We start from the raw sequence: 454152 nt of genomic DNA, 5'->3' as shown, positions 1-454152 counted from the left end.
CCCTTGACACGGTCCATTGCGGGGCTTATGTTTCCGAAAAATTGCCGGTGAGTTTTGAAACTTTAGGCCCATCGAAGGGGCAGCGTGAGCAACGAACGGGTTGAGTCCCTCATCCGCCTGATGACCCTGGAGGAGAAAGTCGCCCAGCTGGTGGGCATCTGGGTGGGCGCTGACGCCTCGGGCGGCGGGGTCGCGCCGCACCAGGCCGACCTCACCCACGAGATCGACTGGCCGTCGGCGATCCAGCACGGCCTGGGCCAGCTGACCCGCCCGTACGGCAGCGCCCCGGTGTACCCGGAGGCCGGGGCACGCTCGCTGGCCAGGGCGCAGGAGCAGATCACCGAGGCGAGCAGGTTCGGGATCGCGGCCCAGGTGCACGAGGAGTGCCTGACCGGCTTCGCCGCCTGGGGCGCCACCGTCCATCCCGCGCCCCTGTGCTGGGGAGCGGCCTTCGACCCCGGCCTCGTCGAGGAGATGGCCGCCCTCATCGGCGCGTCGATGCGCGCCGCCGGCGTGCACCAGGGCCTGGCTCCGGTGCTCGACGTCACCCGTGACTACCGGTGGGGGCGCACCGAGGAGACCATCGGCGAGGACCCCTACCTGGTGGGCACGATCGGCACGGCCTACGTGCGCGGGCTGGAGGGCGCGGGCGTCGTGGCGACGCTCAAGCACTTCGCGGGATACTCCGCCTCGCGCGGCGGGCGCAACCTCGCCCCGGTCTCCATCGGCCCCCGCGAACTGGCCGATGTGCTGCTGCCGCCGTTCGAGATGGCGCTGCGCCTGGGCGGGGCGCGCTCGGTGATGCACTCCTACACCGAGCTCGACGGCATGCCGGTGGCCGCCGACGAGGCGCTGCTGACGGGTCTGCTGCGCGACGAGTGGGGCTTCGAGGGCACGGTGGTGGCCGACTACTTCGCCGTCCGCTTCCTGGAGAAGCTGCACGGCGTGGCCGGCGACGGCGCCGAGGCCGCCGCGCTGGCGCTGCGGGCGGGGATCGACGTGGAGCTGCCGACGGTCGACTGCTACGGCTCGCCGCTGATCGACGCGGTCAAGGCGGGGCTGGTCGACGAGTCGCTGGTGGACCGCGCGCTGCGCCGGGTGCTGCGCCAGAAGGACCAGCTCGGTCTTCTCGACCCCGTTGGGCAAGCGCTTACCAAGCCGGAGGAGCTCTCCTTCGACGACGACGCCTCCCGCGACGTCGCCCTGCGCCTGGCGCGCCAGTCGATCGTGGTGGCCGCCAACGACGGCGTGCTTCCGCTCGCCGGGACGCGGGTGGCGCTGGTCGGTCCCGTCTCCGACGACCACCTGGCGCTGATGGGCTGCTACTCCTTCCCCGTGCACGTGGGCGAGCACCGCGGGCGTCGCGAGCTCGGCCTGGGACTGGAGATCCCCACCCTGCGCGACCTGCTCCCGCACGCGGCGCACGTCAGGGGCTGCGAGGTCACCGGGGACGACACCTCCGGCTTCGCCGAGGCCGTCGCGGCCGCCGCGGAGGCCGACGTGTGCGTGCTGGCCGTCGGCGACCGCTCGGGCCTGTTCGGCCGGGGCACCTCGGGCGAGGGCTGCGACGCCGCCGACCTGAACCTGCCCGGCGTGCAGGCCGAGCTGGTGCGGGCGGTGCTGGCCACCGGCACACCGGTCGTGCTCGTCGTGATCGCCGGGCGACCGTACGCCGTGCCGTCCGGCGCCGCGGCCGTCGTCTACGCCTTCCTCCCGGGGCAGCTCGGCGCCCGCGCTCTCGCCGAGGTGCTCACCGGCGCGGCCGAACCGTCGGGGCGGCTGCCCGTCTCGGTCCCGCGCGACTCCGGCGCCCTGCCCTCCACCTATCTCAGCCCTCAGCTCGGCCTGGCCTCCGCCGTCTCGTCGGTCGATCCCACGCCCGCCTACCCCTTCGGCCACGGCCTGTCGTACACCGCGTTCGAGTGGAGCGACGCGCAGGCGCCGGCGGAGTGGGACTCGGGCGGCGAGGCGAACGTCGGCGTCACCATCCGCAACACCGGCGAGCGGCCCGGCACCGAGGTCGTCCAACTCTACCTGCACGACCCGGTCGCCCAGGTCACGCGGCCCGTCTCCCGCCTGATCGGCTATCAGCGTGTCACCCTCGAGCCCGGCCGCGCCGCCCGGGTGAGCTTCACCCTGCACGCGGACCTGACCTCCTTCACCGGCCGCGACGGCAGGCGGATCGTCGAGCCGGGCGAGCTGGAGCTGCGCCTGGCGCGCTCCAGCTCGGACGTGGCACATGCCGTACGGCTCAGCCTGACGGGCCCGGAGCGCGAGGTCGGCCACCACCGGCGCCTGGTCCCCCAGATCGACCTCGTCCCCCTGGAGGCCTGAGGATGACCCTCTCCACGGCGGCGCCGCCCGCCGGACCGGCCGAGAAGGCGCCGGCCCGCGGGCGCCCCGGCCGGCGCCCGATCCGGCGGGCGTTCCTGCGGGACTGGCAGCTGTACACGCTGGCGATCGTCCCGCTGGCCTTCTTCGTGATCTTCCGCTACGCCCCGATGATCGGCAACATCATCGCCTTCCGCCGGTTCCAGCCGGGCGGGAGCATGTTCGGCGGGACCTGGGTGGGGCTGCGCTACTTCGAGATGTTCCTGGCCGACCCGACGTTCTGGCGGGTCTTCACCAACACGGTGATCATCGGCCTGCTCAGCACGGTCGTCTGCTTCCCGCTGCCGATCGTCCTGGCGCTGATGCTCAACGAGGTGCGCAACCACGCGTTCAAACGCTTCGTGCAGTCGGTCTCCTACCTGCCGCACTTCCTGTCGACCGTGGTGGTGGCGGCCATCGTCATGCAGCTGCTGACCGTCGACGGGCCGGTCAACCAGCTGCTGTCGTTCACCGGCGGCCCGCCCGTGGCCTTCCTGCAGGAGGCGGATCTGTTCCGCACGATCTACGTCTCCTCCGAGGTCTGGCAGACGGTCGGCTGGGGCACGATCATCTACCTGGCCGCGCTGACCACGATCGACGAGCAGCTGTACGAGTCGGCCAAGATCGACGGGGCCGGACGGCTCAGGCAGATCTGGCACGTGACGCTGCCCGGCATCCGGCCGACGATCATCACGCTGCTGGTGCTCAACATCGGCACCTTCATGGCGGTGGGCTTCGAGAAGATCCTGCTGCTCTACAACCCGGCGACCTACCCGACCGCCGACGTGATCTCGACCTACCTGTACCGGCTGGGCGTGGTGTCGGGCAACTTCAGCTACGCGACCGCGATCGGCCTGTTCGAGGCCGTGATCGGGCTGGTCATGGTCTTCGGGGCGAACCTGCTGTCCCGGCGCACGGTGGGAGCGAGCCTGTGGTGAGCCGCGTGCGCTGGGTGAACGCCACTCTCCTGATCGGCGTGGTGGTCGTCACCCTCTACCCGTTCTTCAACATCGTCGCCCGCTCCTTCAGCGCCGAGAAGTACATCGTCAGCGGCCAGGTCAACCTCTGGCCCAAGGGCTTCAACCTGACGACGTACCAGATCGTCATGTCGGACCCGGTCTTCTGGATCAACTACAGGAACACCGTCGTCTACACCGTCGTCGCCACCGCGATCTCGATGGTGGTGACCACCTGCTACGCCTACGTGCTGTCCAAGCCGCACCTGCGCGGGCGCAAGGTGCTGATCGGCGTCGCGGTGTTCACCATGTTCTTCTCCGGCGGCCTGATCCCGCAGTACGTGCTGATCAGCAACCTGGGACTGACCAACACCATCTGGTCGATCGTGCTGCCCAACGCGATCAGCGTCTTCAACCTCCTGGTGATGAAGACCTTCTTCGAGGGCCTGCCGCGGGAGCTGGAGGAGGCCGCGGCGATCGACGGCATGAACACCTACGGCATCCTGGCCAAGATCGTGCTGCCGCTGTCGAAGGCGGTGCTGGCCACGATGGTGCTCTTCTACGCGGTCTCGTTCTGGAACTCGTGGTTCCCGGCGTTCCTCTACCTGGACAAGATCGAGATGTTCCCCGTCACGATCTACCTGCGCAACCTGATCGCCGGCGCCACCGGCGCGGAGAGCGCCGGGGCCAATCCCGACGTTCACTCGGAGATCATGCAGGTCGCCTCCAACATCCAGGCGGTGACGATCATCCTCACGATCCTGCCGATCCTGATGATCTACCCGTTCGTCCAGCGTTTCTTCGTGTCGGGCGTGATGCTCGGCGCGGTCAAGGGCTAACCCATGGAAAGGACACCCCCCATGCGACAGGTCACCCGCAGGCACGCCCTTCTGACCTTCGGCGCGCTCACCCTGGCGGCCGCCTGCTCGACAGCCGAGGAGAAGCCCACGGCCGCCGCCAAGGGCGCCGCGATGGAAGGGTACGGCGTGGGCAAGACCTTCAAGGCGCCCCAGCAGCTGACCTTTCCGATCCTGCACAACATCCACCCGGCCTACCCGGTCAAGGACGACTGGCTGTTCTGGTCGGAGCTGGCCAAGCGCACCAACGTCAAGCTGCAGACCACGCTGATCCCCTTCAGCGACTACGACCAGAAGAAGGGCCTGCTGATCAGCGCGGGCCAGGCGCCCCTGATCGTGCCGAAGATGTATCCCGGCCAGGAGGTGCCCTACATCGCCTCAGGCGTGCTGCTTCCGGTCAGCGACTACGTCGAGCAGATGCCGCACTTCATGGACAAGGTCACCAAGTGGCAGCTGCAGGGCGACCTCGACACCCTGCGGCAGAACGACGGCAAGTACTACGTCCTGCCCGGCCTGCACGAGAAGGTCTGGTCCGACTACTCCTTCGCGGTGCGCACCGACATCCTGCAGGAGCTGGGCCTGCAGGCGCCCAAGACCTGGGACGACTTCCACGCCATGCTCAAGGCGATGAAGGAGAAGTACCCGGATGAGTATCCCTTCTCCGACCGCTGGGGCATCCCCACGCCCGGCGGCGCGTTCCTGCAGCAGCTGGGCAACGCCTACGGCACCAACGCGGGCTGGAACTTCGCCAACGGCCGCCCGGTCTTCTGGGACGACGCCGCCCAGAAGTTCATCTTCACCGGCACGATGCCGCAGTACAAGCAGGTGGTGGAGTACGCCGCGGCCCTGGTGAAGGAAGGGCTGATGGACCCGGAGAGCTTCACCCAGAAGGACGACGCCGCCAACGCCAAGTTCACCTCGGGCAAGTCCTTCGTCATCAGTTCCAACGCCCAGTCGCTGGTCAACGACTACCGCAAGGGCCTGGCCGAGAACAATCCGAAGGCCACCGTGGTCAAGATCCCGGTGCCGGTCGGCCCCATGGGCGAGACCCGCACGGGCCTGCGCACCGAGAACGGCATCGTGCTCATGGCCAAGGCCAAGGACGACCCCAACTTCGCGGCGCTGCTGCAGTTCGTCGACTGGCTGTTCTACTCCGACGAGGGCCAGCTGTTCGCCAAGTGGGGCGTCGAGGGCGTCACCTACACCAAGGACGCCTCCGGCAAGATCACGCCCGCCAAGGACGTCGACATGGTCGGCCTCAACCCCGGCGCGCCCAAGCACCTGCAGAAGGACTTCGGCTTCGGCAACGGCGTCTTCGCCTACGGCGGCACCACGGCGCTGCTCCAGTCGACCTTCTCCGAGGAGGAGCTGGAGTTCCAGAACGTGATGAACGCCCGGCAGAACCGGCCGCTCCCCCCGCCCGCGCCCCTCGACGAGCTGGAGCAGGAGCAGGCCACCCTCTGGGAGACCCCGCTGAAGGACCACGTGCAGCAGAACACCCTCAACTTCATCCTGGGCAAGCGCGACCTGGCCGAGTGGGACGCCTACGCCAAGGAGCTGGAGGGCAAGAACCTCGCCGCCTACGTCGACCTCATCAACAAGGCCCACGTGCGCTTCAAGGAAAAGCATGGCTGACCTGCTGCCCGGTGCCTGGCGCGCGTGCGTCGGCACCGGGCGTTTCAACCTGTCCCTGCGCCGCGACCACCAGGAGTCGCTGGCGCTCGTGCAGCGTGAGATCGGCTTCACCCACATCCGCGGCCACGGCCTGTTCGGCGACGACGTCGGCGTGCACCGGCCCTACACGCACGGCGGCGAGCACCGGGTACGGCACGCGTTCACCTACGTCGACCAGGTGATCGACGCCTACCTGGAACTGGGCGTGCGGCCCTTCCTGGAGCTCGGCTTCATGCCCCACGAGCTCGCCTCGGGAGAGCAGACGATCTTCTGGTGGAAGGGCAACGTCACCCCGCCGCGCGACCACGACGAATGGGCGGCGCTGGTGCGGGCCACCATCGGGCACCTCGTCGACCGCTACGGGATCGAGGAGGTGCGCACCTGGCCGATCGAGGTGTGGAACGAGCCGAACCTCAAGGACTTCTGGCAGGACGCCGACCAGGCGGCCTACCACCGGCTCTACGAGGTGACGGCCAAGACGATCAAGGAAATCGACGCCTCGCTGCAGGTCGGCGGCCCGGCGATCTCCCCGGGGTCGGACGAGTGGATGACGGACTTCGCCGACTTCGTGGCCACCCGCGGCGTGCCCGTCGACTTCGTCAGCCGCCACGCCTACAGCTCGCACCCGGCGCGCCACGTGCCCTTCGCCACCCTCCAGGACCTGGCCCCGGCCGAGACGCTGCTGGAGCAGTTCGCCACGCCGCGCAGGCAGCTCGCGGGCGGCCCGCTGGAGGGGCTGCCGGTGCACATCACCGAGTTCAACACCTCCTACCGGCCCGACAACGCCGTGCACGACACCGCCCGCAACGCCGCCTACCTGGCGCCCGTGCTCGCGGGCGGCGGCGACGTGTGCGACTCCTTCTCCTACTGGACCTTCTGCGACGTCTTCGAGGAGGTCGGCATCCCCACCTCGATCCTGCACGGCGGCTTCGGCCTGCTGACCCACCGGCAGCTGAAGAAGCCGACCTACCACCTGTACGCGTTCATGGCGCGCATGGGCTCCCGCATCGTCAGCCGGGGCGAGGACCACCTGGTCACGCGCGACGAACGGGGCAGGGTCACGGCCCTGGCCTGGGCGCTGCAGCCGCGCCGGATCAGGCTGCCGCTGCCGTCCGGCGAGCACTTCGTCGTGCGCTCCACGGTGAACGAGGAGTACGGCAACCTGCGCCGCGCCTGGCTGGAGATGGGCTCGCCGCACTCCCCCACCGCACGGCAGCTCGACGCCCTGCGCGAGCTCGCCGAGCCGTACCGGACCCATCAGCGCGCCGCCGGCGGCGTGCTGGAGCTGAGCCTGGCCGAGAACGAGATCACCCTCGTGGAGGCGTCGCCCGTGATCGAGGAGGCGCCCCCGTGGCCTCTCCTGTGAGCGAACGCGGCACGTTCGGTTCCGGCCCGCTCTCGCGGGCCGGCGCGCTGATCTACTCGCTGATCGTCACCGAGCTGCTGTTCCTGGCCACGGGGGCGCCCGCCCTGGTCCTGCTGACGCTGCTGGAGCGCGACGCGGGCAACGCGCCGCTGGCGGCGCTCTGCGTGGCGCCGCTCGGACCGGCCGCGTCGGCGGCGCTCTACGCCGTACGGCACCGCGGGCGCGACCTGGCCGACCTGCATCCCGCGCGCGTGTTCTGGCGCGGCTACCGCGCCAACGCCGCCGGGGCGCTGAAGGTGTGGCTGCCGTGGCTGGCCGTCCTGGCGATCATCGCGATCAACCTGGCGCACTTCGACGCCGCCGGGGTGCCCGGCTGGTGGGCGGTGCTGATGGTGGTCGTGGCGGCCGGGTCGCTGCTGTGGATGAGCGCCGCGCTGGTGATCACCTCGCTGTTCGCCTTCCGCGCCCGCGACGTGGCGCGCCTGGCGGCCTGGTCGCTGACCCGCTTCCCCGGCCTGACCCTCACCTCGGTGTGCCTGGTGGTACTGGCCGGCGCGCTCGCGGTGTTCGTGGCCGAACCACTGACGCTGCTGCCCGCCCCCGTGTTCGCCATGGCGCTGCTGTACCACGCCCGGCCGATGATCGCCGAGATCGAGGAGAGATTCACCGCATGAAGCTGCCGTTCGGCGGAGACTACAACCCGGAGCAGTGGCCGGAGGCGGTGTGGGACGACGACCACCGCCTGTTCGACTCCGCCCGCATCGACACCCTGACGGTGGGCGTGTTCACCTGGGCGCTCACGCAGTCCTCGCTGGAGGCCTACGACTTCTCCACGCTCGACCGCATCGTCGGGCGTGCCGCGGCCGAGGGCCGGCAGGTGTGCCTGGCCACCGGCACCGGTGCGATGCCGCCCTGGCTGGTGCGCGAGTTCCCCGAGGTGACGCGGGTCGACTTCGAGGGACGCGAGAAACGCTACGGCGGGCGGCACAACCACTGTCCGAGCTCGCCGGTCTTCCGCCGCCTGTCGGCGCGGGTGGCCGGGCGGATCGCCGAACGCTACGCCGGCAACCCCGCGGTGATCGCCTGGCACGTGAACAACGAGTACGGCGGCTCCTGCTACTGCGACCTGTGCGCGGCGGCCTTCCGCGACTGGCTGCGCAAACGCTACGACGACCTGGAATCGCTCAACGCCGCGTGGAACACGACGTTCTGGTCGCACACGTTCACCGGCTGGGAGCAGATCGAGCCGCCGTCGGCGCTGACCGAGCACTGGAAGGGGCCGGACTTCACCGCCTTCCAGGGCATCACGCTCGACTACCACCGGTTCATGTCCGACGCGCTGCTGTCGGGCTACCTGGCGGAGAAGGAGGCGATCAGGAGGTTCTCCGCCAAGCCGGTGACGACCAACTTCATGGGCCTGTTCCGGCCGATCGACTACCACCGCTGGGCCGAGCACCTCGACTTCGTCTCCTGGGACAACTACCCGCCCGACGACGACCCCGCGACCGCCGCGCGCATGGCGCTGGCCCACGACCTGATGCGCGGGCTGAAGGGGGGCGCCCCGTTCTGGCTGATGGAGCAGACTCCGTCGACGACGGCCTGCCGTGACGTCAACCCGCTCAAGCGGCCCGGCGTGATGCGGCTGTGGAGCTGGCAGGCGGTCGCCCACGGCGCCGACGCGGTGCTGTTCTTCCAGATGCGGGCCTCGCGCGGCGCGTGCGAGAAGTACCACGGCGCGGTCATCGGCCACGCCGGGCGCGACGACACCCGGGTCTTCCGCGAGGTGGCCGCCCTCGGCGCGGAGCTGGAACGGCTGGGCGAGGCCACGCTCGGCGCGCGCACGCCCGCCCGGGTGGCGCTGCTGTTCGACTGGGACAGCTGGTGGGCGCTGGAGATCTCCGACGGCCCGTCGCGGCTGGTGAAGTACCTGGACGTGGTGCTGGCCCACTACCGGGCGTTGTGGCGGATGGGCGCCGACGTGGACGTGGTCGCGGTCACGGCCGACCTGTCCGGGTACGACGTGGTCGTCGCCCCCGCGCTCCACATGGTCAAGGGCGACCTGGCCGGCCGGCTGGAGCAGGTGGCGGCCAGGGGCGGGTCGGTGGTGACGACGTTCCTGTCGGGGCGCGTCGACGTCGACGACAACGCCTTCCTCATGGACGTGCCCGGCCCGCTCGGTCCGCTCATGGGCGTACGGGTGGACGAGTGGGACTCGCGCGAGCGCGGGGTGGTCAATCCGGTACGGCTGGCCGACGGCACGCTCGTGGACTCCAGCCTGCTGTTCGAGCTGGTCATCCCCACGACGGCCGAGCCGGTGGGCCGCTACGAGAACGACTTCTACGCGGGCACCCCCGCCGTCACCAGGAACACCTTCGGCGAGGGCCATGGCTGGTACGTGGGCGCCGGGCTGGAGCAGGCGGGCGTCGACTGGGTGATGCGCCAGGTGCTCGACCGCCACGGCCTGGCGCTGCCGTACCCGGAGCACGTGGAGGCCACGCTCAGGGTCGCGCCCGACGGCTCGCGGCTGCGGTTCCTGCTCAACCACGGCGCCGAGCCGGTCGAGGTGGCCGTGGAGGCGGGCCTCGACCTGCTCGGCGGCCAGGAGCTTCAGCAGGGCCGCGTGCTGCTGGAGCCGTACGGCGTGAAGGTCATCCGGCTCCGAGGGTAGCCAGGCCGGGCAGGGCCCGGTCGGCGAAGTCGAACAGCGCCTGGTTCTCCCAGGCGTTGCCGGAGGCCGGGTCCTCGGGGTCCCAGCCGTTGCCGGGCACGCCCGTCCAGGTGGCCTCCCAGTAGACGAGGCCGAGCGCGCCGGGCACCTCGCGCAGCACGTCGTACAGCTTGGCGATCATCGCCTGCTGGCCCTGCGGGGTCGCCTGGTAGCCGGGGTAGGGCTCGGGCGACAGGATGATGTTCTCCCAGCCGTCCTTGTCGGCGGTGGTGAACGGGTAGGCCGTCTCGGCCAGCAGCACCGGCTTGCCGTACCTGGTGGCGACGTCGGTGATGTTGGCCTGGAAGGCCTCGATCGTGCCGTGCCAGTACGGGTAGTACGACAGGCCGATCACGTCGTAGCGGATGCCGTGGGTGGCGGCGTTGTCGAACCACCAGCGGTACAGGCCGTTGTCGGCGCCGTTGGCCAGGTGGATGACGACCTTGGTGCGATGCGAGACCTGCTTGACCGCGTCGTGTCCGGCGTTGAGCAGGGCGGCGATGCCGGGCCAGTTGTCCCACCGGCCGTCCGGCCACAGCAGGCCGCCGTTGAGCTCGTTGCCGATCTGGACCATGTCGGCCGGGGTGCCCTGGCGCCTGAGCGCGGAGAGCACGTCGTAGGTGTGGTCGCGCACGGCCTGGACGAGCCGGTCGAACGGCAGGTCCGCCCAGGCGGCGGGCTTGGTCTGGTGGGCGGGGTCGGCCCATCGGTCGGAGTAGTGGAAGTCGATCAGGGTCTTCAGGCCCAGCTTGTGGGCGCGCCTGGCGATCTCCAGGACGTGGGCCTTGTCGTTGTAGCCGTCGGCGGGGTCGACCCAGACCTTGAGCCTGACGTGGGTGAGCCCGGCCCGCTTGAGGATGCGCAGGGCGTCGCCCCGGCGGCCGTCGGCCTGGCGGTAGACGCCCCCGAGGTCCTCGGACTTGGCCAGGCTGGAGATGTCGGCCCCGCGCACGGGCAGTCTGTCCCCGGCCTGGGCGGGCGCCCCGAGGAGCGCCATGACCCATAAGGCGGCGCAGATCGCTCTCACCATCATTCCTCCAGGAGGATGTCCACACCGCCCGCGGGGACGGTGACACTCGCCGCGGTGACGGGGCTGTCGCCGTGGTTGATCAGGAAGGTGTGCCGGCCGCGCCGGACGACCTCGAGGTCGTCGGGCAGGCCGCGCGGGCGCTCCACGCCCGCGTGGTCGAGCAGGTCGCGCAGGAGCGGGCGCACGTCGGCGGGGGCGGTGGCGACGTACCAGGCGCTGCCCCGGCCCAGGTCGTGGCGGGTCAGGGCGGGGTGCCCCGCGTCGGGGCCGCTCGCGAAAGCGCGTACGGCCAGCGCCCCCGCGAGCCTGACCCGCTCGGACCACATGGTGGCCGGCTGCCCGCCGTCCAGGGAGATCTCGGCGTGCGCGCCGAGCGGGTGGAACTCCTCCACGCTCAGCCCGAGCACCTCGCGCAGCGCGCCGGGATGGCTGCCCGGGTGCACGGTGTCGTTGCCGTCGACGATGCCGGAGAAGAACGAGACGAGCAGGTGGCCGCCGGATTCCACGTAGCGCTGCAGGTTCTTGCCCGCCTCCTGGCTCAGCGCGTAGGAGCTGGGAGCCACGACGAGCTTGTAGCGTGACAGGTCGTGGCTCGGGTGCACGAAGTCGACCGTGACGTGCTCGCGCCACATCGCCGCGTAGTAGGTCTCGATCCGCTCGCGGAACTCCAGCTCGGACGAGGGCCGCCAGGGCAGCTCCAGGGCCCACCACGACTCCCAGTCCCACACGATGGCCACCTCGGCCTCGACCCGGCCCTCGACGGCCAGCCGCGCGACCTCCTGCCCGAGCGCGACCACCTCGCGCCACAGTCCGGAGTCGGTGCCCGCGTGCGGCACCATCGCCGAGTGGAACTTCTCCGCGCCGAAGCGGGAGGCGCGCCACTGGAAGAACAGCACCGAGTCCGAGCCGCGCGCGACGTGGGCGAGGCTGTTGCGGCGCATCTCGCCGGGACGCTTGGCGAGGTTGCGCGGCTGCCAGTTGACGGCGCCCGTGGAGTGCTCCATGAGCAGCCACGGCCTGCCCCCGGCGACGCTGCGTGTCAGGTCGGCGCACATGGCCAGCTCGATGTGGTTGCCGGGGTTCTCCGCCTGCAGGTAGTGGTCGTTGGAGACCACGTCGACCTCGGCCGCCCACTTCCAGTAGTCCATCGGCTTGCAGTTGGCGATCATGAAGTTGGTGGTGACCGGCTTGGCCGAGTGGCGCTTGATGATGTCGCGCTCGGCCCTGAACAGCGCGATGTGGGCGTCGACGCTGAAGCGCCGGAAGTCGAGCTCCAGGGCGGGGATCAGGCCGGGCGGGGGGTTGCGCGGCACCTCGATCTCGTCCCAGGCGCGGTAGGTCAGGCCCCAGAACAGGGTGCCCCAGGCGGCGTTGAGCGCCTCCAGCGTGCCGTACCTGTCGCGCAGCCAGCGGCGGAAGTGCTCCTGGGAGGCGTCGCAGTAGCAGGAGGCGTTGGCCCAGCCGTACTCGTTGTGCACGTGCCACATCGCGACGGCGGGGTGGCCGGCGTAGCGCTGGGCGAGCTGCTCGGTGATGCGCGCGGCGGCCCTGGCGTACTCCGGCGAGCTGGGGCAGAAGCCGTGGCGCGAGCCGCCGGAGACCACCTGGCCGTCCTGGCCGACCAGGCGCGAGGCGGGGTGGCTGCGGCGGAACCACGAGGGCGGCGAGCTGGTGGGGGTGGCCAGGTCGACCTGGATGCCGTTGTCGTGCAGCAGGTCCATGACGCGGTCGAGCCAGCCGAAGTCGTAGCGGCCCTCGGCGGGCTCCAGCAGGCCCCAGGCGAAGATGCCGAGGCTGACCAGGTTGACGCCGGACTCGCGCATGAGGCGCATGTCCTCCAGCCAGACCTCTTCCGGCCACTGCTCAGGGTTGTAGTCGCCGCCGAAGTACACCGGACCCCCATCGAGAACTCATTCTGTGAACGTGCACGGTAGCACGGATGAAATTAACGACCACGTAACGCCTTCTTGACAAGGACTTGGGGGTGCAATTCACTCTGTGCACGTTCACAGAACGAGCTTGCCTTGGAACCAACTACTCTCAGGCAATCCCGACGCGGAGGCATTAATGCGTACAAACCGACTCGCAGCGGCTGCGGTGCTGGCCACTGCCCTGGCAGCGGCGGGGTGCGGCGCGTCCGAGCCCACCCAGCCCGCACCCGCCGCCCAGCCGCAGTCCAGCGCGCCCGCCGCCCCCGCCGCGCCGGTGAAGCTGACCTACTGGACCTGGGCCCCCAACATGGACAAGATCGTCAAGGTCTGGAACGACAAGAACCCGGACATCCAGGTGACGGTCAGCAAGCAGGCCGGCGGCGACGACGCGGCCGCCAAGTTCCTCACCGCGGCCAAGGCCGGCAACCCTCCCCAGCTGGTGCAGGCTGAGTACCAGCACCTGCCGTCGTTCGTCGCCGCCGACGCCGTGGCCGACCTGTCCGCGCAGGCCGCCCCCGTCAAGGGCGAGTTCAGCGAGGGCCTGTGGCGCCTGGTCACCCTCGGCACCGAGGGCGTCTACGGCGTGCCGCAGGACTCCGGGCCCATGATGCTCTACTACCGCAAGGACCTGTTCGAGAAGTACGGCATCGAGGTGCCCAAGACCTGGGACGACTACGCCGCCGCCGCCCGCAAGGTGCGCGAGCAGGACAAGAACGTCTTCCTCGGCACCTTCTCCAGCAAGGACCCCGGCTCCTTCGCGGGCCTGTCCCAGCAGGCCGGCGGCCAGTGGTGGTCCATCGCCGGAGAGGCGTGGAAGGTCGCCATCAACGACCAGGCCACCACCAAGGTCGCCGACTACTGGGGCAAGCTCGTCGACGAGGGCGCCATCGACGACATGCCCTACTTCACCCCCGAGTGGAACAAGGCGCTCAACGACGGCAAGCTCCTGACCTGGCCGTCCGCCGTATGGGCACCGGGCGTGCTGGAGGCCAACGCGCCCAAGGCCAAGGGCAAGTGGGCCGCCGCGCCGCTCCCGCAGTGGAGCGCGGGCGAGAACGCCAGCGGCTTCTGGGGCGGCTCGGCCGTCGCCGTCTCCGCCAAGGCCACCCCCGACGAGAAAGCCGGGGCCGCCGCGTTCATCAGCTGGCTCAACACCGACCCCGAAGCCGTGCAGCTGCTGGTCAAGGAGGCCTTCATCTACCCGGCCAGCACCAAGGGCACCCAGTCGCTGACCACCCCGCCCGCCTACTTCGACACCCAGGCCGACTTCTGGCAGCAGGCCGCGCAGGCCGCCGCCACCGCCCGCGGCTTCACCTTCGGCCCGAACGTCAACGCCGCCTACACCGCCTACAAGGACGCCTTCGACAAGGCGCTGGCGAACAAGTCGTCCTTCACCGGCGCGCTGAAGACGATGCAGGACGCCACCGTCGCCGACATGCAGAAGTCCGGATTCACCGTTGCCCAGTAAGCACGCGCGCAGGACGGGCGGCGGCATCGCCGCCCCGTACCTCTTCCTCGCTCCCGCGCTGGTGCTCTTCGTGGTCTTCCTGGCCCTGCCGATCGCCTACACGATCTACCTGAGCACCCGCCGGGTTCAGCGCTCCGGCCTCGGCCTGGGCAAGGGCTCGGTCCGCGAGGTCAACGCCGGCCTGGACAACTACGCGGCCGCCCTGTCCGACGCCTCCCTGTGGACGAGCTGGCTGCGGGTGCTGCTGTACGGCCTGATCGTGCTGGTGCTCATGCTCGGCCTGGCACTGCTGTTCGCGCTCATGCTGGACACCGCGCGGGTGCGACTGGCGCGCTTCTCCCGCACCTCGATCTTCCTGCCGTTCGCGGTGCCCGGCGTGGCCGCCGGCCTCATGTGGGGCTTCCTCTACCTGCCCGGCACCACCCCGCTCAAGGGCGTCGACTTCCTGTCGGCCAGCACGGTCCTGTACTCCATGGCCAACGTGGCGATCTGGGGCGGCACCGGCTTCAACATGCTCGTCCTCTACACCGCGCTGCGGGCCATCCCGCAGGAGCTGTACGAGGCCGCGCGCATGGACGGAGCCTCCGAGGTGAGGATCGCGCTCCAGGTCAAGATCCCGATCCTGATGCCGGCGATCATCCTGACGACGGTCTTCTCCATCATCGCCACCGTCCAGGTCTTCACCGAGCCGACCGTCCTGCGGCCGCTGACCAACACCATCCCCTCCGACTTCAGCCCCCTGACGAAGATCTACACCGACGCGTTCGTCCGCGGCGACCTCTACTCCGCCGCCGCCACCGCGATCGTCGTGGCCGGGATCTCCCTCGTCCTGTCGTTCGGATTCCTGCGCGTCGTCAAGCGGCAGGCCTTCGGAGAGAGCTCATGAAGCGCATCGGCCTGGTGCCCACCACGATCCTGGTGCTGGGCGCGCTGTACTGCCTGTTCCCCGTCAGCTGGGTCGTCGTGGCCGCCACCAAGACACCCGGCGAGCTGTTCTCCACCGCCACCTTCTCCTTCGGCAGCGGCCTGTTCTCCAACCTCGCCGACCTGTTCGCCTACCGCGACGGCGTCTTCTGGCTGTGGATGGTCAACACCCTCCTGTACGCCGGAGGCGGCGCGCTCCTGTCCACCCTCGTCTCGGCCGCCGCCGGGTTCGCCCTGGCCAAGTACCGCTTCCCCGGACGCAACGCCATCTTCAACGTGCTCATCGGCGGCATCCTGGTGCCGGGCGTGGTGCTGGCCATGCCGCAGTACCTGCTGTTCTCCAAGATCGGGCTGGCCGACACCTACTGGTCGGTCCTGCTGCCGCAGATCCTGCACCCGTACTCCATCTACCTGGCGCGGGTCTACTCCCAGGCCGCCATCCCCGACTCCCTCCTGGAGGCCGGACGGCTCGACGGCGCCTCGGAATGGCTGCTGCTGCGCCGGGTCGCGCTGCCGATGATGGTGCCGGGACTGGTGACCATCTTCCTGTTCCAGTTCGTGGCCATCTGGAACAACTTCCTGCTGCCCTTCATCATGCTCGGCGACGACGGCAAGTTCCCGCTCACCGTCGGCCTCTACACGATGCTGGCCGCCGGAGCCAACCAGCCCTCCCTCTACAACCTGATCATCACGGGCACGCTCGTGGCGCTCGTCCCCCTCATCGCCCTGTTCCTCACGATGCAGCGGTACTGGCGCACCGATCTGTCGTCCGGAGCTGTGAAATCGTAGTGCGTGTGAAGAGACCGACCATCCACGACGTCGCGGCCAAGGCGGGCGTCTCCCGCGGCACCGTCTCCCGGGTACTGAACGGCGACCGCTACGTCTCCACGGCCTCCCAGCTGGCCGTGGAACGGGCCATCGCCGAGACCGGGTACGTGGTCAACCGCAACGCCCGGAGCCTGGTCACCCAGCGCTCCGGGTCGGTCCTGCTGGTGCTGTCCGACCCGCACGAGAGGCTGTTCGAGGACCCGAACTACTCCGTGCTGTTCCGTACGGCCGCGCAGCGACTGGGCGAGCGCGACATCTCCCTCGTGCTCATGATGGTCGCCGACGACGCAGAACGGCAGCGCGTCATGCGCTACGTGCAGGGCGGCCACGCCGACGGCGTCTTCCTCGTCTCCACCCACGCCGGCGACCCCCTGGCCAGCGCCCTCGGCGACCAGGTGCCCGTCGTCGCCCAGGGCGAGGTGCTCGGGCTCAAGATCCCCTACGCCGCCACCGACGAGCGCATGGGCGGGCGGCAGATGACCGAGTACCTCGTCTCGCGGGGGCGCAAGAAGATCGCCACGATCACCGGCCCCATGGACACCGCCGCCGGCAGCCAGCGCCTCGAAGGCTACACCGACGTGCTCGGGCGGCGGGCCTCCAAGAAGCTCATCGCCCACGGGGACTGGTCGCGTTCCAGCGGGCACCGGGCGATGACGGAGCTGCTGTCGCGGGCGCCCGACCTCGACGCGGTCTTCGTCGCCTCCGACCTCATGGCCGCCGGCGCGCTGGCGGCGCTGCGGGAGGCGGGGCGGCGGGTGCCGGAGGACGTGGCGGTGGGCGGGTTCGACGACTCGTCGGTGGCCCTGTCCACGCACCCGCCGCTGACGACGATCCGGCAGCCGCTGGCCGACATCGCGCAGGAGACGGTGCGGTTGCTGCTGGCGCTGATCGACGGGGCGGGGTCGGTGGAGCCGGTGATACTGCCGACGGAGCTGATCGTCCGCGAGTCCACCTGACCGCCTTACCCGCCGGCCCCACGATCCCGCCGTCGGTGACCGCGGCCCGCGACGGCCCGTCTCGAGGCGTCTGATGCGTCACCAGCCGGTCGGGAGGCGGCGACGGCTCGGGCGGCAGGTCGTCCGGGCCTCACCTCCGCGAAGACGACAGGCCGTCACCTTCCCTAAGGCGCCGTCATCTTCCCTAAGGCGCCGTCACCTTGCCGAAGGCGTCAGGCCGTTACGGCTCGGAAGGCCTCGCCGAGCACGTCGGCGACCTCCTTGGGCCGCGAGACCGCCACCGCGTGCGAGGCGCCCGCGACCTCCACGCCGCCGGCCCCTGCCCGTGCGGCGCCGAAGCGCTGGACGTCGGGGTTGATGGCCTGGTCGGCGTCCGCGATCACTGCCCACGCGGGCTTGGTCCGCCAGGCGGCGGTGCTCGCCGGCTCGGTGAAGGCGGCGGCCGCCAGCGGGCGCTGCGCCACCGCCAGGACCCGCGTCGTCTCCTCGGGCAGGTCCGCGGCGAACACCTGCGGGAACGCCTCGCGAGCGATGGTGAACTCGGCGGCGCCGCTCCCGTCCTCGCCCGGGTAGGCGGACTGGCGCAGGTTCGAGGCGAGCGCCGGCTCGGGGAAGCGGCCCTGCAGGTCGGCCAGGCTCTCGCCCTGGTCGGGGACGTAGGCGGCCACGTAGACGAGGCCGACGACGTTCGGGGCCGCCCCGGCCACGGTGATGACGGCACCGCCGTACGAGTGACCGGCCAGGATGACCGGGCCGTCGATCTGGGACGTCACGGAGGCGATGTAGGCCGCGTCGGCCGCCAGGCCGCGCAGGGGGTTGGGCGGGGCCAGCACGGGGATGCCCTGCTGCTGCAGCTCGGTGATCACGCCCGACCAGGCGGCGGCGTCGGCGAACGCCCCATGGACGAGGACGACGGTCGGGATGGTGCTGTGCGTCATGCGAATACTCCTGATCGGCGGGTTCGTTCTGCGCCGATCCAAACAGCCCGCGAGTGGCCGGTTCGAGGCGGAAACGTACTTCTGCCTGCGGTTCTGCCTCGTCCTGCCGCGAAGGCCCTTGCTTGGATGCCAGATGTACGGGGCTCCCCGCGAAGGATCCCGCCTTCCACCTCTTGGAGAGATCATGAACAAGCCTGTGCTCGAACCTGCCGCGCGAGCTTTCGCCGAGGCGACGGCGCAGCCGCCGTACCTGTTCCAGCTTCCGGTGGAGGAGGCCCGCAAGGCCGTGGACGAGGTCCAGTCAGGACCGGTCGGCAAGCCGGACGTGGACGAGGAGTGGATCACGGTGCCCGGCGGTCCCACGGGCCAGGTCAGGGTCCGCATCGTCAGGCCCGCCGGCAGCACCGGCGCACTCCCCGTGATCATCTACATCCACGGAGCCGGATGGGTGTTCGGCAACGCCCACACCCACGACCGGCTGGTGCGCGAGCTCGCGGTCGGCGCCGCAGCCGCCGTGGTCTTCCCCGAGTACGACCTGTCGCCCGAGCACCGCTACCCGGTCGCGATCGAGCAGAACTGGACCGTCGCCCAGTGGATCGTCGCCGAGGGCGCCTTCAAGGGCCTGGATCCGACGCGCATCGCGGTCGCCGGCGACTCCGTCGGCGGCAACATGAGCGCCGCGCTGACCTTGATGGCCAAGCAGCGCGGCGGGCTGACGCTGCGCCAGCAGGTGCTGTTCTACCCGGTGACGGACGCCTCCTTCGACACCGGCTCCTACCACGAGTTCGCCGAGGGCTACTTCCTGCGCCGCGACGGCATGCAGTGGTTCTGGGACCAGTACACCACCGACGATGCCCAGCGCTCCGAGATCACCGCCTCCCCGCTGCGGGCCACGACCGAGGAGCTGACCGGGCTGCCCCCGGCGCTGGTCATCACCGGTGAGGCCGACGTGCTGCGCGACGAGGGCGAGGCGTACGCGAACAAGCTGCGGCAGGCGGGCGTGCCGGTGACGGCCGTGCGTTACCAGGGGATCATCCACGACTTCGTCATGCTCGACGCCCTGCGCGAGACGCAGGCCGCCGGCGCGGCGATCGAGCTGGCCGTCGGCACGTTGCGCCGGGTGCTCAGCGCGGGCTGAGCCCTTCCGCCGGGGCGTCGGCGGAAGGGTCGGGCCTTCTGAGCGGCGCGGCATCCCGAGCGTGATGGTCGGCGGAGTGGTCAAGCGCTGTGAGCGGCGTCGCCACGCGCTTGGTGGTCGGCGGAGCGGTCGAGCGCTGTGAGCGGCGCGGGCGCCTGCGCGTGGTGGTCGGCGAGGCGGTCGAGCTCTCCGAGCACCACCGCCGCCCGCGCGTGATCGTCGGCCGACTCGTACAACTCGACGGCCTCGCGGAAGGCGGCCCCAGCCTCCTCCGCCTGATCCAGGTGGACCAGCGCCCTGCCCAGGTGGGTCAGCGACAGCGCCATGGCCCGGGTGATCGGGTGGCCGCGCAGCTCAGACAACGCCTGGCGGTAGTGGTCGGCGGCCTCCTGCCAGCGCCCCAGACCGAGGTAGGACTCGCCGACCACGTCCAGCGCGGCGCCGACGGCGTGACCGGTGATGGCCGGCGAACCGCCGAAGGACGGGTCGCGCAGCCGTCCGATCACGGCGAGGCTGTGCTCCAGGGCCTCCTCGAGCCGGCCGAGCCTGCGCAGGCAGTTGCCGATGCCGGCCAGGGCCTGGGCGAGCCCGTCGGCGTCGCCGGCCCGCTGGAAGCACTCGGCCGCCATGCGCGTGTGCTCCAGGGCGGTCACCTTGCTCTGCTGGTCCTGGCGCCCCCACAGCGCCCAGGTCGCGTAGGTCAGTGACCAGCCCTGCTGGCGCACGTCGCCGCTCTGGCGGGCCAGTTCCAGGGCTCGCAGAGCGGTCTGCTCCGCCTCGCCGAACCGGGCCTGGCAGAAGGTCTGCGCCCACGACAGGTAGTTGAGGTGCACGGCCTCCAGCGCCCTGTCGCCCATCATGCGGGCGGACCCGGCCGACAGGCCGAACACCTCGGGCCAGTGCCCCCAGTGCATCCACAGGTCGGAGAACCAGTGCATCGCCTCGGCCACCTCGACCACGCGGGCGTGCTCGCCGAGGCGGGCGGCCTCCCGGAGGGCCGCCAGCCACGCCTCGCCCTCCGCCGTGAGCCACTCCCGGGCCTTGCGCTGTGTGTCCAGCTCGACGAGCGAGCTCCAGTCCGGCGGGGGCGCGCCGTAGTCCGGCTCGAACCAGCGTCCGGCGACCGTGGCGGTCTCCAGCAGCCAGGCGTCCATACGCGTGCGGGCCCGCCGCTGCCGGGCGCCGGGCTCCTCCTCGGACAACCGGGAACGGGCGAACAGCCGTACGAGGTCGTGGAAGCGGTAGCGGCCAGGGTACGGCGACTGCAGCAGCCCGAGGTCAACCAGCTCTTCCAGGGTGTCCTCGGCACCGGCCGGATCCAGCTCGGCCAGGACGGCCGTCACGGGCACCCCGAAGTCGGGCGCCTCGACGAGGGCGAGCCGCCGGAAGCTGCGCCGCGCAGGCACGGACAGCTGCCGGTACGACAGCGCGAAGGCCGTGGCCACCGACAGGTCGCCGGCTGACAACGACTCCACCCGCCGCCCTTCGTCGCTGAGCAGGTCCGCGAGCTGGCGGGGCGTCCAGCCTGGCCTGCTCTGCAGCCGGTTGCCGGCGATGCGCAGCGCCAGCGGAAGGTTCCCGCACAGGCTCGCCACCCGCGCCACGCCTTCGGGGTCGGCCTGCGCGCGCTCGGCTCCGACGATCCCGCCCAGCAGCTCGGCCGACTCCTCGAGGGCCAGGTGAGTGAGCGGGATCTGGCGCACGCCCTCCAGCCCGGCCAGCGGACGCCTGCTGGTGACCACCGTCATCGCGGGGCCTCCCGACGGCAGCAGCGGGCGGACCTGGCCCTCGTGCGCCGCGTTGTCCAGGATGATCAGGCACCGCCGTTCGCGCAGCAGCGCCCGGTAGTGGCCGGCGCGCTCCTCCTCGTGGGCGGGGATGCGCCGCTCGGCCACGCCGAGTGCCTTGAGCAGCCGTGACAGTGCGGCGGCCGGGTCAGGCGGGGCTTCGTCCATGCCGCGCAGGTCGAGGTAGAAGCAGCCGTCGGGGAACAGGCCGGCCAGGTGCGCGGCCGCTCGCACGGCCAGGGCCGTCTTGCCGATGCCGGCCGTTCCCTGGATGGCGGCCACGGCGGCGTCCTGGCCCGCGAGCTCACGCAGCAGGCCGAGCTCGCGGGTCCGTCCGGTGAAGTCGCCGACCCCGCGGGGCAGCTCGCAGGCGCCGGGGGTGACGGCCTCCTGGCGCGGCCGCCCGGCCCTGGCCGCCTCCGCCAGCCTGGCCCGCCGCGTCTCGTCGAGCCGCAGCGCCTCGGCCAGTGCCTGAACGGTGCGCCGCTGCGGGCCTCTGCTGGCGCCGCGCTCCATGTCGCCGATGGCGCGCACGCTGACGCCGGAGGCATGGGAGAGCTCCTCGATCGTCAGCCCGGCCGCATGCCGCATGCCCCGAAGGACCTCGCCGAACGCCTCCGCCACCCGTCTCCCCGTTCGCCTCCTCGCACCCGCAGCATCGAACCTTATCCGCCTGGCCGGAGTGGGTGTCGCCGCAGGCGGCCGGCGACCGCCCTCCCGGGTCTCATGGGCGCAGGGCGCCGACGGCCTCGGAGATCTCTTTCCTGAGGTAGCCGCCGGTGGGCAGGGTCGCGCCGTGGGCGTGGCGGACGACGCCGCCGGTGTCGACGAGCACCGTGCCCGACTGCTGCAGGGAGCCGAGCATCTTCCTGTCCAGCCCGAACAGCTCGTGCGGCGTGCCGTCGCGGCCGACGACCACGGGGAACGGGATGCTCCGCCTGGCCTTCCACGCGGCCGCCGTCCGGCGATCCTCGGGGACCGCGACGAGCACCTTCACGTTGCCGGCGGCGAGCTCGTCGCGACGCCGTACGAGGTCCTGGACGTGCCGGTTGCAGATCGGGCACGCCGTCGATCGCATGAAGTAGACGAGCACGGCATGACGCCCCCGGTAGTCGGACAGGCGTACGGCCTGGCCGTCGGTGTCCTCCAGGACGACGTCGGGTGCGGGTGATCCGTTTTCGAGCATGGCGAAACTCCACTCCTGTAGGGGAAAGAAGGTCGGGCGCCGTTCTAGGGGCGGTGCCGCGGCTCGGCCAGGCCCTGCCGTACGGCGTTGCGGGCCCGGTGAAGCTGGGACTTCATCGCCGCGTCACTCAGCCCGAGCCGCTGGGCGACCACACGTCCCGGATACCCGAGGACATCGCGCATGATCAGCACCCTGCGCTGCACGTCCGGCAGCTCCTTGATCGCCTGGGCGACGAGCTCGGCCTCCAGGCGCTGGATGACCTCGTCCTCCGCCGAGGTCATCAGGCCGGGGCCGATCTCGGTGTGGCGGTCGAGCAGCAGCCGGGCCCGGCGCAGGCATTCGTTCCTGACGATGCGGAACAGCCAGGAGGCCAGCGCTCCGGTGGCGCGCAGCGAGCCGATCTTCCGGTAGAGGATGATCAGCGCCTCCTGGGCCGCGTCCTCCGCGTCCTGCGGCGAGGCGCACAGGTGCTGGGCGAAGCGCCGGACGTGGGGGTGGGCGCCGTGTACCACCGCGGTGATCGACTCCTGATCGCCCGCCTGGGCGGCCTCGATGAGGCGGGTGCTCGCCCAGGCGCGCCCGGCCGTGTCCCCGCCGCCCTTGCCACTCATCCGTTGAGCTCCTCTCAGCATGACCTTCACCTCATAAGAGGGCACCGCTCGGGAAAAGGATTCACCCTTCCTGGACCGGCCGGGTCACGGCGACCCACCCGGCGCGGGGCAACCCCGGGTCCGCGAGCGTGACGGAACCCCGCCGAGGTCGCCGGGTGCGGTGGCGCCACCGCCCTGCTCGCGGCGGCACCACCCGGGGGCTACCCTCGTAACCCCCGACGTGTGAAGGCGGCGAGATGACCTCGGAAGTGCTGCAGGCGAACGGGCGTGAGGTGGCCGCCTACGACGCCTATCGCGCGCTGGCCCTGCAGCTCGCCACCCGTGCCGTCACCTCCCGCGAGCAGATCGCGGAGGCGATCGGCAGGATGGCCGCCCAGGTGGCGGGCGCCCGCGCCTGGCTCGGCCCCGAGCTGCGCCTGGTCGTCCTGCCCGAGTACTTCCTGACCGGCTTCCCCATGGGCCACGACGTGCCCACCTGGCAGAAGCTGGCGTGCCTGGCGCCGGACGGGCCGGAGTACGAGGCGATGGGCGAGGTGGCGCGGCGCCACGGGCTGTTCCTGTCGGGCAACGCCTACGAGAGCGACCCGCACTTCCCCGGCCTCTACTTCCAGGCGTCCTTCATCATCGCCCCGTCGGGCGAGGTGGTGCTGCGCTACCGGCGCCTGCACTCCATGTTCTCCCCCACGCCCTACGACGTGTGGGACGCCTACCTGGAGGTCTACGGCATCGAGGCGGTTTTCCCCGTGGTGCGGACCGAGCTGGGGGCGCTGGCCTGCGTCGCCTCCGAGGAGATCCTCTACCCCGAGCTCGTGCGGGTGCTGGCCCTGCGCGGCGCGGAGGTGCTGTGCCACTCGACCTCGGAGGTGTCGGCGCCCGCCCTCACGCCCAAGGCGGTGGCCCGCCGCGCGCGGGCGCTGGAGAACCTCGCCTACGTGGTCAGCGCCAACTCCGGCGGCCTCGACGGCATCCCGATCTCCCGCGACTCGACCAACGGCGGCTCCGAGGTCGTCGACTTCGAGGCCAGGCAGCTGGCCGTCGCCGGCCCCGGCGAGTCGCTGGTCGCCTCGGCGGAGCTCGACCTGGCGGCGCTGCGCCGTACCCGGGGCAGGCCCGGCATGACGAATCTGCCCGCCCGGCTCAAGCCCGCCCTGTGGGCTGAGGAGTACGGCAGGCACGAGGTGGAGCGGCCCAACGCGCTCCTCGACGGCCAGGTGCCCGATCGGGCCTGGTTCGTGCGCCGCCAGCAGGAGATCATCGCCTCCCGGACGCCAGGTACGCCCTCCAGCCACCGTGAGCCGTGATCTCCGCGGCGCCGCCGAGCCCTTCCGGCGTGCACACGAATCCGGTCACCGATCCTCCGTCCGACAGTTCGACCTCGCCCAGGGCGAGGGGCCGGGGCACCTGGGCGAGCAGGCGGCCCAGGCCTTGCGCGGGCAGCTCCCAGACCTCCACCTCGATCGCCGCCCCGCCGTCCGCCGCCCTGACCAGGCCGGGTTTGGGCGGATCGGTGGCCAGGGCGTACAGGCGGTAGTGCGGCGCGGTGGCCGTCGTGGCGGCCAGGCGCGCGCCGTGGGAGGTGAGCTGGTGGTTGAGCGGCTGGCCGCTCAGGTGCGCGCCCACCACGGCGAGCAGGAGCGGCGGGCTGAGCCGTTCGGCGATCGCGGCCAGCAGGTCGTCGGCGTGCGCGCGGCCCAGCAGCATCACGCCGAAGGGCCGCCCGCCCACCTCGCCCGCGGGTACGGCCAGGGCGGACAGGCCGAACAGGTTCGTGGAGTTGGTGAAGCGCCCCAGCCTCGTGTTGGCGGCCAGAGGCTGCTCGGCCACCTCGGCGATGGTGGGGTGGCCGGGTGTGGTCGGCAGCAGGAGGGCGTCGGCGTCGCCGAGTCGGGCCATGGCCTGGGCGCGCAGGAGGGCCAGGCGCTCCTGGTCGGCGAACAGGCGGTGGGCGGGCAGGGTGGCGGCGGCCGTGATGATGCCCGCGACGGTGGGGTCGAGGCCGGGGCCGCCCTTGGCGACGAACTCCCCGACCGCCGTGTGCCGCTCGGCGACGAACGCGCCCTGGTAGAGCAGGTCGGCGGCCTCCAGGAAGGGGGCGGGGTCGATGGGGACGAGTTCCACGTCGCGCAGCGACCGGGCGGCGCGCTCGAAGGCCTCGCCCCAGCCGGGGTCGAGCTCGCCCAGCGCGCCGGCGGGCGGCACGGCCACCCGCCACGGGCCCGGCCTGCGGCTCCCCCACGGCCCGGCGCCCGGTGACACCGACGACCCGGCCGACACCCCGGACGGGGGCTCGGACGTCATGACGGCGAAGGCTCGGCGGGCTTCGGCCAGGGTGCGCGCGAAGACGGTCACGCAGTCGAGGCTCCGGCACGCGGGCACCACCCCGTCGGTCGGCACCAGGCCGTAGGTGGGCTTCACCCCGACGATGCCGTTGAAGGCCGCCGGGACCCGTCCGGAGCCCGCGGTGTCGGTGCCCAGGGCGAAGTCGGCGATCCCGAGCGCGACCGCCACGGCCGAGCCCGAGCTGGAGCCGCCCGAGACGTAGGCCGGGTCCACGGCGTTGCGGACCGCGCCGTAGGGGCTGCGGGTGCCGACCAGGCCGGTGGCGAACTGGTCGAGGTTGGTCGTCCCGAGGACCACGGCGCCCGCCGCCCGCAACCGCGCCACCACCTCGGCATCGCGGCCGGGATGGTAGGCGTACGAGGGGCAGCCGGCCGTGGTGGGCAGCCCGGCGACGTCGATGTTGCCCTTGACCGCGAAGACCGTCCCGGCCAGCGGCGAGGCCGGATCCACTGCGGCGGCCTCGGCCTCCACGTCCTCCCGGGGGCGCAGGCCGATCCAGATCTCGGGCCTGTTCACCTCGGCGATGCGCGCGTACGCCCGCCGTACCCTGTCGACCGCGCTCACGCCGCCTCTCCCTTCAGCACCACCAGGGCGGAGCCCGCCTCGACCTGGTCGCCGGGTTTGACGAGGATCCGCTCCACGATCCCGCCCTCCCGCGCCACGACGGCGGACTCCATCTTCATCGCCTCCAGCACCACCAGCCGGTCACCGGCCTCGACCCGCTGCCCCTCGGTCACCGTCACCTGCCAGACGCTCGCCGCGAACTCGGCCTCGGCCACCACGCCGCCCGCGGGCGCCTCGAAGCCTGCGGGGGCGGGAGCGGCGCTGTCGCTCTCGGCGCGCGAGAACTCCCCCGCCTCCTCCCACGCGGCCCGCTCGGCGGCGAAGGCCGCGGCCTGCCGGGCGCGGAAGGCGGCGATCGACTCGTCGTTGGCCGCCAGGAAGCGCCGGTACCCGGCCAGGGAGAACTCCCCCTCCTCGACCTTCGGCTCCAGGCGTCCCGCCGCCATGTCGGCGCGCAGGTCGAGCAGTTCGCGCGCGCTCACCGGATACCAGCGGATGCGGTCGAAGAAGCGCAGCGACCACGGCCGCTCCCGGCCGTAGGTGGACCACACCTGCACGGTGCGCCCCACGAACTGGTAGCCGCCGGGGCCCTCCATGCCGTAGACGCACAGGTAGGCGCCGCCGATGCCGACGGAGTTCTCGGCCGTCCACGTCCTGGCCGGGTTGTACTTGGTGGTGATCAGCCGGTGCCGTGGGTCGAGCGGCGTGGCCACCGGCGCGCCCAGGTAGACGTCGCCGAGCCCGAGCACGAGGTATTCGGCGTCGAAGACGACGTCGTGGACGTCCTGGACGCTGCCGAGCCCGTTGACGCGCCGGATGAACTCGATGTTGTCGGGGCACCAGGGTGCGTCGTCGCGCACGCCCGCCATGTAGCGCTGGATCGCCTCCCGCGTCGCAGGGTCGTCCCACGACAGGGGCAGGTGGACCGTGCGCGAGGGCACCACCAGGTCCTCGACGGGCGGCAGGCCCGCCTCCAGCTCCATGAGGACGGCCAGCAGGCGTTCCTGCGCGAGCGACGCGGGGTCGAGGTGGACCTGGAGGGAGCGGATGCCGGGGGTGACGTCCACGACGCCGGGCAGCCGCGCCGCCTCGACCGCCTCGGCCAGGGCGTGCACGCGCATGCGCAGGGCCAGGTCCAGCTCCATGGGGCCGAACTCGACGAGGATGTTGTCGTCGCCGCTGCGCCGGTAGGTGACGTCGCCTCGCCGTACGAGAACGCCGCCGTCGCCGCGGCGGCCGACCGCGGAGGGCAGCGGGACGAACCGCACGCTGTCGCCGGGTCGCAGCTGGCCGAGCTTCCACCGCTCGGCGGTGACGACCGTCGCCGGGCAGACGAACCCGCCGAGGGAGGGGCCGTCGGGTCCGAGGATGACGGGCATGTCGCCGGTGAAGTCGACGGCGCCGACGGAGTAGGGGGTGTCGTGGATGTTCGACGGGTGCAGCCCCGCCTCGCCGCCGTCGGGGCGGGCCCAGCGGGGTTTGGGTCCGACGAGCCGGACGCCGGTCCTGGCGGAGTTGTGGTGGACCTTCCAGGTGGCGGCGTAGAACTCGGCGATGTCGTCGCCGGTGAAGAACTCGGGCGCGGCGTGCGGGCCTTCGACGACGCCGATCTCCCACGTCCCGGTCATGGGCGGGGGTACGGCGGAGCCCGCCGGCAGGTGCGGGCCGCCCGGTACGGCACGCAGCACGTCGCCCGCCCGCAGCGCCCGGCCGCCGTGGCCGCCGAAGTTGCCGAGGGTGAAGGTGGAGGCGCTGCCCAGGTAGGCGGGCACGTCCAGCCCTCCGGACACCAGCACGTAGGTGCGCATGCCGGTGGCGGGCGTCCCGACGTCCAGCGTCGCCCCCGCCGGGATCTCGAAGGGCTCCCCGAGCGTGACCGGCTCGCCGTCGACGGTCACGGGAGCCGGGGCGCCGGTGACGCACACCGTGGTCGCGTGGGTGAAGCGCAGCGCGGGCCCCTGCAGCGTGCACTCGATGCCCGCCGCGCCCTCGGCGTTGCCCAGCGCGAGGTTGCCCGCGCGGAAGGAGTGCCAGTCCATGGGGCCGGACGGCGGCACGCCCACCTGCCAGTAGCCGATCCGGCCCGGCCAGTCCTGCACGGTGGTCTGCATCCCGGCCCTGACGACTTCGATGCGCGGCGTGGTGTCGGCGATCCCGGCGAGGGTGGCGGTGCTGTGCCGTACGGCGCGCACGTCCGCGTCGTCGACGACGGCCCGCAACAGCCCCAGGTTGGTCTCGATCCCGTCGATGCGGCACTCGCCGAGGGCGGCGCCGAGCCGCGCCAGGGCGCTGTCCCTGTCGGGTGCGTGGGCGATCACCTTGGCCAGCATCGGGTCGTAGGAGGCCGTCACCTCGGTCCCGGTCTCGACCCACGTGTCCACCCGCACGTCGTCGGGGAACTCGACGCGGGTGAGCCGCCCGGCGCTGGGCCGGTACTCCTTGCTCGGGTTCTCCGCGTACACGCGGGCTTCCACCGCGTGCCCGCGCGGCTCGGGCAGCTCGTCCAGCGGCGAGGTGTCCCCCTGGGCCAGGCGCAGCATCCACCCGACCAGGTCAACGCCGTAGCGGGCCTCGGTCACGGGGTGCTCCACCTGCAGGCGGGTGTTCACCTCCAGGAAGTACGGCCGGCGGCGGACCGGGTCGTAGATGAACTCCACCGTCCCGGCCGAGCGGTAGGAGACCGATTCGCACAACCGCACGGCGCTGCCGGCGAGCAGGTCGCGCACCGCGTCGGGCAGGCCGGGGGCGGGCGCCTCCTCCAGCACCTTCTGGTGGCGCCGCTGCAGCGAGCAGTCGCGGTCGCCGAGCGCCACGACCCGGCCGCGGCCGTCGCCGAACACCTGCACCTCGACGTGACGGGCCCCTTCGACGAAGGCTTCCAGGAACATCCCCGCGGTGCCGAATCCGGCCGAGGCCACGTGCTGCACGCTCAGCCACGCCTGGCCCAGTTCCGCCGCGTCCCGGCAGGCGCGCATGCCGATCCCGCCGCCGCCCCCGGTGGCCTTGAGCATCACCGGGTAGCCGATGCGCTCGGCCGCGGCCAGCGCGGCGGGCAGGTCGGCGAGCAGCCCCGTGCCTGGCAGCAGCGGCACTCCCGCCGTCCTGGCCGCGGCGCGGGCGGTGTGCTTGGCGCCGAACAACTCCAGCTGATCGGGCGTGGGACCGGCGAACACGATCCCGGCCTGTTCGACGCGGCGGGCGAAGCCGGCGTTCTCCGACAGGAACCCGTAGCCGGGGTGGAGCACGTCGGCTCCGGACTCGATGGCCGCGCCGAGCACCCGGTCGGCGTCGAGGTAGCTCTCCTTGGCCGGCGCGGGGCCGAGGCGGACGGCGTGGTCGGCCAGGCGCACGTGGGCGGCGCCGCGGTCGGGGTCGGAGTGGACCGCCACGGTCCGCAGGCCCATGAGGCGGGCGGTGCGGATGATCCGGACCGCGATCTCTCCGCGGTTGGCCACCAGCAGCGTCATCGTCACTGGATCGTCATCCTCACCGGCGTGGGGTCGAAGCCGTTGCACGGGTTGTTGATCTGCGGGCAGTTGGAGACGAGCACGAGCACGTCGGTCTCGGCGCGCAGGCTCACCCGCAGGCCGGGGGCGGAGATGCCGTCGACGATGCCGAGGGTGCCGTCGGCCTCGACGGGGACGTTCATGAACCAGTTGACGTTGCTGACCAGGTCGCGCTTGCCCAGGCCGTGGCGCAGTCCCTCGGCCAGGAAGTTCTCCACGCAGGCGTGCTGGGACCAGGTGTGCTGGCCGTACCTCAGGGTGTTGGACTCCTTGGAGCAGGCGCCGCCGACGGTGTCGTGGCGTCCGCAGGTGTCGTCGGCGACGGTCATGAGCGGGGTGTGCTCGTTGGACAGCAGCACGGTGCCGGTGGTCAGGAAGATGCCGCCCTGGGCGTGGACGGTGTCCTGGGCGCTGTAGCGCACGGACGTGTCGTGGGCGTCGTAGAGGAGGCAGTCGACGGCCTGGTTGCCGCCGAGGTCGGTGATGGTGAGCGTCTGACCGGAGCGCACGACGGCCGACCAGGGGGCGCGGGCGGGGACGGTGATGTCCATCAGCGGGTCACCTCGGCGGTGTTCTCGAAGGCGCGGCGTCCTTCGGGGGTGGCGTTCCAGAGGGGGTCGCCGGGTCCGGTGGGCGTCCCCTGGCGGGCTGTCACGTCCAGGAGGCCGCACGTGTAGGAGGGGCGGGGGTCGACGGGGTGGGGGGTGTTGGCGATGAGGACGGTCACCGGCATCTCCATGCGGAGCGTCACCGCGGCGCCGGGGCCGGCCGAGCCGGTGAACTCCAGGCGCCCGTCGGCCGGGTCGACGCGCACCCCCTGGAAGAAGGAGATCGACGGCGGCAGGTCGCGCGGCTCCAGGCCGTGCTTGGCGGCGGCCAGCTTGAACAGCTCACGCCCGGCGGGCGAGGCGCCGTGCGGGGCGCCGTCGCCGTATCGCTCGGTGTTGCGGAGCAGCGTGGAGGCTCCGCACATGGTGTCGGCGGGGGCGCTCGACTCCAGGATCGTGGCCAGGACCCGGCCCTGGTCCGACAGCAGCAGGTGGCCCGCGCCCGGGTAGGCGTTCCAGAGCACCTTGACGGTGTCGGCGACGTTGAGCCGTTCCCAGGGGCGGCCGGTCACGTACAGCAGCAGGTGGGCGCAGGCGTCGCCGGTGACATCGGTCAGGGTCAGCTCCGTGCCCCTGGTCAGGGCGCGATGCGTGTAGCCGCCGCCCGCCACCGTTTCCGACCAGGTCTGGCCCTCGGGGGCGGGGATGTGCGGCATGGCGGGGACGGTCGTGCCCTCCTGGGCGCGGGCGTGCTCGCGCGCGCCGTGCGTCGTGGCTGTCGCCATCGGCTCCTCCTCTATTTCTGTCGCACGACAGAAATTAGGAGGCGGACGTTTCCCCCGGTGCGCGCCCAGGTTTCCGCCGTGTGACCGAAAGCTCACCGTCCGGCCGGGTCCCGGCCCTGTGAAAGGATCGGCTGGTGAGCAGACGAGGGGTCGGACGGCCCAGGGCGGTCGCGCGTCCCGACACCGGGCTGTCGGCCCGCGAGGAGTTGCTGGCCGCCGCCGCCGAGCTGTTCACCGTCAACGGCTACAGCGCCACCACCACGCGCGAGGTCGCGCAACGGGCCGGGATCCGGCAGGCGACGATGTACCACTACTTCGCGGGCAAGGAGGCGCTCCTCGCCGAGCTGCTGGAGAGCACGGTGCGCCCCTCGCTGGAGGCCGCCCGCCTCCTGGCCCCCTCCGAGGCGCCTGCCGGGGCACGGCTGTGGGCGCTGGCCTGCCGCGACGCGGCGCTGCTGTGCTCGGGCGCGCACAATCTGGGGGCGCTGTACCTCCTGCCGGAGGCCGACCGGTTCGAGGAGTTCCAGGCGTTGCGGGCGGCGCTCAAGCAGGCCTACTCCGACCTGCTCGCGCCCATCACCTCCGACCGGCTCCGGGCCGAGCTGGTCTTCTCCGTGGTGGAGAGCGTCATCCTGATCCGCAGGAACACCTCCGCCGTCGCGGTCGAGCCGATGGCGGAGGCGATCGCGGACGCCGCCCTACGCGTTGGCGGCGTCGGTGAGGACGACCTGGCCGACTTCCGGAAGCTGGGCCGCGCGCTTCTTGGCGGCTGACCACCGGTAGAGCAGGCCCGCCCCCACCGCCACCGCGAGGAACAGCACGGTGAACCACTGGAAGTACCACTCGCCGCTGGCCGGCGCGTAGACCTCCGCCCGCGGCCAGGCGAGGTTGACGGCCATGCCGACGCCGTACAGCACGGCCAGCACGTTGACCGGCAGCCCCCAGCGGCCCAGCGAGAACAGCGGCCTGCCGTTCTCGTCGGTCCCGGCCGGGGCGCCGCCCTTCCACGAGCCCTTCAGGCGCTGGAAGAGCAGCGGCCCGGTGACCAGGGCGTAGGCGATGTAGAGGGCGACGATGCAGGTGGTGCCGACGGCCAGGAAGGCGTCGGGCGAGACGAAGTTGATCGCCACGATGACGGCCGCGAGCACGCCGGTGACCAGCGCGGGCCCGGCCGGCATGCCGGTGCGGGGCGAGACCCTGGCCAGGCGCGCGGAGAAGGGCACGACGCCGTCGCGTGCCATCGAGAAGAGCATGCGGGTCGCGGCGGTCTGGATCGCCAGCGTCGCCACACAGATGGCCACCACCACGTCCACCAGCAGGAGCTTGCCGACTCCGTCGCCGAGGGTGCTCGTCAGCACGTACGACAGGCCCTCGGTGGCCAGGCGCCCGTCGGTGAGGCTGGGCGCCGCCAGCAGCGCGGCGAAGACGATCAGGCACGCGAGCAGGCCTGCCGCGCCGAGCGCGGTGAGGATCGTGCGCGGCGCGACCGCGGAGGGCTTGCGGGTCTCCTCGCTGAGCTCGCCCGCGCTGTCGAAGCCGATGAGCACGTAGGCGGCGGCGAACGCGGCGACCAGCAGGGCGGCGAAGGCGCTGCCCGGCATGCCCGTCTCGAAGGTGATCGTGGGCGTGCGGTCGGCATGCGTGAGCAGCAGCACGACGATGAGGACGGCGCCGATGATCTCGGCGGTGACGCCGACGACGTTGATCCTGGCCATGATCCGGTTGTCGAGCATGTTGATCACGGTCGTGGCGGCCAGCAGGATGACCCCGAACAGCGCGGCGTTGGCCGCGCCGTCCGCCGAGACGGGCGAGGGGTCGGTGCCGATCAGCTGGAAGCCCGGCCAGATCGCCGGGAGCACGACCTGCAGGGCCAGAGCGGCCGCCGCGATCACCACGACCTGGCCGAGCACCATGATCCAGCCGGCGAACCAGCCGACGGCCGCGGTGCCCATCCGGGTCGACCACTGGTAGATCGCCCCGGAGATCGGGTAACGCGCCGCCAGCTCCGCGAAGCACAGGGCCACCGTCAGCTGCCCGGCCAGGACCAGCGGCCAGGTCCAGAAGAAGGCGGGACCGCCGAAGGAGTAGCCGAGGGCGAAGAACTGGAAGACCGTGGTCAGGACCGAGATGAAGGAGAAGCCGGCGGCGAAGGAGGCGTAGCGCCCCATGCTGCGGCGCAGCTCCTGCCGGTAGCCGAACTGCTCGAGGACGCTCTGGTCGATGGGGGGTGCGGTCGCCATGGGGTCTCCCCGGGGAGGCAATTTCTGTCGATTGACAGATAAGTAACGCCGCCCCGTTTCCCCCGCGTGTCCCGGGTGTGTGCCGGCCGTAACGGTGCCCTCACATCAGCAGGTGCGCAGCATGTTCAGCAACGCGGTGCGCTCGCCGCGGGTGACGAACAGCTTGTAGTGGTGCTTGACCGTGATCCACGAGATGGCGTACCTGCACCAGTAGGCGCGCCGCGGCGGGCGCCAGCTCTGCGGGCCCTGGCCGCCCTTGGCGATGTTCACCGAGTGGCTGACCGCCTTCAGCTCGGGGCGCCACAGGTCGTTGGCGAAGGCACGCCGCTTGGCCTGGCTCCAGCGTTTGGCCCCGGAACGCCACGCGTAGGCCAGCGGCACCACGTGATCGACGTCGACATGGCGCTCGCTCCTGAGCCACTTGCCGTCGTAGGGGCTGTACCAGCGTCCTCTGACCGGGTGGCAGGAGGAGTTGCGCCTGACCCCCTTGCCGTCCCTGGCCAGCACCACCTCGCGCGTGTCACACCTGCCCTTGTGATGGGCCCAGCGGGGCTGGAACCGCTTGTGGCTGTAGCCGCGAATCGACAGGGCCCTGGCCACCTTCAGCTGCGCCAGCATGCGACGGGCCTGGGTCTCCGACTTCGGCGCCGCCTCGGCCGAGGAGGGTGCGAGGGGGATGACCAGGACGCTGAGTGCGGCGGCTCCTGCCGCCCGGATACGGGGGATCATGGTCCCTAGCTTTACATATCGACGCGATGCCCTTCGGCCTCCAGCGCCGCGACCGCCTCCTTCAGCCGGTGCTCCGGCACCAGGACGAGGTCGGCGTGGAACGTCGAGGCCGCGAAGACCGCGATCTCGGCGTCGGCGAGCGGCGCGACGATGTCGGCCAGGGCGCGCACGTTGTGCTTGGCCGCCTTGCCGTACAGGCCGACCCAGCGCTCGCCCGAACCGGTCGGCCACGTCTCGCGCACCACCGTGAGGCCCTCGGGCGCGCGCACCAGGGCGATCCACTCGTCGTCCTCAGGGAAGGTGGCGTGCGGCAGGTGCTCGACGGCGAACACGGACGGGACGACGCCCAGGTGCTGAGTCATGCGTCGTATCTAAGCGCACGCGGCGACGAGCCGAACTCACGACGGCACGCCTTGTTGAAGGCCTGGAGGTCGGGGATGCCGACCTGGGCGGCGATGGCGGGGATGGCCAGCGTCGACTCGCGCAGCAGGTGCAGGGCGCGCGTCAGCCGTCGGCGGCGCAGGTAGCCGACGACGGTGTCGCCGGTCTGGGCGCGGAACAGGCGGGTGAGGTGGTTGTGCGATACCCCGGCGGCGCGGGCGATGTCGGGGACGGTGAGCGGGGCGGCCAGGTTGGCCTCGATGTGCTCCGTGGCCGCCGCGATCACCGCGTGCGGGCGTTCGGCCTGGGGCAGGTCGGCCACCCGCCACAACACGCTCCACACCTCGGCCGACATGCGGGCGGGGCCGGCGGTGACGGCGGTGCGCAGGGCGGCGGCGATGGCGGGCGCGTGGTCGCCGGTGTCGCGCATGACGGGGACGGTGCGCCGCTCCTGGGCGCCCGGCAGGCGGAAGTGGGCGTACAGGTGCTGCGACCGGCCGGTGTAGTGGTAGTGCACCTCGGCTCCCGGCGGGATGAGGCTGAGCCGTCCCGGCCTGATGAGGTGCTCGGCTCCCCCGACGACCAGGCGGGCCGCGTAGCCGTACAGGTGCAGTTGCCACAGGTCCGGCAGGCGGAAGACGTCGTGGGGCCGGGCGACGCCGTGCACGCCGATCCCGGCGCTGGCGACGTCGGGGGGTTCCGACAGGGGCAGGGTCACCTGGTGAAAATCAACCACCGTCTGATGATTTCATCCCATTTCAGGGGAACCGCAGGGCCGTAGCGTCGGACGCGTGCCAACCACTTCCCTGACTTCAGTCCAGGTGGCGCGCTTCGTGGCGGCAGGCTACCTGCGCCTCGACGCCGTCGTCCCCGACGAGCTCAACGACCGCGCGATCGGCGTGCTGGAGGCGGGCCTGCCCGCCGTCCCGTACGGCACGCCGATCGAGGACGCCTTCCCCACCGGCGGCTTCACCCGCGACCTGCTGGAGGTGCCCGAGGTCGCCGGGGCGCTGCGCGGCCTGGTGGGACCGGGCGCCACCGTCGACCACCACGCCGTGCACGTGCGCCGGCCGCGCGGCGGCGAGGCCCAGCCGCTCCACGGCGACGCGATCATCGACGTCCGGCCCGACGCCTTCGACGTGCAGCTCATGTACTACCCGCGCGCGGTCGAGGCCGACATGGGCGGCACCCTGGTCGTCCCGGGCAGCCACCTGCGCCGCACCAACGAGAGCGACACCGGCCGCTACCAGAACCTGCTCGGCCAGGTACGGCTGACCTGCCCTGCGGGCACCGTGATGCTGCTGCACCACGGCATCTGGCACGGCGGGCGGCGCAACGACAGCGACGTCCAGCGCTACATGTACAAGATCCGGTTCAACCCGACGGTGCCGCAGGTGCTGCTGTGGGACACCGCCGACCTGCGCGACCCCGCCGTGGCGCGGGAACTCGACCGGCGCTTCCCCTGGTACGAGCACGCCACCGGGCGCCTGGAGGTCCACAACCGGGTGCACCTGTGGCGCACCATGACCGCCGATCCGACCTTCGACATCGACTACTGGGCCACCCGCGTGAGCAACCGCCCCCTTCTCCGGAGCGCCGTATGAAGCAGCAGGTCCTCGTCCTCTACCTGGCCAACTCCTCGCTCGACGCGCCGGTGGTCGGCTGGTCGTCCTACGACGGCACCGGGGCCGCCCGGCCCACCGCGGGCGACGGCGACGAGCCGCCCTACCGGAGCGGGGTGGAGGCTCTGCGCGACGGCTGGCGGTTGTTCCAGGCCTCGCAGCTGATCCCGCCGTACCCGGGGCACGAGTACGACACCTCGTTCCTCAAGCACGAGTTCTTCTTCGAGAAGCTCGCCTAGCCCCACCCCCTCCGGCTGAGGGTCAGCCGGCGTCGGCCGCCTGCGCCTCGAACATCCACGCCTGCTTGTCGAGGTCGCGCGCCACCGCGATGAGCACGTCCTGGCTCACCGGGTCGGCCTCGGACAGCGCCGAGATCCGCTCGCGCAACCGGCCGCCGGATGCCCTCAGGATCCTCACCATGCCCTGGACGACCGCCTTGTCGGCGACCCATCCGGCCGCTCCGGTGCCCGGCCCGTGGACGGAGGCCACTGTCTGGGCGCGGCCGTCGGGGTTGACGCCCACGGCCACCGACCGCTCGGCGACGGTGTCGGCGTGCGCGCGGCTGATCGCCACGATCTCGTCCAGCTGCAGGTGCAGCGAGCGGAACCGCGGCCCGACCAGGTTCCAGTGGTACTGCTTGGCGACCAGCGAGATGTCGATGAGCTCGACCAGCGTGCCCTGCAGGGCCTCGCCGGCGAGCTTGCTCTCCGCCTCACCCAGCGGGCTGCTGATGATCGTCATGATGCTCCCCTCCTCCTCGGTGACGGTCAGCCCTTCCCGCAACCGGCCGGAGCATGCCTGGTCAGGTGGTTTCCGGCAGCCGCCGCACCGCTTCGAGGGCCAGCGCGATGTCGACGATGTCGCGCGGGCGGGCCAGCGAGCGCCCGGTGAGCTGCTCGATCCTGCGCACCCTGTTGATGATCGTGTTGCGGTGGCAGAACAGGCGTCTGGCAGCCCTGGCGGCCGAGCCGTCGCAGGCCATCCAGGTCTCCAGGGTGGTCAGCAGCAGGTCGCGGTCGGCGGCGTCGAGGGAGAGCAGCGGGCCGAGGGTCCCGGAGACCAGGTGCCCGGCCAGGTCGGGCTGGGTGATGACCAGGACGGCGGGGATGCGCGCGTCGAGCCTGGCGAGTTCGGGCCCGCCGTCGAGGCAGGTGCGCATGGCCAGGGTGGCCAGTTCGTGGGCGCCGCCCAGCTCGGCCAGGCCGCCGACGACCGGGCTGACGCCGCCGACGCCGCTGACGATGAGGCTCAGCTCCTGGCACAGCTCGTCGAGGGTGACCTCGCCGAGGGCGGCCACGGCCACCTCGTGACCGGCGCGCATGCGCCACAGCAGCCGGGCGCCGCCGAGCGAGCCGGGAAGGCGCACGTCGTCCTGGTGGCGGTAGCCGGGGAAGCGCACGGTGACGACGGCGTAGCGGCCGCGCTCGGGCAGGTCGAGCGAGGCGGCTGCGGTCCGCACGACTCCGGCGTCAGCGGTGCCGTCGAGCAACGCGTCGAGGATAGCGTCGATCCGCTCCTTGCTGCGGCCCAGGATCTCCTGCTCCCGCCTGCTGTAGGTGTCGCACGTCACCATGCACTGCCTGTCGATCGCGTGCCAGACGTGGCCCGCGGCGCGCACCAGCACGCCGAGCCGGTCGGGGAACTCGCGTTCCGTGTACTCCACCATGGCCGTCCAGGTGACCTGGCCGGCGATGCGGTACATGCGTAACAGCGAGTCCAGCGGCAGTCCCTGCTCGGCCCTGCGTTGCGCCATGGCCGCGGTGAAGACCAGGTCACGGCGCTCGGAGGGTTCCTGCAGGATCGCCGCGAGTCCCTGGCGCACACCCTCGCGGGTGCTGCTCCAGTGGTCCTCGTAGGAGACGTACGCGCAGTACACCTCGTCGGCCTGCCGTACCCGGTCGACCAGGTCGTCGGTCAGCCGGGTCAGGTGGTGGTCGAGCAAGGCGCTGGCGGCGGTTCGCAACGTCTGGCGGACGTCCTCGTCCACGAACGAATGAGGGCGCATTCCCCGAGGTTGCCACCGACCATTTGTCTAGAACAAGGCTCTGTAGCGATTTGTGACCTGGGCCTGTGCGGGTGCACAACGGGCGCGCCGCCCGTTGTGCAACGCGCCCGACTTGCGCCGGGCATCTGGACGACGGCGCACGTCAGAGGTTTGGGTGAGCCCGCATGGGAGGACAGTGAATGGCTGAGCTGACAATCGCGGACCTCGCGGTGGACTACGGTCCCGTGCGGGCGCTGGGCGGGATCACCCTCAGCGTGCCGTCCGGCTCGATCGTGGCGGTGCTGGGCGCCAACGGCGCGGGCAAGACGACGCTGCTGCGCGCGGTCTCGGGAACGCTCCGATTCCACCGCGGGCGGGTCACCGCAGGACGGATCGCCCTCGACGGCGACCGGGTCGACGGGCTGCCCGCCGCGGCGGCGGTCCGGCGCGGTGTGACGCACGTGCCCGAAGGGCGCCGCGTCTTCGCCCGCATGACGGTCGCGGAGAACCTTCGGGCGGGCGGGCTGGGCACGCCGCGCGCCGCGGCGGCCAAGGCCGCCCAATGGGTGCACGAGCTCTTCCCGGTGCTGGCCGAGCGCGCCCACCAGCGCGCGGGCCTGCTGTCGGGCGGCGAGCAGCAGATGCTGGCCATCGGCAGGGCCCTGATGGCCGACCCGAAGGTCCTGCTGCTGGACGAGCCGACGCTGGGCCTGGCCCCGCAGATGGCCGCCCGCATCGCCCAGACCGTCCGCACGATCAACGCCGCGGGCACCTCGGTCCTGCTGGTCGAGCAGAACGTCGCCATGGCGCTCTCGCTGGCCTCCCACGCCTACGTGCTGGAGGTCGGGCAGGTCACGCTGGAGGGCCCGGCGTCCGAGCTCGCGGGCAGCGACGAGGTACGGCGCCGCTACCTGGGCGAGACCGGGGAGCAGGAGGCGCTGGAGGCGCTCGAATCGCGGGCCGGGCTGTCGAGGTGGTCGGCGTGAGCTCTACATACCGACCAGACGGTACGCCGCCGCTGGAGGTCCGCGACGTGACGGTCCGCTTCGCCGGCCTCACCGCGCTCGACGCCGTCAGCTTCACCGTGGAGCCCGGCACCGTGCACGCGGTCATCGGGCCCAACGGCGCCGGCAAGTCCACCTGCTTCAACGTGCTGTCCGGCGTCTACCGGGCGACCACGGGCAGCGTGCGCTTCGGCACGGCCGAGCTGACCTCGCTGCGCCCGCACGAGGTCGCCGCGCTGGGCGTGGCCAGGACCTTCCAGAACATCGCCCTGTCGCCGCGCCTGCCGGTGCGCGACAACCTGCTGCTGGGCCGCCACCGGCTCACCCGCGCCGGATTCGTGGCCTCCGGGCTGCGCCTGCCCGGAGCCCGCCGCGAGGAGCGCGCCCACCTGGCGCGCGTCGCCGAGATCGCCGAATTCGTCGGCCTCGGCGCCCACCTCGCCAGCCCGGTCGGGCTGCTGCCGTACGGCGTGCAGAAGCGCGTCGAGCTGGCCAGGGCCCTGGCGATGGAGCCGAAGCTGCTCCTGCTCGACGAGCCGGTCGCCGGCATGAACAGCGGCGAGCGGGTGGAGATGGCCGAGCTGATCGTCTCGGTGAAACGCAGCCTGGGCATCTCGATCCTCCTGGTCGAGCACGACATGGGCATGGTCATGCGGCTGGCCGACCGGGTCACCGTCCTGGACTTCGGCAAGCGCATCGCCGACGGGCCGCCCGACGAGGTGCGCGCGGACCCCAAGGTCATCGGCGCCTACCTGGGGGAATCGTGATCACCTTCATCGAACTGCTGGTCAACGGCATCTCGATCGGAGCCGTCTACGCGCTGATCGCGCTCGGCTTCGTGATCATCTTCAAGGCCACCGAGGTGGTGAACTTCGCCCACGCCTCGCTGCTGCTGGCCGGCGGCTACGTGGTGGCGCGCCTGCACCCCTACGTGGGCTTCTGGCTCGCCCTGCTGATCGGGATCGCCGCCGCGGCGGTCGTGGGCGCGCTGGTGGAGTTCCTCGTCATCCGCCGCTCCAAGGCCGCCAACCACAGCGTGCTGGCCATCGTGACGATCGGCGTCGACATCGTGCTCACCACCGAGCTGACCCGGCGGATCGGCACCGAGGTGCTGGCCATGGGCGATCCGTGGGAGTCCGGCGTGGTGCACCTGGGGCCGATCACGATCGCGCAGACGCGGATCGCCGCACTGGTGGTGGCCGCCCTGCTGATCACCGCCTTCCTGCTGGCCTTCAAGTTCACCGGCTGGGGCGTGGCGATGCGGGCCACCGCCGAGGATCCGGAGACGGCCGCCCTCATGGGGGTGCGGCTGGGCCGGGTCTCGCTCAGCGCCTGGGCCGTCGCGGGCGGGCTGGCCGCGGTCGCGGCGCTGTTCCTGTGCGTCTTCCCGACGCCGGGACTGGACCGCAGCTCGTCGCTGGCGGCGCTGAAGGCCTTCCCCGCGGCGATACTCGGCGGCCTCGACTCCACCACGGGCGCCCTCGTCGGCGGCCTGGTCGTGGGCGTCACCGAGGCCCTGATGACCGGCTACCAGAACGACCTGGCCTTCCTGGGCCGCGGCATCGGCGACGTCGCCCCCTTCCTCGTCATGATCGTCATCCTGCTGCTGCGGCCCGCCGGGCTGTTCGGAACCAAGGAGCTGGCCCGTGTCTAGGCTCATCACCTGGGCGGCCGTCCTGGTCGCGTTCGTGGCGGTGCCCTTCTACCTCGAAGGCTTCTGGCTGCAGACCGGACTGTTCGCGATGTCGGCGGCCGTCGGCGCGATCGGCATCAACCTGCTGACCGGCGCCACCGGCCAGCTGTCCATGGGGCACGCCTTCTTCCTGGCCGTCGGCGCCTACGCCTACGTGTCGTTCTCCGACGACCTGGGCCTGCCCACCCCGATCGCCGCCGTGCTGGCGGTCCTGCTCGCGGGGGTGGCGGGCGGGCTGTTCAGCCCGATCGCCGGGCGGCTCAGGGGCGCCTACCTGGGCATCGCCACGCTAGCGCTGATCTTCGGCGGGCAGCACCTGCTCTTCAACGTCGAGCACGTCACGGGCGGCTTCAACGGCCGGGCCGTACCTCCTCTGGAGATCTTCGGCTTCGCCTTCGCCGACGCGCCCGAGCTGATCCTGATGAACGTGCCCTTCGGTGCCCTGGAGCGGCTGTGGTTCCTGGGCGGCGCGCTGCTGCTCCTGGCCGCGCTGTTCGCCCGCGGGGTGCTGCGCGGGCGGCCGGGCCGTGCCATGAACACCATCCGCGACCACGAGATCGCCGCCGGGGTCATGGGGGTGCCCGTCACCCGCTACCGCGCGGGCGCGTTCGTGCTGTCGTCCATGTACGGCGGGCTGGCCGGGGTCATGCTCGCCCTGGTCTTCCAGCGCACCGTGCCCGACTACTTCGGCATCCTGCTCTCCCTCGACTACCTCGCCATGATCGTGATCGGCGGGCTCGGCTCGGTGGGCGGCGCGGTGATCGGCGCCGTGTTCGTCTCGCTGCTGCCGCAGTTGCTCACCCGCTACAGCGACGCCCTGCCGCTGGTCAGCGCGCCCGGCTCCGGCGGGGTCTCCCCCGCCGAGGCCGCCCGCCTGCTGTACGGCGCCGCCGTCGTCGGTGTCGTGCTCTTCCTCCCCGGGGGCCTGCTCGGCCTCCTGCGCTCCCTGCGCCTGCGACTTCCCTCGTTGCCCACCCCGTTACCCGACACCAGGAGCTCACATGTCTCGTAATCGCACGGCCGCCCTCAGGGGCGCGGCCGCGCTCCTCTCGCTGGCGCTGGCGGCCACCGCCTGCGCCAGCGAGAAGGCCACCGGCGGCGCCCAGCCCTCCGCGTCGGCGGGCGGCGACGGGGTCAAGACCGGCCCCGGCGTGACCGCCGACACCATCACCCTCAGCCTGCTCACCGACCTGACCGGGCCCTACGCCTCCTTCGGCAAGAGCCTGACCCAGGCGCAGCAGCTCTACTTCGAGCAGATCAACACCGCGGGCGGCATCTGCGGGCGCAAGATCGAGACGATCGTGCGCGACCACGGCTACGACCCGCAGAAGGCGATGGCCTCCTACACCGAGGTCTCGCCGAAGACCGCCGCGATCCCGCAGTTCATCGGCTCGCCCATGGTCACCGCGCTCAAGGCCAAGATCACCGGGGACAAGATCCTCACGATCCCGATGGCGTGGGCGACCGGCCTGCTCGGCAGCGAGGCCATCCAGGTCACCGGCACCACCTACGACATCGACATGATCAACGCCGTCGACTACCTGGTCAAGGAGAAGGGCATCAAGGCCGGGGACAAGATCGGGCACCTGTACTTCGAGGGCGACTATGGCGAGAGCGCCCTGGCGGGCTCGAAGTTCGCCTCCGAGAAGCTGGGCCTGGAGCTCGTCGAGCAGAAGATCAAGGCGACCGACCAGGACATGACCGCGCAGGTGGCCGCCTTCAAGAAGGCGGGCATCAAGGCGGCCCTGGTCTCGGTCGGACCGCGCCAGACCGCCTCGCTGGTCGGCGTGGCCCTGGCCGGCGGCATGGACGTGCCGTTCGTGGGGAGCAACTCGGCCTACAGCCCGCAGCTGCTGGCCACCCCGGCGGCGCCCGCGCTGCTGAAGGACTTCACCTACGTGACCGCGGGCGCGCCCATCAGCGCCCCGCTGCCCGCCTACCAGAAGCTGATCACCGACTACCAGGCCAAGTACGCCGGCCAGACGCTCGACAGCGGCGTCGCTGCGGGCTGGACCGCGGCGATCATCGTCGGCGACGCGCTCCGCAAGGCGTGCGAGGCCAAGGACCTGAGCCGCGAGGGCATCATCGCCGCCCACCGCGGCCAGAAGGCCTGGGAGGCCGGGCTCGGCGGCGAGCCGCAGGACTTCAGCGCCTTCGACCGGCCCGCCTCGCGCGCCTCGTACGTGGTCAAGCCCGACAAGCAGGCGGTCGGCGGCGCCGTCATCCTCAAGGAGGCCGCCGTCTCCGACCTGGCCAAGGAGTACTCCGTGCCAGCGGCGGGCTGAGCCGTGGCCGGGCCGTTGCCCGAGGGGCGGTTCCCGCTGAGCTGGTTCCCTTCTGGCCCCCTGGGAGCGTTGCTGGAGGTCAGGGGACTGACCATGCGCTTCGGCGGCCTCACCGCCCTGGCCGGCGTCGACCTCGACGTCGGCGAGGGCGAGCTGGTCGGCCTCATCGGCCCCAACGGGGCGGGCAAGAGCACCCTGCTCGACTGCCTGACCCGGCGGTGCTCGCCTCAGGAGGGGTCGATGCGGCTGGGCGGCCAGGAGCTGGGCGGGCTGCCCCCGCACCAGGTCGCCGGGTACGGCATCGCCCGCACCTTCCAGAACGCCGCCCTGTTCCCCGGCCTGTCGGTGCGCGAGAACGTGATGGTGGGAGCGCACCGGCACGGCCGGGCGGGGTTCTGGGGCGCGGCGCTCGGCCGGACCGCCGCCGAGGAACGAGGGCTGGGCGAGCAGGCCGACGCGCTGCTGGAGACCTTCGGCCTGAGCGCCTACGCCGACCATCCGCCGACGGCGCTGCCGTACGGGCTGACCAAGCGGATCGAGATCGCCCGCGCCCTGGCGGCCGGTCCGCGCCTGCTGCTGCTCGACGAGCCCGCCGGGGGGCTGGCTCCAGGCGAGGTGCCCGCCTTCGCGCAGCTGATCGCCCGCCTGCACCGCGAGCGCGGACTGACGATCATCGTCGTGGAGCACCACATGGAGTTCGTGCTCGCGCTGTGCCGCAGGATCGTCTGCCTGGAGCTGGGACACAAGATCGCCGACGGCCCGGCGCAGGCCGTCCGGAACGATCCGGCGGTCATCAGCGCCTGCCTGGGAGTGGTGCGATGAGCGGGTTGCGGGTGAGCGGGCTGCGCGCGGAGTACGGCGCGGCCCGCGTGCTGCACGGCGTCGACCTGGAGGTGGGCGAGGCCGAGATCGCGGTGCTCACCGGGCCCAACGGCGCGGGCAAGACCACGCTGCTGCGAGCCCTGTCGGGACTGGTCAGAGCTCGCGGCACGGTGACACTCGACGGCGTGCGGCTGCTGGGACGGCGCCCCGAGGAGATCGCCAGGCTCGGGGTCTGGCACGTCACCCAGGAGGGCGGCACGTTCGCCCCGCTGACCGTCCGGGAGAACCTGCGCGTCGGCGCCAGGTCCGGGCGCCACTTCGCCGCCGACCTGGAGTGGCTGTTCGGCTACTTCCCGGTGCTGCAGGCGCACCTCAGCCAGCCCGCCGGGACATTGAGCGGCGGCGAGCAGCGCCTGCTGGCCATCGGCAGGGCGCTGCTGGCCCGGCCCCGTCTCCTGCTGCTGGACGAGCCGCTGCGAGGGCTGGCTCCACGCGCGGAGGGTGTGCTGTTCCAGGCCATCCACGCGATCAACAGGCACGAGGGAACCATGATGATCATCGTCGAGCACCACGTGGCGACCGCCCTCCGGATCGCGCACCGCTCCTACGTCGTGGAGTCGGGCAAGATCGCCGACCTGCGCACCCGCTGGAGGTGGTGAGCGTGTTCTTCCAGCAACTGGCGGAAGGGCTGGGCGCGGGGGCCGGGTACGCCGCCCTGGCGCTGGCCCTCGTGCTCGCCTACCGCTTCACCGGGATCGTCAACTTCGCCCAGGGCGAGCTGGCGCTGCTGGCCACCTACGTCGCCTGGCAACTGGTCGACTCCGGCCTGCCGTACTGGGCGGCGCTGCCGGTGACCGTGGCCGTCGCCTTCACCGCCGGCATGCTGACCGAGCGGGTCCTGATCAGGCGGGTGGAGTCCGCGCCGGGACCGATCAGTCCCGTCGTGGCCACCATCGGCCTGTACGTGCTGGTCAACGCGCTCGCCGCCCTGGTGTGGAGCTCGGCGTTGCGCGCCTTCCCCAGCCCGTTCCCCGACGCCCCCGCCGGGCTGGCCGCGCTTGCCGCGGCGGGGCTGGCCGGGCTGGTGCTCGGCGCGCTCGCCCTGGTGGTACGTCACACCGGGCTCGGACTGGTGATGCGGGCGGTCGCCGCCGACCCGCGCACCGCCCGGCTGTCCGGCATCAGAGTCGGGCAGGTGGCCGCCCTGGGCTGGGGCGCGGCCTCGGCCGTCGGCGCGTTGTCGGGAGTGCTGCTCGCGCCGTCGCTCTTCCTGGAGCCCGCGATGATGACCGGGGTCCTCGTCTACGCCTTCGCCGCCGCCGTGCTCGGCGGGTTCGACAGCGCGCCAGGCGCGGTGGCCGGCGGCCTGATCGTAGGCGTCACCGAGACGCTCTGCGGAACCTACCTGGCATTCGTCGGCGCCGACCTGAAGATCGCGGTGCCGCTCGTGCTGATCGTCGCGGTGCTGCTGCTGCGACCGCGGGGCCTGTTCGGCACCGCGCCCGTGGAGCGGGCGTGAACGCCGTCGCCGCCGGGCACCGGCGGCTCCCCGTCGGCCACGAGGCGGGCGACCGGCGCCCCGACTGGCCGTGGCGGCGCACCTCCCTGGCGCTGGTGGCATCGGCCGCCGTGGTGCTGCCGTTCACGCTGCCGCCCTACCGGCTCTTCCAGCTCACCCTGGTGCTGGTGTACACGGTCGCGCTGCTCGGCCTCGACCTGGTCGTCGGGCGCAGCGGCAGGCTCTCGCTGGGACACGGCGCCTTCTTCGGGGTGGGCGCCTACACCTCGGCGGTGCTCATCGCCCAGTTCGGCGTGCCGTACCCGCTCACCATGCCCGCCGCCGCCCTGGCCACCTTCGGCCTGGGCTGGGCTGCGGGACGGCCCGCGCTGCGGCTGCGCGGGCTCTACCTGGCCATGGTGACCTTCGCGGTCGCGGTCGTCCTGCCGCCGCTGCTCAAACGCCTGGCCGGGCTGACCGGAGGGGCGATGGGGCTGACCGTGCCGGCCCCGGAAGGCCTGCTCGGGCTCGACGACGACCAGTGGGTCTACTTCCTGGTGCTCATGGTGACGGCCGCGGCGTTCGCGGGCATGCGGGGCCTGGCGGGCTCGCGTCCCGGGCGGGCCCTGACGGCGCTGCGCGAACATCCCGCCGCCGCCGAGACGCTCGGCATCCGGGCGGCGACTCACATGACCGCCGCCTTCGCGTGGAGCGCCATGTACGCGGGCGTGGCGGGGGCGCTCTACACCTGGACGGCGGGCTTCGTCTCCCCGGATTCCTTCACGCTGGCGTTGTCGATCACGCTGCTGGCCGGGGTGGTGATCGGCGGCCTGGGCACGCTGGCCGGGCCGGTGCTCGGCGCGTTCGCCGTGCTGGCCGTACCCGCCGTGGCGCAGGAGTTCGACCCCGCCGCTCCGGGGATCGTGTCGGGGCTGCTGCTCCTGCTGATCGTCTACGTGGCGCCCGCGGGCCTGGCCGGCCTGCTGCGCCGTACCTTGTGGGGCCTGCTTCGGAGGCGCGCGTGAAACGCCTGATCATGGCACTGGTGCTGCTGCTGTCGGGATGCAGGCCCGGCGAGGAGGTGCTGGCCGGGGCGTGCGCCGGGCAGATCGGCACGGGCGTCACCGCGACCTCCGTCAAGGTGGGCGGCATCTACCCGCTGTCCGGGCCGGCCTCCGCCTACGCGGCGGTCGCGCAGGGTGTGCGCGCCTACTTCGCGCACGTCAACGACAGCGGCGGCGTGGCGGGCAGGCGCATCGAGTTCCTGGTGCGCGACGACGCCTACCAGCCCGCCCGCGCGGTGGAGGAGGCGCGCAGGCTCGTGCTGCACGACCGGGTGTTCGCGCTGTTCCAGACGCTGGGCACGCCCTCGACCGCGGCCGTGCGCGAGTACGCGCACGCGCACCGGGTGCCGCAGGTGTTCGTCGCCACCGGGGCCACCCGGTGGGGCACCGACGCCACCCGGCCCTGGACGATCGGCTTCCAGCCCAGCTACGTCGCCGAAGCCCGCGTCTACGCCCACTTCCTGGCCCAGACCCGGCCCGAGGCCCGCGTCGCCGTGCTCTACCAGAACGACGACTTCGGCCACGATCTGCTGGACGGATTCCGCCGGGCGATCGACGGCACCTCGGTGCGGATCGTCGCCACCCGCAGCTACGAGGTGACCGACCCGAGCGTGCAGGGCCAGGTCGCCAACCTCGCCGCCTCCGGCGCCGACGTGCTGCTCGACGTGAGCACGCCCAAGTTCGCCGCCCAGGCGCTGGCCGTCGACGCCGCCATGCCCGGCTGGAACCCGCTGCACATCCTCAACGGCGTGGCCGCCGCGCCGTCGATGCTGAAGGCCGTCGGGCACGCCAGGGTGCAGGGCGTGGTGACCGCCGGATTCCAGAAGGACCCCGGCGCGCCCGAGTCGGCCGACGACCCCGCCGTGGGCACCTACCTGGCGGCCGTGCGGCGGTACGTGCCCGAGGCCGACCCCGCCGGCCAGCAGGTGGTGTACGGCTGGACGGCGGCGCAGGCCTTCGTCAAGGTGCTGGAGGGCATGCGCTGCCCCTCCCGCGAGGCCCTGCGCGCGGCGATGCGCGACCTGCGCAAGGTGGAGCTCGACATGCTGCTGCCGGGCATCACCGTGTCGACCGGGCCGGGCGACGCGTTCCCCATCGAGTCGTTGCAGATGGCCCGGTTCGAGGGGTCGCGCTGGGTGCCGGTGGGCGGCGTCGTCGACACCCGCGCCGAGTTCGGCCCGGTGCGGGCCGATCCCGATCAGGGGGGCTGATCGGGCGCGCTCAGGTCCCCGTCGGCGCCGGGGGCCTGGGCGCGCTCACCTCCCGCGGCCCCAGGACCGGGCGCGCTCACCTCGCCCGGCGCCGGGCGGTCGCCAGGCTCGCGGCGATGCCCGTCAGCAGCAGCGCCGCCGCTCCGGCCAGGGCACGGCGTTGCCACCTCACCCGCCTGCGCACGCGGGCGTAGGGCAGCGTCGAGAACGACACCAGCTCGTACTCCGACACGTACACGCCGGGCAGCAGGTCCTCCAGCCGGTGTTCCAGGGTGCGCACGGCGCGGAAGACCGGCGAGGCCACCTTGTCGCGCATCTCGACGAAGTTGTTCAGCGCCATCGCCGCGATGGCGTCGGTGTTGGGCCGCCTGCGCTCCTCCAGCAGCGGCAGCGCCCGCGCCCAGTCGCCGCCCGTCTCCTCCAGGCACCGGTCGAGCTCGACGACGTCCTCGAAGCCGCAGTTGGCGCCCTGGCCGTAGAAGGGCACGATGGCGTGCGCCGCGTCGCCGATCAGGGCGACCCTGCCCCCGCGCTGCCAGGGCGTGCAGCGCACGGTGCCGAGCGTGCCGACCGGGTTGCGCGGGTAGGCCTCGGCCAGGTCGGGCACGAGCGGGATCACGTCCGGGTAGACGGCGCGGAAGTGCTCCACGACGACCGGCTCCACCTCCGCGAAGGCCCGCTTCGGCCAGAACAGGGTGCAGGTGAAGGTGCGGTCGGGGTTGGGCAGGGCGATCATCATGGAGTCGCCGCGCGGCCAGATGTGCAGCGCGCCCGGATCCAGGGCGAACTCCCCGTCCACGGCCGGGATCGTCAGCTCCTTGTAGCCGTGGTCGAGCAGGTCCACGTGCTCGTCGAGCTTGATGTGCCCGCGCACGACCGAGGCGGCGCCGTCGGCGCCGAGGATGACGTCGGCCTTGGCGGTGCCGGTGTCGAAGGTCAGCTCGCCGGTCTCGGGGTCGAGGCCGGTCAGCCGGTGGCCGAAGAGGATCTTGACGCCTGAAGCGGCCTCGGCGGCGTCGAGCAGGGTGTCGTTGAGCGCCGCCCTGCTGATGGAGTTGATCGCGGCCGTGCCGTCGTGGCTGTAGCTCTGGAAGTCGAGCGGGCCGTCGACGGGATGGATCATCCGGCCGCGCATCGGCAGCGCCCCGGCCATCACCTTCTCCTCCAGACCGATGCGGCGCAGCGCGTCGCGTCCGCGGGCGGAGATCGCCAGGTTGATCGACCTGCCGCGCTCGGCGCCGCCCTGGCGCGGGTCGGGGCGCCGCTCGTAGAGGGTGACCTCGTAGCCGCGCCTGGCCAGGTAACAGGCGAGCAGGCAGCCGGTGAGCCCGGCGCCGACCACTGCCACGTGCATGCTCGCTCCTCTCACATGTGGGTCCGGGCGGACCACAGCTCGGGGAAGACCACCCGGGCCATGCTGCGTTCCAGCCAGGCCAGCCCGTTGGATCCACCGCTGCCCGGCTTGTGGCCCATCGAACGGCGCACCGCGGCCACGTGCTGGCGGCGCCACTCGCCGAAGGCCTCGGCCACGTCGGTCAGCGCCTCGCCGAGCCGGCGCAGGTCGTTGCCGGGCGAGGTGTCGCGGTAGACCTCGACCCAGGCACGCTCGACCGCCTCGTGCGGCTCGTGCTCGATCGAGAAGTCGCGCACCAGCAGCTCCTGCGGCAGGTCGTGGCCGCGCCTGGCGAGCGCCGCGACGGCGTCGTCCCACACGCTCGGCCCGTCGAAGGCCCTCCGCAGCTCGGCCGAGCGGCTCTTGAACGGCCGCAGCAGCGCCGGGTTCTTCAGCCCGAGCAGGAACTCTACCTGGCGGTACATACCCGACTGCAGGCCGGAGGCCTCACCGAGCTGGTCACGGAAGCGGTTGAAGTCGGCGGGGGTCATCCACCGCAGGCCCCGCCAGCTGCCGTTGAGCCCCTCCAGGTGCAGGGCCGTACGGCTCAGCGGGGAGATCGCCTCCCACACCCGGTCGGCGCGCAGCAGCTCCTGGGCGCCGCGCAGCTCGAAGGCGATGAGCTTGAAGTACAGCTCCATCACCTGGGTGATCATCAGGAAGGACATCTCGCCGGGGTCGTCGGTCACGGTCCGCTGCAGGCTGTGCAGGACATCGGTGCGCACGTAGGCGTCGTAGGGGATGCGCTGGTCGAAGTCCGTGATCGGCTGCCCGCCCGTGGCCCTGGCCCGGGCGGTGCGTTCCGCGGCGTTCAGCGGTCGTACCGTTTCCATGCCTTCATGCTCGCGCGGCGATCGGGGCGCGCGGAATGCCATTCCGAAGGCCCTGGGTCGAGTTTTCCGCCCATCGACGGCAAAATGCGTGAGCACGGTTGCCGAACGAAAGGATGCCCAGGTGGACGCCATGGACTGGGAGCTGCTGCGCGAGCTGCAGGCCAACGCCCGCCTGTCCTTCAACGAGCTGTCGCGGCGTGTGCACCTGTCGCCCCCGGCAGTGGCCGAGCGGGTGCGGCGGCTGGAGGACAGCGGTGTCATCGCCGGCTACCACGCCCACGTCGACCCGGCCCGCGCCGGTTGGCCGGTGCGGGCGTTCATCCGGATGACGTGCTACGGCGCGCGCTGCGTGCTGCGCGATCCCGAGGTGGCCCAGTGGCCGGAGATCCGCCAGGTCCACCGGGTGACGGGCGACGTGTGCAGCATCCTGGAGGTGGCGGCGGTGTCGATGACGGGCTTCGAGGCGCTCATCGACCGGCTGGCCGCCTACGGGCCGCCGTCGAGCACCATGATCCTCTCGACGCCGCTCGCCGGGCACCCGATCACCGCGCCGCCCCGCTAGCTTTCCGGTCCGTTAGCTTTGCGCCAGTGTGTCCCGGGCGGCCATGAGGGCGAAGCCGAGCAGGTTGAGCCCCTGCCACGCCGACGGCGTGGTGGCCCGCTCGTCGGAGGCGGCCAGGCCGATGCCCCAGACGCGGTCGAGCGGGCTGGCCTCGACCAGCACCCGATCGCCGGTGCCGAGCAGGAACTCCTTCAGCTCGGGATTCTGGCCGAACTTGGCGAGGTTGCCCCCGACCACGATGTCGAAGCGGCGCTCCCGCCAGAGCGCGTCGTCGAAGCCGCGCACGACCCTGCCCAGCTTCTTGGCCTCGCCGGGATGGCCGGCCGCCAGGATCTCGGCCGCCGTGTCGTCGTCACCGAACAGCCAGGCCTTGTGCGCCATCATGTAGTGCTCGGCCGAGCCGTACGTGTGGCCGTCGTCGGTGAAGGCCGCCTCCCACCACTGCGACAGGCAGCCGGGGCGCAGGCTCTGGTGCCCCCAGAAGCACAGGTACTTCAGTGGCCGTCCCGCCTGCTCGGCGGCGACGGCCTCGGCCACGGTCATCGGCAGGCGCTCGCTCACGCCGTCACGGTGTCACACCCGCGCCGATCACGGCCAACCATTTGCCGCCGAACGCCCTCCAATCATGCGTGAGCGCTGATCCCCAGAGACTGGGCGACTACTGGCTGGCCGGGCGGCTCGGCTCGGGCGGGCAGGGCGTCGTGTACGAGGCCTACGACGCCGCCGCCAACCGCGTGGCGGTCAAGGTCCTGCACGCCTACCTGCCGGGCGACCATCAGCTGCGCCGCCGCTTCCTGCGCGAGGTGCTGGCCGCCCAGCGGGTCGCCTCCTTCTGCACGGCCCGGGTCCTGGACCACGACCTGGACGGCGAGCGGCCCTACATCGTCAGTGAGTTCGTCCCGGGGCCGAGCCTGCGCGCGGCGCTCGCGCCCGCGGGGCCGCTGGGCGGCGACGGGCTGCGCAGGCTGGCCGTGGGGATGGCCACCGCGCTGGCGGCCATCCACCGGGCGGGGGTGGTGCACCGCGACCTGAAGCCGGAGAACGTGCTGCTCGGGCCCGACGGGCCGCGGGTGATCGACTTCGGCATCGCCAGGGCCGCCGGATTGTCGATGACCTCGACGGGTGAGCTGACGGGCACGCCGATGTACATGGCGCCCGAGCTGTTCGCGGGCGGGCGCGCCGAGCCCGCGGCCGACGTGTTCGCGTGGGGCGCGATGGTGTACTTCGCCGCCACCGGGCGCGACGCGTTCGCCGCGCCCACGACGGTGGCGGTCATCCACCGGCTGCTGACCGGGGACATCGACCTGGGGGCGATTCCCCGTGATCTGCGTGCTCTGGTGGCGGCGGCGCTCGCGAAGGAGCCGTCGGAGCGGCCGGCGGCTTCTGAGTTGCTGTACTCGCTGCTCGCGGCGGACAACCTGGAGAAGGGGAGCACAACGGCCGACGGGCGCGTTTCGGGCGGTGCGGCGATGCTGGCCGACGGGGTGAGGGCCGCGGCCGAGGTGCGGCCGCCGCGTGAGCTGGCCGGGCGGCCTCCCCTCGGCGTGCTGGCCGAGCGGGCCTACGCGGCGCTGCCGCCGCACGGCCGCGAGGTGGCCAGGCAGGTCCTGCTGCGCCTGGTGGACGTACGCGACGGCGAGGAGACCCCCCGACGCGCGACCCTGGCCGAACTCCCGGAACCCGACGAGACCGTCCTCGCCGCGCTGACGGAGGCCGAGCTGATCGAGCGCGGCCACGACACGCTCGCCGTCGGCACCCCGGCCCTGCTGCGCGCCTGGCCGCGCCTGCACGAGTGGGTCAGCGCCGACCGCGAGGCGCTGCTCAGGCACCGCAGGCTGGGCGAGGCCGCCCGGCACTGGGCGGCGGGCGGGCGGCACCGCGAGGACCTGCTGCGCGGCACGGCCCTGCGCGAGTCCCTGGCGTGGGCGTCCGGCGCCCCCGCGCACCTGACCATGAACCAGGTCGAGAAACGTTTCCTGGAGGACAGCCGGGCGCAGGCCCTGCGCCAGGGCCGGGTGCGCAAGGGCGTGAGCACCGGCGTGGCCGCCCTGCTGGTGGTCTCGCTCGCCGCGGGACTGTTCGCCTGGCGGCAGTCGGCGCTGAGCGACGAGAACGCCGGGCTGCTGGCCGGGCAGCGGGCCATGGCGACGGCCAGGCAGCTGGCCCTGCAGGCCGACGCGTTGCGCGCCACCGACCCGGTGCGGGCGATGCTGCTGTCGGTGGCCGCCTACCGGATCTCGCCGGTGCCGGAGGCGCGCTCGGCGTTGTTCGGCTCGCTGGCCCGGCCGGAGCGCCGGGTGGTCAGGGATCCGGTGGCGGGCAACCTGGGCAGGGCGCTCACCGCCGACGGCCGTTTCCTGGTCAGCGCGGGCGCGGGCATCGTGTCGGTGTTCGAGGTGGAGACGGGGCGGCTGACACGGCGGTTCGGCGGCGTCGGCGACGGGCCGTTCCGCGCCGCGGTGGCGCCCGACGCCGACACGCTCGCCCTGGCCTCGGAGGGCAGGATCCGCCTGTGGAGCCTCAGGAGCGGCACCATGCTCGGCGAGGGCCGCTACCTCGGCCCCGATCTGCCCTCGGACAACGCCCCCCCGCCGGACGAGATGACCTTCAGCCCCGGCGGGGGCTACATCGTGATGCGCGAGGGCGGCGTCCTGTCCAGGTTCTGGAGGGTCGCCACCCGCTCCCTGGTCCCGCTGCGCTTCCCCGGCCAGATTTTCGTGGCGCCCGGCGACAGGTACGCGATCATCGACGCGGGCCCGGCGAAGGCCCTGTCGGGCCCGGCCCCGAAGCTGGTCATGCCCCCGCGGGACGGCAGGATCCTGGCCTTCACCGGCGCCGGTGACGTCGTGGTCGTGGCCAGGGAGCAGCCCTCGCGGCTGATCCGCTGGGACCTGCGCACCGGACGACAGATCGGGCCCGCCCTGCTCACCGCCGCCGCCACCGAGCCGGCGGTGAGCGCCGACGGCCGGTTCCTGGTCGTCTCCAACGGCCTGGCGCAGTCCGACTCCTCGGTCAGCGCCGCGCCGCCGGTGTCGTTGTGGCGGCTGTCGGACGGCAGGGAGCTGCTGCGCTTCACCGCTCCCTCGCTGCTGCAGCGAGGCGCGCTCCTCAGCCGCGACAACCGGCTGCTCACCCTGCTCGACGATTCAGGGCGGGTCACCTCCTACGACGTCGCCGTGCACACCGCGGCCGCGCCCGGCATCCCCGCCGGGGCGACGGAGCGGCGTTTCGCGGGCGACGCGCTCTTCGCCAGGCGGGGCGACGACGTGGTCAGCTGGAGCGTGCCCGCCTTCACCGGCGGGCGTGCCGCGACGTCGCTGAACTCCGGGAAGTACGAGGACCCGTGGTGGGGGGTGAGCCCGGACGGCAAGCGCGTGATCAAGGGCATCACCAACAACCAGGGCAAGCCGCTGCGCGTCGTGGACACCGCGACCGGGCGGGAGGTGGGCCGCATCCCGCTGGGCGAGTTCGGCAGCGAGCCGAGCCATCTGGCCTTCAGCCCGGACGGGAAGTACATCGCGGCCAGCAGCGGCCAGTCCAACGACACCTACGGCGTGGGCGTGGTGACCCTGTGGGACGCGCGCACCTTCGAGCGGGTCGCCTCCTTCGGGGGCCTGTCGGCCGGGCCGATGGCCTTCAGCGGCGACGGCAGGTTCCTGGTCACCGCCGATCCGGCCGGGGTGAGCGTCATCGACCTGACAACCCGCCAGGCCGTACCGAGAAGTGCCGGTCCCGGCACGCTGGCCAAACGCTGGATGACGCTGTCCGCGGACGGCCGTATCGGCGTCTCGCCGTGGGGCGCGCGGGGCGTGACCCTGTGGAACACCGCCGGCTGGCAGCCCACCGGCCAGTTCCTCCAGGTGGGCGGTACCGTCCACACCGCGCAGTTCTCGCCCGACGCCACGCTCCTGGCGGTCGCCCACGACGACCGGCTGACCCTGTTCGACGTGCCCTCGGGCCGCCAGCTCGGCGCGGCACGGACGATCAGCGCCATGAGGTACGGCACGGCGGACGAGGGCAGGCCCGCCCTCTCCTTCTCCGGGGGCGTGCTGCGGGTGGTCGCCCACGACGGGACCTACCGCGAGCTCGGCCTCGACCCGGAGCGGGTGGCGCGCGAGGTGTGCGAGCGCGCGGGACGCGGCCTGGCCGAGGCGGAGTGGCGGGAGCACGCCGGGCCCGACCTGCCGTTCGTCAGGATCTGCGGCTCGCCGAACCCTTAGCCTTCATGAAGCGCTCGATGCCGCCGTCGGCCAGCCTGGCGGTCCACTGCTCCAGGACCCGGGGGTCCTCCAGGTCGCGGCGCATCTGGACGGTCTCGTTGACCGAGCGGCGCAGCTGGTGCTTGGTGAAGGCGTAGGTGTCGGCGGGGACGGCGGTCGCCATGCGGCGCGCGACGGCGACGGCCGCGGAGACGGGGTCGTCGTCGAGCTCGTCGACCAGGCCGCGTTCCAGCGCCTGGGCGGGCTCGAAGGTGGCGCCGCCCACCACGCAGGCACGCGTCTGAGCGGGGCCGAGCGCGTATTCGAGGATCGTCAGGGCTGTGGTCGGGAAGGGCACGCCGACGAGGAGCTCGGTCACGCCGATGGTGCCGCGCCCGCCCATGACGCGGTGGTCGGCGCAGGCAGCCAGTACGCATCCTCCGGCGATCGCGTGGCCGTTGACCGCCGCGACCAGCGGCTGGGGCAGGTTGAACGCGGCCAGGAAGGCCGCGCTCAGCGCCGGGAGGAATGCCTCGATGTACGCGGGGCCGCCGTCGACGATCCGCCACAGGTCGACGCCCGCGCTGAAGGCGCCGCCGGTCCCGGTCAGGACCACGCCTCTGGGCGGTTGGCCCTGCAGCTCGGTGAGGATCTCGGTGAGCCGTTCGAGCAGCTCCAGGTCCAGGGCGTTGACCTTGCCGTGCGCCAGGCGCAGCACGACGACGTCGTCGATCTCGGTGCGTTCGATCACCTCAGCGGCGCCCCACGCCGCCGAGCCACCAGGCTCCGGCCGCTTCGAGCTCGGGCAGGGTGTCGTCGTCGGGCCGCCAGGCGGTGACGGGGGTGAGGCCGGGCTCGACCAGGTCGAGGCCGTCGAAGTAGCGCAGGATCTCGTCGCGGCCGCGGTAGGAGAAGACGGTGTTGGACCGGGCGAACACCTCCTCCTTGCGGCGCACCAGGTCGGCCGGCTGACCCTCGCGGGTCAGGTGGGACAGGATCAGGTAGCTGCCGGGCGCCAGGCGCTCGCAGAAGGCCCGCACGACGGCCGCCGGGTCCTCGTCGTCGGCGATGCCGTGCAGCACCGAGACGAGCAGGACGGCGACCGGCAGGGTGAAGTCGATCAGCCGGTTGACGTCGGCGTCGCCGAGGATCTTCTCCGAGTCCCTGATGTCGCCCTCGACGACGGCCACGCCGCTGTCGCCGCCCGACAGCAGCGCCCTGGCGTGCACGGCGACCACGGGGTCGTTGTCGACGTAGACCACGCGTGCCCTGGGCCTGGCCTGCTTGGCCACCTCGTGCACGTTGCCCTGGCTGGGCAGGCCCGCGCCGAGGTCGAGGTACTGGTCGATGCCCCGCCTGGCGGCGAAGCGTACGGCCCGGCGCAGGAACTGGCGGTTGACCAGCGGCACGTACCTGTTCTCCGGCGACATGGCGAAGAGCTTGCCGACCGCCTGGCGGTCGGACTCGAAGTTGTCCTTGCCGCCGAGGGCGTAGTCGTACATGCGAGCCATGTTCGGCGTCCGGGCGTCGATGCCCGGGGGCGCCTGCTCGTCGTTGGTCATCGCACCGTCTCCCAGTCAGGAAGCACGATAGTCGTCCGCCGCCCCGCCCGGTGTCAACGGGTGGGCCGGCCCCTTGACGCCACACAGAAACGGGGCTAAAACCAAGGAAAACCAAACGAAACGGCGGTGAATCCACACGATGTACCCCGAAGAGCGCCAGCAGGAGATCCTCCGCAGGGCCCGCGAGGCCGGACGCGTGGACGTGGTGGTGCTGGCCGAGGCGCTCGAGGTGACCACGGAGACCATCCGCCGCGACCTCACCGTGCTGGAGCGGGCGGGAGTGCTGCGCCGGGTGCACGGCGGGGCGATCCCGGTCGAGCGGCTGGGCTTCGAGCCCGGGCTGGCCGTACGCGACGAGGTGATGACCGCCGAGAAGGAGCGGATCGCCAAGGCCGCCCTGGCCGAGCTGCCCGACGACGGATCGGTGATCATCGACGCGGGCAGCACGACCGGCCGGCTGGCGCAGGTCCTGCCCGCCGACCGGGAGCTGACCGTGGTGGTCAACTCGCCGCCGCTGGCCTCGGTGCTGGCGACGAGGGGCAACCTGACCGTCATCATGCTGGGCGGCAGGGTGCGCGGCCGCACGCTCGCCACGGTCGACGACTGGGCGCTGCGGCCGCTGGCCGACCTGCACGTCGACGTGGCGTTCATGGCGACCAACGGCTGCTCGATCGCCAACGGGCTGACCACGCCCGACCCGGCCGAGGCCGCGATCAAGCGCGCGATGATCGCCGCCTCGGAGCGCAGCGTGCTGCTGGCCGACCACACGAAGTTCGGCAACACCTACTTCGCCAGGTTCGCCGCGCTCCAGGAGATCGACATGGTGATCACCGACGCCGGGCTGGACCTCACGCTCGCCGCCGAGCTGAGCGCCGCGGGGCTGGAGGTGGTGCGCGCATGATCCTCACCCTGACCCTCAACCCCAGCCTGGACCGGACCATCGAGATCGGCGAGCTGGCCCGGGGAGCGGTCATCAGGGCGAGCGCGGCCCGGCTCGACCCCGGAGGCAAGGGCGTCAACGTCGCCAGGGCCCTGCTGGCCAACGGCGTCTCCTCGTGCGCGGTCGTGCCGTACGGCGGCGACGAGGGCAGGCAGCTCGTGCACCTGCTGGCCGACGCCGGACTGGAGATGGTCCCCGTCCCCGTCAGGGGCTCCACCCGTTCCAACGTTGCGCTGGCCGAGCCCGACGGCACCGTCACCAAGGTCAACGAGCCCGGCACCGCCCTCGGCCCCGACGAGCTCGACACCGTCGCCGAGGCGGTGCTCGCCGCCGCCCACTCCGCCGACTGGGTGGTCGCCTCCGGCAGCCTGCCGCCCTCGGTCCCGCACGACGTGTACGCCTCGCTCTGCCGCCGCTTCTCCGGCGCGGGCATCCGGGTGGCGGTCGACACCAGCGGCCCCGCCCTGCGCGCCGCGCTGCCCGCCGGTCCCGCCCTGGTCAAGCCGAACAGGGAGGAGCTGGCCGAGGCGACCGGCATGCCGATCACCTGCCTGGGCGACGTCGCCGAGGCCGCGGGGAAGATGCGCGCCGCCGGCGCGCGCACCGTCCTGGCCAGCCTCGGCGCGGAAGGCGCCGTCCTCGTCGGCGAGACCGGGCTCTGGTACGGCAGATGCCCCGTGGACGAGCCGCGCAGCACGGTCGGGGCGGGAGACGCCCTGCTGGCCGGTTACCTGTCGCGGGTGGCCGGCCCCGACCTCGACGACGGCGAGCAAGCCCTTCGCGAGGCGCTGGCCTGGGCCGCCGCCTCCGTCGGGCTTCCCGGCAGCCGCATGCCCGGCCCCGCCGACATCCGCCGCGACCGCGTCCGGTTGTTCCCTCTGGATCCCTCGACCCCCCTGGGAGACTGACCATGGCCGACACCTACACCCCTCCGGTCACCGGGACCGGAGCCAAGGCCACCATCCAGCGCATCGGAGGCTACTTAGCGGGGATGATCATGCCGAACATCGGCGCGTTCATCGCCTTCGGCCTCATCACCGCCCTGTTCATCCCCACCGGCTGGCTGCCGAACGAGGAGTTCGCCAAGCTGGTCGGCCCGATCATCTCCACACTCCTGCCGATCCTCATCGGCTACACCGGCGGCCGCATGGTCCACGGCCAGCGCGGCGCCGTCGCCGGCGCGGTCGCCACCGTCGGCCTGATCGTCGGCGCCACCATCCCCATGTTCCTCGGCGCGATGATCATCGGCCCGCTCGCCGCCTACGTGCTCAAGCTCGTCGACGGCTTCACCCAGGACCGCACCAAGGCCGGCTTCGAGATGCTGGTCGACAACTTCACCGCGGGCATCGTCGGCGGCGGCATGGCCCTGCTCGGCGCCTGGGGCATCGGCCCCGTCGTCAGGGTCGTCACCGAGGCGGCGGGCAGCGCGGTGGGATGGCTGATCGACAACGGCGTGCTGCCTCTCGCCTCGCTGCTGATCGAGCCGGCCAAGGTGCTCTTCCTCAACAACGCCATCAACCACGGCGTGCTCGGCCCGCTGGGCGTCGCCGAGGCGGCGCGGACCGGCAAGTCCATCCTGTTCATGCTGGAGTCGAACCCCGGACCGGGCCTCGGACTGCTGCTGGCCTTCATGTTCTTCGGCCCGATGGCGATGCGGCCCACCACACCGGCGGCGATCATCATCCACTTCTTCGGCGGCATCCACGAGATCTACTTCCCGTACGTGCTGATGAAGCCGCGTCTCATCCTGGCGGTCATCGCGGGCGGCATGGTCGGCGTCTTCACCTTCATGATCACCGGCTCCGGGCTGGTGGCCCCGCCCTCGCCCGGCAGCATCTTCGCCTACCTCGCGGTCACGCCCAGGGGCGGCTGGCTCGGCGTCGGCGCCGGCATCGCGCTGTCGGCGGCGGCCAGCTTCATCGTCGCCGCGATCCTGCTCGGCTTCGGGCGGGGCGAGAAGAAGCAGCAGGAACAAGCGCAGAGCACGGAGGGTGCGACCGCATGAGCATCGACAGCAAGGACATCCGCAAGATCGTGATCGCCTGCGACGCGGGGATGGGCAGCAGCGTCATGCTCGCCACCACCGTGCGCAAGCAGCTCAAGGGCACCGGGGTGGCGGTCGAGCACACGCCCGTCAACGCCATACCCGGCGACGCCGACGTGGTGCTCACCCATGCCGGGCTCGCCGACCGGGCCAGGGCGGCCGCGCCCGGCACGGTCGTCATCCCCTTCCAGATCTTCCTGGGCGACCCGGCCGTCACCAAACTGGTCGAGGCGATCAAGAAGGGCGGGACCGTCGGTGCGTGAGGTGCTGCAGGCGCGTGCCGTACGGCTCGGCGAGAGCGCGGCCACCCGCGAGGAGGCCATCACGCGGTGCGGGCAGGTGCTCGTGGAGATCGGCGCCGTGGCGCAGCCGTACGTGGCGGCGATGCTGGAGCGCGAGCGCTCCGTCTCCACCTACGTTGGCGAGGGCGTGGCCATCCCGCACGGCACCTCCAAGGAGCACGTGACCAGGGACGCCATCTGCGTGCTGCGTTTCCCCGGCGGCATCGACTGGGACGGCGAGAACGTCGTCGTCTGCGTCGGCATCGCCGCGCGCGGCGACGGCCACGTGGCGCTGCTGGCCGAGCTGGCCGAGATCCTGCTCGACCCAGAACGGGCGCGCGCGCTGCGCGAGGCCACCGACGTCGACGCCGTCATGAAGGAGCTCACGTGAAGGTCGCCCGCTTCCACGCCCCCGGCGACATCAGGCTGGAGCAGGCCCCGCGCCCGGAGGGCGGCCTGGTCATCCGGGTGCGCAACTGCTCCACGTGCGGCACCGACGCTAAGATCTACCGGCACGGCCACCACCACATCAGGCCGCCGCGCGTGATGGGCCACGAGATCGCCGGCGAGGTCGTGGGGACCGGCGAGCGGGTGCAGGTGATCGCGGCCATCCCGTGCGGGACGTGCCCCGAGTGCCGGCGCGGGCGCATGACGGTCTGCCCGAACCAGGAGTCGATGGGATACCACTACGACGGCGGCTTCGCCGAGTACATGGCCGTCCCGGAGAAGGTCGTCGCGGTCGGCGGCGTCAATCGCATCCCCGACGGGGTGTCGTTCGCCGAGGCCTCGGTCGCCGAACCCCTCGCCTGCGTGCTCAACGGGCAGGAACTGGCCCGGGTGTCGGAGGGCGACGACGTCGTGATCATGGGCGCGGGCCCGATCGGCTGCCTCCACGTACGGCTGGCACGCGCGCGGGGCGCGGCCAGGGTCTTCCTCGTCGACGTCAACCCCGAGCGGCTGGCGATGGCCGCCGGGCTGGTCGGGCCCGACGCCGCCATCGACGACTCCCCCGTGGAGAACGTGCTGAAGCTGACCGGGTCGCGCGGCGCCGACGTGGTCATCACGGCGGCCGCGTCCAAGCTCGCCCAGGAGCAGGCCGTCCAGATGGCGGCCAGGCAGGGGCGGATCAGCTTCTTCGGAGGGCTGCCCAAGGACGACCCGGTCATCGCGTGCGATTCCAACCTCGTGCACTACCGCGAGCTGACCATCGTCGGGGCCAACGGGTCCAGCCCCGCGCACAACGCCCGCGCCCTCGACCTGATCGCCTCCGGTCAGGTGCCGGTCGCCGACCTGATCACCCACCGGCTCGGGCTGGAGTCGGTGCTGGAGGCGATCGAACTGGTCAGCAGGGGCGAGGCCATCAAGGTCACGATCGAGCCGTGAGGGAGTGAGTCGGATGGTGGAACGCACGGTGGCGGTGGCGTCCAGGACGGGGCTGCACGCCCGACCGGCCAAGCTGTTCGTCCAGGAGGCGCAGCGGCTCGGCGTGCCGGTGAAGGTCCGCGTCGGGTCGGGCAAGGAGGTGCCGGCCACCAGCATGCTGGGGGTGCTGTCGCTGGGAGCGGTGCGCGGGACGGAGGTCACGCTGTCGGCGGCGGGCGGGCCCGAGGGCGAGGCCGCGGTGGAGGCGCTGGCCGCGCTGCTGGCGCGGGACCTGGACGCGTCCGATGGGTGAGCTGCGGGGGCTCGGGGTGAGCCCGGGGCGTACGGCGGGGCCGGTGATCCGCATGGCGGCGGCGCCCACCCTGGAGGGCCTCATCCTTGGGGAGGGCGCGAAGCCGGTGGCGGGTGGCGTCGGGCGGGCGCTCGGGGCCGTCGCGGCCGAGCTTGAGGAGCGGGCGCGGCGGGCTCAGGGCGAGGCGGCCGACATCCTCGAGGCCCAGGCCATGATGGCCGCCGACCCCGCCCTCGCCGAGGCCGCCGAGGAGCACGTCAAGGCGGGCCTGGCCGTACCTCACGCGCTCGACGCCGCCTTCGCCGCGCACCGCGAGGCGCTCCTGGCGGCGGGCGGCTACTTCGCCGAGCGGGCCGCCGATCTCGACGACCTGCGCAACCGAGCGATCGCCGCCGCGCTCGGCCTGCCGATGCCCGGCGTGCCCGACCCCGGCCACCCGTTCGTCCTGGTCGCCGAGGACCTGTCCCCCGCCGACACGGCGGGCCTGAGCGCCGACGTGCTGGCGCTGGTCACCGAGAAGGGCGGGCCGACCGGCCACACGGCGATCCTGGCGCGTGCCAGGGGCCTGCCGGCCGTCGTCGCCTGCCACGGCGTGCTGGACCTGGCCGAGGGCACGCTGGTCTCCGTCGACGGCGGCACCGGCGAGGTGCGCACCGGCCTCGACGAGCCGCGGGCCGCCGCGATCAGGGAGCGGGCTGCCGAGGACAGGGCCAGGCTGGCCGCCGGAAGCGGCCCCGGCAGGACCGCCGACGATCACCCGGTCAAGCTCCTGGCCAACATCGGCTCGGCCGCCGATCTCGCGCCGGGCGCGGAGGGCGTGGGCCTGTTCCGCACCGAGTTCCTCTTCCTGGGCCGCAGGTCCGCGCCCTCGTTCGACGAGCAGGTGTCCGCCTACGCGCGGGTGTTCGAGGCGGTGCCCGACGCGATCGTGCGCACCCTGGACGCCGGCACCGACAAGCCGCTGCCCTTCCTGGGGCTGGACGCCGAACCCAATCCGGCGCTCGGCATCCGCGGCCTGCGGGTCGACCGGCTCATGCCGGAGGTCCTCGACACCCAGTTGGCCGCCATCGCGCGGGCGGCGCGCGCCACGGGCGCCCGGCCGTCGGTGATGGCGCCCATGGTCAGCACGCCCGGCGAGGCGGCGCGCTTCGCCGAGCGCGCGGCCAAGGCGGGCATCCAGCGGGTGGGCGTGATGATCGAGGTGCCCGCGGCGGCGCTGCTGGCCGCGGAGGTGCTGGCCGAGGTGGACTTCCTCAGCATCGGCACCAACGATCTGGGGCAGTACGCCTTCGCCGCCGACCGCCAGCATCCCGGCCTGGCCGACCTGCTCGATCCGCGTCAGCCCGCGCTGCTGCGGCTGGTACGGCTCTGCGCGGAGGCGGGGCTGGCTGCGGGCAAGCCCGTCGGGGTGTGCGGCGAGGCGGCGGGAGATCCGCGGCTGGCGCCGATCCTGGTGGGCCTCGGGGTGAGCAGCCTGTCGATGTCCGCCCTGTCCATCCCCGGGGTGCGCGCGGCGCTCGCGGAGCGCACCCTCGACGACTGCAGGCGGGAGGCACGAGCCGCTGTGACGCGCAAGGAAGGATAATTCATGTATTTCAGGTAGGTATTGACTCTTTCGAGGGGCGATGCTTGCATGAACGGCATGACCAAGCGGCAGGGAAGACTGCATCTCAACGCGTTCCTGATGAGCGTCGGCCACCACGAGGCGGCCTGGCGGCTGCCCTCGGCCGATCCCTTCGCCAACACCGACATCGCCTACTTCCAGAACCTGGCCAGGATCGCCGAGCGCGGCAAGCTCGACTCGCTGTTCCTGGCCGACAGCCCGGTCCTGTGGGGCGAGATCGGCCGCAGGCCGTCAGGGGCGCTGGAACCCACGCTGCTGCTCACCGCCCTGGCGACGGCCACCTCGCACATCGGGCTCATCGCGACCGCCTCCACCAGCTACAACGAGCCCTACAACCTGGCCCGGCGCTTCGCCTCGCTCGACCACATCAGCGGCGGCAGGGCCGGATGGAACATCGTCACCACGGCGGGCGCCGACGCCGCGCGCAACTTCAACCTCGACGACCTGCCCGCCCACCGCCACCGCTACGAGCGGGCCGCCGAGTTCGTGGACGTCTCCATCAAGCTGTGGGACAGCTGGGACGACGAGGCGCCGATCGGCGACAAGGACGCGGGCGTCTGGGGCGACACGGACAAGATCTATCCGGCCGCGCACCGGGGAGAGTTCTTCCAGGTCGCCGGAGCGCTCAACGTGCCCAGGCCGCCGCAGGGCCATCCGCTGCTGGTGCAGGCGGGATCGTCCGAGGACGGCAAGGACCTGGCCGCCCGCTACGCCGAGGCGGTCTTCACCGCCCACCAGACGCTCGACGACGCCCGCGCCTTCTACACCGACCTCAAGGAGCGCACCCGCCAGGCGGGCCGCGACCCGGAGGGCATCAAGATCCTGCCCGGCATCGTGCCGGCGATCGGCTCCACCGAGGCGGAGGCGCTCGCGCTGGAGGAGGAGCTGGACCGGCTGATCAACCCGGAGTACGCCAGGAAGCAGCTCGCCACGCTCCTCGACGTCGACCCCGAGGACCTGCCGCTGGACCGGCAGCTCCCGGACGACCTGCCCGACGAGGACGCCGTCGAGGGCGCCAAGAGCCGCTACACGCTGGTCGTCAACCTGGCCAGGAGGGAGAAGCTGACCGTGCGCCGGCTCATCGGACGGCTCGGCGGCGGGCGCGGGCACCGCACGTTCGCGGGCACGCCCGAGCAGGTCGCCGACGCCATCGAGCACTGGTGGCAGAGCGGGGCGGCCGACGGGTTCAACATCATGCCGCCGGTGCTGCCGAGCGGGCTGGAGGTGTTCGTGGACCAGGTGGTGCCGATCCTGCAGCGGCGCGGGCTGTTCCGCACCGAATACGAGGGGACGACGCTGCGCGACCACTACGGCCTGACCCGCCCCGCCAACCGCAACCCGCAGCTCGCCGCCCTCTAGGAGACCCCATGGAATACCGGCCCTTCGGGCGCACCGGCGTCAAGGTCAGCCCCCTCACGCTGGGGGCGATGAACTTCGGGCGGCGCGGCAACCCCGACCACGACGACTCGATCCGGATCATCCACCGTGCCCTCGACGCGGGCATCAACGTGATCGACACCGCCGACGTCTACTCCCAGGGGGAGTCGGAGGAGATCGTCGGCAAGGCGCTCGCCGCGGGCCGCCGCGACGACGTGTTCCTGGCCACCAAGTTCCACGGCCAGATCGGCGACCATCCCCACCACCGGGGCAACTCCCGCCGCTGGATCATCCAGGAGGTCGACAACAGCCTGCGCCGGCTGCGGACCGACTGGATCGACCTGTACCAGGCGCACAGGCCCGACCCCGACACCGACTTCGACGAGACCCTCGGCGCGCTGAGCGACCTGGTCGGCCAGGGCAAGATCCGCTACATCGGCACGTCGACCTTCCCCGCCGACCAGATCGTCGAGGGCCAGTGGACGGCCGAGCGCCGCGGCCGTGAGCGCGTCGTCAGCGAGCAGCCGCCGTACTCCATCCTGGCCAGGGCCGTCGAGCGCGACGTGCTCCCGGTCGCCCAGCGGTACGGCCTGGCGGTCATCCCCTGGTCGCCCCTGGCCGGAGGGTGGCTGTCGGGCCGCTACCTCGACGGCCGTCCATCCAGGCGCGCCGCGCTCTTCCCCGAGCGCTACGACGCCACCACCGAGGCCAACGCGCCCAAACGCGCGGCGGTCGGCGAGCTGGCCGCGCTGGCGGAGGAGGCGGGGCTGTCGCTGATCCACCTCGCCCTCGCGTTCGTGCTGGAGCACCCCGCGGTCACCTCGGCCATCATCGGACCGCGCACGCTGGAGCACCTGGAGTCGCAGCTCGACGCGGTGAAGGTGACGCTCACGCCGGACGTGCTCGACAGGATCGACACGATCGTGCCGCCCGGCGTCACCCTCAACCCGGCCGATGCGGGCTACCACCCTCCGGCCATCACCTCGCCCGGGGCGCGTCGCCGCTCGGGCTGATCCCGCAGCACCTCCAAGGCCCTCCGCCAGATGGCGGGGGGCCTTCGCCGTACGCCCTTGCGACGTCCGGCTGTCGACATCGCGCGCCTTCCGATGTTATTTTCAGTACGTGTACGAAAAGGCTGACGCGCTAGCGCAGAGGACTGAGTTACGGTGAAGAACGCGGAATCAGCAAGCGCACCATCGGTCATCGCTCCGGCCGCCCGGCCAGGGCTCACCCTTGCCGCGGTGGCCGTCGTGCAGTTCATGGTGTCGGTCGACCTGTCAGTGGTGAATCTCGGACTCCCCCAGATCTCCAGCGGCCTCGGCTTCAGCGCCGTCGGCCTGACCTGGGTCATCCACGCCTACGCGCTCACGTTCGGCGGGCTCCTGCTGCTCGGCGGCAAGATCGCCGACCGGTTCGGGCACCGGCGGGTGCTCCTGATCGGCCTCGCCGTCTTCGGCATCGCCTCCCTCCTGGGCGGATTCGCGCAGGAACCCGGCCACCTCGTCGCCGGGCGCGCCCTGCAGGGCATCGGCGCCGCGGCCCTGTCACCGGCGGCGCTGGCACTCCTCACAGTGACCTTCCCCTCCGGCAAGGAACGGGTGCGCGCCTACGGCATCTGGAGCGCCGTCAACGCCGCCGGCGGCGCCCTCGGCGTGCTGATCGGCGGGGCGCTCACCGAGTACGCGGGCTGGCGCTGGGTGATGTTCATCAGCGTCCCGATGGCCGCCATCGCGCTGGCGCTCGCCTGGCGCGGCGTCGCCCCGGCCCCTCCGCTCGCCCCCAGCGGCCGCCCCGACGTCCTGGGCGCCATCCTGGGCACGGCGGGCATGACGCTGCTGGTGTTCGGGGTCGTACGGACCGAGCAGTACGCGTGGACCTCGCCGGTCACGCTGGGAACCCTCGCCGCGGCGGCCGTCCTGCTGGCGGCGTTCGTCGCCGTCGAGCGGACCACGACCCGCGACCCGCTCGTACGGCCCGGCCTCCTGGCCAACCGCTGGGTCAGCGGCGCCAACTCCTTCAACCTGCTCCTCGGGGCGGCGATGGCGTCGTGCTTCTACTTCGCCTCCCTCTACCTGCAGCAGGTCCTCGGGACCAGCCCGACGCTCGCCGGACTCCAGCTCCTGCCGTTCGCCTTCGGTGTGATCATCGGGGCGGCGGTGGCCATCAAGCTCGGCTACCGGGTGGCGCTGCGCACCCTGCTGATCGCCGGCGGCCTCGTGACCGCGGCCGGATTCGCCTGGTTCGGCCTGATGAGCGCCAACGGATCCTTCCTCGTCGACGTGCTCGGACCGTCGCTCGTCACGAGCATCGGCTTCGGGCTCTGCCTCGGCCCCGTCGTCTCCGCGGCCACCGTGGACGTCCCGCAGCGGGACGCGGGCACCGCGTCGGGGCTGCTGTCGAGCTCGCGGCAGATCGGCGCCTCGCTCGGCCTGGCCGCGCTCGGCACCGCCGCCCATGGCTTCGCCGGGTCGAGCGCCACGCCGCAGGCGCTCGCCGAGGGGTACGGGCTGGGGATGACGCTCGGGGCGGTGCTGCTGGCGGGGGCGGTGCTCATCGCCTTCTTCGTGCTGCCGCGCACGAGCGCGACGGCTACGGCGGAGCACGACGCGCCCGCGCCGGGTGCGCCGCAGCTGGTGCCTGAGGCGGAATGACGGCTCCGCCCCGCCCCGGCGCCCCGCGAACCACGGCACGGCGACCCACGACGCCGTGCCGCTTCGCACGCCCACCACGGCGGCCTACTCGTGGACGCCCCCCTCTACCTCAGGCCGCGCCACCTCACGCCACCACGCTCCCGTCGGGTCATGCCCCCAACCGCAGGTTGTGGGCGCGCATCGCCGGGGAAGCGCGGAGGCGCATCGCCGTCGTCGTGGCGATGCGCCCATGCGGGTGCGGGAAGGCCGGGGAGGTGTGACCGGTGAGTGACAGGGTGGCGGGACGGGCGGGCGCGTCGGAGGGGGCGCGCCCGCCCGCGGGGTCAGTCGAGCAGCAGCTCCGGCGAGTGCCGCTCCATCCACACGTGCAGGTCGAGCACCCGCTCGAGCCCGCCGCGTACGGCGACCGGCATGCTCGCCGGGTCCTGCGCCACGACCTGCTGGGCCCACGCGCGGTCGACCAGGGCGAACACCGGCGCGTCCCGCTCGGCGACGAGCTCCTTGACCTGCTGCTGCAGGAAGGCCGCGTATCCGGGGCTCTGGGGCGATGGGAAGGGGCTCTTGACCCGCTCCACCACCGAGCGCGGCAGGACGGGGGCGGCCGCCTGCCGCAGCAGGCTCTTCTCGCGGCCGTCGCACGTCTTCAGCGCCCAGGGCGTGTTGTAGACGTACTCCACCAGCCGGTGGTCGCAGAACGGCACCCGGACCTCGAGCCCGACGGCCATGGACAGGCGGTCCTTGCGGTCGAGCAGGGCGCGGACGAACCGGGTCAGGTGCAGGTGGCAGGTGGTGCGCATCAGCCGGTCCTGCTCGGACTCGCCGTCGAGGTGCTCCACGTCGGCCAGGGCGGCCGCGTACTGGTCGGCGGTGTAGGCCTCGACGTCGAGGCGTTCGCGCAGGCCGGGCTCGATGTGGTCGGTCCTGGCCGCGAGGCTCAGCGGCGGGATGACCATCATCCAGGGGAAGGTGCCGCCGCGCAGGAGTTGCGGGTGGTGGAACCACGGGTAGCCGCCGAACACCTCGTCGGCCGACTCGCCGGACAGCGCCACCGTGGAGTGCTCTCTGATCGCCCTGAACAGCAGGTACAGGGAACTGTCGAGGTCTCCGAAGCCGTTGGGGATGTCGCGTGCTCCGACGGTCGCCTGCCGTACGGAGGGGTCGGACAGGTCGGCGGGGTCGAGCACCACGTCGCGGTGGGAGGAGCGCACGTGGGCGGCGACGTCGCGGACGAACGGCGAGTCGGGCGTGTCGCGCATCTCGTCGGGGACGAAGTTCTCCTCCTGGCCGACGAAGTCGACCGAGAAGCTGCGCACCCGCTCGCCGCGCAGCGCCAGCCGCTCGGCCGCCAGGGCGGTGATCGCGCTGGAGTCGAGGCCTCCGGACAGGAGCACGCACTGGGGCACGTCGGAGATGAGCTGCCGGTCGACGATGCCGGTGAGCAGGTCGCGCACACGCTCGATGGTGTCGTCGCGGCTGTCGGTGTGCTCGGTCGCGCGCAGGTACCAGTAGGTGCGGTGGCGGGGGCCGCCGCGGTCGACGACGAGCGTCGTGCCCGGCACCAGCTCGTGCATGCCCTTCCACAGGGCCCAACCGGGGGTCTTGGTCTGGGCGAACAGCTCGCGCAGGCCGTCGGTGTCGACGGCCTTGCGCACCAGCGGGTTGGCGAGGATCGCCTTGGGCTCGGAGCCGAACAGCACGCCGTCCGGGGTCGGGTGGTAGAAGAGCGGCTTGATGCCCATGCGGTCGCGGACGAGGAGGAGCTTCTGGTCGCGTTCGTCCCAGATCGCGAAGGCGTACATGCCCTCGAGATGATCGACGACGCTCTCGCCCCACTCCAGGTAGGCGCGGAGCACGACCTCGGTGTCGCTCTCTGTCCTGAACGGGTGGCCGAGCGCCTTGAGCCGGTCGCGCAGGGACCGGAAGTTGTAGACCTCGCCGGAGTAGACCAGGCAGACCTCGCCGGCGGGGGTGCCGGCGGTCATCGGCTGTGCCCCGCCCGGCAGGTCGATGACGGCCAGGCGCCGGTGGCCGAGGGCCGCGTGCGCCCGCACGTACGTGCCGCGGCCGTCGGGGCCGCGGCAGGCCATCGTCCCGGTCATCGCGTCGAGCACGTCGCCCTGGTGCGTCAGGTCGGCGCCGAACGACACCCAGCCTGCGATTCCGCACATCTCACGACCCCATTTCCACTAGGTTTGCGCGCACTTCTCGTCGAGTCATGGGGATCGGCTCTCCCGTTCGCGGGGATGTGCGGGGCGGAGGCTTGTGAAACCTCCGGCTCGCCCGTACGGCACGGCCGCCGGTGTGCCCGGCGGAATCGCGCAGGGCACACCGGCTTTTTCGCGGGAGGCAGATCGTTCCGATGCGAGCGTCAGAGGAATTCGGGCGCCGTGCTCTCGTCCATCGGGGCACCGGTTCGCCGGTACGGCGGCTTTCCCCTTCGATCGCGGAATAAGGCCGCCCCGGCGTGTTCGCGGCAATCCGCTGCCGCACGTGTGCCATTTCCATCAATCGACGCCACCAAGCCCTGGCGCGGCGTCGTCATCAACAATTCAACGCCGGCGCGACATAGTTCGACCCTGCGAACCTCGAAACAGCTTCAACTTGCCCGAATATCTGGTAAGATACCATCGAGGTCAGACCCCAACAATGTTCGTTTCACACCTGCCCATGTGAATAATTCACATCGCGTCGATTGGGTGACATATCCACGCACCCAGTGTTTTGCTAGGATCAGGCGTCAGCACCACTGAGCTCTGGCATGTTGATTTTCCCAACAGTCGATCGTCGTGGCTCGACACGAATGTTCCACCGGTCGTCTCGGAAAGACCCCCGCCTCGCTCGTCGATGAACGCAAGCATCGTGGAGGATTGAGATGCCCACAGAAGAACCCCAGACAAAGGGCGTCGGCCGGCCTCCCCGCTTGTCCCTCGAGGCGATCATCGCCGCCGCCGACCACATCCTGCAGTCGGAAGGTTCCGAGAAGCTGTCGATGCGGCGGCTGGCGACCGAGCTGAACAGCGCGCCCATGGCGCTCTACTACCACGTGCGCGACAAGGACGAGTTGTTGCTGCTCCTGATGGAGATGCAGGCGGCCCGCATACCGCGCCCGGACTTCCCCGACGACCCGCGTGACCGGCTCGTCGCCGTGGCGATCATGCTGTACGAACTGCTCGCGGAGCGATTGTGGATCGTCGAGGTGCTGACGGGCGACGACCTGATCGCCCCGTCGGCGCTGTGGTTCGTCGACGAGATGATCGGATCGGCCGTCGAGTACGGGCACAGCCCTGAGCAGGCGGTCTACATCTACCGCACGATCTGGTACTACATCGTGGGGGATTTGATCGTCCGGGCCAACGGCAAGAGGCGGCGCAGCAGGGCCGCCGGTCCGGTCCACCAGGACCAGGTGATCAGCAGCCTGAACAACGGCACGCACCCCAGGCTGACGGCGGTGGCGGAGCGCTGGGCCGAACTCAACGCCCGCGACACCCATCGGCAGGGGCTGGAGGCGATCGTCGACGGGCTGCTGCGATCGGCGCCGCTGCCGGAGGGCATCACAGCCGACCGGTAGCCGGCCGGGCTGCGGGTCCGCAGGTCGGGGAGGCTGCAGGTCCGCGGGGCTGGCGACGTGGCTGATCGGGGCCCGGGCGACACCGGGCGCTCGGCGCGAGGCCGAGGGACCCGGTAAGCGGCATGATGCGCACCCGGGAGCCGAGGTGCAGGAGCGAGGCTCGCCGGGCGGCACAGAACCAGCACGTGGCCCAGGGCGAGCTCGAGGCAGCAGGCCGAGACCACGCGGCAGCGCGAGCGTGAGTCGACAGGGCGAGCGCACGCCACAAGCCGAGAACATACGGAAGGGCGAGCGCGAGACGACAGCGCCAGAGCGCGCCACAGGCCGAGCATGAGGCGCCAGCGCGAGAGCCTGCCGCAGGGCGTGAGCACACGGCGGGGCGAAGGTCAGGCCGCAGGGGCGAGCGCGGCGGTGAAGCGTGTCGCCGCCGCGCTCCGGGGTGGTGGCGCGAGGGGTGAGAGCCCGGCGTCAGGCCGTGTCCCCGCCCTTCGGGGAGAGGCCGGTCAGGGCATCGACGGCCACGGGTTCGCCGCCTTCGAGGCCGCGATCCGTGCCCGCGACGTCAGCAACGCGATGACCGCGTCCCGGTGTTCGTCGAGATAGAAATGCCCACCCGGAAAAGCCTGGAAATCACATTCCGCCAAAGTCGTCTCCCGCCACCCTTCGGCCTCCGAGACGGAGATCTCCGAATCGCGATCGCCATAAAGAACGGTCACCGGCACGGTCAGCCGCTCCCCCGGCTCCATTCGATAGGTCTCGCTCAGCCGATAATCGCTCCGAATGATCGGGAGAAAAGCCTTGATGAGCGGGTCGTCGTCGAGAATGGAGAGGTGCGTCGCGTCCGTACGGCGCAATTCCTCGACCAATTCGGCGTCGCTGCCACGATGTACGATTCCCGGTCTGGTCATGGCCGGCGCCGGATGTCCCGAAACGACCAGCCGCATCGGCGGGTCGCCTGCCGCGCAAAGGTGGCGGGCGATTTCGTAGGCGACGATCGCGCCCATGCTGTGGCCGAAGAGAATGGTCGGGACAGAAGGTCCGTCAAGTGGTAGGTCGGCTGCCAGTAAGGTGACGAGGCCTTGCATATCCGGCGGCACGGGTTCCGAATAGCGGTCTTCTCGCCCCGGATACTGGACGGCGACGAATTCGACGTCCCAGGGCGCGGCGGAGCTCCACGGTCGGTAGTAGCTGGCGCTGCCGCCGCCGTGCGGGAAGAGCAGGACCCTGGCGCGGGCGTAGGGCCGGGGGTCGAGCCGGCGAAACGCACCGGCCCGGTGGTCAGCGGGCAACAGGTCGGCGGGCAGGGGGCCCGCGGGGAGGGGGTCGGTCAGCATGGTGGCCTCATTCGCTCGCGACCGGCGCCATGGCGATGCTCCAGAAGTCGGCGTAGCGCCCGCCACGCCGGAGCAGCTCGTCGTGGGTGCCCTGTTCGACGAGCCGTCCTTGGTCGAGGAAGACGATGTGGTCGGCGCGCTGCACGGTGCGCAGCCGGTGGGCGACCATCACGACGGTGCGCCCGGCCATGAGCCGTTCGATGCCCTCGTGCACGGCCGCCTCGTTGACGGGGTCGAGCGCGGAGGTGACCTCGTCGAGCAGGACGATGGGCGCGTCCTTGAGCAGCGCCCGCGCGATGGAGACGCGCTGGCGTTCGCCGCCGGACAGCAGTGCGCCGCCTTCGCCGACGTTGGCCGACCAGCCGCCCGGCAGCCGTTCGACGACCTCGTCGAGGCGGGCGGCGCTCGCGGCGGCCCGTACCTCGGCGTCGGTGGCGTCGGGGCGGCCGAGGCGCACGTTCTCCTCGATGGTGCCGTCGAAGAGGTAGACGTTCTGGAAGACGATGGCGATGCGCCGCATGAGCTCTTCGGTGTTCATGGAGCGCACGTCGGCGCCTCCGACGCGCACCGATCCCGACCCGACGTCGTAGAAGCGGGCGAGCAGCTGCAGCAGGGTGCTCTTGCCCGCGCCCGACGGTCCGACGACGGCCAGGCGTTGCCCTTCTGGCAGCGACAGCGTGACGTCGTCGATGACCGTACGGCCGGCGTGCTGGAAGGTGACGGATTCGAAGGTGATGTCGTGGCCGGCGGGCAGGAGCGGTTCGGCGGGTTCGGGCAGCGGCTCGGTGCGCAGCACGGTGTCGAGCCTGTCGAGCTCGGAGCGGGCGCCGCGCAGTTTGCCTCCGATGTCGGACAGCGACAGCAGCGGGTCGGCGCACCGGGCGGCGAGCACCAGGATCGTCAGGATCTCGGCCGCCCCGATGCTCCCGCCGATGACCAGGTAGGCGCCCAGGACCAGCAGGGCGGTGAAGATCGCCTGCACGGTGAGGGTGAGGCCGACGGCGCCCGGCAGGACGGTCAGCACGGTGCGGCGGGAGGCGCGCTGCACCTCGCGCAGGGAGTCGTCGAGCAGGTCGAAGCGCTCGCCGGTCCGGCCGCCCGCGCGCAGCACGGGCTGGGCCTGGAGGAACTCGATGACGCGGCCGGTCGCCTCCTTGTCGCGGGTGTGGCGCTCGTGGTCGGTGGCGGCCATGGAGCGGGCGGTCCACGCCTGGATGGCGGCGACGATGGGCGCGGCGACGAGTGCGGCGAGGCCGAGCTGCCAGTTGAAGGCGGTCATGACGACGACGATGGTCAGCGGCGTGACGCAGGCGGAGACGAAGGGGGCGAGGAGGTGCGCCGACACGCCCATGGCCTGCAGGAGGCCGCGGCTGGCCATGATCGACACTTCGCCGACCCTGCCGGTGTCGTACCAGCCGATGGGCAGGCGGGCCAGGTGCTCGCCGAGGCGGTAGTACATGCCGCGCAGCATCGTGGTGCCCACGCGCATGCCGGACAGGTCGCTGAAGTAGCGCAGCACGGCGTAGACGGCGACCGCGCCGCCGAATCCGGCCAGCCAGGGTACGGCCCGCGCGGGGTCGTCGCCGAGCAGCGCGGCCAGGACGGGCACGAGCAGCGCGTAGGACAGGCCTTCGACGACCGCGGTGACGGTCATGAGGGCCACGGTGCGGCGCATGGCCCGGGCGTAGTCGTCGCCCAGCACCCGCAGCAACATGCGGATCATCGGGGGTCGCCTCCTTGCTCTGCGTGACCCAGGGTGTCGATCTCGTCGTCGAGGACGGTGCGTTGCGCCTGCCAGAAGGCGGCGAATCTGCCGCCGCGTTCGAGCAGCTCGCCCGGGCTGCCGCTCTCGACGATGCGGCCGTCGTCGAGCACGACGACGGTGTCGGCGTCGGCGACGGTCTCCAGGCGGTGGGCGATCACCAGGATGGTGCGGTCGCCGCCGAGGCCGGCCAGCGCGTGCCGTACGGCCTGCTCGGTCTGCGGGTCGGCGAACGCGGTCGCCTCGTCGAGCACCAGGACGGGCGCGTCGGCGAGCAGCGCGCGGGCGATCGCGATGCGTTGCGCCTCGCCGCCGGACAGGCCCGCCTCCTCGCCGAGGACGGTCGCGTAGCCGCGGGGCAGTTGCAGGATGCGTTTGTGGATGTTGGCCAGCTCGGCGGCGCGGACGACGGCTTCGGGATCGGCGTGCGGCACCGCAAGCGCGATGTTGTCGGCGACCGAGGCGCGCAGCAGGCGCACGTCCTGGAAGACGAAGGAGACGCGCTGGTAGAGCTCGCGGCTGCCGATCTCGCGCAGGTCGACCCCGCCGAGGGTGACCGAGCCGTGGGTGGGGTCGAAGAAGCGGGGCAGCAGTTGCACCAGCGTGGATTTGCCGCTGCCCGAGGGTCCGACGACGGCGGTGACGGTGCCGGGTTCGAGGACCAGGTCGATGCCGCGCAGGACCTCGCGGTCGGCTTCGTAGCCGAAGCGCACGCCGCGTAGTTCCACCCGGTGTCCGCTCGGTGTGACGGGCCGCGCGGGCTCCGGCAGCGGGGGCACGCCGAGGACCTCCTTGATGCGGCCGACGGCGCGGCCCGCTGCCTGCAGGTCGTCGAAGCCGTGGCCGAGGGCCGCGACCGGTGCGGTGAGGCCCAGGCCGAGCAGCAGGAACGGCAGCAGGTCGACCGGCGCCAGGCTGCCGGAGGTGATGAGCAGCGTGCCGCCGGCGAGCACCACCAGCAGCACGAACGGCGGCGACAGCACCAGCTGCATGCCCGCGGCGACCAGGGACATGCCGCGCACCCACCGGGAGAAGGTGCCGACGAAGTCGTCGACGGCGGTGAGGAACGTGCGGTGGGAACGTTCTGAGCCGCCGAACGCCTTGACCACGGCGATGCCCTGCACGAACTCGATCACGGAGCTGGCGATGCGTCCCATGGCGCCGTCGAACTCCTCCTGCTCGCGGGTGCGCGCGGGGAGCATGAGCAGCGGCACGTGCGCGATGGCCAGCACCACCGGGATCAGCGTGATCAGCGTCAGCCGCCAGTCGATGGTGAACAGGTAGACCAGCGACACCAGCGGCACGACGAAGGCGGCCACCAGCTCGCCGGGGGCGTGGGCGATCAACGGGTGCACCGCGCTCACGTCCTCCCCCACCACCTTGGCCAGCTCACCGGTGCGTCGCCGCGAGAACCAGCCGATCGGCACCCGCCCCAGATGCGCGGCGAGCTCGCGGCGGAGGGTCAGCTGGACCTTGCCGTCGAGCACGTGGCCAAGGCCGGAGGAGGCCGCGGTGAACGCCAGGCGGACGAACAGGCCCGCTGCGCCCGCGATCACCACGAACCACACGTGGGCCTCGTCGACGGGCCCCGGTGTCAGCAGGGTGCGGCCCAGCTCGACGACGGCCAGCAACGGCGCGAGGCCCGCGAGGGCGCCTATCACCTGGAAGACCACGACGCCGGCGAAGGTGCGGGCGTGGGGCCGCAGCAGCCTTCCCATGCTCGGGCCGGGGGCGGGATCCGCCTCTCTCGGCGCCGTTGCCGTATCAAGTGCGCTCATGGCTCTCCCCTCAGATTCGTACGCGTACGATTATCATCCTCCGTCTGGCCGGGCGGCGCAACCGCACACCTCAGAGATCGGCGGCCGACAGGGGCTCTCCCGGCTCCGGTTTGGCCGCCTCGGGGTAGCCGAGAGCCTCGGTCAGCTCCTTCCAGGCCCGGGCGACGGTCAGGTGCCGTTGCCCGCCGTGCAGCGGGTCCGCGCCGAGCTCGACGCGCTCGCGCAGGGTGTCCAGGGCGCTCACCACACCCTCGCCCCAGACGTCGTTGACGGCGCCCGCCCACGTGGGCGCGGCGGCGGGTCCGACGAAGTCGCTGGTCACGCCAAGCCCGTCGGACGGCAGGACCTGCTCGTCCGGGTTCGACGGCAGCCGCAGCACCGGGCTCCAGATCACCGGGCCGTGCGTGTTGGCCAGCAGGAGATTGCCCGCGTCCGTGCCGACGGTGATCCGGTGCAGCAGCAGGCTGCTGCTGTCGTCGCCCTCCCGCATGCGGTTCTCCACCCGCAGCGTGAGCGGCACTCCGGCGACCTGCGCGTCCACGCTGGTGAACGGACGCCCGCCCGGTACGGCCACGGCCGACAGGCTCCAGGGGCGCAACCCGTCGAAGATCCCGGCCAGGATGTCGAGCAGGTCGAAGGAGACCTGCACGGCGCACAGGGCGTCGACGAAGACGGGTGCGCGCATCGAGACCAGGCGGCGTGCGGCGGCGGTGAAGCGGCGGACCGGTTCGAGATGCGGGTAGAAGGTGTTGAGCACGTACTGGGTCCCGGCCTTGCGGGCCGCGCGCAGGCACGCGGCGAGTTCGTCGGGGTGCACGGGATGCTCCTGCAGGACGTGGATGCCGCGCCCGAGCAGCTCCTGGGCGAGCTGGGCGCCCCTGCCGCCGCCGACCGCGCTGGAGACCACGACGCACGCGGCGTCGACGTCGCCGGGAAGCCGCTCCACCGCGTCGTAGAGCGGCACGTCGTACTGCTCGGCCAGGGCCACGGAGCGGGCGCCGCCTCTGGCCAGGATGCCGGCGAGCTGGTAGCGCCCCGGGTCGCGGGCCAGCGCCGCCAGGTAGATCTGGCCGAAGCGGGTGCCGCAGACGACGACCTTCACCGCTGGTCTCCCTGCGGCGATGTGATGGCGTGGGCGACCCAGGCCACGTGTGGGGGGCGCAGGCAGCCGTCATGGCCGCCCGGCAGGTCGAGAACCGTCAGGTCTCCCAGGCAGATCTCGGCCCACGGTCCGGTGCCGGACGCCGTGAGCAGGGTGATGTCGCCCGCGTAGGGCTCGTCCGGGACCGGGCCGGGAGCGATCAGGGTCAGGCGGCTGACGTTGACGTTCGCGTCGGCGAGTGCCCTGGCCAGGTCGAGGGCGATGGGGGCGCCGGTGCCGTGGCCGATGACCTCGACCGTGCCGAGGCCCGCCTGCCGTACCTCGTGGGCGCGCGTTTCGCCGGTGACTCCCAGCAGCGGGCCTGCGGCGGCGAGTTCGTCGATGAGCGCGCCGTCATCGGTGCCGTCCCGCACGAGCAGCCGCACCGGTCCGGTCCCCGCTGCCGACAGGCGCACGAGCGACGACGAGGGCGCGGCTGCCTCGGGCCGCGGCGGCGGGTCGGCGCGTGCCTGCAGCCAGTGCGCCAGCCCGGCGACGGTGGGCGCGTCCAGCAGGGCGCGCAGGAGCACGTCGAAGGTGACCTGCGCGGCCTCCGGGAGGCGCTCGCGCACCTGGCCGACGAACTGGGCGGCCAGCAGGGAGTTGCCTCCCGCCTCGAAGAAGCCCTGCTCGCGGCTCGGCTGGGCGCCGCCGAGCACCTCGGCCCACAGGTGCGCGATGCTGCTCTCGATTCCCGGCCGGGGCGGTTCCGCCGTGCGTCCCTGACGGGCGCCCGGCGCGGGCGCGGCGGCGAGCAGCCGGTCGCGGTCCACCTTCCCGTTCGCGGTCAGGGGAAGCGTCTCGACGATGCGGACCAGCGCGGGGACCATGTGCGGCGGCAGCCTGTCGGCCACCCATCCGGCGAGCTCGCCCGGCTCGGCCGTGGCGTGCCGCTCCGGGACGACGAAGGCGGCCAGGGCCCGCTCGAACGCGTCGCCGCCGGTCGCGAGCACCACGCAGGCGCCCACGCCCGGGTGCTCCCCGAGCACCGCCTCGATCTCGCCCGGCTCGATCCGGTGCCCGCGGATCTTGACCTGCTGGTCGGCGCGGCCGAGGAACTCGATCTCGCCGTCCGGCAGGTACCGCCCGAGGTCGCCGGTGCGGTAGAGCCGCTCCCCCGTCGCCGGGTGCACGATGAAGCGCTCGGCGGTGCGCTCCGGGTCGCCGAGGTAGCCGTCCGCCAGCCCGGCGCCCGCGATGTGGAGCTCGCCCGTGACGAGGTCGGGGCGGTCGCGCAGGGCGCCGTCGAGCACGTGGAGGCGCTGGTTGGCCAGCGGCACGCCGTACGGGATGCTGCGCCAGTGCGGTTCGACGCGCCGGATGCGGTGGTAGTTCGACCAGATCGCCGCCTCCGTCGCCCCGCCGAGGCTGACCAGCTCGGTCCCCGGCAGGTGGCGTACGGCGTGGCCGGGCAGCGACAGCGGGATCCAGTCGCCCGACAACATGGCCAGCCGCAGCCCCGTGAGGTCGGCGGGTTCGGCGTCGAGGTAGTGCATGAGCATCTGCAGCTGCGCGGGCACCGAGTTCCACACGGTCACCCCGTGGCGGGAGACCATGTCGGCCCAGTGCGAGGGGTCGCCTCGGCGCGCGGGGTCGGGCAGGACGAGGGCGGCGCCCAGGGCCGGGGGCCCGAACAGGTCGTAGACGGACAGGTCGAAGCTCAGCGCCGCGAGCCCCAGGACCCGGTCGTCCTCGCCGACGCCGAAGCGCCGGTTGACGTCGTGCACGGTGTTGGCGGCGGCGCGGTGGCCGATCATCACGCCCTTGGGCACGCCGGTCGAGCCAGAGGTGTGCATGACGTAGGCGAGCCCGGTGTCCGGCGTCGCGGGCGCCGCGGGGAGGTACGGGACCGAGCCCGCCGCGGTCACGTCCACGGCGGTCACGCCGGGCGGGACGGCGGCGCCGCCCGCGACGACCGCGAGCCGGGCGCCGCCGCCGGTGAGGATACGGTCGCGGCGCACGGCGGGCTGGGCCAGGTCGACGGGGACGTACACGCCTGCGGCCAGGAGCACGCCGAGCACGCCGACGGCCTGCTCCCTGCTCTTGTCGATCAGGACGCCGACGAGGTCGCCCGGCTCGCACCCCTCGGCGCGCAGCCGCTCGGCCACAGCGGCGGCGCGGCCGAGCCACTGCCCGTAGGTCAGCGTGCCCGCGGGGTCGATCACCGCGATCCGGTCGGGGAAACGCCGTGCGTACTCCGCCAGCGGCTCGTGCAGGAGGCCGCCGGGCGAGGGCGCGCCGGTCGCGTTCACGGCGAGGCGTACGGCACGCTGGGCCGGGGGCAGCGGCTGCGGGTCGGCCGACGACCATGTCTCGTCCGAGGCGGCCAGGCAGCGCAGGAGCGTCTCGAACGCGGTGAACATCTCCTCGGCCAGGCCGTCGGGGAAGACGCCCTCGCGCACGTCCCAGTTCATCTCCAGCCCGCCGTACTGGTCGCCGACCTGGCAGTCGATCCACACCTGCGGGGTCTGGCTGATGCCGTACGACGGCCGGGCCGCGCGCCCGGCGACCGAGACGGCGGCGCCGCCGACGCCGATGCTGCCGGTGAACACCACCGGCAGCACGCCGGCCTCGCGCCCGCGCCGCCTGGCCAGCTCGCGCAGCACCTCGACGCCGCTGTAGAGCCGGTGGTCGAGGTCGTCGAAGACCCGCTCGCCGAGCGCGCGTGCGCGGCCGGCGAAGCTCGTACGGCCCGCGGGCTCGACGGCGAGCACGCTGAGCGAGGTGAAGTCGCCCAGCAGCCGGTCCACGTGCGGATGCAGCGGCATCCGGTTGAGCACCGGCAGCCCGAGGCAGAAGCGCTCGGTGGCGCTCCAGCGGCCGACGGTCTCGGCGTAGGCGGCGAGAACCGCGTTGGCCGGGGTGATGCCGCGTTCGGCGGCGCGGGCCTTCAGCGCCCGCCACACGCCGTCGCCGAGCGTGGCGGTCAGCCGGCGGAACCGCGGCGGGGTGCGTGCCGGGTCGTGGTCGTCGCGCAGGGGCAGAGCGGGCGCTCCGGGCAGCTCGTCGAGGCGGGCCAGCCAGTACTCCCGGTCGCGGGCGTACGGCTCGCCCTCGCGCAGACGCCGCTCGGCCAGCACGTAGTCGCGGAAGCTGGCCTCCACCGCGGGCAGCTCGCACCCGGGGCGCAGGTAGCGCCGGTCCAGCTCGTCGAGCACCTGCTGGAGGCTGAGCCAGTCGAGCGCCATGAAGTCGACCGACACGTGCAGCACGCTGCGCCCGGGCGCCAGGGTCAGGCGCAGCTCGTACATGGGCCGTCTCCCCGTGGGATGCACCTTGTGCGACAGCTCGTCGCGCACGCCCGCGATCGTCTTCCCGACGGTCTCGGCCGAGGCCTCGCGCAGGTCGGCGACGGCGATGCCGGTGGCGGGCGGGTCGGGTACGACACATTGCGTGCCGTCCTCGCGGATGACCGTGCGCAGGGTCTCGTGGCGGCGCACCAGGCCGTCCCACGCCTGCCGCAGCCGGTCGGGGTCGAGGTCGGCCGGGTAGTCGAACTCCTGGTAGAGGTGGCAGGAGACGCCGCCGTGGTCGAAGGCGGGATTGCGGCCGAACAGGTAGGCCGACTGGATGTCGGTCAGCGGGAAGGGCTGGTCGCGATCCTGCGGCCGGTCCTGCCAGACGGCGGGGCCGGTGGCGTTCACGTCGGTCATGACGGCGAGCAGTTCCGCCTTGCGGCTGCGCAACTGCCGCAGACGCGGCTCCGTCATGGCGCCCTGCGGGGCGCGGAAGCGCAGCCGTTCCCCCTCGCGCCACAGCCGGATGCCGGCGCCGGCGAACTCCTCGAGCAGGTCGTGGGCGTTCACACGGCACCTTCCTCGAAGTCGTCGCCCGCCTGCCCGCCGAGCGTGTCGATGAGCGTGCTCAGCCCGGCGACGGTGGGAGCTCGCATGACCTCGCGCATCGGCAGGTCGACGCCCCAGGCGCCGCGGACCTCGGCGACGAGGCGGGTGGCGAGCAGGCTGTCGCCGCCGAGCCGGAAGAAGTTCTCGTCGCGGCCGACGGAGTCCAGGCCGAGCAGCTTCGTCCAGCGTTCCGCGACGAAACGCTCGGTGGGGCCGCGCGGCGGGTCGCCGACGTCGCGGGGGCGGTCGGCGGACTGGCGCAGGATCTCCTCGATGCGGCGGCGGTCGACCTTGCCGTTGGCGCTGAGCGGGAGCGAGGGCAGGACGGAGTAGTGGGCGGGCGCCATGTGCTCGGGCAGGCGGGCCGCCGCCCGCTGGCGCAGGCGTCCGGTGTCGATGCCCGTCGCCGTCTCGGGGCGGTCGGCGGTGAGCAGGATCTCGCCGGTGTCCTCGGCGCGCAGCACCCGGACGCCCGTCAGCCCCGCCTCCAGGCAGGCGCGGGTCCAGCGGCCGGGGCCGTGCAGCCAGGCGTCATTCGCGCGGCCCAGCTCGAATCTGCCCGCGCGGGCTTCCAGCGGGAGCGCGGTCAGCAGGGCGAGCGGGGTCGGGTGGGCGCGTTCCAGCAGGTAGAGGCGGCCGCCGGGGGCCAGCAGCAGGGCCATGGTGGCCGCGGCGGTCTCGGGGTCGGTCATGCGGTGCAGGGCGTTGACCGCCACGACGGCGTCGAACGTGTGCACGTGCCGGCCGTCGATCGCGGCCGTGCCCTGGACGGCTACCTGGGGCTCGTGGCCTTCCTCGCGCAGGGCCTTCTCGGCCTTGGCCAGGGCGGGGCCCGAGGAACCGAGCAGGGTGTAGTCGACGCGCCTTTCGGTGACCTGCCCGTCATCGCCGTGCCCGTCATCGCCGTGCCCGTCGTCGCCGGGCGCCTCGTCCAGCGCGGCGAGGAGCCGGGCGGCGCTGAGCCAGCCCGTGACGTCCCACTCGGCGACGGTGTGGAACTCGGCGCCACGTGCGCGCAGGTCGCCGGCGATCGCCGCGAGGCAGCGGGCGGTGGCGGGCATCAGGTCGTTGAGCGCCTCGGGCGCGAGGACCGGGTCGTCCAGCAGGGCCGTGGCGTCGGCCTCGCCCGTCAGGATGGCGGCGTAGAGGGGCACGGACCACTCCAGAGCGGTGACGACGTGCTCGAGCCTGGTCCCCTGGGCGGCCTGGCGAACCCGCTCGACCCATGCCGCGCCGGTGACCTCGTCCCAGCGCGGGCCCCGCTCGAACCCGCCGGGCGTGCGGGCGAGCACCGAACGCCGGGCCAGGTAGGCGAGCCAGAGGTCCAGCACGGGCCGCTGCTCGTCGCAGACCCCGGCGTACGGCGCGGCGAGCCGGGGGGCGAGGAGCTCGGCGAGCAGGATCTCCACCAGGTGATGCTCGGCCGGTTCCCCACCGTGGGAGGGCGGCAGGAACAGGTCCCCCGAGGTCACGGGCGGACCCTCAGGCACCGTGGGCATAGGCGACGGCGGGGTCTCGACGACCGCCGCCACCACCTCCTTGCGCCCCTCGCTCACCACCATGGCCACGGCCTGGGCCACGGCCGGATCCGCCTGCAGGCACGACTCGATCTCCCCCAGCTCCACGCGGAAGCCGTTGATCTTCACCTGATGGTCGAGGCGCCCCAGAAACTCCAGATTCCCGTCAGGCCAGTACCGGCCCAGGTCGCCGGTGCGATACCAGCGCTCGCCCTCGTGCACGGGGAACCGGGCGGCGGTCAGCTCGGGGTCCCCCCGGTAGCCGAGGGCGACTCCGCTGCCGCCGATCCAGAGCTCGCCCGGCACCCAGTCCGGGCAGTCGCGCCCCCTGCCGTCGACCACCCTGAAGCGCTGGTTGCGCAGCGGCGTGCCGTACGGGATCGAACGCCAGCCCTCCTCCACCTCGGCGACCTCGAACGCGTTGGACCAGATCGCCGCCTCGGTGGCGCCGCCGAGCGCGATCAGCCGGCAGCGCCCGGCCGTCGCGCGGGCCAGGCGGGCGGGCAGGTCGAGGCCGATCCAGTCGCCGGACAGCAGCGCCAGGCGCAGCGTGCCGGGCAGCGGCGCGTCGGCGGCGGCGGTCAGCGCCATGTCGAGCAGGGCGGGGACGGTGTTCCAGACGGTCACGCCGTGGGCGCGGCACAAGCTCAGCCATGCGGCGGCGTCGCGACGGCCGGACTCGGGCACCAGGACGGCCGCGCCGCCGGCGGCGAGGAGGCCGAAGAGGTCCCAGACGGACAGGTCGAAGTCGAGCGCGGACACGGCGAGCACCCGGTCGGCGGGGCCGATGCCGAACCGTTCGTTGATGTCCTCGACCGTGTTGAGGGCGGCGCGGTGGCTGAGCTCGACGCCCTTGGGCAGGCCGGTGGAGCCGGAGGTGAAGATCACGTAGGCGGGGTCGCCGGGGTCGGCGGGCACGGGGGCGCCGAGGGGACGCGCTCGCAGGGCGTCGCCGATCGGGAGGGTCTCGACGCCGGGCGTGCCGGGGAGCCTGGCGCCGTCGAGGACGACGCGGGCGCCGCTCAGCTCCAGGATGCGGGCGCGCCGTTCGGCGGGCTGGTCCACGCCGATGGGCACGTAGGCGGCTCCGGCGGCCAGCACGCCGAGGACGGCGGCGATCTGGTCCGGGCCCTTGGGCGCGATGACGGCGACGGTCGAGCCGCGCCCGACGCCGCGCCGGGCCAGCGCGCCGCCGACGGCGAGCGCCCGCCGCGCCAGCTCATCATGAGCCATCGCCCCGCCCGTCGAGCCGCCCATCGCCCCGCCCGTCGCCCCGCCCGTCGAGCCGCCCGCAGCCTCGGGCGAAGCGCCGGTCGGGGCCGCTGCCGCACCGTCGGTGCCCCACAGGAGGGCGGGACGGCCCGCCCGTTCGGTGGCGCGCTCGAAGAACGCCGTGTGCAGCAGGCCGCCGCTCATCGCGCGCACCCGCGTGTTGGCCTCCGCCCGCGTCGCGACCTGTACGGCAGGCAGCTCGATCCGCGGCGCGCCCTCCCAGTCCCCGTCGAGCAGCCCGCGCACCACCCCCTGGTAGGCCGCCATCATCGCGTCCAGCATCCCGGCCGGGAACAGCGCCTCGACGGCGTCCCAGACCAGGCGCACCCCGCCGTCGCGGGTGCGGTAGATCTGGTGGTCGAGCCAGATCTGCGGCGTCTGCGACAACATCCACGTCGCGTCGCCGAAGCGGGCCGCGAACTCGTCGGGGATCAGCGGCGCCGACAGGTCGTAGGAGAAGACGACGGGCGCCGTGCGGGGCGCGTCCCTGTCGGTGCGGGCCAGGTCGCGCAGCACCTCGACGCCGGTGTAGGAGGCGTGCCCGATGTCCTCGTGCAGCCGCCGCTGGACGGCGCGCGCACGCTCGGCGAAGCCCTCGCCCGCCAGGTCGACCTCCAGCAGCAGCAGCCCGGTGAAGTCGCCCACGAGGCCGCCGATCTCGGGGTGGGCGTCGAGGTCGCGGTCGAAGAGCGGCAGGTTGAGCAGGAAGCGGTCGTCGCCGCTCCAGCGCGCGAGCACCAGGGAGTAGGCCGTGGCCAGCACCGCGGCGGGCGTCAGCCCCGCCTCGCCCGCGCGCCGTTCCAGGACCTGCCATTCGCCGCCGGTGAGCTCGAAGTATCGGCGCGCGAACCGGGGCACGCCCGCCGCCTCGGGTTCGACGGCCAGCGGGAGCCTGGGGCCTCCCGGCAGCTCCGGGAGGCGCCGCTGCCAGTAGGCGCGCGCCCGCTCGCGTTCCGGGCGGCGCACCTCGGCCATGTCGGCCAGGTAGCGGCCGAAGCTGTAGGTGAGCTCGCCGAGGCTGCCGGGGTCGTCGTAGAGGGCGGCCAGTTCGATGAGCATCAGCCGGAAGCTGGCCAGGTCCGCGACGAGCAGGTCGACGTTGAAGTGCAGCCGGTCGACGCCGCCCGGCAGCCGGGTCAGGTGCACGTCGAGGACCTCGCCGCGGCTGACGTCGAGCACCCGGTGCGCCTGCTGGGCACGCAGGTCGAGCGCCGCCGCCTCGGCCTGCTCGGCGGGCAGGTCGCGCCAGTCGCGCACGGTCATGCCCGGCCACGGCGACTCGGCGAGGATGCGGTGGGTGGCGTCGTCGACGAAGCAGGCCCGCAGCATCGGGTGGCGCTCGATGAGGCGGCGCACGGCCCGATCCAGGCGGTGCGGTTCGACGCGCGCCAGATCGAACTCCAGGTAGTTGTGGCAGCCGACGCCGCCGAGCGGCTGGTGGCCGGCGCGGCCGATGAGGTAGGCCTGCTGGACGGGCGTCAGCGGGAAGACCGAGCTGTCGTGCGGCCCGGGGCCGGTGGCCGCGGGCCGCTCGGCGACCACCGTGCCCGCGAGCAGGTCCGACCACGCGCGCAGGCGCGGGTCGTCGGCGAGCTGCGCGAACGTCACCTCGGCGCCGGCCCGGTTGAGCCGGTTGGCCAGGCGCATCAGCTCGATCGACTGCAGGCCCAGTTCGAAGACGTTGCTGTCGTCGTCGTCCTGGGTCAGCTCGATGCCCATGAGCTCGGAGAGCGTGCGGCGCAGCGTGTCCGGGTCCAGGCCGGCTCCTGCGGCGCGGTCGATAATCTCCGATGACATTTCCAGGCTCCCTTGCGCGAATTCGAGGTCACGTCGAGATCATCCGGACCAGATGATCACCCAGCGCGGTTTCCTTGTCGCCCACGTCGAAGACCAGATCGAAGTGGTTCCTGGACGGCACGACGAGGTCGGTCACCCGGCCGCCCGCGGCGCGTACGGCGGCGACGAACGCGGTCTGCTGCCTGGCGAACTCGCCGGTCTCGTTCTCGCCGCGCGCCACGACGAGCGGCGCGAGCCCGGCGCGCACGCGGTGGATCGGGCTGCACGCGCGGGCGGTCACGGGGTCCAGGCCCAGCGCCCGGTTGACGTAGGTCCCGCACAGCGGTTCCAGGTCGTAGACGCCGCTGAGCAGGATCGCGCCGGACGGCTCGACGCCGCGCGGGTCCCATCCGGCCTCCAGCAGCGCCATCATGACCAGGTGCGCGCCCGCGGACATGCCGCACAGGTAGACGGGCCCGGGTGCGTTCCCGCAGACCCACCGGATCCCGTCGGCGACCATGGCGACGATCTCCGGTAGCCGGTAGGAGGGCGCCAGGCCGTAGCCGAGCGCGGCGACCGAGACGCCCCTGGGCACCAGGTCGAGCGCCAGGAAGGACGACTCGTGCCTGCTCAGCTCCTGCCAGTAGCCGCCGTGGACGAACACCAGCGTCGGCGTGCCGTCCCCGCCCGCCGGGAACAGGTCGAGCCGTTGCTCGGGCCGCGGGCCGTACACGACGCCGAGCCGGCCGCCGAGCCGCTCGCGCGCCCGCGCGCTGCGCGCCGCGTACTCCTCCAGGTAGACGCCGATGTCGGCCACGCGCGAGCTCGGCGAATACTGCAGGTCCAGTTCCCGCTGGTCGCAGGCAAGAGGCATGGTCACGCTGTGACGCCTTCCGGGGATGTCGGGCCGGGCGGGGTCCTGATCGGGGGCGGATCAGGACCCCGGCCCCGGCCCCGCGCGCGTCAGTGGGTGTCGGCGCGCATCTGGGCGAAGTACTCGTTCTGCGTGGGAAGTTCCTGCACGAGCTTGTCGGCCTTGATGCGGATGCGCTGGAACTCCGCCAGTGCCGCCCGCTCGTCGGCCAGGTCGAGCGCCGGCGAGTGCCGCACCTCGATGCCGCCGGCGCCCAGCAGGATGCAGTTGTAGGAGTACGGCGGCAGCCCGTGGTAGTACGGGTAGACCGACTCGGTGTCGGGCACCTTGTGCTTCCAGATCTCGATGCGCTCGGCCAGCGCGTCGGGGATCTTCCGCGTCTTGGTGTCCTTCCAGTACTGGTTGTCGGCGCGCCTGGCGCCCACGTAGTGCAGGCACAGGAACTCGCGCACGCCGTCCATGACGTGCGCGATGGAACGGTTGTACAGCTCGCGCTGCAGCTCGTCGCCGCGCCCCGACGGGAAGTACTTCACCATCTGCTCGATGGCGTGGTGGATGAAGAAGATCCCCGTCGACTCCAGCGGCTCCACGAACCCGCTCGACAGCCCGACGGCGACGCAGTTCTTCACCCACGAGCGGCGGCTGCGGCCGATCCGCATCTTGATGTGGTTGGCGGGCACGTCGGCCGCGGCGGGGCCGACGAAGTCGCGCAGCACCCGCTCGGCCTGCTCGGGCGTGGAGTAGTCGCCCGCGTAGACGTAGCCGGTGCCGATGCGGCTGATCAGCGGGATGGTCCAGATCCAGCCGGCCTCCTGGGCGGTGGCCGTCGTGCAGGGGCGAAGCGGCTCGCGGTCCATGTCGAGCGGCACCTGGAGGGCGACCGCGCTGTCGTTGGGCAGCGTGTCCTGGTAGGAGACGAACGGCTCGCCGAGCGCCTTGTTCAGCAGCAGCGCGCGGAAGCCGGTGCAGTCGACGAACAGGTCGGCGGACAGCTCGCCGTGCTCGGCGGTGGCCACGTGGGTGATGAAGCCGTCCTCGTCGAGCCCGACGTCGACGACGTTGTCGACGATGTGGCGCACGCCGCGCCTGGTGGAGTAGCCGGTCAGGTACGTGGCCAGCAGGTGTGCCTCGAAGTGGTAGGCGTAGGGGATCTGCACGCCCTGGTACTCGGCGATGGTCGAGCGTGCCGCGCTCTCGTCGTGGTCCTGCTCGACGAAGCCCTGGTCGAGCAGGGTGCCGTCGAGATAGCGTGGCGAACGTTCCGCGTCGCAGAGCGAGGCCATCACGAAGCAGTCCTTGTCGAACCTGTTCGTGGCCGGGTGGCGCAGCCACCAGTCGCTGAGCGGGAAGCCGTCGACCGAGCCGAGCTGCTCGAAGGGGTGGTAGAAGTGGTGGCCGGGCTCGCGCCAGTTCTCGAAGCGCACGGCCAGCTTGTAGGTGGCGTTGCAGGCCGGCATCCAGTCCGACTCCGCCAGCCTGAGGAACTCGAAGAAGTGCCGGATGTCGCTGAACGTCGCCTCGCCGACGCCGACGGTGCCGATGTGGGCCGACTCCACCACCGTCAGGTCGATCCGGTCGCCGAAGGCGGCCGCCAGGTAGGACGCCGTCATCCAGCCGGCCGTGCCTCCTCCGACGATGACGACTCTCCTGGACTTTCCCGGGTCACCGAAGTGATCGCCGGCGGCTCCGCGGGCAGTCATCCTTGCACTCTCCTCTGGACCGGTAGCTCGCTGGACGGGATGCGGGCGGCCAGCGCGGGGGCACGGCGGTCCTGCTCCCCGCCGAAGGGCCGCCACTGGTCGGGGAAGACCTCGGGGAACATGGTCCGCGCGGCCGAGCGCCGCAGGTAGGCCGCGCCGGTCGAACCGGCCGTGCCCCGCTGGGCGCCGAGGAACAGCTCCGCCACCTCGGCGTGCCGCTCCTGCCAGACGCGCACGGAGTTGTCGAAGGTCCGCAGGGCGTCGCGGACGCGCCTGGCCGGCAACGAGGCGGGGGGCACGCTGTCGCGGTACTCCACGAACACGCTCGACAACGACTTCTGGGCCAGCCGGTCGAGCAGCCTGTCGCGCTCGGCCTCGGTCAGGCCGCTGATGTTCAGGAAGCGCCTGTCGCGCGCCCCGCACAGGTACTCGATCTCCCGGTACTGCGCCGACTGGAAGCCGCTCGACGTCCCGAGCGTGGCGCGGATCTCGTCGAAGGAGCGCGGCGCCAGCGTGCCGAGGATGTCGATGTGGTTGGTGATCACCTCCATGATGTGCGGCAGCCGCTCCAGGTGCTCGGCCGCCGGGATCCCGTCGCCGTCGAGCAGGGCCTGCCGCGCCTCGTCGAGGTGACGCAGCACCACCGCGAACCAGATCTCGCAGGCCTGGTGGGAGGCGAAGAACAGGGTGCGGTCGGCGTCATCGCGCACGCAGGCGATGTCGAGGAGTTCGTCCAGCCTGAGGATCTCCCCGTACGCCGGATGGCGCTGGGTCTGCGCCGTGTCGGTCATCTCGCAAACTCCTTCGGTGGCTGGGTTCAGCGATGCTGCAGCAACCGGCCCTCACGCAGGGCCTTCTTGTCGATCTTGCCCACCGGGGTGCGCGGGAGGTCGGCGACGACGATCAGCTCGTCGGGCAGCTTGTAGGACGCCAGCCCGCGGTCGCGGATGTGCTCCCTGACCGCGCGCAGCGACAGCGGGCGGCCGGGGGCGTCGGCGCCGAGCACCACGAACACGCACAGGCGCTCGTCGAGCTCGTCGTCCGGCACGCCGACCACGGCCGTGTCACGCACGAGCGGGTGCGTGAGCACGTGCCCCTCGACCTCTTCGGCCGAGACCTTCTCTCCCAGGTGGTGGATGATGTCCTTGATCCGGCCCTCGATGACGACGTTGCCGTCCTCGGTCATGCGGGCCAGATCTCCTGTCCGGTAGAACCCGTCCGCGGTGAACGACCGGCGGTTGTGCTCGGGCGCGGCGAAGTAGCCGCGGATGGTGTACGGCCCGCGGGTGAGCAGTTCGCCCGTCAGGCCGGCCGGCAGGTCGTTGTCGTCGCCGTCGACGATCCTGATCTCGTCGTCGGGCGACAGAGCCCTGCCCTCGGTGCCGTGCACGACCTCCGGAGGGTCGTCCATGCGGGTGTGGGTGATCAGCCCTTCGCCGATGCCGTACACGTTGGCGAGACGGCACCCCAGGCTCCGGCCGACCCGGGCCACCGCGGCGGGACCGAACTTCGAGCTGCCGACCTGGACGGTCACGCGGCTCATGTCGACCGGGGTGAGCTGGGCCGCCTCCGCCCAGAGGAGTGCCAGCGCGGGCACCAGGGTGGTGAGCGTGACGCCTTCGCGCTCGATCAGCGGGAAGACGTGGTCGGGGCTGGGGTTGGCGGCCAGGACGGCCTTGCCGCCGGTGAGGAGCGCGCCCAGCACGCCTGGGCAGCCCAGTGCCGCGTTGTGCGGCACCGGGTTGGCGGCGAGGTAGACGCCGCCGTCGAAGCCGACGACCTTGGCGCATTCCAGGATGTTGTAGGCGTAGTCGTCGTGGGTGCGCGGGATCAGCTTGGGCGTGCCGGTGGTCCCGCCGGACAGCAGCAGGAGCGCCACCTCCGACGCGTCGACGGGCGGCAGCTCGCGGGGCGCGGTCCTGGCCAGGGCGGACAGCGGGGTGAACTCCTCGGCGTGACCGGCGATGACGACGTGCCGCAGCCCCGGCGCCGCCGCGCGCACCTCGCGCGCCAGCACCCGGTGGTCGAAGCCCTGGAACCGGTCGGGGCCGACGTAGGCGACCGCCCCGGAGGAGCGCGCCAGGTGGAGGATCTCGTCGCGGCGGTGGCCCGGCAGCCCCATCACGGGGATGGCGCCGATGCCGAACAGGGCGACGGTGACGGAGAGGAAGTCGATCACGTTGGGCAGGTGGAGCACGACCCTGTCGTGCCTGCCGACGCCGAGGTCGAGCAGCCCCGCGGCGATCCCGGCCGCCTCGTCGGCCAGCTGCGCGTAGGTGACCCTGCGGTGCACGTCGACCGCGGCGATCCTGCCCGGGTGGCGCGCGGCGCCGTCGGCGAGGTACTGCCCGAGGGAGAGACCCTTCCAGTAGCCGGCGCGGCGGTATCGGTCGGCCACATCGGGTGGCCACGGCACGAACCCGTCCAGCATGATGTCCTCCTCGGTTGCGACGACATCAGACTCGGCCACCGGCGCCGTGCCGTACCGAGCCCCGACAGAGCTTTGAAAGTTTTGCCTTGGTAGCTCGTGCATCGGTGACGCTCGGTGGCGTGAACCGAGTACGAACACGTGGCCGGGGTTGGACCCGCGCCCTCACCCCCGTGGAGTGCCCGGCTGACCGGCTGGTCTGCTTTCCCCATTCCGGCGGCACGGCGGCGGCCTACCGTGCCTGGGCGGCGGCGATGCCGCCCGGCACCCAGCTGATGGCCGTCCAGTACCCCGGCCTCGCCGACCGGCTCACCGAGGCTCCGGCGATCAGCATCGCGGCGATGGCGGCGGCGGTCGCCGAGGAGCTGGCACGGCTGGAGCCGGTGCCGTGCGCGCTGTTCGGGCACAGCCTGGGCGCGCTGGTCGCCTACGAGACGGCGAAGATCCTGCAGGACGACGGCCTGCCCGCCCGGTGGTTGTTCGTCTCCGGCGCGCCCGCCCCCTGGCAGCCGCGCGGCGGGCTCGCGCACCGGGCGGGCGACGAGGAGCTGTGGTCGAGGTTGTGCGAGCTGGGCGGGATCGCGCCCGAGGTCGCCGAGGACCGCGAGTTCCGCGACCTGCTGCTGCCGGTGCTGCGCTGCTACATCGGGCTGAACGAGACCTACCGGCCCTCGCCGGGGGGTGAGCCGCTGCGCTGCCGGGTGCGCGGCTACTACAACACCGAGGATCCGCTGGTCGACGGTGCCGCGTTCGGAGCGTGGGCCGGGGTGGCGATGGGCGGTTTCAGCGCGCGTTCATGGCCCGGCGGGCACTTCCAGGTGCTGGCCGACCCGTCGGAGGTGATCGCCGACATCCTGGCCACCCTCGCCGGCCGTACGGCGGAAAGCCCGTCGGGCGGGCCGCCGGACAGCTCACCGGGCGAGTCGGTCACCGGCGCGAAGGGTGTGGTCGCGCGATGGCGCTGACCGGCAGGGCGGTCGTGGTCACCGGCGCGGCCACCGGCATCGGGCGGGGCATCGCCGAGAGCCTGCTGAAGGCGGGGGCGGCCGTGACGGCCGTCGGGCGCCGCGAGGAGCCGCTGCGCGACCTGGCCGACCGGCACGGCGAGGCGGTCACCGTCGTGGCGGCCGACATCTGCGCGCCCGGCGCCCCGGAACGTGTCGTCGCGGCCACGACCGGCGCCTTCGGGCGGCTCGACGCGGTCGTCAACAACGCCGGCCTGGCCAGGTTCGGGCGGCTGGAGACGATCGACCCCGCGCTGTTCGACGCGATGTTCGCCGTGAACGTGCGCGCGCCCGCCGACCTCATCAGGTGCGCCCTGCCCCACCTGCGGGCCCGCCGGGGCGCCGTCGTCAACATCTCGTCGGTCGGCGGCGCGCTGTCCATGCCGGGCCGTTCGTTCTACGGCGCGACCAAGGCCGCGCTCAACAGCCTCACCCGGTCGCTGGCCAGGGAGCTGGCGCCGGACGTGCGGGTGAACGCCATCATGCCCGGCCCGGTGCGGACCCCCATGTGGTCCGAGACCGGCCTGGACGAGGCGGGCATGCGGCACCTGCGTGACGACCTGCTCTCCGCGACGCCGATGGGACGTTTCGGCGACGAGGCGGAGATCGGCGGATGGGTGTGCTCGCTGCTCGACCCGGAGCTGTCGGGCTGGGTGACCGGCGCGCTGATCCCCGTGGACGGCGGCCGTACGGCATGACAGACAACACTCCCAGGGAAGGGCGGTAAGAGCATGCGGTCGGAACTCCAGTCCGTCGCCGGCAGCATCCCCTCATCGTGTCTGCTGCGCATCTTCCGCGCCGCGCAGGCGAGCGCCGCGGGCGGCGCCGAGGTGGTCAAGCTGCACGTCGGCGACCCGTACTTCGACCCAGCGGGCGCGGTGGCGGGCGCGTTCGTCGACGCCGTACGGCGCGGCGACACCAAGTACACCGGCGTGGAGGGGCTGCCGGCGCTGCGTGAGGCGCTGGTCGACAAGCTGCGCACCGACAACGGGATCGACAGCGCCGTCTCCCGCCTCCTCATCACGCCCGGCTCGTGCCAGGGCCTGGCCGCCCTGCTGCAGTCGCTGGCCGAGCCCGGCGCCGAGATCCTCCTGCCGGAGCTGCACTGGCCGGTCCACCTGCAGCAGAGCCTGCTGGCGGGCTTCCGGCCGGTGCTCTACCCGCTGGGGCCCGGCTTCCGCCCCGACCTCGAGCGCATCGAGGCGGCGGCGACACCGGACACCCGGGTCCTGCTGATCAACTCGCCCGCGAACCCGACCGGCGTGGTCCTGACTCCCGGGGAGATCACCGCGCTGCTGGCGCTGGCCCGCAGGCGCGGCTGGCAGGTCATCAGCGACGAGGCGTACGAGCACTTCTGCTACGAGCGCGAGCACGTCTCGGTGGCCTCGTTCGAGCGCGACCTGCCGGTGGGCGAGCGCATCGTGCACAGCGTCTTCACCTTCTCCAAGAGCTTCGCGATGACCGGCTACCGGCTCGGATACGTCGCGCTGGCCGACGACCGCACGGCTGACGTCATGAAGGTCGTGCAGGAGGCCAACATCATCGGCACCTCCACCCCGGTGCAGCACGCCGGGATCGCCGCGGTGGCCGGCAGGTCCGACGCGGCGGCGGCCAACCGCAAGCTGGTGCAGCGCAACAGGGACGTGGCGCTGCCGCCCCTGATCCAGGCGGGCCTGCTGCGCGAGCTGCCCGCCGGCGGGTGGTACGCGATGGTGGACGTCACCCGCTCGGGCCTGGACGCCGAGGAGTTCGCCCTGCGCCTGCTCGAACGCAAAGGCGTCGCGGTCGTGCCGGGCAACGGGTTCGCCATGCGCCCCGACGTCGACGAGCGGGGCAGGATCCGCTCCCACGACTACGCCCCCTGGGCGCGGCATCTGGTCCGGGTGGCGTTCTGCGTGGACCCGGGATGGCTCGAAACCGGGGTGCTCAAGCTCATCGAGTTCGTCGACGAATGCGCCGGAGGAGCCCGATGAGACCCGCTGACCCGTCGTCGCCTTCATCCCACACAAGCGAGGAGACCATGGCCAGGAGTGTTGTCGTCGTCGGAGGCGGGACGGCGGGATGGATGACCGCCTCGTACCTGAAGGCCGCCTTCGGCGAGCGGATCTCCGTGACGCTCGTCGAATCCAGGAACGTCTCCACCATCGGAGTCGGCGAGGCCACCTTCAGCACCATCCGCCACTTCTTCGCCTACCTGGGCCTGGAGGAGACGGACTGGATGGCGGCCTGCCACGGCACCTACAAGCTGGCCATCCGCTACGAGAACTGGCGGGACAAGGGCCACTACTTCTACCACCCCTTCGAACGGTCGCGGGTCGTCGAGGGCGTCTCGCTCGCCGACTGGTGGCTGCACAAGCGGCCCAGCGACGACTACGACCGCGACTGCTCGGTGATCGCCGCGCTCTGCGAGGCGGGACGGGCGCCCAGGTTCCTGGAGGGCAACCTGTTCGAGCGGAGCCTGACCGGCGACGAGATCCGCTCCACGATGGCCGAGCAGACCACCCAGTTCCCCTACGCCTACCAGTTCGACGCGACGTTGCTGGCCGGCTTCCTGACGAGGTACGGCACCGGCCGCGGGGTGCGCCACGTCCTGGACGACGTGGTCGACGTCGCCGCCGACGAGCGCGGCCACCTCACGCACGTGCGCACCAGGGAGAGCGGCGACCTGACCGGCGACCTGTTCATCGACTGCACGGGCTTCCGCGGCGTGCTGCTCAACCAGAAGCTCGGCGTGCCGTTCCTGTCGTACCAGGACAGCCTGCCCAACGACCGGGCGGTCGCGCTGCGCGTACCGCTCGACATGGCCACGCAGCCGTTCGGTCCGTACACGACGGCCAGCGCCCAGGACGCGGGCTGGATCTGGACGATCCCGCTGTTCGGCCGCATCGGCACCGGCTACGTCTACGCCGGCGACTACTGCACGCCCGAGGAGGCGGAACGCACGCTGCGCGCCCACGTCGGCCCCGCCGCCGACGACCTGGAGGCCAGCCACATCAGGATGCGCGTCGGCCGCAGCGCCGACTCGTGGGCGGGCAACTGCGTGGCCATCGGCCTGTCGAGCGGGTTCGTCGAACCGCTGGAGTCGACCGGCATCTTCTTCATCCAGAACGCCATCGAGCAACTGGTCAAGCACTGGCCGGGCGGGCGCGACGACGAGCGGCTGCGCCGGTCCTACAACCGGCAGGTGTCCAACGTCATGGACGGCGTGCGTGAGTTCCTCGTGCTGCACTACGTCGCAGCCAAACGCGCCGACAACGCCTACTGGCGCGACGCCAAGACCCGCCCCATGCCGGACCCGCTCGCCGAGCGCATCGAGCAGTGGCAGGTCAAGCTGCCCGACGAGGACACGATCTTCCCGTACTACCACGGGTTCGAGCCGTACTCCTACATCGCGATGATCCTGGGCCTGGGCGGGCTGCGGCTGCGCGCGCCGCGCAGCCTGGCGATGATGGACGACCTCGCCGCGGACAAGGAGCTGCGCCTGATCCGCGACCAGGCGTCGTCGCTGGCCGAGCGGCTGCCGAGCCACTACGAGTACCTGGCCCGTCTGCACCAGCAAGGAAGCCGTCTGTGAAGGCCCGCGCCGGACAGCGAGGAGGTAGCCGCCCATGCCGGACTCCGTGACCGCCGCGATCGCGCGGGCGCCCGTCGACCCCGCCCAGTTCCGCTCGCTCATGACGACCCATCCGGCCGGGGTCGCCATCGTGACGACCGCGGCCGCCGACGGCCGTCCCTGGGGCATGACCGTCTCGTCGGTCTGCAGCGTCTCCCTGTGCCCGCCGACCCTGCTGGTGTGCCTGCGCTCCGGGAGCCCGACGCTCGCGGCGCTGCTGGAGGCGTCGGCGTTCGCCGTCAACCTCCTGCACGACCGCGCCGCGCCCGCGGCCCGGCTGTTCGCCTCGGGCGCGGCCGACCGGTTCGACCAGGTGGAGTGGATCAGGGAACCCGAGTCGGGGGTGCCGCTGCTGATCGAGGACGCCCACACCATCGCCGACTGCCGGCTCGGCGAGACGATGCCGGTCGGCGACCACGTCGTCGTCTTCGGCGAGGTGGTCGGCGTCGCCGCCCCGTCGATGCGGGCGCCACGGCCGCTGTTGTACGGCATGCGCAGGTACTGGTCGCTGGCGGCCGGACCCGAGGCGCGGCCGGCATGAAGACCCCCGCGGCGACAGCGCGGCCCCCGGGGGCGACCGGCCGGGACGGGACGGAGCCCGCGCACGCCCCGGCGGAGGCGGCCGTCGACGGGACGCGGCCGCGGGTTGCCGACTGCCCGCTGGCCCGCACGGTCGAGGTGGTCGGGGCCTGGTGGACGCTGGAGATCCTGCACGAGGTCTTCGACGGCCGAGGAGGCTTCGAGGAGATCCGCGCGAACCTCGGCACCCCCGCCGGCGTGCTGCTGGAGCGGCTGTCCCAGCTGATGGCCAGGGGGCTGCTCGAACTGGCGGCCGGCGCCCCCGACCCCGAGGGCCGGTCCTACCGCCTGACCGCCCTGGGCCGGTCGTTGCGGCCGCTCATCGTGGTGCTGGCCGCGTGGGGCAACCACCGGCTGCTCCCCGAGGAGCGCAGCCTCGTCCTCGTCGACCGGCGGACCGGCGTGGCGGTGGACCCTGTCGTGGTCGACCGGTCGAGCGGGCTGCCGGTCGACACCGGCGACTACGTCTTCGCCCGCGGCCCGATGGCCGGCGAGGCGATCACCGCCCGCTACCCGGCGATCCCCTGACGTTCCTGCCCCCTGAGGCGCCGGCCTTCGCAGCCGGCGCCTCCGCCTTCTCAGGTGCCGTGGGTGAGTGACCGCGTGAGGAGCCGCCGTGCGAGAGCCCTCCCCACGTCAGTGGCCGTGTCCCGTTCCTGCCGTGTGCGTGCCGTCGAAGGGTGTGGTGACGCCGTCGTAGCGCAGCTGCAGCATCATCCCCTGGTGGGCGTGCGGCAGGTTGTGGCAGTGGTTCATCCACACCCCCGGGTTGGCGGCGCGGAAGGCGACCTCCCACACCTCCCCCGGGCGTACGTCGAAGGTGTCGACCCACAGCGGGCTGCCCGTGGACGGCCTGCCGTCCACGGAGAGGACCAGCACCGGGTGGCCGTGCAGGTGCCACGGGTGGGTCTCCAGGCTCCGGTTGACCACGGTGAACCTGACCACGTCGCCCTCGGCGACCAGCTGGTGCGGGATGGAGGGGTGGCCGCGGCCGTTGACGGTCTGGGCGTAGGCGGGCGCTCCGTCGACCATGGCCAGGCCCCGGTCCAGGACGAGGGTGAAGTGGCGTCCGGCGGGGGCGGTGCGCAGCGGCTCCCTGGTCGCGGTGCCGTACGTCAGCAGGTCGAGCTCGGGCCAGCCCGAGACGTCCTCCGTGGCGGCGGTGGCTCCGGCGGCGGGCCGTACCCACAGGGTGGCTCCGCCGTCGAGCGACAGCGACACAGGGGTGCCGGGCATGACGAACTCGAGGTCGTGGCGGCCTCCGGCGGCCAGGCGGAGCGTCTTCCTGCTGACCTGGCCCGGCTGGTGGAGGTCGCGCCCGTCGACGGCGGCCACGGTGAACGGGGTGCCCGCGAGGGCGAACCTGTGCGGGTCGGAGTCGGTGTTGATGAGGCGCAGCCGGACGAGTGACCCGGCGGGGGCGAGGTGTTCGGCGCCTCCGGACAGGACGACGGCGCCGTCGAAGGTGTGCACGGGCAGCGTCAGGTCCAGGCCGGCGGGGCGGGCCTCCTGGCGCGGCTTGACGACGAGCGTGCCGTACAGGCCGCGGCGCACGCCGAGGTGGGAGGCGTGGTGGGTGTGGTACCAGTAGGTGCCCGCCTGGTCGGCGCGGAAGCGGTAGACGAACCTGCCGCCGCGCGCGACGACCTCCTGGGTGACGCCCGCGGCGCCGTCGTTCGCGCAGGGCACGTCGTAGCCGTGCCAGTGCAGGGTCACGCCCTCGTCGATGTCGTGGTTGGCGAGCTCGACCTCGATGAGGTCGCCCTGGGTGGCGGTGATCGGGGGGCCGGGCAGGGTGCCGCCGAAGGTCCAGGCGTCGACGGACGGGCCGGCCTCCAGGCGTACGGTCGCCTTCCTGGCGACGAGCGTGTGGGTCCTGCGCATGCCGCCCGGCGCGGGGGTGGCGGGGCCGGTCAGGTCGGTCACGGGTACGGCGGAGCGGCTCGTGTGCGCGCGCCCGCCTCCCAGGTCGCCGGCCTCGGCGCCCGTCCAGGCGGACAGTCCGGCGCCGGTCCCCGCGGCGCCCGCCACCACCACGCCTCCTGCGACGCCGCCCGCGACGCCGAGGAAACGGCGGCGCGACACCTCGGCGAGGACGGCCGGGCCGGGCTGCTCTTCTACGGGGCGGGAGAGCACGCGCGCGGTCAGCAGCCCGGCCCCGGCCACGAGGGCGACCGCGATGAGCCCGCCGCCGAGGGTCAGCGGGTAGCCGACGAGGAACGTCAGCACGAAGCCCGCCACGGCGGCGTAGGCGGCGGTGAACAGCGCGACCACCCCGCGCCCTGACGAGGGCGCGCGCGGGCGGGGCCGGGCGAGGAGGGCCGCGGCGGCCGAGGCGGCCACGAGCATGGGCACGCCCAGCAGCACCTTCTCCTGTACGAACCACCACCCGCGCCCGGCCAGGAACGCCACCGAGGCCACCCGCCCCGCCGTCACCAGGAGGGCGGCGACCAGCAGGACGAAGGCCGTCCCCGTGCGCCTGAGCGCCATGGTGACGGCCGCCGCGAACCACGTGACGACCGCGAGCAGCGCGACGCCGTGGTCCAGAATGATCAAGGTTCCTGTCGTCATGACACCGGCTGGCGGGTCTTGGCGGACGTCACCGCGGCGCCCTGCCGCGACCGCCTGACCAAGGTCGCGATCACGCCGGCGATGGCCAGCGCGTTGACCGCGTGCAGGCCGAAGACGAGGTCGCCGGCGGCCGAGCCGTCGCCGAACGCCTTGGCGACCTCCCGGATCAGCGACTGGAGCAGCACCAGCCCGACGACCAGGCCCGCCATCCCGATCAGCCGTCCCGGTACGCGCGCCACGGCTCCGGCGACGACGAGCACGACCGACAGGCCCAGGATGGTGTAGCCGAGCATGCGGTGCGGCTGGAAGGCCTCCTCGATCGGCGCCTTGTCGAAGGCGCCGCTGGCGGCCAGGTAGAACTGCACGATGACGGCGAGCAGCAGCAGGCCCGCCAGGCCGGTGAAGACTCGTTTCATGCCCGTCATGGTCGCCGTGGTGTGGTGGGCGGCGCTTCCTGCGACGGGAGTCACCGCGTACGTAAATACGCGTACGAAAATTCTGACCTGTACGCCGTAGGGAGTAGGGACCGGCGCGGCGCCTTCCCGTACGATCGGCTCATGGATCTGCGAGCCGAGCCGCGGCGACCGTATCCCTGGTTCTCACGGCGGCCGGCCTGGTTCTTCGATGTCCTGCTGGCGCTGTTCGTCACCGTGATCCAGATCGAGAACGTCAACGACCTGGTGACGTTCGCCCCCGCCGCCAGGCCCGTCTCCGACCTGGGCAACGCCGGCTACATCCTGCTGGTGGCGAGCAGCCTGTCGCTGGTCGCCCGGCGCCGCTGGCCCGTCGCGGTGTTCGCCGTCACGGCCGGCACCAGCCTGGTCTACTTCGGGCTCGGCTTCCCCGACCAGCTGTCGTCGATCAGCCTCTTCGTCGCCCTCTACACCCTGGCCGCCTACGGCGACGGGCGCAGATCGCTGATGATCGCGGGCGCCGGGATCACCGTGCTGGCCGCCGGCTGGCTGCTGGCGGCGGCCGACATCGAACCCCGTGTCGCCCTGGGCTGGGTCTTCTTCCGCATCGGCGCCTCGGTGATCAGCACGACGCTCGGCGAGTCGGTGCGCTCGCGACGGGTCATCGCCGCCGACGCCCAGGAGCGGGCCGAGCTGGCCGAGCGCTCGCGTGAGGAGGAGACCAGGGCGCGGGTCGACGCCGAGCGGCTGCGGATCGCCCGCGAGGTCCACGACACGGTCGCCCATGCCATCGCCATCATCAACGTGCAGTCGGGCGTCACCGCCCACGTGCTCGACAAGCGGCCGGAGCAGGCACGCGAGGCCCTGCGCACCATCGAGCAGACCAGCTCACGGGCCCTGCGGGAGATGCGCGCCATCCTGGGGGTGCTGTGCGATGCCGGCGAACGCCAGCCGTACCCCGGCCTCGACCAGATCGGCGAGCTGACCGACAAGGCCCGCCACGCGGGGCTGGAGATCACGGTCGAGCAGAAGGCGCCGGTGACGCCGCTGCCGAGCGCGGTGGGCAGCGCCGCCTACCGCATCGTGCAGGAGTCGATCACCAACGTCGTGCGTCACGCCGGCCCGACACGGGTCAGGGTGGTGCTCGAACCGACCGTCGACGACCTGCGGATCCGGGTCATCGACGCGGGCAGGCGCGGCCCCGTCACGGCCCGCGCCGCCGAGGCGCCGATGTCGGGGCGTGGGATCATCGGCATGCGCGAGCGGTGCAGGCTGCTCGGCGGCGAGCTCGACGCCGGGTCGCGGCCGGGCGGCGGCTTCGAGGTGAGCGCCCGCCTGCCGCTCACGCCGGTAGGGTCACGTTCGTGACCCCCACGCCCCCGATCAAGGTGCTCCTGGCCGACGACGAACGGCTCGTCCGCTCCGGTTTCAAGGTGCTGCTCGACCTCGAAGACGACATCACGGTGGTCGGCGAGGCCACCAACGGCGCCGAGGCCGTGGAGCAGGCCCGCGCCACCCGTCCCGACGTCGTTCTCATGGACATCCGCATGCCGCGCCTCGACGGCATCCGCGCCACCGGCCAGATCGTCGAGACCCCCGGGCTCGAACAGGTCAAGGTGCTGATCCTGAGCACCTACGACACCGACGAGAACGTCTTCGAGGCCCTGCAGGCCGGTGCGAGCGGCTTCATGCTCAAGGACGCCGGACCCGCCGAGCTGCTGCACGCCATCCGCGTCATCGCCGCCGGTGACGCGCTGCTCGCGCCGCGTGTCACCCGGCGCCTCATCAGCCAGTTCACCGCCCAGCGCAGGGCGGCCAAGTCGGGCCAGGACCGGCTGGCGGTGCTGACGGATCGCGAGCGTGAGGTGCTCGCGCTGGTGGGGCAGGGGCTGAGCAACGACGAGATCGGGGCGGCGCTGTTCCTCAGCCCTGCCACGGCGCGCACGCACGTCAGCCGCACCATGGGCAAGCTGGGCGCGCGCGACCGCGCGCAGCTGGTCGTGATCGCCTACCAGACGGGGTTGTGCGACGTCTCCTGACGGCTGAAAGGATCCGGCAAGACTTCCTGGCCCGGCCGGGCGGGGCTGTCACGATCGGAGCATGAGCCGGCCCACTCTTGGTGCGCGCTGCCTGGATCTCACCGATCCGGCCACCTTCGTCGACAACGACGTCCACGCGTTCTGGCGCGAGGTGCGCGCCGAACGCCCGGTCTTCTGGCACGAGCCCACGGGAGACGTCCCGGGCTTCTGGGCGGTCGCCCGTTACGCCGATGTCCAGGCCCTCTACCACCACGAGGCGCTCAGCTCCGAGCGGGGCAACATCCTCGACGTCGTGCTGCGCGGCGACGACTCGGCCGGCGGCAGCATGCTGGCCGTCACCGACGACCCGCGCCACCGGCCGCTGCGCAACCTCATCTGGAGCGCGTTCACCCCGCGGGTGCTCGGCGAGGTGGTCGAGAAGGTACGGCGGCGCGCGGCGGAGCTGGTCGGCGGGGTCACGGGGGCGGGCACGTTCGACTTCGCCGTCGAGGTCGCCGAGCAGATCCCCATGCACACGATCTGCGACCTGCTGTCGATCCCCCACGCCGACCGCGCCGACCTGCTGCGATGGAACAAGATGGCGCTCTCGTCGGTCCACGCCGACAGCGACGAGCTCGACGCGCTCAGCGCCCGCAACGAGATCGTCCTGTACTTCATGGAGCTGGCGCAGGAACGGCGCGACGCTCCCGGCGACGACGTGGTCAGCATGCTCGCGACCGCCCGCGTCGAGGGGCGCCTGCTCACGGTCGAGGAGCTCGCCGTCAACTGCTACAGCCTCATCCTCGGCGGCGACGAGACCTCGCGGGTGTCGGCGATCTGCGCGGTGCTGGCGCTGATCGACAACCCCGGCCAGTGGCGGGCCCTGCGGGCGGGCGAGGTGGCGGTGGAGTCCGCGGTGGAGGAGGTCCTGCGCTGGGCGACGCCCGGCATCCACCTGGCCCGCACCGCCGTACGTGACCTGGAGATCGGCGGGCGGCAGGTGCGCGCGGGCGACATCGTCACGCTCTGGAACGTGTCGGCGAACAACGACGAGAGCGTCTTCGACGAGCCCCGCAGGTTCCTGCTGTCGCGCTCGCCGAACAAGCACCTGTCGTTCGGGCACGGGCCGCACTACTGCCTGGGCGCCTTCCTGGCCAGGGCGGAGCTGAAGGCGCTGCTGTCGGCCCTGGCCGGCGGGGTGGCACGGATGGAGCTGCGCGGCACGCCCCGGCCGATCTACTCGACGTTCCTGAACGGCTTCGAGAGCCTGCCGGTGAGCTTCGGCGGCCGCTGAAGGACGGGGGGCGTGGACCTCCCCGGACAGTCCACGCCCCGGTCGTCGCGTCTCAGACCCGCTCGGCGCGCTCCATGATCTGGGCCAGCTCGGCCAGCGTCCCGGCCGCGAACATCGAGCGCATCGGCACCACGACGCCCAGCTCCTTGCGCAGGCGGCCGGCCAGCTTCGCGGCGAGCACCGAGTGGCCGCCCAGGTCGAAGAAGTTGTCGCCGGGGCTCACCTGGCCGACCTTCAGCGTCTCCCTGACCATGCCGCACAGGATCTGCTCGTAGCTCTCCGTTCCCTCGGCCCCCGTCTCGGCGTCCGGCTCGGGCGTCAAGGCCTGGGAGTGCCTGGCCCGCTCCGCGAGCTCCCTGCGGTCGATCTTGCCGTTGGGGAGGGTCGGGAGGCTGTCGAGCACGATGACGGCGGAGGGTACCATGTGCCCGGGAAGCGCGGCGCGTGTGTGCTCGCGCAACTCGGCCTCGATGGCGGACCCGGTGTCCCGGGTGGCGAGGCTGACGAAGGCGACGATGTGCTGCGTGGGGACGTCGTCGCCGCCGACGGCCGCCACCGCGATGTCGACGGCCGGGTGGCTCTCCAGGCGCGTCTCGATCTCGCCCAGCTCGATGCGGAAGCCCCTGACCTTCACCTGGTTGTCGATGCGGCCGGTGAAGTAGAGCGCGCCGCCCTCGCGCCTGCCCTTGTCGCCCGAGCGGTACATCCTGCTGCCCGGCGGGCCGTACGGGTCGGCGACGAAACGGGAGGCGGTCAGGGCGGGACGGTTCAGGTAGCCGCGCGCCACGCCGGTGCCCGCCAGGTACAGCTCGCCCTCGCCGCCGTCGCGCAGGTCGCGAAGGCCCTGGTCGAGCACGTACACGGCGCCGCCGTCCCAGAGCGTGCCGATCGTGACCTCCTCCTGCACGCCCTCGATCGGACCGCCGATGGAGGCGCCGACCGTCACCTCGGTCGGGCCGTAGGCGTTGTAGAGCCGCCTGTCCTTGGACCAGTCGGCGGCCAGGGAGCGGGTGCACACGTCGCCGGTGGAGGTGATCGTGCCGCCGAGCAGCAGCCCCTCGCTCTCGGTGACGCCCAGCGCGACCGGTGGCAGCACGGCGTGGTTGACGTCGTGCCTGAGCAGCGTCTCGCGCAGGTTCTCGCCCGGCATGAGGGCGTCCTGGTCGGCCATCACGAGGGTCGCGCCGTTCAGCAGGGCCAGGGTGACGTCCCAGAACCAGGCGTCGAAGCTGAAGGACGCCCACTGCAGCACGCGGTCGCCGGGGCCGACGCCGTACAGCCGTTCCTGGGTGGCGACCAGGTCGGCGACCCCCGCGTGGCTGAGCGCCACCCCTTTCGGTACGCCGGTCGAACCCGAGGTGTAGATCACGTACATGAGGTGGCCGGTCAGCAGCGGCGCCAGGCGCTCGTCCTGGGTGACGTCGCCGCCGCTCTCGCGCGCGCACCGCTGCTCGGTTCCCGGGTGGTCGAGCACGATCTCCGGGACGTCGAGGTCCAGCCCGGTGACGCCGGCCGTGCGCAGCAGCAGGAGCGGCCGGGCGTCCGCGGCCATGTGCGCCAGCCGCTCGGCCGGGTAGGCGGGATCCAGCGGCAGGTAGGCGCCGCCGGCCTTCAGGACGGCCAGCACCGCGACGATCAGCCGCTCCGAGCGCGGCACCGCGACGGCGACCAGCGCGTCGGGTCCCACGCCCGCCGCGATCAGCAGCCTGGCCAGCCGGTTGGCGCGGGCGTTGAGCTCCGCGTAGCCGACCACGTTCTCGCCGAACACGACCGCCGGGGCGTCGCCCGCGGCGGCGACCCTGGATTCGAAGAACTCCGGGACCGTCCTCATCGCTGCAAGGTATTCCGTCCGCATGGCGACCCGTCGCATCCTTTCCTGAGTCTTTCGCGCTAGATGGGCTCGACGACGAAACCGCGGCCCCACACGTTGCGCACCGCCAGGCCGACCATCTGCAGCCGGCGGCGCAGGCGCATCACGTGCAGGTCGATCGCGTTGCTGGAGGAGCTGGCGCCCGAACGCTCCAGGATGTCCTTGAGCTCGTTGCGGTAGACCAGCTGGCCGTACCTGGAGATCAGCGGCGCCAGCATCTCGCACTGCGTCAGCGAGAGGGTGACGGACGCTTCCCTGAAGTACAGGATGCCCGCCGGGTCCAGCACGGGTTTCTCGTTGAGCACGGCCCGCGCGGCCAGCTGCCGCACGCGGGCCCGCAGATCCTCGGGAACGATCGGGGGTCGGACCCAGTCCTCGTAGATGCTGACCTGTTCCGGCGGGGGCGCGCCGTGCTCGACGATCAGAAGACACAGGTGCTGAAGCGCCTGGCACTCCTGGCGGACCTCGCTTTCCGCAGGCCAGCGAACGAACTTGACCCGGTTCTTCACATCAACCTTCATTGGGAACTCCCCTGGCTCCTTCGAGATCGAGAAGTAGGCGCCCGGCCCTAGGTCCTCGCGGTGTCGGCGTGCATGACGGTCCGCGGCGCCCGCGTGGCGCCGTCGTCGTGGGTGTGCCGCAGCGACCAGCGCACCAGCGGCCCCGTGGCGGCGGTGGTGATCACCGCGACCAGGACCAGGAGCGTGTAGGCCAGCTGGTTGATCAGGTGCGCCTGGTAGCCGATGGTGAGCACCACCAGTTCGGTCACGCCGCGGCAGTTCATCAGGAACCCCAGCCGCCAGGCCTGCGCGGACGGCAGGCCCGCCAGCCGTACGGCACCGCCCGCGCCGGCCACCTTGGTCACCACGGCGGCCACGAGCACGGCGGCGAGCGCCATCCAGCCGGCCGGGTCGGCGCCCAGCAGCCCGGCCGAGACCTTCAGCCCGACGCCGGCGAAGAACAGCGGCAGCAGGATGGTCAGTGTGAAGCCCTCAAGCCGCCGCCCCACCCGCTCGACGGCGAGCGAGTCGCGCGGCACCGCGACGCCGAACAGGAAGGCGCCGACGACGGGGTGCAGCTGCAGCGACTGCGTCAGCACGGCGTAGCCGATCGCCCCGGCGATGAGCACCACGGCCAGCGACTGGCTGGAGCCCAGCCGTCGCACGAGCGAGGCCAGCGCCGGTCGCACGCACAGCGCCGTGACCATGACCAGGGCCATCGCGAGCAGCAGGACCCGCCAGCCCTGCTCGCCCGACCCCTGACCGGCGAGCAGGAAGGCGAGCGCCAGCCAGGCGACGCCGTCGCCGATCGCCGCGGCGGAGATCGACAGGGCCCCGACTCCGGTCTTGTCCAGCCCGAGGTCCGCCAGGATGCGCGCGAGGACGGGCAGCGCCGTCACCGCCATGGCCAGCCCCACGAAGAGCATGGCCTCAAGCGGCGCCGCCTTCGGTCCTGCCAGCAGGTCCCCGGTGACGAACACGATCGCCGCCCCCGCCGCCCACGGCAGGGCCATGCCGCCGGCCACGGCCGCGGCCACCATGCCCTTGCGCTCGATCCTGTCGGTGCGCAGCTCGCAGCCGAGCAGGAAGACGAAGACGACGAGTCCGAGCTGGGCGGCCTTGTCGAGTCCCTCGATCACCGCGGGCGGGAAGAGGAACGTTCCCGCCTGCGGCCACACCGCGCCGAGCAGGGACGGCCCGAGCACCAGCCCGCCGACCATCTCGCCGAGCACCGGCGGCTGGCCCAGGCGGCAGGCCAGCGCCGCCAGCCCCTGGCTGATGACGAGGATGAGCGCGACCGCGATGAGGAAGTGGGTGAGGGCGTCGACGGGATGCGTTTCGGTCGCGGCCCACAGGGGCACCGCGCATGCGATCACCGCGAGTCCGGCGCCCACCCCGATGGCCGTCCTGACACGGCGCGGGAGGGAGCTCATCGCCTCACGCGCCGGCCTCGCGGGCGGCCATCGCCTCCCGCAGGCTTCTGGGCCGCATGTCCGTCCACGACCGTTCGATGTGGTCGAGGACCTCCTCGCGTACGGCCGGGCCGTACACGGCGCGCCAGCCGCCGGGGACGTCGACGCCGTCCGGCCACAGGGAGTACTGGTCCTCGTCGTTGAGCAGCGCCACAAAGGCGCGACCGGTGTCCTCGAATGGATGGGACATGCGTACAACACCCCTTGATGAACGGAACAGTTCCCGAACGTTTCGAGAATGGACAGCAGACAATCCCCGGTAACGCGGGAATTGAGCTGTGGTTCACCAGGACGCCGCGACGCTGCAGCGTCAGATTCGGCCGACGGCCGCCTTCCGTCATCGACTGCAGCCGGAGCTGCGGCACGGCCAGGCTCTCCGGACGACCTTCTGACCGGGCACTTTCCCCGGCCGGGTAACGATCTAGACGCTACCAGCCGGGGACCGAAATACAACAGTTATTTCCGCATGCATCCCCATGCGTTTCACATCTTGGCGCTGCTGGGAAAATATGCTCGACGCCAATACGCGGCCTTTTTACCAGCCAATGTCAAGAGTCGTTTCGGGAAATCGGTTCTGTCAACTTCCTGTCGGCGCCGCCGGGGCCCGTCCCCGCCCCCGTGTATCACGGGAGGATGCTCAAGGCTCTCCTGAGGAGGATCATGCCGCTGTCGAGCGGCCTCGAGGCGCGACCGGCGCCATGACGACGCACACCGTCGCGAGCGCCGACGCGGTGCTGGTCTACGACGTGGACGTGGCAGGGGGCCGGCCGCTGTTCATGGCCGGGCAGCACATGGACGCGAGCGGCTTCGCGGAGCTGGCGGCGTGCTTCCCCGAACGGACCGTGGTCAGGTACGACCCGCGAGGCCGGGGGCGCAGCGTCTGCGGCCACGCCGGCAGCGCGCCCGCCGCCCAGGCCAGGGACGTGCACGAGGTCGTCCAGGCGCTCGGCGGCGGGCCGGTCGACATGTTCGCCGCCGGGGGCGGGGCCATCACGGCGCTCGCGCTCGTGGCGGCCTTTCCCGGCGACGTGGCGACGCTGGTGGCGCACGAGCCGCCGCTGGCCGCGTTGCTGCCCGACGCCTCGGCGGCCTTCCGGGCGTTCACGGGGTGCATGGAGGTGTACGAGAGGAAGGGGTACGGGGCGGGGATGGCGGCCTTCCTGACGATGGCGGGGTGGCGCGGGGAGTTCACGGAGGAGTACTTCGCGCTGCCGCCGGCCGATCCCGCGCGCTTCGGGCTGCCCGTGGAGGACGACGGGGGGCGCGACGATCCGCTGCTGTCGGATCGTTCGACGGGGGTGGGTGACTTCCGGCCGGACGTGACGGCGCTGCGGGCGGCTCCCACGCGGGTGGTGGTCGCGGTCGGGGAGGACTCGATCGAGACGTTCACGGGGCGCGCCGCCGTGGCCACCGCGGCGGCGCTGGGACAGGAGGCGTTGCGGTTTCCCGGCGGGCACCACGGCTTCCGCGGCGCCGGCGCCCCGGCCTTCGCCACGGCCCTGCGCGCCGCCCTCGACGCGGGCGAGGCGAAGCGACCCACCTGACCCGGCGCGGGCGAGGCGAAGGCCGGGGCGCCGGCGCCGGCGAGGCGAGACGACCCGCCCGACCCGGCGCCGGGTGCGGCCGGCTTCGCCGTACCTCGCCGCCTCGCGGAGGTCAGCGGACGGCGGAGCCGATCGCCAGGGTGGCCCGCATGTAGTCCACGTCCGCCCGAGGCTCGTCGGGCACGCTCAGCCCCACCGACGCCAGCGACGCCAGGCTGTAGGTCCTGGTGAACCTCCCGTGCCCGAAGATGCCGGGGAAGTCGGCGTGCGCCGCCTCCTGTTCCGGCGTGCGCGCCTCCCCCACCCATGCCGGGATCCCGAGGTGCTCGCCCAGCACCCCCACGAAGTCCCCGAACGGCGTGGGCGAGGCGGCGGCGATGTTGCAGCTGTGCACCCCCGCCGACCCGAGCCTGCGCACGTAGGCCACCATCAGCGCCGCCGCGTGCTCGACCGGGATGATGTTGGTGATGGCCTGCGGCGAGGCGGGGAAGGGCAGCCCCTCGCGCAGGCCGGGGTGGTTGGCCAGGACGAACGCGAGCGCGTCCGCCACCGACTCCACGATGTGGCGTGGCCGCCCCGGGTAGCCGGCGCGGTCGGTGGCCAGGCCGCTGGGGCGCAGGATCGTCGCCTCGCGCCCGTGCTCGGCGGCCCACTCGTGCACCAGCAGCTCGGCGTCGTACTTGGCCCGCTCGTAGGTGTTGTTGAAGCCGTGGGAGTCGTCGAGGTCGCCGTCGCCCACGCATCCGTGGGCGCGGCGCCCGGCGACGGCGACCGTGCTGATGTGCCTCAGCGCGGGCCGCCGTTCGCCGGCGGTGAGCAGGTCGAGCACGTGGCGGGTGCCGCGCACGTTGACCCGCCTGACCTTGGGCGCGTCGGTGGCCAGCGAGGTGTCGCCCGCGCTGTGCCACAGTTCGTCGATCTCGTCGGCCAGGCGGCGGAACTCCGTCTGCTCCAGGCCCAGGAGCGGCTGGGCGACGTCGGAGCGGATGACGGTGATCCGCTCCGACAGGCCGGGGCTGAACCTGTCGAGCTCCTCGGCCGCCTGCTCCTGTGTACGGCGGGCCAGGACGATCAGTCGTTCCTCGGTCTTGGCCAGCTCGGCCGCCAGGTGGAGTCCCAGGAAGCCGGTGGCGCCGGTGATGGCGACGGTCATGCGGAGGCCAGCCTCTCGGAGAGGTAGACCGCGAGCTGCGCCACGGTCTCGTGGGTGCGCAGCACCTTGACCGGCACCCGGACGCCCAGGCTGCGCTCGATCCTGCCGCGCAGCTCCAGGCTCATGAGCGAGTCGACGCCCAGGTCGGTCAGGTTGACGTGCGGGTCGACCGTGACGCCCTTGAGGATGCCCTGGAGGAGGGTGAGCAGGTGCCGTTCGAGCTCGGGTGGCGTGGTGCCGACCGGGGCGGCGAGTTCGCCGCCGGCCTCGTCGGCGCCGGCGAGCTCGGACCAGAAGGGGGCGGTCGCGACGGCGGGGATCTCCTTGCGCCACACCTCGGGCTCGCAGGGCAGGTAGGCCACCCTGGCCCGGTCGTGGCGCAGGAGCCGGTCGATCGCGGCGATGCCGTCGGCGGGGTCGATCATGGTGTAGCCGCGGGCGGCCATGCCGGTGCCCGCGCCGACCTCGGCCCAGGCGCCCCAGGCGATGCTGACGGAGGGCACTCCCCTGGCCCGCTGCCAGGTGGTGAAGCCGTCGAGCCAGGCGTTGGCGGCGCCGTACACGCCCTGGCCCGGCATGCCGAGCAGGCCCGCGCCCGAGGAGAAGTTCAGCCACCAGTCGAGCGGTGTGTCGCCGACGGCCTCGTGCAGCCGCCAGCCGCCCTGGACCTTGGGCCGCCAGACCCGTTCGATGAGCTGGATGCCGGCGTTGAGGAGGGTGGCGTCGGCGACGACGGCCGCGGCGTGGGCGACGCCGCCGAGCCGCAGCCCGCCCGCGGTGGCCGCCTCGACCAGCTCGGCGGCCCGGTCGGCGAGGTCGCCGCGCACGACCTGGACGTCGCATCCTGTGGCCCGTGCGCCGGCGATGGCCTGCTCGGCCTGCGGCGTCGGCGCGGACCTGGCGTTCAGCACGACCCGGCCGGCGCCGTTGCCGGCGAGGTAGCCGAGCAGTTCGAGCCCGATGCCGCCCAGGCCGCCGGTGACGATGTACGACGCGTCCCGCGCCACGGGGCTGTCGGCGCGCCAGGCCTCGACGGGGCCGTCGGGCATCGTGATGACGAGCTTGCCGAGGTGGTCGGCGGCGGCCATGGTGCGGAAGACGTCGGCCGCCTGCGCCAGCGGGCGCGCGGTGACCGGCAGGGCGCTCAGCTCCCCGCTGCCGAACCGCTCGGCCAGCTCGGACAGGACACGGCCGAGGTCGGCGGGACGCCGCTGCCCGACCAGTCCGAGGTCGACGCTGGCGAAGGTGATGTTGCGGCGGAACGGGGTCAGCTCGATGCTGTTGTCGGCGTAGATGTCGCGCTTGGTCAGCTCGATGAACCTGCCGCCGACCTTGAGCAGGGCGAGCCCGGCGCGCTGGGCGGCTCCGGTGAGGGTGTTGAGCACGATGTCGACGCCCTCGCCGCCGGTGATCTCGGCGACCTGGCCGGCGAACTCCAGGGTCCGCGAGTCCAGGACGTGTTCGATGCCCTGCTCGCGCAGGTAGGCGCGCTTGAGGTCGCTGCCGGCGGTGGCGATGATCCGGGCGCCGGAGGCTCGGGCGATGCGGATGGCGGCCTGGCCGACGCCGCCGGTGGCCGAGTGGATGAGCACGGTCTCGCCGAAGGCGATCCTGGCGCAGTGCACCAGTCCGTACCAGGCGGTGGCGTAGACGCTCGGCAGCGCGGCGGCGGTGACGTCGTCGAAGTCGTCGGGCACCGGCATGAGCGCCGTTTCCGGCGCGGTCACGTGCGAGCCGAGGGTTCCCGGCGCGAGCAGGGCGACCCGCCGGCCGGGAGTCACCCGGGTGACTCCCGGCCCGACGCGGACGACGACGCCCGCGCCGTCGGAGCCGAGGGGTACGGGGACCCCGTCGACCGTCTTGTACAGCCCCATGGCGTTGAGGACGTCGGCGTAGTTGAGGCTGGCCGCGCGCATGCGCACCTCGACCTCGCCGGGACCGGGCTCGCGGCGCGAGGCGCCGCGGATCTCGAGGCTGGACAGGTCGCCGGGGGTACGGCAGGCCAGCACGTACTCCTCGGTGGCGGCGATGCGCCTGCGCTCGCCGGCCTGGAGCGGCGCGGGGGTGAGCCGGGCGACGAAGCGACGCCCGCCGCGCAGGGCGACCTCGTCCTCCGGCGTGTCGGCGGCCAGTTCCCTGACGATGGCGGCGACGTCGGCTCCGGCGTCCACGTCCAGGTGGGAGACGCGCATCTCGGGGTGCTCGTGCCCGGCCGACCTGATGAGAGCGCGCAGCGCCGACTGCGCGACGGACTGACCGTCGCCGTCGAGGACCGGCTGGGCGTCGCGGGTGACGAACCAGACCCTGGGCGCGTCGTCGGAGAAGCGGGCGATCACCTCGATCGCCTTCTCCACCAGCACGCGCCCGCGCTCGGCCTGGTCGCCGCGCTCGGGCGCCGCCAGGTAGACGACGCCGCCCGGCGTGTCCTCGGCGGCTTCGAGCCTGCTGCGCAGGGCCTCGGCGAGCGGGTCGCCCGGGTCCTCGGCCATGACGGCCCAGCGGCCCGTGCCCGCGCTCTCGGACGGCTCGGGCAGCGGCGCCGTCTCCTGCCAGGTGACGGCCAGCAGCCGCGAGTCGTCGGGGCCAGGCTCGGCGAGCCTGAGTCCTTCTGCTTCGAGCAGGACGGCGCCGTCCGCCGACAGCAGGCGGAAGCCCGTCGGCCTGGCCGCGCACAGGCCCTCGGAGGGCTGGGCGGCGTGCAGGCGGATGCGGTCGATGCCGACGGGCAGCACGGCCGCGTTGCCGTTCGCGGTGACGAGCGGCGCCGCCGAGGCCTGCAGGCAGGAGTCGAACAGCCCGGGATGGATCCGCAGGTCGTGCCCGACCGACCTGGCCACAGGAGGGACCCTCACCTCGGCGAGTACGCCGCCCTCCAGGTCTCGCGCCAGGCCGGTCAGGCCGCTGAAGGCGGGCCCGTGCTCCACTCCCCTGGCCCGCAGTCCCGCGTAGACGGCGTCGGGGTCGAGCGGCTCCGCGTGGGAGGCGCGCAGCCGTACGACCTCGTCGGCCGCCGCGCCTGCCATATCGGCGGTCTGCGGGGTCTCGTCGAGCACGCGCAGCCGGGCGGTGGCGACGGTCTCCCACTCGCTCTCCAGGACACGGACGCGGAAGCCGCCGTCGGCGGAGACGCTGGTGCTGATCCTGGTGTGGGCGTCGAGCTCCAGGGCGCGCGGGATGCGCAGGTCGGTGATCTCGATCCGCTCGGCGGGTACGGCGAAGGCCGTGCTGCCCGCGGTGAAGGCCATCTCGACATATCCGGCCGTCGGGAAGAGCGGGATGCCGTTGACGCGGTGGTCGCCCAGCCACGGCAGGGACTCGATGCCGACGTCGGCGCTCCACCGGTGCCCGTCGGGGGTGTCGGCGTGCGCGCCGAGCAGCGGGTGCCCGCCTCCGGCGCGCCTGCCTCCGCGCGGCACGGGCACCAGGAAGCCGGTGTGGTTCCAGGCGGTCGGCGGCGCGTCGGCCAGGGAGCCCTCGGGGTGCCAGGCGGTAAGGTCCAGTTCGGCTCCGGCGCAGTGGGCGGCGGCGATCTGGGCGGGCACGGTCGTCAGCGGGTCCTCGCCGCGCCGCATCGCGCCCAGGGCCGTGGCATCGGAGCGTCCGGCGTGGGCGCAGATCTCCTCGATGTTCTTGGTGATCAGCGGGTGCGGGGAGAGCTCGACGAACAGCTGGTAGCCGTCGGCCGCGGCGGCCGCCACCCCGTCGGCCAGCTGGACGGGCCTGCGCAGGTTGGCCACCCAGTAGGCGGCGTCGAAGTCCGGTACGGCACGCGGGTCGTCCAGCACGGTGCCGTAGAAGGCGATCCGGGGCCTGCCGGGGTCGAGGTCGGCCAGGTCCGCGGCCAGCTCGTCCAGGACGGGATCCACCTGCGGCGAGTGCGAGGCGACGTCGACGGAGATGCGGCGGACCGGCACGTCGCGCTCCTCCCACAGGTCGACGAGCCTGTCGATCTCGGCGGTGTCGCCGGCCACCACGGTGGTGCCCGGCGAGGAGACGACGGCGACAGTGACGCCGTCGGGCAGGTCGCGCTCGGCCTCTGCGCGGGGCAGCTCGACGGAGGCCATGGCGCCGGCTCCCGCGATCCTGCTCATGAGCCTGGTGCGGCGGCAGATGACCTTGACGCCGTCGGCGGGTGTCAGCGCGCCCGCGACGACGGCGGCGGCGACCTCGCCCATCGACTGACCGATCACGGCGGCGGGCGTGGCTCCGTAGGAGCGCCACATCGCGGCCAGTCCGAGCTGCATGACCAGGAGGGTGGGCTGCACCCTGTCGATCCCGGTGACGACCTCCGCGGCCTGGAGGGTCTCGCGCACGGAGAAGCCCGACTCGGCGGCGATCAGCGGTTCGAGCTCGTCGACGACGGCGGCGAACGCGGGATCGGTCAGCAGGGCCGCGCCCATCCTGGCCCACTGCGCGCCCTGGCCGGAGAACGCCCAGACCATCGGCTTGGCGCGGGTGGCGGTGCCCGCCGCGGTGCCGATGGCCGAGCCGATCTCCTCGCGCGCGGCGGCGCGCAGCCGTTCGGCCAGTTCGGTCCTGGTGCCGGCGACGACCGCCAGGCGGGCGTTGCGGTGGTCGCGCAGGGCGGCCAGGGTGGCGCCCACATCGGCCAGCGGCGTGGTGCCGCCGCCGTTCTCGATCCAGTCGGCGACCCGGCCGGCGGTCTCGGCGGCGGCGGCGGTGGTGCTGCCGGACACGGTGAAGATGCCCCGTGGCCGGGTGCGCGGGCGGCGTACGGCGCGCTCGGGCGCCGACTCGACGATGGCGTGGGCGTTGGTGCCGCCCAGGCCGAAGCTGGAGACGGAGCCCAGCAGCGGCCCTTCCGCCCCGTCGGGCCAGGGGGTGGCGGCGGTGGGGATGAACAGGCCCGTGCCGTCGGGCTCGATCTCGGGGTTCCAGCGGCGGAAGTGCAGGTTGGCGGGGATGGTGCGGGCGCGCATCGCGACCAGGACCTTGAGCAGGCCGGCGACGCCGGAGGCCGACTCGGTGTGGCCGAGGTTGGTCTTGATCGAGCCCAGTGCGCGCGGCACGGGCACGGTGGCGTAGGTGGCGGCCAGGGCGGAGAACTCGATGGGGTCGCCGATCGGCGTGCCGGGACCGTGGGCCTCGATCAGCCGCACGTCCTCCACGTCGATGGAGGCGGCGGTCAGCGCCTGCTCGATGACGTCGCGCTGGGCGACGGGCGAGGGCGCGGTCAGGCCGTTGGAGCGGCCGTCGTGGTTGACGGCCGTGGCGCGGAGCACGCCGAGGATGCGGTCGCCCGCGTCGAGGGCGTCTCCCAGGCGCTTGAGGACGACGACGCCGCAGCCCTCGCTGCGGACGAAGCCGTCGGCGTCGGCGTCGAAGGCCCGGCAGCGCCCGCTGGGCGACAACATGCCCCACTGGGAGAAGGAGACGGCGGTCTTCGGGTCCATGTGCAGGACGGCCGCTCCGGCCAGGGCCACGTCGCACTCGCGGGTGCGCAGGCTCTGCGCGGCCTGGTGCACGGTGACCAGGCCGGTGGAGCAGGCGGTGTCGACGGCCACGACGGGCCCGTGCACGCCGAGCAGGTAGGCGACCCGGCCGGCGCCGACGCTGTGGGTGATGCCGGTGGCCAGGTAGGTGGAGCCGATGTCGCCGGAGTCGGCGAGCCTGACCAGGTAGTCGGCGTGGCAGAAGCCGGCGAACACGCCCGTGCGTCCGCCGCTCAGCCCGCGCGGCCTGATGCCGGCGTGTTCGAGCGCCTCCCAGGCGACCTCGAGGAAGACGCGGTGCTGCGGGTCCATGGCCTCGGCCTCGGACGGGTTGATCCCGAAGTAGCCGGCGTCGAATCCCGCCGGGTCCTCCAGGTAGCCGCCCCAGCGCGACTGGGTGCGGCCGGGCGTGCGCGGCTCCGGGTCGTAGTAGCGGCCGACGTCCCAGCGGGTGGCGGGCACCTCGGTGACCGCGTCGACGCCGTCGAGCAGCAGCTTGGCCAGCGACCCGAACGAGTTCACCCCTCCGGGGAAGCGGCAGCCCGCACCCACGATCGCGATCGGCTCCCCGCGTACGGCTCCCGCGAACGCGGTGAGCTTGCGGTCGAGCTCGGCGCGCCGCTGCTCGCCGAGCTCGGCGATGCGCGTGACCTGGCTCGTGCTCCGTCTCATCACTCCACCCCAGTTCCGATTTCCTTGAGCAGCAGCTCGAACTCGTTGCCGAGGCCGTCCTCGCCGCTGGCGTCACGCCGTCCCGGCACAGGGACGGCGCGGTCCTGCGGCTCGCGCAGGTAGGTGGCGAGCGCCGCCGGAGTGGCGTGCTCGAACAGGGCAGCGGCGGTCAGCCGCGTGCCGGTGGCGGCGCTGAGCCGGCTGGCCAGCCGTACCGCGCCGGCCGAGTCCAGGCCGCACGCCTGGAAGGTGTCGTCGGGGAAGGCGCCGAGGCGCCCGGTGACCGTGGCCAGTTCGGCGAGCACCAGCGCGAGCAGGTCGCCCGACAGCTCGCCCGAGGGGGTGCGCAGGTCGGCTCCGCCCGCGGGGGCGGACTTCCAGTCGACCGCGACGCCCGCGACGTGGGCCTCGGCCAGGCCTCTCAGGAAGCCGGACGAGGTGTCCTCGGGCGCGCCGACGACGGGCACCTCGTCGGCGATGGCCTGCTGCATGCCGTAGGCCACCACCGGGGAGGGGCTGACCTCCACGAAGGCGACCGGCTGGGCGAAGGCGGCCGAGCGCAGGACGGCGGTGAACTGCACCGGGGCGCGCAGGCACTGGAACCAGTGGCCGTCGGACAGGCCGTCGGCGACGAGGGAGCCGCCCTCCGCCGCGGAGTACAGCGGCGTCTCGGGTGTCCTGCGGGGGAAGCGGAGCGCCATCAGGGGCTCGCGCACCTGCTCGACGCCGCTCCAGTGCACGCCGTACCCGCCGGGCATCAGCTTGCAGGCGATCCGCATCTGGCGCAGCAGCATGGCCAGGGCCCGCACCTCGCCGTCGGGACCGGCCACCATGACGACCCTCGGCCCGTTCACGGCCGCCAGCTCCACGCCCTCCACCAGCAGGCCGTTGATCCTCTCCGCGGGCGCGAGCACGGAGAGCATGGCTGAGCCGCCGGTGAGCTCGCCGACGGCCGCGCCCATCGTGCGGGTCACCGTGGCGGCCTCCTCCAGCGTGAGCGCGCCCGCCACGTACGCGGCGGCGATCTCGCCGATGCTGTGCCCGATCACGGCGGCGGGGGGCGCCAGGCAGCGCGCCCACATCGCCGCCAGGCCGACCTGCGTGGTGAACAGGGCGGGCAGGTGGATCTCCGGGCGCTGCATGTCGGGGGCGCCGCGCCGGCCGGCGAGCGCGTCGGCGACACCGCCGCCGAACAGGTCGAGGGCGTCGCTCGCCGCCGCCCGGAAGTCGGCGTCGCCTTCCATCAGTTCGCGGCACATGCCGGGCCGCTGGGCGCCCGCCCCGGAGAAGACCAGGACGGGACGCCGCTCGCCGTCGGCGCGGCCGCGCACCACCAGGGGGTCGGGCCTGCCTTCCGCGAGCGCGGTCAGGCCGGTGAGCCGGGCGGGGCCGCTCGCCAGGATCACCGCGCGTTCGGCGCCCGCGCCGCCTCTGATGTCGAGGCCGGTGCGCAGGACGGCGCGGATCGCGGGAAGGGCGTCGTTCAGTGTCGTGTCGAGTCCTGAGCGCAGGTCGGCGGCGCGGGCGGCCAGGCCCGCGGGGTCCGGAGCGGACAGGACCAGGGGGCCGATCATCCCACCCCCAGGCGCCCGTTGATGAGCCGCAGGGCCTCGTCGACCGTGGTGTCGGCCTGGAAGGCCTCCTCCTCGATCGGGACCGCGAAGGCCTCCTCGGCCTGCATCGACAGCTCGACCAGCGCGAGCGAGTCGAGGTCGAGCTCGCGGAAGGTGCTGGTCTCGGCGATGGTCTCGGGACGCGTCTCGGCGATGACCGCGATCAGGGCGATGAAACGATCTTTGATCTCAGTCATGACAGACCTCCAGTTTGGGCCAGGTGAGCAGGCAGGAACCCCAGGCCAGCCCGCCGCCGAACGCGGTCAGCAGCACCCGGTGGCCCTGCTCGAGCTGTCCGGCGACGGCCGCGTCGGCCAGCGCGATCGGGATGGACGCCGCGGCGGTGTTGCCGACCTCGGCGATGTTGCTGACGCAGCGGTCCGCCGGAATGCCCAGATGGCCCGCGACCGACTCGATGATGCGCAGGTTGGCCTGGTGCGGGACCAGCCGGTCCACCTCCGCGCAGCTCAGCCCGGCCCGGCCGAGCACCCCGCGCGAGGAGGCCGACATGCGCTCGACCGCCTGGCGGTAGACGGAGCGGCCGTCCATGGTGAAGAACTCCTCGCCGGGCGAGGCGGGCCGTCCCGACGAACGTTGCCTGGCGCCGCCGGCCTCGACCTTGATGAGGTCGCCGCCCGCTCCGTCGCTGCCGAGGTCGAAAGGCCCCACGGCACCCGGTTCGCCGGGCTCGCCCGCGCGCAGCACGACCGCGCCCGCGCCGTCGCCGAAGATCGCCGCGTTGGTGCGGTCGCGGGGGTCGACGATGGCCGAGTAGGTCTCGGCGGCCACCAGCAGGACGCGCTCGGCGATCCCGGCGCCGATCAGGCCGGTCGCGGTGGCCAGGCCGTAGACGAAGCCGGCGCACGCCGCCGAGACGTCGAAGGCCGGCACCGTGCCCAGGCCCAGCCTCCGCGCGACCTCGGGGGCCGTGGCGGGGCAGAGCCGGTCGGGCGTGGTCGTGGCCAGGACGACGGCGTCGGCCCCGCCACCATCGATACCGGCCGACCTCAGGGCCGGGGTCGCGGCCGCGACGGCGAGATCCGAGGTGGACTGCCCGGCGGCGACCCGGTGACGCCGCCGGATGCCGGTGCGCCGTTCGATCCATTCGGCGGTGGTCTCCAGGCGCCGCTCCAGCTCGTCGTTGCCGACGACTCGTTCCGGGACGGCGCGGCCCAGCCCGCACAACACAGCCGTTCGACACGATTTCACGCGACCGCCTCGGGTGCGAAAAGAATGGACGCAATCAGATTTTCAGGAGAGTCCTGCACGGCTCCTCCACAAAGCACGCTACCAAGATCGATTATTAGCGTACATATGCGAAATTCATTGATGGAAATGAAAAGTGAATTCGCCTTTTCGCGTCATCGGCGAATGGCCACCGCGAGCGAGAGATCGGGTTCGGAGCGGATCCACACCGGCACCTGGGAGCCGCGGTAGGAGGCGATGAGCACGCCGTCCGCCTCGGCCAGCTCGATCCACCAGAACGGGAACTCCTCCAGCGCGCCGCTGGCGTACAGCGCCTTGAACGCCGCCTCCTTGGCCGCGAAGAGCTCGCGCATGGTGTAGTCGCCCACCGGCGGGAGCAGCGTCTGCGACTCCAGGCCGCGCAGCACGAACCTGGCCATGCGCGCGGTGATGACCGCGCTCTCGATGTCGACGCCGACCGACGAGGCGCCCGGGACCACCAGGGCGATCGCCAGGCGGTCGGTGTGGGCGATCGAGCCCGGGAAGCCGGGCGGGAAGCCAGGACGGCCGTCGGGCTCGCGGGGCACGAAACGTTTGCGCTCGGCCGCCCCCGCCGCGAACAGGGCGGCGCCGGCCGCCCTGCGGCCCGCGTCGAACTGCTCGGGCGGGCCGTAGGGCGGCTGGACCGGGCGCCACACGGTCAGCGTGCCCTCGGCGGCTCCGTCGGGGACCTCAGGTCTGACTGCCATGAGCCGTCACTCCTGAAGGGACAGGACGTGACCGGCCAGCGACTCGATCGAGCGCAACGCCTCCGGCCGCACGTCGTCGTCCCACTCGAATCCGAACTCGTCCTCCATGGCCACCAGCAGGGCGACCAGCGCGTGGGACGACACTCCCGCCTGGCGCAGCGAGATGCCGTCGGACACCGTCTCGACGAAGCTGTCACCGCCGTACAGCTGCGCGAGCAGCCCGCGGATACGCTTGCGGACGGCCGCTTCGCTGTCAGGCACGGGCGTCCACTTCCTCGAAGAACTTGCGCACGATCGCCTGGAACCCCTCGGCGTCGTCGACGAAGGGCACGTGACCGGCCTTCGGCATGATCTCCGCTCGGCCGTGGGGGAACAGCGCGGCCAGCTCCCTGGCGGCCGTCGGGCCCATCAGGAAGTCGTCGTCGCCCACGACCACCAGCGCCGGCCGCTCCACGCCGGCCAGGACGGCCGGGTCGCCGACGTCCTCCATCGCCCGGTTCAGGCCGTTGACCAGGTCGTCGACGGTCGACAGGGCCGAGAACGCCTCGCGGAAGCCGAGGAAGCCGGGCGTGCCGATGGCCTCGTTCATCTCCGCGCTGAACACCTCGGGGTACATGTGCTCGTACAGGCCCGCGATGCCGTGGCTCTCCAGCGTGCGCAGCCACGCGCGCTGGACCTGGCGCTGGCGCCGCATGCCGCGGGGACCGAACACCGGGCCGGCCAGCACCACTCCCCTGACCCTGTCGGGGTGGCGCAGCGCGACGTCCCTGGCCAGGATCGTGGAGGTCGAGGCGGCGATCAGGTGGGTCGACTCGATCTCCAGCCCGTCGAGCAGCGCGATCAGGTCGGCCGCGTGCTCCTCCCAGGTCGGCTCCGGGCCCACGTGCGAGGACTTGCCGTGGTTGCACAGGTCGTAGCCCACGACCCGGTAGCTGCCGGCCAGTTCCTCGGTGAACACCCGCCACGACGGGCTGGGCAGGAAGAAGGCGTTGAGCAGCGTGATGGGGGTGCCCTCGCCGCGGGTCTCGTAATACAGCTCCACGCCGTCCCTGACGCGAATGCGCCGGTCCTCGCGGTAGGCCAGATCCAGCCGCGCCAGATTCGCGTAACCCGACATCGCTTCCTATCCTTTCCCTGATTCGACGATTTCCGCGCCCGGAAGGATGCGCGCGAATTGGGCGACGACATCGGCCGCCGCGAGTTCTCCGAGAATGGCGCCGCACGACAATCCGCAATACAACGCCATTTCCTCGATTTTTCCTGTGGTGGTGTCGGTCGGCACCGCGGCGCTGAACCTCGGCACCAGGAACGTCTGCCCCTCGACCACGGTGCGGCCGATGAAGTTCTTGGGCTGGTGCGGGTTGCGGGTGACGTCGGTGGCCAGCACCCGGTGCCTGCGCCCCGGCCAGCCGATCTCGTAGACGTCGGTGATGACCGTGTCGTCCGCCTCCGCCGCGCACACCGCCCGCTTGAAGTAGGGGTGCGCCCGCGACTCGTAGGTGACCACGAAGGCGGTGCCCAGCATGATGCCGTCGGCTCCGGCGGCCAGGGCCCTGCGCGCCTCGTGCGGCGAGCCGATCCCTCCCGCCGCGACCAGGCAGGCGCCGGGCAGGCGCTCGCGCAGCCCGGCCACCAGCTCGTCGCGCCCCGCGTGCCCGAGCAGGTGGCCGCCCGCCTCGATGCCCTGGGCGACCACGACGGCTCCGTATCCCGCCGCGTGCACGCCGTCGGCCACCGTGCCGACCTGGACGACGAGCTTCCTGCCGGCCGCGGCGACACGTTCGAGCACCGAGTCGTCCGGCATGCCGAACAACGACAGGTACACATGGCCGGGGGTCTCGGCGAGGATCTGGGTCACCTGCCGGTCCAGCTCGTCGGGTCCGACCACCTCGGGGACCAGGTTGAGGCCGACCGGCCGGTCGGTGCCCTCGGCCAGCCGGTCGAGCATCGCCGTCAGCGGCGCGCCGGCCAGCTTGTAGCCGCCCGCGCACCCGGCGCCGCCGGCGTTGGACACCGCGCACGCCAGCTCCGTCCCCGAGACGCCGCCCATCCCCGACTGCAGCAGGCTCACCTCGGTGCCGAGGACCGCTGCCACCGTGGGGCGCATCAGCCGAGGTTCTCTACTGCGGACAGCGCGGCCCGCGCGCTGCCGAAGGCCTGCGTCAGGGTGTGCACCCACCGCTCCAGCCCGAAGCCGAGGCAGCTGGTGTGCGCCGTGGCCTCACCCGCCTGGATGTCCAGCCGGCCGGTGAAGAACTTGCGGTGGTAGTTGGCCGAGCCGATCGCCAGGCCGTTCACGACGAACTCCTCCTTGACGGGGAACTCCCGCTGCGAGGCGTCGTCGTTCTTGAACGCCTCGAAGAACGGGTCGCCCGCCACCTCGAGCCGCATGTCCAGCCCCAGCTCGGCGCCGAAGGCCAGCACGGTCTCCCGGCCGCGCAGGTAGTGCTCCCTGGCCGCCTGGCCGGAGCCCACGCAGACGAACTCGCGCATGGTGAAGCCGAGCACCCGCTGCAGGCCGTCGTACTGTGCCTCGTTGCGGAAGCAGCTCGCCACGGTGGTCCGTACGGTCCCCTCCTCGGGCAGCACCGCGCCCGCGAGGTCGATGTAGACCCAGTAGCAGGCCGCCATCGGCAGGGCGAAGCCGGTGGGTCCCATCACGTCGCCGGGCAGCCGGTCCACCGGCCGCGAGGTCTCGGCCAGCACGGGTCCGAGCCGCTCCGGGTCGAGCTGCGCGACCGACAGCCCGGCCTGCGGGAAGGCGTCGAAGTAGTGGAAGGTGTCGAGGTCGCGGGCCCGCAGCAGGGGCGGGTAGCGGTGCTCGGGGGCGTTCCACATGCCGGCCCAGCGCAGGAAGACGCCTTCGATCGCGCGCAGCAACCGGGTCTGGCTGTCGTCGAGGACTCGCAGGCCGTCATCGGTCAAGGTCGTCATCGGACCACCTCCGTGGTGTCGGTCGTGAGAGATCAGAGCAGCCCGGCCACGGCCGCCTGCGCGGCGGCGGCGGAGCCGAAGTGGTCCGTCAGGGTGTGCACCCAGCGCTCCAGGCCGAAGGCGAGGCAGCCGGTGTGCGCCGTCTCCTCGCCGGCCTGGATGCCGCAGCGCTCGCCGAAGAAGTTGCGGTGGTAGTTGACCGAGCCGATCGCCAGGTCGTTGACGACGAACTCCTCCTTGACGGGGAAGAGCCGCTGCATCTTGGCCTTGCCGCTGTTCTTGTCGAAGAACGGGTCGGTGGCGATCTGCAGCTCCAGGCTGAGCCCGAGCTCGGCGCAGAGCGTGGTCACGGCGTCCTTGGCGCGCAGCAGGTGCGCCTTGGCGCCCTCCTCCGCCCCGATGAAGACGATCTCCCGCATGGTGAAGCCGAGCAGGCGCTGCAGGCCCCGGTAGTGGTCCTCGTTGCGGAAGCAGGTCGCGACGGTGGTGCGCATGACGCCCTCGTCCGGCAGGCGCGACCCGGCCAGGTCGAGGTAGATCGCGTAGCAGGCCGCGGACGGCAGGGCGTACGCGGTGGGCTCCATCACCTCGGCGGGCATGAGCTCCACCGGGCGGCGCGACCGCGCCAGCGTGGCGCCCAGGCGCGGCGGGTCGAGGCGGGTGGCCGCCAGGCCCAGGTGCGGGAAGTTGTCGTAGTAGTCGAAGGTGTCGAGGTCCTGGCAGCGGATCAGGTGCGGGAAGCGGAACTCCGGCGCCTGCCAGCCTTCGGCCAGGCGCAGGAACACCGCGTCGATCGCGCGCAGCAGGCGCAGCTGGCTGCCGTCGAGAACGCTCAGGCCGTTGTCGGTCGCCGTGGTCATAGTGTCGCCTTCTGGGTGAAGAATCGTGCTTCGATCGCCTTGAGGGTGCGGAAGTCGTCCAGGTCGAGCTCTTCCGGGTCGATCGCCTCGCCGGTCAGCTCCTCCAGCAGGAAGATGAACTCGACGAAGGCGAGCGAGTTGATCGCCCGGCTGTCGATCAGGTCCAGGTCGTCGGGGATCTCGTCGAGCTTGGGGTTGCGCTCGAGGATGAACTCCCTGACCTTCTGCAACGGCTCGCTCATCGCTTGATCAGCTCCCTGCCGACGCCCGCCTTGGACAGGAACGCCCTGGTGCGCTTGAGCACCTTGTCGTGCGCCTGCACCCGGGCCGGGTGGGCGAGCGCCCGCCGGCGCAGCGCCAGCGCGTCCGGGATGCCCGCGTCGCGGTAGGCGGCGGGGTTGTACAACGTGCCGATGCTGTACTGCAGGTAGCTCTCCAGGTACTCGGCGACCACCGGCACCTCCTCCGGGTCGCGCCCGGCCACCTGCTTGAGGAGGTTCAAGAAGATCATCCGGCCGAAGGCGACATGCCTGCTCTCGTCCTGGTGGTGCACCCGGTTGATCTCGCGGGCGATGTGCGGCAGCGACTGGTCGGTCGCCATCAGCGCGTTGTAGTGGTCGACGATCTCCTCGAAGATCAGGATGCGCGCGAACACGATCAGCTCGCGGGCGACCTGCGACAGGTGGTCCACCGAGGCGGCCTTCAGCGTCGGCTGCGCCGGGTAGAGCTTGCCGCCGTAGCGCAGGCAGAACTGGGCGAAGAACCACATGTGCTCGTTTTCCTCACCGATGAAGTGGTGCAGGAACTCCGAGACGTTGGAGTAGGTCCGCTCGTGGATGCGCATGACCACTTCGCTCATCAGCTCGCGGATGCCGTGGATGTTGAGGCTGAAGAAGTTGATCGCCTCGTACTTGGTCAGCGCGAGCTGCTGCTCGCGGGTCAGCTCGTCCCACATCGGCGTGCCGGCCAGCGTGGTCAGGCTCTCGCTCATCCACGGCCTGTCAGGCTCGAGGGCGTCGGGCCATTCGAACATCGTGTACGGGTTGTAGTAGCCGGACTCGGCCATCTGCTCCAGCCGGTCCAGCTCCAGCACGATCGGCTCGATCTCACGTACCGCCATTTTCGCTCGTCTTCCTCGTGGAGTGGCTCGAGAGGTCAGCTTCCGCGCGCGGACCGGATGTCCGCGCGCACCTGGATGGGCAGCGGCGACCCGCACTCGTGGTGGCCGAAGGCCGCGTTGCCGGAGGCGGTCGACGGGATGACCTTGTTGTAGATCGATCCCAGGCACAGCTCCTGGAACGGGCCCGTGTCGGGCGAGAGCCTGGCCGCCAGCTGGGCCTTGGCGATGTCGACGGTCTTGGTCGCGCCGTCGTCGTCCTCGACCTCCACGCAGGCGTGCGGCAGGTCGAGCGCACCGCCCAGGACGCCGCAGAACCAGCCGCGCCTGGCCTCCGCCCGGTATCCGGCCACCCGGAACCGCTCGGCCAGGAACAGGCTCGCCGCGATGCAGCTCGTGGCGCCCAGCGCGTGCACCAGCTCGTAGTCGGCCTGCATCGGGACGGGGATCATCTGCCACCGGTAACCGGCGTCCAGGTAGTCGCGGGTCAGGCGCCGCAGCACCGGCGAGACCAGCGGGGTGCGCGCTCCGGTCGTGGTGACCATCGCGGAATACTCCGCCGTTCCGCGGCCGCCGGTGAGCGGCGACAGACCGGCGACGCCTCCCCCGAAGCGCACGACGTCCGGCTCCTCCAGCTTCCACGCCGCGTCCTCGTCGCATCCCGCGCACTCCAGCGTGACCCGGAAGTCCCAGGTCTTCGGCCGCAACAGGTCGTCGACGGGACGGCCGGCGAACCGGAAGAGCATGCGGAAGGCCAGCTCCGGCTGCGTGGTCGACGCTCCGGAGTACATGCCGAGGTTGTAGAGGTCGTTGACGTCGAAGTGCCGCACCCCGGCCCGTTCCTCGTACGGCAGGCCCGCCGCGACGAGCTCGTCGATCTCCGCCCGGCCGGCGCGGAGCATGTCGCGCGCCACGGACTCGGGCTCGACCCTGCTGGAATAAGCGGGCGGGATGAATTCAATGGAATTCGCCACCCGTTCCCATAAGACTTGGTGCGGCACATCTGTCTCCGTTGCTCTATTGTTTCGGATGCCCACAGCACCGACATTGACGGTAGCAGCCGACCGCCAGGAGACAGTAGATTAATTTCACATATCTCGGCGTGCGTTTCACATCTGGGCCTCCACCTGGGGCGGAGCCACAACTCATGAGAAATTCACTCGCGCTGGTGCATTCTTCACAGCCACCTGGAGATGCATTTCTATCTACGATGGAATAACTCTGCCGACTGGAGGGCCGCGATGCCGCTGGACCGCATTCTCCGCAACCTGATCACCTGGCAGCGCGCCGGCGGCGCACCGCTGCCCGCGCGGGAGATGACCGTCGAGGCGGCCAGGGAGAAGTACCGGGCCAACGCCTGGCGGCCGCGCCGCGACGGCGGCCCCCACGCGAGGGTGCGCGCCGCCGACCATGCGATAGGGACGGCCGACGGTGCGTCGATCCTGTGCCGGGTGTACACCCCGGAAGCCGACTCAGGGCGCGTGATCACCTTCCTGCACGGCGGCGGGTGGGTGCTGGGCGACCTCGACAGCCACGACTCGGCGTGCCGCATGATGGCGGCGTCGCTGGGCGCGGTGGTCGTCTCGGCCGACTACCGGCGGGCACCCGAGTTCCCGTACCCCACGCCGCTGCGCGACGCCGCCGACGCGGCCCGCTGGACGAGCCGGACGTTCCCCGGACGCGACCACGTGATCGCCGGAGACAGCGCGGGCGCCCACATGGCACTCGGCCTCGCGATGCAGGCCCGCGAGAGCGGCGACCTGCCCCTCGCCGCGCTGCTGCTGGTGTACCCGCCCGTCGATCCGAGCCTGCGGATCGCCGCCGCCTGCGAGCACCCCGACGGGTACCTCCTGAGCGTCGACGACATGGCCTGGCACTACGAGCTGTACGTCCCCGACCCGCGACGGCGGCGCGAGCCGCTCGTCGACCTGATCAACGCCGACCTGCGCGGGCTGCCGCCGACGGTGCTGGCCACGGCCGAGTTCGACCCGCTCCGCGACGAGGGGGCCGAGCTGGCCGAGCGGCTGTGCGCGGCCGGCGTGCCGGTCCGTTACGTGCCGGGTCCCGGGCTGGTGCACGGCTACTTCCTGATGCAGGAGGTCGTGCCCGCGGCGGCCGCGTGCGCGCGGCGGGTGGTCCAGGAGCTCGACGCGGTCCTCAGGTCGGCGCCGGTGCGGGCCGGACGGGGTGAGCGTTAGTGCGACGGCCCGGCCGCGCCTCCGACGGGCTTGCAGGTCATCACCCTGCGTGCCCGCTGCTGGGCAGCATGCTTGGCCCGCAGGGTGTTGCGGACCACCTCGCCGGACACGGTGACGATCGCCTGCGGCGCGATGCGCTCGGAACGCAGGGTCAGGGGGTACTGCCGCCTGGCCAGGTCACCGATCGGCGGCACGCCGCAGATCTGGTCGTAGCCGGTGGCCCTGATGTCCCAGACCTGGACACGCCACTGGGTGTCGTGCTCGTCCTCGTGCAGGAAGAACTCCGCCGCGCCCGGCGCGCGTTCGACGAGCCGGTTGAGATAGGAGTCGAGAGCCGCCCGCGCGAAGTCCTCGGGGCTGCCCCGCAGCTCGTCGGTGACCCCGCGCCCGACCACGTCGCCGAAGTCGACGATCCACGACCAGCGCCGCTCCTGGCTGTCCTTGGTCTCGATGACGAAGGCGTACGGCCTGGCGCGGGCCTCGCCGCGGGCGCTGCGCACGGCACGGTCCATCAGCTGCCGCACGTCGGAGGGGCCATGGGCTCTGCCGTACAGGCCGTAGGCGCCCTCGGGCAGGCTGATGACGTGCACCACGGCCTGCGGTTCCGGATTGCCCTCCGCCTCGCCCAGTTCGGAGGTGATGCGGGAGATCAGGTAGTCGCTCATCTCGGTGCCCCACATGCCGGCGATCACATTGACGATGTACCGGGGACCCTGCGCCGCGTCGAGCAGGTGACCGCCCGCGTTCCAGACCTCCTCCTCGCGCACCACCACATGGGTGAGCTCGTTGAGCAGTTCGACCACGCCGGGGTCGGCGCTCCCGCCCGCGGCGGCCAGCAGATGCGCTCCGGTCAGCCGCCCTGCCAGCCGGCGGCGTTCCCGTTCATCGAAAACGCCCTTGGGCACCAGCAGCTCAACGAACAGCATCGTCGGTTGGTCCTTTCAAGACGGGCCGATCGGTCAACACGCTCCCCGTGACCACCCCCCGGGGTCGCCGGCTCCTACCTCCGCCCGTTGCCCGCGACCGGCGTCTCCCACGGCCGGGCGGCGACTTCACGCTCCGGCCGCCGTCCTTCGGGTCCAGGTCGCGGCTGTCCACGATCACCATTTCCTCGAGCCGCCCGGTCACTCGGAAAGCGTCCGATTCTCGCCCGCCGAAGCGCCGATACGTTCTCGTAATGGAAATCGACGCTACCATGATCATGGTCGCTCATCCAGCGGCGGCACGGCAGAGGTGAGAATCGCGCATCAAGGCGTTAAGAACTCATTCATTCGTCGTTCGGAAGAAGTCCCGGGAGTCCACGCCGCTGGGGACGCCCGCCCGTATCCGTGCTTTTCATGCACCCCGAAAACCGTGCCGCTCAAATCCAGTGCGAATCGCGGGCGATCCGCAACGCGTCGATGCGGTTGCGCGCCCCCAGCTTCGCCACCACGGAGGAGAGATAGTTGCGCACCGTCCCCTCCGACAGGTGCAGCCGCGCCGCGACCTCCAGCACCGTGTCGCCCTGGGCGACGTACTCCAGCACCGACAACTCCCGCAGCGTCAGCGGGCATCCCCCGTTGGCCAGCGCGGCGACCGTCAACTCCGCGTCGAACACACGCTCACCCAGATGGACGCGGTGGATGGCGTCGAAAAACTGCCGCGGAGGGGCACTGCGCTGCACCATGCCGTCGATCCCGCTGGTGAACGCCTGGCGGACGATGGTGCGGCTGAAAGCCGAGGCCAGGAGCAGGCTCCGGCATCCCGGTAGCGTGGCGATCTTCTCGGCGATGACGATCGCGTCGGTGTCGGCGCCTTCGAAGCTGATGATCGCGACGTCCGGGCGATGCGTCTCCGCGCACTCCAGGGCGTCGAGGCTGGCGTCGGCCGAGCCGACCACGCGGATGTCCTCGCTTCGCTCCAGCAACGCGGTGAGTGCGCAGCGGGATAATTGCAGGTCGTCGGAGACCATGACATCGATGGGCACTTGAAGCCTCCCATTATTCATCTCAGTAGGACCGCACAATGGGTCGCAGTGTGCGACTCGCTGACCATGAAGAAATGATGTGGCGATCACCCTGCTTCCTATGTTGATTTGCGCACCGGCACAAGGGGGGAGCCACTTACTCATACTTACTGACATAGGCGCTTGCATGAATCATACGCGTACGAAAAGCCTTTCTCAAGAGCGGACAACCAGGCCTTCCCCTGGTGGGGGCTAGGGTGGGCGCATGCCGTCGAGCGGCGCCGACGTGCGCCTTGCCGTCGCCCTGAGCGTGAAGGTTCTCACCGGCGTCCCCGCCGACCGGTGGAGCGCGCCCGCGGGCACCCTGGAGTGGACGTGCCGGGAGACCCTCGAACACCTGGCCGACGACCTGCTGACCTACGCCCTGCGCTTCGGCCTCGCACAGCCGATGGCCGTGCCCAGGGTGCCGTTGCGGATCACCCGGGACCGGCCGGACGGGCCGGGCAACGTGGTGTTCGGTGACGCGGCGGCGGGGCCTGAGGGGCTGCTGACCGTCGTCGAGGCGTGCGGCGGGCTGCTGGCGCTGGCCGTCGACGCCGCCGCGCCCGGCACCCTGGCGCCGCACGTGTTCGGCGCGTCCGATCCTGAGGGGTTCGCCGCGATGGGCGTCGTGGAGACGCTCGTGCACACGCACGACATCGCCGAGGGGCTGGGGCTGGAGTGGGAGGGGCCGCAGGATCTGAGCGGGCGGGCCCTGGCACGGCTGTTCCCCGACGTCGCCGTCGTCGAGGCGCCGTGGCCGAGCCTGCTGTGGGCGACCGGCCGCATCGACCAGCCGGGACGGCCCCGCCGTACCGAGTGGCGCTGGTACGGCACGCCCCGCTGAACGCGCCCCCCAGCCGACCAGACCGCCGCAGGGCGGGCGCGCCACGTGGTCCGGTCAGCCAGTGGCGCCTGCCGGTCAGGTTCGCCTGGCGCGGTTCCACCACAGCGACAGCGCCGTGGCCAGGCCCGCGAGCAGGCCGCCGAGCACGGCGAACCAGGCCGACAGGTCGCGTTGCTCGTGCACGACGCTGAAGGTGGCAGGCAGGTCGGCGAGCACGTCGTGGAGCTGGTCGGCGTCCTCGGCGCGGCTGTAGGTGCCGCCCGTGGTCGCCGCGACCTCCTTGAGCGCCGCCTCGTCGATCACGCCCCGGCTGCGCCACCCGCCGCCCCGTCCGCTGTCGAAGCCGCCCCGTCCGCCGAACCCGCCGAACCCGCCGTCGATCTGCGAGCTGTCGCAGACCGCAGGCGCGGGCGTGGTGGTGCCGAAGCCGATCGTGAAGACCCGCACCCGCCGCAGCGCCGCCTGCTCGGCGGCCGTCATCGGGTCGACACCGCGGGTGTTCCGCCCGTCGGTCAGCACGACGATCGCGGCACTCGCGCGCCCCTCCTGGCCGGTTTCGCCGGGATCGGCGCCGGTCGGCGGGATCGACGGGTCCACCTCGGCGAGGGCGTCGAGCGAGGCGAGGATGGCCTGCCCGATCGCGGTGCCCCGGTAGGTGACCAGGCCGTCGAGCGCCTTCAGCAGCTCGTCGGTGTCGCCGGTGGGCGGCACGAGCAGGCCGGCCGTCCCGGCGAAGGTGACGAGCCCGATGCGCGGCCCGCCCCGCTGCGACTCGATGAACTCCTTGGCCGCCTCCCGCGCCGCGGTGATCCGGTTGGGGTCGACGTCGGTGGAGCACATCGAGCCGGAGACGTCGAGGGCGAGCAGGATGGTCGCCGAGGTGAGCGGCACCGGCACGGTGGCCTGCGGCCGGGCGGCGCCGACGCCGAGCGCGACGAGCCCGGCCGCCAGGAGTGCGGCGGGGATGCGCCGCTGCCATCGGGTACGGCCCGGCAGCGCCGTACGGACCAGCGCGATCGAGGTCACCCTGACGGCGGCGCGGCGGCGACGGCGGCGCCACCACCACTGCAGCGCGAAGATCAGCGGCAGGACCAGGAGCGCGGCGAGCGCCCAGGGCCAGGAGAGCGACATTCAGATCACCCGCCCCGATCGCAGGATGGTGAGCGCCGAGCCCGCGCCGAGCAGCGCGAGCGCGCAGCAGATGAGCGCCCCGGCCAGCGGCATCGGCTCGTCGGAGACGGTGAGCCGCAGGTCGATCGCCGAGGCGGCGGAGCCGAGGTCGCCCGCCGTGGAGGCGGGATGGTAGGTGCCGCCGGTCGCCTTGGCGACGGCGGTCAGGGCCTCGGCGTCGAGGGCGGTCTGCAGGCGGTAGCCGTCGACCTTGACCGAGGTTCCCGCCGCGGTGCCGACGCCGACGGTGTCGATGTGGACCCCGGCCCTGGCGGCCAGGTCGGCCGCCTCGTCGGCGCGGGCGCCCAGGTCGTGGCCGTCCGAGATGATCACGATCGTCGCCGACGGCCAGTAGCCGAGGTCGGGAGGGCTGTCCTCCTGGCCGCGCGCCAGCGCGACCGGTTTGCCGGTGATGGCGCTGAGCGAGCCGGTGATGGCGGCGGCCAGCGAGGTGCCGCCGGTCACCTTCAGCCGGTCGATCGCGGCCAGCGCGAGGGAGTGGTCGGCGTCGGGGCGGGCGGTGGTGAGTGCGCCCTCCTCGAAGGCGACGACGCCGATGTCGACGCTGCCCGGCTGGTCCTCGATGAACGACCGGGCGACCTGCTGGGCGGCGGCCAGCCGGGAGGGGGCGATGTCGGTGGCGCCCATGCTGCCCGACACATCGACGGCCAGGATGACGACTCCGGCGGCGCGCGGCACCGGGATGAGGGCGGCGGGTCCTGAGGCGGCGACCGCGAGCAAGGCCAGTCCCGCCAGCGTCAGCCACACCCCGGACCCTGCCGACCCGGCTCCCCGCGCGGCCACGCCCGCCTCGGCCAGCAGCGCCGCCCGCCGCCTGGCGAACCGCACGGCGGCGACGGCCAGCGCGGCCACCAGGAGCAGCCCGGCGACGAGCAGCACGGGCGTGTCGAAGGTCATGCGACCCCCTTCGTCCGCCCCGTCGGCGCGGTCACAACGACCGGTCCCGGACTCGGTCGCGTCGGCACTATCATCGCGGCCGGTCCCAGATGCGGCCGTGTGGACGCGGTCACAACGACCGGTCCCGGGTGCGGGTGACGAGTTCCACGAGCGCCTCCGCCAGGTCCCTGCCGGTGTCGATGCGGTGGAGCGGCACCCCCGCCTGCCGCATGCCGTACTCCAGGCGGTGGTCACGCGCGTCGACCGCCTCGCGGAACCTGACGCGGAACAGCTCGTCGCCCGAGTCGACGACCAGCTGCTCGCCGGTCTCGGTGTCCTCGACCACGATGAGCCCCGCGGCCGGCAGCACGTCGTCGGCGCTGTCGGCGATCCGCAGCGCGACCACCTCGTGCCGTCTGGCCAGGCGCAGCAGCGCCCGCTCCCACGCGCCCTCGCCGATGAAGTCGGACAGCACGAGGACGAGGCTGCGGCGGCGGGCGAGGCGTCCTGCCGCGTCGAGCATGGCGGCCAGGTCCGTGGTGGGCCCGCCGCGTGCGTGCTCGGTGCGCTGCAGCTCGGCTCCGATGCGCAGCACGTGGCGCCGCCCGCCTCCCGGTGGCACCACACGCAGCGGCGTGCTGCCCGCGTTGTCGTAGAGCAGCGCGCCGACCCGGTCGCCTCCCCTGCTGAACAGCCGGGCCAGGACGATCGCGAGCTCGGCCAGCACCTCGTGCTTGCCCCGCCCCGGCCGGCCCGCCGTCATCGACGCCGACCGGTCGAGGACGAGCCAGACCGTCAGCTCGCGGTCCTCGTGGAAGACGCGGATCTGCGGCTCGTCGAGGCGTGCGGTCACGTTCCAGTCGATGTGGCGGGCGTCGTCGCCGTGACCGTAGGCCCGCAGCCCGGCCAGGTCCAGCCCGGATCCGCGGCGCAGGGTCCGGTGCGCGCCCTGGATCTGGCCGTCGAGCCGGCGGATGACCTTCCACTCCAGGTGGAGGAGGAGTTTCTCGGGGGTGGCTGCCATCGGCTCACCGGTTCTGCAGGACGACGTCGGGGGCTCGTACGGCACCGAGCACGCGGGTGATCACGGTGTCGGGGTCGACGTCGTCGGCGAGCGCCTCGTAGGACAGCACGACGCGGTGCCTGAGCACGTCGAGGGCGAGCTCCGACAGGTCCTGCGGGAGCGCGTACTCCCTGCCGCGCAGGAACGCCAGGGCGCGGGCGCCGGTGACCAGGGCGATGGAGGCGCGGGGGCTGGCCCCGTAGGTGACGTACCTGTCCAGCTCGCCCAGTCCCGCGGTGCCCGGCGACCGGGTCGCGGCGACCAGCCGTACGGCGTAGTCCACGATGGCCGGGTCGACGTACACCTCCCGCGCCCGCCCGCGCATGGCCACCAGGTCGTCGGTGCTGAGCATCGGCTGCGTCGGCTCCGGCGGGCGCAGCGCGCGGTCGACGATCGCGTGCTCCTCCTCCCTGCTCGGGTAGTCGACGACGACCTTCATCATGAACCGGTCGACCTGCGCCTCCGGCAGCGGATAGGTGCCCTCGGACTCGATGGGGTTCTCGGTCGCCATGACCAGGAACGGCTCGGGCACCGGGAAGGTCTCGCGGCCGATGGTGACCTGGTGCTCCTGCATCACCTCCAGGAGCGCGCTCTGCACCTTCGCGGGGGCGCGGTTGATCTCGTCGGCCAGCAGCAGGTTGGTGAAGACGGGTCCCAGCTCGGTCTGGAACTCGCCGGTGTGCTGGCGGTAGACGCGCGTGCCGACGAGGTCGGCGGGCACCAGGTCGGGGGTGAACTGGATGCGCTGGAACTGCCCGGCGATGGAGGCGGCCAGCGACTTGACGGCCAGGGTCTTGGCCAGCCCCGGCACACCCTCCACGAGCAGGTGGCCGTCGGCCAGCAGGGCGACGGCCATGCGTTCGAGCAGCACGTCCTGGCCGACGATCGTCCGCTTGACCTCGAACAGCACCTGCTCGAGCGGGTTCGTCATAAGCGTTCCTTCCTTCATATGCGCCCGCTGCTTCCCGGGCCTTCGCCGTCGGTGCCGCCGAGCGCCGCGCCGATCGGCACCGCGAAGGCGATGCCGGCGAACGCCTGGTCCTTGCCCGGGTCGGCGATCGACACGACGATGCCGATGACCAGGCCCTGCTCGTTGAGGAGCGGGCCGCCCGAGCTGCCGGGGTTGACCGAGGCGTCGAACTGGATGAGCCCGGCCACTCCCCTGTTCTTGATGTCGGTGCTGCGGTCCAGGCCGGAGATGACGCCGGTGGAGACGCTGTAGGTCAGTCCGAGGGGGTTGCCGATGGCGACCACGGAGCTGCCCACGTCGGCGCTGCCGCCCAGGACGGCGGGCACCAGGATCTCGGGCAGTTCGGCGGGCAGGAGCGTGGCGATGTCCTGAGCCGGGTTCGAGGCGGTGACCTTGGCGCGGGCCTTGGTGCCGTCGGCGAACGTCACGGTGATGTCCTTCTCGCCGGCGATGACGTGGTCGGCGGTGAGGATCGTGCCGTCGTCGGCGGCGACCACGCCCGCTCCGATGGAGTCGCCCGCGCTGATGACGACCACGGAGGGGCCGACCGCCTGGAAGATCTCCGGCACGGTCGGCGGCGGTGTCTCGGTGGGCGACGGTGACGCGGTCGCGGCGCCGAGCGTGTCGGAGACGGCGCCGAGCCGGTAGGTGAGCATCGCGACCACCACCGCCAGGGCCGCCACGACCACGACGAGTGTCACCAGCAGCGGGCGGGGGACTCCGGCCGCTGCGGCTGATCGCCGGGGCGGCACCGCCTCGGCGGGCACGTCTGGCGCGCGCTCCATCGCCCCAGCGTACGAAGACGGTTCAAAGTTCACCAATAGCCGGTAAATGAGAATTAGTTGAGAATATGGCGCATTCATCCGCCCTCGGAGAGCCCGGGGAGCCGGCGGTTACGCGCCCGAGGCCCCGGCCCAGCCCGGCAACGGCTCGCACGACTCCAGCCAGTGCCGGGGCGGCCCGACCCGGGCGCCGAGGATGCCGCCCACGATGGCGCAGGTGGTGTCGACGTCGCCCCCGGCACTCGCGGTCGCCCAGAAGGCACGCTCGAAGTCGTCCAGATGGCAGGCCGCCGCCCACAGCGTGAACGGCACCGTGTCCTGCGCCGACACCTGCCGGCCGTTGCCCAGCGCGCGGGCGGCCACGACCGGATCGCGCACCGTGAGCAGGCGGCGCGCCTCCTGCCCGCCGTCGCGGACCAGGCTCGCGGGGGTGTGCGCGAGCACCTCGTCCAGGAACGCGCCGGGCGACACCTCGCCCCGCGCGCTCGCCACCGCCGCCGCCACCGCGACGGCCACGGCTCCGGCGACGGCCTCCGGATGGGTGTGCGTCACCAGGGCCGACAACTCGGCCTGCCGTACGGCCAGCGTCACGTCACCCGCGAACCAGGCTCCCAGCGGGGCGACACGCATCGCCGCACCGTTGCCCCACGAGCCGCGCCCGTCGAACAGCTCCGCCGCCAGGACCCGCCAGTCGCCCTCTTCCTGACGGATCTGGCGCAGCATCCGCCCCGTGGCGGGGCCGTACCCCCGGTCGAAGTCGTGATGCGCCGCGAAAGCGGCCGCGAGCGCGTCCTGGTCGACGCCGCCGTGATCCAGCAGGACGCGGTGGACGGAACAGGCCATCTCGGTGTCGTCGGTCCACTGCCACGGGGCGGGCGGCAGGGTGCGTGCGGCCAGGTGCGGGAGGTGGCCGGGGACGAAGAACTGCGACCCCAGGGCATCGCCCACGGCCAGGCCGCGAAGGGAGGCGGTCGCCCGGGTCAGGGAATCGGATGGCATCGCGTCACATTCTGGCATCGCCGGCGAACGCCCTTGTCCAGTGCCGACGCCTCGTGCCATGAAAGGACCATGAAGGAGAACGGCATGACACCACACCCAAGCGACGAGCGGGCAGGTCAGCGGGGTGCGAGCATGCGGTCGATCAGCGTGTGCAGGTGCCGGCGGAACTCCTCCAGCTGGGCGGGCGGCTGCCCGCCGGTGCTGGGCGAGTGGCGGCCGTTGACCGACATGCCGCCGGTGAGGAAGCCGAACACGCACCACACGACCGTCCGCACCAGGTATTCCACGTTCACGTCCGGCGGCACCATCTCGGCGCTCAGCCCGGCGATGACGGCGACCTGGGGTTCCACGTACTCCGCCTCCAGCTCGCCCACGTCGGCCGCGTCCCCCATCCAGCGGTGCATCCACAACGACAGGATGAGGGGGTGTTCGGCGTAGAAGTCGAGGTAGGCGTCGACGGCGGCGTGCGGGTCCAGACCGTCCTCACCGGCCGTGGCGGCGACCCGGGCCACCATGGCCTGCTCGGACTGGAAGGCCTGCCGCATGACCATCCGGTACAGCTCGCGCCGGCCGCCGGTTCTTCGTGTGAGGGTCTGGGTGTCCATCCCGGTGGCGTCGGCCAGGATCTGGGTGCTGGTGGAGTCGTAGCCGAGTTCTGCGAACAGACGGGTCGCCACCTCGACGACAGGACTCAGGTCCGTGTCGTCGGCTGATGGCGCGGGTCCGGCAGCACACATGATCGACCTTTCCACTTCAGGGGTTGTGGCCTTCCAGCCTGGGTCATCGCGGGCCATCTCCAGGTAGCCTCGCCGTTCTTCCTCGTCAAAGCCTCGGTTGCGGAGGTCAAGGAAACATTCACGCGGCGGTGGGGCGGCGCCGGATGCATCCGCCAGGGCCGGCGCCACGAAAGAGCCCAGGAGAGGGATGGTGAGGCGGAGGGGAGAACCGGTGTCCCGGCTAGGCTGGTGGGATGGGCATGTCGGATGAGCGCGTCGGCACCGTCGATCCCAGGGAGGCCGACATCCGATCGTGGCCCACGGGGCGTCTGCTGTCGGTGGCGGCGCGTGTGGTGGAGGCCCGCTATCACGCCTTCCTGGCCACGCACGGGCTGACGCATGCCGGGCTGATCGCGTTGCACCATCTGCGCGAGTGGCCGCGCACGCAGCGCGAGCTTGCCGTGTTGTGCCGGGTCACCGACCAGACCATGAGCCGCACCGTGAGGCATCTGAGCCGCGCGGGCTACGTCGGCAGGCGCCCCGACGAGCAGGACCGGCGGCGGACGCGGGTGGACATCACGCCGGCGGGGGCCGAGGTGCTGGCGATGGTGTGGGAGGCCGAGCGCGGGTCCGACCGGCTGCTGGGCGTGGTCGACGACTACGAGGGCTTCCGGCGGCAGCTCGTCCAGCTGATCACGGTCACATGAGTGGGTACGGCACGCGGCCCGTGTCAGTCGAGCGTCCCCTTCAGGGGATCGTGCCCGTTCCAGGTGCCTTCGACGGCGAGGGGCCGGAAGCGGGCGAACAGTTCCTCGCTGTACCAGCGTTCGGCGCGCACCCGCTCGATGACGCGGGTGTGCTCCCCCTGGGCGTAGGCGAAGCGGCGCACCGCGCCGGCGTCGCGCCACAGCGAGAAGGTGGCCTGCCGGGCGAGCGGCCACTCCCCCACGCCGACGGAGGCGAGGCAGTCGTGCTGGTGGGCCAGGAGCCGGTCGACGTCCGGCACCGCCCGGTAGAAGGCGACCAGCCGCGACGGCCTGATGGAGGCGCGGGTGAGCACGGCGACCGGTCCCCCCGGCTCGCCCGCCGGGTGCGCGTGCGGGCCCGGCAGCGGGTCGACGCCGCCCCAGCCGCCGCGCGACACGATCGGCGCCAGCCGTACGTGCCAGCTCTCCTCGGCCTCGCGGCGCCATCGCGCGCTGACGGGCGAGGAGGCGAGGAAGGACTCCAGGTCGGCCTCGCGTCTCCACACCGCGAACAGCGCCCACCGGCGCAGGTCCGCCCCGAGCGACATGGCCCGGCCGCGGCCGGTGCCCATCAGCCGCCAGAACGCCAGCCCGGCCGTCGCCCGCAGCACCGGGCGGTCGAAGGCCATGTAGCGCATCGCGCGTGCGGTGCCGTACCTGATGAGGTGGAAGGACGCGATGTTCTCCGAAGTCATGCCGGTCGTCGCCTCGGTCATCGTCGGCTACCTCCTCGGTTCCGTGCCGGTCGCGGTGCTGGTGGCGCGGAGCCATGGGTTCGATCCGCGCGGGGTGGGTGATCGCAATCCCGGCTTCTGGAACATGAAGGAGCAGCTGGGGTGGCGGGCCGCCGTACCGGTGTTCGCGGGTGACCTGCTCAAGGGCACCGCGGCGGGCCTGGCCGCGCTGCTGATCTGCGCCCTGACGGACGGGCCGCGCCTGCCGTCCCTGTACGCGGCGGTCGCGGCGGCCATGATCGGGCACGCGTGGCCGGTGTTCGCGCGGTTCAGGGGCGGCAGGTCGGTGCTGACGTTCGCGGGCGGCATGGCGGTGATCAGCCCGGCGGCGTTCGCCCTGGCGCTGGTGGCGCTGGTGCTGGTGGCGCTGGTGACCAGGTCGTTCGCGATCGGGGCGCGGGTGGGCGTGTTCGGACTGCCGGTGCTGGAGTTGCTGTTCGATCCGGCCCTGCAGGTGGCGGCGACGGGTGCGCTCATGTGCCTGATCGGGTTGCGCTTCGGGCAGGCAGCCCTCGCCGACCGGGGCTGAGCCCGGCGGCCGGGTAGGTGCGGCCGCGCCAGGTGCGCGCCGGGCGCACCGTCGCCTGCGTCAGCCGTACGGCGGAGGCCACGTCGAGCAGCGGCGAGAGCGCGAGTCCTGGACCGGGTGTCGCGTAGCTGCGGCGGAAGGCGGCGGTCAGGAGCCAGCGCGGCACCAGCAGGCCGAGGTCGAGCGGGGTGGGCCGGCCCAGGAGCAGCCGGAGCGAGGGCAGGCCCATGGTGAGCCAGACGACGGCCAGGTCGGCCGCCTGCCAGCCGGGCGTGGTGACGTCGGCGAGGGGAAGCGAGCGTCCCCATTCGCGCCACACCTCGGTCACCGAGTCGTGCATGTCGACGGCCAGCAGGTCGCTCGCGTCGAGGAAGGCGACCCGCCAGCCGGTTGCCGCCAGGTGGCGGGCGAGGGCCACGTCGTCGGTCATGGACTCCTTGACGGCGGCGAAGCCGTCGGCGGCGAGCATGCGGTCGCGGTGGAAGGCGGTGCACTGGCCGTTGGCGATCGTCCGGTGCGCCGGGGGGACGACGCGGGTGCTGGAGGGGCCGAAGCGGTAGACGAGGGTCGCCAGCATGGAGGCGTGCAACGCCTGCTCGGCGGGGCTGCCGCAGTCGAAGCGGGGCGCGGCGGTCACCAGGTCGTGGTGGGACAGGGCGGCGGCCATCGCGCCGACGAGGCCGGGCGCGGGGCGGGTGTCGGCGTCGAGGGTCACCACGACGGGGTGGGCGGCGGCGCTGACTCCCTGGCGCAGCGCCCACTGCTTGCCGACCCATCCCGGCGGGAGGGGGCCCGCGGGGACGACCCGGGCGCCGAGGCGGGCGGCGAGCGCGGCCGTGCCGTCGGTGGAGGAGTCGTCGACGACGATCACCTCGGCCGCGGCGGGGTCGGCGAGGACGCCGCGCAGGCAGGGGGCGAGCCTGGCCTCCTCATTCCTGGCCGGGATCACCACGGAGACGCCCCGGATATCCCTCACGGGGCGCAGGGGCGCGGGCCGGTGGCGGCCGCGGGCCAGGCGGGCGGCGACCACGAGCGCGGCGGCGGCCTGGGCGATGGTGAGTGCCTTCACGAGCCGCTCGTCCTTCCCGCCGGGTAGTCCCGCGCGACCATGGAGGCCACGATGCGGGCGCCCAGGGTCACCATGGGCAGCCCGCCGCCCGGGTGCACCGAGCCGCCCACCAGGTACAACCCGCGGCGCGGCCCTCGGTTGCCCGGCCGTCGCAGCGAGCCGAGCCTGCCGTGCGTGACCGTGCCGTAGATCGCCCCGCCCCACGAGCCGTAGCGCTCGCGGATGTCGGCGGGGGTGAACAGGTCCACGAACCGCAACCGTCCCGCCAGGTCGTGACCGCGTGCCGCCAGCCGTTCGAGCACCAGGTCGCGGTAGGACTCGGCGCTCATGGGCCAGCGGCCGGGATCGCGGGCGGGGACGTTGACGAGCATCACCCAGTTCTCCGCGCCCTGCGGCGCCTGGGTGGGGTCGTCGACGGCCGAGCAGCCGATGTAGACGGTCGGGTCCAGCGGCGGCCGCGAGCGCGAGAAGATGTCGCCGAACTCGTTCTCGTAGTCGGCGGAGAAGACCACGGAGTGATGCGCCAGGCCGGGTGTACGGCCCGTCACCCCGGCCAGCAGCAGCAACGCCGAGGAGGAACGCCCGAGCCGCGCGATGCTCCGCAGCCGCCCGCGGTGGGGCAGCAGGTGCCCGTACAGCGCGGCGCTGTCGGCGTTGGCCACCACGATGTCCGCCGCCGGCGCCTCGCCCGACTCCAGGCGCACGCCGGTGACGCGCTCCCCCTCCGACAGCACCCGCTCGACGCCCACGCCGGTGACGACGTCGACGCCGGCCTGCTTCAGCAGCACGGCCAGCTCGTCGGCCAGGCGGGGCAGCCCGCCTGGCACGTACCAGCCGCCCTGCCCGTGCTCCAGCGCGGGGATGCAGCCGAGCGCGGCGGGCGCCAGGTACGGCGAGGATCCGGCGTAGGTGGCGTAACGCCCGACGTACTGCCGCAGCCGGGGATCGGTGAAGAAGTGCCGCGCCAGCCCCGCCAGGGTCCTGCCGGGCGCCACGGCGAGCAGGTCGGAGGGGCGGGCGTCGGCGGGCGGGCGCACCAGCGGCCCGGCGAAGACGGTGCGCTCGGCGGCTCGCAGGCATCCCTCCGCCCAGCGGTGGAAGGCTCGCCAGGCCGTGCCCTGGCCGGGCGAGAAGGCCTCGACGGCGCCGGCCATGCGCTCGGGGTCGCGGTGGGCCGTGAGCTCCGAGCCGTCGGCGAAACGGTAGCGGCACAGCTCGGCCGGCTCGACGAACTCCTGACGCAGCCCGAGGTCGCGGAAGAGCTGCGGCATGGTCAGCAGGGAGGGCCCCAGGGAGAAGGTGAAGCCGTCGCGGCGGTGTTCCGCGAGCTTGCCACCGAGGCGGTCACGGCGCTCGATCAGCCGCACCTCGTGGCCCTGGCGGGCCAGCAGCAGCGCGGCGGCCATGCCGCCCATGCCGCCGCCGATGACGATCACTGCTGCCACGCGGGGCTCCTTCTCGTGGTGCGGGTCCTGATCCAGGCGGTCGCGGCCAGGCCGCCCATGGCCAGCCCGCCGCACGCCGCCACCAGCGGGTCGGTGGGGCGGAAGACCGCGGCGAAGGCGAGGGTCTCCATCACGGCCATGGTCGTGTAGAGGGCCAGCAGCGCCCGTCCCGGCTCCGGAAGCAGGCGCTCGAACAGCACCATGATGAGCGCGGAGACGAGCAGCCAGCCGGCGAAGTTGGTCAGGGGCACGTCCCGGTAGGGGCCGGGATCGTGCCAGACCCACAGGCCCATACGCAGCATCTGCGGGTCGAGGAACAGGTCCCAGGCCGTCATGGCCACCGCCCCGACGGCGATGCGGGCCGGGCCGGGCGCGGTGATCGCGGCCGCCACGGCGTGCGCGGCCAGGCCCATGCCTCCCCAGGCGAGGGCCACCGCGAGGGGCACCCCGGCCGCCTGCGGCTGCAGGAGGCCGGTGTAGTGGTAGGCGCCGAACGGGAAGCCGGTGTTCACGCCGGCCAGTTCGGCGAGGTAGCCGATGACGACCGCGCCGCCCAGGGCGGTCGCCGCCGCGCGCCATCCGGCCCGCGCGGCGGTGAAGCAGGCGGCGCTCGCCGCGAGCACCAGCACGATGGCGGTGGTGTAGGCGGAGGGCCGCTCGCTCAGGCCCGAGGCCACCTGCAGCGCCACCATCGCGGCCAGGAGGAGCGCCCCGGCCACGGTCCACCGCCCGCCGCCGCTCATGCCGCCCGTGCCGCTCGTGCCGCTCGTGCCGCCCGTGCCGCCCGTGCCGCCCGTGTCGCGGTCGGTCATGCGGCCGCCGTCCTGGCCACGACGCAGGCGCGCGCGATGGTGGCCGCCGAGGACGAGCCGTGGGCGACGATCACCGGGCCGCGCAGCCCGAGCAGCGCGGCGCCGCCGTGGGTCTCCGGATCGTAGCGCCGGGCCACCTCGCCAAGCGCCTCCGGCGAGGCGATCCCCGCCTGCGCCGTCATCGCGAGCGTGGTGCGCACGCACCCTTCGATGTTCTTCAGCACCACGTTCCCGGTGAAGCCGTCGGTCACGATCACCTCGACCAGGCCGGAGAGCACGTCGGTGCCCTCGACCGGCCCGGCGAAGCGCACCGGCGCCTGCTCCAGGAGCTGTTCGGCCTGGCGCGCCAGGCGGTTGCCCTTGCCGCGTTCCGACCCGATCGACAGCAGCCCGACGAGTGGCTCGGCGACCGACAGCACGGATCGGGCGTAGCCGGTGCCGAGCTCGGCGAACTGCGCCAGCATGGCGGGCGTCGGATCGGCGGTGGCGCCCGCGTCGACCAGGACGGTGGCTCCCCCGCCCAGCGTGGGCAGGGCCACGGCCAGGGCGGGGCGCAGGACCTGCTCGGCCCGGCCGATGCGGCGTACCGCGCTGGCCACGATCGCGCCGGTCGAACCGGCCGACACCAGGGCCGCGCCGCCCTGCCGTACCAGGTCGCAGCCGATCGCGAGGCTGGAGCGCGGGTTCAGCGCGGCGGCCGGCCCCCGCTCGGTCATGGGGATGGCGTCGGGCGCGTGCACGACCTCCAGCTCGCCGCCCTGCCGGTCGAGTTCCTTGCGCAACTCCGGCTCGCGCCCGACGAGGACGACCGGCACGCCGTGTTCCCGGTGCGCCAGGAGCGCTCCGGCGACGGTCTCGGCGGGACCGTGGTCGCCGCCCATGGCGTCGAGGACGACCTGCCCGCTCATGGCACCTCCACGGTGACGCGCCGCTCGGCCCGACCGGCGGTGGCGGAGGCGGCCAGGTGGCGGGTGAAGATGGCGAGCCTGCGCCGCTTCGGCACGCGGGCGCGGCCGGCCAGCACCTCGTGGCCCGACTGCTCGATCACGGCGAGGATGTCGCCGTACAGCTCGTAGGCGGCCCTGATGCACGGCCTGGACGACGGCACGAGCAGGTCGATCCCGGCCAGCGCGGCCGCGTAGTGCTCGCGGGCGCGGGAGATCTCGAAGGCGACGAGCTCGCGTACGGCCTGGCCCGACCGCGGCTGCCGCAGGTCCTCCTCGCTGACGCCGAACGCGGTCAGGTCCTCCTGCGGCAGGTAGATCCGGCCGCGGTCGAGGTCCTCGGCCACGTCGCGGACGAAGTTGGTGAGCTGGAAGGCCAGGCCGAGCTGGCGGGCGGGCGCGCGGGCCGCGATCTCGGCGCCGGGCTCGGCCTCCAGGACGGGCAGCATCATCGTGCCGATCACGGCGGCCGAGCCCTCCATGTAGCCGAGCAGGTCGTCGTAGGTGGCGTAGCGGGTGACCGTCAGGTCGGCGGTCATGGCGGTGAGGAAGGCGCTGATGTCGGCGTGGTCGATGCCGAAGGAGCGCACGGTGTGGGCGAACGCGGGCAGGACCGGGTCGTCGACGGGCCCGCCAACGAGGGCGCGGGCGGTGTCGTCGGCCAGGGCCCGCAGGGCCTGTGACCGGTCGCCGGTGGCGGTGAAGGAGTCGACGATCTCGTCGGCGTAGCGGGCGAAGCCGTACAGGGCGTGCACGTGCCGGCGTTTCCAGGCGGGCAGCAGGAGGGTGGCCAGGTAGTAGGAGCGCCCGTAGCCGGCGTGCAACCTGCGGCAGCGTTCGTAGCTGGCGGTCAGGGTCATGGCGTCTCTTTCAAGATGCGGTGGGCGGCCAGGCGCCCGGAGACCAGCACGGGCGGCACTCCCACCCCCGGGGCGGTGTGCATGCCGGCGAAGTGCAGTCCGGGCACGCGTGGCGCCGCCCCCGAGGGACGGAACCAGGCGGTCTGGGTGAAGCGGTGGTCGAGCGCGAACGGGGTGCCCGCCGTGTGGCCGAGCCGCTGCCAGGCGGGCGGGTCCAGCACCAGCCTCGGCCGGGAGGACAGGTCGCCGTAGCCGAGCTCCTCCAGCCGTCCCAGCAGCCGCTCCTCCAGGCGGGGCCGCAGCTGCCGCCAGTCGGCGCCGGCCAGGTTGGGGGCGGGTTCGAGCGCGCTCAGCTTGGGCTGGTCGTCGTCGGGGCAGGTGAGCAGGATGCTGGGGTCGGGCTGGGGGCGGCCGCGCTCCAGCGCCTCGAAGGTCGACTCCCAGGCGCGGCCGAAGTGCAGCGTGTGGTGGGCCTGGCCGGGCGGGCGGCGGTCCAGGGCGATGTGCAGGACGAGGCACGACGGGGAGAAGCGCGGCCGCATCAGCCGCCAGTCCGCGGCCGCGCGCGGCAGGATCGAGCGGGCGGTGTAGCGGTCGCCCGCCATGACGGCGTGGGTGGCGGGCAGGTGCTCGCCCGAGTCGAGGCGCACGCCGGTCACTCCCGTTCCGCCGGTCGTCACCTGTACGGCACGCGTGCCGTACAGGATGGGGACCTGCAGTTTCTCCAGCAGCGCGGCCAGGGCGGCGGGGACGGCGTGCATGCCGCCGGAGCGAGGGAAGTAGACGCCGCCGACGGTGTCCATGTGCGCGATGACGGCGTAGATGCCCAGCGCGCGCTGCGGCGACATGCCCGCGTACAGGGCCTGGAAGGTGTGCGCCCTGATCAGCCGCTCGTCGGTCAGGTGGGCGGCGGCGAGCCGGTCGAGGCGGCGGAAGCCTCCCATCGACGCCAGCCTGGCCAGGGCGAGCGGCCTGGCCAGGGAGCGCAGGCGTGTCATGTCGGCGTCGATGAAGGCCGGCCACTCCTCCCGGAACATGCGTTCCAGCAGGTCGCGGTAGCGCAGGTAGCGCGTCGCCTCGGCGGGGCCGCACAGCGCCCGCACGTGCTCGGCCATGGCCTCGCGCTCGGGCACCACGTCGAGGTGGGAGCCGTCGGCGTAGGACAGCCGGTAGGAGGGGTCCAGGCGGCGCAGGGGCAGCCAGCTGTCCATGTCCTCGCCCGCGGCGGCGAAGGTCTCGGCCAGCAGGCCCGGCATGGTGAGCACGGAGGGACCCACGTCGAAGTGGTGGGATCCGAGGCTGGCCACGGCGCAGCAGCCGCCGGGCTCGTCGCGCGCCTCGACCACGACGACCTCGCGGCCGGCGGCGGCCAGGTGCACGGCGGCCGACAGCCCGGCCAGGCCCGCGCCGATGACGACGGTACGGCCCGCCCGGCGCTTCACCGTTCCCTCCTGGTGGCCTTGACGGCCAGGTCGGCCAGCGCGGCGACGGCGTCGGGGGCCGGGCCCCGCGCGTTCTCCAGCGCGCGCACCCCCTGTTCGACCAGCGTGCCGATGCGCGCCTCCACCTCGTCCAGCGCTCCGCAGGAGCGGATGAGCTCGCGGGCGCGCCCGATGTCGGCTCCGGCGGTCTCGAGCAGCAGTTCGCCGTCGGCGCCCGCGCGGGTCCTGGCCAGCTCCAGCAGGAGGCTGTTCTTGCGCAGCCGCAGGTCGCCGCCGGACGGTTTGCCGGTCACCGCGGGGTCGCCGAAGACGTCCAGGACGTCGTCGCGCAGCTGGAAGGCCTCGCCGACGGGCAGGGCGTAGTCCGACAGCAGGCGGCGTGTCCTGTGATCGCCTCCGGCCAGGACGTGGCCCAGGTGGAGTGGCCGTTCGACGGTGTACTTGGCCGACTTGTACCTGGCCACGGTGAGGGGCGGAGCGGTGCCGCTCAGGTCGAGCAGTTGCCCGCCGACCGCCTCGACCCGAAGCTGGTTGAGCACCTCCAGGGCGGGCGCCAGGCGCGGCCCGAGATCGAGCAGGGCCGCGTCCGCCCAGGTCAGGGCGAGCATGCCCACGAGGGTCGCGGCCGACTCGCCGAAGCGGGCGGAGCCTCCGTGCGCCGCCAGCGTCAGGTGGGCCGACGGTTGCCCGCGGCGCAGCTCGGACTGGTCCATGACGTCGTCCAGGACCAGGGCGGCGGTGTGCACCAGCTCGACCGCGCAGCCCGCCGACAACACCGCCTCCAGATCGTCGTCCTGCCCGCCCGCGGCGCGGTGCCCCCAGTAGACGAACAGGGGGCGCAGCCTCTTTCCGGTTCCGCCCAGAAAGGGGGCGAGCGCCTCACGAAGCATCGTCACGTGCGACTCGCCGAGGAAGCCGAGCTCGTCCAGCCGGCGCGCGATGAACGTGCGGAACGTGGCGTCGGCCAGGCTGCGCACGTGGTCGACGGGCGCGGTCGCTATGGTCATGCGCTGACTCCTTCAATGTTCAGCTTGCTTAACGTCCCTTCGCAGCGGCTGTGACAGCGGTTGCACATGGGCGCGAAAGAACACGAAGGAAGCGGGGAGTCAGCGGTCGCTCACGCCCGCCCGCCCCCGCCGCCGCCGCGGCCAGACGACGCGGGCCGCCCAGCCTCCTGCGGCCAGGCCCGCGACCACCGACAGACCGTGGATGACCAGCCGGTGCACGCCCGCGTCCTCGGCGAAGCGCTGACCCCGCGTCAGCAGGATCAGGAGCGACGCCGTGAGGATCGCCGCCCCGGCCGCGCAGATCACGCCCAGCACGACGGCGAGCAGCGTGTGCGGCCAGCGCCGCGCCGAAGGGGCGGGCGCGATGGACGGCAGCCGTCCGGCGATGGCCTCCGGCGCCTCCCCGACACCCCCGAGCACGGTGTGCGACGTGGTGCCGGAAGCACTCTCGCTCAGGCAGACCCATTGCCGCTCGTGGGCGAACACGATCGCCCTGCCGCCCCCGGGATGCCTGAGCACGGCGTAGCGTTTCCCCTCGGGGAAGGCCTTCACCCGGTAGCCGACCTCGGGTCTGAGGGTGTCGAGCGCGTCGAGGATGTTGTCGAGCCGACCGTCCTTCGGGTCCATGCAGAGCGCACCTCCTTCCTCGTTCCTTCGAGGCGAGTGCGTCCGCCGGATGCTTCGAACCCGATCTCACGACGACGGCAGAGGCAGCACGGCCAGCGGCCGGGTCGTGGGCTGCCGCGATCCTCCCCTGGGCTCGATCGTGATGCCGAGGCGGTCACCGGCACGGATCGACGTGGCCAGGACGGGGGCGGGCTCCTCCGGCATGAGGCCCGCGGAACGGATCTCGTCGGCACCGATGAGCCACAGCTGGTAGTCCTGCGACGCGGGCAGTTCCCGCATCCCGGCGGTGACCAGGACGGCGCTGGCCTTCCGTGGAGAGTAGATCGCCGTGGCGGTGGCCTCGCCGACGCGCGCCGAGACCCGGCGGGTGTCGGGGGCGGCCAGCACGGCGGCGATCCGCTCGCCGGTCACCCGCTCCGCGTCGAGCTGATCCTGGGCGCGCAGGAACAACACGCCCGTGAGTACCGCGGCCAGTGCGAGAACGGCGGCGGTGACGCGGGAGGCGGTCAGGCGCCCGCGCGGGCCCGCGCGCCGGTCGGGAGCGGCCGCCACGATCGGCGAAGCCTGCCGCGTCCTGCCGACCTCGGACAGCACCCGCCCCTTCAACGACGGCGGCGGCGCCTGCTGCACGCTCGCCGCCAGGCGCGCCGCGGTCTCGCGCAGGCTCCTGACCTCGCGCTCGCAGTCGGGGCACTGGGTCATGTGCCGCTCGAAGGCCCGCAGTTCGTCCGGGGGCAGAGCGTCGAGCGCGTAGGCGCCCGACAGCGTGTGCACGTTCTCGTTCATGCTTCCACCCCCAGGCAGTCGCGCAGGCGGATCAGGCCGTCACGCATCCGTGTCTTGACCGTGCCGAGGGGGGTGGTGAGCAGGGAGGCGACCTCCGGATACGAGTACCCACCGTAGTACGACATCGTCACGACCTGGCGTTGCAACTCCGTCAGCGTGTCGAGGCAGCGCCGCACTCTCTCACGCTCCAGCTTGCCCGCGACCGTCTCGATCACCACGTCGTAGTCCTGGCCCGCCATCGCCCGATGGCCCGCGGCCACGTCCCGCTCGGAGCTCGCCTGCTCCGAGCGCACCCGGTCCACGGCGCGGCGGTGCGCGATCGTGGTCATCCACGCCATCGCGCTCCCCCGCCCCGCCTCGTAGCGCGGCGCGAGCCGCCAGATCTCCAGCAGGACCTCCTGGAGCACCTCCTCGGCCTGGCTCGGGTCGCGCACGACGCGGAGGACGACGCCGTAGAGGGGGGCGGCGATGTGGTCGTAGAGGCGGGAGAAGGCCTCCTGGTCGCCTCTGCCCACCCTGGCCAGCAGGTCGGGGACCGGTGAGGTCGCGCGCGGTGGCGCTTGCTCCGGTCGTGTCTCGGGGCCGGTCATCGGTTGCTCCGTCCGCTTGTGTCCCTCGTCACCGGTGCATTCGGAGCGGAGGACATCACGGATGGGTGATGCGATCTCACGCTTGGTGAAAGTCCGACCAATCCGGGGGCCGTCCCGCTCCGAACACCTAACGTGAGACGACTTGAACGCCGCGTTATCCGGGCAGGTGGGGCAGGCCTTGCCGCGCTCGCCGCCGCGCTGGGCGTGGCCGAACTCGTCGCGCGGGTCACCGGGGAGCAGGGGTCGCCCGTGGTGGCTGTGGGTGGCGTCGCCATCGACCTGGCGCCGGCGCCCGTGAAGGAGTTCGCCGTACGGACCTTCGGGACGGCGGACAAGGCCGTGCTGGTGGGCGGCATCCTGCTCACGATGGCGCTCCTCGCGGCGGGGCTCGGGGTGCTCGCCGTCCACCGGCGCACGGCGGCGGTGGCGGGCGTGGGCGCCCTCGGGCTGCTCGGGGTGCTCGCGGGGGTGACACGGCCCGCCTGGGTGCCGCTCGACCTGCTGCCCGCCCTCGCGGGGTCGCTCGCGGGGGCCTACACGCTGGCCGCGCTGACCACCCTCGGGGGTGCCACGGGCGCGGCACACTCCACGCACGGGCGGCGGCAGGTGTTGCGGGCCGGGCTGGGCGTCGTGGCGCTGGCGGGCGTCGGCGGGCTGGCCGTACGGCTGAGCCCCGCCGCCCCACCGCGGCGCCTCGCCCTGCCCCGCCCGAGCAGCCCCGCCAGGCCCCTGCCCCGCGGCGCCGACCTGGCCATCCCCGGCCTGTCCCCCTTCACCACCCCCGGCGCCGACTTCTACCGCGTCGACACCGCCCTCTCGGTCCCCCGCCTCGACCCCGCCGCCTGGCGCCTGCGCGTGCGCGGCCTGCGCACCCTCGACCTGGGCATGGACGACCTGCTCCGGCGCGGCCTGATCGAGCGCGACATCACCCTCACCTGCGTCTCCAACGAGGTCGGCGGCCCGTACGCGGGCAACGCCCGATGGCTCGGCGTGCCCCTGGCGGCCCTGCTGCGCGAGGCGGGCGTCCCGGCCGGCGCCGACCAGCTGTTCAGCAGGTCGGCCGACGGTTGGACGTGCAGCACGCCGCTCGCCGCCGTCCTCGACGGGCGCGACGCGATGCTCGCCGTCGGCATGAACGGCGGCCCGCTGCCCGCCGAGCACGGCTTCCCCGCCCGCCTGGTCGTCCCCGGCCTGTACGGCTACGTCTCGGCCACCAAGTGGGTGGTCGACTTGTCCGTCACCCGCTACTCCACCGATCAGGCGTATTGGACCAGGCGCGGCTGGGCGACCGACGCGCCCGTCAAGACGGCCTCGAGGATCGAGGTGCCCGCCCCGCTGTCCACGCTGCGCGCCGGTCCCGTGACGGTGGCCGGCGTCGCCTGGGCCCAGGGCCGCGGCGTCACCGCCGTCGAGGTCCGCGCCGGCCAGGGCGCCTGGCAGCGGGCGCGGCTCGCTCCCGTGCCCAGCGCCGACACCTGGGTCCAGTGGTCGTGGACCTGGCAGGCCGAGCCGGGCACCCACACCCTCCAGGTCCGCGCGACCGACGGCACCGGCCGCGCCCAGACAGCCACCCGGGTCCCGCCGTTCCCCGATGGGGCGACCGGCCGGCACTCGGTCGTGGTCACCGTCAGGTGACCGCACCCTCAACCGCACAAGTAACCGCAATCAAGGAGAATCCCATGAATCACCGCATCGGTTTCCTCGCCACCGCCGTCACGGCGCTCGTCATGGTGACGGGCTGCTCCTCCGGTGGCGCCGAGAACGCCGCCGCCGAGCCCAAGCCCGCCGCCTCGTCGAGCCCCGCCATGGCGGACGGGCCGTTCGGATCGGCCTGCTCCGCCGTACCGGCCGACGGCGAAGGCAGCTTCACCGGCATGGCCGACGACCCGGTGGCCACCGCCGCGTCGAACAACCCGGTCCTGTCGACCCTGGTCACCGCGGTCAAGCAGGCCGGCCTGGTCGACACGCTCAACTCCGCCAAGGACGTCACCGTCTTCGCGCCCACGAACGACGCCTTCGCCGCCATCCCGAAGGAGACGCTGGACAAGGTGCTGGCCGACAAGGCCATGCTCACCAAGATCCTCACCTACCACGTGGTGGCGGGCAAGAAGGCGCCGGCCGACCTGGCCGCCGCCGAGCTCACCACGCTGCAGGGCGGCACGGTGAGCGCCAAGGGCTCGGGCGAGTCCTACACCGTCAACGACGCCAAGGTCGTCTGCGGCAACGTGCCCACGGCGAACGCGACCGTGTACATCATCGACAAGGTCCTGATGCCCAGCTAGCCGCGGATGCCCGAGCGTGAGATGCCCTCGATGACCCATCGCTGGGCCACGAGGTAGAGAAGGATCACCGGGAGGCTGGCGATCACCGCTCCGGCCATCAGCAGGTCGTAGCGGATGTTGTTGGCCCCCTGGAAGTTGCCGAGCCCGGCGGGGAGCGTGAGCGCCTCCGGGCTCAGCAGCACGTAGATGGGCCACAGGAAGTCGTTCCAGTTGGCCAGGAACGACAGCAGGAAGAGCGTCGCCAGCGCCGGTTTCGACAGCGGCAGCGCGATCGAGACGAAGATCTGCCAGCGGTTGCACCCGTCGAGCTCGGCGGCCTCCTCCAGCTCGGCGGGCAGCGTGAGGAAGAACTGGCGCAGGAAGAACACGCCGAACGCGCCCGCCACGGCCGGGACGATGACGGCGGGCAGGCTGTCGATCCAGGCCAGCTCGTTGACGATGAGGAAGTTGGGGATCAGCAGGACCACCGGGGGCACGAAGAGCGTCGCCACGATCATCGAGAAGATCGGCGTGCGCAGGCGGAAGCGCAGCCTGGCCAGGGCGTAGGCGGCGGGCGCCGCGGTGGCCAGCACCAGCGCCGCGTGCCCGGTCGCGGCCAGCAGGCTGTTGAGGAACCAGGTCAGGACCGGGCTGTCGGGACTGGTGAGAATCTCGCGGTAGGCGTCGGCGGTCACCGGATCGGGAACCCATCGGGGCGTGGTCGACTGGGCCGCCTCGCGGGTCTTGAACGAGGTGACCAGCATGTAGAGCAGCGGGCTGAGGTAGAGCGCCGCGATCACGGCGAGGACGAGGTGCAGCAGCGCGCGCCGCAGGGTGCGCAGGTCTCGGGTCATGGTCTGCGCCTGTCTCTGAAGGCGCCGAACACCAGGACGCTGGCCGCCATGAGGAACGCCGCAAGGATGAAGCTCATCGCGGAGGCCGTTCCCATGTCGAACTGGCGCAGGCCGGTCTCGGCGATCAGGTAGATCGCGGTCTTGGTCTGGTCGGCGGGAGCCCCGGCGGTGATCAGGTAGGACTGCCCGAACATGTTCGCCGAGGCCAGGATGGTGGCGTTGACCACGAACACCAGGACGGGACGCAGGCCGGGCAGGGTCACCGCCAGGAAGCGCCGCCACGCTCCCGCGCCGTCGACCATCGCGGCTTCGTGCAGCTCGCGCGGGATGTCCTGCAGCCCGGCCAGGAAGATGACGGAGTTGAGCCCCAGCGTCCACCACACGGTCACGCCCACCAGGGCGATCCACGCGGGCGGCAGGTCCGTGGTCCACTGCACGTCGAGCCCGAGGTAGTGGTTGACCAGGCCGATGTTGCCGTCGAGCAGGAAGCGCCACAGCAGGCCGACCACGGCCACCCCGAGCACGTAGGGCGCGAAGTAGACGGCGCGGTAGACGTTGCGCCCGGCGAACCGGCCGTTCATCAGCAGCGCGACCAGCAGCGGGAGGACGACGAGGATCGGGACGGAGGCGACGGTGAAGATGCCCGTGGCCCGCATCGCCGTCCAGAAGCGCCCGCCGTCGACGCTGCCGGGGTCAAACAGCTCGGCGTAGTTGCCGAGCCCGACGAACGGCTTGGCGGGCAGGTTGATGTCCCACTCGTGCAGCGAGGTCCAGAACCCGAAGCCGATGGGCACGATCATGAAGACCGTGAACAGCGCCAGGTAGGGCGCGAGGAACGCGTACGGCGTCCACCACCGCATGCGCCGTGCCGTCACACCGCTCACTGAGCGTACTTCCGCTTGTTGTCGGCCAGGAGCTTGTCCGCCGTGGCCACGCCCTCCTTCAGCGCGTCCGCCGGGCTCGCCTGCTTGAGGACGGCCTTGGCCACCGCCAGCTCCAGCGCCTTGCTCTGCACGTCGCCCACGCCGGGCAGGGCGGGCAGGAAGTGGAAGATGCCGACGTCGGCGGCCAGCTTGACCTGCGGGAGCCCGGCGACCTCCGGCGCCTGCCTGGCGGAGTTGCGCGCCGGGATCATGCCGGCCTTGGCCCACTCGGTGGACTGGCGGCTCATGTGGTCGACGAAGGCCTTGGCGGCCTGCACCTTGTTGGCGTCCTTGCCCGCCTGGGCGGTGAGGACGAAGTTGTGGGAGGCGCTCCAGGCCGCCGCCGTGCCGCCGATGTTCGGGATAGCGGCCAGGCCCCACTTCAGGCTCGGCGCGTTGCCCTTGAGGTCGTTGATCTGCCAGATGCCGTCCCAGGTGAGGCTGACCTGGCCGTTCTTGAAGGCGGCGTACTGGCTGTCGATGGCCACCTTGGCGGGGCTGTAGCCGTCGTCGATCTGGCGGACCATCCAGTTCAGCGCCTCCACGCCCTGCTCGGAGCCCCACAGGGCGCGGGTGCCGTCCTCGCTGTACAGCTCGCCGCCGTGCTGCCAGAGCAGGCTCATGAACATCAGGTGCGCGGGCCACTTGTTGGGCATCCAGAAGGGGTGGGCGACGCCGGACTTCTTCAGCTCGGACAGCGCCTGCTCGTAGCCCGCCTTGTCGGCGGGCGCGTCCTGCAGCCCGATCTTCTCCAGGTGGGCGCCGTTGAAGTAGTCGGCCAGGCAGTGCACGTCGAGGGGCACGCTGTAGCGTTTGCCCGCGTAGACGCCGGCGTTCCACACGGCCGGGATGAAGTCGCTCTCGGTGAGCTCCAGCGCGCCCACCACGTCGTCGAGCGGGATGAGCACCTGGCGGGCGGCGAAGGTGCCGATCCAGTCGTTGTGGATGATCGCCACGTCGGGGCCGTTCCCGGCGGTGATGGCGGTCGGGACGGCGGGGTAGAGGTCCTCCCAGCGCCGGGTGACGTTGCGCACCTCGATGCGCCCGGCGTACTGCTTGTTGAAGGCGTCGACCATGGAGCGCATGTGCGGGCCGTCGCCGCCGGTGAACCCGTTCCAGTAGCTGAGGGTGACCTTGGGGCCGGCGTACTCACCGCCGGTGAACGTGGGCGCGGCGGCGGTCGGCGAGGCGGCTCCGGAACCGATCCTGGTCCCTCCGCCGCACGCCGCCACGGCCGCGGTCAGGCCCGCCGCCCCCGTCAGGCCGAGAAAGCCGCGACGGCTCAGGTGGTGCGTCATGTCCTTACTCCTTTACGGCGAAGCGAACCATGGTCCATGAGGTCGGAGGGAGGGTGAGCGTGGCCAGGCGGTCCTGGTGGCGCAGGCCGGAGCCGGGGCGCGGCACCACGCGGTACGGCTGGGCCGCGCTGTTGGCGGCGGAGGGGTCCTCGTCGGCGAGTTCGACGTGCTCGACGGGTTCGAGCCCGCCGGGCAGCACGACGTCCAGGTCGCAGGCCGCGCCCCGGTCGCGGTTGACGGCGAACAGCGTCATCGCCCCGGTGGCGGGATCGTGGGTGGCCGTCGCCCACACGGCCGGGACCTCGCCGTACCTGGCGGTCTCGATCGTGGCCGCCTCCGGCTCCACGCGCAGGACCTCGCCGCGGGCGTGGCGGGCGGTCAGGGCGAAGGGGTGGAAGATGCTCTGCCGCCAGGCGGGCCCGCCCGGCTCGGTCATGATGGGGGCGATGACGTTGGCGAGCTGGGCCTGGCAGGCGACGCCCACCCGGTCGGCGTTGCGCAGCAGCGTGATGAGCAGGCTGCCGACGACCACGGCGTCGGTGACGTCGTAGCGGTCCTCGATGAGCCGGGGGTGCCTGGCCCAGTCGAGTGACGATTCGCCGCCGAAGCGGCTCTGGTACCACACGTTCCACTCGTCGAAGGAGAGCTTGAGCCGTTTGCGGCTGCGGAGCGTGGCCGCGACGTGGTCGGCGGTGGCGGCGACGGAGCGGATCATGTGCTCCATGTCGGCCGCGCTGGCCAGGAAGGAGTCGGCGTCGCCGTCGGAGGGGTCGTAGTAGGCGTGCAGGGAGATGTAGTCGACCAGGTCGTAGGTCTCCTCCAGCACCTGCGCCTCCCAGCTGCCGAAGGTCGGGATGGAGCTGTTGGAGCTGCCGCAGGCGACCAGGGAGAGCGTGGGGTCGAACCGCTTCAGCGCGCGTGCCGTCTCGGCCGCGAGCCTGCCGTACTCCCTGGCCGTCTTGTGGCCCATCTGCCAGGGGCCGTCCAGCTCGTTGCCCAGGCACCACAGGCGGATGTCGTGCGGTTTGTCGGCCCCGTGCGAGCGGCGCAGCTCCGACCAGCGGGTCCCGGCCGGGAAGGTCGCGTACTCGACCAGGTTCAGGGCCTCCGCGACGCCGCGGGTGCCGAGGTTGAGCGCCATCATCGGCTCCACCTCGGCCCTGGCGGTCCAGGCCATGAACTCGTTCAGCCCGAAGCTGTTGTCCTCGACGGTGCGCCAGGCCAGGTCGAGTGTGGTGGGCCGGTGCTCGGCCGGGCCCACGCCGTCCTCCCAGCGGTGGTTGGAGACGAAGTTGCCGCCCGGGTAGCGCACCAGCGTGACGCCGAGCTCGCGCACCAGCTCCAGGACGTCCGTGCGGAAGCCGTCCGGTCCGGCGCTCGGGTGACCCGGCTCGAAGATCCCCGTGTACACGCAGCGGCCCATGTGCTCGACGAAGGAGCCGAACAGGCGCGGTTCCACCGGGGCGACGCGGAAGGCGGGGTCGAGGGTGAGGCGGGCACGAGTCGTCAAGGGGATGGCCTCTCCGTCGGGGGGCGGTCGTGTGTTGCAGTGTTTCTACAACGTTGTTCCAACGTTGTAAATGGGGCTGGAACGTTTACCATCGACTTCCATGGGAGCGAGCCTGCGGGACGTGGCCGAGCTGGCCGGAGTGTCGGTCAAGACGGTGTCCAACGTCGTCAACGGCTACACCCACGTCTCGCCCGCCACCCGGCTCAAGGTCGAGGACGCCCTGACCCGGCTCGGGTACCGGCCCAACCTCTCGGCCCGCAACCTGCGGCAGGGCCGTACCGGCGTCATCGCCCTGGCCCTGCCCGAGCTCGACGCGCCGTACTTCGCCGAGCTGTCCAGGTTCGTCATCCAGGCCGCGGCCGAGCACCGCTGGCTGGTCGTCATCGAGCAGACCGACGGCAGCCTGCGGCGCGAGCGGCAGGTCCTCGACGGCGTGCGCGACCACCGCGTCGACGGGCTGATCTTCAGTCCCATCTCGATCGGCGCCGACGAGCTGGCCGCGCGCACCGACGACACGGCGCTGGTCCTGCTCGGCGAGCGCATCTACGACGGTCCCGCCGACCACGTCGCCATCGACAACGTGCGCGCCGCCCGCGACATCACCGAGCACCTCATCGGCCTCGGCCGCACCAGGATCGCCGCCCTGGGAGTGCAGGACCAGTCCGTCAGCGGCACCTCTCCCCTGCGCCTGGCCGGCTACCGCGAGGCGATCGCCGCCCACGGCCTGGTGGAGATCACGGCCGAGGTCGAGCGTTACCAGCGCGCGGAGGGCGCCGCCGCGATGACCAGGCTGCTGCGCTCGCCGTCGCCGCCCGACGCGGTCTTCTGCTTCAACGACCTGCTCGCCCTGGGCGCGATGCGCGCGGTGCTCGCCTCGGGGCTGCGTGTCCCCGAGGACGTGGCGCTCGCGGGGCTCGACGACATCGAGGACGGACGTTACAGCACGCCCACGCTCACGACGGTCGCACCCGACAAGGCGCAGCTGGCGGGCATGGCGGTCGACCTGCTCAAGCTCCGCCTCGACGGCCGGTCTGGCCGGCCGCCGAAGGAGATGCGGGCCGGTTACCGGCTGATGATCCGCGAGAGCACGACGGGATTCCGGCCCGGCCCGATCTGAACCGGGCTCCTTGCGGTCAGCCGCCCTGGCGGCGGCGTTTCATCTCCGCCTCGGCGACGTGGCGGCGGCCGTCGAGCAGGCGGTCGCGCACGTCGCGTTCCAGCTCGCGGAAGGTGGCGTAGTAGCCGTCGTCGTACTCCTCCACGATCTGGAAGGTCCAGCGGTCCTCGATGACGTCGCGGCCGATCAGCTCGGCGCCGATGCGCGCGGCCAGATCACCGTGGCCGGCCTGTTTCAGCTGGTCGACCACGGTGTCGAGCATCAGGTCGGCCCGGCCGGTGAGCTGGTGGAAGGCGTACAGGTGGCCGCGCGCCCGCTCGACCGTCTCCAGCGCCTCGGACAGCTTGCCCACCGCCTCGACGGTGGTGTCCGCGGCGTCCTGCGGCCTGCGGTGCGCGGCATCGGGTTCATACGTCATACACCTGTCCCTTCCTCAGGCGGCCGCGGTCAACCCCCGCTCACCGTGCGGGGACGATGTTGACCAGCCCCGGCGCCCGCACGACCACGCGCTGCACCGGCCGCGATCCCAGCGCCGCCCGCACGCCGGGATCGCCCAGGGCCAGGCTCTCCAGCTCGGCCGCGGTGATGGCGGACGGCACCGTGAGCCGTCCCCTGAGCCTGCCGTTGACCTGGACGACGCAGGTGACCGTCTCCTCGGCCACCAGGTCGGGGTCGGCCGTGGGGTAGGGCTCGTAGGCCAGGGACCCCTCGTGGCCGAGCCGGTGCCACAGTTCCTCGGCGATGTGCGGCGCCAGCGGGGCGACCAGCAGCGTCAGGGATTCGGCGACCACGCGCGGGGTGGGACCCGAGGAGCGGGTGACGTGGTTGGTCAGGGAGATGAGCTTGGCGATGGCCGTGTTGAAGCGCAGCCCCTCCATGTCGGCGCGCACCTCGGCGGTCGTCCTGGCGAGCAGGCGCAGCGTCGGCTCGTCGGCCGCGACGTCGGCGACCGTGGCCCGTCCGGTCTCCTCGTCGACGACGATGCGCCACAACCGCTGCAGGAAGCGCTGCGAGCCGACGACGGCCTTGGTCTCCCAGGGGCGCGCGGCCTCGAGCGGCCCGGTGCTCATCTCGTACAGGCGCAGGGTGTCGGCGCCGTACTCGTCGCAGATCTCGTCGGGCGTCACCGTGTTCTTCAGGGACTTGCCCATCTTGCCCAGGGTGCGGGTGACCGGCTCGCCGTTGTACACGTACGCGCCGTCACGCTCCTCGACCTCGGCCGCCGGTACGGCGAAGCCACGGCTGTCACGGTAGACGTAGGCCTGGATCATGCCCTGGTTGACGAGCTTGTGGAACGGCTCCCGCGAGGAGACGTAGCCCAGATCGTGCAGGACCTTGTGCCAGAAGCGCGCGTACAGCAGGTGCAGCACGGCGTGCTCGGCGCCGCCGACGTAGAGGTCGACGCCGCCCGCGGGACGCTCGGGGCCGGGGCCCATCCAGTAGCGCTCCAGCTCCGGGTCGACGAGGCGCCGCTCGTTGCCGGGGTCGACGTAGCGCAGCTCGTAGAAGCAGGAACCCGCCCAGTTGGGCATGGTGTTGACGTCGCGGCGGTACTCGCGCGGCCCCTGGCCGAGGTCGAGGGTGACGGTGACCCACTCGGGGCTGCGCGTCAGCGGGGTCTCGGGACGCGAGTCGCGATCGTACGGGTCGAACGTGCGCGGCCGGTAGTCGTCGACGTCGGGCAGGCCGACGGGGAGCATCGACTCTGGGAGCGGGTGGGGGACGTCGTCGGCGTCGTAGACGACCGGGAAGGGCTCGCCCCAGTAGCGCTGGCGGCTGAACAGCCAGTCGCGCAGCTTGTACCTGGTCTCCAGCGGCCACGGGTCACCCGACAGCGGGGAGGTGTCGACGGGCAGGCCGAAGGCGAGGGCGAACCGCTCGTCGCGCTCGTCGTGGGCGGGCACCCCCATGACGGCGCCGGTGCCGTACGACGGCAGCACGTAGTCGGCGACGAACACCGGCAGCGGCCGCCCGTCGGCGGGGTGGCTGACGTAGGCGCCGGTGAAGGCGCCGCTGACCGCCCGGCCTCCCGCCTGGCGTTCGAGGTCGGACCGGGAGGCGGCCGCGCTCGTGCTGTGCGCGACGGCCTCGGCGGGGCTCGCGTGGCCGCCCGTCCACGCGGCGGGCGTGCCGTCCGGCCACGACGCGGGCGCCAGCCGGGCGGCGAGCGGATGCTCGGGCGCCAGGGCCAGGAAGGTCACGCCTGGCAGCGTGTCGGGCCTGGTGGTGAAGACGGCCAGCCGCTCCTCGGTGCCCGGCAGGGCGAACTCGATGCGGGCGCCCTGCGACCGGCCGATCCAGTTGCGCTGCTGCGCCTTGATGGGCTCGGGCCAGTCGAGCAGGTCGAGGTCGTCGATGAGGCGGTCGGCGTAGGCGGTGATGCGCATCATCCACTGGCGAAGCTGGGTCCTGAAGACGGGGAAGTTGCCGCGCTCCGACCGGCCGTCGGCGGTGACCTCCTCGTCGGCCAGCACCGTGCCCAGGCCGGGGCACCAGTTGACGGGGGCGGTGGCGAGGTAGGCCAGACGGTGGCCGTTGAGCACCTCGGCGCGGGCCGCTTCCCCCAGCTCGGCCCAGGCGGCGCCGTCAGGGGTGGCGCGAGCGCCGGTCGCCAGTTCGTCGACGAGCTCCTCGATCGGCCGCGCCCTGCCGGCGTCGTGGTCGTACCAGGAGTTGAAGATCTTCAGGAAGATCCACTGGGTCCACCGGTAGTAGCCCGGGTCGATGGTCGAGATGGCGCGGCGGTCGTCCTGGCCGAGGCCGAGGCGGCGGCGCTGGCGGCGCATCGTCTCGATGTTGGCCTCGGTGCTGACCTTCGGGTGGATGCCGGTCTCGACCGCGTACTGCTCGGCCGGCAGGCCGAACGCGTCGTAGCCGAGCGTGTGGAGCACGTTGTGGCCGGTCATCCGCAGGAAGCGGCTGTAGACGTCGGTCGCGATGTAGCCGAGAGGATGCCCGACATGCAGGCCAGCCCCCGAGGGGTAGGGGAACATGTCCATGACGAAGGCCTTCGGGCGCTCGTCGAGGTCGGGGGCGTCGAAGACGCGGAGCTTCTCCCACTCGTCCTGCCAGCGAGCTTCCAGGTCGGCGGCCAGCGCGGCCGTGTACCGATGGGGCGTGTCTGCCATGGGATTCGTACTCCGTCGCCAGGTCGAAGGGGTCGGGCGGCCGCTCGTGGCCGGCCTTCGCCGGCGGCAGCGGGAAGTCTCGCACCGGCACGAACCGGGTGGGCACCGCGCGGGACGGCGGGAGCCGGGCCAGGCGGGCGGCCGGATCGGGCAGGCGTCGCCGTCGTGCGGCACGCTCGGGCCCATCCTGGCACGATCGGGCCCCGTCCGGTACGCCCCTTCGCCTGCCGCTCCGCCGGAGGTACGGCGGAGCTGACCGCGCGCCCGCACCGCCTTTCCCCGGCGTACGGCTGAGCACGGGGGCGCGCACCGACGCCGAGGGAGCCGTCGCGGGCGTCATCCAGACGCTCTACGCCGCCACGCCCACCGGCCGCCTGGGCGCCTGCAGGTCCTTGCCGGCGTACACGACGACCGCCACCGCCAGCAGCAGGTAGACGGCGGCCAGGGTGAGCTGGCCCAGGTCGGACCCGATCACCTCGGGCGGCATCATCTCGATCGACAGGTTGTGCCCCAGGTGGGCCACCAGCACGACGGGCAGCCCGGTGCGGTTGTAGAGCCAGGCGTACACCACCGACGTGGCCACCAGGCGCACCACGCTCTGGACCACGTCGACCGGGCCCACGTGGCCCTCGGGGTTCAGCACCGGCCACAGGTGCCAGACGGTCCACAGCAGCCCGATCACGACGGCCGCCGCCAGCGGGGTGATACGCCTCTGCAGGAGCGGCCCGCCGTACCCACGCCAGCCGAACTCCTCGCCCAGCGGGTTGGTCAGCAGCGGGCCGAGGATCGCGATGCCCGGAAGCAGGAGCCATCGCTCCGGCGCCCGGTCGCCGCCGACGGCGAAGACCGCGTCGATGACCAGCGCGATCGCGATGGGCGCGAGCAGCACCAGGGCGTACCAGCGCACGTCGTGGCGCCAGTCGAGGATCTGGCGGGCCAGCTCGCGCCACCTGCCGCTCCAGGCGGCGGCGGCGAAGGCGGCCAGGGTCGGGGAGAAGGCGATCAGGAGGATCGCGGGGGTGAGGTCCTGCGGACCGTCGCCGGTCGCCAGCAACCATAAGGCGCCGGCCAGCGTGAGGAGGTAGGTGAGGGCTGCCCAGAGGAGAACCATGCCTCGATGGTCGGGCAGCGGGCGTCACCCGTTCGATGACGCCCGCCGCCCGATCGGTGGTAGTGCTGGCCCCCCTTCTCCCCGCACGATGTCCTCCGTCCGAAGGCCCGCTCCAGAGCGAGGCCGTCGTTTTTGGCAGGGGGCGCGCGGGTAGGCACCCCTCGTTGTCGCAGCTCATCGCGGGGGTGTGAGCGGTTCCGGCCCTTGCGTTGCCCTCGCTTCCGAACACATCAGGGGGCATCACATGGGAGAACCGCGGCAGTTGCAGATCGAGATCCTCGACTGGCCGGCCATCGAGGACCTGATCGGCAAGATGCGGAACGTCGCCGAGCAGCCCGGCGCCGCCGAGCGCGTCGAGGAGTGGCGCGCGGAGCACGGCACCGAGCACGCCACTCCGCAGGCCCGTTCGTTCGTCGTCGTGGGGTCGACCCTGATGTTCCTTCACCCGTGCCCGGACGGCGTCGTCCTGCCGTTCGCGGCCTACCCCGGCGGTGCCGTGAAGGTGTACACGGATCCCGAGCATGCCGGGCTCAGCTTCTACCGCGCGGACGCGTAACCACTGTGTTACGCTTTCCGGGTGGATGACACGGCAGCCGCGCTGGCCGACCCGGTGCGCAGGGAGATACTCGTAGCGCTGCGCTTCCAGCGGCTGTCCGCAGGGCAGATCGCCGAGCGCTTCCCGATCAGCCGGCCCGCCGTGAGCCGTCATCTGCGGGTGCTCAGGGAGGCCGGGCTGGTCCACGACGAGCTCGTGGGCCGCCGCCGCCTCTACACCCTGGACCCACGGCGGCTGCTCGACCTGGCCGCCTGGCTCGGCCAGTTCGCCGAGCCGTCCGCCTGGGAGCACCGGTTCGACGCACTGGAGACCGAGGTTCACCGCACCCGGCGCGAGCGCCGTACCGGCGACGTCGCGGGTCAGGCCCACGAGGAGACCGCATGAATCCCACCGCCCGGCTGCTGCGCGGCAACAGCGGCGACACCGGCAGCAGGCTCGTTCTCACGCGCACCTTCCGCGCGCCCATCGACGACGTGTGGGCGAGCCTCACCGAACCCGAACGCACCGCCCGCTGGTTCGGCCCCTGGAAGGGACAGGCCGGAACCGGCAACACGATCCAGGTGCAGATGGTGCACGAGGACCAGACGCCGTGGATGGACATGCACATCGACGCGTGCGAGCCGCCGCGCCGCCTGGCCTGCTCCTCGACCGACGACCACGGCGTCTGGCGGCTGGAGGCGCTGCTGACGGAGTCGGACGGCACGACCACGCTCGAGTTCGTCCAGCACCTGCAAGGGGAGGAGAACCTCGGCGAGATCGGGCCCGGTTGGGAGTACTACCTCGACATGCTCGTGGCCTCCCGCGACGGCTCCCCGTCGCCCGGCTTCGACGACTACTTCCCGGCGATGAAGGCCTACTTCGAGGGCCTGTCCGCCGGGCCCGAGCGCTAGCCGTCCAGCCCGGTCACCGCGCGGTCGGCCAGGCGCTCCCAGCGCTGTCTGGCCGCCTGCGCGGTGCCGAGGCCGAGCCCGAAGGCGATCTCCTGCCAGGTCATGCCGCGGCCGCGCGCCATCTGCAGCAGGCCGGCCTCCAGGGCGTCCATCTCCCCGCGCACCAGGGGGACGAGGCTCAGGGCCGCGGTGATGTCGGCGTGGTCCACCTCGGGCTCGCCGTCGTCGAGCTTGGCTGCGCCGCTGAGCAGGAACGACACGAGCCTGACCGCCTCGTGGGGGGCGATGGCGGAGGGGTGGGCCTGGCGGTGGCGCTGCTCGCCGGTGGCCGCGTGCCGCTCGGCGATGCGGAACAGGGAGGCGTGCACACGCTGGGCGCGCGCTTCGTCGGGGTGCGGAGGCGTGAAGGGATCATCGGACATGACGACCACTCTGCCCTTGGAAACTTATTGATGTCAACAGATTGTTTAAAACACCTTCTTTCCCTGGGAACGGTCCGCCGACGCGCCCGGCCGCTGTGAGCGTCCCCAGCGTGGCGGCTCCATCGCGCAGCGTCGCCTTTGCAGAATGGAGCGGCCATGGAACTCACGATCATCGCCGTCCTGGGCGTCATCAGCATCGTCGCCGTAGCGGCCCTGTCCCGGCGGATCGGGGTGGCCGCACCTCTGTCGCTGGTGATGGTCGGCCTCGTCCTCAGCTTCATGCCGGGGCTGCCACACATCGAGATCGAACCCGAGATCATCCTGACGGTCGTGCTGCCCCCGCTGCTGTACGCCGCGGCCGTCCACATGCCGGCGATCGACTTCCGGCGCGACTTCAAGGCGATCTTCCGCCTGAGCGTCGTGCTGGTGGCGGTGACCACGCTGTGCTCCGGCTACCTGTTCGCCTGGCTGATCCCCGGGCTGGGCCTGGCCGCGGCGTTCGCGCTCGGCGCGGTGATCAGCCCGACCGACGCCGTCGCGGCCACCTCGGTCGGCAAGAAGCTCGGCCTGCCCTCCCGGCTGACGACGATCCTGGAGGGCGAGGGCCTGGTCAACGACGCCTCGTCCCTGGTGCTGCTGGCCTCGGCCGTCTCGGCGCTGCACACCAGCGTGCCGCTGTGGCGGGTCGGCACGGACTTCGCCGTCGCGGTCGTGATCGCCGTGCTCGTCGGGGCGTTCGTGGGGCTGGCGTCGGTCTTCGTGCGCTCCAGGCTCACCGACACCGTCGCCAACACGGCGCTGTCGTTCGTCGTGCCGTTCCTGGCCTTCCTGCCCGCCGAGGAGCTGGGCGCCTCCGGGGTGCTGGCCGTGGTGGTGGCCGGACTGGTCAACGGCAACCTCAGCCCGCGCTTCATCCGCGCCCGCGACCGGCTGGCCGAGAACACCAACTGGATGACGATCTCGTTCCTGCTGGAGAGCGCGATCTTCCTGCTCATGGGGCTGCAGCTGCGGACCCTGCTCGACCAGACCGACGACGCTCACCTGCCGGTGGCGGGGACGATCGGCATCGGGCTGCTGGCGGCGCTGCTGGCCATCGCGATCCGCGCCCTGTTCGTCGCGCCGCTGGTGTCCTCGCTGCGCCACGACGCCGACCGCGCCGAGAGCTACCGGTCGGTGTTCGACGACCTGGCCGACCAGCTGGCCCGCGGCGAGCTGCCACGACGCTTCGACCGGGGGCCGGGCAAGAAGGACCCAGAACGGCTGCGCAAACGCCTGGACCAGCGCAAGCGCGACAACGAGTTCTTCATCAACGAGCGGTTCGGCTGGCGCGGCGGCGTCGTCATCGCCTGGTCGGGCATGCGCGGAGCGGTCACGGTCGCGGCCGCCCAGACGTTGCCGCCCGACACGCCCTTCCGGCCACAGCTCCTGCTCATCGCCTTCATCGTGGCCGTCACGACGCTGCTGCTGCAGGGTCTCACGCTGCCGTGGGTGATCAAGAAGGTGAGGGTCCCCGCCGACGACACGTCGGCCGACCGTGCCGCCTACGTCGAACTGCTGGAGGATCTGTCCCAGCGCGCCGCCGAGGTGCTCGACGACCCCGGCCTGGCCCGGCCGGACGGCACCCCCTTCGAGCCCGTGGTCGTGGCCCGCGTGCGGGAGGAGACGGCGGTTCGCCGCGTCCCGCCCACGGGCACCGTTCCCGACGACGTGGACCCGCGCGAGCAGTACCGCGAGCTGTCGCTGCTGGTGTTGTCGGCGGAGCAGGACGAGTTGCTGCGGGTGCGCTCGATGGGCGCCTACAGCTCGCGGCTGCTCACCTTCGCCCAGGACCGGATGGACCGGCGGCTGGCCCAGTTCCAGCAGGCGGAGGCCTAGCGGGGTCGGCCTCACGGAGGAGCGTTGCTCCAGCCGGGCGGGCCAAGGCCCGTCTCACGGAGGAGCGCGGCTCGCTCCGGGCGGGCCGAGGCCTCATGGAGAAGCGCGGCTCCCTCCGAGCGGGCCAGGCCGGCGTCCCCGCGGCACGCGGCGCGCCGACGCCCCGGAGACCCCGGCGGCCCCGGCATCCACCGATCGGTGGATGCCCGGATCCACCACCCCGCCCCCCGGCCGGACGATCCGCCGCCCCCGCCCTCCGCGCCATCCTCGGAGCATGCCCACACACCAGGAGCCCGCGCTGCGCACCACCGGACTCCGCAAGACCTTCGGTCACCACGTCGCCGTCGACGACATCGACCTCGTCGTCCCCGCCGGATCCTTCTACGGCCTGGTCGGCCCCAACGGCGCCGGCAAGACCACCACCCTGGCCATGGCCGTCGGCCTGCTCCGCCCCGACGCGGGCAGGGCGGAGATCTTCGGCGTCGACGTCTGGCGTGACACCGTCCAGGCCAAGCAGCTGATCGGCGTGCTGCCCGACGGCAACGCCATGCCCGAGCGGCTCACCGGCCGCGAGGTCCTCACCTATCTGGGTCTGCTGCGCGGCCTGGACCCCGACGTGGTCGCCGAGCGCACCGACGAGCTCCTCCAGGTCCTCGAACTCGACTCGGCCGAGCGCACCCTGGTCATCGAGTACTCCACCGGCATGCGCAAGAAGATCGGCCTGGCCATCGCCCTGCTGCACGCGCCCCGCCTGCTCGTCCTGGACGAGCCCTTCGAGGCGGTCGACCCCGTCTCCGCGGCCACGATCAAGGCCATCCTGCGCAGGTTCGCGGGCAACGGCGGGTCGGTGATCATCTCCAGCCACGTCATGGCCCTCGTCGAGCAGGTCTGCGACCACGTCGGGGTCATCTCCGACGGCCGCGTCGTGGCCGCCGGCCCGCTGGCCGAGGTGCGCGGCGCCGGAACGCTGGAGGACGCCTTCGTCGACCTGGTCGGCGCCCACACCGCCGGATCGGAGGGCCTGGCATGGCTCACTCCCTGACCCCCACCCCGGCCCCCGCCGCCCTGGCCCGGCACATGATCCGCATGCGCCTGGCCCTCATGCGCAACTCCCTGCGCGGCGACAATGCCACCAACCTCTACGCCGGTGTCGCGTTCGGGCTGCTCCTGGCCGTGGGGACGATCGCGGTCGCCGTACTGTGGCCCGCGTACCTGCCCCTCACCCTGGCCGTGTGGCTCTCAGGCTGGGTCTTCGGCCCCATCTTCATCGGCGGCGGCAGCGAGGCCCTGCGACCCGAATACTTCACCATGCTCCCGGCCCCGCCGGGCCGGATCGCGGCGGCGCTGCTCGCCGGGGCCTTCGCGGGCCCGGTGCCCGCGGTCAACCTCGTCGCCCTGCTGTCCCTGCCGGTGTACGGCTGGCGTTTCGGTCCGGCAGGTGTGCTCATCGGCCTGGTGGCGGCGGTCACCACGCTCGTCACGATGGTGATGATCTCCCGCGTCATCGTGGCGCTCATCGGGCTGTTCGTCAGATCCCGCGCGACCGCGACGGCGGTCGGCGTCGTGACCGGCACCGCCATCGCCCTGTGCAGCAACGGCTGGGCGCCCGTCGCGGCGCTGGGCGGCACCGACACCTCCGCCTGGTTCGAGGTGCTCTTCCGTGTCCTGCCCTCCGGATGGGGTGTGGCCGCCATCGAGGGCCCGTGGCCGCTCGCCCTCGCGATCCTCGCCGCCGGCGCGGGTGTGATCGCCCTGCTGCTGGCGGTGTGGTCCAGCCTGCTGTCTCGGCGCGTTGCCTCGGCCGCACGCGGCGGCGTGCCCGCCCGCCGTGGCGCCCCCCGCCCGTTCCCCAGGACAGGCGGCGCCCGCGTCACCGCCGCCAAGGAGCTGCGCGCGTGGTGGCGCGACCTCGTCCGCATCCAGCTGCTGGCCGTGGCCTTCTCCTTCGCGATCGTCATGCCTGTCCTGCTCCTGGCCATCGGCGTCTGGGGCATGGTCCCCTTCGCGGGGCTCATCGCGATCGTGATGGCGGCCGCGGCCTCGGCCAACCTCTACGGCTCGGACGGCACCGCCCTGTGGCTCACCCTCATGACCCCCGGCGCGGAACGCTCCGACGTGCGCGGACGGCAGCTGGCCTGGCTGCTCGTCGTCGGCCCAGCCGCGGCTCTCCTCACCCTGGCCGGCACCCTCGTCAGCGGTCAGGACTGGGCCTGGCCGTGGGTCCTGGGCCTGTTCCCCGCCCTGCTCGGCGGCGGCGCCGGGCTCGTCGTCCTGCTCGCGGTCACCTCGCTCGTCCCCGGCACCGACCCCCACAAGCGCGGCGGCAACCCGCTCAGCACCGGCGCCGACGAGACCGCCGAGACCAGCCTCGCCTGGCTCGTGCTCATCGCGGTGCCCTCCGTCGCCCTGCCCACGGCCGGCGCGATCCTGCTCGACCCGTGGGCGGGCGTGGCCACCGGGCTGCTGACCGGCGTCCTCAGCGTCTGGGGACTGGGCGCGATCGCCTGCCGCAGGCTCGAGAAGCGCGGGATCGAGCTGCTCAACCTCATGAAGTACGGCCCGGCGCCCGAGGCCGACAAGCCCACCACCGCGGACCTGCCGCTCGTGCACCGCATCGGTGTCACGGTCTGCTACACCCTCGCCTGGCTTCCCCTGTTCCCCCAGGGGCTCGTGCCGATGGTGATGAAGATCTTCGGAGCGGGGGACCCCGTGTGGTTCCTCGCCCTTCATCTGCCGCCGGTCTGGCAGTGGCCCACCATCATCTTCATGATCGCCCTGGGGATGCTCATGTACGGTTACGCGATCCTTGTCCCCATGCGTCTAAGCTCGTCCTCCACGGTCGAAGGAGGAGGCACAGGCCGCGCATGAACGATCCCTTCCCGCCGTCCGCCTGGGAGCGACGGTTCGAGCAGCTGGTCGAGATCGTCCCCTACCTCACCCTCGCCACCTCGCTCGCCATCAGCCTCGCCTCCCCCGAGCAGCCGGCGGGCGGGATCGGCCGCACCCTCGCGCTCACCGCCCTGGCGCTCGCCTGGATCGTCGGCCGCATGTTCCTGCCCGCCGCCGTGCGGCGGCGCAGGGCCGCGGTGGCCGTGCACTTCGCCGGCGTCCTGATCACGGCGGCGCTGCTGGCCTTCCACGACCCCATCTTCGCCATCTACTGCATCTCCGGCTTCTTCCTCGCCGCCAACTTCGCCCCGTCGCGGTGGACCTTCGCCGCCGTCGCCACGACCTCCTTCATCCTGTACGGCTCGACGCTCGACTGGAGCCAGGCGACCGTCCAGCTCCTCGCCTTCTACCTGGCGATCATCGCCGTCCAGACGGTCACCATCGGCGGCGGCTCGATCGCCGGCATCAGGATCGAGGACCGGCAGCGCAAATATCGCCAGGCGGTCGGCGACCTGCAGACCGCCCTGGAGGAGAACGCCGACCTGCACGCCCAGCTCCTCACCCAGGCCCACCAGGCGGGCATCCTCGACGAACGCCAGCGCATGGCCAGGGAGATCCACGACACGCTCGCCCAGGGTCTCACCGGCATCATCACCCAGCTCCGCGCCGCCCAGCGCGTGGAGGACTCCGCCACCCACGTCGAGCTCGCGCTCACCCTCGCCCAGGAGAGCCTCACCGAGGCCCGCCGCTCCGTCGCCGCCCTCCAGCCCCACCAGCTCGACGACGCCCACCTGCCCGACGCCATGAGCACCCTGGCCCGCAACTGGACCCAGACCACCGGCATCGACCTGCACGTCGAGGTGACCGGCGACCGCGTCGCCCTCAGCCCGGCCATCGAGGTCACCCTCTTCCGCGTCGCCCAGGAGGCCCTCGCGAACATCGCCAAGCACGCGCAGGCCACCCGCGCGGGCCTGACCCTCTCCTACACCGGCCCCGTCGTCCTCCTCGACGTCCGCGACAATGGCACCGGCATCCACCATCCCAACAGCGAAGGCTTCGGACTCAGCAGCATGAGACAACGTGTACGCGGTATCGGCGGCTCCCTCGAGATCGAGAGCATGCCCGGCGAGGGCACCGCCGTCAGCGCCACGGTCCCCGCGCTCCAGGCGAGCCCTCGATGATCCGCCTCCTCATCGTCGACGACCACCCCATCGTCCGCGACGGCCTGCGCGCCGCCTTCGAGGCCGAACCCGGCATCGAGGTCGCGGGCGAAGCCGCCAACGGCCGCGAGGGCATCGAGCGAGCAGCCGCGCTGGAGGTCGACATCGTCCTCATGGACCTGCGCATGCCGGAGATGGACGGCGTCAGCGCCATCACCGCGCTGGGCCGGTCGCACCCCCACATCAAGGTCCTCGTCCTGACGACCTTCGACGGCGACTCCGACGTGCTGCCCGCCATCGAGGCGGGCGCCACCGGCTACCTCCTCAAGGACGCGCCCACCGACGAGCTCCTGCGTGCCGTACGCGCCGCCGCCGCGGGCGAGCCCGTCCTGTCGCCGTCGGTCGCCGGCCGCCTCATGGGCCAGGTCCGCAGGCCGGCCAGGGCGGCACTCACCGACCGCGAACTCCAGGTGCTCACGCTCGTCGCCGACGGCGCCTCCAACCGCCAGGCGGCCGCCAAGCTGTTCATCAGCGAGGCGAGCATCAAGACCCACCTGCTGCACATCTACGACAAGTTCGGCGTGCGCGACCGCGCCGCCGCCGTCAGCGAGGGTTACCGGCGAGGCCTGCTCAGCTAGGCGCGAGGACCGGCGTGTGCCCCATCCCCTACGCCGACTGGCTGCCCGAGAACCAGGTGGAGCGCCTGGGCGATCAGGATGACAGCCGAGTCCCCCAGACCCGGGTCGACCCCGAGCCGGCGCCACCGGTTCGCGCCGCGCGTCTGCCGCCGAACTGGCCGCAGAGCGTGCCCGGCCCTACGGCACCGGGATGGACCCACGCCGCAGTGAACTACCTGCTGGACCAGGTCCCATCAGGCTCTCGAGCCTACGCCCGGCTGTTTCGGGCGCACCCGCTGGTCCTGGCGCGGATGGCGCTCACCTACCTGCTGCACGCCCACCGGGCGATGGAGGAGGGCTATCGGAGCGCGGCCTACCAGCTGCGGCCGCTCTTCGAGCCGCACACGATCGCGGAGATCTTGGCCACGTACCAGGCCGAGCGGACGCGCATCGTGCAGCGCGGGCGGGCGGCCCGGCTTGTGGAGCAGGCGCTACTGGCCCGAGAGCCACGTACAGGCGCGCGGTACCACCGCAAGCAGCCATGACCTCGTAGGGTCGACGCTCGTGACAACCCGATCAGATCTGATTACCGCTCTGGCCACGGGCAGGGCTCGGGACCTCATTGGCCTCGCCGAAAACGGTTGGCTGGACTTCAAGAGCGCCCCGTACGCTCTGGCCTCCGGCCGGAACAAGTTCGAGCTCTGCAAGGACGTGGCAGCCCTGGCCAACGCTCAGGGCGGCTTGCTCGTCCTTGGGGTCGAGGCGGAAAAAGAAGCTACCCAGGCGATCGAGATCGCGACCAAACTCAGGCCGTTTCCCAAGAATAGGGCCAACCTCGACGCCTACACCGACACCCTGAACGACAACCTCTGGCCGCGGGTAACCGTCGAGTTCCGGTGGTTCGAGGCGCCCGACGACATCTCAGGTCCCGATCACTTCTTCTTGGTGATCGACGTGGAACCGGTTCCGGAGGCAGACCGGTACGTCATCGCGCGACGCGTCCTGAGCGAGGACGACAAGCTGGTCGACGGCTTTGCCGTACCTCAACGCGCCGGGGACCGGACCACGTCCCTGCCCTCGCTGGAGGTCTATCGGCTCATGAACGACGGGCTGCGCAGTCGCATTCTCCTGCCAGTTCCTCCGCTCGAGCGAGGCCCAGGGACCGACCGCGCGGACGCGATGGTCGATGAGCTTGAACAGGTGCTGGACTGGAATGACAAACCGGCTCTGTTCTGGCAGAGCATTCCGCAGAATCCACCGTCGATTGCGGACCCAAGCATGTTGTGCAGAGGCAGCGATCAGATCGGCCCTTGGCTGCGGATCAGTCCGTTCGTGCTCACTGAGCTCACGCTGGAGTACTTCCGGCTTGCTGACAACGTCGTCATGACCAAGGTGCCTGGCCAGTGGCGGCACAGGGTCGTGGCGCGCCGGTTCAGGACCGAGGAGAAGACTCTCACACTTGCTCCCGGAATTGATTTGGCCAATACCTTCCGCTCCGACGCGCAACCCGCCAGTAGTTCCTCCTGGAACAAGAGCTGGGCCGCGGTCGGCGATCCAGAACGCGACGCGTACGAGGCGCTTTCTCGTATCTACGCCCTGTTCGGGGTCGACGTCGCCACCAACCACCTGGTCAACGGGGATCGGGTACCCATCACCGGCTTCACCGAGTGACTCGGGGTTGAAGGGAACCAGGTCGGGAGGTCGTCACACACGGCACCGCGTAGAGCGCGATTCGCTACGTTGGGCAAGTCGTGGAGCCTGAGACGACCGAGTCCGACGTCGACGAGATCACGCCCCACCAGCCGGTCGTGGTCGAGCCGCTGGTCAACATCGAGAAGCTCCGGGAGCTGCTCGCTCTGAAAGCCGAGTACGACGCGCTCGACTTCAAGTCGGTGCTCGACCTACTCAACGGCGCCGCCAGTCGCGAAACGCGACCTGGTGGAACTGGCCAAAGACATCGGTGCGATGCCGGTCAAGGGCGGCAACATCGTCATCGGCGTTGACGGGCGCGGCGCACCAACAGGTGCTGTGACCGAGGCACACACTAAAGGTGTTCGACGAAGCGTCGCTTCGGGACAAGCTCTTGACGTGGCTGCCGGTCACGCTGGAGATCCACACCCCATGCCATATGCGAGACGATCAGCACCACCTCGTGCTTATCTACGTTGCCCCCAACCCGCCGGGTGCGTTCTTCCACGCCCGCGAGGACGGCAGGAGCAATACCGTGTTTCAGGCGGGCGGTCCACGCAGCCGGACCCCTACGACGTGCGATACCAGGCTGCGCGGAGGGCCCGAATCTCTTCGGGGGTGCTCTCGCGGGCGATATAGGGGATGTCGAGGATGTGGCGACTGTCGGGCAGCTTGTCGCGGACCACGCTGGCGTCATCGAGGATCTGCGCGTAGACAGAGGCGCCGTCCATGCAGAACACGTCGATGAGTGTCACTCGCCCGTCGAGGGCCTGTCGCAGGTTGCCTGGGTTCAGGTCGATGCCGTCCCACCAGGGCAGCCTGGCTCGAAACTCGGTGTCGACCACGGCAGCGGCCTGCCGAACCTCTGCCAGAGGTGAGTCATCAGCCTCCTCTCGCCACCGGCGGGCGACCTCCTCAGCTTGCGCCGGCTCAAGCGGGGCCAGGAATTCCAGCACGACCAGGGTGCCGCCACCGTCCAGCGGGGTGTCGAAGGCTACGCGCGGCAGGTAAGGGTTGCCGAGCTGGCGGCGGCAGAGCTCAAGAAAGGCAGCGTAAGCCGGGTCGAATGGGCACACCCTAGCCACCCATAGCCCGTCGGGAGAGCGCAGACCGATCGCCCAGTCGCCGACACCGCACGGGGTCCAGCCCGCCAGCACCAGCTCTGCCGTGGCCTCGCGGTGGGTCATCGAGGGCCACGGCAGGTCGGGGAGCACCTGCGCAGCTTACGAGATCAGCGCGCCCGAGCGCACTTCGCCTCGTCCTCCGCCCTCCTTACGGGTTGTTTCATGGGCGACCCATGCACGCCGCCCGTGGCCGGGCGCGTCCTGCGCGGACGCCGCTGGTCCTCCATGTCTTCGCCGCCCTGGCCGAGCTCATCGCGAGCTCATCGTCGCCGATACCCACGAGGGACTTGCCGCCGCCAAGGGCCGCCGCCGCATCGACGGCCGCCCCGCCGTAGTTGACGCCGCATTGCTCAAGCCCGCCTGGGATCTGCTGCCCGACCCCGGCCGCTCCGTCACCTCGACCGCCAAGCTGCTCGCGTCTCGGTGGGGACTCTCTACAACCACATCCCTGGCCCCAAGCCCCTGCGCTCAGGACAGAACACAACGCCCCCAACCCAAGAAGGCATGACCTCGGACAGCGCCATCCTTTGGGCAGGCGACACACCGCCACCATCAAGATCGATCTCACCGATAACGGCCGTACCGCTGTTCCTCAGCCCCGTTTCTCCGGCAGCCCAAGCTGCTCCCAACCGGCACACGGATCCGTGACGAGCACCACGGCTCTGTCACGTTCAAGGCTCTGGCGAAGGTGTCGCCGACCGGCCGCCCGCACTTCCCTGGCGCTCAGTACGGCGCGGAGAACGTCGCGACCTGGAAGGAGCTCCAGGACGCGGCGTAGAACACATCCTCCATCGCCCGTTCCGGCTCCCCGACGGCGCAGGCGGGTAGCACACGGGCGGTGCCGCGCCTACTCGGTGGTTGCCCCCTTGGAGTGGACGGGGGCGCTCCGCCCTGTTGGTGTAGCTTCAGTCCAAATGCTCGGGGGCGGGTCGCCCGTTATCTTCGGTGCTGTTGGAGTGTCAGGCATGTTGGGGGCATGGAGGATTCAGAACGTGTCTGACGCGTTATCTATGGTTGGTCTGGCAGGTCAGACATGCACCATGCTCCTGGTGGCCATGGCATGATCCACTCGGTGCCCGCGTTGGGGCAGGCTGAGCCGTACGAGATGATCGTGCGGCGGTCGCCGCCGCACCTGCGCCCCTACGTGCTGGGGGCGGTGGGGTTCCGGACGCGGACGGCGGAGGACGCGCGGATGCTGCCGCTCAACGCGGCTACCTTGATCGTCGACTTCACCGGCATGAGCCCGATCGTCACCGGCCCGCGCGCCACCGCGACGTTCGCGGTCCGCACGCCGTGGCGTCACGGGATGGCGGTCGGGCTCACCCCCGCCGGGATGTCCGCGCTGACCGGCGCGCCGGTCCGGGAGGTGGCAGGGGCGACCGTGCCACTCGCCGACCTCCTCGGTGTCCGGGCCGAGGAGCTGGCGGGGCGGCTGGGCGAGTCAACGAGCTGGGATGAGCGCTTCGCCCTGTTGTGGGAGCGCCTGACGGCGTGGCTGCGCCCCGGCCCGGGACGCGACCACCTGATCATGAGCGCCTGGTGGCGGCTGCAGGCCCCGGACTGTCCGCGCACGATCGCGGGCCTGGCCGCCGAGCTCGGTGTCAGCAGGCGGTACGTCGAGCTCGGATTCCGCAGAGTGGTGGGGTTGTCACCCAAGACTGTCGCTCGGATCGCCCGCTTCCAGCGGACCATGGACAGCTGGCGCCGCCCGTCAGCCACCCTGGACGCGGCCCTGAGCTGCGGTTTCGCCGACCAGCCGCATCTCAGCCGGGAGATCAGGGCGATGTCGCAGCTGACGCCCGGACAGCTGTTCGCATTCGTTCAAGACACCGGGCGGCTCGCCGAATAGCGTGACTTTCCGCTCCCGGCCGAACGGCGTGCCGGGACGGGAAGGGGCAGCACGTCATGGGAGCCACGCTCGCCGACTTCGGCAAGGATCCTCTGGGGATCACCATCGTCAAGGCGGTGTTCCTGTTCCTCTTCCTGTCGCTGGGGGTCGTGTTCGGGGTCTGGTTCGAGCGCAAGCTCATCTCCAGGATGCAGAACCGCGTCGGACCCAACCGGGCGGGACCCTTCGGGCTCCTGCAGTCGGTGGCGGACGCGATCAAGATGGGGTTGAAGGAGGATCTCTTCCCCAACACCGTGGACAAGGTGCTGTATCTGCTGGCGCCGGTCATCATGGTGGTTCCGGCGTTCGTGGCGTTCTCGATCGTGCCGTTCGGGCCGAAGGTGTGGATGTTCGGGCACGAGACACCGTTGCAGCTGGTCGATCTGCCGGTGGCGGTGTTGTTCATGCTGGCGATGGGGGCCGTCTCGGTGTACGGGGTGGTGCTGGCCGGGTGGTCGTCGCGCTCGCCGTACGCGCTGCTCGGTGGTTTGCGTTCGGCGGCGCAGGTGGTCTCCTACGAGATCGCGATGGGCCTGTCGTTCGTGGCTGTCTTTCTCTTCGCCGGGACGCTGTCGACATCGGAGATCGTGAACGCGCAGACGTCGCTGTGGTACGGCATCCTGCTGCTGCCGTCTTTCGTGGTGTATGTGGTCTGCATGTTCGGTGAGGCGGCGCGGGTTCCGTTCGACCTGCCCGAAGGTGAGGGCGAGCTGGTCGGCGGGTTCCAGACGGAGTACTCCTCGTCGCTGAAGTTCGCTCTGATCATGATGGGCGAGTACCTGCACACGTTCACCGCCTCCGGCATCGCGGTCACCCTGTTCATGGGCGGCTGGCGGGCGCCGTTCCCGATCTCGCTGTGGGCGGGCGCGAACGAGGGCTGGTGGCCGATGCTCTGGTTCTTCATCAAGTTCGTGCTGACGTTCTGCTTCATCATCTGGGTCCGCGCCTCGCTGCCCCGCGTGCGCTACGACCAGCTCATGTCCTTGGGCTGGAAGGTTCTCATCCCGGTCAACCTAGGCTGGATCCTCCTCGTCGCCGCCGTCCGGACGATCACGCAGAGCCCGGGAGCCGTCTCCATCGCGCTCGGGGTCGTCATCGCCGTCGGCGTACTGACCATCTGGATGCGGTTCGACACCGTCGGCCAGCGGCGAAGAGAAGCCAGGAAGGCACAGGTCGACGCCGAGTTCGAGGAGCTCGGCGAAGAGCCGACCGCAGGCGGCTTCCCGGTACCGCCGCTCGATCTACCGCACTATCGCGGTCGCTGATCAGCCGCGCGGGCGGTGACCAGGGTGGCCTGCCGTTCGGCGAGCCGGACTACGGGTGATACCGGGAGGCCGGCCAGGGGGAAGCCGACGCCCGGGGCGATCCCGCCGGGCGGCTCCAGCCCAGGCGCAGCGTGGTAACGACGGCCGAGACGAACCCGGCCACCTGCCGGGCCCGCCTGGGCCGCCCTGCCGGGCCCGCTTGATGTCGGCCTCCAGGAAGCGGTCATTCAGGGTGAGGTTGCGCCGATGATGCCGGAGCCGTCCACCGACAACGTCACCTGCCGCACCCGCAGGCTCTGCATCTGCGCCTGGTCGCCGGGGGCGCGCACGAAGTCGCCAGGCGCGGTAGTCGGCCAGCGGCAGGAACCGGGCGGCGTACGGCTTGAGCTGGCGGGTGAGCTGCACCCGCTTCCCCCGCCGCGCGCTCGAGCGCGATCTGCGCCAGGAAGCGGGCGGTGCCTTCGTCGGAGACGCCGCCCTGGGACTGGGCGGCCTCCCACCGGCCCCACGGCATGATCGCGGACGGGTTGGTCACCTCGACGTTCAGCGACTCCTCCCCCATCACCAGGATCGAGGAGGCGGCGTCTTCCACACTGGCGTCGTCGGGCGCCTGGTCGATGTCGCGGCCCAACCGGAGTTCGACCGGCGCGGGCCCGGACGCGAGCTGGCGGGCCAGCGCGGTGCCCGCGTTCCACAGGCGCAGCGTGCGGCCCCGCATCGCCCAGTCGCACAGGCCCTGCTCGGCCAGGTTGATCAGCATGGCGAGCAGGTCCGTGCCGGGCTCGACACCGATCATCAGCTCGGCCTGCCACGGCTGGCCGGAGGAGTCGTGCGAGGCGGTGAAGTCGATGACGAGGCCGGGCAGGGTGCCGGGGCCTTGCCCTTCGTCGATGAACGCGGTCAGGATGTCGCCCGGCGAGGCGGTCTCGGACCGACGCTTGCCGTCGATCATGAACGCGCTGGGGTAGAGCAGTAGCTTGCGCAGCTGCCACGCCCACCCGGGGCAGTCGTAGGAGCGGGCCTTGGCCCGGTCGGTCGACTCGCCCGACCGCTTGATGCGCAGGAACCGGCCGTTGAGCGGCTCGACCCACGAGGTGGCCTCGACGGCGTACTCGATCGCGATCTCGCAGTGCTGGGCCAGCCGGTCAGCGCCGAGCGCCGACCCGGAATAGGACAGCTGCAGCGACGGCACGTCGTTGAGCGGCAGGCCCGCGTCGAAGCGGAGGTGGCCGGGCAGCAGGCCGAGCCGGGCGCCGTTCGGGGCGTAGGCGACCATGCGCAGGCCGTACCGTGGCCGGTCAGACGGGATGATCACCTGCATGGACGAAGGCCTCCGTCTGGTGTTGTGATGGAGATGCGGGCAGGGCCAACGGAGGGCGTATGCGCAAGATGGCGTTACCAGTCCTGACGGTTGCTCAATGGCTATCCGGTCGCAGCCGGGCGCCAGCAGAGCCCGCCGAGCGCAACGATCACGAGTCGCTGGTCGCCGCCCTTGAGCACGCTCAACGCTGGTACGAGCACCGCCTAGGCCTTGGCCTGCAGATCCTCAACTTCTACCTCGTCTCGATCGCCGTGATGGCGGCCGCCTACGTCGGTGCGCTGCAGGCGAAGCTGGACGCGGTAGCGGGTGCCATCGGCGTGATCTCGGCCATGGTCTCCCTCGCTGCGGCCATCGCCGGGTGGCGACAGCGCAGCCTCGCCCGACTGGCCCTCCAGCCGCTGGCCGAGCTCCAGGACCGGCTGGCCACCGCATCGGGCGTCGCCTCGCTACGGATGCTTGAGCGAAATCCCCGCCGGATGACCGCCATGCCCGTATCCCTCATCATGTTCACCATCGCCTGCGCGATCTCGATCACGGGAACCCTGTACGCCTGGTTGCGGTAACGGGGTGTTGAGCTGGTCGATGGCCGCCTGCAGGACGGCGTTCTCGTAGATGAGCTGGTCGATCCTGCGGCGCAGCGCGGCGATGATCGCCTCGTTGCTCACGGGCAGTTCGCGCACTGAACCTCCTCCACCGGCCGAACCGGTAACGATCGGGCATCCCAGCGCCTACGCACGGTCGCCAATGACTGAAATGGAAGACATGGGGTTACTGCCACGCCGCCAACCTGAACGCGCTGACTTCCCTGCAGCCCCAACAGACATCCGGCCTCCGCAGCTGCGCACCCCACGCCCGGCCGCATGGTGGATTGTCCCGATCACGCTGCTGGTCGGCGGCGTCGTCGGCGGCCTGGCCTGGCTTCTGCCGGCCGCCGGGTGGGCAGCGGCGGAGGCCTCCGCCCGGCAGGGCGCCATCCAGACCGCGCTGGCCGCAGGCGCCGGAGTTGGGGCAGCGGTGACCTTGATGCTCGCCTTCCGCCGCCAACGCCATCAAGAACACGCAGCGCACGTCACCGCCTACCTTGGCCAGTTCAACGCCGACCTGGCCAAGGAAGTCGCAGCCCACACCAAACATGACGCGACGGAGCGCCGTGTCACCGAGCTGTATATCAAAGCGGTAGAGCAGCTCGGGAGCGACCAGGCCGCCGTCCGCCTGGGCGGCCTGTATGCCTTGGAGCGCCTCGCGCAGGACAACCCGGGCCACCGTCAGACCATCGTGAATGTGATCTGCGCCTACTTGCGCGTGGACTACACCGACCCCGGACCCGTCTCGTCAGCCAAGCCCGCAGCTGACGCTGTAACTGCCGCAGTCCAGCCCGGAACGCATCCTGCCGCAACCGGCGACGTGTCCGATCAAAGAGGCGAACGCCACGTTCGCCTCACTGCCCAGAGCATCCTCACCGCCCACATCCGCGACGACCGCTGGGGGTACGAACGCGAGACCAGCCCCGCCGACGAAGGCCTTTGGGCGGAGATGAACATCGACCTGAGCGGCCCAACCCTCATCAATCTGGACTTCTTTCGGTGCCATGTCGCAGACGCCAGGTCCGTGGGGAAGCTTCTCCGGGGACGCAAAGCTGGTCGAGCGACTGAACGCCGGGAAGTCCACGGTTCTCTGGCGCGTAGAACACAGTGCGGACGGTCGGATGCGTGTGAGTGATCGTCTCGTGGTTGATCAACCACCTCGGGAAGGTCGGGACGAAGCCTTCACGCCCGAACTCGTCGTGCTCCGGGTGCTGGTGAGGTGCGAAGGTTCGCTGTCGAGTGGAATCAAGCCGCCCGGGTGGCCGGTGTTGAGGTTGTCGAGCAGGGCCGGCAGGGTCGATGCGTCGACGCGGCGGAGAAAGAGGGACCAGCCAGCGAGCTCGATCTCGGCTACGGAGCCGGGCAGGCGTGGTGGTGAGACGATCAGGGTGTCGCTCATGATCTTGGCCGGTTATGCGAGGGTGTCGGATCGCGACCGTGCTTCCGGCAGGATGGCCGCCTCCTACGCCCCACCCGCCGCCAGGTCCGCTCAAGTTAACGCTCCACGCCCTCGCTGGCATCGGAGCGGGCATTCTGCTCTATATAACCATCGTGATGGGTTTCGCGTTCTTGATCGCGACGACTCCGGCGTGGACGGTGTGGGTCGCGTTCCTGGGCATCGCCGTGGAATACGAGAACGCGGTGCCTGGGGAGCGACTGCGCGATCTCAGCTCCAAGATCACGTCATCGCTGCAGGAAACTGCGGGACTGGTGGGCGAGCTGACCTGTGAGCTTCACGCGCAGCAGGCCGCCAGTGAAGAACTGGCCCAGCGCTCGGCCGACGCAGCACGTCCTTGGGGTCAACCAGGAGCAGGCCGAGAAGATCCAGGCCCTCATGGCCGGAGCGGCCCAGACGGTTATCGATGCCAACGTCGTGGCCGGGAAACGGCAGCAGTGGACGTTCTTCGCCCTGGGCGTGCTGGTGTCCATCCCGATGGGGGTGGCCATCCCGGTTCGCCCCTGTTTGTTCGTGGAAACGAGTGAGCATGCTGACCGACTTCCTCCGTGACCAGTACTTCACGACGGCCTGGTTTCGGGCTGATGGCCTTCGTCTGGTTCGGCTGGTCGCAGGAGGATCCGCCCCGGTCCTGGCGTGTTTGGCTCGGAGCGGGCTCGGTGCTGGGGGTCGGGCTCGCCGTCGCCTTCGGTGTGCTCACCACCACCAACTAGGGTCAGCCCACGGCCCTGGCCGCTGAGTGCCACTGGTTCGGGGTGCTGGTCGCGGCTGCGGGCCTGGACTGCCCGGTGCTGGCCAGGCGGGGGCGTGTCCCGGTGGATGGCCTGGTGGGTCGCCCTTCTCGTCGCGGCGCACTTCCTGCCCCTGGCGGTGATGCCGCAGGACGCCGGGACGGCCGTCGTGGGCGCTGTCCAGCTACACGCGCTCGGCGCGGTGGTGCCGCGCCTGCGCGCCGAGCTGGTTGCCTGCAGCCGGATCGCCGGGCCGAGCATGGGCGTGACCCTGCTGCTGAGCGCGGCGATCGGCGCGATTCCGGCGGTTGTTGTACCGCCCGCTACGAGAGCGCCGACAACGCGGCCCGCCGGTCGGTCTCCAGGCTGGACCGGCCACGCAACGTCAGCAGCGCGCCCAGCACCAGCGGCACCGCGAGGAGCGCGTAGGCCACCCGCAGCGAGCCGGTGGCCTCCGACGCCGCGCCCACCAGCAGCGGGCCGAAGGCCCCGGCCAGGGAGACGACGAACTGCGACAGGGCGAAGCCCAGTCCCCGGCGCGCGGCCGGGACGACGTCGGCCACGGCGGCGGTGAGGGCGGGGATGGCCAGCATGATGCCGAAGTTGGCCACCCCCAGGAAGAACAGCTGGACCGGCAGCAGCGGCACCGCCACCGAGGCGGCCAGGCTCAGCGCGCCGATCATCAGGCCGATGGCGCCGAGCGTCACGCGCCGGTGCGACCAGCGGTCGCCCAGCCGGGCGCTGACCAGCGCGCCCGCGATCATCCCGACCAGCCCCACCGATCCGGCGATGGCGGAGGCAGCGCCGCTCGACAGCCCGAAGGTCCTGGCGTAGAAGGTCGGCAGCCAGAACATCAGGCCGCCCAGGCCGAAGAAGAGCGTGCTGAGCCCGATCACGATCGCGCGCAGAGTCCTGATCGTCAGCAGGCCGCGCATCTCCCGCAGCGTGGAACCGCGCGGCGTGACGTGCTCCGGCGCCGCGGGCACCTCTCCCGTACGGAGCAGCTCGATGCGGTCGCCGGTGCCCCTGGCCGGCTCTCGCAGGGTCAGGCAGAGCAGCGCGATGACGATGCCGGGCACCGCGACCAGGAAGAACATCGTGCGCCAGCCGTACAGCCCGGCCAGCGCGCCGCCCGCGATGACGCCGCCGGCGGGACCGGCGAAGTAGCCGAACCTCTCCAGCGCGAAGGCCCGCGCCCGGCTGCTGCCGGGGAAGTAGTCGGCCAGCAGGCTGGAGCCCGCGGGGTTGTAGAGCAGCCCGGCGCCGCCGAGCATGACCCGCACCGTGAACAGCATGGCGTAGGTGGTGACCAGGCCGCTGCCGAGGGTCAGCAGCGACCAGACCCCCACCACGGCGGCCAGGATCCAGGTCCTGCGGCCCCGGTCGGCGAGGCGGCCGGCCGGGATGAGCAGAATGATCCCGGCCACCGCCGCCGCGGAAGCGATCGCGCCGCCCGCCGTGTCGCCGAAGCCGAGCTCCCGCTGGATGACCGGCAGCGCCCCTGCCATGAGGTTGAACTCCACCCGGTCGATGAAGGCCACAAGGGCGATGCAGACGGCGGGCCACCAGCCGAACGGGGCGGCCGAGTCGAGCCTGACCCGTAAGGGCGGCCGACCCGCCACCGGGATGTCGACGTGCTCGTCAGCGGTCATGGTCGCTCCTCGGATGCGGGTCCTGGTGGCCCACATCGTTATGGAAACAGCGTTTCCCGTCAACGAGGTGCCCGGCTACTTTGGAAACCACGTTTCCCTCCGGGAGGTCACATGGACTATCCCCTCTCCCTGGCCCTCGTCGATTTCCTGCCCGTCGTGGCCATGGCGATCGGCATCACCCTGCTGGTGCCGCTCCTCGAAGGACCCGCCCGCGTGGCGGCAGGCACGGGTGGAGCCCTCGTCGTCCTCGGCGGCGCGCTGAAGGCGGTCTGGAAGCTCCTGGTGGCGGCGGGAGGTCCCGACGTCGCCATCCTGTCCGCGGTGCAGTTCTACCTGTTCGCACCCGGGTTCACGTTGCTGGCCTGGGCGGTGCTGGCCCCCAGGGCGCCGTGGTGGGCGTTCGCGGCCCTCACCGGGTCGGGGCTGGCCGCGGCGGTCGCGACCGGCGCCACCTGGCCGCTCCTGCTGATCACCACGGTCTGCGCCACCCTGCTCTCCGTTCGCCTGCTGCTGCTCTCCAGGCGGCTCGCCGAGCGGCTGCTGTTCGGCTTCAACCTCCTCGGCACGTACGCGATGGGACTGCTGGCCTCGCGCCCCGAGCAGACCATCGCCCTGCAGTGGGTGGAGGAGTCGCTCAACACGCTCATCTGGACGGCCTTCGCCGTGGCCGTCTGGCGCATGCGCACGACCACGCCGGTCACCGCGCCGGCATCCACGTCGATGGGAGAAAGATCATCGTGACCTTCCCGAGGCGGCTGGCGGCCGTCACGCTCGCCACCCTGATCGCGACGGCCGCCCTGGCGGCGCCTGCCGCGCAGGCCGACACACCCACCTGGGTGAGCAGCCACGACACCCACGTCGGGGCCGATCCCGCCACGGTCCACGTCCCGCCCGGCCGCGCGGCCCTCCCGGTCGCCCTGCTGCTCCAGGGCGGCAACGTGCCGAAGGAGAGCTACAGCCGCTTCGCCAGGACCGTCGCCGGGTTCGGCTTCGCCGTGGTGGTGCCCGACCACCTGCGCGCCGTCGGACCGGTGACGGGGCTCTTCGCCGAGAGCCTGCAGCTCCAGGCCACCGTGCAGTGGGCCGCCGAGGAGAACGTGCGGGCGGACTCACCGCTCGCCGGGCGCCTCGACGCGGGGCGCCTGGTCCTGCTGGGACACTCCTTCGGCGGCGCCGCCGGGCTCTTCTCGCTCGGCGACACCTGCATGCCGCCGTTCTGCTTCGGCCCGGTCTACCAGCGGCCGGGGGCGCTGCGCGCGGCGGCGTTCTACGGCGCGAGCACGGGAGTCCCCATCGCCAACGCCGGGCTGCCGGTGGCCCTCGTCCAGGGCGACGCGGACGGCTCCAACCTCCCGGCGGCCGCGCGGGCCACCTACGACTCGCTCGGCTCGCCCCCGAAGGTCCACGTCAGCGTCCAGTGGGCCAACCACTACGGCCTCACCGACACCCAGACCCCGCCAGGGGCCCGCCCCGACCCCTCACCGCAGACGCTCTCCCAGGACGACAGCATCGACGCCGCCGCCCGGTGGAGCGCGCTGTTCCTGCGCGCCTCCCTGGGGGACAAGCTCGCCGAGGCGTACGTCTACGGGTTCGGCGACGCCGCCGACCCCCACGTCACGGTCGCGCACGAACGAGGCTGATTCGCTGAACGGGTCGGCCCGCTGAACCGCGGCCACCGAGGGCGCCGCTTGGCCCGAGGTGGCCGCTTCACATCGCCCGGCACGTATAAGCGCACCAGCACGTCAGGCCGTCGACCGGCTCCCGGCCGCGACGGCTCGTTCGATGTCGACCAGCGCCGCCAGCTGCGCCCCCGTCAGCGCCCGCCCGAAGTGCCGCTCGATCGACGCCAGGTGCCCGGGTGTCGCCTCCTCGTAGGCCTGCCGTCCGGCCCCCGTGAGCAGCACGTCGTCCCCCCGCCCGTCGAGCTCGCACGCCTCTCGCGCGATCAGCCCCCGCCGTTCCATCCGGCCGAGCTGGCGCGACAGCCGCCCGTGGGCCCACTGCAGCTTCGCGGCGAGGCCTCCGACCCTGACGCACGTCTCCGCGCTCGCCAGCCCGGCCGCCGCCGCCAGCACCTCGTAGTCGGCCATGGACAGGCCGGAGTCACGCTCGAGGTCGCGGGCCACCTCCGCGTCGACCAGGAGCTGCAGCCTGCGGTAGGCGGCCCAGGCGTCGCGGGCCGCCTGGTCGTGTGGGCCGGATCGCGTCATGGCACCCACTCTACCGAAACCTAGTTACATGTAACGAACTTCGGTGCTACCTTCTTCGTTACATGTAACGAAGATTCCCGGAGGGGACCGCACATGCACACCGTCAACGGCGTAGACCTGGCCACCGAGACCTTCGGCGACCCCGCCGACCCCGCGATCCTGCTGATCCACGGCGGCGGTCACAGCCTCCTGAACTGGGAGGAGGAGTTCGTCCAGCGCCTGGCCGACGGCCGGCGCCACGTCATCCGCTACGACAGCCGGGACGCCGGCCGCTCGACCGGCTCACCGGCGGGGGCGCCGCCGCACGATCTGCGTGACCTCGTCGCCGACGCCGCCGCCCTGATCGAGGCGCTCGGCGTGGAGCGCGCGCACCTGGTGGGCATGTCGCAGGGCGCCGCGATCGCCCAGCTCGTGGCGCTCGACCACCCCGACCGGGTCGCCACGCTCACCCTGGCCTCCTCCACTCCAGGCGGCCCCGGCCACCCGTACGACGACCTGCCGGGCATGACGCCCGAGCTCCTGGCCGCGCTCTCGGCCGAGGCGCCGGAGCCCGACTGGCACGACCGGGCCGCCGTGATCGACCATCTCGTCGAGGCCGAGCGACCCTTCGCCGCCGCCGGCCATTTCGACGAGCCGGCCGTACGCCGGCTCGCCGAGCGTGTCGCCGGGCGTTCCCTCGACATCGCCGCGCAGCTCACCAACCCGTTCCTGCTGGACGCGGGCGAGCCCTGGCGGCAGCGGCTCGGCCAGATCAAGGCCCCGACGCTCGTACTGCACGGCACCGACGACCCCTTCGTCCCCGTGGAGCACGGCCGGGCCCTGGCCGCGGAGATCCCCGGCGCCCGCTTCGTCGCCATGGAGCGGACCGGCCACGAGGTCTTCCCGCGGCGCCACTGGGACACGGTCGTCGCCGCGATCCTCGCCCACACCTCCTCCCGCTGACGGCCCTCAGGCGGGCCACGTTCCGGCACGGCCCAGTTGCGCCGGGACCGGCGCCCCGAGCCGCTCCTCGATCAGCGCCGCCGCCGACAGCGTGGCGGCCAGGTCGATCCCGGTCGCCACCCCCGATCGATGCAGCATGTAGAGCAGGTCCTCGGTGGCGATGTTGCCCGTGGCGGCCGGGGCGAAGGGGCAACCGCCGATCCCTCCGGCGCTGGAGTCGAGGGCGGCGGCGCCCAGCTCCCACGCCGTCAGGGCGTTGGCGTAGCCGGAGTTGCGCGTGTTGTGGAAGTGGAAGCGCAGGGGCGCCCGGCTGACCTCGCGCACCGCGGCCGTCACCCGGCGCACGTCGGCCGGGACGCCGACGCCGATGGTGTCGGCCACGGCGATCTCGTCGGCGCCGGGACAACGCCGGACCAGCTCGGCGACCCTGGCGGGGCTCACCTCGCCCTCGAAGGGGCAGCCGAAGCCCGCGGCGACGGTCAGCGTCACGCCGAGCCCCGCGCCGTGCGCGCGTTCGGCGATCACGCCGAAGCCCCGCACCGCGTCGTCCACGCTCATGCCCTGGTTGCGCCGCGAGAAGGTCTCGGTGGCCACGACCACGACGTTGACCTCGTCCACCCCGGCGGCCAGCGCACGATCCAGCCCGCGCTCGTTGAGGACCAGCCCCGCGTAACGCACCCCGGGGATCCGCGGCACGCGGGCCATGACGTCCTCGGCGTCGGCCATCTGCGGCACCAGGCGCGGGTGCACGAAGCTGACCGCCTCGACCCGCCGCAGTCCGGCGGCCACGAGTGCCTCGATGTAGGCGACCTTCGCCGCGGTGGGCACGATCACCTTCTCGTTCTGCAGGCCGTCGCGCGGACCCACCTCGACGATCTCTACATTCGCGGATTGCATACAACCTCTTGTCACAGAGCGGCCATCTGCCCATCATGGTGACACCACCGGCGAAGGAATGTACACATGTCGATTGCCGACAACATCAGGAGCCTGATCCTGGGCGGCCAGTACGCCCCGGGCGACAGGCTCGGCGAGGTGGAGCTCGCCGAGGCTCTGGGCGTCAGCAGGACTCCGGTGCGCGAGGCGCTGCGGCACCTGCGGTCCGAGGGCCTGGTGGAGATCGTCGCCAACCGCGGCGCGCGGGTGGTGGAGTACCCCGACGAGGACCTGGAGACCATCTTCGAGCTGCGGGCGCGGATCGAGGGCCTGGCCGCCCGCCAGGCGGCCGCCACGGCCACCACCCGTGACGCGGAACATCTGCACAAGGTGGCCGTCTCCATCCGCGACCACGCAGAGAGCCGCGACCTCGACTCCGTCTACCGGCTCAACGCCGAGTTCCACCGCACGCTGGTACGGCTCGGCGGCAGCGCGATGCTCGCCCAGTCGATCAGCTCCCTGATCCACTCCCCCGTCCTGCTGCGCACCTACAACAGCTTCGACGCCGAGGCCATGCGGCGCAGCGTCAACCACCACATCGAGATCGCGGCAGCCGTACACGCCGGAGACCCGGACTGGGCCGAGGCGGTCATGCGCGCCCACCTGTTCTCGGCGCGGGCGTCCCTGCTCGGACCCAGAACCCCACCCAGGAAGCAGGCATGAGCACCCACCCCCTGGACGACATCCGCGTCGTCGAACTCGGACAACTGCTGGCCGGACCGTTCTGCGGCCAGTTACTGGGCGACTTCGGCGCCGAGGTCATCAAGGTCGAGGACCCGGGCAGGGGCGACCCGATGCGGCAGTGGGGCAGGGAGAAGCCGTACGGCAAGTCCCTGTGGTGGCCGGTGGTGGCGCGCAACAAGAAGTCGGTCACCTGCGACATGCGCACCCCCGAGGGACAGGACCTGGTGCGCCGCCTGGTCGCCGAGTCGGACGTGCTGCTGGAGAACTTCCGCCCCGGAACCCTGGAGCGCTGGGGCTTGGCCCCGGAGGAGCTGCACGCGATCAACCCCGGGCTGGTGATCACCCGCGTCACCGGCTTCGGCCAGACCGGGCCGTACGCCCCCAGGGCGGGTTACGGCTCGATCGGCGAGGCGATGGGCGGCCTGCGCCACGTCACCGGCGACCCCGACCGGCCGCCGTCGCGCACCGGCATCTCGCTGGGCGACTCGCTGGCCGCCACCCACGCGTGCGTCGGCACCCTGGTCGCCCTGCACCAGCGTGAGCGCACCGGCCGCGGCCAGGTGGTCGACTCGGCGATCTACGAGGCGGTGCTGGCCATGATGGAGTCGCTGGTGCCGGAGTGGCAGCAGGCCTCCTACCAGCGCGAGCGCACCGGCCCCGTGCTGCCGAACGTGTCACCCAGCAACGTCTACCCCACCCTGGACGGCGACGAGATCCTCATCGCCGCCAACCAGGACAGCGTCTTCCAGCGCCTGGCCACCGCGATGGACAGGCCCGAGCTGGCCAAGGACCCCCGCTACGCCACCCACGGCTCCCGGGGCGAGTCGATGGACGAGCTCGACGGGATCATCGCCGCCTGGACCGGCGGCCTGCCCGCCGACGACCTCCTGCGCACCCTGAACGACAACGGCGTCCCGGCCGGGCGCATCTACACGGCCAAGGACATGTTCGCCGACCCGCACTTCGCCGCCCGCGAGGCGATCGTCCGGGTCCCGCATCCCGACTTCGGCGAGCTCGCCATGCAGAACGTCGTGCCCAAGCTGTCGGAGACGCCGGGAAGCGTGCGCAGCGCCGGCCCGTCGCTCGGCCAGCACAACGACGAGATCTACCGCGGCCTGCTGGGTCTGTCCGACCAGGAGTTCGCCACCCTGCGGTCCGCCCGGGTCATCTGAAAGGACTCCCCCCATGCGATACCGGCTCGGGGTGGACGTCGGAGGGACGTTCACCGACATCCTCCTCATCGACCAGGACACCGGGCGCTCCTTCCGCGCCAAGACCCCGTCCACTCCCCACGACCAGTCCGTCGGCGTCCTGTCCGGCATCGAGCAGGTCTGCTCCCAGGCCGGCGTCGCCCTGCCCGAGATCGCCCAGGTCCTGCACGGCACCACCGTGGCCACCAACGCCATCCTGGAGGGCAGGGGCGCCCGCGTCGGCCTCGTCACCACCCAGGGTTTCCGCCAGGTGCTGCAGATCGCCCGCTCGTTCGTCCCCGGCGGCCTGGCCGGATGGATCATCTGGCCCAAGCCGGAGCCGCTGGCCGCGCTGGAGGACACGGTGGAGGCCGTCGAGCGGGTGGCCGCCGACGGTTCGGTGGTGACGCCGCTCGACGAGGACGACCTGCGCGCCAAGCTGCGGCGGCTGAAGGGCGTCGAGGCCCTGGCCGTGTCGCTGATCAACTCCTACGCCTTCGACGGCCACGAGCGGCGCATCGCCGCGATCGCCGCCGAGGAGCTGCCGGGCGTCCCCGTCTCGGTCTCCTCCGCGGTGCTGCCCGAGATGCGGGAGTACGAGCGGACGATCACCACGGTCGCCAACGCCTACGTGCAGCCGTACGTCGCCCGCTACATCGACAACATCGACGAGCTCACCGACGGCCAGCTGTACATCCTGCGCAGTGACGGCGGCCTGGCCTCCGCCCCCGCCGCGGCCGGCGGCCCGGTCAACCTGCTGCTGTCCGGACCGGCCGGAGGCGTGGCGGGCGCCACCTGGGTGGCCGAGCAGGCCGGATTCCCCGACTTCCTCACCTTCGACATGGGCGGCACCTCGACCGACGTCGCTTTGGTGCAGAACCTCCAGCCCCGCATCGGCCGCGAGACCACGGTCGGCGATCTGACCGTGCGCTCCGCCTCGGTCGACGTGCGCACGGTCGGCGCGGGCGGCGGCTCGGTCGCGCACGTGCCCGAGCTTACCCGCGCCCTGCGCGTCGGGCCGCAGTCGGCCGGCGCGGAGCCCGGCCCCGCGGCCTACGGCAAGGGCGGCACCGACCCGACCGTGACCGACGCCAACGTCGTGCTCGGCTACCTGCCGACGAACCTGGCGGGAGGGGCGATCTCGCTCGACCGCGAGCGGGCGCACGCCGCCGTGCGGAAGGTCGCCGACGCCATGGGCCTGCCGTCCGCGGAGGCGGCCGCCCAGGGCATCGTCGACATCGTCAACGAGAACATGTTCGGCGCCCTGCGGCTGGTCTCCGTGCAGCAGGGCTTCGACCCCCGCGACTTCGCCCTGGTCGCCTTCGGCGGCGCCGGGCCGCTGCACGCCAACGCGCTGGGCCGGCTGACCGGCTCGTGGCCGGTCATCATCCCGCCCTCCCCCGGCGTGCTGTGCGCCTACGGCGACGCCACCACGTGCCTGCGCGACGAGGCGGCGCGCACCCACATCCGCCGTTTCTCCCAGCTCACCGACGCCGGCCTGAGCGAGCTGCTGGCCGAGCTCGCCGAGACGGCCTCGGCGAGCCTGGCCGAGCAGGGTGTGCCCGCCGCCGACCACACGGTCGGCTACCAGGTGGACGTGCGCTACCACGGTCAGGGCTTCGAGATCCCCATCGCGATCGATCCCGGCATGGGCCTGGAGGCGCTCGGCAAGGCCTTCGACGCCGAGCACGAGCGGCTGTTCTCCTTCCTGCTGTCCAACGAGCGCGAACTGGTCAGCGCCCGCGCGTCGGTCAGCGGGCCCCGCCCCAACGTGCGCCCGGTCACCCTGGCCGCCGGAACCGAGGACGCCTCGGCCGCCGCGACGGGCACCCACGAGGTGTGGATGGACGGCGGCTGGGCCGAGGCCACCGTCTACGACCGCGCCGCCCTGCTGGCCGGCAACCTCGTCGCCGGCCCCGCGATCGTCGTCGAGATGGACTCCACCACTCTTGTGCTGCCCGGCCACGCGGCCCTCGTCCACGAGAGCGGCAGCCTGCTCATCCGCCCGATGGAGGCATGATGGCCCAGCTCATCCAGACCGCCACCACCCCGCTCGGGCGCGTGGACGTCGACCCGGTCACCCTCGACATCATCGAGAACGCGCTGCGCAACGCCCGCCACGAGATGGACGAGGTGCTCTTCCGCACGGCCCTGTCGCCCGGCATCCGGGAGCAGCACGACGAGTTCCCCCTCATCGGCGACCCCGAGGGGCGCATGGTGGTGGGCCAGTTCGGCCTGTCGATCCCGGCGCTGCTGGACCGGTTCGAGGGCACGGTGGAGGAGGGCGACGTCCTGCTCACCTCCGACCCCTACGCGTGCGACGGCGCCATCAGCCACGCCAACGACTGGCTGGTGGTCATGCCCATCTACGTCGACGGGCGGATCGTCGGCTGGGCCTCGATGTTCGGCCACATGTCCGACGTCGGCGGCAAGACGGCCAGCTCGATGCCGGCCGACGCCCGCACGATCTTCGAGGAGGGCGTCGTCATCCCGCCCTTCAAGCTGTACGCCAAGGGCGTGCTCAACGAGGACGCGCTGCGCATCATCCTCAACCAGGTGCGCCGCCCCGACTGGAACCGCGCCGACCTCAACGGCATCGTGGCCGCCTGCCGTACGGCATCGAGGCGGATCCAGGAGCTGTGCGCCCGGTTCGGCGCCGACACCTACACCTCGGCGCTCGAAGCGCTGCTCCAGCGCAACCACGACGCGATGAAGATCCTGCTGGCGACGCTGTTCGAGGACGGCGAGACGCTGACCTTCACCGACTACATCTGCGACGACGGCGTGGGGCACGGGCCGTACGAGCTGGTGCTGTCGCTGACCCGCACCGGCGACAAGGTGCTGCTGGACTTCACCGGATCGGCGCCGCAGGCCCAGGGGCCGATCAACTACTACCTCAACGAGAACCTCGTCCGGATGTTCTTCGGCATCTACCTGATCACGGTGGCCGACCCGCAGATCCTGTGGAACGACGGCTTCTACCCGCTGGTGGACGTGCTCATCCCGGACAGGACCTTCTGGAAGCCGGAGTACCCGGCCGCGCTCAACGCCCGCAACCACGGCGTGGGCCGCATCTTCGACCTGTTCGGCGGCCTGCTCGGCCAGAAGACGCCCGACCTGCTCAACGCCGCGGGGTTCTCCTCGTCGCCGCACTTCATGTACGCGGGCGAGGGCTTCCAGCTCTACTCGATCGGCTTCGGCGGCATCCCGGGCAGGCCCATCGGCGACGGCCCCGACGGGCACTCGTTGTGGCCATCGTTCACCAACATCCCGTGCGAGTTCCTCGAGTCGTACTACCCGCTGCGCATCGAGCGCTGGGAGACCGTCGCCGACACCGGCGGCGCGGGACTGCACCGCGGCGGCAACGGCGTGGACGTCTCCTACCGGTTCCTGGCGCCGGGCACGATCGCGATCCACGACGACCGCTGGCTGACCTACCCGTGGGGGGTCAACGGCGGCGCGCCGGGCGCCCGCGGGCGCAAGTGGATCGAGCGGTCCGACGGCCGGGTCGAGACACTGCCCAGCAAGATCCACGACGTTCCCGTCGCCCCCGGCGACGTGCTGCACTTCGTGACCTGGGGCGGCGGCGGCTGGGGCGACCCGCTGCGCCGTGACCCGGCCCTGGTCGCCCTGGAGGTACGGCGCGGCCTGGTGAGCGCGGAAGGCGCCCGCCACTACGGCGTGGTGTGCACGCCCGAGGGCGCCGTGGACGATGCGGCCACCGCCCGGCTGCGCGAGGAGCTGGAGCGCACCCGGCCGGAGCCGGCGGTGTTCGACATGGGGCCGCCCCTGGCCGAGATCCTCGCCCGCTGCGAGGAGGAGACGGGCCTGCCCGCCCCGCTCCCCCCGGTGTCGCGGTGATCCGGCCCCACGAGGAGGTGTACGGGCGCTCGCTCCCCTTCGGCGAGCGCCCGGCGCTGCTCCTCGTCGACCTCATGCGCGCCTACTTCGAGCCGGGCGAGGAGCTGTTCATCGGCTCGCGGGAGTGCCTGGAGTCGGCCTCTCGGGTGCTGGCCGCCGCGCGGGCGGCCGCCGTACCCGTCGTGCACACCCGCGTCGCCTTCGGCGCGGGCGGAGCCGACGGCGGGCTGTTCTTCCGCAAGGTGGCGCCGCTGCGCCACCTGGTCGGCGACGGCCCGCTGGGCGAGCTCATGCCGGAGGTGGCGCCCGCGGACGGCGAGCTGGTGGTGGTCAAGCAGTACGCCAGCGCCTTCTTCGGCACCACGCTCGCCTCCACCCTGCGGGTCCAGGGCGTCGACACGGTCGTGCTGGCCGGCGTCTCGACCAGCGGCTGCATCCGCGCCACGGCCGTCGACGCGATCCAGCACGGCTTCGTGCCGATCGTGGTACGGCAGGCAGTCGGCGACCGCGATCCGCGCCCGCACGAGGCCAACCTCTTCGACATCCAGGCCAAGTACGGCGAGGTCTGGGAGGAGCCGGACGTGGTCAGTCAGCTGGCGCGGTCGATCGCCTGATAGGTGGAGCGCAGGTGCTCGAGGTGCGCCCCTGCGGCCTCGCTCGCGCCCTTCTCGTCGCCCGCCTCGACGCGGGCGAGGATCTCGCGATGGTCGCGGTCGACCTCGTGCCAGAACCGGTCCGGCGCGCGCTCACGCAGGAACCGCTCGTCGAGCACCTGGAAGACGGGCTGGGCGACGACCTCGAGCACCGGGTTGCCGGAGGAGCGCAGCAGCAGGGTGTGGAAACGTTTGTTCGGCTCGTGCATCTCCTCCAGCGGCAACGTCGCCGGGTCGAAGAGCGCGGCACGCAGCTCGTCGAGGTCGTCCTGGCTGCGTCGCAGCGCGGCCAGGCCGGCCGCCGGCACCTCCAGCAGCGCGCGGATCTCCAGCAGCTGGTCAACGGTGATCCGCGTGTCGGCGGCCAGCAGGTTGAAGCTGGTGTGGAGGTAGTCGCCGATCTGCTCCGGCCGCGGCGCCACCACGAAGCTGCCCCCGCTCACCCCGCGCAGCGTCGCGATCAGGTTCTGGCTGGCCAGCAGCCGCAGCGCCTCGCGCACGGTGCTGCGGCTGACGCCGTAGCCGGCCGACAGCTCGGGTTCGACGGGCAGGCGGTCGCCGGGGCGGAACTCTCCGGCGAGGATGCGCTCCCGGAGGCTCGTCGCGAGCCGGTGATAGGCGGGAATGGACACCTGAGCATCCTAGGCGAAAACGTCAGACTTTCCATTGACGAGCGACGGCGCCACACGACATGATTTTGAAATGGCGTTTCACCCTGTGGAACAAGGAGGTGTCGCGATGCCGCTCCTGCCCGGAGGCGCCCCGCTGTCCATCGCCGGCGGAGTCCGCGAGTTCGGCGGCGCCACGCCCGGCGCGATCGCCGTGTCCGACGGCGACCGGAGACTGAGCTACCGCGGGCTGCACGACCACTCCAGCAGGCTGGCCAACCTCCTGCTCCGCGAGGGCCTGCGGCCGGGCGAGCGGGTGGCCGTCCTGCTCGGCAACCGCATGGAGTACCCCGAGATCGCCTGCGGCATCGCCAAGGCCGGGCTGGTCATGGTGCCGATCGCGCCGCGGCTCACGCCCGCCGAGGCGGCCTACATCATGGGCCACTCGGGCAGCCGGGCGCTCATCCTGGACAACGCGCTGAGCTCCATCGTCGAGGACTGCGCGCCCCCCACCGTGCTGTCGATCGGCGGGACGGGGCTCGGCCCCTCCTACGACGCGATGATCTCGATGGCGCCCGCCACCGACCCGCGCATCGCCGTCGACGAGCGCGACCCGTTCTGCGTCGCCTACACCTCCGGGACCACCGGCCGCCCCAAGGGCGTCGTGATCAGCCACCGCTCCAGGTCGCTGACCTTCTACGCCGCCGCCCTGGAATGGGGCCTCGGCCTGGGCCGCCGCACGATCGCGGTGGCGCCGATGTACCACGGCGCCGGCTTCGCCTTCGGCTACGCGCCCGTCTTCACCGGCGGATCGGTGGCGATGCTGCGCTCCTGGGATCCCGAACGGCTGCTCGCCATGATCGAGCGTGAGCGCGCCCAGTCGGTCTTCCTGGTCCCCACCCACGCCCACACGATCCGGGCGCTGGGCGAGGCGGCGCTGCGCAAGCACGACCTGTCGTCACTGGACACGCTCTACTTCAACGCCGCCGCGTTGCCCGGACCGCTCAAGGAATGGGTGATGGACGCCTTCCCCGGCGTCGGCGTGCACGAGCTGTACGGCTCGACCGAGGCGGGCATCGTCACCAACTGCCGCCCGGCCGACGCGCGCCGCAAGATCGGCTCCGTCGGGCAGCCCTGGTTCATGACCGACGTGCGCGTCGTCGACGACGAGGGCAACCCCGTCGGCCCCGGCGAGCGCGGCGAGCTGTTCAGCCGCTCGCCGTACCTCATGAACGGCTACCTCGACGACCCCGAGGCCACCGCCGCCTGCGTCACCGACGACGGCTACCTCACCAGCGGCGACATCGTGGTACGCGACGAGGAGGGCTACATCTCCATCGTCGACCGTAAGAAGGACATGATCATCTCGGGTGGGGTGAACATCGCGCCCCGCGAGGTGGAGGACGTCATCGCCGCCTTCCCCGGCGTCGCCGAGGCCGCCGTGGTCGGCCTGCCGGACGACCGGTGGGGCGAGGTCGTGGCCGCCTTCGTCGTCACCCTGCCCGGCGCCTCCGTGGCCTCGGAGGCCCTCGACACGCACTGCCGTGCCAGCCTGTCCGGCCCCAAGCTCCCCCGGCGCGTGGAGTTCGTCACCGCGCTCCCCCGCAACGCCGCGGGCAAGATCCTCAAGCGCACCCTGAAGGAGAGTTATGCGCCCCCACGTTGAACTGATCCAGGAAGACGACTACATCTGGCACGGCGCCGAACTCGTCGCCGGTGAGGGCCGCGCCAGCGAGCGGCGGCTGTCGGTGGACGAGGAGGACGGCTCCTCCTCGCTGCGCATCGACTTCCACACCGACTGGGGTCGCGGTCCCGGCGTGCACCACGCCAACACCGAGTACTACGTGCTCGAAGGCTCCATGACGTACGGCGGGCGGAGCATCGGCAAGGGCGGCTACGTCCACGCGCCCAAGGGCGTGCCCACCGAGGCCATCACCTTCGCCGAGGGCACGCGGATCCTGCACTACCGGGAGTTCGGCGACGCCGGATTCGACCTGGGAGCCGCCCGCTGGGACAACGCCCGCGAGGAGATCATCGTGATCGACAGCGACGCGATGAGGTGGGACGCCGTGCCCAACCCCGGCCCCATGCCCGGGCTCTTCATCAAGTACCTCCACGTGGACCCGGTGACCGGCTTCTACACCCGCCTCGTGCACGCCCAGGAGGGCTGGGCCGACCACCGCCTGGCCCACCACCCCTGCTACGAGGAGGCCTACACCGTCCAGGGGCACATGGAGTACAACTTCGGCACCCTCGACCTGGGCACCTACTTCTTCCGTCCCGCCCGCGTCAAGCACGGCCACTTCACCACCATGGAGGGCGGCGCCACCTGGCTGCTGCGCTCCGACGGCGAGCTGCACAACTGGTACACCCAGAACGAGTGGGTGCGCTGGGGCGGCGAGGCGGTCAACTACGGGCCGAACGGCGGGCGCATGCGCTGGTCGCAGTCGACCCACGACCTGGCCTCCCGGCCGACCTGGCGCAGCGAGCGCGACCTGGAGGACCTGGCCGCCGCGTGGCGTTTCCAGCACGAGCAGGGCCAGCCCGACGACGAGTACGTGCAGCACGGCATGGGCACGGACAAGAGCCTGATCGCCATCGCCAAGGCCATGGACGCCGCCCGCCTGCAGGGCGGCCACGGCGACCACGACCACTCTCATGACCACGGCCACTCTCATGACCACGGCCACTCCCACGGCCCCGGGCACGACCACGACTGGGGCACCGACCCGCGCGACCTGGAGCACCCCGACGAGCGCACCGACGCCCACGCGCACAACTGGGGACGCGGCAGGTCCTGGAAGCCCGGCGACGCCATCCCCGCGCCGATCGTCTCCAGCATCCCGGTCCGCAGCCGCTCGCGCGGCCGCTGGGATGGCGACGGCATGTAACCCCGCAGCGCACAACGATGGGCCCCTGGTCGACGACCAGGGGCCCATCGGCGCTTTCAACCGGGTGTCAGCCGGTGGCCGGGGAGATCTCGCCGCCGAGATAGACGGCCTGAACCCGGGGGTCCTTCCGCACCGCGTCCGACGTGCCCGAGATCGCCACCCGGCCGCGCTCCAGGACGTAGGCGCGGTCGGCCAGGTTGAGCGCGGTCGCCGCCTGCTGCTCCACCAGCAGGACGGACAGGCCCCGCTCGGTGTGCAGCCGCTTGATGTAGCCGAACAGCTCAGCCACCTTCAGCGGGGCCAGCCCCAGCGAGGGCTCGTCGAGCACGAGCAGCCGCGGCGCGGACATCAGGGCGCGGCCGACGGCGAGCATCTGGGCCTCGCCCCCCGACAACGTCCCGGCGAGCTGCTCGCGCCGCTCGTCCAGGCGGGGGAAGAGCGCGAGCACCTCGTCGAGCAGCTCCTGGCGCCTCGTGCGCGAGCGGCGGTGCACGAAGGCGCCGAGCTGCAGGTTCTCCAGGACCGTGTGATCGGGGAAGACCTGCCGTCCCTCGGGCACGTGGCCCAGGCCGAGCCCGGTGCGCCGCCAGCCCGGCTTCGTCGTGATGTCCTCGCCGCCGAGCAGCACCCGGCCCGCCGACGGCTTGATCAGGCCCGACAGGACACGCAGCGTGGTCGACTTGCCCGCGCCGTTGGGCCCGAGCAGGGCCACGAACTCGCCCTCGCCCACGGTGAGCTCCACGCCGAACAGGGCCTGGACGCCTCCGTACCCGGCGGACAGGGCGGTGATCTCCAGCAGGCTCATGAGCTCTCCACGAGGTCGGGCCGTCCGAGATAGGCGGCCAGCACGGCGGGATCGGCGCGGACCTGGGCGGGAGCGCCACGCGCGATCACGCGACCGGTCTCGATCACCGTGACCTCGTCGCACACCTTCATGACGAACTCCACGTTGTGCTCGATCAGCACGACGGCCAGGCCGCGCTCGCGCAGCGCGGCGCACAACCTGGCCAGCGCGTCGATCTCGCCCGGGACCAGGCCCGTGGCGGGTTCGTCGAGGATCAGGACCCGTGGCCGCGTCGCCACCGCGCGCACGACCTCCAGCAGCCGCTTCTGCCCGTGCGACAGGGAGTCCGCGGGGAAGGAGGCGCGGGCGGCCAGGCCGGCGAAGGCCAGCAACTCCGTGGCGAAGGCCCGCGCCTCCCGCTCGGCGCGCAGGCAGGACGGCAGGCGCAGGACGGCGGAGACCCAGGAGTACGGCGTGCGGATGCCGGTGAGCACGTTGTCCAGCACGCTCTGCCGCTCGAACAGGTGCGGCACCTGGAAGACGCGGGTGACCCCCGCGCCCGGCACCGCCCAGGAGGCGGCGGGGGCCGGCTCGCCGAAGATCAGCACCTCGCCCTCGTCGGCGCGGTAAAACCGGGTCAGGCACGAGACCAGGGTGGACTTGCCCGACCCGTTGGGGCCGATGACGCCGTGGACGGTGCCGGCCTGGACGGCGATGTCGACGCCGTCCAGGGCGCGCACCCCGCCGAAGTGCTTGACCAGGCCGCGCCCTTCCAGAGCGGGAACATCGCGGTCAGGGGGCCGATCGCCGGAGCCGACGGAGGCGGGCACCTGCGAGGTCTCCGGATCGCCCCCGGCATCGGGCGCGGCCTTGGGGCGGCCGAAACGGGAGGCCTGCCAGGTGCCCACGATGCCGCGCGGGATCACCATCATCGACACCAGCAGCGCCACCCCGAGGATCAGCGTCGTGTAGCGGGCGTGGTCCTTGCCCAGCTCCACGATCACCGTGATGAACGCCACCCCGAGGAGCGGCCCGGCGAGCGTGCCGATGCCGCCGAGGAACAGCCCGACGAAGAACACCAGGCCGTTGTCCAGCAGCCCGACGTCGGGGTTGATGAAGCCGAGCTGCAACGCGTACAACCCGCCGGACAGCCCCGCCAGCCCGCCCGCCACGCTGAAGGTCAGCAGCTTGGTGGTGGCGGGGCGGATGCCCATGGCCGAGGCCGATTCCGGGCTCTCGCGCACCGCCATCGCGGCGCGCCCCGCCGAGCTGCGCACGAAGTTGCGCTGCACCAGGTAGGCGACGATCAGCGCGGCGACGACCACGTAGTAGAAGGCCCGCTTGGCCATGCCGGGATCGATGCCGGTGATGCCGTTGATCCCGCCGGTGACGTCGTCCCACTCGCGGCCGATCTCGATGACGATCAGGTTGGCCGCGAGCGTGATCATGCCGAAGTACAGGTAGGTGGCGCGCAGGCTGACCAGGAGCAGCAGCGCCGACAGCACGGCGGACAGGACGACGGCCAGGCCCAGGCCCACCGGCCAGGGCAGCCCGGCCTTGACCGCGACGAAGGCCGTGCCGTACCCGCCGAGCAGTTGCAGGCCGGTGTGGGCCATGGACAGCATGCCGCCGTAGCCCATGGCGAGGTTGAGCGAGATGGTCAGCACGGCGGCGATGGCGGCCGAGGCGACCAGGCCGTCGTAGTACTGCGCGTTGTAGCTGTAGAAGTCGGTGATGAACGGCCAGGCGAGCAGCAGCGCCACGACGGCGGCGGTCGTGACGGCGGTGGCGGCGCTCGCGGCCGTGAGCGGTCTGGACATCAGTGCGCCTCCATCGGCTTGCCGAACAGACCCGACGGATAGACGAGCAGGATCAACGCGAGAAGGCCGAAGACCACCAGGTTCCCGGCCGTCGCGTTGATCTCCGTGCGGACCACCGAGTCGAGCACGCCGACGATGAGACCTCCGGCCAGCGCGCCGCGCGGCGAGCCGACCCCGCCGATGACGGCGGCGGTGAAGCCCTTGATCGTGAAGATCAGGCCCGCGGCGGGCCCGATGAACAGCACCGGCGCGGCCAGCAGCCCCGCCAGAGCCGACAGCACCGTGGCGACCACGAAGCTCAGCACGATGATGCGCTGCACGGGGATGCCCATCAGCACAGCGGTGCCGGGGTTGTGCGAGGCCGCCCGGATGGCCCGGCCGTAGGTGCTGCGGCGCAGGAGCAGGTCGTAGCCGGCCATGACCGCCAGGGCGATGGCGACGGTGAGCACGATCTGCCACGACACCTGCTCGCCCGCGAGGGTGAAGCCGCCCTCGGCCATCGGCGCCGGGCGCAGCGCGTCGACGTCGCGGTAGCCGAGCGTGAAGATCGACTGGAAGATCAGCGCCGCGGCGAGGGTCGCCACGATCCAGGCGAAGCGCGAGCCCGACAGGCGCACCGGGAGCATGATCATGCGCTCCGACAGCACGCCCATCAGGGTCGCCAGGGCGAGGGTGGCCAGGATGGCCACCACCCACCCCAGCTTGCCCAGGCTGATCACCTGGTAGCCCACGACCGCGCCGAGGATCAGCGCCTCGCCCTGGGCGAAGTTCATCACTCTGGTGGGCTGGTAGACGATCGCCAGGCTCAGTGCCACCAGCGCGTAGATCGAGCCGGTGAAGACACCGTCGATCCAGGCCTGCAAGGTCATCGGCCGTGCTCCTGCTCAGTTGGGCAGTTCGCGGGTGAACCAGCCCTTGTCGTCCTTGTCCCACTGGTAGAGCCGGATGTCCTGCTCGCCGTAGAACTCGTGGGCCTGGCCCGGCTTGATCGCGTTGCCGGACGGGGTGGTGTCGGCGGCCAGGTCCAGCTTCTCCATGGCGGCGGCGACCTTGTCGGGGTCGGTGCCGCCCGCCGCCTTGACCGCCTCGGCGTAGGCGAAGACGCAGTCGGCCGCCAGGGCGGTGCCCTTGGGCGAGGTCGCGCCGGTCTTGGGGCCGGTGTTGACGCCGTACTTCTGCTCCACGGCCTCGATGTGCTTGCGGTAGCCGGGGCGCCACTGCTCGCGGTCGCGCGTGGGGTACTGGTAGTTCGGCGCGGGGAAGACGATGCCTCGGGCGGCGTCGCCGGCTCCTTCGATGAAGGAGATGTTCTGCGCGCCGGAGCCCGCCCCGATGAGGATGCCCTTGTAGCCCGCGGCCCCGGCGGCGGCCAGCGTCTTGGCGCCGCCGACGTTGCTGGAGTAGAAGATCGCCTCGGCGTCCTTGAAGGCGTCCATGTAGGCGCTGTGGCTCTGGTCGTCGGGCCGGGTGGACTGGAAGCCGAGGTAGGTCAGCCCGGCTCCGGCGGCCTCCTTGGCGAGGATGGCGTCGACCGACTTGCCGGTGTCGTCGCCCTCGTAGATCAGGCCGACGTTCTTGGCGCCCTTGCTCTTGAGGTAGCCCAGGGCCTTGGCGACGTCGAGTTCGGTGGCGTCCTGCGACCGGAAGCCGTAGCCGAGCTCGGCGAAGCTGCCCGAGGCGACGCCGGGCTGGCAGTTGATCTTCTTGTTCTGCTCGAAGACGCCCTTGGCGGCGTTGTAGAAGGCGGTGAGCGACGGTCCGACGACCAGCTTGATCTGCTGGTCCCCGGCCAGTTCCGTGGCCGCCTGCACGGCCTTGCCCGGGTCGAGGCCGCTGTCGCGGGTGACCAGCTGGAGCTGGGCTCCGTCGATGCCGCCCGCCGCGTTCAACCGGTCGATCTCCACCTGGATGGAGTTCTGCTGGGAGATGCCCAGGACGGCCAGCGGCCCGCTCATCGGCCCGATGATGCCGATCTTTATCGGGGGCTTGCCCCCGGCTTCCTTGCCGGAGCAGCCGGTCGCGGTCAAGGCGACAGCGACCGACAGCACCACGATTCCGACAGTTGACTTGTGCACGCCGGGCCTCCAATCCCAGTCAGCGTTCCGCTTACAGGAACGCCGTTTCAGCATGGTGGCCCCGCCTCTCCTGCACTGTCAATAGGTCAGACGTTTCGGCTCAGTTGCGCTGGAGATAGGCCCCCGCGGGCTCGCCGACCACCTCGCCGTCCCGATAGGCGATCCGTCCGCCGACCACGGTCGCCACCGGCCAGCCGGTGACCTCGGCGCCCTCGAAGGGACAGTGGTCCTGCGCCGACAGCAGCAGGTCGGTGGTGACGGTCCTGGTCAGCTCCGGGTCGACCACGGTCAGGTCGGCGTCGAAGCCGACCGCCAGGCTGCCCTTGCGGCCCCACAGGTTGTAGGCCTTGGCCGGGTTGGCCGAAGCCACCTCGGCGATCCTGGTGAGCGGGATGCCCCGGCGCAGGTGGCCCTCGGAGACCAGCACGGGGTAGAGCAGGGCCGTGCCGCCGAATCCTGGCCGGGCGGGCCACAGCTGGTCGCCCTTGTGCTCCTCCATGCAGCAGGCGTGGTCGGAGGCCACCCAGCCCACCACGCCGTCGCGCACGCCTCGCCACAACGCCTCGTTGTGCTCGCGGGTGCGGATCGGCGGGTTGACCTTGCCGCCCAGCCCGCCACGCGCGTCCAGCTCGTCGTGGTCCAGGCACAGGTGGTGCAGCGTGGTCTCGAACCGCATGTCGACGTGGCCGTACAGGTCGCGAGCGGTGGCCGCGGCCCCCAGCGCGTCGGCGCTCGACAGGTGGAGCAGGTTGAGGTTGGTGCCGGTGTGGCTGGCCAGCGTGGTCGCCTCGGCGATCGCCACCCGCTCGGTCAGCGGCGGACGGCCCTCGCTGTAGGCGCGCAGGTTCTGCGGGGCGCCGCCGCGCTGCACCCGGTCGATGAAGACCCGCATCAGCTCCGACTGCTCGCAGTGCAACGACAGCGACAGCCGTACGTCGGGACGGGCGGCCTGGACCGCGGCGAGCTGTTCCATGATCAGGAAGAGGTGGCCGAGGTCGTACTCGTCGCCCATGGTGAAGGCCTGCGCGTCGCGGCTGTTGGCCGCCAGGTCGAAGCCCTTGTAGAACATGTAGTACTTGTAGGAGGTGATCCCGTGCTCCTCCACGAGCTGCGGGATCTCGCCGATCTGCTCGACCGTCATCGGCGCCAGGTGGAAGCCGTAGTCGGTGAAGCAGCGCCCGGCCACCGCGTCGAGCACCTCGGGGAAGATCTGCTTGTACGGCCCGGTCCTGTCGAGGTAGTGCTGACCGGTGCGGAAGTACGTCAGGACCGTCGTGGCCCCGCCGACCAGCGACGAGCGGGTCTCCTCGAAGGCGTCCAGCGCCATGTCGCGGTAGATGCCGATGTGGAAGTGCGCGTCGACGGCGCCCGGGAGCACGATCTTGCCGGTGGCGTCGATGACCTCGGCGGCCTCGGCGGCGGGGATCTCCGTGGCGATGGCGGCGACCTTGCCGCCGGACACGGCCAGGTCCGCGCGGATCTCACCGTGATAGGGAAGGACGATCAGCCCGCCCTTGACGAGCAGGTCGTAGCGGTGCATCAGGGGATTCCTTTCGAAAACCGAGCTGGGCGGAGAGCCTGTCCGAGGCCTCCAGGAGCGCGGCCGCGCACGCGTCGGCCTCTCCGATGAAACGTTCCGCCGGGCCGCAGACGCTGACGACGGCGGCGGGCCGGCCATGGTGGTCGAGGATCGGGGCGGCGACGGAGGCGGCTCCGCTCTGCCGTTCCGAGATGGACATGGCGTAGCCGCGGCGCCGGATGAGCGCCAGTTCGGTCAGCAGCCTGTCGTGGTCGGTGACCGTCGAGGCGGTCATGGGGACGAGGGGGTTGCGCAGGTAGTCGGCGATCTCGTCCTCGGCCAGGAAGGCCAGGAAGGCCTTGGACGACCCGCCGGCGTGCAGGGGGTACGGCACGCCGAGCGACACGGACATGATCACCTCGCGCTGGGGCGTCACCTGGTCGATGTAGACCCTGGTGTCGCCGGTGCGGATGGACAGCGTCGCCGTCTCGTGGGTGCGCCTGCTCAGGTCGATGAGCTCGGGCGCGGCCAGCCGCCGCACGTCGATCCGGTCGAGGTAGGCCAGTCCGAGCCGCATCGCCGTCAGCCCGAGGGAGTAGCGCCTGCTCTCCTCGTCGAGCTCCACCAGTCCCCTGGTCCGTAGCGAGGCCAGGACCCGGTGCACGGCCGCCTTGGACATGCCCAGGCTCTCGGCGATCTCCGTGACGCCGAGCGTGAGCGCTCCGGACTCGGCGAACAGGACGAGGACGTCGGCGGCGCGCTCGACCGTGGCGACGGTCTGGCTGCCCACGTCGCTGGTGGCGCGTTCAGGCACGTTGGCGGGCACATTGGCAGGCACATTGGCAGGCATGGCGGCTCCTCGGGCTCGCGGGGCCCGTCACTCGCGCCGGAATCCGACGGTGACGGGAGGGTCGGTCATGATCCTCGTGTCGAGGAAATCCCACCACTCCTCCTGGGAGACCCGCTCGGATTCCCAGGACGTGTCGGCCTTGAGCGTGCCCAGCGCGGCCCGGTAGGCGCCCCACGCGGCCTCGTCCTCGAAGGCCGCCCAGTTCTCCAGCGTGTAGACGTCGCCGATCACGCTGTAGTGCCAGCGCACCTCCTTGACCATGGGCAGGTCGCGGTAGAACCAGCGTTCCCGGTCCTCCAGCCAGGCCCAGAAGGCCTTCATGTCCCGGCGTGCGCGTGGCGACAGGCGCATCCGGTAAACGAGATAGAGCATTAAGGTTTCCCATCACGTGACAGTGTTTCCTTTTGATGGACCATCCTGCCCATCCTTGGGTACAGTCTGAAACATCATTCCGCAAAACGGAACACTCGCCCGGGAGTTGTGCGTGCAGAACGGATCAGTCGCCGGCCCGCTCGACGGCATCGTGGTTCTCGACATCGCCACGCTCTTCGCGGGGCCGCTGGCCGCCACGGTGCTGGGAGACTACGGCGCAGAGGTGATCAAGGTCGAGCATCCCCGTCACGGCGACCCCTCCCGCAAGCACGGCCACACCAAGGACGGCGTGGGCCTGTGGTGGAAGATGCTCTCCCGCAACAAGAAGGCCGTCACCTGCGACCTGGGCACCGCCGAGGGCGCCGCGCTGATCCTGCGCCTGGCCGCCGGGGCCGACGTGCTGATCGAGAACTTCCGGCCCGGCACCCTCGAACGCTGGGGCCTGTCACCGCAACGGCTCCACGAGGCCAACCCGCGCCTGGTGATCGCCAGGGTGACCGGGTTCGGGCAGGCCGGGCCGTACGCCCACCGTCCCGGGTTCGGCACCCTCGCCGAGGCCATGAGCGGATTCGCGGCGGTCACCGGGGAGCCCGACGGCCCGCCCACCCTGCCGCCCTTCGGCCTGGCCGACGGCGTCTCGGCCCTGACGTGCGCCAACGCGGTGACGATGGCGCTGTACGAACGCGAGCGCTCGGGCCGCGGCCAGGTGATCGACCTGGCCATCATCGAGCCGCTGCTGACCCTGCTCGGGCCGCAGCCGCTGTGGTGGGACCAGCTCGGCGTGCTCCAGGAGCGCACCGGCAACCGCAGCGTCAACAACGCGCCGCGCAACACCTACGGCACCCGCGACGGCCGCTGGGTCGCCGTCTCCACCTCCTCGCAGAACATCGCCGAGCGGGTGATGCGCCTGGTCGGCCATCCCGAGGTCGTCGAGGAGCCGTGGTTCGCCGGCGGCGCCGACCGGGCCGCGCACGCCGACCTGCTGGACGCCCACGTGGGAGGCTGGATCGCCGAGCGCGACCTGGACGAGGTGGTCGCCGCCTTCGAACGGGCGCAGGCCGCCGTCGCGCCCGTCTACGACATCCGCGACGTCTTCGACGACCCCCAGTACCGCGCCCTCGACACGATCACCACCGTCGACGACGCCGAGCTCGGGCCGCTGCGCATGCAGAACGTGCTGTTCCGCCTGTCCCGCACCCCGGGATCGATCCGCTGGGCCGGTCCCCCGATGGGTGCGCACAACGACGAGGTGTACGGCTCCCGCCTGGGACTGGACACCGACGAGATCGCGCGGTTGCGCGAGAAGGGTGTGATCTGATGACCCTGTGGAGCGCCGTGGCGGCCGCCACAGTGTTCGATCTCGCGCAGCCCATGCGCAAGGGCATGCCGCAGTCGCCCAACCACCCGCCCTTCCGCATGGCGCTCGAACGACGCCACGGCGACCTGGTCCGGCCCGACGGCGGCTCGGCCGCCAACGAGGTCATCGTCACCGGCGGCCACGTCGGCACCCACGTCGACGCGCTGGCGCACGTCTCGCAGGAAGGGCGGCTGTACGGCGGGCTCGACGCGGCCGAGCTCACCTCGCACGAGGGGTTCGGCGCGCTGGGCATCGACGAGTTCACCCCCTACGCCGGACGCTGCGTGCTCCTGGACGTCGCCGCCGCCCACGGGGTGGCGGTGCTGCCCGCCGGATACGAGATCACCCCGGAGGACCTGGACAAGGCATCGGCCGGGCTGCAGATCGGCGAGGGCGACGCCGTCCTCATCGGCACCGGGTGGTCCCGCCTGTGGGACGACGGACCGGCCTTCGTCGGGCACCAGGACGGCGTTCCCGGGCCCGGCGAGCGGGCCGGGCGCTGGCTGGCCGAACGCGCGCCCCGCCTGGTCGGCGGCGAGACCATCGCCTTCGAGCACATCGCGCCCGGCCGCGGCCACGCCACGCTGCCGGTGCACAGGACCCTGCTGGTGGAGTCGGGCATCAACATCGTCGAGACCATGCGCCTGGCCGACCTCCTCGACACCGGCGCCCGGGAGTTCCTGCTGGTGCTCGCGCCCCTGCCGATCGTCGGGGCCACCGGCGCGCCCGTCCGCCCCCTCGCCTTCGTGAGCGCCGCATGACCACTCACGTGCAGCGGCTGGCGGCGTTCGCCGCCGCATGCCGGGACGCCGGCGTGCCCGCCGGCATCGGCGACGACGTCACCAGCCGGATCCTCGACGTCCTGGGCAACTGCCTGGCCGCCTACGGCGAGCCCGACGGCGACGCGGGACCCGCCGTCCTGCGCGCCGCGCGCCGCTGGGGCGGCACGCCCGAGTCCACCACGATCGGCAGCGGCGACCGGCTGCCCGCGCCGTCGGCCGCGCTGGTCAACGGCACACTCGCACACGCCCTCGACTTCGACGACACCCACCTGCCCTCCGTGCTCCACCCCAGCGCCCCCGTCGTGCCGGCCGCGCTGGCCGCCGCCGAGGCCGCCGGCGCGAGCGGAGCCGCGCTGATCGCCGCCGCCGCCGCGGGCATCGAGGTGTGCAACCGGCTCGGCATGGCCTCCTACCTGCCCGAGGCGCGCAACTCCCTCTTCTTCGAGAACGGGCAGCACGCCACCTCCATCTGCGGCACGATCGGCGCCGCCGTCGCCGCCGGGCTCGTCACCGGCCTCGACGCCGAGGGCATCGCCCACGCCGCGGGCATCGCCGCCAGCATGGGCTCCGGCCTGCTCGAGGCCAACCGCACCGGCGGCACCGTCAAACGCGCGCACTGCGGCTGGGCCGCCCACGCGGGCGTGTCCGCCGCGGTCATGGCGGCCGAAGGGCTGACCGGTCCGCCGACCGTGCTGGAGGGCAGGTTCGGCTTCTTCCAGGCGTGGATCGGCGGGCGCTTCGACGCCGACGCGCTGCTGTCGGGGCTGGGCGAGCGGTGGGAGCTGACCCGCACGGTCTACAAGCCCTACCCGTCGAACCACTTCACGCATCCGGCCATCGACTGCGCCCTCGCCCTGCGGGCCCAGGGCGTCGATCCGGCCGAGATCGAGGAGATCGAGCTGGGGGTGCCCGCCCCGGTGCTGCGCACCATCGCCGAGCCGTACGAGGAGAAGATCCGGCCGCGCTCGCCGTACCACGCGAAGTTCTCCGGGCCCTACACCGTTGCGGCCGCGCTGCTGGGCGGAGGCGGGCTCGGGCTGGCGCTCGACGACTTCGCCCGGCTGGACCCCGAGCGGCTCGCCCTGGCCGCCCGCGTGCGGTGCGTGGCCGACGAGCGGGCCTCGGAGATCTTCCCCACGGCCTTCCCCGCCGTGGTGCGGCTACGGATGAAGGACGGCTCGACCAGGGAGCACCGGGTCGACTCCTCGCGCGGCGGCCCCGAGCATCCGCTCTCGCACGAGGACCAGGCGGCGAAGTTCCGCTCCAACGCCGGCCGCGTGCTGGCGGCGGACCAGGTGGAGGAGCTGATCGCGACCGCCCGGGGGCTGCCGGACGCCGCCTGCGTGGCGGGCCTGGCCGAGCTGACGGTCGTGCGCCACTAGGAGCCGCCTGGTGCCGTGTGCCGTCGGGAGCCGCCCTGGACCTCACCGAGGAGTTCGCCTACGGTGCGGACATGGAGGGACCCTACCGGGTGTACTTCGACCGCGTACCGGTGCCGATCGCGGCGGTGGACGGGCTGGGCCGGGTCCGTGACGCCAATCCGGCCTTCCGCCTGGCCCTGGCACGCACGGCGGAGGAGCTCGACGGCCTCCACGCCGAGGAGTTGCTGGCGGAAGGCGAGCTGGAGGTCCAGCGCCCGTACTGGCTCGGACTGGCGCTGGGGCGGCTCGACGGCTACCGCAGCAGGATGCGGCTGGTGCGCGGCGACGGCGCGGTCATCCACGCGCGGGTCAGCGCGCGGGTCGAGCCCCGCGCCAACGGCCTGCCGTGGCGGGCGGTCGCCGTCCTGGACGAGATCTGCCCGGTCGCCGAGGCGCTCAGCCCGCTGCAGGGAGAGGTCCTGCGGCTGGTGGCCGTGGGGGCGTCGAACGCGCAGATCGCGCGCCGCCTGCACCTGACCCGGCAGGCGGTCGACTACCACCTGGTGCGGCTGCGCGCCCGGCTCGGCGCCGACAGCAGGTCGGCGCTGGCCGGGCGGGCCTTCGTGCTGGGGCTGTTCGTACCGGGGACCTGGCCCCCGCAGCTACGCGTACCCGCCGGAACGGCCGCGCCGGAGCAGGATCGAGCCGGCGACTGAGCCGGTCGCTGAGCTACTGCGCGCCGAGGAACTGGACGGCCGGGTCGTTCTGCGCCGCCCCGCCCCACACCGCGTCGAGGTGGGAGGCGTCGTCGTGCAGGTAGTACAGCAGCCAGGCCGTGGTCACCCGCTCGGTGATCGCCTGCTGGACCGCCCGGCTGATCGAGCCGCTGTCGCAGCCGAGCCCGCCCGAGTCGGTGAACCCGCAGTGGAAGCCGCCGACGATGGTGCGCAGCTGCTTGGGCGCGAGTTTGGCCTGGTAGATGGGGATCTGGTGGCCCGATGGCCCGGCGACGCCGTCCTGGGAGCCGGCGAGCAGCTGCATGGGAACCGCCGTGGTGGCCGCCGCCGCCTTGGCCGACGGGTTGGTCTCGGCGGCGGCCAGGTTCGTCACCGCCCGCACCGCGGGGTTGCGCGCGGCGGCCAGCACGCCGGCGCCTCCGCCCATCGAGTGCCCCGACAGGCCCAGCCGGTCGGTGCGCACGTGCGCGTTGAAGCGTGACCCGGCGCTCGTGTTCTGGGCGACCATCCAGGTGAGCGCCGCGTTCAGATCGTCGGCGAAGGCGCTGTGGCTGGGGAAGAGCCCGCCCTGGGAGGTGGGCATGATGGTGATCGTCCCCCAGGAGGCCCAGTGGCTGCCCAGGGAGGCGTACTTGCTGATGCTCTGGAAGAAGCCGTGCCCGAAGGCCACGACGGGGAACTGCCCGTCGGCCACGGCGCGGTTGCTGCCCGCGGTGGTGGCCGGGTAGTAGACCCGGGCGTTGAACGAGCGGCCGGAGGCCGAGACGCTGACGTCGGAGTACCCGACCGCGTGCGAGCCGGGAGCCGACAGGTCCGGGGCCGCCTGGGCGGGCGAGGCCGTGAGGAGCAGGAGCGGGGCGAGGAGGATCGCGCCGACCCTGGTCAGCCGGAGGCGCATGACCATTCACCAGCTTTCGCGCTAGGGAAACCGTCCCCTGGATTTTGGAAACAACGGTTCCCCTATGGCAACAGCCGTACGGCAGAACTAGGCAAATGCCTAAGACTGCCGCAGATCCGCCAGGAGACGGCGGGCCTGGCGGATGATCGCCTCGTCGACCATCCGGCCCGCGTCGTCGAGCACCACGCCCGACTCGGCCGCCTCGAACCGCGCGATCAGCTCGCGTGCCCGCTCGACCTCGGCGGGGGCCGGGGTGAACACCTCGTTGACCACGGCGAGCTGGGCCGGGTGGATGCAGGCCCGCCCGCGGAATCCCAGGCGCTTCAACGCCTCGGTCGAGGCGCGCAGGCGGTCCAGGTCACGGAAGTCGGTGCTGACCGGTCCGAGCGGCGGCCCGATGCGGGCAGCGGCGCTGGCCAGGACCACCTGCGAGCGGGCCCCCAGCAGCTCGCGCTCGTCGGGTCCCGGCTCGACGCCCAGGTCGGCCCGCAGGTCGGCCTCGCCGAGCTGGAGCCTGCTCACCCGGGGCGCCCGGGCGATCCGCTCCGCGGCCAGGACGGCGGCGCCGCTCTCCAGCAGCGGGCAGACCTTGATCCAGGGGGCGTCCCCCAGCAGCTTGTCGATCGCCACCAGTTCGTCGGCAGACTCCGTCTTGGCCACGCACACCCCCGCGACCGCGGGCAGCGCCACCGCCCGCAGGTCGGCGTGCCCGAGCTCGCCGGGATTGATCCGCACCCAGATCTCGCAGCCGCCGGTGGCGGGCGTGCTCCGCAGCCAGCCGGCGACCTCGGCGCGGGCCCGGTCCTTGGCCGCGGGCGCGACCGCGTCCTCCAGGTCGACGATGAGGGCGTCGGCGCCGCGCTCCAGCGCCTTGGCCAGCTTGCCCGGCTGGTCACCCGGCACGTACAGCGCGGACCTCACCAGCCCACCCGGCCCTTGCCCGCCAGCAGCGACCGCGCGATGACCATGCGCAGCACGTCGTTGGTGCCCTCGCCGATGGCCATGAGCGGCGCGTCCCGGTAGAGCCGCTCGACGACGTACTCCTGCGAGTAGCCGTACCCTCCGTGGATGCGCATCGCCTCCAGCGACGCCTTGATCGCGGCCTCGGAGGCGAAGTACTTGGCCATGCCCGACTCCATGTCGACCCGCAGGCCGGAATCGGCCCGCGAGGCGGCCCAGTAGGTGAGCAGCCGCGCCGCCTGGATCTCGGTGGCCATGTCGGCGAGCTTGAGCTGGATCGCCTGGAAGCCGGAGATCGGCTGCCCGAAGGCGGTGCGCTGCTGGGAGTAGGCCAGCGCGGCGTCGTAGGCGGCCTGCGCGATGCCGATCGCCCGGGCGGCGACGTTGATGCGGCCGCTCTCCAGCCCCGACAGCACCTGCTGCAGGCCGCGCCCCTCGACGCCGCCGAGCAGGTTCGCCACCGGCACGCGCACGTCGTCGAGCACGACCTCGCACGACTCGGTGCCCTTGTAGCCGAGCTTGGGCAGGTCGCGGCTGACGGAGAAGCCCTCCTCGACCAGCAGCACCGACATGCCCTTGTGCGCGGGCTCGGTGGACGAGGTCTTGACCAGCACCGGCAGCGGGCTGGCGTGGCGGGCGTTGGTGATCCACGTCTTGGTGCCGCGCACGATGTAGTGGTCGCCGTCGCGGCGGGCGGTGGTGGTGATGCCCTGCAGGTCGGTTCCAGCGCCGGGCTCGGTCAGGGCGATGCCGGTACGGCGGGCACCGGTGGCCAGGTCGGGCAGGTAGGCGGCCTTCTGCTCGGGCGTGCCGTACCGGGCGATCATGCCGCACGACAGCGAGTGCGAGCCGAGCACGCCGGCCACGCCCATCCAGCCGCGCGCGATCTCCTCGAAGACCAGGGCGAAGGAGACCAGGTCGACGCCGAGCCCGCCGTACTCCTCCGGCACGGTCAGCCCGAACAGGCCCATCCGCTTTATCTTGTCGACGATCTCGGTGGGGTAGCGGCCGGAGCGCTCCCATTCGCCCGCGACGGGCACGATCTCCTTGTCGACGAAGTCGCGCAGCGTCTCGCGGAAGGCGCGCTGCTCGTCGTTCAGCTCGAAGTCCATCTCACTCCTGTTCGAACACGGGCAGGCGGCGGCCGTCGTCCAGGGTCCGCCAGGCCAGCCGTACACGCTGGTCGCAGTGCCAGTCGGCGTCGCCGACGAGGTTGGTCAGCAGGATCGGTCCCTCGTCCAGGCGCACGCGGGCCACGACGTAGGGCGGCGCGTGCTCGGGCGAGGGCGAGCGGTGGACCACGGTGAAGGAGTCGACCGCGCCGCGCCCGGCCGACTCCTGCCAGCCCAGGTCAGTGCCGCCGCAGCCGGTGCAGAGCGCGCGCGGGTAGTGCTGCAGGTGGCCGCAGCCCTCGCAGCGTTGCAGGAGCAGCCGCCCTTCGCGGGTGGCCTCCCACCAGGGGGTCATCGGTCCACCCCCAGCAGGACGGTGGCGTGGGTGGACAGGATGCCGCCCGTGCCGTGCGCGAGGGCGACCTGCGCGCCGTCGACCTGGCGCGGCCCGCACTCGCCGCGCAGCTGCCTGACGGCTTCGACGAGGAGCAGCAGGCCGTACATGCCGGGGTGGCAGTAGGACAGGCCGCCCCCGTTGGTGTTGTACGGCAGCGCGCGGCGGCGCACGAAGTCGCCCGCCTCTCCCGGACCGCAGAAGCCCAGCCCTTCCAGGGTGAGCAGGACGGTGATCGTGAAGGAGTCGTAGAGCTGCGCCACGTCCACGTCCTGCGGCCCCAGCCCCGCCATGGCGTAGGCGCGCCGGCCCGACATGATCGAGCCCGGCTCCAGCAGGTCGCCGGCCGAGGCCATGCCGGTGTTGGTGGTGGCCTCGCCGTACCCGAGCACCACGACGGGCGGGCGCCGCAGGTCGCGGGCCCGTTCGAGGCTCGTCAGGATGATCGCGCCGCCGCCGTCGGTCACCAGGCAGCAGTCGGCGACCGTCAGCGGCGAGGAGACCATGGGCGAGGCGAGCACGTCGTCGACGGTGAGCGGACCGGCTTCGTACCGGTAGGCGCGGGGGTTGAGCAGCGCCCATTCGCGGGCGGCGACGGCGACCTCGGCCAGGTCCTCCCGCTTGGCGCCGTGCGCGTGCAGGTACCGCTGGGCGGCCATCGCGTAGTAGGAGATCGGGTAGAGCGGCCCGTACGGCGACTCGAACTCCGTCTCCGGCGTGTGCGGCTCCAGCACGCCCGCCAGCGACCGCGAGCGTGCGCTGCGCTGGTTGGAGCCGTAGGAGATCAGCACGGTGGTGCACTGCCCCGCCTCGATCGCCTGCGCGGCCCTGGCGACGTACATCTCGAACGCCGAGCCTCCGGCGAACGTCGAGTCCGTCCAGGCGGGCCGGATCCCGAGGTAGTCGGCCACCTGGGTGGCCGAGAAGCGGGAGACCCCGGCGGTGGCCAGCCCGTCGACGTCGGCGAGGCTCAGCCCGGCGTCGGCCAGGGCGCCGGTGATGGCCTGGGTCTGCAGCTCCATGATGGTCTTGCCGGTCACGCCCAGCTCGGACTCGGCGGCTCCGACGACGGCCACGCTCATCGCGGCACCACCGTGGCCCCGGCGGGCGCCACCGCGACGCGGCCGTCCTCTACGACCTCGACCTGCTGCTCCACGGTGATGACGCCGTTGTCGCGGCCGACGACCCGGCCGGTGCAGCGGACCGTCTCGCCGGCGAAGACCATGCTGCGGAAGCGGAAGTGCAGGCGGGTGATGCGGTGGCCGGGACCGAGCCAGTCCTGGAGCTGCTCGGCGAGCAGGGCGCCGAAGAGCTGGCCGTCGACGACCGGGCGGTCGAGGCCTTCTGGGGCGTAGTGCAGGCGGTGCCAGTCCCAGGTTGCCCCCGCGTAGGCGATCATGTCGGGGAGCTCGATGCGGCGCTCCAGCGGCGGGATCAGATCCACACCACCACCTCCTCGTTGACGGCCAGCAGCTCGCCGTGCTGGTTGGTGTAGGTGGCGCGGGAGGTCACGAAGATCTTGCCCGCCTTCTCCTCGACCTTCTCGACGCGCCAGGTCGCGGTGACCACGTCGCTGGGCCGTACCGGCTGGTGGAACTCGTAGCTGTTGCCTCCCCTGACCTGGCGGCGGCCGGGGTACTCCTGGGGCCAGCTGTGTCCGGGGTAGCCGTGCTCGTCCCTGGGCAGGCCGGTGTACTGGTTGGTCTCGCAGATCAGGGTCGGCGGGGCGATCACGCCGTCGTAGCCGTGCTCGCGGGCGTAGGCGTCGTCGGTGTAGAGCGGGTTGGCGTCGCCGACGGCCTGGGCGAAGTAGCGGATCGCGGCCTTGCCGAGCTCCTCTGGGGCGGTGTAACTCACCTCTTCGTCAGCCGGACCACCGCTCACGTCGTCGTTCATCGGAACACCGCCGTGGGCACGACCTCGATCAGGAACTCCGGGCGCAGGAGCGCCGAGCACACCACCGAGGTGAGGGCCGGCCGGCCGGGGAAGTACCGCTCGCGGATGGCCGCGATCTCCGGATATTTCGCCACACCGTCAGGGGTGACGTACTCGACGAGCCGCACCACCGACTCCCCCGTCAGCCCCGCCTCGCGCAGCACGGTGGCGATCGCCGCGTAGGTGAACTCCGCCTGCGCCTCCAGGTCGCCGTCGAAGATGGCCCGCTGCGTCGCCGGCTCCAGCGCTCCGAAGCCCGACATGAACAGCGTGTCGCCCGCCGCCACGCCCGGCTTGTAGGTGAGCGTCTCGTAGCGCCTCCAGCCCGGGTTGACCGTGCGCAGCGGGCTGCGGGAGGCGACCGCGTCGAGCCAGACCATCGCGCCCGGCACCGGCGGCCGGTCGACCAGGATGCCCGCCGCTCCTGGATGGACCGCCAGCCCGTCGGTGCCGGTGCCGCCGAGCAGCTCGCGGCGCGGACGGCCGCAGCGGGGGTACTCGGCCCGGGTGGCGGTGGCGGTGTAGTCGGTGGTCTGCACCAGCGCGTCGAGGCCGGTCCCGGCCGCCTTGAGCAGTTCGCCGGCGACCTCCAGGCAGGAGCGGTACTGCTCGCGGAAGCCCGCCGTCAGGTCGGCGGGCAGGATGCCCGGCAGGTAGACGATCTCGTCGGCGACCGTGACGACGCCGTCCGGGGTCGGGATGCGCTCGCCGCCGCCGGGGTGCGCCGTCAGCTCGATCGCCGCCGCGCCGTCCAGGAGTGCTTCCACGGACACCGTCGAGACGGTCACACCGTCGGGCGCGCAGGCGTCCGCGGGGTCGGTCACGTACTGCACCACCTGGACGATGTCGTCGGCGGACAAGCCGGCCCGCTCCAGGTCGCCCAGGGCTCGGGCGTAGGCCTCCTGCGCGGTGGCGCCGGTCACGGCCGGCAGCCGTACGGTCATACGATCAACTCCTGGATCAGGGGCTGGAGGGTGGGCAGGCTGGCCAGGTCGAGGACCAGGCCGATCGCGCGCTCGCTCAGCCCGTTGCCGAGGGCCTTGGCCCGGACCGCCTCGGCGACGCCCGCCAGGCCGGGCGGGGCCTGCGCCACGGTCGAGGTCCCGTCGGCGAACCTGATGCGCAGCCGTCCCGGCTGGGCGGCGGCGACCCCGGGGAAGGGCACGACCTCGTGCCGGATCCGCGCGGCCAGTGCCGCGACCTCCGGCCGGTCGACGTCGGCGTAGGTGCGCACGGTGACCTCCCCGTCCACGATCATCGCGGCCACGCTCCACGGGAGGCTGAACTTGGCGTCGTACGGCGTGCGCGGACGGTCCTTGCCCTCCCCGCAGACGATCGGCGCGGTGTCGGGATGCACCTCGGCGACGATCTCCTCGATGTCGCCCGTCAGGCCGCGGGCCGCGTCGAGGCTGGCGTGCAGGAGCTGGCAGGCGGGGTACGGCTTGACGCCGATCCTGGTGACCTCCCAGCGCTCGCCGAGCTCCGTGACCGGGTCGAGGCCGGGCAGTCCGAGCAGGGCGCCGTAGAGGCCGTACGGTCCTTCCAGCACGGTGGCGGGCCCGGAGGCTCCGGCCCTGGCCAGCCGGGCGGCCAGGACCCCGGCCTGAGCGGCGAAGCCGGGGTGGAGCTGCTTGGTGGAGGAGCCGGTGTTCAGGAACTCCAGCAGCCCGCCCGCCTGGCTTCCCGCGATGCCGAGCGCGTCCACGGTCTCGGCGTGGGTCAGGCCGTACAACCGGGCGGCTGCCAGGGCGGCGGCGAACACCCCGCAGGTCGCGGTGGCGTGCAGGCCGCGGGCGTGGAAGCCGTGCGGTACGGCGGCGCCCAGCCGGCAGATCGTCTCGTAGCCGGTCAGGGCCGCCGCCAGCACCTCGGCGCCGCTCGCGCCGATCTCCTCGCCCACGGCGAAGGCGGCGGGGAGCACAGGCGCGGTCGCGTGCACGAGGCCGCCCGCGTGGGTGTCGTCGAAGTCGAGCGCGTGCACGAGCATGCCGTTGGCCAGCGCCGCGGCGGGGGCGCCGACCTGCCAGGGGGTGCCGAGGATGGTCGCCTCGGCGGGGCCGCCCAGTTCACGGGCGACCGTGATCGCGGGCAGGTCGGTCCCGGCGGCGACGGCGCAGCCCAGGCCGTCGAGCAGGTGGCGCAGCGCCGCCTCGACGGCCGCCTCGGGCACCTGCTCCAGGCTCAGCTCCAGGGCCCATCCGGCCAGCCGCTCGGCCGCGGTCATCGCGGCGTCCCGAAGGCACCCGCCGACGTCAGCGCGTCGACGCGCTCGGCCGAGTAGCCGAGCAGGCCGCCGACGACCTCCTCGAAGTGCTCACCGCGCTGCGGCGCCCGCCGGTGCTCGACCGGCTCGGCTCCCACCCGCACCGGCGAGGCGAGCTGCCGCAGCCTGCCGTACCTGGGGTGGTCGGTCTCGGCGATCAGCCCGCGCGCGGCCGTGTGCTCCTCGGCGAGCGCCTGCGTCACGTCGTTGACGGGCCCGCACGGGATGCCCGCCGGCGTCAGCACCGCCAGCCACTCGGCCACGGTCCTGGTCAGGAAGATCTCGGCCAGCCGGGGCAGCAGTTCACCGGCGAGCTCGCGGCGCTGGGCGAAGGTGGCGTAACGCTCCTCGGCGAACTCCGGCCCGAGGATGGCGGCCAGGCGCTGCCAGAACTTCTCCTTCGCGCACCCCACCACCAGCCAGCCGTCCTTGGCGGCGAAGTTCTGGAACGGCACCAGCGACGGGTGGGCCGAGTGCGGCGTGCGGGCGGGCCGGTAGCCGGTGTTGAGCGCCCACGTGCCGACATAGGTGAGCATGCTGATCGCGGTGTCGTACAGCGACAGGTCGCAGTCCATGCCCACGCCGTCGCGGCGCGCCGCGTGCAGCGCCGCCAGCAGCGCGATCGCCGCCACGAAGCCGCCGGAGTAGTCCACCAGCGACAGGCCCGACTTGGTGGGCGGGCCCGCCGGGTCGCCGGTGAGCTCCATCCAGCCGGCCAGGCCCTGCAGGATGTAGTCGTAGCCGGGTTCGGCCGCGCGCGGGCCCGTCATGCCGAAGCCGGTCAGCGAGCAGCAGACGATCGCCGGGTTGAGGTGTTTCAGATCGGCGTAGGTGATCCGCATCTTGGCCGGGACGTCGCCGCGCAGGTTGGAGTAGACGGCGTCGCCGTGCCGTACCAGGTCCTCGAAGACCTCGCGTCCGGCCCGCGTCGCGAGGTCCAGGGAGAGCGACTTCTTGTTGCGGTTGAACGTCTCGAAGAACAGCGAGTCCTCGCCCTCGGTGTAGGGCGGCACGTAGCGGCCGACGTCGCCACCGGCGCGCGGGTCCTCGATCTTGATGATCTCGGCGCCGAGGTCGGCCAGGTGCACGGTGCCGAAGGGTCCGGCGCCGTACTGCTCCAGGCTGATGATCCGGACGTCCTGCAGCGGTCTCATGCGGTCAGCTCCCTGATGAGCGTGATGAGGCGGGCCTGGTTCTCGCGGATCTGCGCCGGGCTGTTGCCGTACACGGCGGGCGTGAGCTTGATCGTGTCGGCGAAGCCCTCGTACGCGGCGATCCTCTCGGCCACCTGGTCCGGCGTGCCGGTGAGCACGAGGGGGTCGACCATGTGGCCCGGCACCTCGGCCTTGCGTCCGGCGCGGAAGGCCTCGACCATCCGGGCGTGCTCGTCGGCCAGGCCGTGGAAGGCGAAGAAGTCCTTGTAGGTGGCGACCGAGGCGTAGAAGGCGAGCACGCCCGAGGCCCGCTCGCGGGCGAGCGCGGGGTCCCGGTCGATCGAGCAGCAGCCCGAGACGACGACGTCGAAGCCGTCGCGCCTGCCCGCCAGGTTCGGCAGCACGTGCTCGCGCAGGTAGGCGGGGGAGCACAGCTCGTGGGAGATCCACCCGTCGGCGATCCGCGCCGCCATCCGGGTGAGCTGCGGTCCGACCGCGGCCAGGTAGATCGGGATCTCGGTGCGGACCGGCTGGTACGGCCGGCGGAAGCCGCGCACGCTCAGGCGCTGCCACTCCCCCTCGTACTCCAGCGGCTGCCCGGTGTGGGAGGCGGCGACGATGGTCCTGATGACCTCGACGGTCTCCCGCAGCTGGGCCAGGGGCTTGTCCCAGCGGGCGTTGTGCCAGTTCTCGTTGAGCCTGCGCGCGCCGGAGCCGAGTCCGAGGACGAACCGGCCGCCGGTCAGCTCGTCGAGGTCGAGCGCCTCCAGCGCGGTGATCATCGGGCTGCGGGTGAAGGCGAGCGCGATGGCGGTGCCGACCCCCGCCCGGGTGGTGGCGGAGGCCACGGCGGCGGCGGTGACGGTGGCGCTGCGGTGCAGCTCGGGCACCCAGATGAGCTCGGCGCCCGCCTCCTCGGCGGCCCTGGCGGCCGAGGTCAGCTCCTCCAGGCTCTCGCCCCACGGCCCGTAGGTGATCCTCATGCGGTCAGCGGCCCGGTCTTGGCCTGCGGGAAGTAGCCCTTGTCGTGGGGCGCGTCGCGCCGGTAGACCATGACCGTGCGCTTCCACGACATGATCTCGTCGCCGTCCTGGTTCAGGCCCCTGGTGCGGCAGGAGACGATCCCGGCATAAGGCCGCGAGGCGGACTCGCGCTTGTCCACGACCAGCGACTCGGCGTAGATCGTGTCACCCACGAAGACCGGGTGGGTGAGCTTGATCTCGTCCCAGCCGAGGTTCATGATGGCCGTCTGGCTCATGTCCATGACCGACAGCCCCAGCACGACGGCGACGGTCAGCCCCGAGTTGGCGATGATCCTGCCGTAGGGGGCACGTTCGGCGAAGTGGGCGTTGAAGTGGTTCTGGTTGGTGTTCATGGTCAGCAACGTGAACCACGTGTTGTCCGCCTCGGTGATGGTGCGGCCGAGCGCGTGCTGGTGGATGTCGCCGACCGTGAAGTCCTCGAAGTATCGGCCGATGCTGGCCTCGTGCACGGTCACGGTCACTCCTGGGATCGCGAAACGTCTGACCATTAAGCTAATGGTCTGACGTTTTTGGCGTCAATGCTTGCGCGGCTGCAGGCACGGGGCTATGTTCCAACACGTGGAACGGCGTTTCAAGACTGAGGTCTCCGCTTTCCGGGCCCTGGCCCTGCAGATCGCGACGAAGGCGGTCAACGGGACGGCGGACCCGCGCGCGGAGATCATGCGGGCCATCGGCAGGGCGGGCACCGCCGTCGCGGGAGCCCGCGCCTGGGCCGGACCCGAGCTGCGGCTCGTCGTGCTGCCCGAGTACTTCCTCACCGGCTTCCCGATGGGCGAGAGCGTGGCGCGATGGCGCGACCTGGCGGCGATCGCCCCGGACGGCCCCGAATACGCGGCGCTCGGCGAGATCGCCTCCCGCCACCAGATCTTCCTCTCGGGCAACGCCTACGAGAGCGACCCGCACTTCCCGGAGCTGTACTTCCAGACCTCCTTCATCCTCGGCCCGGCGGGCGAGGTGATCCTGCGGTACCGGCGGCTGCACTCGATGTACTCGCCGTCGCCGTACGACGTCTGGGACCGCTACCTGGAGATCTACGGGATCGACGCGGTGTTCCCCGTCGCCCGCACCGAGATCGGCGCGCTGGCCTGCATCGCCTCCGAGGAGATCCTCTACCCGGAGCTGGCCCGCGCGCTGGCGTTGCGCGGCGCCGAGGTCTTCTGCCACTCCACCTCGGAGATCGCCTCCCCGTCGCTGACCCCCAAGGCCGTCGCGCGGCGCGCCCGCGCCATCGAGAACCTCGCCTACGTCGTCTCGGCCAACTCCGGCGGGCTCGACGGCATCCCGATCCCCCGCGACTCCACCAACGGCGGCTCCGAGCTGCTCGACTTCGAGGGGCGCCTGCTGGCGCAGGCGGGAAGCGGCGAGTCGATCGTGGCCGCCGCCGAGCTGGACCTGGCCGCCGTGCGGCGCGCTCGCTCGCGGCCCGGCATGGGGAACCTGCCCGCACGGGTCAAGACCGCCCTCTGGGCGCAGGAGTACGGCAGGCACGACGTGGAGCGGCCCAACGGGCTGGCTCATGACGTCCCCGATCGTGCCTGGTTCACCCGGCGGCAGCAGGACATCATCGACAGGACCCGGCCATGACCCACGTACGCGACCCCCTGACCGGCCGGATCGAGCGGGAACTGGCGCCCCCCGCCGATCTCGCCCCGATCGTGGCGGGGCTCCGGGCGGCGCAGGCCGCCTGGGCCGCCGCCGACCGCGGCGAGGTCCTGCGGCGGTTCGGGCGCGCGCTCGCCGCGGACGCCGCGCTGCTGGAGGCCCTGGTCGCCGACACCGGGCGGCGCACGGAGTCGGAGCTGGAGGTACGGCTCGTCGCGGGCATGATCGAACGCTGGTCCGCGGCGACGATGGAATCCCGGGGCCAGACACCCTCGGCCGTCGTCCCCTCGGTGGTCCTGGACGGCGCCTGGCGCCCCTACGAGCTGGTCGGCGTGATCAGCCCGTGGAACCTCCCCCTCCTGCTCGGCCTCATCGACGCCGTCCCCGCGCTGGCCGCCGGCTGTTCCGTCCTGGTCAAACCCAGCGAGGTGACCCCCCGCTTCATCGAGCCCCTCATGCGGCTCGTCCCGCCCGAGCTGCCCCTGCGCGTGATCGAGGGCGACGGCTCCACGGGCGCGGCCATGGTGGAACTGGTCGACGCCGTCGCCTTCACCGGGTCGGTGCCCACCGGCAGGCGGGTCGCCGAGGCCGCCGCCCGCGCGTTCGTCCCCGCCTTCCTGGAACTCGGCGGCAAGGACCCGGCGATCGTGCTCGACGGCTGCGACCTGGACCGGGCCACCTCGGCCGTCCTGTGGGGCGGCACCGCCAACGCCGGCCAGTCCTGCCTGTCCATCGAGCGGGTCTACGTGCACCAGGCGATCTACGAGCCGTTCGTCGGCCTGCTGGCGGCCAAGGCCGCGAAAGTGGGTCTGACCTGCGAAGGCGGACCGATCGGACCGCTCATCGACCCCGCGCAGGCCGACGTGATCGAGCGCCACCTGGCCGACGCCGTCACGCGCGGCGCGGCCGTGCTCACCGGCGGCCTCATCGAACACCACGGCGGCGGCCGCTGGTGCCGCCCCACCGTGCTCACCGGCGTCGACCACCGCATGCTCGTGATGACCGAGGAGACCTTCGGCCCGCTCCTGCCGGTCATGCCGTTCACCACCACCGACGAGGCCGTGGCCCTGGCCAACGACTCCGCCTACGGCCTGTCCGCGGCCGTCTTCGGGCCGACGGAGCAGGACGCGCTGGCGGTGGCCGCACGCCTCGAGACCGGAGCGGTCAGCATCAACGACGCCGGCCTCACCGCGATCATCCAGGAGGGCGAGAAGAACGCCGCGAAGCTCTCCGGGCTCGGCGGCTCCCGCATGGGCCCCGCCGCGCTCCAGCGCTTCCTGCGGCGCACCTCCTATCTGATCAACCGTTCCACCGACCCCGACCCCTGGTGGCACCCCGCCCCCTGAGGAGTGATGACCCCATGAGCATCAAGCAGGACATGCCCCTGCTCGCCCGGCACGAGGGCGAATGGGAGGGCACCTACACCGTCGTCGACCCGGAAGGGAAGGTGACCGACCGCCACCGCTCCCACCTGACGTGCTCGTTCCCCTCGGACGGCTCCCACGACTACTACCAGGTCAACCGCTACACCTGGGACGACGGGCGCACAGAGGAGCACCGCTTCCCCGGCCGCTACCTGGGCGGCGGCCGCATGGCCTTCGACACCGAGCGCATCAAGGGCGAGACCTGGGAGCTCGACGGCCAGGCCATCTACCTGCACTGGATCTACCGGGCCGAAGGGCAGGACCTGCAGCTGTTCGAGCTCATCGTGCTCAGCCGGGACGGCAGGCACCGCAGCAGGGTCTGGCAGTGGATCAGGGACGGGGTGTGCGTGCAGCGCACCCTCATCGACGAGATGCGGCTGGAAGGCTAGCCCGCGCTCGCGCGCCCAGAGCCGTCTCCCGTTGCTGCCGCTGCGGCGTCTCCGTCGACGGCGGCCGGTGAAGGCAGGCGTCGCCTCGCGCGACCCGGAGTCGTGGTCCAGGTCCGGCCGCCTCCTCGCTCCCTGGCCTCCAGGACGGTGACGTCGTGGCCTCGCTCGGCGAGCGCCCGCGCCGACGACGACGATTAACGCTTGGTAGCCAGATGCCGATCGCCCTTCTCGGTCGCGACGGCGGAGGCGGACAGGAGGGTCGCACCGGCGAGGCCGCCCCAGAGCGCCGCGGAGCCGTACGACGCCAGAGCGGTGATCACCGCGGGCGAGACGGCCAGGCCGAAGCCCGTAGAGATCTGGAAGCGCGCCATGGCCCGCCCCACGAGGTGCGCCGGTGCCAGGGCGGCGACGAGCGCGGTGGCGCTGCCGGCGTAGAGGATCTCCCCGACTGTGCAGACCACCGACACGGCGGCGACCGCCGGTGCGCCCCAGGCGGGCCCCAGGGACGCGGCCGCGAGGAAGCCGAGATAGGACGCGGCGATCACCACGCCCGCCAGAGCCAGTACGGCCCGCCGGGAGAAGCGGGACATCCCGACGGTGACCGGGACCTGCAGCGTCACCACCAGGACGGTGTTGGCCACGAAGATGCCCGCCGTCCACATCGGGGACGCGTGCAACTGGGTCATCAGGACCAGCGGGATCGCGACCTCGGTGACGTTGAGGCAGAAGACGTAGACCACGTTGGCGGCCAGCAACGTCCGCATCCGCGGCGCGGGCCCACCCTCCGCAGTCGCGGCGGCCGGATCCGCGCGCACGTGAACCGACCACGCCAGAGCCGCCGCGACCAGGTAGGCCGCGCCGGTGGCCGCTGCCAGCGCCTGCAACACGGTCGTGCCGCCCGCCAGGCACGCGGTGGCCAGGAGGCCGCCCGCGCCGAGGCCGGCGTTGCGCAGGGCGCGGCCTCCCGCGAGGGCGGCGTCGCGTTCCCGCCCCCGGGCGACGGTCGCCACCAGGGCCGCGTGGGCGGCGGGCCAGGCCTGGTTGCCGATGCCGAGGAAGAGCGACGCCGCGCCGAACAGCCACACGTGCCCCGCCGGGGCGGCCAGCAGCAGCGCCACACCCAGCACGCGCACGAGCATCGACGCCGCCACGACCGTGCTGCGCGCGCCCCGGTCCAGCCAGCGGCCGACCGCGGGCATGCAGACCAGGGCCGTGACGGTCCCCGCCGTCATGGCGACCCCCGTGGCCGGCGCCGACAGCTCCAGCACCATCACGCCGTAGATCAGCAGAAAGGGCCGTAGCAGGCCGGTGCCGAGCGCGTCCACGGCCAGGGCGACGGCGTAGCGGGGCCCGCCGGAGGCACGGACGAGCATCCGCGTCCGGATCTTAGTGGTTGTTGCCATGGCGCCCACGATGCGTCCCTCGGCCGCGGACGCCGCGTCAGTTGACGGACCCCGTCAACTGACGCGGGCTTCGGCCGCCCGACCAGCGAAGATGGTGGGATGACGTTGAGGATCGACATCGGCGGCCCGCCGCACGGGCGACTGCGGTTCGCCGCCTCCCCGCTGGCCGAGCTGACGGCGATGCTGCACGTGCTGGCGGAACCCGGCCATCACCCGCAGCTCGCCGGCTGGGCCGCCGACGTCTGGGCCGGCCTGCCGCCGGAACTGGCCGAGCGGCTGCGGGAGGCGGAGTTCCTCTGGCGTTCGTCACGAGCCGACTTCCTCGTCCCCGCCCGGCCCCGGCAGACCCTCGCCGACGAGCTCGACGACGTGGACCGGATCGACGACGAGACCTATGTGGCCGCCGCGCTCATCACGACGTGCGGCAGCAACCGGGTCCGTTTCGGCGCGCCCTCGCCGCTCGCCGACCAGGCCGCGCGAGAGCGGGCCCTTGACCTGGCCCAGGCCCGCGGCCCGCTCCAGGAGGCCTTCGCCGAACGGCTGCTCGCCGACCCGTCAGCTGTGCGGGCGCGGGTGCGCCACACGCTCGAACAGTGCGCCGCGGCCTTCTTCGACGCCGCCTGGGCGGGCGCCGCGCCGCACCTCGCCACCGACGTCCGCCTGAAGAACGACCTGCTCAAACGGCAGGGCGTCGGCGCGGCACTCGCCTCGGTCTCCGGCGCCGTCACCCTCTCCCCCGACGGCAGCGCCATCGTCGTGGACAAGCTGCAGGACAACGCGACCGCCGCCCACGACGGCGGCGTCACCTTCCTTCCCAGCGTCTTCGGACGGCCGCACCTGGTGGTGATCCACGCGCCCGGATGGCGTCCGGTGGTGCAGTACCCCGTGGCGGAGACGGCGGAACCGGTGTCGCTGGAGACGGTCACGCTCCGGCTGGAGGCGCTCGCGCATCCGGTACGGCTGCGCCTGCTGCGCACCCTCGCCCGCGGCCCGCACACGACGGGCGAGCTCGCCCACGCCTGGGGGCTCACGCCGCCGGAGGTGTCACGCCACCTCGCGGTCCTGCGTCGCGCGGGGCTGCTCACGGGGCGGCGGGAGGGGCGTTACGTTCGCTACAGCGTGAACCTGCCCGACCTGACGGCGCTGGGCGCCGACGTGCTGACGGCGGTGCTGCGCTGAGGAGCCTGCGTGAGCCACTGGCGTCTTCTCCTGGTGCCAGGATCTCCGGCGAGCCACTCCGCGCCGGCCACGTCGCCCGATCGGCCCCTCCTCTACCACCCCCACACGCCACGCAGCCCGCAGAATTTCCGTACCGTGAAAGCGTGTTCTTCGATCCCCCGCAAGCCCGAGAAGAGTCGACTCGCCCACCCAACCCCGGATGGCCCGCCTGGGCCGCCCCGCCGGCGGAAGAGATGGGCGCCGTGATGATCACCGCACAGGTGCTGGCCCGCGTCCCGAACGTCGCCATCACCGTGCCGACCATCCAGGTCTTCAGCACCGGCTGCCTGATCAACGTGGACATCGTCACCCGACGGCACACTCTGTCCCCCGAAGACTTCCAGTCCCTCCAGCTGTCCGCGTTCCCTCACATGGTCACCGGGGTGAAGGCCGACCAGCCGCTGCCGGACCAGCTGCTGCGCTTCGGTGTGCGCTTCGCCGACGGCACCAAGGCCACCACCGTCGGGCAGAACCTGGACAGGACACAACTCCGGCAGGATCCGCCGCCGGGCCCGCAGTTGTCCATGCTGCTGCCCGGCATGTCCATGCGCAGCGGCGACGAGGACGCGGGCGTGATGACCTGGGGCCTGTGGTTGTGGCCCTCACCTCCCCCGGAGAACTTCGAGCTCGCCGTGGAGTGGCCCGTCGGCGGGATCGAGCTGAGCATCGTCGAACTGGACGGCGCGGCCATCGCGGCCGCCGCCCAGCTGGCGGTGCCGTACTGGCCGTAGTTCAGGAACGGAGTCAGGATCAGGCCGTGGTCCTGATCCCGTCGAAGAGGACCTGCAGGTAGCGGTCGAGGCATGCGTTCGGGTCGGGCGTCAGGCGCAGGGCGAACGCGGTGCCGCAGACCAGGTGGTGCAGGTCGTCGGGGGTGAGGTCGAGGCGCAGCGCACCTGCCTGCCGGGCCCGTTCGAGTACGGCTTGCGCCAGATCCGCGAAGGCCTCGCGGTGCGAGGTGGTGTCCGGGGAGGCGTCCAGGGCCGGGCTGGTGGATATCACCTCGGTGAAGGCCGGATCGGACAGCTGCTGGACGAGCAGTGTTCGCAGGATCTGCCGCAGACCGGTCCAGGCGTCCTCGCGCAGGCTCGCGACCCGCGCGTCGTCGAGCAGGGCGGTGAAGGCGGGCTCGGCGAGGGATTCCAGAAGCGCGCGGCGGGTCGGGAAGTGCCGATAGACCGTCCCGACACCGATCCCGGCTCTGCGGGCGAGGTCGTTGAGCTGCAGCGACATGTCTCCCTCCGCCATCGCCCGGCGTGCCGTCGCCAGAACGAGGTCGCGGTTGCGGACGGCGTCGGCACGCATGGAGGTCATACCGGCACTCTACCTAAGCGGATTGACAATCCGCTTAGCAGTCGAGTCTAATCGGATGACTTATCCGTTTATTGGAGGAACCCATGTCCCCCGTGTGGAAGATCGATCAACTCGCGGACCAGACCGGCCGGACATTCGTCGTCACCGGTGCCAGCAGCGGCCTCGGCACGGAGATCACCCGCCGTCTCGCCGCGCGCGGCGGCCGGGTCATCATGGCGGTCCGCGACACCGCCAAGGGCCATTGGGTCCGCGACCGGCTGCGTGCGGACGAGGTGAAGGCCGACCTCGCCGTCCACCAGCTCGACCTGCTCGATCTCGACAGCGTGCGCCGCTTCGCCGACGAGCTCCACGCCGAAGCAACCGCCATCGACGTGCTCGTCAACAACGCCGGCATCGGCACCGTGCCACGACGGCTCAGTCCGCAGGGCGTGGAGAGCCAGTTCGCGACCAATCACCTGGGACACTTCGCCCTCACCGGCCTCCTCCTCGACCGTCTGGCGGCAGGACGCGACCCGGCCGTGGTGACCGTAGGGTCCAGCCTCTACCGGCTGGGCCGCCTCGACCTGGACGATCTGGCCGCCGAACGCGGATACTCACCCGGCGGCGCCTACGCGGCCTCCAAACTCGCCAACGTGCTGTTCGGCCTGGAGCTCGACCGCAGGCTGCGCGCCGCCGCGTCGCCGGTGCGCAGCCTGCTCGCGCATCCCGGGATGGCCAGGACCGAACTGGATCGGAACGCACCCGCCTCGGCCCGGGTGATGGCGGCGGTGCTGGGCGTCCTGTTCCGTCGTCCGATCGCCGAGGCGGTCGCGCCGATCCTCTACGCGGCCACCGAGGCCGCGGCGCCCACCGGCCTCCACATCGGACCGGGCCGCCCGCTGCGCCCGGCCCGCCCGACCTTCGAGAGCCTGTCCCGCCCGGCCTCCGACCACGGTCTCGCCAGGCGACTCTGGTCACGGTCCGCCGAGCTCACCGGTGTCGACCCGGCGCCGACCAGCGGTGCGTGACCCTTCGAAGACATCCCCGGTCACGGCCATGCCATACCCGGAACATACCCACGATCTCTACCGTCTGCGCTGTCTGCACACCTCGAAGAAGGGACGCCAGTGAAGACAGCCGCCTTACATGGCATACGAAGGCTGGGAATCTGTCTGGCAGCTTCCATGCTGACCACCGGCGTCGTAGCGGTCATTCCCCTTCCTGCCGCCGCATCGCCCGCGTACTTCCTCTATGCGAAGTGGAAGAACGAGACCTGCACCAAGGGCTCCAAGATGAGGAAGTACAACCTTCACCTCAACCCTCGACGCACCTACGACACGGTATTCGTCAAGAATGTGAAGCCGACGCCCGACAGAATGGTCAGCTATTCCCGGGAGCGGGCCTTCCAGGTCGCGGCTGTCGAGGAACCATGCGGCAGGCGATACCAAACGGGCAAGAACCAGTACTACTGGCAGACCATCGCCTATGGCGCCGAGTCTGGAAAGGTGAGCCGCCTCACCAAGAGCACCGCGCTGTGCCACTCCGGCGGCTGCCTTCCGCCGGGCGCCAAGACGTACGGAACGTGGCGGGCGGGCTGGACCCACTTCAAGATGTAACGAAGCCTCGCGCGTCCCGCCTCGTCAGGGTGACCTTGAAGCGGTCACCCTCGGCTGGAGTTGCAACCGCACGTCGCCCGAGTGGGCCAGGACGATGGTCCGGCTGGTGCCCGGCTGCCACGGGGCGGGCACGAGATACAGGTGCCCGCCGGACTCGACGAGAAGCCGCAGCTTCGTGTAGCGGTGCTTGAACTTGCCCCCGCCCGGCAGCACCGCATGACCGACGCCGGCGGGCAGCGCGCTCAGGGGCTCGGCGGTCTCCAGATGCACCTCCGGCCGCCGTCCGATCGTGGCGGCGTCCCCCTGGGCTCGTCCGGCGCCGTAGGAGGCGGCGAAACTGTTGGCGGCCCAGAACAGGCCGCAGACGGCCAGCGCGATGATCGACCAGCGGGCGACGGTGACCGCGCTGTCAGGTGGCGCCCAGCCCGGCTCGGCGCGCCGTCTCCTGAGTGTCTCCCACAGGGTGCCTGCGTGCCGAAGGAGCAGCACACCGCCGGTCAGGCACAGGGCGGTGGTGGCAGGCTGCTCGCGCTGCGACACCGCCGGGACCAGGATGCCGACCAGGGCTCTCACCAGCAGGATGACGCCGACGCCTGCCACCGCCCGGGTGACCCATCGTGAGAGCGGGTCGCGGCCCGGGTCCGACACCAGCCGCTGGGTGCCCATGCGCAGGCCGGCCGCGGCCAGGGCCGTCAGCGCGACCAGGACGACCGGCACGTAGACCACTTCGGAGCCGTACAGCAGCAGGTCGGCGGTGGACAGGTTCACCAGGTCGAGGTAGACGCCGAAGTACTCGAACCTGGCGCGGGTGGCCAGGTAGCCGAAGTAGAACAGCAGCGCCGTCACCAGGGTCGTCGGCGCGACGATGCTGCTGTAGGCGGTCAGGTGGCCGAGCATCGTCTGAGGCTGCTGCGCCTCCGAGGTCGCGGTCACGACGCGGGGGTCTCTTCGGCACCGGGGATCTGGGTGGGCTCGTCGAGCGGCTCCTCGGTGGGCCGGCTGGACGGCTCCTCGGTGGGTTCGGCGGTGGGTTCGGCGGTGGGTTCGCCGGTGGGCTCGTCCGGGGTCCGCGTGGGGTCCTCGGTCGGGCCGGGTTCGCCGGTTCCCTGGCTGGTGAGCCGGAAGTGGCGCTGCTTCGCCCGGCACGTCTCGCCCGCCCCGCACTGCCAGCGCGCGCTCAGGGTCAGCAGCCCCTGCGCGGGCGCGCCGCCCGTCGTCTCCACCCCGATCCAGCAGCCGTTCCGCACATCGCTCGCCGAGCTCGGTTCGATCGTCAGGCCCGCCTGGCAGGGAGCGATCCCGATGGTCTCGATGCCGTCCTGGTTGTAGGAGCCTGGCGGGGTGGAGGCGGAGCCGCAGTCGTGCAGGCGCCACTCGCCGCCGGGGCTGACCGTGACGCTGTCGATGACCAGCGGACGGTCGGCGCGCTCCGCTCCGAAGATCGCACACGTCGTCCCGGGGAAGGAGGCTCCGAAGTTGAGGACCGGGTAGTAGTTGTCCATCGTCGGACCGCCGATGACGGTGGTCTTCGTCTGTTCGGGCTCTTCGACGCCGGGTTCCTCCGAGGCGGATCTCTCCGGGGCGGGTGCGGTCTGGGTGGACTCCAACGGCGGCGGCTCGGTGGTGAACGCCGGCCGGACGGCGAGAAAGACGCCGAAGGCGAAGACGACGGAGAACACCGCACCGACGAGAAGGTTACGGGCTCGGGTACTCACCCGCTCAGCGTGTCCGAGCCCCCGACCGGCGGCATGAGTAGCCCCTACTCAAAGGATCAGCCCGCCTTGGCCGTCACGACGAAGGGGCCACCGGCGGGCAGGCGTCGGTCCTACGCCTGAACCTGCTCCAGAGCCGCTTCCAGGCTGTCCTGCAGCGGCAGGAACTTGTCGAGGTGCGTCAGCCAGATCACCCGCAGCCGGACGGGGTCGGCGCCGATGACGGCCAGCCTTCCGCCGTTGTCCCTGCTCTGGTTGGTGGCCTTGACCAGCAGGGCCAGCCCGGTGGAATCCAGGAAGGCCACCGTCGACAGATCGATGATCAGGCGCGGGCGGGGGCGACGCAGCAGCTTGAGCACCTCGGCACTCAGCGGGGGCAACGTGGCCGCGTCGATCTCGCCGCTGGCCGTCACGACGGTGACGTCGCCGATCTCGCGCAGCGAGTACTCCACGTCGGCCTCCCGGTGATCTCGCTGCCCAGCTTACGCTCAGTCGGGCGTCATGATCAGTAGCCGGAGCGGATTGGTGAAAGCAGCGATCAGTTCAGGGCGAATCTCAGGGTGACCCGGGTGCCGGAGCGGTCGGTGTCCACGGCCAGCGTCCGGGCGACAGCGCGGGCGATCCACAACCCCCGGCCGCCGGGGACGGTCTCAGGCGGCAGATCGGAGGGCAACTCGGCCCGGGCAGCGCCAGGCCAGTGGCCCGCATCGCGCACCTCGACGACCAGGTCGGAGGACTCGCGCCAGATGCGCACCCGGGCCGGAGCACGGCCGTGGGTGACGGCGTTGGTGGCGATCTCGTTGATGGCGATCAGGACGTCGGGTACGGCATCTGCCCGCATGCCCAGCTGGTACGCGGTGGCCGCTGCCAGCTCACGCACGTCCGTCAGCTGCGCCAGAGTCACCCCGGCGCTGACCAGCCCAAGCGGTTCCGCTCCCGGACCCAGTTTCATCGTTCCCCACCACCCCTGCTTCTCCAGCGGAACGGCAACATGATCAAGGCGGGTGGCATCCTTGCTGCTGCCTCTACCCTCGCCGGGCCCCATCGACCCTCGGCTCGGACACGGCGCCCCATTTCACCAGCTTTCCGCCCGTGGGGACAAGGCGAGAGCCATTCTCGCCGCATGTCGGCTGCCTCCCGGCCCCGCCGTACGCAGGTCTCCGCCATCCCGGCGGCGCGCACCTCCCCGGCTGACATCCGACACACCGACACGCAAATCTCCGATCCCCCGGCGTGGCTGCCCCGACCGGACCATGACGGCAGATGGTACGCAGAGCGCTGCCCGACAACGATCCCTCAACGCCCGGGCTCAGCCTCCGGCACCGCGCTCCCGGCGGTGGAGAGCGTCCTGCAGCTGGGCGAGCCACTCCCGGCCCCGTCGACGCCCGTCGGGCAGTTGGTCGTCGCGATCCCAACGCCAGGACACCACGAGGGCGAGGCTGAGGATCCGGCAGTCGGCGAGCAGCCCGGCGTCGGCGCCCGGATAGTGCGCGGCGACGCCCTCCGGAGCATGCGCGAGGTCGAACTCGACAGGCCCCCGGCAGACGGTCTCCAGGTCGGTGAAGAGTGGTCCGTCAGCGGTGGCGAGCAGGTTGCCGGGGTGCGGTTCGCCGTGCAGGAGCTGTTGTCGCGGGCGGCGCTCCAGGATGGCGCGGCTGATGCCGTACAGGGTGCCGGTCAGCAGCGCGCGTTCCCCGGCGCCGAGGGCCGGGCTCACGGCCGGGTCCTCGACCACCCGGAGGGCATCGGCGACGCGATCGGTGAAGGACGGCGCGGCGAGGTCGACGCCGCGCAGGCCGGCGTGCAACCGGGCCAGGGCGCCGGCGTAGGCGGCGGGCGGGTGGTCCTCGGGCGCGGCGGTGGGCTCGTGGTAGGTCCAGAGAGTCACGGCGAAGCCGTCGCGGACATGGACGCGCGGCTCGGCCCTGGGATCGAGACCCGCCACCGGGCTGCCGGTCCCGGCGAGGCGCCGGGCCACCTCGACCTCGAAGTCGGGACGCTGCGCGAGCGGCGCGACCCGCGCGAGCACACCACTGGGCCGCAGCCGTACGGCGATCCGGTTCGAGTTGTGCAGCACCGTGGCGTCGTCGCCGCCCAGGCCGTACATGGCGGCCGTGCCGACGGCCGCGGCCACAGCCCTGGGGATCTCGGTGTCCTTCACGTGTTAGATGCCTTTCGCTGCCGGAGTCGCTCAGCTGGATTCGACACAGAGCTGGGACGTCAGGGTGGTGCGCGCCCACTCCTCCCACGCATCCGGCGACCAGCCACGATCGCGGACGAACAGCAAATACAGCTCCGGGCTGAGCAGGCCGAACAGCAGATCCGCCGCTGTCTCGACGGACAGGCCAGGACGGGCGTCAGGCTTGCCGACCAGGGCTTCGGCCGCCCCGTACTGCACGGTGTAACGCGGGTCAGGTCCGGCCGGCCACAACGCGGCGATCTCAGGATCGGTGGCCGCTGCAGCCGCGATCAGCGGCATGATCGGCGCGACCCGCCCCAGAACCTGGCGGGTGCCATGCACGTGCGCGCGCAGGTGCCCGGCCGCGGTGGGCTCGGCGCACGCGCCGCGAAACCACTCACGGTCCATGGTGGCGACCGGCTCGGTGTCCCCGGCGATGGTCGCGTCGACGACGTCCTTGAACAGCGTGCGCTTGTTGCGGAAGACGAAGTACACCGTCTGGACGGCCACGCCCGCCCGGTCCGCGACCTCCTGCAGGCTCGTCGCCCCGTAACCCTGCACGACGAACAGCTCGCGAGCCGCCGCGACGATCTTTTCGTGGGTACGGCGTGAGCGCTCCGCTCGCTTGTCGGGCCGCTTGACTCTGTCCATCTCTCAAGTGTATCTCTAGATTTCATCACTAGAGTTCAACTCTAATTTCTTGGAGGAGACGATGAACCAGCCCGACACCGCCCAAGTGGAAGAGCGGGAAGAGGAGTCCGTGCACCGCGCGCTGCAGGGCTTCTACCGCGCCGGCAAGGCACCATGGGACACAGGCGTGACGCCCCCCGAGCTGGTCACCCTGGTGGAAGGCCACGGCGCCCTGCCTCCCGGACGCGCACTCGAACTCGGCTGCGGCACCGGCACGAACGCCGTCTACCTCGCACAACACGGCTGGGACGTGACCGCCGTCGACCTGATCGACAGCGCCATCGACCAGGCCAGGCAGAAGGCCGAGACGGCGGGAACGCCGATACACCTCCTGCACGGCGACGCCACCCGCCTCGACGACCTGGACGTTCCCGGCCCGTTCGACCTGTTCTTCGACCTGAGCTGCTACTGCGGGATCCCCCTGCACCGACGCGACGCCTACGCCGCCGGCCTCACCCAGCGGGCCACCCCCGGAGCCCGGCTGCTGATGTTCGGGTACGGCCCCGAGCCGGCCGGCAACCCGGCACCCCAGGTCAAGTCATGGGCGGAGGGCGTCACAGCCGACGAACTCCGCGCCAGGTTCACCGGCTGGGACCTGCTCGACGTGACACCGGGCACCAACTCGGTCCCGACCTTCTGGTTCACCCTGCGCCGCATCGCCTCATAGGCGGCTCGGTAGCGGAGTTCGCACTGTCTGTGCCGGCCGGTGATGGCCTTGATTGCCGCTCGCCCTTCGGGTGGCGTTCAAGGCTCATCGGTCGCGGCGATCCCCGGAGCCGTCCAGATCCTAGGTTCCGTGTCCTTGTCGACAGGCGTCGACTTCACCGGCGCCTCGCACCCGCGCCGGAACTCGCTCCAGGCGGACCCGCCATCGTTCTGGTTGTCGCTGTGTCGGTAGCCACTGCGAGTATGACCGGGTGATCGCGACTCCTGACGACTTTTCCTGGTTCTCCCGCGGGCGCTTCCCCGAGCTGGCGGACGCCTACTGCCTCACCTATGTCCGCGGCCTGACGCCCGAGGAACTGGTGACCCGACTCGGCGTCCAGGTCGACGACTGCTCTCGCATGACGCTCGAAGAGCTGCTCCGGCATTCCCGCACAGGCTTTCACCAGCGGGAGAGCTTCGGTGCCGTCGCGGTCGGAGATTGGGTGCTCATGGTCGAGGCCAACGGCCTGCTCGGCATCACGGAAGAGATCATCCTGCCGCTGTCGGCGGGAACCCGTCTCGTCTCCCACTTCTACCTCGAGGTCAAGAGCATGGACCACTTCTACTGGATCGAGGACGGAGCGGTCCGGTTCGAGTTCGCGCGCGACGACGGTTACTCCCACTGGATCGAAGACGGAAGGATCCAACTCAGGTTCCCACCGCAGGAAGGCTCGCAGGAGATGCCGGACGAACTGGCCGAGACCATGGAGCGGATCGACGTCGTCTACCCGTCGTGCCTCGACCCCTACGAAGGGCCGGCGTTCCTTCTGGCCGAGCGCCTCACCGGGATCACGATGACGCCGCAACTGCTGCAGGAGTCCATTTACCTGTGCGGGGGTATTCCCAGACCGAGGTGAGCGGAATCCGGCGCTGCGGTCCCGCGAAGCGGCATGCCGTCCAGACGACGGCAAGGGCTCCGGACCCGGGACGCACGCCGGCAGCCCGGTCGGCGACCACCCCGGCCGGCCGGGACCTGCCGCGCCTCGGCCGACTCCGGATCGTCCCCTATCCAGTCCGAGTGCGCCCCCCTGGCGATCGCCACGGGCTTCCCTGCTCGTCAGGATCATGATCGGACGTGTACTGTTCGCATATGACGAAGAGAATCGAGTCCTCCTCCGACTGGTGAGCGTGGCCCGCGAGCGCGGTGCGCTCGACCGCCCGGTCTCGTTGCTCGAACACGCGCAGCGTCTCCACCAGCTCAACCCGGATGGGCCACTCCCCGACAGTGGCCGCCCGTTTCCCGGCGGCGGCCGGCGTCCCTACGTCCCGCCCTCGAAACGAGGGGGCGCCCTGGCGGCCCTGCTGCGGGAATTCATCGGCGATCCAGCCCTGACCGCCCAAGATCTCCACGACCGATGCGCCCACCTGGCGTTCGACGCCTGGGACGTGACCCGAGTCCTCCAAGAACTCACCCCCGCCCCTTCACCAAGGCTGCTCGACACCGCCCGCTGGCTCATCGAGAACGGCACAAACCAGCGCGCCGTCGTCGTCGGCCTGGGGCTGCTGAACGGCAGCGCCGTACAACGCGACATCCCCACGCTCAAGATGATCGGGCTGCTCTCCTTCGCCGATCAGCCCGCCGTCGAGGCGCTGGCGAAGATCCCCGGCGCGACGCGGGACCTCATCTGGCTCGCCGACCGTGTACGGCGCCACGCCCGGATCACCGCCATCAGGGCGCTGGCCGGGGACCCGGATCCACTCGCCCGCGCATGGGTACGGTCGGCACCAGGAGACCTGCTGTCGAGCGACCTGGCGCGGCAGATCGCCGAGGGATGCGAGCTGGCCGAGCTCCTCAACCGGCCGGTCGTCGATGACCTGCTGTGGGACCAGGCCGGAACCCTCCTGCTCGCGATGACCAGCACCCGCAACTATCGCACCGAGATCAGCCGCTACGAGCACGCCTCGGCCCTCTATCAGCGCTGGGTCGCGCTCGCCGGGCACAGACCGGCCACGGTGGCGCGGGCCGCCTTACTGACCATGGTCGCCGAGGACCTGCTCTCGGGCCCGGCGGCCCCGGTGGTCGGCGAGCTTCGACGAGGTCTCATCGACCGGCTCAAGCGTGTGCTGGCCGACCGGCCGTGGACCGAGATGCTGGACCGCGGCGCGTGCTCGGATGATCCGGTCGAGGCCAGACGGGCCGCGTGGATCATCAAAGAGCTGTCCAGGGAGGGCGCCCCGGAGGGAAGGTTCGCCATCCGGGTCGTCGTACCCGATCCGGATCCGGTCGGCCATCCTCAGGTGGAGGCCAGGATCATGATCGACGGGATGCCGGTCGTCGCGGCGGCCTTCGACAAGGGTCCGGCCGAAGGCCCCGAGCAGTTGGTCTCCAGCGGGCTGCTCAGGGCAACGGACGAGCCGAAGGAAGTGCGGCTGGCCGAGGCGTACTGCACCGAGGGGTGCTGCGGCGGGCTCCACGTCACGATCGTGCGCGAGGGACCGCAGGTCGTCTGGAAGGACTGGCGCTCCTCGACACCGGGCGCTGCCCCGCCGGAGGTGCGCTTCGACGCGTCCGAATACGACCGGGAGCTCGCCCGAGCCGAGCAGGACCATCAGTGGGAGTGGCCCGCCAGGACAGTGGCCCGGCTGGTGGCGGAACGGTTCCGCGCCGACCCCACGATCCTGGGCCGGTGGGACTGCTCGGCCGGCTGGTGTACGGCCTGGTTGCAGGAGTTCGACACCGCGCGCCTGACGTTCCACCATCCGGCGCGCACGGACTCGTTCGACGCTCCCGAGCTGCAGTTCGGGCTCGTCATCGACGTCCGGGACCGACCTCCGGAGATCTTGGCTGCCGAGCTGATCGAGTCGATGAGGAACACCGACCCGAAGTCCACCGCCGAGATGATCGGCGGAAGCAAGGACGCCGCCGAGAAGCTCGGCCTCGTCTACAGGAAACCCAGCCGCCGCTGGTGAGCTCGGCAGGGTGGGCCGGCCTTACGGCGGCGCCGAGGTAGATCGCCAACCGTCTTCCGGACCCGTGCGCCCAACTTCCCCTGTGCGTCGCCCATCCAGATGATGGTTTCGATCACTTGAGTGATCAAGATTTGGCGCAGCCGGCTTGGCCGTCCCGCCCTATGTCTGAACCGATCCGACGGTTCACGCTTTGGCACACGAGAATCGGGTCGTGTTCCGAGAAGCCGCGGCTGAGAGCTTGCCGAAACACGAAACCGGGGGTCGCCGCACTCGCTCGTACGGCGCCCCCGGAACGGTTCATGAGCCGCAGTTGCCCCATCCGCGGCTGCCATAGGCGGTCGAGTAGTCGAGACGGGTGTCGGCGATTTCGCCGGCGAAGGCGACACACTTGCCAGCGGCAGCCTTCACGATGGCGGCGTAGTACTTGTATTTCCGGGCGGTGAGCGTCGGCGGGTCTCTGTAGATTCCGACGCCTTCGATCGCGAGCGTGGCCTGCGTGTAAGTCGCCACCCCGACGAAGCTTGTCTTGATCGTGGCCACACAGTTGGTGCCGCGCGAGCCGTTCCACAGCAGGAAGACCCTGCCCCACGTGCTGGTGCCGAGCGTGACGGGACGGCTGTCCAGTCTGCCCCAGCCACCGTAACCCGCTGTCTCGGTGCAGGCGGCCTCCGGGGTGTAGGCCGCCGCCTGCGCCGGTCCCGGGTTGGCGAGGACGGCGGCGGAGACGAGGGCGGTGGACAGGATGAGGGCTTTCGCAGGCTGTAACGTGCGTGTGCGCATCGATACCCTTTCGATGGACTATTGAGTGCTGCCATGTGATCACAACTCACAGGAGCACTTCCATATCCCAGATCACTGCAATAAAGCTGCAGTCGGGCCCTCGACATGGACACCAACACCATCGTCGGCCCCGTCACCGACGCCGTGACCGTGGACCTGCTCGACCCCACCGGCCTGCCGCACGTCGAACACCCCATCGCCCGCCAAAGCCCCGGCGCTACGTCAAACCCGGGCCGAAGGCCATCGCCGCCGTCACCGAACACCTCGCGCCGCGACGCCGTACCCGCTAAACACCAGGTCACCTGCCGAATGGCGGCTGATGACAGCCGCGTACACGGCACCGGTCTTCGCACCGCGTCCTGGTGGGACTGTAATGACGTCCACGTGGCCCGTTAGCACCGGTGGAGAGGGGCGACTGGACGGGGCTCGGAGGGTCCAGAGCCCGTCCACGAAGGCGCGTGGACAGGCTCTGCTCCTGGTCTGAAACTGGGGGTGCCAGGCGCCGTGTCGTGAGCATCGGCTACCAGGTGGGTCCTTCATGCGGTTCGTTCAGCTTGCCGAAGTGAGGGTGGGGTAGTCCGTGTAGCCGGCGGCGCCGCCGACGTACATCAGGTAGGCGTCGCGGACGGGGTTGAGTGGGCACCGCGGCGAAGCCTGGTGACGAGGTCCGGGTTGGCGAGGAAGGTACGGCCGAGCGAGATCAGGTCGGCGTCGGCGGTGAGGAGGGCCTCGGCGTCCCGGGGCCTCCGCGCCATCATCCCTCCCCCGCCTCCGTCCTGAACGTGCTGCGCGATCACGACGGGGGCGAGGCCGGTCAGGCTCCCGTCAGGTCACGACGGCGGAAGGCGGCCACACCGACTCCGGCCAGGACCAGGGCGAGCACGGCGAGCCAGATGAGCGGAGCTGGATCGAGCTCCCCTCCGGGCGCCTGCGGCAGATGCGAGTAAGGCGACAGGCGCTGCATCCACTCAGGGAGCTGGAGCACCTCGCCCAGCTGTCCGAGGAGGGCGAAGCTCAGGAGCATGGCCCAGGCGAGTGCGGTGAGCCGCGGCAGCAGGCCGTACAGCAGCATGGTCAGCCCGGCCGCCACCCACACGGCGGGCAGCTGCACCCAGGCCGCCGCGGCGAGCCGGATGACCTGGCCCGGCTCGCCGGTGCGGATGCCGTGCGCTGCGCCGATCGCGAGGCCGCCCATGCCGAGGACCGCCGCGCTTCCGGCCCAGGCCATGAGGAGGTGGGCGAGGGCCCATCGGGGGCGGGTCACGGCCGCGCTGAGCACGTGTTCGGCGCGCAGGGCAGCCTCCTCGCCTTGGAGCCGCAGCACGGCCTGGACGGCGAAAGCCCCTGCGACCAGCCCCATCATGCCCAAGACGGTCACCAGGAAGGTGTCGACCAGCGTGCTCTCGCCGCCCAGCCGTTCCAGGATGGCGGCCAGCTGCGGGTTGCCTCCCAGGATCTGCCCCGCGCTGTGCGCCAGGGCCCCGAACAGGGCGCCCATGACGGCGAAGCCGGCCGCCCAGCCGAGGACGCCGCCACGGTGCAGCCGCCAGGCCAGGCCCAGTGCGCTGCTCAGGTACGGCGGGGCGTCGGCGGGACCGGTGCGGGGCGGCAGCACGCCGGAGCCCAGGTCCCGCCGCCTGATCAGCGCTGCCGCGACGAGGACCAGCGTCACCGCGGTCAGCAGCGCGAGCCCGATCACCCACCAGCGTTCGTCGGCGAAGGCCCGCACCCGCTGGGCCCAGCCCAGCGGCGACGCCCACGACAGCGCCTCCCACCCGCCCGCGTCACCCGCGGCGCGCAGCAGGAACGCCGCGCCGAGTACGGCTGCCGCGAGGCCGTTGGCGGTGCGGGCGTGCTCGGTGAGCTGCGCGGTGACCGCCGCGACCCCGGCGAAGATCCATCCCGTGCCGGCGATCGCCAGCCCGAAGGCGAGCGCGCCGGAGACCGGCAGGCCCTGCGCGGTCAGAGCCGCGGTGATCAGCGCGGCGATGAGCAGGTTGGCGCCGCCGGCGACGACGAGCGCGGCGGCGGGGAAGGCGTGCCGTCCCACCGCGCACGCGCCGACCAGCTCGGCCCTGCCGCTCTCCTCCTCGGCGCGGGTGTGCCGGGTGACCAGCAGCAGGCTCATGAGCGCGGCCAGGACAGCCGCGATCGTGGTCGCGCGCCAGGCCGTCAGCCCGCCGACCGAGGCGGGGTCGTAGACCGGCCCGGTGATCGCCTGCAGGGCCGGGGTGGAGCCGATCGTGAGGCCGAGGGCGAGCCGGTCGTCCATGCCCGGATACAGCTCGGCGATGGCGGAGGCGGTGCCTGCCACGACACCCACGATGACCAGGATCCAGCCCGGCAGCAGGGAGCGGTCACGGCGCAGCGCCAGCCGTACCAGCGCCATCGTGCCGGTCACGGCGCGACCTGGTAGTGGCGCAGGAACAGCTCTTCCAGGGTGGCCGGCCGGCAGGTGAGGGTGCGCACGCCTGCCGTGGTGAGCGGCGGCAGGACCTCGCGCAGCCGGTCCGGCTCGACTTCGAAGGTGATCCTGGAGCCGTCGACGGCCAGGTTGTGCACGCCGGGCAGCGTGCTGGGAACACGGTCCAGCTCGGCGACGACGGTGATCCGCGTCAGGTGACGGAGCTCGGCCAGGGTTCCGCTCTCCACGATGCGACCGGCGCGGATGATGCTCACCCGGTCGCAGAGCGCCTCGACCTCGGACATGATGTGGCTGGACAGCAGCACCGTGCGCCCGTTGCCGCGTTCCTCGGTGATGCACTCGCGGAAGGCGGCTTCCATGAGCGGGTCGAGCCCCGCGGTCGGTTCGTCCAGGAGCAGCAGTTCGACATCGGAGGCGAGGGCGGCGACCAGGGCGACCTTCTGGCGGTTGCCCTTGGAGTAGGCGCGGCCCTTCTTCGTGGGGTCGAGATCGAAGCGCTCCAGCAAAGCCTTCTTGCGTCCGCGGTCGAGGCCGCCGCGCAGCCGGCCGAGCAGGTCGATGGCCTCCCCGCCGGACATGTTCGGCCACAGGACCACGTCGCCCGGCACGTAGGCCAGCCGCCTGTGCAGCTCGACCGCGTCGTTCCAGGGATGGCCGCCGAGCAGTTCGGCATGGCCGGAGTCGGCGCGCAGCAGGCCGAGCAGGATGCGCAACGTGGTGGTCTTGCCGGCGCCGTTGGGGCCGAGGAAGCCGTGGACCTCGCCCGTCCGCACGGCCAGGTCGAGGCCGTCGAGGGCGCGGACGGCGCCGAAGGACTTGGTGAGGCCACTGATGAGGATGGCAGGGTTGCCCTGCATGGGCGCCTCCCTGAGGTCGGTCGGGTATGACGTTGCCGACCAGGCTTCCCGGCGCTCCATTGACGACGTTAACAGCGCCGCGGCCCGCGCACCAGATGACGCGGCTGCCATCTCCAGGTGGGATTGCCGGCGGCCAGGCCCTTGAGCCACAGGGCGGCGGGCATCTCATCCCAGGTGAGCGACAGCCTCCTGCACGGTCGGGAAGATCTGGAAGCGCTCCGACAGGCCGGTGAGATGAAGGAGCCGCCGCAGATGCCCGTTCACCGCGCTCAACACGAGGCTCCCGCCGGCCGCCTCGGTCAACGAGGTGCCGCTGAGCAGGGCGGAAAGCCCGCTGCTGTCGCAGAAGGTGAGCTCGGCGGCGTCGATGACCACCATGGGCGACTCGAATTCGATCAGCGCCAGGGTGAGGCAGTCGCGCAGGCTCGGCGCGGTGACCATGTCCAGCTCGCCCCGTAAGCGGATGATCACGATGTAGCCGTGTCGGTCGATGGTGATGGTGAGCGTGTCCATGTGATGGCGTCCTCGGTAGCGTTGCCACCGCGCTTTCAGGCACGGTGAGGTCGGACGCCGACCAGTCTTCCCGGCACACCAGGGCCCTGAGTTTAACAGGCCGTTGCTCAGTGCAAGAGTCCGGCGACCCGGCCACATGCCCAGCCGGGGGATCTCCGCGAGCCCCTCCTCGAGGGGCACACAGCTGGACGGAGGACGGCGTTCCGCCGATGATCCGTCAGCTCCAGCGCCGCGTCTCGGATCAGGGCTTGGGCCGAATGCATGTCCACCATACTGAACACCAGCCCGGTCTCCTTTCGCCCGACTTTCAAGCGACTTGGCCGTTTTCCTGCACTTTTCTGGTCAGCGGGGCAGGAGGGACGAGTGACCAATGTCGATCTCGTCTTCGCCCTGGCCGGTGTGGGCGCCATCTCGGCCGCAGTACTGCCCGGGGTGCTGCGCCGTCTGCCCTTCTCCCTGCCCCTGGCCTGCCTGATCGGCGGGATGCTGCTGTTCTGGCTGCCGGTGCCGCTGGCCGAGCCCGACCCCATCGCCCACCGGAGCGCCCTCGAGCACGTCACCGAGATCTGCGTGGTCATCTCACTCATGGGCGCGGGCCTGGCGCTCAACCGTCGCATCGGCCTGCGCCGCTGGTCCTCGACCTGGCGGCTGCTCGGCTGGACGATGCCGCTGACCATCACCGCGGTCGCGCTGCTGGCGTTCTGGCTGCTGGGCTGGCCTCCGGCCGCGGCCCTGCTGCTCGGTGCGGTTCTCGCTCCCACCGACCCGGTCCTGGCCTCCGACGTCCAGGTCGGAGAGCCCGTGGACGCCGAGAACGCCGACGACGAAGTCCGCTTCGCCCTGACCTCCGAGGCCGGGCTGAACGACGGCCTGGCCTTCCCCGTGGTCTACGCCGCCATCGCGCTCGCCACCGTGGGAGGCCTGGCCTGGACAGGGGAATGGGCGCTGACCGATGTGCTCTACCGGGTGGCCGCAGGAGTGGTCGGCGGGCTGGTGATCGGACGCCTGCTCGGCAGGCTGTTCTTCCACGCCAGCACCGAGAACCTGCGCCTGGCCGAGCACCGTGACGGTTTCGTCGCCCTCGCCGCCACCTTCCTCGCCTACGGGCTGACCGAACTCGTGCAGGGCTACGGCTTCATCGCGGTCTTCGTGACCGCGTGCACGATCCGCAACGCCGAGCGCGACCACGGCTACAACGGCATCCTGCACGGCTTCATCGAGCAGATCGAGCGGCTGTTCACCGCCTGGCTCCTGCTCCTGCTCGGCGGCTTCATCGCGACAGGCGGACTGGCCGCGCTCACCTGGCGCGGCATCGCGGTCGCGCTCCTGCTGCTGCTCGTCATCCGGCCGCTGACCGGCTGGCTGGCCCAGCTGCGCGGCCCCGCCGGTCCCCGTGAGCGGGCCGTCATCTCGGTGTTCGGCATCCGCGGCATCGGCTCGATGTACTACCTGGCCTACGCGCTGGGGCACGCCGACTTCGGCGTCCCGGCAGAGGAGGTGTGGGCGGTGGTCGCTTTCACGGTGCTGGCCTCGGTCGTCCTGCACGGCATCACCGCCACTCCGGTCATGCGCTATCTGGACCGGCTGCGCGGCACCCCCGAGCCGACGCCCGTGGGCGAAGGCCAAGGATCGTGATTGGTCGTGCATCCCTGTGTGGACGTTGTACACCGCTGGCACGGGGCCGCGCCCCGGGACGACCTGCGCGGTCATAGCCGACGAAGGACTCGGCGCCGACGAAGCGCCCTATGCAACGAAAGCGGCCAAGGCGCGAGAGATTACGTCGCCTACGACCGTTACTCTCCCACCACGACGCAGACGCTGGCGATCGCGCCGACAACAGCAGCACCACGCCCGTGGCGGTTAGTGGAATCACCATGCCCAGCGGAAGCCTGTCGCCACGTTCTCCAGTGCAGGGAAGTAACGGTGCACGCGATGAAGGCTGTCCAGCGCCACAGGCTCCTCGGCGACGAGAGTGCCGGCACGGTAGTGGTCCCAGGTCGACCACCACGTGTACCGCGGCAGCCGCTCGCCGTGGAACTGCACCATGATGCTGACGCTTTCGGCGCGGGCGTGGAAGACCCTGCGGTATTCCGTGTCGGGCTCCCCTTGCGGGAGAAAGGTACGGCGATATTCCACGACGGTGTCCTCGCCCGTCAGCAAAGGTCTCGGTAGAAGGATCTTCATCATCGGCGGTTCCATGCGGACCTCGTGGATGGTCTCGACAGTGGCGGTTCTCGGCGACAGGAAGCACGGATAGCAGTCGATCCTGTCCTCGCAGGCACGGATGGTTTTCGTGGAGTGGTGAGCGACGGCCCGCCCATGGGCGTCGATGGTGCGGTGTTCGAAGAGCATCAGCGTGCGGTGGCGTTGTCGCACGGGGAGCGGCTGTGGGGCTCGAATCCCCGCTGGTGGCGGGTTTGTGAGCGCTTCCCTCAGAGCGCTTTCGTCCTCGTGGCTCATCTCGAAGGCGTCTACGAGCATGGTGATGGTGTCGGGGCTGACGATCACGCCGGCCAGGGCGCGACCGATGCGGTCCTTCAACATCCTTCCGGGATCCTCGATCGCGTCCGGCAGGAGTCCCTTCTCGACCAGGTGAGCAGCCACGACGTTGGCGACTGCGCGATTGCTGGGGAGATTCGACGCTGTACGCCGCTGCTGAAGGCGCTGCCAGCGCCGACGGTAATCCGGCCGGTTGAGCAGCAGGTCTCGCAGTAGCTGCCCGGCGTGCTCTGCCCCGGTGGGGACGGGCTCCCTTGCCACGATGGCACCTCTGGATGCGATCTATCAGCGACAGACGTCTGCTTCTATGGGCCCTTCACGGCCGTGTCGGCAGGATAGCCGCCCTGCTCGCCGGCCAGTCGTGCCATTCGGACGAAACATGAGACTTAGGGCAGGTGAGCTCAGCGCATGGCCGATTTACGCATGCTCTATGAGCGGCAGGTCGACGGTCCGCTGGTCAAGGGCGACCATGTGGGTGGGGCGCCGGTGGCGGGGTTCGCCACTACTACCGGTCCCGTTCCCGACGACAGACTGCTCTTGGCGGGCGATGAGGTCAGCCCACAGATCCCGACGCGGCCGATCCCGGCGCGCGAGCATCCGGGCATCAGGCGGTGCGGTCCGCAGGTCGCCCACCGGCTTGCCGCGAGGGATGTGACGGATGCGGACGACATCACGCCAGGGCTTCGCGCGGCGGTGAGCAGAGCCATCGGCCTGCGTCCCGGGCCGGGCCGGTTCGTGGGATCACTGGTTGAGGAGTTCACCCGCCGGGACTGCGCCATATGGCTGATCGGCGGAGCCGTTCGGGATCTTGTGGCCGACCCGGCGGCGCCGGTCAACGACCTGGACTTCGCCGGCACGATGCTGCCCGGTGAGCTTCACAGCCTGGCTCCTGACATGCTTGCCATCAACGGTCTTGGAGACCATCGCCCTCACCTCTCACCCGGTCGCGTCCTTTCCGTCATGGGCGGTATGCCCGATACCGAGCGCATCATCGAGTACAAGGCGCTGTCGCAGCACGGGTTCCACTTTCCCGCCTCGGGCGGCGATCTACTCGACGACGTCGGCACGCGTGATCTGACGATCAATGGCCTCTACTACGACTTACGCAGGCACGTCCTGATCGATCCGTCCGGCCGGGGGGTGCGGCATCTTCGCGCCAAGCCACGGACACTGGCGCCCGTCTACACGGGTGGTGACCCTCTCGAGTGCGCAAAGGTCGTGATTCGAACGGTGAAGTTCGCCGTCCGCTCACCGGACGCTGACATGTCGGAGGCGGCCGCGTGGGTAGATCGCCATCTTGTCGACCTGGCCTGTGACCTGCCCGCCGACATGCGGAGAAGTCTTCTTGGCTTCTGGGGGAAATGCATCCCCGAGGAGCAGGCACCAGCAGCGATGCGAGCGGTGCAACGGCTGGGGACCGTGGCCGGGACACTGATCCACGCGGTGCGATGGGGTGGCCGTCATGCCGGCTAGGCCGCTCAGCAATTGGGTGAGACCATCCACTGACCTGCATGCCAACGTCAACGACGGGGATGAGAGGGCGGATGCGCGGCATCTGCCGTACTTCGCGCACGGATGGCGGCACGACCGCGCGGACGGGGCACTCGTGCTTGTGCATGAGCGCACCGGCACGACGCTCGTCGAGGTGGACGAGACGGCCACGCCGATTCGGATTACGCGGGAAGGGGTGCGCGTGCTGCGGCGGCTGGAGGACATGTGGCCGCATGCGCCCTGGGACGCGGAGTCGATCTCCGTGTTGGCCGGAGAGGAGCGGCCGCTGCGATACCTGCTGCTGGCGCGGCTCGTGGCAGAGGGCGACCCGCCTCCGCACCTCTTCCATGTGCTTCCGTGGGAGCTGGTGACCCGGTTGGCAGGACAGATACGGGCGACGCTGAGAGGGCCTGCGTCTGTTCCCGACACCTTGCTACGGCACTGGTTCGCCCCCGCCGGGTCCCGCTTCACCGCGGCGCTGGATCAGCTCGCGGCCGGCCTGCGTTTCGGCGACGCCATAGCCGCGCGGGTAGGCGCCACCGCGTTGTGCGGCCGGATCTCCGAGCTGGAGGCGGCCCGGGTTCCCTCTTCCACCCGTGAGGCGATGTCCCTCCTCCTTCGAGATCTTCCTGGCCGTGATCCGTTGCTGACACCGTTCGCCTCGCGGGGCGCGCGGAAGCTGATGGAGTCATCCGACCCGGGCGAGGAGCCGACGCGGGTGCAGACCATGCTTGCTCCCGCCGCCGACACGCTCGGCGTGCGTCGCAGACCCGACCGGCTGCGTAAGCCTCCCTTCGAGGTCGAGGCCGTGGTCACGAGCAGTGGAGTTCTGGAGCTGAGTGTGGCCGCGCGGCTCGATCCTGGGCGCGCCGGTTCCGTCGCCGAGGTGTACGGCGTCGTGGTCATGCGCGTGGACGTAGGCCCCCGCACCTTCCTCATACCGCTGGAACAGCGTGCGGACGAGTTCTCCGGCATGCTCCCTGTCCGGCTTCCGTCCGACGAGTTCGACGTGGATGTGACCATGCCCGCTATCGGGGCCTCCGAGGTGGCCGACTTGCGCGAGGAGCACCTCATACCCTCCTTACCTGCGAATCTGCCGCTCCCCGCGTTGCGGCGCTGGCGCGAGCTCGCCGCCATGATGTCCCACGATCATGCTCTGCACGCTCTGCTGGACCGTCTCTCTGGGGATGTCCTGTGAACCACGAAGACATCAAAAAGCTCATCGAGGGGTCTGTTCCCGTCGATTGCCACGCTGTCGATCTCGTGGGATCCGGCGCGCCGTTCACGACATTCGTCAAGACGTGCGTCGGTTCCGGGGATGTGGAGCTTCTCACCCGGATCGAGAAGGGCGGAACCCTCCTCGAAGATCTCCTCGGGCAGCTGCCGCACGTCTTCTATCCGCGTTTCTTGGAGGGCGAGACGCCGGTGCCATCCGCGATCATCGCGGCCCGCCGGTTCGCCGGCCTGGCCTTGTCCATATCTGACCCAAGCGCGCGCGAGCAGCGCATGGAGGCGTGGCAGGACTGGCAGCAGCGCGCGTACGCCACCCCCATTCCCGGGCGGGCGGGCACCGACGCCGCGTTGGCCTGGCTGTCCAACGAAGATCCTGGCACCGCGGCGGAGGCCGCGATACGCGTCCTGTTCGCGATCAACAACAACGGGCAGGACAACAGCGGCCTGCAGGGCCGGCTCTCCGCGCGCCTGATCCCTGACCGCCCACCAGGCCTAGCCCCCGATCCATCGCAGATGACGTTCTTCTCCGCCGACAAAGCGTTCCGGCGCGGACTGGAAATCGCATGGCGGCACGCGGGAGGAAAGCTGCGCGGACAGGTGCTGTGGACGATCGAGTCGCAGACCAGCGAGCTGGTGGCCGGACCCATGCCACGTATCGTCGGCGGCTCCTTGAGCACGGCATTCGCCTTCGTCCTGAACGAACTGGAGCGAAGGCACCGTCGGCTGCACACGTTGACGTGGTTCAACCCACGCTCGCACGTGGCGATCATCGGAGACCTCAAAGAGGATGGCACCCTCGCGTCCGTCGGAGGGTATGAGCAGAAGGTCACGGCCGCTGCGGGCATCCGGCGCCTTGTCGTCCCAGAGCAGGACTTCGCTGCGGTGAAGACGCTTACACCGCCACGACTCAAGGTGCGAAAGGCACGAACCTGGCAGCACGCGGCCCGTCAGGCCCGCCGCCCCCACACATGGAAGACACTTACAGCGTCGCTCGTACTGCTGGCCTCCAGCGGCGGCGCCTATGTCCTCCACGACAACGTCGTCGCCGCTGGGGCGGCCGCACTGTTGCGCCAGAGCGACGACGCATGGCAGCGGGATCCTGTGCTCGCCGGGCACCTGGCCGCGCGGTCCTGGGCCCTCACGCAAACACCCGCGGCCCGATACCGAATGCTCCGGACGATCACCACTCGGCTCCGGGCGGTCTTGCCAGTCGACGACTCGAAGATCGTCATCGCGTTCAGCCCGGACAACACCCGCCTCGCGACCGCAGGGGAAAGAAGCGGCGTGCTCGAACTGTGGGATTCGCATACCGGCGACAACGCAGTCACCACGCGCTTCCCCGGCGCCAAGGTTCGTGGGCTGTCGTTCAGCGCGGACGGCGCCAGACTGGCGGTCGCCCTCTCCGACAAGAGCGCGGTGCTCCTCGACCCCACGACCCTGCGTCCGCTGACAGAGCCGCTACGGCACGACAGCCCGGTTCTGTCGGTGTCCTTCAGCCGTGACGGCCGAAGCCTCGCCACCGTGACCGAGGAGGGGACAGTTCGCCTGTGGGATGTTGAGCGGCGCCGCCTGTCCATGCCACCGCTGAGGACGAAGCCGACCGGGCAGACCACCATCGTCGCGCTCAGCCCTCGCGGCGACACCCTGGCCACCGGCGGCAACGACGGCAAGGTTCAGCTGTGGGACCTCGGCACACGCCGGCTGATCAAGACGTTGACCGAAGGCAACTCGATCGTCAACGCGGTGACCTTCGCCCCAGACGGTGCCACGCTGGCAGCCGGCGGGACCGACTATGCGATCACGGTATGGGACGTCGGCACCCGGAAAACCCTCGCCACGTTCCGTCACGACCGAAGCGTCACGGGTCTGGCCTTCAGCGCCGACGGTAAGACTCTGGCCTCGTCGAGCACCGACATGACAGCCCGGCTGTGGGATATGGAGACCTTACGGCAGCGCGGCGCGGCGTTCGACGGCCAGGGGCGATACCTCACCGCTGTGGCGCTCGCCCCTGACGGCCGAACTCTGGCTACAGCTGTCGCGGGGGGAACCGTGCGGCTGTGGGATACGGCCTCCTGGCAGCCGGAGGGAAAACTGCTGCCTACCCGGCACAACCAGCCAGCTGTGACCTACCACCCAGATGGGCGATTAGCCGTTGCCGACGGCAACGAGGTCCACGTGTGGGATCTGCCCGCTGGAACCCACACGTCGTATGTTCATCCGGAGCAGGTCAGGGCCGTGGCCGTCAGTCCCGACGGGCGCACGCTGGCCACCACCGGCCGGAAGGACAACCTCCGGCTATGGTCGGACGGCGCGGTGAAGGCGGTCTCACCTGCCACCTCCGCGATCTACAGAGACCTCGCCTACAGCCAGGACGGCAAGATCATCGCGACCGGTGGCAGCGGACAGGCGCAGATATGGGATGCCGCCAGCGCCCAACCCCTGACCAAGCCGTTCGGCAAAGGAATCCTCGGCCTGGCAGTAGGCGGCGAGACCCTGGCGCTGGCACATTCCGGCACCGTCGAACTCAGGACGACTCGCGAACCGGAAAGGCCTGGCGCGATCCTGAAGACAGGATGGTCCCGCGTCTCCGACGTCGATGTCAGCGACGACGGCGAACTGGTGGCCGCAGCCGAGGGCCAGACCGGGCGCGTCGGCATCTGGGATGCCGGCACCCACCGACGTCTGCGAGACTTCGTGGTCACCACGTCCCCGATCTATCACCTCGCGTTCAGTTCCGACGCGCGGATGCTGGCCGCCGGAACCAGCAACGGCGAGGTGCATGTCTGGAACGTCGAATACGGCGGGCTGCTGGCTCCTCCGCTCCGCGTGCCGGGCGGCGTCACCGGCCTGGCCTTCAGCCCCACGGGCGAACAGTTGGCGGTCGCCACCGATTCCGGCGTGGAGATCTGGCGCCTGAACATCCCCGATGATCCCCTTCGCGCCATCTGCGCATTGACGCGGGAAACCGACTCGACGTCCTGCCCGGCCTGAGTCTGAGGCCCACCTCCTCACCCGACGACGAGCTGCCGCCCGATGGACGCGTTGCGCGCGTCCCAGGGAGGAGGTTCTTCAGTCCCGTTTCGTTGGGGCCAGTTCGGTCGAAGGATCGTCAGTGCTCGGCTGGTGGATCCACCAGCCGGTTCCCCACCTCAGGACCTTGCCGTACAGGGTGAGGACGAGGCCGCTCTCGAAATCGGCGGCCGGAATGCGGATCGACCGGACCAGCGGATCGTCCTCCCCGAGGGACTCGTAGGTTCCCTCGCCCGCAACATAACGCTTCGGAGGGTCGTCCCAGCAGTCGAAGAACGCCCAGTCGCCCTTGGCCGACACGTAACAGAGGATGCGCTTGCCGACTATGAGCCCCGGTGTCCCGAAGGAGCCTTGGATCTCGCTGAGCCGGAGATCCCGCCCCGCCCACCGGTTCTGAACCATACCGAGCAGGTCTGCCCAAGGGCCCGCGTCAAGCCTGCGCGTCACCTGGAGAAATCCAAGCCGGTGGAACTGCTCGGCGTAGACCGAGGCCACCTCCTCAACGCATCTGCTGCCGGCCCCGAACATCGCCGCGAACGGACCCTGAACGCCGTACTTTCCATACCGAGCGCCGAGCATCCGACTGACGGCGGCGCACTCGTCCTCCCGCTCATCAACGAAGCAGAGGTTCTCCAGGAGAGTCCGACTCACCGTCTCCATCTCCCGGCCGTCACAGGCGTACATGCCCGCGCGCACCAGAATCAGGGGAACGGTCTCAAGCCAGCGTTCCCGGAGTTCGATCGCCGATCGCACGGTGGAAGCCTATCCGTGTTGAGTTCAGAGGCGATCAGGACCCAGACAACCGCCAGCGTAGTGCGCGCGCCGTACGCTCCTCCACCGCCGGCTCAGCGCGTTCCAGCAGATCGAGCAGCCCAATCCGCTGCTCATCAGAGCACCTTTGGTAAGTGGTCGCCGAGTCTCGCACCCGCCAGACATCCAGATCGGTGCGCGCGCGCCGCCTCAGCACCTCGTCCTCGTCGGTGGCCAGGGAAAGGTCCGCCCGGATCCGGGTCCACACGTCACGGGCGACGAGCAGCCGGTGCGCGGCCTGCCGTACATGAGAGGGCCGGTCCGGCCCGAGCAGGACCCACAGCCGCTCCACCGGCACTCCCGGCCCGGCCGCGCGCACCGCGTCGACGACGTGGCGGACCACCACCGGCGCCGGATCCTCCAGCAGCCCGCTGAGGTCCGTCTGCGCCCCCAACCTTCGCAGCGTGCGCACCGCCTCCGCCCGGACCCGCGGCCTCGGGTCACGCAGATACGGCAGCACCAGATCGGCATCCGCGGTCGAGCCACAGTCGCCGAGCCCGGCCAGCAGCCCTCGTGCGCCCAGGCCCGGAGGTGACGCCAACTGCCGCCGGTAGCGCTCAGCCGGGTCATCGCCCGCTTGGCGAACCGCCCACTGCGCGATCAGCCGCGTCATGGACGCCGAATCGGCCAGAAAGCGAGGTCCTGCCTCGGCGCGGCCCAGCCGTACCAAAGTCGTCATCGCCTGCACGCGCACCCGCGCCGAACCTGCCCCCAGGAGTTCCTCGACCAGTTCCGGCCGGTTGTCGACGATCGCCCGCTCGGCCAGCGCCTCGGCGCACCGGGCCCGGGAGACGGTGTCGGACTCGCCCAGCGCCGCGTCGGCGAGCTGCCGCTCATCCATCCGTCCACCGGCAAGAGACACCTCGAAGGCGAACCGCCGCCCGCGCAGGTCTTCGCATCGCCGTACGGCGCTCAGCGTCTCGTCGTCGGCCCGCAGCAGCGCCTGCCGGATCAGCTTCACAGCTTCATCGGCGCGCCGCCGGTCCGCGAGCCGCACCGTCACCGGCACCACCGCCTCCAGCACAGCCGCGTCGGGTCGAGCCAGGACCTCCGACAGCACCTTCAGTGCCTTGCGCTGTACGGCTGGCGCCCAGTCAACGGCCCGGACAGCCAGGACGGACGCCAGGCGCGCATCCGAGATCATGAGCGGATGCCCGACCGCCTTCTCCCGCACGCGACCGTCGGTCGAACAAGCCGCGAGCGCGACCGCGAGCGGGTTGGACATCTCGTGTACGGCGGGCGCACGCGTGATACGCGGATCGCCATATTCGAACAGCCACGGTCGCATCGCCGCGTCCAGCTCGATCCACAGGCGTGGCCCCGCCGCCGACAGGACATCGAGAGCCTCCCCTGCCGGCGCAGCATCGGAGACCACGCTGAACAAGGCGCGAGCCAGGTCGTCGCTGGCGTAGCGGTGCCCTCGGGCACTCGGCAGGACCAGCCGTGCGATCGAGTCAACAAGCAGATCATCGGGCGCGTTGACCTGCTTGAACCCTTGCTTGATGCCCCTCACACGCCCATCGTTCCATGCCCCAATCGGCCTCTTCGACCCGATATGACCCGTCCAACCCGTCTACGAGCCTGGGACTCAGCCCCGGTACACGGTAGGCCACCCCTGTCACTCTCTGTCGTCACACGCCGGGCGGCTCCGGACCCCGAGCCTTCCCCACCCGTGACAGTCACGGACCAGCCACGGACCAGAACTTCAAAGACGCCTTCCGGAAAACGGACATCTTCAGCGAACCTGCAGCCCGGTGACCGCACGCCCGATGATCAACCGCTGAATCTCCGACGTCCCCTCGAAAATGGTGTAAATCTTCGCATCCCGATGAAACCTCTCCACCGGATGCTCCCGCGTATACCCCGCCCCACCCAGGATCTGCACAGCCTGCTCCGTCACCCACACCGCCGTCTCCCCCGCCACCAGCTTCGACATCGACCCCTCCGCCTGGTCGAACTGCCGCCCGTTGCGCGCCATCCAGGCCGCCCGCCACGTCAGCAGCCGTGCCACGTCCACGCGCGTCGCCATGTCGGCCAGGAGGAAGGCGATGGCCTGGTTCTCGCCGATCTTGCGGCCGAACTGCTCGCGCTCCCTGGCGTAGTCGCGGGCGTACTCGAAGGCGGCGCGGGCGATGCCGACGGCCATGGCGGCGACGGAGGGGCGGGTGGTCTCGAAGGTGCGCATGGCCGCCTGGTGGCCGGTGCGTTCGCCGGCGCGGGCGCGGGCGAGGCGTGCTTCGAGCTTGTCGGGGCCGCCGAGCAGGCATGATTCGGGCACCCGGACGTCTTCGAGGACGACCTCGGCCGTGTGGGAGGCGCGGATGCCGTGTTTGCGGAACTTCTGTCCCATCGAGAGTCCGGGCGTGCCGGGCGGGATGACGAAGGTCGCCTGCCCGCGGGTGCCGAGCGACGGGTCGACCGAGGCCACGACCACGTGGACCTCGGCGATGCCGCCGTTGGTGGCCCAGGTCTTGACGCCGTTGAGCACCCAGTCGGAGCCGTCTCGTACGGCACGCGTCCGGATGGCGCCGACATCCGATCCGGAGTCGGGTTCCGAGGCGCAGAAGGCTCCGAGCTTCACGTCGTCGGGGGTGCCGAACATGCGCGGCAGCCACTCCCCCATCTGCTCGTTGGTGCCGTTCGCGGACAGGGCCGCGGCGGCCAGGCCGGTGCCGACGATGGACAGGCCGATCCCGGCGTCGCCCCAGAAGATCTCCTCGAAGGCGACCGGCAGCGCCAGGCCCGAGGGCTCGAACCACTGGGTGGCGAAGAAGTCGAGCGAGTAGAGCCCGATCTTGGCCGCTTCCTGGATGACGGGCCACGGGGTCTCTTCGCGTTCGTCCCATTCGGCGCCGGCGGGGCGGATCACGTCGCGGGCGAAGGTGCGCACCCAATCGCGGACCTCGATGACGTCGGCGCTGAGTTCCGGGTTGAAGCCGGTCATGGGGGGACTCCTCACGTGTTACTTCGGGTAACACCCTACCGGCCGGTAGGAGCCCCGGAGAAGCCTTGCTGTGAGTAACATGGCCGTCACTCATGAAGCGCTCGATCGTCGCCCTGCTCGCCCTGGCAGCCGGATTCCTGCTGCTGCCGGGTCACGACGCCACGCGGGCGACGGCCTGGTTCGACAGTGCGGTGGGCCTGTATCCGGGCTCCGACGTGCGGGTGCTCGGCGTGAAGGTGGGCCGGGTGGCCGAGGTGGCGCCGATGGGGACGCGGGTGCGGGTCGTGATGGAGTACGACGGCAAGGTGCCCGCCGATGCCGAGGCGGTGCTGGTGGCCAGGTCCGTGGTGGCCGACCGTTACGTGCAGCTGGCTCCGCCGTACACCTCGGGGCCGGTGCTGGCCGACGGCGGAACGGTCAGGCGGACCCGGGTGCCGGTGGAGATCGACGAGGCGATGGCCGCCTTCGACGAGCTGGCGCGGGCGCTGGGGCCGGGCAGTGGCGGGGCGCTCGCCGGGTTGCTGGGGGTTTCGGCCGAGACGTTCGAGGGCCAGGGAGGCAAGGCCGCCGAGACCGTTCAAGGGCTCGCGCTGGCGGCGGAGGCGCTGACAGCCGGGCGGGACGAGTTCGGGCAGACCGTGCGCAACCTGGCGGCGATCACCGAGACGATGGCGCGCGACGACGCCGGGATCCGCCGGTTCATGGGAGATCTGGCCGCGGTGTCGGGGCAGCTCGAGGGCGATCGCGAGGAGTTGCGCGCCATGCTGGTGGCCCTGTCGGGCACGCTGACGCGGGTGGCCGGGTTCGTCGAGGACAACCGTGGTGAGATCAGGGCGAACGTGAAGGATCTGTCGAGGATCACGGGGCTGCTGGCCAGGCATCGCCGTTCGATCGAGGCCTTTCTGAGTACGGCGCCGCTGGCGATCAACAACGCGAGCAACGCCTACGATCCGCGATCGGGGACGTTCCGGGCGCGGATCGATCTCAACGGCCAGACCGACGACATGGCGATGTGGTTGTGCTCGCTGGCCTACTCGCTCGGCACGCCGCCTTCGCAGTGCGAGCCGCTGCTGGAGCCGCTCAACCCGCTCGGGCGCGCGCTCGGCTCCGCCGGGATCGACCTCTCCGGGCTGGTCGCACGGGACGAGCCCGGAGAGAAGGCCGATCTGACGCTTGGCGGGCTGGTGAAGCCGCCGCGATGAGGTCAGGGCCGCGTGGCGGGTGCCGCTGTGCGCGTGGTCGCCAGTACGGCAAGCGCCGCCGTCACCATGAGCGCCGCCAGGCCGTACATGAGCCAGGCGAACCCCGGGAACATCGCCGCGACCTGCGGTCCGAGCGCGCCGCCTGCCGCGATCGACGCCGAGAACAGGGCGATGGCGGTTCCGCGCGCCGACCCGGCGCCCTCCGAGACGGACTCGTTGAGCGACGGCAGCCCCGCGGTGATCGCCGCGATGTAGAGGGCCAGCAGCACCGCCAGTCCCACCGTGCCCGGCATGATCCATCCGGTGAGCGCCAGCGCGACGCCCGCGGCCAGCAGGAACACGACCGCGCGGCGAGGCGCCCGCACGTCGCGCACGAACGGCATCAGCAGCGGGACCAGAATCATGGACGGCAGCCCCGCCGCCCGCAACCACAACAACTCCTCGGCTGACGACATGACGCCCGAGAGCTGCAAGCCGGTGTAGACCGCCACGAATCCTGCCAGCAGCAGGAGGCTGGCCAGGTAACGCGGGCCGAGGGTACGGCTGGCCAGCAGCGACGGCATGATGCGGTAGGTGGCCCAGATCGAGCGCGCCCGGGTGGGCGGCACGTCGGGGAGCATGACCGCGGGCAGTGCGGCGGTCGCCGCGGCGAGTCCGGCGGCCGACAGCAGGAACAGGCCACGCCAGCCGATCAAGCCGTTCAGGGTCTGGGCGGCGATCTGCAGCAGCACCGCGGAGGCGAGGAAGGCGCCGGTCACGGCGGAGAGGGCGACCGTGCGGTGGCGCGGGTCCAGGCGGGTGGCCAGGTAGGCCATGCCGACAGGCGGGAAGACGGCGACGAGGAGTCCCTGCAGCACGCGCAGGGCGATCGCGGCCTCCGGTCCTGGGCTGGCGGCGACCAAGGCGGTGGCCAGGGCGGCCAGGGGCATGCCCCACGTCAGTACCCGGCGCTGGCCGTACCGGTCGGAAAGCGGTCCGAACAGCAGGAACCCGGCGCCGTACCCGAGCGCGAAGGCGGTGACGAGCCAGGTGAGCCCGCCGGCGCCTCCTCCCCAGCCGTCGGCCATGGCCGGCAAGAGGGGGATCACGAGATACAGCTGGCCGGAGACGATCAAGGCGGTCAACACGAAGAGGATCAGGGTCGGCGCCGTTCTGGCGTGCCGTGGTTGCGCATGTGTGGCGGTCTTCATGGTTCACGGACGCTAGCCAACCAACCAGTTGGCTGTCAACCAACTAGTTGGTAGCGCTAGGATGGCCTCATGCCGCCCAAGGACTCCACCTCCGCCACCCGCGCCGCCCTCCTCGACGCCGCCCGGCGCGAGTTCGCCGCCCACGGCATCGCCGGCGCCCGCGTCGACCGCATCGCCGAGCTGGCAGGAGTCAACAAGGAGCGCATCTACGGGCATTTCGGCAACAAGGAGAAGCTCTTCGACGCGGTGATCACCGACGCGCTCGACGACCTCACCGCGCAGATCGCCCTGCCGGGAGCCGATCCGGTCGACTACGTCACGCGGCTGAGCGCCTACTACGACAAGCATCCCGAGGTGGTGCGGCTGCTGATGTGGGAGGCGCTCAACTATCGCGGGCAGGAACTGCTGCCCGGGCAGGAGACCCGGGTGGAGCGGTGCCGGCGCAAGAACGCCTCGCTGGCCGAGGGGCTGGGCCAGGAGCCGTCGGCGGGCACGGCTCGCACGTTGTTCGTGCTGACGGGGCTGGCGCTGCTGCCGTCGATGTTGCCGCAGCTGGCCCGGATCATGGTCGGGGAGGGGGACGGGGAGCACGAGGCGCTCCGGGAGCACGTCAGCGCGTTCACCGCGGCCGCCTTGTCGACGGCCGGCGGGCGGCACGACTCCGGAGCCCCGCCGCTCCCGCCCTCGTAAACCCCGGAGCCCCGCCCATCCCGCCCTCGTAAACTTCGGAGCCCCGCCCATCCCGCCCTCGTAAAACTTCGGATCAGCCGCCGAGCAGGCGCACCTCCCCTTCCGGCAGCTTGCCCCACCAGTGGGCGTAGCGGCGGTAGACCGCCGGATCGCGCCCGGCCAGGAACGCGACTAGAGCCTTGGCCTCCGCCTCGAGCTCCGCCCACCCCCGATCATCGATCGGGCGGAAGGCGGTCGCCTCGATGCCGCCCTCGACGGGCCGCCACACCCCTGCCACGTATCCGTCGACGAGCAGGGCCGGCAGGACGTCGCCGTTCTGCCGGATCACCAGCCGCCGCAGGTCGGGCGGGATCACGCGGCTGCGGTCGAAGTAGGCGAGCAGGACGCTGTCCCACATGGGCAGGAACCGGGCGGGCGCCTGCGCCTCCTCGCCGGGCAGCAGGCCGCCGGGCACGTCGTACAGCACGGCACCGCCGGGGCCTTCGAGCGTGTCGAGGCCCGCCACCGCCTCGCGGACCACCGCCCTGCCCAGCAGGCTGAACTGCGCGATGTCGAGCACCGAGGCAGGACCGAACGCCTCCAGGTAGCGCCGGACCAGCCACCGCACCGACTCCTGCCTGCTCTCGTCGGGCAGGCTCGGCAGGCGGGTGGCGGCGTAGGAGCCGCGCGGGCCGAACGACCAGGGGCCGCCGGTCGGGATGTGGTGGATCGGCGCGAAGGTGCGCAGCGCCCACCACAGGCGGGGCTGGTCGTTGCCCAGGCGCTCGCGGATCAGCTCCTCCATCTCGGCCTTCACCCGCGGGGTGGCAGCGAAGTCGAGCAGGTGCGGCAGGAACGCGTCGGCGTCGGCGACGGTCAGCCCGGCGCCGGTGTAGCGGCGGTCGTAGAGGCGGGAGCCGCGCAGGCTGGGCACCATGGCGTTGTGCAGGGCCGGGTAGTCGCCGGCGTGGACGGCGTGCAGGGTGATGCGCATCAGCGTGGCCTTGACCACCTCGCGAGAGGCGAAGGCGGCGTCGAGGTCGGCGGGGTCGAACCCGGCGAGCCGGGTCCACAGGGCGAGGTACGGCGAGGCGGCCTCCTGCGCCTGCAGCGCGGCGACGCGCCGGACGGCCTCGGGCACCGGCAGGGGCTCACGGCTCAGGAGCAGCTGCCGGGCGAGCGTCGCCCGGTTGAGCTGCCGCATGGTCAAGGCCACGTGATCGTCTCCCTGTCGATAGGCGGACCGAAAACACCGCGCGCAGCCGTGCCACCGGGGTGCCGCGGCCCCCAGACGCCGCACCCCCAGACGCCGCACCCCCAGACGCCGCACCCTCAGGCGCCATGACCCTCAAGCGCCATGACCCTCAAGCGCCATGACCCTCAAGCGCCATGACCCTCAAGCGCCATGACCCTCAAGCGCCATGACCCTTCGCCACATCGCCGATGATCGCCGCCAGCTCCTGCGGCCGCGACCACATCGGCCAGTGGCTCGTCGGCAGGTCGACATACGTCACCTGCCGCAGCTCCCGCAACCCCGCCACCCAGGCATACCCCTCCTCCGCGGCCCCCTTGACCCGCTCGGAGGGAAACCCCGTGCAGACGACCACGGACGGCACGTCGAGCCGCGCGTCGTTGCCCAGCTCCGCCGCCTCCCGCAGCGTGCACGCGGGCTGCGGCACGGCGCGCTCGCGGAACCGCGCCAGCTGCTCCTCCGTCAGCCCGTCGAGGTTCTCGCCGTCTTCCCTCAGCGCCTCGAAGGACGGCAGCGCGTGCTCCACCCCCTCGAACGACGGGTCGAGCGCCCCCTTGGCGGGCGCCGAGTCGACGTAGACCATCGCCGCGACGAGCTCGGGCACCCGGTCGCTGGCGGCGTAGCCGGGCGCGCCCGAGCTGCTGTGCACGGCGAGGACCACGGGACGGCCGGCTTCGCGGACGGCGGCGCAGACGGCCTCGACGTGGTCGTCCATGGTGATGGCCGACCGGTCGGCGTCGGGGGACTCGAGGCCGGGCAGCGTGATCGCCGTGACCTGGTGGCCGGCGGAGCGCAGCTGGGTGGCGACCTCGTCCCACGCCCAGGCGCCGAGCCAGGATCCGGGGACCAGAATTACGGGTGCGGCAGTCATGCCCGGCACTCTAGGGTCGTCCACCGACAGAATCTTGAAAGGATCATGGTGGGATGACGGAGAAGAAGACAGTACTGGTCACGGGTGTCGGCAGGACGGCGGGCATCGGCGCGGCGGTGGTGCGCCGGTTGGCGGAGCAGGGGTGGGCGACGGCGGCGACCTACTGGCATCCCTACGACGACCGCATGCCGTGGGGCAGTGACGACGGCGCGAAGGACGCCGATCTGGCGATCGAGGCGGACCTGTCCGACCCTGAAGCGCCGGCGAGGATCTTCGACCGGGTGGAGAGCACGCTTGGCAAGGTCACGGCCCTGGTGATGTGCCATTGCGAGTCGGTCGACTCCTCGATCCTGACCACCAGTGTGGAGAGCTTCGACCTGCACTTCGCGGTCAACGCGCGGGCGACGTGGCTGCTGATCAAGGAGTACGGCACGCGCCATGCCGTCCCCTTCGGCGAGGGCCGGATCATCGCCTTCACCAGCGACCACACGGTCCACAACTTGCCCTACGGCGCGAGCAAGGGCGCGCTCGACCGCATCACGCTGGCCGCGGCCCGCGAGTTCGCCGAGATGGGCATCACCGCCAACGTCGTCAATCCGGGCCCCAATGACACCGGCTGGATGGACGAGGCCCTGAAGAAGCACATCGTGGAGTCCACGCCGCTGGGCCGGCTGGGCGTGCCGAAGGACAGCGCCGACCTGGTGGCCTTCCTGTGCTCCCCGGAGGGCGGCTGGATCAACGGCCAGCTGCTCAAGAGCGACGGAGGGATCAGCGGGTGATCGTGATCATCGGGGGGCGCTCGGCGATGGAGACGTCGCGGTCGACCACCCGGTGCCCCGAGGCGCTCCGATGGAACTGCGTCAGCCGTACGGACGGTTCTTCCAGCATGAGGGCCTTGCCCTGACGGTCGAGCCGTGACCAGGCGGCGAGCATGATCTGCGCCGCCATGCCGCCCAGCGCCTCGGTCGACTGGTGGGAGTGGGCGCGCGAGCCCAGGTCGACCTGGGCGAGCGCGTCGAGCCCCGACAGCTCCAGCAGGTCGACCAGGAGCCCGAGTTCGACGCCGTAGCCGGTGACGAACGGCACGCGCTCCAGGACGGAGCGGCGCCCGGCGTATTCGCCGGCCAGCGGCTGCATGAATCCCGACAGCAGGGGCCAGTGCAGGTTGAGCAGCGGCCGGGCGACGAGCTCGGTCACCCGGCCGCCGCCGGTGGGGGCGTTGCCGAGCGGGCGGTCGTAGTGGCCCTTCACGTAGTGCACGCGAGGGTCGGCCAGCAGCGGCCCGAGCAGCCCGGAGACGAACGAGGACCGGAAGTCGCGCAGGTCGGCGTCGATGAAGACGATCAGGTCGCCGTGTGTGACGGCCAGCGACTTCCACAACGCCTCGCCCTTGCCGTCGAGGGGTTTGAGCGAGGGCAGGATCTCGTCCTGCGCGTGGACCTCGGCCCCGGCGCGCGCGGCCACGGCGGCGGTGTCGTCGGTGGAGCGCGAGTCGATCACGACCACCTGGTCGACCAGCCCGGCCAGCTCGCGCCGGATGACGCGGACGATCTCGCCCACGGTCGCGCTCTCGTCGCGCGCGGGCAGCACGACGCTGACCGTGGTGGAGCCCTTCAGCTCGTGGAGGCGGGGAAGCGACCAGTCGGACGCCGAGAAGCTCCGGTCGCGCAGCCACGTCTCAACCTCAGGCAGCACGCCCGCCCCTCCCCCGACACCCTGATCAGTGTCCAGGATAGGGGCTCACGCGTGACGCTCCAGGAAGGTGTAGACGTCGGCCTCGTCGACGCCGGGGAAGGAGCCGGGTGGCAGCGCGGCCAGCACGTGCGAGTTGGCCCGCGCAGACGGCCACGCGTAGCCGTCCCAGCGCTCGGCCAGCTCGACCGGCGGCCGGCGGCAGCACTCGCCGCTGGGGCAGGTCGACTTGGTGCGGTTGGTGGTCTCGCGCCCGCGGAACCAGCGCGACTCCTTGTACGGCACGCCGAGCGTGATGGCGAAGTCGCGCTCGCGCGAGGGGTCGACGTGGGCCACGCAGAAGTAGGTCCCGGTCGGGGAGTCGGAGTACTGGTAGAAGACCGAGAAGCGGTCGGGTGACAGGAACACCTGCCGGCCCGACCACTGCAGGCACATGCGCTGCCCCTCGATGGCTCCCTGCTCGTCGGCGGGGAAGACGATGCCGTCGTTCTCGTAGGCCTTGTAGATGATCCCGCCCGCGTCGTTGCGGACGAAGTGGCAGACCAGCCCGAGGTGGGTGGTGGCCAGGTTGGTGAAGCGGTGGGCGGCCATCTCGTAGGAGACGGCGAAGACGTCGCGCAGGTCCTCCACCGACAGCGCCCTGTCGTGCTTGGCCTCGGTCAGGAAGGAGGCGGCGGCCTTCTCCGGCACGAGCACGGCTGCGGCGAAGTAGTTGGCCTCGGTGCGCTGGCGCAGGAAGTCGGCGAAGTCGCGCGGCTTGCCGTGGCCGAGCGCCAGGTGGCCGATGGTCTGCAGCAGGATGGTGCGCGGGGTGTGCATGCCCAGCTGCTCGTTCTTGACGTAGATGCGCCGGTTGCGGGTGTCGGCGATGGAGCGCACCGAGCGGGGCAGGTCCTGGGCGGTGTGCACGGTGTAGCCGAAGTGGGTGACCAGCGCCTGCACGGTCGACTGCGACAGCGCGCCCGCGCGGTAGCCGACCGACGCCAGGGCCTCGGCGGCGGCCAGCTCGATCTCGGGGAAGTAGTTGCCCAGTTCGCGCTGCCGGCGGCGCAGCTCGGCGTTGGCGGCGCGGGCCTCCTCGGGAGTGGCGGTGCCGCGGGCCTGGCGTGAGCGCAGCTCGCCGTAGAGGCCGAGGATGTGCTCCAGCACGTCGTTGGGGACGCGGGCGGAGACCTTCAGGCGGGGCAGGCCGAGGCCGGCGTAGAGGGGGTCGCGTTGTGCCTCTTCGAGCGCGATCTCGAGCTGGGCGCGGCGGTTGGGCGCCTGGCGGCGTAGCAGCTCCTCCACCGGCACGTTCAGCGCGGCGGCCAGACCCTTGAGCAGCGTCAGCTTCGGCTCGCGTTTGCCGTTTTCCAGCAGGGACAACTGCGAGGGTGCGCGCCCGACCCGCTCGCCCAGGTCGGACAGCGTCAGGCCGCGCTGTTTGCGCAGGTGGCGCAGCCTTTGACCGAAGGCGATCAGATCCAGCTCCTGCGTCAAAGACAACGGTTCTTCGCTGAGCAAGGAGGCCATGTCCGCATCATAGACAGAAATTCTGCGGTTCTTCCAGACGTCGCCGGATTGGTCTAGGCCAACAGGAAAAGTTGCGAGTTTTTCTCTTTGGAATACCCGTGGGTATTTTCTCTAGCAGAATTTTCTACGTTCTTCGCTCCATCCGAGGGGGTGTCAGGGGGTTGCACGGGGACACACACTCATCAACAAGCACCCAGGGGACGACATAAGGAGCGAACATGAACGATCGCCTCAAGGGAGCGGCTGAGGAGCTGCGGCACGAGTGGGAGACCGACCCCCGCTGGGCCGGCATTGAGCGGTCCTACACGGCCGAGGACGTCATCCGCCTGCGCGGCAGCGTCCAGGAGGAGCACACCCTGGCGCGGCGCGGCGCCGAGCGGCTGTGGAACCTGCTGCACACCGAGGACTACGTCCACGCGCTCGGCGCGCTGACCGGCAACCAGGCCGTCCAGCAGGTGAAGGCCGGTCTGAAGGCGATCTACCTGTCCGGCTGGCAGGTGGCTGCGGACGCCAACCTCGGCGCGCAGACCTACCCCGACCAGTCGCTGTACCCGGCCAACTCGGTCCCGGCCGTCGTGCGCCGCATCAACAACGCGCTGCTGCGCGCCGACCAGATCACCTGGTCGGAGGGTACGGCTGACGCGCCCGACGACTGGTTCGCCCCCATCGTGGCCGACGCCGAGGCCGGATTCGGCGGCGTGCTGAACGCCTTCGAGCTGATGAAGGGCATGATCGCGGCCGGCGCCGCGGGCGTGCACTGGGAGGACCAGCTGGCCTCCGAGAAGAAGTGCGGCCACCTCGGCGGCAAGGTGCTCATCCCCACCGGCCAGCACATCAAGACGCTCAACGCCGCGCGCCTGGCCGCCGACGTCTGCGGCGTGCCGTCCCTGGTCATCGCGCGGACCGACGCCCAGGCCGCGACGCTCCTGACCAGCGACGTGGACCCCCGCGACCAGCAGTTCACCACCGGCGACCGCACCGCCGAGGGCTTCTACCGGGTGCGCAACGGCGTCGACGCCTGCATCGCCCGCGGCCTGGCCTACGCGCCCCACTCCGACCTGCTGTGGATGGAGACCTCCACCCCGGACCTGGACGTGGCGCGCGAGTTCGCCGAGGCCGTCAAGGACGTCTACCCGGACCAGATGCTGGCCTACAACTGCTCGCCGTCGTTCAACTGGAAGAAGCACCTCGACGACTCCACGATCGCCAAGTTCCAGAAGGAGCTCGGCCACATGGGGTACAAGTTCCAGTTCATCACGCTGGCCGGCTTCCACTCGCTGAACTACTCGATGTTCAACCTGGCCCAGGGCTACGCGCAGGACGGCATGACCGCCTACGTGGAGCTGCAGGAGGAGGAGTTCGCCGCCGAATCGCGCGGCTACACCGCCACCAAGCACCAGCGCGAGGTCGGCACCGGCTACTTCGACCTGGTCAGCACGGCCATCGCCCCCGACTCCTCCACCACCGCGCTGCGCGGCAGCACGGAGGAGGAGCAGTTCCACTAGAAACAGGCTCCCTCCTGGGCTGAGGAGGGTTCGCACCCCCGGCTGTCCACGTCAGCCGGGGGTGCATCAACAGACGCTTCCGCGGACCCGCCCAGGGAACCGGCCCGCGGAAGTCAGATGGCCACCCCATCTGCACCCGAAGGCCCGGACCGCACCGGTCCGGGCCTTCCGCTGCCGGGAGGTCAGCCCAGGCGGCCGGCCAGCTCCGCCTCGTCGGCCACGAACCACAGGTGGCTGCCCTGGTTGGCCTCGTACACGTAGTCGCGCAGCGCCGTGCTTCCCGCCACGTGGGCGGCGATGTCCCCCATCACGACCAGCCGCAGCCGGTAGTTGACGAACTTCTGCGTGATCTCCCCCGCCAGCCGCGTCGAGAGCCGGAAGAAGCCGGGCCCGAGCCGTTCGACGGGGATGACCACCATCTCGGCCTGCTCGCCGAACGCGTCGCCGATGAGGTCGAGAGCGTCCTGCTCGCCCGCGATCGGCGGCCCGTCGGCCGGGACGGTGAGCACGCGGACTCCGTGAGTGACGGCGATGGGCACTGCGAACCCCCAGCTGATCAGGAAATGTCACCTTACCGTTGACGAATGAAATGAACACTCATTTAATTCGTCCATGGGGCGTATCGCCGGTGTGACCGCAGCGGAAACCCGAGAGCGGCTGTTACAGGCCGCCGCCGAGGTCTTCGCGGAGCGAGGCTACGACGGGACCCGGGTGGCGGACATCGCGGCCGCCGCCGGGGTGAGCAACGGCGCGCTCTACTCCCACTTCGGCTCCAAGGCCGAACTGATGGTCGCCGCCCTGCGCAGGCACGGTCCCGGCCTGCTGGCCGACCTGTTCGCCGCCGACCCCAGCCGCTCGATCACCGAGCTGCTGCTCGTGGTCGGCAGGTGCCTGCCCAGGCGGCGCGAGGCGGCCGGCTATCTGATCGTCGAAGCCCTGGTCGCCGCGCGCCGCGACGAGGAGGTCGCCGCCCCGATGCGCGGCTACGTCGGCGAGCGCACCGACTGGCTGGCCGGGCTGGTCCAGGTCGCGCAGAGCGCGGGCGAGCTCGACTCCGGGCTGTCGCCGGAGGCGCTGGCGCACTTCTGCCTGCTGCTCGCGATGGGCAGCGCCCTCGTCACCCCCGACCTGCACGAGGTGTCCGACGCCGACTGGAGTGCGCTGCTCGGCCGTCTCGTGTCCGCTCTCGCACCACCACCACGGAGCCACGAATGAAAGTGCGCATCGACAGCGAACGATGCCAGGGCCACGGCCGCTGCTACGACCTCGCCTCCGAGCTGTTCGGTGAGGACGACGAGGGCTACGGCAGGGTCCTGGCCGCCGGCGAGGTGCCCGACGGGCTGGAGCGTACGGCCCGGCTGGCGGTCGCCAACTGTCCCGAGCGCTCCATCGAGATCGTCTAGGAGCCCCCATGACCGTGGATGACCGCTTCACCCAGCTCAGCAAGGAGCCGGACGACCGCATGCCGGCCATCATCAACGAGGTCGTCACCGGCCCGGTCTCCGACTGGGCGACCGACTTCTCCCACGCCGAGCCGGAATGGGCCGCCGACCCCTACCCCATCCAGGACGACCTGCGGCAGCGCTGCCCCATCGCGCACACCGACCGGTTCGGCGGCGCCTGGCTGCCCACCCGCTACGAGGACGTCTCGGCGATCGCCTACGACACCGAGAACTTCTCCTCCAGGGCGATCATCGTCAGCAACGTGCGCCCGTCGCTCGACCTGGCCCCCATGGGCGCCGTCCCGCCGATCTCCTCCGACCCGCCCTTCCACCAGCACGCGCGCAAGCTGCTGCTGCCCGCCTTCACCAAGACGCGGGTCGCGGCGCTGGAGCCGGCCACCCGGGCCTTCTGCCACGGCCTGATCGACAAGCTGCAGGGGCAGGAGGTCGTGGACGCCGCCCACGACTACGCCCAGCACATCCCGATGCGGGTGATCGCCGACATGCTCGGCTTCCCGCCCGAGGACGGCCCGCAGTTCCGCGAGTTCGTGGAGAGCGCCCTGGAGGGCATCAACCTCCCCCCGGAGCAGCGGCTGCAGAGCTCGAACGAGCTGTTCGACTACCTGATGAAGCAGATCCACGACCACCTGGACAACCCGCGCGACGACCTGACGACCTACCTGATCGACGCGGAGATCTTCGGCAGGAAGCTGGAGCCGAACCACGTGGCCGGCACGATGGCGCTGCTGCTCATCGCCGGGATCGACACCACGTGGAGCGCGATCGGCGCCTCGCTCTGGCACCTGGCCAAGACCCCGGCCGACCGCCGGCGGCTGGTCTCGCAGCCGGATCTGCTGCCCACGGCGATGGAGGAGCTGCTGCGCGCCTTCGCGCCCGTCACGATGGCCCGGCTGGTCAAGCACGACATGAACTGGCGCGGCGTCGACATGAAGGCAGACGACTGGATCCTGCTGTCGTTCCCGGCGGCCAACCGCGATCCCGCGCACTTCGACCGGGCGGGCGAGGTGGTGATCGACCGCGAGGTCAACCGGCACGCCGCCTTCGGGCTGGGCATCCACCGCTGCGTCGGCTCGCACCTGGCGCGTATGGAGCTGCGGGTGGCGCTGGAGGTCTGGCTGGAGCGTTTCCCGGACTTCGAGCTGGCCGACCCGGAGCGGGTGACCTGGGCGACCGGACAGGTCAGAGGGCCGCGCACGCTGCCACTCAGGATCGGCTGACGCCGCAGAACACAGCGCCGGCCGTACGGCTCACGATCCGCTGGCCGACGGGACGGTGGAGGTCGTCGGGACCGGGGACTCCTCCCCCGGCCCCTCCTGCGGGATCGTGGTGATCGACCCGCTGGGCGTCGGCGTGGGCGACTCCTCGCCCGGCCCCTCCTGCGGAATCGTGCTGATGCTCGACGACGGCTCGGGGCACCGCTTCGAGTTCCCCCGCCGGTTGCCGGCCGGGTTCAGGCACCCGTCGGGTGGCCGCTCGTCGTCGCGGCCGTCGCCGCGCGGCGTGCCGTCCTCGAAGCCGGGCATCGACCTGCTGCTGACCACGGACGACGGCTTGACCGTGGTCGTCCTGGTCACGATGATCGTGGGCTCGCCGGAGCCCGGCGCCGACGGCGTGGCGATCTGCGAGGTGCCCGCGACGATCGGCCGGATGGTCGACTCGGCCGACCCGTGCGGCCGGATGATGGGCACCGTCTCCGGAGCGGACCCGGCGCCGAACCCGGTGACGCCGCCCGAGGCCGCGGCCACGGTGAGCGCGGCGATGGAGACCGTGGCCAGCGCCGCGAAGCTGGCGTGCGACAGGTGTGCGCTCTGCCGGGCCCGGCGGCGGCGCGGCGCGGTCTGGCCGGTCTGCCGTTCCTCCCGCCCGGGCGGCTGCGACACCGATACGGCGGGCACGGCGGTCCAGATCTCGCCCAGCACCCGGGCGACGGCCTCGCGCAGGTCCCAGGGGTCGCCGACGCCCCCGGCGGCCAGCAGCGCCCGCAGCAGGTCGGCCGAGCTGGGCCGGTCCTGCGGCGCCTTGGCCAGCGCCGCACTGACGGCGGGCCGCAGCAGTTCCGGCACTCCGGCCAGCCGCGGCGCCTCCAGCAGCATGCGGCGGATGAGCGTCTCCTGCTCGCCCGAGCCGAACGGGTGGTGGCCGGTGACGGCGTAGGCGACCAGGCAGCCCCAGGAGAAGACGTCAGAGGCGGGTACGGCGGGGCCGCCGGTGAGCCGCTCGGGCGCCACCCAGCCGGGGCTGCCCATGACCTGCCCGGCCTGGGTGAGCGGGTCGGAGTCGCCCCCGGAGCCGTGCAGGTCGCGGGCGATGCCGAAGTCGATCACCCAGGGCCCGCGCGGCGACAGCAGCACGTTGGCCGGCTTGAGGTCGCGGTGCACCAGTCCCGCGTCGTGCACGGCGACCAGGGCGGCGGCGGTGCCCAGGGCGACGCCGTAGGCCAGGTCGGGGGTGAGCGGCCCGCGTTCGGAGACCACCTGGTTGAGTGCGGGCCCGCGGATGTACTCGGTGACCAGGTAGGGCCGGTCGCGGTCGAGCCCGTCCTCGAGCACGGCCGCGGTGCAGAAGGGCACGATGCGCCGCGAGGAGGAGATCTCCTCGGCGAAGCGGGCGCGCAGGGTCGCGTCGTTGAGGTGGACCGCGTGGGGCGTCTTGAGCGCGACCAGCCCGCCGCGGGGGTGCTCGGCCAGGTACACGACGCCCATGCCGCCGACACCGAGCCGGCCCAGCAGCAGGTACCGGCCGATGATGACGGGATCGCCCACCGTGAGCGGCCGCACGCCGGGCGGCATGCCCTCACCCGATCCGCCTCGCGCCATCCGGTCTTCGCCCCTCCGGTCGATGTGCACGACAAGGCACACTCTGACCCCGACGGGAGGCCGATTTCTCCGGACTTTCCTATGCGGTATGGCGGGTAAGCGACATCTTTCTCAAAGGTAAGTAAATGCCTGTGACACCTGCGCAAACAGGCTACTCACGGAGCCAGCGAGGCGGCGCGGGCCGCAGGTCGACCTGTCCGACGAAAACGGCCAAGACGATGACAGCCGCGACCACGGCGGCGATGATGAGACCGGCGACGAAACGGCGCGGAAGGGGCACCATACCGCGCAGCCAACGTCGCGGACTGGCACTGGCCCGGGGGACGGCGACGTGCACACAACGAGGGTCGGTTCCGTGCTGGTCCACAGGACCGGCCGCGCTCCGCGTCCGCGCACCGGCGGGCCCGGGATCTACCAGCTCTGGCTGGGGCCGGGCGAGCTGGTGCTCGACGACGCCTCGCGCCCGCTCCTGGCGCCGTGCGGGCTGCTGCTGGCCTTCCCGCGCGCGCTGCTGCCGCTGCCGGAGAGGCGGGTCAGGCCGCTGGTCCCGCTCAGGCTCCCGGGCGATCGCGGGGTGGGCGCGTTGCTGACGCAGTTCGTGCTGACGCTGGCCGCCCACGGCCGCGAGCTCACCGAGGCCGACGCGCCCCGGCTGACCGCGGTGCTGATGGACCTGCTGGCCGCCGTCATCGAGCACGCCCCCGGCGACGCCACTCACCCTCTCGTACGGCAGGCGTACGCCCACATCGAGGCGCATCTGCACGATCCGGCCCTGACACCCGGTCAGGTGGCGGCCGCCTGCAGCATCTCCACCCGCTACCTGCACCGCCTCTTCCAGCGCGAGGGCGGCACCGTGTCGGGGATGATCAGGCGCAGGCGCCTGGAGCGCTGCCGCCGCGACCTGGCCGGCGGAGACCCTTCGATCGCCGCCGTCGCCGCCCGGTGGGGCTTCCGCGATGCCGCGCAGTTCAGCCGCGCCTTCCGTTCGGCCTACGGCATGCCTCCGAGCCTTTACCGCCAGTCAGTGCGCTGACTGCACGCAACAGGCCGTCGTGCGCCAAGGACTCCCGGCACGCCGGGTCGGCATCCTGTCGCCATGAGAGTTGTGGCAGCAGCGCTGGCCGCCTTGGTGCTCCTCATCGGAGCCTCGCCCGCCGGCGCCGAGAAGTACGGCTTCACCCTCTATTCGGACACCGGGTTCGCCAACCCGGTCGTCTCCCACGAGCTCACCGAGTGCGTCGACTTCATCAACCCGGTGCCGGGGCGCGCCGTCGGCTCCTACCGCAACCACCCGCCGCCGGGATGCCAGGTCAAACTGCTGACCACCGGCGGCACGCTGGAGTTGTGCCAGGGCACGCGGGAGGTGCCGGCCGCCTACCGCACGGCCTACTTCTGGCAGATCGACTTCCGGCCGACACCGTTCTGCACGCAGTGACCCCTCAGGACAGGGCCGCGGCCTCCTCGGCCTCGATCGTCTGGTTCCAGTCGCGCTTGACCTGGCGCCAGCCCTCGTCGTCGACGCCGAGCCGCCAGTAGCCCGAGATCGACAACTGCGCCATCGGCAGCCCGTGCTCGACGCGCAGGTGGCGGCGCAGCACCTTGACGAAGCCCGCCTCGCCGTGGACGAAGGCGTGGACCTGCCCCTCGGGGTGGTCGAGGGCCCGCACCGCGTCGACGAGCCGCTCCCCCACCGGCGCGTCGCCGCGGTGCAGCCACGTCACCCTGGGGTCGAGCTTCTGCTCCTCGGCCGGATCCTCGACCTCGATGAAGGCGTGCACGAGCGCATCCTCCGGCAGGCTCTCCAGCGCGGCGGCGATCGCCGGCAGCGCGCTCTCGTCGCCCGCCAGCAGGTGCCAGCCGGCCTCGGCCGAAGGCGCGTAGCCGCCGCCGGGGCCCAGCATGTAGATCTCGTCACCGGGCTGCGCGGCGGCCGCCCACGGGCCGGCCAGGCCCTCGTCGCCGTGGTAGACGAAGTCGAGGGTGAGCTCGCCCGCGTCGGCGTCCCAGGCGCGCACGGTGTAGGTGCGCAGCTTCGGCCAGAACTCGCGGGCCACGCTCTCGCGGCAGGCGTCGATGGAGAAGGGCTCGGGGTAGTCGACGCCCTCCTGGAGGAAGACCAGCTTCACGTAGTGGTCGGTGAGGCCCGACGTGGCGAAGCCGGACAGCCCGTCACCGCCGAGCACCACGCGGATCATGTGCGGCGTGATCCGCTCGGTCCGCAACACGACACCTCGGTGTGCCATCCTGAACCCCCACAGAACTAGTTAGGTAACCCTAACTTATCAGGCGGCGGCAGCGGGTGCCGAATCGGCGGCCCCGAGATCGGCGACGAACTCCGCGATGTGCCGGTAGGCCCGCCTGGCCTCGGGCAGCACATCGGCCAGCATGGGGAAGACGTGCGGCATGCGGTCCCACTCCTCGTAGCGCACCGGCACCCCGGCCGCGCGGGCCCGCTCGGCCACCCGCCGGTCCTCGTCGCGCAGCACCTCCGTCGACCCCGTGACGATCATCAGGGGCGGCAGCCCCGCGTAGTCGCCCAGCACCGGCGAGACGAGCGGGTCGCGCGGGTCCAGCCCCGCCGTCCACCGCCTGGCCAGCCACCGCACCCGCGAGGCCGACAACATCGGGTCCTGCCACCGGTTGGCCCGGCGGGGGAAGTCGGTCAGGTCCGCCCACGGCGACAGGCAGATCGCGCCCGCGGGCATCGGCCTGCGCCGGTCGCGCAGCGCCAGCAGCGTGGCCAGGGTCAGGTGCCCGCCGGCCGAATCGCCCGCGAGCAGGATGTCGCCCGGCTCGTGGCCGCGTTCCAGCAGGCACTCGTAGGCGTCGAGCGCGTCCTCCAGCGAGGCCTTCAGCGGATGCACCGGCCCCTGACGGTAGTCGAGCGCCAGCACCGGTCTCCTGGCCGCCACCGACAGGCGCCACGTGATGGGCCGGTGGGTGGCGGGCGAGCAGGAGAAGTAGCCGCCGCCGTGGAAGTACAGCAGCGCCTTGCGCTCGTCCAGGCCCAGCCCGGCACGCACCCACTCGCCGCCGCAGCGCGGGAAGCGGTGCGGCACGATGCCGACATGGCTCGGCGGGCGCATCGGGACGGCCTTGAGCAGCGAGCACGCCGTCAGCGCGAGCGGGTGGCGCAGGAACAGGGATCCGATCGGCTTGACCGCCCCGCGCAGCACGTGGGTGAGCGCGCGAGCCTGCCAGCTGAGGGGGTGACGGGGAAAGAGGTCCTGGTCGAGCATGCGAGCCTCCATAAGGAGGGTTTCCCCCAGAACATCGTCTTAATCGGGTTGCCGGCCCGCGACCGCCGCGCGGATAATCGCGCAGGTCGACCCGTGCCCACCTGTGGGCACGGGCTGTTGTCGTTCCCTCACGCTCCGGAGGTGACCGCCATCTACCTCTATCCCACCCTCATCCTGTACGGCTTCCGCAAGCACGCCACCTACGTCTGGGCCGCTCTGGCCGGAGCCTTCACCAACTCCGTCTTCGGCATCCTGCGCGCCTACGTCCTCATCGCCCTGTGGCAGGCCAGACCGCACCTGGGCGGCTACGACGTGGTCGACGCCGTCACCTTCTGCTTCGTCACCCAGGCCATGATCGGCCCCATGCAGCTGTTCGGCGGCGGCCTGGGCATCCCCGAGCGCATCCGCAGCGGCGACATCGCCCTCGACCTGGTCAGGCCCGCCTCGCTGCAGGCCTGGACGCTGGCCGAGGACCTGGGCAGGGCCGCCTACCTGCTGGTCGTGCGCGGGCTGCCGCCCACCCTCCTGGGCGCCCTGCTGTTCGGCCTGACCCACCCCGACGGGCCCGACCGCTGGGCGCTGTTCGGCCTGTCGTTCCTGCTCGGCGTCGTCGTCAGCTTCGCCTGGCGCTACCTGGTGGCGCTGTCGGTCTGCTGGCTGATCGACGAGCGCGGCGTGGCCACCGTCTCGATGATCCTGATGACCTTCTTCAGCGGCCTGGCCCTGCCGCTGACCATCTTCCCCGGCTGGCTCGGCGAACTGGCCCGCTCGCTGCCGTTCGCCGCCATGGTCCAGGTCCCGATCGACGTCTACCTCGGCAAGGGCGACGGCCTGGCCTTCCAGGTGCTGTGGGCCGCGGTCCTGCTCGCGCTCGGCGCGGCCGGCACCCGCCTGGTGCGCCACAAGGTGGTGATCCAGGGTGGTTAGGAGCTACGTCCTGCTCGCGTGGACCTGGACCAGGGCCGCGACGGCCTACCCTGTCTCCTTCGCCCTCATGACGGTGTTCGGCCTCGTCGTGGCCGGCATGGACCTGGCCGTGATCCTCATCATCTTCGCCAACACCACCTCGCTCGGCGGGTTCGGCCGGGAGGAGGTGCTGTTCCTGTACGGCACGGCCTCGCTCGCCTTCACCCTGGCCGACCTGCTGTTCAGCAACCTCGACAGGGTCAGCCAGCACATCAGGGCGGGCAGCCTCGACACCGTGCTCATCCGGCCGGTCAGCGCCTGGATCCAGCTGGCGACCGACCGGTTCTTCCCGGCCCGCATCGGGCGCGTCCTGCAGGCCGCCGCGGTGCTGTGGTACGCCGTGGCCGCGCTGGAGCTGGAGCGGCTGTGGATGGTCCCGCTGATGGTCGTGTGCGGTCTGGTGATCTTCGCGGCGCTGTGGACCTTCGCGGGGGCGCTGCAGTTCGTGCTCACCGACGCGCCCGAGGTGGTCAACGCCTTCACCTACGGCAGCGGCGCCTACGTGCAGCACCCGCTGAGCATCTACGGCAAGGAGCTCGTGAGGGCGACCACGTTCGTCCTGCCGCTGGCCTTCGTCAACTGGCTGCCGGGGCTGTACGTCCTGGGCCGCCGGGACCCGCTCGGCCTGCCCTCCTGGGCCGGGCTGCTGGCGCCCGCCGCGGCGCTCATCCTGCTCGCGCTGTCAGGACTCGCCTGGCGCCAGGGCATCCGCCACTACCGATCGACGGGGAGCTGAGAAGATGATCGAGCTACAGGGCGCGGGGCGCTCCTTCAAGGTCAAACGGCAGGTCGTGCATGCCGTACAGGATCTGACGTTCCGCGTGGAGCCGGGCGAGTTCGTCGGCTACCTGGGGCCCAACGGCGCCGGGAAGTCGACCACGATCAAGATGTTGTGCGGCATCCTCACCCCGACCTCCGGGCGGGTGCGGGTGGCCGGGCTGGATCCCTCACGCAAGCGCACGACGCTGGCCAGGCGCATCGGCGTGGTTTTCGGGCAGCGCACGACGTTGTGGTGGGACCTGCCGCTCAAGGACAGCTTCGAACTGATCCGGCTCCTTTACAAAGTAGATCGCAAGCTGTTCGCCTCCCGGCTGGAGGAGATGGTGGAGACGCTGGACCTGGCGGAGTTCCTCGCCCGGCCGGTGCGCCAGCTCAGCCTCGGACAGCGCATGCGCGGCGACCTGGCCGCCGCTCTGCTGCACGGGCCCGACCTGCTGGTCCTGGACGAGCCGACCATCGGCCTGGACGTGGTGAGCAAGGCGGGCATCCGCGACTTCCTGCAGCGGACCAATGCCGAGCGGGGAACGACGGTCCTGCTCACCACCCACGACCTGGGCGACATCGAACGGTTGTGCCGCCGGGTGATGGTGATCGACCACGGACGCCTCGGGTTCGACGGCACGCTGGAGGATCTGATGGCCGGGCAGTCCTCACTGGAGGAGGTCGTCACCCGGCTCTACACCGGCTCTCTTCAGTAGTACGCGCCCTGGGTGGACTCGTAGTCGTCCTCTTCCAGGTCCTCGTCACGGCGTGCCCAGCGTGAGGGCATCAGCACGGGCAGGAAGAGGGCGACGCCGAGCAGGGCGTAGACGCCGGTCGTCAGCAGGGTCTGGTTCCCCAGGCCCGCCTCCCGCAGGAGCTGGTGCACCGACGGCTCCTTGGGGATGAAGGACAGGGCGCGGTTGATGTCGAGCACGTAGACGACGGTCCAGGCGAGCAGGACCATCGACGGCACGAAGGTGGCCAGCGGGGAGATCCGCCCCGACATCACCAGTCCGAGCACCAGGCCGACCGCGGCCATGGCGCCCAGGGCTATCCACATGGGCCGTCCCCCGGGCGGACTGGCCAGCGCGCTGGCCGTCGCCTGGTACACAGCCCAGCCGCCCCCGCCGAGCAGGATGGCGCTTACCACCAGCCCGACGAGCAAACCTGCGAAATGCCGCACGAACATCACCTCTGCTCCGACCCTAGCGACAAAGCGCACATATCGGCCAGGGATTGCACGGCAAGGTACACGTGAGAGCATGGGTTCGCCCATGAACGCACACGCCCCCTTGCGAGCACTCCGCGCGGCGGCCTTCTCGGCCGTGTGCGTGCTGCTCGCCGCCCTCGCGCACCTGGTCGCGGGCGGTGCGGCGCCCACCACGGGCACGCTTGGTCTGGGCGCCGGCGCGGTCTTCGTCCTGGCACTGCTGCTGGGCGGGGCCGAGCGCGGCCAGCCGGTCCTCACCGTGGCGCTCGGCGCCACGCAGCTGGGGCTGCACGAGCTGTTCGGCACCCAGACCGACTACCTGCCCGCCCACCACGGCGGCGGAGGGCTGAGCGTCAGCGCCGGCATGCTCCTGGCACATCTGGGCGCCACCCTGGTCACCGGATGGTGGCTGGCGCGCGGCGAGAACACGCTGTGGTCGCTGCTGCGGCGGCTGTTCCTGCGCCTGGCGCTGTTCGTCCTGCCCGGCCTGCCCGTCACGCGGCAGGCTCCGATCCTTCCCCTGCCGGTGCCCGCGCGTCCGAGCGAGCTGCGGCACATCGTCAGCAGGCGCGGTCCTCCACTGCCCGCCTGATCCCCTGACACCCCGTTCGCGTATCTCTCCCAGTGGAGTTTTTCATGTCCTTCATCCGCCGTGGCGCGAGCGTGCTCGCCGCCACCACCGCTCTCACGCTCGGCCTGGCGATGCCCGCGCTGGCCCACGTCACCATCCAGCCCGGCACCGCCCCGCAGGGCGGCTTCACCAAGGTCGCCTTCCGGGTGCCGAACGAACGCGACGACGCCGGCACGGTCAAGCTGGAGGTGTCGTTCCCGGCCGACCACCCGCTGGCGTTCGTCTCGGTGAAGCCGCTGCCCGGCTGGAAGGCCGAGGTCGTCGAGAGCAAGCTGCCCGCCCCGGTCAAGGTCGAGGACGGCGAGCTCGAGGAGGCGGTCACCAAGGTCGTCTGGACGGGCGGGAAGATCAACCCCGGTGAGTTCCAGGAGTTCGAGGTCTCGATGGGCCGCCTGCCCACCGGCGTCGACCAGCTGATCTTCCCCGCCACCCAGACCTACTCCAGCGGCGAGGTCGTCAAGTGGGCCGACCCGCCCGCCGCCGACGGCTCCGAGGCCGAGCATCCGGCTCCCGTGCTGAAGCTCACCCCGGCCACCGGCGACGGCCACGGGGCCGCTACCGCCACGACCGCTCCCGCCGGCCAGACCTCTCCGCAGGCGTCTCCCCCGGCGTCCGGGCCCTCGGTGACGCCCGTGGCCGCCACCGCAGACGGCGCCGACGGTGCCACCGACGGCACCGCCCGGCTGCTCGGCGTCGCCGGGCTGGTCGTGGGAGTGGTCGGCGTCGTGATCGGTGCGCTGGGCCTGCGCCGCCGCGCCTGACGTGACCAGGGAGCGGCGGCCCGATTCGTGCCGCCGCGCCTGAACCTGCCCCGGGGCGGCGGGCTCGGCCCGAGTGCCGTGCCCGCCGCTCCCCCGGGCGCTCAGGAGGTGATGTCCTTGCCCGTGAAGCGGGCCCAGGCCAGCGAGCAGAACAGCACGATGTAGGCGCCGAAGGCCAGCAGCGACTGCCAGATCTCACTCATCGGCACCGGGTCGCGCAGCAGGCCGTCGAAGCCGGTCCACCGCGTGGGCAGCAGGTAGGGCGCGAGCCAGTCGAGCTGCGGGATCGCCCGCAGCACCTGCGTGACGATGATGAGCACCACCGTCGCCGCGATGGCGCCGATCGCGACCTCGGTGAAGGTCGACAGGGCCACGGCCACCGCGGCCAGCGCCGCCATGCCCGCCGCGACGTAGCCGACCATGGCCAGCACCCGCAGCAGCCCCTCCCCCAGCGAGATGGTCGTGCCCGACAGCAGCGTGACGTCGCCCGCGGGGAAGAGCACCAGGCCCGTCAGCAGCGCGGCGGTGGCCACGGTGAGGGTCAGCGCCAGGCCGAACAGCACGGCGTTCAGGTACTTCACCGCCAGCAGCCTGCCCCGGCCGGCCGGAGCGGTCAGCAGGTAGCGCAGCGTCCCGGTGCCGGCCTCCCCGGCGATCGCGTCGCCCGCCACCACCGCGACCGCGACCGGCATCAGCAGCGGCACCAGGACGAACAGCGACACCACGGTGAGCATCAGGCTGTTGCCCGCGGTCTGGGCGATCATGCCGCCGGCGTCGCCCTCGGAGCCGACCAGCCGGATCACGACGCCGATGATGATCGGGACGGCCGCCAGGATGGCCATCATGACGAGGTTGCGCGGCCGCCGGAAGGTCAGGGCCAGCTCCGAGCGCAGCAGCCGCCAGGTGACGGACGTACGGGTGGCGGGCAGCACCAGCGCCTCAGCCGTCGACATCGAAACCCTCCCCGGTCAGTCCGACGAACACCTCTTCCAGGCTGGGCCTGGCCACGGCCAGCCCTCGTACGGCCACGCCCTGCCGTACCAGCTCGGCGTTGACCCGGTCGGGCGCGTGCTCGCCCAGCTCCGCCGTGACCTCCTCGCCCGCGGCGCGCACGTCGGCCAGCCCGAGCGAGGCCAGGATCCCGGCCGCGTGGGCCAGGTCGGGCGTCTCGACCCGCAGCCGCGCCGAGCGGCCCGCGTGCAGCTCGGTCAACGTGCCGTGGGCGACGAGCCTGCCGTGGCTCATGATGCCCGCGTGCGTGCACATCTGCTCGACCTCGGCCAATAGGTGCGAGGAGACGAAGACGGTGGTGCCGTCGCCGGCGATCTCCTTGACCAGCGCGCGCACCTCGCGGGTGCCCTGCGGGTCGAGGCCGTTGGTGGGCTCGTCGAGCACCAGCAGCCGGCGCGGCGTCAGCAGGGCGGCGGCGATGGCCAGGCGCTGGCGCATGCCCAGCGAGTAGGCCCGGTACCGCTTGCCCGCCGCCGCCGAGAGGCCCACCCGCTCCAGCGCCCGGCCGACCCGCCGGGCGGCGTCGCGGCCCGAGGCGGCGGGGTTGGCGGCGTCGAAGCGCAACAGGTTGGCCGAACCGGACAGGTAGGGGTAGAAGGCCGGGCCCTCGACCACCGCGCCGACGGCGGGCAGCGCCCGGGCGAGCGGCAGGCCGAGCAGCTCGTGCGTGCCCCCGGTGGGAGCCACCAGGCCGAGCAGCATGCGGATGGTGGTGGTCTTGCCCGAGCCGTTGGGCCCGAGGAAGCCGAAGACGCTGCCCGCGGGCACGGTCAGGTCGAGGCCGTCGACGGCGACCTGGCCGCCGCGGAAACGTTTGGTGAGCCCGCGCGTGACGATCGCCGCGCCGCCCGCCGGGTCCTCGGCGGCGGGCGGGGCGGCGGGCGCCCTTTCGGGCGCCCGCACAGTCAGCTCCGCGGGTGACTCCACGGTCACCGGGATCCGGCCAGCTCGGTGAGCTTGTCGGGCGTGACCGCCCCGACCAGCACCCGGCCGTCGTCGGTCAGCAGCGCGGTGAGCAGCTTCGTCTTGATGAGCCTGCCGCTCCCCCACGTGCCGCTGACGGGCGTGGCCCCCTTGAGGAAGGAGTCGACCGCCTGCTTGGCCTGGGCGTCGGACGGCAGCTCGAAGGGCACGACCGCGACGGTGCTCCAGCCCTGCCCGACCGTCTTCAGCGCCGGCATGTCGTCCATGCGGTCGGTCTTGGCCAGTTCGGCGCCGGTGATGGTCTGGTCCTTCACGGTCACCCCGGCGGGCGGGGTGAAGGTGAAGTTCTCCTCCGCCGGAGGCGCGAAGCTGAGCTGGGTGAAGCCCACCTCGAAGGCGGGTTCGGCGGAGTCCTTGGCGTAGATCTGCACGCGCAGCGGGACGTAGGTCTCGCCGTCGAGCGCGACCTTGATCTCCTTGACCAGCGTGGAGGGATCCTTGGGCGCCAGCGACACCTGGTAGACCGCGCGGCCGGCGACCTGGTCGGTGTTGGTGACGCTGACGGTGCTGTGCTGCTCGGCGTCGGCCAGCACCTTCTCGGCGACCTGCTGCGGGGTCATGTCGGTGGGCTGCGGGGTGGGCGGGGTGTGCTTGGCCTGCGGCCCGAGGTCGATCTTCAGGCGGGTGGCGGTGTTGCTGGCGCTGTCCCAGAGCCAGGCCTGGCCGCCGTTGACGATGAGGTTCTTCTCGCTCATCTCACCGGGCAGGGCCAGCCTGAACCGCTCGCCGCTGCCGTACCAGACCTTCACCTCGTGCGCCCCCGTCAGCAGCGCGAGGGGCGAGTCTCCCCCTGCGGCGTCGGCTCCGGGCAGCGCCGGCAGGCCGAGCGAGGCCGTCTTGGTGACGGTGCCCGACATGGGCTGGATGCCGGACTGGCGCTCCGCGGCCGCGGCGGCGTCGGCCAGGAGCTGGCTCGCCGTACGCTCGGGCAGCACCGGATCGGATCCGACCGCGGCGATGACCGGTCCCGCCGCCACGGCGGCGCCGATCACGGCGGCGGCGGCCACCGGCACTCCCCATCTCACGAGCTTGCCTGTTCGCATGTCACTCCTTCACGGTATTGCGTTCACCCGGAAGCCTGCGCGAATGATCCTGTGCGGAGACTGAGAGGCGCTGAGAGGCCTCTCAGATAGCGGGAGCAAAGCCCGCGCACAACGGCCGCGCCTACGGTCGCGGGCTGTGAGAACGATCGGGGTGCTGGGTCTCGCCGTGCTGGCCGCCGTCATGGCCGCCGTGCCGTACCGCAGGGACTTCCCGTACGGCGTGAGCGACGAGCGGTGGGCGGCGGCCCGGGGGTACGGCCTCCCGGCGACGACGTGAACGGCCGCTACCTGCGCTCGCTGGCCCCGCAGCGCAGGAGCCTGGCGCTCGCGCTGCTGCACGGCCGCGAGCCGGAGGGGCTGTCGGCGCCGCCGCCGTCGGGCGGGGTGCTGACCGCCTCCGACACCAGCTGCGTGGCCCGCGCCCAGGAGGGGCCGCCCGCCCAGGCGGTCGCCGAGGCGCGCTGCGCCGCGTCCACCTCCTACGGCGGGACCGTCCAGCGGCTGCACGCGCACCTGCTGGCCGCCTCGCCCCCGCTTTTCAGGACCGAGGCCGACAACAAGGTCCGCCTCGAACTCGCCGCGCTCCCGCGGGCGAGACAGATCATGGGAGAGACACGATGAGGAAGACCATCCTGGCCGGGCTGGTCGTCCACCCACAGCTCCACGTGCTGAGAAGGCTCTCAGTCGTGATTGCCTAAACTCCACGCCATGAGAGTTCTGGTGGTCGAGGACGAGCGGCGCATGGCCGCGGCCCTGCAGCGGGGCCTGCAGGCCGAGGGATTCGCCGTCGATCTCGCCCACGACGGGGAGCAGGGCCTGCACATGGCCAGGGTCGGCGACTACGACGTGGTGGTGCTCGACATCATGTTGCCCCGGCTGTCCGGCTACAACGTGTGCAAGCAGTTGCGCGCGGAGGAGAACTGGGTGCCGATCCTGATGTTGTCGGCCAAGGACGGCGAGTACGACATGGCGGACGGGCTCGATCTGGGCGCCGACGACTACCTGACCAAGCCGTTCTCGTACGTGGTGCTGGTGGCCCGGCTGCGGGCGCTGCTGCGGCGCGACGCCGGGCGGCGTCCCGCGGTGCTGTCGGCGGGCGACCTGACGCTGGACCCGGCGCGGCGCCGGGTCCAGCGCGGCGAGGAGCCCGTGGAGCTCACGCCCCGCGAGTTCGCGCTGCTGGAGTACCTGATGCGCCGCCACGACGAGGTGGTCTCCAAGTCGGAGATCCTGGAGCACGTCTGGGACACCTTCGACACCGACCCCAACGTGGTCGAGGTGTACGTCGGCTACCTGAGGCGCAAGATCGACGCCCCGTTCGGCCGGGGCGCGCTGCAGACCGTGCGCGGAGCGGGATACCGGCTGGCGGGCGACGGTGGCTGACGTCCTGCCCCGCCGGCGGGGGCGCGCGCCGGGCAGCCCGCTGTCGTGGTGGCGGCGGCAGAGCCTGCGCTTCCGGCTGACCGCCGTGGCCGCGACCGTGCTGGCCTTCGCGCTCGCGTTGTCGGCGTCGGTCTTCCTGAGCGTGCTCACGACCTCGCTGACGAACGCCAGTGACGAGGCGATGACGCAGCGCGCCCAGGCCGTGCGGGTGATGGCCGACGCGGGCACCGTCCCGCGCGTGCTCACCTCCACCGAGGGCACGATCATCCAGGTGCTCGACGCCGGCGGCCGCATCACGCACGCCACGCCGGGCGCCGACCGGCTGGTGCCGCTGCTCAACGCCGAGCGGCGCGGCGGGGCGCTGGCCTCCGGCGAGCCGGCCTTCTCCCACGACTCCTCGGGGCCGCTGCGGGTGATCGCGCTGCGCGCCGACCGCGGGCAGAGCGTGCTGGCCGCCCGGCCGGTGCGCGGGCTGGACCAGAGCGTGCGGGTGGCGGGCCGGGTGCTGCTGATCGGCACGCCCGCGCTGACGATCGTGCTGGCCGTGGCGAGCTGGCTGATCATCGGCCGCACGCTGCGCCCGATCAGCTCGCTGCGCGAGGGCGCCACCGAGATCACCCACACCGCCCGTTCGCGCCGCCTGCCGGTGCCGGTGTCGCGCGACGAGGTGCACGCGCTGGCCACGACGCTCAACGACATGCTCGGCCGGCTGGAGGAGGCCGAGCGGCGCCAGCGCGCGCTGGTCTCCGACGCCGCCCACGAACTGCGCAGCCCGCTGGCCAGCATCCGGCTCCAATTGGAGGTCGCGCTGGGCCATCCGGCGGGCGCCGACTGGATCGAGACGGCCGAGGGCGTACTGGAAGACACGCTGCGCCTGTCGCGCCTGGCCGAAGACCTGCTGGCGCTGGCCCGCCTCGACGAGCGCGGCGGCACGCCCGCCCGTCACGACCCGGTCGAGCTGGAGTCGGTCGTGCGGCGCGTCGCCGAACGTTACCCGTCGGTCCGCGTCACCCGCTGCGAGCCGGTGCTCGTCGAGGGCGACGAGCTCGACCTGGGCCGGGTGCTGACGAACCTGCTCGACAACGCCGTACGGCACGCCGAGGCCACGGTCGAGGTGCGCCTGACCTCCGACGGCACCCTGACGGTCACCGACGACGGACCGGGCATCCCCGAGGCCGACATGGAGCGGGTGTTCAACCGTTTCACCCGCCTCGACGAGGGCCGCGGGCGCGACCAGGGCGGCGCGGGGCTCGGGCTGGCGATCGTGCGCGAGACCGTGCGCGCCCACGGCGGCAGCGTGCACCTGGAGGACGCCGGTCCCGGCCTGCGGGCGGTGGTCAGGCTGCCGGCCTTCCGCATGGGGTGAGTCGCCTGCAAAGCGGATCGAAAGCGGCACCGCCTAGAGTGTCGCCCGTTCTCGTCCGCGCCTCATCGGAGCACACGTTGCGCAAGCCACTCACCGTCGCCCTCGCCGCCGCCGCCGTCCTGGCAGGCGTGCAGTCCCCGGCGGCGGCGAAGCTCGAACCGATCAAGATCTACTGCCCGAAGGTCGTCTTCGACTACCCGTGCGACATGTACTGGACCGACGACCCGACCCCGTAGCGGCGAGATCGTTCACAGGCGGGCGAGGGCCTCGGCGGCCCTGGCCCGCCATTGTTGTGCCCCCATCACGCTGAACAGCTCGTGCGCCCGGTCCAGGTGCCGTCGAGCCGTCTCGTGGTTCTCGGCTGGCAGCGACCCGAGTCCGAGGTGGGCGCGGCCCTCGATCAGGCGCTCGCCCACCGCTTCGGCGAGCTCGAGCACCCGGCCGAGCGTCGCCCTGGCCTCGGGCACCCGCCCGAAAGCGATGAGTGCCTCGGCTGTGCCCTGGAGCACGTAGGCCTCCCCGATCGTGTCGTGCTCGGCCCGCACCAGCGTGCCCGCCTCCTCGTACAACTCCAGCGCCCGATCCTGGTCGCCACGCCGTACGGCCAGCAGGGCGATCCTGGTCAGCGCCTGCGCCTGGCCCCGGCCGACACCCTCCGCGCGGAAGATGGCCAGCGCCCGCCCGAGCAGGGTCTCCGCCTCGTCGAGCCGGTCGGCGTCGACGTGGATGGCCGCCATGTTGACCAGCACGTGGGCCTCGCCGGCCCGGTCTCCCGCGATCCGCAGCAACGGCAGCGCCCGGCCGTAGGAGGCCAGCGCCGTTTCCTGCAGCCCCCTGGTCCGCTCCAGCAGCGCCACGTTGCGCAGCGCGAGGGCGCGGCCGTGCAGGTCGCCGATGGCGTCGAAGACCGTCAGCGCCTGCGACAGCGGCTCCTGCGCCTCCGCGTACAGCTGCCGGAACAGCAGCATGGAGCTCAGGGAGTAGAGCATCGCCGCCTCGCCCCTGGTGTCGCCCGCCGTACGGCAGGCCTCCAGGGCGGTCTCGCAGGCGGTGCGCCAGTCGTCGAAGTAGCCGCGCGTCTCGAACAGCACGACGCAGGTCATCGCCAGGTTCCAGCACAGCTCGTGCAGGCCGTGCGCGGCCGACAGGCGCACGGCGGCCATGAGGACCTCGCGCTCCTCGTCGAGCCGTCCGATCGGGTCGTCGCCGAGCAGGTCGTCGGCCTCCCGCTCCGGCGGGCCGGGCGGGAGGCTCTGGCCGCGCAGCAGGGTGAAGTGGCCGCCGTAGTGATGGACGTGGGCGCGGCCCGCCAGGTGCAGCACGACGGAGCAGAACCGTTCCGCCACTGCGGTGCGACGGTCGTGGGACTCCTGCGCGGCGGCGCGCTCGCGGGCGAAGGCGCGCACGAGGTCGTGCAGGCGCAGGCGCCCGCCACTGACCTCCAGGAGCGAGGCCTCCACCAGCTCCGCCCGGGCGTCGCCGGGGTCTCCGGTCAGGAGCGAGGCCAGCCACTCGCCGCTCTGGGAGCAGTCGAGGAGTCCGAGCTCGCGCAGCAGCCGGCGGGCCTGCGGCGACAGGCTGTCGTAGGCGACGCGCAGCCCGGCGCGCACCTCGCTGTCGCCGTAGCTGAGGGTGTCGAGGATGGAGTGGGTGTCGCCGAGCATCGTGACCATGGTCTCGATGCTCCACTGCGGGCGCGCAGCCAGTCTGGCCCCGGCGATGCGCAGGGCCAGGGGCAGGCCGCCGCACTGGGCGGCCAGCTCCCGCAGCGCCCCGGGAGCGGTGCCCGCCCTGGCCGGTCCGATGTCGCGGGTCAGGAGCGCGACCGCCTCGGCGGTGCCGAGCGGCTGCAGGGCCAGCACCCGGTGGTCGGGCAGATCGGCCGGGCGCCGCCGCGCGGTGACCAGGACGGCGCTGGAGTCGCCGCCGGGCGTCAGGGCATGGATCTGCTCGGCCGACTGCGCGTTGTCGAGCAGCACGAGCACCCGGCGTCCGGCGGTGAGCGCTCGGAAGGCGGCGGCGCGTTCCTGCTCGGTCTGGGGGACGGCGGCGGCGCCGAGCGCCCGCAGGAACCGGCTGAGCACGTCGGAGGCGCGCGGGCGGCTCTCTCCGAGGTCGGCGTAGAGCTGGCCGTCGGGGTGGCGCGCGATCAGGTCGTGCGCGACCTGCAGGGCCAGGGCCGTCTTGCCGATGCCGGGGCGGCCCACGACGACCGCGACCGGCGGTTCGCCGTCGCCGCTCCCTTCTCCGGGGGCGGGCGCGAGCAGCGCGCGCAGCCGCCCGCGTTCCGCCGTACGGCCCACCAGCGGGTCGATCAGCGGGGGCAGCTGGCGCGGCGCGCGAGGCGAGCGCGAGCCTCCTCCTCCGGGCAGGTCGAGCCCGGGGTGCTGGTTGAGGATCGACACCTCCAGCGTGCGCAGCTCGTCGCCGGGTTCGAGGCCGAGCGTCTCCTGCAGCGTCTCCCGGTAGGCGCGGAAGGCCTCCAGCGCCTCGGCCTGCCGTCCGGAGCGGTAGAGCGCGGTCATCAGGAAGCCGTGCACCCGCTCGCGCAGCGGATGGTCGCGCGCGAGCCCGCGCAGCTCGGCCACCAGCTCGTCGTGGCGTCCCGCGTCCAGCTCGATCGCGACGCACGCCTCGTGGGCCAGCAGCCTGCGCTCCTCCAGGTCCTGCGCGACCGGCGCGAGCATCGGGCTGTCGAGGCCGGCCAGGACCGGGCCGCGCCACAAGGCCAGGGCCCGCCGGAGCGTCATGGCGGCCGTCTTCGGCTCCTCGGCCTCGGCCCGCGCCGTCAGCTCCTCGAACTCCGCCAGGTCCAGCTCGCCGGGCTCGACGCGCAGCAGGTAGCCGGGCGGCCTGGTGACCAGCCTGCGGTACGGCGAGGCGGTGTCGCCGAGGCCGCGGCGCAGCTGGGAGATGCGGATCTGCACCTGGTTGCGCGCGGTGCCGGGGGCGTCGGCGCCCCACGCGGCCTCGATGATGCGCTCTATCGGCACGGGGCGGCCGGCCTCCAGCAGCAGCGTCGCCAGGATGATGCGGGGCAGGGCGCCTCCGAGGTGGAGCTCCTGGCCCTCCCGCTCCGCGACCAGCGGTCCGAGAACCTTGAAGCGCACGCCGTCTCCTTCGTCTCAAGCTCTTCTGACCTGCGGAAAAGCGATCGCATAACGGGCATTTCTAGACTCGCCCGCCATGAAGAACATCGTTATCGCCACGCTCGCGGCGGCGTGCGTGGCCGGGGGAGGCCTGGCCACCGCGGGGGCGGCTCAGGCCTTTGACGACTGCACCATCGTCCAGGCGTCGTGCACCGGGGACCACACCAACCCCAACCCGTGGCCCGACCCGGACGTCACGCCCACACCGACACCCACGCCCACGCCACCGCCCATCTCCAGCACCAGAGAGGCCGTTCCGACGCCCTCCTTCCCGGACGAGAAGGAGGGTTGATGCGGATACCGCTGGCGGCGGTGATGGTCGCCGGTGTTCTCGGGGTCGCCGTGCCGGCCGATCTGGTCGTGTGCGACGGGGGCAAGGCCGACGGTGAGCTGTGCCTCTACGACAAGGAGCCCAATCCCTGGCCCAACCCGGACTAGGAGCCCAGGCGGGCGAGGGCCTCCTCGGCCTTCGCCCGCCAGTGCAGCGCGTCGATCTCGGTGAAGACCGCACGCGCGAGCTCCAGCTGGGCGACGTCGTCCAGCAGCAGTCCGAGGCTCAGCCGGATGCGCCCGGCGATCAGGCGGTCGCCCACCCCGGCCGCCAGGTCCAGCGCGGCGCGCAGGGTCCGCTCGGCGGCCTTGGCACGGCCCAGCCGCCGCCAGGCGTCGGCCAGGCCCTGCATCACGTAGACCTCGCCCACCCGGTCGCCGATCGAGCGGATCAGCTCGGCGGCCGCCTGGAAGTGCTCCGCGGCCTCGGCGGGCCGGTCTCGGCGCAGCTCCAGGCGGGCCAGCCGGTCCAGCGCCTGGGCCTCGCCGCGGACCACGCCCTCGGCGCGGAAGATCTCCAGCGCCCGTTCGAGCATGTGCCCGGCCTCGGCCACCTCGCCGCCGGACATGCTCGCCGCGGCCATGTTGACCAGGGCGTACGCCTCGGCCGGGCGGTCACCGGCGTCCTTGAGCAGCGGCAGGGCCTCCTCGTATCGTTCGAGTGCGCGCTCCGGCTGCCCGCGGAAGACGTCGACCTGGGCGAGGTTGCCCAGCGCCAAGCCCCGGCCGTGCGTCTCCCCCGCCCTGCCGAACAGCGCCAGCGCCGCCTCCATGCTCTCGGCCGCCGCGCCGTACTCCTGCTCGAAGGTGAGCAGGGTGCTCAGGGAGTAGCGCATGGCGGCCTCTCCTCGCAGGTCGCCCGCGGCCAGGCAGGCCTCCAGCGCGATCTCGGTGCACGAGCGCCAGTCCTCGAAGTAGCCGTGGATCTCCTGCATCGTGGCCAGGGCCAGCGCCAGCTTCCAGGCCAGCTCGTGCAGGCCGTGCGCGGCGGCCCGGCGTACGGCGGAGCGCAGGGCGGCGCGCTCGTCGTCGAGCACGGCCAGCGGGTGCGCCCCCAGCAGGGCGTCGATGCGGCCGGAGGCGACGGGCTCGTCGCGCAGCAGCCCGTGCGAGCCGCCGCCGTGGAACTCGTGGGCACGCTGGGCCAGGGCGAACAGGAAGCCGCACACGCGGGCCACCAGCCGGGGGTCCTCGTCGCGGGCGAGCTCGGCGGCGTGGGCGCGCACCAGGTCGTGCATGCCGTACCTGCCGCCCTGGTCGCGCAGCAGCGACGCGTCGGCGAGCTCGGTCAGCGCCGCCCGCGCCACGTCGGCGGGCCGGTCCAGCAGCAGCTCGGCCAGCCAGCAGGTGACCTGGGGGAAGTCCATGAGGCCGATGGCGCGGAAGAGCGCCTGCGCGTCGGGTGACAGGGCCTCGTAGCTCACCTGCAGCCCGGCCCGCACGGCGTGCTCGCCGTAGCTGAGCACGTCGAGCATGGTCGTGGTGTCGCTGAGCAGGTCGACCAGGGTCTGCACGCGCCAGCTCGGGCGTACGGCCAGGCGGGCGCCGGCGATGCGCAGCGCGAGCGGCAGGCCGCCGCACTGCTCGGCGAGGGTGTCGAGGGCGGCGGGGTCCTGCAGGGTGCGTTCGGCGCCGATGTCCTGCGCCAGCAGGTCGACGGCGGCGGCGTGGTCGAGCAGGTCCAGGCGGACGACCTGGCGGTCGGGCAGGCCGACCAGGCGGTCGCGGCTGGTGATCAGCACGCCGCCCGGCGCGCCGCCGGGCAGCAGCGGCCAGATCTGCTCGAAGCTGCCGGCGTTGTCGAGCACCAGCAGCACGTGGCGGTCGGCGACGGTGGAGCGGAACAGGGCGCTGCGTTCCTCGATGGTCGTGGGGGCGCTGGCCACGCCCAGGGCGCGCAGGAACCTGCTGAGCACGTCGGCGGGCTGGAGTTCGCCGCCGCGCAGGTCCACGTAGAGCTGGCCGTGGGGGTAGGCGGCGGCCATGCGGTGGGCGGCGTGCAGGGCCAGCTCGGTCTTGCCGACCCCGGCCCTGCCGGTCAGCGCGGCGATCGGCAGCGCGTCGCCGCAGGATTCCGGGCGCAGCAGCAGTTGCAGCCGGTCGAGCTCGGCCTGCCGGCCGGCCAGCCGGGAGATCATCGGTGGGAGCTGGCGCGGCGCCACGGGCTCGGCGCGGTTGCCGAGCGCCGGCTCCTGGTTGAGGATGGCGTGCTCCAGCCGGCGCAGGTCGTCGCTGGGCTCCAGGCCGAGGTTGTCGAGCAGCATCTGGCGGAAGGCGCGGTAGACCTCCAGCGCCTCGGCGTGGCGTCCTGAGCGGTAGAGGGCGAGCATCAGCTGGCCGTGCGGCCGCTCTCGTAAGGGATGCTCCTGCACCAGGCGGCGTAGTTCGGCGACGAGCTGCTGGTGGTGCCCGAGCCCGAGTTCGAGGTCGACGCAGCGCTCGTGGGCCAGGGTGCGGCGCTCGTCGAGGTCGTGCACGACGCGGCGGATCAGCTCGCTGTCGACGTCCGACAGCGCGGGCCCGCGCCACAGCTCCAGCGCCGAGCGCAGGGTGACGGCGGCCCTGGCGGGCTCCTCCTCCTGGGCTCGGGCGACCAGCGCGTCGAAGTCGGCCAGGTCGAGCGTGCCCGGCTCGACCCGCATCTGGTAACCGGGGGCGCGGGTGAGCAGCAGCGTCTGGTCGTGGTCGCCCAGCATGCGTCGCAGCTGGGACACGCGGATCTGGATCTGGTTGCGGGCGGTGCTGGGCGGGTCTTCCCCCCACGTGGCCTCGATGAGCCGTTCGAGCGGCACCGTCCGGTTGGCGTCGAGCAGCAGCAGGGCCAGCACGACCCGCTGCAGGCTGCCGCCCACCCGTAGTTCCTGCCCGTCATGGTCGACGACGAGCGGTCCGAGAACCTTGAAACGCATCAGTCTCCTTTCCGGACGCCATCCTTCCCAGGAGATCTTGCACCCGGCTTACAGCCAGCCAGACTATACTTCGCCTGACGTACTAATCCAGGCCAGCGCGGCCCGCGCCGAGGCGGGGTCGTGGACGCGAAAGACCCTCGCCCCAAGGATGGCGGAGACGGCCAGGGTCGCGACAGTGCCGGCGTGCCGCTCCTCGACCGGCAGGCCGCCCAGGCTCTCCCCGACGAAGTCCTTGTTGGAGACGGCCACCAGCACCGGCCATCCGGTGTCCACCAGCTCGCCGAGCCGGCGGCTGACCTCCAGCGAGTGGAAGGTGTTCTTGCCGAAGTCGTGCGCGGGGTCGATGAGGATCGACTCGCGCGCGACCCCGGCCCGCTCCGCCTTCTCGGCCAGCGCGACCGTGTAGCCGACGACGTCGGTGACCACGTCGTCGTAGGCGATGCGGTGCGGCCTGGTGCGCGGGGTGACACGTCCGGCGTGCGCGCACACCAGGCCCGTGCCGTACCGCGCCGCGACCGACGCCAGGCCGGGGTCTACGCCGCCCCAGGTGTCGTTGAGCAGGTGCGCCCCGGCCCTGGCCACGACCTCGCCCACCTCCGCCCGCCAGGTGTCGACGCTGATCAGCAGGCCGGGGTGACGTTCGCGGACCGCCTCGACGAGCCCGGCGACCCGCCTGATCTCCTCGCGGGCGTCGACGTCGTCGCCGGGGCCCGCCTTGACTCCGCCGATGTCAACGATGTCGGCCCCGGCCGCCGCCGCCCGGTCGACCGCGGCCATCGCGGCGTCGAAGCCGTAGGTGGCGCCGCGGTCGAAGAAGGAGTCGGGGGTGCGGTTGACGACGGCCATCACCGCGTACTGCCCCGGGGCGAACGTACGCACGCCCAGGCGAAGGGTGCTCATCAGGCCGAGCCTAGTGGTGATCGGCGCTCTGCCTGGATCTGACACTGACGTAGTCGACGAGCATCGCCCGGCCTGGCGCGGTCGTGGCGGCCGGCGGCCCCGGCAGCGCGCCGCCGATCGCCACGTTGAGGATGAGGAAGAAGCGCCGGTCCAGGCTCCGCTCCAGGGTGTGGTACGGCACGCCGTCGAGGAACCAGGTGACGCTCGTGCCCGTCATCTCGACGGCGTAGGTGTGGAAGCCGCCGAAACAGGCCGGGCACGGCCACTGCCCGGTGGTGAGCCCGACCGGCTCGTCGCACGGCCGGCCGCAGTGCATGGCCCCCATGATCGACGGTTGCCCGTTGACGGCCTCCAGGATGTCGATCTCGCCGATCTCCGGCCAGCCGGTGTGGCCGCCGAGCATCCAGAAGGCCGGCCAGTAGCCCTGCCCGTCGGCGGGGGTGACGGCGGGCAGGGCGATGCGCGCCTCGACCCGGAGCGTGCCGCCGGGCGGCACCCCGAAGTCCTCCCGCTTGCTGCGGATGCGGCCCGAGGTCCATTCGCCGCCCTCCAGCCTGGGTGTGATCGCCAGGTTGCCGCCGGAGACGGCCAGGTTGGCGCGGCTCATGCGCTCGATCTCGCCGGTCCCCCAGCGGCCCGCGCCCTCCTCCGCCACCCAGTTCTCCAGGGTGTCGAAGTCGTCGCGGAAGATCTCGCGCTCCCCTCCGGCGGAGCAGGAGGACAGCCCGAGCAGGATCAGGAGCGTCAGCAGGATTCTCATAGCACCGTGGGGATCAGGTCGAGGTCCTCCAGCCGTTGCTCCAGACGGGGCGCCAGCCGTACGACGACGGTGTCGGTCAGGTGGGAGTCGTCGCGGTAGAGCACGACGCCGTCGATCACGCCCGGGCAGGTGGTGCCGGGGCACAGCAGGTCGGTGACCTCCAGCCGCCACACGCCCGGCCGCTCGGCGAGCACGTGGCCGGGCAGCGCCTTCGAGCGCGGGAAGACGCACGCGGCGACCGGCTTGCCCGACAGGCACTCAGGCACGTCGAAGCCGGGCAGCGGGGTGTCGCGCAGGTAGACCATGGGGGCGCCGAGCCGTTCGAGCCGGGCCATCGTGGTGGCCCAGCCCGTCGTGGTCCGTCGCGCGTCGGCGTAGGTGGCCAGGGAGCCGAACAGGATCAGGCGCGGCGGCGACGCGGACTCCAGACGGGACAGGGCGTGCTCGCGCCAGACGTCGCACTCGCGGTACTCACGGCCCAGCCGGGGCTCCACGACGGTCAGCGTGGGCAGCGGGCAGCCCGGTTTGACCAGCACCTCCAGGCTCCAGCCGCGCCGCTGGGCGATGCGCTGGGCCATGGCGAACCACTGCCCGGCATGGGAGTCGCCGATCAACACGACACGCTCGGCGCCGGTGCCGAAGACGCAGGGCGGGCTGGTCGTGGCGGCCAGCTCCACCTCGCAGCCGCCCGAGCGCGGGTAGTCGGTCCTGGCGGCCGCGGCGTCGACCGTGGGGGCGGGCGCCGGAGCGACGGCGACGGTCCGTGTCCCGGCGGCTGGGCCGGTGGCGGGCGCGGTGACGAAGCCGAGGACCAGGGCGGCGATGACGGGGACGGTCATGGCGGCCGTGCCGACCGCCAGGCCGCGCCTGGGCAGCTCGGTGACCACGGCGGAGAAGCGCACCGGGTTCTCCACCAGGCGCATCGTCAGCCAGGCCGGTGCCGCGCTCGCGGCCGCCAGGACGAGCTTGACCGGCCACGGCTGGGGGCCGGTCGCGGCCTCGACGAGCACCAGGACGGGCCAGTGCCACAGGTACCAGGAGAACGACAGGCGCCCCGTCGCCCGCATCGGGGCGGTGGCCAGCAGCGACGACACCGGCGAGCGGAACAGGATCAGCGCGGCCGCGCCGAGGGTGGGGGCCAGCGCCTCGGGACCGGGGTAGGAGGTCTCGGCGATGGTCAGCGACCAGGCCAGGGCTGCGGCGCCTGCCGTACCCAGGAGCGCGGCGAGCCGCCGGGGCACCCGGGTGAGGTACGGCACGGCGAGCGCGGCCAGCGCGCCCACGCCGAACTGCCAGGCCCTGGCGGGTGTGGCCAGGTAGGCCAGGGGGCCGTCCCAGGCCAGGCAGAGGGCCAGAGAGGCCGCCGTGATCAGCACCGTGATCGCCGTCAGCGCCTTCCTGCGGCCGGCGAGCAGCAGCGCGAGCGGCGCCCACAGCAGGTAGTACTGCTCCTCCACGGCCAGCGACCAGAAGTGCAGCAGCGGGCTCGGGTCCAGCTCGGCGGCCAGGTAGTCGGTCTCCTGGGCGACGAAGCGCCAGTTGGCCGCCGACAGGGCCGAGGTGAACAGGTCGGCGGCCACCTCGCGCAGGCGCAGCCCCGGCAGGATCAGCCAGGCCGCGACGGCGGTGGCGACCAGGACGGTGCCGGCGGCGGGCAGGATGCGGCGGGCACGGCGGGCGTAGAAGTCGGCGAGCGAGAAGGGCTTGAGGGTGAGGGTGGTGATCAGGAAGCCGGAGATGACGAAGAAGACGTCGACGCCGACGAACCCGCCGCCGAAGCCGGGGACGGCGGCGTGGAAGGCCAGCACGAACCCGACGGCCACCGCCCTGAGCCCGTCGATGTCGTCCCGGTGCGATGTCGTACCGGTCATGGGAGCAGGTCCGGCAGGCCGGCCCAGCCGGCGGCGACGACCACGGCGAGCAGGAGCAGCACGGTCAGGGCCAGGGTCTCCGGCCAGCGCAGCCGGTGGTCGGAGGGCTGGTTCGCCGAGGGAGTCTCCACAGGTCGCGCCTTCGACGGGGGAGCGTCCAGAGGTCGCGTCTTCGACTGACGGGCCTCCAGAGGTCGCGGGTTCATCGGACGAGTCTCCAGAGGTCGCGGATGAGGGGGACGGCGATGTAGCTGCTGGCCAGGGCGAAGGCGGTGAGCGCCCAGTAGCGGTCCCAGCCGTACTGCGGTGCGCGCCAGGCGATGCCCGCCCACACGGCGGCGGTCGAGAGCGTCAGCCAGGCCAGGGCCAGGCGCGCCACCGTGCGGACCATGCGCGAGCTCTTGGCGCCCGCGCCGCCGCTGGGCACCCAGGCGGCCACCTGGCTGCGCAGCCCGTGGGAGATGGCGAACAGGTGGCAGTAGGCGTAGAGGGTCTGCGCCCTGATCACCTCGAAGCGGTAGCGGCCCACCGACACCGCGGGCAGCAGCACGAGCGCCACCCACAGCGGCCCGACGAACGGGATCATGTGCCAGGCCCGCACGTCCTGGGGGTAGGCGTAGAGCATGATCAGCCCGGGCAGCGGGACGGCGGCGATGTTGACGGCGCTCGGGAAGTACGACAGGAAGCCGCTCCAGTAGGCCACCCGCGCCCGCCACGGCATCGGGGTGCGGTGGAACTCCTTGCTGAACAGCAGGCTCATGCAGCCCAGCGCCCAGCGGTACTGCTGGGCGATGTAGGAGCCGACGTTGTCGGGCGACAGGCCCTTGGCCAGCAGCACGGGCACGTACTTGGTGCGCAGGCCGTGCCTGAGCAGGGCGACGCTGGTGTGGATGTCCTCGCTGTGGTCGATCTTCGGGAAGCCGCCGATCAGGTCGAGCGCGCTGCGCCGGTAGACGACGTTGCTGCCCACGCAGATCGCGCCGCCGTCGGCGTCGCGGCTGGGCTGCAGCCAGCGGTAGAACAGCTCCTGCGCGGCTCCTGCGGTGCGCTGCACCCAGGGCAGCTCGCGGCCGGTGTCGAAGAACTGCGGCGACTGCACGATCGCCACCCGCGGGTCCTCCAGGTAGGGGACCAGGTGGTCGAGGAAGTCGGGGCGCGGGACGAAGTCGGCGTCGAAGACGACCACCAGCTCGGCGCGGCCGAGGCCCAGGCCGTGGTTGAGGTTTCCGGCCTTCTTGAGGTGGCCGCGGTCGGGGCGGCTGCTGTAGCGGAAGCCGTACTCGTCCGCCAGCCGTTCGACGTCGGGGCGGGCGGCGTCGTCGAGCACCCAGACGGTGAGCGGACCGTTCCATCGCAGGTGCGCGACGTGGCGGAAGGTGTTGCGCAGGACCTCGATCGGCTCGCCCAGAGTGGGGAGGAAGACGTCCACGTCGGGTACGGCGGGCGGGCGCCAGGCGGAGGTCAGCAGGAGGTGGGATTCCCAAGTGGTGGTGCGCTGGCGCTGGCCGTCGATGTAGGAGAGCAGCCAGCCGGCGAGGTTGAGCACGAGGGCTATCAGGAATGGCGTCAGAATGGGGTGTCGGAGGGAGAAAAGGAATAATGTTCCGGCTGTCAGCGTGAGGCTGAGGGGGACCGCCAGGAGGACCCAGCGGCGTTGCGGACCAAAATAGAGGGATATTTCGTCATCTGTGGGTGGAGTTGGAAGGACATTCTGTTCTGCGGTCAGGACGGGCTCGGCCAAGATGGCTGTCATGGGTCACACCCCCGGTCTGTCAGGTGTTGTGTTCCTTACTGTAAAGAAACTTTCCCATAGACGGGAGACCGGGGAGGGAACACGGGGTGAACGGGGGTGGCGGGCGGGGCGCGTTTAAAGGATTAACTCAGCCCTTTGTCCGCTTTTTTCCTGACTTTTCATGTGAGGCAATTCACTGCGGCTTTTGGGCCCCCCTCCGCTGAGCGCGGGCCGGGCACTCCATCGCAGCGCGAGAGGCCACCGGCAGCGGGGGGTCGGAGCACCCTCGCCCCCTGGCGCGGAGGGGGCGTGGGGCGACTCTTGGAACGTTCCGGACTTATGGTGTTTTAAGCGGCCGATCCCTTCTCAGCGGTGGCCAGGAAGTCCTGGGCGATCAGCGGGAGGCGGCGACGCGCATGGATGACGGCGATCACCCTGCGCACGGCCGGCTCCAGCGAACGCACGACCAGGCCCGCCCTGCTCGCCTGCTCGGCCAGCCCGCGGTACCACAACAACGAGGCCTGGCCGGAGCGCACAGCCTTCAGCCAGCCGTTGCGCTCGTCGGTCTCCAGCACGACGATCGGATGCACGCCGTACTTGCCGAACATGGCATCCAGCTCCCGGCGCCGCACGCTCCCACGGGCGGGCAGGGCCAGGCGCAGGCCGTCGAGGCTGCGCATCGGCACGGGGTCGGGCAGTTCCAGGCCGGGCGGCGAGATGAGGACGATCTCCTGCCGCTCGACGGGGTGGGTGATGAGGTCGGGGGGCACGGGCAGGTCGGTCAGACCGAGGTCGGCCCGCTGGTCCCGGATGGCGCTGACGACGGCGTCGCGGCCGTCACAGCGGACGATGTGCACTCGGACACCGGGGTGCTCGGCGGCGTAGGCGGGCAGCAGCCGCCCCGCCAGGCCGGGCTCGAGGTTGGGAGTGGAGGCGATGCGCAGTTCTACCTCCGAGGCGCCGCTGTGGCCGGCCAGGCTCTCGATCTCACGTACGGCGTCGAGCGCCTCCCTCGCCAGCTTGACCACTCGGCGGCCCTGCGCGGTGACCACCACACCGCGCCCCGAGCGAGCGAAGAGCGTCATGCCGAGCTCTCGCTCCAGATCCCGGATCGCACGCGAAAGCGCTGGCTGCGCGATGTAGAGCGACCTGGCCGCGTCGGTCATGGTGCGGTGCTCCGCAGTCGCGACCACGTAGCGGAGCTGCTGCAGATTCATGCCTTTGAAGCTAGGGCAACGCCCGGTGTCCGGTCCGGGACATAGCGGAGATCACCTCGTCTGATTTCGGAGTGTAACCGCATACCGCTACATCCGTGACGGGTGATAAATCAGTATGCTTCTGCCCCATATTCGGCAAAGGTCGATAAAAGTCGGACATCCCGTCACAGGTGGGGGCAGCGTGACAGGCAACGGGCAGTACCCTCCGCACGATCAAGGACCTCACCAGCCCCAGCGGCCTCCATCGCGCCCGTGGCCACCACCCGGCTATCCGCAGCGCCAGGGGCAGCAGGCCCCGGCTCCGCAGCCTCCGTACCAGCAGCCCGGCCAGCAGCCCGGCCAGCCGTACCCGGGTCAGGGGGGACAGCAGCCTCAGTACCCGGGCCAGGGAGGCCCGCAACCTCAGCATCCCGGCCAGCCGTACCCTGGCCAGGGCGGGCAACCGCCGTATCCGGCGCAGCAGCCATACCCGGGGCAGCAGCCGTACCCGGGCCAGCCGCCTCACCCCGGGCAGGGCCAGCCGCCCTACCCGGGCCAGCAGCCTCCGCCGCCGCCACCACCGCCGCCACCGCCGGGGCAGCAGGTCCCCTACCCCGGCGGCATGCCGTACCAGAACCAGCCCCCGCAGGGCGGCGGCGGCCCGGGCTGGGCGCCGCCGCCACCGCCGGTGCCGCCGCGGCCGTACGGCGGGCAGTGGCCTCCCCCGCGCCCGCAGCAGCGCAAGTCCGGCAGCGCGGGCCTCACCGTGCTCGGGATCATGCTCGGCGGCCTCGCGGCGGTGGCGATCCTGCTCGTGGTCGGCGCCGCGATGCTCGGCAACGACACCAAGACCGAGACCACCACCCCGGTCGCCATCCCGTCGTACCAGCCGCAGCCCAAGCGCACCAAGACCGTCGACCCGGTGCGCCCGACCAGGCGCCCGACGCAGCAGCCCACCCGGCAGCCCACCGCCGAGCCCACGCAGCGCGGCGACGAGACGGACGAGACCGAGCAGACGGTCGAGCAGCCGACCCAGGTGCGCGTGGACACCAGCCTGAAGACCAACAGCGTCTACCGGGGTACGGCCCTGCCACGGCTCAACTGCTCGGCCGGGAACACGAGCATCTACAACCACGCGCAGCTGAAGAGGCTGATCCTGAAGACCGGCGAGTGCATGGACCGGGCGTGGGGGCCGGTGCTGAACAAGGCGGGCATCCAGTGGAGCCCGCCCGGCTACGCCATCGCGTCAGGGCGTGGCCGCGGCGCCTGCGGCGACTACCCGTCGGCGGGCAGCATGGTGCCGTACTACTGCCCGCGCAACAACACGATCTACGCCTCCACCGGCGCGATGGCCAACGGCAACGGCAACGCGCGCGGCTACGGTGAGATCATCTCCTGGCACGGCGGGATCATCAGCATGATGGCCCACGAGTACGGTCACCACGTGCAGAACCTGACCGGCATCCTCAACACCTACTGGGGGCGCCACCAGGAGACCTCCAACCGCAACAGCCAGCTCGCGATGAGCAGGCGGCTGGAGCTGCAGGCGACCTGTTTCGGCGGGATGTGGATGCGGTCGGTCGCGACCAGCTACCCGGTGCCCTCGGGGCGGCGGGCCGAGCTGTTCCGCTTCTACGGGATCGTGGGTGACTATCCGGGCTGGCCACGTGACCACGGCTCCCCCGCCAACAACAACCGGTGGTTCCGGCAGGGCTGGGAGCGGAACACGCCGGCCCAGTGCAACACGTGGTCGGCGAGCTCCTCCTCGACCTCGTGAGTGTCACTCGGGGTTCATCTCAAATTAGCCACTTGTCTCGGTTGTCCGTATATAGGGGCTAAAATCCTCTCCAGCATTTGACCTGGTAGAACGACGGGTGAAGGAGCCGGTGTGAGCAAGCGCCACGGGGGACGCACCGGGAGGCCGCGCCGCGAAGGCGGCGGACGGCCGTCTCGCGAGGTCACACCGCCCTCGCCCGGCTCCACCGACCACCCCGGCACCACCCCCTCAGGCTCCACCCCCAGCCCCACGGCCCCGCACAGCGGCCAGGGCACCGGGGCTCCTCACGGCGGTCCCGGGGCCGGGGGTGCTCACGGCGGTCCTGGCGCCGCAGCCCCCCACAACCCCAGCACTGGAGCTCCCCAGAGCGGCCCCGGCCCAGCGGCCTCTCCCGGCGGCTCCACGCCACACGGCGCACCCGCCGCCTCACACAGCCCCGCAGGCCCGCACACCCCCTCAGGCCCGCACAGCCTCGCATCAGGGGCCCAAGACGCCCACGTCGCCAGCGGTCCCGCCCCTGACGGCGCCCGCACCCCTGGCCCGAGCGGTCACAGCCCCGCAGGCAGCGGCCACGCCTCCGGCCCCGGCCACGCCTCCGGCCCCGCCCCTGCCCCTGCCCCTGGCTCTGGCCCTGGCTTTGGCCCCGCCCCTGGTTCCGGCCCCGCCCCTGGCTCTGGCCCTGGCAGCCACGTCCCCGGCGGTCACATCTCCGGCATAGCGGGCGCCTCCTCCACCACTTCCCCCGAGGCCTCTCCCAGCGCCTCCTACGACCAGGCGCAGTCCTCCTCCCCGACCACCTCCGGCACCCCCGGCGGCGGTCGTCGCAGCGAGGACCCCCACCGCTCATCCGGCTCCAATTCCGGCACCGGCTCCGGTCGCCGCTCCCGAGGCGTCTCTCCCCGCTCACGCGGCGGCGCATCCCGGCCTCCGTCCTCCCCGAAGCCCGGCTTCGCCGCCCCCGTCACCCTGGGCTCGATCCTCGGCTGGACGGCGCTGTCCGTACTGGTCCCGGGTATGGCGCACCTGCGCGCCGGGCACCGCCGTACCGGCTTCGCCCTCCTCGGGGCCTTCCTCGTCCTCCTCCTCGGCGGCCTCATCTACGGCCTGACCCGCGACCTCAGCGACCTCACGGGCCTGGCCAGCGGCGCCGCGCTCACCATCATCTCGGTGATCGCCGGGGCGTTCGCGCTGGGCTGGTTCGGCCTCGTCCTGACCTCCTACATCTCGCTCAGCCCCAACAAGCTCGACAGCCGGGGCCAGATCGTCTCCGGCGTCCTCGTCGGCGTGCTGTGCGTGTCGGTCATGGCGCCCTTCGCCTACGTGGCCAACGCCGCCGTCACCACCAAGGACCTGGTGCAGACCGTCTTCAAGAAGGCCGGAAGCGACCCGGACATCGCCCCCGTGGCCGACCCGGTGAAGGACCCCTGGAACGGTCGCGACCGCGTCAACTTCCTGCTCGTCGGCGGCGACGGCGCGGGCAACCGCGTCGGCGTGCGGACCGACAGCATGACCGTGGCGAGCATCAACATCAAGACCGGCAACACGGTGATGTTCAGCCTTCCGCGCAACCTGCAGCACGTCCGCTTCCCCGCCTCCTCCCCGCTGGCCAAGCACTTCCCCAACGGCTACATGGCCGACCTGCCCAACGGCGGCCTGCTCAACGAGGTGTGGCAGTACGGCAACGACCACCCCGAGATCATGGGCGGCCCCCACAAGGGCCCGCGTGCCCTCATGGACGCCATCGGCCACACCCTCGGACTCAAGATCGACTACTACGCCCTGATCAACATGTACGGCTTCGTCGACCTGGTCGACGCCATCGGTGGTCTGCGCATCCGCGTCGACCACGACGTGAAGTGGGGCGGCACCTTCGGCACCGCTGGCACGATCAAGGCCGGAACCCGCAAGCTCTCGGGCGAGCAGGCCCTGTGGTACGGCAGGTCGCGGGTGGGATCCGACGACTTCTCCCGCATGGGACGCCAGCGCTGCGTCATCGGCGCCTTCGCCAAGCAGGCCACTCCCGACAAGATCCTCGCGAACTTCACCAAGATCGCCAACGCGACGAAGAAGCTCGCCGAGACCAACATCCCCGAGGAACTCGTCCCCGCGGTCGCCGAACTGGCCCTGAAGGTCAAGGGCGCCCGCATCACGAGCCTGCAGTTCGTGCCGCCGGAGTTCTGGCCGGGATCGGCGGACTGGCCCAAGATCCGCGTCGCCGTCAGCAAGGCGCTGCAGGCGTCGGTCAGGCCGGTGCGCCAGAAGCTCGCCTCCGCCCCGAGCGCCTCCCCTTCGGGCGCCGCCTCGGGCGCGCCGTCCGAGTCACCCACGACCTCCGCGTCCGGCCAGGTCACGGCCGCCCCCGGCGCGACGACCTCCCCGACGCCCACGCCGAACGACAACAAGGCCGCCAAGTCACTCGACGAGGTCTGCGGACTCTGACGCGAGGGGTACGGCTGGCGGGCCGCCACCGCCCGCCCGCCCGCCAGCCGCACCTCGCAGCGGGCCGGGAGGCTGGGCCCGCGCAAAGGCGAGGCGCAGTCCCTCGGCCGGCCCGCGCAGAAGTTTGGGGCCCGTCTTCCGGCGGCTCGCGCAGAAGCGGGGCCAGTCTTCCGGTCGGCCTCGGGAGTTGCGGCGCGCTCCACTCCTCTGTGGGGAGGCGCGGGCGCGACGCTGCTGACCAGCTGCGGCAGGCACGCGAAGCCTCGCGAGTAAGCTCTCAGAACCCCGCGAGCAGGCGCTCAGAACCTCGCGCGTCAGGCACGCAGGCCCGCCGGGGGCCGCACCAGCTACTGGGTGGCGACCACCAGGCACCTGCGAAGCCCATCGACCCAAGCGGTGTCGCCCGACACGACGACAGCGTCGCCGCCCCGGCCCCACGCCCAGCGCAGCACCTCCTCCGGGGGCCCTGAGATCGTGGCGCGGGCAGAGGACGATGCGCCGGGGTGCACGAGGGCGCCGGGCAAGGTGATCGTCCACGCGCGGGAGCCGGCCTGAAGGACGCCCTCGCCGGGGACGACGGGGACCTTGTTCATCTCCTCTGGCCATTCGGTCGCGCTGAAGGCGAGGAAGGCTGTCAGCAGTTCGTCGATCCCGTCCAGAGCCAGGTCATCGGGGATCTTCGAGACCGGACGGCCGGCGGCGAGTTCGGCGTCGATGCGGTGGATGACCGTCTCGTGTGCCATGCGGCGGATCCAGAAGGCGACGTTCTGCTCCGGCGGGTACCAGCTCCACGCCTTCTCGCCCGGCGATCGGGAGGTCGGCTCGGTCAGGAGGGCGACGTAGCTCTCCTCCAGGTCGACCGGGTCGCTCGGGGGCCAGGGGTGGGGCGGGCCGCCGGACAGGAGGGCTTCCACCTTGTGGAGGTAGACGTGGGCGACGTGGTCGCCGAGGTCGGCTGCCGTCCATTCGGGGCAGGTGGGCACGGGGGCGCTCGGCGGGGCGGCGGCGAGGGCGGTGCGCAGGGCGGCGTAGTCGGACTGCAGGCATGCGAGAAGGCGAGGGGCATCCATGGGGAGATGTAAGCAGGTGGCACTGACAAGTTCCCGGCCCCTCTGGACCTGTACGGCCATGGGGTGAGGGGCTTCGTCACGCCGACGGCGTGCGCCTCCGACACGATCGCAGCCGCCGCCCAGGCCGCCAAGACTGCGCCCCATATCGGCTCACCCCAAGCCCGAAATTCTCCACCCGGGCCATCAATCCCAGCAGACCGAAAACATTCGCCGTCTCATTCGCCCTTCTTTGCCGCATATCAGCAGGTCACAACACTGCCGAGTCGGTGGACGCGTCCCCCCGAATGAATCAATGTTGGAAAGTTCGATCCCTCCAAACATTCGGCGGTACCTCATGCGAGTCATGATCCAACTACGTCCATCCCCCGACCTGGTCGCGGCCGTCGCGGAGCCTGGGCCGAGCCCGTCGACGGCCGATGTCGCTGCCGGCCTGCCCGGGGTGGAGCTCGACGAGGGTTTCACCCCCGTTGCCCTGCCCCGTCCTGTCCCCGCCGCGGCCGGGGGCGATCCTCTGAGCCTGAACCAGCCGCTCGACTTCTCGCTGGCCGCCGAGGACGCCACGGTCCTGGTGCGCGGCACGATCTCCGACGACGAACTGGCCACCCGGATCGCGCTCCTGCCCACGATGCGCGCCGATGTGGTCGGGGTGTTCGCCGACCCGGTGATCGAGTCGAGCCTCACCTGCGGCGGCGATGCGCCGGTCGGCGACTGGCGTGACGTGGAGCGGCTGCTGAACGTGGCGTCGCTGGCCGCCGAAGGCCTTGACGGCTCGGGCGTGTGCCTGGCCGTACTGGACACCGGCATCAACGCCGCGCACGTCGCCCGCCACCTGGGCCGGGCGGTGACGCTCGACGCCGAGCGCAGCTGGAACCCGAGCACGGTCGACGGCAGGCCGGGCGAGTTCGAGGTGGACCACGGCACGATGTGCGCGTTCGACACGCTCATCGCCGCGCCGAAGTCCACGCTGATCGACATCCCGGTGCTGCTGTCGCGGCGGCCCGGCGGCTCGGCGCTCGACGGGCTGCTGAGCGACGCGGTCGCGGCCTTCGCGCACCTGCGGACCGTGCTGGAGAACCAGCCGCCGGAGACCAGGTCGCTGGTGATCAGCAACTCGTGGGGGTCGTTCAGCCCGCGCTGGGACTTCCCCGTCGGGCATCCGGGCAACTACTCCGACAACGCCGCGCACCCGTTCAACCTGATCGTCTCCAGCCTCGACAGGGCCGGCGCCGACGTGCTGTTCGCGGCGGGCAACTGCGGCCGCGAGTGCAAGGACGGCCGCTGCGCCTACCCCGACCGGCCGATCGTCGGGGCCAACTCGCACTCGCGCGCGTTGTCGATCGGCGGCGTCGACACCAACGGCGAGCGGGTCGGCTACTCCTCCCAGGGTCCCGGACGGCTGACCGCCCGCAAGCCCGATCTGTGCGCTTACACGCACTTCCTGGGGTCGAAGGCGTTCGGCGACAACGAGGCCGATTCGGGCACATCCGCAGCGTGCCCGGTGGCCGCGGGTCTCGTCGCCGCCATCCGCACCCGATGGTCGTCGGCCAGGCTCACACCCGCGCAGCTGCGCGCCCTGCTGCGCCGTACGGCCGACGACCGCAGCGAGATCGGCTACGACTTCGACTACGGCTACGGCGTGCTCGACACGGCGGGCATCGTCGCCGCGTTGCGGCGGCGGGCCAAGCGCGTAGCGTAGGAACCATGGTCCTGGTCACGGTACGGCTGGCGCGCACGGCTGCCACGCTGGAGCATGCGATCGAGCGCCTCGGCCTCGACCGTGACGAGGTCGACCTCGACTACGGCCTGGTGGCGATCGATCCGGAGCAGGGGCTGTACGGCTTGCGCGTGACGGAGCGGGTCTGGCAGGAGGGGGACTTCTCCGACCCGCGCATCGAGCCGTACGGCCCGCCGAAGCGGGACTAGAGGCGCCCGGAGCCCTAGCGACGCCTCCAGGGTGGCGGCCATGGCGGAGGGCCGGGGCAGCGGCCGTGGCGGCGACGAGCAGCCGCATCCCCGTCAGGCGTTGGCGCGCCCGAAGATGCGGGTGCCGACGAGAAGGCTGACCGCGGTGAACGCCGCGGTCACCGCCACGCCGACCGCGACCGTGGGCGTCAGGAAGTGCCCGGCGAACAGCTCCCGCATCGCGTCCACCGAGTACGTGAACGGATTGGCCCGCGACAACGCGTACAGCCAGTCAGGCGCCATCGACATGGGCAGGAAAGCCCCCGACAGCAGCATCAACGGCACCACCACCGTGGAGGCCAGCGAGGGGAACAGGCTCTTCGGCACCGACAACGCCGCCGCGTACGACAACGACGCCAGGCTGATCCCCAGCACGATCACCATCGCCAGCCCGAGCAGCACCCCCACGACCGGTGCCCGCAGTCCGAGCGCGTAGCCGACCGCGATGAGCGCCGTCGCCTGGACGAGCAGCACCGCCGCGTTGCTGAGCACGCGGCCCAGCAGCAGCGCAAGCCGGCTGGTGCGGGTGGCGCGCAGCCGGTCGAGGACGCCGAACCGTTTGTCGACGACGATGCCGAATCCCGCCATCCCCGCGCTCATGAGCCCGAGCTGGATGATGAGCCCCGGCACCAGCACCTCCCACGAGCCGATGCGGGTGAACAGCGGCCCGAACAAAACCAGGAAGAACAGGGGCTGGGCGGCGGTGATGACGAGGCCGTACTTCTGCTTGAACACCTGGCGCAGGTAGTGGCGCAGCAGCACGCCGGTGTCGCGGATCATCGGGTGGCCTCCAGGTAGAACTCGTCGAGGGTACGGCCGGCCTTGAGCTCGGCGGGTGTGCCGGAGGCGGTGACGACGCCCTTGTCGATCAGGTAGAGCCGGTCGCACAGCGCGTCGGCCTCCTCCAGGTAGTGCGTCGAGAGCAGCACGGTGATGCCCAGGCCCTTCACGTGCTCCCACAGGGCGGCGCGGCTGGCCGGGTCGAGGCCGGTGGAGGGTTCGTCGAGGATCAGCAGCGAGGGTTTGTGCAGCAGGCCGAAGGCCAGGTCGACGCGGCGTTGCTGGCCGCCGGAGAGGGAGGCTCCGATGCGGTGTTCGAGGCCTTCGAGGTCGAGCAGCGCCATCAGCTCGCGCACTCGTGCGCGAGCCTCGTCGAGGCCGAGGCGGGCGGCGAGCTGGGCCTGCAGCACGAGTTCCTCGCCGATGGGGGTGAAGGGGGCGACGGAGGTGCCCTGGCCGACGTAGCCGATGCCGCGCCGTACGCCGGAGGGGTCGGAGAGCAGGTCGTGGCCGGCCACGGTGGCGGTGCCCGAGGTGGGGCGGAGCAGGGTGGCGAGCATGCGCATCGTGGTGGACTTGCCGGCGCCGTTGGGGCCGAGGAATCCGACGATCTCGCCGGGGGCGACGTCGAGCGAGATGCCGCGCACCGCTTCGACGCCGCCCTTGAAGGTCATCGTCAGGTCTTGAGCGTGAATCATAAAAGTTAGAGTAACCACAAAATTAGAGTCACTGCAAAGTTGTATCCTGTCCACATGGAAGAGGGACTGCGCGAGCGCAAGAAGCGGGAGACCAGGGAACGCATCTCGGATGTGGCGACCGGGCTGTTCATGGCGCGCGGCTTCGAGGAGGTGACGATCGCCGAGATCGCCAAGGCCGCCGACGTGTCGGTGAACACGGTCTTCAACTACTTCGGCACGAAGGAGGACCTGTTCCTGGATCGGCAGGAGGAGGTGGAGGACGTGCCGGCGAGGGTGGCGCTGTCGCGCGGAGAGGGCGAGAGCGTGGTGGCCGCGTTCCGCCGCGACTTCCTGGCGGCGATCGAGACGCGCGACTGGCGTTACGGCATGAACGACGGCGCGGCGGAGTTCGGCCGCATCATGGCGCGCAGCCCGTCGTTGCAGTCACGGCTGCGCGAGATCGAGCTGCGCAGGGCCGACAGGCTGGCGCGCGTCCTGGCCGCGCAGACCGGCGCCGACGAGGACGACCTGCGCCCGCGCCTGGTGGCGGGACAGATCCTGGAGACCGCCGTCCTGCTGACGCGCGGCATGTGGCTGCGGCTGATGTCGGGACAGAGCTGGGAGGAGGTCAGGCCATGGTTGCGCGAACAGGCGAAGGCCGCCTTCGATCTCCTCGAAGGCGGCCTCGGTGACTTCGGCACCTGATGGACGCCGGCGAAGGCGGCCCGGTGACTTTGGCGCCCGACAGCCGCCGGCGAAGGCGGCCTCGGTGATTGGTGCGTCTAGTAGCCGCTGGTGGCCATCATCGCGCCGAAGATGACAAAGAAGATCACGTAGAACACGATCATGACGCCCCAGAGAATGGTGGCGATCATGCCGCAGATCTTGCCGGCCTGGACCATGCCGCGGTTCTCGTAGATCTGACCGCTGGAGTCGATCTCACGCAGCGCCTTGTTGCCCATGTTCCACGCGAACGGGCCAAGAAGACCACAGACCACGAGGCTCAGGATGCCGAGCACGAGAATCGTCGTGCCCTGGGGGTGCGTGAGCGGACCGCCGTACTGCGGGCCACTGCCGTACTGCGGAGGCGGGTATGACATCGGGGTTTACCTTCCTTAATGTGACGCTGGGTTTATATCACGACCCCACTTGCAGATCGCTTGCATTGACCTGATGGTGACTTTTAACCAAGCGCTTGCTACGCTCCGAGCGTGCTGAAGCGCCTCCTCCAGCGGATGACCATGACCGACTGGTTCCCCCGGGTCGGCCCCAAGATCATCCCCCGAATGGACAGGGCCGTGCACTGGCTGACCCGCGGAAAAGGCCTGACCAGTGACCTGATGATTCCCACGATGCTCCTGACGACGACGGGGCGCAAGAGCGGCCAGCCGCGCAGCACCCCGCTCGCCTGCCTGCCCGAGGACGACGGCGGCTTCCTGGTGGTCGGCAGCAACTTCGGCCGCGAGTCGCATCCCGCCTGGAGCGGCAACCTGCTGGCCCACCCGCGGGCGCTCGTACATTTCAGGGGCAAGGACATCCCGGTCACCGCCACCCTGCTCACCGGCGAGGCCCGCGCGGAGGCCTGGCCGAGGCTCCTGAAGCTGTGGCCGGTCTTCGACCACTACACCGCCAGATCCGGGCGCGACCTCCGGGTGTTCCGCCTGTCCCCCTGAGGCCAAGGCCCGGGAGCGCCGGAGGGCTGGGGGGCCCAGAAGGCCCGCAGGCCAAGAGGGGGCACGAGAGGGCGGGGGGAGCACGAGCGGCCCGGAAGGCCGATAAGAACCGGAAGGCCGAGAAGGCCCGGAAGGCCCGGAAGGGCCCGAACGTGCCTGAGCCCCCGAGCCCCCGAGGCCTCTCCCTGGGAAGCTCCCTCCCCCGAAGATCTCTCCCCCTAAGATCATCGGGTGCGAGATCTCCTGGAGAGCAAGGGTTTCCAACGTTTCATCATCGCGGTGATCCTGATCAACGCCGCCACGCTGGGCCTGGAGACCTTCCCCGACATCCTGAGGGAGTACGGCACCGCGTTACACGTGATCGACCACGTGGCGCTCTACATCTTCGTCGCCGAACTCCTCGCCAAGGTCCTCGTCTACCGGCGCGACTTCCTGAAGGACCCCTGGAACGTCTTCGACAGCGTGATCATCGCGATCGCCCTGCTCCCCACGACGGGCGGCCTGTCGGTGCTGCGCTCGCTGCGCATCCTGCGCGCGCTGCGCCTGTTGTCGGTGGTGCCGAGCCTGCGCCGCGTGGTGGCGGCGCTGCTGCGCGCGATGCCGGGGATGAGCTCGATCGTGCTGCTGCTGGGCCTGGTGCTCTACATCGCCGCGGTGATGGCGACCAAGCTGTACGGCGCGACGGCCCCCGACTACTTCGGCTCGCTGCAGACGAGCTTGTTCACCCTGTTCCAGACCATGACGGGCGAGGCCTGGCCCGACATCGCCCGCGAGGTGATGAGCGTCTACCCCTCGGCGTGGATCTTCTTCGTCGTCTTCATCCTGCTGTGCAGCTTCGTGATCCTCAATCTCTTCATGGCCGTGGTGGTCAGCGCGCATGAGGCGGAGACCCGCTCGGAGCTGGCCGAGTTCGAGGAGAGCACCGAGGCCGCGACGGACCGCATCCTGGCCGAGCTGGCCGCGCTGCGCCAGGAGCTCAGGCAACTTCAGGAGACGAGCCGGTAGCGCCGTCAGCGGACGGGCCGAGGGCGCCGTCGGAACGCGGGCCGGTAGCGCCGCCGGGAGACGAGCCGGTGCCGCCAGGAGACGGCATGGTGGAGCCGCCCGAGGGTCGGTAGGCCACGCGCCACAGGGCCGCGGCCAGCAGGCAGGCCACCGTGGCCCAGGCGGGCAGCGGCGCGCCGAGCAGGCCCACCAGCAGCGGCAGCACGGCGGTCGGCAGCGCCCAGAGCCAGATCCAGCGCCGGTCGGCCCCGTTGAACAGGCCGACGACGGCGGAGGCGAGGAAGTAGACCGCCAGGGCGCCGCACAGGGCCCAGCGCACGCCCGCCTCCAGGGGGTCGCCGGGGTGCTCGGGAAGCAGGCCGAGCCCGGCCGCGAGGGCGGCGATCGCGCCGGTCATCACGAAGTGCGCGGGCAGCGCGACGTACGGTTCGAGCCCGCGCTCGCTGGCGTCGGGCACCGCGCTCAGGCCGTACTGGAGCGTCAGCCACCACAGGCACACCACCAGCCCGAACCCGCTCAGCGCCAGCAACATCAGCGGCGTGGACCAGTCGACCTCGGAGGCGGCGATGACCACCTGCATCACCGCCTCGCCCAGCACGATGATGACGAACAGGCCGAGCCGTTCCCCCAGGTGGGCGGCGTCGAGGTCGGCGAGTCTGGCCGGTTCGACGTGGCGCGGCTTGCGCCTGCCGCGTTGCAGGGCCTTCAGTTCCCGCCGGCGGATCTCGTCGGTGCGGTGGTCGAGCGCGGCCCGCGTCTGCTGGGGGTGGCGGGCGCGCTGGACGCTGAAGTAGATGTCGAAGGCCGCGCCCAGGGCCCACAGCCAGTAGCGGTCGGGCGCGTCGAACCAGAGGGAGGCGATCCAGGGCGCCATGCCCAGGCCGAGCTGGGCCGAGGGCCAGGCGGCGACGAAGGTGCCCGAGCGCTGGAAGTTGCCCGCCGCGAGGTAGCGGCAGGCGATGTAGCAGGCGATGAACCAGTAGTCGCGCGCCTCGTCGTTCCCGACCTCGGGGACGGCGGCCGCCATGATGGCGATGAGGAACATGCCGACGAGCAGGCTGCGTGTCCTGGCCTTGTCGCCCAGGACGTTGGTGTACAGCGTGTAGGAGACCCACACGCTCCACACCGCGTAGAACAGGATGAGGAACAGGCCCGCTCCGGCCCAGTCCGGGTGGTGCAGGCGGTGCGCCAGTTGCGCGACCGCCACCACCACGACCAGGTCGAAGAAGAGCTCCAGCCAGCTGGCGTGCCGTTCCCCCGCTTGACTCACGTCATCGAGAGTAGAACTCGACCACCATCTGCTCGTCGACCGGGACCACGATCTGCTCGCGGATCGGCTTGCTGTAGAGCGTGAAGGTCAGGTTGGCGTGGTCGACGCTGAGGTAGGCGGCGATGCGGTCGTCGGCGTAGATGCCTTCGGCTGCGGCGACGAACGGCTGCATCGTGCGCGACTTGGGCCGCACGCTGATGACCTGGCCGGGCTTGACCAGGTAGCTGGGGATGTCGACCTTCCTGCCGTCGACCTGGATGTGGCCGTGGGTGACGTACTGTCGCGCGGCGTAGATCGACGGGGCCAGGCCGGCGCGCAGCACCAGGGACGCCAGGCGGCTCTCCAGGATGCTGACCAGTTCGGCGCCGGAGGAGCCCTCGCGGCGCACGGCCAGGTCCCAGTAGCGGCGCAGCTGGCGCTCGGAGACGTCGTAGTACCAGCGCAGCTTCTGCTTCTCCATCAGCCGCAGGCCGTAGTCGCCGGTGCTGCGGCGGTTGGTCTTGCGGCCGTGCTCACCCGGCGGGTAGGGGCGCGCCTCGAAGTAGCGGACGGCCTTCCGCGTCAGGGGGACGCCCGCCCGGCGGGACAGTCGCACCTTCGGACCGGTGTAGCGCACGTTCACCTCAATGTGGTTAGGTAGACCTTACTGAGGTAAGCCTAACCTATATTTGTAGAGGATGTCATGCCGCCCCTCGCCGAGCGCATTCGCACCCTGGCCCACACCGCCAGCGCCACCAAGGTGACCGTCGACGACGTGCCGTACCCGGTCTCCGGTGCTGTCGACGGCCGCGGACGCCCGGTGTTCCTCGTGCGGCCGGGCGAGACGTTGCACCGCATGCGGGAGGACAGCGTGGTGGCCCTCACCCTGTGCGCCACCAGGATGCTGGGCGAGACGGCCCACCCGCGCGGCACGCTGGAGGTGCAGGGCTGGGTGCAGGCCGTACCCGAGAACGAGGCGCGGGACGCCGCGGTGGCCGTGGCGGCGCAGTGCGCCGACGAGGGGTTGTTCGAGGCGATCGAGCGGTACGGCGCGCCGGACGCGCCCCGGCTGCTGCGCCTGGACGTGGGCCAGGTGGTCTACCTGACCGGCGACGACTCCGGCATCCTCGACGCCGACGAGTACTTGGACGCCACCCCCGACCCGCTGGCCGAGACCGCCGAGCGCGTGATCGCGCACATCAACGGCTCGCACCGCACGCAGCTGTCGCTGGGCATGGCCCGCCTGCTGGGACGCCCGGCCGGGCAGGTGTGGTTGTGGGAGCTGGACCGGCACGGCGCCACGGTGCGCGTGGACGCCACGCTGGTCCGCGTGGCCTGGGACAGGCCCGCGCAGAGCGGCCGATGCCTCGAAACCGCCCTGCGCGGGTTGCTCTGCACCTGCTAGCTAGGCCGGATCGGCCAGCAGGTGGTCGACGATGCGCTTGATGAAGTCGTTGCGTTCGGCGGGCGTGGACAGTTGCTCGATGCCGAAGCCGAGCACCACCGAGTCAGCGGCGGCGACGGCCGGAGCACCGAGCGAGGTGGCGCGGGCGAAGTCCGAGCCGACGTTGGCGCTGCCGGTGGGCGGGCCGGGGATCGTCCACGGGCCGAGGCCCGTCTCGAAGCCCTCGGCGTCCACGGTGCCCGCGGTGGTCGTCACCTTGGTGTCGTCCACGAAGGCGCCCTGGAATCCGGTGCCGGGGTCGGCCACGTAGCTGATGGAGATCTCCACCGTCCTGCCCGCGTAGGCGGACAGGTCGAAGGCGACCGGCTTCCAGCCGGCGGAGTTGCCGGTGAAGGCGTTCCAGCTCTTGGCCGTGCACGGCGTGCCCGGGTTGAGGTAGTTGAGCAGTTGCGGGTGGGCGGCGATGTAGTAGCCGGCCTCGCATTCCTCGGGGATCTGCGTCGTGGTGTTGCCGTTGACGTCGGGCAGCGTCACCCAGTCGGAGCCGCCTGCCGTACGGGCCTCCACCAGCAGGTGGTCGAAGTTGGCCTCCAGGTTGTAGGAGAACTGCGCCTGCAGTCTGGGGATCTGCGCGGCCGTGACCGAGGTCAGGTCGATCGTGCGCACCAGGCGGCTGTAGGTGTAGTTGACGTGCCGTGCCGCGGCGTACCACTTGCCCTCGACGGGAGCGAACGGCCCGGTCAGACCCCGGAAGATCGCCAGCGGCTCGCTCTTGAACAGCGGGAAGTCGCGCTCGTTGAGCAGCGAACTGGTGACGGTGAAGTTGCCCGCCTCGTTGAGCGGGTTGTCGCCGCCGGTCGCGAACGCCGCTCCGGTGCCCGTCAGCGGCGGTCCTGTGCCGTCGACCCCGGTGGGCAGGTTCGTGGCGGTGCGCCCGGAGACGCCCAGCCAGTACTGCATGAAGTCGTTCGACAGGGTCTCGCAGTCGTCGCGGGTGCTGACCGTCACCACGCACGGCCGGTCGGGGAAGCCCTTGAGTCCGTAGTAGATGCCGGTCGTCATGACGGAGCCGAAGTAGGCCGAGGTCTCACCCGCGTGCAGCAGCTTGCCGCCCTCGTTGAGATAGTCGCGTACGGCCAGCGTCAGGTGCAGGGCCCGGTCGGCGACCTGCGCGTTCTGGCGTGGCGCGCCGAACACGGTGATCGTCTCGTCGGCCGCGTCCTGGGTGAGCCGGTTGTCGCCCAGGTACCAGATCACGCCCTTGAAGTGGGCCAGGGCGCCCAGGTGGTGCGGCACGCCGTCGGCGTCGATGTCCCACACCCTGGCCTTGTATCCGGCGCTCTGCAGGGCGTCGACGTAAAGCTGAGCGTACTTGGGACTGGTCACCGTCGCCGGGTAGGTCGGGTTGACGCCCTTGTAGTCCTCGTCGGCGATCACCAGGATCTGCGCCCCGGCCTGGTCGCGCACGGTGTAGGTGAAACTGGGGCTCTTGGCGGTGGCGGCGGTGAACCAGACCTGGACCTTGTCGCCCGGCTTCTGGCCCTTGATCGTGCCGCGGTACTCCGCGAAGTAGTGGTCGAACTCGTCGCCGTAGCGCTCGCCGCCCTTCCACTCGGTCACCGGGACGGACCTGGTGCGCCCGTTGTTGATCTTGTAGTGGAGCAGCTTGACCGGCAGGCTCCTGCGCATCAGCGCCGCGACCTGCTGGTCGCCGCTGTAGGCGGTGGTGAACTCGTCGGGGTCGATGTCGGGCACGGTCCTGCCGACGACCGAGACCGGCCGGTCCGGCGTGTAGGCGGACTTGGCGACGGCGACGGCGTACGGGACGTTATTGGCGACCTCTTCGGCGATCAGCTTCTCGTCGTCGGGGAAGTTGAAGCCGCTCGCGCAGTCCTCGGCGAGCCACGGGTCGTCCGGGTAGCGGTTGGAGACGGTCGCGCAGGTGGCCATCTCCGGCGTGTGCGTCAGCGCCTTGAAGACGTTGTCGAAGTGGGAGTCGGTCTCGCCGTTGGTGGTGTAGAGCTGCGCGCCGATCTCGGGCACGTACCCGGGCACGGCGGGCTTGGCCGCGTCGCCCAGGATCGCGTCGTGGATCAGGTCGTCGGGGGTCGGGGTGAAGAACTGCCAGCCGGTGCCGTGCAGCAGCAGCTCGGCGGCCGAGTGCCAGTTGATCACGAACTTGGGCTTGACGCGTTCCATGAACTTCAGCTGCGCCTGGGTCTCCGGCTCGCTCGCGGGAGCCGTACCCCGGTAGGTCTCGCTCGCCGGGACGGGCGAGGAGCCCTCGTTGTCGTAGCCCCACTTGTGCGGGAAGTTACGGTTCAGGTCGACGCCCTCGCCCGTCTCCACGACGCCGTCGCCGTCGTTGTCGCGCAGGTTCTTGCGCCACAGGCGGGTGTCCTCGGAAGCGAAGGTGTAGTCGTAGCCGTCGACGTTGACGACCGGCAGGAACCACAGATCCACGGTGTTGACGATGTTCGTCAGCTCGCGGTTCTTGCCGTAACCGGTCAGGTAGTGGTGCATGAGGCGGCGGACCATCTCCGGAGTGATCCACTCGCGCGCGTGCTGGGTGGCCTGGTAGACCACGGCCGGCTTGACCCGGTCGGGCAGGACCCTGGCGCCGAGGGTGACGCGCAGCGCGGTGATCGGCTTGCCCTGGACGGTGGTACCGATGTCGACCGCCTTGGCGATCAGCGGGTAGTCCTTGGCCGCCTTGAGGATCTCCTCACGGATGTTGCCGGGGCCGCTGTAGGGGCGGAAGACCGTGGCCGCGGCGGCCCTGGCCCGCGCCTGCGGAGCGGTCTTCTCCTGCAGGTCGATGCCCTGGGCGCGGAATTTGGCCGCGATGAGGGGGTTGAGGACGATCGTCAGGCGGACCTTGCCGCCCTCGGCCTGGGTGGTCGTGAAGTCCTCTCGGTCGACGGCCTCCTGCTGGAGCACGCCGAGCTGGTCGGGGGTGAGATCGGCGACGTAGACCCTGGGTCCCGAGGCGGCCGGTGGGGGCTCGGCCGTCGCGGGCACCGCTACGAGCAGGCCGCATAACAGGGATAAGGATGCGACGAGAGATAAGCGCCTCATAAGGACATTTCTCGGCCCGGCTCCCCCGCCAGTCAATCACGATGTCGTATCGGTCGCGGCGCCTCAGCGGTCACAAGAGTCTTATGGGCGGGTTGGAGTCACTACGATCTGTTCGACGTGAGCCAGTCCCCTCTTCCCGCCGAACCGGCGCCTGCCGCCCGCCACCGCGGCCATCGCCGCACCGGGCTGACCCCTGTCGTGGTGCTGGTCTCGGCGCTCGTGCTGGCCTGTGTGAGCGTGCTGGTGGCCGGAGCGCTGCGCCCGTCGACGCTCGAGATCGTGGGCGGGCCGGGGGGAGACGCCAACTCCCTGATGCCCGAGGTGTCGACCGACGCGGTTCCTGGCGGAGGCACCCCGACCGTACGGCCCAGCCGTACGGTCACCCCGAGTGCCACACGCACACGGAGACCGGCGTCACCCAGCGCGAGCCCGGCGACGTCCAAGCGGCCCACCGCCCGGCCGTCGCCCTCCCTCGTGCGCCCGTCGCCCGTCAAGGACACCGACGGCCCGGCCGAGCCCACCAGCGCGCCGCGCCCGGACCCCACCACGGCGGACCCGGCCGGGCCGGAGCCGGAGGAGACGGAGACCACCGACACGGGCAAGACGCCGCCGGGCCACGACCCGAACCGCCCCAAGGGCCGCCCCAGCAGATGACCTCGCCGCACGGGAGGCGGTGTCACCGGGCGAGGGTGAATTCGTGAGGGCGAGCACGGCGTGGGAGGATGCTGCGCGATGACCGACCGTCCCTCCCTCCCGTTCCGCCTGGCGCGCGCCTTCGCGTTCGCCGCGGTGAGCACGGTGCTGGGAGTGCTGGCCCACCGCTTCGCCGGTGGCACGGTCGCCCCCACCACCCTCCTGGCCGCCATGGCGCTGAGCCTGGCGACGTCCGTTCCGGCCGCCGGGCGCGAGCGCGGGGCCGGGTTCACGATGGCCGCCCTGGCGGCGCAGCAGGCCGCCGTCCACCTGCTGTTCTCGCTCTCCCACGACGCGGCGGCGGCGGGTGCGCACGGGCATTCCGGGCTGGTGCCCGGGCTGGGCATGCTGGTCATGCACGGCTGGGCGGTCGCGCTGACGGCGCTGTGGCTGGCCAGGGGCGAGGCCGCGCTGTGGGCGTTGCTGCGCAGGCTGGCCGTACGGCTGGGCCTGGTGCTTCCCGTGCCGCTCGAGGTGCCGTTCCACGCGGCGCCCCACGCCGAGCCGCTGCTGCCGCGCCCGGCGCTGCTGCGTCACGCGGTCAGCGGGCGCGCTCCTCCCCGTTTCTCCTGAAACCCGGTCCACGTCGTCTGGCGTTCGTGCGCCATGCCCTTTTTCAGGAGATTCGTCATGCAGTTTCGTCATGCCCTGATCGCGGCCGCCGCCGCGTTGTCCCTGGCCGCCTGCGGTACCGCCTCGGCTCCCGCCGCCGCGCCCGGCGCCTCGAGTTCGCCGCGCCCGTCCGGGCCGGCGCTGAGCATCACCGACCCCTGGGTCAAGACGGCCGCGAAGGGGATGAGCGCCGCTTTCGGCACGCTCACCAACACCTCGGGCCAGGACATCACCGTGTTGTCCGCCTCCACGCCCGTCTCGCCCATGGTCGAGCTGCACGAGACCGTCGAGGACGGCGGGAAGAGCGTCATGCGCGCCAAGGACGGCGGCTTCGTCGTGCCGGCCGGCGGCACGCTGGAGCTGAAGCCGGGCGGCAACCACATCATGCTGATGGGGTTGAAGGAGCCGGTGCTGCCGGGGGCGGAGGTGAGCTTCAGCCTGGCGCTCGCGGGCGGCGGGACGATGGAGTTCACGGCCGTGGGCAAGGACTTCGCCGGAGCCAACGAGACGTACCAGCCCGGCCATGGCGGCTGAGCCCCGCGAACGGCCCGGCGTTCGCGGTGCCGTCAGCAGGCGGCGGTTGCTGATCGGGGGCGCCGTGGCGGCGGGCGGGGTCGCCGCGGGCGGGGCGGTCGCCGTCACGCTCACGGACCGCGCCGCGACTCCCCAGGCCGGTGAGCCACTCGGAACCGCCGGTGAGCCACTCGCAACCGCCGGTGAGCCACGCACGACCGCCGGTGAGCCACGCACGACTGCCGGTGAGCCACTCGCGACCATCCCCGCCGGCCAGGTGGTGCCCTTCCACGGCGACCATCAGGCCGGGGTCGCCACCCCGCCCCAGGCCCACGCCGCCTTCCTGGCCTTCACCCTGATGCCCTCCACCACCCGTGAAGGCCTCGCCCGGCTGCTCAAGCTGCTGACCGACGACGCCAGGCGTCTCACCCAGGGCCGCCCGGCGCTCGCCGACACCGAGCCGGGGCTGGCCGAGCTCCCCGGCAACCTCACGGTCACCTTCGGCCTGGGCCCGGGGGCGATGCGGGCCGCCGCCCTGCCCCGGCTCCGCCCGCTCCCCCGGTTCACGATCGACCGGCTCCAGGAGCGCTGGAGCGGCGGGGACCTGCTGGTGCAACTGTGCTGCGACGACCCGGTGACGCTGGCGCACGCCCAGCGAATGATCGTCAAGGACACGCGGTCGTTCGCCAAGCTCGCCTGGGTGCAGAAGGGCTTCCGCCAGGCCACCCAGCGTCCCGGCCTGACCCAGCGCAACCTGATGGGCCAGCTCGACGGCACCGTCAACCCGCAGCCGGGCACCCCCGGCTTCGACCGGGCGGTGTGGATCGGCGACGGGCCGCTGAGAGGCGGCACGATGCTGGTCCTGAGGCGCATCCGCATGCACCTGGACCGCTGGGACGCGGCCGACTCCGCGGCCAAGGAGTTCACCGTCGGCCGCCGCCTCGACACCGGCGCCCCGCTGACCGGCACGCACGAGCACGACGAACCCGACTACGGCAGGCTCACCGAGCTCGGCTTCCCGGTGATCGCCGACGAGGCGCACATCCGGCGCGCCCACGTCGCCGATCCCGGGCTGCGGATGTTGCGCCGCGCCTACAACTACGACGACGGGCCCGACGACATCGGGCTGCTGTTCGCCGCCTACCAGGCGGACGTGGAGACGCAGTTCACGGCGGTGCAGCGGCGGCTGGCGGAGGTGGACCTGCTCAACGAGTGGACCACCCCGGTCGGTTCTGCCGTGTTCTACCTGCCGCCGGGCTGCGGGGAGGGAGGATGGATCGGTGAGCGGCTGCTGACCTGAGCCCGGCCGGGAGCGACGGCTCAGCCGGCGATGAGCAGCTCCCCCACCCGGGAGCCGAGCACCTCGCAGGCGTGGGCCGTCAGCCCGGTGTCGGTGATGAGCACGTCGGCCTCCTCCAGCTCGGCGATCGTCGAGATTCCCACGGTCTGCCACTTGGTGTGGTCGGCCACCACGACCAGCCGCCGGGCGCAGCGCACCAGCGCCCGGTCGGTGTCGGCCTCCAGCAGGTTGGGCGTGGTGAAGCCGGTGCGTTCCGCCATCCCGTGCACGCCGAGGAAGAGCAGGTCGACGTGAAGGGTGCCGAGGGCGGCGACGGCGACGGGCCCGACCAGGGCGTCGGAGGGGGTGCGCACGCCGCCGGTCAGGATGACGGTCTGGTCGGAGCGCCCGTCGCGGTGCAGCACCTCGGCGACGGGCAGCGAGTTGGTCACGACGGTCAGGCCCGCCACGTCGGCCAGGTGGCGGGCGAGCACGGCGGTGGTCGTGCCGGCCGACAGGGCGATGGCGATGCCCGGCTCGACCAGGGAAGCGGCGCGCGCGGCGATCGCCTCCTTCTCGGCGCGCTCGCGCACCGACTTGGCGGCGAAGCCGGGTTCGACGGCGCCGTCGAGGCCGAGGACGGTCGCGCCACCGTGGACCTTGGCGATGAGGCCGCGCTCGGCGAGGGTCTCCAGGTCGCGCCGGACGGTCATGTCCGAGACGCCGAACTCCTTGACGAGGTCTGCGACGCGTACGGCACGACGGCTCCTGATCAGTTTGAGGATCGCGGCCTGCCGTTGCGGTGCCAGCACGACATCACCATAAATCAACACTGTGGGTGTGAATAGGCGTTGACATCCGACCTTTGCGGCATTTGAGTGTGATGAAACCTGGGCGAACGCATCGAGGAAACCCCATGTCCCCACATGTGACACGCCGCGATCTCCTGTTGGGCGCCGCCGCTTTCGGAGTCCCCGCCATCCTCGCCGGCTGTTCCAACCCCGCCACCCGCACCACCGCTCCCACCAGCACCGCAGCGGCCGGACGCGGGGTGGTGACGATCGGCTCCAACGCCTCGGACGAGATCCCCAAGAAGTCACTCGACGAGGTGACCAAGGCCTTCACCTCGCACGACGTCAAAATCAACACGGTCGATCACAACACGTTCCAAGAGAACATCAACCGCTACCTGCGCGGCACCCCCGACGACGTGTTCACCTGGTTCGCCGGGTACCGCATGCAGTTCTTCGCCGCCCAGGGCCTGGCCACCGACATATCCGATGTCTGGACGGAGATCGGCGGCGACTACACCGACGCCTTCAAGGCCGCCTCGACGGGCGCGGACGGCAAGCAGTACTTCGTGCCGTTCACCTACTATCCGTGGGCCGTCTTCTACCGCAAGTCGCTCTGGCAGGAGAAGGGCTACACCCCGCCCGCCACCCTGGACGACCTCGTCGCGCTGGCGAAGAAGATGAAGGCCGACGGCCTGGTCCCCATCGCCTTCGCCGACAAGGACGGCTGGCCCGCGATGGGCACCTTCGACATCCTCAACATGCGCATCAACGGCTACGACTTCCACATCAACCTGATGGCCGGCCAGGAGGCGTGGACCGACCCCAAGGTCAAGCAGGTCTTCGACACCTGGCGCGGGCTCATGGACTACCACCAGCCGGCCGCGCTGGGCCGTACGTGGCAGGAGGCCGGGCAGTCGCTGGCGCAGAAGAAGACCGGCATGTACCTGCTGGGCATGTTCGTGGCGCAGCAGTTCCCCGAGGCCGACAGGGGCGACATCGACTTCTTCACCTTCCCCGAGGTCAACCCGCAGTTCGGCACCGACTCCATCGACGCGCCGATCGACGGCTACATGATCTCGTCGAAGGCCAAGAACGTGGAGGGCGCCAAGCAGCTGCTGAAGCACCTGGGGCAGGCCTCCTCGCAGAACATCGCCACCAAGCTCGACCCCGGCACGCTGGCGGCCAGCTCGAAGGCCGACACCAGCGGCTACAGCGACCTGCAGAAGCGCGGCGCGGAGCTGGTCTCGCAGGCCAAGCACATCGCGCAGTTCCTCGACCGCGACACCCGGCCCGACTTCGCCTCCACCGTGATGATCCCCTCGCTGCAGCGCTTCGTCGGCAAGCCCAACGACATCGACGGCCTGCTGAAGGACATCGAGAAGCAGAAGGTCAACATCTTCACGTCATGACGATCAGAGACAGGTTATTGATCTTCGTCGGTCTCGGGCTGGCGATCGCGGCCGACCTGTTCCTCATCTGGGGACCCACCCTGGCCTCCGTGGGGTTGTCGACCACTGACTGGGACGGCATCTCGGCGATCAACGTCGTGGGCGCGGAGAACTACCACGACCTGGCCGCCGAGTACCCGCCGTTCTGGTCGGCCGTCACCAACAACCTGCTCTGGCTCGCCTTCCTCGGCCTGGTCGCCACCCCGCTCGGGCTGCTGTTCGCCGTGCTCCTGGACCGCAGGCTGCGCTTCTCGCGCGTCTACCAGAGCGCCCTGTACACGCCCGTCGTGTTGTCGCTCGCGGTGGTCGGCTTCATCGCCCAGCTCGTCTACTCCTCCGACTACGGCGTGCTCAACGCCGTCACCGGCCTGACGACGGACTGGCTCGGCGACCCCTCGCTCAACATCTGGGTCGTCATGGTCGCCGCGGCCTGGCGGCACATCGGCTACGTGATGATCATCTATCTGGCGGGGCTGAAGGCGGTCGATCCGTCACTGAAGGAGGCCGCCGCCATCGACGGCGCGAACGAGGCGCAGGCCTTCTTCCGCGTCGTCTTCCCGACGCTGCGCCCGATCAACGTGATCGTCCTGGTCATCACCGTGATCGAGGCCCTGCGCGCCTTCGACATCGTCTACGCCATCAACAAGGGCCGCAACGGCCTGGAGCTGCTGTCGGTGCTGGTGACCGAGAACATCGTCGGCGAGGCCAGCCGCATCGGTTTCGGCTCGGCCATCGCCACCGTGCTCCTGGTGATCTCCCTCGGCTTCATCGTGACCTATCTGACCCAGCTCTTCAGGGAGCCGCGGTGACCTCGCGGAAGAGGAAGCACCCGCTGCGCTGGCTGCTCTACACCTTCCTGTCGCTGGCCGCCCTGGGCTGGTCGGCGCCGCTGCTGCTGGCCGTCTACGCCTCGCTGCGCCCCTACGACGAGACCGCCCGCCTGGGCTACCTCTCGCTGCCCGAATCGCTGACGCTCGACTACTACACGCAGGCGTGGACCCAGGCCGAGCTGCCGAAGTACTACCTCAACACGCTGATCATCGTCATCCCCGGCGTGATCCTCACGCTGCTGCTCGCCTCGTTCGCCGCCTTCACGATCGCCCGGCTGCGCATCCCCGGGCGCAAGACGCTGCTGATCGTCTTCACCGCGGGCAACCTGCTGCCGCCCCAGGTGCTCATCACGCCGCTGTACACCATGTACACCTGGATCGAGCTGCCGGAGTGGTTGTCGTCGTCGCACTCCCTCTACGACTCCTACCTCGGCCTGATCCTCATCCACGTCGCCTTCCAGTTCGGCTTCTGCACTTTCGTCATGGCCAACTTCATGGCCACCATCCCCGAGGAGATCAACGAGGCCGCCCTGGTCGACGGCGCCTCGGTGTGGCGACGCTACTGGCAGCTGACGCTCCCCCTGTGCCGTCCGGTGATCGCGGCGCTGTCGACGCTGCAGTTCACGTGGATGTACAACGACTTCCTGTGGGCCCTGGTGCTGATGTCGTCGGGCGACAAGCTGCCGGTGACCAGCGCGCTGAACAACCTGCGCGGCCAGTTCTTCACCGACTACAACCTGCTCGCGGCCGGTTCCATCCTGGTCGCACTGCCCACCCTGATCATCTTCCAGCTGCTGCACAAGCAGTTCGTGGCTGGACTGACGCTGGGAGCCACGAAGGGATGAAGGTCACCGTCACCGGGGCGCGCGGCAAGGTCGGCCGCGCCGCCGTACAGGCCCTGCAGCGGGCCGGTCACCAGGTCACCGCCACCGATCTGGGGCCCGCCGTCCACGAACGCGAACTGCCGGAGGAGGCGCGCTACCTGCAGGCCGACCTCACCGACGCGGCCGCCGCCGCCTTCGTCGTCAGGGACGCCGACGCCGTCGTGCACGCCGCCGCCATCCCCGACCCGCTGGCCAACCCCCCGCACGTGGTGTTCGGCAACAACCTCATGGCGACCTTCAACGTGCTCGAAGGCGCGGTGCGGCAGGGCGTCACCCGGTTCGTCAACATCTCCAGCGAGACGGTGCCCGGCTTCTTCTTCCCCGAGCGGCCCTGCCTGCCCGTCTACGCCCCGGTCGACGAGGACCACCCCACCTTCCCGCAGGACCCGTACGCGTTGTCGAAGCTCTTCGGCGAGCAGCTGATGGACGCCGCCGTGCGCCGCAGCGACATCCGCTGCATCTCGCTGCGGCCGAGCTGGGTGCAGCACGAGGGCAACTACGAGCGCAACCTCGGACCGCAGGTGCGCGACCACTCGGTGATCGGCGCCGGCCTGTGGAGCTACATCGACGTCTACGATCTGGCCGACGCCATCGTGCTGGCCTGCGAGTCGCGGCTGCCCGGCCACGAGGTCTTCTACATCGCCTCGCCCGACAACGCCGGCGGCCACGACTTCGCGGCCGTGCTGCGGGCGCACTACGGCCAGGCCATCGAGCTGCGCCCGCTGACCCGCACCGACAGCTCGGGCATCGACTGCTCCAAGGCGCACCGGCTGCTCGGCTGGACGCCGAAGCGCTCGTGGCGCGACTACCTCGACGCCGACGGCAGGACCCTGCCCGGCGGGTGAGACCTGAGCCGTCCTGGGGACGGCCGGCCCCTGGGCCGGCGACACGGGCACGCCGCAGGTCTGCGAGAGGTCTACGAGGTCGGCTCCGGGGCCGAGGCGCCCAGGGCGCGCTCCACCGCCTCCGGCGAACGGGCGACGACGGCGCCGCCGTCGTCGAGGGTGATGATGGGGCGCTGGATCAGCTCGGGGTGGGCGGCCAGGGCGGCCAGCCAGCGTTCCCTGTCGTGCTCCCACGCCCGCATGCCGAGCCCGGCCGCCACCGGCTCGCCGAGCCGGGTGATGTCCCATGGCTCCAGCGACAACCTGGCCAGGACGGCACGCAGTTCGTCGGCCGTCGGCGGGTCCTGCAGGTAGTGCCTGACCGTGTAGTCGGCCCCTGCCGAGTCGAGCAGGTCGAGCGCGGAGCGGCACTTGGAGCAGGCGGGGTTGATCCAGATTTCCATCACGCCATCATGACGCGTGGTGCAGCAGCCAGGCGGCCCGTTGGGCCAGGGGCCACAGCAGCTCGTGGTCGGCGACCGGGTCGGCGACCGGCTCGCGGCGGTGCACCGACAGCATGCCCTGGAGCGTTCCCCACCGGTCGAGCAGCGGCGTGGAGTAGACGCCGCGCACATCCGCGTCGAGCAGCACGCCGAGGGAGGAGCCGCCGGCGATCAGCGGGTCGCGCAGGATGTCGCGCACCAGCATCGGCGCGCCCTTCAGCAGGGCCTGGCCGCAGACGGACGCCTCGTCGCCGGCCACGACCTCGAAGTGGCGCAGGAAGGCGGTGCCGAAGCCGAACTGCGCGCCGATGCGCAGGCCGCCGGCCCGGGGGTCGTGGAACTGGATGTTGCCCAGGTCGGCGCCGGTCAGGTCGAGCGCTGCCTCGAGAGTCGCGGTGTTCACGCTCTCACGCGAGGCGCCCGGCTCCAGTGACAGGAAATGCGAAAGCGAGGCGAGTGTGGGACTCACCCCGGGCAGCCACCAGGGCCAGACGGTGGTGGTACGGCGCGCCGATCGCATCTCGGTCACCTGCCCAGTTTGGCACTCCTGTCACATCCGGGTGCGGGGTTCGGCCAACTCGCGAGATCACAGGGAGTCGTCGACGGCCCGGGCCGACAGCACGTGGTCGAGCACCATCACGGCGCAGCCGCTGATGCCGGCGGCGGCCCCCAGGCGGCTGGGCTCGATGCGCAGGCGGCGGGTGGCCAGCGCGGTGGAGCGGCGGTAGACGACCTCGCGGATGCTGGAGACCAGCGGGCCGAAGGCCTCGGCGACGTCGCCGCCGAGCACGACCACGGAGGGGTTGAGGATGTTGACCGCCCCGGCGAGCACCTCGCCGATGCGGCGTCCCGCCTCGCGCACCATCGCCATCGTCTCGGCGTCTCCGGCGCGTACCAGGGCGGTGACGTCGTCGATGGTCTTGACGTCCTTGCCCGCGGCGCGCAGCTCGCGCAGCAGGGCCGTGCCGGAGGCGACGGAGTCGACGCAGTCGATGTTGCCGCAGCGGCACAACACGCCGCCGCCGTCGCGCACCGGGATGTGGCCGATCTCGCCCGCCGCGCCGAGCGCGCCGCGCAGGATCGAGCCGGCGGCGACGATGCCCGCGCCGATGCGGGTGGAGATCTTGACGAACAGCAGGTCGCCGGTCTCCTCGCGGTAGGCGCCGCGGTGCTCGCCGACGGCCAGCACGTTCACGTCGTTGTCGACCAGGACCGGCACGTCGAAGCGCTGGCGGATGAGCGGCGGGATGACCACGCCGGTCCAGGAGGCCATGACGCGGGCACTCTCGGTGCGCCCTTCGGCGAACTCGACGGTCGCGGGTACGCCCATGCCCACGCCGCGTACGGCCGAGCGCGGCCGGTCGCCGAGCAGCTCTTCCCAGGTGTCCATGAGCAGCGGCAGCACCACGTCGGGGCCCTGCTCGACGTCGATGTGGAAGCGGCGGCCGGCCAGCTCGTTGCCGGCCAGGTCGCAGACGGCCACCCGGGTGCGGCTCGCGCCCAGGGCGGCGACCAGGACGACGCCTCCCGCGGCGTTGAACTCCAGCCGCACGGGCGGACGGCCGCCGGTGGAGGGCGCGTCGGTGCGTTCGACGACGAGGCCGCGTTCGAGCAGCTCTCCGACGCGGAGCGACACGGCGGGCCGGGACAGCCCGGTGACCCTGCCGATGTCCGCCCGCGTGACGGCCTCCCCCGAACGGATCAGGGCGAGGACCTCACCGGTGGTGGCGTGTCGAGACATCACCGTTTAGTGAACCACAGATACCTAAGTAATGAAAGAACATGACTTATGTATCTCAAAATGCAAAAGTGAGGTTGCAGAGAGACCCAAGTCTGGCTAATGTCCGGTAAGTCCGTTCACTTGGAGGCTTCTCGTGTCCCCCCTTGCCCATGAAGCTGATCTGGTCGTCTTCGGCGGTACCGGCGACCTGTCGATGCGCAAGCTGCTGCCCGCGTTGTTCCACTCCGACCTGGAGGGCCGCCTGGCTCCCCAGACCCGGATCATCGCCATGTCCCGTGGCGGTCTGGACGACGCCGACTTCCGCGGCAAGGTGGACTCCGAGGTACGGCAGAGCGTGCCGGACGAGTCCGAGGCGTGGCAGCGTTTCCTGGGCCGGTTGCACCACGTGTCGGTCGACGTCGGGGGTGACGACACCAGCGGCTGGGCGGCCCTGACCCGGCTGCTGGCCGGGCACGAGCAGCGTGACCGCGTCTTCTATCTGGCCAGCCCGCCCATGACGTTCGGGCCGTTCTGCCGCGACCTGCACGGCGCCGGGCTGATCACCCCGCAGTCGCGCGTGGTGCTGGAGAAGCCGCTCGGACGCGACCTGGCCAGCTCCCAGCTGATCAACGCCGAGGTGGGCCGCTACTTCGCGGAGGAGCAGATCTTCCGCATCGACCACTACCTGGGCAAGGAGACGGTGCAGAACCTCCTGGTCCTGCGCTTCGCCAACGCCTTCCTGGAGCCGATCTGGAACTCCCTCTGGATCGACCACGTGCAGATCACCGCCGCCGAGAGCGTCGGCACGCCGGGACGCCGCGGCTACTACGACCACGCGGGCGCGCTGCGCGACATGGTCCAGAACCACCTGCTCCAGCTGCTCACCCTGACCGCCATGGAGCCGCCCGCGCGCAACGACCGCGAGGCCATCCGCGACGAGAAGGTCAAGGTGCTGCAGGCGCTGCGGCCCATCGTGGGCGACGAGGTGAGCCGCTTCACCGTGCGCGGGCAGTACGACGGCTACCTGGACGAGCCGTCGTCGACGCCGCCCACCGAGCTGTCCAAGCGGGTCGAGACCTTCACCGCCATCCGGGCCGAGGTGAAGAACTGGCGCTGGTCCGGCGTCCCGTTCTACCTGCGCACCGGCAAGCGCATGCCGTACCGGCGCAGCGAGATCGTCATCCAGTTCAAGGACGTGCCGCACGCCATCTTCCCCGGCGGCTCCCCCAACAGGCTCGTCATCCGCCTCCAGCCGGAGGAGGGCATCGAGCTGCACATCATGGCCAAGGAGCCGGGCGCGGGCGAGGTCACGCTCAAGCCCGTGCCGCTCAAGCTGAGCTTCGGCCAGACCTTCACCGCCCGCGTCCCCGAGGCCTACGAGCGGCTGCTGTCCGACGTACTGGCCGGCAACCCCACCCTGTTCATGCGCCGCGACGAGGTCGAGGCCGCCTGGCGCTGGATCGACCCGATCCTCGAAGCCTGGGAGTCGTCCTCCGAGCTTCCCGAGCCCTACCCCGGCGGAACCACCGGTCCCGCCGGAGCCCACGAACTGCTCGGCCGCAGCGGTCGCGCCTGGCACGAGGAGGAGACCCCGTGAACCAGATCATCCAGGACGTCACCGGCCGTATCGTCGAGCGCAGCGCCTCCAGCCGGGGCGTCTACCTGCGGCGCATCGAGGCCGAGGCCGAGCGTGCGCGTGCCAAGGGCCCGGCCCGCGCCCACCTGGGCTGCGCCAACCTCGCGCACGGCTTCGCCGCCATGCCCACCGAGGACAAGCTGGCCCTGAGCGCCACCGCCAAGCCCGGCGTGGCCATCGTCACCAGCTACAACGACATGCTCAGCGCCCACCAGCCGTACGAGACCTACCCGCCCGAGCTCAAGGCCGCCGTGCGCAGGGCGGGCGGCGTCGCCCAGGTCGCCGGCGGCGTGCCCGCCATGTGCGACGGCATCACCCAGGGCCGTCCCGGCATGGAGCTGTCGCTCTACAGCCGCGACGTCATCGCCATGGCCACCGCCATCGCCCTGTCGCACGACATGTTCGACTCCTCGCTCCTGCTCGGCGTCTGCGACAAGATCGTGCCCGGCCTGCTCATCGGCGCGCTGCACTTCGGCCACCTGCCGGCGATCTTCGTCCCGGCGGGTCCGATGACCTCCGGCCTGCCCAACAAGGTCAAGGCCCGCACCCGCCAGCTGTTCGCCGAGGGCAAGGTCGGGCGCGAGGAGCTGCTCGACGCCGAGTCGAAGTCGTACCACTCGCCCGGCACCTGCACCTTCTACGGCACCGCCAACTCCAACCAGGTGATGATCGAGGTCATGGGCCTGCACCTGCCCGGCGCCACCTTCGTCAACCCGCACACCGAGCTGCGCCACGCCCTGACCGAGGCCGCGGGCGAGCGCGCGGTGCGCATCACCGCCCACGGCGAGGAGTACGCCCCCGTCGGCCGGGTCGTCGACGAGAAGGCCATCGTCAACGCCTGCGTGGCGCTGCTGGCCACCGGCGGCTCCACCAACCACACCCTGCACCTGGTGGCCATCGCCGCCGCCGCCGGCATCGTGCTCACCTGGGACGACCTGGCGCAGCTGTCGAAGATCGTGCCGTCGCTGACCAAGATGTACCCCAACGGCCAGGCGGACGTGAACCACTTCCGCGACGCGGGCGGCATGCAGGTGCTCATCGGCGACCTGCTCGACAACGGCCTGCTCCACGGCGACGTGCTCACCGTGGCCGGTCACGGGCTCGACCACTACCGCTCGGCCCCGGTTCTGAAGGAGCAGGAGCTGGTCTGGGAGGAGGTGCCCACCCAGAGCGCCGACCTGGAGGTGCTGCGCCCGGTCATCGAGCCGTTCAGCGCCGACGGCGGCATCCACATGGTCGACGGCAACCTCGGCTGCGCGGTCAGCAAGGTCTCGGCGGTCAAGCCCGAGCACCTGGTGATCGAGGCGCCCGCCAAGGTCTTCGACGACCAGCTCGACCTGCTGGCCGCCTTCGAGCGCGGCGAGCTCGAAGGCCAGGACTTCGTGGCGGTCATCCGCTACCAGGGGCCCTCGGCCAACGGCATGCCCGAGCTGCACAAGCTCACCCCGCCCATGGCGGTCCTGCTGGACCGCGGCCAGCGGGTCGCCATCGTCACCGACGGCCGCATGTCGGGCGCCTCGGGCAAGGTGCCCGCCGCCATCCACCTGTCGCCCGAGGCGGCCGACGGCGGTCCCATCGCCCTGGTGCGCGACGGCGACGTCATCCGGCTCGACTCGGCCGCGGGCACGCTGGAGGTGCTCGCCGACCTGTCGGGCCGCGAGCCCGACGGCCGCGCGCTCAGCGACGCCCAGTGGACGGGCACGGGCCGCGAGCTGTTCGCCGCCTTCCGCCGCATGGCGGGCCCGGCCGAGCGCGGCGGCTCGGTGTTCACGGTGAGCGGCCAGGAGAACGACGACCACGGCCCCGGCCTCGGCTTCGCCGCCCCGGCGGGCGCCTCCCACGCGGAGACCGCCCGATGACGTGGCTCGTGGCCGACATCGGCGGCACCAACGCGCGCTTCGCCCTCGTCGACGGGCCGGGCGCCCGGCTGGAGCAGGTCGAGGTCCTGGCCGTGGCCGACCACGCGACGCTCGACGACGCCATGGCCGCCTACCTGGACGGCAAGGGCGTCACCGTGCGGGCCGCCGCGGTGGCGGTCGCCGGTCCCGTGACCGGCCACGACTACGCCCTGACCAACGCCCACTGGAGCGGCTCCATCCGCGACCTGGCCGTGCCGTACGCGGGCCTGCTCAACGACTTCGAGGCCCTCGCCCTGTCCCTGCCGCATCTGCAGGCCGCCGACCTGGCGCCCCTGGGCGGCCCCGCGCCGGGCCACGGCGTCAAGGCGGTGCTCGGTCCCGGCACCGGCCTGGGCGTGGCGGGCCTGGTGCCCGCCGACGGCGCCTGGGTGCCGGTGCCGTGCGAGGGCGGCCACGTGACCGTCCCGGTGACCGACACCCGCGAGGCCGAGATCATCCGGGTGCTGTTCGCCCAGGGCATGGAGCGGGTGGAGGCCGAGGACCTGCTGTCGGGCAGCGGCCTGCCGCGCCTGCACCGCGCCCTGGCGGTCGTCAACGGCGTCACCGTCCCCGAGCTGTCCGCCGCCGACATCGTTGCCCGGCTGGACGACTCGCTCTGCGCCGAGACCGTCGAGGTCTTCTGCGGCATGCTGGGCAGCTTCGCCGGGAACGTGGCGCTCACCCTGGGCGCCCGTGGCGGCGTCTACCTGGGCGGCGGCGTGCTGCCGCGTATCGTGGAGCGGGTGCGGGCCAGCGCGTTCCGCGCCCGGTTCGAGGCCGGTCCCACCGCGTACCTGGCGCCCATCGCCACCACCCTGATCACGGCCGCGCAACCCGCGCTCCTGGGCGCGGCGGCCTACCTCACGCAAGAAAGGTTGTCCCATGAGCCTGCTTGACCTCGCCCCGGTGATCCCGGTCGTGGTGATCGAGGACGTCGAGACGGCGGTGCCGCTGGCGCGGGCGCTGGTCGCGGGCGGCCTTCCGGTGATCGAGGTGACGCTGCGCACGCCCGTCGCGCTGGACGCCATCCAGGCGATCTCCGACGAGGTGGAGGGCGCGGTGGTCGGCGCCGGAACGATCAGGACGCGTGAGGACGCCGACGCCGCCGTGAACGCGGGCGCGGCGTTCCTGGTCTCTCCTGGCACCACGCCCGTGCTGATCGACTTCCTGGCGGAAACCGGCATCCCGTTCCTGCCCGGAGCGGCGACGGCTTCCGAGGTGATGGCGCTGGCCGAGCGCGGCATCACGGAGCTGAAGTTCTTCCCCGCCGAGGCCGCGGGCGGCCTGCCGTACCTGAAGTCGCTGGCCGGGCCGCTGCCCGACGTGCGTTTCTGCCCCACGGGCGGGATCAAGCCCGCCACCGCGCCCGCCTACCTGGCGCTGCCGAACGTCGGCTGCGTCGGCGGCACCTGGCTGACCCCGGCCGACGCTCTGGCCACCGGCGACTGGGCCAGGATCGAGAAGCTCGCCGCCGAGGCGGCGGCGCTGGGCGCCTGAGCCCTCAGCTCCAGATCGACACGTGCACCGCGGGGCGGAAGCGGTCCTTCGGGATCCCGTCCTGGGGCGCGCGCATCACCTGGGTGGCGGCCGGGGTGGTGAGGAAGTCGACGAACGACCCCGCCGCCGGCGAGCGCCCCGCGGACGGCAGGGTCGTGGCGTACCAGCGGATCTCCAGCGGCGTCACGCTCGTCTCGACCACCGTCAGCGAGCCGCGCCGCAGGTGCGGCAGCACCAGGTGGGCGACGGCGGGAGCCAGGCCCTCCCCCTCGGCGGCGGCCTGCCAGGCGGCCGCCTGCGTGGCGTAGACGCGCACCCGCGACTCCGGCACGCGCAGCAGGCGCAGCAGCCGGCCCGCGTCGCTGCCCGGGTCGGTGCCCGAGGGGTCGACGAGCCAGGTGTCGCGCCGCCCGTGGAGCGCTCCCACGGCGACCACCCGGCACCGTAGCACCGGACGGCTGAGCAGCCCCTCCCCCTCGGGCTGCGGACCCAGCGCCACCTCGGCCAGCCGCCCGGCCAGCAGCAGCGGCACCTCGGCGCACTGGACCACGCCCGAGGTGGCGACGGGGATGCGCCGCTGGGAGTACAGGGAGATCAGCGGCCCGGCGACGAGCTCGTACATCGAGCTGTCCATGACGACGTGCAGCCGCTCCGGCCCTCCCGACTGCACCACGCGCTGCGCCTGGGCGCCGAGCGCGACCATCTGCGAGGCGATGCCGTACAGCCGGGCGCCGCCCTCGGTCAGCACCATGCGGTCGCTCTCGCGCACCAGCAGCGGATCGCCGAGGTGACGGCGGAGCTGGGCGAGCGACTGCGAGACCGCGGGCTCGCTGACGCCGAGCGCGCGCGCCGCGGCCTTCACCGATCCCAGGCGGGCGACGAAGACGAATGCGCCGAGCTGGCCCAGAGTCACCCCCTCTTTCTAGATCGGGATCCGCCATTAAGGAATCCCTTATTTCATGATTGCCGGAGAACTCGAAGGAGTTTCATTTTTGGCGCATGCAGGTTCCCGCACAGTTCGAGTACGCGCGCGCCCAGAGCGTCTCGCATGCCCTGTCCCTCCTGGACAGGTACGGGCCCGAGGCCCGTGTCGTGGCCGGAGGCCACAGCCTGATCCCCATGATGAAACTCCGTCTGGCCCAGCCAGAGGCCCTCATCGACATCAACGACCTGAGCGAGCTGTCCCGGATCGAGGTCGAGGGCGGCGAACTGGTGATCGGAGCGCTGGTACGGCACGCGGAGCTGCTGGCCAGCGCACCCGCCACCGGACTGTTCCCGATCTTCCAGGACGCCGAGCGGGTGATCGCCGACCCGATCGTCCGCAACCGCGGCACCGTGGGCGGCTCGCTGTGCCAGGGCGACCCCTCCGAGGACCTGTCGGCGGTCTTCGCGGCCCTGCGCGCCACCGCCATCATCGAGGGCGGGGACGGCAGGCGCAGCGTCCCGATCAGGGACTTCCACGAGGGTCCCTACGAGACGGCCGTGCAGGCGGGCGAGCTGCTGATCGAGCTGCGCGTCCCCGCGACGCCCGGCACCGGCAGCGCCTACGTCAAGGTGGAGCGGCGGGTCGGTGACTGGGCGGTGGCCGCCGCGGGAGCGGTCCTGTCGGTCGCCGGCGGCGTCATCGAGCGGGCCGGGATCGGGCTGACCGCGGTGGGCGCCGAGCACTTCTGCGCCCCCGAGGCCGAGGAGTACCTGACCGGGCGCGAACCGGGCGAGGAGGCCTTCGCCGAGGCCGGGAGGATCGCCGCCGAGCACTGCTCACCGCAGCCGGACCAGCGCGGACCGGCCGACTACAAGCGGCATCTGGCGGCCGAGCTGACCGCCAGGGCGCTGCGCACTGCCATGGAGAGGATCTGACCATGCAGGTGACGATCACCGTCAACGGCCTGCCGTACACCCGCGAGGTCGAGCCCCGCCTGCTGCTGGTGCACTTCCTGCGCGACGAGCTGAACCTGACCGGCACCCACTGGGGCTGCGACACCTCCAACTGCGGGGTGTGCACGGTGCAGCTCGACGGCGTGCCGGTCAAGTCGTGCACGGTGCTGGCGGTCATGGCCGACGGCCACGAGGTGACCACGGTCGAGGGCCTGGAACGCGACGGCGAGCTCGACGCCGTGCAGAAGGGCTTCATGGAGTGCCACGGGCTGCAGTGCGGCTTCTGCACACCCGGCATGCTGCTGACCGCGCGGTGGCTGCTGGACCGCGAGCCGCATCCGGACGAGGGCACGATCCGCGAGGCGATCTCCGGTCAGCTGTGCCGGTGCACCGGCTACGAGAACATCGTCAAGTCGATCCAGAGGGCAGCGGAACTATGAGCTTCGGACGGATGCATCGCAAGGAGGACGCCCGCTTCATCAGGGGGCGGGGCAACTACGTCGACGACGTGCGTCTGCCGGGCATGCTGCACGGGGCGATCCTGCGCAGCCCGCACGCGCACGCGCGCATCCTGTCGATCGACACCTCGGCGGCCGAGGCGCATCCCAAGGTCAGGGCGGTCATCACCGGCCAGACCCTGGCCGGGCTGAACCTGGCCTGGATGCCGACGCTCTCCAACGACGTGCAGGCGGTGCTGGCCACCGACAAGGTGCGCTTCCAGGGCCAGGAGGTCGCCTTCGTGGTGGCCGAGGACGCCTACTCGGCGCGCGACGCGCTGGAGCTGATCGAGGTCGACTACGAGCCGCTCGATGCCGTCGTGGACGCGCGCAGGGCCCTGGACGAGGACTCGCCGGTCATCCGCGACGACCTCGAGGGCAGGACGTCGAACCGCATCTTCGACTGGGAGGCGGGCGACAGGGAGCGCACCGACGCGATCTTCGCCGGCGCCGAGGTCACGATAAATCAGGACATGATCTATCCGCGTGTCCACCCGGCCCCCCTGGAGACCTGCGGAGCGGTGGCCGACTTCGACAAGGTCACCGGCAAGCTCACCGTCTGGTGCCCGACCCAGGCGCCCCACGCCCACCGCACCCTCTACGCCCTGGTCGCGGGCCTGCCCGAGCACAAGATCCGCGTCATCTCCCCCGACATCGGCGGCGGCTTCGGCGGCAAGGTCGGCATCTACCCCGGCTACGTCTGCGCGATCGTCGGCTCCATCGTCACCGGCAGGCCGGTCAAGTGGATGGAGGACCGTTCGGAGAACCTGATGGCCACCGCCTTCGCCCGCGACTACCACATGAGCGGCGAGGTGGCCGCGACCCGCGACGGCGTCATCCAGGCGATCCGCGTCAAGGTCCTGGCCGACCACGGCGCGTTCAACGGCACCGCCCAGCCGACGAAGTTCCCCGCGGGCTTCTTCCACGTCTTCACCGGCTCCTACGACCTGCAGGCGGCGCACTGCGAGGTCACCGGCGTCTACACCAACAAGGCGCCGGGCGGCGTCGCCTACGCCTGCTCCTTCCGCGTGACCGAGGCGGTCTACCTGGTCGAGCGGCTGATCGACGTGCTCGCCGCCGAGCTCGGGCTGGACCCGGCCGAGCTGCGCCTGCGCAACCTGCTCAAGCCGGACCAGTTCCCCTACACCTCGCCCACCGGCTGGGAGTACGACTCCGGCGACTACATCAAGACGATGCGCATGGCGATGGACATCGCCGGCTACGACAAGCTCCGCGCCGAGCAGGCCGACAAGCGGGCACGCGGCGAGCTGATGGGCATCGGGATCAGCTTCTTCACCGAGGCCGTCGGCGCCGGGCCGCGCAAGCACATGGACATCCTCGGCCTGGGCATGGCCGACGGCGCCGAACTGCGCGTGCACCCCACCGGCAAGGCGGTCCTGCGGGTGTCGTGCCAGTCGCAGGGCCAGGGCCACGAGACCACCTTCGCCCAGATCGTGGGCCACGAGCTCGGCATCCCCGCCGACGACGTCGAGGTGGTGCACGGCGACACCGACCAGACCCCGTTCGGCCTGGGCACCTACGGCTCGCGCTCCACGCCGGTGTCGGGCGCGGCCACCGCCATCGTCGCCCGCAAGGTGCGCGAGCGCGCCAGGCTGGTGGCCGCGGCGATGCTCGAGTGCTCGCCCGACGACCTCGACTGGCAGATCGACGAGAGCGCCGAGGGCAGGGCCGGCTCCTGGGCGGTGCGCGGCGACCCCGCCAGCCGCAAGAGCATGCAGGAGATCGCCCTGGCCGCCCACTCGGCGCTGGAGCTGCCCGACGGCGTCGAGGGCCATCTCGACGCGGTCACCGTCTACAACCCGCCCAACCTGACCTACCCGTTCGGGGCCTACATCTGCGTCGTCGACGTCGACCCCGGCACCGGCCAGGTCAAGGTGCGGCGCTTCGTGGCGGTCGACGACTGCGGCGTGCGGATCAACCCGATGATCGTCGAGGGCCAGATCCACGGCGGCCTGGCCGACGGCGTCGGCATGGCGCTCATGCAGGTGATGGCCTTCGACGAGGAGGGCAACCACCTGGGCGCGTCGTTCATGGACTACCTGCTGCCCACCTCGATGGAGTGCCCCTCCTGGGAGCTGGGCGAGACCGTCACGCCCTCGCCGCACCACCCGCTGGGCGCCAAGGGCGTGGGCGAGTCGGCCACCGTCGGCTCGCCGCCCGCCGTCGTCAACGCCGTCGTGGACGCGCTGGCCCCGTACGGCATCCGCCACGCCGACATGCCGCTCACCCCGGCCAACGTCTGGCGTGTCATCCAGGGCGACCCCTTCAGGACGGACCTGGCGATCCCATGAGCGAATTCCTCGGCATGCCCGGTGCCCGCCCCTCGAAGCGCCAGCCGTACGTCGTCGCCACGGTCGTCCGTGCGCAGCGGCCGACCAGCGCGAAGGCCGGGGACCGGGCGCTGGTGCGCGCCGACGGGAGCATCGAGGGCTTCGTCGGCGGGCACTGCGCCACCGACACCGTGCGGACGCAGAGCCTGCGCCTGCTGGAGTCGGGCCGGGCGACCCTGCTGAAGATCACTCCGAGCGCCGTGGAGCCGCACGAGGAGGAGGGGCTGGTCGAGGTGGGCCAGCCCTGCCTGTCGGGCGGCACGCTGGAGATCTTCCTGCAGCCGGTGCTGCCGCCGCCCCTGATGCGGGTCTACGGCGACAGCCCGATCGCCCGCGCCTTCGCCGACGTGGGCACGGCCCTGGGGTACGAGATGACGACTTTCGGTCAGCCCGATTCGGGCACGCGGGCTGTATTGGTCGCCTCACACGGTGTCAACGAGGTGTCAATGCTGCGGGCCGCCGTCGCGGCCCGCGTGCCGTACATCGGGCTGATCGCCAGCCGGAAACGGGCTCGCGCCGTCCTCGCCGAGGTCGAAGGGGGTGAAATCGTCCACGCCCCGGCCGGGCTCGACCTCGGCGCCCGCACGCCGGGCGCCGTCGCGCTGTCCGTGCACGCGCAGATCGTCAGTCTGGGTGTCGCAGATCGTCTTTTCGGGTAGTCAAGAATCGGTAATCAGAACAACGGGGAAGTCCCTCCCTTCTCCTCGGCGAAAAGAGCGGACCCATGCCGAGGATCGCAGCCGGCAGCAGCCTGGATCGGGCCATCGACCTCCTGGTCGGCCTGAGTGGCTACTGCCGCCCCCTCACCCTGACGCAACTGTGCCGTGACACCGGGCTGCCCAAGTCCACCGCCCACCGCCTGCTCGGCGTGCTGTGCGCGCGCGGGCTGGCCAAACGTGCCAGCACCGGCTACCTGCTGGGCGACCTGCTGACCGCGATGACCAGCGAGCGCATCCCCGGCTCGCGCGCGCTGGTCCTGCCCTTCCTGCTGGACCTGTACGAGACGACCCGCCAGACCGTCAACGTCGCCGTCTCCTCGGGCCTGGAGGTGGTCTACGTCGAGCGCCTCTACGGGCACAACCGCGTCCCCTCACCCTCCGACGACCACGACCGGGCGCCGCTGCACTGCACAGCGGCGGGAAAGGTGCTCCTGGCCTACGACGACGACCTGCGCAAGGCGCTGTTCGAGCACGGCACCCTGCCCAGGATGACCACGCGCACGCTGCCGGGGCACGGCGCGCTGGACCGCGAGCTGTCGCTGGTGCGGCGGCACGGGCTCGCCTACGGCCAGGAGGAGTACGCCCTCGGCCTGACATGCGTCGCGGCGCCGGTCTTCGGGCCGGGCGGCGGCATCACCATGGCCGTCGCCGTGGCGGGACCCACCGCCTCGATGCGCCTGGGCAGGATCGGCATCGCGGTGCGCGGCGCGGCGCAGGCCATCTCGACCGCCATGGCGGCAGCGGCCTGAAGTCTCACTGAGTGGAACGCGAACCTCACTTGACGGGGGGTTCGTTCCACCCAGAGAGACCGTCGATTGACCCCGTGGATCATGACTCGCTGTCATCGAAGGGTGACTCAAGAATGGCACCACGGGGGCCTGCCCGGCCAGCTGCGCAGGCTGGCCCGGCTACGGGACACCTTGCGCGAGCACAACCTGCACGACACCCACGGCGCCGGGGGCGAACGTCCCCGGCGCCCGGGGCCGCCCCCGGCCCACCGCAGCTACGACGGCTCCGGGTATGACACGCGCGACGCCGACATGGGGGCGGCGCACACCCGGTTCGACCGCAACGTCCCCCTCGACCTGACCTTCCGCGGACCGGGCCTGATGGATCCGAGCCCGCGCGAGGTGAGCAACCGCCTGCTGGCCCGCACCGCCTTCCAGCCCGCCACCACGCTCAACGTGCTGGCGGCGGCGTGGATCCACTTCCAGGTCCACGACTGGTTCAGCCACGGGCGCAACACGCACGACGAGCCGCTGGAGGTGCCGGTCGCCGGGGACGACCCGTGGCCGTCGCGGCCGATGCGGGTGCGGCGCACCCGGCCAGACCCGGCCGCGCACACCGTGCCGGGCGCGCCCCCGACGTTCGAGAACACCGTGACGCACTGGTGGGACGGCTCGCAGATCTACGGCAGCGACGAGGCACGCTGCCGCGCGCTGCGCACCGGCGAGGACGGCCTGATGACCGTGCTCGACGGCCGCCTGCCGGCCGACGGGCTCGGCCTCGACCTGACCGGCTTCTCCGACAACTACTGGGTGGGCCTCTCGCTGCTGCACACCCTGTTCGTCAAGGAACACAACGCCGTCTGCCGCATGCTGCGACGCGCCTACCCCTCCTGGGGCGACGAACGGCTCTTCCAGACCGCCCGCCTGGTCAACGCCGCGCTGATGGCGAAGATCCACACCGTCGAGTGGACACCCGCCCTGCTCGACAACCGCGCCGTACGGCTGGGCATGCGCATCAACTGGCGCGGCCTGGTCGGCAGGCCCTTCAGGTCGGAGGTGCTCGGCGGCATCCCCGGCTCCCCCACCGACCACCACGGCGTGCCGTACTCCATCACCGAGGAGTTCGTCACCTGCTACCGCATGCACCCGCTCATCCCCGACGACTGGAAGATCCGCTCGCACGTCACCGGCGAGGTCGTGGCCGAGACGGACTTCACGCCCCTGCAGGGGTACGGCACGCGCGCGGTGGTGGACGAGCACGGCTGGTCCGACCTGTTCCACACCTTCGGTGTCACCCATCCGGGCGCGATCACCCTGCACAACCACCCCGACGCGCTGCGGAACCTGCGCGGCATGTTCGGCGAGCACCTCGACCTGGGCACCGTCGACGTGCTGCGCGACCGCGAGCGGGGCGTGCCCCGCTACACGGCCTTCCGCCAGGCGCTGCACAAGCCGCCGATCCACGACTTCACCGACCTGTCGGACGACCCCGAGCTGAAGGAGGTCTACGAGGGCGACATCCACAAGATCGACGCGATGGTCGGCATGTACGCCGAGCAGCCGCCTCCCGGCTTCGCCTTCTCCGACACCGCCTTCCGCCTGTTCGTGCTCATGGCCTCGCGCCGGCTCAAGAGCGACCCCTTCTTCAGCTCCCTCTACACCCCCGAGGTCTACACGCCGGAGGGGCTGCGCTGGATCGCCCGCTCCGGCATGGCCGACGTGCTGCGCCGCCACCACCCGGAGCTCGACCCCGGGGTGCGCAACCTCTTCACCCCCTGGAGGCCGCTGTGACCACCGTGCGCGAGGCGCTCCACGACTGGATGCGCGGCAGGGGTCTCACCACGCTGTTCGGCAACCCCGGCTCGACCGAGCTGCCGATGCTCGACCGTTTCCCCTTCCGCTACGTCCTGGGCCTGCAGGAGGCGGTCGTGGTCGGCATGGCCGACGGGTTCGCCGCCGCCTCGGGCACGCCCGCGCTGGTCAACCTGCACACCGGGCCGGGCGTGGGCAACGCGATGGGCGCGATCCTGACCGCCGCGGCCAACCGCACCCCGATGATCGTCACCGCCGGGCAGCAGACGCGCGAGATGCTCGCCATCGAGCCGCTGCTCACCAACGTGGACGCCACGCTGCTGCCCAGGCCCGCGGTCAAGTGGGCGCACGAGCCCGCCAGGGCGGCCGACGTGCCCGCCGCCTTCGAACGTGCCTACCACCTGGCGTGCGCTCCGCCCTGCGGCCCCGTCTTCCTGTCGCTGCCGATGGACGACTTCGACCAGCCGGCCGCGCCGGTGACGCTCCGGTCGGTCGCGCACGCGGCCACCGCCGACGTCGGCGAGCTCGCCGCCCGCCTCGACCGGGCCCGCAGGCCCGTGCTGGTGGTCGGGTCCGGGGCCGGGTGGGAGGCCGCGATCGCGCTGGCCGAGCGCTGCTCGCTGCCGGTGTGGGAGGCGCCGCTGGAGGGACGGCTGGCCTTCCCGCACGACCACCCGTGCTTCCAGGGGCAGCTCGCGCCCGCCATCGCGCCGCTGGCCGGCCAGCTGTCGGGGCACGACCTGGTGATCGTGGCGGGGGCGCCGGTCTTCCGCTACTACCCGCACCTGCCGGGCCCCTACCTGCCGGAGGGGGCCGAGCTGGCGCACCTGACGTGCGACGCCGCCGAGGCCGCCCGCGCCCCGGTCGGGTCGGCGCTCGTCGGCGACGTGCCGTCGGCGCTGCGGGCGCTGGCGGCCCTGTGCGAACCCCGCGAAGGCCTCCCGCCCCGGCGCCCTGAACCGGCCCCCGCCGCGACCCCGGTCTCCGGCTCCCGGGCCTCCCGCGCGCCGGTCGTGGCCGCCGGTTCGCCGACCGGCGCCGACCGGCTGGACCCCGCCGCCGTCATGGCGACACTGGCCCGCGCCGCACCCGCCGACACGATCTGGGTCAACGAGTCGCCCTCCAACCGCCCCGCCTTCCACGACCAGATCCGCCCCGGCCTGCCCGGCTCGTTCTACTTCTCCTCCGGAGGAGGCCTCGGCTACGGCATGGCGGCCGCCGTCGGCGTGCAGCTGGCCCGGCCGGCGCGCCGCGTCATCGCGGTCATCGGCGACGGCTCGGCGCAGTACGCCGTCCCGGCGTTGTGGAGCGCCGCCGCCTACGGCGTGCCGGTGACGTTCGTGGTGCTCTCCAACTCCTCCTACGCGGTGCTCAAGTGGTTCGCCGGGCCGCTGGCCGTACCCGGACTGGACATCCCGGGCATCGACATCGTCTCCATCGCCCGCGGCTACGGCATCCCCGCCACCACCGCGCGCAGCGCCGCGGACCTCGACGCCGAGATCCGCCGCACCGGGCACTCACCCGCCCTCATCGAGGTCCCCATCCGTTAGGAGGTTGCCGTGGATCTGGTCGAAACGCTCGAAACTGGCTGCCGAGTCTCCCTCGACGTCGACGCCTACGCGCGCGACAGCGCCCCGTTCTGCCCCGCGGGCGTCGCCGCCGTCGTGGCGCTCCCCCGGACCGTGCAGGAGGTCCAGCACGTGCTGCGCACCGCCTTCGAGCTCGGGGTCCCCGTCGTGCCGCAGGGCGCGCGCACGGGCCTGGCCGGCGCGGCCAACGCCGTCGACGGCTGCGTGGTGCTGTCGCTGAAGGGGCTCGACCGGGTGCTGGAGGTCGACCCGGCCAACCGCCTCGCGCGATGCGAGCCCGGCGTCACGACGCGGGCGCTGCAGGAGGCGGTCGCGGCGCACGGGATGTTCTACCCGCCCGACCCCGTCTCCGCGCAGGTCTGCACGATCGGCGGCAACATCGCCACCGGCGCGGGCGGCCTGTGCTGCGTCAAGTACGGCGTGACCGGCGACTACGTGCTCGGGCTCGCCGTCGTGCTGGCCGACGGGCGGCTCATGCGCACCGGCCGTCAGACCGCCAAGGGCGTGGCGGGGCTCGACCTCACCAGGCTCTTCGTCGGCTCCGAGGGCACGCTCGGCGTGATCGTCGAGGCCACCCTGGCCCTGCGGCCCGCACGCGGCCCGCGCCAGGCGCTCCTGGCGCAGTACGGCACGGCGACGGAGGCGGGCCAGGCCGTCGCGGCGATCATCGCGGCCGGGCACCAGCCCTCGGCCCTGGAGCTCATGGACCGCACGACCTGCGGCGCGATCCGGGAACTCGGCCACGACCTGGCCGCGGCGCCTGCCGTGATCGTCGAGTGCGACGACGGCGGCCTGCCCGCCATCGCCGCGCTCATCGGCGGCACCGTCACCGACCGGGCGCTGGAGCTGCGCCGCCTCATCGCCCCCGCGATCAGCCGCGTCGCGGCCGGCATCGGCGGCAGGCCCACCGCGTTCATCGAGGACGTGGCGGTGCCCCGCGGCGAACTCGCCACCCTCATCGACCGCGTGGAGCGGATCGCCGACGCCCACGGATTGTTCATCGGCACCACCGGCCACGCGGGCGACGGCAACCTCCACCCCGTCGTGGTGTTCGACTCGGCCGACCCGGTGATGGCCGAGCACGCCGCCACGGCCTACGACGAGATCATGGCCGCCGGCCTGGACCTGGGCGGCACGATCACCGGCGAGCACGGCGTGGGGCTGCTCAAGCGCGACTGGCTGGCCAGGGAGCTCGACCCGGCCGCCCTGCTGCTCCAGCGCGGCGTCAAGACGGTCTTCGACCCGACCGGCATCCTCAACCCCGGGAAGGTGTTCCCATGACCGACGTGATGGCACCCACCTCGCTGCCCTGCGCCACCGTCGCCGAGAACGCGGCGCTGACCGCGACGTTCTTCGCCCCCAGCCTCCTGCGCGGCACGATCACCTCCGTCGGAGCCGGCCACACCCTGACCACCCGCCTCGACACCCTGCGCCGTGCCCAGCGCCTGATGGCCGGGCTCAGATCCAGGTACGGCGGAGCGGTCCTGGTCCGCGGACCGGGCGGGCCCACCCTGCTCGTGCTCGGCCGCGAACAGGTCCGGCGGGTGCTCACCGCGCCCGACGACCTGTTCTCCCTGGCCAGCCCCGAGAAGGTCAACGGCCTGGGCCCCTTCCTGGAAGGCACGCTGCTGCTGTCGTCAGGCCCGCCGCGCGAGGACCGGCGCGGCTTCGTCACCCGGGTGCTGGAGGAGCCCACACTGCGGGCCCGCTTCGCCGCCGTCGCCCGCGAGGAGGCCGCCACGCTGGTGCCCGGCGTGCTCACCTACCCGGCGCTGAACGAGTGCTGGAACCGCGTCGCCCGCCGCTGCCTCTACGGCGACGGCGCCCGCGACCTGACCGAGCTCAGCACCCTGCTCGCCGACCTGCGGCGCGCGGGCAACTGGCTCGGACTGCGGCAGGGACGCCAGCGGGAGCTGTCGGCCCGCTACGACGCGCTCATCCTGCGCGAGCTGGCCAGATCCGAGCCCGGCAGCCTCGCCGGGGCGGTCGCGTCCCAGCCGCACCCCGCCTCCGCGTGCCCCGTCCGCCAGGCCGCCTTCTGGCTCATGGGCTTCACCGTGCCGCCGCCCGGCCTCATGCAGGCCCTGGCGCTGCTGGCCGCCCGCGGCCCGGCCGACCCGCGCGCCGCCCTGCTCGAAGGGCTGCGGCTGTGGGCGCCGGTGCCCGCGCTCATGCGCACCGTCACCTCCGACACCAGCTGGGAGGGCGCCCGTCTGCCCAAGGGCACCAGCGTGCTGATCCCGCTCATCCTGCACCAGCGCGACCCCGCCCTGCCGTACGCCGACCGGTTCGCGCCGGAGATCTGGCTCGACGGCACCGCCGAGCGGGAATGGCTGATCGCCCCCTTCAGCCGGGGGCCGGGGCAGTGCAAGGGCATGAACCTGGCGCTGCACGTGGGGGCCGCCTTCCTCGGGGAGGTGGTCAGGCTCGCCCGGGTACGCGGGCCGTACCTGCCCGAGCCCCTGCCGCTGATGCTCGACACCCTCAGGCTGCGACTCGTCCTGGAGGCGCGATGATCCCCTCCGAGCACCCCGCGCCCTGCGCCTCGCCGTACGCTGCAGGACGCCGGAGCGGCGAGCACGCCGGCGGCTGCGAACACCGTCACCACGACGGCGACCCCGCGCGGCAGGAGGCGGCCGAGCGCACCCTGCGGCGCGCGGCGGCGGAGCTGGCGGCGATCGCCGACCGCATCCGGGCGATCAGCGAGCGCACCTCCGCCACCCTGACCGACCCGCGGATGGCCAGGCGCGCCGCGGCGCGGCCGTGGAGCGCCGCCGAGGCCTACACCGCCCTGCTGCGCGCCGCCACCCACCCGCGCGGGCTCGGCTTCGCCTTCGGCGGGCTGCCGGCCCGCCTGGGCGGCATGGTCGGCCTGGAGAGCCTGGGACGCCACGTGGCCGTCACCTCGCTGCGGCTGCGCATCGCCGCCGTCGCCGTCGGCCACCCCGAGCTGCTCACCGACCCCGGCACCAGCCGCCTCATCGACGCCGTGACCGGTGACCGCGACATCGCCACCGGCACGATCATGCGGGCCATGATCGCCGAACGGGGCGCGTCCGAGGCCATGTCCGCGGTGGCGCCGATCGCCATGGAGGTGCTGGCCGCGCGCGCCCTGCTCGACGAGAACCCGTTCAACGACGGCGCCGGATGGGCGATCGCCACCGGACGCCAGCCCGACGCCGAACCCCTGTTCGGCCTGGCCACCCGCGCCATCACCCGCTGGGACCGCGGCGAAGGCGCCGCGGCCCCGGTCGCGCCGCCGCCCGGCCTGGCCGAGCACGGCGGCGTGCTCTCCTTCCTCGGCAACGTCGCCGTGCTCGGCACCGACGGCCGCGTCCTGCTCCAGGAACTCGACAACGGCCGCTACGTGGTGCACGCCCCCGGCATGGGCTTCGGGCGGCCCATCAACGACTCACCGCAGGACTTCGTCGGAGCGGGCCGCAACGCCATGCTCGGCGACTCCCCCTACGTGCGGGCCCTGGCCAAGGCGATCGCCGCCTTCGGCGTGCCCCAGGGCGCGCGGGTGGCGCTCGTCGGGCACAGCGAGGGCGGGGCCGCCGTGATGAACCTCGCCCAGAACCCCGCCTTCTGCGCCCGCTACCACGTCACCCACGTCGTCGCCGTCGGCTCGCCGATCGACTTCAAGGTGTGCGCCGACCCCGCCACCTGGGTAGCCTCCATCACCAACCAGCACGACATCGTGCCCGCCCTCGACGGCGTCGGCACCGGCGGCTGCTTCGACCTGCACCCCGACTGGTACGTCGTCGACTACACCCACCCCAGCCACCGCTTCCCGCAGTGCCACAGCATCGCCGTGTACCTGGCCGACCTGCGCGACCTGCTCACCGACGAACGGCGCGCGATCGACACCGAACTGTCCGCCTACCAGGGCGCCGTGGTCCGCGGCCAGGTCTACCGGCTCCACGACAGGGAGGCCCGATGAACCCCACCGTGTCGCGGCTGCGCGCCGACGCGGCCGAACTCGCCGAACTGGCCCAGCGGCTGAAAGTGGTCGCCGCCTCCGTGCCCGACCCGCCGCCCTGGCTCACCGCGGCGCTCGCCCGGCACTCCGCCCGATGCACACTCGCCTCCACCCACCTCGCCCAGGCCGCCAGAGCCGCCAACCGGCTGGACAGGGAGGCGCCACGGTCGGCCGTCCTCCGTTAGAGTCTTGGGAGTATCAGGCGATTGGGCGAATCGGGCGTCTGACTCGGCTGACTCGGCCAGAGGAGAACGGTTGGGTCGCGACAATGGTGAAGGGACGGCAGCGGTGGGACAGCAGGGTCCGCTGACCCCCCAGGACCCTCCGGCGGTCGGTTCCTACCGGCTCACCGGCCGTCTCGGCTCGGGCGGCATGGGCACCGTCTACCTGGCCACCTCCCCCGACGGCGCCAAAGTGGCGCTCAAGGCGATCCGCCGCGACTACGCGGCGGACCCCGTCTACCGCGAACGATTCCACGAAGAGGTCTCCAACGCCCAGCGGGTCGCATCCTTCTGTACGGCACGCGTGCTCGACCACGGCGAGGACAACGGCGTGCTCTACCTGGTCACCGAGTACATCGAAGGCGTCTCGCTGGAAGACCACCTGCTGGCCCACGGGGCGCTGCCGCACTCGATGCTGCACTCCGTCGGCGTCGGCGTGGCCGCCGCGCTCACCGCCATCCACGCGGCCGGACTCGTGCACCGCGACCTCAAACCGGCCAACGTCATGCTCACCCTGGCCGGGCCGCGCGTCATCGACTTCGGACTCGCCCGCTCCAGCCACGTCGGCGGCTCCCGGCACACCAACGTCGGCATGGTCATGGGCACCCCCGGGTGGATCGCGCCCGAGCAGGTCTTCGAAGGGCGCACCAGCCCGGCGGCCGACGTGTTCGCGTGGGGGTCGCTCATCGCCTACGCCGGCCTGGGCGGGCACCCGTTCGGCTCAGGCGACGCCTACGTGATGGCCGCCCGTGCCCGCACGGCGCCGCCCGACCTGCGCGGCCTGCCGGCGCCGCTCGACCGGCTCGTCGCCACGGCCATCCACCCCGACCCCGCCCGGCGGCCGTCGGCCACGCAGCTGCTGCTGGAGCTCGTGGGGGCGGCCGAGAGCGGCGGGGCACAGCAGGCGGCCAACCGGTTCCTCACCAACTCGTGGGACCCGGCCGCCTTCCCGCCGCCGGTGTTCGGCACGGGCCAGTTCCCCGAGCAGCGCGGGGCGCGCGGCACGGGCCAGTTCCCCGAGCAACGCCCCCACCCGGCCTCCGCCCCACCCCCGTCGGCCCCACCCCAGGGTGTGCCGCCTCAAGGGGTGCCGCCTCAAGGGGTGCCACAGGGCCCGCCTGCCGGCCCGCCACAGGGTGCGCCGCCCCAGGGCCCCCCGCCCGCCAGCCCGTCGCAGGGTCCGATGCCCGCCAGCCCGTCGCAAGGCCCGCCGCCCGCCAGCCCGTCGCAGGGTGCGACGCCTCAAGGCCCGCCCTCGCAGGGCGCGCCTCAGGGGCCGCCGCCCGGCGTGCCGCAGGGCCTGCCGCCCCAGGGGCCGCCATCGCAGGGTGCGCCTCAGGGGCCGCTCGGCGCGCCGGCCTCGCAGGGGCCGTTGTCGCAGGGGCCATCCTCGGTGCCACCTGCCGCTCCAGCAGGCGCGCCGCCGGTGCCTCCCGCCTACGCTGCCCCGCCTCCCGGCGCTCCGGCCTCGCAGGGCCCTGCGCCCGTGGGCCCTGCCCCGCTGCCGCCGTCCGGAGCGCCGTCCTCCGGTGTGCCGCCGCGGCCGGGATCGGCGGATCCGACGCGCACCGGGCCGGTGCCGTACGGCGCCGGTGCGCCACCGAGCCACGCCGGCGGGCCGCCGAACAGCCACGCCAGCGCGCTGCCGAGTCATGCCAGCGGGCCGCCGAGTCATGCCAGCGCACCGCCGAGCCACGCCACCGGTTCACCGAGCAGCCACGCCAGTGCCCCGCCCGGCCATGCCAGCGGGCCACCCAGCCACGCCGGTGCGCCGAGCCACGCCGGGGGGCCCGTTCCTCCGGGGCATGGTGGTGCGCCGGTGCCTCCCGGTCGGGGGCTCGGGCCGTCGGGGACGGCTCGGATGCCGCACCCCCATGCCCGTGGCCCCCTGCGTCACCCCCACCAGCCCGCCGGTGCCAGGCGGGGGCTCGGTGGCGGGTGTCTGGCGGTGATCATCGTGGCCGTGATCCTCCTGGGCCTCCTGATCGGCATGGTCTGGATGATCCTGCGCGCCCCCGCCGGCTTCGGCTCCACCGGGGAGGCGGCCCACGACGGCAGGCTGGCCTTCACGGTCACCAAGTCCGCCTGCCCCAAGCCCCGGGGCAAGGCCTCCACCCGCACCTGCACGATCTCCCTCAAGGTGCGCAACACCGGCCAGGAGGGCAGGGTGCTCTACCCCGGCCACCAGAAGCTGGTCGACGCCGCGGACGCCGCCTACGCCGCCGCCAGGCTGCTCGACAGGGCGGGCAGGCAGCTGGCGCCGACGCGGGTGGAGCCGGGCGGGTCGTTCACGGGAGCGCTGGTGTTCGAGCTGCCGACGAAGAGCCGCCCGCGAAGCGTCGAGCTGCACGACTCGGGCCTGAGCCGCGGCGTGCGTGTCCCCCTGGCCTGAGCCGTACCCCTGCTAGCGCGTGCGGGCGAGCAGTGTCTCCAGGGTGATGGGCGCCTCGTGGGTGCCCGCGCTGGTGCAGGCGTGGGCTCCCGCCACGGTGCCGAGGCGGACGCAGTCCTGCGCCGACAGGCCGTTCAGCGTGCCGTACAGGAAGCCGGAGACGAACGCGTCGCCCGCCCCGTTGCTGTCGACGACCGGTCCTGGCAGCGGGGCGGCGGGGAAGGCGCGCAGTTCGCCGTCGCGTTCCAGCAGCAGGCAGCCGTCGGCGCCGAGCGTGCACACGACGGTGTGCGCGCGGCCGAGCGAGAGGATGGAGCGCATCGCCTCGGCGGGGTCGCCGAGCTTGGTCCCCGACAGGAACACCAGGTCGGAGCGGTAGGCGAAGTCCTTGTGGTAGTCGTTGACGCCGTCCCAGTCGTGCAGGTCGGTGGAGAACGGCACGCCGGACAGCTCGTCGTAGACGGGCCGGGCGAAGTCGGCGATGGAGACGTGCACGTGCCGGGCGGGCACGTCGTAGAGCTCGCGCGGCAGCCGCTCGCCGGGGGTGGCGCGCACGTCGAACAGCGAGGTGCGGCGGCCGTCGGGGCCGACGAGGAGCACGCTGCGGCGGGTCCCGGCTGCGGCGGGCGCCCAGGCGAGGTCGACGCCGGTCAGGCGGCCGCGGATGAGCGCGCCCTGCGGGTCGTCGCCGATGAGGTCGGCCAGCCGTACGGACAGGCCCAGGGCGGTGCAGCCGAGGGCGACGCCGGAGCCGGTGTTGCCGATGCGGTCGACGACGGGCGGCACGAGGTAGGTGTCGGCGTACGGCAGGGGCAGCGAGGGCACGTAGACGGTGCTGTCCACGCCGGTCCCGCCGATGACGAGAACGTCGTACAAGGGGGGTGGAACCTTTCAGCGGTTGACGAGGGGCCCTGAACCGGTGGATCCGCGCACGACGAGTTCGGGCTGGAAGATGAGCTCGATGTGCTTGGCGGGCGCGCCGTTGACCTCTTCGAGGAGGGTCTGGACGGCCGCCGAGGCCATGGCGCCGATGGGCTTGCGCACGGTGGTCAGGGGCGGGTCGGTGAAGGCGATGAGGGGCGAGTCGTCGAAGCCGACGACAGAGACCTCGCCGGGCACCGACAGGCCGCGCTCGCGGCAGGCGCGGATGGCGCCCAGGGCCATGAGGTCGCTGGCGCACACGATGCCGGTGCAGCCGCGCGCGAGCAGTTGCGCGGTGGCGGCCTGGCCGCCTTCGACGGAGAAGAGCGAGTGGGAGATCAGGTCGTCGGTGTCGGTGGCGCCGAGCAGTTGCGACATGGCCTGCTTGTAGCCCTCGATCTTGCGGATGACCGGGACGAACCGGCGCGGGCCGAGGGCCAGGCCGATGCGCTCGTGGCCGAGGTCGACCAGGTGCTGGACGGCCAGGCGGGAGGCGAGCCGGTCGTCGGGCGAGATGAAGGGCGCGTCGATGTGCTCGTTGTAGCCGTCGACCAGCACGATGGGCAGCCCGCGGTCGATGAGGCGGGTGTAGCGGTCCATGCGGGCGGTGGTGTCGGCGTGCAGTCCTGACACGAACACGATGCCGCTGACGCCCCGGTCGACGAGCAGTTCGGTGAACTCGTCCTCCGGTGCGCCGCCGGGCAGCTGCGTGCACAGCACCGGCGTGTAGCCGTGCTGGGTCAGCGCCTTCTCGATGGCCTGGGCGAAGGCGGGGAAGATGGGGTTGTCGAGCTCGGGCGTGACGAGGCCGACCAGGCCGTTGCTGCGCTGGCGCAGGCGCTGGGGCCGCTCGTATCCCATGAGGTCGAGCGCGGTCATCACGGCCTGCCGGGTGGAGTGGGAGACTCCCGGCTTGCCGTTGAGCACCCGGCTGACGGTGGCCTCGCTCACCCCGGCCTGGGCGGCGATGTCGGCTAGACGGGCGTGACCGTTCATGAGGGACACTTTACGCAACCTTTCCCCTCCACCACTGGGTGGAATCGGCCGAACCCGGCGTGTCGCTGGCCAGGAGCAGCTCGCCGTCGACGAGGCCGTCGGTCGAGCCGCCGAGCGAGACCGCGCACACGAAGTCGCCGCGGGAGAACAGCAGCGTGTCGTCGGGCGAGTCGTGCCAGGTCAGGGGGCCTTCGAGCTCCTTGCGCAGGCGCAGGGCGGCCCGGTAGAGCTCCAGGGTGGAGCCGTCCTCGCCCTGCTGGGCCTCGACGCTCAGTGACGACCATTCCGCGGGGATCGGCAGCCAGGGCCGGTTCCAGCCGAGGGCGCGGGTCCACGGGATCGGGACGCGGCAGCCGTCGCGGCCGCTGTCGGGGTCGCGCAGCCGCTGCGGGTCCTGGCACACCTCGTCGGGCAGGTCGAGCACCTCGGGCAGGCCCAGTTCCTCGCCCTGGTAGACGTAGGCGGAGCCGGGCAGGGCCAGCGTGAGCAGGGCCGCGGCGCGTGCCCTGGCCAGCGAGCCGTAGCGGGTGACGTGCCGCTTGACGTCGTGGTTGGACAGCACCCACGTGGTGGGCGCGCCGACGGAGCCGGCGGTGGCCAGGGACTCGTCGATGACCGCGCGCAGCGCCCCGGCCTGCCAGGGGGCGAACAGGAAGTGGAAGTTGAAGGCCTGGTGCAGTTCGTCGGGGCGCACGTAGTTGGCCAGGCGTTCGGGCGTGGGCGCCCACGCCTCGGCGACGCCGATGCGCTCGCCCGGGTAGGAGTCGAGGATCTTGCGCCAGCGGCGGTGGATGTCGTGCACGCCGTCGTTGTCGAAGTACGGCACGGGCTCGGTGCCGATGAGCCTGACCTGGTCGGGGTGGCCGATGTCGGGCAGGTCGTGCGGCTTGACCATGCCGTGGGCGACGTCGATGCGGAAGCCGTCGACGCCCAGGTCGAGCCAGAAGCGCAGGACCGAGTCGAACTCGGCGTGCACCTCCGGGTTGTCCCAGTTGAGGTCGGGCTGGGCCGGGTCGAACAGGTGCAGGTAGTAGGCGCCGTCGTCGGTGCGGGTCCAGGCCGGGCCGCCGAAGATCGACTCCCAGTCGTTGGGTTCGGCGCGGAAGATGTAGCGGTCGCGGTGCTCGCCGCGCAGCGCCTGCTGGAACCACGGGTGCGCCGAGGAGGTGTGGTTGGGCACCACGTCCACGATCACCCTCAGGCCCAGGGCGTGGGCCTCCTCGATCAGCCCCTTGGCGTCGCCCAGCGTGCCGAACAGCGGGTCGACGTCGCGGTAGTCGGCCACGTCGTAGCCGAAGTCGGCCATGGGCGAGGTGTAGAAGGGGGTCAGCCAGACCGCGTCCACGCCGAGGTCCTTCAGGTACGGCAGGCGGTCACGCGCGCCGATCAGGTCGCCCACCCCGTCGCCGTTGCCGTCGGCGAAGCTGCGCACGTAGATCTGGTAGATCACCGCGTCGCGCCACCACTCGCTCATGAGTCCCCTCAGTGTCAGTTTGCTCGCATCCATGGAAGTGCTTGCCGCAAGTTTACGCAAGTCTTTTCATGTCCTGGATGTCATGAAATATCCAGGCGTTCCACCGCGAAGAGAAGGGGCAGTCTGTCCGAAATATGGGACCAAAATATGAGCCGGGATGATTTTTTACGTTAACTCTGGACACCCAGCGTTAACGCGCGATGTACTACCTCATCAATCACTCGTGCAAGGTGTGGCCCCTCATGAGCACAGTCGTTCTCGACAAGGTCACCAAGGTCTACCCTGGTGGCTTCCTGGCCGTCGACCGCGTGAGCCTCAAGGCCGAGAACGGTGAGTTCCTCGTGCTGCTCGGCCCCTCGGGCTGCGGCAAGTCGACATTGCTCCGCATGATCGCCGGCCTCGAAGAGGTCACCGACGGCGACGTGTGGTTCGACGGCAAGATCGCCAACTTGCTGTCGCCGCGTGAGCGTGACGTCGCGATGGTCTTCCAGAACGGCGCGTTGTACCCGCACCGCACGGTGCGCGGCAATCTGTCCTTCCCCCTGGAGATCGCCAAGGAGGATCCCGGCGCCACCCGCGACAGGGTCGCCAACCTCTCCAAGGCGCTGCACATCGAGGAGACCCTGGACAGGCGCCCCGGCACGCTGTCGGGCGGCCAGCGCCAGCGGGTGGCCATGGGCCGTGCCATAGTGCGTCAGCCGAAGCTGTTCCTCATGGACGAGCCGCTGTCGAACCTCGACGCCGGCATGCGCACCGAGCTGCGGATGGAGATCTCCCAGCTGGTCCGCTCGCTCGGCGTCACGACGATCTACGTCACCCACGACCAGGTCGAGGCGCTGACACTGGCCGACCGCATCGCCATCCTCAACCGCGGCGTGCTGCAGGACGTCGGCACCCCCGCGCAGATCTACAACGACCCCGCGACCGCGTTCACCGCCGCCTTCCTCAACTCCCAGCAGCTCAACCTGGTGAGCGCGGTGGTGCACACGCCCCAGAACAACTACGTGCTGCTCGACATGGGCCCGCACCACCTGATCCTGCCTTGGAGCGATCCGCGCGCCTACGCCACCTCTCAGTACGTCGGCAAGCCCATCCTGCTCGGCATGCGCCCCGACGGCCTGGCCCCGGTCCCCGAGTCGTACGACGGGCCCTCCGTGCTGGGCCGGGTGCGGGCTCTGGAGTACCACGGGCACGAGTGGCTGGCCTACGTCGAGTGCGGCATCCCGGCGGTGCCGGTGCCTGAGCCCCCGGACCCCCGTGCCAAGGCCAACGGGCACGCGGCCGGAACGGGCGGCCTTCGCGGCATGGTGCAGCGCATGTTCCGCTCCCCCGTCGACGAGCAGGTGGTCGACCAGGAGCAGGTGGGCCAGAACGTCGGCAGCGGCATCCACCGCCGGTCGGACCTGATCGTCCGGCTCGGCGCGCGGCCGGTGTGGCGGGTGGGCGACCCGTGCAAGGTCGGCGTGGATCTGAGCCGGGTGATGCTCTTCACCGTGGACGGCGCCAGGATCGACCCTCCTCGCCGTTAGGCTGACTGGAAACGATTACTCCGCCTGACATCGCCTGTCAGCCGGAGGCCAGTCTGGCCACGACGTGCACGAGCTGGACCGTGCGCTCCAGCTCGGCCCGGTGGTAGGGCGGGCCGTCGGAGCGGGCCACCACGAGCACGTACGGCCCCGCGGGGATGACCATGAGCTTGGCCTCCCCTTCGGTCAGCGTCTGCGGCCGCAGGGGGCCACCGCCCTGCAGCTTGACCTGCTCGGGCGCGCTCACGCTGCGCAGCCGTACCTCCTCGCCGGCCAACGCGGCGGCCCATTCGGCCCCGCACAGGGCGGGAAGCGCGTCGACGAGTGTGGCGAAGCCGCGTCCCGGCTCGGCCGCCACGTGCAGCAGCAGGTCGTAGTCGGGAGCCGTGCCCGGCACCTCCCTGGTCGGCCAGGCGCCCTCCACCCGGATGCCGGGCACCGACGACAGCCGGGCGGCCACCGTCTCGGAGGTGACGCCCGCTCCGGCCAGGGCCGAGGCGGGCCAGTCGACCAGGAAGTCGTCGACCGCGCGCCCGGCTTCGCGCTCCAGCACGGTCACCTGCAGGATGTCGGCTCCCAGCACGCCCAGCGCCCTGGCCACCTGGCCGAGCCCGCCCGGCCGGTCGGGCAGCGAGATCCTCAGTCGCAGCAGCATGGGCACCGTCCTTCTGATCGTCATCGGGCACAACGGTGCCGTAGCGAGATTTCGGGCACGTTCCACGGATGTTTCACCAGCGTGCGCCCCCGTTCAAGGCCCTTGCGGCAAAAATCCGTTTGCCCAGGAAACCTAGAGCTCTTAGGTTAGTGGCTATGAGTCCTAGGATGGGGTTGACCGGCGAGCGGGTCACGATGGCGGCGGCCGAGCTGGCCGACGAGGACGGCTTCGCCAACGTCACCGTCTCCGCGCTGGCCAGGCGGCTGGGCGTCAAGGACGCCAGCCTCTACTCCCACGTGCGCAACCTGCGTGACCTGCGGGTGCGCGTGGGGGTGCTGGCCACGGAGGAGATCTCCGACCGGATCGCGCCCGCCGTCGCGGGACTGTCCGGGCACAGGGCTCTGGCCGCCTTCGCGACCGCGATCCGCGGCTACGCCCGCGACCATCCCGGCCGCTACGCCGCCACCCAGTTGCGGGTGGAACCCGAGGAATGGGGCGACTCGCCCGGTCCCCGGCGAGCCGGTGAGCTCACGCTGGCCCTGCTGCGCGGGTACGACCTGGAGGAGCCCGACGCCACCGACGCGGTGCGACTGCTGCGCAGCACGGTCTACGGCTTCATCGACATCGAGCTGACCGAGGGCTTCGCCCACCCGCGCGAGCTGGACGCCTCGTGGGAGCGCATCCTGCTGGCCCTGCACCACACCTTCACCGATTGGAAGAACCATGAGAGCACTGACTGAGAACGAGATCCGCGCCAGCTTCGTCAACTGTTCCAAGGGCGACGCCAAGCGCATGCGCCTGCCGCGGGAGACACCATGGGAGGACCTCGACTTCCTGGGCTGGCGTGATCCCGGCGCCCCCGATCGGGGCTACCTGGTGGCCGAGCACGGCGAGCAGCTCGTCGGGATCGCCTTGCGCGCCTCCACGGAGGTGCGGCGGGGTTTCTCCAAGTCGACCGTCTGCTCGGTCTGCGTGACCCCGCACTCCGGCAGCGGCGTGGCGTTGTTCGTGGCCGCCCGTGCCGGAGCGGCGGGGCGGCAGGGCAACAGCGTCGGCACCTACCTCTGCTCCGACCTGGCCTGCTCGCTCTACGTGCGCGGCCTGCGCCTGAGCGACTTCCGCCAGCGCATCGAGACGCTGTCGGAGCAGGAGCGCATCGAGCGGCTGACGACGAACATCGGCGGCTTCCTCGATGAGATCCTGGCCGGATGAGGATCACGGTTTTAGGAGGGTGCGGCGCCTGGCCCGCGGCCGGGCAGGCCTGCAACGGCTACCTCGTCGAGCAGGAGGGCTTCCGCCTGCTGATCGACCCCGGCTACGCGGTGGTGCCGCGGCTGCTGGAGGTGCTCGACGCGGCCGAGGTCGACGCCGTGCTGGTCAGCCACGGCCATCCGGACCACTGCGCCGACCTGCACCCCCTGCTGCGGGCCAGGGCGCTGTCGGACGCGCCCGCGGCCGCGCTGCCGGTCCACTCCCTTCCGGGCGCCCTCGACGCCGTGCTGGCGCTTGACGGCGCCGGGGCGTTGCGCGGCGCCTACGAGGTGCGGGCGTTCGAGGCGGGCGACGGCTTCGAGCTCGGCCCCTTCCACGTCGAGTCGTGGCTGCTGCCGCACTGGGTGCCCAACGCGGGTCTGCGGCTGAGCGCGGGCGGCGGCACGCTGGCCTACACGGGCGACAGCGGGCCCTCGCCGTCGCTGCTGGAGCTGGCACGCGGGGCCGACCTGTTCCTCGCCGAGGCGACCTATCCGGAGCAGGTGCCCGCCGACGCCGCGCCGTACCTGTCGTCGGCACTCGACACGGGGGTGACCGCCGCCAGGGCGGGCGTCGGGCGGCTGCTGCTCACCCACTGGTGGCCGGGCACCGACCTGGCGCTGCCCGAGGCGGCCGCGCGCCGTACCTTCGACGGTCCCGTCGAGGTGGCCAGGCCCGGGCTCAGCGTGGAACTCCCAGGATGAGGTAGGCGAAGCCCATCACGTCGCGGTGCCCCCGCAGCCAGAGGGCGCGCAGCTCGTCGGCCTTGGCCCGCACCTCGTCCGCCTGAGCGTGGCCGGGGTTGTCGAGCAGCCACTCCTCCAGCTCCGCCGTGAAGCACGACTCGAACGCCTCCCACTCGCCGCGGGTGGCCCGCTCGACGCGCAGCGGGCGGAATCCCGCCGCGACCGCCTGGTCGACGAGCTCGGGCAGCTCGACGCAGTCGGCGGCCGTGGTGCCCGGCCACATGCGCGCCAGGCGCTCCTCGTCGGGCACCCGCTCCCAGAACTCCGCCGCGAACAGCAGCCGTCCACCCGGGGCGACCAGCTTCCTCAGGACGGCCAGCGCCTCGGGGATGGTGCCGAACGCCTGGTAGGCGCCGACGCTCAGCACCAGGTCGGAGGGGGTGTCGTGGCCCGCCGCGTCACCGGCGGTGAAGCTCGCCCTGCCCTCCAGGCCCCTGGCCACGGCATTGCGGCGGGCGCGGTCGAGGTCGGGCTCATGGCGTTCGATGCCCAGGCCGGTGGCGCCGGGGACGGCTTCGAGCAGGCGCAGCAGGAGCTCGCCCCACCCGCAGCCGAAGTCGGTGATGGTGGCGGGTGCCCGCTTGGCCAGCTCGGCGACGAGATGCCGGGCGCGTTCCTCCGAGAGCGGGGCGTTGAAGTCGAGCAGGGAGCCGGTGCCGGGAGCGGGTGGTGTCGTCATCCGCCGGACGTTATCGGGGCGCCCGACGAGCTTCAAAGCCTTTTCCGCGGGTGTCGGTCAGTTCTGGTAGGCGCCCGCGTCAGGGGTCGGGTCGAGCGCCTTGCCCGCGAAGTCCGTCGCCGGGCCGCCGAACCAGGTGGCGCCGAGCCGTACGGCACGCCCGAGCGCCGGTGAGCCCGCCCGCAGCCTCAGGTCGGTCCTGGAGACGAAGCGCGGATCGGCCACCACCGACCTGCGGCTGACCGTGAACTGGGCCCTGCGGCCGTGGAAGACGTTGCCCATCTCGTCGGCGCCCTTGCCGTCGGCGAAGCCGATCTGCCCGCCGACCGAGATGACGTTGTTGCGCAGGCGCAGGATGCCCGGCGAGCAGCCGTCGTGGCAGGACCAGCCGATCGTGTCGCGGCCGGGCAGGCTCACCGAGTTGTGCACGGCGATCGTGCCCTTGACCGGCCCGACGACGTGCCCGGCGCCGCGGGTGACCAGGAAACCCGCGCGGGCGCGCGAGGAGGTCACCACGTTGAAGGCGAAGACGTTGCCGGTGGCCGTCTTGCCCTTCTCCGCGCCGAGCTCGGTGAAGGTCTCGTTGTCGCGGGCGAGGTTGCGGGTGACGACGTTGCGGTCGCCGTTGAAGACCTCGACGGCGGCGCCGTCGGTCTTGTAGTCGTGGGAGGCGGCGTAGCTGCCGGTGATCACGTTGCCGGTGACGAGGTTGTCGTCGCCGTTGAGGAGCACGCCGAAGGCGCCCGAGTCGTCGTCGCCGCCCTCGGTGTTGACGCTCATCCTGTTGTTGCCGGTGAGCCTGCTGTCGCGCACCACGTTGCGCGAGCCGATGATGTGCACCCCGGCGATGTTGCCGTCGGACCGGACGCCGACGAGGTGGTTGCGCCTGCCGGAGATCTCGAAGCCCGCCCAGTCGCACGCGGTGGCGCGCAGGCCCCCGATGCGCCAGTGGTCGCCGCTGACGCTCACGCAGGCGCCGGTGATCTTCGGGGCCTTGCCGGTGCCGTACGCCTGCACGACGATGGGCCGCGCCGCGGTGCCCTTGGCCGCCAGCGTCAGCGCGCCGTTCCAGCTGCCGCCGCGCCTGAAGCTGATCGCGTCGCCGGGCTTGAGGTCGGCGGCGTTGACCTTGTCCAGGGAGCGCCACGGCTTGGTGGCGCTGGTCCCCGCCGAGCCGTCGTCGCCGTCGCGGGAGTCGACGTAGTACGTCGTGCCCGCCGTCGACTCCACCAGGGGTACGGCGGGCACGACCAGGGCGACAGCCAGGCACAGCGCGTTCATAGGCGTGCAGGCTAGCGCCCTGACGATCAGGGGGCGAGGCGCCAGATACGCAAAGCCGGACCTTCACAGCCAATCTTCAGCTCCGGCATGTCCTGGGCGCCGTACACGCCCCGGCCGGAGAAGGGCAGCTCCAGTTCGGGACCCGGCGCCCGCCGCACGCTGACCAGGAGCGACTCGGCCTCGGTCTCGCGCAGGAACACCAGGTGGTCGGCGTCGGCGTGCACCCAGCGCAGCCCGCCCTCGCGCAGCGCGGGCTCGCTGCGGCGCAGGCCCAGCAGCGTCTTGTAGGCCTCGTGCATCGCCTCGTCGCGCTCGCGCTCCCAGGGCATCGGGGTGCGGGAGTGCTCGCCGTTGACGCCGGTGAGGCCGAACTCGCTGCCGGCGAAGACCATCGGCGTGCCGGGCAGCGTGGCCTGCAGGCCCAGGGCGAGAAGGTGGCGTTCGAAGCCGCCGGTGACGGTGCGCACGCGCGGCGAGTCGTGGGAGTCGAGCAGGTTCCACGAGTGGGTCAGCGAGCGCCACGACATGCGCGCCGCGAAGGCGCGGAAGGTGGCCAGCGCCTGGTTGCCGTCGCGGTGCGGCACGTCGCCCGGCACGCCCAGGAAGGTGTCGAGGCCGACCTGCGGGCCGCGCAGCCAGCTCCACACCGGCCGGGTGAAGCCGGCGTAGTTCATGGTGCCCTGCCAGCCGTCGAGGTCGAGGTCGACGGAGGCGTCGTGGTTGTGCTCGGCGATGAAGGCGACGTCGCCGAGGGTGCGGCGCAGCGAGCGCGCCACCTCGTGGGCCATGTCGTCGGCGCCGAGCCTGCCGGTCATGTTGGCCACGTCGACGCGCCAGCCGTCGAGCACCGACAGCCACTTCACCAGCACGTCCGTCATGCGCTCACGGACCAGCGGGCTGTTCCAGTTGAGCTTGGGCAGCGACTTCACGCCCCACCACGACTCGTAGTCGCCGGTCTCCGGGTCGAAGTAGAACATCTCCCGTTCGGCGGCGTTGACGTCGGAGACCGCGGTGGTGAACCACTCGTGCGCCTCCCCGCAGTGGTTGGTGGTGATGTCGCCCAGCAGCTTCATGCCGCGTTCGTGCACTGCCTCCGAGAGCCGCCGCAACGCCTCGTCGCCGCCGAGCAGCGGGTCGACCCGGTCGAAGCTGGAGGCGTCGTAGCGGTGGTTGGAGCGGGCGGGGAAGAACGGTGTCAGGTAGACGACGTCGGCGCCGAGCTCCTGGATGTGGTCGAGGCGCTCGGCGATGCCGTCGAGGTCGCCGCCGTAGAACTGCTCGGCGACGCCGGGGCCGCGCGGGATGACCGGGTCGCGGTCCCACTCGCGCGGCAGCACCCAGTCGGGCAGGTCGCGCTCGGCCCCGGAGCGGGCGTAGCGGTCGGGGAAGATCTGGTAGACCACCGCGCCGGCCAGCCAGGCGGGCGGCGGGGCATGGGTGACGAGCTTGAAGTCGGTCGCGTCGGGCACGTCGTGGTCGACCAGGCCGCCCGCGGTCAGCCACCGGCCGTCGACGAGGAACCGGTAGGGGGTCACCGCGTTGAAGGCGGTGATCTCGGCCGACCACCAGACGTCGGCGCCGCCGTACCCCGCGACCGGCCTGCCGGTGCGCGCGGTGTCGACGGCGGCGGCGGCGTAGCGCGGCTCGCCGTCGTGGACGGTCCGCACGAGCACGCTTTCGGCGGCGTACGGCACGCGCACCCAGACCGTCACCCGCTCGCCGGGCTGCGGGGTGAGGGTGGAGACGTAGAGCGGGGAACCATCGTGGTGAGGCTGGTTGAGCACCTTTATCCCTTAACCGCCCCGGACGTCAGGCCGGAGACGATGTAGCGCTGGAGCCACAGGAAGACGCCCACCGTGGGGATCGCGGTGATGAGCGTGCCTGCGGCGAACATGCCGAAGTTGGTGTTGCGCGCGTCGCCCACGAGCATGCCGTACATGCCGACGGCCAGGGTCTTGCTCGAGGGGTCGCGCAGGAACACGCTGGCCATGATGAACTCGCTCATGTAGCCGATGAAGGCCAGCAGCCCGGTGACCGCCAGGATGGGGGTGACCAGGGGGAGGATGATCCTCCAGAAGATCTGCGTGTGGGTGGCGCCGTCGACGGTGGCCGACTCGTCGAGCTCCTTGGGCACGGTGTCCAGGAAGCCCTTCATGAGCCACGTGTTGGCGCCCAGCGCGCCGCCCATGTAGAGCAGCATGAGGCCGGAGACGGTGTCGAAGCCGAAGGCCGGGTAGAGGTCGGAGATCTCGGTGAAGATCATGAAGATCGCCACGACCGCCAGGAACTGCGGGAACATCTGCACCAGCAGGAGCGTGAGCATGCCGACCCTGCGGCCCTTGAAGCGCATGCGGCTGAAGGCGTAGGCGGCCAGCAGGCTCAGCAGCAGGCTGGTGAAGGAGGCCATCAGCGCCAGCACGATCGAGTTCACGAACCACGTCTTGAACGGGTAGACGTCCGAGGTCAGCAGGTCGGCGAAGTTGCCGAGGCTGGCGCCCGTCGGCACCAGGGTCGAGGAGCCCAGGGTGCCGAGCGGGTTGATGGCCGCCGAGATCACGAAGACGATCGGGAACAGCGAGAAGGCGACGATCAGGACGAGGAAGGCGTGCCGCCAGGCGAGCTTCATCGGTAGACGTCCTCCTGCTTGCGGGTACGCCGGAAGCCGACCGCCGACAGCACGGCCACGATGGCGAAGATGAACACCGAGATGGCGGCGGCGAAGCCGAACTGCGCCGAGCCGCTGCCGAACGCCAGCCGGAAGGTGTAGGTGATCAGCAGGTCGGTGGCGCCGACCCTGATGCTGTCGACGTCGAACGGCCCGCCCGCGGTGGTCAGCTGGATGGCGTTGAAGTTGTTGAAGTTGAACGCGAACGAGGCGACCAGCAGCGGGGAGAGCGCCACCAGCAGCAGCGGCAGCGTCACCCGGCGGAAGGCGTTCCACGCGTTGGCGCCGTCGAGACCCGCGGCCTCGGTCAGCTCGCGCGGGATGGCCTGCAGCGCGCCGGTGGTGACCAGGAACATGTACGGGAAACCCAGCCAGAGGTTGACCAGCAGCACCGCCAGGCGGGCGGTGGTCGGCTGGCCGAGCCAGTCGGTGGTCAGGCCGGTGAGCTGGTTGACCAGGCCGAAGTCCTTGTTGAACATGTCGCGCCAGATCAGCAGCATCGCGAACGCCGGCATGGCATAGGGCAGGATCAGCAGGATGCGGTAGATCTTGACGCCGCGCATCTTCGGGTGGTGCAGCGCCAGCGCCACGGCCATGCCGAGCGCGAACGTCGTCAGCACCGAGCCGAGCGCGAAGGTCAGGTTCCAGGCGAAGACGCCCAGGAAGTTGGTGTTGATCGTGGGGTCGGTCATCACGCGCACGAAGTTGTCGAGCCCGACGTTGACCTGCCAGCCCTGGGAGAGCACGTCGCCCGCGGGGTTGACGAAGTAACCCGTCGCCTCGCTGGCCTTCCACGGGCCGTTCTCGCCCTGGATGCAGTCGCAGGAGGCGTCGTAGACCATGCTGGCCTTCGCCTCGACCGCGCGGCTGAGGCCGTTGGCCTTGATGGCTCCGCCCCGGGTGGGCACGGTGATCGCGGCGATCTCCTTGCCGCGCGCGGCCGCCTGGGCGGTGGTCAGCACGGTGTAGCCGGGTGCGGCGGTGACCTTGCCGGTCATGCCCAGCGTGGCGCCCTCGACCGGGGCCAGGCCGTCGGTGGAACCCTCCTGGACCTGCTTGGTGGCGGGGTCGGTGAGCAGGAAGACCAGCTCGCCGTCCTTGGTCGCCGCCGACAGCTGGTAGGAGGGCGATCCCGGCACCTGCTTGAGCGAGGAGGCCTCGATCGCGGTGACGGCCTCGGCCTTGGTGCCGCGGTGGCCGTCGCCGAAGTTCGTCACCGACGTGCTGAAGGTGAACAGCACCGGGAAGACCTGGAAGGCCAGCAGGAAGATCGTCCCGGGCACCAGGTACTTGGCCGGGACGAACCTGCGGCTCAGGTAGAGGTAGCCGAGGACAGCGGAGACGGCGATCACCACCGCCAGCGCCACCCACGACTCGGCCGCCACCAGGGGCGGCACCGCGTAGAGGAGCAGGGCCGCCGCCACGGCCAGGACCGCCACGCGGGTGACCACGAAAGCCGTGGTCACCTGCCTGCGGGCCGGCCGCGCGGCGGAGTGCCGCGCGGCCTTCTTCGGCGGATCGATCACGCTGGGCGCGCTCATCGTCTTGTCGCCTCGCCGGTGCTTACTTGGCGAGCGACTTCTCGACGGCCTTCTGCGCGGCGCCGGCGGCCTTGGCGGCGTCGCCGCCCTTGATCACCGAGGCCTCGGCGATGCCGAACGGCTCCCAGATGGCCGACATCTCGGGGATGGCGGGCATGGGCAGGCCGTCCTTGCCCGCGTCGAGGAACTTGGCCAGGTCGGGGTCGTTGCCCTTGACCAGGTCCATGGCGGCGGTCAGCGCCGGGGGACGCGGGTCGGCGTCGTAGAGCGCCTTGGCGACGTCGGTGTTGGTCACGTAGTTGGTGACGAACTCCTGGGCGAGGGTCTTGTTCTGGCCCTTGGCGGCCACGAAGAAGGCCTGCACGCCGACGAACGGGGTGGCCGGCTTGCCGCCCTCGAAGGCGGGGATCGCGGAGATGTCGTACTTCAGGCCCGACTTCCTGACGTCGTTCATGGCCCACGGGCCGGAGACGAGGAAGGCGCAGTCGCCCTTGGCGAAGGTCGGGATGCTGTTCTCCGGGGTGATGGAGGTCTTCAGCACGCCCTTCTTGCCCAGCTCGCCGAGCTTGCCCCAGGCCTTGACCGAGTCGCCGGTGCCGATCTGGACCTGCTTGGGGTCGGGGTCGCCGGTGGCGGTGGCGCCGAACAGCGAGCCTCCCGCGGAGGAGAACAGCGGGTAGGCGTGGTAGGCGTCGCCGACCTGCGCGACCTGGAGGCAGAGGGCCTCCTTGACCTTGCCGTCCTTCTTGAGCGCCAGGCCCTTGGCGGCCACCTCGTCGAAGGTCGCGGGAGCGTCGGCGACCAGGTCGGTGTTGCGGATGAGGGCGAGGTTCTCCACGGCGTACGGCGCGCCGTAGACCTGGCCGTTGAAGGTCACGGCCTTGACGGCGACCGGGTTGAAGCCGGCCTTCTGCTCGTCGGTCAGGTTGACCGGCTCGACGGCGCCGTTCTGCACCATGTTGCCGATCCAGTCGTGCGCGCCGACCATCACGTCGGGGCCGCTGCCCTGCTGGGAGGCGGTGACGAAGGTCTGCTGCGGGTTCTCGGTGATCTCCTTGATCTCGACCGTCACGCCGTTCTCGGCGCCGAACTGCTCGGCGAACGGCTTGAGGGCTGCGGTGCGCTTGGCGCCTTCCGACCAGATCACCAGCTTGCCGCCCGCGGCGGGCGCGGCGCTGGAGGGGGCGGGAGCCGCCGAGGTCGGTGCGGCCGCGGGTGCCTCGGCGCTGTTGCCGCAGGCCGCGGCGGCGAGAGCAAGGCCCGCGAGGGTGGCCAGGGCGCGGATGCGCATCGGGTCCTCCTGTTAGGGGGTCACTAGAAGATGTGTCGGGGACGTTAGCGGCTTGTTGCAAGGATTGGAAGAACTTGCAAAGACTTTTTACAGGATTGAGTCCGTATTAGAGGGGACATATCCGGTCTTGACGAGATGGTGGCCGTCGCAAGTTGCAGCAAGTTACGCTCTACCCTGTCGTTACGCTCCGCTGAACTCGAAGGATAGGCCGCCCGTGAAGATGCTCGAGAATCCCGACTGGTGGCGCGACGCCGTCGTCTACCAGGTCTACCCCCGCAGCTTCTCCGACTCCGACGGCGACGGCACCGGGGACCTGGGCGGCGTGCGGCAGCGGCTGCCCTACCTGGCCGGACTCGGCGTCGACGCGCTCTGGCTGAGCCCCTTCTACACCTCGCCGCTCGCCGACGGCGGCTACGACGTGGCCGACTACCGCGACGTCGACCCCCGCTTCGGCAGCCTGGCCGACTTCGACGCGCTGGTGGCCGAGGCGCACACGCTGGGCCTGCGGGTGATCGTCGACCTCGTACCGAACCACACCTCCTCGGAGCACGCGTGGTTTCAGGAGGCGCTGCAAGGCGTCAACAGGGAGCGGTACATCTTCCGCGACGCGCCCAACGACTGGGAGTCGATCTTCGGCGGCTCCGCCTGGACCCAGCTGCCCGACGGCTCCTGGTACCTGCACCTGTTCGCCCCGGAGCAGCCCGACCTCAACTGGGAGAACCCCGAGGTCCGCGAGGAGTTCCACGCCGTCCTGCGCTTCTGGCTCGACCGGGGCGTCGACGGCTTCCGCGTCGACGTCGCCCACGGCATGATCAAGGCCCCGGGCCTGCCGGACGTCGGCCCCAAGGAGGGCCGCCAGGCCGAGATGCTGGGCGACGAGACCGTGCCCTACTTCGACCAGGACCGGGTGCACGAGATCTACCGCGAGTGGCGGCCGATCCTCGACTCCTACCCCGGCGGCCGGATGGCGGTGGCCGAGGCGTGGGTGGCCACGCCCGAGCGCCTGGCCCGCTACGTCGGCCCCGACGAGCTGCACCAGGCCTTCAACTTCGAGTTCATGATGGCCGACTTCGAGGCCAAGTCCTTCCGCGAGGTCATCGACAGGTCGCTGGCCGAGGCGGCCGTCGTCGGCGCGCCGACGACGTGGGTGCTGTCCAACCATGACAAGCCGCGCCACGTCACCAGGTACGGCTCGCTCGCCAAGGCCCGCGCGGCCTCGCTGCTCATGCTGGCCCTGCCCGGCTCCGCCTACCTCTACCAGGGTGAGGAGCTCGGCCTCGACGAGGTCGAGGTGCCCGACCACCTCAAGGAGGACCCGGCCTGGCTGCGCAGCGGCGAGAGCCGCGACGGTTGCCGGGTGCCGCTGCCCTGGTCGGGCACGGCCGCCGACGGATTCGGCTTCGGTCCCGCGGGCTCGGCGGCGCCCTGGCTGCCGCAGCCCGGCCACTGGTCGGCGCTCACCGCCGAGGCGCAGGAGGACGACCCGTCGTCGACGCTCAACCTCTACCGGGAGGCGCTGCGGATCAGGCGGTCGCATCCCGCCCTCGGGCTGGGCACGCTGTCGTGGCTGACGACGCCCAAGGACGTACTGGCGCTGGTGCGCGAGCCGGGGCTGGCCGTGGTGCTCAACGCGGGCGACGGGCCCGTCCGCCTGCGCGAGCTCGGGCTGGAGGGGGAGATTCTGCTGGCCAGCGGTCCGGTGGCGGAGGACGGGGAGGTGCCTGCGGACACGACGGTGTGGGTGCGGGTTTGAAACTTTCTGCAAGCACTTGCACGATCAGCGGAGTGTGAGTACGTTCCGGGCATTCCCCGAAATTTCACACTCCGCTGGAGTTTGCCGTGGCGCACCCCCCTCGCCCCACCCCCGTGCCCTTCCCCCCACCCGAAGACCACCGCGACAGCGGCCCCCCGCTCCACCGCCGCACGCCCCACGACCGGCTCCAGACGTCGGGCCGGCGGGCTCTCGTGGCGGCGGGGCGGTGGCGGGCTCTCGTGGCGGCCGCCGGGCTCGTTCTCCTCACGGCCCTGCCTCCCGGCGCCGCGTCGGCGAACGAGGGTACGGCGGAGCCCGGCGCTCTCTCACTGAGCACAGCCACGACCAGAGCCGGCCTCGCCGTTTCCGGGGCCGCCGCCGAGCCGTCTGACGCGGAGCTCGCACGCGACGCCCTGCGCGCCGACCTCTCGCGCGAACGTTTCTACTTCGCCATGACCGACCGCTTCGCCAACGGCGACACCTCCAACGACCGCGGCGGCCTGACCGGCGACCGGAGCAAGACCGGCTTCGACCCGGCCGACAAGGGCTACTACCAGGGCGGCGACCTCAAGGGCCTGCTCGCCAAGCTCGACTACATCCAGGGCCTGGGCACCACCGCCCTCTGGATCACCCCCGCCTTCAAGAACAAGCCCGTCCAGGGCGACTCCGCCGGCTACCACGGCTACTGGATCACCGACTTCACCCGCATCGACCCCCACCTGGGGACGAACGCCGAGATGAAGACGCTGGTCAAGCAGGCGCACAAGCGCGGCATGAAGGTCTTCTTCGACATCATCACCAACCACACCGCCGACGTCGTCGACTACCGGGAGAAGGAGTACGGCTACCGCTCCAAGGGCGCCTACCCCTATGTCTCCTCCACCGGCCAGGTGTTCGACGACCGCGCGGTCACCGACTTCCCGAAGGTCGACGCCCAGTCCTTCCCCTACACCCCGGTCGCGACCGACACGAGCAAGAAGCCCGCCTGGCTCAACGACGTCACCATGTACCACAACCGCGGCGACTCGACCTTCACCGGCGAGAGCAGCGAGTACGGCGACTTCTTCGGCCTGGACGACCTGTGGACCGAACGTCCCGAGGTCGTGGACGGCATGATCGACATCTACAGGTCGTGGGTGCGCGACGCCGGCGTCGACGGGTTCCGCATCGACACCGCCAAGCACGTCGACATGGGTTTCTGGGAGAAGTTCTCCCCCGCGTTGCGCGCTTACGCGGCGCAGCTGGGCAACAAGCGGTTCTTCATGTTCGGCGAGGTCTTCTCCAGCGACCCCTCCTTCACCAGCCGCTACTCCACGCGCGGCGGCATGAACTCCACGCTCGACTTCCCCTTCCAGGACGCGGCCGTCGCCTACGCCGCCGGGCGGTCGGACGCCGGGAAGCTGGCCGCGCTGTTCGCGGCCGACGACTACCACCTCGACGCCGACTCCAACGCCTCGTCGCTGCCCACCTTCCTCGGCAACCACGACATCGGCCGCGTGGGGAACTTCCTGCGGGGCACCGACGACCCGCTCGGCCGCGACCGGCTGGCGCACGAGCTGATGTACCTGGTGCGTGGCCAGCCCGTCGTCTACTACGGCGACGAGCAGGGGTTCACCGGCGCCGGCGGCGACAAGGACGCGCGGGCCCCGATGTTCGCCTCCAGGACCGCCGACTACCTCGACGACGACCTGCTCGGCACCGGCGCGACCCACGGGCAGGACAACTACGTCACCACCCACCCGCTCTACCAGGCGATCGCCAAGCTGGCGGCCCTGCGCGAGCAGCACCCGGCGCTGGCCGACGGCGCGCAGCTGGAGCGCCTGGCGTCGGGCGGCGTCTACGCCTTCTCGCGGGTCCTCGCCGCCGAGCAGGTGGAGTACGTGGTGGCGGTGAACAACGGCACCGCGCAGGCGGAGGTCCAGATCCCGACCGACTCGCCGTCGACCGGATTCACCGCGCTCTACCGGACCGCGGCGGGAAGCGAGACAGGGGCCGGGGCCTCTGTCCAGGCGGGGGCGGACGGCAGGCTCGCGGTGAGCGTGCCCGCACTCAGCGCGGTCGTCTACAAGGCCGCCGCCAAGCTTCCCGCCCCTGCCGCCGCCCCGCAGCTCACCCTCTCCCTGCCCGGCGCGGAGATCCGCGGCACCGCGGAGGACGGCCGCGTCGCCGTCACCGCCACCGCTTCCGGCGCCGGGTTCGCGCAGGTCACCTTCGCCGCCCAGGTGGGCGATGGGGAGTGGAAGGTGCTGGGCACCGACGACGCGCCCAACGCTGGCCGTACGTTCCGGATATTTCATGACCTGCGGGGTATCCCGGCAGGCACCGTGATCACCTACAAGGCCGTCGTCGAGGACTCCGCCGGGCGCACCGCCTCCGCCAAGGCCCAGGCCAAGGTCGGACCCGACCCGCTGCCGGAGGATCCAGGCGCGGTCAGGCGCGACCACCTCGTCGTCCACTACCAGCGCGACGACTACGACGGCTGGGGCCTGCACGTGTGGGGCGACGTCGAGCAGCCCACCGAGTGGGGCGCTCCCCTCGCGCTCACCGGAGAGGACTCCTTCGGCCGCTTCGCGTGGATCAAGCTCAAGCCCGGCGCGACCACCGTCGGGATCATCGCCCACAAGGGCGACGAGAAGGACGGCGGGGATCGCCTCGTCGACGTCGCCCAGCGCGGCGAGGTCTGGCTCGCGCAGGGCAAGCCCGAGACGTACGGCTCGCGCCAGGCGGCCGAGGGCTACGCCACGATCCACTACAAGCGCGCCGACGCCGCCTACGACGGCTGGGGCCTGCACCTGTGGGGCGACGCGGTCCAGAACCCGACCGACTGGAGCGCGCCGATGCCGCCCACCGGCACCGACTCCTTCGGCGCGTTCTGGAAGGTCCCGCTGAAGAACCCGGAGGCGCCGGTGAACTTCCTCATCCACAAGGGCGACGAGAAGGATCCGGGTCCGGACCAGAGCTTCACCGGCGCGCAGGCCTACGTCGTGTCCGGCGCGAGCGCCGTGCACGCGACCAGGGCGGCGGCCGAGAACACCGCGATCCTGCACTACCACCGGCCGGACGGCGCCTACCCCGGCTGGGGCCTGCATGTCTGGTCGGGCGCGGCGACGCCGACCGAGTGGAACGCGCCCCTGGAGCCCGCCGGCAGCGACGCCTTCGGCGTGTACTGGAAGGTGCCGCTGGCCGAGGGCGCCAAGAGCCTGAGCTTCATCGTCCACAAGGGCGACGAGAAGGACCAGGCCGCGGACCAGACGCTCGATCTGGCCGCCACCGGCCACGAGGCGTGGAAGCTGTCCGGCGCCGAGGGCTTCGTGCTGCCGCAGGCCGCCGCGACGGGCGCCGACGCCGACCTGAGCAAGGCCAGGGCGCACTGGATCGACAGGGAGACCGTCGCCTGGCAGGTCAAGCCGTCGAGCGCACTGCACTACGCCCTGGCGTTCGGCGACAGCGCGATCGACCTGGCCAAGCCGTACAGGACCATCAGGCTCCTGCCCGGCACGCTCACCGACGCGCAGAAGGCGAAGTGGCCGCATCTGAAGGACTACGCCGCGCTCAAGGTCGACCCGCGCGACGCCGACCTGGTCGCGCCCGCCCTGCTCGGCGCGATCGCGGCGGTGGAGCGTGACGCGGCGGGACGGCTGCTGACGGCCACCGGCGTGCAGATCCCCGGCGTGCTCGACGACCTCTACGCCACCGACCGGCCGCTCGGTCCCACCGGCACGATCCTGCCCAAGCTCGCGCTCTGGGCGCCGACCGCGCGCAAGGTCGAGCTCAGGCTGGGCGGCAGGCAGTACGGCATGCGCCGCGAGGCCGACGGCGTCTGGTCGGTGCGCGGCCTGCCCACCTGGTACGGCAAGGACTACACCTTCCTGGTCACCGTCTACTCCCCCGCCGAGGGCAAGGTCGTCACCAACGAGGTCACCGACCCCTACAGCCTGGCGCTCGCACCCGACTCGGTGCGCAGCCGCCTGGTGAACCTCGACGCCGAGCGGCCCAGCGGCTGGAGCTCCTTGCGCAAGCCCGCCGCGAACGGCCCGTCGACGATCTACGAGCTGCACGTGCGCGACTTCTCCGCCTCCGACGCGACGGTGCCGCAGGTGCTGCGGGGCACCTACCAGGCCTTCACGCAGGACTCGGCGGGCATGCGGGAACTGCGCAAGCTCGCCGAGGACGGGCTGACCTACGTGCACCTGCTGCCGGTCTTCGACATCGGCACCGTTCCCGAGGTGAAGGCGGACCGCACCGAGCCCGCCTGCGACCTGGCCTCGATGCCGCCGGACTCCGAGCAGCAACAGGAGTGCGTCGCCAAGACCGCCGCCAAGGACTCCTTCAACTGGGGCTACGACCCGCTGCACTACACCGTGCCGGAGGGCTCGTACGCCACCGACCCCGACCGGCGGGTGCGCGAGTTCCGCGAGATGGTCGCGGCGCTGAACAAGGCGGGCCTGCGCGTGGTGATGGACGTGGTCTACAACCACACCCACTCGGTCGACGTCTTCGACAAGATCGTGCCCGGCTACTACCACCGCCGGCTCGCCGACGGCACCGTGGCCACCTCGACCTGCTGCCCCGGCACCGCGCCTGAGCACGCCATGATGGGCAGGCTGGTCGTCGACTCCGTCGTCACGTGGGCACGGGAGTACAAGATCGACGGCTTCCGCTTCGACCTCATGGGCCACCACCCCAAGGCCAACCTGCTGGCCGTCCGAAAGGCGCTCGACGCGCTGACGGTCGCCAAGGACGGGGTCGACGGCAAGAAGATCGTGCTGTACGGCGAGGGCTGGGACTTCGGAGAGGTCGCCCAGGGCGCCAGGTTCGAGCAGGCCACCCAGGCCAACCTGGCCGGCACCGGGATCGGCACGTTCAGCGACCGGCTGCGCGACGCCGTACGGGGTGGCGGGCCGTTCGACGCCGACCCGCGCGTGCAGGGCTTCGGCTCGGGACGGGCGGCCACGCCCGACGCGACGCTGCGGGCCCACCAGGATCTGGTGATGCTGGGCCTGACGGGCAACCTGAAGGACTACGTCCTGCCCGACGGGCGCAAGGGCTCGCAGGTCGACTACAACGGATCCCCCGCCGGTTACGCGGGCACCCCGCGCGACGTGGTGACCTACGTCGACGCGCACGACAACGAGACGTTGTTCGACGCGCTGGCCTACAAGTTCACCGGCTCGATGACCGAGCGGGTGCGCATGCAGACGTTGTCGCTGGCCACCGCGCTGCTGGGGCAGGGCACGGCGTTCCTGCACGCGGGCAGCGAGCGGTTGCGCTCCAAGTCGCTGGACCGCAACTCCTACGACTCGGGCGACTGGTTCAACCGGCTGCTGTGGGACTGCTCCCAGGGCAACGGGTTCGGCGGCGGGCTGCCGCCCCGGGCGGACAACGAGTCCAAGTGGGGATATGCCAGGCCGTTGCTGGCCGATCCCGCGCTGAAGCCCGACTGCGCGGCGATCGGCGCCGCGCGGGCCCGCTTCGGTGAGTTCCTGCGCATCCGCTCGTCGTCGCCGGCGTTCGCGCTCGGCTCCCTGGCGGAGGTGCAGCGGCGGGTGAGCTTCCCGGCCTCGGCTCCCGGCGTGTTCACCATGCGGATCGACTCAGGCGGGGTGGACCCGTCGTACTCGTCGATCACGGTGGTGTTCAACGCGACGCCTGCCGTACAGCAGCAGGTGGTCCCCGGTCTGGGCGCCGCGCGCCTGCACCCGGTGCAGGCCGCGGGCGACGACGCGGTGGTCAAGCAGGCGAGGGCCGAGGGCGAGACGCTGACGGTGCCGGGCATGACGGTCGCGGTGTTCGTGACAGGGAAATAGCCGGGTTCACTCCCGCGTGGGCTGATATTTCGCGATCATGTGTGGCATGACCGACGAAGTGGCCCCCGCGGGAGTCGATCCCACGATCCCCAACGCCGCCCGGGTCTACGACTACCTCCTGGGCGGCAAGGACAACTTCAGAGCCGACCGCGAGCTGGCCGAGCTCGTGCTGACCGTGCTGCCCGAGACGCGCGACTCCACCAGGATGTATCGCAGGATGGTGGGCCGCTTCGTGGAGTACCTGGTCGGGCAGGGCGTGCGCCAGTTCCTCGACCTGGGCTCGGGCCTGCCCGCCCACCAGAACGTGCACGAGATCGCCCACCGCTCCGCGCCCGACGCCCGCGTGGTCTACGTCGACAACGATCCTGTGGTGTGCGCCCACGGCCGCGCGCTGCTGGAGGACGAGCCGTCGCTGGTGCGCATGGTCCAGGGCGACGTGCGCGACCCCGGGGCGGTCCTGGCCGATCCCGCCGTGCGCGAGCTGCTCGACTTCTCCCGGCCCGTCGCCGTGCTGATGCTCTTCATCCTGCATTTCGTGCCCGACGCCGAGCGTCCCCACGACATCGTCGAGGGCTACCGCGACGCTCTGGCGCCTGGCAGCTACCTGGCGGTGGCGCACGTGGCGGGCGACACGGTGCCCGAGCGCATCGACCAGGTGGTCGAGCTGTACAAGCACGCCAGCAGCCCGATGTGCCCGCGCGGAGAGGCCGAGGTGCGCGCCTTCTTCGGCGATTTCGAGCTCATCGAGCCCGGCCTGGCCAACGGGGTGGTGGAGGTGTGGCCGTTCGGCGACGGCGAGGACACGGCGTTCTGGGATCCCGAGCTGGCGCGCATGATCTACTCCGGTATCGGCCGGAAGAAATGACCCAGACTTTCCTTTTGACCGATATGACAGCCATGTACCCGCCGGTAGCCTCAAGAACGTGGCGCGAATATGGGCACGAACCCTCCGCGGACGGGTCACGCTCATAGCGGCGGCCGTCGCGGCGTTCGTGCTGCTCCCCGTCGGGATCGGCGGAGTGGTCGCCGCGCGCGGCTTCGTCGAGACCCTGACCTGGACCGAGACCCGCAACACCGCCGCCCAGATCACCGCCCAGCACCGGGAAGGACGCGTCTCCTTCCCCACCGACGCCTACTTCGCCCAGATCGTCACCGCGTCGGGCGACGTCGTCGCCGCCAGCCCCGCCGCCCTCGGCCTGCCCCGGCTCAGCACGGCCTGGCCCACCGCTGACAACCGCATACTCAACACCACCTCGTGCCTGGCCACCGGGTGCCTGCACGTGACCGCCATCCGCGAGTCCACCCGCCCAGAATCGGCCGTGGTCTACGCCGCCCAGCGGTCCCCCGTGATCCTGTCCACCTGGATGCTCGAAGCCATCATCACCGCGCAGATGCTGCTGCTCGTGGCGCTGATCTCGTGGATCACCTGGCTCATGGCCGGGCGCGCGCTGCGCCCCGTCGCCCGCATCCGCGCCCAGCTCGACGAGGTCAACGCCACCGACCTCAGCCGCCGGGTCACCGAGCCCATGACCCAGGACGAGGTCGCCCAGCTCGCCCGCTCCATCAACGGCACCCTCGGCCGCCTCGAACGATCGGCCGAGCAGCAGCGGCAGTTCGCCCACGACGCCTCCCACGAGCTGCGCACCCCCATCGCGGGACTGCGCGCCCAGCTGGAGAGCGCCCAGCTCTACCCCGACGACACCGACGTCGGGGAGCTGGTCGAGGGCGCCCTGCGCGACACCGACCGCATCGAGGCCATCATCACCGACCTGCTGCTCCTGGCCCGGATCGGCTCGCGCGTCGACGTCACCAAGGAGCCCGTCGACCTGGGCATACTGGTCCGCAAGGCGCTCTCCGACCGCTCCGGCGGGGTGCCGATCACGGCGGAGCTCGGCGACGGCATCGTGGTCAACGGGGTGCGCCTGCAGCTGGACCGGCTGCTGGCCAACCTTCTCGACAACGCCGAGCGGCACGCGCTGAGCCGCATCGACATCACGCTGTCGGCGTCGGACGCCGAGGCCGTGCTGACCGTCGAGAACGACGGGCCACCGATCCCCGAGGCCGACCGTGAGCGCATCTTCGAGCGCTTCACGCGCCTCGACTCCGCGCGCAGCCGCGACGAGGGCGGGACCGGCCTCGGCCTGGCCATCGCCCGCGAGGTCGCGCTCGCCCATCGCGGCGCCCTCACCGTCGACCGCGACGCCCGGTTCACCCTGCGCCTGCCCCTCGCCGAGCCGGAGTAGGGCCGAGTGCTCCGGAGGTGCTCGGTCAGCCTCCCTGTTCGAGCCGGGTGATCGCCTTGTCCAGGCGGGCCGTACGGCCGGCCTGCGTGCGTGCCTGCAGCAGCGGCAGGATCACCTGGTAACGCCCCGTCCTGTCGAGCGCCTCGAAGGCCGCGCGGGCCGCCGGGCGCCGCTCCAGCTCCGCGGCCAGGTCGGGCGGCACCGTGACGTTCTTCTGCGACGCGTAGGCCGCCTCCCACCGCCCGTCGGCCTGGGCGGCGCGCACCTCGGCCAGGCCGGGCTCGCGCATGCGCCCCTCGGCCGTCAGCTGCTCGACCTTGTCGACGTTGACGCGCGACCACAGGCTGCGCGGCCGCCGGGGCACGTACTTCTGCAGGTAGTGGGTGTCGGAGTGGGAGCGCCGCTGCCCGGAGATCCACCCCCAGCACAGCCCGATGTCGACCTGCTCGTCCGTCGAGACGGTCGGCAGGCCGCTGCCCTTCTTGGCGACCTTCAGCCATACCCCGGCCGAGGTGGCGTGGTTGGCCTCCAGCCAGGACTCGAACTCCTGCCCGCTGGCGAAGGCGATGACCTCGACGCCGTCGATCTCCTCCACGCTCACGCCCGGCGCGCCAGGGCCAGGTCGGTCAGGATGGTCAGGTCGAGGCCGTCGCCGATGACGCCGGCCATGTCGCCCAGCAGGGCTTCACGCTGCCCGGCGGGCAGGATGCGGTAGGCCGAGATGGAGCGGATGAGGTCCAGGTAGCGCTCGGCCGGATACCACTCGGAGCGACGGTAGCGGCGCTCCTCCAGGTCGGTGAAGCGCCGGTCCTGCGCCAGCCCGTGGTCACGGGCGAAGAAGTCGTCGTCCAGGTCGGAGGCGGAGTAGCGGTGCAGGCTGGAGCCGTCGACGCCGTTGCGCGCGTCGATCTCGGCCAGTGCCCGGTGCACGGCGGGGTCGGCCACGCTGTAGATGTTCCAGAACAGCGCCAGCCCGCCGCCGGGCGCCAGGGCGGCGTGGGCCAGGTCCGAGCGCCGCTCGGGGTCGACCCAGTGCCAGGCCTGGGCGCAGTAGAGCAGCTGGAAGGCGCGGTCGGGCTCGAAGTCCTCGAAGACGCCCACGACGATCCGCGCCCGGGGGCAGTGGCCACGGAGCACCTCGGCCATGCGGGGGTCGGGCTCGACGCAGGTCAGGTCGACGCCGCGGGCGGCGAAGCCCACGCTGGCCTTGCCCGAGCCCGCGCCCACCTCCAGGACCGGTCCCGGTCCCGCGTAGGCCAGCACGTCGGAGATCAGCTGGTCCGGGTATCCGGCGCGCGCCGACTCGTACTGCTCGACCGCCTCCCCGAAGATCACATTCCGCTCGATCACCGGAACCCCCTCATTTCGCTACGGACCGACGATTCAATCACGATCTCCCGGCGCGGCCTTGAGCGCCTCCACCAGCCGGTCGGTCTCGGCGGTCAGCAGCGGCAGGTCGGCGGCGGGGTCGGCCGAGCGCGCCAGCATCATGCCCGCCTCGCAGAGCGCGCCGAAGACCAGCCTGGCCCTGGTCGCGGCCAGCCGCTCGTCACCGGTGGCCATCACGAACCCGGCCTCGATGACGCTCAGCAGGTGGTGGTGCTCGGCGGCGCGCACGACCTCCCAGCCCAGGACGGCGGGCGCGTCGACCATCACGATCCGCGCGAAGCCGGGGTCGAGGCAGTGCTGCAGGAAGGTGCGGGCGCCCAGCCGCAGCGCGCTCCCCTGGTCGGCGCCCGAGGCGGCGATGCCGACCAGCTTGGCCGAGACCTCGCCCAGCTCGGCCTCGAAGGCGGCGCGCAGCAGCGGCGCCTTGCCGCCGAAGTGGTGGTAGGCGGCGCCCTTGGTGACACCCGCCGCCGCGGCGACGGCGTCGATGGAGGTGGCGGCGTATCCGGCGGCGCCGAACAGCGCGCGGGCGGCGCGGACCAGCGCGGTCGTGGTCTCGTCGGTGCGTTCAGCCTGGGTTCGCCGAATCATTGTTCGAAACTCCATTGACTTACATACTCGGGGTACGTAACTTCGATAGGGCAGATACGTACCGACAGTATGAATCATGGAGGTGCGAGATGTCCCATCCCCTCATCGCCGTCTACGGCGCCACGGGGCACACCGGACGCCTTGTGGCGTCGGAGCTCAGAGCCCGCGACCGCGACATCGTCCTGGCCGGACGTGACGGCGGCGCGCTGAAGGCGCTGTCCGACGAGTTCGGGGGGCCGCCGGTGCACGAGGCCCCCGTCGACGACCCCGGCGCGTTACGCGCCCTCGCCGAGCGGGCGGACGTGCTGATCCACTGCGCGGGCCCGTTCACCCACACCGGGCGCCCGCTGGCCACGGCGGCCGTGGAGGGCGGCTGCCACTACGTCGACCACGCGCTCGAACAACACCACACGGCCTGGCTCTTCGACGAGATGCAGGAACCCGCCCGCCGGGCGGGCGTCACGATGATCACCGCCATGAGCTTCTACGGCGGCATCGGCGACCTGCTGGCGGGCGCCACCGCCGCGGGGTCGGAGGACATCGAGCGGGTCGTGCTCGGCTACGCCGTCAGCGACTGGCTGCTGACCACCGGCGCCAAGCGCACCGCCGAACTGCTGTTCGCCGACACGCGCAGGATCACCTACGACGCGGGTGCCCGGCACGTCGGCTACGTCGAGCCGCGCAACGCCGTCTTCCCCTTCCCGCCGCCGCTCGGACCGCGCACGATGATCGCCCCGGTGCCCTTCTCCGAGGTGGTCACCGTCCCCAGGCACGTGCGGACCGCACGGGTCGAGGCCCAGCTCACCGCCGCCACCTTCGAGCAGGAGGGGGTCTTCACCAGCGAGCACGCCGACGCGGCGGCGCGGGCGGGCTCGCGCTTCATCGTGGCCGCCCAGGTGGTCACCGCCGCCGGCGGCTCCGCCGGCCAGGTGAGCGGGCGCGACCTGTGGCGGCTGAGCGCCGTCGCCTCGGTGGAGGCCGCCGTACGGCTGGCCGACGCGCCGCACGAGCCCGGCGTGTACGGCCCCGCCGAGGCCTTCCCCGCCGAGGAGTTCCTGCGCGACCTCGAACGGCTCGGCCTGCTCTCCTACTCGGGAAGGACCCGCTCATGATCCCCACGGCCGGCCACCGGGGAAGGACACGCCCATGATCCTCGTGACCGGAGCGGCCGGAGGGCCACAGGGCGGGACCGGACGGCAGGTCGTCGAGCTGCTGCTCCAGCGGGGCGAGCAGGTGCGCGCCTTCGTACGCGCCGACGACCACCGGGCCGGACAGCTGCGCAAGCTCGGCGCCGAGGTCGTCGTCGGAGACCTGCGCGAGATCACCTCGGTACGGCCGGCGATGCGCGGCGTCACCCGCGCCTACTTCACCTACCCGGTGACCGCCGGGCTGCTCGACGCCACGGCGGTGTTCGCCGCCGCCGCCCGCGAGGCGGGGGTGGAGCGGGTCGTCGAGGTCTCCCAGCTCGACGCCTCCCCCGAGGCGGGCACGCCGCGCATGCGCCGCCACTGGCTGTCGGAGCAGGTCTTCGACTGGGCCGGCGTGGGAGCGGTGCACCTGCGGGCGGCGGTGTTCTTCGAGAACCTCGCGGTGATCGCCGCCGCCTCCGGCGACACGGAGCTGGCGATGCCCCTGGGCGGGCGCGACACGCTGGTGCCGCTCGTGGCCGCCGAGGACGTGGCCAGGGTGGGCGCGGGCGTGCTGCTCGAACCCGGTCCCGTCGATCCCGTCTGCCTGGTGACCGGCCAGATGGCGAGCGTCGGCGAGGCGGCCGACGCGCTCGGCGTGCCGTACGTCGACGTGCCGCCGCAGGAGTGGGAGCGGCGGGCGATGGAGATCTACCGCGACGCCTACGCCGTGGAGCACCTGACGCATCTGTGGGCGCTGTTCCGCTTCATCGGCACCGGGCGGCATCCGCTGTACTTCGTCACCGACACCATCGAGCGGTACGGCGAGCGTGCCCCGATGACGCTCGCCGCCTTCGCCCGGGGGCGCTGACGTGCCGGGCGGCGGGCGAGAGGGAGGCTCGCCCGCCGCCACGACGTCGTGGGCCGCATCATGCGTGCCGGATCAGGCGTGCTGGAGCGCCTTCTCCTCCTGGGCGGGCTCCCCGTCGTCGTGCTCGTCGAGCAGCGTCGCCTCGTCGAACGGGTCGCCGCCGCCCAGCACCAGCGCGGCCCGCTCCTTGTCGAACCCGCCCGTCCAGTGTCCGACGAGCACGGTGGCGACCGCGTTGCCGGCGAAGTTCGTCAGCGCGCGGGCCTCGGACATGAAGCGGTCGATGCCCACGATGAGGCCGACGCCCTCGACGAGGTCGGGGCGGTGCGACTGCAGGCCTCCCGCCAGGGTGGCCAGGCCCGCCCCGGTGACGCCCGCCGCGCCCTTCGACGCGATGATCATGAAGACGAGCAGCGAGATCTGCTCCCCGATCGACAGCGGGGCGCCGGTCGCCGAGGCGACGAAGAGCGTCGCCATGGTCAGGTAGATGGCGGTGCCGTCGAGGTTGAAGGAGTAGCCGGTCGGCACCGTGATGCCGACGACGGGGCGGCTGACGCCCAGGTGCTCCATCTTGGCGATCAGGCGGGGCAGGGCCGACTCCGAGGAGGAGGTCGACAGGATCAGCAGGAACTCCCGGCCGAGGTAGCGCAGCAGCGACCAGAGGTTGACCCGCGTGACGAACCACAGCAGCGGCCCGAGCACCACGGCGACGAACAGCAGGCAGGTCACGTAGAAGCCGAGCATGATGACGGCCAGCGACTGCAGCGCCTTGATGCCCGTCGAGCCCACCACCGCGGCGATGGCGCCGAACGCGCCGACGGGCGCCAGCCACATGATCATCGCCAGGATGCGGAAGACCAGCCGCTGGATGTGCTGCAGGCCGTTGAGTACCGGCGTGCCTCGCGAGCCCATCGCCTGCAGGGCGAAGCCCACGAGCAGGGCGACGAGCAGGGTCTGCAGCACCTGCCCTTGCGTGAAGGCCGACACCAGGGTGGTGGGGATGATCCCGAGCAGGAAGGTGACCGTGTCGCTCTCGCCGCCCTTGGCCGCCTCGGCCATCGCGGCCTGCTTGGCCGCGTCGGTGAGCTGCAGCCCGGCGCCCGGGTCGAGCAGGTTGCCGACGGCCAGGCCGATCACCAGGGCGACGGTCGACATGGCCAGGAAGTAGCCGAGCGCCAGTCCGCCCACGCGGCCGACCTTGGCCGCCTTGGAGACCGAGCCGACGCCCAGCACGATCGTGCAGAAGATGATCGGGCTGATCATCATCTTGATCAAGTTGACGAAACCGGTGCCGAGGGGCTTCAGTTCCTTGCCGGCCTCGGGCCAGACGAAACCGACCACGATGCCGGCCAGGACCGCGATTATCACGGCCAGGTAGAGATAACGCGTGCGATCACGCATGGGGGATGCTCCCTGGGCTCTTGACGATGTCCCCAGATGGTGCGTTCCCGAGTGACGCAGGTCACCATTGCGTACGTTTCGTTCACAGGAGAGACCGGGTCGTTATGAGAAGGTGGAGCCTCGCCGCGCAGATGCTGGCCCTGCAACTGGTCGTGGTGGTGGTCACGGTGACCGGCGGGGCCGTACTCGCCCTGGTCCAGGCGCACGACCTGCTGACCGACGAGGCCGAGGCCACCGCCCTGGCGGTGGCCGAGAGCGTGGCCGTCTCCCCCGACGTGGTGCAGGCGCTGTCGACCGGCGATCCCTCCGTCACCCTGCAGCCCTACGCCCGGCGGGTGCAGGTGGAGACCGGCGTCGACTTCATCACCATCATGGACACCTCGGGGCTGCGCTACACCCATCCCAATCCGGCGCAGATCGGCAAACCCTTCCTCGGCCACATCGAGGAGGCGGTGGCGGGCAGGAGCTTCACCGAGACCTACACCGGCACGCTGGGACTGTCCATGCGGGCCGTGGTCCCCGTCTTCGCCGAACGGCGGGTGGTCGCCCTGGTCAGCGCGGGCATCACCGTCGAACGCATCTCCGCCAGGCTCCTGGCGCAGGCGCCGTGGACGGCCCTGATCGCCGCCGCGGGCCTCGGTGCGGGCGCGGGCGGCTCGTGGCTGGTGGGGGCCAGGCTGCGCCGCCAGACCCACGGGCTCGGGCCGGTGGAGCTGGCCCGCATCCACGACCACCACGACGCGATCCTGCACACCGTCCGCGAGGGGCTGCTCCTGGTGGGCGACGACGGCACGCTCATCCTGTGCAACGACGCCGCCCGCACCCTGCTCGGCCTGCCACCCGACGCCGAGGGCCGCGCGGTGGCGGAGCTGGGCCTGCCCTGGCCGCGACCAACGGGGAAGCCGGGGACGCCAGGGGTGCCGGGAACCGACACGCAGGGCGCCACTGACGAGATCCACCTGGTCGGCGACCGGGTGCTCGCCGTCAGCGCCGCCCCCAGCCGCCTCGGCACCGTCGTCACCCTGCGCGACCACACCGAGCTGCAGGCCCTGGCCGGCCAGCTCGACGCCGAGCGCGGCTTCGCCGACTCCCTGCGCGCCGCCGCCCACGAGTCGGCCAACCGCCTGCACACCGTCATCACCCTCGTCGAGCTGGGCCGCCCCGAGCAGGCCGTCGCGTTCGGTACGGCGGAGCTCAAGGCCGCCCAGGAGCTGGCCGACCGCGTCATGGCGTCGGTGCGCGAGCCCGTCCTGGCCGCGCTGCTGCTCGGCAAGAGCGCCGCGGCGGCCGAACGCGGCGTGGAGTTGTCGATCGACGAGGCCAGCCACCTGCCCGACACCCTTCCCGGCATCCGCGACCTGGTCACCGTCCTGGGCAACCTGATCGACAACGCCATCGAGGCGGCGCGCGGGCAGGCGGGGGTGCTGGTGCGGGCACGCGACGGCGAGCTGCTCGTCCAGGTCTCCGACGACGGTCCGGGGCTGACGCATCCCGACGCCTTCTCCAAGGGCTGGACCACCAAGGGTGACGGACGGGGCCTGGGGCTGGCTCTGGTGGGCTCCGCCGTACGCAGGCTGAAGGGCACGGTCGAGGTGACGGGCTCGACGTTCACCGTCCGCGTGCCGTACCCGGGTGAGGCCGCTCAGGACGTGAGGCCGACATCCGGGTGAGACCGCTCAGAAACGTGCAGCCGTAACCCGGGTGAGCCGCTCAGAAGGCGAAGCCGCCCGGCCTGCCGTTGCGGTCGGCGATCAGCCCGGCCAGCGTCGACACGGCGATCTCCGCCGGCGTCTGCGAGCCGATGTTGAGCCCGATCGGCCGATGAACGCGCGCGATCTCCTCGGCGGGCACGCCCAGCTCGGCCAGCGCGGCGACGTGGGGCGCGCTGTGCCGGGGGCTGCCCATGATGCCGATCCACCTGGCCGGCGTCTTGAGCAGCTCCTGCAGCACGGGGCCGATCTCGTCGCGGTGGTGGTCGGTCAGCACCACGTCGGCGCCGCCGCCGACGAAGCCGAGGTCGCGGACCGAGGCCGCGCCGGGCAGGCCGCGCCCGGGGTCGGGGTCGTACAGGTACGTCGCGAACCCCAGCTCCGCGCCGAAGCGCAGCAGGCACTCGGCCACCGGCGTGGCGAAGACGGCCACCAGGGTGCGCCTGCCGTCGTGCGGCGCGGTCTGGCCGTGGGCGACCGCGCAGGACGGGTCTACGTCATGGGAATGCGCCATGCCCGCAGTCTGGCACCCCGCGGGGCCGGGGCACGACGGCCACGCGGGTCACATACGCTCGGCGGGGTGAGCCATCGGGTGCTGGTCGTCGAGGACGAGGAGATCACCGCGGAAGCCAACCGCGTCTACGTGGAGCGGGTCCCCGGCTTCGAGGTGGTCGGCGTCGTGCGCTCGGGCACCGAGGCGCTCAGGTTCCTCAAGAGCCGGCCGGTCGACCTGGTGCTGCTCGACTTCTACCTGCCCGACATGCACGGGCTCGACGTCTGCAGGGCGATCAAGGCGGCCGACCTGACGTGCGACGTGATCGCGGTGACGTCGGCCAGGGATCTGGCCATGGTGCGCCAGGCCGTCTCGGCCGGCATCGCGCAGTATCTGCTCAAGCCGTTCACCTTCGCCACCCTGCGCGAGAAGCTCACCAGATACGCCGCCTTCCGCGCCACGGAAGGCGAGGTCAGCGGCCAGGGCGAGGTCGACAGGGCGCTCGCGGCGCTGCGCGGCAGCGGCGCCTCGGCGCTGCCCAAGGGCCTGACGCAGGACACCTTCGACGCCGTGACCGCGGAGCTGCGCCGTACGCCGGAGGGCCTGTCCGCCCAGGCGGTCGCCGAGCGGGTGGGCGTGTCGAGGGTGACCGCCAGACGCTACCTGGAGCACCTCGTCGACACCGGCGTCGTGCAGAGGGTGCCGCAGTACGGCGGGGTGGGGCGGCCGGAGCTGCTCTACCGGATAACCGTGCAGAGTTAACGGCGAGTTCAGCCCGGACACCCGGTGAGGTCGGATTGCGTGGCTAGGTTCCTTGGCACTTCAAGGAATTGTAGGGAGTCACGTTGCGAGTCCTGGCCGTCATCCCCGCCCGTGGAGGTTCGGCGGGCATCCCCCTCAAGAACCTCGCCCCGGTAGGCGGGGTGCCGCTCGTGGTGCGGGCGGTGCGCGCCTGCCTGCGCGCGGAGTCGATCGACGCCGTCGTGGTCAGCACCGACCACGAGGAGATCGCCCGGGCCGCTCGGGAGGCGGGGGCCGAGGTCGTCCTCCGGCCCGAGGAGCTGAGCGGCCCGCGGTCCTCCAGCGAGTCGGCGGTGCTGCACACGCTGGAGTCGCACGAGGCCGACGTCGTCGTCCTGGTGCAGTGCACCAGCGCCTTCATCGACCACCACGACCTTGACGAGGCGGTCCGCACCGTGCTCGACGGCGGTGCCGACGTGGTCTTCTCCGGTACGGCTTCGCACGCCTTCCTGTGGACCACCGCCGGGTCCGGCGTCAACCACGACCCGGCGCGCAGGCCCATGCGCCAGGAGCGCGACCCCGAGTACCGCGAGACCGGCGCCTTCTACGTCATGCGCGCCGCCGGGCTGCGCGAGCACGGTCACCGCTTCTTCGGCACGATCGCGGTGCAGGAGGTTCCCGCCAAGCACGCGATCGAGGTCGACGAGCCCCAGGACCTGGAGATGGTCCGGGCGCTCGCGCCCTTCGTGGACGAGCCGGAGCCGATCGACGTCGACGCGGTGATCACCGACTTCGACGGCGTGCACACCGACGACCGCGCCTACGTCGACTCCGAGGGCCGCGAGATGGTGCTGGTCAGCCGCGCCGACGGCATGGGCGTCTCGCTGCTCAAGCGTGCCGGGGTCAAGGTGCTGGTCATGTCGACCGAGCAGAACCCGGTGGTGAGCGCGCGGGCGCGCAAGCTGGGCGTGCCGGTGCTGCAGGGGCTGACCGACAAGCGCACGGTGCTGCGCGACTGGCTGGCGATCGAGAAGCTCGACCCCGCCCGCGTCGCCTACGTCGGCAACGACGTCAACGACCTGGGGCCGATGTCGCTGGTGGGCTGGCCGGTCACGGTGCCCGACGCGCACCCGCGGGTGCGGGCCGCCGCCCGGGTGGTGCTCGGCACCGCCGGTGGCGCGGGAGCCGTACGGGAGCTGTGCGAGCGGGTGCTGGCCGCCAAGCCCGAGATCTCCTCGCACCAGCCCGCCACCCGGCCGCTGCTGGGGCCCGTCGCGATCGGCGACGTCCTGGTGGGAGACGGCCAGCCGGTGTACGTGATCGCCGAGATCGGCATCAACCACAACGGCGACGTCGAGATCGCCAAGCGCCTCATCGACGTGGCGGCCGAGGCCGGATGCCAGGCGGTCAAGTTCCAGAAGCGCACCCCGGAGATCTGCGTCCCCGACGAGCAGAAGGGGCAGATCCGGCAGACGCCGTGGGGCGAGATGACCTACCTGGAGTACAAGCTCCGCACCGAGTTCGGGCACGAGCAGTACCGGGAGATCGCCGCCCACGCCTACAAGCGGGGGCTGCAGTGGTTCGCCTCGCCGTGGGACGCGCCGAGCGTGGACTTCCTGGAGGAGCTCGAGGTGCCGGTGCACAAGGTCGCCTCGGCCAGCGTCGCCGACCACGAGCTGCTGCGCGCGCTGGCCGCCACCGGCAAGCCGATCATCCTGTCGACCGGCATGTCGACGCTGGCCGAGATCGACAGGGCGGTGGAGATCCTCGGCACCGGCCGGCTGATCATGATGCACGCGACCAGCACCTACCCGCTGCCGCCCGAGGAGGCCAACCTCCGCGCGATCACCACGCTCAAGGAGAGGTACGGCGTGCCCGTCGGCTACTCCGGCCACGAGCGCGGCCTGCAGATCTCGCTGGCCGCGGTGACGCTGGGCGCGGTCACCGTCGAGCGGCACATCACCCTCGACCGCACGATGTGGGGCAGCGACCACGCCGCCTCGCTCGAACCGAACGGCCTGGAGCACCTGGTGCGCGACATCCGCATCATCGAGCAGGCCATGGGCGACGGCATCAAGCGGGTCTTCCCCGGCGAGGAGGCGCCCAAGGCGCGGCTGCGGCGGGTCACCGTCTGACGATGATCACCCTTTCCGTCATCGTGCCCATCCGCGACGGCGAGCGTTTCCTGCCCGACGCGCTCGCCTCGCTGGGCCGCAACATCCGCCGCGACTTCGAGTTCATCGTCGTCGACGACGGTTCCGTGGACGCCACCCGGCAGATCCTCGACGAGAGCGACCTGCCGGGCCTGTCGGTGATCAGCCACGAACGCCCGGTGGGCCTGGCCGACGCGCGCAACGCCGGGCTCAAGCTGGCCGCGGGGCGTTACGTGACCTACCTCGACGGCGACGACTGGCTGGCGCCCGGCTACCTGGCGCGGCTGGTGTCCGCCATCGAGGAGCTCGGCTGCGACTTCGTGCGCGTCGACCACGTGCAGGTCGAGGGGCGCAAGCGGGTCGTGCACCGGGCCCCGGTCTCCCGCCGCGGGGAGAAGCTGGTCCCGCGCGAGCACATCCTGCCGGCCGATGTGAAGACCATGGTCGACTACCCGTACGCGTGGGCCGGGATCTACCGCCGCTCGCTCGGCGAGCTGCTGCGTTTCCCCGGCTCGCTGCACACCGCCGAGGACCGCCCGTGGATCTGGCGGCTGCACAGGGAGGCGGGCTCGTTCGCCGCGGTCTCCCTGGCGGGGCTCTTCTACCGCAGGCAGGTCGCCGGCTCGCTCACCCAGGTGGGCGACGAGCGGCAGCTGCACTTCTTCGACGCCTTCGAGCTGGTCTTCAAGGAGGTCGAGGAGGAGTTCATGGCCAAGGCGGTGCGCAACTTCTGCGCCCTGCTCGGCCACCATCTGGAGATCGCCGACCGGCTCACGCCCGAGCTGCGCGCGCGCTTCGCCGAGCGTGGCGCCGAGCTGGTCCGCCGCCTGCCGTCCGGCCTGGTCGCCTCGGCCGTGGGCGGCATGTCCGTGGAACGCGAGACGGTGCTGCGCCACCTGGTGCCGGAGATCGCGCCCAGCCCCCGCGTCCGGCGGGATCGGGAGGAACCCTGATGACCACGGTCTACTACGCCTCGACGTTGTTCGGGGCGATGACGCTGGCCGCCGCGATGGACGACGGCCGCTTCACCGGCAGCGGCGAGCGGCTCCTGATCGTGGCGAACAACTCGGCCATCCCCGAGGTCGCCACCCCTGTGGACCAGACGCCCGGTTTCGCCGTCCTGCGCGAGCGTTTCGACCGGATCGTCTCCTGGAACGAGCTCATCGCCCCGCTGCACCCCGCCGACTGGAAGGCCAGGGTCATCGAGGTGCCCATGCTGGAGCGGCTGCTCGCCTCGCACCTGCGGCTCGGGAACGTCGAGGAGCTGGTGCTGGAGTCCATCGCGGTGACGCCGGCCCGCACGATCGCCGGGCTGATCCGCGACTGCCCGATCACCGTCTACGCCGACGGCCTGATGAGCTACGGGCCCACCCGCGACCCGCTGCCCGCCGAGATCTTCCGCCGCATCACCCGCCTGCTCCACCTGGACCTGGTGCCGGGTCTCCAACCGCTGCTGCTGAGTGAGTACGGCGTGGCGGCCGCGACCGTCCCGGCCGAGACGTTCCTGCACGTCGTCGACCTGGTGGCGCAGAGCGCCCCCGACATGCTCGCCGCCGACGCGATGATCCTGGGGCAGTACCTGTCCGCGCTCGACCTGCTCACCGCCCAGGAGGAGGCCGAGCTCCACACCGGCCTGCTGCGCGGGCTGGTCGCCCTGGGCCACTCCACGGTCGCCTTCAAGCCGCACCCGGCGGCTGGGCGACGGCACACCCAGCTGCTGCGCCAGGCCGCGGAGGACGTCGGCGTGCGCCTGGTCGTGGCGGGCGGCGACGTGCCCGCCGAGGTCTGCTTCGCCGCCCTGCGGCCGCGCCTGGTGGCCGGCTGCTTCTCCACCGGCCTGGCCACCGCGAGCAGCTTCTTCGGCATCCCGGTCGCGACCCACGGCACCGACCTGGTGCTGGAGCGGCTCAAGCCGTACGAGAACAGCAACCGCGTGCCCGCGACCATCGCCGACGCGCTGCTGCCCAGGCTCGGCCCGTCGGGGGTGCTCTCCGACCCGACCGCGGTCGACCTGGGCGAGCTGGTGCGCGCCGTCGGCTACTGCATGCAGCCGGAGAACCTGCCCGGCCTGCGCTCCTCGGCCGCCGCGTACGTCGAGCGGCACGGATCGGCGCGCTACTTCAAGAAGCAGCGGCTGGAGGCCGTGGGCCTGCTGCCCGCAGCCGAGCGCCCGGGGACGCTGGCCAAGATCCGCCGCAGGCTGGCGCGCGCGTTGTGAACCCGTTGATCCTCGGCCCGCACCGTTCCGGATCGGCCGGGTGACCGAGCGGCCACCCGGCGACCTGGCTCGTCGGGTGGCCGGGCGCATGCCGAGCTACCGCAAGCCCCTGTGAGGTCCGGCGTGCCGGTTCAGCTCAGGACGCGGCGCAGGCGCCTTTTGGCGCGGTAGCCGACGCGCAGCAGGCGGGGCGGCACCTCGACGCGCAGCCTGGCGCGCCTGCGGGCCGCCTCGTGGGCGGGGCCCTCCAGGAGTGAGCGCGGCTGCGTGCGGGGCCCGGCGACCAGCGCCGTCAGCAGGCCCACCCAGGTGCTCTCCCGCTGGAAGTAGTTCTCCTCGCACCAGCCGGGCAGGGGCGCGCGGAAGTCGCCGCGTGCCAGGTCGCCCAGGTCGCCGAGCAGGCCGCTGCCCTCGAACACCAGGTTGATCATCTCGGCGCTGACGCCGAAGTCGTCGAGGACCAGCGACGGCACCCGCCAGGCGATCGCCTCCAGCGCGGCGGTGGAGCTGACGGTGACGAAGCCCGCCGCCCCGGCCAGGTGCTCGCCCATCGGACCGGCGGCGAAGGTGAGCCTGCCCGGCTCGCCCAGCTCGCGCCAGAGCCGCTGGTACGGGTGGCGTTCGTTGTGCGTCTGCCGCTCCCCCTCCAGAGCCCGCAGCTTCACCACCACCTCGAGCTCCGGCCGGGCGGCGGCGAGCTCGGCCAGCGCGAGCAGGATCCGCTCGCGCTCCTCGCGGGCCACGGGCACCTTGGCCTGCGTCGCGAAGACCACCTTGGAGCCGCTCCCGCCCTCCGCTCCGGCGGGTACGGCGGAGCGCAGGAACGGGAGCCTGGCCAGGCCCACCGACCCTCCTCCGCCCAGCCGCCGCCCGATCTCCTCGAACTCGGCCACCTCACGCCCGCTGTGCGCGACGAACAGGTCGCACGCGCTGCGGAACAACCAGGCCTTCTCCGTGGCGGGCACCGCGATGCCGGGCAGGCCGGTGACGAAGACCGCGCCCAGGCCCTTCAGCACCTCCGAGACCAGGACGTCCACGACGGGCCCCGTGCACGCGACGAGCACCGCGTCGGGCCGCAGCCGCTCGGCCGTACGCCGGAGCGAGCGCGCGGACAGCACCGGCGGGGCGGGGCGCCCGCCCACGGCGGCGGCGATCTGCTCGGCCGAGGGCACGATGGGCGTACGGATCACCGCCAGCTCCGTGCGGCACCCGTCCGGAAGGTCGCCGAGCAGGCTGGCCGCCCACTTGAGATAGGAGTCCGAGTCGGCCACGGCCAGGATCTTCAACGAGCTGCTCCAGTGAGATGGGATCGGAGTGCGGGCGCGGCCCGGCTGGTCCACCAGTCGTCGGGCACGTCCACGCCCTCGACGGCGACCCCGCGCGGGCTGAGCAGCACGCGCAGGGAGCTGATGGCGGTCGAGGGCAGGCTCAGCACACGCTGGTCGGCGGCCAGGCCGCGCAGGCTCAGCTCGGCGGGCACGCCGGGTTCGTGCATGGTGACGCCGGGCCGCTCGCGGATCACGGCCAGGTCGGCGGGGTCCTCGCGGCGGTGCGGGAAGTAGGCCAGCGGCTCCTGCTCGGCCAGGCCGGTGATCCAGCGCAGGTAGCGGTCGCGGTGCACGAGACCGTTGCGGACCAGGGAGGTGCCCAGGACGACGGTGCGCTCGGGCGGGCCCGGCTCGCGCAGCGGCTGCGCCCGCAACCAGGCGAAGTCATGCGTGACCAGGGAGAATCCGGCCTTGTGAACGGCTTGCGCGAGATCCTCGCCCGCCTCCAGCGCCGTGAAGACCGTCACGTTGCGGCGGTTGCGGCGCATGCGGTGCGCGACCAGCAGCCCGAGCGCGGCGCGCAGCCGTCCGGGCGTCGCCCTGGCCCGCAGCAGCGGCCTGACCTTCGGGTCGGCCAGCAGTTCGAGCAGGCGGATCGTGGCCAGGCCGTCGTCCACGACGACGGCACGGCGCTCGCGCGACAGCAGCCAGCGCAGCTGCACCCTGCCGGAGAAGGCGTCACCCACGACGCCGACGCCGCCGGGCATGCGCTCGCGCGGCTCGCCCAGCTCCAGCCCGTCGGGCAGGCCCAGCCTGAGCAGCTCCCTGCGGGTCGCCTTCAGCGCCCGCTGGCCGGCTCTGGGCACGATCAGCGTGGAGCCGCCGAGCAGCCCCGCGTGATGGGCCTCGACGGCGCAGATCATCTGGAGCGGCGACTCCACCCACGCCGTCTCCCGCTTGCTGTTCACCGCTGCCCGACAGTAGACCGCCCGGCTGAAGCCGCCGGTAACGCACGGTGAACAATGGACTCATGAACTCACTGCTGCTCAACACCGACGGTGTCCAGATACCCCAGCTCGGCTACGGCGTGTGGCAGGTGCCCGCCGGAGAGGCGGAGGAGGCGGTGAGCCTGGCCCTGCAGGCCGGCTACCGCAGCATCGACACCGCGAAGATCTACGGTAACGAGGAGGGCGTGGGCCGGGCCGTACGCTCCTCCGGCATCGCGCGCGACAAGCTCTTCATCACCACCAAGCTCTGGAACGACGAGCACCACCGGGCTGAGGAGGCGTTCGAGGAGAGCCTGGCGCGGCTCGGGCTCGACCACCTCGACCTCTTCCTGATCCACTGGCCGGCACCCTCCCAGGATCGTTATGTCGAGGCGTGGAAGGGTTTGGAGCGGCTTTACCGTTCCGGGAGGGTGCGCGCCATCGGCGTCTCCAACTTCACGATCCCCGCCCTGGAGCGGCTGATGAACGAGACGGAGATCGTGCCCTCGATCAACCAGATCGAGCTGCACCCGAACTTCCCGCAGCCGGAGCTGCGCGCCTTCCACGAGGCCAACGGCATCCTCACCGAGGCCTGGAGCCCGCTGGGCCAGGGGCGCGGGCTGCTCGACGATCCCGCGCTGGCCCAGCTCGGCAGCAAGCACGGGCGCACCCCCGCGCAGATCGTGCTGCGCTGGCACATCCAGCTCGGCAACGTCGTCATCCCCAAGTCGGTGACCCCGGCGCGGATCAAGGAGAACTTCGACGTGTTCGGCTTCATCCTCGACCCGGAGGACATGGCCGCCATCGGGGCGCTCAACACCGGGACCCGACTTGGTCCCGACCCTGCGCAATTCGGCTAAATTACGGGCATTCCGTGACCTGCGCGTTTACGGATTTGTAATCTCCTTGCCTGATGTATTACCTTTTGGGCACGTCCGGGCTACCCGGACGTTGCCTGACCACCTATTCGCAGGTCACAAGCCTGCGACCGCTGAATCCGCATCCTGCGGAACCGGGGACCCACTCAGTCCCACCGGGGCGAATGATCGGCCCTCCGATCTAGGACAGCTTCACGTCCGAGCCCGTCAGCTAACCCGGTAAGCGGTATGAAGCGAGGAGAGTCCCCCTTCCATGGCTAAGCACCGCCGAGTTCGTCCGACCAAGGTTCACTACGTCTCCGCCGCCCTCACGGCCAGCGTCTTCGCCGCAGGCCTCGGCGTGGCCCCCGCCCACGCGGACAACGGAATCGACGCCACCGACGTCACCGCTCTCAAGGCGCTGTCACCCAAGCTCGACCTCGGCATCGCCGCGGCCGCCGCCTCCGGCGCCAAGGCCGCCGCACCCGTCGAGGGCTCCCCGGGCAAGGCCGCCCCCGCCATGCCGTCCGTCACCAAGGTCCTGTCGCTGGCCAAGCAGCAGATCGGCGTCAAGGAGAACTCCAGCGGCGGCGGCACCAAGTTCCAGGACTGGTACTCCAAGTCCAAGCGCGCCGCCGAGACCGTCGCCCGCGACGGCGGCAACCGCACCGCCTACCTGAACGCCGCCTGGTGCGCGATGTTCGTCTCCTGGGTCGGTGAGCAGACCGGCGGCCGCACCACCATCGGCTGGGACGCCTACACCCCGACCTACGCCAACTGGTTCAAGGCCAACAAGCGCTGGGGCACCACCGCCAAGCCCGGCTCGGTCGTCTTCTTCTCCTGGAACGGCAGCAAGAGCCTCAGCTCCATCCAGCACGTCGGCTTCGTCGAGAAGGACAACGGCGACGGCACCATCACCACCGTCGAGGGCAACACCGGCAACGGCAAGGTCGAGCAGCGGGTGCGCCCCAAGTCCCAGGTCGTCGGGTACGGTTACCCGTCCTACGGCAAGTAAGCCCCCTCCCCCTAGCGCGTGGTGTGAGCGCCTCCGTTGACATGCAGGGTCTGGCCGGTGATGTGGCGGGCCCCCGCGGAGGCGAGGAACGCCACCGTCCGCGCGAGATCGTCGGGAGTGCCCGGCCGTTTGTCGTGCGTCTCCTCGATCAGGAGCGCGCGCCGCTCCTCGGTGAGGCCGTCGCGGAAGAACTCCGTCGCCTCGATGTAGCCGGGAGCGATCACGTTGCAGGTGATGCCACGCGGGCCCAGGGCCGCTGACTGGAAGGCGTTCCACGCCGCCAGGGCGGCCTTGGCCGCGCCGTAGGAGCCACCGCGACGCTCGGCGGCGATCGAGCCGATGCTGATCACCGAGGCGCCCGGCTGGAGCAGGTGCTCGAAGGCGGCAGTGGTCAGCACGGCGGTCAGCACGTTCTGCGCGAAGGCCGACTCCCACTGCCGCCCCACCGCGGCCAGACGTTCCCCCTCGTCGCCTCCCGCTCCGTCGCCTCCCGCTCCGTCGCGGCCCGTGACCGTCACCGCGGGCCGCGACTCGGGCAGGCCACCGGCCGCGTTCACCAGCACGTCCGGCGCCCCGACACGAGCCGCCAGCACGGCCACCTGCGCGGGATCCGCCGCGTCACACACGACGCCGATCACACGGCCATCCACACCGGCGAACTCCTGGCCCGGCCTCTCGGCGCCCCCGCCGACCACCCCGCCGACCACCCCACCGGCTAACCCGCCAGCCAACCCACCAGCCGACCCGCTGGCCATTTCGCCAGCCAGCCCACCAGCCGACTCGCCAGCCAGCCCACCGGACGGCCCGTCGGCCGACCCGAGCGCCGTCTCTCCAGGCGCCCCCTCCACCGACGCACCGAGCAGGGCGAGTTCCCCCACCGCCGCCTCCAGGCGGTCGGCGCGCCGGCCGGTGATGACCACGCGAGCCCCCTCCTCCACGAACCGGGCCGCCACCGCCCGCCCGATCCCCGTGCCCCCTCCGGTGACAAGCACCACGCGAGTCATGACCCCTCCTGTATGTTTAGCCCTAAACGTAGGACGGCAACGTAACACACCCCGGAGGCCCCGCCCCATGACCATCTCGCCGCGTCAGATCGCCCGGGCATGGGAGCGCGAGCGTCCCGGCACCCCCACCGGCTCGATCGAGATCGTCACCCCCATCCTGCGCCTGGCCAAGCTGTTCGCCGACGACCGCGCCCGGGTGCTCAGGCGGGCGGGCATCGACTCGGCCACCCTCGACCTGCTGTCGACGCTGCGCCGCTCCGGCCCGCCGTACCGGCTCGGCACGCGCGAGCTGGCGGCCCGCACGCTCGTCACGGCGGGAGCCATCTCCCAGCGGGTGGCCCGCGCCGAGGAGCGGGGCCTGGTGGTGCGCACGCCCGGCGACGGGCGGCGCGCCGTCGAGGTCTCGCTGACGGCCGAGGGCCACACGCTGGTCGAGAGCTCGGTGGACCAGGTGCTCGGCCGCGAGGCCGCGCTGGTGGCGGACCTGCGACCCGCCGAGCGGGAAGCCCTGGTGACCTTGCTCGACACGCTCACGCAGGGTGTACGGCGGCGCGTGACGAGTTCCTGAGGCCCCCGCGGCGGCCGGTAGGGGGGCGGGATTTTTTCGGCGCAGATGGGAGCGCTCCCAGCAACACCGCAGGTCAGGCTTCACGCTGGTAATCAGGGCGTGGTGACCCGCATGTAACAGTTACGTTGCGACACATTGACGCACATCCCCGACTTCCCCCACCCTTTGTGGGAGCGCTCCCAAGGACACCGCGAGGCTCGGGGATCGGTTCGCGGTGGCGCCATCCCATGAACCTGAAGTCCTATGAGAGGGGCTTGGAATGTCGAAGTCCACGCACCGCGGCACGCTTCTCGCGGCCGCGAGCATGGCCACCTTCCTGACCGTCACCGCCTGCGGCAGCTCCGAAGCTCCGTCGACGAACGCCCAGTCCGGCACCAGCCAGGGCGCCAGCGCCCCGGCCGAGCCGGTCACCATCACGCTGCAGACCTTCGGCGGTGGCAAGAACTTCGGGTACAGCGAGGCGGTCAAGGAGTGGAACGCCAAGAACCCGAACATCCAGATCAAGTACGACAACGTCGCCGAGAACTTCGAGAACGACTACCTGCCGCAGGTGCTGCAGTGGCTCGAGGCCGGCAGCGGCGCCGGTGACATCATCGGCATCGACGAGATGGCCATGGGCCTCATGGCCGCCCGCCCGCAGTACTTCGCCGACCTGGCCCAGTACGGCCTCGACAGCCGCAAGTCCGAGTTCCCCGAGTGGAAGTGGAACACCGGCGTCAACGCCGACGGCAAGCTCTTCGCGCTCGGCACCGACGTCGGCGGCCTGGCCATGTGCTACCGCAAGGACCTGTTCGAGAAGGCCGGCCTGCCCACCGACCGCGAAGAGGTCGGCAAGCTGTGGCCGGACTGGGCGAGCTTCATCAAGACCGGCCAGCAGTTCAAGGCCAAGCTGCCCAAGGTCGGCTTCATCGACGGCCCCGTCACCGTCTTCAACGCCATCCTCACCCAGGAAGCGGGCAAGAACGGCGGGCTCTCCTACTTCGACAAGGAGAACAAGCTGGTCGTCGACACCAACCCGGCGGTCAAGTCGGCCTTCGACACCGTCCAGCAGATCAGCGAGGGCGGCCTGTCGGCCAAGCTCGAGGCCTGGAGCGACCCGTGGAACGCCGCCCAGAAGACCGGTGGCTTCGCCGCCATGGCGTGCCCGAGCTGGATGCGCGGTGTGATCTCCGGCAACTCCGGTGAGGAGAACTCCGGCAAGTGGGACGTCGCCACCATCCCCGGCGGCTCCGGCAACTGGGGCGGCTCCTGGCTCGCGGTGCCCTCGCAGAGCAAGCACCCGAAGGAGGCCGCCGAGGTCCTCAGCTACCTGACGAGCAAGGAAGGCCAGCTGTTCGCCTACAAGGAGGCCGGCGGCACCCCGTCGACCCTCGCCGGGCAGCAGGACCCCGCCGTCGCCGACTCGGTCGACAAGTACTTCAGCGACGCCCCCGCCGGCAAGATCTTCGCCGCCTCCACCCAGTCGATCGCCCCGATCTTCTTCGGTGAGAAGCACAGCCAGGTCCGCGCCGCCGTCGAGAAGGTGATCAACGGCGCCGACCAGGGCGCGATCAAGTGGGGCGAGGCCTGGGCCAAGTTCGTGGCGGAAGGTCAGATGGCCGGCAACTGAGCCGGCCCTCGCCCCGGTGGCGGCCCCCGGCCGTGACACCGGGGGCGAGGTGAGCGCGGCCGGCCCTTCGCGGCGGGCGGCGCTCACGGACTCCTCGCGACCCGAGGGGCGGCCGGACCACGGCCGCCCTTCCCCCATGAGAGGCAGAACCTTCCTTGACCCCCTTCCACACGACGACCCCCGCCCGCACGGCGACCGCCCGCACGACGACCTCCCGCCCGGCGACCGCCCGTCTGGAGACCTCCGGCCCGCTCCGGCCGACGGCGGTGTCCCGATGACCACCACACCTGGCAGGCCACGATGAGCCTCGACCTCCCCGCCGGCCGCGCGGGCGGGCACCGCAGGAGGCGCGGCGCCGTACGCGTCCGCCGCTCCTTCCTGTCGCGGCTGGACATCCACGCCGCCCCCTACCTCTTCGTCTCCCCCTACTTCGTGCTGTTCGCCCTGTTCGGCCTCTTCCCGCTGGTCTTCACCGCCTGGGTGTCGCTGCACGACTGGCAGCTGGCCGGCGACAAGGACTGGGTGGGCCTGGCCAACTACGGCGAGCTGCTGGCCGACGAGAAGTTCTGGAACGCCACCTACAACACGGTCGGCATCTTCTTCCTGGCCACCGTGCCCCAGCTGCTGCTGGCCCTCCTGCTGGCCAACGCTCTCAACAAGCGCCTGCGCTTCCGCCTGGCCCTGCGCCTGAGCGTCCTGGCCCCGATCGTCACCTCGGTCGTCGCGGTCGGCGTCATCTTCAGCCAGCTCTACGCGCGCGACTACGGCCTGATCAACTGGGTCCTCGGCCTGTTCGGCATGGACGACCCGATCCACTGGCAGAACGCCAAGTGGTCGTCGTGGATCGCCATCTCCACCATGGTCGACTGGCGCTGGACCGGCTACAACGCGATCATCTACCTGGCCGCGATGCAGACCATCTCGCGCGACATCTACGAGGCCGCCGCGCTCGACGGCGCCTCCTCGCGCAGGCAGTTCTGGCAGATCACCGTCCCGCTGCTCAAGCCGACGATCATCTTCACCGTCATCGTCTCCACCATCGGCGGCTTCACCCTGTACGCCGAGCCGGTGATCTTCGGCGGCGGCAGCGTCAGCGGCGGTACGACCGGCCAGTTCCAGACGGTGGCGATGTTCATCGTCAAGGAGGCCTTCCGCGACTTCGAGTACGGCTACGCCGCCGCGGCGGCGTGGGTGCTGTTCCTGCTCATCCTCATCGCCGCGCTCATCAACTACGCCATCACCCGCGGCCTGGGGAGATCCTCGCGATGACCGCCATCCAGCACAACACTCCGGGAGTCTTCAAGGCGGGCGTGCTCACCAAGGTGATGCTCGCCTTCACCGTGATCCTGTCGATCTTCCCGATCTACTGGATGATCATCATCGCCAGCAGGTCGAACGACGACGTGCACGACGTCCCGCCGCCGTTCCTGCCCGGAGGCAACCTGGGCGAGAACATCAAGGCGGTCTTCGAGGCCGAGAACGCTCACTTCCTCACCGGCATCGTCAACTCGGTGATCATCACCAGCGCGGTGACGCTCGCGGTGGTCGCCATCTCCACGCTGGCCGGCTTCGCCTTCGCCTCGCTGCACTTCCGCGGGCGCAACCTGCTGCTGCTGTCGATCGTGCTCACCATGATGGTGCCGCTGCAGCAGATGGGCATCGTCCCGCTCTACCAGATGATGGTGACGCTGGGCTGGACCAACACCCTCCAGGCCGTGATCCTGCCCTTCCTGGTCAACGGCTTCGGGGTCTTCCTGATGACCCAGTACACCCGCCAGGCCGTACCCCGCGAGCTCGTGGAGGCGGCCAGGGTGGACGGGGCCCACACCGGCCGCATCTGGTGGAGCGTGGTCCTGCCCGCCGTACGGCCGGGCATGGCGGTGCTGTCGATCCAGACCTTCATGCTGATCTGGAACGAGTTCCTGTGGCCGAGCATCATCCTGCGCGCGGACAACCCGACCGTGCAGGTCGCCATCCGGATGCTCAACGAGAAGTACTCCACCAACTACGTGCTCGTCTTCGCGGGAACCGCGCTGTCGATCATCCCGCTCGTGCTCGTCTTCGTCTTCTTCGGCCGGCAGATCGTCAGCGGCCTGATGGACGGGGCTGTCAAGTCGTGAGCCGGCAAAACATGAGACCGAAGGAGGCTGCGTGACCACGCAGGAAACCCAAAGCCCCGCCACCCTGGCGTTCCCCACCGGGTTCGTCTGGGGCGCGGCCACGTCCGCCTACCAGATCGAGGGCGCGGTGGCCGACGGCGGGCGGGGACGGTCCATCTGGGACACCTTCGCCGCCATCCCCGGCCGGGTGGTCAACGGCGAGCACGGCAAGATCGCGGTGGACCACTACCACCGCTATCCCGAAGACGTGAAGCTGATGGCGGAGATGGGCCTGAACGCCTACCGCTTCTCGGTGAGCTGGCCCCGCATCCAGCCCGACGGCCGCGGCGCGGTCAACCAGCAGGGCCTGGACTTCTACAGCCGGCTCGTCGACGAGCTGCTGGGCGCGGGGATCGACCCGTGGGTGACGCTCTACCACTGGGACCTGCCGCAGGCGCTCGAGGACGCGGGCGGCTGGCCGGTCAGGGACACCGCCTACCGTTTCGCCGACTACGCGGCCGAGGTCCACGCCGCGCTGGCCGACCGGGTCAGGCACTTCAGCACCATCAACGAGCCCTGGTGCGCGGCCTTCCTCGGGTACGCCTCCGGTGAGCACGCGCCCGGCCGCCGCGAGCCCGCGCAGGCGATCAGGGCCGCCCACCACCTCAACCTGGCCCACGGTCTGTCCGTCCGCGCCATGCGGGAGCAGAACCTGGGCACCGAGATCGGCGGGTGCGTCAACCTCTACACCGTGGCCCCGGCCACCGGCAGCGAGGCCGACCTCGACGCCGCCCGCCGCATCGACGGGCTGCAGAACCGCTTCTTCCTCGACGCTCTGCTCACCGGCAGCTACCCGGCCGACGTGCTGCAGGACCTGAGCGCGGTGACCGACCTCGACTTCATCCAGGACGGCGACCTGGAGATCATCGGCGCGCCGCTCGACGTGGTGATGGTCAACTACTACAGCCCCTTCACCGTCTCCGGAACGCCGGGCGGCGCAGCCTCGGCGGCGGCGGCTCCCACCGACAGCGGTTCACCGTGGGTGGGCAGCGAGCACGTCTCCTTCGTCACGAGCGGCCTGCCGGTGACGGCCATGGGCTGGGAGATCGACGCCTCCTGCCTGACCGAGCTGCTCATGCGGGTGACCCGGACCTACCCGGCCGTCGATCTGGTGGTGTCGGAGAACGGCGCGGCCTTCGACGACGTGCTGACCGACGACGGCTCCGTCCACGACAGCGGCCGCGTGGCCTACATCGACGCGCACCTGCGCGCCTGCCACACCGCGATCGAGGCGGGCGCCCCGCTCAAGGGGTACTTCGCCTGGTCGCTCATGGACAACTTCGAGTGGGCCTGGGGGTACGGCAAGCGATTCGGGCTGGTCTACGTCGACCGTGAGAGCCTGCGCAGGATTCCCAAAGACAGCGCTCTCTGGTATGCCGAGACCATCAGGTCAGGAGGGCTGCCAGGTCAGGCAGAATAAGCCCTGACACACGAAATTCTGGAATGGGGAACATGGACGGGGACCGCCGACGCTCAGCCGCGCGCCCGACGCTGGAGGCGGTCGCCGCCCTCGCCGGAGTGGGCCGTGGCACGGTCTCCCGCGTGATCAACGGCTCGCCCAAGGTCAGCGACCGGGCGCGCGACGCGGTGCTCGAGGCGATCGAGCAACTGGGCTACGTGCCCAACCGGGCGGCCAGGACCCTGGTCACCCAGCGCACCGACACCGTGGCGCTGGTCGTCTCCGAGGCGCACCAGCGGGTGTTCGACGAGCCGTTCTTCGCTCCCGCGATCCGCGGCATCGGTTCCGTGCTGTCGGAGACGGGCCTGCAGCTGATCATGGCGATGGCCCAGACGCAGAGCGAGCACGAGCGTCTCGAACACTTCCTGACCGGCCAGCGGGTCGACGGCGCGCTGTTCGTCTCGCTGCACGGCGCCGACCCGCTGCCCGAGCGGCTGGAGCAGCACGGCATCCCGACCGTGCTGGGCGGCCGTCCGGTCGGGCTCGACCCCGAGTGCTACGTCGACGTCGACAACCGCGCCGGCGCCCGTCAGGCCGTCAACTACCTCGTCAGCCAGGGCAGGCGCCGCATCGCCACGATCGCGGGCTCGCTGGACATGGGGGTGGGCGTCGACCGTCTGGCGGGTTACCGTGACGCCCTGCTGGCCACCGGTCAGACGGAGATCGTCACGCACGGCGACTTCAGTGAGGAGAGCGGCATCGCCGGCATGCGCCGGCTGCTGGCCGAGCACCCGGAGGTCGACGCGGTCTTCGCCGCGTCGGACCCGATGGCGCTCGGCGTCATCAAGATCCTGAAGGAGGCCGGGCGCCGTGTCCCCGACGACGTGGCAGTGATCGGCTTCGACGACTCCCGCGCGGGCGCGCACTCCTCCCCCGCGCTGACCAGCGTGCACCAGCCCGCCGAGGCGATGGGCAGGCAGATGGCGCGGCTGCTGGTGTCGCGGATCGAGGAGACGCCGATCGACCATCCGTCGGTGATCCTCGACACCCGTTTGGTGATCAGGGAATCGGCTTGAGGTGAGGCGGGGGGCCGGCACGCCCGGTCCCCCGCGCCGCCTCTCAGGACAGGCCGCGGATCCAGGCCAGGCGGGCGCCGGGGTCGGCCGCGCCGTAGACGAGACTGCCGGGGACGACCCCGTCGGCGCCCGCCCGCGCCATGAGCGGCACGGTGTGCTCGCGGATGCCGCCGTCGACGAAGACCTCCGCGCCGCCGTGCCCGACCGCCTCGGCGATCTTCCCGTAGACGCGTTCGTCCAGGTCCACGCCCTTGATCCCGATGAGGGTGCCCATCAGCAGCAGGCGCTTGGCGCCTGCCGTACCGGAGACGAGCTCGTCGAGCTCGACGGCCACGCCGGGTACGGCGCCCGCCCGGCCGATGCGGTCGAGCGTGGCGGCCAGGTCGCCGGTGCCGCGCCGGTGGACGGTGACGACGTCGGCACCGGCCTCGATGAAGGGCTCCACCCATGCGTCGGCGTCGGCCACCATCAGGTGCGCCTCGATGGGCAGCGTGGTGCGGGTGCGGACGGCGGCCACGAAGTCCGGGCCGAACAGCAGCTGCGGGGTGAGGTGGCCGTCGGTCACGTCGATGTGGAATCCGTCGGCGTGCCCGGCGACGCGGTCGATGTCGCGCCCCACGTTCAGCGGATCGGCCGACCACAGCGAGACGTAGCTCTTCATCGGTCCACCTCGGCGATCGGGTAGTCGTGGCGGTACTTCTCGTAGTCCGTCCACGAGAGCTTCCTGGCCTGCTCGACCAGTTCCCCGGCGACGCCGGTGCTCCCCTCCAGCAGGAGCATGCCGGCCACGTTGAGCAGGTAGCGGGTCTGGATGGCCAGGCCCTCCGCCTCGTCGATCACCCCGCGGGCCGCCGCGAGCCGTACCGCCTCCCGCAGGCCGGGCAGCGTCACCTGCACGCGCAGCCGGTTGAAGGCCTCGATGCCGCCGGCGCGCTGCCGGGACTCGCTGCCCGCCGCGGCCGACGGGATCCGGTAGAGCGAGGGCGTCTGGGGCGCGAACCGGATGTCCGCTCCGTGGCCGGAGTAGCGCAGCCAGGTGTGGGTGTCCTCGAAGAAGCGGCAGTCCTCGGGGAAGGGTACGGCCAGCGCCAGCGAGGTGCGCACGCCCAGGGCGGAGGGGATGGTGAGGTTGTCGCGCTCGACGGCGATGGAGATCCACGAGTCGCGGCCTTCGAGCGGGCGGCGGGCGATGTCGTCCATGATGATCCGCACCCCCGCTGATGACCTGGTCGTCCGGCACCGGAAAGCCCTCCTCGTCGATGACGGTGAAGCCCGAGTAGACCAGGTCGGCCGCGGGGTCGCCGTCGAGGACGGCGCGGGTGACGCCGGCCCGGTGCGGGTGGGCCAGGTCGTCGGCGTCGAGGAAGCAGACGATCTCGCAGCCGTCCGCGGCGGCGGCCCTGACGCCGAGGTTGCGGCTGCGGCCCGGCCCCCGGTTGTCGGGGGCGTCGACGACGCGGATCCGCTCGCCTGTCCAGCTCCTGACCTCCTGACGGCAGGCGGAGTCGTCGTCCACGACGTAGGCGACCACGTCCGGGTCGCTCTGGGCGAGCACGCTGTCGAGCGTCTCGCGCAACTGGCTCAGGTGGCGCGGGCTGCCGTCGGACCAGAAGGGGATCACGAACGCGACAGGGCTAGGCATCACACAACTCCTCGTTGCGTCCCGCCAGCCGGAAGGCGAACAGGTAGCGGCGCAGCCCCGTCTTGACGGCCTCGCGCACGAAGGCCTCGGGGTCGGTGCAGATGCCGAGCCGGGCGCAGGCGGCCATCAGGGCGCCGCGCGCGGCCGTGACCTGGGCGGTGCCGTAGAAGTAGTGGCCGCTGGAGGCGACGATCTCGGACCGCGAGTCGCCGGATCCGGCCCACTTGCGCCACCGGTCGGAGGCCAGCACCTGCCGTTCGAGGACGGCGCCGAACTCGGCGCTCGCCAGCCCGCGCCTGCGGCAGGCGTCCTGTTCCAGCTCCGAAAGCAGGATCAGCGCCTCGGTCTCCAGCCGCCCGAACTCGGGCGCGACGTTGGCCATCCCGATCCCGGCGCCCGGATGCCTGGCCAGGTCCTGCGGGGTCAGGTAGTCGGCGTTGTGCTCCTTCAGCACGACGCCGTGCCTGGCCGTCACCTCGGCCAGCTCGCGCACCGCGGGGAAGTCGACCGTGCCCGCCTGGCCGGTCGTGGTGAGGGTGCCGGTGTTGCCGACCATGAACAGCGGCGTCGGCAGCCCGTGCTGGTCGATGCGCTTGATCAGCGCGTCCATGAAGAAGCCGAAGTCGGCGGCGGTGGAGCAGCCGCCGTCGGCCTGCTCCAGGCTGACCTCGTAGGCGACAGGCGGGGCGCCGGCGGCGGCCCGGTGCGCCTCGACGGCCGCCAGCACGGTGACGGCCCGTTCCAGGGCCAGCTCCAGCGGGACGCCGCCGGGGTGGGCCGGGTCCTTGGCGGTGTCGATGTGCAGGTAGTCGAAGCCCGCGGCCAGGTCGGCGGCGTAGGAGTCCATCGCCGCCGCCAGCGCCGCCTCCCAGCCGAGCCCGGCCCGGTAGTCGGCGTCGCGCTGCCAGGGGCCACCGTGGTCGCGGCCGATGTAGACGGGCCCCGCGTGACGTCGCTCGCCCATCTGGTGGCTCAGCGCTCCAGGGCCGCCTGCACCACCATCGGGCTCATCGGGCCCACGCCCAGGAGGGTGAACGGATCGCGGTCCCACGTGTCGAACAACCGGGTCAGGCTCATCGTGTCCTGCCTTTCAGGTGGTCGAGAACACCCCGGTGGAGGAAGGTCGGTCCCGGCCAGGCCCGCATGCCGGGAACGGGGGGAAGGTCCGGCGCCGGGCCGTCCCGGAAGCTGATCACGCGCGTGCCGCCGGGTACGGCCAGCGCCATCGGCACGTCGGCGCCCCGGCCCGACACGGAGAACTGGTCGCCCCACACCTCGGCGGGCCCGGTTCCGGCCAGGTGGCAGCCGAGCACCGCCTGGACGGCGCGGCCCTTGTCGACGTGCGGCAGGACGACGTCGACCGCCAGGTCGCCACCCGGTCTGGCCTCCACCGCCAGGCCGCCGCCGGCCAGCAGCTCACGGGTCCTGTCGAGGAGCGTGTCGCGTTCCCGCCTGCTGCCGAGGTCGAGGCTGAGCTGGACGCCCCGGTCGTCCACGACGACGGTCCCGGGCGGCGCCGGGGGCCGCTCGCACTCCCGCAGCTCCAGTTCCTTGACCGCCAGTTCCACCACGTGCAGGGCCGAGCGCAGCTGGGCGCGCTGGGAGGCGGTGACGACGGAGTAGAGCGGATCGGGCAGGCGGCCGCCCGCCGGGCCGTAGCCGTACACCTCGGCTCCGTTGCAGTGCGCGACCAGCACCTCCCGGCGCAGGTGGGACGGCAGGCGGGAGACGACGCGGGCGTCGATGGCGCCGATGCCGGCGCCGCTGGCCAGCAGGAGCTTGACCCCGGCGGCGAGCAGGGCGCTCAGCTCGTCGCGCATCTCCGTCTCGATCGGCAGGTACGGCTCGGCCAGCGTGTCGTCGACGTCGGCCACGACCAGGCGCACCTCGGGATCCCACCTCATGACGCCCCCTTGACGGCGGCGAAGAGGGTGTGGGTCGCCGAGCGGGTCAGCTCGTGCCGCTCGCGCAGCGCGCAGCCCGCCCCCGCGATCCACTCCTCGATCTGCCGCTCGGGGTAGACCCGCCCGTTCTGGGTGTGCCAGAGGTTGACCGAGAACCCGGCGGTGAAGGCACGTTCCGCCGCCCCGGCCCGATCGCTCGCGGTGGTCTCCAGCACGAGCAGCAGCCCGTCCTGGCGCAGGGCGCGGGCGGCCCTGGCGACGAGGCGGGCGGCGTCGGCGGAGGGAAAGCCGTGCAGGACGTTGAAGAGCAGGACCACGTCGTGGCCGTCGTCGAGGCTGCCGGTGAGCAGGTCGGCGGCGCGGCCGGTGACCCGCTGGTGGCCGCTTACCAGCCGCACGCTGTCGACCACGGTGGCGTGCAGGGCGGGATAGGCCGTGCAGTACGCCTCGCTGTAGAGCCCGTGCCCGCCGCCGAGGTCCAGCAGGGACGTGGCGTCCGCGGGCAGGCCGGTCAGGGCGACGACCTCCTCCGCGAGCCAACCGGCCAGGCCGCGCTGCAGGTTCTGGAAGGTGGCCCGCAGCTCCGGCTGGGCGGCGAGCCAGGTGTAGAAGCCGCCTCGCGGCCGTCCTTCCCGCACCGCCTCCGGCAGCCCGGTCCACAGCTCCTCGATCATGGTGTGCCACAACGACAGGACGTGGCCGTAGCAGTTCGGCGAGTCCCTCCTGAGCCAGGTGCCGGCGGCCGGGCTGTTGGCGTGGCGGCCGTCGTCCCAGCGCAGGTAGCCGGTGGCGTGCAGCAGGTTCGCCAGCTGCTCGATCCCGGCGGGGTCGCTGCGGGTGGCCGCCGCCAGCTCCCAGGTGGTCAGCGGCCCCTTGCCCAGCGCGTCGAACAGCCCGAGCTCCCAGCCGGCGCGGACGGCGTGGGCGGCCATGAGTCCGACCAGGTCGAGCATGGGCGCCGGCGCGTGGCCGGAGCGGAACGCCTCTGCCTCGTCGGCGGGCAGGTCGATGGGCATGTGCTTCCTTTCCTGAGGTCCTGGGGTTCAGCTCACGGCGGCGGCGGGGACCGGGCCGGGCGCGGGTGTCTCGATGCGGCGCAATCGGGGCAGGGCGACGGTCAGGGCGGCCAGCACGCCGAGCAGCAGCCCGTCGGCGGCCAGGACGAGCGCGATGCCGCGGCCCTCGCCGACGCCGATGAGCGCGCCGACGCTGCCGGCCAGCGCGCCGCCGGGAGCCATCAGCGGCCCCGCGACGAACTCGGCCAGCGGCGCGGCCACGACGTAGGCGAGCGCCGCGGCGGCCGCGCCGAACGTCTGGACAGTGCCCAGCGTGCGGCCGAGCAGGGGCGGGTCGATGCGGCTCTGCAGCAGCGCGTACGCGCTCCCGTTGACGATCGGCAGGGTGAACAGGAAGGCCGCCGCGGCGACCGCGACCAGCAGGGGCCAGGGCCGTACGGCATGCGCGAGCAGGAGCAGCGCGCCCAGCGCCATGAACAGCGCCACGCCGCGCAGCCTGGCCTTCGGCCCGCCCCACGCGCCCATGACCAGGCTCCCGGCGAACATGCCCGCTCCCCCGGCGAACATCAGCAGGCCGAGCACGCCGGGATCCGAGAAGCTGAGGATGAGCGGCTGCACCAGCACGCCCGCGACGGCGAACAGGAAGCCGAAACCGGTCATCACGGCGGCCAGGGCGCCCAGTCCCGGCCGGCCGCGCAGGTGACGCAGGCCCGTGGCGAGGTCGGCCAGGACCGTGGGCCGCTCGGCGACCGGCTCCGGGCGCAGGACCTTCTCGGGCAGGCCGACCAGCGTCAGCGTGAGGACCGCGACGGCGAAGGTCGCCAGGTCGAGGACGAGCACGCCGGGCAGCCCGATGGCCGCCAGGAGGGTGCCGCCGACGACCGGGGCGGCGATCTGCGTCGCCGTCGACACGTGCATCAGGCCGTTGGCCCTCGCCAGGTGCTTGTCGGGGATGAGCAGCGGGGTCATCGCCTGGTAGGCGGTGATGTGGAAGGTGCCGCAGGCGGCGCTGACCGCCGAGGCCGCGCAGACGTGCCAGACGGTGAGCGCGTCCGAGGCGGCCAGGACCGCGACGGCGGCGGTGGAGGCGGCGGCCAGGCTGTCGGTGAGCACCATGACCCGCCGGCGGTCGAACCGGTCGATCACGACCCCGGCGAAGGGGCCGATCAGGATGCCGGGGATCATCCCGCTGAGCATGGCCGCGGCGAACTGGGTGGGCGAGCCGGTGGTGGTGTAGATCCACACGCCCAGGACGAAGCCGGTGAGGCCGGATCCGACCGCCGACACCAACGAGGCCGTCCAGACCAGGGCGAACCTGATCGTGTGGTTGCTCATGCCGTACTCACTCCGGTCAGGTCGGCCACGTATCGGCGCAGCAGGTCGGGGCCGGCGGGCGGGCAGACGATGCCCGCCCGCGCCAGCAGGTTCTCGGTGTGCGAGCAGTCGAAGCCCGGCCGGTCGAACCTCGGGGCCTCCTCGCCCAGCACGCCGGCGAAGGGGGCCATCGGGCCGGCGTCACCCTGGTCCAGGACGGCCTGCCGCCAGCGGCGCCAGGGCACCAGCTCCGCCTCCAGGGCGCCGGCGATGCCCGCGTAGGAGAGGGTGGCGGCGTTGAAGTAGTGGTGGTCGCCGCCCTGGCCCTCTCCGATCAGGTGGGCGATCCCGGCGGCGACGTGGTCCACCGGCGCCAGGTCCTCCTCGTGTTCCAGGTCGGGCACCATGCCGAGCTGGAGGCAGGTGACGAGCAGGCGGCTGAAGTAGTCGCCCGCGTTGCCCCGGCCGGTGACGCTGTGGCCGGTGACGCGGGCCGGGCGGTGCACCGACACGCGTGCGCCTGCCTGCCTGGCGTGCCTGGCCAGGCGGTCGGCCACCCACTTGCTCATGTCGTAGCCCGAGCCGAGGCCCGCCGGGTCGTCGGGCGGGTCGTTCTCGGTGACCTTCTGGTCCCGGTGGGCGGAGCCGAGGAAGACGCCGAGCGTGGAGACCAGGTGCAGGTCGGCTCCGCCGAGCGCGGCCAGGCGCAGCGCGCTCAGCGTGCCGCCCACGTTGGCGGGGCGCAGGCGTTCGAAGCTCTCGGCGAAGTTGACGCGTCCGCCGTTGTGGCAGATCACGTCGACCGTTCCGGCCAGGGCGGAGAAGGCCACCTCGTCCAGGCCGAACCGTTCGGCGGTGAGGTCGCCGGGCAGCCCGGCCAGGCGCTCGGTGCCGGCGGCCAGGCCGTAGGCGCGGCGGTTGGCCACGACCCGCTCGACGGCCTGTTCCGGGTCGGCCGCCCTGACCAGGCACAGGAGGGTGGCGTCGGTCCTGGCCAGCAGTTCCTCGACGAGGTGGGCGCCGAGGAAGCCGGTGGCGCCGGTGAGCAGGATCGTACGGGCACCCGCGCGTCGCGGGCTGGTTCGGTACGGCCCGCGGAACGCTTCTGCCAAGTCCTGCGGGAGCGTGGCGTGGGCTTCCAGATCGGGCGTCTCGTCCGGGAGCGCGCCGCGTTCGATCAGCGCGGCCAGCTCCGCCAGGTCGGCGGTCTCCAGGACGGCACGCAGCGGCAGCTCCACGCCGAATTCCCGCCGGATCTCGGTGACGACCTTGGCGGCCAGCAGCGAGTGACCGCCCACGGCGAAGAAGCCGTCGTTCCTGCCCACCTCGGGCACGCCCAGCACCCGCTGCCAGACCTCCGCCAGGCGCCGCTCGCCGTCACCGCGCGGAGGGGTACGGCCGGGGGCGTCCGGCGCCTCCGGCAGCGCCGAGTGGTCGATCTTGCCGTGAGCGGTGAGCGCGATGGCCTCCACCGGGACGATCACCCCGGGCACCAGGTGGCCGGGGAGCCTGGCCCTGAGGAAGCGCCGCAACTCATCGGGGTCGTCCACCCCCGCCACGTAGGCGACCAGGCGGTCGCGCGCGGCGGTCACCACGCTGTCGGTCACCCCCGGGTAGGCGGCGACGGCCTGCTCGATCTCGGCGGGCTCGATCCGGTGCCCCCTGACCTTGACCTGGCGGTCGCGGCGGCCATGGAACTCGATCGAGCCGTCGGGCCGCATCCTGGCCAGGTCGCCGGTGCCGTACATCCTGGCGCCGGGAGGCCCGGACGGGTCGGGGACGAACGCCGCCGCGGTCAGCGCGGGTTCGCCCAGATAACCGCGGGCCAGGCAGTCCCCGCCGAGGAACAGCTCGCCGACGGCGCCCCTCGGGACGGGTCTGCCGCCACGGTCCTGGATGCGTGCCCTGACGTGCGGGAGCGGGGTGCCGATCGGGACACGTCCCAGGCGGGTCAGGTCGTCACCGCCGCGCAGCCAGTGCGTGGTCGCGCAGACCGTCGCCTCGGTGGGGCCGTAGTGGTTGACCAGGTCGCAGCGGCCCCCGGTGAGGCGCTGCCAGGTGCGGGCGTCCTGGGCGCGCACCTCCTCGCCGCCGACCATGACGAGCGTGACCGGCCAGTCGTCGGGGACGCCCTCGTCCGCCAGATCCGCCACCCAGCGCCGCCAGAGCGACGCGGCGGTGTCCACCGCCGTGATCCGGTGCTCGCGGCAGAAGGCGAGCAGCTCCTGGCCGTCGAGCCTGGCCGGTTCCGGATGGGTCACCAGGGCCGCGCCCGAGGTGAGCACCGGGAAGAGGTCGCCCACGGAGGCGTCGAAGGTGAGCGGGGGCAGCATGAGGACACGATGGCCCTCGGCGAAGCCGTGGACGTCGCGGAAGGAGCGGGTGAGGGCGGAGAGCGTGCGGTGGGTGACCATGACGCCCTTGGGGGCGCCGGTGGAGCCCGAGGTGTAGATCACGTAGGCGAGACCGGCCGTCCCGGCCGCGGCTTTCGCGGGCAGGGGTTGCACGGTCAGCCCCGGGTGGACCACCGCCGCCGCGCCGGCGCGGGCCAGGAGCCCGGCCAGCCGGGCGGGCGGGTGCGTGGGGTCGAGCGGCAGATAGGCGGCGCCCGCGCGGAGGATCCCGACGATGGCGATCACCGCGTCCGTGCCGGTGGGCAGGGCCATCCCGACCACGGTGCCCTCGTGCTCGATCAGCGGTCGCAGGCGCCCGGCCAGGTCGTCGGCCCGGGCGAGCAGCTCGCCGTAGGTGACGACGCCGCCGGCGTCGATGAGCGCGGGCGCGCCGGGCCGGATGCGGGCCTGCGCGGCGATCTCGGCGACCACGTCGAGATCGCCGTCGGGCGCCGCCGCCGACGACGGGCCCGACGGCTCATCTGCCACGATTCCGGACATCGGCTGCGAAAGGCCGTCGCCGGGGCCCTCGTCCGGGGTCAGCACCTGGCTGAGCCGCAGGTCCGGGGTGTCCAGCAGCGCGTCCAGCGCCTCCACCAGCTGCGCGGAGAGCACCGTCATCGACGGCTCGTCGAACAGGTCGGCGGCGTAGTCCAGGTGCAGCACGAAGTCCTGGCCGGTGGAGGCGACGACGGTGAGGTCGAAGCGCGCCTCGGGGGCGGGCAACCACCACGCCTCCCGGCGCAGGCCGCCCGCGGGCTCGCGGGCGGCGGCGGCCTCCTCCACGAGCATGACCTGGAACAGCGGGTTGTGGCTGAGGTCGCGGGCACCGGCCGCCAGCCCGACGACCTCGTCGAACGGGGTCGCCCGGTGGTCGACGGCCCGCATGGCCACCTGGAACGCCTGCTCGCGCACCTGCCCCACCGTGGGGTCGCCGTCGAGGCGGAGCCGCAGCGCGAGCGTGTTGACGTACATGCCCACCGAGCGCTCCAGCTCGGGCAGGTCCCGGCCGTCGGCGGGGCTGCCGATGACCACGTCGTCCTGACCGGCCAGGCGGCTCAGGGTGATCGCCAGCGCGGCGAGCATGATCGTGAACGTGGTGTCGCGGCCCGCGCGGGCGCTGTCCCGCAGGCGGGCGTGCCGGGCCGGGGTCAGCGTCACCGACACGCGGGCGCCGGCGCCGCTGGGTACGGCAGGCCTGGGCCGGTCGGCGGGCAGGCTCAGCAGGGAGGGTGCGCCCGACAGCTCCTCGCGCCAGAACTCGCGCTCCCGCTCGCCTCCCCCTGACAGCTGGGCGGCGTAGTCGGGGAACTGCGTGCCGGGCGGCTCCAGGACGGCGCCGGCGAGCAGGCCGTACAGCTCGGACAGGAGCACGCCCATCGAGGCGCCGTCGCAGATGGCGTGGTGGGCGGCCAGGACGAGAACGTGATCGTCGGGTGCCAGGCGGACCAGGAGGGCACGCAGCAGCGGCGGCCGGTCGGGTGGCATCGGGCGGGTGACGAAGGCGTCGGTGAGTGCTCGGGCCTCGGCTTCGCCGTCCGCTTCTGCCACCTCCAGGGGAGGGTCCACCGCCTCGTGCACGACCTGGACCGGGCCGGCGGCTGGTACGGCGCCGGCGGGCGGCTGTTCGACGAGGGCTGTGCGGAGGGCTTCGTGGCGGGCGACGATCTCGCTGAGCGCCTGCCGTACCGCCTCCTCCCGGAGCTCGCCGCGCAGCCGCTCCCCCGCCCAGCACAGGTAGGCGCTGAAGTCCTGGCCCGCCTGCTGCAGGAAGCGGATGCGCTCCTGAGCCGGGGTCAGCGGCACGGGCACCCCCGGCTCCCGCCGCGGGATGGCGCCCGCGCGGCGGGCCGCCATCAGCCGGGCGATCGTCCCGGCGGGCAGCCTGCTCATCGTTCACCCGCGGCCACGGCCGGGAACGCGTCACGCAACCGGCCGGGGATCTGGTCACCGAACCGGGCCTGGTAGGCCTCCAGGTGGGCGGGGTCATCGGCGAGGAAGGGCAGGTCGGTGGCGACCATGTGCCTGATGACCAGCATCGGCACGGGCGCGTGCAACGGCCGGAAACCGGGGTTCCACAGTCCCGCCTTGGGGGGCGGTCCCGGGTGGAACTCGCCGATCATCAATCCGTCAGCCACATAGGTGTCCTTCAGCAGGCGCTGCGCCTCGTCGATCAGTTCCAGTCGTCCCGCCATGCCCGGCAGCAGCACCAGGATCGCGGCATGCACCGAGTCGGCGCGGCCGGGCGGAGCCAGGATGGTGAACCACTCGCGATACCGGTCCATCACACCGGGGGATCCGGCGTCGTGGCCGGGCTCCACGGCCAGCCGGAACAGGCCGCGCTCCAGCGAGGCCTGGGTGTAGGGGCAGACCGGTCCGCGACGGCCGAGCTCGGGGTGCGGCCGGCACAGGTACTCATGGGCCCAGGCGACGACCGCGCCCAACTCCGTGGCGTACTGACGGACCAGCGGGTGCGGCGGCTCCTGCGCCGCGACGTCGCCGGGGTCGAAGAGCATCAGCGACGGATCGGTGGGGTGCGTGATCATGTGGAGGTCCTCTCGCGTCGGAACCGGCGCGCCGCGATGCCCGTGGCGGCCACGAGCGCGGCCCCGGTCAGGCCCGCCGCGGCGGCCGCGATCCGCTCCTGCGTTCTGGCTCGGCGCAGGGCGTCGCCGTAGGGCACGGTGGTGTGGGAGACCAGGGTGTACAGCGGCACCCAGGCGTGGGGGAAGAGCCGGTGCAACTCCAGGTCCAGGCGTTTCCTGGCGACGGCGAGCGGTGATCGCACGCCGTCGCGCAGGTCGAAGAAGTTGCGCTCGGACAGCTCGGCCAGCACGTCGGTGTGGGGGCGCCTGGCGCGCTCGTAGGCGGCGAAGGCCTCGGCGGGAGGGTGTTCGCCCAGGCAGCGGTCCAGGACGACGCAGTCCTCGAAGGAGGAGTTCATGCCCTGGCCGTAGAAGGGGTAGACGGCGTGGCAGGCGTCGCCGACGAGCACCACCCGGCCGTCGTGCTGCCAGGGCGAGGTCCTGACGGTGGTCAGGGTCGACATCTCGGCGGCGGCGAGCTGGTCGGGCAGGTCGGGGATGAGGGCGGTGAGGCCCGGCAGCTGCCCGGCGATCAGCGCGGCCGGGTCGCTGCCCTGGCGGGGCAGGAAGAGCGTGCAGGTCAGCGAGCCGTCGAGGTTGGGGTGGGCGACGGCGAGACCTCCGGAGCCGGGCCACAGGTGCAGGGCCTCGATCGGCAGTCCGGCGGAGGCCGGGATGGTCAGCTCCAGGTAGCCCCATTCGAGGTGGTCGCGCCGGAAGTTGCCCGCGAGCCTGCGGTGCAGGGCGGTCCTGACGACGGACGACGCCCCGTCGGCGCCGACCACGAAGTCGCCGGTGACCTGCCTGCCCGGCAGGGTGAGCGTGGCCGTGTCGGGGTCGACGGCCAGGCACGGGGTGTCGAAGGTGAGCCGTACGCCGCTCTGTTTCTCGGCGCGCTCGACCAGCAGCGAGGCGAGGCCGTCGCGGCGCACGGAGTGCAGGATCTGGTCACGCGAGCGGCCGTAGGGGTGGAAGGCCGGGGCCCTGCCCGGCAGGTGCACCATGCGGCCGCGCATCGGCACCGCCAGTTTCCTGACCTCCGCCCACAGGCCGGCCGCCCGCAGGGCCCGGATGCCTCGGGCGGAGACGCCCAGGTTGATGGAACGGCCTCCCGCGGGCGGGGAGGTGCGCGGGTCGGGGCGGCGCTCGACGAGCTCCACCTCGTGGCCGCGGGCGGACAGGAAGATCGACAGCAGCGGGCCGGAGAGCCCGCCGCCGACTATGAGCGCTTTCACGCCGTCTCCTCGGTGACCAGCAGGGATTCGATGCCGCGCAGCGTCTCCTCGATCCGCGCGCGTGGCAGGTGCTCGGTGTCGGCCAGCAGGCTCGTCCGGCAGGTGTGGGTGGCGGGGTCGACGGCGAAGAACAGTTGCGCGTCGACGTGCTCCCAGGTCCCGAGTTCGGTGATCGTCGCCGGTGGCGGCGAGGCCGGCAGGTTGGGCCAGCCGGGGAAGGTGCGGGTGTCGTTGAAGTAGGCGGTGGGCGCCGGGCCCGCCTCGGCGATGAGGGCCTGCTGGGCCGCGGGGTCGTAGTGCGCGCGCCGGTAGGCCGTCAGGGCCTGGGCGTGCGCGGCGCGGGCCGTCGCCGCGAAGTCGCCGGCGGTCTCGACGACGAAGACGCCGTCCTGGACCAGGGTGGCGACCAGGCCCTGCGTCGCCGGCGCGTGCCGGTTGCCGACGATGAACTGCAGGGCGATCGTGCGGTGGCCGGTCAGGCGCGCCAGCACGGTGACGTAGGCGGCGATCAGGACGCTGGTGGTGCTGACGCCGTGGCGTGCGGCCAGGGTGGTGGCGGCGCGGGCCGAGAGCGGGGAATCCATGCCGAGCTTGACGAAACGGCACGGATTTCCCGCGGCCTGCTCCGACGTCCCCGGCCCGAACAGCGTGCGAGGGGCGCGGTCGAGGCAGGTGCGCCAGTGCCGCAAGGCGCGCCCGCTGGTCGCGGCGCCCTCCGGCGACTGCTCGTAGGCCGCCAGCTCCAGCGGTTGCGGGGCGGGCGGCAGCGGCGCCCCCGTCTGCAGGAGCGGCCACTCGCGGGCGATCATCTCCATGGCGCCCGCGTCGACGGCCAGGTGGCTGAAGCCGAAGGCCAGCACCCTCGGCATGCCGTTCACGGTGACGATCGTGCACCTCAGGGGCAGCTCGCCCGCGTAGTCGAACCCGGTGGCCGCCAGCCCGGCGGCGATCCGCGCGGCCACCTCGCGCGGCCGCTCGCCGCCTGCCTCCACCAGGTCCACGGCGAGCTTGCCCTCCCCCGCCACCCGCTGGGTCAGGCCGTCGTGCCAGGTGGTCCGCAGGCTCTCGTGCCGTTCCATCAGGCGGCGCAGACCCGCCTCGACCTCGGCCATGCCGGGCTTGCCGCGCACCGCCAGCGTCCAGGGCAGGTTGAAGTAGGGGTCGCCGGGCGGCAGCCACTGGGTGATCCGCCAGATGGCCCGCTGCCCCCAGGTCGCGGGGCCGTGCCGTACGGCCGCGCCGGAGAACTCGATCACAGCGCCAGCTCCTCGATCAGGGCTTCCTCGACGGCCGCGGCGAGCGCGGCGACGGTGGAGCGGTCGAAGATCGTCATGATGCTCAGCTGGATCCCGAGGGCGGCGCGCAGCCGTGCCACCACCCGGGTGGCCAGCAGCGAGTGCCCGCCGAGCTCGAAGAAGTCCGAGGTACGGCCGGCCTTGACGCCCAGCAGGTCCTGCCAGATCCCGGCGACGAGCTCCTCGGCCTCACCCTCCGGCGGGACGTGCTCGGCGACGGCGGGACGCGGCTCCGGCAGCGCCGACTTGTCGATCTTGCCGGTCCTCGTGAGCGGCATGGCGTCGAGCCGCACCCACAGCGTGGGCACGAACTGGCGCGGCAGCCGCGCGGCCAGCCCGGTCCTCAGCTCCTCGTCCGTCGCGGATCCGGCGAGGTAGCAGACGAGGTCGTCGCCGCGCGCCGTGACGTGGGCCTGCGCGACCCCCGGCAGCGCCAGCAGAGCCTGCTCGACCTCGCCGGTCTCGATGCGGAAGCCGCGCACCTTGACCTGGGAGTCGGCGCGGCCGAGGAATTCCAGCCGCCCGTCGGAACGCCACCGGGCGCGGTCGCCGGTGAGGTAGCGCCGCGAGCCCGGCGGGCCGTCGGGGTCGGGGACGAACGCCGCGGCGGTCAGGCCCGGCCTGCCGAGGTAGCCGGTCGCCACGCCCGTCCCGCCGATGGCCAGTTCCCCGGCGCATCCGGCGGGCAGCGGCCTGCCGTGGCGGTCCAGCACCGCCACGCTGGTGGCGCCGATGGGCCTGCCGATCGGCGGCCGTCCGTCCTCGGGTGTCAGGTCGGCGGCGGTCGCGATGACGGTCGCCTCCGTCGGCCCGTAGGTGTTGACCAGCCGGACCCGGCCGCCGAACCGTTCGTGCCAGCGGGCGACGGCGTTCTCGTGCGCCTGATCACCCCCGATGATCACCAGGCGCAGCTCGGGCGGCCAGACGATCTCGTCGAGGTCGTCGACCAGGCGGTGCCAGTACGCGGTGGGCAGGTCGAGCACGGTGACCTGCCGCCCGGTGGGGCCGGCGAGCACATCGGGCAGGCTGGCCGCGCCCTCGGGCAGCAGCACGAGGGCCGCGCCCGCCGCCAGCGCAGGGAAGATCTCCTCCACATGGGCGTCGAAGCTGAGCGAGGCGAACTGCACGATCCGGTCGCCGGGCCCCAGCCCGTAGTCGCGGACCATCCACGCCACCCTGGCCGCCACGGCCTCGTGCCCCACCAGGACCCCCTTGGGCGTGCCCGTGGAGCCGGAGGTGAAGATCACATACGCGTCGCCCGCCGGTTCCCGTTCAAGTGGCTCGCCGGTGAGCTCGGGATCCAGGACCTTGTACGGCAGGCCGTCCCACGTGATCACCGCCACCGCCCCGGCCTCCTCCAGGAGCCGCACCGCGTGCTCGGGGGGATCGGCCGGGTCGAGCGGCAGGTAGGCGGCGCCCGCGCCCCAGACGGCGAGCAAGGCGATGATCGCCTCAGGCGAGCGGGGCAGCCGCACCCCCACGATGTCGCCAGGCCGTACGCCGGACGCGGCCAGTCCCCCGGCCAGCCGGGAGGCGCGCTCGCGGAGCGCGGCGTGGGACACGACGACGTCCCCGCAGATCACGGCGGGGTCGTCACCGCGTGCCGCTGACAGAGAACCGGTCCGGGCGCCAAGCCCACCGCCGGGCCGCGCTTCGGGCCGCGCTTCGGGCCGCACTCCGGGCCGCGCTTCGGGCCGCACTTCGGGTTCTGCCGTCACCGCCGCCTGCTCGGGCCACAACTCCAGCCGGGAGACCGGCGCGGACGGATCGGCGGCGATCGACTCCAGGAGCCGGACGTACCTGGCGGCGAGCACCTCGCCGTCCTCCTGGCCGAACAGCCCGGCGTCCCAGGTCATGGTCAGGCCGTACTCCTCGCCGCTGCGCCACACCTCGGCGGCCAGCCCGAGCTTGGCGTGGCGCAGCGCTCCCCCGTGCGTGGTCTCGCGCAGCCCGTGGAAGGCGTCACGGCCCGACATCTCGACGTCCTGGAGGATGAACATGCTGGGCATGAGCGTCGCGGCGGGCTGCCTGATCTGCTCGAACGGCACGGCGGGCCTGCCGAGCACCTCCAGCGCCTCCCGCCGGGTCCGCTCCAGCAGTTCGGTGAAGGGCGGGTCGTCACCCAGGTCGCCGCGCATGACCACGGCCTGGGAGACGTAGCCGACCATCGGCTCGATCTCCACCCGGTCGCGGCCCGCGGCCACCGTCCCGACGAGCACCTCTCCGTGCCCGGTGTGCCGGGAGATCAGCACCTGGTGGGCGGCCATCAGCACCATGAACAGGCTGGCCCGGTGAGCGCGGGCGAGCCGGTCCAGCTCGCCCATCACCCCGGCGGGCAGCGCCCACCATCCGCCGCGGGCCGGCCGTACGCCGGGCTCCGCCGTGCGCACCCGCGCGAACGGCAGGTCGGGCGGCGGGGGCTCGGCGAGCTTGTCCTGCCAGTACGGCACGGCGCGCTCGGCCCGCCTGCGCTGCCATCGGGCGTAGTCGGCCGGGCCCACCGGCAGCGGGCGCAGCTGGGGCTCGCGGCCGGTCACCGCCGCGTTGTAGAGCTCGGCCAGGTCGTCGTGCATCACTCCGGCGGCCCAGCCGTCCGCCACGATGTGGTGCGGCATCAGGCACAGCAGGTGGTCGTCCGGCGCGAGCCGTACCACCAGCACCCGGAACGGCGGCCGCGTCAGGTCGAACGGGTCGTTGATCCGGTCGGTCAGGTAGCGGTCGGCCTCGTCGACCGTGGTGCACGCAACCCATTCGACGGCCGGGGTCCAGGAGGGTTCCAGGATCGCCCACGGCACCCCGTCCTCCTCGCGGAAGCGGGTGCGCAGTCCTTCGTGGCGCCGCACCAGGGCGGCGACCGCGTGCTCCAGGGCCGGGCGGTCGAGCGGGCCGCGCAGCCGGCTCGACCTGTACATGTTGTAGGAGGCGTCGCCGGGGTCGAGGCGATGCAGCAGCCACAGGCGCTCCTGCTGGGGAGCCAGGGGCGCCTTCACCGGCCCTCCTCCAGCCGGTCGAACAGGGCCTCCAGCTGCTCGGCGCCCAGGCCGTCGAGCTCGTCGCGCATGGCGGCGATGTCGGCCAGATCCCACTCGTCGGGGTCGAGCCGGTCCATCTCCGCGGCCAGGCCGGCGATGGTGGGGTTCTCGAACAGCAGCGCCAGCGGCACCGACAGGGCGAACCTCGCCTGGACGCGGGCGAGGATCTGGGCGGCGCCCAGCGAGTGCCCGCCGAGCTGGAAGAAGTCGTCGTCGACGCCGAGCGGCTCGGCGATGCCCAGCACCTCCCCCCAGATCAGGGCCAGCTCCTTCTCGGCCGTCGTCCGCGGTTCCCGGTAGGGCGTGCTCAGGTCGCGGGTCCACGCGGGGTCGGGCAGGGCCCGGCGGTCCACCTTGCCGTTCGGCGTCAGCGGCAGCTCGGGCAGGGTGCCGACGTGGGAGGGGATCATGTAGTCGGGCAGCAGCGCGGCGAGTGCGGCACGCTCGGGAGGCGGGCCGCCGGTCACGTAGGCGATCAGCCTCGCCGTGCCGTCGGGGCCCGGCCGTACGGTGGCCGCCGCGTCGCCCGTCCCCGTCACCCGGCGCAGCGCCGCCTCGACCTCGCCCAGCTCGATGCGGAAGCCCCGCACCTTGACCTGCTGGTCGGCCCGGCCCAGGAACAGCAGCCTGCCCTCGGGGGTACGCCTGACCAGGTCGCCGGTGGCGTACATGCGGGCGCCCGGCACCCCGGCGAACGGGTCGGGCACGAAGCGGGCGGCGGTCAGCGCGGGCAGCCCGTGGTAGCCGCGGGCCACGCCCGCGCCGCCGATGTGCAGCTCGCCTTCCCCTGCCGGCCCGCCGCCCGCGTCCAGGACGTACAGGCTAGTCTCGTCGATGGGCTCGCCCAGGTCGATCGGCCCGTCGCCGACCAGGCCCGCCGCCGACCAGACGGTGGTCTCGGTGGGACCGTAGACGTTCCACAAGCGGGCTCCGCCGCGCAGCAGCTCGTCGGCCAGGTCGCGCGGCAGCGCCTCGCCGCCGCACAGCCGGGTCGCGACGGAGGCGGGCACGCCGCCGGAGGCGAGCAGGATGCGCCACGTCGCCGGGGTCGCCTGCAGGTGGGTCACGTACTCGCGCTCGGCCAGCGCCCGCAGGGCCGCGCCGTCCGCGCTCTCCTCCAGCCCGGCCACGACCACCCGCGCGCCCCTGACCAGGGGCAGGAGCAGTTCCAGGACCGAGATGTCGAACGACAGCGTTGTCACGGCGAGCCAGACGTCGCCGGGTCCCAGCTCCAGACGGTCGCCGAAGGAGCGCAGGAGGTTGGCGACCGCGTCGTACGGCACCGCCACGCCCTTCGGCCGGCCGGTGGATCCCGAGGTGTACATCAGGTAGGCCAGGTCCCCCGGTCCGTCGCCGAGCGGGGCGGCGGGCCCGCTCGCCTCGCCCAGGTCCCCGACGAACTCGCCGGTCAGCACCAGGTCGATGCCCGCGTCCTCGCGCATCAGGGCCAGCCGCTCGGCGGGGAAGCCCGGGTCGAGGGGCACGTAGGCGCCGCCGGCCGCCCAGACGGCCAGGATCGACACCACCATGCCGGGCGTTCGCTCCAGGTGCAGCCCGACGGTCGTGCCCCGCCCGACGCCGAGCGCGCGCAACCGTCCGGCCAGGTCCGTGGCGCGCCGCCACAACCCGGCGTAGGTGAGCTGCCCGCCGTGCCCGCTGACCGCGACGGCGTGCGGCGTGCGCTCGCTCCAGGCGCGGATCTCCTCCAGGATCATCGTGTCTCCTCGGTGACGATGGAGGCGTACAGGGCGGCCAGCCGCTCGGCGGCGGCGGCGTCGAGCAGGTCGGCGTTGTACTCCAGCCAGCCGCCCAGCCCTTCCGGGCCGCGCCACAGCTCGACCGACAGGTCCGCCTTGGCCCTGCGCGGCGGGGGCGGGTCCAGCACCTCGGCCTCCAGGTCGCCCATCGAGGCGCTGAGCAGCCGCTGCTTGGGCAGGTTGTGGGTGAGGTTGAACATCACCTGGCACAGCGGCGGCCGGCTCGGGTCGCGAGGCGGGCGCACCGCCGCCAGCACCTCCTCGTACGGCGCGGCGGCGTGCTGCAGCGCGCCCAGGGTCGCCACGCGGGTACGGCGCAGCAGGTCGGCGAAGCCGGGCTCACCGCTCAGGTCGGCCCGCAGGGCCATGGTGTTGGCCAGGCACCCCACCAGCGAGGGGAAGGCGACACGGCCGGGCCCTGCCACCGGTACGCCCACGCAGAAGTCGGTGGCACCGGAGACCCGGAAGACCATGGTCTCGAAGGCGGCCAGCAGCGCCATGAACAACGTCGCCCGGTTGGCCTTGGCGACGCCTTCCAGCCGGGTGGTGATCTCGTCGGGCACGGTGACGCGCACCCGGCCGCCGCGCCCGCTCCAGCGGGCGGGCCTGGTGCCCGGCAGATCGAGCGGTGGAGCGCCCGCCAACGCCTCGGCCCGGCGCGCGACCGCCGCCGAAACGTCCTGGGAGCGCTCCCATTCAACGAAATGCCGATATTGCGTTTCCGCGACCTCGAGCGACCTGCCCGCGTACGCTTCGGCGATCTCCCCGATCAGTGTGTCGAGCGACCAGCCGTCCAGCGCGATGTGGTGCACCACCAGGCAGAACAGCCACTCCCTCGGTCCGGTGCGGATCACGGCCGCCCGGAGCGGGCCACGCCGTGCCAGGTCGAACGGGCGGGTCGCGAACTCCTCCAGCTCGCCGTCACGCTCCACCTCCACGGGCGCGGGCGCGTCGACGAGCTGCGCCGCCCGTTCGCCCACCATCCGGTAGCGGGTACGCAGCACCTCGTGCCTGCGCACCACCGAGGTCAGCGCCGCGGCCAGGGCGCTCACGTCCAGGGCGCCGCGCAGCCGCATCGTCCAGACGATGTTGTAGGCGGAGTCCGCGGGGTCGTAGCGGTGTAGGAACCACAGCCGCTCCTGGGCCTTCGACAGCGGGAACGTGCGCTCGCCGCCCTGGACCGAGGCCAGCAGCGCCCGGCGCCGCTCCGGCGGCAACGCGGCCAGCCTGTCCAGCAGGCGGTCGCTGCTCAACCCGAGCCTCCCGCGGCCTCATCGGTGACCGGCCTGACGCTGAGCGGGCGCATGTCGGTCCAGACGGCCGCGATGTGCTCCAGGCACTCCTCGCGGCTGCCCTCGAACCCGGCGCCACGCCACCCGGCGGGCGGCTCACGGTCGCTCCACCAGATCGAGTACTGCTCCTCGTGGTTGACGACCACCCACATCATCGACGTCTCCTCAGCGTTCATCGCCCGGCCGCCTCAAGGCTCGCCACCAGGCCGTCGAGCGTGTCCAGCCAGCCCGCCTCGGCATCCAGGTCCACCCCGTACTCCAGCTCGATCGCGTCCAGCAACCTGATGTAGACCAGCGAGGTCACCCCGAGCGCGGGCAGCGGGCAGTCCGCCGCCAGCACCTCGGCCGCCTCCAGCTCGCCGCCGCTGGCCTGGCTCACCAGCTCGGCGATCCGCTCCCTCAGCACCTCGTCCTCGCGATCTCCCCGGCGACGCCGGTGACGGTGGGGGTGTCGATGAACACCTCGAACGACAGCTCCTCGGCCAGGCGCTCCTTGACCAGGCCGATGATCGTGGTGACCGTCAGGGAGTGGCCTCCCAGGTCGAACAGGTCGTCGTCGGGCTGGATGTCGCCGACCTGGAGCGCCTCGCGGAAGATCTCCGTCACCTTCGCGACCAGCTCGGAGTCCACGGCGCCGTCCACTGCGCCGTCCGCGGGTCCGTCGAGTGCGGCAGGGGTCAGGCGGGCGGGCAGTGGCAGGGCGACGATCGGCAGGTCGGGGTCGGCCCGCAGGACGGCACGCAGACGCGCCGCCACCTCGTCCCCGCGCACTCCCGGCCCGGCGTGCAGCCGCGCCAGCTCGTCGACAACCTGGACGTGCAGGCTGCCCCGGATCCACCCGGTCGGCACCGCCCAGTCGACCTCGGCCTCGACGCCTGGGAAGACCGGCTCGGGCCGCCCTCGCTCGCGGAAGCTGACCGTCACCGGCTTCAACGCGCTCCTGGGCGAGATGCCGCCGACCGCCCGTGGCACGGGCACCTGCCGGTGGCGGTAGGCGGCACGCAGCTCCGCGCGCACCGCCGCCGCCGTCTCCCGGTAGGTGCCCTCGGGGGTGACGAACACGGGCAGCTCGTTGGCGTGGTGGCCGATGGCGTCGTCGGTCTCGGGGGTGCGGGTGGAGACGTCCACCGCCACGGCAGGACGGTCGTTGCCGTAGCCGTGCAGCACCAGGATCAGGGCCGTCACCAGTGCTTCGAAGCGGGTCACCTCCAGTGCCTGCGCGGCGTCGCGCAGGTCGCCGAGATCGAGGGTGACGGCGTCGGCCCGCGTGGGGCGCGGCGAGGAGCTGCCGTGGCCCGGCAGGAGGGTGGGGTCGTCGCGCCACCGGCTCTCCCAGAACCGCGCCGCCCGCTCCAGCCCACCCTCCGCTGCCGGGCGATCCGCCGCCAAGACCTCTGCCGGGACCTCTGCCGGGACCTCTGCCGGGGACTCTGCCTCGGGCGCCTCCGGCGGAGCGGCGGCGGCAGGCAGGTCCGCTCCGCCGTACGCCTGCGCCAGGTCGGCCAGCAGCAGATCCTTGGACACCCCGTCGAAGACCAGGTGGTGCGCCACCACCTGCAGCAGGTGGTCCTCCTCGCCACGCCGATACAGCGTGAAGCGCGCCAGCGGCCCCGACTCCACGTCGAACGGCTGGGCCGCCTCGTCATCCGGGTCGGCGTCCGGATCCTGGGCCAGGCGGATGGCCGGTCTGGCCGCGCCGTACAGGGCCCGGCCGTCGGGGAAGGCGGCGGTCAGCGCCGGATGGCGGGCCACCACGGCGGCGCAGGCCGCCAGAAGCGCGTCCGTGTCGAGGGGGCCAGCGAAGCGCACCCGGAGCGGCAGGTGGTGCACCGGTCCGCCGAGCCCGGCGCGTTCGGTCAGCCACATGCCGTGCTGGGCTGGGGTCATGTCAACTCCGAGACGAATCGAGGAGCTCGGGCAGGCGGCGTTTGAGCACCTTGCCCGAGGTGTTCTTGGGCAGGGACTCCAGGACGGCCACCCGTGCGGGCAGCTCGTGCGTGGCGATCCGGTCCATCAGGAAGGCGCGGATCGAGGTGGGCGACAGCGTCGCGTCCCGGCGCGGGACCACCGCGGCGGCCAGGACGGTGCCCAGGACGGGATGCGGCAGGCCGAAGACGGCGGCCTCCGCGATGTCGGGGTGTTCGTGCAGCGCGGACTCCACGTGCAGGGTGGAGACCTTGAACGCGCCGGACTTGACCACGTCGCTCTCGCGGTCGACGAGGTAGAGGTAGCCGTCGGCGTCGAGGCGGCCCAGGTCGCCCATGCGCACCCAGCCGTCGCGGAAGGTCGGCGAGGCGCCCTCGCCGAGGTAGGCGCGCGAGGCGGCCGCCGAACGCAGCCACACCTCGCCCACCTCGTCCGTCGCGGCGGGGGCCCCCTTCTCGGTCAGGATCCGCAGCGCGCTTCCCGCCGCGGGACGGCCCAGCGCCCCGGGCCTGGCCGGGTCGTACATCATGATCGTCTGGGCGGGGGCGGCCTCGGTCGAGGTGTAGTAGTTGACGATCGCCGCGTTCGGGAAGGCCTGCGCCAGGCGCCTGGCCACGGCGGGGGGCAGCGCCGCCGCCGCCGAGCCCAGCAGCCGCACGCCGGAGAAGTCGTAGCGCTCGTGCAGGCCCGCGTCGAGCAGTTCGATCGCCATCGAGGGGACCAGGAAGACCGTGCCGACCGGCCTGGTGCCGATCAGCCGGGCGAATCGGGCGGGGGTGAACCTCGCGGGGCTCAGGACGGCGGGGTGGGCGTCGAGCGCGTTGAACAGCATGAGCTGGGCGGCGTTCGTCCCGATGGGGAAGGCATGAAGGAGGATCTGGGAGTGTCCGAAACGGCGGCGTCGGGCACGAATCTCCGCGCCGTGGACGAGATTGGCGTGCGTCGCGACCACCCCTTTCGGACGGCCCGTGGTGCCGGAGGTGTAAAGGATCTGCGCTGGGTCGTCGCCGCGCATCGTGATCTCCGGCTCCGTGCCGTCTGCCGCGTCGGGCTCGATCTCCGTCAACGCGGCCGTCCACCACGGTCCCGGGGGCCGGCGCAGTCCTGCTGAGTGCAGCACCGCCACCGCCTCGCAGTGGCCCAGCATGTAGTCCAGCTCGGCCGGGGCCAGCCGGTCCGACAGCGGCACGGCCACGGCGCCGGCGAGCTGCGTACCGCAGTAGGCCACCGCGAACTCGGGCCAGTCCCGCTCGGAGAACTGCAGCCCCACCCGGTCCCCCGGCCGCACGCCTCGAAGGGCCAGCCGTACGGCGAGCGCGCGGGCGCGTTGGTTCCACTGGCCGTACGTGAGCGGCTCACGCCCCTCGACCAGCACGGCGTCGCCGGTGGGCGCCTCCTCGGCCCGCAGGCATAACAAATCAGGCAGGGACTTCACGGACATCGTTCCCCCAAAGGCAGCGCTGATGGGAGCGCTCCCAACGTCGGAGGCTAGGAATGTCGCTTGTTGAGTGTCAAGAATATTTCTCACGATCGACATAACGGATGGCCGAAATTCCGGCGTGTTCGGGGCGCAATACGGGGTCGAGTCAGGCAATTTGACCGGCACATCAAGACACGGGGTTGACATCTCGAATCCGCGCCTCCTACGCTCCAAATGTGGGAGCGCTCCCATCCGTTCCCGGGAGGTCCCGTGAGAGCATCTGGAGTCCCGTTATGACCGGCCTCGCCGAGGCGGTTCGCGGTCTCAGCACCGAGGATCTGCGCAGCCTGCTCCTCATCCGCCACTTCGAGCTGTCGCTGCTGCGGCTGTTCGAGGCCGGCCAGATCGGCGGCACCACGCACACCTGCCTGGGCCAGGAGTACATCCCCGTCGCCCTGTCGCCGCTGTTGCGCCCTGACGACTACGTCTTCAGCAACCACCGCGGCCACGGCCACCTGCTGGCCCGCTACGGCGACGCGCCAGGCCTGCTCGCGGAGATCATGGGCCGCGAGGGCGCGCTCTGCTCGGGCGTCGGCGGCAGCCAGCACATCTACCACCACCGGTTCCTGTCCACCGGCGTCCAGGGCGAGAGCCTGCCCGTGGCCGTCGGCACCGCGCTGCGGCTCAAGGGCACCGGGGCGCTGGCCTGCGTGCACGTGGGCGACGGCACCTGGGGCGAGGGCGCCGTCTACGAGGCGCTCAACATGGCGGCCCTGTGGCGCGTGCCCCTGCTGGTCGTCGTCGAGAACAACGGCATCGCCCAGTCCACCCCCACCCACCGGCACCTGGCCGGCACCATCGCGGCGCGCGCCGCCGCCTTCGACCTGCCGCACATCCGGCTGGCCACGACCGACATCGGCACGATCCGCGCCGAGCTCGCGCCCCTGGTAGCCGCCGTCCGGGAGGAGAGCTGCCCGATCGTCGTGGAGTTCGTCACCCACCGGCTCGGGCCGCACAGCAAGGGCGACGACACCCGCCCCGCCCAGGAGCTCGACGAGGCTCGCGCGGCCGACTGGTACCGGCACGCCGCGGGTGGCGATCTGGACCTGGAGATCCAGGCCCTGGTCGGCCGCATCGTGGCCGACGTCTCGGCCCGCCCGCTCTCGGTGTGGGAGCGCGCGTGACCGATGTCGCCGACGCCCGCCAGTCCGCGGCGCGGGAGGGCGCGGTGCAGGGGCCCGCGCCCCGGGTGGCCGAGCACCTCAACCGGGCGCTGCACGACCTCCTCGAGGCCGACCCCGACCTGCACGTCCTGGGCGAGGACATCACCGACCCGTACGGCGGAGCCTTCAAGATCACCAAGGGTCTCTCCACCCGTTTCGGCGACCGTGTCCGCTCCACCCCCATCAGCGAGGGCGCGATCACCGGCGTGGGCGCCGGGCTGGCGCTGGCGGGGGCCAAGGCGATCGTCGAGATCATGTTCGCCGACTTCGTGACGCTCGCCTTCGACCAGCTGGCCAACTTCGCCGCCAAGTCCACCGCGATGTACGGCAGGCCGGTCCCGGTCCCGCTGATCGTCCGCTGCCCCTCGGGCGGCAACCGGGGCTACGGCGCCACCCACAGCCAGAGCCCGCAGAAGCACTTCATCGGCATCCCCGGCCTGCGCGTGTACGAGCTGACGCCCTTCCACGACGCCACCCGCCTGCTGGCCGGGATGCTGGAGCAGGGCCTGCCGTGCCTGCTGTTCGAGGACAAGGTCCTCTACACCCGCAGGATGTTCGAGGCGGGCCCGCTCTTCCGCGTCGGCTTCGCCGGCCGCGGCGCGTATCCGGGCGACGAGGTGGCCCGCGTGAGCCTCGACGGGGGCGGCGAGCCCGACTGCACGCTGATCGTGCCGGGCGGGGTGGCCCACCGGGCCCTGGCGGCGGCCGAGGACCTGCTGATGGAGCACGAGGTGGTCTGCGAGATCCTGGTGCCCTCCCGGCTCCACCCCCTGCCAGAACTGCTCCCGGCCTCCAGGCACGTCGTGGTCGCCGAGGAGAGCACGGCGGGCGGCACCTGGGGCGCCGACGTCGCCGCGGCGCTCCACTCCCGGATGTGGCCGGCTCTGCGCAAGCCGGTCACGCTGGTCAGTTCGGCCGACAGTGTCATCCCCGCGGCGGCGCACCTGGAGCGCGAGGTCCTGCTGCAGCCCGGCGACATCCGCCGTGCCGTACTGGAGACCGTCACGTGACCGACATCCTGGTGCCCAAGCTCAACAGCAACGACACGGCCTATCTCGTGGTCGCCTGGCTGGCGGCCGACGGCCGCGCCGTACGGGCCGGAGAGGCCATCGTGGAGCTGGAGACCTCCAAGACGGTGGAGGAGCTCACGGCCGAGCACGACGGCGTGCTGAGGCATGCTCTGGCGGAGGGCGCCGAGTGCGCGCCCGGCCAGGTGATCGCCCGGCTGAGCCTCGGCGAGGAGCCCGCGCCGGGCGTCGCTTCCCCGGCCGCCGCCGAGGGCGAGCGGGCCGCCACGGTGGTCATCACCAGGCCCGCGCAGGCTCTCATGGCCGAGCGGGGCATCACGCTGGAGGAGGTCCACGCGCTCGGCAAGAAGGTCGTCACCACCGACGACCTGGACCCCGACCTGATCCACCTGTCGAGGACCCAGCGCCGGGTGGCGGCCGTGGTCGAGGAGTCCCACGCCGCCATTCCCGCCGCCTTCACCGCAATGCGCGTCGACGTGACCGACGCGCTGTCGCACGCCCGCGTCCTGTCCCGGCGCGACCGGGTCCTGATCGGCGTGCCCGAGCTGGTCGTCAAGGCGGCGGGAAGCCTGGTCGAGAAGTTCCCGCTGTGCTTCGCCACGCCGGTCAGCGGAAGGAGCGCGCGGCGCGCGGGCGCGGCCCACGTGGGGGTGACCGTGGACCTCGGCAACGGCATGTTCGTCCCCGTGCTGCGCGACGCCACCGGCCGCCCGACCGCCGAGCTGGCCGCCGACCTGGCGCGCTACCGCCGCACGGCACTGAACGGGACGTTCACCGAGGCGGACCTGAGCGGCGCCAACATCCTGCTGGCCCTGCACCCCGACGACGGCGTGATCCTGGCGACCCCCATCGTCTACCCGGGCCACACCTGCGCGCTGTCGCTGACGGCGCCGCGGCAGGAGACGGACGGACGGCGCGTGGTGACGCTGGGCCTGGCCTACGACCACCGTTTCCTCAACGGCAGGGACGCCGCCGCGTTCCTGGGTGCATTGGCCGCCGCGTTGCGGGCACCCATTACCCTGTCTTGACACATCTCGAAAGGACTCCCCAGTGCCTACCCTGCGTAGCGGCAGCCTGCTCGCCGACGTCTCGGCGCGCGGCGCTGCCGTTCGCGTGCTGCGTGACGGCGAGCGCGACCTGGTCACGAGCTGGCCGGCCGACGGCCCGATCCCCTACTACAGCGGCACGGTGCTGGCTCCCTGGCCCAACCGCGTGGCGGGCGCGCGTTACGTGTTCGACGGCGAGGAGCACCGGCTCCCGGTCAACGAGCCGGACCGCGGGCACGCCCTGCACGGCCTGGTCGCCGAGGCCGAGTGGACGGTCGCGGAGTTCCTCCAGGTCGAGGACGACCACGCCTTCGTACGGCTGACGCTCGCGCTGGAGCCCTCCCCCGGCTACCCCTTCAGCCTGGGGCTGGAGATCGTGCACCGCCTCGGCTCCGGCGGCCTGACGAGCACGCTGACCGCCCGCAACACCGGCGATCGCCCCGCGCCCTACGGCTGCGGCCCGCACCCGTGGCTGCTGTCGGACGTCGACGAGCTGCACCTTCCCGCCTCCCAGGTCCTGCTCGTCGACGAGGCGCTCGTGCCGCGCGAGCTGACCGGCGTCGAGACCACGCCGTACGACTTCAGGGAGCCGCGCAAGGTCGGCGACACCGCCATCGACCACGCGTTCACGGGCCTGTCCGAGGGCCGGGTGCGTCACGGCTGCGTCGAGATCGTGTGGGACGCCGCGGTCATGCCGTGGGTGCAGGTCTGCACCGGCACCGGGCTGGGGCACGCCGGCCTGGCCGTGGAGCCGATGACGTGCCCGCCCGACGCCTTCAACTCGGGCACCGGCCTGATCCGGCTCGCCCCGGGCCGGAGCCACGAGGCGAGCTGGACCATCCGGACGGTCAGCGCAGCGGGATGACGACCGCCTCGGCGGCGCGCGGGCATTCGTCCTGCTCGCCGCCGAAGGCGCAGCCGACGAAGTGGTCGGGCTCCACCCAGCCCTCGCCCGGCGCGTGGAACAGGCATTCCGCCTCGGGCTCCGGCTGCTCCTCCTCTTCCGACCACTTGCGGTGCAGCTGCGGCACGGAGGCCAGCAGGCGGCGCGTGTAGGGGTGGCGGGGGTCGCCGAAGACCCGGTCGGTGCGGCCCGTCTCGACCATCCGGCCCTTGTAGAGCACGACGGTGCGGTCGCTGACGTAGTTGCCCAGCGACAGGTCGTGGGTGATGAACAGGATGCCCAGACCGCGCTCGCGCAGCTCCCCGAGGAGGTTGAGCACGTCGATCCTCGTCGAGGCGTCGAGCATGCTGATGATCTCGTCGGCGACCAGGACCTTCAGCTCCAGCAGCAGGGCTCGGGCGATCAGCATGCGCTGCAGCTGGCCCCCGCTCAGCTGATGCGGATACTTGCCGAGCACGGCACCGGGGTCCAGGCGCACCGACCGCAGGGCCGCCTCGACCTTCTCGCGCCAGTCCTGCGACGGCAGGCCGAAGCCCTGCCGGACCATCTCGAAGACCCGGTCGGCCTTGAAGATCGGGTTGTAGGAGCTGAAGGGGTCCTGGAAGACGCCCTGGACGTGGCGGTAGTAGTCGGCCTCGGGAGTGCCGTCGAGCGTGATGGCGCCGGCGCTGGGGGGCAGCAGGCGCAGCACCATCTTGCCGATCGTGGACTTGCCGCTGCCGCTCTCCCCGATGAGCGAGACGACCTCGCCGGGGTTCACCTGGAAGCTCACGTCGTGGACGGCCCGCAGCTCCTGGCCGCCGAACGCCCCGATCCTGTAGGTCTTGCCGACCTTGTCGAGCTTGAGCATCTAGATCGCCTTCCAGCACGCGACGGAGTGTCCCTGCGCGATCTCCGTGAACGGCGGCTCGGTCTCGCACTTGTCGAAGGCGAGCGGGCAGCGGTCGCGGAAGCGGCAGCCCTTGGGCGGGTTCAGCAGCGACGGGGGGCTGCCGGGGATGCCCTGGAGCCTGCGCTCGGAGTAGCGCACGCCCACCTCGGGCAGGGAGTTGATAAGCGCCTGCGTGTAAGGATGGCGGGGCGCGTTGACGATGGTCTTGGCGGGTGCCTTCTCGGCGAGCTTCCCCGCGTACATGACCATGATCGTGTCGGCGATCTGGTAGACGAGCGACAGGTCGTGGGTGACCACGATCATGCTCTTGACCAGGTGGCGGTCGCGGAACTCCAGGAGGGTCTGCGCCACGGCGCGCTGGCTCGACACGTCGAGGGCGGAGGTGACCTCGTCGGCGATCAGGAGCGAGGGGTCGAGCAGGGTGGAGATGACCATGACGGTGCGCTGCTTCATGCCGCCCGACAGCTCGATCGGGTAGCGGTCGAGCACGTCGGTGCTCAGGCCGACCAGGTGCAGCCGCCGCTCCAGCTCCTTCCTGTCGAAGGGGGCTCCCCGCGACCGCAGCAGCTCCTCGATCATCCTGCCGATCTTGCGGGTGGGGTTGAGCGCGCTCATGGAGTACTGCGGGATGAGCGAGACCTCGAAGAAGCGGTGGGCGTTCATGCGCCGGTCGTCGGCGATCGGCAGCACCTGGCCGTCGAGCTCGACGCTCCCGCCGACGTGCTTCATGCGCTGGTCCAGGCGGATCAGGCTCTTGCCCAGCGTGGACTTCCCGCAGCCCGACTCCCCCGCCAGGCCCATGATCTCGCCGTCGGCCAGCGTGAAGCTGACGCCGTCGAGCGCCTTCACCTCGCCGCGCAGCGTCCGGTAGTAGACCCGCAGGTCATCGACCTTCAGCGTCACGTCACATCTCCCTGAGCTTGGGGTTGAAGACCTCGTCCAGCCCGACGTTGGCCACGTACATGGCGCCCACCAGGGCGGTGATCGCCGCTCCCGGCGGGACGAACCACCACCACAGGCCCAGCGGCAGGGCGCTGTTGACGCTCGCGTGCTGGAGCATCAGGCCCAGCGACACGCCCTCGGTCGGCCCCAGGCCGATGAAGTCGAGCGACGCGGCGGTCAGGATGGCGCCGCCGAACATCAGGATGAACATCATGACCAGGTAGGAGCTCATGTTCGGGGCGATCTCCCTGGCGATGATCCTCCCGGTGCCCGAGCCGCTGAGCCTGGCCAGGTCGACGAAGTCGCGCGAGCGCAGCGAGAAGGTCTGCGCCCGGATGGCGCGGGCGGCCCACGGCCACATGGTCAGGCCGATGAACAGCGCCTGGGCGGGGATGCTCCTGATGCCGAGGTAGGCGTTGACCACGATGAGGACCGCGAGCGAGGGCAGCACCAGCACCACGTTGGTGATCATGCTCAGCACCTCGTCGACCCAGCCGCCGCGGTATCCGGCCAGGAAGCCGACGACCATGCCGACGATCGCGGCGACGCCGCCGCCGAACAGCCCGACCATGAAGGCGTTGCGCACGCCGTACACGAACTGCGCGAAGATGTCCTGGCCGAACAGGGTCGTGCCGAACCAGAACTCCGACGACGGCGGCTCCATGCGAGGCCCGACGAAGTCGTAGGCCGAGCCCGAGCGGGCCAGCAGCGGGCCGAAAACGCCGATGCACAGGAACAGCAGGATGATCAGCGTGCCGATGACCAGCTTCTTGTTGCGGACCGCGAAGTGCAGCCAGTCGCGGCTGGGCCCGGACGCCGACTCGGCCTCGCGCGTGGTGATCTCTTGCAGCGCCGTCATGCCACACCGATCCTTGTCCGCGGGTCCACCAGCAGATAGACGACGTCGATGACGAAGTTGGCGATCAGCACGCCCACGACGATGAACAGGAAGACGCCCTGCAGGAGGAAGAAGTCGAGGTTCTGGATGGCGCGCAGGATGGTCAGGCCCAGGCCGGGATAGGCGAAGACGATCTCCGTGACCACCGCGCCCGCCACGATGACGCCCAGTTGCAGGGCCAGTCCGGTGATCTGCGGCAGCATCGCGTTGCGGAAGGCGTAGCGGCGGATCAGCCGGTTGGGGGCGCCGAGCGCGCCCAGGTAGTTCGAGTAGTCCGAGTCGAGCTCGTAGATGATCATGTTGCGCATGCCGATCGCCCAGCCGCCGAGCGCGACCAGGAAGAGCGAGAGGAACGGCAGCACCCAGTGCATGATCAGGTCCTGGATGAAGGGCCAGGTCAGCTCGGGCGTGCGGGAGAAGCTGTAGCCGCCGGCGAAGGGGAACCAGCCGGTCACCACGCCCAGCACCCAGGCCAGCAGCGCCGCGAGCCACATGTACGGCATGGCGGTCAGCAGGTAGCCGACGGGCAGGACCGCGCTGTCGAGCAGCTTGCGGCGGGCGGCGAAAGCGCCGAACCAGTTGCCCACCACCCAGCTCAGCAGGACCGCCGGGATCACCAGGGCCAGCGTGTACGGCAGAGCCGACAGGATCACGCTGCCCACCGGGGTCGGGAAGGCCCAGACGCTGATGCCGAAGTCCCCCTGCAGCAGCGAGCCCCAGAAGTTCAGGTACTGCTCCCAGATCGGCTTGTCCAGGCCGAACAGGTCGCTGTAGTAGACCCGCATCTGCTCGTAGGCCGCCGGATCGTTGACGGTGCGGCGGGCCAGCATGGTCGAGACGGGGTCACCCGGCATGAAGCGCGGGATCATCCAGTTGATGGTCACGGCGACGAAGAAGGTCAGCCCGTAGAGCAGGAGTTTCCTGCCGAAGTAGCGGCGCACGCGCGAGTCCTCCGTGGACTAATGGGAGGCCGCGGCCTGGAGCGGCCCCCCGTTAGAGAGCCCCCTCGCGCAGCTGCGCGAGGGGGCGGGTCAGACAGTCAGGAGCCGTTGGTCTGGAGCTGGGTCAGCGTCTCGAAGCCGCCCATCTCGAACCAGTGGCGCCAGAACACGGCCGGGTACTTGTTCGCGCCGCCGTCGGCGCCCCAGTTCTTCCACACGCCGTTGCTGGCCTGCGACCAGACGCCGTTGTACCAGAGCGGGATGGCAGGCAGCTCGTCCAGGTGGATGGCCTGGAGCTGCGAGATGACCTTCTTCATGCCCTCGACGTCGTCGGTCTTGACGGCGTCGAGCTGCTGGACGAGGTCCCACGCCTGCTTGTTCTCGTACCGGCCGAAGTTGACGGTGTTCTGCACCTCGTTGACCGGCTGGCGGAACAGGTAGTCGTAGTAGGTCCACGGGCTGACCGACAGCTGGCGCTCGTTGTTGATCACCAGGTCGAACTTGCCGGCGTTGCGTGCCTCGAGGAGCGCGGGGAAGTCGGGGGTCTCGGCGGTGACGTCGATGCCCGCGGCCTTGGCGCTGGTCGCGATGACGCTGGCCGACTGGTTCCAGTCGCTCCAGCCGGCAGGGGTGATCAGCTTGAGGCTGATCTTGCTGCCGTCCTTGTTCTCCACCAGGCCGTCGCCGTCGGTGTCCTTGTAGCCGGCGTCGGCGAGCATCTTCTTGGCGTTGTCGGTGTTGAAGGTGAAGCCCTTCTCGCCGATGACCGCCTGGTCGTCGAAGTCCTTCCAGCCGGGCAGCAGACCGGTCGGGCTGGCGGCCTGGACCACCTCGCCGTAGACGTTCTTGACGATGCTCGGCACGTCGACCGAGGTCGCCAGCGCCTTGCGGAAGGCCGCGTCGTTCAGCGGCTTCTTGGTGGTGTTGGGCACCAGCCACGCGGTGTTGGCCGACAGGTTGTACGGCGCCTGCGGGTAGTAGGTGTGGATGCCCGAGGCCTCACCGGCGATGCGGTTCATGCCGGGGATGTAGTTGTTGGCCAGGTCCAGCTGCTTCTGCATGAACAGGCCGAGGGCGACTTCGTTGCTCGGGGTGACGATGTGCACGAAGTACTTGGGCTTGGGCTCCATGTTCAGGGCCGTCTTGCCCCACCAGTCGTCGCGGCGCTGGTAGACGACGCGGTCGTCGGCGTGGCTGAGGTACTTGTAGGCGCCCGTGCCGACCGGGTTCTCGTTCATCCCGGTGAGCACGTCCTTGTCGTCCTTGCCCTCCCAGAGGTGCTGCGGCACGATCGCCCGCTGGTAGAGCTCGAAGTCCCACTGGCTGTACTTGGCGGTCTTGAACTTCACCGTGACGGTCTGGTCGTCGGTGGCCTCGACGGCCTCCAGCCAGTCCCACACGTGGGCGAAGGCGCTGCCCTTGATCTTGCCGAGCCCGTAGGTGAAGGCGACGTCCTTGGCGGTGAACGGCTTGCCGTCGTTCCAGGTGACGCCCGAGCGGAGCTTGACGACGTAGGTCTTGTCGTCGGTCCAGCTGCCGCTCTCGGCCAGCCACGGCGTCAGCTTCTTGGCGTTGGTGTCGAAGTGGAACAGGGTCTCGTAGACCAGGCCGACCGTTCCGGTGGCGTGGTTGCCCTCGTCCATCGGGTTGAAGTTGGCGGGCGGACCCCACATCGTTCCCGTGGAGTAGAGAGTCTCGTTGCGGGGGAACTCCCCTGCTTGGGCCGGCTGCTGCGCCGGCTGGGTGGCCGGCGGAGCGGAACCGCCCGGCGAGGCCTGCCCGCCGGTCTGCGGCGTGCCGCCGGATGAGCAGGCGGCTACGGCCAGACCCGCCGCGACTAAGGGCGTGAGTAACCGCCAACTGTTGCGCATGGAATTCTCCTTCGTCTCTGATCCGGCCACACCCGGCAGAGTTGTCCTCGAGCACCAGCCCCCGAAGGTCTGCTGTGATGGGAGCGCTCCCATTTGGCGAGGCTCGCCTCGCACCAATCAGGTAACGCGACCGTAAAATCGGCGCTTCTCTGTGTCAATAGACCCAGGAAGCGCGTGACATATCCGCAATGTTAGGCTTTCGGCACCCAATGGGAGCGCTCTCACCCGTACGCTCTCCCCCATGGAGAGCATGACCAAGCGGCGTCTCACCCCCGAAGAGCTCGACGCCCTGGCCAGACGCGCGACAGGCGCCGCAATCGTCACCTCGGCCGAACTGACCGACGGCTTCGCCAACGCCGTGTGGCGGCTGTCCCTCGACGACGGCCGCGACGTCGTGCTCAAGCTGTCGCCTCCTCCAGAACTCGAACAGCTCACCTACGAGCGCGACCTGCTGCGCATGGAGGCACGCGCCTACGAACTGGCGGGAGCGGCGGGCGTGCCGCTGGCCGACCTCGTGGCGGCCGGATTCGACGACCCCGTGCTGGGCGGCGACTACCTCGTCCTGTCGGCGCTCACCGGCACGTCGTGGAACCAGGTGCGGCTCCCCGACGAGACCCAGGCGGCGCTGCGCCGCGAGCTCGGCGGGCACATGGCCAGGTTCAACTCCGTGCGCGGCGACGTCTACGGCTACCCGCACAGCGGCATCACCGGCGCCACCTGGCGCGAGGCCTTCCTGGCGATGGTGGAGGCGCTGCTGAAGGACACCGAGCGCTACCCGACCGAGCTGCCGGTGCCGGAAGCCGAGATCCGCGACCGGGTGCACCGCTCCGCGCCCGCCCTCGACGCGGTCACCGAACCCCGGCTGGTGCACTTCGACATCTGGCCGGGCAACGCCTTCGTGGACCTGTCGGGCGGCACACCCCGCATCCAGGCCGTCATCGACCTGGAACGGGCCTTCTGGGGCGACCCGCTGGCCGAGCTGATCACCCCGACGATCTTCGCCGAGGTCGACCCCGCCGACCCGTTCCTGGCCGGCTACCGCGAGATCGCCCCGCTCGAACTGGATCCGGTCAGGCTCGACCTGTACCGGGCCTACCTCTACCTGATCCTGCTGGTCGAGAACGGTCCGCGGCAGTACCCGGAGGAGGAGTACGCACCCTTGCGCGACGCGGCGAGCAAGGGCCTCACCGAGGCGCTCGCCCGGCTCTAGGCCTACGCCTGGGGCAGCTCCGCGAACAGGATCGGCGTCGTCGTCGGCCTGCTCGACCCTCCGGCGGGCTCGACGGTCAGGCCGATGTGCCGGTCGTCGCCGAGCGGCCGGGCGAACACCGGCACGGTCGTGCCGTCGGTGCCGCCGCCGTCTCGGGTGAGCAGCCCGGCGGGACGCGGGCCGTCGGGACCCATCAGCCACAGCTCGTAGACCCGCCCGTCGCCCAGTTCGGGCAACCCGGAGGAGGTGAAGACGAGCCTGCCGCGGTCGCGTGAGTAGACGACGGTGGCGGTGCCTCCCGAGGTGACGGGACGGCGCACGGTCCGGGCGTCGGGGGCGGCGAGCACGGAGACGAGTTCCCGCTGGGCGGTGAGACTCCGGTCGAGCTCGCCCCGGGTGTCGTAGGCGATCACGCCGAGCGTGACAGCAGCGGCGGCAGCGGCCGCGGTGAGGCTGAGCGCCAGCCGGGTGCGCCACGGCGTACGGCCGCGCATCTCGACCACGTCACCACCGGCCCCGCCCGGACCCGCGCCACCGGGACCCGCGCCACCGGGACCCGCGCCACCGGGACCCGCGCCACCGGGACCCGCGCCACCGGGACCCGCACCGCCGGGACCCGCGCCGGGATCGGCGCCCGGGACGGGCGGCTGCGGGAGCGGGATCGCGCGGGCCTGGAACCGGACGGTCTCGCCCTCCCCTGGCGGGGCCTGGAACCGGACGGTCTCCTGCCCGCCCGGCGAGGCCTGGGTGCGCCCTGCTCCGTCGGGGAAGGGCAGCACCCGCGTCGGGTCAGGGGCCGCCTGCCGTACGTGCTTGACCGCCGCCAGGACGCGGCCGCGCAGGGCGGCGGGGGGCGGCTCGGCGACGGCCAGGGCCAGGCGCGCCGCCGTCTCCCGCAGGGCCCTGACCTCGTGCGCGCACTCGTCGCACCCGTCGGTGTGCTGCTCGAACCGCGTCACCTCGGATCCGGTCAGCGCGTGCAGCGCGTAGGCGCCGGACAGGGTGTGGATGTCGGTCATCGTTCGACTCCCATGCAGTCGCGCAGGCGGACCAGACCGTCGCGCATCCTGGTCTTGACCGTGCCCAGGGGCACCCGCAGCAGCCCCGCGACCTCGGGATAGCTGTAGCCGCCGTAGTAGGCGAGCGTGACGGCCTCCCGCTGGACCTCCGACAGCCCGCCCAGGCAGCGCCGTACCCGCTCGCCGTCCAGGCGCACCGCGACCTCCTCGACGACCTGGTCGTGGGCGATCTCGACGGAGCGCACCCCGACCCGGTAGTCGCGCTCGCCCGAGGCCTGGCTGGAGCGCACCCGGTCCACCGCCCGCCGGTGGGCCATGGTCAGCACCCACGAGAGCGCGGAGCCGCGTGCCCCGTCGAAGCGCGCGGCGGAGCGCCAGACCTCGACCAGCACCTCCTGGGCGACCTCCTCGGCCTGGGCCCGGTCGCGCACCACGCGCATCACGAGCCCGAAGACGGGCCCGCTCACCCGGTCGTAGAGCCGTTCGAAGGCGGCCTCGTCCCCGCACGCGACCCGGACGAGCAGGTCGTCGAGATCGCGGGACACCAGTGTGTCTGTCACGCGAGTGATTCGGCAGGGTGACCCCGGCGGATGCCGACTTGCCTCGCGACTTCGCGGGGCCTGTGGCGCGTGACCATAAAGAGACGCCAAGAGCCTAGTGTCCTCTTTCGTGCCCGCTAATTCCTCTTTGATCACTCTGGTGGCCATTGTCGGAAGTCTCTGCTGCCTCACCGCCGGAGCCATCGGGCTCGTCTTCGAGCTCACCCGGCCGCCGGCGAGCACGCAGGCGGCCGAACTCGGCACGATGGAACAGGCCGACCGCTGGCGCACCTGGAACGCCGACCGGATCTTCCCCCGGATGCAGGGCCAGGGGGCGCGGCTGTACGCGGTGCGGCTGGGCATCGCCCAGGAGAGCGGCTGCGCCGACGGGCTCAACCCGGTCGCGCAGGCGATCGTGTGGGAGCCCGGATGCGAGCGTGTCCTGCGGGCGACCTACAGCGACAGGAACGGGAGCCTGCTGGCCACCGTCGCGATCGTCGTCATGCGCGACGAGCACGCGGCCGCGTCGGTCGCCGAGGCGGGGCTGGCCGGTCCGCGCCCCGCCGCCTTCCCCGGCACCCTGGCCGCCCGCTTCGGCGACGCCCAGGCGCAGCAGCACGTCATGGAGCGGCAGGGGCGCTACCTGGTGATGGCCGCCGTCGGCTATCCGGACGGGCGACCGGCGCTGGCGCACGCCGCGCGGTCGGTGTTCGGCTTCGCCGGGCGTCTGGTGGACGACACGTTGCTTCCGCTGGCCTCGGCCGGCGACCCCTGCCGAGCCGTCGAGGTGGTGTCATGTTGACCAAGTCCGTGGCCTGCGTGACCGCCGCCCTCGCCCTCGCCTGGGCGCCCAGCGCGCAGGCCACCCGCGACTTCGCCGCGGCGCAGCGCGTCACCAAGGGCGCGGGGGTGACGGTGGCGCTCCTGTCGTCAGGGGTGGGCTGGGTCGACGGGATCGGGGACTCGTTCAAGGGTGAGCACGACCTGCTCCGCCGTACGAAGGACCCACTCCGCCGTACGAAGCAGGAGGACGGCGACCCGGCGCCCGCCGCCTCCGAAGGCACCGCCGCCCCCGGCGGCCCGTTCGCCGGGCGCGACCCCGCGAAGGTCACCGGCACGCGCCTGGCCGCCCTCCTCACCGCCCCCACCGGCCTGGTTCCCGACGCGAACGTCCTGTCGGTGCGCGTCGAGCCCGACCCCCAGGACTTCGCAGACCCCGAGGCCATGGCCGCCTGGCGCGCCGCCGACCTGCCGGGCGAGCGCTACCTGGAGGCCATCCGCTGGGCCGTCGACCACGGCGCGGGCGTGATCGTCCTCGACAGCGTCTTCCCCGCCCCCGACGAGCGCCTGCGCGAGGCGGTCGGCTACGCCCTGGACGCCAACGCCGTCCTGGTCACCCCCGTCCGCCCCGGCCAGGACCCGCGCTACCCCGCCGGCCTGCCCGGCGTGCTCGGCGTGGCGCCGCTCGGCGACGACGGCAGGCCGGTGTACGAGGCGCGCAACCACGCGGTGGTCCTGTCGGCTCCCGGCCACCCGCGCGACCTGCCCGCCCCTGACGGCTCGACCGGTGCGGCGGACCCGGGCCTGGCCGCGGCCGCCCAGGTGGGAGCCGCCGCCGCGATGCTCCAGTCCCGCTTTCCCGGCATCACCTCCGCCCAGGCCGGCCAGGCGCTCACCGCGACCGCCCGCAGGCCTCACGGCGCGGCGTGGAAGGACAGCGCCGACTTCGCCTACGACACCGCCATCGGCTTCGGCCAGGTCAACCCGGCCGGGGCGCTGATCGAGGCCGAGCGCATCATGTCCGCTCCGGCGGGTCAGGCAGGGGTGCCGGAGGAGACGGTCTTCGGCGGCGGGCCGCCGCCCGCCCCGGTGGCCGCCGGTCACGACGGCCCGCTGTTGTACGGCTCGGCGGCCCTGCTCGGAGCCGGGGCGCTCCTGCTGGCCGGTGTCGTGCTGCTGCTGAGGCGGCACAGCCGCGCGGGCGGGCAGGGCGCGGAGGTCCAGAAGTGACCACCAGGTGGAAATACCTTCTCAGAAAGTGGACACCAGCACCCGACTGGTCGGGCAAATGAAATACCCTCGTATGTCGTGAGCGCACTGAACAATCTCGATTCCTGGCGGGAGCTTCCCGCTGCCCAGCAGCCCGACTGGCCGGACCCGGCGGCGCTGGAGCGCGTGGTCGCCGAGCTGGGAAGCCTGCCTCCGCTGGTCTTCGCCGGCGAGTGCGACCAGCTCAAGAACGAGCTGGCCGCGGTGGCCAGGGGCGAGGCCTTCGTGCTGCAGGGCGGCGACTGCGCCGAGACCTTCGCCGGGGCCACCGCCGACAACGTGCGCAACAAGCTCAAGACCCTGCTGCAGATGGCCATCGTGCTGACCTACGCGGGCCGGGTGCCGGTCGTGAAGATCGGCCGGGTCGCGGGGCAGTTCGCCAAGCCGCGCTCCAAGTCGACCGAGACCCGCGAGGGTGTCACGCTGCCCGCCTACCGCGGCGACATGGTCAACGGCTTCGAGTTCACCGACGAGGCCAGGCAGCCCGACCCCAACCGGCTGCTGAAGGCCTACCACTCCAGCGCGGTGACGCTGAACCTGGCCCGCGCCTTCGCCAAGGGCGGCTACGCCGACCTGCGCCAGGTTCACGCCTGGAACCAGGACTTCGTCGCCGAGTCCCCCGCCGGCCGCCGCTACGAGCAGCTGGCCAGGGAGATCGACCAGGCCCTCGCCTTCATGCGGGCCTGCGGCGCGGAGCCGGAGGAGTTCCACACGGTGGAGTTCTACTCCTCGCACGAGGCGCTCATCCTCGACTACGACCAGGCGCTCACCCGCATCGACTCGCGCACCGGCCTGCCGTACGACGTCTCGGCGCACATGGTCTGGATCGGCGAGCGCACCCGCCAGCTCGACGGCGCCCACGTGGAGTTCTTCTCGCGCATCCGCAACCCGATCGGCGTCAAGCTCGGCCCGACGACCACGCCGGAAGAGGCGATGGCGCTGATCGAGAAGCTGAACCCCGACAACGAGGCGGGCCGGCTGACGTTCATCACCCGCATGGGCGCGTCCAAGATCCGTGAGCACCTGCCCACGCTGGTGGAGAAGGTCTCGGCGAGCGGCGCGCAGGTCGCCTGGATCTGCGACCCGATGCACGGCAACACCTTCGAGGCCGCGGGCGGCTACAAGACGCGCCGCCTCGACGACGTGCTCGACGAGGTCAGCGGCTTCTTCGAGGTGCACCGCGCGCTGGGCACCCACCCGGGCGGCGTGCACATCGAGTTCACCGGCGACGACGTCACCGAGTGCGTGGGCGGCGGCACCGAGATCCTCGAGGACGACCTGGCGCTGCGCTACGAGACGGCCTGCGACCCGCGGCTCAACCGCAGCCAGTCGCTCGACCTGGCCTTCCGGGTCGCGGAGCTCTACCGGTCCGCCTGACACGACTTATCGTGACATAACGGAAAGAGCCTGATTTTTCGGGCTTTGCGAGACACCCTCGGGTACGATCATGCCCGTGAGCCAGTCAGTGCCCGAGGGTGTGGACCCCAGCGTTCCCAACGTCGCCCGCATGTACGACTACTTCCTGGGCGGCAAGGACAACTTCGCCTCCGATCGGGCCGCCGCCGAGCAGGTCATGCGGACCTTCCCGGCGACCGCGCTGTCGGCCCAGGAGAACCGGGCGTTCCTGCGCCGCGCGGTCCGCTTCCTGGTCGACTCGGGTGTGCGCCAGATCGTCGACCTCGGCTCCGGGCTGCCGACGCAGGGCAACACCCACGAGATCGCGCCCGAGGCGCGCGTGGTCTACGTCGACCACGACGCCGTCGTGTGCGCGCACGCGCGCGCCCTGCTGGCCGGCTCGCAGGTCAAGGTGCTGCAGGCCGACGTGCGCGAACCCGACGCCCTGCTCGACGGCCTGCGCGGCCTGATCGACTTCGACGAGCCGGTCGGCTTCCTGATGTTGTGCCTGCTGCACTTCGTGCCGGACGAGCCCGCCTACGACCTGGTCAAGCGGCTGCACGAGGCCAGTGCTCCCGGCAGCCACCTGGTCATCAGCCACGCGATCGACCCCAAGCCCGACCTGACCCCCGACGCGCTGGAGGTCTACCGGCGCAGCACGGCGGCGCTGAACCTGCGCACCCATGCCGGAATCTCGGCCTTCTTCGAGGGCTACGAGCTGGTGGAGCCCGGGCTGGTGCTGCCGAAGGAGTGGCGCCCCGACGGGCCGGTCGACGGACCGCCCGCCCCTGGCTACGCCGGGGTCGGCGTCAAGCGCTGAGCAACCCGAGGCTCTGCGAAACCGGAGGGCCGAGAACCGAAAAGCCCCGCTCGAGGCGGGGCTTTTCCGTGTGCGCCGGGGGTCAGTTCTGCTCGGCGGCCTTCTGCATCTCGTCGGCCAGCTCAGCCTTGATGGCCTCCATGTCGAGCGCCTTGACCTGGCCGATCAGGTCTTCGAGCGCGGGCTCGGGGAGCGCGCCGGCCTGGGCGAAGACCACGATGCCGTCGCGAATGGCCATGATCGTGGGGATCGAGGTGATGTCGAAGCCCTGCGCGAGCGCGGGCTGCGCCTCGGTGTCGATCTTGCCGAAGGTGACGTCCTCGTGCTTGTTCGAGGCCTTCTCGAAGATCGGGGCGAACATGCGGCAAGGCCCGCACCAGGCCGCCCAGAAGTCGAGCAGGACGATCCCCTTGTCGGCGATGTCGTTGAAGTTCGTCTCGGTCACTTCGATGGTCGCCACACGTGGCTCCTCGTCATACGTCGCTGAAGGTACTGGTTACGTCAACCACCTACCCGCGCCGAGCATTCCTCACGAGTCGTCGGAGCGCCGGACGGACAGGAGCAGGATTATCAGGCCCACGAGCCCGACCGCCACCTGCACCGCCGTCAACGCTCCCCCGCTGAACCAGTTGTCCAGCAAACCGAAGTCACGGTCGAAGAACTGCCGGGCCACGAGCCCGCCGAAGCCCTGAATCATGAGGATGACGCCGAGAAAACCCATGACTCCAGTCTCGGAGCGGCGCATGGAACGCGGCATCGGCCACAGGGATGCCCGGCCATCGACTTTAGTCACGATTCGGAGCTGCGCCGATGAACTCTTGACCACGGTGAGGTGTCGCGCGCACACAGATCCCAGCTCCAGCCGCTCATACCTGGCAAGTCATGTCAAAGACACCATTGCGATCTACCTGTAGAAATGTCCGGAACGCTTTCTACGAGGAGATCATCCGTGACCATGACCAGAGGTGCCACAGCGGCCCTGCTCGCGGCGGCGCTGGCCGCCGGAGCCGCCCTCGTGGCCGCCACCCCCGCCTCGGCGGTCTCGCCCGACGTCGTCATCTCCGAGGTGTACGGCGGAGGCGGCAACTCGGGCGCCACCTGGACCCACGACTTCGTCGAGCTGTACAACCTCGGCTCGTCCCCCGTCAGCCTGGCCGGCTGGAGCGTGCAGTACGCCTCCGCCGCCGGCACGTCGTGGCAGGTGACCCCGCTCAGCGGCACCATCGCCCCCGGCAAGCGGCTGCTGGTGCAGCAGGGCGCCGGCGCCGGAGGCACCCAGGCGCTGCCCGCCCCCGACGTGACGGGCTCCATCGCGATGAGCGCGACCGCCGGCAAGGTCGCGCTGGTCACCTCCACCACCGCCCAAGCGGGCGCCGGCGACCCGGCCCTCGTCAAGGACTTCGTCGGGTACGGCACGGCCAACGTCTCGGAGGGCGCCCCCGCCACGGGTGCGTCGAACACGAACTCCGTCAGCCGCGCCGCCTCCCCGGCCGACACCGACAACAACGCCGCCGACTTCACCGCCGGCGCCCCCTCGCCCACGAACCTGGCCGGCCCCGGCGGCGGCGAGCCGACCCCGACGCCTTCGCCAACGCCGACGGCCAACCCGTGCGACACCGCCGTCACCCACCAGATCGCCCAGGTCCAGGGCACCGGCGCGGCCAGCACGCTCACCGGGCAGCAGGTCCGTGTCGAGGGCGTGGTCACCAGGACCTTCACCAGCGCGACGGCCCGCTCGGGCTTCTTCGTCCAGGACGACACGCCCGACGCCGACGCCGCCACCTCCGACGGCGTCTTCGTCTTCGCCCCGTCCTTCTCCGCCACGGCGCTCTCCCCCGGCTCCAGGGTGAAGGTCTCCGGCACGGTCGCCGAATTCGGCGGCGCCACCCAGATCTCCACCGTCACCGCGGTCGACGTCTGCGGCACCGGCACCGTCGAGCCGGCCACGCTCACCCTGCCGATCGCCGCGTCCGACACCTTCGAGCGTCTCGAAGGCGTCCTGGTCAAGGTGCCCGGCAAGCTGACCGTCAGCGAGAACTACTGGCACGCACGCTACGGCCAGCTGCTCGCGGCCACCGGCGGGCGCCTGTTCATCCCGACCGACCGTCCCGGCGTGGACCCGGCGGCCGACGCGCGCCGCTCCCTCGTCATCGACGACGGCTCCTCCGGCCAGAACCCCAATCCCATGCCGCACTATCCGGCGGGCGAGCAGCTGGCCCGCTCGGGCGACGGCGTGAGCGGGCTGGTCGGCGTGCTGAACGAGGGCGCCTACGGCTCCACCAGCACGAACCTGAAGTACCTCGTGCACCCCACCGCCGCGCTGACCTTCACTCGCGACAACGCCCGCACCGCGGCCCCCGCCAAGGTGGGAGGCGACGTGAGGATCGCCAGCTTCAACACCCTGAACTGGTTCACCACGCTCAACGCGGCCGGATACCCGAACCCGCCCTACAACGCGAACTTCACCCCGCGCGGGGCGAACACCGCGACCGAGCGCGACCGCCAGCTGGCCAAGGAGATCGCCACGCTGAAGGCGCTCGACGCCGACGTCGTCAGCCTCATGGAGGTCGAGAACCCGCGGCCCGACCTGGCGGCCACCGGCTTCAAGCCCGAAGCGCTGGAAGCCCTGGTCGAGGCGCTCAACGCCGCGGTCGGCGCCGGCACCTACGCCCTGGTCACGCACCCCGGCCCCGGCACCGACGCCATCGCCGTGGCGATGATCTACAAGCCGGCCAAGGTCAAGCCGGTCGGCGCCCCGAAGACCATCGCCGACCAGCGATTCTTCAACGCCCGCCCGCCGCTGGCGCAGACCTTCCGCTCGGCCGAGAAGGGCTCGCGGCCCTTCACCGTCATCGCCAACCACTTCAAGTCCAAGGGCAGCTGCCCCGACTCGGGTGAGAACGTCGACAACGGCCAGGGCTGCTGGAACGCCCAGCGCGTGCTGCAGGCGCAGGCCGTCCTGGAGATGATCGAGACGCTGGAGCTGCCCAACGCGATCGTCGCGGGCGACCTCAACGCCTACAGCGAGGAGGACCCGATCGAGACCCTGGAGCAGGGCGGGCTGCGCAGCGCCAGCAAGGCGTTCGTCCCCGCGGCCTCCCGCTACAGCTACGTCTTCGGCGGCGCCTCCGGCGAGCTCGACCACCTGATGCTGGCCCACCAGCTCATGAAGCGCGTCACCGGCGCCACGATCTGGCACGTCAACGCGGACGAGGACGTCTACTACGACTACAACGCCGAGTTCAAGACCGCGGGCGACCTGTACAAGGCCGACCCGTACCGCAGCTCGGACCACGACCCGCTGCTGATCGGCCTCGACCTGTTCGGCAAGGTCGACCGCTAGCGGGAACGTCGGGGAGAGGGCAGGCAGATCCATGCCTGCCCTTTTCTTTAAGCGGGTATGACCTTGTCATGGACTGGGTCACCTGCTCGCACTCGCCTGCCTGCACGGGGATCGCGCGCCCGCCGTACGGTCTCTGTCTGTCCCACCTGGCTCCTCACCAGCTCGACGAGGAGCTCGCCGCGATCCGGCCAGGACGCCTGCTCGATCTGCGAGGCACCAGGCTCGACGCCGACCTGCTGGCCCGCGTGGTCGAGGCGGCCGGGCGCCGCCCCGGCCGCACCCGTCTCGACCATGCCCGCTTCCCCGACGAGACACGCCTGTCGGAGCTGGAGTTCGCCGGCGACCTGACGCTCGAGAACGCCAGGTTCGACCGGCTGGCCTCCTTCTACGGCACCCGCTTCCTGGGCAACCTCTCCCTGGCCGGGGCCCGGTTCGGCCGCGAGTTGTCGCTGCACGGCGCCAGGGTGCACGGCTACACCAGCCTGGACCGGGCCATGATCGGCCGTGACGCCCTGTTCGGCGAGGCCGTGTTCGTGCGCGGCCTGTCGTGCGAGCGCGCCAGGTTCGACGGTTTCGCCACCTTCGACGGGGCGCTCATCGGCGAGACGGCCTGCTTCCGGGGCGCCCGCTTCGGCCGTACGCTCTCCTTCCGCAAGGTCGGCGGGTCGGCCGCGTTCGAGGCCGCGCACCTGTGCGGCGACGCCTACCTGTCGTCGGGCGGCCGCGTGTCGCTGGCCAGGGCGCGGGCCGACGGCCTGGTCGACCTGTCGGTGCGCGGCAACGCGGTCGACCTGCGCCGGTTGGAGGTCGGCGGGCAGCTGCTGCTGCGGCTGACCGACGCGCGCGCCGACCTGGAAGGGGCGGTGCTGCGCGGGCGGGCCACGATCTCCGGGCGCGGCCTGGCCGCCGTCGACTCGCTGCGCGCCGTCGACGCCCCCGAGCTGACGCTGCGCGGCCTCGACCTGGCCACCTGCCGCTTCGCGGGGCTGGTGCACCCGGCCGGGCTGCGGGTCAAGGACTGCTCGTTCGCGCTGACCCCGCGCGGGGTGCGGCTCAGCCTGGGCTGGCCGCCGCTGCGCTGGTTCTCGCGCCGCCGTACCCTCGCCGACGAGCACGGGTGGCGCGGGTGGAGTGCCGCCGCCGACCCCGGCGCGACGCCCGACCGGCTCGCCTGGCTCTACACCTCGCTGCGCGAGGGGGTCGACGACGAGCGCACCTCCGCCGACTTCGCCTTCGGGGCGATGGAGATGCGCCGCCAGGCCTCGCGCCGCTGGTGGTTGTCGATGTACTGGCTGTTCGCGGGGTACGGCCTGCGGCTGAGCAGGACCGTGGCCTGGGCGCTCCTGGTCGTGGCGGTGGCGCTGGGGACGGTCATGGTGTCGTCGGCCTCACACGCCTCGCATCGGCCCAGTGGAAAATCAGGGGTTTCCCCGATCCGGACCCCGGCAGCGCGTCCTTAGGCTGAAGGTCATGCTCATCGACGACTACGTGACCGACCTGCGGCGTTCCCTGAACGGGCCGTACGCCGCCAAGCGCGACCTGGTCGTCGAGGCTCGCGACAGCCTGCTCGACGCGGCCGAGAGTTTCGAGGCGGGCGGCATGGACCGGCGTTCGGCCGAGCTGCGCGCGGTCGAGGAGTTCGGACCCGTCGCAGCCATCGCTCCCGGCTTCCAGGAGGAGCTCGTCGCCTGCGCCGGGCGGCGGCTGGCCTGGCTGCTGTTCCTCAGCGTGCCCGCGATCGCCCTGATGTGGGCGCTGGTCTGGCGGGTCTTCCCCTACGACGTGCACGAGTGGGTGAGGCGCCCCGACTGGTTCGTCCCCGCCGCCCGCGCCCTGGACATCGCGCAGCTGTTGTCGGGGGTGGTGGCGGGCGTGCTCATCGTGGCGCTGCGAAGAGGCGCCGACAGCCGCAGGGTGACGCGTGCCCTGGCCTTCTACACTTGGACGCTGCTGGGCGTGACCTTCGGCCTGTCGAGCCTGCTGGTGTACGGCGCGCACGGGCCCCTGGGCTTCAGCGACTACCTGCCAGGCACGCTGATCAGCATGGTCAGCTACGTGGTGGTGGGGGTGCAGGCCTGGCACGCGCTGCAGTGTCAGCGGCTCACCCGGCCGAGCGTGGTTGCAGCACGCTGGTGATGACGCCGGCGAACGACTGCCAGGCCGTGCGCTCGCCCGCCAGATGGGTGCGGCCCGCGGAGGTCAGCCGGTAGGTGCGGCGCTTGCGCCCGCCGACGGTGGCCCACTCGCTGTCGAGGTATCCGGTGCGCTCCAGCCTGCGCAGCGCCGGGTAGACGGTGCCGGTCGGCACGGCCAGCGCTCCTGAGCTGCGTTCCTGCAGGGCCTCGATGATCGCGTAGCCGTGCAGCGGCTCGTGCTCGAGTACGGACAGGATCAGGGCGTCCATGTGGCCGCGCAGGGCATCGGGGTTCACGCTTCCCATCGTACTCATGTAACCATGCTACATGTCGGCTGTCTACATGTAGAGTGTCTACATGGACGTTCTCGACATCGCCCGGCTGCAGTTCGCCCTGACCGGGAGCCTGCACTTCCTGTTCGTCGTGCTGACGCTGGGCCTGGCGCCGCTCGTCGCAATCATGAACACCCGGTGGGCCCGGTCCGGCAACCCGGTCCACGAGGGCATGACGCGGTTCTGGGGCCAGATCTACGTCATCAACTACGCGATGGGCATCGTCACGGGACTGGTGATGGAGTTCCAGTTCGGGCTGTCGTGGAGCGGCCTGGCCCACACCGCGGGCGACGTATTCGGCGCGCCGCTGGCCATGGAGACCCTCGTCGCCTTCTTCCTGGAGTCGACGTTCCTGGGGCTGTGGATCTTCGGCTGGCACCGGCTGCCCAAGTGGCTGCACGTCGCGAGCATCTGGATGGTCGTCCTGACCGCGTACGGCAGCGCGTTCTTCATCATGGTCGCCAACTCCTTCCTGCAGAACCCGGCGGGCGCCACCCGGGTCGGCGACCACCTGCAGCTGACCGATGCCGGGGCGCTGCTGAGCAACCCGCAGCTGGTCTTCGCGCTGCCGCACGTCATCGGCGCGGCATTGTTCACCGGCGGCATGGTCATGATGGGCGCCAGCGCCTACCACCTGCGCCGCCGTACACCCGACCTGGAGCTGTTCACCCGCTCGCTGCGCACGGGCCTGGTGGCCGCCGCCGTCGGCATCCTCCTGGCGGTGGCGATGGGGTACGCGCAGTTCTCGGTGGTCCCCGAGGGCAAGTTCGAGGGGAACACGGGGGCGGGCATCGGGCTCGGCTTCATGATCCTGCTCGGCGAGCTGCTCATGTTCGTGGTGCTGCTGGTCATGCTGCCGATGATCAAAGTGCTGCCGCGCTGGCGGTGGACCCACCCGGTGCTCATCGCCATGACGCCACTGCCGTTCGTCATCTCCATCCTCGGCTGGATGGCGCGCGAGATCGGGCGGCAGCCGTGGATGATCACCGGCGAGCTCACCGTGGCCGACGCCCTGTCACCCGGGCTGACGCAGCCGATGATCGCGATGTCGTTCGCCGGGTTCGTCGGGGTGCTGGCGATGCTCGCCATCGTCGACTACGTGCTGATCGTGCGCGTCGTCAGGCGCGGGCCCGTCGGCACCGCGCTCGGGGCCAGGCCCGCGGAACCCGTGCTGAGCTACTGAGGAGTCGAATCCATGGACATCGTCTGGCTCGCGGTCTTCTCCGCGCTGCTGATCGGCTACTTCGCCCTGGAGGGCTTCGATCTCGGGGTGGGGCTGCTGCTGCCGTTCCTCGGGCGCGACCGCGACAGGCGCGACGCGATGATCGGGGCCATCGCCCCGTTCGTCCTGGCCAACGAGGTGTGGCTGGTGGCGCTGGCCGGCGTGCTGTTCGGCGTCTACCCGTCGCTGGAGGCCGAGGTGCTGCTGGCCCTGTACCCGCTGGTCGTCGTCATGCTCCTGTCGTGGGTGCTGCGCGACGCCGGCCTGTGGTTCCGCCGCCGCATCCCCGCACAGGGATGGCGCTCGTTCTGGGAGTTCGCCATCTTCATCGGCTCGCTCGGCCTGGCCCTCGGATGGGGCATGGCCCTGTTCGCCCTGGCCACCGGCTCGCTCTCCTGGACGGGCCTGGCGCTGGGCGGCTTCGTCGCCGTCGCCTTCGCCTACCACGGCTGGACCTTCCTCGGCCGCCGCCTGACGTCCTTCCCCGGCGGCGGCTCGCCGTGGCTGTCCGCAGTCCTGGCCGCCGCGCCCGCGGTCATCGTCCTTGTCGGTGCGGCAGGATACCTTCTGGAGCACTCGGCCCCGTCGGCGACCTTGACCACGCTCGGGCTTATGGTGGTGCCGTTCGCACCGATCATGGTCGGGGCACAAGTCCTGGTCTGGCGGACCTTCGGGAAGGCCGACCGCATGCCGTCGTTCTTCTAGAGGGAGCTCGTGCACAAAGAGCTGATGGGGCTGCTGCGCACCCACGTGCGCACGCACCTCGTGGTCGCGCTGGCCGCCGCCGTCGTGGCGGGCGTGCTCGTCCTGGTCCAGGCCGAACTCCTGGCCGGGGTGCTGTCGGGCCGCTTCGAGACCGCGGCCCTGCTCTTCCTCGTCCTGGTGGTGGCGCTGCGCGCCCTGCTCGGCTGGGTCCAGGGGGTGCGCTCAGGCCACCTGGCCACCGGCGCCAAATCCGCGCTGCGCCACCGGCTGCTGGCCCGCTTCGCCGAACTCGGCCCGGTCCGGCTGTCGTCGCGCCGCTCCGGCGAGCTCGTCACCCTCGTCGGCCGCGGCCTCGACCGCCTCGACCCGTACCTGACCGGCTACCTGCCCGCCGTCGCCGTGGCCGCCGTCGTGCCCCTGGCGGTGCTGCTGCGCCTGCTCTTCGCCGACCTGACCAGCGCGATCATCGTGCTGGTCACGCTGCCGCTCATCCCGATCTTCGGCGCCCTCGTCGGCATGCACACCAAGGCGGTCACCGAGAAGCAGTTCCACGCGCTGTCGCGCCTCGGCGGGCACTTCCTCGACGTCGTGCGCGGCCTGCCCACCCTGCGCGCCTTCGGCCGCGCCCGCTACCAGGCCGACGTCATCCGCTCCGTCGCCGACGCCCATCGCAGCGCCACCATGCGCACGCTGCGGGTGGCGTTCCTGTCGGCACTGGTGCTGGAGCTGTGCGCGTCGTTGTCGCTGGCACTGGTGGCGGTGCCGATCGGGCTGCGGCTGCTCGGGGGGAGCCTCGACCTGACGTCGGCGCTCCTGGTGTTGCTGCTGGCGCCGGAGGCGTACCTGCCGTTGAGGGTGATGGGGACACGGTTCCACGCGTCGATGGAGGGGGTCGCGGCCGCGGACGCCGCCTTCGCGGTCCTCGCGCCGGAGCCTTCCCCGGCTGGGGGTGAACCTCCCGTGCCCAGCGGCTCCGGTACGGCGAGCACCGGGGGCGGCGCCCGGCGCTCCGGCCACGGCGCCCGTCCACCCGAGATCCGCCTCGAGAACGTCACCGCCCACTACCCCGGCCGCACCGGGGCGGCCCTGGAAGACGTCTCCCTCACCATCACCCCGGGCGAGCGCGTCGCCCTGGTCGGCGAGAGCGGCGGCGGCAAGTCCACCCTCCTCAACCTTCTGCTCGGCTTCCTCACCCCGTCGTCGGGCCGCGTCCTCGTCGACGGCGCCGACCTGCGCGACCTCGACCTCGACCAGTGGCGCGCCGAGACCGCCTTCGTCCCCCAGCGCCCCCACCTCTTCGCGGTCTCCGTCACCGACAACATCCGCCTGGGCGCCCCCGACGCCACCGCCGAGGCCGTACGGCAGGCGGCCGGCCATGCCCACGCCACCCCCTTCATCGACGCGCTCCCCCAGGCCTTCGACACCCTCGTCGGCGAGCGCGGCGCGAACCTGTCGGCCGGCCAGCGCCAGCGCATCGCCCTGGCCAGGGCCTTCTGCCGCCCCGACACCGCGATCCTGCTGCTCGACGAGCCCACCGCCCGCCTCGACGGCCGCAGCGAGGCCGCCATCGTCGAGGCCACCGGCAGGCTGTCGACCGGCCGGACCGCGATCATCGTCGCCCACCGCCCCGCCATGATCGACCTGGCCGACCGTGTCATCCGCGTCCACGAGGGCCGCGTGATCGCCGACTCCGCCGGCGGCCAGGCCGGCGGCGCCGTGCCCCAGGCCGGCGGCGCCGTGCCCCAGGTCGGCGGTCCGGCCGCCTCCGCCCCGCCCGCCACGGGCCCGACCGCCGGGGACTCGCGATGACCTCGAACGACCCCAAGAACCCACCGCACTCCTCGGACACCCCCACCGACCTCCCGGCGCCTACTCAATCAACGCCCGCCCACCCGACGCCCGAGAGAGCGACGCCCGAGGGTCATGCCCCCGAGCAGCCCTCCGGCCCGGCGGCGGACGCTCCTCGCGCCTCGTCGCTCCGCTCCATGCGGTGGCGGCTCGTCTGGGCCGTCCTGGCCGGCGCCGCCGCCGAGCTGGCCGGGGTCGGCCTCATCGCCGCCGCCGCCTGGCTCATCACCCGCGCCGCCGAGCAGCCCCCGCTGGCCGCCCTGAGTGTCGCCATCGTCGCCGTCCGCGCCTTCGCCACCAGCCGCGGCGTCTTCCGCTACGCCGAGCGCCTGACCGGCCACGACGTCGCCCTGCGCGCCCAGGCGGGCACCCGGGAAGACCTCTACGCCTCCCTCATCCCGCCCCAGTCCCCGCGCCACGGCGGCGCCGACCTGCTCAGCCGCATGGTCGACGACACCGAGGCCGTCCAGGATCTCCTGGTGCGCTGCCTCCTGCCCGCCGCGGCGGCGCTGATCACCGCGGTCGCCGCCGTCACCATCGGCCTCACGATCTTTCCCCCGGCCGCCCTCGTGCTCCTCGCCGGCCTGGCGATCGCGGGCGCGTTGCTGCCCGCCGCCACCGCGGCAGGCGCCCGGCGCTGGGCGGCGCGCATCGCCCCCGCCCGCGCGGACCTGGCCGCCCGGACCGCCGACCTGGTGCACGGCGCCGCCGACCTGGCCGCCAGCGGCGCCGGCGACCGCGCCCTGCGCAGCGCTCTGGACGCCGACGCGGCCCTGGCCGCTCTGGAGCGCCGCCAGTCGAGGGTGCACGCGTCGGCGCTGGCGTTCGGCGTGCTCACGCAGGGGCTGACCGTGGCCGCGATCGTCCTGCTGGCTCAGGGCGCGGGCGTCGGTTCCGTGGGCACCGCCGTACTGGCGTTGATGTCGCTGGTCGCCTTCGAGCCCGTCCTGCCGCTGGCCGCGGCGGGTGAGCGCCTGACCGGCATCCTGGCGGCCGTCCGCCGCCTCAGGGAGGTGCGCGCCACCCCGCCGGCCGTCACCGAGCCCGCCCACCCCGCCCCGCTTCCCTCCGCACCGCTGACGGTCGAGGTGAGAGACCTGGTCGTACGGCACGCGGCCCCGCCCGCAGTCACGGCTCCGGCCACGACGACGGCCACGGCCACGGCCACGGGAGCAGGCGACGCCCCCCACCCCGAGCCCGCCACGCCTGCCGCCGCCGTCGACGGTGTCAGCCTCGCCCTCACCCCCGGCAAGCGTGTGGCCCTGGTCGGCCCCAGCGGCGCGGGCAAGAGCACCCTCCTGGCCGCCCTGATGCGCCTGGTCGAGCCCGAGTCCGGCACGATCACGGTCAACGGCGCCGACGTCCGCGACCTCGGCTCCGACGACGTGCGCACCCTGATGACCGGCCTCACCCAGGACCCCTACGTCTTCCAGACCACCCTGCGCGCCAACCTCCAGCTCGCGGGCCCCGGCAAGAGCGAGGAGGCCCTGGAGGCAGCCGTACGGCAGGCGAAGCTCCAGACGTGGGTGCGTTCCGTCGGCTGGGAGGCCGAGCTGGGCGAGGACGCGCGGACCGTCTCCGGCGGCCAGCTCCAGCGCCTGGCCCTGGCCAGGGCCCTGCTCTACGATCCCCCGGTGCTCCTGCTCGACGAGCCCGCCGAGGCGCTCGACGAGCAGACCGCCGACGAGCTGATGGCCGACCTGCTGGACGCGACGCATGGCCGTACGACCCTGCTGGTCACCCACCGCCTGCGCGGCCTGGAGCAGGTCGACGAGATCCTGGTGCTGGAGCACGGCCGCGTGATCCAGCGCGGCACGCACCGCGAGCTGGTGGAGCGGCCCGGCTACTACCGGGATCTGTGGGAGTCGGAGATGCTCACCCGCCGCTGATCCCTGGCCGATTCACGGCACTTGGGGTTTTCGTGGCAGAGAGGTTTGTGATACAAACTGGTTTATGGATGAAGTCAGCCTCAGCCCCGACGAGACCTTGCGGCTGATCGAGGAACAACGCAAGGCGGTCCGCCACGACCTGATCCCCAACCCGCTGTTCACCTACGTGCCGTGGGGCGCGGCCTGGTTCGTCGGCTATCTCGCCTTCTTCCTGGCCTACGGGGTGGACTCGGCGGGGATCTCCTGGCAGCTGGCGCTCGCCATCTTGATGGGCGGCCAGATCCTGGCCGGGAGCGCCATGGTCTACGGCACCACCCGCTCCAGCCTGCGGGTCAAGGGCCACACGTCCCAGCGCGGCGCGATGTACGGCATCGCCTGGTTCGTCGGCATGGCGGTCATGGGCTGGGTCTGCTCGACGTTCGTGATCCACCTCGACCAGAACCTGGTCGGGCTGCTGTTCTCCACCTGCTCGCTGATGATCGCGGCCGTGCTCTACATGGCCGGGGGCGCGATCTGGCTCGACTGGACGATGTTCTTCGTCGGCACCTGGATGGCCGTCGTGGTGGGCATCGCCGCGGCGGTCGGCCAGCCGTACGCCTATCTGCTCTTCGCCATCCTGGTCGGCGGGGCCTTCATGGGGGTGGGCGTCATCAGGAGGCATCGCCGATGACGGCCGTGCCCGAACTCGACCCGGTCATCCACGCTCAGGCGCGGCTGCGCGTCGTGGTGACGCTCAGCGCCCTGCCCGGCGGGGATCGGGTCTCCTTCCCCAGCCTCAAGAAGATGCTGGACCTGACCGCGGGCAACCTGTCGGTCCACCTGACGAAGCTCGAGGAAGCGGGCTACGTCGAGATCACCAAGGCCCACGAGGGCCGCACGCCGGTCACCTACGTCGCCCTCACCAGGCGCGGACGGCTGGCATTCGAGGAGTACACCGAGGCGCTTCGAGCGCTGCTTGGAGGAGTCACGTGACGGTATTAACCAGGACGATAGAGGTCACCCGCACCTATGGTGACGTAACCGCCCTGGACGGGGTTTCGCTGGAGATCCACCAGGGGGAGCTGGTTGGCCTGCTCGGTCCGAACGGCGCCGGCAAGTCCACACTGATCAACCTGCTCGTGGGCCTGCGCCGCCCCACGAGCGGCACGGTCGAGCTGCTCGGCGGCTCACCGATGGACGCCTCCGTACGGCGGGGCATCGGCGTCACGCCGCAGGAGACCGGCCTGCCGACCTCGCTGAAGGTGGGCGAGACGCTCGACTTCGTCGCCCGGCACTACCCGGTGAACCGCAAGGACGAGGTGGTCGAACGCTTCGGCCTGGCCGACCTGATCAAGCGCCAGATCGGCTCGTTGTCCGGCGGCCAGCGCAGAAGGGTCGGCGTGGCGCTCGCGTTCGTGGGCGACCCAAAGATCGTCTTCCTCGACGAGCCGACCACCGGCCTCGACGTGGAGGCGCGCAGGGCCCTGTGGGACGGCATCCGCGCCTTCCACGCCGACGGCGGCACCGTCCTGCTGACCAGCCACTACCTGGAGGAGATCGAGGCGCTGGCCCAGCGCGTCGTCGTGGTCGGCGGCGGACGGGTGCTGGCCGACGACACCGTGCAGGCGGTCAAGCGCTTCGTCGGGGTCAGGAAGGTGTCGCTGGCGGCTCCCGAGCTGCCCGACCTGCCCGGCGTGATCGACACGGAGCGGCGCGACGGCCGCTACCACCTGGTCACCGGCGACTCCGACGCGCTGGTGGTGGCCCTGGTCAAGAGCGGCCTGCCGTTCGAGGACCTGGAGGTCCAGCCCACATCCCTGGAAGAGGCCTTCCTGGCCATCACCGCGACGGAGGCGTCCCATGTCTAGCCTGGTCCTGGCCCATACCCGGGTGCAGTTCATCGAGCAGCTGCGGGTGCCGATCGGCCTGGTCGCGGGGGCGTTCTTCCCCGCCGCGGCCTTCCTGGCCTTCGTGGTGCCCAACGTGAGCGATCCGGCGTTCGCACTCGGCGCGACCTGCGCCATGGTGGTCTTCGCGGTGATGTCGACGGGCATGATCGGCCTGGGCATCAACGTCGCCCAGGACCGCGAACTGCCCTGGGACCCCTACCTGCGCACCCTGCCGGCCGGGCCGTACCCCCGGATCGCCGGGCGGGTGCTGACCGCGATGGCCATCTCGCTGCTGGCCATGATCCCCGTCGTGGTGCTCGCGGCCCTGTTCACCGGCGCCACGCTCTCCCCGCCGCGACTGCTGTTCGGGCTGCTGGCCGTACTGGTGATCACGATCCCGTTCATGCTGATCGGGCTGTTCATCGGCTTCCTGTTGCCCGCCAAGGCGGCGATCGGGGTGTCGCAAATCCTTTTCTTCCCGATCGCCATCCTTGGCGGGCTGCTCGGAAACCCCATGGCCATGCCCGCCTTCATCGAGGCGGTGTCCCCCTACATGCCCAGTCGCGGCGCGCTCGAACTTCTGTGGTGGGCCGTGATGGGCATCGAGGTCAACTGGCTCGCCATCGGCATGCTGGGGGTGTGGACGGTGGTGCTGGCGCTCGCCACCGCGTGGGCCTACCGGCGCGACGAGGGGCGCCGCTTCTCCTGACGACCCGCTCCCTCGCAGGTGGGAGGGGGGTGTGCCGCCGAGTCCGCAGCGATCTCGACGGCACACCCGTTCAGCGAGGGGGATCCTCTATTCGCTCTTCGTGGTGAGGGTGACGTCGACCTCGGCCGACTGGCCATTCCTCACATATGTGATCTTGACCTTATCGCCGGGCTTCAAACCTCTCACCGCTCCGACTACCGTAGCGCCATCGTCGACGGACGTCTCGCCGATCTTTGTGATGATGTCTCCCTGCTTCAGCCCGGCCTGTTCGGCCGGGCTTCCCGGCGTCACCTGGCTGACGAGCGCGCCCGCCGTCCCGCCCGTCGCGTCGGCGACACCGACGCCCAGGAAGGCGTGGCTGACCTTGCCCGACGAGATCAGCTGGTCGGAGACCTGCTTGGCGGTGTTGATCGGGATGGCGAAGCCCACGCCGATGTTGCCGTTGCTGCCGGCGGTGGCGATCGCGGTGTTGACGCCGATCACCTGGCCCGCCGCGTTGACCAGCGCCCCACCCGAGTTGCCCGAGTTGATCGCGGCGTCGGTCTGGATCGCGCCGCCGATGGTCGTGGCGGAGTTCTGCTGCTGCTGGCGCCCCCACGGGCTCTGCTGCTGCTCGCCGCCCACGGTCAGCGTGCGGTCGAGCGCGCTGACGATGCCCGAGCTGACCGAGCCCTCCAGCCCGAGCGGGCTGCCGATGGCCAGCACCGGATCGCCCACCCGCAGCTGGTCGCTGTCGCCGAGGGTCGCCGGGGTGAGCCCGGAGACGTCGCTCGCCCTGATGACCGCGATGTCGGTGCTCGGGTCGGTGCCCACGACGGTCGCCTTGGCGGTCTTGCCGTCGCTGAACTTGACCGTCATCGTGGTGCTGCCCGCACCCTCGACGACGTGGTTGTTGGTCAGGATCAGGCCGTCGGCCGACAGGACGACACCCGAGCCCTCACCCGTCTGCCCCTGGATGGTGACCACCGAGGGCTGCACGTTCTGGGCCACGTCCGCCACGGTCAGCGAGCTGCCGGCCTGCTTGAAGACCGGGCTGCTCACGGCCGTCGGCCGGTCGTCGGCCGCGGCGGTCGCGATGGCGGCCCCCGCCGCGCCGCCGCCGATCGCCATCGCCGCCAGGGCCAGACCCGCGACGACCTTCTGACCCGCGCTGAACGCCCTGCGCTGCTTCGGTACGGCAGGCGCCCCCTGGAAGGGCTCGCCGTACGGCCCGGGCAGGCTCGCCAGCGGCGTGGTGTGCTGCGGCCCTTCCCCCTGCTGTGCCTGCGCGGCCCCCTGCGCACCGCTCTGCGCTCCCTGCGCCCCGCTCTGCTGCGCGTGCGCACCCTGTGCTTCGGCGGGCTGCTCACCGGCGCCGGGATAGGCCCCGGCGGTGGGCGGCGTGGAGCCGAACTGGCTCCACCCGCCACCGGCGACCGGCAGCTGCTCCGTGCGGCTCTCGTCGTCCCGATCCCGAGGCTCGTTCGCGTTCATCTTCCACTCCCTCGAATCCCGATGACTCAAGGGTGTCAAGCTGCGCGTAAGTGCTGATTAAGCCGATGATCGGCGCAAGATGAAGCGGCTCACGAGCGCCTTATCACCGCACGTCGAACGAGCGTGCTCGCTGCGAAAACGGCGAAAAATTGGTTCCAGATCGATGCGTGAAGATGGCGGCCCGGTCCATCGGCCTCCACTCCGGCACGCCTCACCTTCCGTCCTCGACCCTCCGCTTCCCCTGCTATCCGTCAAGCCCCGGGGACTCGCCCCGCTACTGACGCTTTCGATTGACGGAGGATTCGATCTCGTCGAACTCGTTCGTCCTCGCCAGGAGGATCTTGACGAGAGTGGCGATCTCGCTGAAGACGTTCAGGATGAACCGCTGCCCGTACGGCAGGAAGGCCAGAACAATCGCGGGAACGACCAGCGCCAGGACGATCAAAACGGCCGGAACGAGAAGCACGGCACACACCGCGACCCGCTGCCACTTGCCGTAGAAGAAGACCACTTCCACCCCTCCAGCTCATCCGCTCCACCTCGCACCGAGCTCCTCAGGGCAGACTTCTCCCTGGGATCCCGTTGCATGGCTGGCGCTTTGAGCGCTCGGATGTGGGTGTTAGGTCACGGCGGTCTCCTCGAAAGCTAGCGAGTTACGAGGGTGGGCCTACCCGCCTCGGCCGATGCCAACCCTTTACACGCGAGCCAATCAGGACGATCGCCGGAGGCCGCGCTGATCGCCACGGTCGCCCAGCGATGCAAGAAGAACCCGCTGGGGAGACCGGTTCCAGCTCAGCCGCGGTCGCGCACGACCTGGTCGGCACGACCCGTGCCGGTTTCGTCCGTGTCGGCCTTCTTTGGAGACGACCGAGGCGGTGGGCTGGCCGCTACCGCTGTTGGCGACGGGGACGAGAAGTCCGAGGCCGAGGCCGATGATGAGCAGGATCTTGACCACGTTGCCCGGTAACACGACCAACTACTATGGCGTCGTGTTCACCAGGACCTACTTCACCTGTTCCCTCTCCATCCTCGTGATCACCGCCGTCTTCTGGCTCGCCTCCCAACGGCCTGACCGCACGGCGGAGCAACGCAAGCAGATCCGGAAAGCCGCCGTCACCTTGGCCGCGACCTGGTTCACCGTCACCGGGCTCTCCGGGCTGCTCATCTCGCTCCTGCACTGAGGCACTCTCCGCCCCGTGCCGCGTCAGCGCCGCCGTAGCCTGTTCAGCCAGCCCCGCGCTCGCGCCTGGTTGCGCGGGTCCCTGGCCATCCGCTTCGCCTTCTCCACGTTCCGCCTGCCCTCGGGGCTGCGCAGATACGCCCGTATGCGATTCATCAGCTTCGACATGCGCACCCACTACCCGAGGAGAGGGGCCCTTACCTCTTCGCGGGCCAGTACTCATCCCGCAACAGCCGCTTGTACAGCTTCCCCGTCGGGTGCCGGGGAAGTTCCTCACGGAAGTCGACCGACCTCGGGCACTTGAAGTGCGCCAGCTTGCCCCGGCAGTACTCCATGAGCTCGGCCTCCAGCTCCGGCCCCGCCTGCGCCCAGTCGGCCGGCTGGACGACCGCCTTGACCTGCTCGCCCATCTCCTCGTCCGGCACGCCGAAGACGGCGACGTCGGCGACCTTGGGGTGGACGGCGAGCACGTTCTCGGCTTCCTGCGGGTAGATGTTCACCCCGCCCGAGATGATCATGTAGGAGCGCCGGTCGGTGAGGTAGAGGAATCCCTCTTCGTCGACGTAGCCGATGTCGCCGAGCGTGGTCCAGCCGCGCCCGCGCGCGTCCTGGGAGGCGCGGGTCTTGTCGGGGTCGCCGTGGTATTCGAAGGCGGGCCCGTCGGCGATGAAGACCGTGCCGTGCTCGCGCGGCGCCACCTCGTCGCCCTCTTCGTCGAGGATGTGCACCTTGCCCAGCAGCGGGCGGCCGACGGTGCCGGGGTGAGTCAGCCAGTCGGACGGCGAGACGTACAGGAAGCCGTTGCCCTCGGTCCCGGCGTAGTACTCGTGGATGATCGGCCCCCACCAGTCGAGCATCTGCTGCTTGACCGGCACCGGGCAGGGCGCGGCGGCGTGGATGGCGCACTGCAGCGACGACAGGTCGTACTTGGCGCGTGTCTCCTCGGGGAGCTTGAGCATCTTGATGAACATCGTCGGCACCAGTTGCGAGTGGGTGACGCGGTGGCGTTCGACGGCTTCGAGGTAGGCCTCGGGGTCGAACTTGTCCATCACCACGACGGTGGCGCCGAGCTTCTGGAAGGACATGCAGTAGCGCAGCGGCGCGGCGTGGTAGAGCGGCGCGGGCGACAGGTAGACGCTGTCGGCCGAGGGCGCGAACAGGAACTGGATCAGCTGCAGCAGGATGCCGGGCTCGCTCATCGGCGCCAGCGACAGTCCCGGCTTGACGCCCTTGGGCCGGCCGGTGGTGCCCGAGGAGTAGAGCATGTCGGCGCCCTGGCACTCGTCGTCGATCGGGGTCGCCGGCTGGGCGGCGACCGCGTCCTCGTAGGAGCTGTATCCATCGGCCGTGCCGCCGATCATGAGCCGGAGTTCCACCTCGGGCGCCGCGGCGGCCACCTCAGCCAGGTCGGCGGTGGTGATGAAGGCTCTGGCCTCGCAGTTGTCCACGATGTAGGCGAGCTCGTCGGCCTGCAGCCGCGAGCTGATCGCGGTGTAGTACAGCCCGGCCCGGTGCGCCGCCCACGCCACGGTCAGGAACAGCGGGTGGTTGGACATCATGAACGCGATATGGTCGCCCGATTTCAGCCCGCGGGCGCGGAAGAGGTGGGCCAGCCGGTTGGACTCCTCGTCCAGCTGCCGGTAGGTGACGACCTCGCCGGATCCCGCCATGATCACAGCGGGCTTGTCGGGGGTGACGGCTGCGATTGCTCCCGGATACATGACTAGAACAGTATTCGGTCAGGGGTGGATGATGTAAGTGGTTCCTGTACTGCTGCGCATCCAGGCCCGCTCGAAGGCCTCGCGCGGGTAGATCTGGCGCACCTGGCGGCGTCCCGGGTCGTTGGCGATGACGTCACCCTCGGCCGTGAACCCGGTGACCACCATGAGGTGCCCGTCGCTGGCGTAGCCGAGCTCCTTCCTGGTGAAGGCCAGGGAGGCGACGACCGGGATGTCGCGGGCGATGTACTCCTCGGCCCCGGCCAGGGAGGTCAGGCGGGTGACGTGGGCCCTGAGCCCGAAACGCCCGGCGTAGGCGGTGTTGAACGCCCAGTTCCCGGTGCCCTCGTAGGCCTCGTCGTAGGTGTGCCTGGCCGCGTGGTCGACACGCGGGTCGGCGTCGCCGTCCGGCACCCAGGCGAGCTCCTTCGCCGACGGGCCCCTGCCCCAGTAGTGCAGCACCATGGCCGTCGCCGTCGGGCTGCACCAGGCGCCGCCGCCGTGGCCGGCGTGCTCCAGCTGCGACTTGCGCGGCACCCGCAGCTCCCGGCCCCAGGCCAGGCCTCCCGTGTCGGCCGCCGCCGCGCCGGGCGCCGAGGCCACCGCTCCGAGGCTGCGCAGGCCTGGCCGTACGGCTGAGCCGTATCGTCGCAGGCTCCTCAACTCCGTATACGGCCTGATGAGCGCCACGCGCAGCCGGTAGGAGGTGAAGGGGCGACGGGAGCGGAAGACGTCGGTCTTGACCCGGCCGTACGTGTCGGCCTGGCCCTCGACCGAGGTGCGCGGGCCGTCGTACGACCAGCGGGCCAGGACGTACCAGCCCGATCCTGGCACGCTGACCTCGACCCTGATGCGGGTGCCTGGCGGCGTGTCCGCCGTCCACGACGGCACCAGCTCCGTCGCGGGGAAGGGCACCCGCCGCTCCGGTCCCGTCCAGACCGCGACCGCGCGTTCGCCTCTGCGCTCGTACGGCCCGGCGGCCCCGACCTGCTCGGCCTGGTGGAGAGCCCGCGCCGGAGCGGCCACGACCACGGGCGCCTCGACAGCGGCGGGCGGGGCGAGAACGGCGAGCAGCAGCACGATTCGCATGGGCCCAAAATACGGCGAAGCCGTGATCTCATCGGGGAGATCACGGCTTCGGCGTTTCGCCCTGTCAGGCGTGGTGGTAAACGTCCTTGAAGCCCGAGTGGTTGTTCTTGGGCCGCCAGGGGTTGCCCCGGCTCACATCGACGAAGATGTGCTTGGCGTTCTTACCGGTGAACGAGTAGGACTTCGGGTGCTTGCCGCAGTTGCGGAACGACTTGTAATACGTCGAACCGTCGAAACCGACGACCTTGAAGGTCTCCCAGGCGCAGCCGTACTTGCCCCACCACTTGTAGTTGTGAAGGGTGCTGTCGACCTTGAACGGGTAGTGGGTCTCGGTCTTCCAGACCGGGACCTTCACCAGGCGCCAGACCTTCTTGCAGATCAGCTTGCCGTGCTTGTCTTTCTTGCAGACCAGCACGCGCTTCCACTTCTTGACGAAGACCTTGACCTTGACGTCCTTCTTGTCGACGGTCACCTGGCCTTCGGCCTTGGACTTGCCGTTGGGGGACGAATAGGGTCCCCATCCGGACTGGTAGTAATGCGTGGCGGACGAGGCGGGTGCTGTCGCCGCGTTCGCCGCGACCGGAGCGGCTACAGACACCATTGTGGCGGCTGTGACTCCGATCAGGATCCGTGAAACGAGTCGCATTTCCTGCGTCTCCTCGGGACGAGGGGATTTCCAACGGACCTCTTCCTACGCCCCGAGGCTTGCAATTCACTTAATACGGATGATCACGACTAAGTAATTCGCAGGTAACGACACTTTCCTGAATTAAAGCTGAGAATCGGCCTTATTCGGCGGCGATCACGGAGCCGGCGTACTTGGTCGCGATGAAGTCCTTGACCTCCTTGCTGCGCAGCAGCTCGGCCAGCTTCACGACGTTGGCGTCCTTCTCGTGGCCGGCCTGCACGACCAGCCCGTTGACGTACGGGTTGCCCTCGGTCTTCTCCAGCACCAGCGCGTCGGAGGCGGGCTTGAGCCCGGCCTCGATGGCGTAGTTGCCGTTGATCACCGCGGCGTCGACGTCCTCGAGGGAGCGGGGCAGCTGCGCGGCCTCGATCGGCTTGAAGACCAGCTGCTTGGGGTTGTCGGTGATGTCACGCTCGGTGGCGGCGGTGCCGACGCCGTCCTTGAGCTTGACGATGCCGTTGTCGGCCAGCAGCTTCAGTGCGCGGCCCAGGTTGGTGGCGTCGCTGGGCACGGCCACGGTCGCACCGCCGGCCAGGGCGGCGGCCTCGGTGATCTTCTTGGAGTACAGGCCGAGCGGCTCCAGGTGCACCGGCTCCACGAAGCTCAGCTTGGTGCCCTTGGAGGAGTTGAAGTCGTCCAGGTACGGCTTGTGCTGGAAGTAGTTGGCGCCCAGCTGGCCCTCGTCGAGCTGCACGTTGGGCTGCACGTAGTCGCCGAACTCCACGATCTCCAGGTTCAGCCCGGCCTTGGCGGCCAGGTTGTCCTTGACGAACTTCAGGATCTCGCCGTGCGGCACGGGACTGGCGCCGACCTTCAGCACGGCGGAGGCATCCGGAGTGCCGGCGCTCCCGCCCGCCGGAGTAGCGGACTGCGACGTTCCGCATGCGGCGAGCAACAGGCTCAGAGCGGCAACACCTGCAATGGCACGAATCTTCATGATTTTTCCCTACTTGTGGGACAGGCGCCGGGCGACGTGGTCACCCAGGCTCTGGATCAGTTGAACGACGATGATGAGCACGATGACCACGGCGACCATGACGCCGGTCTCGAAGCGCTCGTATCCGTAACGTTTGGCCAGGTCGCCCAGGCCGCCACCGCCGATGACGCCGGCCATGGCCGAGTAGCCGATGAGCGCGACCACGGTCACCGTGAGCCCGGCGACCAGGCCGGGAAAGGCCTCGGGCAGCAGGACCTTGCGGATGATGGCCAGCTTGCCGGTGCCCATGGCCTGCGCGGCCTGGACCACGTCGCGGCCGACCTCGCGCAGGGCGGTCTCGACGAGGCGGGCGAAGAACGGCACCGCTCCGACCGTGAGCGGCACCACCATGGCCTCGGTGCCGATCGAGCTGCCGACCACCACGCGGGTGAACGGGATGAGCGCGATCATGAGCACCAGGAACGGCAGCGACCTGCCGACGTTGACGACGACGCCGATCGCGCCCTTGAGGGCGGGCATCGGCCGCAGGCCGTCCTTGTCGAGCGCGACCAGGGCGACGCCCAGCGGCAGTCCGAGCAGGACCGTGAACAGGGTCGCCCAGCCGACCATGACGGCGGTCTCGCCGGTGGCCTGCCACAGCAGCGGGGTGATCTCGTCGAGCTCCATCAGCCGGCCACCTCCACCAGCAGGCCCCGCTCGCGCAGGTAGGTCAGGGCGTTGTCCCGCTCTCCCCCGGCCAGGTCGACACGCAGCCGCCCGACCGAACCCGCGGCCAGTTCCTCGATGGCGCCGCCGAGGATGTTGACGTCCACGTCGAACTTGCGCACCACCTCGGAGATGACAGGCTCCTCGGGATGGCCGGTGAACGTGAGGGTGATGTGCCCGGCCGCGGGCTCGGGGAGCGGGAAGATCTCCCGGGTGAGCCGGGAGCCGGGGGTGCGGATCAGCTCGCCGATGCCGCCGGACTCGCGGATCCGCCCGTTCTCCATGATCGCGACCGAGTCGCAGATGCTCTTGACGACGTTCATCTCGTGGGTGATCAGCAGGATCGTCAGGCCGAGCTCGCGGTTGAGCGATTTCAGCAGCCCGAGGATCGACTCGGTGGTGCCTGGGTCGAGGGCCGAGGTGGCCTCGTCCGACAGCAGCACCTCTGGCCGCCCTGCCAGGGCGCGGGCGATGCCCACCCGCTGCTTCTGCCCGCCCGACAGCTGGCGCGGATGGTCCTTGCCCCGGCCGCCCAGCCCGACCAGTTCCAGCAGCTCGGCCACCCGCTGGTCGCGCTCACGCCTGCCGACGCCCATGACCTCGAGCGGGAAGGCGACGTTGCCTGCCACGGTGCGTGAGGCGAGCAAGGCGAAGTGCTGGTGAACCATGCCGATGCGCTGGCGTGCCTGGTTGAGCTCGCGCTCCCCCAGCTTCGTCAGCTCGCGCCCGGCCACCGTCACGGTGCCGGAGTCGGGCCGCTCAAGCAGGTTGACGCAGCGCAGCAGCGTACTCTTGCCCGCGCCGCTCTGGCCGAGCACGCCGAAGATCTCGCCCTGGCGCACGGCCAGGTCGACACCGTCGAGCGCGACGGTCTGGCCGTAGAGCTTGCGCAGCCCTGAAGCCTCGATCACGAAAAATCCCCACTCGTCGTCGGATGAACGTCGGAATCAGGTGGGGGACTAGCGCGTGCCGGGATGGAAGGGCAGATGGCTCAGGCGGCGCAGCACGAAAGCGGGACGGGTCACGATGCGAAGACCTTCGAACGAGGGGGACAGGGCGGGGCGGGCAGCGTCTAGCGACACATGCCCCAGGGCATCTCGCCCATCGCCGTCACACACATCTCGTTCACGCTCTGGAAAACACCGCTCTACCTGGGCTGATTCCCAGAATCCGAGTGACCTCGCTCACACTCGGCGCCCGGCCGCGAGGCCACAGCGGGGCCACAGCGGGCCGAGGCCGGTCGGACAAGTAGATCCCCGTTGGAGCACCGATTTGTCACAAGTTTACTTACCCTCTTGTTCGGAATTCGTGAAAATGCTCTGATCAGCGCCAACCCCCCTACGACCGCTCTCGATGGGCGGACACGACAAGGAGCGTTCTTGTGAGCAATCGCAAGTATGCCGGGTTAGCGGCTGGCCTGACGGCCGGCGTCATGCTGCTCTCGGCCTGCGGAACCTCCGGCGAGAGTGCCGCGCCCAGCGGTTCACCCTCCGCCGCCACCACCGAAACCGCAGGCGGCGCCGCGGACACGATCGCCTACGCCGAGGCCCAGGAGTTCAACTCCTTCAACTCGATCGCGGTCAACAACCTGACCAACCGCATGGTCATGCAGAACGTCCTCAGCGGCTTCTGGGACTTCGGTGAGAAGGGCGCCGTGACGCCCAACACCGACTTCGGTACCTATGAGAAGACCTCTGACGATCCCCTCACCGTCAAGTACACGATCAGCGACAAGGCCGTCTGGTCCGACGGCACCGCGATCGACTGCGACGACATGCTGCTGTGGTGGATCGTCAAGTCCGGCAAGGGCGGCGACTTCCAGACCGACGGCACCACCGGTGTCGAGCTGACCAAGGCTCCCGCCTGCGACAAGGGCGGCAAGTCCTTCGAGCTCGTCTACTCCGAGCCCTTCGCCGACTGGGACTCCAACGGCCCGGCCAACAACGAGGTCCTTCCGGCCCACGTGATCGAGAAGGAGTCGGGCCTGTCCGAGGACGACTTCATCGCCGCCGTCAAGGCCGAGGACAAGGCCAAGCTCGCCCCCGCCTCCAAGGCGTGGAACACCATCTGGGTGATCCAGGGCCAGCTGCCCGCCACCGACAAGATCCCCGCGTCCGGTCCGTACCGGATCGAGTCGATGCAGGCCGGTCAGTCGGTGACGATGGTCGCCAACGACAAGTACTGGGGCACGGCTCCCGCGACCAAGACGCTGATCCAGCGGGTCATCCCCGAGGACCAGCAGGTCCAGGCGCTGCAGAACGGCGAGGTCCAGGCCATCGAGCCGCAGCCGAACGCCGACCTGGTCAAGCAGCTCGAGGGTCTGCAGGGCATCAAGGTGCAGACGGGGTCGTCCTTCACCTACGAGCACATGGACTTCAACTTCGACTCCAGCCCGTTCAAGGACAAGGCTCTGCGTGAGGCGTTCGCGCTGTGCGTGCCGCGCCAGCTGATCGTCGACAACCTGATCAAGCCGGTCGCCGCCGACTCCGAGCCGCTCAAGGTCCGCAACGTGCTGCCGTTCGAGTCCACCTACGCGGCTGTCTCCGACGCCGCGGGCTTCGACAAGTACGCCCAGCCGGACATCGCCGGGGCCAAGGCCATCCTGGAGAAGGCCGGCAAGGTCGGCCAGGAGGTCAAGATCGGGCACATCATCCCGAACCCTCGCCGTACCTCGACCGTCGACCTGATCCGCGACTCCTGCGAGCAGGCCGGCTTCAAGGTCACCGACGCCGGTGAGGAGAACTTCTTCGAGGCCGACGGCGGTCTGAACACCAACACCTACGACGTGGCCCTGTTCGCCTGGGTCGGCTCGGGCCAGGTCAGCGGCTGGAGCTCGACCTACCGGACCGTCGCCCAGGGCAAGTGCGACGCCGACCACAAGGCCAACAACAGCGGGTGCTACAGCAACAAGGAGGTCGACAAGCTCATCAACGAGCTCAACGGGACCACCGACAAGTCCAAGCACCCGGCGATGATCAACCAGATCGAGAAGCTCCTCTGGGAGGACCTCGCCACCATCCCCCTGTTCGCCCACCCGCTGGTGACCGCGTGGGACGAGAAGCTCCAGGGCGTGAACCCGAACCCGGCGCAGTCCACCTACGTGTGGAACGCCGAGACCTGGACCCTGGGCTCCTAACCGCCCCATCCACCTAGAGCGTGCAGGCGCGGGGCAGACATTCCTCCCCTGCCCCGCGCCCGCACAACCGCACCTCAGGGGGTGAACGGTGATCGCCTTCATCACGCGAAGACTGATGATCTCAGTCTTCGTCCTTCTCGCGGCCACCATCATCATGTACGTCATGACCGCGCTGTCCGGCGATCCGCTGGCAGACCTGCGCCAGCAGACCGGTCCTAACAGGGAAGACCAGATGCGGGTCCGCTCCGAGCGGATGAATCTGGACGTTCCCATCCCCATCCGCTACCTCCAGTGGCTCGGCGCGCTGATCACCGGCGATCTCGGCGTCAACAGGGACGGCCAGGACGTCGGCGTCATCCTGGGCAACGCCCTGGCCGCCACCCTCCAGCTCGTCGTGGCCGCCACGGTCCTGGCGATGCTCATCGGCATCACGGTCGGCATCCTGTCGGCGCTGCGGCAGTACAGCGGCTTCGACTACTCGGTCACCTTCGCCGCTTTCGTCGCCTTCTCCCTGCCGCTGTTCTGGCTGGCGGTCATGCTCAAGCAGTACGTCGCCATCGGGTTCAACACCTGGCTGCGCGATCCGGTCATCGACACCACCGTCATCGTGGTCGTCGCGATCGCCGCCGGACTGCTGTGGGGCGCGCTGACCGCCGGGTCCACCCAGGCGCGGCTGATCAGCTTCACGCTGGGGGCGCTAGTCACGGCCACCTTCCTGTCCTTCCTGTCCTCCACCCGCTGGTTCGCCGACCCCGGGCTGGGCACCGTGGTCATCGGCCTGATCGCCGTCGCCTCCGCCGTCGGCATCTGCGCGCTCTTCGCCGGCCTGCAGTACCGCGGGCCGCTCTACGCGGCACTCGCCGCGGCCGGCCTCGGCACGGCGCTGCACACCGTCCTGGGCGGCGTGCTGACCGACCCCACCTGGCCACAACTGCTGGGCCTGCTGGTCCTGACCGTCGGCGTCTGCGTCGCCCTCGGGTACGGCCTGGGCGGCCTGCTCAGACGGCAGGCGATCACCACTGCGATCCTCACCGGCCTCGTCACCGCCGGGCTGATCTTCCTCGACGCGCTGCTCAGCGCCTTCCAGGCCTACAGCCAGCGCATGAGGGGCCGGCCGATCGCCACGATCGGCTCCAACACCCCCAACTTCCGCGGCGACTTCTGGCAGCTCACGCTGGACTCGGCCACGCACATCATGTTGCCGACCATGGCGCTGATCCTCATCTCCATGGCCACCTACAGCCGCTACAGCCGGGCCTCGATGCTCGAGGTGATGAACCAGGACTATGTCCGTACGGCACGCGCCAAGGGCCTGCCCGAGCGCACGGTCATCGTCAAGCACGCCTTCCGCAACGGCATGATCCCGATCACCACCCTCATGGCGTTCGACTTCGCCGGGGTGATCGGCGGCGCGGTCGTGACGGAGTCCGTCTTCGGATGGAAGGGCATGGGCCAGATGTTCAGGGACGGGCTCGAAATGGTCGACCCCGCCCCGGTGATGGCCTTCTTCGTCGTGACGGGCGGCGCGATCGTGGTCTTCAACATGATCGCCGACATCATCTACGCCTACCTCGACCCGCGCATCCGGCTGTCGTGAAGGAGATCGGGGAATGACACTCTCGGCACCGGTGACGAGCGGCGACGCTCAGGGCATGACCATCGTCGCCAGAACGCAGGGACAACTGGTCCGCCGCCGGTTCTTCCAGCACAAGGCGGCCATGACCGGACTGGTGGTGCTGCTCGCCGTCGTCGTGCTGGCCTTCACCTCCGTCGGGTTCGGCCCGTTCGGCGGCTGGTGGAAACACGGCTGGACGACCACCGGACGCGTGATCGACGGCGGTGCTCCCACGCTGACGCTCTGGCCGTTCAGCATCGGCGAGCACCCCTTCGGCCAGGACAACGTGGGCAAGGACTACTTCGCCCTGGTGATGCGGGGCACCCAGCAGTCGCTTCTGGTGGCGCTCCTGGTCGGCCTCGTGGCGACCTCCGTCGGCACCTTCGTGGGAGCCGCCGCCGGCTACTTCCGCAGGCGCACGGAGACGGCGCTCATGCGGCTGACCGACGTGATGATCACCATCCCGGTGCTGCTGATCGCCGCCATCGTCGGCCGCATGGCGGGCGGCTCCGGCATCCTGGTCCTCGGCCTGGCGCTCGGCCTGGTCATCTGGCCGCAACTGGCGCGCCTGGTCCGCGGCGAGGTGCTCTCGCTGCGCGAGCGCGAGTTCATCGAAGCGGCCCGCGCCATCGGCACCCGGCCCCGCCGCATCATCTTCAAGCACATCCTGCCCAACACCCTGGGCATCATCATCGTCAGCACCACGCTGACCATCGCCTCGGCGATCCTGGTGGAGTCGGCGATCTCCTTCCTCGGCTTCGGCGTGCAGCCGCCCGACATCTCGCTGGGCCAGCTGATCAGCTTCTACCAGGGAGCGATGCTGACCCGCCCGTGGCTGTTCTGGTGGCCGGGCATCTTGATCATCACCGTGGCCCTGTCCATCAACTTCATCGGCGACGGGCTGCGCGACGCGTTCGACCCCCGCCAGAACCGGGTGCGTGCCTGATGGGCGAGATCCTCGACAGCCACGGCGACAACCGCCTCGACGTGCACGTCGGGCTGACCCTCGACGACGTGCGTCCCCCCTCCGACGAGGAGATCCTCCGCGTCGAGGACCTGACCGTCGAGTTCCCCACCGACGACGGCGTCGTGCATGCCGTACGCGGGGTCAGCTACGTGCTGCACCAGAGAGAGGTGCTCGGCATCGTCGGCGAGTCGGGTTCCGGCAAGTCCGTCTCCTCCATGGCGGTGATGGGGCTGCTCCCCCGCACCGCGCGGATCTCCGGAAGGATCTTCTTCCGGGGCGAGGACGTGCTCGCCCTGCCCCAGCGCCGCCGGCGCGACCTGCGCGGCAAGAAGATCGCCATGGTCTTCCAGGACCCGATGACCGCGCTCAACCCGGTCTTCACCATCGGCGACCAGCTCGCCGAGGCCGTCCTGGCGCACGAGCTGATGCCGCGCAAGCAGGCGCTCGGCCGGGCCCGCGAGATGCTCGACCTGGTCGGCATCCCGCAGGCCGAGGCCCGGCTGCGGGCCTACCCGCACGAGTTCTCCGGCGGCATGCGGCAGCGCGCGATGATCGCCATGGCGGTCATCAACAACCCCGACGTGATCATCGCCGACGAGCCGACCACCGCGCTCGACGTGACCGTCCAGGCCCAGATCCTGGAGAAGCTCATCGAGGTGAAGGACGCCGTCAACGCCGCCATCGTCCTCATCACCCACGACCTCGGCGTCATCGCCGGAATGGCCCACAAGGTGCTGGTCATGTACGCGGGCAAACCCGTGGAGGTGGCCGACACCGACGCCATCTTCTACTCGCCGCGCATGCCGTACACCGCCGGGCTGCTCGGCTCCATGCCGTCGACCGACACCACCGGCCACCGGCTGCGGCCGATCAAGGGAGCGCCGCCCTCCCTCATCAACCTGCCGTCCGGCTGCCCGTTCTCCCCGCGCTGCCCGCTGGCCGACGAGGAGTGCGTCACCCGCGAGCCGGACCTGGCACTCACCGACGCGCTCGACCACCGGGCCGCCTGCCACCACTGGCCGAAGATGAAAGCGGTCGAGGACCCGACGGTGTTCTTCCGTGCCGAAAGCGAGATCCAAGGATGAGCCTGCTCGAAGTCGACGACCTGGTGATGACCTTCCCGGTGCGCGGAGCAGGCTTCCTGCGCCGGGTGGTCGGGCACATCCAGGCGGTCAGCGGGGTCTCGCTGCACGTCGCGCCGGGCGAGACCCTCGGCATCGTGGGTGAGTCCGGCTGCGGCAAGTCCACCACCGGGCGGGCCATCCTCCAGTTGCACACCCCCACCTCCGGCTCGGTCCGCTTCGACGGCCAGGAACTCGTCGGCCTGCCGTACAAGCAGATGCAGGCCGTGCGCCGCAACATGCAGATCGTCTTCCAGGATCCCTACGCCTCCCTCAACCCGAAGCTGCCGGTCAACGACATCATCGCCGAGCCGCTCAAGGTGCACGGCATGTGGGGCTCCGGCGGACCCGCCCGCGTCGCCGAACTGCTGGAACTGGTCGGGCTCAACCCCGAGCACGGCAACCGCTACCCGCACGAGTTCTCCGGCGGCCAGCGCCAGCGCGTCGGCATCGCCCGCGCCCTGGCCCTGGAACCCAAGCTCCTCATCCTCGACGAACCGGTCTCCGCGCTCGACGTCTCCGTCCAGGCCGGCGTGGTCAACCTCCTGGAGGACCTCCAGGAGCGGCTCGGCCTCGCCTACCTGTTCATCGCCCACGACCTGTCGGTGGTGCGCCACATCTCCGACCGCGTCATGGTGATGTACCTGGGCAAGGTCGTCGAGACAGGACCCCGTGACGCGCTGTACGGCAAGCCCGCGCACCCGTACTCGCAGGCCCTGCTGTCGGCGGCCCCCGTCGCCGACCCCCGCGTCGAGCGGGAACGGCAGCGGGTCATCCTCATCGGCGACGTGCCCAGCCCCGTGGACCCGCCCAGCGGGTGCCGGTTCCGGACACGGTGCTGGAAGGCGCAGGACATCTGCGCCGCCGAGGAGCCCGCCCTCATCGACCGCGGCAACGGACACCCGGTGGCCTGCCACTTCGCCGAGGAGATGCCGGAGGTCAGGGTCGGCTGACACCGCCCTCGGCCTTCGCGCCGCAACCACCTACGAGAGCGTTGCCGGGGCCCCGGCAACGCTCTCGTTTGTCGGGCATCTCTCGACAACGCGGATGGCGCGCCTGCCCGGGCGGCCCAACACGAGGGCGGCCCGGCAACGTCGCAGGACTGACGACCAGGGCGGCGCGACACGAGGGCGGCGCGACACGAGGGCGGCGCGACACGAGGGCGGCGCGACACGAGGGCGGCGCGACACGAGGGCGGCGCGACACGAGGGCGGCGCGACACGCTG

At 71.7% G+C, this 454152-nt stretch carries 412 protein-coding genes, 3 pseudogenes and 1 riboswitch; of the genes and pseudogenes, 204 read left to right on the top strand and 211 right to left on the bottom strand.

The features are described 5' to 3' along the window. Positions 1-120: 120 nt before the first annotated feature. The 7 genes from HNR30_RS11255 to HNR30_RS11225 are packed head-to-tail and all read left to right on the top strand — an operon-like array spanning position 121 to position 9891. Positions 121-2334, top strand: a complete 2214-nt coding sequence (locus HNR30_RS11255) for a beta-xylosidase/alpha-l-arabinosidase (protein WP_181610022.1) — start codon at positions 121-123, stop codon at positions 2332-2334. 2 nt (positions 2335-2336) lie between these two features. Continuing rightward, positions 2337-3308: an ABC transporter permease gene (locus HNR30_RS11250; RefSeq protein ID WP_181609698.1), complete on the top strand. Its 972-nt coding sequence runs from the start codon at positions 2337-2339 to the stop codon at positions 3306-3308. Next, positions 3305-4165 carry a carbohydrate ABC transporter permease gene (locus HNR30_RS11245; RefSeq protein WP_312894331.1) on the top strand — a complete coding sequence of 287 codons (861 nt, stop codon included), beginning with the start codon at positions 3305-3307 and terminating at the stop codon, positions 4163-4165. Before HNR30_RS11250 ends, HNR30_RS11245 begins: the two co-directional genes overlap by 4 nt. 21 nt (positions 4166-4186) lie before the next feature. Then, entirely contained in the window at positions 4187-5818 is a 1632-nt protein-coding gene (locus HNR30_RS11240) for an ABC transporter substrate-binding protein (RefSeq protein ID WP_181609696.1), read from the top strand. After that, a complete protein-coding gene (locus HNR30_RS11235) occupies positions 5811-7223 on the top strand; it encodes a GH39 family glycosyl hydrolase (RefSeq protein WP_181609695.1) in 1413 nt (470 codons plus the stop codon). The genes HNR30_RS11240 and HNR30_RS11235 overlap by 8 nt, the downstream gene beginning before the upstream one ends. Next, a complete protein-coding gene (locus tag HNR30_RS11230) occupies positions 7208-7897 on the top strand; it encodes a DUF624 domain-containing protein (RefSeq protein ID WP_181609694.1) in 690 nt (229 codons plus the stop codon). The genes HNR30_RS11235 and HNR30_RS11230 overlap by 16 nt, the downstream gene beginning before the upstream one ends. After that, positions 7894-9891: a beta-galactosidase gene (locus tag HNR30_RS11225; RefSeq protein ID WP_181609693.1), complete on the top strand. Its 1998-nt coding sequence runs from the start codon at positions 7894-7896 to the stop codon at positions 9889-9891. Before HNR30_RS11230 ends, HNR30_RS11225 begins: the two co-directional genes overlap by 4 nt. On the opposite strand, the gene HNR30_RS11220 is transcribed toward HNR30_RS11225, so the two are convergent. Both HNR30_RS11220 and HNR30_RS50065 read right to left on the bottom strand, forming a co-directional pair. Beyond that, entirely contained in the window at positions 9872-10960 is a 1089-nt protein-coding gene (locus tag HNR30_RS11220; protein WP_181609692.1) for a glycoside hydrolase family 53 protein, read from the bottom strand. The genes HNR30_RS11225 and HNR30_RS11220 overlap by 20 nt on opposite strands. Next, on the bottom strand, positions 10960-12852 hold the full coding sequence (locus HNR30_RS50065; RefSeq protein WP_312894330.1) for a beta-galactosidase: 1893 nt from the start codon (positions 12850-12852) through the stop codon (positions 10960-10962). Before HNR30_RS50065 ends, HNR30_RS11220 begins: the two co-directional genes overlap by 1 nt. Positions 12853-13027: 175 nt before the next feature. Between HNR30_RS50065 and HNR30_RS11210 the strand changes: the two genes are divergently transcribed. The 4 genes from HNR30_RS11210 to HNR30_RS11195 are packed head-to-tail and all read left to right on the top strand — an operon-like array spanning position 13028 to position 17067. Beyond that, positions 13028-14359, top strand: coding sequence for an ABC transporter substrate-binding protein (locus HNR30_RS11210; protein ID WP_181609691.1), 1332 nt, complete (start codon positions 13028-13030; stop codon positions 14357-14359). Beyond that, positions 14349-15245, top strand: coding sequence for a carbohydrate ABC transporter permease (locus HNR30_RS11205; RefSeq protein ID WP_181609690.1), 897 nt, complete (start codon positions 14349-14351; stop codon positions 15243-15245). The genes HNR30_RS11210 and HNR30_RS11205 overlap by 11 nt, the downstream gene beginning before the upstream one ends. Continuing rightward, positions 15242-16072, top strand: a complete 831-nt coding sequence (locus tag HNR30_RS11200) for a carbohydrate ABC transporter permease (protein WP_181609689.1) — start codon at positions 15242-15244, stop codon at positions 16070-16072. The genes HNR30_RS11205 and HNR30_RS11200 overlap by 4 nt, the downstream gene beginning before the upstream one ends. A 5-nt stretch (positions 16073-16077) precedes the next feature. Beyond that, the gene (locus tag HNR30_RS11195; RefSeq protein ID WP_312894329.1) at positions 16078-17067 is read left to right on the top strand and encodes a LacI family DNA-binding transcriptional regulator; all 990 of its coding nucleotides are present in this window, start codon (positions 16078-16080) and stop codon (positions 17065-17067) included. 212 nt (positions 17068-17279) lie between these two features. On the opposite strand, the gene HNR30_RS11190 is transcribed toward HNR30_RS11195, so the two are convergent. Beyond that, positions 17280-18005, bottom strand: a complete 726-nt coding sequence (locus tag HNR30_RS11190) for an alpha/beta fold hydrolase (RefSeq protein ID WP_181609688.1) — start codon at positions 18003-18005, stop codon at positions 17280-17282. A gap of 184 nt (positions 18006-18189) precedes the next feature. On the opposite strand from HNR30_RS11190, the gene HNR30_RS11185 reads away from it, so the two are divergent. Continuing rightward, positions 18190-19143: an alpha/beta hydrolase gene (locus HNR30_RS11185; protein WP_181609687.1), complete on the top strand. Its 954-nt coding sequence runs from the start codon at positions 18190-18192 to the stop codon at positions 19141-19143. An 80-nt stretch (positions 19144-19223) separates the two neighbouring features. Here HNR30_RS11185 and HNR30_RS11180 read toward each other — a convergent pair whose 3' ends face one another. From HNR30_RS11180 to HNR30_RS11170, 3 genes are all read right to left on the bottom strand, one after another. Then, positions 19224-21554 (bottom strand): ATP-binding protein, encoded by a 2331-nt coding sequence (locus HNR30_RS11180; protein ID WP_220133407.1) that lies wholly within the window; start codon positions 21552-21554, stop codon positions 19224-19226. A gap of 100 nt (positions 21555-21654) precedes the next feature. After that, positions 21655-22116 carry a peroxiredoxin family protein gene (locus HNR30_RS11175; RefSeq protein WP_181609686.1) on the bottom strand — a complete coding sequence of 154 codons (462 nt, stop codon included), beginning with the start codon at positions 22114-22116 and terminating at the stop codon, positions 21655-21657. 44 nt (positions 22117-22160) lie between these two features. Beyond that, entirely contained in the window at positions 22161-22727 is a 567-nt protein-coding gene (locus tag HNR30_RS11170) for an RNA polymerase sigma factor (RefSeq protein WP_181609685.1), read from the bottom strand. Between the two features lie 236 nt (positions 22728-22963). On the opposite strand from HNR30_RS11170, the gene HNR30_RS11165 reads away from it, so the two are divergent. Next, the gene (locus HNR30_RS11165) at positions 22964-24028 is read left to right on the top strand and encodes a nitrilase-related carbon-nitrogen hydrolase (RefSeq protein ID WP_181609684.1); all 1065 of its coding nucleotides are present in this window, start codon (positions 22964-22966) and stop codon (positions 24026-24028) included. On the opposite strand, the gene HNR30_RS11160 is transcribed toward HNR30_RS11165, so the two are convergent. From HNR30_RS11160 to HNR30_RS11145, 4 genes are read right to left on the bottom strand one after another with little or no spacing between them, the layout of a single operon-like run. Further along, positions 23979-25631: an allophanate hydrolase gene (locus HNR30_RS11160; protein ID WP_181609683.1), complete on the bottom strand. Its 1653-nt coding sequence runs from the start codon at positions 25629-25631 to the stop codon at positions 23979-23981. The two genes, HNR30_RS11165 and HNR30_RS11160, sit on opposite strands and share 50 nt — an antisense overlap. After that, positions 25628-29098, bottom strand: coding sequence for a 5-oxoprolinase/urea amidolyase family protein (locus HNR30_RS11155; RefSeq protein ID WP_181609682.1), 3471 nt, complete (start codon positions 29096-29098; stop codon positions 25628-25630). The genes HNR30_RS11160 and HNR30_RS11155 overlap by 4 nt, the downstream gene beginning before the upstream one ends. A gap of 2 nt (positions 29099-29100) precedes the next feature. Further along, positions 29101-29688 (bottom strand): urea amidolyase associated protein UAAP2, encoded by a 588-nt coding sequence (locus tag HNR30_RS11150; RefSeq protein ID WP_181609681.1) that lies wholly within the window; start codon positions 29686-29688, stop codon positions 29101-29103. After that, positions 29688-30470, bottom strand: coding sequence for an urea amidolyase associated protein UAAP1 (locus HNR30_RS11145; RefSeq protein ID WP_181609680.1), 783 nt, complete (start codon positions 30468-30470; stop codon positions 29688-29690). Before HNR30_RS11145 ends, HNR30_RS11150 begins: the two co-directional genes overlap by 1 nt. Positions 30471-30604: 134 nt before the next feature. On the opposite strand from HNR30_RS11145, the gene HNR30_RS11140 reads away from it, so the two are divergent. Next, entirely contained in the window at positions 30605-31243 is a 639-nt protein-coding gene (locus HNR30_RS11140) for a TetR/AcrR family transcriptional regulator (protein ID WP_220133406.1), read from the top strand. Here the strand turns inward: HNR30_RS11140 and HNR30_RS11135 are convergent. The 4 genes from HNR30_RS11135 to HNR30_RS50060 form a co-directional block, all read right to left on the bottom strand. Continuing rightward, a complete protein-coding gene (locus HNR30_RS11135) occupies positions 31169-32710 on the bottom strand; it encodes an amino acid permease (protein WP_181609679.1) in 1542 nt (513 codons plus the stop codon). The genes HNR30_RS11140 and HNR30_RS11135 overlap by 75 nt on opposite strands. 105 nt (positions 32711-32815) lie before the next feature. Next, positions 32816-33439: an HNH endonuclease family protein gene (locus HNR30_RS11130; RefSeq protein WP_181609678.1), complete on the bottom strand. Its 624-nt coding sequence runs from the start codon at positions 33437-33439 to the stop codon at positions 32816-32818. A gap of 11 nt (positions 33440-33450) precedes the next feature. After that, positions 33451-33801 carry an ACT domain-containing protein gene (locus HNR30_RS11125; protein WP_181609677.1) on the bottom strand — a complete coding sequence of 117 codons (351 nt, stop codon included), beginning with the start codon at positions 33799-33801 and terminating at the stop codon, positions 33451-33453. Next, positions 33798-34556, bottom strand: a complete 759-nt coding sequence (locus HNR30_RS50060) for an AraC family transcriptional regulator (protein WP_220133405.1) — start codon at positions 34554-34556, stop codon at positions 33798-33800. The genes HNR30_RS11125 and HNR30_RS50060 overlap by 4 nt, the downstream gene beginning before the upstream one ends. Before the next feature lie 55 nt (positions 34557-34611). Between HNR30_RS50060 and HNR30_RS11115 the strand changes: the two genes are divergently transcribed. Together HNR30_RS11115 and HNR30_RS11110 are read left to right on the top strand one after the other, a co-directional pair. Next, positions 34612-35424 carry a phytanoyl-CoA dioxygenase family protein gene (locus HNR30_RS11115; protein ID WP_181609676.1) on the top strand — a complete coding sequence of 271 codons (813 nt, stop codon included), beginning with the start codon at positions 34612-34614 and terminating at the stop codon, positions 35422-35424. Next, a complete protein-coding gene (locus HNR30_RS11110) occupies positions 35421-35681 on the top strand; it encodes a hypothetical protein (protein WP_181609675.1) in 261 nt (86 codons plus the stop codon). The genes HNR30_RS11115 and HNR30_RS11110 overlap by 4 nt, the downstream gene beginning before the upstream one ends. Before the next feature lie 22 nt (positions 35682-35703). Here the strand turns inward: HNR30_RS11110 and HNR30_RS11105 are convergent, their stop codons facing one another. Together HNR30_RS11105 and HNR30_RS11100 are read right to left on the bottom strand one after the other, a co-directional pair. Next, the gene (locus HNR30_RS11105) at positions 35704-36183 is read right to left on the bottom strand and encodes a Dps family protein (RefSeq protein WP_181609674.1); all 480 of its coding nucleotides are present in this window, start codon (positions 36181-36183) and stop codon (positions 35704-35706) included. 61 nt (positions 36184-36244) lie between these two features. Further along, complete coding sequence (locus HNR30_RS11100; RefSeq protein ID WP_220133404.1) at positions 36245-37447, bottom strand: PucR family transcriptional regulator; 1203 nt, start codon at positions 37445-37447, stop codon at positions 36245-36247. Positions 37448-37626: 179 nt separating this feature from the next. Between HNR30_RS11100 and HNR30_RS11095 the strand changes: the two genes are divergently transcribed. Genes HNR30_RS11095 through HNR30_RS11050 form a run of 10 tightly spaced genes read left to right on the top strand, consistent with a single transcriptional unit; the run spans position 37627 to position 47003 of the window. After that, positions 37627-38412, top strand: a complete 786-nt coding sequence (locus tag HNR30_RS11095) for an ABC transporter ATP-binding protein (protein WP_181609673.1) — start codon at positions 37627-37629, stop codon at positions 38410-38412. After that, positions 38409-39197, top strand: coding sequence for an ABC transporter ATP-binding protein (locus HNR30_RS11090; RefSeq protein WP_181609672.1), 789 nt, complete (start codon positions 38409-38411; stop codon positions 39195-39197). The genes HNR30_RS11095 and HNR30_RS11090 overlap by 4 nt, the downstream gene beginning before the upstream one ends. Beyond that, positions 39194-40084: a branched-chain amino acid ABC transporter permease gene (locus HNR30_RS11085; RefSeq protein WP_181609671.1), complete on the top strand. Its 891-nt coding sequence runs from the start codon at positions 39194-39196 to the stop codon at positions 40082-40084. Before HNR30_RS11090 ends, HNR30_RS11085 begins: the two co-directional genes overlap by 4 nt. Then, the gene (locus HNR30_RS11080; protein WP_181609670.1) at positions 40077-41135 is read left to right on the top strand and encodes a branched-chain amino acid ABC transporter permease; all 1059 of its coding nucleotides are present in this window, start codon (positions 40077-40079) and stop codon (positions 41133-41135) included. The genes HNR30_RS11085 and HNR30_RS11080 overlap by 8 nt, the downstream gene beginning before the upstream one ends. Beyond that, positions 41125-42408 (top strand): ABC transporter substrate-binding protein, encoded by a 1284-nt coding sequence (locus HNR30_RS11075; protein ID WP_181609669.1) that lies wholly within the window; start codon positions 41125-41127, stop codon positions 42406-42408. Before HNR30_RS11080 ends, HNR30_RS11075 begins: the two co-directional genes overlap by 11 nt. A gap of 3 nt (positions 42409-42411) precedes the next feature. Continuing rightward, the gene (locus HNR30_RS11070; protein WP_312894327.1) at positions 42412-43230 is read left to right on the top strand and encodes an ABC transporter ATP-binding protein; all 819 of its coding nucleotides are present in this window, start codon (positions 42412-42414) and stop codon (positions 43228-43230) included. After that, positions 43227-43889, top strand: coding sequence for an ABC transporter ATP-binding protein (locus HNR30_RS11065; RefSeq protein ID WP_181609668.1), 663 nt, complete (start codon positions 43227-43229; stop codon positions 43887-43889). The genes HNR30_RS11070 and HNR30_RS11065 overlap by 4 nt, the downstream gene beginning before the upstream one ends. 2 nt (positions 43890-43891) lie before the next feature. Beyond that, entirely contained in the window at positions 43892-44749 is an 858-nt protein-coding gene (locus tag HNR30_RS11060; protein WP_312894326.1) for a branched-chain amino acid ABC transporter permease, read from the top strand. Continuing rightward, positions 44746-45753: a branched-chain amino acid ABC transporter permease gene (locus HNR30_RS11055; RefSeq protein ID WP_181609666.1), complete on the top strand. Its 1008-nt coding sequence runs from the start codon at positions 44746-44748 to the stop codon at positions 45751-45753. Before HNR30_RS11060 ends, HNR30_RS11055 begins: the two co-directional genes overlap by 4 nt. Continuing rightward, complete coding sequence (locus tag HNR30_RS11050; RefSeq protein WP_181609665.1) at positions 45750-47003, top strand: ABC transporter substrate-binding protein; 1254 nt, start codon at positions 45750-45752, stop codon at positions 47001-47003. The genes HNR30_RS11055 and HNR30_RS11050 overlap by 4 nt, the downstream gene beginning before the upstream one ends. A gap of 76 nt (positions 47004-47079) precedes the next feature. On the opposite strand, the gene HNR30_RS11045 is transcribed toward HNR30_RS11050, so the two are convergent. Then, the gene (locus tag HNR30_RS11045; RefSeq protein ID WP_181609664.1) at positions 47080-48357 is read right to left on the bottom strand and encodes an FAD-dependent oxidoreductase; all 1278 of its coding nucleotides are present in this window, start codon (positions 48355-48357) and stop codon (positions 47080-47082) included. A gap of 11 nt (positions 48358-48368) precedes the next feature. Continuing rightward, on the bottom strand, positions 48369-49229 hold the full coding sequence (locus HNR30_RS11040) for a tryptophan 2,3-dioxygenase (protein WP_181609663.1): 861 nt from the start codon (positions 49227-49229) through the stop codon (positions 48369-48371). Between the two features lie 130 nt (positions 49230-49359). On the opposite strand from HNR30_RS11040, the gene HNR30_RS11035 reads away from it, so the two are divergent. After that, positions 49360-49791, top strand: a complete 432-nt coding sequence (locus HNR30_RS11035; protein WP_220133513.1) for an Lrp/AsnC family transcriptional regulator — start codon at positions 49360-49362, stop codon at positions 49789-49791. A 12-nt stretch (positions 49792-49803) separates the two neighbouring features. Here HNR30_RS11035 and ybiA read toward each other — a convergent pair whose 3' ends face one another. Beyond that, positions 49804-50334, bottom strand: coding sequence for a riboflavin biosynthesis intermediates N-glycosidase (gene ybiA / locus HNR30_RS11030; RefSeq protein ID WP_181610014.1), 531 nt, complete (start codon positions 50332-50334; stop codon positions 49804-49806). 86 nt (positions 50335-50420) lie between these two features. Between ybiA and HNR30_RS11025 the strand changes: the two genes are divergently transcribed. Then, the gene (locus HNR30_RS11025; RefSeq protein ID WP_181609661.1) at positions 50421-54011 is read left to right on the top strand and encodes a protein kinase domain-containing protein; all 3591 of its coding nucleotides are present in this window, start codon (positions 50421-50423) and stop codon (positions 54009-54011) included. Here the strand turns inward: HNR30_RS11025 and HNR30_RS11020 are convergent. Together HNR30_RS11020 and HNR30_RS11015 are read right to left on the bottom strand one after the other, a co-directional pair. Then, positions 53983-54741, bottom strand: a complete 759-nt coding sequence (locus tag HNR30_RS11020; protein ID WP_181609660.1) for an enoyl-CoA hydratase/isomerase family protein — start codon at positions 54739-54741, stop codon at positions 53983-53985. The genes HNR30_RS11025 and HNR30_RS11020 overlap by 29 nt on opposite strands. A 1-nt stretch (position 54742) precedes the next feature. Then, complete coding sequence (locus HNR30_RS11015) at positions 54743-55552, bottom strand: SAM-dependent methyltransferase (RefSeq protein WP_181609659.1); 810 nt, start codon at positions 55550-55552, stop codon at positions 54743-54745. Positions 55553-55691: 139 nt separating this feature from the next. Between HNR30_RS11015 and HNR30_RS11010 the strand changes: the two genes are divergently transcribed. The 11 genes from HNR30_RS11010 (at position 55692) to HNR30_RS10960 (ending at position 66144) form a co-directional block, all read left to right on the top strand. Continuing rightward, complete coding sequence (locus tag HNR30_RS11010; protein WP_181609658.1) at positions 55692-56453, top strand: DeoR/GlpR family DNA-binding transcription regulator; 762 nt, start codon at positions 55692-55694, stop codon at positions 56451-56453. Further along, positions 56450-57400 (top strand): 1-phosphofructokinase, encoded by a 951-nt coding sequence (pfkB, locus tag HNR30_RS11005; RefSeq protein ID WP_181609657.1) that lies wholly within the window; start codon positions 56450-56452, stop codon positions 57398-57400. Before HNR30_RS11010 ends, pfkB begins: the two co-directional genes overlap by 4 nt. A 2-nt stretch (positions 57401-57402) precedes the next feature. Further along, complete coding sequence (gene mtlA / locus HNR30_RS11000) at positions 57403-58497, top strand: mannitol-specific PTS transporter subunit IIC (RefSeq protein WP_181609656.1); 1095 nt, start codon at positions 57403-57405, stop codon at positions 58495-58497. Further along, positions 58494-58799: a PTS lactose transporter subunit IIB gene (locus tag HNR30_RS10995; RefSeq protein ID WP_220133403.1), complete on the top strand. Its 306-nt coding sequence runs from the start codon at positions 58494-58496 to the stop codon at positions 58797-58799. Before mtlA ends, HNR30_RS10995 begins: the two co-directional genes overlap by 4 nt. Beyond that, positions 58792-59208, top strand: coding sequence for a PTS mannitol transporter subunit IIA (locus HNR30_RS10990; RefSeq protein ID WP_312894325.1), 417 nt, complete (start codon positions 58792-58794; stop codon positions 59206-59208). Before HNR30_RS10995 ends, HNR30_RS10990 begins: the two co-directional genes overlap by 8 nt. Further along, positions 59205-60200: a zinc-dependent dehydrogenase gene (locus HNR30_RS10985; RefSeq protein ID WP_181609654.1), complete on the top strand. Its 996-nt coding sequence runs from the start codon at positions 59205-59207 to the stop codon at positions 60198-60200. The genes HNR30_RS10990 and HNR30_RS10985 overlap by 4 nt, the downstream gene beginning before the upstream one ends. Positions 60201-60213: 13 nt before the next feature. Beyond that, positions 60214-60492 carry an HPr family phosphocarrier protein gene (locus HNR30_RS10980; protein WP_181609653.1) on the top strand — a complete coding sequence of 93 codons (279 nt, stop codon included), beginning with the start codon at positions 60214-60216 and terminating at the stop codon, positions 60490-60492. Next, positions 60485-62077, top strand: a complete 1593-nt coding sequence (locus HNR30_RS10975; protein ID WP_181609652.1) for a putative PEP-binding protein — start codon at positions 60485-60487, stop codon at positions 62075-62077. The genes HNR30_RS10980 and HNR30_RS10975 overlap by 8 nt, the downstream gene beginning before the upstream one ends. A 57-nt stretch (positions 62078-62134) precedes the next feature. After that, positions 62135-63475 carry an LLM class flavin-dependent oxidoreductase gene (locus tag HNR30_RS10970; protein ID WP_181609651.1) on the top strand — a complete coding sequence of 447 codons (1341 nt, stop codon included), beginning with the start codon at positions 62135-62137 and terminating at the stop codon, positions 63473-63475. An 8-nt stretch (positions 63476-63483) separates the two neighbouring features. Continuing rightward, on the top strand, positions 63484-64506 hold the full coding sequence (locus HNR30_RS10965) for an aldo/keto reductase (protein ID WP_181609650.1): 1023 nt from the start codon (positions 63484-63486) through the stop codon (positions 64504-64506). Between the two features lie 228 nt (positions 64507-64734). After that, positions 64735-66144, top strand: a complete 1410-nt coding sequence (locus tag HNR30_RS10960) for an MFS transporter (RefSeq protein WP_312894324.1) — start codon at positions 64735-64737, stop codon at positions 66142-66144. Positions 66145-66467: 323 nt separating this feature from the next. On the opposite strand, the gene asnB is transcribed toward HNR30_RS10960, so the two are convergent. Beyond that, entirely contained in the window at positions 66468-68312 is a 1845-nt protein-coding gene (gene asnB, locus HNR30_RS10955) for an asparagine synthase (glutamine-hydrolyzing) (protein ID WP_181609649.1), read from the bottom strand. Between the two features lie 752 nt (positions 68313-69064). Here asnB and HNR30_RS10950 point away from each other — a divergent pair. Further along, the gene (locus HNR30_RS10950) at positions 69065-69712 is read left to right on the top strand and encodes a TetR/AcrR family transcriptional regulator (protein ID WP_246378016.1); all 648 of its coding nucleotides are present in this window, start codon (positions 69065-69067) and stop codon (positions 69710-69712) included. Between the two features lie 503 nt (positions 69713-70215). Here the strand turns inward: HNR30_RS10950 and HNR30_RS10945 are convergent. From HNR30_RS10945 to HNR30_RS10900, 10 genes are all read right to left on the bottom strand, one after another. Continuing rightward, positions 70216-71046 (bottom strand): thioesterase II family protein, encoded by an 831-nt coding sequence (locus HNR30_RS10945; RefSeq protein WP_181609647.1) that lies wholly within the window; start codon positions 71044-71046, stop codon positions 70216-70218. Positions 71047-71053: 7 nt separating this feature from the next. Next, positions 71054-72769: an ABC transporter ATP-binding protein gene (locus HNR30_RS10940; RefSeq protein WP_181609646.1), complete on the bottom strand. Its 1716-nt coding sequence runs from the start codon at positions 72767-72769 to the stop codon at positions 71054-71056. Continuing rightward, on the bottom strand, positions 72766-74586 hold the full coding sequence (locus HNR30_RS10935; protein ID WP_181609645.1) for an ABC transporter ATP-binding protein: 1821 nt from the start codon (positions 74584-74586) through the stop codon (positions 72766-72768). The genes HNR30_RS10940 and HNR30_RS10935 overlap by 4 nt, the downstream gene beginning before the upstream one ends. A 70-nt stretch (positions 74587-74656) precedes the next feature. Further along, entirely contained in the window at positions 74657-75688 is a 1032-nt protein-coding gene (locus HNR30_RS10930) for a Gfo/Idh/MocA family oxidoreductase (protein ID WP_220133402.1), read from the bottom strand. Next, positions 75685-79533, bottom strand: coding sequence for a non-ribosomal peptide synthetase (locus HNR30_RS10925; protein ID WP_181609644.1), 3849 nt, complete (start codon positions 79531-79533; stop codon positions 75685-75687). The genes HNR30_RS10930 and HNR30_RS10925 overlap by 4 nt, the downstream gene beginning before the upstream one ends. Beyond that, complete coding sequence (locus HNR30_RS10920; RefSeq protein ID WP_181609643.1) at positions 79530-84158, bottom strand: non-ribosomal peptide synthetase; 4629 nt, start codon at positions 84156-84158, stop codon at positions 79530-79532. The genes HNR30_RS10925 and HNR30_RS10920 overlap by 4 nt, the downstream gene beginning before the upstream one ends. A gap of 28 nt (positions 84159-84186) precedes the next feature. After that, on the bottom strand, positions 84187-85011 hold the full coding sequence (locus HNR30_RS10915) for an alpha/beta hydrolase (RefSeq protein WP_181610011.1): 825 nt from the start codon (positions 85009-85011) through the stop codon (positions 84187-84189). A gap of 89 nt (positions 85012-85100) precedes the next feature. Further along, positions 85101-86711: a tryptophan halogenase family protein gene (locus HNR30_RS10910; RefSeq protein ID WP_181609642.1), complete on the bottom strand. Its 1611-nt coding sequence runs from the start codon at positions 86709-86711 to the stop codon at positions 85101-85103. Further along, a complete protein-coding gene (locus tag HNR30_RS10905) occupies positions 86708-87502 on the bottom strand; it encodes a tryptophan 2,3-dioxygenase family protein (protein ID WP_181609641.1) in 795 nt (264 codons plus the stop codon). Before HNR30_RS10905 ends, HNR30_RS10910 begins: the two co-directional genes overlap by 4 nt. A gap of 26 nt (positions 87503-87528) precedes the next feature. After that, complete coding sequence (locus HNR30_RS10900; protein WP_181609640.1) at positions 87529-89142, bottom strand: (2,3-dihydroxybenzoyl)adenylate synthase; 1614 nt, start codon at positions 89140-89142, stop codon at positions 87529-87531. 119 nt (positions 89143-89261) lie between these two features. On the opposite strand from HNR30_RS10900, the gene HNR30_RS10895 reads away from it, so the two are divergent. From HNR30_RS10895 to HNR30_RS10870, 6 genes are read left to right on the top strand one after another with little or no spacing between them, the layout of a single operon-like run. Then, on the top strand, positions 89262-90104 hold the full coding sequence (locus HNR30_RS10895) for a thioesterase II family protein (RefSeq protein ID WP_220133400.1): 843 nt from the start codon (positions 89262-89264) through the stop codon (positions 90102-90104). Further along, complete coding sequence (locus HNR30_RS10890) at positions 90095-90841, top strand: SDR family NAD(P)-dependent oxidoreductase (RefSeq protein WP_181609638.1); 747 nt, start codon at positions 90095-90097, stop codon at positions 90839-90841. Before HNR30_RS10895 ends, HNR30_RS10890 begins: the two co-directional genes overlap by 10 nt. A gap of 33 nt (positions 90842-90874) precedes the next feature. Beyond that, a complete protein-coding gene (locus tag HNR30_RS10885; RefSeq protein WP_181609637.1) occupies positions 90875-92116 on the top strand; it encodes a pyridoxal phosphate-dependent aminotransferase in 1242 nt (413 codons plus the stop codon). Positions 92117-92163: 47 nt separating this feature from the next. Continuing rightward, entirely contained in the window at positions 92164-93717 is a 1554-nt protein-coding gene (locus HNR30_RS10880) for a tryptophan halogenase family protein (protein WP_181609636.1), read from the top strand. A gap of 34 nt (positions 93718-93751) precedes the next feature. Continuing rightward, positions 93752-94297, top strand: coding sequence for a flavin reductase family protein (locus HNR30_RS10875; RefSeq protein WP_181609635.1), 546 nt, complete (start codon positions 93752-93754; stop codon positions 94295-94297). After that, positions 94294-94863, top strand: coding sequence for a winged helix-turn-helix transcriptional regulator (locus tag HNR30_RS10870; RefSeq protein WP_181609634.1), 570 nt, complete (start codon positions 94294-94296; stop codon positions 94861-94863). The genes HNR30_RS10875 and HNR30_RS10870 overlap by 4 nt, the downstream gene beginning before the upstream one ends. 108 nt (positions 94864-94971) lie before the next feature. Here the strand turns inward: HNR30_RS10870 and HNR30_RS10865 are convergent, their stop codons facing one another. Next, the gene (locus tag HNR30_RS10865) at positions 94972-96891 is read right to left on the bottom strand and encodes a multicopper oxidase family protein (protein WP_220133399.1); all 1920 of its coding nucleotides are present in this window, start codon (positions 96889-96891) and stop codon (positions 94972-94974) included. A gap of 11 nt (positions 96892-96902) precedes the next feature. Further along, entirely contained in the window at positions 96903-97322 is a 420-nt protein-coding gene (locus HNR30_RS10860; RefSeq protein WP_181609632.1) for a DUF6220 domain-containing protein, read from the bottom strand. A gap of 141 nt (positions 97323-97463) precedes the next feature. Between HNR30_RS10860 and HNR30_RS10855 the strand changes: the two genes are divergently transcribed. From HNR30_RS10855 to HNR30_RS10845, 3 genes are all read left to right on the top strand, one after another. Continuing rightward, positions 97464-98687, top strand: a complete 1224-nt coding sequence (locus HNR30_RS10855; RefSeq protein ID WP_181609631.1) for a sensor histidine kinase — start codon at positions 97464-97466, stop codon at positions 98685-98687. Next, on the top strand, positions 98684-99358 hold the full coding sequence (locus HNR30_RS10850; protein WP_181609630.1) for a response regulator transcription factor: 675 nt from the start codon (positions 98684-98686) through the stop codon (positions 99356-99358). Before HNR30_RS10855 ends, HNR30_RS10850 begins: the two co-directional genes overlap by 4 nt. Positions 99359-99419: 61 nt before the next feature. Continuing rightward, complete coding sequence (locus HNR30_RS10845) at positions 99420-100631, top strand: cytochrome P450 (RefSeq protein WP_181609629.1); 1212 nt, start codon at positions 99420-99422, stop codon at positions 100629-100631. A gap of 52 nt (positions 100632-100683) precedes the next feature. Here the strand turns inward: HNR30_RS10845 and HNR30_RS10840 are convergent, their stop codons facing one another. From HNR30_RS10840 to HNR30_RS10825, 4 genes are read right to left on the bottom strand one after another with little or no spacing between them, the layout of a single operon-like run. Further along, positions 100684-102462, bottom strand: coding sequence for a non-ribosomal peptide synthetase (locus tag HNR30_RS10840; protein ID WP_181609628.1), 1779 nt, complete (start codon positions 102460-102462; stop codon positions 100684-100686). A 59-nt stretch (positions 102463-102521) separates the two neighbouring features. Continuing rightward, the gene (locus HNR30_RS10835) at positions 102522-103022 is read right to left on the bottom strand and encodes a winged helix-turn-helix domain-containing protein (protein WP_181609627.1); all 501 of its coding nucleotides are present in this window, start codon (positions 103020-103022) and stop codon (positions 102522-102524) included. Positions 103023-103069: 47 nt separating this feature from the next. Beyond that, on the bottom strand, positions 103070-104434 hold the full coding sequence (locus HNR30_RS10830) for a cation:proton antiporter (RefSeq protein WP_181609626.1): 1365 nt from the start codon (positions 104432-104434) through the stop codon (positions 103070-103072). A gap of 4 nt (positions 104435-104438) precedes the next feature. Then, positions 104439-104663, bottom strand: coding sequence for an MbtH family protein (locus HNR30_RS10825; RefSeq protein ID WP_181609625.1), 225 nt, complete (start codon positions 104661-104663; stop codon positions 104439-104441). A 508-nt stretch (positions 104664-105171) separates the two neighbouring features. Between HNR30_RS10825 and HNR30_RS10820 the strand changes: the two genes are divergently transcribed. Continuing rightward, positions 105172-106017, top strand: a complete 846-nt coding sequence (locus tag HNR30_RS10820) for an alpha/beta fold hydrolase (RefSeq protein WP_181609624.1) — start codon at positions 105172-105174, stop codon at positions 106015-106017. Positions 106018-106129: 112 nt separating this feature from the next. Here HNR30_RS10820 and HNR30_RS10815 read toward each other — a convergent pair whose 3' ends face one another. From HNR30_RS10815 to HNR30_RS10750, 14 genes are all read right to left on the bottom strand, one after another. Beyond that, complete coding sequence (locus tag HNR30_RS10815) at positions 106130-107170, bottom strand: SDR family oxidoreductase (protein WP_181609623.1); 1041 nt, start codon at positions 107168-107170, stop codon at positions 106130-106132. Then, positions 107167-113295, bottom strand: coding sequence for a type I polyketide synthase (locus HNR30_RS10810; RefSeq protein ID WP_181609622.1), 6129 nt, complete (start codon positions 113293-113295; stop codon positions 107167-107169). Before HNR30_RS10810 ends, HNR30_RS10815 begins: the two co-directional genes overlap by 4 nt. Next, on the bottom strand, positions 113295-114869 hold the full coding sequence (locus HNR30_RS10805) for an acyltransferase domain-containing protein (protein WP_181609621.1): 1575 nt from the start codon (positions 114867-114869) through the stop codon (positions 113295-113297). Before HNR30_RS10805 ends, HNR30_RS10810 begins: the two co-directional genes overlap by 1 nt. After that, a complete protein-coding gene (locus tag HNR30_RS10800; RefSeq protein WP_181609620.1) occupies positions 114866-115105 on the bottom strand; it encodes an acyl carrier protein in 240 nt (79 codons plus the stop codon). The genes HNR30_RS10805 and HNR30_RS10800 overlap by 4 nt, the downstream gene beginning before the upstream one ends. Continuing rightward, positions 115098-116117, bottom strand: a complete 1020-nt coding sequence (locus HNR30_RS10795; protein ID WP_181609619.1) for a beta-ketoacyl-ACP synthase III — start codon at positions 116115-116117, stop codon at positions 115098-115100. The genes HNR30_RS10800 and HNR30_RS10795 overlap by 8 nt, the downstream gene beginning before the upstream one ends. 152 nt (positions 116118-116269) lie before the next feature. Beyond that, positions 116270-116842, bottom strand: a complete 573-nt coding sequence (locus HNR30_RS10790) for a 4'-phosphopantetheinyl transferase superfamily protein (protein ID WP_181609618.1) — start codon at positions 116840-116842, stop codon at positions 116270-116272. Positions 116843-116848: 6 nt separating this feature from the next. Further along, entirely contained in the window at positions 116849-117103 is a 255-nt protein-coding gene (locus HNR30_RS49155; RefSeq protein WP_181609617.1) for an acyl carrier protein, read from the bottom strand. Then, positions 117096-117959 (bottom strand): alpha/beta fold hydrolase, encoded by an 864-nt coding sequence (locus HNR30_RS10780; protein ID WP_181609616.1) that lies wholly within the window; start codon positions 117957-117959, stop codon positions 117096-117098. The genes HNR30_RS49155 and HNR30_RS10780 overlap by 8 nt, the downstream gene beginning before the upstream one ends. A gap of 6 nt (positions 117960-117965) precedes the next feature. Further along, positions 117966-118949: an NAD(P)H-dependent flavin oxidoreductase gene (locus HNR30_RS10775; RefSeq protein ID WP_181609615.1), complete on the bottom strand. Its 984-nt coding sequence runs from the start codon at positions 118947-118949 to the stop codon at positions 117966-117968. Beyond that, a complete protein-coding gene (locus tag HNR30_RS10770; protein ID WP_181609614.1) occupies positions 118949-119776 on the bottom strand; it encodes a class-II aminoacyl-tRNA synthetase family protein in 828 nt (275 codons plus the stop codon). The genes HNR30_RS10775 and HNR30_RS10770 overlap by 1 nt, the downstream gene beginning before the upstream one ends. A 32-nt stretch (positions 119777-119808) precedes the next feature. Further along, positions 119809-120636 (bottom strand): class-II aminoacyl-tRNA synthetase family protein, encoded by an 828-nt coding sequence (locus tag HNR30_RS10765; protein ID WP_181609613.1) that lies wholly within the window; start codon positions 120634-120636, stop codon positions 119809-119811. After that, complete coding sequence (locus tag HNR30_RS10760; protein WP_181609612.1) at positions 120633-120878, bottom strand: phosphopantetheine-binding protein; 246 nt, start codon at positions 120876-120878, stop codon at positions 120633-120635. The genes HNR30_RS10765 and HNR30_RS10760 overlap by 4 nt, the downstream gene beginning before the upstream one ends. Then, positions 120875-121756 carry a diiron oxygenase gene (locus HNR30_RS10755; RefSeq protein WP_181609611.1) on the bottom strand — a complete coding sequence of 294 codons (882 nt, stop codon included), beginning with the start codon at positions 121754-121756 and terminating at the stop codon, positions 120875-120877. The genes HNR30_RS10760 and HNR30_RS10755 overlap by 4 nt, the downstream gene beginning before the upstream one ends. A 35-nt stretch (positions 121757-121791) precedes the next feature. Next, positions 121792-122727, bottom strand: coding sequence for a hypothetical protein (locus HNR30_RS10750; RefSeq protein ID WP_181609610.1), 936 nt, complete (start codon positions 122725-122727; stop codon positions 121792-121794). Between the two features lie 267 nt (positions 122728-122994). Here HNR30_RS10750 and HNR30_RS10745 point away from each other — a divergent pair, with 267 nt between their 5' ends. Further along, the gene (locus HNR30_RS10745; RefSeq protein WP_181609609.1) at positions 122995-123951 is read left to right on the top strand and encodes an alpha/beta hydrolase; all 957 of its coding nucleotides are present in this window, start codon (positions 122995-122997) and stop codon (positions 123949-123951) included. On the opposite strand, the gene HNR30_RS10740 is transcribed toward HNR30_RS10745, so the two are convergent. Continuing rightward, positions 123948-124877, bottom strand: a complete 930-nt coding sequence (locus HNR30_RS10740) for a hypothetical protein (RefSeq protein WP_181609608.1) — start codon at positions 124875-124877, stop codon at positions 123948-123950. The genes HNR30_RS10745 and HNR30_RS10740 overlap by 4 nt on opposite strands. 434 nt (positions 124878-125311) lie before the next feature. After that, positions 125312-125917 (bottom strand): response regulator transcription factor, encoded by a 606-nt coding sequence (locus HNR30_RS50055; protein WP_181609607.1) that lies wholly within the window; start codon positions 125915-125917, stop codon positions 125312-125314. 244 nt (positions 125918-126161) lie between these two features. Here HNR30_RS50055 and HNR30_RS10730 point away from each other — a divergent pair, with 244 nt between their 5' ends. Further along, a complete protein-coding gene (locus HNR30_RS10730) occupies positions 126162-126782 on the top strand; it encodes a maleylpyruvate isomerase N-terminal domain-containing protein (RefSeq protein ID WP_181609606.1) in 621 nt (206 codons plus the stop codon). Positions 126783-126857: 75 nt separating this feature from the next. Here HNR30_RS10730 and HNR30_RS10725 read toward each other — a convergent pair whose 3' ends face one another. From HNR30_RS10725 to HNR30_RS10695, 7 genes are all read right to left on the bottom strand, one after another. Next, positions 126858-127913 carry a vWA domain-containing protein gene (locus tag HNR30_RS10725; protein ID WP_181609605.1) on the bottom strand — a complete coding sequence of 352 codons (1056 nt, stop codon included), beginning with the start codon at positions 127911-127913 and terminating at the stop codon, positions 126858-126860. Next, complete coding sequence (locus tag HNR30_RS10720) at positions 127914-128870, bottom strand: VWA domain-containing protein (RefSeq protein WP_181609604.1); 957 nt, start codon at positions 128868-128870, stop codon at positions 127914-127916. Positions 128871-128979: 109 nt separating this feature from the next. Continuing rightward, a complete protein-coding gene (locus HNR30_RS10715) occupies positions 128980-129873 on the bottom strand; it encodes a DUF58 domain-containing protein (protein ID WP_181609603.1) in 894 nt (297 codons plus the stop codon). A 4-nt stretch (positions 129874-129877) separates the two neighbouring features. Continuing rightward, positions 129878-130843, bottom strand: coding sequence for an AAA family ATPase (locus HNR30_RS10710; protein WP_246378012.1), 966 nt, complete (start codon positions 130841-130843; stop codon positions 129878-129880). Between the two features lie 14 nt (positions 130844-130857). After that, positions 130858-131667 (bottom strand): S1C family serine protease, encoded by an 810-nt coding sequence (locus HNR30_RS10705; RefSeq protein WP_181609601.1) that lies wholly within the window; start codon positions 131665-131667, stop codon positions 130858-130860. A 108-nt stretch (positions 131668-131775) separates the two neighbouring features. After that, on the bottom strand, positions 131776-132663 hold the full coding sequence (locus HNR30_RS10700; protein ID WP_181609600.1) for an ADP-ribosylglycohydrolase family protein: 888 nt from the start codon (positions 132661-132663) through the stop codon (positions 131776-131778). Positions 132664-132779: 116 nt separating this feature from the next. Then, the gene (locus HNR30_RS10695; protein ID WP_181609599.1) at positions 132780-133340 is read right to left on the bottom strand and encodes a TetR/AcrR family transcriptional regulator; all 561 of its coding nucleotides are present in this window, start codon (positions 133338-133340) and stop codon (positions 132780-132782) included. Positions 133341-133639: 299 nt separating this feature from the next. Between HNR30_RS10695 and HNR30_RS10690 the strand changes: the two genes are divergently transcribed. Then, positions 133640-134086 carry a MarR family winged helix-turn-helix transcriptional regulator gene (locus HNR30_RS10690; RefSeq protein ID WP_181609598.1) on the top strand — a complete coding sequence of 149 codons (447 nt, stop codon included), beginning with the start codon at positions 133640-133642 and terminating at the stop codon, positions 134084-134086. A 23-nt stretch (positions 134087-134109) separates the two neighbouring features. Here the strand turns inward: HNR30_RS10690 and HNR30_RS10685 are convergent, their stop codons facing one another. Further along, positions 134110-134841: a spheroidene monooxygenase gene (locus HNR30_RS10685; RefSeq protein WP_246378010.1), complete on the bottom strand. Its 732-nt coding sequence runs from the start codon at positions 134839-134841 to the stop codon at positions 134110-134112. On the opposite strand from HNR30_RS10685, the gene HNR30_RS10680 reads away from it, so the two are divergent. Continuing rightward, positions 134804-135388 (top strand): glycerol-3-phosphate acyltransferase, encoded by a 585-nt coding sequence (locus tag HNR30_RS10680; protein WP_181609597.1) that lies wholly within the window; start codon positions 134804-134806, stop codon positions 135386-135388. The two genes, HNR30_RS10685 and HNR30_RS10680, sit on opposite strands and share 38 nt — an antisense overlap. On the opposite strand, the gene HNR30_RS10675 is transcribed toward HNR30_RS10680, so the two are convergent. The 10 genes from HNR30_RS10675 to sigK (HNR30_RS10630) form a co-directional block, all read right to left on the bottom strand. After that, positions 135333-136457, bottom strand: coding sequence for a glycosyltransferase family 2 protein (locus HNR30_RS10675; RefSeq protein WP_181609596.1), 1125 nt, complete (start codon positions 136455-136457; stop codon positions 135333-135335). The genes HNR30_RS10680 and HNR30_RS10675 overlap by 56 nt on opposite strands. Beyond that, a complete protein-coding gene (locus HNR30_RS10670) occupies positions 136454-137902 on the bottom strand; it encodes a phytoene desaturase family protein (RefSeq protein WP_312894318.1) in 1449 nt (482 codons plus the stop codon). The genes HNR30_RS10675 and HNR30_RS10670 overlap by 4 nt, the downstream gene beginning before the upstream one ends. Continuing rightward, positions 137890-138714 carry a carotenoid biosynthesis protein gene (locus HNR30_RS10665; RefSeq protein WP_246378008.1) on the bottom strand — a complete coding sequence of 275 codons (825 nt, stop codon included), beginning with the start codon at positions 138712-138714 and terminating at the stop codon, positions 137890-137892. Before HNR30_RS10665 ends, HNR30_RS10670 begins: the two co-directional genes overlap by 13 nt. After that, a complete protein-coding gene (gene plsX, locus HNR30_RS10660; protein WP_181609595.1) occupies positions 138711-139622 on the bottom strand; it encodes a phosphate acyltransferase PlsX in 912 nt (303 codons plus the stop codon). Before plsX ends, HNR30_RS10665 begins: the two co-directional genes overlap by 4 nt. Continuing rightward, on the bottom strand, positions 139619-140518 hold the full coding sequence (locus tag HNR30_RS10655; RefSeq protein WP_181609594.1) for a phytoene/squalene synthase family protein: 900 nt from the start codon (positions 140516-140518) through the stop codon (positions 139619-139621). The genes plsX and HNR30_RS10655 overlap by 4 nt, the downstream gene beginning before the upstream one ends. Further along, positions 140515-141960 carry a phytoene desaturase family protein gene (crtI, locus tag HNR30_RS10650; protein ID WP_181609593.1) on the bottom strand — a complete coding sequence of 482 codons (1446 nt, stop codon included), beginning with the start codon at positions 141958-141960 and terminating at the stop codon, positions 140515-140517. Before crtI ends, HNR30_RS10655 begins: the two co-directional genes overlap by 4 nt. After that, positions 141957-142967 (bottom strand): polyprenyl synthetase family protein, encoded by a 1011-nt coding sequence (locus HNR30_RS47550; RefSeq protein WP_181609592.1) that lies wholly within the window; start codon positions 142965-142967, stop codon positions 141957-141959. The genes crtI and HNR30_RS47550 overlap by 4 nt, the downstream gene beginning before the upstream one ends. A gap of 99 nt (positions 142968-143066) precedes the next feature. After that, positions 143067-143594 (bottom strand): hypothetical protein, encoded by a 528-nt coding sequence (locus HNR30_RS10640; protein ID WP_181609591.1) that lies wholly within the window; start codon positions 143592-143594, stop codon positions 143067-143069. 66 nt (positions 143595-143660) lie between these two features. Continuing rightward, on the bottom strand, positions 143661-144380 hold the full coding sequence (locus HNR30_RS10635; RefSeq protein ID WP_181609590.1) for an anti-sigma factor: 720 nt from the start codon (positions 144378-144380) through the stop codon (positions 143661-143663). Next, positions 144377-144970 carry an ECF RNA polymerase sigma factor SigK gene (gene sigK / locus HNR30_RS10630; protein WP_181609589.1) on the bottom strand — a complete coding sequence of 198 codons (594 nt, stop codon included), beginning with the start codon at positions 144968-144970 and terminating at the stop codon, positions 144377-144379. The genes HNR30_RS10635 and sigK (HNR30_RS10630) overlap by 4 nt, the downstream gene beginning before the upstream one ends. 132 nt (positions 144971-145102) lie before the next feature. On the opposite strand from sigK (HNR30_RS10630), the gene HNR30_RS10625 reads away from it, so the two are divergent. After that, positions 145103-146605 carry a molybdopterin-dependent oxidoreductase gene (locus HNR30_RS10625; RefSeq protein WP_181609588.1) on the top strand — a complete coding sequence of 501 codons (1503 nt, stop codon included), beginning with the start codon at positions 145103-145105 and terminating at the stop codon, positions 146603-146605. 44 nt (positions 146606-146649) lie between these two features. After that, positions 146650-147252 (top strand): fasciclin domain-containing protein, encoded by a 603-nt coding sequence (locus tag HNR30_RS10620; protein ID WP_181609587.1) that lies wholly within the window; start codon positions 146650-146652, stop codon positions 147250-147252. On the opposite strand, the gene HNR30_RS10615 is transcribed toward HNR30_RS10620, so the two are convergent. From HNR30_RS10615 to arfA, 4 genes are read right to left on the bottom strand one after another with little or no spacing between them, the layout of a single operon-like run. Next, entirely contained in the window at positions 147249-148085 is an 837-nt protein-coding gene (locus HNR30_RS10615) for a carbohydrate ABC transporter permease (RefSeq protein WP_181609586.1), read from the bottom strand. The two genes, HNR30_RS10620 and HNR30_RS10615, sit on opposite strands and share 4 nt — an antisense overlap. Further along, on the bottom strand, positions 148082-148960 hold the full coding sequence (locus HNR30_RS10610; RefSeq protein WP_220133398.1) for a carbohydrate ABC transporter permease: 879 nt from the start codon (positions 148958-148960) through the stop codon (positions 148082-148084). The genes HNR30_RS10615 and HNR30_RS10610 overlap by 4 nt, the downstream gene beginning before the upstream one ends. A 5-nt stretch (positions 148961-148965) precedes the next feature. Further along, the gene (locus tag HNR30_RS10605; protein ID WP_181609585.1) at positions 148966-150306 is read right to left on the bottom strand and encodes an ABC transporter substrate-binding protein; all 1341 of its coding nucleotides are present in this window, start codon (positions 150304-150306) and stop codon (positions 148966-148968) included. 4 nt (positions 150307-150310) lie between these two features. Further along, complete coding sequence (gene arfA, locus HNR30_RS10600; RefSeq protein ID WP_181609584.1) at positions 150311-151816, bottom strand: arabinosylfuranosidase ArfA; 1506 nt, start codon at positions 151814-151816, stop codon at positions 150311-150313. A 100-nt stretch (positions 151817-151916) separates the two neighbouring features. Between arfA and HNR30_RS10595 the strand changes: the two genes are divergently transcribed. Further along, the gene (locus HNR30_RS10595) at positions 151917-152933 is read left to right on the top strand and encodes a LacI family DNA-binding transcriptional regulator (RefSeq protein ID WP_181609583.1); all 1017 of its coding nucleotides are present in this window, start codon (positions 151917-151919) and stop codon (positions 152931-152933) included. 16 nt (positions 152934-152949) lie between these two features. Here HNR30_RS10595 and HNR30_RS10590 read toward each other — a convergent pair whose 3' ends face one another. The 3 genes from HNR30_RS10590 to HNR30_RS10580 form a co-directional block, all read right to left on the bottom strand. After that, the gene (locus tag HNR30_RS10590; RefSeq protein WP_181609582.1) at positions 152950-153351 is read right to left on the bottom strand and encodes a hypothetical protein; all 402 of its coding nucleotides are present in this window, start codon (positions 153349-153351) and stop codon (positions 152950-152952) included. Positions 153352-153391: 40 nt separating this feature from the next. Beyond that, complete coding sequence (locus tag HNR30_RS10585; protein ID WP_181609581.1) at positions 153392-156061, bottom strand: leucine--tRNA ligase; 2670 nt, start codon at positions 156059-156061, stop codon at positions 153392-153394. Positions 156062-156410: 349 nt separating this feature from the next. After that, positions 156411-157172 (bottom strand): CPBP family intramembrane glutamic endopeptidase, encoded by a 762-nt coding sequence (locus tag HNR30_RS10580; protein ID WP_181609580.1) that lies wholly within the window; start codon positions 157170-157172, stop codon positions 156411-156413. A 244-nt stretch (positions 157173-157416) separates the two neighbouring features. Between HNR30_RS10580 and HNR30_RS10575 the strand changes: the two genes are divergently transcribed. The 3 genes from HNR30_RS10575 to HNR30_RS10565 are packed head-to-tail and all read left to right on the top strand — an operon-like array spanning position 157417 to position 158618. Continuing rightward, positions 157417-157728 (top strand): hypothetical protein, encoded by a 312-nt coding sequence (locus HNR30_RS10575; RefSeq protein ID WP_181609579.1) that lies wholly within the window; start codon positions 157417-157419, stop codon positions 157726-157728. Positions 157729-157749: 21 nt separating this feature from the next. Then, complete coding sequence (locus HNR30_RS10570; RefSeq protein ID WP_181609578.1) at positions 157750-158112, top strand: metalloregulator ArsR/SmtB family transcription factor; 363 nt, start codon at positions 157750-157752, stop codon at positions 158110-158112. Next, positions 158109-158618 (top strand): SRPBCC family protein, encoded by a 510-nt coding sequence (locus tag HNR30_RS10565; RefSeq protein WP_181609577.1) that lies wholly within the window; start codon positions 158109-158111, stop codon positions 158616-158618. The genes HNR30_RS10570 and HNR30_RS10565 overlap by 4 nt, the downstream gene beginning before the upstream one ends. Here HNR30_RS10565 and HNR30_RS10560 read toward each other — a convergent pair. Then, positions 158615-159040, bottom strand: a complete 426-nt coding sequence (locus HNR30_RS10560; RefSeq protein ID WP_181609576.1) for a DNA-binding protein — start codon at positions 159038-159040, stop codon at positions 158615-158617. The two genes, HNR30_RS10565 and HNR30_RS10560, sit on opposite strands and share 4 nt — an antisense overlap. 156 nt (positions 159041-159196) lie before the next feature. Here HNR30_RS10560 and HNR30_RS10555 point away from each other — a divergent pair, with 156 nt between their 5' ends. The 8 genes from HNR30_RS10555 to HNR30_RS10520 all read left to right on the top strand — a co-directional run bounded on the left by HNR30_RS10555 (position 159197) and on the right by HNR30_RS10520 (position 167584). Next, a complete protein-coding gene (locus tag HNR30_RS10555; RefSeq protein WP_181609575.1) occupies positions 159197-160915 on the top strand; it encodes a cation:proton antiporter in 1719 nt (572 codons plus the stop codon). A 274-nt stretch (positions 160916-161189) separates the two neighbouring features. Next, positions 161190-161957, top strand: coding sequence for an ABC transporter ATP-binding protein (locus HNR30_RS10550; protein WP_181609574.1), 768 nt, complete (start codon positions 161190-161192; stop codon positions 161955-161957). Continuing rightward, entirely contained in the window at positions 161942-163783 is a 1842-nt protein-coding gene (locus HNR30_RS10545) for a hypothetical protein (RefSeq protein WP_181609573.1), read from the top strand. The genes HNR30_RS10550 and HNR30_RS10545 overlap by 16 nt, the downstream gene beginning before the upstream one ends. Continuing rightward, positions 163780-164985 carry a sensor histidine kinase gene (locus tag HNR30_RS10540; protein ID WP_181609572.1) on the top strand — a complete coding sequence of 402 codons (1206 nt, stop codon included), beginning with the start codon at positions 163780-163782 and terminating at the stop codon, positions 164983-164985. Before HNR30_RS10545 ends, HNR30_RS10540 begins: the two co-directional genes overlap by 4 nt. Further along, a complete protein-coding gene (locus HNR30_RS10535) occupies positions 164982-165602 on the top strand; it encodes a response regulator (RefSeq protein WP_181609571.1) in 621 nt (206 codons plus the stop codon). Before HNR30_RS10540 ends, HNR30_RS10535 begins: the two co-directional genes overlap by 4 nt. Before the next feature lie 206 nt (positions 165603-165808). After that, positions 165809-166126: a hypothetical protein gene (locus tag HNR30_RS50050; protein ID WP_181609570.1), complete on the top strand. Its 318-nt coding sequence runs from the start codon at positions 165809-165811 to the stop codon at positions 166124-166126. Between the two features lie 19 nt (positions 166127-166145). Beyond that, positions 166146-167252, top strand: coding sequence for an AlbA family DNA-binding domain-containing protein (locus tag HNR30_RS10525; protein WP_181609569.1), 1107 nt, complete (start codon positions 166146-166148; stop codon positions 167250-167252). An 80-nt stretch (positions 167253-167332) separates the two neighbouring features. Continuing rightward, positions 167333-167584, top strand: coding sequence for a hypothetical protein (locus HNR30_RS10520; protein WP_181609568.1), 252 nt, complete (start codon positions 167333-167335; stop codon positions 167582-167584). 255 nt (positions 167585-167839) lie between these two features. On the opposite strand, the gene HNR30_RS10515 is transcribed toward HNR30_RS10520, so the two are convergent. Next, complete coding sequence (locus HNR30_RS10515; RefSeq protein WP_181609567.1) at positions 167840-168484, bottom strand: hypothetical protein; 645 nt, start codon at positions 168482-168484, stop codon at positions 167840-167842. A 970-nt stretch (positions 168485-169454) separates the two neighbouring features. Between HNR30_RS10515 and HNR30_RS10510 the strand changes: the two genes are divergently transcribed. After that, positions 169455-170243: a helix-turn-helix transcriptional regulator gene (locus HNR30_RS10510; protein ID WP_181609566.1), complete on the top strand. Its 789-nt coding sequence runs from the start codon at positions 169455-169457 to the stop codon at positions 170241-170243. Positions 170244-170299: 56 nt separating this feature from the next. Beyond that, positions 170300-171547 (top strand): NADH-quinone oxidoreductase subunit NuoH, encoded by a 1248-nt coding sequence (gene nuoH, locus HNR30_RS10505; RefSeq protein WP_181609565.1) that lies wholly within the window; start codon positions 170300-170302, stop codon positions 171545-171547. A gap of 274 nt (positions 171548-171821) precedes the next feature. Here nuoH and HNR30_RS10500 read toward each other — a convergent pair whose 3' ends face one another. Beyond that, complete coding sequence (locus tag HNR30_RS10500) at positions 171822-172868, bottom strand: hypothetical protein (RefSeq protein ID WP_181609564.1); 1047 nt, start codon at positions 172866-172868, stop codon at positions 171822-171824. Positions 172869-172927: 59 nt separating this feature from the next. Between HNR30_RS10500 and HNR30_RS10495 the strand changes: the two genes are divergently transcribed. Together HNR30_RS10495 and HNR30_RS10490 are read left to right on the top strand one after the other, a co-directional pair. Beyond that, positions 172928-173431: a hypothetical protein gene (locus tag HNR30_RS10495; RefSeq protein WP_181609563.1), complete on the top strand. Its 504-nt coding sequence runs from the start codon at positions 172928-172930 to the stop codon at positions 173429-173431. 49 nt (positions 173432-173480) lie between these two features. Further along, positions 173481-174587, top strand: coding sequence for a hypothetical protein (locus HNR30_RS10490; protein ID WP_181609562.1), 1107 nt, complete (start codon positions 173481-173483; stop codon positions 174585-174587). A 15-nt stretch (positions 174588-174602) separates the two neighbouring features. Here the strand turns inward: HNR30_RS10490 and HNR30_RS10485 are convergent, their stop codons facing one another. Continuing rightward, complete coding sequence (locus HNR30_RS10485) at positions 174603-174851, bottom strand: hypothetical protein (RefSeq protein WP_181609561.1); 249 nt, start codon at positions 174849-174851, stop codon at positions 174603-174605. 354 nt (positions 174852-175205) lie between these two features. Here HNR30_RS10485 and HNR30_RS10480 point away from each other — a divergent pair, with 354 nt between their 5' ends. Continuing rightward, positions 175206-175460 (top strand): hypothetical protein, encoded by a 255-nt coding sequence (locus HNR30_RS10480; protein ID WP_220133397.1) that lies wholly within the window; start codon positions 175206-175208, stop codon positions 175458-175460. A 32-nt stretch (positions 175461-175492) separates the two neighbouring features. Further along, the gene (locus tag HNR30_RS49150; protein ID WP_281389580.1) at positions 175493-175621 is read left to right on the top strand and encodes a hypothetical protein; all 129 of its coding nucleotides are present in this window, start codon (positions 175493-175495) and stop codon (positions 175619-175621) included. A 341-nt stretch (positions 175622-175962) separates the two neighbouring features. On the opposite strand, the gene HNR30_RS10475 is transcribed toward HNR30_RS49150, so the two are convergent. Then, complete coding sequence (locus HNR30_RS10475; protein WP_181609559.1) at positions 175963-177291, bottom strand: MFS transporter; 1329 nt, start codon at positions 177289-177291, stop codon at positions 175963-175965. Positions 177292-177402: 111 nt separating this feature from the next. Here HNR30_RS10475 and HNR30_RS10470 point away from each other — a divergent pair, with 111 nt between their 5' ends. Together HNR30_RS10470 and HNR30_RS10465 are read left to right on the top strand one after the other, a co-directional pair. Then, positions 177403-178032: a hypothetical protein gene (locus tag HNR30_RS10470; RefSeq protein WP_181609558.1), complete on the top strand. Its 630-nt coding sequence runs from the start codon at positions 177403-177405 to the stop codon at positions 178030-178032. Further along, entirely contained in the window at positions 178029-178931 is a 903-nt protein-coding gene (locus tag HNR30_RS10465; protein ID WP_181609557.1) for an alpha/beta hydrolase, read from the top strand. The genes HNR30_RS10470 and HNR30_RS10465 overlap by 4 nt, the downstream gene beginning before the upstream one ends. Positions 178932-179033: 102 nt before the next feature. Here HNR30_RS10465 and HNR30_RS10460 read toward each other — a convergent pair whose 3' ends face one another. Then, positions 179034-179501 (bottom strand): MarR family winged helix-turn-helix transcriptional regulator, encoded by a 468-nt coding sequence (locus HNR30_RS10460; protein WP_181609556.1) that lies wholly within the window; start codon positions 179499-179501, stop codon positions 179034-179036. 93 nt (positions 179502-179594) lie between these two features. Between HNR30_RS10460 and HNR30_RS10455 the strand changes: the two genes are divergently transcribed. Then, positions 179595-180443, top strand: coding sequence for an alpha/beta fold hydrolase (locus HNR30_RS10455; protein ID WP_181609555.1), 849 nt, complete (start codon positions 179595-179597; stop codon positions 180441-180443). Positions 180444-180449: 6 nt separating this feature from the next. Here HNR30_RS10455 and HNR30_RS10450 read toward each other — a convergent pair whose 3' ends face one another. Then, on the bottom strand, positions 180450-181340 hold the full coding sequence (locus HNR30_RS10450) for a hydroxymethylglutaryl-CoA lyase (RefSeq protein ID WP_181609554.1): 891 nt from the start codon (positions 181338-181340) through the stop codon (positions 180450-180452). A gap of 66 nt (positions 181341-181406) precedes the next feature. Here HNR30_RS10450 and HNR30_RS10445 point away from each other — a divergent pair, with 66 nt between their 5' ends. From HNR30_RS10445 to HNR30_RS10425, 5 genes are read left to right on the top strand one after another with little or no spacing between them, the layout of a single operon-like run. Continuing rightward, the gene (locus HNR30_RS10445; protein WP_181609553.1) at positions 181407-182042 is read left to right on the top strand and encodes a GntR family transcriptional regulator; all 636 of its coding nucleotides are present in this window, start codon (positions 181407-181409) and stop codon (positions 182040-182042) included. Then, positions 182039-183235, top strand: coding sequence for a CaiB/BaiF CoA transferase family protein (locus HNR30_RS10440; protein WP_181609552.1), 1197 nt, complete (start codon positions 182039-182041; stop codon positions 183233-183235). The genes HNR30_RS10445 and HNR30_RS10440 overlap by 4 nt, the downstream gene beginning before the upstream one ends. Positions 183236-183248: 13 nt before the next feature. After that, entirely contained in the window at positions 183249-185273 is a 2025-nt protein-coding gene (locus HNR30_RS10435; protein ID WP_181609551.1) for a hydantoinase/oxoprolinase family protein, read from the top strand. Next, on the top strand, positions 185273-187114 hold the full coding sequence (locus tag HNR30_RS10430) for a hydantoinase B/oxoprolinase family protein (protein WP_181609550.1): 1842 nt from the start codon (positions 185273-185275) through the stop codon (positions 187112-187114). The genes HNR30_RS10435 and HNR30_RS10430 overlap by 1 nt, the downstream gene beginning before the upstream one ends. Continuing rightward, the gene (locus HNR30_RS10425) at positions 187111-187728 is read left to right on the top strand and encodes an isochorismatase family protein (protein ID WP_181609549.1); all 618 of its coding nucleotides are present in this window, start codon (positions 187111-187113) and stop codon (positions 187726-187728) included. The genes HNR30_RS10430 and HNR30_RS10425 overlap by 4 nt, the downstream gene beginning before the upstream one ends. Here HNR30_RS10425 and HNR30_RS50045 read toward each other — a convergent pair. After that, complete coding sequence (locus HNR30_RS50045) at positions 187704-188399, bottom strand: FadR/GntR family transcriptional regulator (protein WP_181609548.1); 696 nt, start codon at positions 188397-188399, stop codon at positions 187704-187706. The two genes, HNR30_RS10425 and HNR30_RS50045, sit on opposite strands and share 25 nt — an antisense overlap. 106 nt (positions 188400-188505) lie before the next feature. Between HNR30_RS50045 and HNR30_RS10415 the strand changes: the two genes are divergently transcribed. Together HNR30_RS10415 and HNR30_RS10410 are read left to right on the top strand one after the other, a co-directional pair. Continuing rightward, on the top strand, positions 188506-190041 hold the full coding sequence (locus HNR30_RS10415; protein WP_181609547.1) for a class I adenylate-forming enzyme family protein: 1536 nt from the start codon (positions 188506-188508) through the stop codon (positions 190039-190041). Continuing rightward, positions 190025-191266 carry a DUF4437 domain-containing protein gene (locus HNR30_RS10410; RefSeq protein WP_181609546.1) on the top strand — a complete coding sequence of 414 codons (1242 nt, stop codon included), beginning with the start codon at positions 190025-190027 and terminating at the stop codon, positions 191264-191266. Before HNR30_RS10415 ends, HNR30_RS10410 begins: the two co-directional genes overlap by 17 nt. Positions 191267-191333: 67 nt before the next feature. Here the strand turns inward: HNR30_RS10410 and HNR30_RS10405 are convergent, their stop codons facing one another. The 7 genes from HNR30_RS10405 to HNR30_RS10375 form a co-directional block, all read right to left on the bottom strand. After that, positions 191334-192071: an ABC transporter ATP-binding protein gene (locus tag HNR30_RS10405; protein WP_181609545.1), complete on the bottom strand. Its 738-nt coding sequence runs from the start codon at positions 192069-192071 to the stop codon at positions 191334-191336. Then, positions 192068-193870 carry a branched-chain amino acid ABC transporter ATP-binding protein/permease gene (locus HNR30_RS10400; RefSeq protein ID WP_181609544.1) on the bottom strand — a complete coding sequence of 601 codons (1803 nt, stop codon included), beginning with the start codon at positions 193868-193870 and terminating at the stop codon, positions 192068-192070. Before HNR30_RS10400 ends, HNR30_RS10405 begins: the two co-directional genes overlap by 4 nt. Next, positions 193870-194739 carry a branched-chain amino acid ABC transporter permease gene (locus HNR30_RS10395; protein ID WP_181609543.1) on the bottom strand — a complete coding sequence of 290 codons (870 nt, stop codon included), beginning with the start codon at positions 194737-194739 and terminating at the stop codon, positions 193870-193872. The genes HNR30_RS10400 and HNR30_RS10395 overlap by 1 nt, the downstream gene beginning before the upstream one ends. 15 nt (positions 194740-194754) lie before the next feature. Next, positions 194755-195945: an ABC transporter substrate-binding protein gene (locus tag HNR30_RS10390; RefSeq protein ID WP_181609542.1), complete on the bottom strand. Its 1191-nt coding sequence runs from the start codon at positions 195943-195945 to the stop codon at positions 194755-194757. A gap of 100 nt (positions 195946-196045) precedes the next feature. Further along, positions 196046-197485, bottom strand: coding sequence for a dihydroorotase (locus tag HNR30_RS10385; RefSeq protein ID WP_181609541.1), 1440 nt, complete (start codon positions 197483-197485; stop codon positions 196046-196048). Then, a complete protein-coding gene (locus tag HNR30_RS10380) occupies positions 197427-198314 on the bottom strand; it encodes an IclR family transcriptional regulator (protein ID WP_181609540.1) in 888 nt (295 codons plus the stop codon). The genes HNR30_RS10385 and HNR30_RS10380 overlap by 59 nt, the downstream gene beginning before the upstream one ends. Before the next feature lie 27 nt (positions 198315-198341). After that, positions 198342-198686, bottom strand: a complete 345-nt coding sequence (locus tag HNR30_RS10375) for a hypothetical protein (RefSeq protein WP_181609539.1) — start codon at positions 198684-198686, stop codon at positions 198342-198344. A 112-nt stretch (positions 198687-198798) separates the two neighbouring features. Here HNR30_RS10375 and HNR30_RS10370 point away from each other — a divergent pair, with 112 nt between their 5' ends. From HNR30_RS10370 to HNR30_RS10355, 4 genes are read left to right on the top strand one after another with little or no spacing between them, the layout of a single operon-like run. Next, the gene (locus tag HNR30_RS10370; RefSeq protein WP_181609538.1) at positions 198799-200004 is read left to right on the top strand and encodes a CaiB/BaiF CoA transferase family protein; all 1206 of its coding nucleotides are present in this window, start codon (positions 198799-198801) and stop codon (positions 200002-200004) included. Further along, positions 200004-200804 (top strand): cyclase family protein, encoded by an 801-nt coding sequence (locus HNR30_RS10365; RefSeq protein WP_181609537.1) that lies wholly within the window; start codon positions 200004-200006, stop codon positions 200802-200804. Before HNR30_RS10370 ends, HNR30_RS10365 begins: the two co-directional genes overlap by 1 nt. Beyond that, entirely contained in the window at positions 200801-202207 is a 1407-nt protein-coding gene (locus tag HNR30_RS10360; RefSeq protein WP_181609536.1) for an MmgE/PrpD family protein, read from the top strand. The genes HNR30_RS10365 and HNR30_RS10360 overlap by 4 nt, the downstream gene beginning before the upstream one ends. Before the next feature lie 17 nt (positions 202208-202224). Then, complete coding sequence (locus tag HNR30_RS10355; RefSeq protein ID WP_181609535.1) at positions 202225-202902, top strand: helix-turn-helix transcriptional regulator; 678 nt, start codon at positions 202225-202227, stop codon at positions 202900-202902. A gap of 13 nt (positions 202903-202915) precedes the next feature. Here HNR30_RS10355 and HNR30_RS10350 read toward each other — a convergent pair whose 3' ends face one another. From HNR30_RS10350 to HNR30_RS10295, 12 genes are all read right to left on the bottom strand, one after another. Beyond that, positions 202916-203821 carry an alpha/beta hydrolase family protein gene (locus HNR30_RS10350; protein ID WP_181609534.1) on the bottom strand — a complete coding sequence of 302 codons (906 nt, stop codon included), beginning with the start codon at positions 203819-203821 and terminating at the stop codon, positions 202916-202918. Between the two features lie 99 nt (positions 203822-203920). Further along, positions 203921-204742 carry an HpcH/HpaI aldolase/citrate lyase family protein gene (locus tag HNR30_RS10345; RefSeq protein WP_181609533.1) on the bottom strand — a complete coding sequence of 274 codons (822 nt, stop codon included), beginning with the start codon at positions 204740-204742 and terminating at the stop codon, positions 203921-203923. Continuing rightward, complete coding sequence (locus HNR30_RS10340) at positions 204739-205893, bottom strand: acyl-CoA dehydrogenase family protein (protein WP_181609532.1); 1155 nt, start codon at positions 205891-205893, stop codon at positions 204739-204741. Before HNR30_RS10340 ends, HNR30_RS10345 begins: the two co-directional genes overlap by 4 nt. A gap of 1 nt (position 205894) precedes the next feature. Then, positions 205895-206248, bottom strand: coding sequence for a Zn-ribbon domain-containing OB-fold protein (locus HNR30_RS10335; protein WP_181609531.1), 354 nt, complete (start codon positions 206246-206248; stop codon positions 205895-205897). Then, positions 206245-207369, bottom strand: coding sequence for an acetyl-CoA acetyltransferase (locus HNR30_RS10330; protein ID WP_181609530.1), 1125 nt, complete (start codon positions 207367-207369; stop codon positions 206245-206247). The genes HNR30_RS10335 and HNR30_RS10330 overlap by 4 nt, the downstream gene beginning before the upstream one ends. Continuing rightward, a complete protein-coding gene (locus HNR30_RS10325) occupies positions 207366-207731 on the bottom strand; it encodes a MaoC/PaaZ C-terminal domain-containing protein (RefSeq protein WP_312894317.1) in 366 nt (121 codons plus the stop codon). The genes HNR30_RS10330 and HNR30_RS10325 overlap by 4 nt, the downstream gene beginning before the upstream one ends. Further along, on the bottom strand, positions 207722-208183 hold the full coding sequence (locus HNR30_RS10320) for a MaoC family dehydratase (protein WP_181609529.1): 462 nt from the start codon (positions 208181-208183) through the stop codon (positions 207722-207724). Before HNR30_RS10320 ends, HNR30_RS10325 begins: the two co-directional genes overlap by 10 nt. Beyond that, on the bottom strand, positions 208180-209166 hold the full coding sequence (locus HNR30_RS10315) for a RidA family protein (protein WP_181609528.1): 987 nt from the start codon (positions 209164-209166) through the stop codon (positions 208180-208182). Before HNR30_RS10315 ends, HNR30_RS10320 begins: the two co-directional genes overlap by 4 nt. Beyond that, positions 209163-210446 carry an MmgE/PrpD family protein gene (locus HNR30_RS10310; RefSeq protein ID WP_181609527.1) on the bottom strand — a complete coding sequence of 428 codons (1284 nt, stop codon included), beginning with the start codon at positions 210444-210446 and terminating at the stop codon, positions 209163-209165. The genes HNR30_RS10315 and HNR30_RS10310 overlap by 4 nt, the downstream gene beginning before the upstream one ends. Next, entirely contained in the window at positions 210443-211639 is a 1197-nt protein-coding gene (locus HNR30_RS10305; protein ID WP_181609526.1) for a CaiB/BaiF CoA transferase family protein, read from the bottom strand. Before HNR30_RS10305 ends, HNR30_RS10310 begins: the two co-directional genes overlap by 4 nt. After that, positions 211636-212622 (bottom strand): LLM class flavin-dependent oxidoreductase, encoded by a 987-nt coding sequence (locus HNR30_RS10300; protein ID WP_181609525.1) that lies wholly within the window; start codon positions 212620-212622, stop codon positions 211636-211638. The genes HNR30_RS10305 and HNR30_RS10300 overlap by 4 nt, the downstream gene beginning before the upstream one ends. Further along, complete coding sequence (locus tag HNR30_RS10295) at positions 212619-213170, bottom strand: MaoC family dehydratase (RefSeq protein WP_220133395.1); 552 nt, start codon at positions 213168-213170, stop codon at positions 212619-212621. Before HNR30_RS10295 ends, HNR30_RS10300 begins: the two co-directional genes overlap by 4 nt. A 70-nt stretch (positions 213171-213240) precedes the next feature. Here HNR30_RS10295 and HNR30_RS10290 point away from each other — a divergent pair, with 70 nt between their 5' ends. Genes HNR30_RS10290 through HNR30_RS10280 form a run of 3 tightly spaced genes read left to right on the top strand, consistent with a single transcriptional unit; the run spans position 213241 to position 216097 of the window. Beyond that, positions 213241-214266, top strand: coding sequence for a nitrilase-related carbon-nitrogen hydrolase (locus HNR30_RS10290; protein ID WP_220133394.1), 1026 nt, complete (start codon positions 213241-213243; stop codon positions 214264-214266). Continuing rightward, positions 214263-215630: an aldehyde dehydrogenase family protein gene (locus tag HNR30_RS10285; protein WP_181609523.1), complete on the top strand. Its 1368-nt coding sequence runs from the start codon at positions 214263-214265 to the stop codon at positions 215628-215630. The genes HNR30_RS10290 and HNR30_RS10285 overlap by 4 nt, the downstream gene beginning before the upstream one ends. Positions 215631-215644: 14 nt before the next feature. Further along, on the top strand, positions 215645-216097 hold the full coding sequence (locus HNR30_RS10280; RefSeq protein ID WP_181609522.1) for a DUF3598 family protein: 453 nt from the start codon (positions 215645-215647) through the stop codon (positions 216095-216097). Here HNR30_RS10280 and HNR30_RS50615 read toward each other — a convergent pair. Then, positions 216094-216276, bottom strand: a pseudogene (locus HNR30_RS50615) (FAD-dependent oxidoreductase); the annotation flags it as partial. The gene HNR30_RS10280 and the pseudogene HNR30_RS50615 sit on opposite strands and share 4 nt — an antisense overlap. 15 nt (positions 216277-216291) lie before the next feature. After that, positions 216292-217500 carry an MFS transporter gene (locus tag HNR30_RS10270; RefSeq protein ID WP_181609521.1) on the bottom strand — a complete coding sequence of 403 codons (1209 nt, stop codon included), beginning with the start codon at positions 217498-217500 and terminating at the stop codon, positions 216292-216294. 99 nt (positions 217501-217599) lie between these two features. Between HNR30_RS10270 and HNR30_RS10265 the strand changes: the two genes are divergently transcribed. Continuing rightward, positions 217600-218679, top strand: coding sequence for a DUF5937 family protein (locus HNR30_RS10265; protein WP_181609520.1), 1080 nt, complete (start codon positions 217600-217602; stop codon positions 218677-218679). Between the two features lie 242 nt (positions 218680-218921). Beyond that, positions 218922-219449 carry a hypothetical protein gene (locus tag HNR30_RS10260; protein ID WP_181609519.1) on the top strand — a complete coding sequence of 176 codons (528 nt, stop codon included), beginning with the start codon at positions 218922-218924 and terminating at the stop codon, positions 219447-219449. Between the two features lie 19 nt (positions 219450-219468). On the opposite strand, the gene HNR30_RS10255 is transcribed toward HNR30_RS10260, so the two are convergent. Next, positions 219469-220032 carry a TetR/AcrR family transcriptional regulator gene (locus tag HNR30_RS10255; RefSeq protein WP_181609518.1) on the bottom strand — a complete coding sequence of 188 codons (564 nt, stop codon included), beginning with the start codon at positions 220030-220032 and terminating at the stop codon, positions 219469-219471. Between the two features lie 83 nt (positions 220033-220115). Between HNR30_RS10255 and HNR30_RS10250 the strand changes: the two genes are divergently transcribed. Further along, positions 220116-221039 carry an oxidoreductase gene (locus HNR30_RS10250; RefSeq protein WP_181609517.1) on the top strand — a complete coding sequence of 308 codons (924 nt, stop codon included), beginning with the start codon at positions 220116-220118 and terminating at the stop codon, positions 221037-221039. A 156-nt stretch (positions 221040-221195) separates the two neighbouring features. Beyond that, the gene (locus HNR30_RS10245) at positions 221196-221627 is read left to right on the top strand and encodes a hypothetical protein (protein WP_181609516.1); all 432 of its coding nucleotides are present in this window, start codon (positions 221196-221198) and stop codon (positions 221625-221627) included. A 24-nt stretch (positions 221628-221651) separates the two neighbouring features. Here the strand turns inward: HNR30_RS10245 and HNR30_RS10240 are convergent, their stop codons facing one another. The 6 genes from HNR30_RS10240 to HNR30_RS10215 form a co-directional block, all read right to left on the bottom strand. Then, a complete protein-coding gene (locus tag HNR30_RS10240; protein ID WP_181609515.1) occupies positions 221652-222560 on the bottom strand; it encodes a hypothetical protein in 909 nt (302 codons plus the stop codon). Then, positions 222557-223342: a hypothetical protein gene (locus HNR30_RS47530; protein WP_181609514.1), complete on the bottom strand. Its 786-nt coding sequence runs from the start codon at positions 223340-223342 to the stop codon at positions 222557-222559. The genes HNR30_RS10240 and HNR30_RS47530 overlap by 4 nt, the downstream gene beginning before the upstream one ends. A gap of 110 nt (positions 223343-223452) precedes the next feature. Further along, entirely contained in the window at positions 223453-223791 is a 339-nt protein-coding gene (locus HNR30_RS10230) for an STAS domain-containing protein (protein WP_181609513.1), read from the bottom strand. Between the two features lie 86 nt (positions 223792-223877). Next, entirely contained in the window at positions 223878-224291 is a 414-nt protein-coding gene (locus tag HNR30_RS10225; protein ID WP_181609512.1) for an ATP-binding protein, read from the bottom strand. 357 nt (positions 224292-224648) lie between these two features. After that, positions 224649-225500 carry a phosphotransferase gene (locus HNR30_RS10220; RefSeq protein WP_181609511.1) on the bottom strand — a complete coding sequence of 284 codons (852 nt, stop codon included), beginning with the start codon at positions 225498-225500 and terminating at the stop codon, positions 224649-224651. Between the two features lie 30 nt (positions 225501-225530). Continuing rightward, on the bottom strand, positions 225531-226169 hold the full coding sequence (locus HNR30_RS10215) for a TetR/AcrR family transcriptional regulator (protein WP_181609510.1): 639 nt from the start codon (positions 226167-226169) through the stop codon (positions 225531-225533). A 61-nt stretch (positions 226170-226230) separates the two neighbouring features. Between HNR30_RS10215 and HNR30_RS10210 the strand changes: the two genes are divergently transcribed. The 3 genes from HNR30_RS10210 (at position 226231) to HNR30_RS10200 (ending at position 229823) form a co-directional block, all read left to right on the top strand. Continuing rightward, positions 226231-226875 carry a class I SAM-dependent methyltransferase gene (locus HNR30_RS10210; RefSeq protein WP_181609509.1) on the top strand — a complete coding sequence of 215 codons (645 nt, stop codon included), beginning with the start codon at positions 226231-226233 and terminating at the stop codon, positions 226873-226875. Positions 226876-227125: 250 nt separating this feature from the next. Next, on the top strand, positions 227126-227770 hold the full coding sequence (locus HNR30_RS10205) for a DUF6461 domain-containing protein (RefSeq protein ID WP_181609508.1): 645 nt from the start codon (positions 227126-227128) through the stop codon (positions 227768-227770). Positions 227771-228035: 265 nt separating this feature from the next. Continuing rightward, positions 228036-229823 (top strand): hypothetical protein, encoded by a 1788-nt coding sequence (locus tag HNR30_RS10200; RefSeq protein WP_181609507.1) that lies wholly within the window; start codon positions 228036-228038, stop codon positions 229821-229823. Positions 229824-230120: 297 nt separating this feature from the next. Here HNR30_RS10200 and HNR30_RS10195 read toward each other — a convergent pair whose 3' ends face one another. The 5 genes from HNR30_RS10195 to HNR30_RS10175 all read right to left on the bottom strand — a co-directional run bounded on the left by HNR30_RS10195 (position 230121) and on the right by HNR30_RS10175 (position 234398). Beyond that, positions 230121-230603: a hypothetical protein gene (locus HNR30_RS10195; protein WP_181609506.1), complete on the bottom strand. Its 483-nt coding sequence runs from the start codon at positions 230601-230603 to the stop codon at positions 230121-230123. A 608-nt stretch (positions 230604-231211) separates the two neighbouring features. After that, positions 231212-231358, bottom strand: coding sequence for a hypothetical protein (locus HNR30_RS10190; protein ID WP_246377995.1), 147 nt, complete (start codon positions 231356-231358; stop codon positions 231212-231214). Positions 231359-231417: 59 nt separating this feature from the next. Next, on the bottom strand, positions 231418-233004 hold the full coding sequence (locus HNR30_RS10185) for an ABC transporter permease (RefSeq protein WP_220133393.1): 1587 nt from the start codon (positions 233002-233004) through the stop codon (positions 231418-231420). Then, a complete protein-coding gene (locus HNR30_RS10180) occupies positions 233001-233885 on the bottom strand; it encodes an ABC transporter ATP-binding protein (RefSeq protein ID WP_181609505.1) in 885 nt (294 codons plus the stop codon). Before HNR30_RS10180 ends, HNR30_RS10185 begins: the two co-directional genes overlap by 4 nt. Positions 233886-234050: 165 nt before the next feature. Continuing rightward, on the bottom strand, positions 234051-234398 hold the full coding sequence (locus HNR30_RS10175; protein ID WP_181609504.1) for an STAS domain-containing protein: 348 nt from the start codon (positions 234396-234398) through the stop codon (positions 234051-234053). Between the two features lie 363 nt (positions 234399-234761). On the opposite strand from HNR30_RS10175, the gene HNR30_RS10170 reads away from it, so the two are divergent. Beyond that, positions 234762-236033, top strand: a complete 1272-nt coding sequence (locus HNR30_RS10170) for a cation:proton antiporter (RefSeq protein WP_181609503.1) — start codon at positions 234762-234764, stop codon at positions 236031-236033. A 234-nt stretch (positions 236034-236267) separates the two neighbouring features. On the opposite strand, the gene HNR30_RS10165 is transcribed toward HNR30_RS10170, so the two are convergent. Beyond that, on the bottom strand, positions 236268-237158 hold the full coding sequence (locus tag HNR30_RS10165) for a hypothetical protein (RefSeq protein WP_181609502.1): 891 nt from the start codon (positions 237156-237158) through the stop codon (positions 236268-236270). A gap of 147 nt (positions 237159-237305) precedes the next feature. Here HNR30_RS10165 and HNR30_RS10160 point away from each other — a divergent pair, with 147 nt between their 5' ends. The 3 genes from HNR30_RS10160 to HNR30_RS50040 are packed head-to-tail and all read left to right on the top strand — an operon-like array spanning position 237306 to position 242612. After that, the gene (locus HNR30_RS10160; RefSeq protein WP_181609501.1) at positions 237306-238370 is read left to right on the top strand and encodes a tRNA nucleotidyltransferase/poly(A) polymerase family protein; all 1065 of its coding nucleotides are present in this window, start codon (positions 237306-237308) and stop codon (positions 238368-238370) included. Between the two features lie 16 nt (positions 238371-238386). After that, positions 238387-239586 carry a hypothetical protein gene (locus HNR30_RS10155; protein ID WP_181609500.1) on the top strand — a complete coding sequence of 400 codons (1200 nt, stop codon included), beginning with the start codon at positions 238387-238389 and terminating at the stop codon, positions 239584-239586. Further along, entirely contained in the window at positions 239583-242612 is a 3030-nt protein-coding gene (locus HNR30_RS50040) for a WD40 repeat domain-containing protein (protein WP_181609499.1), read from the top strand. The genes HNR30_RS10155 and HNR30_RS50040 overlap by 4 nt, the downstream gene beginning before the upstream one ends. A 78-nt stretch (positions 242613-242690) precedes the next feature. On the opposite strand, the gene HNR30_RS10145 is transcribed toward HNR30_RS50040, so the two are convergent. The 3 genes from HNR30_RS10145 to HNR30_RS10135 form a co-directional block, all read right to left on the bottom strand. Further along, positions 242691-243404 carry a hypothetical protein gene (locus HNR30_RS10145; RefSeq protein ID WP_181609498.1) on the bottom strand — a complete coding sequence of 238 codons (714 nt, stop codon included), beginning with the start codon at positions 243402-243404 and terminating at the stop codon, positions 242691-242693. A 34-nt stretch (positions 243405-243438) separates the two neighbouring features. Beyond that, on the bottom strand, positions 243439-244974 hold the full coding sequence (locus HNR30_RS10140; RefSeq protein WP_181609497.1) for a hypothetical protein: 1536 nt from the start codon (positions 244972-244974) through the stop codon (positions 243439-243441). Between the two features lie 222 nt (positions 244975-245196). Next, on the bottom strand, positions 245197-246405 hold the full coding sequence (locus HNR30_RS10135) for an acyl-CoA dehydrogenase family protein (RefSeq protein WP_181609496.1): 1209 nt from the start codon (positions 246403-246405) through the stop codon (positions 245197-245199). A gap of 92 nt (positions 246406-246497) precedes the next feature. On the opposite strand from HNR30_RS10135, the gene HNR30_RS10130 reads away from it, so the two are divergent. Next, on the top strand, positions 246498-247607 hold the full coding sequence (locus tag HNR30_RS10130) for an MCE family protein (RefSeq protein WP_181609495.1): 1110 nt from the start codon (positions 246498-246500) through the stop codon (positions 247605-247607). Positions 247608-247609: 2 nt separating this feature from the next. On the opposite strand, the gene HNR30_RS10125 is transcribed toward HNR30_RS10130, so the two are convergent. Then, positions 247610-248731 carry an MFS transporter gene (locus HNR30_RS10125; protein WP_181609494.1) on the bottom strand — a complete coding sequence of 374 codons (1122 nt, stop codon included), beginning with the start codon at positions 248729-248731 and terminating at the stop codon, positions 247610-247612. Positions 248732-248866: 135 nt separating this feature from the next. Here HNR30_RS10125 and HNR30_RS10120 point away from each other — a divergent pair, with 135 nt between their 5' ends. Then, complete coding sequence (locus tag HNR30_RS10120) at positions 248867-249487, top strand: TetR/AcrR family transcriptional regulator (RefSeq protein ID WP_181609493.1); 621 nt, start codon at positions 248867-248869, stop codon at positions 249485-249487. Between the two features lie 73 nt (positions 249488-249560). Here HNR30_RS10120 and HNR30_RS10115 read toward each other — a convergent pair whose 3' ends face one another. Beyond that, a complete protein-coding gene (locus HNR30_RS10115) occupies positions 249561-250682 on the bottom strand; it encodes a winged helix DNA-binding domain-containing protein (RefSeq protein WP_181609492.1) in 1122 nt (373 codons plus the stop codon). A 196-nt stretch (positions 250683-250878) separates the two neighbouring features. Continuing rightward, entirely contained in the window at positions 250879-251589 is a 711-nt protein-coding gene (locus HNR30_RS10110; RefSeq protein ID WP_181609491.1) for an alpha/beta fold hydrolase, read from the bottom strand. 53 nt (positions 251590-251642) lie between these two features. Between HNR30_RS10110 and HNR30_RS10105 the strand changes: the two genes are divergently transcribed. Continuing rightward, positions 251643-252368: an SDR family oxidoreductase gene (locus tag HNR30_RS10105; RefSeq protein WP_181609490.1), complete on the top strand. Its 726-nt coding sequence runs from the start codon at positions 251643-251645 to the stop codon at positions 252366-252368. Here HNR30_RS10105 and HNR30_RS10100 read toward each other — a convergent pair. Then, a complete protein-coding gene (locus tag HNR30_RS10100) occupies positions 252358-253284 on the bottom strand; it encodes a glucosyl-3-phosphoglycerate synthase (RefSeq protein ID WP_181609489.1) in 927 nt (308 codons plus the stop codon). The two genes, HNR30_RS10105 and HNR30_RS10100, sit on opposite strands and share 11 nt — an antisense overlap. Positions 253285-253329: 45 nt before the next feature. Then, the gene (locus HNR30_RS10095) at positions 253330-254793 is read right to left on the bottom strand and encodes a helix-turn-helix domain-containing protein (RefSeq protein ID WP_246377993.1); all 1464 of its coding nucleotides are present in this window, start codon (positions 254791-254793) and stop codon (positions 253330-253332) included. Between the two features lie 218 nt (positions 254794-255011). Here HNR30_RS10095 and aceA point away from each other — a divergent pair, with 218 nt between their 5' ends. Next, a complete protein-coding gene (gene aceA, locus HNR30_RS10090; protein ID WP_181609488.1) occupies positions 255012-256298 on the top strand; it encodes an isocitrate lyase in 1287 nt (428 codons plus the stop codon). Positions 256299-256480: 182 nt separating this feature from the next. Here the strand turns inward: aceA and HNR30_RS10085 are convergent, their stop codons facing one another. Further along, complete coding sequence (locus tag HNR30_RS10085; protein ID WP_312894316.1) at positions 256481-256807, bottom strand: DUF4180 domain-containing protein; 327 nt, start codon at positions 256805-256807, stop codon at positions 256481-256483. A 103-nt stretch (positions 256808-256910) separates the two neighbouring features. On the opposite strand from HNR30_RS10085, the gene HNR30_RS10080 reads away from it, so the two are divergent. The 3 genes from HNR30_RS10080 to HNR30_RS10070 are packed head-to-tail and all read left to right on the top strand — an operon-like array spanning position 256911 to position 258978. Then, the gene (locus tag HNR30_RS10080; RefSeq protein ID WP_181609486.1) at positions 256911-257513 is read left to right on the top strand and encodes a TetR family transcriptional regulator; all 603 of its coding nucleotides are present in this window, start codon (positions 256911-256913) and stop codon (positions 257511-257513) included. Continuing rightward, positions 257510-257701 (top strand): ferredoxin, encoded by a 192-nt coding sequence (locus tag HNR30_RS10075; protein WP_181609485.1) that lies wholly within the window; start codon positions 257510-257512, stop codon positions 257699-257701. Before HNR30_RS10080 ends, HNR30_RS10075 begins: the two co-directional genes overlap by 4 nt. 8 nt (positions 257702-257709) lie before the next feature. Then, positions 257710-258978: a cytochrome P450 gene (locus HNR30_RS10070; RefSeq protein ID WP_181609484.1), complete on the top strand. Its 1269-nt coding sequence runs from the start codon at positions 257710-257712 to the stop codon at positions 258976-258978. A 30-nt stretch (positions 258979-259008) separates the two neighbouring features. Here HNR30_RS10070 and HNR30_RS10065 read toward each other — a convergent pair whose 3' ends face one another. Further along, positions 259009-260607, bottom strand: coding sequence for a serine/threonine-protein kinase (locus HNR30_RS10065; RefSeq protein ID WP_181609483.1), 1599 nt, complete (start codon positions 260605-260607; stop codon positions 259009-259011). A gap of 325 nt (positions 260608-260932) precedes the next feature. Here HNR30_RS10065 and HNR30_RS10060 point away from each other — a divergent pair, with 325 nt between their 5' ends. Together HNR30_RS10060 and HNR30_RS10055 are read left to right on the top strand one after the other, a co-directional pair. Beyond that, on the top strand, positions 260933-261610 hold the full coding sequence (locus HNR30_RS10060; RefSeq protein ID WP_181609482.1) for a helix-turn-helix domain-containing protein: 678 nt from the start codon (positions 260933-260935) through the stop codon (positions 261608-261610). 63 nt (positions 261611-261673) lie between these two features. Then, a complete protein-coding gene (locus tag HNR30_RS10055) occupies positions 261674-262012 on the top strand; it encodes a hypothetical protein (RefSeq protein WP_181609481.1) in 339 nt (112 codons plus the stop codon). A 4-nt stretch (positions 262013-262016) separates the two neighbouring features. On the opposite strand, the gene HNR30_RS10050 is transcribed toward HNR30_RS10055, so the two are convergent. Together HNR30_RS10050 and HNR30_RS10045 are read right to left on the bottom strand one after the other, a co-directional pair. Further along, a complete protein-coding gene (locus HNR30_RS10050) occupies positions 262017-262820 on the bottom strand; it encodes a siderophore-interacting protein (RefSeq protein WP_181609480.1) in 804 nt (267 codons plus the stop codon). Positions 262821-262859: 39 nt separating this feature from the next. After that, entirely contained in the window at positions 262860-263816 is a 957-nt protein-coding gene (locus tag HNR30_RS10045; RefSeq protein ID WP_181609479.1) for an alpha/beta hydrolase, read from the bottom strand. A gap of 141 nt (positions 263817-263957) precedes the next feature. Between HNR30_RS10045 and HNR30_RS10040 the strand changes: the two genes are divergently transcribed. The 3 genes from HNR30_RS10040 to HNR30_RS10030 are packed head-to-tail and all read left to right on the top strand — an operon-like array spanning position 263958 to position 266260. After that, on the top strand, positions 263958-264743 hold the full coding sequence (locus tag HNR30_RS10040) for an ABC transporter permease (RefSeq protein ID WP_181609478.1): 786 nt from the start codon (positions 263958-263960) through the stop codon (positions 264741-264743). After that, positions 264736-265518, top strand: a complete 783-nt coding sequence (locus HNR30_RS10035; RefSeq protein WP_181609477.1) for an ABC transporter permease — start codon at positions 264736-264738, stop codon at positions 265516-265518. Before HNR30_RS10040 ends, HNR30_RS10035 begins: the two co-directional genes overlap by 8 nt. A gap of 4 nt (positions 265519-265522) precedes the next feature. Beyond that, positions 265523-266260 carry an ABC transporter ATP-binding protein gene (locus tag HNR30_RS10030; protein ID WP_181609476.1) on the top strand — a complete coding sequence of 246 codons (738 nt, stop codon included), beginning with the start codon at positions 265523-265525 and terminating at the stop codon, positions 266258-266260. On the opposite strand, the gene HNR30_RS10025 is transcribed toward HNR30_RS10030, so the two are convergent. Continuing rightward, positions 266254-266733: a hypothetical protein gene (locus HNR30_RS10025; protein ID WP_376771737.1), complete on the bottom strand. Its 480-nt coding sequence runs from the start codon at positions 266731-266733 to the stop codon at positions 266254-266256. The genes HNR30_RS10030 and HNR30_RS10025 overlap by 7 nt on opposite strands. Before the next feature lie 85 nt (positions 266734-266818). Here HNR30_RS10025 and HNR30_RS10020 point away from each other — a divergent pair, with 85 nt between their 5' ends. Next, complete coding sequence (locus tag HNR30_RS10020) at positions 266819-267346, top strand: MFS transporter (RefSeq protein WP_246377991.1); 528 nt, start codon at positions 266819-266821, stop codon at positions 267344-267346. 44 nt (positions 267347-267390) lie between these two features. Next, a complete protein-coding gene (locus tag HNR30_RS10015) occupies positions 267391-268146 on the top strand; it encodes a YcnI family copper-binding membrane protein (protein WP_181609475.1) in 756 nt (251 codons plus the stop codon). 101 nt (positions 268147-268247) lie between these two features. Here HNR30_RS10015 and HNR30_RS10010 read toward each other — a convergent pair whose 3' ends face one another. From HNR30_RS10010 to HNR30_RS10000, 3 genes are read right to left on the bottom strand one after another with little or no spacing between them, the layout of a single operon-like run. Beyond that, positions 268248-269099: an ABC transporter permease gene (locus tag HNR30_RS10010; RefSeq protein ID WP_181609474.1), complete on the bottom strand. Its 852-nt coding sequence runs from the start codon at positions 269097-269099 to the stop codon at positions 268248-268250. Continuing rightward, positions 269086-270060 carry an ABC transporter ATP-binding protein gene (locus tag HNR30_RS10005; RefSeq protein WP_312894314.1) on the bottom strand — a complete coding sequence of 325 codons (975 nt, stop codon included), beginning with the start codon at positions 270058-270060 and terminating at the stop codon, positions 269086-269088. Before HNR30_RS10005 ends, HNR30_RS10010 begins: the two co-directional genes overlap by 14 nt. A 26-nt stretch (positions 270061-270086) precedes the next feature. Beyond that, the gene (locus HNR30_RS10000) at positions 270087-271184 is read right to left on the bottom strand and encodes a LolA family protein (RefSeq protein ID WP_181609473.1); all 1098 of its coding nucleotides are present in this window, start codon (positions 271182-271184) and stop codon (positions 270087-270089) included. Between the two features lie 136 nt (positions 271185-271320). On the opposite strand from HNR30_RS10000, the gene HNR30_RS09995 reads away from it, so the two are divergent. From HNR30_RS09995 to HNR30_RS09975, 5 genes are all read left to right on the top strand, one after another. Beyond that, positions 271321-271461, top strand: a complete 141-nt coding sequence (locus tag HNR30_RS09995) for a hypothetical protein (protein WP_181609472.1) — start codon at positions 271321-271323, stop codon at positions 271459-271461. Further along, positions 271458-271805, top strand: a complete 348-nt coding sequence (locus tag HNR30_RS09990) for a hypothetical protein (protein ID WP_181609471.1) — start codon at positions 271458-271460, stop codon at positions 271803-271805. The genes HNR30_RS09995 and HNR30_RS09990 overlap by 4 nt, the downstream gene beginning before the upstream one ends. A gap of 87 nt (positions 271806-271892) precedes the next feature. After that, positions 271893-272567: a response regulator transcription factor gene (locus tag HNR30_RS09985; RefSeq protein ID WP_181609470.1), complete on the top strand. Its 675-nt coding sequence runs from the start codon at positions 271893-271895 to the stop codon at positions 272565-272567. Further along, positions 272560-273933: a sensor histidine kinase gene (locus HNR30_RS09980; protein WP_312894313.1), complete on the top strand. Its 1374-nt coding sequence runs from the start codon at positions 272560-272562 to the stop codon at positions 273931-273933. Before HNR30_RS09985 ends, HNR30_RS09980 begins: the two co-directional genes overlap by 8 nt. Positions 273934-274010: 77 nt before the next feature. Then, entirely contained in the window at positions 274011-274169 is a 159-nt protein-coding gene (locus tag HNR30_RS09975; protein WP_181609469.1) for a hypothetical protein, read from the top strand. Positions 274170-274181: 12 nt separating this feature from the next. On the opposite strand, the gene HNR30_RS09970 is transcribed toward HNR30_RS09975, so the two are convergent. Further along, on the bottom strand, positions 274182-277043 hold the full coding sequence (locus HNR30_RS09970) for an AfsR/SARP family transcriptional regulator (protein WP_181609468.1): 2862 nt from the start codon (positions 277041-277043) through the stop codon (positions 274182-274184). Positions 277044-277119: 76 nt separating this feature from the next. On the opposite strand from HNR30_RS09970, the gene HNR30_RS09965 reads away from it, so the two are divergent. Together HNR30_RS09965 and HNR30_RS09960 are read left to right on the top strand one after the other, a co-directional pair. Beyond that, positions 277120-277374 carry a hypothetical protein gene (locus tag HNR30_RS09965; protein WP_181610050.1) on the top strand — a complete coding sequence of 85 codons (255 nt, stop codon included), beginning with the start codon at positions 277120-277122 and terminating at the stop codon, positions 277372-277374. Beyond that, positions 277374-277520 carry a hypothetical protein gene (locus HNR30_RS09960; RefSeq protein WP_181609467.1) on the top strand — a complete coding sequence of 49 codons (147 nt, stop codon included), beginning with the start codon at positions 277374-277376 and terminating at the stop codon, positions 277518-277520. Before HNR30_RS09965 ends, HNR30_RS09960 begins: the two co-directional genes overlap by 1 nt. Here HNR30_RS09960 and HNR30_RS09955 read toward each other — a convergent pair. From HNR30_RS09955 to HNR30_RS09930, 7 genes are all read right to left on the bottom strand, one after another. Continuing rightward, the gene (locus tag HNR30_RS09955; RefSeq protein WP_181609466.1) at positions 277517-280321 is read right to left on the bottom strand and encodes an AfsR/SARP family transcriptional regulator; all 2805 of its coding nucleotides are present in this window, start codon (positions 280319-280321) and stop codon (positions 277517-277519) included. The genes HNR30_RS09960 and HNR30_RS09955 overlap by 4 nt on opposite strands. A gap of 63 nt (positions 280322-280384) precedes the next feature. Further along, positions 280385-281221 carry a dihydropteroate synthase gene (folP, locus tag HNR30_RS09950; protein WP_181609465.1) on the bottom strand — a complete coding sequence of 279 codons (837 nt, stop codon included), beginning with the start codon at positions 281219-281221 and terminating at the stop codon, positions 280385-280387. A gap of 10 nt (positions 281222-281231) precedes the next feature. Continuing rightward, positions 281232-281981 carry a family 16 glycosylhydrolase gene (locus tag HNR30_RS09945; protein WP_181609464.1) on the bottom strand — a complete coding sequence of 250 codons (750 nt, stop codon included), beginning with the start codon at positions 281979-281981 and terminating at the stop codon, positions 281232-281234. After that, positions 281978-283852, bottom strand: a complete 1875-nt coding sequence (locus tag HNR30_RS09940; RefSeq protein WP_181609463.1) for an acyltransferase family protein — start codon at positions 283850-283852, stop codon at positions 281978-281980. The genes HNR30_RS09945 and HNR30_RS09940 overlap by 4 nt, the downstream gene beginning before the upstream one ends. Continuing rightward, complete coding sequence (locus HNR30_RS49140; protein ID WP_281389576.1) at positions 283849-283983, bottom strand: hypothetical protein; 135 nt, start codon at positions 283981-283983, stop codon at positions 283849-283851. Before HNR30_RS49140 ends, HNR30_RS09940 begins: the two co-directional genes overlap by 4 nt. 71 nt (positions 283984-284054) lie before the next feature. Then, complete coding sequence (locus tag HNR30_RS09935; protein ID WP_312894312.1) at positions 284055-285398, bottom strand: glycosyltransferase family 2 protein; 1344 nt, start codon at positions 285396-285398, stop codon at positions 284055-284057. A 533-nt stretch (positions 285399-285931) separates the two neighbouring features. Next, positions 285932-286801, bottom strand: a complete 870-nt coding sequence (locus HNR30_RS09930; RefSeq protein WP_181609461.1) for a LysR family transcriptional regulator — start codon at positions 286799-286801, stop codon at positions 285932-285934. 601 nt (positions 286802-287402) lie between these two features. Here HNR30_RS09930 and HNR30_RS09925 point away from each other — a divergent pair. Beyond that, positions 287403-288557, top strand: coding sequence for a neutral zinc metallopeptidase (locus HNR30_RS09925; protein WP_220133391.1), 1155 nt, complete (start codon positions 287403-287405; stop codon positions 288555-288557). Between the two features lie 1014 nt (positions 288558-289571). Beyond that, positions 289572-290996, top strand: coding sequence for an LCP family protein (locus tag HNR30_RS09920; RefSeq protein ID WP_246377989.1), 1425 nt, complete (start codon positions 289572-289574; stop codon positions 290994-290996). Between the two features lie 347 nt (positions 290997-291343). Here HNR30_RS09920 and HNR30_RS09915 read toward each other — a convergent pair whose 3' ends face one another. Beyond that, positions 291344-292066 (bottom strand): maleylpyruvate isomerase family mycothiol-dependent enzyme, encoded by a 723-nt coding sequence (locus HNR30_RS09915; protein ID WP_181609460.1) that lies wholly within the window; start codon positions 292064-292066, stop codon positions 291344-291346. 343 nt (positions 292067-292409) lie between these two features. Between HNR30_RS09915 and HNR30_RS09910 the strand changes: the two genes are divergently transcribed. Beyond that, positions 292410-293762 carry a S8 family peptidase gene (locus HNR30_RS09910; RefSeq protein WP_246377987.1) on the top strand — a complete coding sequence of 451 codons (1353 nt, stop codon included), beginning with the start codon at positions 292410-292412 and terminating at the stop codon, positions 293760-293762. 5 nt (positions 293763-293767) lie between these two features. Then, positions 293768-293989: a hypothetical protein gene (locus HNR30_RS09905; RefSeq protein ID WP_181609458.1), complete on the top strand. Its 222-nt coding sequence runs from the start codon at positions 293768-293770 to the stop codon at positions 293987-293989. Between the two features lie 93 nt (positions 293990-294082). Here HNR30_RS09905 and HNR30_RS09900 read toward each other — a convergent pair whose 3' ends face one another. Together HNR30_RS09900 and HNR30_RS09895 are read right to left on the bottom strand one after the other, a co-directional pair. Beyond that, entirely contained in the window at positions 294083-294808 is a 726-nt protein-coding gene (locus HNR30_RS09900; protein ID WP_181609457.1) for an ABC transporter permease, read from the bottom strand. Further along, on the bottom strand, positions 294805-295506 hold the full coding sequence (locus tag HNR30_RS09895) for an ABC transporter ATP-binding protein (protein ID WP_181609456.1): 702 nt from the start codon (positions 295504-295506) through the stop codon (positions 294805-294807). Before HNR30_RS09895 ends, HNR30_RS09900 begins: the two co-directional genes overlap by 4 nt. Positions 295507-295560: 54 nt before the next feature. Here HNR30_RS09895 and HNR30_RS09890 point away from each other — a divergent pair, with 54 nt between their 5' ends. After that, positions 295561-296190 carry a TetR/AcrR family transcriptional regulator gene (locus HNR30_RS09890; protein ID WP_181609455.1) on the top strand — a complete coding sequence of 210 codons (630 nt, stop codon included), beginning with the start codon at positions 295561-295563 and terminating at the stop codon, positions 296188-296190. 77 nt (positions 296191-296267) lie between these two features. On the opposite strand, the gene HNR30_RS09885 is transcribed toward HNR30_RS09890, so the two are convergent. Beyond that, positions 296268-296585, bottom strand: coding sequence for a DUF4190 domain-containing protein (locus tag HNR30_RS09885; protein WP_181609454.1), 318 nt, complete (start codon positions 296583-296585; stop codon positions 296268-296270). Between the two features lie 111 nt (positions 296586-296696). Here HNR30_RS09885 and HNR30_RS09880 point away from each other — a divergent pair, with 111 nt between their 5' ends. Beyond that, positions 296697-297158 (top strand): nitroreductase family deazaflavin-dependent oxidoreductase, encoded by a 462-nt coding sequence (locus HNR30_RS09880; RefSeq protein WP_312894311.1) that lies wholly within the window; start codon positions 296697-296699, stop codon positions 297156-297158. Positions 297159-297389: 231 nt separating this feature from the next. Then, a complete protein-coding gene (locus HNR30_RS09875; RefSeq protein ID WP_181609453.1) occupies positions 297390-298163 on the top strand; it encodes an ion transporter in 774 nt (257 codons plus the stop codon). Here the strand turns inward: HNR30_RS09875 and HNR30_RS09870 are convergent. After that, positions 298135-299433 (bottom strand): low temperature requirement protein A, encoded by a 1299-nt coding sequence (locus HNR30_RS09870; RefSeq protein ID WP_181609452.1) that lies wholly within the window; start codon positions 299431-299433, stop codon positions 298135-298137. The two genes, HNR30_RS09875 and HNR30_RS09870, sit on opposite strands and share 29 nt — an antisense overlap. A 1-nt stretch (position 299434) precedes the next feature. Continuing rightward, positions 299435-300049 carry a 30S ribosomal protein S4 gene (rpsD, locus tag HNR30_RS09865; RefSeq protein WP_181609995.1) on the bottom strand — a complete coding sequence of 205 codons (615 nt, stop codon included), beginning with the start codon at positions 300047-300049 and terminating at the stop codon, positions 299435-299437. Positions 300050-300115: 66 nt separating this feature from the next. Here rpsD and HNR30_RS09860 point away from each other — a divergent pair, with 66 nt between their 5' ends. Beyond that, on the top strand, positions 300116-300817 hold the full coding sequence (locus HNR30_RS09860) for a DUF2470 domain-containing protein (protein WP_181609451.1): 702 nt from the start codon (positions 300116-300118) through the stop codon (positions 300815-300817). Here the strand turns inward: HNR30_RS09860 and HNR30_RS09855 are convergent, their stop codons facing one another. Then, the gene (locus tag HNR30_RS09855; protein WP_220133390.1) at positions 300818-303838 is read right to left on the bottom strand and encodes a M14 family metallopeptidase; all 3021 of its coding nucleotides are present in this window, start codon (positions 303836-303838) and stop codon (positions 300818-300820) included. It lies immediately after the preceding gene. 174 nt (positions 303839-304012) lie between these two features. Between HNR30_RS09855 and HNR30_RS09850 the strand changes: the two genes are divergently transcribed. The 4 genes from HNR30_RS09850 (at position 304013) to HNR30_RS09835 (ending at position 307013) form a co-directional block, all read left to right on the top strand. Beyond that, positions 304013-304549: a hypothetical protein gene (locus HNR30_RS09850; RefSeq protein WP_181609449.1), complete on the top strand. Its 537-nt coding sequence runs from the start codon at positions 304013-304015 to the stop codon at positions 304547-304549. A 78-nt stretch (positions 304550-304627) separates the two neighbouring features. After that, entirely contained in the window at positions 304628-305161 is a 534-nt protein-coding gene (locus HNR30_RS09845; RefSeq protein ID WP_181609448.1) for an MFS transporter, read from the top strand. A 57-nt stretch (positions 305162-305218) separates the two neighbouring features. Beyond that, positions 305219-305734, top strand: a complete 516-nt coding sequence (locus tag HNR30_RS09840; protein ID WP_181609447.1) for a copper chaperone PCu(A)C — start codon at positions 305219-305221, stop codon at positions 305732-305734. Beyond that, the gene (locus HNR30_RS09835) at positions 305724-307013 is read left to right on the top strand and encodes a Dyp-type peroxidase (protein WP_181609446.1); all 1290 of its coding nucleotides are present in this window, start codon (positions 305724-305726) and stop codon (positions 307011-307013) included. The genes HNR30_RS09840 and HNR30_RS09835 overlap by 11 nt, the downstream gene beginning before the upstream one ends. 20 nt (positions 307014-307033) lie before the next feature. On the opposite strand, the gene HNR30_RS09830 is transcribed toward HNR30_RS09835, so the two are convergent. Beyond that, positions 307034-307804 (bottom strand): DeoR/GlpR family DNA-binding transcription regulator, encoded by a 771-nt coding sequence (locus HNR30_RS09830; RefSeq protein ID WP_181609445.1) that lies wholly within the window; start codon positions 307802-307804, stop codon positions 307034-307036. Between the two features lie 104 nt (positions 307805-307908). Here HNR30_RS09830 and HNR30_RS09825 point away from each other — a divergent pair, with 104 nt between their 5' ends. The 4 genes from HNR30_RS09825 to HNR30_RS09810 are packed head-to-tail and all read left to right on the top strand — an operon-like array spanning position 307909 to position 311793. Further along, positions 307909-309195, top strand: coding sequence for an ABC transporter substrate-binding protein (locus HNR30_RS09825; RefSeq protein WP_181609444.1), 1287 nt, complete (start codon positions 307909-307911; stop codon positions 309193-309195). After that, complete coding sequence (locus tag HNR30_RS09820) at positions 309192-310043, top strand: carbohydrate ABC transporter permease (RefSeq protein WP_181609443.1); 852 nt, start codon at positions 309192-309194, stop codon at positions 310041-310043. Before HNR30_RS09825 ends, HNR30_RS09820 begins: the two co-directional genes overlap by 4 nt. Next, positions 310040-310909, top strand: coding sequence for a carbohydrate ABC transporter permease (locus tag HNR30_RS09815; protein WP_181609442.1), 870 nt, complete (start codon positions 310040-310042; stop codon positions 310907-310909). Before HNR30_RS09820 ends, HNR30_RS09815 begins: the two co-directional genes overlap by 4 nt. Further along, entirely contained in the window at positions 310906-311793 is an 888-nt protein-coding gene (locus HNR30_RS09810) for an NAD-dependent epimerase/dehydratase family protein (protein WP_181609441.1), read from the top strand. The genes HNR30_RS09815 and HNR30_RS09810 overlap by 4 nt, the downstream gene beginning before the upstream one ends. A 71-nt stretch (positions 311794-311864) precedes the next feature. Here HNR30_RS09810 and HNR30_RS09805 read toward each other — a convergent pair whose 3' ends face one another. From HNR30_RS09805 to HNR30_RS09795, 3 genes are all read right to left on the bottom strand, one after another. Further along, a complete protein-coding gene (locus HNR30_RS09805) occupies positions 311865-312236 on the bottom strand; it encodes an arsenate reductase family protein (RefSeq protein ID WP_181609440.1) in 372 nt (123 codons plus the stop codon). 7 nt (positions 312237-312243) lie between these two features. Further along, on the bottom strand, positions 312244-312795 hold the full coding sequence (locus HNR30_RS09800) for a GAF domain-containing protein (RefSeq protein WP_246378274.1): 552 nt from the start codon (positions 312793-312795) through the stop codon (positions 312244-312246). 66 nt (positions 312796-312861) lie between these two features. Beyond that, positions 312862-314016, bottom strand: coding sequence for an ROK family transcriptional regulator (locus HNR30_RS09795; protein ID WP_181609438.1), 1155 nt, complete (start codon positions 314014-314016; stop codon positions 312862-312864). A gap of 133 nt (positions 314017-314149) precedes the next feature. On the opposite strand from HNR30_RS09795, the gene zwf reads away from it, so the two are divergent. Genes zwf through eda form a run of 4 tightly spaced genes read left to right on the top strand, consistent with a single transcriptional unit; the run spans position 314150 to position 319026 of the window. Next, positions 314150-315592: a glucose-6-phosphate dehydrogenase gene (gene zwf / locus HNR30_RS09790; RefSeq protein WP_181609437.1), complete on the top strand. Its 1443-nt coding sequence runs from the start codon at positions 314150-314152 to the stop codon at positions 315590-315592. Beyond that, entirely contained in the window at positions 315589-317490 is a 1902-nt protein-coding gene (edd, locus tag HNR30_RS09785) for a phosphogluconate dehydratase (RefSeq protein ID WP_181609436.1), read from the top strand. The genes zwf and edd overlap by 4 nt, the downstream gene beginning before the upstream one ends. Beyond that, the gene (locus tag HNR30_RS09780; RefSeq protein WP_181609435.1) at positions 317487-318425 is read left to right on the top strand and encodes a glucokinase; all 939 of its coding nucleotides are present in this window, start codon (positions 317487-317489) and stop codon (positions 318423-318425) included. The genes edd and HNR30_RS09780 overlap by 4 nt, the downstream gene beginning before the upstream one ends. Next, entirely contained in the window at positions 318412-319026 is a 615-nt protein-coding gene (gene eda / locus HNR30_RS09775) for a bifunctional 4-hydroxy-2-oxoglutarate aldolase/2-dehydro-3-deoxy-phosphogluconate aldolase (RefSeq protein ID WP_181609434.1), read from the top strand. Before HNR30_RS09780 ends, eda begins: the two co-directional genes overlap by 14 nt. Before the next feature lie 4 nt (positions 319027-319030). Here eda and HNR30_RS09770 read toward each other — a convergent pair whose 3' ends face one another. Next, entirely contained in the window at positions 319031-319939 is a 909-nt protein-coding gene (locus HNR30_RS09770; protein WP_181609433.1) for a LysR family transcriptional regulator, read from the bottom strand. Between the two features lie 86 nt (positions 319940-320025). Here HNR30_RS09770 and HNR30_RS09765 point away from each other — a divergent pair, with 86 nt between their 5' ends. The 12 genes from HNR30_RS09765 to HNR30_RS09710 all read left to right on the top strand — a co-directional run bounded on the left by HNR30_RS09765 (position 320026) and on the right by HNR30_RS09710 (position 335195). Further along, positions 320026-320886, top strand: coding sequence for an FAD binding domain-containing protein (locus tag HNR30_RS09765; RefSeq protein ID WP_181609432.1), 861 nt, complete (start codon positions 320026-320028; stop codon positions 320884-320886). 2 nt (positions 320887-320888) lie between these two features. Beyond that, positions 320889-321344 carry a (2Fe-2S)-binding protein gene (locus HNR30_RS09760; RefSeq protein ID WP_181609431.1) on the top strand — a complete coding sequence of 152 codons (456 nt, stop codon included), beginning with the start codon at positions 320889-320891 and terminating at the stop codon, positions 321342-321344. 11 nt (positions 321345-321355) lie between these two features. After that, positions 321356-323713 (top strand): aerobic carbon-monoxide dehydrogenase large subunit, encoded by a 2358-nt coding sequence (locus HNR30_RS09755; RefSeq protein ID WP_246377985.1) that lies wholly within the window; start codon positions 321356-321358, stop codon positions 323711-323713. Continuing rightward, the gene (locus HNR30_RS09750; RefSeq protein ID WP_181609429.1) at positions 323710-324411 is read left to right on the top strand and encodes an XdhC family protein; all 702 of its coding nucleotides are present in this window, start codon (positions 323710-323712) and stop codon (positions 324409-324411) included. The genes HNR30_RS09755 and HNR30_RS09750 overlap by 4 nt, the downstream gene beginning before the upstream one ends. Before the next feature lie 65 nt (positions 324412-324476). Beyond that, complete coding sequence (locus HNR30_RS09745) at positions 324477-325220, top strand: IclR family transcriptional regulator (protein WP_181609428.1); 744 nt, start codon at positions 324477-324479, stop codon at positions 325218-325220. A 102-nt stretch (positions 325221-325322) separates the two neighbouring features. Next, the gene (locus HNR30_RS09740; RefSeq protein ID WP_220133389.1) at positions 325323-326990 is read left to right on the top strand and encodes a peroxidase family protein; all 1668 of its coding nucleotides are present in this window, start codon (positions 325323-325325) and stop codon (positions 326988-326990) included. Then, positions 326987-328561 carry a benzoylformate decarboxylase gene (gene mdlC / locus HNR30_RS09735; RefSeq protein ID WP_181609426.1) on the top strand — a complete coding sequence of 525 codons (1575 nt, stop codon included), beginning with the start codon at positions 326987-326989 and terminating at the stop codon, positions 328559-328561. Before HNR30_RS09740 ends, mdlC begins: the two co-directional genes overlap by 4 nt. 9 nt (positions 328562-328570) lie before the next feature. After that, complete coding sequence (locus HNR30_RS09730; RefSeq protein ID WP_181609425.1) at positions 328571-329881, top strand: FAD-binding oxidoreductase; 1311 nt, start codon at positions 328571-328573, stop codon at positions 329879-329881. After that, entirely contained in the window at positions 329878-331116 is a 1239-nt protein-coding gene (locus tag HNR30_RS09725; protein WP_181609424.1) for a cytochrome P450, read from the top strand. Before HNR30_RS09730 ends, HNR30_RS09725 begins: the two co-directional genes overlap by 4 nt. Continuing rightward, the gene (locus HNR30_RS09720; protein WP_181609423.1) at positions 331113-332543 is read left to right on the top strand and encodes an alpha/beta hydrolase family protein; all 1431 of its coding nucleotides are present in this window, start codon (positions 331113-331115) and stop codon (positions 332541-332543) included. The genes HNR30_RS09725 and HNR30_RS09720 overlap by 4 nt, the downstream gene beginning before the upstream one ends. Then, entirely contained in the window at positions 332540-332767 is a 228-nt protein-coding gene (locus HNR30_RS09715; protein ID WP_181609422.1) for a hypothetical protein, read from the top strand. The genes HNR30_RS09720 and HNR30_RS09715 overlap by 4 nt, the downstream gene beginning before the upstream one ends. A 103-nt stretch (positions 332768-332870) precedes the next feature. Next, positions 332871-335195, top strand: a complete 2325-nt coding sequence (locus HNR30_RS09710; RefSeq protein ID WP_181609421.1) for a protein kinase domain-containing protein — start codon at positions 332871-332873, stop codon at positions 335193-335195. A 12-nt stretch (positions 335196-335207) separates the two neighbouring features. Here HNR30_RS09710 and HNR30_RS09705 read toward each other — a convergent pair whose 3' ends face one another. From HNR30_RS09705 to HNR30_RS09695, 3 genes are read right to left on the bottom strand one after another with little or no spacing between them, the layout of a single operon-like run. After that, entirely contained in the window at positions 335208-336071 is an 864-nt protein-coding gene (locus HNR30_RS09705) for a carbohydrate kinase family protein (RefSeq protein WP_181609420.1), read from the bottom strand. Between the two features lie 15 nt (positions 336072-336086). Further along, positions 336087-337112 carry a LacI family DNA-binding transcriptional regulator gene (locus HNR30_RS09700; protein WP_181609419.1) on the bottom strand — a complete coding sequence of 342 codons (1026 nt, stop codon included), beginning with the start codon at positions 337110-337112 and terminating at the stop codon, positions 336087-336089. 10 nt (positions 337113-337122) lie between these two features. Next, the gene (locus HNR30_RS09695; RefSeq protein WP_246377983.1) at positions 337123-338586 is read right to left on the bottom strand and encodes a glycoside hydrolase family 13 protein; all 1464 of its coding nucleotides are present in this window, start codon (positions 338584-338586) and stop codon (positions 337123-337125) included. A gap of 242 nt (positions 338587-338828) precedes the next feature. On the opposite strand from HNR30_RS09695, the gene HNR30_RS09690 reads away from it, so the two are divergent. Beyond that, positions 338829-340115, top strand: coding sequence for an ABC transporter ATP-binding protein (locus tag HNR30_RS09690; protein WP_181609417.1), 1287 nt, complete (start codon positions 338829-338831; stop codon positions 340113-340115). 37 nt (positions 340116-340152) lie between these two features. Here the strand turns inward: HNR30_RS09690 and HNR30_RS09685 are convergent, their stop codons facing one another. Further along, complete coding sequence (locus tag HNR30_RS09685; RefSeq protein WP_181609416.1) at positions 340153-340767, bottom strand: ACT domain-containing protein; 615 nt, start codon at positions 340765-340767, stop codon at positions 340153-340155. A 155-nt stretch (positions 340768-340922) separates the two neighbouring features. Here HNR30_RS09685 and HNR30_RS09680 point away from each other — a divergent pair, with 155 nt between their 5' ends. From HNR30_RS09680 to HNR30_RS09670, 3 genes are read left to right on the top strand one after another with little or no spacing between them, the layout of a single operon-like run. Then, entirely contained in the window at positions 340923-341507 is a 585-nt protein-coding gene (locus tag HNR30_RS09680; protein ID WP_181609415.1) for a TetR/AcrR family transcriptional regulator, read from the top strand. Next, on the top strand, positions 341491-341979 hold the full coding sequence (locus HNR30_RS09675; RefSeq protein WP_181609414.1) for an FBP domain-containing protein: 489 nt from the start codon (positions 341491-341493) through the stop codon (positions 341977-341979). The genes HNR30_RS09680 and HNR30_RS09675 overlap by 17 nt, the downstream gene beginning before the upstream one ends. Continuing rightward, positions 341976-342722 carry an MBL fold metallo-hydrolase gene (locus tag HNR30_RS09670; RefSeq protein WP_181609413.1) on the top strand — a complete coding sequence of 249 codons (747 nt, stop codon included), beginning with the start codon at positions 341976-341978 and terminating at the stop codon, positions 342720-342722. Before HNR30_RS09675 ends, HNR30_RS09670 begins: the two co-directional genes overlap by 4 nt. Here the strand turns inward: HNR30_RS09670 and HNR30_RS09665 are convergent. The 6 genes from HNR30_RS09665 to HNR30_RS09640 are packed head-to-tail and all read right to left on the bottom strand — an operon-like array spanning position 342700 to position 350221. After that, positions 342700-343443, bottom strand: a complete 744-nt coding sequence (locus HNR30_RS09665) for an SAM-dependent methyltransferase (RefSeq protein WP_181609412.1) — start codon at positions 343441-343443, stop codon at positions 342700-342702. The genes HNR30_RS09670 and HNR30_RS09665 overlap by 23 nt on opposite strands. A gap of 57 nt (positions 343444-343500) precedes the next feature. Beyond that, the gene (locus HNR30_RS09660) at positions 343501-344724 is read right to left on the bottom strand and encodes a right-handed parallel beta-helix repeat-containing protein (protein ID WP_181609411.1); all 1224 of its coding nucleotides are present in this window, start codon (positions 344722-344724) and stop codon (positions 343501-343503) included. Positions 344725-344750: 26 nt separating this feature from the next. After that, positions 344751-346508, bottom strand: a complete 1758-nt coding sequence (locus HNR30_RS09655) for a glycoside hydrolase family 13 protein (protein WP_181609410.1) — start codon at positions 346506-346508, stop codon at positions 344751-344753. A 2-nt stretch (positions 346509-346510) separates the two neighbouring features. Next, positions 346511-347350 carry a sugar ABC transporter permease gene (locus HNR30_RS09650; RefSeq protein WP_181609409.1) on the bottom strand — a complete coding sequence of 280 codons (840 nt, stop codon included), beginning with the start codon at positions 347348-347350 and terminating at the stop codon, positions 346511-346513. Then, positions 347347-348930, bottom strand: a complete 1584-nt coding sequence (locus HNR30_RS09645) for an ABC transporter permease subunit (RefSeq protein WP_181609408.1) — start codon at positions 348928-348930, stop codon at positions 347347-347349. Before HNR30_RS09645 ends, HNR30_RS09650 begins: the two co-directional genes overlap by 4 nt. A 22-nt stretch (positions 348931-348952) precedes the next feature. Then, the gene (locus tag HNR30_RS09640) at positions 348953-350221 is read right to left on the bottom strand and encodes a sugar ABC transporter substrate-binding protein (protein WP_181609407.1); all 1269 of its coding nucleotides are present in this window, start codon (positions 350219-350221) and stop codon (positions 348953-348955) included. Between the two features lie 220 nt (positions 350222-350441). Here HNR30_RS09640 and HNR30_RS09635 point away from each other — a divergent pair, with 220 nt between their 5' ends. The 4 genes from HNR30_RS09635 (at position 350442) to HNR30_RS50035 (ending at position 360024) form a co-directional block, all read left to right on the top strand. Continuing rightward, complete coding sequence (locus HNR30_RS09635; protein WP_181609994.1) at positions 350442-351974, top strand: glycoside hydrolase family 13 protein; 1533 nt, start codon at positions 350442-350444, stop codon at positions 351972-351974. A gap of 86 nt (positions 351975-352060) precedes the next feature. Further along, positions 352061-357781, top strand: coding sequence for a pullulanase-type alpha-1,6-glucosidase (pulA, locus tag HNR30_RS09630; protein ID WP_312894310.1), 5721 nt, complete (start codon positions 352061-352063; stop codon positions 357779-357781). A 46-nt stretch (positions 357782-357827) separates the two neighbouring features. Further along, positions 357828-358646 carry an SAM-dependent methyltransferase gene (locus HNR30_RS09625; RefSeq protein WP_181609406.1) on the top strand — a complete coding sequence of 273 codons (819 nt, stop codon included), beginning with the start codon at positions 357828-357830 and terminating at the stop codon, positions 358644-358646. 58 nt (positions 358647-358704) lie between these two features. Continuing rightward, complete coding sequence (locus HNR30_RS50035; protein WP_181609405.1) at positions 358705-360024, top strand: sensor histidine kinase; 1320 nt, start codon at positions 358705-358707, stop codon at positions 360022-360024. A gap of 25 nt (positions 360025-360049) precedes the next feature. On the opposite strand, the gene HNR30_RS09615 is transcribed toward HNR30_RS50035, so the two are convergent. The 3 genes from HNR30_RS09615 to HNR30_RS09605 are packed head-to-tail and all read right to left on the bottom strand — an operon-like array spanning position 360050 to position 362004. Beyond that, the gene (locus HNR30_RS09615) at positions 360050-360625 is read right to left on the bottom strand and encodes a YdeI/OmpD-associated family protein (RefSeq protein WP_312894309.1); all 576 of its coding nucleotides are present in this window, start codon (positions 360623-360625) and stop codon (positions 360050-360052) included. After that, positions 360622-361374: a class I SAM-dependent methyltransferase gene (locus HNR30_RS09610; protein WP_181609404.1), complete on the bottom strand. Its 753-nt coding sequence runs from the start codon at positions 361372-361374 to the stop codon at positions 360622-360624. Before HNR30_RS09610 ends, HNR30_RS09615 begins: the two co-directional genes overlap by 4 nt. 33 nt (positions 361375-361407) lie before the next feature. Beyond that, the gene (locus HNR30_RS09605) at positions 361408-362004 is read right to left on the bottom strand and encodes a TetR/AcrR family transcriptional regulator (RefSeq protein ID WP_181609403.1); all 597 of its coding nucleotides are present in this window, start codon (positions 362002-362004) and stop codon (positions 361408-361410) included. An 89-nt stretch (positions 362005-362093) separates the two neighbouring features. Between HNR30_RS09605 and HNR30_RS09600 the strand changes: the two genes are divergently transcribed. Both HNR30_RS09600 and HNR30_RS09595 read left to right on the top strand, forming a co-directional pair. Beyond that, on the top strand, positions 362094-363116 hold the full coding sequence (locus HNR30_RS09600; protein WP_181609402.1) for a saccharopine dehydrogenase NADP-binding domain-containing protein: 1023 nt from the start codon (positions 362094-362096) through the stop codon (positions 363114-363116). 34 nt (positions 363117-363150) lie between these two features. Next, a complete protein-coding gene (locus tag HNR30_RS09595) occupies positions 363151-364002 on the top strand; it encodes an NAD(P)H-binding protein (RefSeq protein ID WP_181609401.1) in 852 nt (283 codons plus the stop codon). A gap of 72 nt (positions 364003-364074) precedes the next feature. Here the strand turns inward: HNR30_RS09595 and HNR30_RS09590 are convergent, their stop codons facing one another. After that, positions 364075-365403 (bottom strand): cation:dicarboxylate symporter family transporter, encoded by a 1329-nt coding sequence (locus HNR30_RS09590; RefSeq protein ID WP_181609400.1) that lies wholly within the window; start codon positions 365401-365403, stop codon positions 364075-364077. Positions 365404-365507: 104 nt separating this feature from the next. On the opposite strand from HNR30_RS09590, the gene HNR30_RS09585 reads away from it, so the two are divergent. Beyond that, positions 365508-367073: an ATP-binding protein gene (locus HNR30_RS09585; RefSeq protein WP_181609399.1), complete on the top strand. Its 1566-nt coding sequence runs from the start codon at positions 365508-365510 to the stop codon at positions 367071-367073. Between the two features lie 40 nt (positions 367074-367113). Here HNR30_RS09585 and HNR30_RS09580 read toward each other — a convergent pair whose 3' ends face one another. Then, positions 367114-367626, bottom strand: a complete 513-nt coding sequence (locus tag HNR30_RS09580) for an XdhC family protein (RefSeq protein ID WP_181609398.1) — start codon at positions 367624-367626, stop codon at positions 367114-367116. 66 nt (positions 367627-367692) lie between these two features. On the opposite strand from HNR30_RS09580, the gene HNR30_RS09575 reads away from it, so the two are divergent. From HNR30_RS09575 to HNR30_RS09560, 4 genes are all read left to right on the top strand, one after another. Continuing rightward, complete coding sequence (locus HNR30_RS09575) at positions 367693-368367, top strand: response regulator (protein WP_312894308.1); 675 nt, start codon at positions 367693-367695, stop codon at positions 368365-368367. 83 nt (positions 368368-368450) lie between these two features. Next, positions 368451-370481 (top strand): N-acetylneuraminate synthase family protein, encoded by a 2031-nt coding sequence (locus HNR30_RS09570; protein ID WP_181609397.1) that lies wholly within the window; start codon positions 368451-368453, stop codon positions 370479-370481. A gap of 2 nt (positions 370482-370483) precedes the next feature. Continuing rightward, on the top strand, positions 370484-371452 hold the full coding sequence (locus tag HNR30_RS09565; RefSeq protein ID WP_181609396.1) for a glycosyltransferase family 2 protein: 969 nt from the start codon (positions 370484-370486) through the stop codon (positions 371450-371452). After that, positions 371452-372717, top strand: a complete 1266-nt coding sequence (locus HNR30_RS09560) for a polysialyltransferase family glycosyltransferase (protein ID WP_181609395.1) — start codon at positions 371452-371454, stop codon at positions 372715-372717. Before HNR30_RS09565 ends, HNR30_RS09560 begins: the two co-directional genes overlap by 1 nt. Positions 372718-372848: 131 nt before the next feature. Here the strand turns inward: HNR30_RS09560 and HNR30_RS09555 are convergent, their stop codons facing one another. Together HNR30_RS09555 and HNR30_RS47515 are read right to left on the bottom strand one after the other, a co-directional pair. Further along, positions 372849-374003, bottom strand: a complete 1155-nt coding sequence (locus HNR30_RS09555; RefSeq protein ID WP_181609394.1) for a DUF6716 putative glycosyltransferase — start codon at positions 374001-374003, stop codon at positions 372849-372851. Then, the gene (locus HNR30_RS47515; RefSeq protein WP_312894307.1) at positions 374000-374953 is read right to left on the bottom strand and encodes a hypothetical protein; all 954 of its coding nucleotides are present in this window, start codon (positions 374951-374953) and stop codon (positions 374000-374002) included. Before HNR30_RS47515 ends, HNR30_RS09555 begins: the two co-directional genes overlap by 4 nt. Before the next feature lie 62 nt (positions 374954-375015). Here HNR30_RS47515 and HNR30_RS09545 point away from each other — a divergent pair, with 62 nt between their 5' ends. Next, on the top strand, positions 375016-375831 hold the full coding sequence (locus HNR30_RS09545) for an aldo/keto reductase (protein ID WP_220133388.1): 816 nt from the start codon (positions 375016-375018) through the stop codon (positions 375829-375831). A gap of 119 nt (positions 375832-375950) precedes the next feature. Then, positions 375951-376090, top strand: a riboswitch (cyclic di-AMP (ydaO/yuaA leader). 12 nt (positions 376091-376102) lie between these two features. Next, on the top strand, positions 376103-376843 hold the full coding sequence (locus tag HNR30_RS09540) for a CHAP domain-containing protein (protein ID WP_246377981.1): 741 nt from the start codon (positions 376103-376105) through the stop codon (positions 376841-376843). Positions 376844-376854: 11 nt separating this feature from the next. Here the strand turns inward: HNR30_RS09540 and HNR30_RS09535 are convergent, their stop codons facing one another. Further along, complete coding sequence (locus HNR30_RS09535) at positions 376855-377847, bottom strand: SDR family NAD(P)-dependent oxidoreductase (RefSeq protein WP_246377979.1); 993 nt, start codon at positions 377845-377847, stop codon at positions 376855-376857. Between the two features lie 67 nt (positions 377848-377914). Here HNR30_RS09535 and HNR30_RS09525 point away from each other — a divergent pair, with 67 nt between their 5' ends. The 6 genes from HNR30_RS09525 to HNR30_RS09500 all read left to right on the top strand — a co-directional run bounded on the left by HNR30_RS09525 (position 377915) and on the right by HNR30_RS09500 (position 384658). Continuing rightward, the gene (locus HNR30_RS09525) at positions 377915-378415 is read left to right on the top strand and encodes a MarR family winged helix-turn-helix transcriptional regulator (protein ID WP_181609392.1); all 501 of its coding nucleotides are present in this window, start codon (positions 377915-377917) and stop codon (positions 378413-378415) included. Positions 378416-378674: 259 nt separating this feature from the next. Beyond that, the gene (locus HNR30_RS09520; protein WP_181609391.1) at positions 378675-380024 is read left to right on the top strand and encodes an ABC transporter substrate-binding protein; all 1350 of its coding nucleotides are present in this window, start codon (positions 378675-378677) and stop codon (positions 380022-380024) included. Between the two features lie 300 nt (positions 380025-380324). Next, positions 380325-381293, top strand: a complete 969-nt coding sequence (locus HNR30_RS09515) for a carbohydrate ABC transporter permease (protein ID WP_181609390.1) — start codon at positions 380325-380327, stop codon at positions 381291-381293. After that, complete coding sequence (locus HNR30_RS09510) at positions 381290-382144, top strand: carbohydrate ABC transporter permease (RefSeq protein WP_181609389.1); 855 nt, start codon at positions 381290-381292, stop codon at positions 382142-382144. The genes HNR30_RS09515 and HNR30_RS09510 overlap by 4 nt, the downstream gene beginning before the upstream one ends. A gap of 31 nt (positions 382145-382175) precedes the next feature. After that, the gene (locus HNR30_RS09505; RefSeq protein WP_181609388.1) at positions 382176-383603 is read left to right on the top strand and encodes a GH1 family beta-glucosidase; all 1428 of its coding nucleotides are present in this window, start codon (positions 382176-382178) and stop codon (positions 383601-383603) included. A 32-nt stretch (positions 383604-383635) separates the two neighbouring features. Next, positions 383636-384658, top strand: coding sequence for a LacI family DNA-binding transcriptional regulator (locus HNR30_RS09500; protein WP_181609387.1), 1023 nt, complete (start codon positions 383636-383638; stop codon positions 384656-384658). A gap of 43 nt (positions 384659-384701) precedes the next feature. Here HNR30_RS09500 and HNR30_RS47510 read toward each other — a convergent pair. The 18 genes and pseudogenes from HNR30_RS47510 to HNR30_RS09420 all read right to left on the bottom strand — a co-directional run. Continuing rightward, positions 384702-385295 (bottom strand): annotated as a pseudogene (locus HNR30_RS47510) (ribulose-phosphate 3-epimerase); the annotation flags it as partial. A gap of 20 nt (positions 385296-385315) precedes the next feature. Further along, entirely contained in the window at positions 385316-385858 is a 543-nt protein-coding gene (locus HNR30_RS47505) for a hypothetical protein (RefSeq protein ID WP_246377970.1), read from the bottom strand. An 82-nt stretch (positions 385859-385940) separates the two neighbouring features. Then, positions 385941-386300, bottom strand: a pseudogene (locus HNR30_RS50610) (glycosyltransferase family 2 protein); the annotation flags it as partial. Further along, the gene (locus tag HNR30_RS09490; protein WP_181609385.1) at positions 386293-387264 is read right to left on the bottom strand and encodes a hypothetical protein; all 972 of its coding nucleotides are present in this window, start codon (positions 387262-387264) and stop codon (positions 386293-386295) included. The gene HNR30_RS09490 and the pseudogene HNR30_RS50610, both read right to left, overlap by 8 nt. Before the next feature lie 109 nt (positions 387265-387373). Next, positions 387374-388204: a Cof-type HAD-IIB family hydrolase gene (locus HNR30_RS09485; RefSeq protein ID WP_181609384.1), complete on the bottom strand. Its 831-nt coding sequence runs from the start codon at positions 388202-388204 to the stop codon at positions 387374-387376. After that, positions 388201-389220 (bottom strand): methyltransferase, encoded by a 1020-nt coding sequence (locus HNR30_RS09480; RefSeq protein ID WP_181609383.1) that lies wholly within the window; start codon positions 389218-389220, stop codon positions 388201-388203. Before HNR30_RS09480 ends, HNR30_RS09485 begins: the two co-directional genes overlap by 4 nt. Positions 389221-389247: 27 nt before the next feature. Continuing rightward, complete coding sequence (locus HNR30_RS09475) at positions 389248-390555, bottom strand: MFS transporter (protein WP_181609382.1); 1308 nt, start codon at positions 390553-390555, stop codon at positions 389248-389250. Beyond that, positions 390552-394820, bottom strand: a complete 4269-nt coding sequence (locus tag HNR30_RS09470; protein ID WP_181609381.1) for a non-ribosomal peptide synthetase — start codon at positions 394818-394820, stop codon at positions 390552-390554. Before HNR30_RS09470 ends, HNR30_RS09475 begins: the two co-directional genes overlap by 4 nt. Continuing rightward, positions 394817-395473 carry a DUF6875 domain-containing protein gene (locus tag HNR30_RS09465; RefSeq protein ID WP_181609380.1) on the bottom strand — a complete coding sequence of 219 codons (657 nt, stop codon included), beginning with the start codon at positions 395471-395473 and terminating at the stop codon, positions 394817-394819. The genes HNR30_RS09470 and HNR30_RS09465 overlap by 4 nt, the downstream gene beginning before the upstream one ends. After that, a complete protein-coding gene (locus HNR30_RS09460; protein WP_181609379.1) occupies positions 395470-396747 on the bottom strand; it encodes an FAD-dependent oxidoreductase in 1278 nt (425 codons plus the stop codon). The genes HNR30_RS09465 and HNR30_RS09460 overlap by 4 nt, the downstream gene beginning before the upstream one ends. Beyond that, positions 396744-398003 carry a condensation domain-containing protein gene (locus HNR30_RS09455; protein WP_181609378.1) on the bottom strand — a complete coding sequence of 420 codons (1260 nt, stop codon included), beginning with the start codon at positions 398001-398003 and terminating at the stop codon, positions 396744-396746. Before HNR30_RS09455 ends, HNR30_RS09460 begins: the two co-directional genes overlap by 4 nt. Further along, complete coding sequence (locus HNR30_RS09450; RefSeq protein WP_181609377.1) at positions 398000-401032, bottom strand: non-ribosomal peptide synthetase; 3033 nt, start codon at positions 401030-401032, stop codon at positions 398000-398002. Before HNR30_RS09450 ends, HNR30_RS09455 begins: the two co-directional genes overlap by 4 nt. Further along, complete coding sequence (locus tag HNR30_RS09445; protein ID WP_181609376.1) at positions 401029-402789, bottom strand: non-ribosomal peptide synthetase; 1761 nt, start codon at positions 402787-402789, stop codon at positions 401029-401031. Before HNR30_RS09445 ends, HNR30_RS09450 begins: the two co-directional genes overlap by 4 nt. Then, positions 402786-404084, bottom strand: a complete 1299-nt coding sequence (locus HNR30_RS09440) for a condensation domain-containing protein (protein ID WP_181609375.1) — start codon at positions 404082-404084, stop codon at positions 402786-402788. The genes HNR30_RS09445 and HNR30_RS09440 overlap by 4 nt, the downstream gene beginning before the upstream one ends. Then, positions 404081-404278: an MbtH family protein gene (locus HNR30_RS09435; RefSeq protein WP_312894306.1), complete on the bottom strand. Its 198-nt coding sequence runs from the start codon at positions 404276-404278 to the stop codon at positions 404081-404083. Before HNR30_RS09435 ends, HNR30_RS09440 begins: the two co-directional genes overlap by 4 nt. Before the next feature lie 17 nt (positions 404279-404295). Continuing rightward, positions 404296-404529 carry a phosphopantetheine-binding protein gene (locus HNR30_RS09430; protein ID WP_181609373.1) on the bottom strand — a complete coding sequence of 78 codons (234 nt, stop codon included), beginning with the start codon at positions 404527-404529 and terminating at the stop codon, positions 404296-404298. Beyond that, the gene (locus HNR30_RS09425; protein ID WP_181609372.1) at positions 404523-406010 is read right to left on the bottom strand and encodes a condensation domain-containing protein; all 1488 of its coding nucleotides are present in this window, start codon (positions 406008-406010) and stop codon (positions 404523-404525) included. Before HNR30_RS09425 ends, HNR30_RS09430 begins: the two co-directional genes overlap by 7 nt. Position 406011: 1 nt before the next feature. Next, complete coding sequence (locus HNR30_RS09420) at positions 406012-407490, bottom strand: class I adenylate-forming enzyme family protein (RefSeq protein WP_181609371.1); 1479 nt, start codon at positions 407488-407490, stop codon at positions 406012-406014. A 272-nt stretch (positions 407491-407762) separates the two neighbouring features. Here HNR30_RS09420 and HNR30_RS09415 point away from each other — a divergent pair, with 272 nt between their 5' ends. From HNR30_RS09415 to HNR30_RS09400, 4 genes are read left to right on the top strand one after another with little or no spacing between them, the layout of a single operon-like run. Then, complete coding sequence (locus tag HNR30_RS09415) at positions 407763-408653, top strand: thiamine pyrophosphate-dependent dehydrogenase E1 component subunit alpha (protein ID WP_181609370.1); 891 nt, start codon at positions 407763-407765, stop codon at positions 408651-408653. Beyond that, on the top strand, positions 408650-409702 hold the full coding sequence (locus HNR30_RS09410) for an alpha-ketoacid dehydrogenase subunit beta (protein ID WP_312894305.1): 1053 nt from the start codon (positions 408650-408652) through the stop codon (positions 409700-409702). The genes HNR30_RS09415 and HNR30_RS09410 overlap by 4 nt, the downstream gene beginning before the upstream one ends. Beyond that, the gene (locus tag HNR30_RS09405; protein WP_181609369.1) at positions 409699-410748 is read left to right on the top strand and encodes a 2-oxo acid dehydrogenase subunit E2; all 1050 of its coding nucleotides are present in this window, start codon (positions 409699-409701) and stop codon (positions 410746-410748) included. The genes HNR30_RS09410 and HNR30_RS09405 overlap by 4 nt, the downstream gene beginning before the upstream one ends. Before the next feature lie 22 nt (positions 410749-410770). Next, positions 410771-411631 (top strand): aldose 1-epimerase family protein, encoded by an 861-nt coding sequence (locus HNR30_RS09400; protein ID WP_181609368.1) that lies wholly within the window; start codon positions 410771-410773, stop codon positions 411629-411631. On the opposite strand, the gene HNR30_RS09395 is transcribed toward HNR30_RS09400, so the two are convergent. The 5 genes from HNR30_RS09395 to HNR30_RS09375 form a co-directional block, all read right to left on the bottom strand. Next, positions 411615-412520 carry an ABC transporter ATP-binding protein gene (locus HNR30_RS09395; protein ID WP_181609367.1) on the bottom strand — a complete coding sequence of 302 codons (906 nt, stop codon included), beginning with the start codon at positions 412518-412520 and terminating at the stop codon, positions 411615-411617. The genes HNR30_RS09400 and HNR30_RS09395 overlap by 17 nt on opposite strands. Then, a complete protein-coding gene (locus HNR30_RS09390) occupies positions 412521-413465 on the bottom strand; it encodes an ABC transporter ATP-binding protein (protein ID WP_181609366.1) in 945 nt (314 codons plus the stop codon). It abuts the gene before it with no gap. A 1-nt stretch (position 413466) separates the two neighbouring features. Next, a complete protein-coding gene (locus HNR30_RS09385) occupies positions 413467-414363 on the bottom strand; it encodes an ABC transporter permease (protein WP_181609365.1) in 897 nt (298 codons plus the stop codon). Beyond that, positions 414360-415343: an ABC transporter permease gene (locus tag HNR30_RS09380; RefSeq protein WP_181609364.1), complete on the bottom strand. Its 984-nt coding sequence runs from the start codon at positions 415341-415343 to the stop codon at positions 414360-414362. The genes HNR30_RS09385 and HNR30_RS09380 overlap by 4 nt, the downstream gene beginning before the upstream one ends. A gap of 98 nt (positions 415344-415441) precedes the next feature. After that, the gene (locus tag HNR30_RS09375; RefSeq protein WP_181609363.1) at positions 415442-417214 is read right to left on the bottom strand and encodes an ABC transporter substrate-binding protein; all 1773 of its coding nucleotides are present in this window, start codon (positions 417212-417214) and stop codon (positions 415442-415444) included. 241 nt (positions 417215-417455) lie between these two features. Here HNR30_RS09375 and HNR30_RS09370 point away from each other — a divergent pair, with 241 nt between their 5' ends. Beyond that, positions 417456-418424, top strand: coding sequence for a phosphotransferase family protein (locus tag HNR30_RS09370; protein WP_181609362.1), 969 nt, complete (start codon positions 417456-417458; stop codon positions 418422-418424). A gap of 2 nt (positions 418425-418426) precedes the next feature. Here the strand turns inward: HNR30_RS09370 and HNR30_RS09365 are convergent, their stop codons facing one another. Both HNR30_RS09365 and sigK (HNR30_RS09360) read right to left on the bottom strand, forming a co-directional pair. Beyond that, positions 418427-419443 (bottom strand): anti-sigma factor, encoded by a 1017-nt coding sequence (locus HNR30_RS09365; protein WP_181609361.1) that lies wholly within the window; start codon positions 419441-419443, stop codon positions 418427-418429. After that, the gene (gene sigK, locus HNR30_RS09360) at positions 419440-420012 is read right to left on the bottom strand and encodes an ECF RNA polymerase sigma factor SigK (protein WP_376771739.1); all 573 of its coding nucleotides are present in this window, start codon (positions 420010-420012) and stop codon (positions 419440-419442) included. The genes HNR30_RS09365 and sigK (HNR30_RS09360) overlap by 4 nt, the downstream gene beginning before the upstream one ends. Before the next feature lie 130 nt (positions 420013-420142). Between sigK (HNR30_RS09360) and HNR30_RS09355 the strand changes: the two genes are divergently transcribed. The 4 genes from HNR30_RS09355 to HNR30_RS09340 all read left to right on the top strand — a co-directional run bounded on the left by HNR30_RS09355 (position 420143) and on the right by HNR30_RS09340 (position 424246). Further along, the gene (locus HNR30_RS09355; RefSeq protein ID WP_181609359.1) at positions 420143-420784 is read left to right on the top strand and encodes a hypothetical protein; all 642 of its coding nucleotides are present in this window, start codon (positions 420143-420145) and stop codon (positions 420782-420784) included. Beyond that, a complete protein-coding gene (locus tag HNR30_RS09350) occupies positions 420778-421992 on the top strand; it encodes a S8/S53 family peptidase (protein ID WP_181609358.1) in 1215 nt (404 codons plus the stop codon). Before HNR30_RS09355 ends, HNR30_RS09350 begins: the two co-directional genes overlap by 7 nt. A 78-nt stretch (positions 421993-422070) precedes the next feature. Next, positions 422071-423408: a class II 3-deoxy-7-phosphoheptulonate synthase gene (locus HNR30_RS09345; RefSeq protein WP_181609357.1), complete on the top strand. Its 1338-nt coding sequence runs from the start codon at positions 422071-422073 to the stop codon at positions 423406-423408. 70 nt (positions 423409-423478) lie between these two features. After that, positions 423479-424246: an SAM-dependent methyltransferase gene (locus HNR30_RS09340; RefSeq protein WP_181609356.1), complete on the top strand. Its 768-nt coding sequence runs from the start codon at positions 423479-423481 to the stop codon at positions 424244-424246. Positions 424247-424328: 82 nt separating this feature from the next. On the opposite strand, the gene trxA is transcribed toward HNR30_RS09340, so the two are convergent. Then, entirely contained in the window at positions 424329-424706 is a 378-nt protein-coding gene (gene trxA / locus HNR30_RS09335; RefSeq protein ID WP_181609355.1) for a thioredoxin, read from the bottom strand. A gap of 69 nt (positions 424707-424775) precedes the next feature. Continuing rightward, positions 424776-424967, bottom strand: a complete 192-nt coding sequence (locus tag HNR30_RS09330) for a hypothetical protein (protein WP_181609354.1) — start codon at positions 424965-424967, stop codon at positions 424776-424778. 234 nt (positions 424968-425201) lie between these two features. Here HNR30_RS09330 and HNR30_RS09325 point away from each other — a divergent pair, with 234 nt between their 5' ends. The 3 genes from HNR30_RS09325 (at position 425202) to HNR30_RS09315 (ending at position 429725) form a co-directional block, all read left to right on the top strand. Next, positions 425202-427589, top strand: a complete 2388-nt coding sequence (locus HNR30_RS09325) for an ExeM/NucH family extracellular endonuclease (RefSeq protein ID WP_181609353.1) — start codon at positions 425202-425204, stop codon at positions 427587-427589. A gap of 68 nt (positions 427590-427657) precedes the next feature. Further along, entirely contained in the window at positions 427658-429049 is a 1392-nt protein-coding gene (locus HNR30_RS09320) for a pentapeptide repeat-containing protein (RefSeq protein WP_181609352.1), read from the top strand. Between the two features lie 10 nt (positions 429050-429059). Continuing rightward, positions 429060-429725 (top strand): permease prefix domain 1-containing protein, encoded by a 666-nt coding sequence (locus HNR30_RS09315; protein ID WP_181609351.1) that lies wholly within the window; start codon positions 429060-429062, stop codon positions 429723-429725. Here the strand turns inward: HNR30_RS09315 and HNR30_RS09310 are convergent. Further along, positions 429691-430029 carry a helix-turn-helix transcriptional regulator gene (locus HNR30_RS09310; RefSeq protein ID WP_220133474.1) on the bottom strand — a complete coding sequence of 113 codons (339 nt, stop codon included), beginning with the start codon at positions 430027-430029 and terminating at the stop codon, positions 429691-429693. The two genes, HNR30_RS09315 and HNR30_RS09310, sit on opposite strands and share 35 nt — an antisense overlap. Positions 430030-430081: 52 nt before the next feature. On the opposite strand from HNR30_RS09310, the gene HNR30_RS09305 reads away from it, so the two are divergent. The 8 genes from HNR30_RS09305 to HNR30_RS09270 all read left to right on the top strand — a co-directional run bounded on the left by HNR30_RS09305 (position 430082) and on the right by HNR30_RS09270 (position 438297). Continuing rightward, entirely contained in the window at positions 430082-431239 is a 1158-nt protein-coding gene (locus tag HNR30_RS09305) for a cytochrome ubiquinol oxidase subunit I (protein ID WP_181609349.1), read from the top strand. Between the two features lie 12 nt (positions 431240-431251). Beyond that, a complete protein-coding gene (locus HNR30_RS09300) occupies positions 431252-431983 on the top strand; it encodes a cytochrome d ubiquinol oxidase subunit II (RefSeq protein ID WP_181609348.1) in 732 nt (243 codons plus the stop codon). A 9-nt stretch (positions 431984-431992) separates the two neighbouring features. Next, positions 431993-433792, top strand: coding sequence for a thiol reductant ABC exporter subunit CydD (gene cydD / locus HNR30_RS09295; protein ID WP_181609347.1), 1800 nt, complete (start codon positions 431993-431995; stop codon positions 433790-433792). 176 nt (positions 433793-433968) lie between these two features. Continuing rightward, on the top strand, positions 433969-435720 hold the full coding sequence (cydC, locus tag HNR30_RS09290; protein WP_181609987.1) for a thiol reductant ABC exporter subunit CydC: 1752 nt from the start codon (positions 433969-433971) through the stop codon (positions 435718-435720). Positions 435721-435784: 64 nt separating this feature from the next. Then, a complete protein-coding gene (locus HNR30_RS09285) occupies positions 435785-436390 on the top strand; it encodes a hypothetical protein (RefSeq protein WP_181609346.1) in 606 nt (201 codons plus the stop codon). Then, positions 436387-436692: a transcriptional regulator gene (locus tag HNR30_RS09280; RefSeq protein ID WP_181609345.1), complete on the top strand. Its 306-nt coding sequence runs from the start codon at positions 436387-436389 to the stop codon at positions 436690-436692. The genes HNR30_RS09285 and HNR30_RS09280 overlap by 4 nt, the downstream gene beginning before the upstream one ends. Continuing rightward, positions 436689-437567: an ABC transporter ATP-binding protein gene (locus HNR30_RS09275; protein ID WP_181609344.1), complete on the top strand. Its 879-nt coding sequence runs from the start codon at positions 436689-436691 to the stop codon at positions 437565-437567. The genes HNR30_RS09280 and HNR30_RS09275 overlap by 4 nt, the downstream gene beginning before the upstream one ends. After that, a complete protein-coding gene (locus HNR30_RS09270) occupies positions 437560-438297 on the top strand; it encodes an ABC transporter permease (RefSeq protein WP_181609343.1) in 738 nt (245 codons plus the stop codon). The genes HNR30_RS09275 and HNR30_RS09270 overlap by 8 nt, the downstream gene beginning before the upstream one ends. An 87-nt stretch (positions 438298-438384) precedes the next feature. On the opposite strand, the gene HNR30_RS09265 is transcribed toward HNR30_RS09270, so the two are convergent. Next, complete coding sequence (locus tag HNR30_RS09265; protein WP_181609342.1) at positions 438385-439770, bottom strand: S1C family serine protease; 1386 nt, start codon at positions 439768-439770, stop codon at positions 438385-438387. Between the two features lie 274 nt (positions 439771-440044). Continuing rightward, on the bottom strand, positions 440045-440287 hold the full coding sequence (locus tag HNR30_RS09260; RefSeq protein ID WP_181609341.1) for a hypothetical protein: 243 nt from the start codon (positions 440285-440287) through the stop codon (positions 440045-440047). 472 nt (positions 440288-440759) lie between these two features. On the opposite strand from HNR30_RS09260, the gene HNR30_RS09255 reads away from it, so the two are divergent. After that, a complete protein-coding gene (locus HNR30_RS09255; protein WP_181609340.1) occupies positions 440760-440951 on the top strand; it encodes a hypothetical protein in 192 nt (63 codons plus the stop codon). A gap of 196 nt (positions 440952-441147) precedes the next feature. On the opposite strand, the gene HNR30_RS09250 is transcribed toward HNR30_RS09255, so the two are convergent. From HNR30_RS09250 to HNR30_RS09225, 6 genes are all read right to left on the bottom strand, one after another. After that, positions 441148-442671: an acyl-CoA synthetase gene (locus HNR30_RS09250; RefSeq protein ID WP_181609339.1), complete on the bottom strand. Its 1524-nt coding sequence runs from the start codon at positions 442669-442671 to the stop codon at positions 441148-441150. Between the two features lie 18 nt (positions 442672-442689). After that, positions 442690-443757, bottom strand: coding sequence for a C39 family peptidase (locus HNR30_RS09245; protein WP_181609338.1), 1068 nt, complete (start codon positions 443755-443757; stop codon positions 442690-442692). Positions 443758-443821: 64 nt separating this feature from the next. After that, complete coding sequence (locus tag HNR30_RS09240) at positions 443822-444358, bottom strand: hypothetical protein (protein WP_181609337.1); 537 nt, start codon at positions 444356-444358, stop codon at positions 443822-443824. A gap of 187 nt (positions 444359-444545) precedes the next feature. After that, the gene (locus tag HNR30_RS09235; RefSeq protein ID WP_181609336.1) at positions 444546-445382 is read right to left on the bottom strand and encodes a MetQ/NlpA family ABC transporter substrate-binding protein; all 837 of its coding nucleotides are present in this window, start codon (positions 445380-445382) and stop codon (positions 444546-444548) included. 9 nt (positions 445383-445391) lie between these two features. Then, the gene (locus HNR30_RS09230) at positions 445392-446048 is read right to left on the bottom strand and encodes a methionine ABC transporter permease (RefSeq protein ID WP_181609335.1); all 657 of its coding nucleotides are present in this window, start codon (positions 446046-446048) and stop codon (positions 445392-445394) included. Next, the gene (locus HNR30_RS09225) at positions 446048-446998 is read right to left on the bottom strand and encodes a methionine ABC transporter ATP-binding protein (RefSeq protein WP_181609334.1); all 951 of its coding nucleotides are present in this window, start codon (positions 446996-446998) and stop codon (positions 446048-446050) included. Before HNR30_RS09225 ends, HNR30_RS09230 begins: the two co-directional genes overlap by 1 nt. Before the next feature lie 470 nt (positions 446999-447468). Here HNR30_RS09225 and HNR30_RS09220 point away from each other — a divergent pair, with 470 nt between their 5' ends. The 5 genes from HNR30_RS09220 to HNR30_RS50025 all read left to right on the top strand — a co-directional run bounded on the left by HNR30_RS09220 (position 447469) and on the right by HNR30_RS50025 (position 453879). Next, complete coding sequence (locus HNR30_RS09220; RefSeq protein ID WP_312894303.1) at positions 447469-449223, top strand: ABC transporter family substrate-binding protein; 1755 nt, start codon at positions 447469-447471, stop codon at positions 449221-449223. A gap of 115 nt (positions 449224-449338) precedes the next feature. Then, positions 449339-450820, top strand: coding sequence for an ABC transporter permease (locus HNR30_RS09215; protein ID WP_220133387.1), 1482 nt, complete (start codon positions 449339-449341; stop codon positions 450818-450820). Positions 450821-450833: 13 nt separating this feature from the next. Next, positions 450834-451784, top strand: coding sequence for an ABC transporter permease (locus tag HNR30_RS09210; protein ID WP_181609332.1), 951 nt, complete (start codon positions 450834-450836; stop codon positions 451782-451784). Beyond that, positions 451784-452890: an ABC transporter ATP-binding protein gene (locus tag HNR30_RS50030; protein ID WP_181609331.1), complete on the top strand. Its 1107-nt coding sequence runs from the start codon at positions 451784-451786 to the stop codon at positions 452888-452890. The genes HNR30_RS09210 and HNR30_RS50030 overlap by 1 nt, the downstream gene beginning before the upstream one ends. Then, positions 452887-453879 (top strand): ABC transporter ATP-binding protein, encoded by a 993-nt coding sequence (locus tag HNR30_RS50025; protein ID WP_181609330.1) that lies wholly within the window; start codon positions 452887-452889, stop codon positions 453877-453879. The genes HNR30_RS50030 and HNR30_RS50025 overlap by 4 nt, the downstream gene beginning before the upstream one ends. Positions 453880-454152: the final 273 nt, after the last annotated feature.

It is taken from the genome of Nonomuraea soli (assembly GCF_013761175.1).
GTDB classification, from domain to species: Bacteria; Actinomycetota; Actinomycetes; order Streptosporangiales; family Streptosporangiaceae; genus Nonomuraea; species Nonomuraea soli.
This window is presented reverse-complemented; position numbering and strand designations above follow the sequence as displayed.

Excerpts from the sequence above, each read along its gene's own strand:
- HNR30_RS11255 (WP_181610022.1), top strand. The coding sequence starts at position 121 with ATGACCCTGGAGGAGAAAGTCGCCCAGCTGGTGGGCATCTGGGTGGGC.
- HNR30_RS11250 (WP_181609698.1), top strand. The coding sequence starts at position 2,337 with ATGACCCTCTCCACGGCGGCGCCGCCCGCCGGACCGGCCGAGAAGGCG.
- HNR30_RS11240 (WP_181609696.1), top strand. The coding sequence starts at position 4,187 with ATGCGACAGGTCACCCGCAGGCACGCCCTTCTGACCTTCGGCGCGCTC.
- HNR30_RS11235 (WP_181609695.1), top strand. The coding sequence starts at position 5,811 with ATGGCTGACCTGCTGCCCGGTGCCTGGCGCGCGTGCGTCGGCACCGGG.
- HNR30_RS11225 (WP_181609693.1), top strand. The coding sequence starts at position 7,894 with ATGAAGCTGCCGTTCGGCGGAGACTACAACCCGGAGCAGTGGCCGGAG.
- HNR30_RS11220 (WP_181609692.1), bottom strand. The coding sequence starts at position 10,960 with ATGGTGAGAGCGATCTGCGCCGCCTTATGGGTCATGGCGCTCCTCGGG.
- HNR30_RS11210 (WP_181609691.1), top strand. The coding sequence starts at position 13,028 with ATGCGTACAAACCGACTCGCAGCGGCTGCGGTGCTGGCCACTGCCCTG.
- HNR30_RS11200 (WP_181609689.1), top strand. The coding sequence starts at position 15,242 with ATGAAGCGCATCGGCCTGGTGCCCACCACGATCCTGGTGCTGGGCGCG.
- HNR30_RS11190 (WP_181609688.1), bottom strand. The coding sequence starts at position 18,005 with ATGACGCACAGCACCATCCCGACCGTCGTCCTCGTCCATGGGGCGTTC.
- HNR30_RS11185 (WP_181609687.1), top strand. The coding sequence starts at position 18,190 with ATGAACAAGCCTGTGCTCGAACCTGCCGCGCGAGCTTTCGCCGAGGCG.
- HNR30_RS11175 (WP_181609686.1), bottom strand. The coding sequence starts at position 22,116 with ATGCTCGAAAACGGATCACCCGCACCCGACGTCGTCCTGGAGGACACC.
- HNR30_RS11170 (WP_181609685.1), bottom strand. The coding sequence starts at position 22,727 with ATGAGTGGCAAGGGCGGCGGGGACACGGCCGGGCGCGCCTGGGCGAGC.
- HNR30_RS11165 (WP_181609684.1), top strand. The coding sequence starts at position 22,964 with ATGACCTCGGAAGTGCTGCAGGCGAACGGGCGTGAGGTGGCCGCCTAC.
- HNR30_RS11155 (WP_181609682.1), bottom strand. The coding sequence starts at position 29,098 with ATGACGCTGCTGGTGGCCAACCGCGGAGAGATCGCGGTCCGGATCATC.
- HNR30_RS11150 (WP_181609681.1), bottom strand. The coding sequence starts at position 29,688 with ATGGACATCACCGTCCCCGCCCGCGCCCCCTGGTCGGCCGTCGTGCGC.
- HNR30_RS11145 (WP_181609680.1), bottom strand. The coding sequence starts at position 30,470 with ATGGCGACAGCCACGACGCACGGCGCGCGCGAGCACGCCCGCGCCCAG.
- HNR30_RS11135 (WP_181609679.1), bottom strand. The coding sequence starts at position 32,710 with ATGGCGACCGCACCCCCCATCGACCAGAGCGTCCTCGAGCAGTTCGGC.
- HNR30_RS11130 (WP_181609678.1), bottom strand. The coding sequence starts at position 33,439 with ATGATCCCCCGTATCCGGGCGGCAGGAGCCGCCGCACTCAGCGTCCTG.
- HNR30_RS11125 (WP_181609677.1), bottom strand. The coding sequence starts at position 33,801 with ATGACTCAGCACCTGGGCGTCGTCCCGTCCGTGTTCGCCGTCGAGCAC.
- HNR30_RS11110 (WP_181609675.1), top strand. The coding sequence starts at position 35,421 with ATGAAGCAGCAGGTCCTCGTCCTCTACCTGGCCAACTCCTCGCTCGAC.
- HNR30_RS11105 (WP_181609674.1), bottom strand. The coding sequence starts at position 36,183 with ATGACGATCATCAGCAGCCCGCTGGGTGAGGCGGAGAGCAAGCTCGCC.
- HNR30_RS11100 (WP_220133404.1), bottom strand. The coding sequence starts at position 37,447 with ATGCGCCCTCATTCGTTCGTGGACGAGGACGTCCGCCAGACGTTGCGA.
- HNR30_RS11095 (WP_181609673.1), top strand. The coding sequence starts at position 37,627 with ATGGCTGAGCTGACAATCGCGGACCTCGCGGTGGACTACGGTCCCGTG.
- HNR30_RS11075 (WP_181609669.1), top strand. The coding sequence starts at position 41,125 with ATGTCTCGTAATCGCACGGCCGCCCTCAGGGGCGCGGCCGCGCTCCTC.
- HNR30_RS11065 (WP_181609668.1), top strand. The coding sequence starts at position 43,227 with ATGAGCGGGTTGCGGGTGAGCGGGCTGCGCGCGGAGTACGGCGCGGCC.
- HNR30_RS11045 (WP_181609664.1), bottom strand. The coding sequence starts at position 48,357 with ATGCACGTGGCAGTGGTCGGCGCCGGGCTCACCGGCTGCCTGCTCGCC.
- HNR30_RS11040 (WP_181609663.1), bottom strand. The coding sequence starts at position 49,229 with ATGGAAACGGTACGACCGCTGAACGCCGCGGAACGCACCGCCCGGGCC.
- HNR30_RS11035 (WP_220133513.1), top strand. The coding sequence starts at position 49,360 with ATGGACTGGGAGCTGCTGCGCGAGCTGCAGGCCAACGCCCGCCTGTCC.
- ybiA (WP_181610014.1), bottom strand. The coding sequence starts at position 50,334 with ATGACCGTGGCCGAGGCCGTCGCCGCCGAGCAGGCGGGACGGCCACTG.
- HNR30_RS11015 (WP_181609659.1), bottom strand. The coding sequence starts at position 55,552 with ATGACCAACGACGAGCAGGCGCCCCCGGGCATCGACGCCCGGACGCCG.
- HNR30_RS11010 (WP_181609658.1), top strand. The coding sequence starts at position 55,692 with ATGTACCCCGAAGAGCGCCAGCAGGAGATCCTCCGCAGGGCCCGCGAG.
- pfkB (WP_181609657.1), top strand. The coding sequence starts at position 56,450 with ATGATCCTCACCCTGACCCTCAACCCCAGCCTGGACCGGACCATCGAG.
- mtlA (WP_181609656.1), top strand. The coding sequence starts at position 57,403 with ATGGCCGACACCTACACCCCTCCGGTCACCGGGACCGGAGCCAAGGCC.
- HNR30_RS10995 (WP_220133403.1), top strand. The coding sequence starts at position 58,494 with ATGAGCATCGACAGCAAGGACATCCGCAAGATCGTGATCGCCTGCGAC.
- HNR30_RS10980 (WP_181609653.1), top strand. The coding sequence starts at position 60,214 with ATGGTGGAACGCACGGTGGCGGTGGCGTCCAGGACGGGGCTGCACGCC.
- HNR30_RS10975 (WP_181609652.1), top strand. The coding sequence starts at position 60,485 with ATGGGTGAGCTGCGGGGGCTCGGGGTGAGCCCGGGGCGTACGGCGGGG.
- HNR30_RS10970 (WP_181609651.1), top strand. The coding sequence starts at position 62,135 with ATGACCAAGCGGCAGGGAAGACTGCATCTCAACGCGTTCCTGATGAGC.
- HNR30_RS10965 (WP_181609650.1), top strand. The coding sequence starts at position 63,484 with ATGGAATACCGGCCCTTCGGGCGCACCGGCGTCAAGGTCAGCCCCCTC.
- asnB (WP_181609649.1), bottom strand. The coding sequence starts at position 68,312 with ATGTGCGGAATCGCAGGCTGGGTGTCGTTCGGCGCCGACCTGACGCAC.
- HNR30_RS10945 (WP_181609647.1), bottom strand. The coding sequence starts at position 71,046 with ATGCTGACCGACCCCCTCCCCGCGGGCCCCCTGCCCGCCGACCTGTTG.
- HNR30_RS10940 (WP_181609646.1), bottom strand. The coding sequence starts at position 72,769 with ATGATCCGCATGTTGCTGCGGGTGCTGGGCGACGACTACGCCCGGGCC.
- HNR30_RS10935 (WP_181609645.1), bottom strand. The coding sequence starts at position 74,586 with ATGAGCGCACTTGATACGGCAACGGCGCCGAGAGAGGCGGATCCCGCC.
- HNR30_RS10920 (WP_181609643.1), bottom strand. The coding sequence starts at position 84,158 with ATGTCATCGGAGATTATCGACCGCGCCGCAGGAGCCGGCCTGGACCCG.
- HNR30_RS10915 (WP_181610011.1), bottom strand. The coding sequence starts at position 85,011 with ATGCCTCTTGCCTGCGACCAGCGGGAACTGGACCTGCAGTATTCGCCG.
- HNR30_RS10910 (WP_181609642.1), bottom strand. The coding sequence starts at position 86,711 with ATGACTGCCCGCGGAGCCGCCGGCGATCACTTCGGTGACCCGGGAAAG.
- HNR30_RS10905 (WP_181609641.1), bottom strand. The coding sequence starts at position 87,502 with ATGACCGACACGGCGCAGACCCAGCGCCATCCGGCGTACGGGGAGATC.
- HNR30_RS10900 (WP_181609640.1), bottom strand. The coding sequence starts at position 89,142 with ATGCTGGACGGGTTCGTGCCGTGGCCACCCGATGTGGCCGACCGATAC.
- HNR30_RS10890 (WP_181609638.1), top strand. The coding sequence starts at position 90,095 with ATGGCGCTGACCGGCAGGGCGGTCGTGGTCACCGGCGCGGCCACCGGC.
- HNR30_RS10885 (WP_181609637.1), top strand. The coding sequence starts at position 90,875 with ATGCGGTCGGAACTCCAGTCCGTCGCCGGCAGCATCCCCTCATCGTGT.
- HNR30_RS10880 (WP_181609636.1), top strand. The coding sequence starts at position 92,164 with ATGGCCAGGAGTGTTGTCGTCGTCGGAGGCGGGACGGCGGGATGGATG.
- HNR30_RS10875 (WP_181609635.1), top strand. The coding sequence starts at position 93,752 with ATGCCGGACTCCGTGACCGCCGCGATCGCGCGGGCGCCCGTCGACCCC.
- HNR30_RS10870 (WP_181609634.1), top strand. The coding sequence starts at position 94,294 with ATGAAGACCCCCGCGGCGACAGCGCGGCCCCCGGGGGCGACCGGCCGG.
- HNR30_RS10860 (WP_181609632.1), bottom strand. The coding sequence starts at position 97,322 with ATGAAACGAGTCTTCACCGGCCTGGCGGGCCTGCTGCTGCTCGCCGTC.
- HNR30_RS10855 (WP_181609631.1), top strand. The coding sequence starts at position 97,464 with ATGGATCTGCGAGCCGAGCCGCGGCGACCGTATCCCTGGTTCTCACGG.
- HNR30_RS10845 (WP_181609629.1), top strand. The coding sequence starts at position 99,420 with ATGAGCCGGCCCACTCTTGGTGCGCGCTGCCTGGATCTCACCGATCCG.
- HNR30_RS10840 (WP_181609628.1), bottom strand. The coding sequence starts at position 102,462 with ATGAGGACGGTCCCGGAGTTCTTCGAATCCAGGGTCGCCGCCGCGGGC.
- HNR30_RS10835 (WP_181609627.1), bottom strand. The coding sequence starts at position 103,022 with ATGAAGGTTGATGTGAAGAACCGGGTCAAGTTCGTTCGCTGGCCTGCG.
- HNR30_RS10830 (WP_181609626.1), bottom strand. The coding sequence starts at position 104,434 with ATGAGCTCCCTCCCGCGCCGTGTCAGGACGGCCATCGGGGTGGGCGCC.
- HNR30_RS10825 (WP_181609625.1), bottom strand. The coding sequence starts at position 104,663 with ATGTCCCATCCATTCGAGGACACCGGTCGCGCCTTTGTGGCGCTGCTC.
- HNR30_RS10820 (WP_181609624.1), top strand. The coding sequence starts at position 105,172 with ATGACGACGCACACCGTCGCGAGCGCCGACGCGGTGCTGGTCTACGAC.
- HNR30_RS10815 (WP_181609623.1), bottom strand. The coding sequence starts at position 107,170 with ATGACCGTCGCCATCACCGGCGCCACCGGCTTCCTGGGACTCCACCTG.
- HNR30_RS10810 (WP_181609622.1), bottom strand. The coding sequence starts at position 113,295 with ATGAGACGGAGCACGAGCCAGGTCACGCGCATCGCCGAGCTCGGCGAG.
- HNR30_RS10805 (WP_181609621.1), bottom strand. The coding sequence starts at position 114,869 with ATGATCGGCCCCCTGGTCCTGTCCGCTCCGGACCCCGCGGGCCTGGCC.
- HNR30_RS10800 (WP_181609620.1), bottom strand. The coding sequence starts at position 115,105 with ATGACTGAGATCAAAGATCGTTTCATCGCCCTGATCGCGGTCATCGCC.
- HNR30_RS10790 (WP_181609618.1), bottom strand. The coding sequence starts at position 116,842 with ATGGCAGTCAGACCTGAGGTCCCCGACGGAGCCGCCGAGGGCACGCTG.
- HNR30_RS10780 (WP_181609616.1), bottom strand. The coding sequence starts at position 117,959 with ATGTCGGGTTACGCGAATCTGGCGCGGCTGGATCTGGCCTACCGCGAG.
- HNR30_RS10775 (WP_181609615.1), bottom strand. The coding sequence starts at position 118,949 with ATGCGCCCCACGGTGGCAGCGGTCCTCGGCACCGAGGTGAGCCTGCTG.
- HNR30_RS10770 (WP_181609614.1), bottom strand. The coding sequence starts at position 119,776 with ATGACGACCTTGACCGATGACGGCCTGCGAGTCCTCGACGACAGCCAG.
- HNR30_RS10765 (WP_181609613.1), bottom strand. The coding sequence starts at position 120,636 with ATGACCACGGCGACCGACAACGGCCTGAGCGTTCTCGACGGCAGCCAG.
- HNR30_RS10760 (WP_181609612.1), bottom strand. The coding sequence starts at position 120,878 with ATGAGCGAGCCGTTGCAGAAGGTCAGGGAGTTCATCCTCGAGCGCAAC.
- HNR30_RS10755 (WP_181609611.1), bottom strand. The coding sequence starts at position 121,756 with ATGGCGGTACGTGAGATCGAGCCGATCGTGCTGGAGCTGGACCGGCTG.
- HNR30_RS10745 (WP_181609609.1), top strand. The coding sequence starts at position 122,995 with ATGCCGCTGGACCGCATTCTCCGCAACCTGATCACCTGGCAGCGCGCC.
- HNR30_RS10740 (WP_181609608.1), bottom strand. The coding sequence starts at position 124,877 with ATGCTGTTCGTTGAGCTGCTGGTGCCCAAGGGCGTTTTCGATGAACGG.
- HNR30_RS10730 (WP_181609606.1), top strand. The coding sequence starts at position 126,162 with ATGCCGTCGAGCGGCGCCGACGTGCGCCTTGCCGTCGCCCTGAGCGTG.
- HNR30_RS10725 (WP_181609605.1), bottom strand. The coding sequence starts at position 127,913 with ATGTCGCTCTCCTGGCCCTGGGCGCTCGCCGCGCTCCTGGTCCTGCCG.
- HNR30_RS10720 (WP_181609604.1), bottom strand. The coding sequence starts at position 128,870 with ATGACCTTCGACACGCCCGTGCTGCTCGTCGCCGGGCTGCTCCTGGTG.
- HNR30_RS10715 (WP_181609603.1), bottom strand. The coding sequence starts at position 129,873 with ATGGCAGCCACCCCCGAGAAACTCCTCCTCCACCTGGAGTGGAAGGTC.
- HNR30_RS10710 (WP_246378012.1), bottom strand. The coding sequence starts at position 130,843 with ATGACGAACCCGCTCGAGCAGGTGCTGTTCGAGGTCAAGCGGACGATC.
- HNR30_RS10705 (WP_181609601.1), bottom strand. The coding sequence starts at position 131,667 with ATGGAGCGCGCGCCAGACGTGCCCGCCGAGGCGGTGCCGCCCCGGCGA.
- HNR30_RS10700 (WP_181609600.1), bottom strand. The coding sequence starts at position 132,663 with ATGCCATCCGATTCCCTGACCCGGGCGACCGCCTCCCTTCGCGGCCTG.
- HNR30_RS10690 (WP_181609598.1), top strand. The coding sequence starts at position 133,640 with ATGTCGGATGAGCGCGTCGGCACCGTCGATCCCAGGGAGGCCGACATC.
- HNR30_RS10680 (WP_181609597.1), top strand. The coding sequence starts at position 134,804 with ATGTTCTCCGAAGTCATGCCGGTCGTCGCCTCGGTCATCGTCGGCTAC.
- HNR30_RS10685 (WP_246378010.1), bottom strand. The coding sequence starts at position 134,841 with ATGACCGAGGCGACGACCGGCATGACTTCGGAGAACATCGCGTCCTTC.
- HNR30_RS10665 (WP_246378008.1), bottom strand. The coding sequence starts at position 138,714 with ATGACCGACCGCGACACGGGCGGCACGGGCGGCACGGGCGGCACGAGC.
- plsX (WP_181609595.1), bottom strand. The coding sequence starts at position 139,622 with ATGAGCGGGCAGGTCGTCCTCGACGCCATGGGCGGCGACCACGGTCCC.
- HNR30_RS10655 (WP_181609594.1), bottom strand. The coding sequence starts at position 140,518 with ATGACCCTGACCGCCAGCTACGAACGCTGCCGCAGGTTGCACGCCGGC.
- HNR30_RS47550 (WP_181609592.1), bottom strand. The coding sequence starts at position 142,967 with ATGACCATAGCGACCGCGCCCGTCGACCACGTGCGCAGCCTGGCCGAC.
- HNR30_RS10640 (WP_181609591.1), bottom strand. The coding sequence starts at position 143,594 with ATGGACCCGAAGGACGGTCGGCTCGACAACATCCTCGACGCGCTCGAC.
- HNR30_RS10635 (WP_181609590.1), bottom strand. The coding sequence starts at position 144,380 with ATGAACGAGAACGTGCACACGCTGTCGGGCGCCTACGCGCTCGACGCT.
- sigK (WP_181609589.1), bottom strand. The coding sequence starts at position 144,970 with ATGACCGGCCCCGAGACACGACCGGAGCAAGCGCCACCGCGCGCGACC.
- HNR30_RS10620 (WP_181609587.1), top strand. The coding sequence starts at position 146,650 with ATGAATCACCGCATCGGTTTCCTCGCCACCGCCGTCACGGCGCTCGTC.
- HNR30_RS10615 (WP_181609586.1), bottom strand. The coding sequence starts at position 148,085 with ATGACCCGAGACCTGCGCACCCTGCGGCGCGCGCTGCTGCACCTCGTC.
- HNR30_RS10605 (WP_181609585.1), bottom strand. The coding sequence starts at position 150,306 with ATGACGCACCACCTGAGCCGTCGCGGCTTTCTCGGCCTGACGGGGGCG.
- HNR30_RS10595 (WP_181609583.1), top strand. The coding sequence starts at position 151,917 with ATGGGAGCGAGCCTGCGGGACGTGGCCGAGCTGGCCGGAGTGTCGGTC.
- HNR30_RS10590 (WP_181609582.1), bottom strand. The coding sequence starts at position 153,351 with ATGACGTATGAACCCGATGCCGCGCACCGCAGGCCGCAGGACGCCGCG.
- HNR30_RS10585 (WP_181609581.1), bottom strand. The coding sequence starts at position 156,061 with ATGGCAGACACGCCCCATCGGTACACGGCCGCGCTGGCCGCCGACCTG.
- HNR30_RS10580 (WP_181609580.1), bottom strand. The coding sequence starts at position 157,172 with ATGGTTCTCCTCTGGGCAGCCCTCACCTACCTCCTCACGCTGGCCGGC.
- HNR30_RS10575 (WP_181609579.1), top strand. The coding sequence starts at position 157,417 with ATGGGAGAACCGCGGCAGTTGCAGATCGAGATCCTCGACTGGCCGGCC.
- HNR30_RS10565 (WP_181609577.1), top strand. The coding sequence starts at position 158,109 with ATGAATCCCACCGCCCGGCTGCTGCGCGGCAACAGCGGCGACACCGGC.
- HNR30_RS10560 (WP_181609576.1), bottom strand. The coding sequence starts at position 159,040 with ATGTCCGATGATCCCTTCACGCCTCCGCACCCCGACGAAGCGCGCGCC.
- HNR30_RS10555 (WP_181609575.1), top strand. The coding sequence starts at position 159,197 with ATGGAACTCACGATCATCGCCGTCCTGGGCGTCATCAGCATCGTCGCC.
- HNR30_RS10550 (WP_181609574.1), top strand. The coding sequence starts at position 161,190 with ATGCCCACACACCAGGAGCCCGCGCTGCGCACCACCGGACTCCGCAAG.
- HNR30_RS10545 (WP_181609573.1), top strand. The coding sequence starts at position 161,942 with ATGGCTCACTCCCTGACCCCCACCCCGGCCCCCGCCGCCCTGGCCCGG.
- HNR30_RS10540 (WP_181609572.1), top strand. The coding sequence starts at position 163,780 with ATGAACGATCCCTTCCCGCCGTCCGCCTGGGAGCGACGGTTCGAGCAG.
- HNR30_RS10535 (WP_181609571.1), top strand. The coding sequence starts at position 164,982 with ATGATCCGCCTCCTCATCGTCGACGACCACCCCATCGTCCGCGACGGC.
- HNR30_RS10510 (WP_181609566.1), top strand. The coding sequence starts at position 169,455 with ATGATCCACTCGGTGCCCGCGTTGGGGCAGGCTGAGCCGTACGAGATG.
- nuoH (WP_181609565.1), top strand. The coding sequence starts at position 170,300 with ATGGGAGCCACGCTCGCCGACTTCGGCAAGGATCCTCTGGGGATCACC.
- HNR30_RS10500 (WP_181609564.1), bottom strand. The coding sequence starts at position 172,868 with ATGCAGGTGATCATCCCGTCTGACCGGCCACGGTACGGCCTGCGCATG.
- HNR30_RS10495 (WP_181609563.1), top strand. The coding sequence starts at position 172,928 with ATGCGCAAGATGGCGTTACCAGTCCTGACGGTTGCTCAATGGCTATCC.
- HNR30_RS10490 (WP_181609562.1), top strand. The coding sequence starts at position 173,481 with ATGAGCTGGTCGATCCTGCGGCGCAGCGCGGCGATGATCGCCTCGTTG.
- HNR30_RS10485 (WP_181609561.1), bottom strand. The coding sequence starts at position 174,851 with ATGAGCGACACCCTGATCGTCTCACCACCACGCCTGCCCGGCTCCGTA.
- HNR30_RS49150 (WP_281389580.1), top strand. The coding sequence starts at position 175,493 with ATGGCCTTCGTCTGGTTCGGCTGGTCGCAGGAGGATCCGCCCCGGTCC.
- HNR30_RS10475 (WP_181609559.1), bottom strand. The coding sequence starts at position 177,291 with ATGACCGCTGACGAGCACGTCGACATCCCGGTGGCGGGTCGGCCGCCC.
- HNR30_RS10470 (WP_181609558.1), top strand. The coding sequence starts at position 177,403 with ATGGACTATCCCCTCTCCCTGGCCCTCGTCGATTTCCTGCCCGTCGTG.
- HNR30_RS10460 (WP_181609556.1), bottom strand. The coding sequence starts at position 179,501 with ATGACGCGATCCGGCCCACACGACCAGGCGGCCCGCGACGCCTGGGCC.
- HNR30_RS10455 (WP_181609555.1), top strand. The coding sequence starts at position 179,595 with ATGCACACCGTCAACGGCGTAGACCTGGCCACCGAGACCTTCGGCGAC.
- HNR30_RS10450 (WP_181609554.1), bottom strand. The coding sequence starts at position 181,340 with ATGCAATCCGCGAATGTAGAGATCGTCGAGGTGGGTCCGCGCGACGGC.
- HNR30_RS10445 (WP_181609553.1), top strand. The coding sequence starts at position 181,407 with ATGTCGATTGCCGACAACATCAGGAGCCTGATCCTGGGCGGCCAGTAC.
- HNR30_RS10440 (WP_181609552.1), top strand. The coding sequence starts at position 182,039 with ATGAGCACCCACCCCCTGGACGACATCCGCGTCGTCGAACTCGGACAA.
- HNR30_RS10435 (WP_181609551.1), top strand. The coding sequence starts at position 183,249 with ATGCGATACCGGCTCGGGGTGGACGTCGGAGGGACGTTCACCGACATC.
- HNR30_RS10430 (WP_181609550.1), top strand. The coding sequence starts at position 185,273 with ATGGCCCAGCTCATCCAGACCGCCACCACCCCGCTCGGGCGCGTGGAC.
- HNR30_RS10415 (WP_181609547.1), top strand. The coding sequence starts at position 188,506 with ATGCCGCTCCTGCCCGGAGGCGCCCCGCTGTCCATCGCCGGCGGAGTC.
- HNR30_RS10410 (WP_181609546.1), top strand. The coding sequence starts at position 190,025 with ATGCGCCCCCACGTTGAACTGATCCAGGAAGACGACTACATCTGGCAC.
- HNR30_RS10405 (WP_181609545.1), bottom strand. The coding sequence starts at position 192,071 with ATGAGCCTGCTGGAGATCACCGCCCTGTCCGCCGGGTACGGAGGCGTC.
- HNR30_RS10400 (WP_181609544.1), bottom strand. The coding sequence starts at position 193,870 with ATGTCCAGACCGCTCACGGCCGCGAGCGCCGCCACCGCCGTCACGACC.
- HNR30_RS10395 (WP_181609543.1), bottom strand. The coding sequence starts at position 194,739 with ATGACCTTGCAGGCCTGGATCGACGGTGTCTTCACCGGCTCGATCTAC.
- HNR30_RS10385 (WP_181609541.1), bottom strand. The coding sequence starts at position 197,485 with ATGCACCGCTACGACCTGCTCGTCAAGGGCGGGCTGATCGTCCTTCCC.
- HNR30_RS10380 (WP_181609540.1), bottom strand. The coding sequence starts at position 198,314 with ATGCCTGCCAATGTGCCTGCCAATGTGCCCGCCAACGTGCCTGAACGC.
- HNR30_RS10375 (WP_181609539.1), bottom strand. The coding sequence starts at position 198,686 with ATGCTCTATCTCGTTTACCGGATGCGCCTGTCGCCACGCGCACGCCGG.
- HNR30_RS10365 (WP_181609537.1), top strand. The coding sequence starts at position 200,004 with ATGACCCTGTGGAGCGCCGTGGCGGCCGCCACAGTGTTCGATCTCGCG.
- HNR30_RS10360 (WP_181609536.1), top strand. The coding sequence starts at position 200,801 with ATGACCACTCACGTGCAGCGGCTGGCGGCGTTCGCCGCCGCATGCCGG.
- HNR30_RS10350 (WP_181609534.1), bottom strand. The coding sequence starts at position 203,821 with ATGCGCCTCCGGCTGACCAGGGTCGGCGCGATCCTCCTCGCCCCGCTC.
- HNR30_RS10340 (WP_181609532.1), bottom strand. The coding sequence starts at position 205,893 with ATGGACTTCGAGCTGAACGACGAGCAGCGCGCCTTCCGCGAGACGCTG.
- HNR30_RS10335 (WP_181609531.1), bottom strand. The coding sequence starts at position 206,248 with ATGACCCCCTGGTGGGAGGCCACCCGCGAAGGGCGGCTGCTCCTGCAA.
- HNR30_RS10330 (WP_181609530.1), bottom strand. The coding sequence starts at position 207,369 with ATGAGCGTGGCCGTCGTCGGAGCCGCCGAGTCCGAGCTGGGCGTGACC.
- HNR30_RS10320 (WP_181609529.1), bottom strand. The coding sequence starts at position 208,183 with ATGAACGACGACGTGAGCGGTGGTCCGGCTGACGAAGAGGTGAGTTAC.
- HNR30_RS10315 (WP_181609528.1), bottom strand. The coding sequence starts at position 209,166 with ATGACCGTACGGCTGCCGGCCGTGACCGGCGCCACCGCGCAGGAGGCC.
- HNR30_RS10310 (WP_181609527.1), bottom strand. The coding sequence starts at position 210,446 with ATGACCGCGGCCGAGCGGCTGGCCGGATGGGCCCTGGAGCTGAGCCTG.
- HNR30_RS10305 (WP_181609526.1), bottom strand. The coding sequence starts at position 211,639 with ATGAGACCGCTGCAGGACGTCCGGATCATCAGCCTGGAGCAGTACGGC.
- HNR30_RS10300 (WP_181609525.1), bottom strand. The coding sequence starts at position 212,622 with ATGAGGATCACCTACGGGCCGTGGGGCGAGAGCCTGGAGGAGCTGACC.
- HNR30_RS10295 (WP_220133395.1), bottom strand. The coding sequence starts at position 213,170 with ATGGTCAGACGTTTCGCGATCCCAGGAGTGACCGTGACCGTGCACGAG.
- HNR30_RS10285 (WP_181609523.1), top strand. The coding sequence starts at position 214,263 with ATGACCCACGTACGCGACCCCCTGACCGGCCGGATCGAGCGGGAACTG.
- HNR30_RS10280 (WP_181609522.1), top strand. The coding sequence starts at position 215,645 with ATGAGCATCAAGCAGGACATGCCCCTGCTCGCCCGGCACGAGGGCGAA.
- HNR30_RS10270 (WP_181609521.1), bottom strand. The coding sequence starts at position 217,500 with ATGGCAACAACCACTAAGATCCGGACGCGGATGCTCGTCCGTGCCTCC.
- HNR30_RS10265 (WP_181609520.1), top strand. The coding sequence starts at position 217,600 with ATGACGTTGAGGATCGACATCGGCGGCCCGCCGCACGGGCGACTGCGG.
- HNR30_RS10255 (WP_181609518.1), bottom strand. The coding sequence starts at position 220,032 with ATGACCTCCATGCGTGCCGACGCCGTCCGCAACCGCGACCTCGTTCTG.
- HNR30_RS10250 (WP_181609517.1), top strand. The coding sequence starts at position 220,116 with ATGTCCCCCGTGTGGAAGATCGATCAACTCGCGGACCAGACCGGCCGG.
- HNR30_RS10245 (WP_181609516.1), top strand. The coding sequence starts at position 221,196 with ATGCTGACCACCGGCGTCGTAGCGGTCATTCCCCTTCCTGCCGCCGCA.
- HNR30_RS10225 (WP_181609512.1), bottom strand. The coding sequence starts at position 224,291 with ATGAAACTGGGTCCGGGAGCGGAACCGCTTGGGCTGGTCAGCGCCGGG.
- HNR30_RS10215 (WP_181609510.1), bottom strand. The coding sequence starts at position 226,169 with ATGGACAGAGTCAAGCGGCCCGACAAGCGAGCGGAGCGCTCACGCCGT.
- HNR30_RS10210 (WP_181609509.1), top strand. The coding sequence starts at position 226,231 with ATGAACCAGCCCGACACCGCCCAAGTGGAAGAGCGGGAAGAGGAGTCC.
- HNR30_RS10195 (WP_181609506.1), bottom strand. The coding sequence starts at position 230,603 with ATGCGCACACGCACGTTACAGCCTGCGAAAGCCCTCATCCTGTCCACC.
- HNR30_RS10190 (WP_246377995.1), bottom strand. The coding sequence starts at position 231,358 with ATGGCGCGGAGGCCCCGGGACGCCGAGGCCCTCCTCACCGCCGACGCC.
- HNR30_RS10180 (WP_181609505.1), bottom strand. The coding sequence starts at position 233,885 with ATGCAGGGCAACCCTGCCATCCTCATCAGTGGCCTCACCAAGTCCTTC.
- HNR30_RS10175 (WP_181609504.1), bottom strand. The coding sequence starts at position 234,398 with ATGGACACGCTCACCATCACCATCGACCGACACGGCTACATCGTGATC.
- HNR30_RS10160 (WP_181609501.1), top strand. The coding sequence starts at position 237,306 with ATGGCCGATTTACGCATGCTCTATGAGCGGCAGGTCGACGGTCCGCTG.
- HNR30_RS10135 (WP_181609496.1), bottom strand. The coding sequence starts at position 246,405 with ATGACCGGCTTCAACCCGGAACTCAGCGCCGACGTCATCGAGGTCCGC.
- HNR30_RS10130 (WP_181609495.1), top strand. The coding sequence starts at position 246,498 with ATGAAGCGCTCGATCGTCGCCCTGCTCGCCCTGGCAGCCGGATTCCTG.
- HNR30_RS10120 (WP_181609493.1), top strand. The coding sequence starts at position 248,867 with ATGCCGCCCAAGGACTCCACCTCCGCCACCCGCGCCGCCCTCCTCGAC.
- HNR30_RS10110 (WP_181609491.1), bottom strand. The coding sequence starts at position 251,589 with ATGACTGCCGCACCCGTAATTCTGGTCCCCGGATCCTGGCTCGGCGCC.
- HNR30_RS10105 (WP_181609490.1), top strand. The coding sequence starts at position 251,643 with ATGACGGAGAAGAAGACAGTACTGGTCACGGGTGTCGGCAGGACGGCG.
- HNR30_RS10095 (WP_246377993.1), bottom strand. The coding sequence starts at position 254,793 with ATGGCCTCCTTGCTCAGCGAAGAACCGTTGTCTTTGACGCAGGAGCTG.
- aceA (WP_181609488.1), top strand. The coding sequence starts at position 255,012 with ATGAACGATCGCCTCAAGGGAGCGGCTGAGGAGCTGCGGCACGAGTGG.
- HNR30_RS10080 (WP_181609486.1), top strand. The coding sequence starts at position 256,911 with ATGGGGCGTATCGCCGGTGTGACCGCAGCGGAAACCCGAGAGCGGCTG.
- HNR30_RS10075 (WP_181609485.1), top strand. The coding sequence starts at position 257,510 with ATGAAAGTGCGCATCGACAGCGAACGATGCCAGGGCCACGGCCGCTGC.
- HNR30_RS10070 (WP_181609484.1), top strand. The coding sequence starts at position 257,710 with ATGACCGTGGATGACCGCTTCACCCAGCTCAGCAAGGAGCCGGACGAC.
- HNR30_RS10055 (WP_181609481.1), top strand. The coding sequence starts at position 261,674 with ATGAGAGTTGTGGCAGCAGCGCTGGCCGCCTTGGTGCTCCTCATCGGA.
- HNR30_RS10050 (WP_181609480.1), bottom strand. The coding sequence starts at position 262,820 with ATGGCACACCGAGGTGTCGTGTTGCGGACCGAGCGGATCACGCCGCAC.
- HNR30_RS10045 (WP_181609479.1), bottom strand. The coding sequence starts at position 263,816 with ATGCTCGACCAGGACCTCTTTCCCCGTCACCCCCTCAGCTGGCAGGCT.
- HNR30_RS10030 (WP_181609476.1), top strand. The coding sequence starts at position 265,523 with ATGATCGAGCTACAGGGCGCGGGGCGCTCCTTCAAGGTCAAACGGCAG.
- HNR30_RS10025 (WP_376771737.1), bottom strand. The coding sequence starts at position 266,733 with ATGTTCGTGCGGCATTTCGCAGGTTTGCTCGTCGGGCTGGTGGTAAGC.
- HNR30_RS10020 (WP_246377991.1), top strand. The coding sequence starts at position 266,819 with ATGAACGCACACGCCCCCTTGCGAGCACTCCGCGCGGCGGCCTTCTCG.
- HNR30_RS10015 (WP_181609475.1), top strand. The coding sequence starts at position 267,391 with ATGTCCTTCATCCGCCGTGGCGCGAGCGTGCTCGCCGCCACCACCGCT.
- HNR30_RS10010 (WP_181609474.1), bottom strand. The coding sequence starts at position 269,099 with ATGTCGACGGCTGAGGCGCTGGTGCTGCCCGCCACCCGTACGTCCGTC.
- HNR30_RS10000 (WP_181609473.1), bottom strand. The coding sequence starts at position 271,184 with ATGCGAACAGGCAAGCTCGTGAGATGGGGAGTGCCGGTGGCCGCCGCC.
- HNR30_RS09985 (WP_181609470.1), top strand. The coding sequence starts at position 271,893 with ATGAGAGTTCTGGTGGTCGAGGACGAGCGGCGCATGGCCGCGGCCCTG.
- HNR30_RS09965 (WP_181610050.1), top strand. The coding sequence starts at position 277,120 with ATGAAGAACATCGTTATCGCCACGCTCGCGGCGGCGTGCGTGGCCGGG.
- HNR30_RS09960 (WP_181609467.1), top strand. The coding sequence starts at position 277,374 with ATGCGGATACCGCTGGCGGCGGTGATGGTCGCCGGTGTTCTCGGGGTC.
- HNR30_RS09955 (WP_181609466.1), bottom strand. The coding sequence starts at position 280,321 with ATGCGTTTCAAGGTTCTCGGACCGCTCGTCGTCGACCATGACGGGCAG.
- folP (WP_181609465.1), bottom strand. The coding sequence starts at position 281,221 with ATGAGCACCCTTCGCCTGGGCGTGCGTACGTTCGCCCCGGGGCAGTAC.
- HNR30_RS09945 (WP_181609464.1), bottom strand. The coding sequence starts at position 281,981 with ATGAGAATCCTGCTGACGCTCCTGATCCTGCTCGGGCTGTCCTCCTGC.
- HNR30_RS09940 (WP_181609463.1), bottom strand. The coding sequence starts at position 283,852 with ATGACCGGTACGACATCGCACCGGGACGACATCGACGGGCTCAGGGCG.
- HNR30_RS09930 (WP_181609461.1), bottom strand. The coding sequence starts at position 286,801 with ATGAATCTGCAGCAGCTCCGCTACGTGGTCGCGACTGCGGAGCACCGC.
- HNR30_RS09925 (WP_220133391.1), top strand. The coding sequence starts at position 287,403 with ATGCCGTACCAGAACCAGCCCCCGCAGGGCGGCGGCGGCCCGGGCTGG.
- HNR30_RS09920 (WP_246377989.1), top strand. The coding sequence starts at position 289,572 with ATGGCGCACCTGCGCGCCGGGCACCGCCGTACCGGCTTCGCCCTCCTC.
- HNR30_RS09915 (WP_181609460.1), bottom strand. The coding sequence starts at position 292,066 with ATGGATGCCCCTCGCCTTCTCGCATGCCTGCAGTCCGACTACGCCGCC.
- HNR30_RS09910 (WP_246377987.1), top strand. The coding sequence starts at position 292,410 with ATGATCCAACTACGTCCATCCCCCGACCTGGTCGCGGCCGTCGCGGAG.
- HNR30_RS09905 (WP_181609458.1), top strand. The coding sequence starts at position 293,768 with ATGGTCCTGGTCACGGTACGGCTGGCGCGCACGGCTGCCACGCTGGAG.
- HNR30_RS09900 (WP_181609457.1), bottom strand. The coding sequence starts at position 294,808 with ATGATCCGCGACACCGGCGTGCTGCTGCGCCACTACCTGCGCCAGGTG.
- HNR30_RS09895 (WP_181609456.1), bottom strand. The coding sequence starts at position 295,506 with ATGATTCACGCTCAAGACCTGACGATGACCTTCAAGGGCGGCGTCGAA.
- HNR30_RS09890 (WP_181609455.1), top strand. The coding sequence starts at position 295,561 with ATGGAAGAGGGACTGCGCGAGCGCAAGAAGCGGGAGACCAGGGAACGC.
- HNR30_RS09885 (WP_181609454.1), bottom strand. The coding sequence starts at position 296,585 with ATGTCATACCCGCCTCCGCAGTACGGCAGTGGCCCGCAGTACGGCGGT.
- HNR30_RS09860 (WP_181609451.1), top strand. The coding sequence starts at position 300,116 with ATGCCGCCCCTCGCCGAGCGCATTCGCACCCTGGCCCACACCGCCAGC.
- HNR30_RS09845 (WP_181609448.1), top strand. The coding sequence starts at position 304,628 with ATGACCGACCGTCCCTCCCTCCCGTTCCGCCTGGCGCGCGCCTTCGCG.
- HNR30_RS09840 (WP_181609447.1), top strand. The coding sequence starts at position 305,219 with ATGCAGTTTCGTCATGCCCTGATCGCGGCCGCCGCCGCGTTGTCCCTG.
- HNR30_RS09835 (WP_181609446.1), top strand. The coding sequence starts at position 305,724 with ATGGCGGCTGAGCCCCGCGAACGGCCCGGCGTTCGCGGTGCCGTCAGC.
- HNR30_RS09825 (WP_181609444.1), top strand. The coding sequence starts at position 307,909 with ATGTCCCCACATGTGACACGCCGCGATCTCCTGTTGGGCGCCGCCGCT.
- HNR30_RS09820 (WP_181609443.1), top strand. The coding sequence starts at position 309,192 with ATGACGATCAGAGACAGGTTATTGATCTTCGTCGGTCTCGGGCTGGCG.
- HNR30_RS09810 (WP_181609441.1), top strand. The coding sequence starts at position 310,906 with ATGAAGGTCACCGTCACCGGGGCGCGCGGCAAGGTCGGCCGCGCCGCC.
- HNR30_RS09805 (WP_181609440.1), bottom strand. The coding sequence starts at position 312,236 with ATGGAAATCTGGATCAACCCCGCCTGCTCCAAGTGCCGCTCCGCGCTC.
- HNR30_RS09800 (WP_246378274.1), bottom strand. The coding sequence starts at position 312,795 with ATGCGATCGGCGCGCCGTACCACCACCGTCTGGCCCTGGTGGCTGCCC.
- HNR30_RS09795 (WP_181609438.1), bottom strand. The coding sequence starts at position 314,016 with ATGTCTCGACACGCCACCACCGGTGAGGTCCTCGCCCTGATCCGTTCG.
- HNR30_RS09780 (WP_181609435.1), top strand. The coding sequence starts at position 317,487 with ATGACGTGGCTCGTGGCCGACATCGGCGGCACCAACGCGCGCTTCGCC.
- eda (WP_181609434.1), top strand. The coding sequence starts at position 318,412 with ATGAGCCTGCTTGACCTCGCCCCGGTGATCCCGGTCGTGGTGATCGAG.
- HNR30_RS09765 (WP_181609432.1), top strand. The coding sequence starts at position 320,026 with ATGCAGGTTCCCGCACAGTTCGAGTACGCGCGCGCCCAGAGCGTCTCG.
- HNR30_RS09760 (WP_181609431.1), top strand. The coding sequence starts at position 320,889 with ATGCAGGTGACGATCACCGTCAACGGCCTGCCGTACACCCGCGAGGTC.
- HNR30_RS09755 (WP_246377985.1), top strand. The coding sequence starts at position 321,356 with ATGCATCGCAAGGAGGACGCCCGCTTCATCAGGGGGCGGGGCAACTAC.
- HNR30_RS09750 (WP_181609429.1), top strand. The coding sequence starts at position 323,710 with ATGAGCGAATTCCTCGGCATGCCCGGTGCCCGCCCCTCGAAGCGCCAG.
- HNR30_RS09745 (WP_181609428.1), top strand. The coding sequence starts at position 324,477 with ATGCCGAGGATCGCAGCCGGCAGCAGCCTGGATCGGGCCATCGACCTC.
- HNR30_RS09725 (WP_181609424.1), top strand. The coding sequence starts at position 329,878 with ATGACCGACGTGATGGCACCCACCTCGCTGCCCTGCGCCACCGTCGCC.
- HNR30_RS09720 (WP_181609423.1), top strand. The coding sequence starts at position 331,113 with ATGATCCCCTCCGAGCACCCCGCGCCCTGCGCCTCGCCGTACGCTGCA.
- HNR30_RS09715 (WP_181609422.1), top strand. The coding sequence starts at position 332,540 with ATGAACCCCACCGTGTCGCGGCTGCGCGCCGACGCGGCCGAACTCGCC.
- HNR30_RS09700 (WP_181609419.1), bottom strand. The coding sequence starts at position 337,112 with ATGAACGGTCACGCCCGTCTAGCCGACATCGCCGCCCAGGCCGGGGTG.
- HNR30_RS09695 (WP_246377983.1), bottom strand. The coding sequence starts at position 338,586 with ATGAGCGAGTGGTGGCGCGACGCGGTGATCTACCAGATCTACGTGCGC.
- HNR30_RS09690 (WP_181609417.1), top strand. The coding sequence starts at position 338,829 with ATGAGCACAGTCGTTCTCGACAAGGTCACCAAGGTCTACCCTGGTGGC.
- HNR30_RS09685 (WP_181609416.1), bottom strand. The coding sequence starts at position 340,767 with ATGCTGCTGCGACTGAGGATCTCGCTGCCCGACCGGCCGGGCGGGCTC.
- HNR30_RS09680 (WP_181609415.1), top strand. The coding sequence starts at position 340,923 with ATGAGTCCTAGGATGGGGTTGACCGGCGAGCGGGTCACGATGGCGGCG.
- HNR30_RS09675 (WP_181609414.1), top strand. The coding sequence starts at position 341,491 with ATGAGAGCACTGACTGAGAACGAGATCCGCGCCAGCTTCGTCAACTGT.
- HNR30_RS09670 (WP_181609413.1), top strand. The coding sequence starts at position 341,976 with ATGAGGATCACGGTTTTAGGAGGGTGCGGCGCCTGGCCCGCGGCCGGG.
- HNR30_RS09665 (WP_181609412.1), bottom strand. The coding sequence starts at position 343,443 with ATGACGACACCACCCGCTCCCGGCACCGGCTCCCTGCTCGACTTCAAC.
- HNR30_RS09660 (WP_181609411.1), bottom strand. The coding sequence starts at position 344,724 with ATGAACGCGCTGTGCCTGGCTGTCGCCCTGGTCGTGCCCGCCGTACCC.
- HNR30_RS09650 (WP_181609409.1), bottom strand. The coding sequence starts at position 347,350 with ATGAAGCTCGCCTGGCGGCACGCCTTCCTCGTCCTGATCGTCGCCTTC.
- HNR30_RS09645 (WP_181609408.1), bottom strand. The coding sequence starts at position 348,930 with ATGAGCGCGCCCAGCGTGATCGATCCGCCGAAGAAGGCCGCGCGGCAC.
- HNR30_RS09640 (WP_181609407.1), bottom strand. The coding sequence starts at position 350,221 with ATGCGCATCCGCGCCCTGGCCACCCTCGCGGGCCTTGCTCTCGCCGCC.
- HNR30_RS09635 (WP_181609994.1), top strand. The coding sequence starts at position 350,442 with ATGCTCGAGAATCCCGACTGGTGGCGCGACGCCGTCGTCTACCAGGTC.
- HNR30_RS09625 (WP_181609406.1), top strand. The coding sequence starts at position 357,828 with ATGACCGACGAAGTGGCCCCCGCGGGAGTCGATCCCACGATCCCCAAC.
- HNR30_RS09605 (WP_181609403.1), bottom strand. The coding sequence starts at position 362,004 with ATGATTCGGCGAACCCAGGCTGAACGCACCGACGAGACCACGACCGCG.
- HNR30_RS09600 (WP_181609402.1), top strand. The coding sequence starts at position 362,094 with ATGTCCCATCCCCTCATCGCCGTCTACGGCGCCACGGGGCACACCGGA.
- HNR30_RS09595 (WP_181609401.1), top strand. The coding sequence starts at position 363,151 with ATGATCCTCGTGACCGGAGCGGCCGGAGGGCCACAGGGCGGGACCGGA.
- HNR30_RS09590 (WP_181609400.1), bottom strand. The coding sequence starts at position 365,403 with ATGCGTGATCGCACGCGTTATCTCTACCTGGCCGTGATAATCGCGGTC.
- HNR30_RS09585 (WP_181609399.1), top strand. The coding sequence starts at position 365,508 with ATGAGAAGGTGGAGCCTCGCCGCGCAGATGCTGGCCCTGCAACTGGTC.
- HNR30_RS09580 (WP_181609398.1), bottom strand. The coding sequence starts at position 367,626 with ATGGCGCATTCCCATGACGTAGACCCGTCCTGCGCGGTCGCCCACGGC.
- HNR30_RS09565 (WP_181609396.1), top strand. The coding sequence starts at position 370,484 with ATGATCACCCTTTCCGTCATCGTGCCCATCCGCGACGGCGAGCGTTTC.
- HNR30_RS09560 (WP_181609395.1), top strand. The coding sequence starts at position 371,452 with ATGACCACGGTCTACTACGCCTCGACGTTGTTCGGGGCGATGACGCTG.
- HNR30_RS09545 (WP_220133388.1), top strand. The coding sequence starts at position 375,016 with ATGAACTCACTGCTGCTCAACACCGACGGTGTCCAGATACCCCAGCTC.
- HNR30_RS09540 (WP_246377981.1), top strand. The coding sequence starts at position 376,103 with ATGGCTAAGCACCGCCGAGTTCGTCCGACCAAGGTTCACTACGTCTCC.
- HNR30_RS09535 (WP_246377979.1), bottom strand. The coding sequence starts at position 377,847 with ATGACTCGCGTGGTGCTTGTCACCGGAGGGGGCACGGGGATCGGGCGG.
- HNR30_RS09525 (WP_181609392.1), top strand. The coding sequence starts at position 377,915 with ATGACCATCTCGCCGCGTCAGATCGCCCGGGCATGGGAGCGCGAGCGT.
- HNR30_RS09520 (WP_181609391.1), top strand. The coding sequence starts at position 378,675 with ATGTCGAAGTCCACGCACCGCGGCACGCTTCTCGCGGCCGCGAGCATG.
- HNR30_RS09515 (WP_181609390.1), top strand. The coding sequence starts at position 380,325 with ATGAGCCTCGACCTCCCCGCCGGCCGCGCGGGCGGGCACCGCAGGAGG.
- HNR30_RS09510 (WP_181609389.1), top strand. The coding sequence starts at position 381,290 with ATGACCGCCATCCAGCACAACACTCCGGGAGTCTTCAAGGCGGGCGTG.
- HNR30_RS09500 (WP_181609387.1), top strand. The coding sequence starts at position 383,636 with ATGGACGGGGACCGCCGACGCTCAGCCGCGCGCCCGACGCTGGAGGCG.
- HNR30_RS47505 (WP_246377970.1), bottom strand. The coding sequence starts at position 385,858 with ATGGACGACATCGCCCGCCGCCCGCTCGAAGGCCGCGACTCGTGGATC.
- HNR30_RS09490 (WP_181609385.1), bottom strand. The coding sequence starts at position 387,264 with ATGGGCGAGCGACGTCACGCGGGGCCCGTCTACATCGGCCGCGACCAC.
- HNR30_RS09485 (WP_181609384.1), bottom strand. The coding sequence starts at position 388,204 with ATGAGGTGGGATCCCGAGGTGCGCCTGGTCGTGGCCGACGTCGACGAC.
- HNR30_RS09480 (WP_181609383.1), bottom strand. The coding sequence starts at position 389,220 with ATGCCCATCGACCTGCCCGCCGACGAGGCAGAGGCGTTCCGCTCCGGC.
- HNR30_RS09475 (WP_181609382.1), bottom strand. The coding sequence starts at position 390,555 with ATGAGCAACCACACGATCAGGTTCGCCCTGGTCTGGACGGCCTCGTTG.
- HNR30_RS09470 (WP_181609381.1), bottom strand. The coding sequence starts at position 394,820 with ATGAGCAGGCTGCCCGCCGGGACGATCGCCCGGCTGATGGCGGCCCGC.
- HNR30_RS09465 (WP_181609380.1), bottom strand. The coding sequence starts at position 395,473 with ATGATCACGCACCCCACCGATCCGTCGCTGATGCTCTTCGACCCCGGC.
- HNR30_RS09445 (WP_181609376.1), bottom strand. The coding sequence starts at position 402,789 with ATGATCCTGGAGGAGATCCGCGCCTGGAGCGAGCGCACGCCGCACGCC.
- HNR30_RS09435 (WP_312894306.1), bottom strand. The coding sequence starts at position 404,278 with ATGATGTGGGTGGTCGTCAACCACGAGGAGCAGTACTCGATCTGGTGG.
- HNR30_RS09425 (WP_181609372.1), bottom strand. The coding sequence starts at position 406,010 with ATGACCCCAGCCCAGCACGGCATGTGGCTGACCGAACGCGCCGGGCTC.
- HNR30_RS09420 (WP_181609371.1), bottom strand. The coding sequence starts at position 407,490 with ATGTCCGTGAAGTCCCTGCCTGATTTGTTATGCCTGCGGGCCGAGGAG.
- HNR30_RS09415 (WP_181609370.1), top strand. The coding sequence starts at position 407,763 with ATGACCGGCCTCGCCGAGGCGGTTCGCGGTCTCAGCACCGAGGATCTG.
- HNR30_RS09395 (WP_181609367.1), bottom strand. The coding sequence starts at position 412,520 with ATGCTCAAGCTCGACAAGGTCGGCAAGACCTACAGGATCGGGGCGTTC.
- HNR30_RS09385 (WP_181609365.1), bottom strand. The coding sequence starts at position 414,363 with ATGACGGCGCTGCAAGAGATCACCACGCGCGAGGCCGAGTCGGCGTCC.
- HNR30_RS09375 (WP_181609363.1), bottom strand. The coding sequence starts at position 417,214 with ATGCGCAACAGTTGGCGGTTACTCACGCCCTTAGTCGCGGCGGGTCTG.
- HNR30_RS09370 (WP_181609362.1), top strand. The coding sequence starts at position 417,456 with ATGGAGAGCATGACCAAGCGGCGTCTCACCCCCGAAGAGCTCGACGCC.
- HNR30_RS09365 (WP_181609361.1), bottom strand. The coding sequence starts at position 419,443 with ATGACCGACATCCACACCCTGTCCGGCGCCTACGCGCTGCACGCGCTG.
- HNR30_RS09350 (WP_181609358.1), top strand. The coding sequence starts at position 420,778 with ATGTTGACCAAGTCCGTGGCCTGCGTGACCGCCGCCCTCGCCCTCGCC.
- HNR30_RS09340 (WP_181609356.1), top strand. The coding sequence starts at position 423,479 with ATGCCCGTGAGCCAGTCAGTGCCCGAGGGTGTGGACCCCAGCGTTCCC.
- HNR30_RS09330 (WP_181609354.1), bottom strand. The coding sequence starts at position 424,967 with ATGGGTTTTCTCGGCGTCATCCTCATGATTCAGGGCTTCGGCGGGCTC.
- HNR30_RS09325 (WP_181609353.1), top strand. The coding sequence starts at position 425,202 with ATGACCAGAGGTGCCACAGCGGCCCTGCTCGCGGCGGCGCTGGCCGCC.
- HNR30_RS09320 (WP_181609352.1), top strand. The coding sequence starts at position 427,658 with ATGGACTGGGTCACCTGCTCGCACTCGCCTGCCTGCACGGGGATCGCG.
- HNR30_RS09315 (WP_181609351.1), top strand. The coding sequence starts at position 429,060 with ATGCTCATCGACGACTACGTGACCGACCTGCGGCGTTCCCTGAACGGG.
- HNR30_RS09310 (WP_220133474.1), bottom strand. The coding sequence starts at position 430,029 with ATGGGAAGCGTGAACCCCGATGCCCTGCGCGGCCACATGGACGCCCTG.
- HNR30_RS09305 (WP_181609349.1), top strand. The coding sequence starts at position 430,082 with ATGGACGTTCTCGACATCGCCCGGCTGCAGTTCGCCCTGACCGGGAGC.
- HNR30_RS09300 (WP_181609348.1), top strand. The coding sequence starts at position 431,252 with ATGGACATCGTCTGGCTCGCGGTCTTCTCCGCGCTGCTGATCGGCTAC.
- cydC (WP_181609987.1), top strand. The coding sequence starts at position 433,969 with ATGCGGTGGCGGCTCGTCTGGGCCGTCCTGGCCGGCGCCGCCGCCGAG.
- HNR30_RS09285 (WP_181609346.1), top strand. The coding sequence starts at position 435,785 with ATGGATGAAGTCAGCCTCAGCCCCGACGAGACCTTGCGGCTGATCGAG.
- HNR30_RS09280 (WP_181609345.1), top strand. The coding sequence starts at position 436,387 with ATGACGGCCGTGCCCGAACTCGACCCGGTCATCCACGCTCAGGCGCGG.
- HNR30_RS09270 (WP_181609343.1), top strand. The coding sequence starts at position 437,560 with ATGTCTAGCCTGGTCCTGGCCCATACCCGGGTGCAGTTCATCGAGCAG.
- HNR30_RS09265 (WP_181609342.1), bottom strand. The coding sequence starts at position 439,770 with ATGAACGCGAACGAGCCTCGGGATCGGGACGACGAGAGCCGCACGGAG.
- HNR30_RS09250 (WP_181609339.1), bottom strand. The coding sequence starts at position 442,671 with ATGTATCCGGGAGCAATCGCAGCCGTCACCCCCGACAAGCCCGCTGTG.
- HNR30_RS09245 (WP_181609338.1), bottom strand. The coding sequence starts at position 443,757 with ATGCGAATCGTGCTGCTGCTCGCCGTTCTCGCCCCGCCCGCCGCTGTC.
- HNR30_RS09240 (WP_181609337.1), bottom strand. The coding sequence starts at position 444,358 with ATGGTGTCTGTAGCCGCTCCGGTCGCGGCGAACGCGGCGACAGCACCC.
- HNR30_RS09235 (WP_181609336.1), bottom strand. The coding sequence starts at position 445,382 with ATGAAGATTCGTGCCATTGCAGGTGTTGCCGCTCTGAGCCTGTTGCTC.
- HNR30_RS09230 (WP_181609335.1), bottom strand. The coding sequence starts at position 446,048 with ATGGAGCTCGACGAGATCACCCCGCTGCTGTGGCAGGCCACCGGCGAG.
- HNR30_RS09215 (WP_220133387.1), top strand. The coding sequence starts at position 449,339 with ATGATCTCAGTCTTCGTCCTTCTCGCGGCCACCATCATCATGTACGTC.
- HNR30_RS09210 (WP_181609332.1), top strand. The coding sequence starts at position 450,834 with ATGACACTCTCGGCACCGGTGACGAGCGGCGACGCTCAGGGCATGACC.
- HNR30_RS50030 (WP_181609331.1), top strand. The coding sequence starts at position 451,784 with ATGGGCGAGATCCTCGACAGCCACGGCGACAACCGCCTCGACGTGCAC.
- HNR30_RS50025 (WP_181609330.1), top strand. The coding sequence starts at position 452,887 with ATGAGCCTGCTCGAAGTCGACGACCTGGTGATGACCTTCCCGGTGCGC.